We start from the raw sequence: 461,373 nt of genomic DNA on the forward strand, positions 1-461,373 counted from the left end.
TTCCAACTCCCCCTGCTTCCAACTCCCCCTGCTTCCAACTCCCCCTGCTTCCAACTCCCCCTGCTTCCAACTCCCCCTGCTTCCAACTCCCCCTGCTTCCAACTCCCCCTGCTTCCAACTCCCCCTGTTCCCGCTGATGTCTTAACCTTCCACCAGGCTGAGCCATTTTTCCATATGGTCGTTAAGCTGCCTGCGGGCTTCTTCGATCTCTTCCTGTCTCTTCCGGCAGGCCTGGTAGTCCTGATAGACTTCAGGCAGGAACAGTTCCGCCTCAAGGCGCGAAATGTTCTCTTCGAGGTCGGCGATTGCCTGCTCAAGGTCCTCAACCCGGCGGCGGCGCATGCGTTTTTGCCGCTCTTCTTCCTTCTTCTGGAGATATTGTTTTTTTTCAGCGCTTTCTTCTCTGGCCGGTTCAGCCGAGGTACACCTGTTTTCGTTTTCTAGCTGTTCCCGCTCTGATTTTTTAAAGAGATAATAATCGTAGTTCCCAAGGTAGCTGGACAGGCCGTCAGTTGTGAGTTCCAGCACCCTGGTTGCCGTTTTGTTGATAAAGTACCGGTCGTGTGACACAAACAGGATAGCGCCGGGGTAGCCGTCAAGAGCCTCCTCCAGTACTTCCTTGGCAGGCAGATCGAGGTGGTTGGTCGGCTCGTCCAGAAGCAATAAGTTGGCCTTCTGCAGCATTAAGGCTGCCAGGGTGAGCCGGGATTTTTCACCGCCGCTTAAGTCTCTCACGTACTTTTTGACCTCGTCGCCGCGGAACAGAAATCTTCCAAGCACCGTGCGGATATCCACCTCGTCCAGGCTGGGATACCGGTCCCAGAGCTCGTGGAGGACCTGCTTGTCCCCGCTCAACCCTTGCTGCTCCTGGTCGTAATAGCCGATCTGAACATGGCTGCCCAGTGTTACCTGCCCTTCCAGAGAAGGGAGCAGGCCGGCAATGGTTTTGAGCAGGGTGGATTTGCCGATCCCGTTGGGGCCGACCAGGGCTACCCGCTCGCCCCTGTTGATTTGAAAATCCAGGCCATGGGCCAGGGTGAGATCCGTATAACCGACGCCGAGGTTTTGAACCTTCAGCACCTCCATGCCGCTGGGCCGCACAACGTTAAAGGATAGGGCTACCCGGCGCTCCTGGCCCGGGCGTTCCAGACGCTCCATCTTTTCCAGCGACTTGAGGCGGCTCTGAGCCCTTTTGGTGGTATCCTTGGCGGCCATATTGCGCCGGATGAACTCCTCCTGGCGGGCAATTTCACTCTGCTGCCGGGTATAGTTTTTTAGCTGCTGCTCAAGCAAAACGGCTTTTTGTTGAATAAACGCGCTGTAGTTGCCGGTATAGCGGGTTAGCCCGGCAGGGGTTAGTTCATATATAACTTTAGCCAGGGCATCGAGGAAGTAGCGGTCGTGAGATACCACCAGCACCGCTCCCCTGTAGGACTGCAGGTACTGCTCCAACCAGGCCAGGTTGTCCATGTCCAGGTAATTAGTGGGCTCGTCCAATATTAATAAATCTGGTTCCCCCAGCAGGCAGCGGGCAAGGGCCAGCCGGGTCTTTTGCCCGCCGCTCAGCGTGTTGACCGGAGTAGCCAGGTCCATATCGGAAAATTTGAGCCCGCTTAAGACCGAGCGGATGCTGGCCTCATAGGTGAAACCTCCCCGGCTCTTATAAAGCGCCGAGAGGTTGTCGTAGTTCTCCAGTAGTTGCCGGTTGACGCTTTCATCAACCGGTGAGGCGTCCTCCATCTGTTTTTCCATATCCCTGATTTGTTTTTCCATGTCAATAAGGGGTGTGAAAACAGTCAGCATCTCGTTCCAAATGCTTTTTTCCGAATCCAGACCGCCACCTTGGGCCAGGTAGGACAACGACAAATCCCTGACTCTGGTCACTTCCCCCGTGTCCGGCGCCAGGTGGCCGGTTAATATCTTTAAAAGGGTTGATTTGCCTGCTCCGTTGACTCCGACAATACCGGCCTTCTCGCCTTCCTGTACGGTAAGGCTGAGACCGGAAAAGACCTTATGAGCGCCGAAAGATTTTGCTATTTGTACCGCCTGCAACAGGACCAATGTTGCTCTCCCCTTTCAACTATCAAGTTTACAACAGCCGGCCGGGTTGGACAAGCCCATAGGCTGCTCCGGTGGGGGAGGTGCAAGATTAAAAATCAGCGCCGGTAAACCGGCGCCTTGGGGGACTTGGTAAGGTGCTTCTAACTTGGATCCACTTCGTCATAGGACAGAGTGGTCACCCGGGTGTAATTGCCTGTTTGGATTTCTTCTTTACTGGCGCTCTTTTCAAGGGCTTCCTTGTTGCCGGGGGCAAGGGACGGTCTAATTCGTTTTCTTTTCAGCTTTTTCATGCCTAACGCCTCCAGAATAATCGCCGGGGTCAGTCCGGCTGCTTTTTTGGCTCAAAACCAGTGCGGAGAATGCCTTACAAACCGCTATGGCGAGTAACGGCGAGCTCCCCAGTATTCATCCCCATAAGGACCACTGTCCATAGCTTCTACCCGTACCGTCGAAGTGCTGTTGGGCGAGTGAATCATCATGCCGTCGCCGATGTACATACCCACGTGGTGAATTTGTCCCACGCCGCCCTTGGCAGCGAAGAAGAGCAGAGCACCCGGCAGCAGGTCCTGCCTGGCAACGGCTGTCCCTGCAAGCGCTTGCTCGTCGGCGTCCCGCGGTATGGTTATGCCCTGTGACTGGTACAGCCGCATGGTAAAGCCGGAACAATCAAACCCGTAAGAGGCGGTACCGGCCCAAAGATAGGGGAGCCCTAAGAATTTCCTGGCCTCACTGACGATACCGGAGCGGGAAAAGGTCAAAGCAGATTCCGCTTTGACGTCTTCTCCGGCCAGGTACCCGTTCCCGCCGTTGGGAAGGCGGACCTCTACGAACCCGCTATTCTCTCGCAACAGGGGCAGCCTGGTCTGGTAAGGCGCTTCACCGGCAGCCTGGGTAAGCGCCTCGTCCAGGTAAATCGGAGCTGTTTTTTTAACCACAACAATTCTGGGAAGATTCTTCAGAGCATCAAGGTAGGCAGGGCTGTTGACAATATGCGCAGCCGGCGCCCAGCCGGGGTAACCTTGTCCGTTAAGCCTGGTTTTTTGTTCAACTGCTGCAACTTTAAGCCATGCGCCATGGCGTTCCAGGATGACTACCGGCTCGCCATAAAGCGCCATTGTATCTGCCTTACCGACGAGCCAGAGGCGCAGCGCCGGGTCCATACCGGCAGACCAGCCGGCCGGGTCGTTGTTCTCCCGTAAAATCAGTTCGTCATAGTCCCGCAACTTGCCTGGTGCGGACCAGAGTACTGTGGCAGGCGCGTTAACCGCTCCCCAGTTGGTATCCGGCATGGCAGACCCTCCTTTTTCAACGGAAAGCTCCCTGTTTTCAGCGGGAGGCTGGTTGAAGTGGCCCCGAAACTGACAGCCTGATAGGAATACTATTGCCGTTAGAGCAACTACGAGAGCAAGGTTTCCGGTTGCTTTTATCATATCGGTTATAAGTTCTTTCTTAAGTAGATTATATTCGTAGGATATCCATCCATATGCGCGGCATACCTTACCTTTTTCTCAGCTTGAAAAAAAGGTAAGCCAGGAGCATGGCTGTCAGCGTACTGACCAACAGCCCCGTATTTTCATTCAGGTTGAACTTAAAAGCCCACAGCCAGTAAACTCCCACCGAGCCTAAAACAGTTAAAATCATGTACGGGAACCCTCTACTCAACTGGTACCACTACCTTTTAATTAGAGTGCTGTTAGTATTGACAATAATCTAATTGTTGTCATCATACATTTCACTGATGGTGCAGGGAACTGAACCAGATACCAGCCTGCCGTCGCCAAGTACCACGTAAATCAACCTTCCCGCGGGGTTGTCAATAACCAGCTTCGGATCAATCCACACTTGTTTGCACTTCGCCAGGTCGCAACCGGTGTAGCCGGGGCAGTGGCCGCAGCAGATATAACCACAAGTCTTGTTGTTATTAAAGTGATCCGCGCATTTGGGGATCGCCGTCCCTTCCTCCAGGTAGAGATTGAGGCAGTAGTTTGCCCTTTCCGGCAGTGTCATCCCGGTAAAATCCATAATTCAACCCTTCCTTCATTAAATATACCCAGAATAAAAGCTCCAGAAAAACCGGACAAAAACGATGCCTTTACTTCACGTATGCTGGAAATATTCTAAGTCAACCAGGTAATTTCCTTGTTTACATGATAGTTCCAAGTTTCTGGCGTGGTGCGCTTTTCCATCCCTTTTATCGTGTTATTGAGGCTTGCCATGGGCTTGAGAGTCTGGTTCATCCCTTTATCGCTGGGCGCCGCGGTTGCCGGCCAGTTGGTAGGCGGTGTCTCATACTCCAGCAGCAGGGAAGAGGGCTGAAATTTAATAAACAAAAACCCGGGCATGTCCCGGGTTTTTCAGATCGGTAAACAGGTCAAACACTGAGTATCTTTCGTACAAATGCCTTCATCTGTCCTTTGGCTGCAGCTTCCTTAAAAAGCACCGGTTTTTGATCCAGGCCCCTCAGACCGCCGGGGATAGCCACCCCGCTAGTTTCCCCGAGTGCTTGCAGCAGCTCAAATTCATCTTTCCCCTTTACAGCTTCCTCACCCAGAATTGCCCTGGCTACACTTTCATTGAACTTGAACGGGCTGGCAGTTGAAGCTACGACTGTCCTGGCAACGTCGCCGGTCGCAGCTGCGTATTTCTGGTAGACTGACAGGCCTACCGCCGTGTGAGTGTCAACGAGATAACCGTAACGCTGGTAAACCGAGCGGATGGTTTCCAGAGTCTCCTGGTCGTTCGAGTAGGCGGACCAGAACATACGGTCGATCCCGGCGCGGGTATCTTTGTCGATGTTGTAAACTCCCTTTTGGTTTAAGTCGGACATCCAGCCGCGGACCCTGGCCGGGTCACGGTTGCAAAGATGATAGAGCAGGCGTTCCAGGTTGCTGGAAATCAGTATGTCCATCGAGGGCGAAAGGGTCTTTTTGAAGTCTCTGTCCCGGTTGTAAATGCCGGTGTGAATGAAGTCGGTGAGGACATTGTTGGCATTGGAGGCGCAGACCAGTCTATTGACCGGCAAACCCATTTGACTTGCGTAATAGGCTGCCAGAATGTTGCCGAAGTTGCCGGTCGGCACCACAAAATTTATTTTCTCATCCTGTTTAATGCAGCCCCTGGCCAACAGATCCAGGTAGGCAGAAAAATAATAGACGATTTGGGGGACCAGCCGGCCCCAGTTGATGGAATTAGCCGAGGAGAGCGAGTAGTTTTGCCGGCTCAGTTCCAGGTTGAACTGTTTGTCCCCGAAGATGCTTTTAACTCCGGTCTGGGCGTCGTCGAAATTTCCCTGTACGGCGACCACGGCCACGTTGGAGCCTTCCTGGGTCACCATCTGGAGTTTTTGCATCCGGCTGACGCCCTCTTGCGGGTAGAACACAATGATTTTTGTGCCCGGCACGTCCCTGAAACCTTCCAGGGCGGCCTTCCCGGTATCGCCGGAAGTGGCGACCAGGATGACGATGGTTGACTTCTCCCCGGTTTTGGCTGCAGCCCTGGTCATCAAGTGGGGCAGGATCTGCAGGGCCATGTCTTTAAATGCGCTGGTTGGTCCGTGCCACAGTTCCAGGACATGAAGAGAACTGTCAAGTTGGCGCAGCGGGGCAATTTCCGGTACGTCGAACCTGGCATGCCCATAGCCTTTAGAAACGCACTCTCTGATCTCTTCCTCCGTGAAATCGCTCAAGTAATCTTTTAATATAATGCCAGCTTTATCTTGATAGGTTGAGCCGGTCATTTCAGCCAGCTTACTAGCGGAAATTTTTTTGATTTCACTGGGGACGAATAAGCCCCCGTCCGGAGCTATGCCGAGCTTAATCGCTTCCGCGGACGAAACCTTTCTGAACTCCCCCCTGGTACTTTCGTACAACATGGTAGTCCTCCTGTGCAAATGAAATAATACTAATATTAAACAACATAAAATCCCGTACGTAAAGTAAAACAAAAGATACATGCCTAATTAAAGGGCGGCATGAAATATTTTCCTTTATTATGGGCAAAATCAATAGTAGACAGGAGGTTTTGCATATGAATTTCAAGGTCCGTGAGTTAATCAAACTGCGTGGCGCCAAATTGTTCCTTGGGCTCAGAAAAAGGCGTGAAGGCTTGCATAAAAGCAATCCGGCAAAGTTTTACCTGAAACCAAAGGAAGATACCAGGAGCGCTTTAGGCAGAAGGTTGGATATGCTTGTGGGGTTGCTGGTCAGCGGGCTGGTCGCTTTCTTCCTGCTGGTCAACATTACCGGGCAGCCTGCCAATGCTGCCGTCTTCTCCCTGCTGCTGCTGGTTTTAGAAGCTTTGCTGCTGAAAAAGGCGCTGCATTTAAAGGAACGCAGGCGCCGGCTCCAGAAGCAGCTCTACCTGGCAGGTGAAAAATTTTCTGAAGACATTGTTAATATGGAACCGAAAAGTCAGTTTCCTTTATACGTATGTGATATCCTGACCAGACTGCCTGGATTTCAGTTAAGGGCCAAAGCGAAAAAAGAGGATCCTGCCGGGGATAACCAGGGTTTTGACCTGGAAGGAACTTATAAAGGGGTCCCGTTGGGGGTTTGGTGCCTGCACCAGGTGGGAGGAGAAGTTACCCCGGCTGATGTAAGGGCGTTTGCCGGGGCGCTGCATCTGGCCGGTTACAACAATGGTCTCCTGGTGACAACCGGTGATTTTGCCCCAGGTGTCAGGCGTGTCGTAGGTGAAGCAGCCCGCAAGGGGATTAAGATCAAAGCAGTAACAAGGTACGGTTTGGCCGAATTGGCCCGGCAAGCCGGGTGCAGCGTCTTTCAAAGTACGGAAGCTGGGCCGGAGGTTGTCCCACGCACTGTCCCAAAGAAGCCGTCAATGGTGCTGGCTGCCCTCCAGGATTCAGTCTTCAGTTCCAGGAAAAAGGCTAAGGGTTATTTCATATATGGTTTACTCCTTCTAGCCGGCTATTTCCTTTTAAAAGGTACGAGCGCTCTCAGCCTGGTCTACCTCTTTTTTGCCGTACTCAACCTCCTTCTGGGAGCAGGAAGTCTCTACTATGGCAGAAGCGTGGAGGAACTGGACCCTTTGGAAGGTTTTAACCCGGAGAAATAGTCCGGCATACCCTTCTCAGCTACTCTAACCCGCCATGTAAGGCTATGGGCGGGTTATTTGTTTTGCTTCTCAGCGGGTGTAGTTTATTGATATATCATTAAATGGAAGGCTTGCAGGTGGAAAAACAAGTACTTTAATTGCTTTTTTCTGCATAAGATAATGGGCGGGAGGGCTTGAAATGCCGCTGCATAACAAAATCAGGTACTGGAGGCTGCAAACAGGCATCTGGGACCTGAAAGAATTTGCCGAGATCATTGGTTTTTCTGCCTGGTTGGTGGAAAGGTGGGAAGAGCAGAAGATCCAGCCTACTCTGGAGGCCCTCTGCCGGGTCAGGGAGAGGCTGCTCACCTACCAACCTGGCATTACTCTTGACGACCTGATTGATTATATGGAGCCCCCTGAAAATTAATTTCCTTCATATTCCCGGTGTCTTGCCGGGAATTTTTTTTATCCCGGAACTTGTTCATGATATTATCCCAATAATGAATTTAAAATAGTTTTGCGCAGGTAAATATTTTGAATAATCTGTTAGTTATTAGAATAAACTCCGGGCTTTAAGCCTGAAAAAATGTAAATATTGCTTACCGTCCTTTGATAAAGTAAAAAGCAAGAACTATTCTTGTTTTATAGGGTAATTAAAGTTTTGATGATAAATTTAGACTCAAGTTGAGGATATTAATTAGTACAACTTATTAATATAATCGTAAACATATATTTCACTTTATTTACTTGTGAATGGTAAGATAAAATTAAAATAATGGTCTGGATTTTTAATGCATTCTATAATTTGACGAAATGGTGTTTGAAATGGTGCAAATATTATCAAATTTAGAAGTGATACTGCTCTACATAGTAAATGAAAAACCTTCCTATGCCTATGAAATTAATAAGGCAATCGACTCCCGGAATATAAGGATGTGGGTTAGGGTCGGATTAGCCTCTATCTACCAGGTATTAAGGAGGTTAGAGAAAAAAAAGCTGGTCTATTCGCAAGAAGAAAAAGAAGGTAAAATGCCGGACAGAATAAGATACTATATTACAGAATCCGGTAAGTCGGCGCTAAAAGAGGCTTCAAAAAGGCTTCTGTCTGGTATAGAGTGGTATTACCTGGATCTGAACGTTGGTTTGGAAGCGTCTGATGCTCTAACACCTAGGGAGAAAGCCGAATCTTTAATAAATAGGCTAAACAAAGTAAAATCAAACATAAAAAGAATGAAAGAAATCGTTGCATATGACAGCGACGTGCGATTTAAGAAAAAAGCCCTTATCAAAAATTTAATTTATATGCGTGAATCAGAGGAGGCTTACTTGCAAGAAGTTTTAAGAGATATGTCAATAGGTATATATGATAATGTAAGAGACTTGAAAAGTGGCTTTCTTAATGGGATGTGACCCAACTTAGTGTTTATTTAATTTTATTATAGAGGAGAATGTTATCATGACTGAAAAATTTTTTCAATTTCATGGCACAGATGACTATATAGCTTCGGAAGAATTGAAAAACAGTGTTAATATCGCTATTGCCCTGGGACGGCCACTTTTGGTCAAAGGTGAGCCCGGCACAGGCAAGACCTTGCTGGCAAAAAGTGCTGCTGAGAGCCTTGGTTTGAAGTTCATCGTTTGGAATATCAAGTCGACGACCAAGGCTCAGGAGGGGCTGTATATGTATGATACGGTGCAGCGTCTTTACGACAGCCAGTTCGGTGACCGGGACGTGTCCGATATCAAGCAATATATCAGGCTCGGCAAGCTTGGAGAGGCTTTTACCTCTGATAAGCAGGTAGTGCTATTAATTGACGAAATAGACAAGGCTGACCTTGAATTTCCCAACGACCTCCTATGGGAACTGGACATTATGAATTTCTATATCCCGGAAACCGGGGAAACCATCAATGCAAAAAACAGGCCTATTGTGATCATCACCAGCAACGCTGAAAAGGAACTGCCGGATGCTTTCCTGCGACGCTGCATCTTCCACTATATCGACTTTCCGGATAAGAACATGATGGCAAGAATTATTAGAGTGCATCATCCCGACCTGGAGGACCGTCTAATTCGGGAAGCGACGGAGGCGTTTTACAAATTACGTAACGTCAGCGGTCTTCTCAAAAAGCCAAGCACCAGTGAACTGTTAGACTGGGTACAAGCTCTGGCGTTGGGAGGGATCAAACCGGAGAGGCTAGGACTGGAGTTGCCCTTCCTCGGGGTGTTGCTTAAAAAGAACGAGGATTTCGATAAGGTAATGCGTCAACAGCACGATTGGGGCCGTAGGTAAGGGGTCTTTTTTTCTACAGTACAGTTAAAGTTTAGGAAGGTGCTGGCTTTTGTTTATCAATTTTTTCGACCAGCTAAAAAATGAAGGAGTCCCCGTTTCTTTAAATGAATGGTTGACCTTGATGGAAGCGCTGGCCAAGGGCCTTTCTTTCTCCAGTCTGACCGGTTTTTACTACCTGGCGCGGGCGGTGCTAATAAAGAACGAGGCGCATTACGATCGCTATGACCTGGCTTTTGCCAAGTATTTTCAAGGGTTAGAAACCAAAGAGGATGTTATCGAACAAGCTTTGGAATTGCTTGAATCCCTGCCAGACGAGCAACCGGCTCCCGGGAATCGCTCTCCAATAGCACGCTTGGACGTGGGAGCGCTGCGACGGGAGTTGGAGATTAGTTTAAAAAAAGAAGATAATGAACAACCGGGTCCGAAATGGGCAGCCACACTCGGCATGTCACCAGTAGGCCATGCCGGTTTTTACCCTGGAGGTACAAGAACGGAGGGCACATCATTAAACTATTCAGCCGCAAGGGTGGCTGTGAGACGTAAATACCGGGATTTCCGGGAAGATAGTATCACCGGTGTACGCAATTTTGAGGTAGCGCTGCGCAGGTTGCGGCAGTTAAGTACCAAGACTGAGGGACCAAAGGACGAACTTGACCTGAACGGCACCATAGATGCCACCTGCAGAAATGCCGGGTGGTTAAAACTGGTATGGGAACGCCCGCGTCGCAATAAGATTAAGGTAATTCTCATGATGGACTCGGGAGGCTCGATGGATAGACATATGCGGATTTGCACCCGTCTTTTTAAAGCAGCCCATAGCGCTACTCACTTCAAGGATATAAAGTTTTATTACTTTCATAACTGCGTCTATGAAAACGTATACACCGCACCTGCAATAGACGATAAGGACGCTGTACAAACGGAAAAAATATTACGTACTCTGAACTCTGATTACCGTTTGATTATTGTCGGTGACGCCTGTATGGCGCCGGTAGAGTTCACTGATCCTGGCGGCGCCACCTTTGCCTACGTTGAGGGTATTAAAAATGAACCGGGACAAACCTGGTTGAAGCGCCTGTTCAGACGCTTTCCACGCTCGGTCTGGATAAACCCATACCCAGCCTCTTCATGGGAAACAATACACGGCGCGGAGACAATTTCTCTCATCAGGAAAATCTTTCCTATGTTTGAACTTACCCCTAAAGGGCTGGAGCTGGCGATAAAAAAAATTAAAAGGTAAAAAGCGAAGGGATAACGAGTTGTCATCAACTAACCAAATTATCCTGGCCTGCGCTATTTTCCTTGCAACTTACGTGCTTTTAATCGCAGATAAAATCCACCGTACCATTGTGGGTGCGGTGGTTATACTTTTGGTCGGGATCATCACCCAGAATCGGGCGGTTGAGGCCATTGACTTCAACACTATAGGACTTTTGATTGGTATGATGGTAATCGTAGGGGTTACCCGGCAAACAGGAGTCTTTGAGTACCTTGCCATCCTGGCGGCCAAGTGGGCCAAGGGCGAACCAGTGAAGATAATGCTTTACTTGGCTACTGTCATAGCGTGGTATCAGCATTTTTGGATAACGCCACCACCGTGCTGCTGATTGTTCCGGTTACATTCGCCATCGCCAGGTAGCTGAAAATTAGCCCGATACATCCTGATTGCAGAGGTTGTCGCCTCAAATATCGGCGGTACTGCCACCTGATCGGTGACCTCCAAACATTATGATCGGCAGCGCTGCGGGCCTGGGTTTCATGGGTTTTGTCATTGCCCTGACCCCCGTGATTATCGTGGGGCACATTGCCAACATGATCTGGCTTAAAGTACTTACAGAAAGCAGTTGGTGAGTGACCCGGATTTACAGAAGAATATCATGAACATGAACGAGAAGGAAGAAATAAGGATCGGGTCAAGCTGAAAAAATGTCTTTGGATTATTGGTTTAACCGTCCTGGGCTTTATTCTTCACCAGTACCTGCACCTGGAATCGGCCACCATTGCTCTCTCAGGCGCGGCCTTCCTTTTTTTTAGAGTTTATGGGCGGCGTTGGATTTGCAACGAGTTTGAAATAAGTTTAGGTTTTGTGACGGGAAATTGAATAATTGGGATAATTTCTAGCAATTATGTGAATCAATCCATTGTAAGGTAAACTTTATAAATACTTTAAGCGCTGGAGGTAAATTAGCATTATTTAGTGTCGTTAAATAAAGATTTTGTTTGATTATTGGCGTTAGTGATATGGTTCTTATACCGCGCTCCCAATCCATGGCTGCAACATCAGATGATAGTACTGCAATTCCAAGTTCCTCACGGACAAAACCTAAGATTGTTTTTACGGAAGAGCAGGTAATTAGTATATTTGGTTCAAAGCCTGCAGACCGGCAGGCGTTACAAAAATCAATATGGTGTCCGGACGAGGGAGGAGGCAGAATAATATTTTCATATTTTAAATTTTTTAAGGCTACTGATTTACAGCCAGCAAAAGGATGGTGTTCGCTAGTTACAACAACCATTTGGTCGGTTACTATGGGATATAATTTGAGCCGGGAATCCGTCACGGCATGATGAACAAAAGCTGCATCAATTTTGGAGGAACGTAACATACCATATAGTTCGTCATCCTGATCTTCCAGAAGACTCAGTGTTACTCTGGGAAAATTTTTTTTAAAAGACGCCATCAGGTTCGGGATGCGGTAATGGCCAATTATGGGGATGATTCCAAGTAAAAGATGCCCTTTTTCAAAAGAAGCATATTCACTTATACAACGCTGGGCTTCATTTATTGTCGACATTATTTGCCTGGCGTGAGTGATAAACTCTTTTCCTGCCGGGGTAAGTTGCACAGAACGGGTTGTTCTCGCGAATAAACTAACGCCTAATTCGTTCTCTAACTTACTAATCTGCTGGGAAAGCGAGGACTGAGATGTCTTAATCTCTTCTGCAGCACGTGTAAAGCCATTGTATTTTGCTACAGCCAATACATATTCCAACTGATGTAATTCCATAATAGCCCCCCCCATAAACCTTGATTAAAAAATTGGGATATGGCAAAAATTCCATAATATGTAGGATTGGCTACTGATAATCACGTAGTTTTTCATATGGCTTTGACCTTTTATACTAGTAGCTTATTATAAATTTATAAGTGCATCATTAATTCCCCCTTATAAATAATGAAAGTGTTTCCCAATTTTATCCTGTAACATATATAGATAATAACAAATATGGCTTAATTCTTTAAAAACATTTTCTTAAGAAAAGCAGTGTAATATTTTTTGGGATTAATTTAGTGAATTTTTGAACATAACTACTTAACAATATGATACCTGGTTTTTAATTTAAGGGCAAGAAATCATTGTGCTAATACTATGATTTTTATTATTGATCAAAGACTTTAATCATATATCGCAGTTGCATAAATGCCTACTTTATTTAATAGTACTGTAAACAATACCATTTCAATTTATAATACTTCATACGATAGTACTTTCGATTCATTATATTTAACTTGATTTTACCATGTGAAAATTACCAAGTTAAATATGGGTTTGTGATTATATTTATAATTTTAACTAATTAATTTACTCCAGCTATAAGTACTTTTTTCTATAGTATGCATTAAAACTAGTAAAACTCATAATGCAAATAGGGCAGCATTATTTTAGTAGTCGTAAACTTGGAAATAATTTTAAATAATACATAAAAGAAAAAGCGTTAGAGTTATAAGTTCTAACGCTTTATGCTTTGACTGCGTGAATCTTGGAGTTAATAATTGTTTTGCCCTTGAACCTTCATGCCAAAGCCCTGCTAAAATATTCAAGTCAATTTAAAAAAATATTAACCAGTCATAGATATAAATCCTCTTCTGCATAGTCCCACTTGCGTGCTTTGAAATAACGATGTACTACTTCATTAATTATATCACGTGGCAATTGGGCTTTGGTTCCCGATTGAATAGTTAGCGATTCTTCATAAAAGCGGTCCGGGAAAGCAAAATCTTCTAATTTTTCACCAGCCAGTACATTGAATTGATGTTGCAGGTCCCAGATAATGGCGGCAATTTTCATAACATCTTGTTCTGTGTAAGGGTGACCGGTTACCGCTGTTAGCGCCCTTGCATAAAAGTCTGTTCCAAGTGCTCTGTGGACGGGCGGCCTAATACAAAGGCCCGTAGAATTAATAATAGTAATCAAGTCTTCGGAGTATCTGGCCATCTTAGGGATATCAACTTTAAAAGGCGGTTCACCAAATATTTCTTTCTTTAAAAAATTTGGCATGTCCAATTTATTAATCGTATCTTCTGAAACAGCAGTTTCTTCCTCAAAATAATTACGTTCCTTCCCATACAAATTATCAACGGGTGACCTGGTCCGCAGACTATCTCCGCCTCTTGTATTGGTAAGGTACCCCAACGTCCATACATCCCACTTTGCCCGGGGATCTCGAACAGGAATTTCCACTCCCTTGATATGCATGGCAAATTGTTTGCTGCCTGGAATATTTTCAGAAGCTCTCTTAATACCTTCAGCGAGCAAATCACCAATGCCTTTTCTTTGCCCGATATTCTCCAAAAGCTTTAAAATACCTAAAAAATCGCCCCATACACTTGGTACTTCCATGCTTAAATTACCCAGCAAGCCATTTTGGTTTGCTTCAATAGCAAAGGCTATTACTCCTGAGGCAGAAACCACGTCCATACCATATAAATTGCATACCTCTGCGCATTTTAATATTTCGGCAATTTCTTTAATCCCCAGCTTGGCGCCAAATTCTAAAACGAAGCTTACCTCCAAACCTTTATTACCATAACCTTTGTATATTCCGTTTTTTACCTTTGTCCAATGGGCGCAGGCAACCGGGCAAGAAAAGCATGCCAAATCCTTTTCTTTATACTTTCTCTCAAAAACTCCCCGGCCTCTGGTGTCTACCCAGTCTTCAAAGTACCCGCGAGTAAAATTGTATCCTGGAAGGGCGCCAATTTTATTGTAAGGGTCAGCAACCACCATGCTGCCGTAGCGATGTGTGTAACCAAAGGACTCATGGTTAATGACCTTTTTAAATGCTTCAGTCATAATTCTGGCAAAGGAGCGTCTATCCGCTACCTTGACTTTGCCATTTCCACGGACTGCAATCGCCTTTAAATTTTTACTGCCCATTACTGCGCCCATGCCGGTCCTGCCCCAAGCGCCGTGGTAATTATTTTGTACTGAGGCAAAACGGACAAGCTTTTCTCCAGCCGGGCCAATGCTGGCAACTTGATAGTCCTTCCCTCTTTCTCGTCTAATCCAGTCCATGGTTGCGCAGGTATTTAAACCCCAAAGGTGAGTCGCGTCTTCGATTTTTATTTGGTCATTATCTATGGTTATATAAACGGGAGTAGGACTCTTTCCTGTCAACACAATATGGCTGTAGCCTGCAAATTTCAATGCTGCTCCCCAAAGCCCGCCGCTATTACTGGTGCCAAAACGGTTGCTGAGAGGGGATTTGGCAGTGAGTTCAGTACGGGCGGCAGTAGGCAACAGGGTTCCTACAAAAGTACCCGCTCCAAAGATTAAGTTATTGTCCGGTCCCAATGGGTCTGCACCTGGTGGTGTAAGCTCAACAAGCAGTTTGGTGTTTACCCCAAGCCCTCCTAAGAAATCGCGCTGGAGTTCAGTCGTATCTTCAATAGATACTTTCTTGTCGGTTAAATCTATTTTTATTAACTTAATCATCCCAGCTACCTCTTTTCATTTAATAAAGCTTTGCTGGTACAGTAGCTAGCGCACAGGCCACAGTTATTACAGTTATTGTCCAATTCAATTCTAAAATGAGCGTCATTTTCATCATTTTGAACTTTTATTAGGGAATGAGATGGATAAAAACAACCATCGTTGGCCAAGGAGCATATCATCTGGCAAATAAGGCAACCTGTGCAGTGTTCCTCGTGAATATTTATTTTCCACTTCAAATTTTAAACACCTCTTCAATAATATGCTTTACTAGTAAGTATGTAAAGATTATTTCCTAAGTACTGATGTAAGTTCAAAAATTAAAGGGAAGGTTATTAACAAACTCATAAACTAACTGGTTATTGTCGACATCCTTTATTTATTATCTCCATTAGCTTTGTCAATTCAAGGTAGTGCAGGGGTGTTGACGAGAGTTTTTTGGGCTTTGTTTACTTATTTTGCTGTCAATATTCTGCCATATGCAGAGTGGTAATTCAAGTTGTATTTTAGGTAGCTATTAGGTGTATTTAATATATTGCCTCCCTCCATTAGAAAATGATTACCCTGTTTAAATAGGCCACAGGACTAGGGTTAAGCATTTTTTTAGCTATTTCAGTAAACTCATCATGATGTATCTAAGACATATTAATAAGCAGAACTAATTAATGCAATCGCAAACGCATATTTCACTTTAATCATTTATGGATGGTAAGATAAAATCAATAAGTTAGATGTATTAATATGGAAAGCATTACAATGCTATGTACTCGAATCTATCACACTAAAACAAGCTATTTAATAAATTCTTAAACCTAAAAACAGGTAATCCGTTTTTATTAGGGGCAAGTTATTAAGGTTTATTATTCAAGGTATTGAAATTACTGTTTCCGAAATAATCAAATATCGGTTTCGAGGTTCTTGCATTGTTGCAAATTGCTGTAGGCGTGGTCAGATTAGATTATTTAATCGTGTATATTACGTCTATTAAGCATGTCTATATTAGTTCAACAAGGTTCAAACTTTGATATCCATTTGCTTTTCGATAAAAGATTTTGTGTCTGTACATTTCTGGTGCTCTCTTTGTTGTGGGAAAAATTATGTGAGCAGCTGGAATCCGCAGATTATAGATGGGAGAGGCGGGCGTTCGTCTCTTTTTATAATAAGGGAGGGTGGTGATCAACCTAGTACTGGCGGGATACATCGGGTAGCTTTATTCCTATTTTCCATTACTTCCTGAAAATCAGAAACGAAAGGAGAAACCAATGCAGTCAGAAACAAAAGCAAGTACTGTAGGTATTGTTACCAGGAAAAGGGCTATTTGGTTAATTGCAATAGTAGTCATATATTTTGTTTTAATCAATTTACCTACTCCAAATGGTCTCTCCCTCGTAGGACAAAAAGCCTTGGCATTAATGCTTATTGTAGTAATTACCTGGGTAACTGGAATTATCCCGATAGGCATAGCATCATTGTTGTTTGTATTCCTCCAGTCCGTGATTGGTATTGCAGACGTGGGCACGGCAGTAGGGAACTTTGCCAATCCAACCCTGCTCTTTGTTCTTTCCTCATTTTTCCTGGCAATTGCTTTGGATGTGAGCGGTCTAAACAATCGAATCTCTTTGAAATTGACGGTCCTTTCAGGAGGTAGTCCTAAGAAAGCGTTGTTCTACTTAATGGCAGCCACCGCTGTGTTGTCAATGGTTATTTCCGACGTCCCGGCATGTGCGGCATTTTACTCCATCGGACTGGCCCTTTTGCGGAAAAACAATTGTAAAGTGGGCTCCAGTAATTTAGGCAAGGCTATGATGATTGGTATTCCCGTAGCCTCCTTAATTGGCGGGGCTGCAACACCGGCAGGATCTTCATTGAATGTATTGGCGCTGTCCCTGATGAAGTCCACAGCGAATATAGACATCACATTCCTTCAATGGGCGGCCATCGGTATTCCCATCGTTATTATAGCGCTGCCCCTCACCTGGAAGATTATGACTTTCGTATTCCCACCGGAGTTGGAGCGTCTGATTGGTATAGAAGATATCCAAAAAGATTATCAGGCTTTGGGTCACATTTCAGCAAAAGAAATCAAGTTTATAGTGATCTTTGCACTTTTGCTGATTACCTGGTTCACAGAATCGATTCATAAAATACCCCTGCCGGCTTCGGCCACGTTTGGTGCGGTACTTTTCTTCCTGCCAGGGATAGATTTACTGAGCTGGGAAAATACGAAACATAGGATAGGTTGGGATATTATCCTACTTATCGGTGCAGCCAGCTCATTAGGTACGGCCTTTTGGAAATCTGGTGCAGCCACCTGGATGGCTAATGGCGCATTGAGCTGGACACAAGGCGTCTCTCTGGTTGTGGTTGTTCTTGTTGTGGTTATCTTTACAACCCTGATCCACCTTCTGTTACCTGTCAACCCTGCCATTATCTCCATCATGGTACCGGCCCTGGTGGGTTATGCCGCCACTATAGGCATGGGTTCGCCTTTAGCACTGGTTATTCCCATGGCTCAAGCCGTGCACTCAGCTTTTCTGTTGCCACTTGATTCCGTACCTCTCATTACCTATGCATCGGGCTATTATACTATGGTGGATTTCTTTAAATCTGGATGGATCATCTCTATCCTTTGGTGCATTGTAATAACCGCTGTGATCATGGTGATCGCCCCTGCCATAGGTTTGTTTTAAGAAAATAATTTATACGTGCCTCTCTATATTGCTAACAAATCATATAGTGTAAAGAGTGTTGTGCTTTATTCCGTGTTGATGTCCAATGTTGTAAAATTTCGGAGTTTATGCCCATAGCACAATGATTTATAGACCGTTAAACCGGTATGGTTGAACTTTGCGTGCAAATAGTAGTTTTTATTGCTTTAGCTAGTTAAAATTGGGGATAATATAGGCTTTTAAGGATTAAAGTTGAAGCGAAAACTGCATTTTGTATCCGTTTATTAATAAGCAGAACTAATTAGTGCAATTACTAACAGATATTTCACTTTGTTTAATAGTGGATGGTAAGATAAAAACATAATAACTAGTTGTAATGTTTCGGTGTAGCTAAAGATTGCTTTATCTAAAAATATTACGACAAATGAATGCGTGAGAAATAATTTATTTGGATTTATTAGGTTGATGTGGAGTAAAGCTGACTTAAGTCAACCACATATAAAGTGAGGTGGTTTTTAAGATCGCTAAATTTATATAAGCTATTTTTTGATTAAATTTGGAGAGGAGAAAGATCAATGTCCAAAGTTGTTACTCCTGAGCAGGCCGCGGCGGCAATTCCAGATGGTGCATGCGTAGCATGGACTACAGCCGGGTTATGCTGCTTTGCCGAAGAAGTGGCAATTGCCATGCAGAAACGCTTCCTTGAGACCGGACATCCAAGAGATCTTTGGATTACTCACAGCTGCGGCTGCGGCGACCATAAGGAAAGAGGATTTAACCATTTTGGCTACGAGGGTATGGTCAGAAAGCACGTGGGGGGGCATATAGGCGAGTCTCCCAAGTTGGGTGCGTTGGTTCTTGACAATAAGGTTGAATGCCACCTGATTCCGCAGGGAGTCATGACCCACCTGTGGCGGCAAATAGCCGGGAAGAAACCGGGTGTGCTCACAAAAGTGGGATTGGGTACTTATGTCGATCCCCGTTTAGAGGGCGGCAAGGTTAATGAAATCACCAAGGATGATATGGTGAAACTGATTGAATTTGAAGGGGAAGAGTATTTGTACTATAAGCCCTTCAAAATTGATGTAGCCGTTATCCGGGGCACCACCTGCGACGAAAACGGCAATTTTACGATGGATAAAGAATGTTTGTTTTTGGAATCCCTGCAATTAGCCATGGCGGCAAAAGCATGCGGCGGAATCGTCATTGCCCAGGTGCAATACGTGAGCAAACCCGGCACGCTTCATCCTAAGACCGTAAAGGTGCCTGGGGTTCTTGTGGATTATATTGTTGTTTCCAAACCGGAAAATCACCTGCAAACGAAACAAACCTACCTTAATCCCGCTCTTTGTGGAGATATCAGGACACCTTTGGGCAGTGTACCCCCTCTTCCGCTTGATGAACGCAAGATTATTGGCCGCAGGGCGGCTATGGAACTGCGGCCCGGGGCTGTTGTCAACATGGGCATCGGAATGCCTGACGGAGTTGCCAGTGTGGCCGCAGAGGAAGGCGTAACTGACGTGATGACACTCACCACAGAGTTGGGTAACTTTGGCGGGATGCCAGCTAAAGGTGATGATTTCCCGTCAACCTGGAACTCGGAATGTACCATTGAGCATCCGAGTATGTTTGATTTTTATGACGGCGGAGGGCTTGATATATGCTTCCTGGGGTCTGCCCAAACAGATAAAGAGGGCAACATCAACGTCAGTAAGTTTGGGACCAGGGTAGTTGGGCCGGGCGGCTTTGTTAATATCTCGTCAACCTCCAAGAAAGTGGTTTTCGTCGGCACCATGACCGCCGGTGCGGAATATGAGGTAAAGGACGGCACGATCCATATTGTCAAAGAAGGCAATATCAAAAAATTCGTGCCGAGAGTTACCCAGGTTACCTTCAGCGGCAAGTACTCACAGCAAAACGGACAAAAAGTGTTATATGTCACTGAGCGTGCTGTCTTTGCCCTGGAAGATGGTGAGGTAACCCTGATTGAAATTGCGCCTGGTCTTGATGTGGAAAAAGACGTTATTGCCGCTATGGAATTCAGGCCTAGAATATCTCCCAACTTAAAAGAGATGCCCCAGGAGATATTTGAGCCTAAATGGGGGAAACTCAAGGAAATTATAGGAGCGTAAAATAAACTAGCTAATCTTATTATTATTAGCTTTTAATGGGTGCGGATAATGAGGTTTTTGATAGTTATCTAATCAGGAAATATGCGATGTGTATTTTAAAGGGAGGGTGATGCAGAAAAATTATAGCGGCGAAAATGATGTATAGCAAAACTTGTTACTATTAATTTAAAGAGAGGTGGAGAGATAGTGTACTTGCCAGATTTTGAATATTACTCACCGGATAGTCTAGCTGAGGTTTGCCAGCTGCTCTCGCAGTTTGGTTCTCGTGCTAAACTGATTTCCGGTGGTACCGACGTTATTGTCAAAATGAAAAATGAGTTATTAGCGCCGGAAGTTCTTGTTTCAATAAAGAACATGGATCAACTAAAGAAAATTGAATACGTACCCGGCAAAGGTGTTGTGATTGGGGCCAGAGCAACGCATAATGATTTGGTTTATTCCGAATTGCTAGCTGAAAAGTTTCCATCCATACCGGGAGCGGCCAAGCAAATGGCGCAAAACCAGGTACGCAATGCTGGTACTGTTGGCGGCAATATCTGTAACGCCGTTCCTTCCGCCGACCTGCCGCCCATTCTGATCGCCCTTGGCGCAACTGTTAATGTGATAGGTGTTAATGGAGAGCGCAGTTTAGCGCTGGAAGACGTCTTTACGGGTCCCAATACGACTTGTTTGGCTCCGGACGAAGTCATCACCGAAGTGGTTATCCCTGATCAAAAAACGACCGGCAGCACCTACATTAAGTTTGGGCTCCGCGCGGCAGGCGCTTTAGCAGTTGCCGGGGTGGCTTCTGCTGTATGCGTTGAAAATGGTGTTATCAAGGATGCTCGCGTAGTCTTAAGCGCAGTTGCTCCAACGCCTATGCGGGCTAAAAAAGCCGAAGCCTTCCTGAAAGGGAAGAAGATTACTGATGAACTGTTAGCTGAAGCCGGCAGTATAGCCGCTGAGGAGTGCAAGCCGATTTCCGACTACCGGGCATCTGCTGAGTACCGCCGCAACCTGGTAGGTGTCTTTACCAAGCGATCATTACGAAAAGCTATCAATGAGGGGCACGTATAAAGAAAGGAGGGATAAATATGTCAAATGTTGTTATAGACAAACAAGGAAGAAAGAACTATCTGATAACTATCAAGGTTAACGGTGACGAATATACAAGGTTAGTTAAAGCCAACACTCTGCTGGTTAACTTCCTGCGGGACGACCTGGACCTTACTGGTACCAAAAGAGGCTGCGAACTGGGCGACTGCGGCTCGTGCACCGTACTGAAGAATGGAAAACCGGTTAACTCCTGCCTTTTGTTGGCCGTTGAAGCAGATGGACAAGAATTTACCACTATTGAAGGGGTCGCCTCCACCAACAAGCTTGACATCGTTCAGGAGAAATTTATTGAATACGGGGCTTTCCAGTGCGGTTACTGTGCCCCCGGCATGATCCTCTCGGCCAAAGCATTGCTTACAAGAAACCCCAAGCCCACCGAACACGAAGTACGTGAGGCCATTGCCGGCAACCTGTGCCGCTGCACTGGTTACGTCAATATCGTTAAGGCCATCTTGGCCGCTTCCGGACAAGATGTACCGTTACTTGATAATAAAGGGGTGAGCATTGATGAGTAACGAAACTAATGTTAGCAAATACCAGTTCACATTAGACAACAAAAAACTACACTTTGATATGAAACCGGAGTATGCCGTTGTCGGAAAATCAAAACCCAGACTTGACGGTGTGGAAAAGGCTACCGGAGCTGCCAAATATGCCGGGGATCTCAAATTCCCCAATATGCTATACGGCAAAATTTTATATAGCCCGCACGCCCATGCCAAGATTCTGAGCATTGACACTTCCGAGGCCGAAAAAATCCCCGGTGTTAAGGCAGTAATCACTTCTAAGGATGTACCTGATTTAAAATACGGGATTAGCCCGGCCCGTTGGGATGAAAACATCTTATGCATTGACAAAGTCAGGTATGTTGGCGATAAAGTTGCCGCTGTCGCCTGTGTCGATGAAGAAACCTGTTACAAGGCAATGAAAGCGATCAAGGTTGAATACGAAGTCCTGCCTGCGGTGCTTGACTACAGGCACGCCATGGATGAGGGTATGCCTTTGGTCCATGAAAATTATCCACGTAATATAAACACTGAAATCCACCAGGAGTTCGGAGACCTTGAGAAAGCCTTTAAAGAGGCCTATCATGTACGCAAAGATGTGTTTTCTGGCGTGCGAGCTTACCAGTGTCCTATTGAACGCCATTCCGCCATGTGTATCTGGAAGGAAGACAAGATCACCATATACCCGAGCACTCAGTCAGCTCACTACTTCCAGTACTATGTAGCCCGTGAATTCGGGTTAAAAATGGGCCAGGTGCGGATAGTTATGCCTTATGTCGGCGGGGGTTTTGGCGGCAAGCTTGAACCTACCGGTTTGGAATTTTGCGGGTCGGTGCTTTCAAAAGTCACGGGCCGTCCGGTATTGATGTCCTATGACCGCCTGGAAATGTTCCAGCATAACCGCGGCCGTCACCAGGGTACCTATGAAATCACTACCGGAGTGGACAAAAACGGCAAAATCCTCGGCTGTCACACCAATTTCCTGCTGGACGGCGGGGCTTACACCAGTTTGGGGATTGCTACCGCATACTATGCCGGGGCTCTGCTCCCGCTGACCTACGAATTCGATAACTACAAATTCGATTGCTACCGGATGTATACCAACATGCCGGCCTGCGGCGCCCACCGCGGGCACGGAGCTCCCCAGCCCAAATATGCTTTTGAAAGCCATTTGGACAACATAGCCAAAGATTTGGGCATTGACCCTGTGGATATCCGCCTGATCAACGCGCGGAAGCCTAATACCACCACCGTCAATGGCTTCGGGATCCAGTCTTGTGAATTGACGGCTTGTCTGGAAAAAGCCGCCGAAATGATGAACTGGCGGGAGAAAAAGAAAAATGGCTTGCCGAAAGGCAGAGGGATTGGCATTGCCACCGGTTCCTTCGTAACCGGAGCGGGGTATCCCATCTACCGTAATGACTGGCCTTCAGCTTCCTGCATGATCAGAGTAAACGAAGACGGCACTTCAGCCACGCTTTATACGATGTCAGCCGAGATCGGCCAGGGTTCCAACACCGTCCTGTGCCAAATGGCGGCTGAAGCCATGGGCTACCGTTATGAAAACATGAAAATAGTGGCCGGTGATACCGAAACCACGCCACTCGATTTCGGGGCTTATTCCAGTCGGCAGACCCTGTTTTCAGGGTGGGCCGTCAAACGGGCGGGAGAGAAAATCAAGGCTGCAATTCTCGAGACGGCCGCCTTCATGATGAACCTGCCTAACGAAGATATGGATATCGATTGTGTTGAAGGTGTCATTTTCTCCAAGTCCCGTCCCAAAGTTCCAACGCTTACCTTTGAAGAAGTGGCCAGCCGTTACTTCAAACTGAAAGGACCACTGGTTGCGACCGGCGTTTACACAGTGCACCGTACAGGCGGCTATCACAAGGGAGCTGCTGTCGGTACATCACCGGCTTACAGTTTCAACGTCCAGGGCGCTGAAGTGGAAATCGATGAAGAAACCGGCAAGATTGATTGCAAAGAATTCTGGGATGTCCATGACTGCGGCAAGGTGATGAACCCGGTACTGATGGAAGGTCAGGTTCACGGCTCCCTGTATATGGGCGTGGGTGAAACAATTTGGGAGCAAGTCCAGTTTGACGAAAATGGCAAGATCGTTAATGGCAGCCTGGGTGGATATCTTATGCCGACGGCTCTGGATATGCCCCATGTAAACACCTTCCGGGTCCCAAGTTATGAGCCGGTCGCGCCATGGGGCGTCAAAGAAGTGGGCGAAGGCTCGACGAACCCGACCATGGGTTGTTTCAGAAACGCGATTGTTGACGCTGTTGGCGCAAGTGTTAATAAGTTACCACTAAATTATGAACATGTATGGCGAGCCATACAGGAAAAGAAGAAAAAAGAAGCAGAAGGTAAATAAATTATAAGAATCACGATATGAGAGATGTTCTTTGTCTCTCATATCGTGATTAAAATTATTATTTAAATGAGAGGGGTGAAAGTACAAGTTCAATATTTAACAAGGATTTATAAAATATATTGTTGCATTAAAAATTAGGACAAAACAGATAGGAGGAAAAACAATGGATAAAACTCAAAAGCAGGTTATTTGGGTTATAGGCTTAATTATTTTGTATTTTATCCTATCTAGCCTACCCTGCCCTGCCGGGCTAGAGCCTATAGGTCTTAAAGCGATAGCGTTAATGGTTGTTGTGGTCATTACCTGGATAACTGAAGTTGTACCGATAGCCATGTCAGCTTTGTTGTTTGTATTCCTTCAGGCCTTGATTGGTATTACAGATGTGAACACCGCTGTAGCGAACTTTGCTACACCTACCCTGCTTTTTGTCCTTTCATCGTTCTTCCTGGCATTTGCTTTGGAGTTTAGCGGACTTAGTAATAGAATATCCATGAAATTAACTGTCCTATCCGGTGGCAATCCTAAAAAGGCGCTTTTATACTTAATGGTGGCCACCGCTTTAGTATCAACAGTTATTTCCGACGTTCCGGCATGCGCGGCATTCTTCCCCATCGGGCTGGCCCTGCTGAAGAAAAACAATTGTTTAGCCGGCTCCAGTAATTTTGGTAAGAGTATGATGATTGGTATTCCATTCGCTTCCTTAATCGGCGGTGTTGCAACACCGGCAGGTTCTTCATTGAACGTGCTGGCCATAGGACTGCTTAAGTCATCAGTAAATATTGATGTAACGTTTACCCAGTGGTCTGGCTTGGGTATCCCCTTTGTTATTGTTACCCTGCCGCTTACCTGGTTAATTTTGAGCTGGGTATTCAAACCGGAAATAGAACACCTTGAAGGCATAGCGGAAATAGAACAAGATTATAAGGCACTAGGTCCCATTACAGCAAAAGAAGTTAAGTTTATTGTTATTTTCTTGATTCTTCTTGTTACGTGGTTTACTGAAGGGAAACTTCATAGCGTTCCTATTGCTGCTTCGACCACAATTGGTGCGGTACTATTTTTCCTGCCAGGGATAGATCTGCTGACCTGGGATGGTACGAAAAACAAGATTGGTTGGAATACTATTCTTCTTATCGGCGCCGCTAGCTCCCTTGGAACGGCCTTGTGGAAGTCGGGAGCAGCTGCCTGGCTGGCACAATCAGCACTGCAAGGTATAGCAGGCGCTTCCATGTTAGTAGTTGTGCTTTTTGTAGTTATCTTTACAATCTTGATCCACCTGTTGGTACCTGTCAACCCGGCCATTGTTTCAATCATGGTACCCTCACTTGCGGCTTTTGCTGCCACCTCCGGTATGAGTCCGGCATTACTGATTGTACCCATGGCTTTCACCGTTTCTTCAGCAATGCTGATACCACTTGATCCAGTCCCTCTTATCACCTATCCATCTGGTTATTACAACATGAAAGACTTCTTTAAAGGCGGATGTCCTGCCAGTATACTGTGGGCAATATTAATGACAATTGCGATTTTGGTGCTTGCAGGTCCCGTGGGCCTGATCTAATTGAGCTTCTGATCTGAACATTGGGGGTGGACCGGAATAACAAGGGCTATCCCAGTCCACCCCCACTATATTTTCCTGACAGGGGAGTATGTGTGATACCTAATGAATTTACAGCATAAAAGTTTTAATTGTTGAATACTGTTCCACCAGTGCAATGAAGATATGGTTGGAGTTGGTTAAAATGATTGAAGAAATTTATCCTGACATTTATAGAATAGAAATTCCCCTCCCCAGGAATCCCCTAAAGTATTTAAACTCTTACCTTATTAAAGGAAGGGAGCGCAACCTGCTTATAGATACCGGCTTCAATCAAGAGGAATGCAGAAAGGCAATGTATGAAGGGCTTAAAAAGCTGGAAGTTGATTTAAATAAAACGGATCTCTTTATTACCCACCTGCATGCTGATCATTCCGGTCTTGTAGCATTTTTAGCTACAGATAAATCTAAGGTCTATTGCAGCGGTATAGATGCTGAACTCATTAACTATGGTGTATCAGGTGTTTTCCTATCTGAAATGCATGAATTACTAAGCAAACAAGGATTTCCGTTAGAGGAGCTTGAGTGTGCTATCGAAGAACATCCAGCCAGAAAATATCACTTGGGCAGAAAGCAAGTTTTTAATACTGTTAAAGAAAATGACACAATACAAGTAGACGATTACATTTTTAAATGTATAGCAACTCCCGGACACAGTCCGGGACATATGTGTCTTTATGAAGCAAACAAGAAAATTCTATTTTCCGGTGATCATGTGCTGGACGAAATTACTCCTGCCATAAATATTATAAAATGGTCCTCAAATCCACTAAGAGATTATTTGAACAGCCTCGTTAGAATTGATCAATTAGAAACAAACCTAACTTTACCTGCACACAGGAAGATTATTAATAACGTCCATAAAAGAATAAATGAGATAAGGCAGCATCATGATATTAGGCTTATTGAGATATTAAATATTTTATACAAAGGTAAAATGAATGCTTATCAGGTGGCCAGTCAAATGACATGGGAAGTAACATACTCTTCCTGGGAGCAGTTCCCGGTAACCCAAAAATATTTTGCTACAACTGAAGCAATAAGCCATCTAAACTATTTGTGCAAAAAAAATATGGTAAGGCAAATTAACAACAATGAAGAAAAGTTATTTGAACTTATCAATTAAAAGCATTATGAGCTCAGGCTTAATTGCATATGCTGAAGGTACTCTCAAGGGGTGAAATAGATGAAGCTGCAGGCGATTAAGGTGGAAGAAGCTGTAGGAAAGGTGCTCAGCCATGATATCACCAAAATTGTGAAAGGGGAATCAAAGGGAGCTCTTTATAAAAAAGGGCACATCATAAAGCAAGAAGACGTACCGGAGCTGTTAAAGCTGGGTAAGGAAAACATCTATATCTTAGATCTTGAAAACAGCGATATTCATGAAGATGAAGCCGGGATCCGTCTGGGAAAAGCTGTCTCCGGTGACTGCGTAACCTGGCAGGGCCCCAAGGAAAGCCGCGTTAATATGTATGCCGCTTCCGGCGGGCTTTTAAAAATCAATATCCCCGCCCTGGAAGCGATTAACGAACTGCCCGACGTCATTTTATCAACCCTGCCTGACAATACAGTAGTCAAAGAGGGTGAAATGCTGGCAGGGACCAAGGTAATACCTCTGGTGGTACCGGAAAAAACAGTTTTAACGGCTGAGAACATCTGCCGGCAGGCCGGCTGGGTAATTAAAGTGCTGCCCTTTCGAAAATTAAAAGTAGGCGCGGTCATTACCGGGAGCGAAGTATATAAAAAGCGCATCCGGGATGGTTTCGGCCCGGTCATTACCGAGAAAGTGGAAGCATTCGGTTCAGAAATATTAGGGATAGATTTTGCTCCTGACAACGCAGAAATAATAGCCGCCAAGATCAACAAAATGGCCTCGGACGGGGCGGATATCATCTTTGTAACGGGGGGCATGTCTGTCGATCCCGACGATGTTACCCCGCATGCCATTCGGCTGGTGGGAGCCAAAGTGGAAAAATACGGCGCCGCCGCGCTGCCCGGTGCGATGTTTATGCTGGCCTACCTGGGAGATATCCCCGTCATGGGGGTACCGGCCTGCGGCATGTTTTTTAAAGTGACCATCGTAGATTTAATGCTGCCGCGCCTGTTGGCAGGCGAACGGGTAACCCGCAAGGACATCGTGGCGCTGGCCTGCGGCGGGCTCTGCCGGGCTTGTCCCGAGTGCAGGTATCCCAACTGCACCTTCGGCAAGGGATCGCACTGACCTGAAATAACTTTTTGCACGATAATTCTAAGATAAAGCCACTCTTGCTACCCCGCTAAATGCAGGTGCGAATTTATTCGCACAAATGTTACATTAAACCACACAAGTCCGGCGCTAACCGCCGGGTGCGATTAAAATCGCACTCACATCGTTTAGTTTTCATCTTCTTCTGGCGTCGTGAGAGCGGCATGCATTTCTAAAATAAAAATAAACCTGGGGAGGGGGTAATTTAATAATGGAAATAAACCTGCAGCAGGGGATAGCCGTTGTAACCGTCATAGGCAAGGAAAACCTTCCCGGCAGCCTCCTGGGGCGAAAGGGAATATTCAAATATACAGGTGAAGGAACAAAAGGAGACCTGGGGTTACCATGGCTGGAAGAACAAGTGGCGGAAATACTTCAAAATAACCAGTCCAACGGGATGTTTAAGCTGGCCACCCTGTCCAATCCGGCCAAACCGGAACAAAGCGCAACAGTTATGATCGACCCCTACCTGCCGCCGCATGAACTGATAATCTTAGGCGGCGGGCATATAGCCGTCCCTTTGGTAACTATCGGAAAAATATTGGGTTACCAGGTAACAGTAGTTGATGACCGGCATGACTTTGCTCACAAAGAGCGCTTTCCCGAAGCCGACAGAGTAATTTGCTGCGATTTTAGCGATATAGAAAAGCGCCTGGCCTTCGGACCTGGAAGCAGTGTGGTAATCATCACCAGGGGCCACCAGCACGACCAGGAGTGCCTGCGCCGGTTGATAAAATATCCTCTTGCTTACCTGGGCATGATCGGCAGCAGAAGAAAGATTAACATCGTAAGGCAGCAGTTGCTCGAAGAAGGTATAGACGCCGAAAAACTGGAGCAGGTGCACATGCCGGTAGGTTTGGACGTAGGGGCGCAGACACCCGGAGAGGTGGCCGTAAGTATTGCCGCGGAATTACTCAGGGAGTGCCGGGGAGGAAGCGCCCATTCCTTAAAAGACCACAGCCCCAAAAGGGTCGCCGTCGTGGGCGACGTGGAAATGCTCTCTGCTGTGGACAGGGAAGTATTACAAAAAACGCTTACGGGAGATGAAACACCTGCTGCGGTCGCCACAATAGTAAAAACACGGGGCTCTACCCCACGCAAGGCAGGCGCCAGAATGCTGGTATACGCTGACGGTCGGATACTGGGAACAATTGGCGGAGGTTGCGGGGAATCGGAAGTCCGGCTGGCCGCCCTGGGTGTTATTGACGAAAATTTGCCGCGAATTTATCAAGTGTCCCTGAGCGCAGACACAGCAGCGGTAGAAGGTATGGTCTGCGGCGGCGCGATGGAAGTGTATATTGAACCGGTAGAAGCATATAAAAAGGTTTTCTATGGGGGTGAAAGCAATGATTAAAAATAAACCACTGGTAGTAATAAGAGGAGCCGGCGACCTCGCCTCAGGAGTAGCTTACCGTCTATATAACAGCGGTCTGGACGTGATCATGACCGAAATAGAACGCCCGCTGGTAGTTAGAAGGACAGTGTCGTTTGCCGAGGCGGTATACGCGGGCAGGGTTACCATAGAAGGAATAGACGCCTGCCTGGCCGGTTCGGTGGAAGAAGCCCTGTCTTTGTTGGAAAAAAGGATCATCCCGGTGCTGGTAGACCCCGAAGCAGTCGTAGTAAAGCTAGCTCGTCCCGCAGTGGTAGTGGACGCGATAATGGCAAAGCGTAATCTCAATACCGCTATTGAGGATGCTCCACTGGTCATCGGCCTGGGGCCGGGCTTTACAGCCGGCGTTGATGTTCACGCGGTTATTGAAACCTGCAGGGGACACCGCCTGGGGCGGGTTATCTACAGCGGCAGCGCTATTCCAGATACAGGCTCTCCGGGCGCTGTTGACGGCTATACCCTGGAGAGGCTGTTGCGGGCGCCGGTGGACGGGGTTGTGACGCCGCGCCGGAATATTGGGGAGCAGGTGGAAAAGGGTGATGTAGTAGCTATGGTGGAGATAACTCCGGTATATGCAAAATTGACTGGATTGCTCAGGGGCATGCTCAAGGAAGGCACCCGGGTACCCAAGGGGACCAAGATCGGTGACATAGACCCTCGTAAAAACGCTGAATATGACACCATCTCCGATAAAGCGTTGGCTGTTGGCGGTGGGGTTTTGGAAGCGGTATATTATTATCTTAGCAGTAACGAGTTAACACATTGGAATTTCACAAAGGAACATGATTTGTGATGAAAGTTGCCAAAGTTGTATATGTTGAGCAATTAATGAAAACTACTTATGTGTATTGTTGGGTGCCGGTGGCAATATTTGAAAGAGTGTAATAATTTAAAAGTTTTCTGATAATAAAACGTTTTGTTGATCAGGGCATTGATAAAATAAGGAATCTGATAATTAGTTTCAGCTGTAATAGATAATTATGTTTTTTTAAATTAACTGGCACCAAGCTATGATAGCAAGAGGTAAGATGCCTCAGGTATTATATAAATCAATAGTATATTGCAGCTTACATATCATATATTCATTATTATAACTTATCGGTATAATCGTAAAGATATATTTTACTTTGTTGACTAAAAGGTGCTAAGATAAACTTACAATAACGAATTGCTTATCTACTAATAGGGGGGCAATTTATGCAGTTTAAACCTTTTGCATTAAGAAGCAGAGGAATCCGAAACATAGCCGTATAATTCTCTTATGAGGAAAGGAGAATTTGATAAATGTTAATGACAGGGGTTCGACAAACTACTGATATTAATTATAAGTATTGGTCTCCAGCGGAAGTTATGCCACATAGTGAACTAAAAAAACTTCAATTTGAGAGATTGTTAGAACAAATCAATTATCTTTGGAAGAAAAGTCCTTTTTATCGTTCGAAATGGGAAAATAGTGGTTTTTATCCTGGTAAATTAAAGACGCTTGAGGATATAAGATATATACCCTTATTAGTTAAAGAAGAAATACGAGTAAGCCAGGAAAAAAATCCTCCTTACGGAATGATGCAGGTTCCCGGCAGCGGGCCATTCATTCGTGTAGGTATGACATCAGGGACTACCGGTAAACCTGTTCTTATTCCACTTACCGAGGAAGATTATTTCGGTGTTTTTTGTGAAGGGCATGTACGAGTTGTCTGGGCGGCAGGGGTAAGGAAGGGAGATATTGTTCATGTCGCTTTCGGTTTTACTCCCTTTTTAGGACTTGCCGCAGCTTATGACTCTTGTGAGCATTTAATTGGCTCTTTGGTAGTGCCAGGTGGAGCATGGAACAGCTTGATGCGTCTTTCAATGATTGAAAAACTCGGAGTAACGGTATTAATGGGAACTCCTTCTTATATTTTACATTTGGCCAGTGTTGCCCAAGAACATGACATTGATCCCAGGTCACTGGGAATAAGAGTTATATGTACTGCTGGTGAACCCGGTGCTATGTCTGCTCCAAATACCGGTTTGCGGTTGGAAAAAGCATGGGGAAGTAAAGTTTATGATTATTGCGGAACTCAAGAAACAAATTGTATAGCGTGGACGTGCGAAGAAGGAGCAGCACATTTAAACGAAGATTTATTATATTATGAAGTATTAGATCCAGAGACTAACGAGCCTGTTAAACCAGGCCAACCCGGAAAATTAGTGGTTACCGATTTAGTACAAAAAACACATCCCTGTATCAGGTTTGAAACTGGCGATATTGTTAATGGCATAGAAACAGATACTGGATGCAGTTGTGGAAGGACACTACGCAAATTTAAAGGCTTCAAAGGACGGGTAGGAGATATTATAAAAATCAGGGGAGTATGCGTATCTGTAACGGGAATTGAGAATGTGATACGGGGAATTGAGGAATGTTCTAACAATTATGAGTATCACGCCTTAAAAGATAAAAATGGGATGGATAAAATAAAGGTGCGGATAGAACCACAAAAGAGTATAGATTCAAGTCTATGGAATGATGTCCGTCAAAAAGTGGCAGAGTCCCTGTATATTGCTTTTATGATTAACATGGATGTGGAAGTATTACCCCCGGGGACACTTCCTGTATTTAATTTGAAAGCAAAACGCTTCCGTGATCTTAGATAATAGAGAACCACGTCAAAGTTAACTAAAAATTTAACGTATTAGTTCCTATGTGCTTCAATACTCCAGCTGAGTTTAAGCAAGGTGGATTAAGGTGAAAGGCTATCGTTTTAAACATAGATTAAGAGTTCGTTATTCCGAAGTTGATACCCAACAGATTGTATTTAACTCAAACTACCTCAAGTGTATTAATATTGCTGCAAGCGAGTATTTTTGTGAAGTGCTTCAAATTGATCTATTTGAGCTTGAGCAGAGTGAAATAATTGATCGTGTGTTATCAAAAAGGCAACCCTGGAGTACAATAAACCTGCATCATTGTATGATTGGCTAAATATCTGGAGCAGAACAGTGAAAATAGGGAATACAAGCTTGGTTATGGAGCTTATTATTACTAGGGACGAAGAAGAGGGTGTATTACTCACAGCAGGAATTCTTTACGTAAGCTATAACCCAAAGATATGAGCAATAAAGCCTATTCCTGACGTCCTTCGCCAAACCATTGAAAGGTATGAACATGGAGATAGTTACTAAAAAATTTTTTAATATTGTTAGATAAAGGGAAACTCCCATTTTTAGAAGTCTGTCATTGTAGATAACTTTACCCGGAAAGTAGGAGAATTATTGGAGAAAGGAAATAACACAAAACGCTCAGCTAATTCACAAATAAGCCATGACAACATGGTTAGATATATTGCTAATGATTTAGTTTCAAGGGGATATAGCGTGCATGCTGATCATATTAATTGGCCAAAAGGGTCCTTTCTTGAACTTAACGGCTATGTACCAGATGTAACTGCTATAGATAACAATAGTTCTCTAGTATTTGAAATTGAAACATGCTTAACTTGTAATAGTGAGCATGCAAAGGAAAAACTTACGGCTTTTGATAAAAAGGCTGGAACATATATCATTGTTCCACCTGTTTGCTCTAGGGATAACAATAACTATGATCCAGTTGCAGAAGTAAAACAAGTTCTTAAAAATTGGGGATTATTTTTAGTAAGGGTAGGAACTTGTGATCCCTTCACAGGAATAATAAATTACAACCCTTAGTTAATCGAAGTAATTTAGCCGGAGTCTGTAAAATAATTTGTTTAAACTTCTTGAGTGTATATATTAAAATGCTTTTAACGAGGTCTGTTTTAAAAGAAGGAAACAAGGCGGTAACAGTGGAAGCCATCTCTTGCAAAAAATTCAGGAGATGGCTTCTTCATCATATTGCGGCATAGGAAGAAACAGGGTCTACTTTTTGATACCTGGCTTTATAATTTTAAAAGATTATCTATATCTTCTTCGGTTAATAGCTTGTAGCCTTCCATGCCGTTGGTGAATTCATATTTCATTTCTTGGCCGTCAGTAATACGGACCTCCCAGACTTGTTCATCATATACATAAATCTTTGCTTGTAAAACTTTAAGGCTTTTATCGTAATGTAAATCTTTAGGTGTTATGACCAATTCCCCAAAAATTAACTGGGCGGAAGTTTTGAAGTCACCCAAATCCGCCATTGGACAATAATATCCCGTTTTCCAAGCTTTTTTCAAGTATTCGCGAAAAGGTGTTAGAATAACTTCAAAAGGTTCACTCTCTAATCGACACAACTCTTCCATCCGTTCCAGTCTCCTCTCTACATTTATAACTAATAGTTTAGAGTATTAGCTAGCGTTGTATAAAAACTGACGGCTCATGTAAACAACGCTTGGGACACGTCTCCGGATCATTCCTTCAATAGGTCCTGCATTTGCTTTATGGCAAAAGCCTCATCTAACATTTCCTCCAATATATTACACGGGAATTCTTCACATTCAGAGCAATTGTTCAGGTTTTTTACCATATTACAGCCTCTAACTTTGCACTTTACGCAATTAAAGAAAATAACATCTGACTTGCACCCGAGACAGTTTATTTCATCAGCTTCAATACGCGTGCCATATATCTTGCTCCAGTTTTCGGCGGTTTGCTTTCTCAGCATGTTGTCACTATTTACCGTGGCCGTGTACGCGTCGCAATCATTGCACATCAATCCACAGTGTGACATCATTTTATTCATATAATTAAGCCTCCTGATATTGTTAAACTAATTATACAAATAATATAGAGATTTTACTAGGAGTTATTGATTCTAAGTATGAATAGGAGCTATTGAGTCCAATTATAAATAACAAGAAGATGCTTTCTTGTTAAAGTCGAAAAGATAACCGTAGGTTTCGTTGCCAATCCAAGATATATCGGCCGTATCTGGGCTAACAGCCGGTCGACTTCATTTAATCTCATAATTACAGACGGGTCTAATTCTTTACTCTGCGCGTCAATTTGTTTTTCCAGTGCCCTGAGCTTTCAACGGCCCCAATGACATATCATGCTGCTCTTGAAAACCGTGAATCAACGGCTCCAAAAACTGGATAGTCTGTTTTCCCTTGTAGTGATGAACTTCATAACATAGAATTATAAGAGGCGTTTCAAACACTGTTGATGGTCCTAAAGGACAGTTTTCTTAAAATCTTACAATACCTGAAATTATATTGAAGTTTATTGACAAGTTATGGCCGCTCTTCCCTCGTCTTTAAAAGGCCGGCTTCAGCAGTAGTTGTTCTGAGAAAGTTGAGTTATTAATTATCAGTCCCGGTGATTTACCGGGACTTGTTTTTGTCCGGTTAGGTGTTTATGATATTACTAAAAATAAGATTTACAACTAATTAATGGGACTAACCCCAGCACGCCAAGCAACCTGTAGCCCGAATCCTGCAGGAGGGAGCAAAGCACGTTCCCGGCATTATAGCGTTAGGGGGAAGAAAGCGAGGCAAAAAGAATGACCTACGAGGAAAAAATAAGATCCCTGGCCGAGTATCTAAAAAAGCCCGGGCATAATTTTGCCTTTACCGGAGCTGGCGTCAGCACTGAAAGCGGCATCCCCGATTTTCGCAGCCGTGGTTCCGGCCTCTGGGAAAGGGTAGACCCGATGAAAGCGGCGTCACTGTCGGCGCTCCGGCGGGAGCCGGCTCAATTTTACAAGTTTTTCATGGGGGTCCGGGAATCGTTTGCCGGCGCCGAACCAAATGCCGCCCATTATGCGCTGGCCCGCCTGGAGGAAGAAAAACTGCTGGCAGGGGTGATCACGCAGAATATCGACGGGCTGCACCGGGCGGCGGGCTCGCAAAAAGTTTGGGAGGTACACGGCCACATGCGCTCCTGCCGCTGCCTGGATTGTTCCAAACCCTACCCCTTTAACGTTTTGCTCGACCAGTATCGCTCCGGTACCAACCCTCCCCGCTGCAGCCAGTGCGGCGGTATGCTGCGGCCGGATGTGGTGCTGTTTGAAGACGCCATGGGAGAAGACTTTTATAAGGCTTACCATGCCCTCTCAGGCTGTCAGTTGCTTATAGTAGTAGGCAGCAGCCTGCAGGTGTACCCGGCTGCCTCCCTGCCGGAATTGGCAAAAAGGCTGGTTATCGTCAACCGGGAGCCGACTCCCTGGGATTCACGGGCCAGCCTTGTTATTAATGAAACAATGGCCGGCCAGGTCTTCACCGACCTGATGGCCGTATTGGGTTTGGATTAGGGGTCGGCCGTAGGCCGTAAGGCGTAAGGCGTAAAACTTGGAATTGAGACGTGAGACGTGAGACGTGGGAATGCATGATATTCTTAAGGTCTAAAAAATGACCCGATAAGAAAGCAGGATAAGTTACGCCCTACGCCTTACGCCTTACGCCCTACGACCTTTTGGACCTTTTGGTATGTGGCGTCCCTGACGGGGGAATGTTAAAAAACGTGCAACAGATTAGGGGAGTCTAAGGAAAAAGCAGAATAGTATGAAATAAGAATGGAATAAGGAGGGGTTACCATAATACCCTTAAGAGACAATATCCCTTCCAGCACTTTTCCCATCGTAAATGTCCTTCTGATTATCATAAACCTGCTTGTGTTTGGATTCGAACTATCACTTGGGCGAGACCTGGACTATTTCATCATAACCCATGCTGTAATCCCGTCTCAGCTTGTGGAAGTGGGTTTGACCTTAGAGCAGCTGGTGCGGCTGACGACCACCATGTTCCTGCACGGGGGTTGGCTTCATGTCCTTAGCAACATGCTCTACCTGTGGATTTTTGGTGATAATGTTGAGGACCGCATGGGACATTTTAATTACCTGGTGTTCTATCTTATCAGTGGTTACTTGGCTTCCCTTGTTCATATTTTCGTGGACCCGGTTTCCAATTCCCCTTTGATCGGCGCCAGCGGCGCTATTGCGGGAATATTGGGAGCTTACTTGCTCCTTTACCCGCGCGCCAGGGTGCTGACACTGGTTTTCATAGTTTTCTTTATCCAGATTATACCTATTCCGGCAGTAATTTTCCTGGGGCTCTGGTTTTTCCTGCAGCTTATGAGCGGAACAGCCGGCTTGTCTGCTCAGGCCGTCCAGGGCGTAGCTTTCTGGGCTCATATCGGTGGTTTTGTCGCCGGAGTGGCGCTGGTTAAGTTTTTTGCGGGGGGAGAGCGCGTGAGATATTAAATGCAATAGGTAAATCTATCCTTTATCAGCGCTGGCTTCCAGGAAATCCGCAAGGCCTCAGAGCAGGCTTCATTTACCTGAAGGATTGCCTCCTCTGCTGTCGAATCTTCACCATGAGGCGGAGGTGATATAATGATCAAATATCAGTGCGACTGCGGCAATGAGGACCCGGGCGGTTTTGATGTTTATGTATCACAGAGTGAACTATGTGATATCCTTACGGTTGTCTGCAAATACTGTGGTGATATCAGAGAAGAATTAGTGGCCAGCAATAAGGACTCTATTATGCTGAAAATATAAATTGTTTTATGATATTAGCTGAACCACCCAACAGATGGGTGGTTCAGCTGTTTTCTTATGATACAAGCCGGGTCATAAGGGTTGCCAGGACCTTTCTTTCTTCAGGTCCTGCCACGTCCCACAATTCTTTTATCGCTTTCTGCTCCGGGTTTGCGGGGGGTACACTTTCGGCCAACAAATCTCCCGCCTGTTGGGCCAGGGAGCTTATTTTTTGTTTGGAAATCCCGAGCCCTTCGGCAAATTCCACAGCCTGTCCCAAAGTCTTTTTCCAGGTATCCCAGTCGGTGTTCGATAAGTTTACAGGGTTCAACATAAACAACACTCCTTTACTTTCTATTTAAAAGTTATTTTTCACCGCAGGCTCCTTTTTATTCATTTTCTGGAATACAGGCGGCGCAATACTGTAATTTCCTTAAAAGATTTAGCGTCATGCCGGAGGACGGCCTGCTGTAAGACCATCCTTGTGTTATAATACAGGAAATAAAAGGCGAAAATATGAGAAGCTAAACACTTCTTGTTTGGAGCGTGTAACTTATATGAGTGTTTTTATCCTGGCTTTGGAGACATCCTGTGATGAAACATCGGCATCGGTTGTGGCAGATGGTACGGAGGTCTTGTCTAATATCATCTCCTCTCAGATAGATGTGCACCGTAAATTTGGCGGGGTTGTTCCTGAAGTGGCTTCACGCAAGCACCTGGAGCTGCTCAACCAGGTAGTGGGGGAGGCGCTTACCGCCGCCGGCCTCACGCTTGACGCTCTGGGAGCCGTGGCCGTGACATATGGACCCGGGCTGGTCGGAGCTCTTCTGGTCGGGGTTTCTGCCGCCAAGGCCATAGCCTACGGGCTGAATATACCGCTAGTGGGAGTCAATCACCTGGAAGGGCATATTTATGCCAATTTCCTGTGTGAGCCGGGGCTCGACTTCCCTCTTCTGTGCCTGATCGTTTCGGGCGGCCATACCGACCTGGTTTACATGGCCAAACACGGTGATTGCCGCGTGATCGGCAGGACCAGGGATGATGCCGCGGGTGAAGCGTTTGACAAGGTCGCCCGGGTCATCGGTCTTGGTTACCCGGGCGGTCCTTTGATCGACCGCCTGGCACGGGAAGGTAACCCTAAAGCCATAAGCTTGCCCAGAGCTTATCTGGAGGAAGGCAGCTTGGACTTCAGCTTTAGCGGTCTCAAATCAGCTGTTATTTACACTCTTCAGCGTGCAGAGCAGAGGGGGGAAGAGATTAACAAAGCTGACCTGGCGGCGTCTTTCCAGGAAGCCTTAATCGACGTGCTGGTAGACAAAACCTTTACTGCGGCGCAAGATACAGGCGTTTCTACAATTCTCCTGGCCGGAGGGGTGTCCGCCAATTCCAGATTGCGGCTCGCCATCACCGAAAGGGCCGCCGGCAGTAATTACCGCATGGTGGTACCTCCTCCTGTACTCTGTACGGACAACGCCGCCATGGTCGCCTGCGCCGGTTATTATAAATTGCTGAGAGGCGCCACAGCGCCTCTTACCCTTAACGCTGTGCCCGACTTGAAACTCGGAGAGGAAAGGTACGAGGGTAATTTTAAGGGGAAAATACTTCATGGTTAGATCGAAAAACATAGAAAATTTGGGACGTTTGTCCTAAAAACAGGGGTTCTGTGGATGACTTATTCTGTGGATAATGTGCATAAGTCTGTTAATAACTTATAATACAAGGGGTCTTCTTGTGGGTGAAATAAATTCGGCAGAAAACTCCATCAGGGACTGCGTTGTTGATGGAAATATTTTACCTCTTACCTCAACGTGCAACACGCGCTGTGTTTTTTGCTCGCACCGCTTTAATCCGCCTGAGGTCAGGGTGTACCGTATTCCGCCCAGAACCCTTGCCTCCATAAAAAATGCGCTGCCTTTTATTGACCCGGCGCGGCCGATTGTTATCGGGGAGTCGGTTACCCGGATTATTGAAGGTGAACCTTTTACACACCCGGAGATAGCCGGAATCCTTCGTTTGCTTCGCTCGGCTTTCCCCCGCACGCCCGTCCGCCTTACCACCAACGGCATTCTCCTCGATGAGGACATGGCGCATCTATTGCGGCGCCTGGGGAATATTACGCTCAACCTTTCTCTGAATTGTATGGGAGAGCGCAACAGGAATTTCTTATTAGGGGACAATCAGGCCGGAGCCGCGGTCAACAGCGTGAAATTGCTTAAGAAATACGGCATTCCATTTCACGGCAGTGTTGTTGCAATGCCTCACTTGACTGGTTGGGATGATCTGGAGAACACCATCAGATATCTCTCCTGGCATGAAGCAGAGACACTGCGGGTCTTCGAGCCCGGATTTTCCAGGTTCGCGCCGCCGGAACTGCAATTTAGCCGGACGCTCAGGGCTGAACTGGAAAGTTTTATCTCCCGCCTGCGTAGGATAATAAATATACCCATTATCTCCGAGCCGCCTTTTATTGGCAGCCTGGAGGCGGAAGTAGCGGGGGTGATCGCCGGTTCACCTGCTGCCGGGGCCGGCTTAAAGCCGGGGGATGTGATCACGGAGGTTAACGGTTCCGGTGTCAACTCCAGGGTCCAGGCCTTTGGGAGGATCCTCAAGGCTGCGAACCCTGAAGTGGCTGTAAAGAGGGGAAGTGAGCCGCCCATGGCTTTTTGCATCCGCAAAGGCCGTGGTGAAAGGTCAGGGCTGGTCATGCACTATGACCTCGACCCGGGGTTGATCGATGATATGGCCAGGGTGGCCCGGCGGCGCAGGGCCCGGACCGTTCTGCTGCTAACCTCACCACTGGCCGCTCCGGTATTGCGGCAGGGTCTGGAGCGATTCTGGGAAGAAGGGGCCGATGTCGAAACGCTCGAGGTGGAAAACCATTTCTTTGGAGGCTCGATCCGGGCGGCAGGGTTGCTTACGGTTGGCGATATGGGTGATTGTTTAGGAAAATACCTGGCCGCAAGTACCACCGGCAAGCCTGATTTAGTCCTGCTCCCCGGTTTGGCCTTCGACCGGACCGGCAGTGACCTGACCGCAACGCCTTACACCAGGCTTGAAGAGGAGTTCGGGATTCCAATGGAGGCAATATGAGGTGTTTTTTTGTGTCAGTGACACTACCCGGCAGGGAACTGAAACCCTTCTGTTGAATACTAAAATACTATTAAAAGGGGGTAGAGGGTATGAAAGTCAGGCAAATATCCATCTTTCTGGAAAATAAATTCGGTCGCCTGGCCCAAGTAACCAGGGTGTTGGGGGAAAATGGCATTAATATTAGGGCTCTGTCAATTGCTGATACTACCGATTTCGGCATCCTCAGGTTAATCGTGAACGAACCGGAAAAGGCATACGGAGTACTTAAGGACGCGGGGTTCACTGTCAGCGCCACCGATGTGATCGCCGTAGAAGTAGCTGATACGCCCGGCGGCTTGGCCGTAGCGCTTGAGGCTCTGGAGAAGACGGGAATAAATATCGAGTACCTGTATGCCTTTGTACAAAAGGCCTCCAGCGCCGCCCTGGTAGTTTTCCGGGTAGAACAGGTTGACGAGGCCATTAAAGTACTCCAGCAAAGCGGTACCCGTATCCTAAGCGAAGACGAGGTTTATCAACTGTAATGTTTCCCCAATTATCGGCGCCGGTCCAAAAGAGGTTATGTTAAATAGAATAATTAATGTCGAGGAGCAGTGCGGGTGTTAAAAAGCATAATTAGAGGAGACTTGCTGAAACGCAGGCGTGCTTTGACCCCCGGCGAGGTTGCCAAAAGAAGCAAAATGGTCATCGAGCGGCTGCTGGAGATGGAAGAGTACCGGAAAGCGTCAACTATAATGACCTATCTGCATTTTCGTAACGAGGTCGAAACTGACGGGTTGATCCGTCAGGCTATGGCGGACGGCAAGAGAGTCGTTGTCCCGGCAACTGACGCATCCCACCGGCGTATAATACCGTCACTCTTGGTGAAATATCCGGAAGACCTTGCGCCCGGGCCGTTGCAGATCATGGAACCTAAGGCGAGCTCCCTGCGGCTTTGCAACCCGGCATTAATCGATCTTGTAATAGTCCCCGGCGTGGCGTTCGACCTGGAAGGAAACCGGTTGGGTTATGGCGGCGGATTTTATGACCGTTTTTTGCTTTTGATCAAACCTGAAGCCGTATCCGTTGGCCTTTCATTTGAGCTTCAGGTGCTAACCCGGCTGGAACGCAGTCCTCATGATGTACCCGTGAACTATTTGCTGACAGAAGACCGGGTGATTGAAATCAGGCGCTCTTAAGGTTGAACTAACTAGAATAATATTGTCTTAATTAATGAATAATCTAAACCATAATGAACAAAAAACAATATTGGGGATGAAGGTTCATCGTCAATGCTGTAGAGTTGTATTGTTGACATAACACCAAGACTGTGGATTTGACATTTATACATTAATATGCTACCATAGTTTAAAATTATTTAAATATTTTAAAAAAGAAGCAGCTGAATCGAACAACGATAGGCTGGCAATTTTTTGCGTGTGCAATTAATTGCCGGCTTTTCTATTTATACCCTTTAACTTTAAATAGTTTAATATAGGTTCACCCCCTTGTTAAGGAATCGTGATGGAAGTGTTTTTGTGTTTTTCCGCTTACAATTCAAGGCATTCATGGGGTATAAATCCAACCATGGGTCTTTCAGCTAAAGGAGCTTGTTTTTAGTTGATGGCTAAGAAAGGTGGTGGTTAAGGTTTTCATATGGATTACCGGGAGGAGGTGAAGCGCGCAGGGAAAGTTTAAGGGTTTCTTTCCAGTATGTTTGAGTGTCCTTATCTCTACAAGTTTAATGTTGTTTCAAGGGGAGTTGGTAGAGTACACCGGCGCAAGTCTATGTCGATCTTGTCAATGGTGGAGAGTAGCTCGTTTTTTTAACCTAATATTATTATAAGGGGGTTCATCTATGGCTAATCCTCCAGCAGTTACAGTCTGCCTGGCGGGTAACGTCGGCAGATACAAATCATCTTTACCGGTTGGACAGCTCTTGTTGCGCGGCATCATGGCCGGCGCTTATATCGCGGTCGGGGCCGCGTTGTGTACGGTTGCCGGAACCGGAGTCGCTCCTTTACTGGGCGCAGGATTCGCAAAATTCATCGGGGGCGCAGTCTTCCCGGTAGGCCTGATTGCCATCGTGCTCACCGGTATGGAGCTCTTTACCGGCGACGCGATGTTAGGGCCTTTGTCTGTATTGCAGGGCAAGATCGGCTGGGGCAAGGTTTTAAATAACTGGCTCTGGGTTTATATCGGCAACTTAATCGGCTCACTGGCTTACGCTTATATCATGGTTTGGGGTCCCTTTACCCAGGGCGCATTGGGCGCCGCCGAGCCCAATGCTTTCGGGCTCAACGCGGTAGCAATCGCAGTGGGTAAAACTCTGGCCTACAAGTCGGTCGGCAGTATCGGCCTGTGGTCATGTTTCCTGGCGGCTATTGGTTGTAACTTCCTGGTTAACGTAGCCATCATGCTGGGTATTACCGCCAAGGAGTTCATCGGCAAATTCTTCGGCATCTGGTTCCCGATCATGGCCTTCGTTGCCACCGGCTTTGAGCACTGTGTGGCCAACATGTATTTCCTGCCCACCGGTCTCTGGATCACGCAGTTGTTCCCCAGCCTCGTTGACAAATCAACGAAAGCGGCTGACGGAACGGTTACTTACTGGAGTCCCCTCCTGCACAAATTTGGTGGGCTGACCTGGGGTGATGTGTGGCTTTGGAACATCATTCCCGCCACCCTTGGAAACATCGTGGGCGGCATGATTTTCGTCGGTTTCGTGTATTATTTCGCCTTCCGTAACGAATTCCCGGAAGATCTTATGAAATAGGTATTATGGTTGCAGGCGCTTATATCCAGCGCCTGCAACTGAAGTTAGAAGGCTTAAATGTTTGACATAAGGGCGGTTTTAAACTGCATGGCGGCAATATCCTGCATTTTGAAACAGCTTTTCCCGGTTAAACAGCTTTTATTAATTGAATAACTTTTATTTACTCGGAAAGGAGTATTCTCAATGCGGATGTCCGTACCTGCCTGGATCAGCTTGGGTTTGGCTACGGTCCTGGTTTTATTTTCGTATGCGGTTAATCCCGATCCGGCCCTCCTCCGCACAGCGCTGCCGATGCTCGTTTTGTTGGCGGCTATTCCGTTAATTCTGAATCAAATGAACATGCGCCAGGCAGACCGGGTGGATATGCGGGATTTCAAACTATACCCGATCGGGGACTTAACAAAATTAGGCGCGGGAACTCCGGTTCGCCTGCAAGGCACCGTGGAGGCGACTGCGCTAAAATGGTTAAACCGCCCAAATTTCCAGCTTAACGACAAAAGTGGTAAAATTAAGGTCTTTATGTTTGCGGCGCCGCGTGAGAATATCAAGATAGGGGACCGGGTGGAAGCGGCAGGAAACCTGCGTTCCTTTGGAAGAAAAAAGGAAAAGATCGTTTGGGGTGTCAAGATTCAGAAATTAAACCGTTAAAAGCGAACCGAAAGGGGGAACAGCTATTGTCAGCCTGCGCCTGTGGTGAAAAAGTGGTATTAAGCCACGAGGAAGCGTTTCTGAAATTGTTGGACAAGTACCGTGATTATAAAGGGGGTCTCATTCCGGTACTGCAGGGGGCCCAAGACATATATGGATATCTACCGAAAGACGTGCTGCAGACAATCGCCAAGGAACTGAATATGCCGTTCAGTAAAGTGTACGGGGTGGTTACTTTTTATGCCCAGTTCCACCTCAAGCCGCGCGGCCGCAACATAATCCGCATTTGTCTCGGCACGGCCTGTCACGTACGGGGCGGCGCTAAAATACTTCAAGCCGTAGAGGAGCACCTGGGAATTAAACACGGGGAAACAACAGAAGACCTTCGTTTTACCTTGGAGACCGTGGCCTGTATCGGCGCCTGCGGCCTGTCGCCTTGTATGATGGTTAACGACAATACGCATGGTCGTCTGGATCCCAAGGCTGTTGGGGCAATCCTGGATACTTATGAATAAGGGGGTGGAAGAGTATGAATAATTTAAACGATTTGCGTGCGAAGTTTCAAGAAGAGTACAAACAGAAGCTCACCCGTCCCCGTATTGTTGTGGGTTTGGGGACGTGCGGCATCGCCTCCGGCGGTGGTAAGGTTATGGAGGCCATTAAAGAAGAGGTCGCAGCCCGTGGCCTTGATATAGATATTGACTTCACCAGCTGCATTGGGATGTGTTACCGTGAACCGATGGTTGAAATAGCCCTGCCGGGCGCTGCCAGTGTTGTGTACGGGGATATTTTCCCTGATAAAGTTGCTCAGCTGCTTGATAGCCACGTCATAAACAAGACGCCGGTGTATGAGTGGGCGGCCATCCAGATTCCCGGCGAGGCCACCCCTTACGAAGGCATTGACATTATGGAACAATCCCCTTATTACGAGAAGCAGGTCCGTTCAGTTACCTCCCGTCTTGGCCGGACAAACCCTGAAAACATTGGTGAATACATTGCCACCGGCGGTTACGAGGGCCTCGAAAAAGCTCTCGGCATGGAACGCCAGGCGGTTATTGATGAAGTTAAGAAATCCGGTTTAAGAGGCCGTGGCGGCGGCGGGTTCTCCACCGGCATGAAGTGGCAATTTGTATATAATGCCCAGGGGGATAAGAAATATGCCGTGTGTAACGCTGACGAGGGCGACCCGGGCGCGTTCATGGACCGCAGCGTGCTCGAGGGTGATCCGCACGCGATCCTGGAAGGAATGATGATCGCCGGTTACGCGATCGGCGCCGATGAGGGGTGCATCTACTGCCGGGCTGAATATCCGCTGGCCATCCGCCGGCTCAACCTGGCCATCGCCCAGGCTGAAGAGCTCGGCATATTGGGTGAAAACATCCTGGATTCCGGCTTCAACTTCCATATTAGAATCAAGGCCGGCGCCGGCGCCTTCGTCTGCGGCGAAGAGACCGCCCTTTTGAATTCCATCGAGGGCAAGCGCGGGATGCCGCGTGTCCGCCCGCCTTTCCCCGCCAATTCGGGTTTGTGGGAGAAGCCGACCTGTCTTAACAACGTGGAAACTTACGCCAACGTACCCTTCATCCTCAGGAAAGGCGCCGACTGGTATGCGGCTATGGGTACCGAGAAGAGCAAGGGCAGTAAAGTCTTTTGCCTGACCGGTAAAATAAATAAAACTGGTTTGTGCGAAGTCCCCATGGGCATTACCTTGAGAGAAGTTATCTTCAATGTTGCCGGCGGTATCCAGGGCGGCGGGAAGTTCAAGGCCGTGCAGAGCGGCGGGCCTTCAGGCGGCTGCCTCCCCGAATCAAAACTGGACCTTAAGATTGATTATGAATCGCTGACTGAGGCAGGTTCCATGATGGGTTCCGGCGGCTTGGTGGTCATGGACCAAACCACCTGTATGGTTGACGTGGCCAAGTTCTTCTTGAACTTTACCCAGAACGAGTCCTGCGGCAAATGTACTCCCTGCCGCGAGGGGACCAAAAGGATGCTCGAGATCTTGCAAAAAATCTGCGACGGTAAAGGTGAAATGGAGGACCTCGACACCCTGGATCGGCTGTCAAGGGTGATTAAAAATTCAGCATTATGCGGTCTTGGACAAACCTGTCCGAACCCGATTATAAGTACCCTGGAATACTTCCGTGATGAATATGTAGCGCACATCGTCGATAAACGTTGCCCGGCCGGAGTCTGCGCAGCCCTTCTGGTTTATACGATCGATGCGGAGAAGTGCACAGGCTGCGGCGCATGCTTGAGAGCCTGCCCGGCCGGGGCCATAACCGGCGAGAAGAAACAGCCTCACTCAATTGATCCGGCTGTATGTATCAAGTGCGGCGCCTGCATTAGCAAGTGTAAATTTAACGCCATATACAAAGCGTAGGGGGAGGGTGAAAATTGGCTAATGTAACCCTTACCATCAACGGCAAAGAAGTGACTGTCCCGGCTGGGACCAGGGTACTGGACGCAGCCAGGGAAGCTGGTTTCTTCATCCCCACCTTCTGCCATGATCCGGAAAATCCCGGTTATGGCGGCTGCCGCATATGTGTTGTTAATATTAAAGGAGCGCGGACGTTGATGGCTTCCTGTGTTACGGAAGCTACCAACGGCATGGTGGTTGAGACGGAGTCACCCGACGTGGTGGAAGCTCGCAAGACCATTATCGAACTCTTGTTGGCCAACCATCCGGCTGATTGCCTGACCTGTGACAAGAACGGGGACTGCCGGCTGCAGGACTACGCTTACCGCTATGGGATACGGGAATCAGGCTTTAAAGGTGAAAAGCATAGCTATCCCATTGATAATTCCAACCCGTATATCACCCGTGACCTGAACAAGTGCATCCTGTGCGGCAGGTGTGTCCGTACCTGTGCTCAAGTTCAGGAACGCCAGGTCATTGACTTTGCCTACCGGGGCTTCCAGACCAGGGTGGCGCCGGCTATGGATACCAACCTGGCCGAATCTGACTGTGTATCCTGCGCCCGCTGCGTGGCTGTGTGCCCTGTTGGCGCCCTGAACTACGCCAACCTGGCCGGTAAGGGCCGGACCTATGAAATTGCGAAAAAACAGGTCACCTGCTCCTTCTGTGATGCCGGCTGCCAGTTTGACCTCAATTACAAGGGTGACAAGGTTGTCGGCGTGTCAGCAAAGGCGCCGGGCCAGGGCCGCCCGCTCTGCCTGAAAGGACGGCTCGGCATGGAGCTGCGTTACAGCGACCAGCCTCTTACCCCAATGCTCAAGAAAGACGGAGAGTTTGTTGAAGTATCCTGGCCGGAAGCGCTGGAGCTGGAAGATGTGCTGTCCAAGCTCAAAGAGCTGGAGAAATAAAACCACTTATTGTTTAACTATATAAATGAACTCCGAGCCATACTGTCTAAACCACAGGGCATGATAGCTGGCCGATAGGGTTCAGTGGGAAACTGCTGCGCCTCCCGCAATTTGGAAAGGAGTGAAGTTTTTAAGGGAGGTTTTAAATGGTGGCAACCGTTACGCTTACCATAGACGGTGTCCAGGTCACGGCGCCGAAAGGTTCCACGGTCCTGGAAGCAGCGGAGAGTGTGGGTATCTTCATCCCCACCTTCTGCCATGACCCGGAACTCAGCAAACCTGGCGCCTGCCGCATTTGTGTGGTGGAAATACCGGGCGCCCGCAACCTGCCGGCCTCCTGTGTGACCGAGGCTACCGAGGGCATGGTTGTATACACTGCCTCAGAGGCGGTATTAGAAGCGCGCAAGACCAACCTGGAACTCCTGTTGGCCAACCACCCCGAGGACTGCCTTACCTGTAACAAGAACGGCGAATGCAAACTGCAGGAATACGCCTACTATTACGGAGTCAAGGCCGGCGCTTTTCCGGGTGAAAAACACAGCTACCCGATCGAAGAAGACAACCCGTTTATCGTACGGGATATGAACAAGTGCATCCTGTGCGGCAAGTGCGTCCGGATGTGCCAGGAAATCCAGGGCAACAACGTAATCGATTTTGCTTTCCGCGGTTTTAACTCCATTGTCACCCCTGCCATGGGCTCGCCCTATAGCGACACGGATATATCCAACTGTGTCTTTTGCGGCAACTGCGTATCAGTTTGCCCGGTCGGCGCCCTGAGCGAAAAAGGGATGCTCGGCAAAGCCCGCAAGTGGGAAATAGAAAAAGTAACCACTACCTGTCCTTACTGCGGTGTAGGCTGCTCTTTCGACCTTAATGTCAAGGACGGCAAAGTCATCGGGGTCACCTCGACCGAAGGCGATGTCAATGGACGCGCCCTGTGCGTCAAAGGCCGCTTTGGCTACGGGTTTATCAACCACCCGGACCGTCTGAAGAAGCCTCTGATTAAGAAGGACGGTAAGTTTGAGGAAGCTACCTGGGATGAAGCTATCGCTTTGGTGAAGGAGAAGTTTGGCGCGGTTAAGGACAGCTACGGTCCGGAAGCCATTGCCATCCTTTCCTCCGCCCGCTGCACCAACGAAGAAAACTATTTAATGAACAAACTGGCACGCGCAGCGCTCGGTACCAACAGTATCGACCACTGCGCCCGTCTCTGACACGCTCCTACTGTCGCCGGTCTGGCGGCAGCGTTTGGAAGCGGCGCTATGACCAACAGCATCCAGGAAATTGCCGATGCTGACTTTATCCTTACCACCGGGACCAATACCACCGAAGGACACCCCGTCATCGGCATACAGGTCAAAAAAGCCTTGCGTAAAGGGGCCACCCTGGCTGTGGTTGACCCCCGTAAGACTGAAATAGCCGGCTTGGCCAATTACCACCTCCGGATTAATTCCGGATCTGATATTGCCCTGTTAAACGGCCTGGCCAACGTGATTATTGCCGAGGGTCTCTGGAACAAGGAATTTGTAACAGAGCGCACCGAGGATTTTGAAGCGTTAAGAGAAACAGTTGCCAAGTATACGCCTGATTATGTTTCGGAAATAACCGGCGTGCCGGCGGAAACCATCAAGGAAGTGGCCAGGGGCTACGCCAAGGCCAAAAACGCCACTATCCTCTACACCATGGGCCTGACCCAGCATATCTGCGGTACGCACAACGTCTTTGCCGTGGCCAACCTGACCATGCTCTGCGGCCAGATCGGCAAGGAGTCCAGCGGGGTTAACCCGCTGCGCGGCCAGAACAACGTCCAGGGCGCCTGCGACATGGGCGCGCTGCCGGCCTTCTTCCCCGCCTACCAGCCGGTGGCTCTTGAGGCGAACCGGACCAAGTTCTCGTCCGCCTGGGGTGTTGACGAGCTCCCGTCCAAGCCGGGCTTAACTGTCGGTGAAATTATCGACGAAGCAGGTAAATCTGTAAAAGCTATCTACATCATGGGCGAGAACCCGGTCCTGTCGGATCCTGACGCCAACCATGCCGCGCACAACCTGGAGTCGCTTGATTTCCTGGTAGTGCAGGACATCTTCCTGACTGAGACGGCGCAGCTGGCCGATGTGGTCCTGCCCGCGGCAAGCTTTGCCGAGAAGGACGGCACCTTCAGCAATACCGAGCGGCGTGTCCAGCGCGTACGCAAGGCAGTCGAGCCGCCGGGAGAGGCCAAGCCCGACTGGGAAATTATCTGCATGGTTTCTAATGCGCTTGGATATCCCATGAATTACGGCTCAGCCAGTGAGATTATGGAAGAGATAGCCAAAGTCACCCCGTCCTACGGCGGCATCAACTACGCCAGGCTGGAACAGGGCAGCCTGCAGTGGCCCTGCCCGACACCCGAGCACCCCGGCACCAAGTTCCTCCACGCCGGCAAATTCGGTCGCGGGCTGGGCAAGTTCCACCCGGTGGAGTATATTCCGCCCAACGAAATGCCCGATGAGGAGTACCCGCTCATCCTCAGCACCGGACGCAGGAGATACCACTACCACACCGGTACCATGACCCAGCGGACCGGCGCCCTGGAGGTATTCTACCCGACGGAATACCTTGAGATTAACTGCATTGACGCTGCCAAGCTGGGGATCGCGGAAGGCGACAAGGTCAAGGTTACCTCCCGCCGCGGTGAAGTGGAACTGGCTGCCAAAATTACTGAAATTGTAATGCCGGGTATGGTGTTTACCTCGTTCCAATACCCGGATGTGCCGATCAACAAGTTAACTAACGCGGCGCGCGACCCGATCTCCAAGATTCCCGAATACAAGGTCTGCGCGGTGAAGGTAGAGAAGGCAAGTTAAGTATTACTTGAAGAAACCGGCTCCCATATAATACGGGAGCCGGTTTCTTTTTAGATTTAGAGATCTCATAGTGTGTTTGGCGGTAAACAATGTTTGAAGTTAGCAATTGTTCTGCTAATAGTAACTGTTGAAGGAAATATTCTTTCTTTCAGAATGGTTAAATGTAATAATATGTCGATAAACAAACTTTTAACTTAGGAGGAGAAAAAATGATTAGAATTCCGGTTGAATCAAGTAATTTAGCATCAGTAGGATATGAGAGTGAAACATTAACTCTTGAAATCGAGTTTATTAAGAGTGGTATTTACCAGTATTTTGGTGTACCGGAAGAAGTTTATAATGAATTGATGAATGCAGGCTCCAAAGGTAGTTATTGTAATCAATATATTAAAAAGGCAGGTTATTCTTATATGAAAGTTAGTTGATTAAATAAGAGTTATTTTATAATATTTCCTTTTGGGTAAGATTTATCTAACATAATAATCTACTGGAATCAGTCCTAATTTTAGGAATCAGAAAGTTTCAATAAAGGGCATACAGCAACTGAAAAAACTTTTGCAGGAAAGCTGGTTTAGGTTAGCGAATAAGACAAGGACAAGTAAGGATTTCTGAGGGAAATAATGATTGAGAAAGATTTTGACATCCCATTTATTTCTGATTTAGCCCTTTATGAAAAACAAATCCAACAGAATTATCGCCCAATTATTGCAGTACATAAATGGTTTGCCAGACGCCCCGGCACCTTATTCCGGGGGCTTTTGTTGTCTGAGTTTGTTGAAGGTGCTTTAAAGGATAATTTTTATAAGGCACACACCTTAAAAGGTATTAAAATAGCTGATCCGTTTATGGGTGGGGGGACACCGCTAATTGAAGCCAATCGGCTTGGGTGCGATATTACCGGCTACGATATTAATCCAATGGCGTATTGGATCGTTCGCCAGGAGATTGAACATCTTGACCTTGAGTCATATCGTAAGGCGGCAGTTGATCTTCAACAACGACTGGAAAATGAAGTTGGCTCCTTTTATAGAACTATTTGCATGGAGTGCGGTTCTCCAAATGCTCATGTCAAGTATTTCATCTGGGTAAAAACACTAAAATGTGATGAGTGCGGGAGCATTTATGATTTGTTGCCTGGGTTTTTGCTTGCAGGGAATCAGCGCCATCCAAAAAATGTGATCATTTGTTCTGCTTGCGGGGAATTGAATGAGGTGGAGGATAGGAAACAACCTGGTTTTTGTCATGCTTGTGGTGTGGTATTAAAAATTAACGGGCCGGCCACTCGCAACCGTTGCGAGTGCCCTCATTGTGGGAAAATAAATATCTACCCTAAGCCTTTAGATGGCGCTCCTCAACATCGTATGATAGCAATAGAGTATCACTGTCCTTTATGTAAGCCCAACCATCAGGGCAGGTTCTTCAAAAAACCGGACCGGGAAGATCTAGAGAAATATGAGATAGCTTCTGAAACTTGGAGACGATTAAACCCTAGCTTTGTTCCTGACGATGAGATCCCGCCTGGTGATGAAACCGACCGCCTTCTAAGATGGGGTTACCGGAGATACCGTGAGATGTTTAATGAGCGGCAGTTGTTAGGTTTGGAATTAAGCTGCCAGGCTATTTCTGGACATTCTGAGGAAAAGATTCGAAATGCATTAGCAACAAATCTTTCTGATCTGCTTCGCTACCAGAACATGCTCTGCCGTTACGATTCTATGGCACTGAAATCACTTGATATATTTTCAATACATGGCTTTCCAGTTGGACTGATGCAGTGTGAGTCCAATCTGCTCGGTATCCCGAACGGTGAAAAAGGATCAAACATTGGAAGCGGTGGTTGGTCTAATATTATTCTTAAGTATGATCATGCTAAAGCCTACTGTGCTAATCCCTTTGAAATTCGGCATCAAGGCGGGAGAAAAGTTCAAGTAGCGATCAGAGGAGAATGGATTGGAGAACACCGTAACACTTCCATGTCACCGGAAGATAGAAATGTTGCGCTTCATTGCTGCAGTTCAACCTTCATTGATTTACCCCCCGAGTCTCTTGATGCTGTAATAACCGATCCACCTTATTTTGCCAATGTACAATATGCTGAATTGATGGACTTTTGTTATGTATGGCTGCGCCGGTTAGCTATAGATACTAGTGGAGTATTTAATAAATCTTCCACAAGGGACATAGAAGAATTAACCGGCAATATTACGATGGAACGGGGACTTTCACATTTCACCGAAGGAATGGCAGCCATTTTTGCAAAAGTGGCGTGTTCGTTAAAAGAGGGGGCACCTTTAGTCTTTACCTACCATCACAATAAAATTGAAGCATATTTACCTGTTGCAGTTGCAATCCTTGATGCTGGACTGACTTGTTCTGCCTCAATCCCCTGTCCGGCAGAGATGGGTGCTTCTATTCACATTAACGGGACAGGTTCATCAATAATTGATACGGTTTTTGTCTGCCGCTCAACTGGTACAGTCCCACGGCGTACCATAGTATCCAAGTCCCAAGAAATAGCTGAATTGGTTAGGGAAGATTTGGAGCTTATTCTAAAAGGTAACGTCAAGTTAACGCATGGTGATATACGCTGCATAGCTTACGGTCATCTTATCCGTTTAGCTGTTTGGAACTTACGCAAGAATTGGGATATAGATGTGTCAGCATCAGAGAAGATGAAGGTGGTGGCACAGGCTATAAATAAACTCGGGGGTTGGCCTTCTATTGAAAGATTTTTGTCAGATGTCTTGGCAAACGCTCCCTGTTATCAAAGTTTAATAGCTCATGAAAAACAAGAATCTTATGGAGGAGAAGAAGATGAAATATCCTTTTGAAGTGCCGTTCACCTTTATTGAAGCCAATCCAGATGTATACATTTCCGCTGTCTTCTCCTGCCTTGAATCAGAGTTCCTGGTACTGCCTAAAGGCAATGGGTTTATCGACTATACTGTATTTGAGACAGGTTATGAAGTATTAAAGCGGGTAACAAACGGGTTCCAAAATATCGAGCCGGTCCCTATAACAAGGGCTGCTTTTCAAAATCCGATGATTATTATCGTATTAAGGGCAATGCTTGGATTTACTCCCCCGGAATGGGCTTATGTAACTACACAACGTACAGGTATCGAAATAAATCAGGGTTTCGTTCGAACTTTAGACAGAAATATTCGCATGGCGCCTTTGACACCCTTAGGTAGCGGTCTCATTAAAAAAGAACGAGTGGAAGCTTTAATAGAAACTGCTTGCCAGTTACTTAACTCGCCGGTTCCGGAAGTTGAATCGGATAAAATTCATAGATTAGATAAGGCAGATACAAGCGCTGGCCCATCTGCTATAAGAACGATGTCAAGTATGGGGGTACCTTATGCCATGCTTTTATATGAACGATTCTTGGGGCGACCTTTTGCCGGACACAGGGACTCAGTTTCCGAATTGATTGGCGATAGTCTTGAATCGGCCATTGAAGAGGTATTAACCAAGGCCGGTGTTAGTTACAGGAAAACAAAGAGGGCGGAACGGATTGCAGGATTTGACCAGGCCCCGGATTTTATAATACCGAGTGAATTTAATCCTCAGGTAGTTATCGAGGCTAAGATTACTGAAGATGACGGTACGGCGCGTGATAAAGTTACTCGTGTGCAACATCTTGCCTCTATTAGTTTAGCAGGAAATCCAAGAACCCCTAAGTTTGAAGTTATTGCTTGTATCGGTGGGCGTGGGTTCGGTGTCCGTCGTGAGGATATGAAAAAGTTATTGATTGCTACAAGAGGTAAGGTTTTTACACTAAAAACACTGGACGCCCTTGTGGAATTTACAAGGTTGAGCGAATTTAAAACAAAATAACCTGACCAGTTTTATTTTTTTGTTAATGGAAGGGAATTAACAATTATTGTTGAAATTGAATATCATCCCAGCCGCCAGGCTTAAGCAAAGCCTGGTCTTCTTATGTGTATGGAGAGTGGGGATATGTTACATTGAATACATTACCTGGCAAGGATGATATTGATTTATTCCTAATAAAAGTATCAGTTGTATTACACCAGCAACAGTTTATGCTTTAGCTATATTATAAGGTGTGGGTGTGTAAAATAAATCAGCGGGGATTATGGACAGCCTTTTCACAAGCTGGTTATGGTTTGGTGTAACTTCCAGATTAAAAATGGTAAGGGAAATTTGTAAATGGGAAAAGACGAGCTTCGCCAATTGCTGGATGATGTAAAGAATAATAAGGTTGAAGTGGGAGAGGCTTTAAACATTCTTAAAGACCTACCTTATGAAGACCTGGGATTTGCCATGTTAGACCACCATCGTGCTCTGCGCAAGGGCTTTCCTGAAGTTGTTTTCTGCCAGGGCAAGACCGTGGACCAGGTCGCGCGGATTTTTGATGCCCTCTGTGGGGGGCGCCGGAGCATCCTGGGTACCCGCGCCACCAAAGAAGCTTTTGAAGCGGTGCAGGGAGTTTATCCTGACGCCGTCTATCATGAACTGTCGCGTACCATCGTCGTACACCGCGGCGAGCCCCCGGTAAAGAAAGGCAACATCCTGCTCATGAGCGCCGGAACAGCTGATATTCCAGTGGCCGAAGAGGCTGCCGTTACCGCTGAAATAATGGGCAACCACGTGGAGCGCGCTTATGATGTCGGCGTTGCCGGTATTCACAGGCTCCTCGATAAACTGGACTTGATCCGCTGGGCAGATGTAATCATAGTTGTCGCGGGTATGGAGGGCGCCCTGGCCAGCGTGGTGGGTGGGCTGGCTGACCAGCCCATTATTGCAGTGCCAACCAGTGTTGGGTATGGAGCCAGCTTTAACGGGCTTGCCGCGCTTTTATGTATGCTTAACAGTTGCGCCACTGGTGTGTCCGTGGTAAATATTGATAACGGTTTTGGCGCAGCCGCTATGGCCAATGCCATTACCCGGATGATTGAACAAAAAGTTGGCGCGGCCCTCATGGAGGTTGAGGAAAGTAATTCCCCATCCGGTACCGGGCTGCGTGACATAAAGAGGGCGAACGTATGAAGATAGCCTATTTTGACTGTTTCTCAGGGATTAGCGGGGATATGTGCCTGGGCGCCTTAATCAGCGCCGGGGTTGATTTTGATATTTTAAAAGAGGAGTTAACCAAGCTTTCTGTGCAGGGATATGTCCTGCGTTGTGAAAAGGTCAGGCGCAGTGGTATAACAGCGGCTAATATCTTTGTGGATATGCTGGATGAGCCACAGCCGGAAAGGCGTCTTGCAGACATCAAGCAGGTTATCGACAATAGCGAACTGCCTGAAAGGGTAAAGGGAAAAAGTAAAGCCGTCTTTGACCGCCTGGCTATAGCGGAGGCGACTGTGCACGATACCGCGCCGGAGCAAGTCCAATTCCATGAAGTAGGCGCCGTAGACGCTATTGTGGATGTTGTAGGTACGGTGCTTGGTCTTAGCTTGCTTGGGGTGCAGCGGGTATATGCTTCACCACTGCCCATGGGCAAAGGTTTTATCAGATGCATGCACGGGATAATCCCCTCACCAGCCCCTGCAACCCTTGAAATTTTGCATGACGTCCCTATATATGGGGCAGGTATTGAAGGCGAACTGGTCACTCCAACCGGGGCCGCCCTCATTTCCACCCTGGCGGAAGCTTTTATTGATATGCCGGCGCTTGTAGTGAAAAAGGTGGGCTATGGGTCCGGCAAAAAAGTGATGGAGCGCCCAAATATATTGAGGTTGATTGTTGGTGATAAACATGACCAGCAGCATCATCACCCTCATGAACACAAGCATGGTGAGAGCAGCCACCCGCACCAGCACGGGCATTTACACACGTAGCCCCGTGCCCAAGACAGTCAAAAAATATATGTCAAGGGACCTATTATCAGGTTATTCCGGTTTCTTGGACGCGCTGTCCATTAAAGAACAGCGCGTCCAAATTTCCTTTTTATGCATAAATATTCCCACATTGTAAATAATAGCTGCGAATAATATGGAAACAATTTATCAGGAGGGAACACCATGGAACTCAGTGCTCGTAACAATCTAAAGGGCCGCATCAAGGACATTAAAACAAATGAAATTAATGCCGAAGTGCTCCTTGATATAGGCGGACAGGAAATGTGTTCAACAATTACAGCTGGTTCAGTGAAAAGGATGAACTTAAAGGTTGGTGACGAAGTAAGCGCGCTAGTCAAAGCAAGTTCTGTAGTAATTGGTAAATAGATTCCTTCTTAAACATCCCAAAAGCCCTTCATTTGACCTATATTAAATGAAGGGCTTTTGTATACCGCGTTCATCCTGTAATAAAGGGGAATCGACTCATTCTGCAAGCGCTGATGGTATGTTTGGCGCCGCTTCAGTTTAACACTGGAATACCGGGAGGCGGCGGCGCGCACAAGGGGTTATTAAATATTGATGCTTTGGTCATAGCGGCAATTTTAGGCTTGTAGTGGACTTCATATTTAATTCCTGTGTCAAATGGTCAATTTCATGTTTCACTGAGCGAAATTTGTGTAAAAGCTCCTGTGCGAGTGGCGTTAGTCTGGTTCCTTCGCCTACCTGTGTGTGGATCAGCAGGATTCTCCAGCTGTCTTCCACCGTCTTAATTTTACCCAGGGCCGAGCGATAGGATATCCCCAATTCCCTTGCAGTCTGGACCATCGAGCCGGAGAAGTCAATGTGCGTCAATATAGTATAAAGGACTTCATCGAAAACTACCCCATTTTTTTCCAGACAAAGCTTACTGCCGGTTTTGGAACCAGAGTTTGCTTTGTTGGATAAATCCTGTAAACGGGTATACTTGTGTTCAGCTGGACGGCTTGCCGCCTTTGTGTTGTCTGGTAACGCAGTATTGGGTTTAATTGAGTCTATCAGCTTAATAGTATCTATTGGGCGGCCTATTTTTGTTTCAACTTTCTTTTTGATCAACTCAGCTTGCTTCAGTTTGCGAAGTATGGCACGGCGGGTCTTCCTGTCGCGGCCGTGCTTTTTGAGTAGTGTAGTAAAATATTCGCTGATGGAAATAATTTGCTGGTTCATCACCATTTTGTCCGCTAGAAAAATCACGTCTGATTCTGAAAGCGGTTTGCTTTTAGAAACCTCTTTGCTCAAATTGACAGCAGAAATCTCAGCGACCTGGGGATAACTCATGTCTGCAAGAAGCAGCGAATTAGCCAGGGCGCGCTCCTTATGACAGTGGACAACATCATGCAGCAAGGCTCCGGCAAGAACTGTATCAACATCCAGAAATGCGCCTGCTTTATTCAAATGATTAGTCAATGCCAGAGCAAGACCTGCTACTAGATAGCAATGTGCCTGAAAATACGGATTGACTCTAATTGTTTGTAAAATTTGACAACATGAATCAAAGGTGATAGCTGCTCGATTGTTCAGGTGGTTCAAAAGGAAACGGCGATCTTCCTGTGTGTTCATGTCCAGCCGAACGGCTACGTCCGTAACCTCCACATCTACAGCATCATGTTCCAAATTTTTTAATAGTCCCTTTAAACCATCAGGGTAAGAAGTATTCACGATCGTATTTATGTACTTAGCTGAAATAAGTTTCGGGTGTCCCCGCAGGCTATTTATAGCTGGATATATAATGCCCGGTTTACCTGCTGAGTGGTAACGGGCAAGTATTTTATTCACTGTGGAAGCACGGACGAGGGGGTTATCCGCAGGCAGGATAAAGAAAGCCCGTACCTCCGCTTCCAGAGTCTTAACTCCTTCCTGCACCGAGGAGTACATACCCTCATTGAAATGGTTATTAATAATTATCCTGACGTCGTAGTTTTTTAACGCGTCTATAACTTCAAGCGCCCGGTAGCCTACCACTACCCTTACATCGGAGATCCCGGCCTGAAAAAAACACCGTACGGCATGTTCGACAGCAGTAAAATCTCCGAGTTTTAATAAAGGTTTGAATTCCCTCATCTGAAAAGAATAACCTGCAGCGAGTATTATGGCTGCAATTCCGTCAGCATCACAAATCACGGCTATTTCGCCACCTTATATTTAAAACAATGGACAGTTCTAATGGAAAAGACACATAACATAACATAACGCTAAATGACGTGATATAAATATAATAAGATATAATTTGGTTGCTGTCAATCTACTCGGTAAGCTGTGCGATGAATATAAGTTATAGGTGATTTTTTTATGCGTGAAATAGCCAGGACATTGTGTATTTTGTCAAATCGACCAGACTTTACAGTCAATAAAAAAGACCGGTCAACCGGCCTTTAAGTAACTATTTTACTTGATTTGAATTATACTTCAGCTACAATTTTGCCTGTTTCGGTCACATCATAATCCCCCAGTCCCAGGAGTTCTTTTTTGAACTCATGGGACTGTATTATTTCAAGTACAGCTTGGAACTGGGGCTTGTCCGCATCTTCTTTCTTCATCACCAGTTCATAGCGTTCTTTTTGCAAGGGCACAAAATCGATCCCGCGAGCTTGCAGGGACACCTTTTCGATGCCCAGGCCCACATCGGCTTCCCCCCGTGCGACAGCGCTCGCCACGGTAAGGTGGGATAACTCTTCTGTTTCATAGCCGTTAATTTGGCTGCTGTCCAATCCCAGGAGCCGGAACTGCTCGTTTAATAGGACCCGGGTGCCGCTGCCCTTTTCCCGGTTTATGAAACGTATTCCTGGACGGGTTAAATCTTGCCAGCTCTTGATCCCTTTGGGATTGCCCTTGGCCACATAAAATCCCTGCATCCGGCAGGCTAAATGTACTATTAACGTTGGAATACCGGGAAGCAGGCGGCGGACGTAGGGGATATTGTACAGATCCCTTTCCCCGGCCCAAAGATGGACTGCGGTCATGTGGACCTTTCCCTGGTAAAGAGCCAAAAGGCCGTTAAAGCTTCCCACATGGTGTCTGAGAGCGCCGACTCCATTTGGATGCCGCTCCAGGTGGCGGGCCAAAATGTCAAGAAGGACGTCCTGGCCGCAGATTACGATTCTTTGCAGATTAGAGGACGGTTCCTCAATATCCGGCGCTGTTGCAGGAAGTGAACGGGCAGCGGCGGAGTATGGCGCCGCCGTTGACTCCAGCTTTTTCCCCAGGTTTTTATAGGCTTCAACATCTTTCTGATCAACCCGAATCTTACGGCCAACACGGTAAGCCGCCAATTCTCCCCGTTTTATCAATTCATATACTGTATTCTTGGCAATTTTTAGTGTGCTTGCTACTTCTTCGGGAGTTAAAGAAGAATCTTCTTTCACAGGTATTCCTCCACCAGCTATTCTGCTATTTATTATATCTTATTTTTATTAATTTGATAATTATTTTTTGTAGTGTCAAATTTGTTTTTACGGGGTGGTAAACAGTTATTTAGCAAGAAATTTCCTTAATGTTAATAAACTGAGCTTATAAACGAGATTTCCTAATACTGGCTTTAAGATAAAGAGTGTTCTTTGTAAGGGGCTGAATTATTAAAAATTAATGATACGTAATTTAGCTAGCCATATTGACAAGCACTACGGATTATTTTATTATTTGGTAGTAGCATTATGTTTAGTATTGTATGGTGTCATACGGTATTGTAATGATTACAGAGGGGAGTGTATTAACTAGCTAAAAAATGATTGATAAAAAAGTGAGCCGCATTTCATGTTGTGTCATGTTATGATGTTTTTAACATAATACATGCATCCCTGTTTGGAGTAGGTAATTATAATCTTTAGTATAACAAAATTTACATATTAGGAGAGAAGAAGCCATGAAAAAAATATTAATTTTTTTAGCGCTCATGTTATTTGTTGTAGCAGCTGTTACGGGGTGCGGCGGAGAAAAAGAACAACCGAAAACTGAATTAAACGTTTCGGCGGCTGCCAGCCTGACGGATGCTGCGGGAGAATTAAAGACAATCTATGAAAAACAACATTCAGATGTGACTATTACTTATAATCTAGCCGCCTCCGGCACCTTGCAAAAGCAGATTGAGGAGGGCGCCCCGGCAGATTTATTTATATCCGCAGGCAAGTCCCAAATGGATGCCCTGGCCCAAAAAGGCCTGATTGTGGATGCTTCCCGTAAAGACCTGCTGGGGAACGAACTGGTACTGATAGCCGGGAAAGACAGCAAGCTTACAGAGTTTAACGGAATGACCGACGCGAGCGTTGAAAAGATCAGTATCGGTACACCTGAAACGGTACCTGCCGGCAAGTATGCAAAAGATACTTTAACTGCTCTTAAGCTCTGGGAGCAGCTTGAACCCAAAATGGTTCTTGCAAAGGATGTGCGCCAGGTCCTTACCTATGTGGAAACCGGCAATGTGGATGCAGGGCTGGTTTACCGCACCGATGCAGCAACCAGCAACAACGTTAAAATTGTAGCCGCTGCTCCTGCCGGCTCCAGTGCGCCTGTAGTTTATCCCATGGCGGTAATCAAAAGCACCAAGCACCAGAAAGAGGCCGAGGCATTTGCAGCATTTCTGACGAGTGACGACGCAGTTAAGGTTTTCGAAAAATATGGATTCAAAGTCCTCAAGTAGTAATTTATGATGTTCTTGCAGCAAATCGACTGGCACCCGGTAATTCTTTCTATTCGGGTGGCAATAATCGCAACGATTGTCGTTACATGTCTTGGATTGCCTCTAACCCGGTTGCTGGCTCGCAGAGAGTTTTATGGCAAGGATGTACTAGAGGCGGCGATAACGCTGCCCCTGGTGCTGCCGCCATCAGTCGTTGGCTACGGCTTGTTGCTGCTAATCGGCAAAAACGGCCTGTTGGGCAAAGCTCTGGCTGATGTGGGCATTACTTTCGTATTTACCTGGTGGGCGGCCGTCCTTGCTTCCACCGCGGTGGCTTTCCCGCTGATGTACCAGAGCGCCAAAGCAGCTTTTATGAGCGTGGACGTTAACTTTGAGAAAGTGGCCAGGACCCTGGGTGCAAGTGAACTGAGAATATTTTTTACGATTACGCTCCCACTGGCCTGGCCGGGTATTCTTGCGGGCCTGGTGCTGACCTTTGCCCGCGCCCTGGGTGAATTCGGCGCCACTTTGATGGTTGCCGGCAACATACCGGGCCAGACCCAGACTATTCCAACAGCCATATATTTTGCAGTGGAATCGGGAAATAATGTCATGGCCAGAACTCTGGTCGGAATCATTACTATATTCAGCTTTCTTGTTATATTCTGGGTAAATCGCTGGGCTAAAAAGCAGAATTATTAAGGTATTAAAGGTGATTATATGTTAGAAGCCAGCCTGACCAAAAAATTGTGGCATTTTACCCTGGATGTGCAATTGAAAGTTGACAACCAAATTCTTATTCTTCTGGGACCTTCCGGTTCGGGAAAGACCACCATTTTACACCTGTTGGCAGGTCTTTCGAAACCAAATGAGGGGCTCATCAAAATAAATGATCGGGTCTTATATTCCTCGGAAGAAAAGCTTAATATCTCTCCGCAATCCAGGAACGTTGGCTACCTGTTCCAGGACTACGCCCTCTTCCCCCATATGACTGTCAGACACAATGTTTTTTATGGCCTGAAAAGCAAAAATTGCAAGCAGGACAGAGCAGCTATGGACCCGGTGGAACTTTTAAATTCCTTTGGCGTCGGGCATCTTATCGACCGGTATCCCAGCCAGCTTTCCGGTGGGGAGAAGCAGCGGGTTGCTCTGGCCAGGGCTCTGGTCGTCCGTCCCCAACTACTGTTGCTTGACGAGCCGTTCAGCGCCCTGGATAAGAATACCAGGATAAGTCTCAGGCATGAAGTGAAAAAACTGCACAGCCATTGGCAGATACCGTTTATTTTGGTTACGCATGACGAAGAAGACGCACAATTCTTAGGGGATATAACTGTATCCCTAGAAAAAGGGAAGTCCATGGACAGTTCGCTGAATGCGGTATCGTGTAATTAACGCGAAAGAATTATTTTTGTTACACTAAGGAGATGGATGGTTTGGTGAAAAGGTTAGTGCAGGTTCTTGCAACAATGTTTCTATCCTTGCTTATGGCTGCGCTGGTTACCGGGTGCGGCAAGCCTTCCGGCCCGTCTGCAGGAGGAGAAGGGAGTACTTCGCAGGCGCAGGGGAAAGCGTCGTTATTTGCCTATGTTGGAGCCAACCTTAAAGATCCTGTAAGTGAGCTGGCGCAAACTTATGAGCAAAAAACAGGTGTCAAGGTAGAATTAACTTTTAATAATTCAGGGGCGTTGTTGAACCAGCTGGAAACAATGAAAAAAGGTGATGTTTATATGCCCGGGGGCATGCCTTTTGTAGAAGCCGCCCAGAAAAAAGGCTACATTGAAGAGATTGCTGGGCCGATTGCCTATCACACCCCGGTAATTGTTACACCTAAAGGAAATCCGGCGAAAATCAGCAAAGTCCAGGATCTGGGCCGTTCAGGCTTAAAGCTTGTTATACCGGATAAAGAGGCTACCGCCATAGGTAAAACTGTTTTTAAGACCTTTGACAAGCTGGGAATTACTGAAAGCGTCGAGAAAAATTCACCTACCTATGTGGAGAGCCCCGCCAAGGTAGTGGCTGCGATTTTAATGGGCCAGGGGGACGCAGGTATTGTTGAATATAGCAACACGTATAAAAATCTGGAAAAGCTTGATGTGGTAGAAATCGATTCTGCCGTAAATATTGTTGATCAAATTCCTTGCGCCACGCTTAATTACAGCAATCAGAAAGATCAGGCCAGGGATTTTCTTGAGTTCATGAAAAAAGAAGGTCCCGCAGTTTTTGAAAAATATGGCTTTAAGACAAAAATTTAATACTGTTTTGAAAGTATATTCAAAAAAACCTGACTTGCATAACCACTGCCTAAAGGTTTTTGAACAATATTTTTAGCACGGGTAAATTTATATGGTAAAGCTGCGTATAGGTTTTTTTCAGGGAATTTTCTGGCTGGTTTTTATTCTGATTACAATTTTTATGGTGGTAATGGTAGGCGGCCTGTTGTTTTATGGGGAATGGGCCGCTTTTCTTTCCGTAATTCGGAATCCGGAATTTCATTTCGCAGTCGTGTTCACGCTGTGGACGTCGCTTCTCGCCACCGTGCTGGCTGCTGCTGTTGCTGTTCCCTGTGGTTTTATTCTTTCCCGCTATCATTTCCAGGGGAAAGCCTTAATCGATGCGCTGATGGATATTCCGATCGTGTTACCGCCGCTGGTCAGCGGGTTGGCGTTGCTGATCCTGTTTGGCCCCGTTTTAGGAAATACACTTGACCGCCTTGGTCTGGACGTTGTATTTTCCGCCCGTGGTGTTGTTGTTGCCCAGTGGTTTATTGCCACGCCTTTTGCCATTAAAACATTTAAGCAAGCTTTTGATGCCATTGATCCCCGGTTGGAAAATGTGGCGCGCACACTTGGCTGTTCTCCAGCGGATGTATTCTTAAGGGTGACTATGCCTCTGGCAAAAGGCGGTGTCCTGGGTGGTTTGACGATGGCATGGGCCAGGGCTCTGGGCGAGTTCGGAGCAACTGCCATGCTGGCCGGCATAACCCGGATGAAAACAGAAACTTTGTCCGTGGCCATATTCTTAAATATGACCATTGGCGACATGCAGTTTGCCATCGCAACTGCCGTCATAATGTTGCTCGTGGCGCTGATCTTGATGAGTGTATTCAAAGTCGTTACCGGAACAGGAGTGCGATTATGAGCCAGGACCTGCTTGAAGTTTATAACCTGACCGTCAATGTCGGCAAGTTCTCGCTAAAAGATATCAACTTTTCAATGGGACCAGGTGACTATGTCATTATTTTAGGGCCGACCGGATGCGGCAAGACTATTTTCCTCGAGTCCATCGCCGGACTTAGGGCGCTGAATAAGGGCGCTTTGTTTTTGAACGGCAAAGAAATCACTCATTTGCCGCCGGAGCATAGATACCTGGGGTTTGCTTATCAGGACAGCCTGCTATATCCGTTTATGTCTGTGAAGGAAAACATTTTATTCGGCGCAAAGGCCAGGAAGATGGCCGGTGGTCCTGAAATATTGCGCCGGATGGAGCAGTTGGCTGCAGCAATGAATATTACCCATCTCCTTGACCGTTATCCAAGGTTTTTAAGCGGGGGAGAAAGGCAGCGCGTTTCACTGGCCAGGGCCATTCTGACCCGGCCTCCGCTCTTGTTGCTGGATGAGCCGCTTTCCGCGCTTGACCAGCAGACTCGTCATGCCATGCAGGAACTGCTGAGAGAAATACATCACACGGAAGGCATCGGCATTATTCACGTGACGCACGACTTTTCGGAAGCTTTGCAGCTTGGCAAGCGTATGCTCGTGCTGCATGACGGGCAGGTTGAACAGGAAGGAGAGCCGCTGGAAATCTTTTATCACCCGGCGACTGAATTTGTAGCAAAGTTTTTGCACGGGGAAAATCTGATTCCCGGCAGAGTCCTCAGGCAGGGTGGTGAACAGTGGTTTGAATACGGCGACGGTGATTTTCTGCTGGGGCCATTGCCAAAAAACTGCCTGACGGAAGGCTTAAGCGAGTCCGGCAAGCTTTCAACTTTATTGATCAGGTCAGGCAGCATTCGACTTAGCCGGGCTGCTGAAGGACCTGCTGCTGCAAACTGCTGGACTGCGCGAATCAAAAGCGTTATGATTGGTTCGACCCATGTTGATGTTTACTGCAACGGGAATGGCCGCTGGCAGGCCAGCCTGTCCCTGGCCGAATGGCAGGGACTTGACTTGCGCAGGGGGGAACAGGTTAGTCTGTCGGTTAGTCCGGAACATCTTCATGTCATTGCCCAATAACAAAGTTATTAAATAATTAGGGGGTTTTGGTGATGGAAGAGGGTAGAACAGGTTCTTTTTTTAGCCGCTTACAAAGAGAGTTTGCTCGGATGGTTGATGAATCTCAGCTCAGGCAGGCGGAGGTCAAAGTCAAGGCAGCGTTGTTAAGCCCGGAAGATGCCCTCGGAGCCACCAAGCGCCAGGACTACGTGCTGCTGAAAGGAAAAGAGCGATTGCTGCAGGCTACCGTTATGGGGTCGAAGGGACAAGCTTTTACCGGCGCACAGGGTGATTTCACCGGGACCCTGGAAGATGTGCTGGCGTTGCCGTTGACCGATGATTTTCAACGGGCCGTATATATCGCCACTCTTAACGCTGTTGCCTGCCATACCGGCAAGCTGGATAATAATGTTCACTGCCGGAATGATGGGCCGGAGCTGTGCGCCCGTCAGGCGGTTGAATATTTTCAAAAAAACTACGGGTGGCCCCGGATTCTCATGATAGGCTATCAGCCGGCGCTGGCGGAAGCATTGCATAACGCCTTCTCTGCTGTAACGGTGCTTGACCTGGACCCGGCAAATATAGGCCGGATCAAAAATGGTGTGCTGATAAGGAGCGGCGCTGACGACTTGGGCGCGTCTATTGCAGCTAGTGATGTTATCTTCGCTACTGGCAGCACCATCTGCAATGCCACTATAGATACAATATATAATGCCGCCATACCGCTCGTCCTGTTCGGGACAACCGGCTCCGGGGCTGCCGCGTTGCTTGGTATCCCCCGGTTTTGTCCTGAAGCCACCTGCGGAAGACTAACTTAATGCGCTTGTAGTCTACTTAATATAAAGGCATTTTCAAGGAGTGACATAAATGAAGTTGCAGACGATAAAGGTAGAGGAAGCGGTAGGAAAGGTGCTCAGCCACGATATCACCCAAATCGTGAAGGGAGAAGCCAAGGGAGCGCTTTTTAAAAAAGGGCACATCATAAGGCCGGAAGACGTACCCGAGCTTTTGCGGTTGGGCAAGGAAAATATCTATATCCTAGACCTTGACCATGGTGACGTCCATGAGGACGAAGCCGGTGTGCGCCTGGGCGAAGCTGTCACCGGCGAGTGGGTAACCTGGTCCGGCCCCAAGGAAAGCCGGGTGAACATGCACGCCGCCTGCGACGGGCTGCTGAAAATCAATATTCCCGCCCTGGAAGCGATCAACGAGCTGCCGGACGTGATTTTATCGACCCTGCCCAACAATACGGTGGTCAAAGAAGGCGAACTGCTGGCAGGGACCAAGGTCATACCGCTGGTCGTACCCGAAACAACAGTCACAGCCGCTGAAGACATCTGCCGGCAGGCTGGCGGCTGGGTCATCAAGGTGCTTCCCTTTAAGGAATTAAAAGTGGGCGCGGTCATTACCGGCAGCGAGGTATATAAAAAGCGTATCCGGGACGGTTTCGGACCGGTCATCACCGAGAAAGTGGAAGCGTTCGGTTCAGAGATACTGGGCATAGATTTCGCGCCTGACAACGCTGAAATCATTGCCGCCAAGATCAACAAAATGGCCTCGGAGGGAGCGGATATCATCTTTGTAACAGGAGGCATGTCCGTCGACCCCGACGACGTCACCCCCAACGCCATTCGCCTGGCGGGAGCCAGGGTGGAGAAATACGGCGCCGCCGCGCTGCCCGGCGCGATGTTTATGCTGGCCTACCTGGGGGACGTCCCGATCATGGGAGTGCCGGCCTGCGGGATGTTTTTCAAAATAACCGTCGTGGACTTAATCCTGCCGCGGTTGTTGGCGGGTGAGCGGGTAACCCGCAGGGACATCGTGGCGCTGGCCTGCGGCGGGCTCTGCAGGGCTTGTCCCGAGTGCCGGTATCCCAACTGCACCTTCGGCAAAGGCTCGCACTAACCTGAAAATAACATTGCCAACGACTATTCAGCGAGGCATGTATGGCAAAATAACGCCAAAAATCCAGGGAGGAGGTTATTGGAGTATATGGAAAGCAACCTGGAGCAAGGGATAACCATAGTGACCGTCATAGGCAAGCAAAACCTTCCCGACAGCCTCTTGGGGCAAAAAGCAATATTCAAAAATAACGGTGAAGGGAAAGCAGGGAACCTGGAGCTGGCCTGGCTGGCAGAGCAGGCGGCGGAAATGGTCCAAAGTAACCGGTCCAACGGGATGTTTGAGGTAGCGACCCTGTCCAACCCGGCCAAACCGGAGCAGAGCGCCACAGTTATGATCGCCCCCTACCAGCCGCCGCATGGACTGATCATTTTAGGCGGCGGCCATATAGCCGTGCCGCTGGCAGCTATCGGGAAAATACTGGGGTACCAGGTTACGGTAGTCGACGACCGGCCTGACTTTGCTCACAAAGAGCGTTTTCCCGGGGCCGACAGAGTCATCTGCTGCGACTTCAGCGACATGGAAAGCCACCTGGAGCTGGGGCCGTCAAGCAGTGTGGTAATAATCACCAGGGGCCACCAGCACGACCAGGAATGCCTGCGCCGGTTGATCAAATACCCCCTGGCTTACCTGGGCATGATCGGCAGCAGGCGAAAGATAAAAATAGTCAGGCAGCAGTTGCTCGAAGAAGGTATAGACGCCGGAAAACTGGAGCAGGTGCACATGCCGGTAGGTTTGGACGTAGGGGCGCAGACCCCCGGAGAGGTGGCCGTAAGTATAGCCGCGGAATTGCTCAGAGAGCGCCGCGGCGGGAGCGCCCGCTCCCTAAAAGACCACAGCCCGCAGAAGTCCGCCGGCGACGTTGAACTGCCTTCCGCGGCGGACAGAGAAGTATTGCAGAAAACGCTCACAGGAGATCAAACACCTGCGGCGCTGGCCACAATAGTAAAAACACGGGGCTCCACCCCCCGCAAAGCAGGCGCGCGGATGCTGGTTTACGGAGACGGCCGGATTTTGGGGACAATAGGGGGCGGTTGCGGTGAGTCGGAGGTCCGGCTGGCCGCCCTTGGTGTGATTGACGAAAACTTGCCGCGCATGTATAAAGTGTCGCTTAGCGCGGACACGGCGGCTGCGGAAGGGATGGTCTGCGGCGGCGCGATGGAAGTATTCATAGAACCGGCAGGCGGGTATCAAGAGGTTTTTAGCGGGGGTGAAAAAAATAAGTAAAAATAAAGCAGTGGTAGTGATAAGAGGAGCCGGCGACCTCGCCTCAGGGGTCGCTTACCGTCTTTACAAGAGCGGCCTGGACGTGATCATGACCGAAATAGAACGCCCGCTGGTGGTAAGAAGGACCGTGTCGTTTGCCGAGGCGGTATATGAAGGGAACGTCACCATAGAAGGGATAGAGGCCGGCCTGGCCGGTTCGGTGGAAGGGGCCCTGTCATTGCTTGAAAAAAAGGTCATCCCGGTGCTGGTGGACCCCGCGGCGGCCGTGGTAAAAGATGCGCGTCCCGCGGTGGTGGTGGACGCGAGGATGGCCAAACGCAACCTCGATACCACCATCGGGGACGCGCCGCTGGTAATCGGCCTGGGGCCGGGCTTCACCGCCGGCGTCGACGTCCACGCGGTAATTGAGACCTGCCGGGGACACCGGCTGGGCCGGGCCATTTACAGCGGCGGCGCCATTCCGGACACCGGCGCTCCGGGAGCGGTGGACGGCTATACCCTGGAGAGGCTGTTGAGGGCCCCTGTGGACGGAGTGATGGCGCCGCGCTGTTCTATCGGGGAGCAGGTAGAAAAAGGAGATGTGGTGGCCTATGTCGAAACAACACCGGTATATGCGGAAATGACGGGAATGGTAAGAGGCATGCTCAAAGAGGGGCTGTGGGTTCCCAAAGGGACCAAGATAGGTGACATCGACCCGCGCCAGGACGCCGAATATGACACCATCTCCGATAAAGCGCTGGCTGTCGGCGGAGGGGTTTTGGAGGCGGTATGTCATTTCCTTAACAGCAACCAGTGAACACATTGAATTACGCAAAGGAACATGATTTGTAATGAAGATTATCAATCCTGAACGGGTTCCTAAGGTCAGGATTGGGTGCAGCCATTGGCTCCGTCTAGTTTAAAAAAATTAGTTGCCAGGGATTATTTCCGGCGCAACTAATTTTTTTGCTCAAGGATTAGTTATACTTCTTGAAAAATGTTGACATATGCCCAAAACCAATTTAAGATAATAATGGGCATATACCTATTTTAGTAAGGCTAGGAATAGTCTTTATGATTTCGCGTAACCGCGATTATTCTAATAAAACGGAGGTGGACAATTATGCCGGGAGGAGACAGGACTGGCCCGCTGGGATTAGGAGCTCGTACAGGTAGAGCAGGCGGGTATTGCGCAGGCTTTGGAGCGCCGGGTTATATGAATCAGGTACCTGGCTTTGAATATGGCCCTGGATGCGGACAGGGGGCAGGTTTCGGTCCGGCCGGCGGCCGGGGAGCCTTCCGGGGACGCCGTTTGGGGCGTTCTTTTAGTGGCGGTTATCAGTATAGCGCTCCAGCATACATTCCTATTCTTTCAAAATTTTTGCTTCATTTGTCAGATAAGCAACTTTCCCTGATGGAAAAAAGGCTCGCAGAACTGGAAGTATTAAAGAAAAGTAAGGATTAGTAACTATCAACACAAAAACATAAATGGCATACACAAAAGGTGGCTCTGCAGTAAGAAATCTTTAACATTAAGATGGCGGGGGCACCTCTTCTTTATGGTTGTAACTGTGGCGCCTTGCGTTTTTTTCCATAATTCCTAATAGGATGACGGCAAAATGATATTTCATTCATAAACTGCTATTGCTCATGCTTGTACCTTTGGATTGAATTAATAATTGACATATGCTCTAAATAATTTATACTTAATATATGAAGAACGCCCATTGTGTCTTAATGAGTAACATATTATGCCATAAGAGATGATATGGGTTCTATGACAGGAAGGAGCAGGTTCATGTGCAGGTAAGTATTACCCGGTTTTTGCCAATCATGGAGGAGTTGAGGATGAAAAATATAGTCCCGGTAAATAAGTGAAATATGGTAGAATAAATATAAATAAGAATATAGAAAGGGGAATGCCAAGTTGGCAAGACCGCCTAAATTGAGAAGGGTTGAATTCATTCCAAATATACAGCACTTTGTGCCTTTAAGCATACAAACAAATACTATCGGAGAAAACGTTTTACTGATTGAGGAAATTGAAGCTATACGTTTAAAGGATCTAGAAAAACTGGAGCAGGAAGAGTGTGCCGAAAAAATGGAAGTATCTAGGCAAACCTTCCAGCGGATCCTCAATAATGCAAGGGAAAAAATTGCCGACAGCATTATAAAAGGAAAAGCTATACGTATAGAAGGCGGGAATTTTACCCGCAATATTTGTCCGGTGCGGTGTCTTGATTGTGGTAAAGAGTGGAAGGAAAGCTATGAAAACTTTGAAAAAGTAATTAATGGCGAATACTCATGTGCGAATTGCCGATCAAAAAAAATAATCTGCCTGCATACCAATGGTCAAAAATTTTGCCGGCGCAATTGCTGGAGAAGGGGAAGGATTGATTAATAAACTATATTTAAAAGAGTCTTGTAAGGCTCTTTTTATTTTTATTGAGTAACAGTGGATATTTCTGGTTTTTGCTGTTTAGAAATATTATCACTGGTTACACTGCTTTGTAATTATTGACAGATTGGTGAAAGAGTGCTATTATTCTTTATAGCCAAATGGGCAAAAGCCCATAATACCCATTGGTCAGCAGCGGAGATGCAGTTGAATTCTTGGCAATTGAATTCTTATCTTAAATTCTATTAAGGACGTGACTGTATGTACGATGAGGTCTATAATGATACGGTATTTGACCATTTCATGAACCCTAGAAATGCTGGAGTGATAAACGATGCAGATGGATTTGGGGTTTGTGGTGATCCTGGTTGCGGTGATTTTTTGACCATATATATCAAAGTTGCAAACGACACCATCGCGGATATAAGCTTTCTTGTTTTCGGATGCGCTGCTGCAATAGCAACAAGCAGTATGACGACCGAACTGGCCAAAGGTAAGGCGTTAGAGGAAGCAATAAAAATAACTGAAGATGATATTATAGAGGCATTGGGCGGGCTGCCGGAGCATAAGCAGCATTGTTCAAACCTTGGGGTAAAAGCTTTAAGAAGCGCTATTGAGAATTACTATAATAAAACCATTGAGAAATACCAATAGAGTAATTAACTATTTATCATTTATTAAGTTGTGGAGGCTCCCGGCATGATTTTAGAACGTGTTTATGATTCAGCCCTGTCAAGGCTTGCGGGGAAAAAAATAAAAGAGGTCAGGATAGGCCTGGAATTGATGGCTGTTGAACTGGATGACGGGGCAATTGGCGTTACCTATGTATTAAGAAAGGAAATAGGTCATGCCTGTGCAGCGCTTCCCAAGGCCGGAAGCCTTTTGGGAATGCCTGCCTGTCCTTTCAGGAACAAGATGGCAATCGTCACATAGAGACGCTATTCACCTTGGTATAAGCCAGTGCGCCGGAATGAAGCAATTAATCAAGTACGGGCAGAAGATGTCAGTAAAAGTTAAGTAATAAAAAAAACCTGCAAGAGTTAATTTTTATACCATTAATGGTTACTATGTTGCATAATGGATGTATGGTTATTCATCAATTTAAAAAAATTGCCGAGGATTGTCCCATTTTAGTATATATGATATAATTTAATAGCTTCTGCGGAAGTTTTATTTGGCGTTCCTTGCAAGAGGAGGCTTAAACTCCATGCATTTAGAAGTAAGAGTGTTTAGTGGGTTGGAAAAACATATTCCGGGCGCCCGCTTCGGACAGCCTATAAAGGTAAATATCACGGAGCATTTTACCTGCAGGATGCTTTTGGACAAGCTCAATATTCCGGAAAAAGAGGTATTTATTGTACTTGTAAACGGTGTGAACACGGCGCTTGATGACGCGCTTGCTGATGGTGACCGCATATCTCTTTTCCCGCCGGTTGGTGGAGGTTGATATTATGCTGACCAGGATAGGAACGGGGCAACATTCGTAGACGCCCTTTTAATTTTTACCGGCATTTATTTAGACTAATTTTCTTAGTAATTGACTTGTCAAATAATTGGACAACATTTGGGAAGGTGATAAGAATGCGGGATACCTATCAGCGGGATATTAACTATCTAAGGGTTTCTGTTACTGATCGCTGCAATCTGCGCTGTGTTTACTGTATGCCGGCTGAAGGCGTTAAGGCTCTTCCCCACGACGAGATTTTACGTCTGGAGGAAATAGAAACCATCGTTAGAGCTGCCAGTCTTATAGGTGTCAAAAAGATACGCCTGACCGGTGGTGAGCCGCTGGTGCGTTTAGGGCTGGAAAGCCTGATCCAGCGTATTTCGAACATCCCGGGCATAGACGACCTTACCCTGACCACCAACGCCCTGCTTCTACCAGGCCATGCGTCTTCTTTAAAGGAAGCAGGTGTTAAAAGGGTGAACATAAGTCTGGATACCCTGCGGACGGAACGCTACCGTGAAATAACCAGAGGCGGCGATCTTGCTACAGCGTGGGAAGGCATCAATGCTGCATTGGACGCCGGAATGCACCCGGTCAAGATCAATACGGTGGTGATGCGCGGCTTCAACGACGACGAAGTGGTGGCAATGGCCCGGCTCACTTTAAACAGGCCGATCCATGTGCGTTTTATCGAGGTGATGCCGATCGGCTCTTCAAATTCCTGGACCAACGGGCGCTTTGTGCCGACTGAGGAAATTATAGCGCAGATAAGCTCCAAACTAGGCCCGCTCCTTCCGGCCAAGATGTCTTCCGGCAGCGGTCCCGCCAAGTATTATCAACTGAAAGGCGCGGAAGGCACGATTGGCTTTATTGCCTCAATGAGCGAACATTTCTGCCAGAGCTGCAACCGGCTGCGTCTTACAGCGAACGGCGCTTTGCGGCCGTGTCTTTACGACAGCCGCGAGGTAGACCTTAAGACACCCCTGCGTGCTGGAGCCGATCTCAAAGAACTCGCGGATTTATTTATGGATGCGGTAGCTCTCAAACCGGATCGCCACCATATGCTGGAGGGCTGGCGTGACAAAAGCAGGGTTATGTCCCAAATCGGCGGCTGATCACATCACAACACCGTTTACGGAAAGGGAGTACTATGAATGGGTATAATAAAAGCGGTATGCGCCAGTGCCGAAAAAGGAATGCGTAAAAAGGATGTTGGGGAAGGATTGCTGGTGCAGGAGCATGGCCTGCAGGACGATGCCCACGCCGGTCCCTGGCGCCGCCAGGTCAGCCTGTTGGCCATGGAAAGCATTGACAAAATGAAAGCGCTGGGTCTTGATGTGGGACCCGGTGATTTTGCCGAAAATTTGACCACCGAAGGAATTGACCTGGTCCACCTGCCTATCGGTACCCGGTTGAGAATCGGAGCTGAGGCAATAGGGGAGGTCACACAGATCGGTAAGGAATGCCACAACAGGTGCGCTATTTATTACCAGGCGGGTGATTGTGTGATGCCGAAAGAAGGCATTTTCATCCGGGTTCTGAACGGTGGTACAGTCAAAAACGGCGACACCATAGAAGTGATTTCTTAACTCTGTTTTACAGCAGCTTATACGTTCCGATGCGGGTGCGAATTCATTCGCACATGACCCACAAGGAATGCAGTAGAAATCCCCAAATCTGCTTCGCTGCACAAGTATGATTTCAATCGCGCTCCCATTATGAACCAGCTCAGGTATACAATGCGGGCGCATCGCAATAACACTTCGCTTTTTAAGGCCGGGAGGTCAAGATGGAAAGGACGGTACCCGTGATCGGTCTGGCCGGTTACTCCGGCTCCGGCAAAACAACATTTCTTGAGAAGCTGATAGCTGCATTGAAGGGCCGGGGCTACCGGGTGGGCGTGATCAAACATACGAGCCACCCGGTTGAATTTGACCGGCCCGGCAAGGACACCTGGCGGCACGCCCGGGCCGGCGCCGATGTGGTAGCCCTTGCTTCCCCGGACAACGTGGCTGTGGTCAGGAAGTTTCAAGCCGCTCCCGGTCCGGAAGATGTCCTTCCGTTGGTGGATGGAGTGGACCTGATCATCATCGAGGGTTTTAAAAAGGGCAGCTGGCCCAAAATAGAAATTATACGCGATGGAGTACCGGAGCGCCCGGTTATACCGGCGGAGGAACTGCTGGCTGTGGTAGGCGGGCCTGCTCCGGTAGAGGGCGTTCCTTTTTATGGGTTGGAAGACGCGGCGGCGGTGGCGGACCTGATCGAAAGGCAATATCTCAAGAAAAGCTGTCATGTATAGACCTTTAGACTTCATGATGATCAAAGGAGCGTAACAAGGTGCAAACAAGAAGTCTCACAGCGGAGCAGCATGAGCTGTACAAAAGGAATATATTACTGACCGGCGTTGGCGTGGCAGGGCAGGAAAAACTGCTGAACTCCGGCGTGCTGTTGGTAGGAGCCGGCGGTCTGGGTTCGCCGGTTGCTTTTTACCTTGCGGCCGCAGGAGTAGGACGGATGGGATTGATTGATGCGGATACCGTGGGGCTTTCCAACCTGCAGCGGCAAATTTTACATGCCGTACCAGACCTGGGCCGTCCTAAGGTTGTTTCGGCAGGTGAGAAGCTGCACGCGCTCAACCCCGATTTGATTTTGGACCTTCACCAGGAACTCTTTGACGTTAGGACCGCTGCCGATTTGGTTCCGAACTACGATATTGTCATTGACTGTACCGATAATTTCCACGCGAGGTATGTCATCAATGAAGCCTGTCTCAAGGCGAACAAGCCTTTTGTTTATGGCGGGGTGCTGGCCTGGGCCGGCCAGATGTTTACGGTTTTACCCGGCCGGGGGCCCTGCTTCAGGTGCATCTTCCGCGACGACCCGCCTGCCGACGCTCCCTCCACTTCGGAGTTGGGCATTCTCGGTGCGGTCCCAGGGGTAATCGGGGTATTGCAGGCTTCCGAAGCCATTCGCTACATCCTCGGGATTGGGGAACTGCTGGTGGGAAGGATGCTGATCTATGACGCGCTTTCAGCTTCGTTCTGTGAAGTTGCTCTGGAACGGGACAGTGAATGCCCGTCCTGCGGCAGCATGAACTGTGATTAATTTTTATTTAGAATCGAAAAAGAAAGGGTGGGCAAAATGTCAGAAATAGCGTCTGAAGTTTTGGAAGCAGTGCAAAGAGCGGCCAAGGATGGCCGGATGAGCTGTACGGAAGCCAGAAAATTGGCGGAAGAGCTTAAAGTTCCGGTGGGGTCCGTGGGTGAGGCAGCCGACGAGCTTAAAGTAAAAATAACGTCCTGTGAGCTTGGTTGTTTCTAATTACGCTGGTTTTTCATTGTAAACAAAAAAGTTAGCAAACATGCAATTGCAATTAAAAGAGTATGTTGGATGTTGGTCGTAGGGCGTAAGACGTAAAGAATATTTATTTAGAGTTTTAGGTGATTGGTATCTTAAGAGACCCAAAAGGAAGGCAGTATATACCTGCGCCCTGCGCCCTACGCCTTGCGACTTTTCACTTTTTCGAGGTGTTACATGGCCGAACTATTTAATGCTTTAACGGTGCACAAGGCACGGGCGGCCTTAGCCCTGCACCTGCCGCCGGCCAAGCCGGGTGTTAAACTGGCTCTGCTGGAAAGTCTGGATCGCCGGCTTGCTCAGGAAGTACGGGCGTCGGAAGATGTACCCGGCTTTGACCGTTCAACGGTAGACGGCTATGCCGTGCGGGCAAGGGATACTTACGGGGCCACCGAGGGTATGCCTTCATATGTCGATATCGCCGGTGAGGTGACGATGGGCCGCGAGCCGAAGGGTGGGGTCAGGACCGGTCAAGCCTGGCGGATAGCCACCGGCGGCATGCTGCCGGCGGGGGCCGATGCCGTAGTCATGGTTGAATATACTGAAGAACTTGACGCGCGCACCATCGGCGTCACCAGGCCGGTGGCCCCCGGTGAAAATGTGGTGCGGCGGGGTGAGGATATCGGCGCGGGAGAGATCGCGTTACCGGCCGGTCACCGGATCAGGCCCCAGGACCTCGGCATGCTGGCGGCAGTCGGTATCACCCAGGTTGAGGTGGTCCCGCCCCTAAAGGTCGGCATCATATCGACGGGGGATGAGCTGGTTGGTCCGGCAGACACTCCCGGACCCGGCCAGGTCAGGGATATTAATTCTTATGCCCTTTACGGCGCGGTACATAATTGCGGGGGGGAACCCCGGCTTTACGGGATGGTCAGGGACATATATGAAGAGCTAAAGATAACTCTTGAGCAGGCCTTGCAGGAAAACGACCTGGTGCTCCTGTCGGGGGGAAGTTCAGTGGGCGCCCGGGACGTGGCGGCCAGAGTAATCGACGCGATGGGAGAACCCGGGGTGCTGTTCCACGGTATTTCGGTTAAACCGGGCAAGCCTACCGTTGGGGCGGTTGTGAACGGCAAGCCGGTCTTCGGCCTGCCGGGTCACCCGGCTTCCGCCATGGTTATTTTTGAATTGATGGTGGCGCCTTTGTTGCGTACAGGAGGCTATCATTTTGATGGAGAGGACCACCCGCTGGATTTCCCCCTGCGGGCTGTTATTACCCGCAATCTTCACTCGGCTGCCGGCCGCGAGGATTACATCAGGGTCAAGTTGTCCAGCCGTGATGGACAGTTTTATGCCGACCCGATTCTGGGTAAGTCCGGCCTGATCGGGACTATGGTCAAGGCCGATGGTCTGGCCCGCATCCCGTTCGGTAAAGAAGGTGTTGAGGCCGGAGAACTGGTCGAAGTGAAATTATTTTAAAAGATAATAGGGGTTGAATCAGTATGAAGCGCAAGGTGTATCTGGACGACTTGCCCTGGGAAGAAGCCCTGGAAAACTATTTGACTTATCTTGAGAGGATCGGAGCGCTGCATCCCGGCCGGCCGGAGTCCATCGATGTGGAAGAAGCCCTTGGGCGGGTCACCGCCGCTCCTGTCTATGCCCGTATTTCTTCACCCCATTACCATGCCTCGGCCGTGGACGGCATGGCTGTTCAGTCGGCTGACACCTACGGGGCCTCCGAAACCACTCCGAAGCATTTGAAAGTCGGGGCAGAGGCCGTTCTTGTTGATACCGGAGATCCCCTCCCGGCAGGTTGCGACGCGGTAATAATGATCGAAGACGTGCATTACGTGCAGCCCGACGTGATAGAAATCATCCAGGCCGCCCATCCCTGGCAGCATGTCCGTATGGTGGGGGAGGACGTTGTGGCCACAGAAATGATCCTGCCCGCCAACCAACTGATCAGGCCTGTAGATATCGGCGCGGCCCTGGCGGGCGGCATCCTCAAGATATACGTCCACCCGAAGCCGAAAGTTGCCATATTACCTACCGGCACGGAATTGGTACAGCCCGGTACGGAGTTGAAGCCGGGAGATATCATCGAATATAATTCCCGCCTGCTGGGCGCTATGGTGAAACAGTGGGGGGCTGTCCCCATGCGCCGGGAGATTACCGTTGATAATTTTAAAAGTCTGCAGGAAGTAGTTGCCTCTGCTGTCGACGGGGCCGATATTGTTTTGATCAATGCCGGGTCATCAGCCGGAAGCGAGGATTTTACCGCCGATGTGATCAGCTCCCTGGGCAAGGTCCTGGTGCATGGGGTTGCCACCAGGCCGGGCAAGCCCGTGATCCTGGGCGAGGCGCATGGAACACCGGTAGTCGGTGTGCCGGGTTATCCGGTTTCGGCTTACCTGGGTCTCGACCTTTTCGTTAAGCCGCTAATTTGCAGGAAACTGGGCGTCGTGCCGGCCCAGCGCAGTACAATCGAAGCCATCATCTCCAAGAAAATGGTATCCCCCCTGGGGGTTGAGGAATTTGTCAGGGTCAAACTGGGTCAGGTTGGCGAGCGAGTCATCGCTACCCCCATCTCGCGTGGCGCAGGTGTGTTGATGTCCCTGGTGCGGGCCGACGGGATGATCCGGTTGCCCCGCTTGTCGGAAGGCTATAAAGCCGGTGAAAAGGTCCCCGTGGAATTATTCCGGACACCGGAGGAAATCAGGGAAACCAGCGTGATCATCGGCAGCCACGACATAGCTCTGGATGTACTGGCCAACTACCTGCGGCAAAAGTATCCTGCCGCCACCCTTTCATCCGCCCACGTGGGCAGCCTGGGCGGACTGACTGCCTTGAAGCGCGGTGAGGCGCATTGTGCAGGTACGCACCTTTTGGATGAGGAAACCGGTACGTATAACGTGCCTTATATTGAGAGGCTTCTGCCGGGGCGGGAAGTAGTCCTGGTAAACCTGGCGCACCGGGAGCAGGGTCTGATCGTGGCCGCCGGCAACCCCAAGGGTATTCAGGGACTGGCAGACCTCACCCGGCCGGATATAACCTATGTCAACCGCCAGCGTGGCGCCGGCACCAGGGTCCTGTTGGATTACCTGTTAAGGAAAGCCGGTATCGAGCCTGACCTTATCCAGGGTTACGAACTTGAGGAGTACACGCATATGAGTGTTGCCGCCGCCGTTAAGTCCGGGTCGGTAGACGCCGGGTTGGGCATCAGGGCTGCGGCCCAGGCTCTGGAATTAGATTTTATAGCTATTGAGGAAGAGCGCTATGATCTCTGCATCCCGGCGGAATTCTGGGAAACCCCCCATATCCAAAGGATGCTGGCCGTCATGGCCGAGCCCTCCTTCCAGGAAGAGGTAAGAAACCTGGGCGGCTATGACCTGCGTGACTGCGGGCGGGTAATGTGGAGGAGTAAAGCAATCCAGGGTTAAGACTGTTTGCTGCATAGAAAAATCCGCTTTCAGAGGAAAAAAATTCTGTGGCGGATTTTTTTGTTTTAATGTCAGGGATGAAGCAGGAAATTTTAGCAGGTAAAGATAATTATTAGCTCTAAAGGGTGGCAATTGTTGTTTTATGGTCTGTCCTGCAGCACGTCGGGCGCCGGTATTTATGCAGCTTTTTTCCTAAAGGGCTCTGATGGTAGAACCTTTTTCTGCTGTCAGGCGTCTATTTTGGTAAGGGGGGTATGGTATTATGCCGAAAAAAATGCATTTAATCCTTTTTATTGCAGCTTTCGCTGCAGTAATGATTTTTAGCGGCGCTTTAAGCTCGGAGGCCGGGGGTGGTCAGCTGCTGGATATAGGTGAGGCCTCATGGGCTGAGCAGGAAATTACGGAAATGAGTGCGCTGGAGATCTTGGAGGGATACCCGGACGGGAGATTTTTGCCCTACCAGAGTGTCACCAGGCTGGAGGCCGTGGCCATGCTGATCAGGACGCTTGGTTTGGACGATCAGGCCAGGGCTATGGAAGAGGCGGATGTTGCCTACCAGGTGCCATATTTACCCTGGGGAAGAGGTTACCTGATTATGGGTGTCGAGCGGGGGATGCTCGATAAGAACTACCTCAACCAGCTTGAGCCCACCGGCGCGGCAACGAGGGCGCAGGTCGCCGCCCTGGTCTGCCTGGCTTTTGACCTGAGCGCCACTGGCTCGTCCCTTGACTTTGCCGACGCCGATCAGATACCGTACGGATATCAGGAATATGTGGCCGCACTGGTGGATAATGGACTCATGCAGGGGCTGCCGGGCAACGTCTTTGAGCCTAACAGCGTGATCAACCGGGCCCAGATGGCAGTTTTATTGTCCAACTTGTTGAATAAGGAATTAGCCGATCCCTACCCGGATCGCCGCATAACCGGGACGGTCTCGAATATTGAACCGATCTCAGGACTGATCGACCTGCAGGAAGGCGCCAGTAAGTTCCTGACCGCCGAATGCCGGTACTATCTTGACGGGAAAAAGGTGGAGGCTGCCGGTATTAAGAACGGTGACGCGGTCAAGCTGACATTAGATGACGGCGGGCAGGTGGTTCTTGTACAAGCTGCAAGGTCCAGTGAAGGACCGGGGGCCAATCAGGGACAGGTATACCAGGGACTGGTAGATAACGTCTTTTTTATAGGTGGTGAATGCTGGGTGGCAATTACCTGCCTTGACGGCACTAAAATAACCCGCTCGGCTCCCAGCAGCGTCATGGTTAATGACCCCAGCGGCCAGATGTCTTTGGCCGGCTTAAGCGCTGGAAAATATATTGAAATGATGCTGGAAGATAACCAGATTACGTCAATAAATGTACTCAGTACCAGTACCGTAAAAGGTAAGGTCACAGATGTTGAGTCGTCCATTCTGACAATCACCAGCGGTGGGTCCAGGATGGAACTGGAGGTGCCGGGCGGAGTTGCCGTACTAAAAGATAACAGCGCTGTTAGCTACGACACAATTGCGGTTAACAACGAGGTCGAGGTTGCCGTATATGGCCAGAAAGCAATTAAAATTGTAATCCTTCGGGATACCTCACCCGAAGGCACGATCGAGGAGTTGGACGGCGGTGAGATAACCATCAGGGACGTGTACGGTTACATCAATACCTATACCCTTGACGAAGACGTAGAAGTGATCATCGACGGTGATAGCGAGGGTTTGGGTGATTTAAACGAAGGAGACAAGGTCCGTCTGGAACTTAACAGCCGGAATTACGTGACGGACATTGAGGTCCTTGATTCCAGCGAGAGTGACCTTGAGGGTGAAATCAGGGATTTGGATACTACAGGCGCCTACGGGATAACCATACGCAACAGCGATGGAGACAAGTTTACCTATAAGGTGGTCGAAGATGTCGATGTGTACAAGGGAAGCAGGCAGCTTGACTTTGATGAACTTGAAACAGGGGACGAGGTCAGATTGGAGTTGGATAGTGACGGCTGGGTGGATGAGATCGAGGTCCTTGATTACGGCGAGAGTGACCTTGAGGGTGAAATCAGGGATTTGGATACTACAGGCGCCTACGGGATAACCATACGCAACAGCGATGGAGACAAGTTTACCTATAAGGTGGTCGAAGATGTCGATGTGTACAAGGGAAGCAGGCAGCTTGACTTTGATGAACTTGAAATCGGGGACGAGGTCAGATTGGAGTTGGATAGTGACGACTGGGTGGATGAAATCGAGGTCTTAGACAGTGACCAGTCGACTGAGGAAGGTGTAATATCCGGACTCAGGACCGGGAGCAGCCCGCGCTTATGGCTTACAAACAGTGACGGCGACGAGGAGCGCTACGACATCTCCGATGATGTCGATTGCGACAGAGATGGCGATTCAATCGACCTGGAGGAGATTGTCATCGGCAGCGAAGCGGAGATAGAAATAGAAGATGATGAGGTCGTAACCATTGAAATCACCGATGACGAAGATATTACCATTGAGGGAGAAATCATCGACGTGCGGGTTAGCAGCGAAAGGATTCAAATTGAACAAAGCAGCGGAAATCAATTCACGTATTACCTGGAAGACGGAGCCATACTGAGAGACAGCGACGGTGACAGAATTGATCTTGAAGATGTAGAAGAAGGCTGGGATGTGGAACTGCGTCTGAGAGACGGCCAGATCTATAGGCTGACCGAACTTTGAGTTGTTACCTGCATCAATCAAAATGTTAAACCGGTTAGTCAAGCGGCAGGTCACTCCTGGGAGCGGTCTGCTGCTATTTTTTAAGATGTATTTCCGACATTTTTCGGAGGATATTTTGCTTTACGGGAGAAATACTACTGGGTGGCAAATTATACCCAAAATGGGCTGCGGGTCTGACAGTGCCGGTAAGCCTGTGGAGACGGAGGAGTAATAGTATGAGCGAATTAACGCACCTGGATGAGCAGGGTCAGGCCAGGATGGTGGAGGTGGGAGGCAAGGCTGTCACCCACAGGGAAGCCGTTGCCCGCGGCGAGGTCGCCATGCGTAAAGAGACACTCGAATTAATTGTGGAGGGGAAGGCGCCAAAGGGAGAGGTCTTTGGGGTGGCCCGAATTGCCGGGATTATGGCTGCCAAAAAGACATCTGCCCTGATCCCCCTCTGTCATCCCCTGATGATAAGCGGGGTTGACGTTTATTTTCGACCCAATTATGACCGCAACACCGTTGAAATCGAAGCCAGGGTGCGGGTAACCGGACAGACCGGGGTGGAGATGGAGGCGCTGACTGCGGTGAGCGTGGCGGCGCTGGCTATATACGACATGTGTAAGGCTGCCGACCGTGAGATGGTCATCGGGGCGGTCAGGCTGGTCCATAAAAGCGGCGGTAAAAGCGGCGCCTTTGAGCGTAAGGGTGAGGCTGCATGGAGCTAGAACATTTACTCGCGGGCGGCAGCAGGTATCATCTACCGTGCCCCGCTTTAGGGGCTGTTCCGCGGTGAGTACGGTTGAAATCGACCGCCATATTGCCAAGGCTTCTAGAAATGTTGCCCTTCGATAGCGGCATTTGCAGCTATCCTGATATGATAACGATTGGGAGGGTGAAAGATGTACAAAATTGGGATTATTACGGTTAGTGATAAAGGCTCCCGCGGCGAGCGGACGGATGAGAGCGGCCCGGCCATCCGTGAAATGGTTGGAATACTGGGCCATGTCGTCAGTTATAAAATACTGCCGGACGACATTGACGCCCTAAAAGAGGCGATGGTCAACATGTCCGACCGGGAGAAGGTAGAACTGATCCTGACTACCGGCGGCACGGGGTTAAGCCAGCGGGACAATACGCCTGAGGCCACTCTGGCCGTGATCGAGCGCGAGGTGCCGGGTTTACCCGAAGCCATGCGGGCGGAGAGCATGAAGAAGACCAACCGCGCCATGCTGACCAGGGCAGTGGCAGGGGTACGCAAAAACACCCTGATTATCAACCTGCCCGGCAGCGTCAAAGGAGTGCGCGAATGTCTGGAGGTCATCCTGCCGGCGCTGCCCCATGCCCTGGAAATCTTGACCGGCCGCGGCGGTGAGTGCGGTGTAGGTTAGTACTACTGGTAAGAAAATTTTGGGTTGCCCTGTATAGAATGGTTATTGCCGTGGAAAAATATTTCTAGACAGGTAAAAATATTAGTTAAATTGGGATAATAATGAGATAGGAGTAGGAAATGAAAGCTATTATCCGCTAAATGCCTTTTTTTGCTCTAAAAGAGGAAAATTATGCGGTGATTTTATTTGCTTTTGATTTTCTTATTCTATATTATATTTACTGTAGATATTAGCACTCGTCTAGATCGAGTGCTAACAATACAGGAAGCAACCATAAGGAGGGGTATATGTTGATCAGACCATTAGGCGAACGGGTAGTTGTAAAAGCAACGCCCACCGAGGAAAGGACCAAAAGCGGCATCGTCCTTCCGGACACCGCAAAAGAAAAGCCCCAGGAAGGTGAAGTCATAGCGGTAGGCAGCGGCAGGCTTTTAGAAACTGGCCAGAGGGTGCCCATCGACCTGAAGGTCGGGGATAAGATCCTTTTCTCCAAGTACGCCGGCAACGAAGTGAAAATCGATGACGTTGAATATCTGATCATGCGTGAAGCCGACATCCTCGGCGTAATAGAGTAAGGATTATATAAGGAGGTAAATGAATTGGCTAAAGAGATTATCTTTCGGGAAGAAGCCAGGCGCGCTCTTGAAAAAGGCGTCAACGCTCTGGCCGATGCCGTAAAAATTACCCTTGGCCCCAAAGGCCGCAACGTGGTCCTTGATAAGAAATTCGGTTCTCCGATGATCGTTAACGACGGTGTAACCATTGCGAGAGAAATTGAGCTTCCCGATCCGTTTGAAAATATGGGCGCTCAGTTGGTGAAAGAAGTTGCCACCAAGACCAACGATGTGGCCGGAGACGGCACCACTACCGCCTGTGTTCTGGCGCAGGCACTTGTGCACGAGGGTTTACGCAACGTAACAGCCGGCGCCAACCCAATGATCATCAAGCGCGGTATTGAAAAAGCGGTTGAAAAAACAGTTGCTTCTATTAAAAGCTCGGCCAAGCCTATTGAGAGCAAGTCAGCCATTGCTCAGGTAGCCACGATTTCCGCCAACGACGAAGTAATCGGGAACCTCATTGCCGACGCCATGGAAAAAGTGGGCAAAGACGGTGTCATAACTGTAGAGGAGTCCAAGGGCACCACTACCAACCTGGAGATCGTCGAGGGGATGAACTTCGACCGGGGCTACATATCCCCATATATGATTACCGATACTGATAAAATGGAAGCCATCTTAGACGATCCTTACATCCTGATCACGGATAAGAAGATCTCAGCGGTCGCCGACCTTCTGCCGGTTCTGGAAAAAATCGTCCAGTCAGGCAGGCCTTCACTGATTATTGCCGAAGACATTGAAGGTGAAGCACTGGCCACCCTGGTCCTGAACAAGCTGCGCGGCACCATCCAGTGCGTGGCAGTTAAGGCGCCTGGTTTTGGCGACAGGCGCAAGGCCATGCTGGAAGATATCGCTATCCTGACCGGTGGTACCGTTATTACCGAGGAACTGGGCCTGAAATTGGACAAGGCTACCATTGACCAACTGGGCCGGGCTGCCAAGGTCAGGATCAAGAAGGAAGAGACCATCATCGTCAACGGAGCCGGCAGCGCTGATGCAATCACCAAACGGGTAACCCAAATTAAAAGTCAAATTGAGGATACCACTTCTGAATTTGACAAGGAGAAGCTGCAGGAGCGCCTGGCCAAACTGGCCGGCGGTGTCGCGGTGGTCCAGGTCGGAGCCGCTACTGAGACCGAGATGAAAGACAAGAAGCTGCGCATCGAGGATGCCCTGAACGCCACCCGGGCTGCTGTAGAAGAGGGTATCGTACCCGGCGGCGGCGTGGCCTACATCACCGCAATGAAGGCGCTTGATGAGCTAACCACGGACAGCTTTGATGAAAAGACCGGTGTTGACATTGTCCGCCGGGCTTTGGAAGAACCCCTGCGCCAGATTGCCGGCAACGCCGGTCTGGAAGGTTCCGTTATAGTTGACAAGGTGAAGAATTCTCCCGCAGGTGTGGGTTTCAACGCCCTGCTTGGCGAATTTGTCAATATGATCGACTCAGGTATCGTGGATCCTGCCAAGGTCACCCGGTCAGCATTGCAGAACGCGGCCAGCATCGCGGCAATGATCCTGACCACGGAAACCCTGGTAGCCGACAAGCCGGAAAAAGACAAAGACCCCATGGGCGGCATGGGTGGCATGGGCGGCATGGGCGGCATGGGCGGCATGATGTAACTAAGGGCCTTAAGCCGTTATAAATAAAGGGGCCGAATGCTCGGCCCCTTGCTATGATCACGAAATGATCACGGCGTGCAAAATTGATACGCAGAGGTTTCTCATTAGCTCACTGAACTCTTGGGAAGCCTCTTTCTTTTTAGTTTTGGTCGCGTGTAGATAAACATTTTTTTTGGCGGCATCATCCGTATGCCCAAGACGTTCCATTATGTCTGGGGGCCCAACCCGGCTTCTGCAAAAAGGGGAGGGGTGTGGTTAACGAATGGAACCAGAGGCATCCCTCGGTCTTGTGAGCGGGAGTTGCTTCATAGCAGCCTTTTTCAAGGCGTTTTCAGTTTTCTTTAAGGTTTTTGGAGACGTTCAGGGTATTAAGATTTAAATACTTTGCGCCGAGTAAATAATTGATTAAACATAGCGTTAGCTAGTTCTATCTTATGGAACACAGTAAGGGGGGTGATATTTATATGATATTATCAGTTTCGTCATCATCATCAAGTAGCGATTATTCGGCTGTGGATAATACTGATCAAGTAGCAAGGCTTCAGCAACAAAAGGAAAGACTTGAGCAGCAATTGCAGGAAGTCAGCCAAAGTAAAGAGGACGAAAAAATAAAACAGCAAAAAATACAACTGCTACAAATGAGAATACAGCAGATTGAGGCACAGATTCAGCAAGTAAAAGAAGCAAAAAACAACAAATGCAATAATTCAATGTCGGTAACCGCTTCGGCAAATACAAGCTCTATTGTTGATACTCTGGTTTAACGGCCAGGCCCCGCTCTTTGGAGCGGGGCTTTTTGGTTCTTCAAAGATACATTTTAGTCCTTACGTAAACTTACATTATCGGAAAGTATTTTTTTAGAATGGGTATGCGGTATCAACTCAAGGCATGTTTATTCATTAACTAAAATTTGTTATGATAGGATCATGCAGGGATATCCACACCCCGCTGGATTTTTCGCCAGTGATAGAGGTAGAACGGGAGTGAAACCACCACCAGCGCCAGGCTGTTGATGAACCTCCTGATTCGTTGATAACGCCAGGCGGCTTCCTGGTTTTGTTTTTCCTCCTGGAGCTGCTTTTCAAATTCCTCTTGAGTTAGGTTGGGATATTTCTGCTGCATGTCACTGAGACGAATCTTGGTATCATAGTATCCCATACCTTTTGTCGGGTCGGGATAGACGAGATCTACCACCCCCATAATAAGCTGCACCGAACCCACGATCAGCATCATCAGGGTGGCGAAGCTGACCAGATAGAGATAAACCTGGCGGATGTTCCAGCGGCTTTCAGTCATTTTAAATCCCCCCTTTTGTTAATATTATACGGCTTGGGAGGAGGTGGACAAGGGGCCTTTTAAGAGTGTTTTATCATGCTCAATGGAGGTGTGAGCTTCTTGCGTATTTCACTATTTTCAACACCCCCTGGCTGGATCGCGACGGCCTGGTCCAGGATCGGGCTGCAAGCGTTGGCGCTGCCGCAGCCGGGCCCCGGGGAAGCTATGGCAGCGCTGGCCCGTGAGCTGAACAAGTGCCTGTCCAACCTGCCTGAGCCCTCTTTCCCGCAATCTCCGGCGGCAGCCCTGGAAGAGGAAGTGCTCCGGTATTTTGCGGGTGAAAAAGTCGCATTCAGCACGATCATAGACTTTTCCGGGTACACTCCTTTTCAAAAGCGAGTCCTTGAGCTGGTAAGGTCTATCCCTGCCGGTGAGGTGCGTACCTACGGGCAGGTCGCACTGCAGGCCGGTTTGCCCAAGGGCGCCAGGGCGGTCGGTGGAGTGATGCGCGCCAACCGTACTCCCCTGGTAATCCCCTGCCACCGGGTACTGGCCGCAGGAGGGAAATTGGGTGGGTTCGGCGGGGGACTCGACATGAAAAGATATCTGTTGAAACTTGAGGGATACAACCCTGAAAACACACAGAACGCTTAAAAAATGCAGGTGCGAATTCATTCGCACAAAGGCTGCCTAGTGCGGCGCTGACGCGCCGTTATGCGATAAAATAGCGCCTGCATACCCTGAAAAGGCCTGCGCTACATAGTAAGATATTTTATCATACTAATTCATTCATACCTCGCTATGTTTTCATTTTCTGCATGATGTCGCTTGCGGTACACTTGTCGAAATTTCTCTGCCTTGCTAATATATAAGCAGGGTTTGCAGTAATCCTTAATTTAGGACATATAGCCTAACCCACAAGTGAATGCTTGTGGGTTTTACGGCAAGGGGGATATATTACGGGACACAACAGTGAATCGGCAGTCCGGGCGGCCCTGATTGCCAACGGGGTTATCGCGGCGATGAAGCTGGTAGCGGCTGTTTTAAGCGGCAGCGCCTCTATGATGGCCGAGTTTAAACATTCGCTGGGAGACTGGGCCAACGGCTTTTTCTTGTTAATCGGGGTTAAACAGGCCAAGCGCCCGGGCAATGAACGGTACCAGTTCGGCCACGGCAAGAGGGTCTTCTTCTGGGGCTTTATCGCCAGCTTAGGTATGCTCTTTATCGGTGGGGCGCTCTCGATTTACGGCGGCATAGTGAAGATTATCCATCCGGAGCCCTTGGAACGTCTCAGTGTAAGCCTTGTAGTTATAGGACTGAGCATTCTCTTTGAGTGCTACTCCTGCTTCATGGCCATTAAGGCCATTCTCGCTGAGACGGGAGAACAAACGCAAGGCTTGAGGATGCTGGCCAGGGTAATCCCGTCACTTAAAAAAGCCACTCCTTCGACCCGCTTTATTTTCCTGGAGGACACAGCGGCGCTATTGGGGCTTTTCATCGCCGGGACCGCAATCCTGCTGGCCCACTATACCGGAGACATCGTTTTTGACGGGGCTGCTTCCATTTTGATCGGTATGTTATTATTCTTTATCGGTATTGGAACAGCCAGGGAGAATGCTGCCGCTATTTTAGGCGAGTCGGCAGATCCCGGTTTGATCAATGACATAGGCAACCTGGTCATGAGCATCCCGGGTGTGGTTGACGTCCACAATGTCAGGTCCATGTGTGTGGGTCCGAACAGCTACCTTCTGGAAATGGTGGTTGAGGCCTATGAACAAACCATGCTTAACGAATGTGACAGCATCGGCTCATCTGTAAATAAGGCGATCAAGGACAAGTACAGGGAGATCGCCTACACCCATATTGCAGTTATCTCCGACGATAAAAAACGGCAGTGGCGCCGGGAATAGTCCAGGCTGCGGCCGGAATCGGCCTTGAACCAGTGGGCCTGAAAAAAGATGTCGGAGCTGTGATAGTGGAGATATTGAGCACGCGCGAGCTGTCATTTACTTCCGTAATAAAGCCGAAGATATCAGAAAGAAATCTCAAACTAATGTATGCAGTGCCACGAACAATCTGGATTCCACTTGGTTCGTGAGCGATGGCTCCATTAACCAGGGCCGGGGAACCGTTTTCAGGGATTTGCACGCGTTTATCCCGCATCATGACATCCACGGTACGGGCCGGGTCGTTCCACTTGACGATGCCCCCGGCGGCAGTACAGACCGGACGTACAGGGACCAGCAGGTTCTTCCCGTCGCTCAAGGTGGGTTGGGACTCGGGCAAATGTATAGCTCTACCGTCTATAGTTACCGTCATTTGGCGCCTGGTTAGCCGGCCAGCCCAGGGGCCGGCCGGGGACTGCAGCGACAGGACGCCATTTTCAGCGTCTTGAAGAAGTTCGACTCCCAGAAAGAGCTTAAAAAAATAATCCGGGACAAAAGTTGTGTCTTCTAACAAGAAGGGCGCATCCTCTGTTGCGTACACGCTGTTGTTCACGCTAACCTGCCGGCTGCCGAGGGCGAGTGATACTTCCCGGTCAATATTTGCCAGCTCCAAGGTATTGCAGGATTCGTCCCAAAACATGCGGTAGCCAAGGGCCTGGGCAGCCGGCCGTACCGGCAGCCAGGTTTTGCTTCCGTCCCATATCGGTCCGAGGTGCGGCGCGAAATCAGGCTCCTCGCCGTTTATCAGCACCTTGCTGAATACCTTCCAACTGTTCAGGTCTTCGTTGCTATTAATTATTTCTACATCAGATCCGACGGGAACCCTATCGTACAGCCAGAGGATATCCTTGTTGTACATCCTGATACAGCCGGCAGATGCGTAGGTCCCAATGGAATAGGGATTGTTGGTGCCGTGTACCCCATAACTTGAGCCCCCGGTACCGAGCGCATTCAACCCCAGCCAGCGGGGCCCCAGCGGGTTTTCGGGAATACCGCCCGGAATAGTGGGACCTCCATCGGGGCTTCGCCAGGAAGGGTAGATTAGTTTGACAACGACCTGCCAATCCCCTTCCGGGGTATATTGGGGCAGACGACCTGTAGCCACAGGAAACACATCCACCAGGCAGCCATTTTCGTAAAGAGCCAGCTGGTTGGTTCCCTTGTTTATAACCAACCGGCAGTCCGCCTGAGCTGACTGCTGGAACAGCAGCAATATAGACAACATGAAAAATATCGACCTTGCAGCTGCCCTGAGCATGAACAACACCCCCCGACTGATCTGGCTAAAAAATACCTATGACCTAACGGGGGCTTCCAGAATAGAAATTATCATGTAACTTTTTGCCACAAAATGATTATGAGTTGATAATCCGGCTTATGTCAGGGAGGATAAGGCCCGGATTGACTTTTTAGTCCTGTTGAGGTACAATAAATTCTGCTTGTAATTGAATTGTGCCGATGTGGCTCAGGGGTAGAGCAGCTCACTCGTAATGAGCAGGTCGTCGGTTCGAATCCGACCATCGGCTCCAAGAAAATCAGTAATGGCAAGGGTTCCAGGGATGGAATCGCTTGCCATTACTCTTTACGGGGTAGTTCTGGGGATAATTTGAGGATAGTCAGTAAAACGATACCCAAAAAAGCAAAAACACAACCAACAAAAACGAAAAGACAGGTCCTAAACCTGTCCTTCTTCTATTTTATATGTGCTGGCATATGGAGGTCTGGGAAGCCGGGTGCTTTTATCGGATACTCCTCTCCTCCTGAACAGAAAGGCGACTGTCCAAACGTTTAATGTCGTCCCAAATGGCGCTAACTTCCTTCTTGATGGTGGTAACGTCCTTCTGGAGTTTCTTCTGGCCTTGTTCTAATCTTTGCTGGCCCTGCTTTAATTCTAGCTGGCCTTGCTTTAATTCTTGCTGGCTCTGCTTTAATTCTTGCTGGCTCTGCTTTAATTCTAGCTGGCCTTGCTCCAGGGTTACCAATCTTTCATTAACAGACTTTAGCTCTTCCTGAATAACAGCACGAAGTAGGTTTACCAATTCATTATTCTCCGGCATTGGTAGAGCCCTCCTCTGATCTGATATAAGGATTATTAAACACCGCGGTTGGGTTTTCCTGCAAGTAAAAATAAGTTCTCTGGACAATACCGGTGTCCGTAGTGACAATACGTTCTCGGAAGTCTATATTTTGGGCGGGAAAGGGTATTCGTCCAACGGATTAACACTTCCTTTCCCATTTAGCAGACCTGTATCAGTCCTGTTCAGTCAAAACCAGCGGACCGTTCTTGGTGATAGCAATGGTATGCTCATACTGAGCCGACAGGCTGCCGTCCGCCGTCCTGGCCGTCCATTCGTTCCGGTCAATGGTCAGGCCGTAGGAACCCATATTGATCATCGGTTCGATGGTAAAAACCATCCCTTCAAAGAGCCTAACACCCTTGTTGGGGTGCCCATAGTGGAGCACTTGCGGAGCTTCATGCATGTTATGACCTATACCATGTCCAGTAAAATCACGTACTTCGGAAAACCCATGGGATTCAGCATGAATTTGAATTGCATGTGAAATATCACCAAGTCGATTGCCGAGAACAGCTTTGTTAATACCGAAGTAAAGGCACCCTTTAGTCACTTTGAGAAGTTTTTCAGCTTTTTCAGATATTTCACCCACCGGGTAAGACCAAGCGGAATCGGCTAGCCATCCATTGAGATTGACAACCATATCAATGGTGACGATATTGCCTTCCCGGAGAGGGGTTTGAGTCGGGAATCCGTGGCAGATTTCATCATTGACTGAAGCACATGTTGCAAAAGGATAGCCCTGGTAACCCTTTTGTTCGGCTTTGGCCCCGTGGGAGCGAATGAAGTGCTCTGCGAAGTGATCGATTTGCAAAGTTGTTATACCCGGACGGATGATCTCGCGGAGTTCCCGGTGGCAGGCAGCTAATATTTTACCCGCTTCAGCCATCAGCTCAATTTGTTGCGCGGTTTTAATTGTAATCAATCTTTATTTCTCCTCGAAATTAACTTTAACGGAAACATGTTATGGCTCTGTTGGCGACTTGTTTTCTGCCATCCCCAAAGTTAAGCAGGTTGTCTATATCTTAACAGCTACATTAATAAATTATAATACGTTCTCAGAATTGTGACTACCATTCGACCTTCGGGAATATCAATCCCATATGCGCTGCCGGCTCCGGTTCAACATGGATTTGCCCTTATTGCGGGTTGGAATTAACTAAAGAGCCATTAAAAAATACGAATGGCTCACCCGTCAAATTTAATAATCCGGACAAGGAGGAGTAGAATACCTCATCGTAACGGCATTAAAACCGCTCTTATAACCGCCGCGCTCTGATATCCTGAAATATACAGACATGTTGCCTCACTCTTAGAAGTGGGGCTTTTCGTGTCTTATGGGGTCAGTATCGAAAGCCTGTCTATGTAGACACGCCCTCATATATAGCGTTGGTAACGTTCTACTTGCGACATCAAAATGAAAAATAAAATCAATATTGACATACGTGTTAATACGCGTTACATTAATACTGTCAAAAGGTGGGGGATACGGCATGAAAAGAAGTGAGTTGCTTAAACTATTCAGAGAAAATGGCATTACATTGAAACGCTCTGGTAAAAAACATGATATGTATTATAGTCCGATAACAGGCAAAACCTTTCCTGTGCCCAGACATAAGACAGAAATAGCTACCGGGACCCTTAATAGTATGCTAACCGACGCAGGGCTAAAATAAGCCGCTGCAATAACTGAGGAAAGGGGTAATAACATGGCAAAATATTTGTATCCGGCAATTTTTGAACCGGAAGAAAAAGGCGGTTATTCCGTGAACTTCCCGGATATTGAAAGCTGCTATACACAAGGGGATGACTTGCAAGACGCTTATGATATGGCAGCCGATGTATTATGCTTAATGCTGTATAATTTTGAAGAAAACAAGGCGGCTATTCCACCGGCATCCGACCCTAAAGATATAAAGGTTCAAGATGGTTGTTTTGTTTCTTTGGTAGGTGCTGACACTATGGAGTATAGACGCTTCTATGACAACAAAGCAGTCAAAAAGACGCTTACACTCCCGCAGTGGCTTAATACTATGGCAGAGCGTGAGAATATTAATTTTTCGCAGGTCTTACAGGATGCATTAAAGAAACGCTTGAAAGTGTAATCTATCTATCATTGTCACCATGCCGGCAGCCATGCCGAAAAAAGAGTTGCTTTATTTTGTTTTGAATTAATGGCAAGGGTTCCAGTAATGGAATTGCTTGCCATTAGTTTTTTGGGTCCATTAGTAAATCTGACAGGAAAAGTCTTTCCTTCTGCCGTTCTGTACACGTTAAAGAGCTTTGAAATAGTTGGGACCCGGCTGCCGCCGGGTCCCCGCTTCCGCTAGTACATCTTCTTGATACCATCCACGCCGGCTTTATTGGAACCCTTGGTTACGTAAGATTTGCAGCAGGTAGCCATACAAGAACCGGCATTGGAAGGGGTGAGCTGTGTGGCCATGGTGGCGTCGATCTGGTCTGGCTGGCTGTCGCCAAATTGATCTGTCGCTACCAGGATCTCGTTGGCTTTGCAACTATTCCCCTGGGTCCAGTAATGACAGTCGTTGACAATGCAGTGGATGTGCTGATTAATTTTTTATCACCCTTTCGTAAAATTATAATCCGACTATATTCTTTACCTTATAGGGGATTTTATGATGTCAAACTTAGGAATGCAGTCAGGTTGTCACGGCCATAATATTGTCAGGAGGGATGCGGGATGGGCATGTCGCCGCGAGAAATTGAAGAAAAAGAGATTGCCCGCAGGCGCAAAATCAGGAAAAGGTACTATTGGAGCGGCATGGAACTGCGGCCGAAGAAATTTATTGGGGCGGTGACTGCCGGCAAGATCAGGGATCTGCTTCGCAGGTTGCCGGAGACTATGAGGAGCCGGTATTAGTACGGGGTCGGAAAATTTTAATTGGGGGTTACAAAATCCCAGGCCGCTTAGTAATTAATTACAATTTATTTAAAATATTTCAATGTTTTTTCTTGGTTATGCAGGATTCTACAATGACTGTCGCGAAGTTACCAGTAATAAGTCAAAGGGGTGGGGATCATGCACTGTTCAGAATTGCTTGAGGAAATTGAAGAACTGCGATCGGAGATGTACAGCTTGTTCAGTTCCGATGCTGTCTGCGCCAGCTTGTTGGATATCAGCCAACAGCTTGATGATTTAATTGTCCGGTACTATCGCCGCGTTGCATGAACTTAGCGAGGCGTCTCCATTTATAGCTGCGTCTCTTTTTGCCGCCGCAATTTGAGCATCAATATTACAGGCTCAATCCTTTCACCTGGCTAAAATTAACAATAGACCGAGCCTTCCTTTTCCATCCCTTGCTTTTTAAGCCTCCGTTGGTATAATATAATTATCTTGCTTGGGCTTTTTAAAGTTCTGCTCTTCTTCCCGATACAGGTATGAGGGTTAGGATTTTGTAATGTTCCGACAGGCAAGAGAAACCGGGAAGGGAGTGTTTTTTTGATGTTGGAAGATAAATTGCTTACCTGTAAGGAATGTGGTAGGAATTTTATTTTTTCAGTATCCGAGCAGGAGTTTTATGCCGAGAAAGGCTTTGAACATGCCCCCTCGCGCTGCCAGGAGTGTCGCCTGGCCAGAAAAAATAAAAAAAGCGAAGCCGGTTTCAACAAGGGGGGGTACAGCCAGTTTTCAGCGAACAGGTCCATCCGCGAAACTTACGAGACCGTCTGTGCGGAATGCGGTTGCGTCACCGAGGTTCCCTTTAAACCAAAAGAAGACCGTCCCGTATACTGCCGGCAGTGCTATATTCAGAAAAAGCAGAAGTACTAATAGATCGATAAGGAATCTCCCAGCGGGGTGTTGTGCCAGTTGAAAGTATTTGTAAATATTGACGGGGGCAGCCGCGGCAATCCCGGGCCCGCTGCAGCCGGTATGGTTATCACGGATGGGGAAGGCGGGCTGATTGCCACCAAAAGCAAGTTTCTGGGCCCTAAGGTCACCAATAACTTTGCTGAATGGAGCGCCCTGGAGGGGGCGGTCACGGCCTTGATTCACCTTGCCGGGCGGCAGGATGGTTTGGAAGCGGAAATCCGGGCCGACAGCCAACTGGTAGTGCGCCAGTTTAACCGGCAGTACCGGATTAAGGAACCTGCCCTGAGGGAAATTGCCGAGAGAGTGTGGAAGAGCCTGGCGGCGGCGCCGGGGTTGAAGATAATATTAAAGCACGTGCCCAGGGAAGAAAACACCGCAGCCGATGCAGCGGTTAACAGAGAACTGGATAATTACGAGAAGTGGTTGGAAAAAAACAATAAATAGTTCGAGATTTGCTGCGTCCAAAAAGGAATTGCAAAGCCTTTATTGAATAGTTCCTGAAAAATAAAATAAAGGAGGGTGTCTTGTGGAAATTTTAAAAAAGGTCAGCGAAGGCGCCAAGTCGATCAGCGAAGGCGCGAAATCCATTGGCAAAAAGTCCAGCGATCTGGTCGAAACAGCCAGATTGAAGATGGAAATTTCAAAGCTGGAAAAAGAAATGGAAAACAACATCACCGCGCTGGGGAACCTGGTCTACCTGCAGTATAAGGGCGATGAAGGTCTTGCAGAGGAAATAGACCGTCTCCTGCTAAGCACCAGATCTTTGGAGTCTGATATCGCCGACATTACCGAACAAATCGTAAAAATAAACCCCAAGCCGCCCGTCTGTGCCAGCTGCCATGAAGAGCTGCCGCAAAATGCAAAATTCTGCTGCAACTGCGGAGCGAAGGTCCCAGAAGCTCCTGCTGAATAAAAATCCAACCCCCTTAATGGGGGTTTTTTTGGGAATGTGGTTGGAGCTGTGGGCAAATTGCTAAATTTTGTTCATGGTCAAGCAGGTGTGATGGCGGGTATAATTGAAAAAACGCCGAATCCCCGTATAGCGGGGTACGGGGGACTTATTTAAATGGGTGAATCCATAAAGGTAGTTAGCAGCCGGTAGTCAAAAAGTCAATATTTGAAGGAATTCGCTTTAGCAAATTCCACAAGCGATCCGGCTTCCGACCTCCGACTGCCGACGACCGAATTGGTAGGGTATCCTCTAAACCCGAACCCGTAAACTAACCCCGGAGGCTTAAGGAGGGACACATATGTCAAATGTTACCCGTGCGCTCATGGGCTTTTTTATTTTAATCGGAGCCCTCATTCTTCCCACCGCAGCTTTTGCCGCCAGCCATACCGTTACCAAGGGGGAAAGTCTCTACATTATCAGCCGCAACTACGGAGTCTCTGTTGATGCCCTGGCTCAAGCCAATGGAATTACGGGTACGTTAATTGAAGTAGGCCAGAAACTCGATATTCCAGAGAGCGGCCAGTCATACATAGTCCGGTCGGGTGACACTCTTTACCAGATTGGCTCAAAGTTTGGCGTGAATTACCAGGAAATCATGTCGGCCAACGGGCTGGAAAGCGACTATCTCTACCAGGGTATGGACTTGTATATACCCTCTTCCTACGGGGGAAGCAGTGAAGTCAGCAGGGGCGGTCTGACTACGAGGGCTTCGGCCTGGGAAGTTGACCTGCTGGCACGGTTGATTACCGCGGAGGCTGACGCTGAGCCTTATGTCGGTAAGCTGGCAGTTGGAGCGGTTGTCTTGAACCGTACCAGGGACGCCAATTTTCCCAAATCAATATATGATGTAATTTATCAGTACGATTCCGGTACCTACCAGTTCGAGCCGGTGATGAACGGCTGGATCGAAAGGCCGGCTACTCCCGATTCAGTTCGGGCGGCCAAAGCCGCCCTCAACGGTTGGGATCCTACCAACGGAGCAGTTTATTTCTTCGCGACCTATGTAACGAATCCGTGGCTGTGGTCCAGGCCTTTGAGCGGTATCATCGGGACCGTCGCGTTTACTTACTGATTAGCTGTCGACTATCCAGCCAATGCAGGCGCGAATTCATTCGCACAAAAGTTTAGATGCCGGAAGTTTGGCGTTGGCGCGCCGGGTGCGATTGAAATCGCACCCACATCGCTAAGCTTTGATCCTCTGCCTGTGCCCGCAATAGCGGCATGGAGAACTACTCTGTGTTTATCTGGATGCCTGTTGAACAAAGGCAGGAAATCTCAGCGGGGCAGGAGAATATACTGATGAAAGAAATTTTGTCGGCAGGTGGGGGGACCAGATGAGGGTTGGCGTTGATATAGACGGGGTCCTGGCAGACAGTCTGCCCCTATGGGTTAAAGAGCTTAACGATTATTTTAAACAGAATAAGAGCCTGCAACAAATACAATTGCAGGACGTATGCCGGACCTACGGGATTACCGGGGAAGAGCTGCTCGGCTTTCTACATGACCGGGGCAGGTTTTTAATGACTTCGCCCCCGCCGCTTCCCGGGGCGTCGTATTACCTCAACCAGATCAAGAAAAGCCACGATATTTTTATTGTTTCCGCCAGGGATGAAAAATACGGCAGGGAAACCAGAGATTGGTTGCATAAGAACAGCCTGCCCTTCGATGAGATCCTGCTCCTGGGCAGCCATGATAAAAGAGAGGCCTGCCTTACCAACGACCTGAACGTACTGATTGAGGACACGCTCAAAATCAGCGTAGAAGTAAGCGCGGCTGGAGTTCCTGTGCTGCTGATGGATGCCCCTTACAATCAGGGCGTCCTGCCGGGGCTGGTTTATCGTACCTATTCCTGGCAAGAGATCTACCGGACCATTGCTGACGAGCCACATTGGTTTGACCGGGTTTTCTCAAAAGAGGTCAGCTTCTAAAATTGCAGGTACAAATTCATTTGCAAATTTAACTTGAAAAAATTGGTTATTTTACACGTATAGGGGACAAATATGTCCCCTATACGCCATTTTTCTCCGGCTCCCTGCTTGCCTGGTTTTTTATCTCTTTGCGCATTTTAATAGTTTGTTAATCTTTTTGTAAGGGCCAATTAATTTTCTTGGTATATTTTAAACAGAAGGTTATAGACATGCATTTTTTAACCAGGAGAAATTGTTAATGTCCCAGGGAAGCCTGTGACTCAACGTTAACGGCGGGAAACATTAAGGTAGGGCAAGATACTTTACAGCAGGAGGTCATCATGAAATCGGTTGAATTAAAAAACGGAATCTACTGGGTTGGCGCGATAGACTGGGACTTGCGCTATTTTCACGGCTATATCACGCCACGGGGGTCAACCTACAACGCCTACCTCATTGAAGATGAGAAGACTGTGCTGGTCGATATGGTCAAGCATTACAAGGCTGAGGAACTGCTCGCCCGGATTAAGGATGTTGCAGACCCTTCCCGAATAGATTATCTTGTGGTGAACCACATTGAACCGGATCACTCCGGAAGTTTTCTAAAAGTGTTGGAGGCGATGCCCCGGCTTAAAATTGTGACCTCACCCAGGGCCAAAAAAGGGCTTGAGCGCTATTACAAAAAGGAGTTCGATTGTATCCTGGTCGACTCCGGCGACGAACTAACAATCGGGAAGCGCACCTTGAAGTTCGTGCATACGCCAATGGTGCACTGGCCTGACAACATGGTCACCTATATCCCTGAAGAGAAGGTTTTGTTGCCGAACGACGCCTTTGGTCAGCACATCGCCAGCGCCGCGCGTTTTGACGATGAAATCGGTTGGGACATTGCTATTGAAGAAGCCGGCAGTTATTACGCCAATATTGTCTATCCCTACGGCGACCAGGTGAACAAGGCCCTGGACATCGTGGGCCAGCTGCCGCTGGAGATGATCGCTCCCAGCCACGGGGTGATCTGGCGCAGCTACATCCCGCAGCTGCTCCCCGTTTATCGCCGGTGGGCCAACAACGAAGCGCCGCGCAGGGCCCTGATTGTGTATGACACCATGTGGGGTTCCACGCAGAAAATGGCGCTTGCGCTGCAGGACGGCCTGGAGAGCGCCGGGGTGCCTGTCTCAGTGCGCTGCCTGCAGACCAACCACATCTCCCAGATTGTCCCCGACGTGCTGCATTCCCGTGCTGTGTTCATCGGCTCACCCACGTTGAATAACGGCATGCTGCCTTCAGTCGGCGCTTTTATGACCTACCTGAAAGGCTTGAGACCCAGGAGAAAACTGGGCTTTGCCTTTGGCTCCTACGGCTGGGGCGGTCAGGGAGCCAAGGAAGTAGCGGCGGTAATCAAAGAAATGGGCTGGGAAACGCCTGAAGAGCTTATTAATATTGTGTACAACCCGGATGAAAGCGAACTCGAAGCAGTCCGGGAAGCAGGCAGAAAGCTCGGTGCAATGCTGTAATTGCTGTAATTAAAGAAAAATTTATTGCAAAGGAGTTATGTCGAATGAATGAAAAAGCTCTATTTAAATTAACCTACGGCGTGCATGTGATCACCTCGAAAAAAGGTGACCGGATCAATGGTCAGATTGCTAATACAGCCATTCAGATAGCCTATGATCCGATCACCGTTACCGTCAGTATCAACAAAAATAACCTGACCCATGCGTATATCAAGGACAGCAGGACATTTGCAGTCTCAGTCGTCGGGCAGGACGCGCCTTTGTCCCTGATCGGCCAGTTTGGCTTTAAATCCGGACGGGATGTGGACAAGTTTGAAGGGATCAATTACAAACTGACTCCAAACGGTGTCCCCTATGTGACGGATTACACCTTGTCCTACATGGAAGCGGAAGTGCTGCAGGAAGTTGACGCCGGAACCCACACCATCTTTATCGGCAAGGTGATCGGTGCGGAGGTCTTACAAGAAGGTACCCCGATGACCTATGCCTACTACCATGAAATCAAAAGAGGGAGCGTCCCCAAAACCGCCCCTACTTATAGTGCGCTAAAGGAACCAAAGCCTGTATCGGAGAAATACGTCTGTTCCGTCTGCGGCTACACCTACGACCCGGAACTTGGCGATCCGGACGGCGGCATAGCGCCGGGAACGGCCTTTGCCGACCTGCCGGAGGACTGGGTCTGTCCGGTCTGCGGAGCGGGCAAGGGGGATTTTGAGAAGGCCTAAAAGGCAAAGTCCTAATAGGGAAAGACAGAGAACCCGCTGTTTAATTGTTTAAGATAAGAAACAGTTTATGTAGAGTAATAAAGAAAAGCCTCTTGGGCTTTTCTTTATTGGTGGAGACGGTAAAGAATTCCTCCGTAGGTTTGATATTAGACCAAGTCGTCAATAGACTGAAATAAGTATTTTAAATTTATTAAACTGGTGTGAGTTTAGGTAGAAATAAGTACTCGAAAACCTGTATTTTTTAATAACAGAAATGTTAGGGGATTACTTATGCGTTAAAAGCTGTTATAATACAAAATATGAAGTCCTGACAAAATAATATATGGTAATATATGGTTTTAACAATGCTGTTGATGTCAAGAGAGCTTCCACAATGACTACATGCTTAGTATCCAGCTCTGGCAACAACTAGTCAGTTATAACCGACACCTCTCCCCATAGTGAGAATAGGGTGGCCGATGCAACTCATAATATCACCTGGACTATATGTTATTGCCAGGTTAGAACTTTATAGGGTGGGGCGTATAGCACCACCTTTTACTTTTTTCAATGTAAATTTATTAGTTAAATGGGATGGTGTTAGGGCTTTACTAACCAATTTGCGAATTTAATTAAGGGGGAGTAATAATGGGGAAAAAATATTTAAAGTTGATTGTAATGGGTGCTATTTTAGCAGTTTCTATTCCTCAAGCTGCTTATGCTTATATTGATCCCAGTACCGGCAGTTACGTTATGCAGGTTTTGTTAGCAGCAGTGCTCGGGGTTTCTTTTGTTGTAAAATCATATTGGAATAAGATTAAAACTTTTTTTCGAAAAGGCCATTAGATGTTAAAAATTTTGAATGGGGGCTATAAAGATAAAGGAAATTAACAAAATCCCATCTTCATTTAGGGATCCCAGTGGTTTTCTTTTTTTGCAAGATGGAATGATTTTTCGTCAAGTAAATAAGAATTATCAGGAACATTATGAGCTATTGATGACTTCAAATCTCTATCAAACCCTTGTAGAGGCCGAATTAATTGTTCCTCATATTGAAACAAACATTCAAGCCCCAATGCCCGATATAGCATATAAGATAATTAAGCCGGAAGCTATACCATTTATATCCTATCCTTACGAATGGTGTTTTAGCCAGCTAAAAAATGCAGCACTGGCTACTTTGCAAATTCAAAAAACAGCATTGAATTTTGGTATGTCTTTAAAAGACAGCAGTGCCTATAATATTCAATTTAAGAATGGAAAACCAGTTTTGATCGATACGCTGTCGTTTGAAAAGTATCAAGATGGAAGACCTTGGATAGCCTATAAACAATTTTGTCAACACTTTTTGGCACCACTTGCCCTGATGAGCTATTGTGACATCAGGTTAAATCAGTTGCTGCGAATTTACATGGACGGCATTCCTTTGGATTTGGCCTGTAATGTGCTTCCATTTAAATCCTGGTTTAATTTTTCCTTGTTATCCAATATATATTTACATGCTTCCACCCAAAAGAAATATGAAGACAAACCAATTAATGTTGAAAATAAAAATATAAGCCGAATAGGTTTATTAGCGATACTTGATAATTTGGAGTCGGCTGTTAAAAAGTTAAAATGGGAACCGTACGGTACGGAATGGGCTGAATACTATGATGACAATAACTACTCTTCAGCAGGCATTAATCATAAGAAGAAGCTTGTGTCTGAATTTTTGGAACTGATTAATCCAACGTCGGTTTGGGATTTTGGCGCTAATACCGGGTTATTTAGTCGCATTGCTTCAAATAAAAGAATACCGACGTTGTCATTTGACATTGATCCGGCGGCAGTTGAAAAGAATTATCTAGAATGCATAAATAAAAATGAAACTAACATTCTTCCGCTTCTGCTTGATTTAACGAATCCAACCCCCGGTATTGGATGGGAAAACACGGAAAGAGCATCATTATTACATAGAGGACCAGCACACACAATTTTTGCTCTTGCACTGGTTCACCATCTGGCAATTTCAAATAATCTGCCGCTGCCTAAAATTGCTCACTTTTTTAGCAGAATGTGCGAATACCTAATTATCGAGTTTGTTCCCAAAAGTGATTCCCAGGTGCAAAGGCTTTTAGCAACAAGGGAAGATATATTCCCGGATTATAACCAAGAAGCTTTTGAAAAAGAATTTAGTGAATTCTTTAGAATAAAACAAACTGATAAAATCATAGAATCCGAGAGAACATTATACCTAATGCGAAATATTACTAGCAATGATTAGGGTTTTGAAAAATGTACTGGAATGTATTGTTCAAACATTAATTCCTGAAAATATATAGAGGTATATATTGAAGATGGATTTCGAATTGGTTTGCGGTTTAACTAATAGAATTAAATATCACAAAGATTTTGTATCCTGAGATTGCTGTGCAAACATGGGCGTTACAGCTTGTAATAGCAGTCTTTTTTTGTCAGTCCTCTAACAGATAAAAATGGTATATATATATAAGACAAATGAGCAGGAGCCATGTGGATTTGTGTAGAATAATCAATATTAAGAATCACCTGGGAAATGTTATGTAATTACTATGACTGGCAGGTGCCATGTTGTTATATAAGGGAATTGTCTGTTTATCTCAAATAGACTGGAATTACCTTAAGCAAAGGGTTCATCATTTGATGACGGGTCTTGCAGGGAAAGGTTTGCAAGTACTGTTTATTGAAAATACAGGTGTGCGCAGCCCGAGACTCAGTGATTTGTCAAGGGTGATGCACCGTATAAAGTGTAGTACTGGTCAAATAATCCAAGATATCCCACCCGGCGTTAAAATATTCTCACCCCTTGCTGTGCCTTTACCTTACAACTCCATAGCAATTAGGTATAATCAGTCTTACATTTCCAAACACATAAAGAAGTTCTTACATGCAAATAATCTTCAACCCTCAGAGGTTATATTTTGGTCCTGTTTGTCCACCCCTGTTGCTCTGTCATTAATGAAAAGGTGCGCTTGGGGTGCGACCGTTTACGATGTAGTTAGTGATCCCAAATATATAGAACCCAGGCTTGGGCCTTCTGAACAGATAATGTTAAAACTAACAGACTACACTTTTTTTGCTTCAGCCACCTTATTGGATCAGTATCATAGTGCAACAAAAAACCCGTTATTATTTGAGGATGGGTTCAACTTAGAATTAAGAAATAGCACGGCTCTAATTACCGAAATTGAGCAACTACCTCAACCCAGGCTGCTCTATATTGGAGGCATAAATAAAAAATTACAGGTTGAGGCTATAACAAAACTTGCTCAACATTTCAAAGGTGGTTCCATTATTCTCGTGGGGCCACTTTCTGATGGTGTAGAAATACCAACGTCGAAGAATATTCATATTTACCCACCATGCAATAGTTACAATGATCTTGCAGGATTTTTACGAGCTGCCGATATTGGGCTTATACCCTACGTTCAAGACCGGTATGCCGGGGCTATGCACCCGGCGAAAATCAATGAATACTTGGTATTTGGTCTTCCGATAGTGGCTACATCAACACCTGAACTTGAAAGGCTCGCAAATTTATGGGGGGATGGTTTTTTTTATTTATATAACGACCCCCTTGAGGTTTTGAAGGCTACAGAGAAAGCACTGATTTGTGATAATGAAGCGTCTCGAATAAAAAGGAAATCCTGGGCTTTAAGTAATGACTGGGATGGGCGAATATCCAGGCTTATGGAAATACTTGAACAGAAAATATAGTTCCCGTGCATTCTTTTTATTTCCCTAGCCTCGATTTCCACGCACTGGATTTCGATGGTTGATTTGGCTGTTTCAGCTATTCAGTGTTCATGATTTTCAGCATTTTTTCACCAAAGGTGTTAGCAATATCGATTACTTAAAATGCCACAGCTATCATGCTAAAAATATTGCGCCCAAGTGTCGGTGATGTATTAAACCTTTATCTATAAGAAATTACGGAATCACCCTTTTGCTCCTTGACAATTTGGCATTTTTATAGCATATTAAAATTGCTATGATAAGTAATGGAAATTGGCTAACGCCTGAACAGCAATTTTTTCTTTCGCCGGAAAAGCCTTTGCATCGTCAATACGAGGCACTGCGCGCATATTTCGTGGAGAAATTGCCATCGGATCAGGTGGCTGAGCGCTTCGGATACTCACCTGGCGCCTTCCGCGTACTTTGCAGCGAATTCCGCCACAACCAGGAACGGCAAGACCGCTTCTTCAAAGATGTACAACGTGGCCCTCACGCAGCCCCTAAGCGAGACCCGATCAGGGAACTGGTAATCAGCCTGCGCAAGCAAAACCTCTCCATATATGACATCCAGCGGGAACTGGCTGAAAGGGGCACAGAGATAAGCGTCAATGCCTTAAGCATCCTTCTGCGTGAAGAAGGATTTGCGCGGCTCCCCCGCCGGCGGGATGATGAGCGACCGGATGCGAAAAGAACCGATGATGCACCGGTGGCTGATGTGCGAAAATTGGATCTTTCCCCCCGCAAATTCCGGACGGCTTTTGCTGGTCTGTTTCTGTTCATCCCACTGTTGTGCGAGATAGATCTCCAGGGAGTGGTAGAATCCGCTTCGCTGCCGGGAAGTGGAATGATCCCCGCCGCACACGCTGTTCGCGCACTATTGGCCTTAAAGCTTTTAGGCAAGGAACGGACCAGCCATATGATGGAAATGGTCTTCGACCCCGGAATTGCCTTGTTTGCGGGCCTCAATGTCGTGCCCAAGCGTTCCTTCCTTTCCACGTACAGCGCCAGGGTGGATCCCAGAACCAACTTCCTCTTAATGAGTAAATGGAGCGAGGCAATACAGGCAGCCGGCTTTCGGCACGGATCCTCTTTCGATTTGGATTTCCATAGCATCCCGGCCAATAGTCAGGCCGAGCCCTTGGACAAACACTATGTGTCAAGCCGTAGTCGTTCTCAGAAAGGAATTCTTACCTTCCTGGCCAGGGACGTTCAGGAGAATGTCATCTGCTATGGCAACGCTGGTGTTCCCAAGCCTGAAAGGGACGATGAAATTCTACGTTTCGCCGAGTATTGGAAAAGCAGGACTGGTCATTACCCGAGAGAACTGGTTTTTGATTCCCAACTTACTACTTACAGCAACCTGCAAAAGCTGAGTGAATGCGGCATTTCTTTTATTACCCTGCGCCGACGCACCAAGAAAATGATAGCTGACATTTATGCTGCCCCGCCCTCGCAATGGAAACAGGTTAATTTACCGGCGTTGACCCGCCAGTACCGAAACCCGCGAGTTTTGGAAAGCAGGGTGCAGCTTAAGGATTATAATGGTAGCTTGCGACAATTGGCAATCACAGATCTGGGGCACGAAGAGCCTACACTATTATTGACAAACCAACTTAACGCTTCTATCGTTCAGTTGATCACCCGTTACGCCCAAAGGATGCTGATTGAAAACGGCATCGCCGATGCAATAAACTTCTTCCATATAGATTCTCTCTCATCAATGGTTGGACTAAAAGTCGATTTCGATCTCCAACTTACGCTCATGGCCGCCTCTCTTTATCGCATTATGGCTCAAAGAATCGGGCGAGAATACAGGCGGGCCACGGCGAAAACCTTATTCAGAAAGCTGTTTGACGTATCGGGCCAAGTCATCCTTACGGACTCGGGGATTACCGTAGAACTCACAAGGCGGGCACACAACCCTTTGCTGGTTGACGCTGGCCTTACCGACAGGACTGTAATTGTTCCCTGGTTGCATGGCAGACCACTTCAAATAAGTCTGGATTAAATACGCGTAAATTAGCTGTAATTTAATGGCAATGTTAGCCCAATTAAGGTACCGTGGAAATCGAGGCTAGCCACGGAATTAAACTGGAGAATATGATGGTGAAATTACTATAGTCATTGGATGCCCTGAAAATGTAACTGGTGACTCTTTGAAGTAACGTGGATTTTTTATGCCTGATGATCAGGCGGGCTTTCAAATTCGTACATACGGAGGCGTTCGTATGAACCCCCATCAAACTCATTCCGCTACACCTGTTGCAATGTTCGTGAGCCTCTTTCGCAACCGCCGGCTTGTCTGGCAGATGACCAGGCGCGATGTTGTGGGACGTTACCGCGGCTCGGTCATGGGTTTGGCCTGGTCTTTTTTTAACCCGGTGCTGATGCTTTTCGTCTATACCTTTGTCTTCTCCGTTGTGTTCAAGGCCCGCTGGGGTTTAAGCGGGGAAGAAAGTAAGGCTGATTTTGCAATCATACTTTTTGTGGGTATGATCGTACACGGGCTACTTGCCGAATGTATCAACAGGGCGCCGGGGATAATCGTTTCTAATGTCAATTATGTTAAAAAGGTAGTTTTTCCATTAGAAATCCTGCCCTGGGTAGTCATGGGGTCGGCGCTCTTTTACGGCCTGGTGAGTACGGTTGTATTGCTGCTGGCACAGCTTATTATCAACCAGTCCTTACCCTGGACTGGTGTACTATTCCCACTAGTACTGCTACCCCTTGTCTTTGCCGGCATGGGCTTAACATGGTTTATAGCTGCGTTGGGTGTTTTTGTGCGTGATATAGGGCAAATTACCGGTATTTTTACCATGGTGCTCATGTTTATGTCGCCCGTATTCTATCCGGTATCACTGTTACCGAAGGAATATCAGGGCTGGTTGCAGCTCAACCCACTCACGCTCATCATTGAAGAAAGCCGCAAGGTGTTGATCTTCGGTAGCCTTCCCAATTGGCATTCTCTATGTATTGCATTGTTGGGGGGCCTCTTCATTGCTGCCGTCGGCTTCTGGTGGTTTCAGAAAACTCGAAAGGGGTTTGCGGATGTCCTCTGACGATATAGCAATCAGGATCAGCAATCTTTCCAAGTGTTACTTTATTTATGACCGTTCACAGGATCGACTCAAGCAGTATCTCTACCCGCGCTTGCAAAAACTTATGGGCAGGCAGCCAAAGAACTACTTTCGAGAGTTCTGGGCTTTGCGGGATATCTCATTGGAGGTAAAGAAAGGTGAAATTGTTGGTATCATTGGCCGCAATGGTTCAGGTAAATCCACACTTCTTCAGATCATTTGCGGTATCCTTACGCAGACCAGCGGCACTTTTGAGACTAAAGGACGGGTTGCGGCGCTTCTAGAACTCGGATCAGGCTTTAACCCGGAATTCACAGGACGCGAGAATGTATATATGAACGGGGCAATAATCGGTCTAAGCAAAGAAGAAATCGACGCCCGCTTTGATGACATCACCGCGTTTGCAGATATTGGTGAATTTATTGAGCAGCCTATAAAAATGTATTCAAGTGGGATGGTTGTGCGGTTGGCTTTTGCAGTTTCAGCCTGTGTGGAACCGGATATTCTTATTGTAGACGAAGCATTAGCTGTAGGAGATGCCAAATTTCAAGCGAAATGTTTCCGACGCTTCGAGGAACTTGTCTCACGGGGAGCGACTATTTTATTTGTGACACACTCTACAGAGCAGGTAGTTCGACATTGTGACTGGGCCCTTCTTCTCGATAAGGGACAGATCGTTATGCGTGGTCATTCACGAGATATCGTGAATGCCTACTTGGATATGTTGTTTGGCGTAGAACGTGTAAAACGTCCCGATTCAGACCTGAAGACGAAAAACTTACAAATAGCTGGAAATGCACAAAACATCTCCAGGTTTGAAACGGATAAATTTGAAAACAGGGCCGGATATAACACTTATGAATTCCGATGGGGTAACCATGATGCGGAAATTTTTGATTTCTGCATAAGTTCTGGTGGTAACTTAAATGTCACTCGCATTGAAACAGGTCAACCGGTGATTATGACCATTTGGGTCAAGTTCCACCGCAGGGTTGAATTACCGATTTATGGACTCACAATCAAAACCCCTGATGGTGTCACAGTCTTTGGTTCGAACTCCCGAGATTTTGATAACGGACCGCTTTTTTTAGCAGGCGAAAGAGGTATATGTAAAGTCAGTTTTACACTTCGTAATCAACATCTAGGTGCTGGCGAGTACCTGTTATCTTTTGGTGTGGCCGAAGAACAAGCTGGAGAAATTGTCCCACTGGATCGACGCTATGACGCAGTGTGTCTTCAAGTGCTAAATCATTCATCCAGGGCATTTGGTCTAGTGGATTGTTCTATGAATGTTGAGGTGACGGCGGTGTCATGAAATATATATGGGATGAAGAAAACAATCTTTTTAGACGTGCACACGTAGAAGCATTTGCTTATTCTGATGGCGCCGATGTTGAGCAGCGTCTTTTTCAAATCATCCATAACGCCAACGACCGAAGCACTTTCTCATCTGAACTAATTGAGGGGATTACGGATTGGCCTTCGGAATACCACCTTAGTCGCACGCGCCACTGTCTGATCCGGCCGCTTGGAATGAAGCCGGGCGAAAAAGTTCTAGAATTGGGTTGTGGCTGTGGAGCGATTACAAGATATCTGGGTGAAATCGGCGTAGAAGTTGTTGCAGTTGAAGGTAGTATATCACGTGCACGTATTGCAGCAGAACGATGCCGTGACCTTTCAAACGTTAGAATATTTGTGGATGATTTGCTCCGTTTTGAAACGGATGAGCGTTTTGATTGGATATTATTAGTTGGTGTTCTTGAATATGCACCTGTTTTTACGGATGAGAAAGAACCAGCGCAATATTATCTACGCACCATTACACATTTCTTGGCCACTGAAGGTAAACTTGTAATTGCGATTGAGAATAAGCTTGGTTTGAAATATTTCAATAATTGTAGTGAAGACCATCTGGGAGTCCCATTTGTAGGTGTACAGGATCTATATCGCTCTAAGACGCCGCGTACCTTCGGGCGAAAAGAGTTGATTCAACAGCTTTCAGATGCCGGTTTTCCTAACTGTTACTTTTATTACCCTTTCCCAGATTACAAATTGCCGTCTGTTATTCTGTCTGATGATGCACTAAAGGATCCGCAATTCGATGAAGTAGACTTGATTATCAGATCACATGCTCGAGATTATTCAGGATCGCAGTATCGTTTATTTGATGAAGCTCTTGTATTCTCTACACTTAGTGCTAACCAACTATTTGCCGAGTTTTCCAACTCATTTCTGGTGGTAGCGACTCTTCCGAATACGGTTCCTTATAAGTCTGATAAGTTAGCGATGACCTTTGCCGTTAATCGTATTCCGGAATTTTCAAATATAACGAACTTTTATTGGTTCGATAATATCATCCACGTAGAAAAAGAACCAGTTATTCCTGACTTGCAACGGATCCGCCAATCGCAAGACGGGTTTAATATCTCAAACATACCTAGTAAGGCTATATATTGTCATGGTCGACAACTGCTTTGGCGTTTACTGGCTGTCCGTGCAAACAAAGGTAACCTTGACCAGGTCGTAGCTGAATTGCGTCCGTGGATCATCTACTTGTTACAATTTGCAGCAACTGATTGTTCATACGAGCCATCTATGGTCGGTGCAGGTGAAAGGCAATATTTGAGAAATTGGTTTATTCCAGGAGCTTATTTAGACTGCATAACTTTTAATTTAATCGAAGCTAGTCATGGTCTTGTATTTATCGATAATGAATGGCAGGCAGATCGTAATATTCCTCTTGGATGGGTTATTACACGAGGGGTCCTGCATTCTCTAACAATTGGACTTGCACCAGGAAATACCATTAAAAGTGTCGCTGATGTAGTGCAGGGACTTTGTAAATCTGTACAAATGTTTACTACAGAAGCCGAAATTACCGGTTGGATTGATATGGAGGCAAATTTTCTATCGCTAGTACACGGTCAAGCATTATCTGATATATCAATTTCAATATACAATTCAGTTTCTGGTTTTATTTGTCTCAACCAGGCCGTTACTGAGCGCGATATACAGATTATCAGCCTAAATCAGGCCGTTGCCGGGCGTGATGCACAGATTATCAGCTTAAACAAGGATGTTGCCGAGTGTAATGCAAAGATCATCAACCTAAACCAGGCTGTTGCCGGGCGTGATACAGAGATCATCAACCTAAACCAGGCCGTTGCCGGGCGTGACACACAGATCGTAAGCTTAAACCAGGTAATAGCTGAACGCGACGCCCAGATCGTTAGCCTTAATCAGGCAATTGCCGAGTACAATTCACAGATAACGAGTCTAAACCAGGCCGTGGCTGAGCATGAAAGGCATATTGTTGCCATATATAGTACAAAATCCTGGCGCCTGACGCGACCACTTCGTGCTTTGCGGAGTGTGACGGATTGGCTGCACCGGGGGAAATTGCCGCAATGTTTTTTTCGAAACATTTTTATTGCAATAAGAGGAGAAATTAGACGCTATAGCCTAAGAGGGTTTACAGCACGGGTACCTTACTACTTACGAAACTACCGCAAATACTTTGCCTTAATCGCTAGCCAGCCACCTGTAGCCTGTGGTGATTTGTTTAGTGCGTGGCCGCAGTTACCATGCGACATTAGTTTGCCCCCGGAACTAGCTGGGGTTAGTGAACATATAAATGCTAGCGTTTCGATTATAATCCCAACACTCAATGCAGGAGCTGAATTCGGTTTATTACTTCGTAAGCTTAATATGCAGCGTGGTATCCACGAGATCGAGATCGTAATTGTCGATTCCGGTTCAAACGATGGAACTGTTGAACTCGCCCGCGCTAATGGATGTACTGTAGTTGAAATTGCACCCGAAGATTTTACGCACAGTTATGCCCGTAATATTGGTGCAGACTCAGCTCGTAGCGATTATCTTCTCTTTATGGTACAGGATGCTTATCCGATCGGAGACTACTGGGTGTATGGTATGCTGCGCTACTTGCTGGACCATGCTGAAGATAAATTAGTTGCAGTGTCATGTTCTGAGTATAGCCGCAGCGACAGTGACATGATGTATGACTCGATGATTAACACTCACTACCGCTTCCTCGGGTGTCTCGAATATGATCGCATAGGTGAATATATCAATAATGACCACATGTCTCTGCGCGCTAATGGTCAGTTAAGTGACGTATCCTGTTTAATATCAAGTAAAATCTTTTACGGCTACCGCTATCGCGGGGATTATGCCGAAGATCTTGATCTCGGTATCCGTCTGATCAAAGATGGCTATCGAGTTGCTATGTTGGCATCAGTCAAGGTTATCCACTCGCACAACCGCCCACCGTACTACTACCTAAAGCGTTCTTTCGTTGATGTAGTATTCCTCGTGGGAATGTTTGATGACTTTGTTTACCCATGCATAGAATCTACATCTGGGCTAATTGCTGGAATTGTCTCGACTGCGGCCCACCTTTCTAGTTGGTTAGTGGGCTTCGATGAGTCTGGCTCTAATCGTGTTTTGCATGAGGAGTTGGGTGAGTTGATCCGCGAGTGGCGGCACAGTTTTATTGAAATGCATCTTGATAAACGCTCACATTTGGGCGATAAACAATTGGATAATTATATTGACAGCCTGGCCGAACGTTATTTAGTACCTGATAAACTTAACAAAGAAGCGATAAATGAGTCACGGCGTTTCCTTGACAATTTTCTAGCTCGCCTTGAACATTTCAATGCTTTTGCAGAGGGTGTTTACGGTGCCCAGGATTTCATTCTGCGTCGTATGTTGCGTGAAGCGGTGGTCAAAACTTTTGCGGCTACAGCCGGTTCATTGCTAGGGTTCATGTACATGGATTTTAACCAAGTAATAGGGGTTGAGCGAGATATGGCTGAGACGATTAAAAGCGAACTCAAGAGAGGTATCTAATGCGCATCCTATTTATATTACATCAATTTTATCCCGAATTTTCAGGTGGAACCGAACATGTCGCGCTTAACTTGGCGAACTGCGCTCAACGGGCAGGTCATTACGTGCGGGTGCTAGCCAGTACAGTCGATCCCGTTGCCTGTGGCGGTCGACAAAGTGTTGGATTTGATGGGGCGTTTGAAATTGTCTATCATGGTGTGCCTGTCATGCTCCTACCACACGAAATTTTACCAAAGACAACGGATTACAGCTTTGAGCCAGATCTGGATTTGGCAGAACGTCTCGTTGCCTGGATGCGGCTTGAACGCTTTGACGTTGCACATGTGTTACACCCAATGCGTATGGGCACGGCTTTGCTAGCAGTGCAGCGTTGTGGTTTACCATACATCATAACACTGACCGATTTTTTTTCAGCCTGCTTCCGGATTAACCTTATTAACGTACTTAATGAACCTTGCCCAGGGCCAAATGGGGGTGTACGCTGTGCGAAGGATTGTCTTGTTGCACCCTGGACACCGGATAGTTTAATAGGCCGCCAGAGACAGGCATTGAGCCTGCTTACTGCTGCGGGTGCGCGTATTTGCCCATCCAATTATGTTGCTGAATGCTACCGCAGTTTTTTCCCGGAATTAGATTTTATTGTCATTCCGCATGGTATTGAACTAATGACGCATACGGTCAATACTTTACCATCTGCCAGTGCTGAGGTTGACGATATCAATTTGACGTTTGGCTTTATTGGCTCGATAATTCCGCAAAAGGGGCTAGATACACTCCTGCGTGCTTTTGCAAGTGTGCAATGTAACCGTTTGAAGCTGCGTGTGGTTGGAGGCTTTTACGGTGAGCCTTCATATCAAAGTGAAGTGTTGAAACTTGCAGAAGCTGACTCTCGCGTAGAGTTGTTGGGACATGTAACACAACAGAAGGTATTTGAGTTTATCCGGGAGATAGACGTGTTGTGCTTGCCCTCGCGTGTACCGGAAACCTTTTCTATGGTGCTGCATGAGGCTATTGCTCTTGGTGTGCCAGCTCTCGTATCCAACCTCGGTGCACCCGCCGAACACATTGCCAAACACGGTGACGGTTGTATCTTACCTGTCGATGATGTTGCTGCTTGGAGTGGAGTAATCACCGAATTAGCAGAAAATCCCGAGGTACTGTTGGCATGGCGATCTAAATTGCCAATGATACTACGTATTGAAGAGGAGGCTTTTTTTTACGAGTCCCTGTATCGTCTTCTGCTTCAGCCCAACTAAGCCGACTATGTTAATTAATGTGCTGTCACAAAAAACCTGCGCAAAGTTTTGTTAAAAACATTTTCCGATAGGGGTAGTAATTTGATGACCACAACGGTTATCATCGTTAATTGGAATAGTGGGGCACTCCTAATGGAATGCCTGAGGCACCTTGAATGTCAAACTAGGAAACCTGATCGGGTACTTTTAGTGGATAACGCAAGTTCAGACAACTCCGTCACTGGCGCTGAAGCATTTACCAATATTACCATACGTAGATTGAATGTGAATCTTGGTTTCGCTGGCGGCAATAATCAGGCTTTGGCTGAATGTGATACTGATTTTGTTGCATTACTTAACCCGGACGCTTTTCCTGATCCGGATTGGTTAGAGCATCTTCTTGCAGCCGCTGATAAGTACCCGGAGGCCGCGGCGTTTGGCTCTCGTCAGTCGTGTTTTAACAATATCGAGAATTTGGATGGTACAGGTGATATTTACCATATGAGCGGACTAGTTTGGCGTAATCGATATGGGAAGCAGCAGCAAGCGGAAGATTTAGTCCCGCGAGAGATATTTTCACCTTGTGCTGCTGCGGCCCTTTACCGGCGTCAGGCTTTGGTGGATATTGGTGGATTTGACGAGGACTTTTTTTGCTATCTAGAGGATGTTGACTTGGGCTTTCGCTTACGGTTAGCAGGACACAAAGCCATATATGTACCGGAAGCAGTGGTCCATCATGTAGGATCATCTGCCTCGGGTGAGCAGCGCAGTGTTTTTTCGGCCTATCAAGGGCACCGCAATCTGGTTTGGACCTTTGTCAAGAATATGCCCGGGATATTGTTTTGGTTACTGTTGCCCCTTCATCTGCTTTTGAACCTAGCCACGATTGGTAGCTATATAACCCATGGGAAAGCTGATATAATTCTCCGTGCTAAGAAAGATGCCGTTAAAGGCTTGCCCCGGGCGTGGTTGAAGCGTAAACAGATTCAGACTAACCGGAGAACTACAATACGGGAGATTTGGCGGATTTTAGATAAACGATTAATTCCCAGTAAATTTATTCGCTAAGCATTATGGAGATTGGCCTATACTCAATTTTTCGGATACACAGGTTAGATAAATAACATGATTCTAAGATAGTATAATATTTAAAAAAAAGAAGGTATTAAAGTTTTGTTAAAAAAAGTTTGCTTTATACACCCTTTCTTATTTTCAATATTTCCTGCGCTTTTTCTTTATTCGCATAATATTAAAGAAGCATCTATTAACCAAATTTTCTTACCAATCATATTTTCGTTTACGTTCACCTTTTTTTTGTTTATAATACTTTACTTAGGCATAAAGGATATTACGAAGGCTTCTTTAATAACTAGTGTTTTTGTGGTTATGTTTTTTACTTATGGGCATCTTTTTGATTTATTAAAGACAGGGGATATTTTTATTCAGCATAGATACCTTCTACCTAGTACTTTGTTATTATGGGGATATATAACATATTTTATTATTATCGTTAAGAAACATATTTTTTTAGAAAATCTTTCTAATATATTGGTACTGATTTCCTTATCTCTGGTTGCTGTAAATATTTTTACTATAGTACCTTATGAATTTAAGAAGTCGATGTTTGTAACATTAGATACTGATACAGGAAAAGTAGACAATTCCTCAACAACATTACCTGATGTTTATTATGTTATACTGGATGAGTATGCTAGTTTAAATACCATTAAAAATTATTATATGTATGATAATAGCCAGTTTGCCGAATATTTGGTTGATAATGGTTTCTATGTTGCTGAAGAAAGTAGATCAAAATATACGCAAACATATAAATCAATAGACAGTTCTTTGAATATGAAGTATTTGGATAATGAAGGCGATTTAATTACTTATCAGGAAATTAGCAATAATAAAGTATTTGAATATTTCAAGAAAAAAGGTTATAAAAATATATATATTGGTAATTGGTATGATCTCACCAGGTATAAAATTAATGCTGATTACCAGTATAATTATTATATAGACAGTAATTCTAATTATTTAGATGAATTTTCCGTAATACTGATTAATAGCACAATATTAAAACCATTTAATTACCTTTTTAACAATAGTTATGATAGTAGTAATATGCGCAGAAATGCAATAACATTTGCTTTCAATAAGCTTAAATATTTACCTGAAACTAACAGTCCAAAGTTTGTTTTTGCACATATCTTATGCCCACATACACCTTTTGTTTTTGATCAAAATGGTGGTGAAGTAAATGAAATTAATAGTAATAATTGGGTGGATAAGCAATATTATTTAAATCAATATATATATACAACTAAGCAAGTTGAAATATTAGTTAATGAATTGTTAACTAAATCTGTGAAGCCACCTATAATTATAATTCAGTCTGATCATGGCCCCAGACCTAATGACTCTCTACAGGAACAGGGCGTTGATATTACCAAGGGTATTCCTGAGGGCGAAATGCATAGGATTTTTAATGCATATTACTGCCCTGGTATTGATAAAAAAATATTTTATAGTACTATCTCTCCTGTAAACTCATTCCGGTTAATTCTTAAATATTATTTTGGCGAGGACATTGGGTTGTTAGAAGATTATCATAATGAGGGGATCAAATGAAGATGAGTATTAAATTAACAAAAGCTAACAAGATTCACATTGCAGTAATATTTGTTTTTATTGCATATTTATCGCTAGCCAATTTTATTTTTGACAAATTATTGTTGGTAGAAGGTGAATCAAAGCAACAAAAGGTTGAACTGAAAAAAGCAACAAATGATGATATAGTATATTGTGTAGATAATATTGTTGAATCTCAAATAAAATGGAAGGACTGCATTCAAATAGAAGGATGGGGATTCATTAGGGAAAAAGACAATGTAAATACAAAAACTTATGTCGTGCTTCGTTCAGAAGACAATGCCTATGCTTTTGATGTGGTATCAAGATATAGACCGGACGTGAGGAGGCAGTTTGCTAGTATATTGAATCAAGATGCCATCGGCTTTGGGGCGTCAATATCAAAAAATATAATTAAAGATGGGCGATACGATGTTGGTCTTTATATTGATAATGGTGATGATAAGGCACTTGCTTTTAACGATGCCGTTTACCTTACAAAGAAGGATGATAATATATTTCTAAGGTTTGTTTCTAATGTAAAAAACATTAAATTACCCGAAGAAAACAAACACATAATATATGCATTAGATAAAATACAAGATGTATCTGAGAAAGGCGAAATATTTACAGAAATAGTTGGATGGGCATTTAATGACATTCAAAGCTCGGAAGATGAAAGGGCTTATTTGGTTTTAAAATCAGATAAAAAAACTTATATCTTTGATACGATGCCGCAAAAAAGGCCAGATGTTGCAACTGCTTACGCAAATTATCTTTTCAAATTAGACAAACCTGGTTTTGCGGCGTCAATACCAAAAGAAGGTATCGAGAATGGGAAATATGAAATTGGTATTTATATAGAGAGTAATGGCTCTAGCTATCTGGAATATACCGGCCAAGAATTAGCAATATAATATATACTGTAATAGTTCTCGCTTTAGAGAAATATTGCATACTAAACGACACTGCCATACCAACGGCTGTAATATTCCTGGTATTCTCCTGATTTAACCCTAACCCACCAGGGTTTATTGCTTATATACCAGTTAACTGTTTGAGCTATAGCATCATCAAAATCAAAAGACAGCTTCCAACCAAGTTCTTCGCTTATTTTATCTGGATTAATGGCATAACGCTTGTCGTGTCCCGGGCGGTCTTTAACATAGGTTATTAGTGACTCGGGACGGCCAACCAGGTAGAGGATTTTTTTGATCAGTTCAAGGTTGGATACTTGCGTTCCACCACCGATATTATATACTTCTCCAGGTACACCTTTTTCAAGGGCTAATTTTAAACCGTAACAGTGATCGAGAACGTGGATCCAGTCCCGTACGTTCATCCCGTCACCGTACACAGGGACTTGCTTATTGTCCAATGCATTGGTTATGACTAGTGGAATCAGTTTTTCGGGGAACTGATAGGGTCCGAAATTATTAGAGCAACGGGTGACAACCACCGGAAGCTGATATGTTTTATAGTATGCGCGGCAAAGTAGATCGGCAGAGGCCTTACTAGCTGAGTAAGGACTGTTGGGAGCGAGGGGGGTATCTTCTGTGAAAAATCCGTTTACCTCGTCCAAGCTGCCGTAGACTTCGTCAGTGGATACCTGAACGTACTTTTCCACCCCGTATCGGCGTGAAGCTTCCAGCAATACTTGCGTGCCTGCGATATTGGTTGTGATGAAGGGTGAGGCGTTTTCGATACTCCTGTCAACATGGGATTCAGCAGCAAAATTAATAACAATTTCAGGCTTGTACTGTGAAAAGATATCATCAACCAGCTTATTATCAGTAATATCCCCACGGATAAATCGGTACCCTGGATGCTTTTCAATATCTGATAGGTTCTCCAGGTTTCCGGCGTAAGTAAGCTTGTCGAGATTAATTACTTCCCAGTCCCTTTGGGCTAGTATATAATGGATGAAATTGGAGCCGATAAAGCCGGCCCCGCCTGTTACCAATAGTTTCATTAAAACCGCCTCCGTCAAACCGTTCCTTGTAGGTGTCTCTCTACCGCATTATCCCAATCTGGCAGGGTGTACCCAATCACTTTCTCTATAGGAAAAGGGTTCAAAACTGAGTTGTGGGGTCTTGCGGCGGGGCGTGGAAAATCCTTTGTTGCGCAAGGATTGACTAACGTCTTAAACCCTGCCACCTTAAGAATTTTTTTGGCAAATCCGTACCAAGTTGTATAACCGGTATTAGTGATATGATATGTCCCGTATACATGGCTAGCATTGAGGTCAACTAGAGCTTTAGCCAGGTCGACAGTGTAGGTGGGTGCTCCCTGCTGGTCATTTACCACCTTTAGTTCATCCTTTTGTTGAGCCATGCTATAAATAGTATCTACAAAATTCTTTCCTTCCGGACCGAAAAGCCAGCTTGTACGAACAACAAAAAATTTACCACCTATTTCCCGGACAGCAGCCTCTCCGAACAGTTTGCTGGCGCCATAAATATTGATTGGACAGGGCGTATCATATATTTGGTATGGTTGCTTGGCTTCGCCATTAAATATATAATCTGTGCTGATGTGTATTAATGTTGACTCGCAGTGGCGGCAGGCCAGAGCTAAAAAGCGGGGACCCAGTCCATTTACAAGAAAAGCCTTTTCCTGCTCCTGTTCTGCACCGTCAACATCGGTATAAGCCGCGCAGTTAACCACGGTATCGGGCCCAATATTTTTTAATATACTTAATACCTGGTTATAGTTTGTAATATCCAGCTCTTTGTGAGAAGGCAGGTAAACATCAGCGCCCTGTTCCTTATACAAACGGGCTACCTGCTTGCCCAACATACCTGTTGCGCCGGTCACAATTACTTTCAACCGTGTTTAACCTCCCAGTCATAGGGTATAGAGGGATCGTTGTAAGGCAGGCGGTATTCGTCCGGCTCCTGGTAGTTGTAAAGTTCTGTGGGATAATTGACGATTAATGCCGGTTGTCCGGCTTCGGCTGTAAACCCGTGGTAAACCAGGGGTGGAATACGTAAAAGAGTAGGGTTCAACTGGCCTATGTGAAAAACATTCACCTTGCCTTTTGTTGGGCTGTCCGGTCTGGGGTCAAAAAGCACTACTTTGGCCATGCCCCAGGGGCAGACGAAGTTGTCAAACTGTTTTTTGTGGTAATGCCAGGCCTTGTAGACACTTGGGTAGCAGGCTGTCATGTAGGATTGGGCGAAACCCATAAACTCGGGCCAGTCCTTCCTCATCATTTCCATCAGGTAACCGCGGTCGTCGGGAATGATCTTAAGCTGCTTAATTAATACATCCTTAATTAATTCCATGGATATACACCATCCTTATAAAGTTACTTCGGCATCGTCCCCTAAAAAGAGGCGCAGCGCATGATGGTTGGAGTTGCGGCGAAGTACGGAAGCCCCCGTACCGATAAGGCTGTCCTCAATTCGTGGGATTCCGCGCAAAATGCACTTTTCCAGTATTACCGAGTGTTCTATATTTACATCTGCAAGATTTGTCTCTGAACCGACGGCGGTAAATGGGCCGATAAAGGAATTGGCAATCAGACATTGTTCACCGATGACCACCGGACCACGGATGATACTGTTTATAATTTGAGTGCCGGCCCCAATCTGTACTCTGCCTACAATCTGGCTTAGGTTATCTACTTTGCCTAACACCTGTGCAGTCGCATATTCATCAAGCACCACACGGTTTGCTTCCAGGATATCATCCTTTTTGCCGGTATCCAGCCACCATCCGTTGAGTTGCCTGGCGCTTACCATCTTATCCATATTAAGAAGCTCCTGAATAGCATCGGTTATTTCCAGCTCTCCGCGCCAAGATGGTTTGATCCTTTCTATCGCCTTGTGAATTAAGGGGCTGAACAGGTAAATTCCTACCAGCGCCAGATTGCTGGGGGGATTAGTTGGTTTTTCAATGAGCTGCCGGACATGTTGCTGACTATCTACTACCGCAACGCCAAACGCTTTTGGATTGGGTACTTCCTTTAATAAAATCAAGGCGTCGGAGGGGTCCTGGTTAAATTGGGTGACCAACTCGCTTACGCCGCCCTGGATCAGGTTGTCCCCTAAAAACATTAGAAAGGGTTCATCCTCCAAAAAACCATGGGCTGTTTTGACTGCGTGAGCCAACCCCGCTGGATAATCCTGCATTATGTAGGTTGCTGTAACCCCCCAGTTTTCACCGTTGCCGAGGGAAGCCTGAATCTTATCTCCGGTCTCAGGTGATATGATGACGCCAACTTCCTTGATCCCTGCTGCTGCTACCTGTTCCATGACAAAGTGCAGTACGGGCTTGTTTGCAACGGGGACCAGCTGCTTGGCCATGGTATGGGTTAGAGGCCTCAATCTGGTTCCTTTCCCGCCTGCCAGTATTAGTGCTTTCATAAGCAACTCTCCAAATCGTGATTATGCGTGAACAATGTAAGGTCTAATACATTGTAAGATCTAGTACATTTGTAATACATTCGTGAAGAGTCCAAAATCCCCTTTTTTTTTTGTCAGTTAGTAATGCATAGAGTCATTCCTTAAATTGTAATTAGGGCATTAGCAAATACTAGACTTTTGCTTTAACGTTGAATCAGCTATGACCCTAAAGGAAATGCAGCAATTTTGACGAAATAAAGAAATTACATAGTTCAAGAAAATACCGGGGAGATTACAATGCAAATCCTTAATCGCAAAACCTTATTATTTAAGCTGCTGTTTGTCCTAGTCGACATCTTTCTGATTCATCTCGGATACCTGCTGGCCTTTTTTATGAAGTTCGGCTGGACTATACCCGATGAAAACCTTACGCCTTACCTCAACACCTGGCCCGGGCTCACACTCTCCGCCCTATCGCTGTTTTATTTTTACAAACTGTATGGCGGTTACCGCTGGCGCTGGGGTGAAGTATTTGCTTCTTTAGTCTGTGTTATCCTCTTCCAGGCTATGGCCGCCATGGCCCTGTCCTTTTTATTCCGTGGTTTTGCTTTTCCCCGCACCGTGCTACTGACGGCTCCGCTCATTCAACTTGTTCTATTGTCTCTATGGCGCAGGGCGGCCTGGCATCTGGAAAGAAGGCTCCAAGAGGCTGTAAGAGTTATTGTTGTCGGACAACCCCACGAGGCGGCGGCGCTGGCTGAAAAGCTAGAGGCTGCTACAGACGGGGCTATTAGAGTTGCCGGCCTTGTAGTTGGCGCCGATCTCCAAACAGGTCTTTCGGAATATCATGATAAGGCTGATAATTATGATAAGCATTGTAGCACTTTGGCTGGTTGGCCGGTGCTGGGGGATGTCTCCGGATTCAACGGCTGTCTCGATACCGTTAACCCGGATAAAATTTTTGTCTGTTCATCTCTCTCCCAGGAACAAAAAGTCGAGGTGGTTTATGCCTGCGTTGACAGGGATAAAAAGGTTCTCCTGGTACCTGACCTATACGGGATTATGCTGGCCCAGGCCAGGCTTGATCAGGTTGACGATGTGCCGGTCTTTACGATTGGCCGTTTAAATATACCGGAGGAATCTCTAATTATAAAAAGGTTGATGGATATTGTACTTTCCATGATTGCCGTGATAATAACCGCGCCCTTGAATATTCTTGTTGCAGTTGCTATTAAGCTTGAAACCCCGGGGCCGGTTTTTTATCTGCAAAAACGCCTGACTTTGCAAGGTAAGCCTTTTTATCTGTATAAGTTCAGAACTATGGTGGTAAATGCCGAACAGGAAAGCGGCCCTGTACTTGCTACGGAAAAGGATCCTCGAATTACCAGGGTGGGACGCTTTTTGAGGGGAACGAGGATTGATGAAATTCCTCAGTTGTTAAACGTTTTAAAAGGTGATATGAGCATCGTCGGACCCCGCCCGGAAAGACCTTTTTTTGTTAACGAACTAATTAAGGATACACCCGAATACGCCTACCGGATGAATGTCAAGTCCGGTATAACGGGCTTGGCCCAAATTGCCGGAAGATACAGCACCAGCCCGGAGAATAAACTGAAGTACGACCTCCTCTATACCAAGTCGTACTCTCTCTCGAGAGACTTAGCTATACTGTTGCAGACTGTCAAAGTGATTTTAATGAAGGACAGAGCTTCTTAAATTCTGTAAAAACTAACCGCTCCTGGATTACTGATGTCGGTTAGTTTTTTTATGTTGCTCATGATTTTGAGCTTTGTTCTACCTATTCCAGGATCTCAAGATTTTTGAGACTTTCGTAACTATTAGCAATCTGTGGCGACAATTCCTTGGCTTGTTCCAATAAGTCTCTTGCTTCCTGGGCCTTGCCCTGCTTGTCTTTCAATAAACTGAGCCAGACTGCCGCTTCTCCCTTGTTATTCTCGTCCTGCATGGCGGTCTGCAAATAGGTTTCGGCTTCCGGCCACATCCCCAGTAAATACAGGGAGGAACCTGCGTTTAAGCTGACCGCTGGTGTTGCGGACAACATAGGGGCGTCCTTCCAGAGCCGTTTTTCCTGGTCACTTAAGCTGTTCACCCGGCTCTTAATCAACTCTGGCACCCCAATCGCCTTGACAAAGTTATCTTTGGCCAGGTCCTTCTTGCCGTCGATTAATTCCATATAGCCACCTAGAAAGTAAATTCGAGACAGAACCTCGTACCACTGAATTTGAAATGGGGCCAGGGTTAAAGAACGCTCAGCGTTTAGGACTGCTTCATCGTAATTTTTACTATTGAAATAAAGGTTGGCCAGATCAGTATAAAGGGCAGGATTGTACCGGTTCAGATTAATGGCTTGTTCTAACTGGGCGATAGCTTCATCAGTTTTTCCCTGCTGCTGGTAGATGCGGGATAGATTGCTGTAATACAAGTAGTTGACCGGGTTGTAGGCGATTGCTTCCTCCATATAGGCAACCGCCTTGTTGCCGTCTTGTTTTTGAAGGGATTTGCCCGCCTCTGCAGCTTTATAATTGCTCCAGGCCAGACAACCTGCAAAAACCATGATTACCAGGGCTGCGACTGAGGCTCCGGCTAAAACCGTGTTATTGGCAGGTACATATTTTTTACCCTTTCTTGCATCTTGCTTTTTGCCGGACAGTGCGGGGGAGACAGTCAGTCCGAACATCATCCACAGCACCAGGGTAATGGCCGAGAGAGAAAGGTCAAAGTCAATGACAGCATGGAGTCCGAGCATGACGGCGGCAGACGTGATGGTTAGGACCAGGGCCTGCCGGGGGGCATTGCTTTTGGCCCCGTGGTAAAGCCGGTGGGTCAGGTAGAGGAAACTGCCCCAAATACCGAGCACCACCAGGATGCCAAGAACCCCGGTTTCTACCATTACCTGGAAGTAATAACCGTGCACCTGGTTGGAGTTATACAGGTAGCTCTGGTAGGAGCGGTAGGCTGCCTCCCAACCACCGCCGCCCCAGCCGAGGATTGGGCGCTCTTTAAACATTTTCATAGCGTCCTGGAAAAAGTAAAAGCGTTCGGAAGCATTGCGCAACCTGAGGTCCTCAATAATATTTTTTGCAGTGTCGCTGTGGGTGTTGATATAAAATCCGCTGAAAATACAACCTGCTGTAACCACCAGAAGCAGGGCTGCCAGGAGCACTGTTTTATGGGCGGCTATCCAGGTCAGCAACCCTTTTCTTTCCGCCAGGTGGTAAAGAGCCTGGCCGGCCCACGCCAGGGCGAGTCCAACCGCTATCCACAGCCAGGCGATGCCTTGGTGTCCACCAGTGGCGGCATTTAAGAACATGATGGTGGCCAGGAGAGAGGGCGGACTAAACAGTGTAAAATGGATGATCACCGGGATTCTGCTGCCCCTGGGCAGGCCAATAATAAAAATTAACAGGACTATTCCGAAAACCAGCAGGCCACCGTTGGACCTGGTACCAAGCAGCACCGTAAACAGCAGGAAATTACCTGTCGCGTAAAGATACTGGATCCAATTTCCTTTCGACCAGGCTGCTCCCATTTTGTTCCCGGACGCGGCCGGTATTTCAAGTCCCGGTTTCCTCCAGAGGTAAAGTCCAATGAATAGCACCGCCGCCAGGTAGCTGGCTAACGCGTTGGGGTACTGCAGGGTTGAGTAGATGCGGCCATCCAGAAAGCCATCTTTTATAGATATTATCCCTGTGGCCGTGGCCAGTCCGGCCAGGGCCACCCCTATAGCGCTAAAGTATACGACATGGAGGATGGAGGTGACGTCTTTAGCGTTGTTGACCAGTCTTGAGACAAGCCAGAAGGTAATAAAATATAAGGTGGTCTTGACAATTTCGTTCACTGCGACCCCGTAAGCAACCGCCTGAAAAGCCGACACCAGGTAAACAACCGGTAGCGCCAGAGCAAAGTAGTCCAGGGGATGTGAGAGAAAGTTGTTGTCACGTTTGGACCATTTCCAGAGCCAGGCCAACCAGAAAACAACCCCGGCAAAAATTAGAGCCCGTTCCTGTTCGGGCTGAAAGAAGAGACCCCTAAAATAAGGTGGCAGGAACAGTAAGATAGCTAAGCCCCAAAAAGCTAATTGGTGGGTCCACTCCACTGGGCTTTCCTGCGTCTTTTTAGGAACAGTGGGTGTCTTTTTTGTTATATTTGACTTGGTTACAGTTTTGGCCATTGGATATCTCCTCTAATAGTAGTATATTATCTACAAGTATCTACAAGGTAAGGCTGCGAAAAATTGAAATTTATCTGGGCAATAGTTCTACGCATTATCGCAATTTACCTGCCGTTTGGGTTTAATTATACTACCCGGAAATGACTTTTTGTGGAAGATTGGTGAATAATATGAGAATTGATTTAATTCCAACAGCCGACGAGATCAAAAAAGAAACTCTGTCAGGTCAAACCGCCATCGCCCTGGATATACTAAGGGCCACCAGCACCATTGTTACAGCAATGGCCTGTGGTTGCCGGGAGATGGTGCCGGTAGAAACTGTGGTGGAGGCATTATCCACTGTACAAAAACGGCCGGATGTTATTCTGGGAGGTGAAAGGGAAAGCCTCCTGATCCCTGGATTTCATCTTGGGAACTCCCCTCTTGAATACACCCGTGAAAAAGTGGGAGGCAAGGTAGTGGTTCTTACCACCACTAACGGGACCAGGGCCATCCGCAGGGCTGCTGTGGGAAGCGGGGAAGTTTTAATCGGCAGTGTGTTGAATGCCGGAGCCGTGGCTAGAGAAGCTCTAAATACAGGACGGGACATAGTGTTTATTTGCGCGGGCACCAGAGGAGAGTTTTCACTGGAAGACACGGTGGCAGCGGGGTTGATTATGATGGAATTATACAACCTGAGCGGCGGAAACACTGTTTTACCAGGCTCCGATCTTGCTGTGGCCGCCTGGCGTCTGGGAGAATTCTATGCGCACAATCCCCTGCAAGCTTTGTACGACTCCCTACACGGCCAAAAACTGGCTGGTATGGGTTTAGCTGCCGATATGGAATGGTGTGCCCGATTGAATTGCTATGACTTAGTACCTGCCTACCAGAGAGACACTATTATCGTCAAATCATAGCCCTGGCAAGCCCTTATTTTGAGACGGCTTGGGAATGTACTCGGGTCATATCTTAATACCTTGCCATCGTCGATTCTATATGATAAAATAGTAATCACTCCAAATGAGATTAATTAAATATGGGGGTGTAGCTCAGCGGGAGAGCGCTTGACTCACATTCAAGAGGCCACTGGTTCGAAACCAGTCATCCCCACCATGAAAACAAAAGCCCCTTGTGGGCTTTTTGCTTTTATAGTTCAGGTTTAAAGTATTACACAACCATCACCTTCCCGTGTAATGTGGATATGGTATTCCCTCTTGAGGCGGAATGTGATAAAGTTGGAAAAAAACCGAGGGTGTTTATGTGAAACCGGTCAGAATTTTATATATCATAACCTTATCGGAAATTGGCGGGGCGCAAAAGGTAGTATATCATCTTGCCGCCGGGTTGGAACCCGGTCTTTTTGATATAGCTGTGGCTTGCGCGCCTGGTGGTGAATTAGTCGGCTGGTTGCGCGGCTTGCCGGAAACAATAGAGGTTTTTGAGCTTCCGGAACTAAAAAGAGACATCTCGCCTCTGGACGATTTCAAAGCCTTGTGGAAGCTCTATTCCATAATCAGAAAAGGAAATTTTGATATTGTTCACTGCCACAGCTCCAAGGCTGGTATACTGGGGAGGTTAGCCGCCAGGCTGGCTGGAGTCCCTGCTATTTACTTCACCGCCCACGGCTGGGGACTTCATGCATATCAGAACTGGGTTGCCAGGCTGTTTTTCATCTGGGCGGAAAGGTTGGCCGGGACGGTTAGCACAAAAGTGATCTGCGTTTCGGAAGCAGATTTAATAAAGGGGAAAGCATTAAAGCTTGCTCCCGCCGAAAAGTTTACCTTGATTCATAACGGTCTACCCGAGCCTGATCAAAATGATGGCTTGCTGCGAGGGGAATTTGGATTTAGCAAGGAAGACATGGTTATAGGAACGGTGGCTCGCCTGGCCCCTCAGAAAGACCCGATATTTTTGTTGCAGGTGGCAGAGAGGATATTGAGTCGGCAAAACAGCTATGCGGGCCAACGACAGCCTTTTTTTGTGATGATCGGTGACGGACCGCTCAGGTCAAGCTGCAAGGCATATCTTACGGCAAAGGGGATTGACAAGAGTGTCTTTCTGCTGGGTTCGCGTGAGGAAGCGGCATGTCTGATGCGGGACTTCGATGTCTTCGTCCTCTTTTCACGTTGGGAGGGACTGCCGCTGACCATCATTGAGGCGATGCTGGGGGGGTGCCCGGTTGCAGCCACCAAGGTCGGGGGTGTCAGTGAGCTGGTGGAGGATGGGAAGACGGGTCTTTTAATCGACGAATCCGACCTGGCTGCGGCTGAAGCTGCTCTCATGGACTTGATTGCCAATCCTCCCAGGCGCCGGGCTATGGGTAAAGCTGGTAGGGAGCGTGCTCTGCGACTGTTCAGCATAGATAAAATGATTCAAAAGTACAGGGATCTGTACCTTGAGCGTCTCCCGGGTTGCAGGCAATAGAATAGTACTGAAATGCGATGGCGAATGCATGAAAGAATGTGCGAATGATCTGTCGATAATGCGGCGCCGCCGCCCGGTGTAAGCCGGGCGGTTGATTTTTCTAGAGCGGATTAATAACCAGCCCTGTAATAAATTTCGGGTAAAAGTAGGTACTTTTCTGCGGCATCTTTTCCCCTTGGGCGGCGACCTCGGTAACTTCTTCAACCAGGGTCGGGTTCAGGAAAAAGGCCAACTGGTATTCACCCCGGTCAACCGCCGCCAGCGCTCCTTCTTCTTCCTGGGTGTAGGTAATATGTTCAGCTCTGGCCCGCAGTTTACCGCAGATGCCTAAATATTTTTCTATTATCAGCGTGTGCAGCACTGCGACGTCCAGCCTTTGCCAGACGGGGGGCTTGTCCTGCGGCATTATACCCGCCAGGTCCCTCTCATTAATCAAGGAAAGTAAATAAAGCTTGTTGTCCCCGGTATAGAGACCAAAGACGTTTTTCTTAATATCGCCTGGGTGCGGCTTCCCACGCTCGCCCATGACACCTAAAAAATCCTGGAGGTCGCTCCTGTCCGCCGCCAGGGGATACTCTTCAACCGAGAAGTTCTCTTTTAACTGTTCAATCAACTTGCTTCTGTCAAAGCCGGTAACGTTTTTGACCAGCCGGTGCGTTGGCAAAATGACCAGACCCGGGTCGTACAGGTTGACCAGGGTCATCATGACGTAATTGTAGGCCGGGTCGGCGCTGGACGAACAGTAGGAAACACCTTGCTGGGCGGTGGAGCAGGAACTGGCCGCGCTTACCAATCTGTCTGCAGGGCTTTGGCCTGAAAGCTCACGCTCCCTTTTATAATTCAAGGCAGTTTCGTAACGGTGGTGGCCGTCGGCAATAAAAATACGCCTGCCGGCCATAGCTTCCTGGACCTTGCCGATGGCGCCGGCATCCTGGACAACCCACATCCGGTGCGTCTCACCGTTGCTGCCGGTGAAATGAATATCCGGCTCGCGGTCTCCTGCGGCCTGCTTTAAGATACGGTCCACCATTTTTTCCTGGTCGGCGTACAAGCTGAAAACAGGGCTGAAATTGGCCATACAGGCCCTCATCAGCTCCAGCCGGTCGGCCTTATGTTTGGTCATGGTCTCTTCATGCGGCAGTACTATGCCTTTTTCGTACGGTTCCAGTCTCACTCCGCAGATACAGCAGCTGCGTACGACCCTTTCGCCGGCCAGACTGAACTCCTGCTCGTAATAGTAAAGGGCCGGGGCCGTTTCGGAGACCAGCACCTCCTCTTTCAGCCAGGCGCTGAGATCGGCGGAGGCCCGGGTGTAGCGGTTGTTGGTTTCGTCGTCCCCCGGCAAGATCCTGCCGTATTCCAGACGGATGATGTTATAAGGGTGGCGCTGGTAGAATCCCTCCTGGGCAGCGCCGTCGATGACATCGTAGGGCGGTGTGACCACCTCATCCAGTTTGGCCGCTTTGGCCGGATTGTAGCGTAAACCCTGAATCGGAATAATTATTGCCATTCAATAGTTCCTCCATGATTCCAGTAAATAAAACTATCGACCACTTGAGTGATAATGGTTGGTTGAGAACCGCTGCTACGGGTTTTCCTTCCTGGTATACCTGTCACTGTCACGGTAGCGGTACTTGGCCATAACCCTTTTGAAAGCGTCTTCCAGGTTTATATTGAGGGAATTGGCGTAACAAAGCAGGATGAACAAAATATCTGCAATTTCCAGCGCCAGGTCACCGATCGGCTCGTCCTGTTTTTTAGGCTTTTCCCCGTACTGGTGGTTAATCTCCCGCGCCAGTTCTCCCACTTCTTCCGTCAAGCACGCCATCATCGAGAGGGGGCTCCAGTAACCCTCTTCGAATTGGCTGATCCAATTATCTACTTCTGCCTGCATATCTTTGATTTCCAAATATATTTCCTCCATAAAGTCCACTTGGAACTGGTATGAGTAAATTTTACCCTGTTTCTCTCTCTCGCGCAAGTTTAGGATGTTTTTAACTAATTATTAGCCCGGGGCCTTCTTGAACTGTCATATTTACCTCACAATATCAGTAAAATAGGATAAGTTTTAATTTTTCTCAAGAAACGGGGGATGACCGTGCAGCGTCCGCGTTGGTTGGTTCTGAAAAGGAGAGCGGTTGTTCCTTCACTGGCGCTGGCTCTGGTATTATTTTTGGTGATTTGGGGCGTCGGGCAGCTGATTTCCCGCGGAGCCGGCAAAGTTCCACCCCGGGAAATGCTCAAGACCGGGTTGGAAAAGACGAAAGCCAGCGTGAGTTTCCGCTACCAGGCTGAAACCAGGCTGACCTCGGAAGGTAAGAGCGATATGGAGTTCTTTAGCAAGGTGGAAGGAGAAATGGTTGCCCCGGCCAATATCCACATGCAGGGTACCATGATGAATACACCCATTGAGTTTATTCAGGTGGGCGACAGCTCCTATTTTAAGGACCAGCCAAGCGGCAGGTGGGTGACTCTCACCGGCAACAGGCTGGCGGATTCCGAGCTTTTTTATGCCGAACTGAACCCCCTGGCCTATTTTAATTTCAAGGACGTCCCCGAACTAAAATATGCGGGGACAGAGAAAGTCAACGGAGAGACGCTGCTCTTGCTGGAAATGCGCCCCAACCTGATGGATCCCTTTTTAGAACTGCGGCTTACTGATTATTATTATAAGGTGTGGTTGAGCCCGGAGGACTACCGCCTGCGCCAGGCTGTGCTGCAGGCCAAAGATAAGCACAATCCCAAGGGCGGTATCGAAATCAACCTCCGTTTCTGGGACTATGATAAAGTCCCTCCCATTAACCCGCCCGTTTAAGGTATTACATTCCTGCCGCTGAGTCGCGAACCGCCCCCTGGGGCGGCTTTTTATTCGTACGGAGCAATTCCCAAAAAAAATGTGGGTACGAATTCATTCGCACACGGCCCCATGGAAATGCAGTATATTATGGTTTAGTAGAATACTTTAAACCAATCCGCAGTTTTATGCGCTTGAAATCGCGCCAGTCGCAATTGACATGAGTTCATCAAAACTGTTATATATTAATATGTTAAATGTGAAGTGTATTTCATTAACGGGGGGCTTTAGTGGATGCATCCGGACTGTGAAAGGATCCTCTTGACAGAAGAAGAAATACGTTTAAAAGTAAAGGAACTGGCCGCGCAGATATCCCGCGACTACGCAGATAAGGAACTGTTGGTGGTCGGTATCCTGAAGGGGTCGGTTATCTTCCTGGCCGACCTGGTGCGAAATATCTCCGTGCCCACCTGTTTTGACTTTATGGCTGTCTCCAGCTACGGGGCTTCCTCCAAGTCCTCCGGAGTGGTGCGGATTTTGAAGGACCTGGACCAGGGTATCGAAGGACGGCATGTCCTCATCGTGGAAGATATTGTTGATACCGGCCTGACCCTCAGCTATCTGGTGGAAAACCTCAAAACCCGCGGACCGGCCAGTCTAAAGATCTGCACCCTGCTGGACAAACCATCCAGGCGTGTTGTTGATGTAGATGTTCACTATAACGGTTTCAAAATAGAGGACCATTTTGTAGTGGGTTACGGGCTTGACTTTAACGGGCTGTACCGGAATCAACCCTGCATCATGGTTTTAAAACCGGACGTATACAAAGGGGGAAAAAAACATGACTCTGCCCGAGCAGGAATTGGTAATCGTCCTTGATTTCGGCGGCCAGTACAGCCATTTAATTGCCAGGCGCATCCGGGAGCTGAAGGTCTTCTGCGAGATGCTGCCCTTTTCCACCCCGGTGGCGGAAATCGCCGCCAAAAAGCCGAAAGGCATCGTTTTTTCCGGTGGCCCCTCCAGTGTTTACCAGGACAAGGCGCCGGCCTGCGACCCTGCCATATATGAAACAGGTATCCCTATCCTGGGTATCTGCTACGGGATGCAGTTGATGGCCCAGCAGCTTGGCGGCGGGGTATCCCGGGCCGTCCAGCGGGAATACGGCAAGACCGGGCTTAATGTCCTGGAGCGGGACAAGCTGTTGGGTTGTATGGAACCTGTGGAGCAGTGCTGGATGAGCCACGGTGACCGCGTAGAAAAAGCTCCACCCGGTTTCTCTATTACCGCGAGTACGGATCACTCCCCTGTTGCAGCCATGGTCTGCCCGGACCGCAGGCTCTATGCCGTGCAGTTTCATCCGGAAGTGGTGCATACCCCCAAAGGCCAGGATGTGTTGAAGGCCTTTCTTTACGATATCTGCGGCTGTCACGGCCTCTGGACCATGGGTTCCTTTCTGGAGCGGGCAGTGGCGGAGGTTAAGCGGCGGGTAGGCGACAAAAAGGTGCTATGCGGCTTAAGCGGCGGGGTCGACTCTTCGGTTGCCGCCGTGCTGGTGCAGCGGGCGGTGGGCGACCAGCTCACCTGCGTTTTTGTCAACCAGGGTCTCCTGCGTAAAGGGGAGGCGGAACAAGTCCAGAAGACTTTTCGGGAAAAATTTAAGATAAATCTGGTTTATGTCGACGCCAGGGAGAGGTTTTTGTCCAAGTTGGCCGGGGTTACCGATCCTGAACGGAAGAGAAAGATTATCGGTGAGGAGTTCATCCGCGTTTTTGAGGACGAGGCCGCCAGGCTCGGCGATATTGATTTCCTGGTCCAGGGCACCCTTTACCCGGACGTGGTGGAGAGCGGCACGGCCACAGCGGCGGTGATCAAAAGCCACCATAACGTGGGCTGCCTCCCGGAGGACATGAAGTTTGAACTGGTGGAACCGTTGCGCTGGCTGTTCAAGGACGAGGTCAGGGCGCTTGGCGAGGAGATGGATCTGCCGGAAGAGGTGGTCTGGCGGCAGCCTTTCCCCGGTCCCGGCATGGCTGTACGGGTATTGGGCGAGGTCACCGCTGAGAAGGTGGCGGTGGTACAGGAAGCCGACGCCATCGTGGAGGAGGAAATCCGCAAAGCCGGCCTCTACCGCCGGATCTGGCAGTCCTTTGCCATCCTGCCGGATATGAAGAGCGTCGGCGTGATGGGGGACGAGCGTACCTATTCCTATACGGTCGCCATCCGGGCCGTTATGAGCAACGACGCCATGACCGCCGACTGGGTGCGCCTGCCCTACGAGGTGCTGGAAGCGATCTCCTCACGCATTGTTAGCGAGATCAAGGAAGTCAACCGGGTGGTCTACGACATCACTTCGAAGCCCCCGGCGACAATTGAGTGGGAGTAAAGGAAAAAATCCCCGGAAGCCTGAAATCATGCGGGCTTCCGGGGTTATTTTTTTATTCGTGGTTCTACTTTGGTTCTATTTTCCCGGAGGCGTGAGTTTTTTTTGCAGCTCATCGTTTCATAACTCATTTTACCATTTGCGAACATGGGTGGCCTCGATTTTGTTGATCGGATGGTTCTTCAAATAAAGAATAATGCGCATAAAATATACGCACATTTTTATTGATATACGCATAAAATGGGCGTATAATGAATAATGTAAGGAGGGGAAGCATCCAACAAAGCCCGGCAAAGTCACTGTCCAAACCATTCAGGCGATATGCCCACCGGGACATTACGCAGCATAAAAAAGCAGGCAGGGCTAAAATAACCAAGCCCCACCTGCCGCGAGAAAGGAGTTTATGCATATGCGCAAGTTGTCATATTTGGCTGTTTTTGAGCCCAGCAAGGACGGATACGGCGTATACTTTCCGGAGCTCCCTGGCTGCGTCAGCTTTGGAGCGACCTTTGAAGAGGCGCAGCGGGAGGCGGCCGACGCGCTCGGGCTGCACATTTATGGGATGGAAAAAGACGGAGAGCCGATTCCGGAGCCTTCAAAAGTGCCGGAGATAGACCCCGATACCGCGCCCGGTTATTTGGTTTCTCCGGTTGTTATTTTCCCTGACATGGTGAAAAATGAACTGGACAATAAACGGGTAAAGACCAATATCACCCTGCCGGCATGGCTCAAGGAGGCTGCCGAGCAAAAGGGCGTAAATTATTCGAGGGTGCTCGAGACCGCGCTGCTTGATTATCTTAACATGCCGCCGAGCCCAAAACCACCGGGGCAGAGCAGATAGAGGCCGCATAATTCAGCGTTTGGATTGTGAATAGTCAGGGGCAATACCTTAATGTCTCAACGGCACCCTAATAAACCATATTCAAAATATTGGGAATGTACGGGCGGTTCTGTGTTTGCTGCGGGATCTAGATGGAAGAATGCCCGCTCGGTTGGCTATGTCATTTTAGGAAATGGAATGTGCAGCAACCGCATGATTTCCTTCTGTGTTTCGTATACCCGCTCAGCAATGAAATCCATAAATGGTCGGTCATCTTTATGGGCTCGCTCCAGCAGGCTGTTATACTCCTGACGCAAAACCGGCGGGATCACAGCCAGCATGTAGCCGTCCTGAATGAGAGCCGTGTTCATCAGCAGTCTGGAAATTCGACCATTGCCGTCGATAAAAGGATGAATAAATACAAATCGCTTGTGTAACTGAGCTGCGAACTTGACTGGGTGATATTTGTCCCGCTTCTCTGCGACCCATTGAAATAGTTTTGCCATCTCCTGCCCGATCAGCTTCACGTCGCACACTTTATACTGGGAACCGGCTATGAAGACAGGGCGGTCACGATAGCGGCCGGCTTCTTTAGCATCTATTCCTGTATAAAACATACGGTGCATTGTTAGAGCATCAGCCTCGGTGATACGGCGGCTGCCCAGCAGCGTGAACATAAAGTCATACGCCTGCGCATGCCCCAGTGCCTCAAATGTGTCTTTAAGCGGCTTACCGCCAACAGTCAGCCCATCCTCCAGCAGCACCTTTGTCTCGCTAATAGTGAGGGTATTTCCTTCCAGAGCATTGCTCGACCAGGTGAGACCAATACGGTAATAGCCCTTTATTTCATTAAGCAGGTGGCCCTCAAAAGGACGATGCTCATCAATCGACGCCTTGTAGCGGTCGATTTTATCATATAAAGTCATTGAACGATCCCCCTTTCAGTACGTGACCTTTTCGCCGGAAGGCATAATAAAGGCTCCCTCATATCGGCAACCAGCGGCCTCCGCAATTTGCTTCAATTCGTCGACCGTAAAACTCTCCCGTTTCATTTTTTGGCTGAAAGCTTGCGGGCTTTTCCCTGATATTCGTCCGAGTTCGGAAACGCTTATCCCGAGCTTGACACACAGTATTTTAAGCTGTTCGGATACTGACATATCACCACTCCTTCCAATATTTTCATTATAAACGAAATAATTTAATAAATCAACATTAGTATTTCTCTTTTATTGAAAAACGTTAAAAAAAGAATTGACTTTCCGGAGCTCCCTGGCTGCGTCAGCTTTGGAGCGACCTTTGAAGAGGCACAGCGTGAGGCGGCGGACGCGCTCGGGCTGCACATTTATGGGATGGAAAAAGACGGAGAGCCGATTCCGGAGCCTTCAAAAGTGCCGGAGATAGACCCCGATACAGCGCCCGGTTATTTGGTTTCTCCCGTTGTTATTTTCCCTGACATGGTGAAAAATGAACTGGACAATAAACGGGTAAAGACCAATATCACCCTGCCGGCATGGCTCAAGGAGGCTGCCGAGCAAAAGGGCGTAAATTATTCGAGGGTGCTCGAGACCGCGCTGCTTGATTATCTTAACATGCCGCCGAGCCCAAACCACCGGGGCAGAGCAGATAGAGGCCGCATAATTCAGCGTTTGGATTGTGAATAGTCAAGGGCAATACCTTATGTAGTGCTATACTGAACCGAGGGGGTAACCGGTACGGGGCACAAGGAAATCAGACATCCATTCACAATTATGTGAATGGATGTCTGATTTCTTTTCCTGCATTGCTATAATCTCTAATGTCCAAAACCTTCTATTTTCCATCCCGTCTGAGGAGATTCATAAACCATGCTACAATCCCAAAACTGCTCTCCGCTGCTGATGATCCTATCCTCATTGTATTGAATGTCCATCGTTACCCTGAAGATTTTAGTGCTGTTATCCGGCTCGTCAATCAGTTCGGCTTTCAATAGTTTTACGGATTTCAGATTATCAAAGTTTGATGGAGCTCCGACCCCGGAATCCGTCAAAGGCAATCCGACCCCTTCGTTAAATAATTCCTCGTTTGGCATGTTTGAGGTTAAATTTCCTAGCAGCGTTTTTTTCGAGAGACAATATCCAGCAGTCTTAGCGTCTTTTTTATCCAGCGCCACAAAATATTCTTCAATAACCTGTTCCGGCTCTAATTTGGAAAGACTTTCTTCGGTGCTATCCGCTTGAATCATTTCCGCAAGCCATTCGTTGAGCGTTCGGCCTGTCACTTTTTCAAAGCTGTTTCCTTTCAGACTACAAGCGTTAAAAGCGCTGTGCCTCCCGGCACTGATAAATGCACCGATTATTTTGTCGCTGTGTTTTACAACAATACCCCTGCAATTCTGTATCGGATAAAACTCCTGCGGCATACTCTCATGGACCTTATATATTTCAACGTCAATGGCGGCGGTATTGGAGTATCCGCTCATGTCCAAGCCGATATCCTTTGAAAGCGCATTGTTATATGCGAAATAATATGCGTTTGGATTAAAACCAGATAAGGCGTTAATGTTGTTGAGCTTGTTTTTCATTGCGCTGATCTGATAATCGAGCGTCCAACCATATTCCTTAAACAGCGCCACAGCGTCGGCGTCGTCTATGTGGGCGGTGATGTCTGTGTTCTCCAGAAATGAATCGATATATCGCGCAAAATCCGTCTCCGTTTCGAAAAGGCCGCCGTCTTTCAGGATATAGGCTTTTTTATACAGCGTATCATAGTAGAGTCCGCAGCTATATCCTCCTATCTCATTAGACAGTTTTATTGTATATTGATTTGTATGATTGTTATTCAGGTCATCCTCCTGTGCAGACGTCAGGCTGGTCCGGATCGTCGAATCGATGTATGCCACTATCCGGGAATTGGTCGTTTCAAACTCGTTTGCCGACTTGAAGCCTTTATTTTCGGAGAGAAACTCAATTTTTACTCTGTTATACTCCGTATGATATGCCGCTTCTGAAGGGCTTTCCGATATTGAGCTTAGCCCGCCGTCCTGATTTGGTAAGCCTTCAGGCGCTTCCGTTTGCCTGCTGACCAAAAGAGAAAGGCTGATGGCAGCAACAACCACAACTACTGCGGCGCTTACCCAAAACACGGGCTTTTTATAATGCAGCACATTATTCACCCTCGCCTTTACTTCCGTTTTACCAAAGGCACATGAAGCGGTATTCGGCGTCGAATATTCGCAAATTATCCATTTTAGTTCTCTGCTAAGTCGAATGCGTTAGACCTTGTTATTAGTCTAACGCATTCGACCTGCGCCTGCCAAGAGGGAAGTTTATTCGGGCAAAGTACAGATTGAAAAGAAGAACATTTAGGATCGTCCTCTTGCAGGCTTTTCCCGGATATTCGCCCGAGTTCGGACTGGTGACGTTGAAAGCTCTAATTCAGCAAGCATAATACAGCCGGAGGGCGGCGGTTTTATTCGTTGACCTCTGGTTTTTCGTCTATCACGTTGGGCAGAATAAGAGGCATATCCTCACTTTCGATGTATTCGTTTTCCCCGTCCCGCTGGGCTTTTTGTAGTTGATCGATGGCGGATTTCACTGCGTTGAAAAGCGAAAAATACATGTTCTTGTAGTCGGGTATGGTATATCTCCCCTTTGCTCCGTTATCAGAGCAATTATAACTCATTTCTTTTCTATAATCAAGAAGAAAATGCTCCGTATTTAGAACAAAGAAAAGTGGTTGATCGTAAATGGGCCAAAGCATCAAGGCCGATAAAAATATCGGCGAAAATATCCGCAAGTGGAGAAACGCCAAAGGCATGACGCAGGAACAACTTTCGGCGCAATTGCAGGTGTGCGGCTGTGACATCTCGCGCGGGACGCTGGCAAAAATCGAAGCGGGCATCCGCCATATTTCCGTAAAAGAATTAAACGCATTCAAGGCCATCTTGGATATCGCATACGACGATTTTTTCACGCAGTAAAGCGCGGCGCAGCAGCTCAAAGGGTTTGGGGATGCTTTCCCACAAGCGAAAGGGGGCTGGATTTTCCGTCAGGAAAAATCCAGCCCCCTTTCGGAAAGCATGATAAATGCGAAATATTTTATCCACGACAAATAACGACACATTCCCCGAAGGTAAAAACAGAACTTATGTACAATAGCAAAACATATAACTTATTGTCGAGAGGATGAATGTCATTTGAGTATCATAAGAGAGGCAGCTCCCGGAGTTTTAATAAAATGCAATGACATTACCAACTCGGACGGTACCGGCTTGACCAGGGAAAAGACTCCAGACATTTCAGAGCTTGAAGCAGTCAATTTACAACTTAAAGAGGAAGTTGAAAGAATAAAAAAGTCGGAAGAGATTTTAGAAATATTATTAAAACATACAATTTTCTCGGTAGCTATCCTTGACAGAAATTATACTTTTGTGCGTGTTAACGAAGCCTATGCAAAAGCAGGTGGGCGTAACGTCGATGTCTTTCCCGGTCATAATTACTTTGAATTCTACCCCTCCGATGCTAAAGAAATCTTTGATCATGTTGTGAGGACGAAAGAAACCTATAAGGTTTCTGCAAGACCTTGCATCTGCGGCGACCAACCCGAACGGGGGGTTACTTATTGGGATTGGACGCTTGCGCCTGTGCTTGATTCGTCCGGAGAGGTCGATTTGTTGATTCTCACTTTGTGTGATATTACTGAACATGTTAGATTTAAAGAAAAGCTGTCTGCAAGTGAAGAACATTACCGTTCCATTTATGATAACAGCCACGATGGTATTATCTTGAGTCATGTAGAAGGTGCAATAATATCAGCCAATCCCGCGGCTTGTCGTATGTTTGGCGGAACAGAAGAAGAGTTGTGTGCTGTTGGCAGGAATGGCATCTTTGATTTGGATGACCCAAGGATTATGATAGCTGTTAAGGAGAGAGACCAGATAGGAAGCTACAACAGCGAGATGACATTGTTGCGCAAGGATGGAACTAAATTTCCGGGTGAGGTTACTTCGAACCTGTTTAAGGATCAGAATGGCCGTATTTTAGCCAGCACGATTATTAGGGATATCACAAAGCGTAAGAAATCGGAAGAGGCCCTCCGTTTATCTGAAGAAAAATTCTCAAAAGCCTTTTATAACAGTCAAGCTATGATGTCTATTACCAGGCTTAGCGATAACGAGTTAATTAATGTGAATAAGACTTTTGCGGAAGTCTTGGGTTACGACCGGAAAGAGCTTATAGGTAAAACTATTTATGAACTGAATATCTGGGCGGACCTGAAAGAAAGACAGGATATGCTGAGAAAACTGTTTGAAAATGGTTATGTCAAAAATCTTGAAATTATGTTCAAGAAAAGGTCGGGAGAGAGCGTTTATGCAATTTCTTCTTTTAATATTTTTGACGTAGAGGGCGAGAAGTGTTTACTTTCTTCCTTTATAGATATAACAGAACGTAAGATAATTGAAGAGAATTTGCGTGTATCTGAAGAACTGTTTTTTAAAGCTTTTAATACGAACCCGCTTCCGATGATTATAGTGTCAATGAAGCATGGAGCATTTGTGGAAGTTAACGAAGCTTTCATCAGAAGAAACGGTTATGACAAAGAGGAATTAATGGGCGTCAGGATGATTGATATCCATCATTGGGTTGACATAAATCAGTATTTTGAGTTTATTGAGGATATTAAAAAAGAAGGTTCCATCAATAACTATGATGTCAGATTTCGCAAAAAATCAGGTGAGATATGGAGAGCCTTGTTGTCAGGGGTTATCATTATGTGGAATAATGAGCAATGCACCCTGGCAATCGCTAATGATATTACAGAACTAAGACGTTACCAGAGAGAAATTGAGCGTTTAGAACGTCTAAACTTAATCGGAGAAATGTCAGCCAGTATTTCTCATGAGATAAGAAATCCAATGACCACTGTCAGAGGCTTCCTGCAGTTGTTTTTGAAAAGGGAAAGGTATGCCCAGGACAAAGATTACATACTTTTGATGATAGAGGAGCTGGATCGGGCTAATTCAATTATCACAGAGTTCCTTGCCCTTGCCAAAAATAAGGCTGTTGAATTGAAGAGCCAAAGTCTAAATAAGATAATAGAGACCCTCTTCCCTCTGCTTCAGGCCGAAGCCATGAAACAAGATAAAATTATTGAACTGGAACTTGGTGATATTCCGTATGTAACCTTTGATAAAAATGAGATTCACCAGCTTATCCTTAACCTTGTTCTTAACGGTCTCGAGGCAATGCCGGCAGGAGGATGTATAACCATCAAGACGTTCCAGGAACGCGCTCAGGTAGTCCTTGCTGTGCAGGACCGTGGGACAGGGATTGCTCCGGAGGTCCTTGAAAAAATAGGCACGCCTTTCTTTACAACCAAGGAGAATGGCACCGGGCTGGGAGTGGCCATATGCTACAGCATTGCTCAGAGGCATAATGCCAGGATAGATATAGCGACTGATTCCAACGGGACAACTTTTTACGTTAGGTTTAAGGCTTAACAGCGCTTGGTTGCTTTACTTGCTTATGGGGCCGGTCCGGGCGGGCCGGCGAACTGTGCGTAAATCCGGTTGATTACACTCTCTTCGATGTTTTTATACCCGCTCTTTAAAAACTCATAACAACCGCCGTTGGTCACGAAAATAACCCCGTTGTTTTCGTCGCGGTCAAAATACATGTCGCTGACCAGGCCGCAGGCATCCCCGGCGTGCCCGGTCAGCCTCCTGCCCGCCAGGGCGTCGGTGATGTGGAACATTAGACCCATCTGCCTGAAGAACCCTGCCAACCCGAAACCGCACCAATGTATCTGGTGCATCAGATCAACAGCAGCTCTACTTAGAATACGGACACCGCCATAAACTCCCCCGTTCATATGAGCAATCGTGAACTTGGCCAGGTCAAGCACACTTGTCCTGACCGCCCCCGCCGGGCCGATATAGAAGTTCCCCAAAGGGTGTTGATATGTCCTTCTGGATGGCCTCTGGCCTTCCGGATAGTAATCGCAGGCCGGGTAAAACCTGTCGTCTCCGCTCGTTTCATAAAGAACGGCGATTTTTTGGTGATTGACGATATCGGCCGGCACATAGCTGGCATCCATCCCCAGCGGCTTAAAAATGTGGTTTATGGCATACCGGTCGAAACGTTCCCCTGAGAGCATTTCCACCAGAGCGCCGATGATGCCGGCGCCGAAATTGGAGTAGTTGAAACGGGCGCCCGGCCGGTAGTCGCCCCAGGTCAAACTGCTGTAAGCCTCACTGCCGGGGACCAGGAGTTCCCTTAAGGGAGGTGGGTTGGGTGAACTTAAAGCCGCCGCATATCCGCCGGTATCCAGGATGCTGGAGGTATGGGTTAAGAGCATGTGGAACGTAATTTTATCATCAGGATAATGCGGGTTTCTAACCGGGTAGCCCAGGCAACTGCTGATATCGCTGTCGAGGCGGAAGAGACCCGACTCCCAGAGCTGCATCAGTGCGGTAGCGGTAATTGTTTTGGAAACCGAGGCTATCCTGTAGATAGTATCGGGGCCTGCCGGGCGGCTTTTCTCTAAATCAGCCCACCCATAGCCATTGGCCCAGACCACCCCGCCGTCCTTGACAAAGGCTGCGGAAACTCCGACGATTTGACTCTTATGCATTTCCTCCAGGATCGCAGTATCCAGGATGTTTTGGGGGACATTGGGGTAAGGTTTTAGGCTGACCTCTTGTGGTGGACCGGCCTGCTCCGGCCAAAAAGGTTCGGCCGGGTTGGCCTGTTGTTGCCAGTGGTACAGTGGACGGGACATATATATCCACCTCGCAGACCTCGTTTAAATACGGAAGCAGGGGGACGGGAAGCAGGGGGACGGTTCTTTTGCTTCCCTGAAAATAGCTTTACGGCTCAGAGCGAATCCCCCAAAATGCAGGGGCGAATTCAATCGCAAAGAAGTTACATTAGCCCCCATGCCGCCTGCCTGGTGTTTTCATGGCGCGGAGCGCCGCGCTGGCGGCGGGTGGAACTACTTTGTATATCTATATAAAATATGTATGTATCATACAAAAGAGCATACCCCATTAGAACCTTCATCTTTCCGGTTTGGCTGTGGTGCTGGAAGGTATTCCCGTGGCAATTAAGGGATATGACGGCTCACCGGAAAAAATTCCTGTAGCTTTATCCCCGTTATTTGGACAACAAGCCAATAGAAATACAGTATGAAATGTACATAAACTTAAAATAAAAGGGTTTTTGATGTTGAAATTCTTCTATAAACTTGTTAATATAAGGCTGTAATAAATCCAGCCCGTTTTGCATACGGGCATATTGTTTTGTATAACTTAGAACCACAAACGGGGAGAAAGTGTGCCTAGGGTTCCATGTCTTCAGCCTTTAGGGAAGGCAGTTCGGTCCAAGCGGCACAGGCCTGATGGAAATTGGCCGGTATTCGGTTTGTGTCTGCAGCCATTTCCTTATGGTTACACCGATCAGGGAGAAAAGCCCAGGCGGGTAGGTTTCACTCGAAATCCTATTCGTCCGGGCTTATGTTTTTTGGGGATTGGGATACTACTTGATATTAATAATATGATCAGGCCAAATGATATGGTGTTTGGTATGAATGTATTACCAAAGGGAGAGAAACTAAAAATGTCAAAAATCCTGGTTGGCATAGTCATGGGCAGTGATTCCGACCTGCCGGTAATGAGAGCGGCCTCCGATGTGCTGGAGGAATTGGGAATTCCCTGTGAAGTGGTCATATCCTCCGCCCACCGGGTTCCGGACAAGACCGCCGCATACGCCAGGACAGCTGTGGAGCGGGGCCTTGCGGTAATCATCGCCGGGGCCGGCCAGGCTGCCCACCTGGCGGGCGTAATAGCGGCCCATACTCCTCTACCGGTTATCGGCGTTCCCCTGCAGTCGGGTCCTCTTAGCGGGGTTGACGCTCTCTATGCCACTGTCCAAATGCCTTCCGGTATTCCGGTAGCCACCGTGGCTATCAACGGGGCCAAGAACGCCGGTATCCTTGCCGCCCAAATCATTGGCGCGACGGACTCTGCAGTGAGAGACAGGGTAACGGCTTTTAAGGATAAGCTGGCCAGACAGGTCACTGAAAAAGACGCCCTTTTAAATGAACTGGGCATCGACGGGTATCTGGAACGGTCGAGAAAATAAGGCATAAAAGCTGTTGAGTATGGAGGATTAACAATGATCGAAAGATACACTCTGCCTGAAATGAAGGCTGTCTGGTCCGAGGAAAACAAATTCCGCAAGTGGCTGGACGTTGAAATTTATGCCTGTGAAGCTTTGGCCGAGCTGGGTCAGGTGCCGCCGGCGGCGCTGGCTGAAATCAAGGAAAAAGCGAATTTTGATGTACAGCGTATTGCCGAAATTGAAGCTGTGACCAACCATGATATCATTGCCTTTACCACCAACGTGGCTGAGTATGTGGGCGAAGCCGGCAAGTACATCCACCTCGGCCTGACTTCCTCGGACGTTTTGGACACGGCTATGGCTGTCCTGATGAAAGAGGCCGGGCGATATCTGCTGGTAAGATTGGAAAAGCTGAAGGAAGCTCTTTTGGAAAAAGCCGTGGAGCACCGCAACACCGTGATGATCGGCCGTACCCACGGCATCCACGCCGAGCCCATCACCTTTGGTTTAAAAATGTTGCTCTGGGTAGACGAGGTAGAACGCTGTATCCAGAGAATGGAGCGGGCGGTGGAGATTATCAGCGTGGGTAAAATCTCCGGAGCGGTGGGGACCTACGCCAACATTAACCCGCGTGTAGAGGCGCATGTCTGCGCCAGGCTTGGCCTGGCGCCGGCCAAAGTGAGTACCCAGGTGCTGCAGCGCGACCGGCACGCCGAGTATTTGACCACGATCGCGGTTATCGGCAGTTCCCTGGACAAGTTCGCCACCGAACTGCGCAGCCTCCAGCGTACGGACATCCTTGAGGTTGAGGAGCAGTTCAAGAAGGGTCAGAAAGGGTCCTCGGCCATGCCGCACAAGCGCAATCCCATTACCGGCGAGCGTATCTCCGGGCTGGCCCGCCTCCTGCGCGGCAACGCTTTGGCCGCCATGGAAAACGTGGCCCTGTGGAACGAACGTGATATCTCTCATTCCTCGGTAGAGCGGGTCATTGTCCCCGACTCTACGATTACTCTGGACTACATGCTGGCCAAGCTCACCGACATTATCACCAACCTGCAGGTTTACCCGGAAAACATGTTGAAGAATATTGATCGCACCCATGGCTTGATTTTTTCTCAGCGGGTGCTGTTGGCCCTGGTGGAAGAGAAAGGCCTGACCAGGGAGCGTGCTTACGAGCTGGTGCAGCGCAACGCTATGCAGTCCTGGCGCACCGGAGAGAGCTTCCGCAGCCTGCTGCTGAAGGATGGTGATGTTGCTTCGCTCCTCACTCCTCAGGAGGTTGATGAACTCTTTGACTATAACTACCACCTGAAAAATGTTGATTTAATATACAGCAGGTTCGGCCTGTAGTTCACATAACACCGTCGTGGTTCCCGCAGCAGCGGATGAAATGGGTTGCCCACGGGCCCCGTCGGCGAACGTATCATGAAAGCACCAGGCGATGCAAGGGCGATTTCAAACCGCACACGGCGCGCTGGTGCCGGACCTGCATGACATTTGTGCGAATGAATTCGCGCTGCGAGCTAAACAGATGTACGGTTATTTTCAAGGAAGCAAAAGAACCGTCCCCCTGCTTCCGTTATTTTCAAAAATTAAGATGCGGGAGGTTTGACAAGTGCCTCGTCAACTTGAACGACTTTACGAAGGAAAGGCCAAGCGGGTTTACCGCACAGATGATCCGGATTTATACCTGGTGGAGTACAAGGACGACGCCACTGCCTTTAACGGCGCCAAAAAAGGGACCATACAAAATAAAGGCGTGCTTAACAACCAGATCTCGGGAGTGTTTTTCCGCATGCTGGAAGAGCGGGGGATACCTACCCACTTTGTAGAACTGGTCAGCGACCGGGAGATGCTGGTTAAAACACTGGAAATAGTACCGGTGGAGGTTGTGGTCCGCAATATTGCCGCCGGCAGCTTGGCCAAGCGCCTGGGACTGGCGGAAGGGACCGTCCTGTCCTCACCGGTTCTTGAGTATTACTACAAGAGCGATGAACTGGGCGACCCCATGATCAACGACTACCATATCAGGGCGCTTGGCCTGGCTTCTCCTGAACAAATGGAGCGGATCCGGGATATTGCCCTGGCTGTAAACAGTATCATGCTCGAATACCTGGCAGACAAAAATATCGATCTGGTAGACTTTAAACTTGAATTTGGTATACACAAAGGTGCGGTTATCCTGGGCGACGAGATTTCTCCTGATACCTGCCGTTTCTGGGATAAACACACCCGCGAAAAGCTGGACAAGGACCGCTTCCGCCGCGACCTGGGCAATGTTGAAGGAGCTTACGAAGAGGTTTTTAAACGGCTGACCGGGAAGAGTTTTAGTTAAACTTCCCATATCGTTAACAAGGTTTTAGAGAAGAGAAAATATAGAGATGTGGGAATGGAGGAGCAAAATGGCCGGGGATTTTGGAAATGGATACGATGAGGTCTTGCCGGTGGTTGACAAGCCGCGGGAAGAATGCGGTATTTTCGGTATCTACGGGCCGGGCTTTGACGTAGCCAGGCTTACCTACTATGGTCTTTACGCCCTGCAGCACCGCGGCCAGGAGAGCGCCGGGATAGCTGTCGGCAACGGCAGCAAGATTCGACTGGCTAAGGGTATGGGGTTGGTTTCAGATGTCTTCAACGACGAGAAACTGGGCAGCTTCCAGGGGCACTTGGCGATAGGACACGTACGCTACTCCACTACCGGCTCTAATAACCCGGCCAACGCCCAGCCTCTGGTTTTCAATTATTCCCGCGGGATGATTGGCCTGTCCCATAACGGCAACATCTCCAATATTGCCGAACTGCGCCGGCAATTGTCCTCGACCGGCTCGGTCTTCCAATCTACCACCGACAGCGAAGTCATTGTCAACCTGATTGCCCGTTACAGTCAGAACAGCCTGGTTGAGGCCATCGTCAAGTCCATGATCGATCTCAAAGGAGCCTACTCACTCCTGGTCCTGACGGAAAACAAACTGATTGGCATACGCGATCCCTTCGGCTTCCGCCCGCTGTGCCTGGGACGCAAAGGCGACGCTTATATTTTGGCCTCGGAATCCTGCGCTCTGGATACCATCGGAGCTGAATTTGTACGGGACCTGGAGCCGGGCGAAATCGTCGTGATTGACGAGGACGGTCTGCAATCGCTTCAGTCACTGCAGGTTCCCCGCCGGAAAGCGCACTGTATCTTTGAATACATTTACTTTGCCCGTCCCGACAGCCGCATCGACGGGTTCAACGTTAACCGTGTCCGGTACGAGATGGGTCGCCAATTGGCCAGGGAATATCCGGTTGAAGCGGACCTGGTGATACCGGTGCCGGATTCGGGGACGATCGCCGCCAGAGGCTTTGCCTGGGAATCCGGCATACCCTTTGAGGAGGGGCTGATGAAGAACCGCTATGTCGGCCGCACCTTTATTCAGCCTACGCAGGATATCAGGGAATTGGGAGTCAGGCTTAAACTGAACCCGGTCCGGCATATACTGCAGGGTAAGCGGGTGGTACTGATTGACGACTCCATCGTACGCGGCACCACCAGCGGCAAAATCGTGAGCATGGTACGGGAGTGCGGCGCCAGGGAGGTCCATTTCTGCCTGAGTTCTCCTCCTACCAAGCTGCCTTGCTATTACGGCATAGATACCTCCCTCAGTGAACTGATTGCCGCCCACAAAACGGTTGAGGAGATCAGGGAGTATATCAGCGCCGACGGCTTGCATTACCTGAGCCAGGAGGGCCTGCTGGGAATATTCGGTGAAGCGCGGGGCAACTTCTGCACTGCCTGCTTCAGCGGGGACTACCCCACCTATGTGCCCGATCCCAACCTGCAGGGCAAGCTGGTATTCGAGGAGGAGCACGGGTGCGGCTAAGTACAGGGGCTGAACATGCCGGCAGCAGCTTGGTGCGGATGATGCCCGGCAGGTACTTGAAACTATTTCTAAAGGCTAGCTGCATGACGGGACTAAACTCAACGATATTGTGACATAAGATTCTCATATTAGGTTTGCCCTACGCCTTGCGACAATAATATACAACCTTTAACTTATTTTCAAACAAAGTATTTTTTTGCCTGCGTCCAACGTCCAACGACTCACGTCTAAATACGGAGGTATACATGACCGAAAAGAAGAAGGGCCTCACTTATGCCGATGCCGGGGTGGATATTGAAGCCGGCAACAAGGCGGTCCACCTGATGAAAGACACCGTGCGCAGCACTTTCAGACCTGAGGTCTTGGCCGATATCGGCGGCTTTGGCGGTTTTTTTGCCCTCAATAAGGACAGGTACCGGGAGCCGGTGCTGGTTTCCGGTACGGATGGCGTCGGTACCAAGCTGCGGGTGGCCATGTTGACAGGCAGGCATGATTCAGTAGGCATAGATGCGGTGGCCATGTGTGTCAACGATATCCTGGCGCAGGGGGCGGAGCCGCTCTTTTTCCTTGATTACCTGGCAGTCGGCCGGTTGTCGCCGGAACAGGTGGCCGCTATCGTGGGCGGCGTGGCTGAGGGCTGCCGCCAGGCCGGTTGCGCTTTAATCGGCGGGGAGACCGCCGAGATGCCTGGTTTTTATGGACCGGAGGAATACGATATAGCTGGTTTCGCCGTAGGAGTGGTGGAACGGAGCAGGATTATCGACGGCCGGGATATTGTGCCGGGGGATCTGGTAATCGGCCTGCCTTCAAGCGGGCTGCACAGCAACGGCTACTCTCTGGCCCGTAAAGTCCTGCTGGAGGTCGCCGGGTACGGTGTTGATACATATTTGGAACAACTGGGGCGGACCGTGGGTGAGGAAATGCTCGAGCCCACCAGGATTTATGTGAAAGCTATCCTGCCTTTACTGGATCGGTTTAAAATGAAGGGGTTGGCCCACATTACCGGAGGCGGCCTGACGGAAAACGTGCCACGCGCTCTGCCGGAAGGTACCGGGGTCGAGTTTCGTTTAGGCACCTGGCCCGTGCCCCCGGTGTTTAACCTGATTCAAGAGACGGGTAATATTGCGGCAAGCGAGATGCTGCGGACTTTTAACATGGGTGTCGGCCTGGTGGCGGTGGTTGCCCGTGCGGAGGCAGGCGCCGTAATGGCTGACCTGTCCGCCAGGGGCGAGACAAGCTACCTGATCGGCGAAGTGGTGGAAGGCAAACGGGAAGTAACTTACACCTAAACACGCCTTGATTTGCGCCCGCACAGGGAGTCGCGATCACGGCGCAGCAGAGAGTGAAAACCAGGCGATGCAGGCGCGATTTCAGCAGCGCACGGCGCTCGCGCCGGGCTTATGTGGAAAGGTAGCAATGAATTCGCAGCTATATTTGGGGGGCGCTCTATGGGCTGAACAGCTGTACAGTTATTTTTCAAGGAAGCAAAAGAACCGTCCCCTTGCTTCCTTTTGAGCGGCATTGTAGTGGTCAAGTGAAGTGTGAAAATGTGAAAATTGGGCTTGGCTAAGGAGGGGATCAAGTGAGCAAGCTACGCCTGGGCGTTCTGGCCTCCGGCCGGGGCTCAAACCTCCAGTCCATCATGGACCAGGCTGCTGCCGGGAAAATAAACGCCGCGGTAGCCGTGGTCATCAGCGACAAAAAAGATGCCTATGCGCTGGAGCGGGCGAGGATGGCGGGTATCCCGGCCGGACACATTAATTACAGTGATTTCCCATCCAAGGATGCGTATGAAAGGTCAATTGTCGAACTTTTGCAGCAGCATGGAGTGGAACTGGTCTGTCTCGCCGGTTATATGAGAATTGTAGGCAAGGTACTCCTGGCAGCTTTTCCGAACAGGGTTATGAACATCCACCCGGCGCTCCTGCCGTCCTTTCCGGGGTTGCATGGCCAGGAACAGGCCTGGGCCTACGGGGTCAAATTCAGCGGCTGTACCGTCCATTTTGTTGACGAGGGCATGGATACCGGGCCGATTATTCTCCAGGCTGTGGTTCCGGTTTACGATGAAGATACGGCCGATGACTTGTCCGCCCGTATTTTGGAGCAGGAACATAAGATTTACCCGGAAGCTATCCGGCTCTATGCGGAGGGACGGCTGAGGATTGAAGGCAGGAAAGTATACGTGAGTAAAATAAATCATAGGAGGTAAATAACTTGGCTCTTCAACGTGCTTTAATCAGCGTATCGAACAAAGCTGGTGTAATTGAGTTTTCCCGCGGGCTGGTGGAACTGGGTGTGGAGATTGTTTCCACCGGGGGCACGGCTAAAGCCCTGCGTGAGGCGGGTGTGCCTGTTACATATATCTCCGACGTCACAGGGTTCCCGGAAATATTGGACGGCCGGGTCAAGACCCTGCACCCCACCGTGCACGGCGGCATCCTGGCTTTAAGAAATCCTGATCACCTGGGCCAGTTGGCAAAGCATAACATTACCCCCATCGACCTGGTGGCGGTAAACCTTTATCCCTTCCGCGAGACCATCGCCAAGCCCGGGGTAACCCTGGCGGAAGCCATTGAGAATATTGATATCGGCGGTCCCACCATGGTCCGTTCCGCAGCCAAGAACTACGAAAATGTGCTGGTCATCGTCAACCCGGAACGCTATCATGAGGTGCTGGAAGCCCTGCGCAAGGGTGAAGCCGGGCGGGAGCTGAGGATGGCCCTGGCCCGTGAGGCTTTTGCCCATACTGCATCTTACGATGCAGCTATCACGGCTTACCTCTCCGGGATAGGTGAGGGCGCGGAGCAATTTCCGCCGACCATGGATCTCTCGCTCAAACGGGTCCAGGTCCTGCGCTACGGAGAAAATCCCCACCAGCAGGCTGCCTTCTACCGCGACCCGGCCGTGACCGGGCCCTGCGTCGGCAATGCTGTTCAGCTTGCGGGCAAGGAACTGTCGTATAACAATATCCTGGATATCAACTCGGCTTTTGAGCTGGTAAGAGAATTTATAGAGCCGGCCGCGGTTATTGTCAAGCACAACAACCCCTGCGGCTGTGCTGTTTCGGCACAACTGACAGATGCTTACCTTAAGGCTCTGGAAGGTGACCCGGTGTCGGCGTTTGGGGGCATAATAGCGCTAAACCGGGTGGTGGACGCCCCCACCGCACAGGAGATGGCCAAACTATTCGTGGAAGCGATTATTGCGCCGGGGTACGAAGATCAAGCTCTTGAGATTCTGAAGAAGAAGGCGAACTTAAGGCTGCTTTCAACCGGCGACTTAACCATCCAAACCAACGACCGCCTGGATATGAGGAAGGTAAACGGCGGTCTCCTGGTGCAGGAATTCGACCGTGAGGTACTTAAGCTGCCTGAGTTGAAAGTAGTTACCAAAAGGACCCCGACGCAGAATGAAATGGACGAGCTCATTTTTGCCATGACCCTGGTCAAGCACGTCAAGTCCAACGCCATCGTGCTGACCAAGGAACGCCAGCTCATCGGTGTGGGAGCGGGCCAGATGAACCGGGTGGGTTCGGCCAAAATAGCCATCAACCAGGCCGGGGAAAAGGCTGCGGGGGCCGTATTGGGCTCGGACGCCTTCTTCCCCTTCAACGATACCGTGCTTGAAGCAGCCCGCGCCGGCATCACCGCCATCATTCAGCCGGGCGGCTCCATCCGTGACGAGGAGTCGATCAAAGCATGTGATGAGGCCGGTATGGCCATGGTGTTCACAGGCATGAGACACTTCAAACACTAGCAGGATGAATGATGTCGCAGGCCGTAGGGCGTAAGGCGTAAAAAGAATGGGCTGCAGGGTTAGTTTGTTACGTTGGTTGTTGTGTAAGATAAAGCAGCCGAAGGAAGCAGGGGGACGGTTCTTTTGCTTCCGAATTCGGAAGCAAAAGAACCGTCCCCCTGCTTCCCGTGTCAACCCCAAAGAAATGCTTAAACCTACGCCCTGCGCCCTACGGCCTGCGACTGCTTCCTAAACGGTTTAAAATTTTAGTATCTAACCGGCCTTTCGATGTTTATGTACGAATTGGGAGGGTAGTGTATGAGGGTTTTGGTTGTGGGTGGCGGCGGACGTGAACACGCCCTGGTGTGGAAGCTGAAGCAAAGCCCCCGCGTGACTAAAGTTTACTGTGCTCCGGGCAACGCAGGCATAGCCCGGGACGCTGACTGTATTCATATAAAAGCTGAGGATGTACAGGGGCTGTTGAATTTCGCTCTTAAAAACGAAATTGGCCTTACTGTGGTAGGACCGGAAGCGCCGCTCAACGCAGGTATTGTCGACCGGTTTGAGGCGGCAGGGCTGAAAATCTTCGGGCCCTCACAGGCAGCGGCTGAGATTGAGGGCAGCAAGGTGCTGTCCAAGGAGATTATGGCCAGGTACGGTATCCCCACGGCTTCTTACGCTGTTTTTACCGACCCCGCTGAAGCCGCTTCTTACATCAAACGAACCGGCGCTCCCTGTGTGGTCAAGGCTGACGGCCTGGCCGCCGGCAAGGGAGTAATCGTGGCCCTTGATGAGGAAAGCGCGCTCGATGCGGTGCGTTCGATTATGATGGACAAAGACTTTGGGGCGGCCGGGGAGCGTCTGGTCGTGGAGGAGCGCCTGTCAGGGGAAGAGGTCAGCATCCTGGCTTTCACTGATGGGGTCAGCGTAGTGCCCATGATTGCCTCGCAGGACCACAAGCGCGCCTATGACAACGACGAGGGGCCGAACACCGGCGGTATGGGAGCCTATGCCCCGGCTCCGGTTTATACTGCCGATGTGCACAGGAAAACCATGGAGGAAATATTAATTCCCATGGTCCAGGCTATGAACAATGAGGGCCGGACCTACCGCGGTGTTATCTACGCCGGGCTGATGGTTGATGAAAACGGACCGAAAGTACTGGAATTTAACGCGCGTTTTGGCGACCCGGAAGCGCAGCCGGTCCTGATGCTGTTGGAGACTGATCTGGTTGATATTATCGAGGCCATCCTGGAAAAGCGCCTGGGCCAAATCGAAATCAAGTGGAAGGAACAGGCCGCAGTGTGCGTAGTGTTGGCCTCGGGAGGCTATCCCGGTTCTTACGAAAAGGGAAAAGTCATCAAAGGTTTGGAAAACCCAGGCGGGGAAGTGCTCGTCTTCCACGCCGGCACCGCCGCGAAGGACGGGGACATTGTTACCGCCGGGGGGCGGGTGCTGGGTGTGACGGCAGCCGGTTCGGACATCCCTTCGGCTATCGAACGGGCTTACGCGGCAGTGGAAAAAATCCATTTCGACGGCATGCACTACCGGCATGACGTGGGGCGCAAGGCGCTGGAGCGTTTAAAATAGCGAGAGAGCTCTCATAGATAGCTGATGGAACCATGGTTTGGCGCATTTGCGCAACCGTTAATCATTATATACAAATGGCACTGCGGAACCCTAACATCCTCACAGGCTGCAACGCCTGCTGTTAGTTAACCAAAAGCGCCTTTTTTTGTCTTGATTTTTCCTCTTTAACGTATTAAAATATTAAAGAAACAGATTATCAGCCCAGGGGGTTGTAGCTGTGTACGCAGGAAGACTTAGAGATGAGCTTTTGGACAGGCTTTTTGAGGCAGTGCTGCTTTTACGAAACACGGATGAATGCTACCAATTTTTTGAAGACGTCTGTACTGTTGCAGAACTCAGGTCGTTGGCCCAGCGCCTGGAAGTCGCCAAAATGCTGCAGAATAACCATACTTACGGCGATATAGCCAGTCGTACCGGCGCCAGCACGGCCACTATCAGCAGAGTAAAGAGATCTCTCAACTACGGTGCGGACGGTTATAAACTGATTCTGGAAAGACTTGCCTCAACATCCGGCAAAGCTTCCCTGGATAGTCGGTTAGAAAAAGCGACTGTTGCGGAGCCAATAATGGATGATGAAAAATAATGAATCTGATGAAGCGCCGGTAGATGATGTAACCACTTTAAACCATTCGTTTGTTTTCTGGGAGTGAAGAAAATTGGAACCGTTGATTAAAATTTTTGAAGCTGATGAACCGGTTCTCGAAAAAATACTGCGCAGAAAAGCCCTTGACCAAAGTGCAACAGCGGCTGTGGTCGCGGAAGTCCTCTCAGCTGTGCGAGGTGACGGTGACGCTGCAGTGTGCGCGTTAACCGCCCGCTTTGGCGGGCCTGAACTGCGACCGGACCAGCTAAGGGTTAATGATGAAGAAATTAAGGCTGCGTACGGCCTGGTGGAGGAAAATTTTCTGAGTTCCCTCCGCCTGGCAATCAAAAACATTACCGCCTATCATCAAAAACAGCAGGCCAATTCCTGGTTCAAAACTGATGAAAATGGGGCTATTCTGGGACAGTTGGTCAGACCGTTGCGCCGGGTCGGGATTTACGTGCCGGGCGGCAAGGCGTCCTATCCTTCCTCGGTGCTGATGAACGCAATACCGGCCAAAGTTGCCGGTGTGCGGGAAATTGCCATGGTTTCGCCCCCCGCTTCCGACGGTTCAATGAACCCCTATACTCTTGTGGCGGCTGCCGAGGTGGGTATAAGCGAAATATACAAAGCCGGTGGCGCCCAGGCAGTGGCGGCCCTGGCTTACGGCACGGCATCCATTCCAAGAGTCGACAAGATCACAGGCCCCGGAAATATTTACGTTACATTGGCCAAACAGCAGGTCTACGGCCAGGTGGATATCGATATGCTGGCCGGACCCAGCGAGGTGCTGATCATTGCCGACGAAACGGCAGATCCGGGCTATGTCGCCGCAGACCTTTTGTCCCAGGCGGAACACGATGAAAGGGCCTCCGCCATATTGCTCACCCCCAGCCGCGAACTGGCGGGCAAAGTCCAGGAGCAGGTGGCCGGGCAGGCCGGCCGGCTCGGACGCTACGAAATCATCACGCATTCCCTTGCTGACTATGGGGCGATTGTAATCACGGGTGATATTGACCAGGCTTTTGACCTGGCCAACCAGGCTGCGCCGGAACACCTGGAGTTAATGCTGGCCGAACCCTTCCGCTGGCTTTTCAAGGTGGAAAATGCCGGCGCTGTATTTATGGGACATTACTCGCCTGAGCCGGTGGGGGATTACCTGGCCGGACCCAACCATATCCTGCCGACCGGCGGTACGGCAAGGTTCTACTCGCCACTGGGTGTCGATGCCTTTTTGAAAAGGACCAGCTTGATTGCTTATAATGAGCCTGCTCTGGAACAGGTAGGGGCCGACGTAATCAATCTCGCCGGTGTGGAAGGACTCTCCGCCCATGCCAACGCGGTAAGGATCAGGATGAAAAATTGTTCGAAAGAAAGAGGAGGTTTTAAACAGCTACAGAATACCAAATTGAGGGAAGATTAACAAAAACCGTTGATACGAACACCTGTTCTATGGTGGTATAGTAACAGGAGGTGGTAACGGTGTATGAATACTGAGCCAGTATAAGTGAAAGGAAAAAGGTTTCTTAGCAGTCACTTCCGATGACGCGTCGCAAAGACACGCTGTGAAAGTCGGGCGCGGAGGTTAGAACAACCAGGCGGTGGGTAACACCCCCTTCCGGGCAGGACGGATACCAGAAAGGTGACGGCGGCATAAGCCACCCGGAATGCAAGCGAAAGCTTGCAGCTAAGCAGTTGAATCCTGTGACACTGCCTCCCGTTAGTCGGCGGGAGAGAAAGTTAATCAATCTGGATTATCTTGTATAAATCAGATTTGTTTAGCTTTCAGAAACCAGGCTGTTCATAGAATGACTACTGTATTTAACGCGGCGTCACTGGTACGGGAAGAATTAAAAGGCCTGCTTCCCTATCAAGCGCCTTACTACCCGTCTGTGCTTAAACTTGACGCCAACGAAAACCCGTATCCATTTCCGCAAGCTGTGATGAAGGAGATTTACCGGGAAACGGCGTCGGCCGGTTTCAGCCGCTACCCCGATCCAATGGCCGTGGAATTGCGGGAGAGCCTGGCTGCTTACACCGGAGTAAACCCGGAAAACATTATGGTAGGCAATGGTTCAGATGAACTTATTCTGGACTTGATGCTGACTTTCGGTACCGGGGCGAAATTTGTCGTGGCCTCGCCTTCCTTTGTGATGTACGGGATACAGGGACAAATCGCCTCCTCGACCAGGCTGGACGTTCCCCGGCGAAGCGACTTCCGCCTTGATGTGGCGGCGATGCAAAAGGCCGCGGCTGAGCCGGAGGTGAAACTGGTTGTCATCTGCACACCGAACAACCCGACCGGGACCGCCACCCCGCGGCAGGAGATTGAGGCCATCCTGGCAAGCACCGGCGCGCTAGTGGTGGTTGACGAAGCCTACGGGGAATTTGGCGGGGAGTCCTGCATACCGCTCTTAAGCCGCTATCCGAATTTAATCATACTAAAGACTTTTTCCAAGGCCTTCGGCCTGGCCGGGCTGAGGGTAGGCTACCTCCTGGCCGGCGCTTCGATTATTAATGAGTTGTTGAGGGTGAAACAACCTTTCAATTTAAACGCTTTTTCCCAGATTGCCGCGCGGGTGGTCATGAAAAACCTCGATCCTTTCCGGGAAAGGATCGGGACCATCTTAAAGGAAAGAGACCGCCTGCATGCCGAGCTCTCGGCTGTCCCAGGTGTGGAGACCTTTCCTACTGAGGCCAACTTTATTTTATTCAGGACTGCCCTGCCGGCCGCCCAGGTTTACCAGGGGCTGCTTGAACGAGGTGTGCTGGTGCGCAATGTGGACAGCCCTAGCCTTCCCCGCTGTCTCAGGGTTTCAGTGGGTAAGCCGGAGGAGAACACAACATTCCTTGCCGGTATGCGGGAAATCCTGGCTGGATAAGGGGTGTAGGTGCGATTTCAATCGTACAACGGCGCTCGCGCCGGACTTGTGTGGCTAACGGGGATTCGCTCTGTGGGCTGAACAGCTGTACAGTTATTTTCAAGGAAGCAAAAGAACCGTCCCCCTGCTTCCTCCCCCTGCTTCCTTAAAAGAGGCTGTTAATAAGATAAAGAGGTGATACAAATGTCCGAACCACGCGAGAGTTTAGTCAACCGCAAAACGCTGGAAACGGAAGTCAACATTTCTTTCAGCCTGGACGGCGAAGGGGTTTACTTCGTCAATACGGGACAGCCGTTCTTTGACCACATGCTGGAGCTATTCTGCAAGCACTCCTCGTTTAACATGGAGTTGACCGCACGTGGCGACCTGGCGGTGGATGGTCACCATACCGTTGAGGACGTGGGACTCTGCCTGGGTTTGGCCATCAAGCGGGCTCTGGGTGAAAAACACGGCATAAAACGCTACGGCTATGCCATAATTCCCATGGATGAGGCGCTGGCCATGGTTGCCGTGGACCTTTCCGGGCGGGGTTTTCTGGCCTTTGACGCGCCCATGCCGGCGGCGCGGGTAGGAGAATTTGAAACCGAGCTGGTTCAGGAATTTTTCAGGGCTCTGGCCGTCAGCGGTGAATTCACACTGCATATCCGGCTTCTGGCGGGGACCAACACCCACCACATCATTGAGGCCATTTTTAAGGGCTTGGCCCGTGTTCTTAAGGACGCCACTACCTATGTCGGCGGGGGCATTCCCTCCACCAAGGGTGAACTTTAAGACGTATTGCCCTAAAGATCAAAAAGTGGGGTTAACCAGGGTATTGTGAAGTAAATGCCTGGCCGGGAATGGCGCCGGTACGATCGCCGTTTTTGATTGGTTACGGTCTTATATTTCCGTGTCCTCTACCGGGAAGAATTGCAGGGGGAAACATGATTGCTATTATTGATTACGGGATGGGAAACTTAAGGAGCGTCCAGAAGGGCTTTGAGAAAATGGGCGTTGAAGCTGTCGTGACCGGAAAACCGCAACAGGTGGTCCAGGCCGCCGGGGTGGTTTTACCCGGGGTGGGGGCCTTTGCCGACGCTATGACCAATTTGCGTTCGTCAGGAATGGACGAGGCCGTCCACCGGGCGGTTGAGGCCGGGAAACCTTTTCTGGGTATCTGTCTGGGGCAGCAGCTGCTCTTTGACGCCAGTGAGGAATGGGGCCTGACCAGGGGGCTGGGTATTTTCCGGGGCCGGGTCCGGCGCCTGCCGGACGGGTTGAAGGTACCCCACATGGGGTGGAACCAGGCCGAAATTCAACGGGCCGACCCGCTTCTGGAGGGTATTCCCCAAGCGTCTTCTTTCTACTTCGTGCACTCCTATTATGTTGATCCGGAGGAGCAAGCGGTTGTCTTGACCAGGACCGAATACGGGGTTCGCTTTGCTTCCATCGTCGGGAGGGAAAACGTTTACGGGATCCAGTTTCACCCCGAAAAAAGCAGCGGGATAGGCTTAAGGATCCTAGAAAATTTCGGGAGGATGGTTAAAAAATGTTGCTGATCCCAGCTATTGACCTGCGGGAAGGGAAGTGCGTCCGCCTGGTGGAGGGACGACTCGATAAGGAAACCGTTTATTCAGATGACCCGTCCGCTATGGCCGCCCTCTGGCAGGACCAGGGCGCCCGTATGCTGCACGTGGTGGACCTGGACGGCGCTTTTGCCGGCGCTCCCAAAAACCTTGACGTCTTAAAGGAGATACTGTCCGCTGTTGATATTCCCGTTCAGGTGGGCGGGGGCATTCGCAGCATGGAGACCATCGAGAGCCTTTTGGGCATGGGTGTAGCCAGGGTTATTCTGGGTACGGTAGCCATTGTGGACCCTGAACTGGTGTCAGAAGCCTGCGGCAGGTACGGCGAGGCCGTCCTGGTGGGTATCGACGGGCGCAACGGGCAGGTCGCCATTGAAGGCTGGGGGCTGACGGTTGAAAAAGGAACAGTTGAACTCGCCCTGGACATGAAAAATTTGGGTGTAAAGCGTGTGGTCTTTACCGACATCAGGCGGGACGGAAAGCTGCAGGGACCCAACCTCGAGGCGACCGGACAGTTGGCGAAAGAAACCGGCTTAAAGGTAGTTGCTTCCGGCGGTGTTTCCACCCTCAATGACCTGCGGGCAATTCGAGCTATGGAGAGCCTGGGTGTTGACGCAGTGATCATGGGCAAGGCCCTTTACTCCGGAGCCATAGACCTGAGGGAAGCTCTGGCTGTGGCGGAAGGAAAGGAAGTAGGGTAGGGCTATGCTTCTCAAAAGGATCATCCCCTGCCTTGATGTCACCGGCGGCAGGGTGGTTAAAGGAACCAATTTCATAAACTTGCGGGATGCCGGGGATCCCGTCGAGCTTGCCGCTTTTTACGACCGGGAAGGCGCCGACGAGTTGATTTTCCTTGATATCACCGCTTCCTCCGATGGTCGCAAGACTACCCTGGATATGGTTTACCGCACCGCCGGAGAGGTCTTTATTCCTTTTACCGTCGGCGGCGGGATCAGCACCCTGGAGGATATCCGGGCCATGCTCAGTGCCGGGGCCGATAAGGTATCGATGAATACGGCCGCGGTTAAGAAGCCGGAATTGGTGGCCGAAGCCGCAGCACGGTTTGGCAGCCAGTGCATCGTGGTGGCTATCGACGCGCGGCAGTGCGGGCCGGAAAGCTGGGAAGTATACATACATGGCGGTCGCACGCCCACCGGTATTGACGCCGTGGCCTGGGCGCGGCGGGTGGAAAAACTGGGCGCGGGGGAAATTATGCTCACCAGCATGGACCGGGACGGGACCAAGGACGGTTATGACCTGCCCCTGACCAGGACCATTGTCAGGGCGTTGAATATCCCGGTAATTGCCTCCGGCGGAGTGGGTAATCTCGAGCATGTGGCCGCGGGGGTGACTGAAGGAGAAGCCGACGCCGCCCTGGCCGCTTCAATTTTCCACTTTGGCGAGTACTCCATCCGGGAAACCAAGCAATACCTGCACTCCCAAGGCATCCCCGTGCGTATTTAGACGTGGGACGTGGGAAATGAGAACGTGAGGAATGCAGGTGCGAATTCATTCGCACAAATGTAACATTGACCTCAACAAGTGCGGCGCAAACGCGCCGTTGTGCGATTGAAATGGCGCCTATTCTATTGCAATGGAGGAATGAAACAGCTACAGAATAACTGAATAAATTGAGATAAGAATAACAAAAACCGTTGATGCAAACACCTGTTCTGTAGTAGTATAGTAACAGGAGGTGGTAACGGTGTATGAATACTGAGTCAATATAAGTGAAAGAGAGAAGGTTTCTTAGCAGTCACTTCCGATGATGCGTCGCAAAGACACGCTGTGAAAGTCGGGCGCAGAGGTTAGAACAACTAGGCGGTGGGTAACACCCCCTTCCGGGCAGAACGGATACCAGAAAGGTGACGGCGGCATAAGCCACCCGGAATGCAAGCGAAAGCTTGCAGCTCAGCAGTTGAATCCTGTTACGCTGCCTCCCGTTAGTCGGCGGGAGAGAAATCTAAATATTTCTGGATTATCTTGCATAAATCAGATATGTTTAGCTTTCAGAAACCAGGAAGATCGATTGTCATTCGACGTAAGCAGCTTAAAATATGATCAGGCGGGACTGATTCCCGCCATAGTCCAGGACGCGGCCAGCGGCGTGGTCTTAATGATGGCCTATATGAACCGTGAAGCGGTTGCAAAGACCCTGGCCACCGGTGAGACCTGGTTCTGGAGCCGCAGCCGGCAGGAGTTCTGGCACAAGGGGGAGACCTCGGGCAACGTCCAGAAGGTGCGGGAAATTTTGTACGACTGCGATCGGGATTCTCTTGTGGTGAAAGTGGAGCAAAAGGGCGCCGCCTGCCACGAGGGCTATTTCACCTGTTTTCACTACCGGGTGGAGCAGGACGGTAATGTAACAGTAGTCGGAGAGAAAATGTTCGACCCGGACCAGGTTTACGGCAGAAAACAGCGGGGTTAGAAAAAGGAAGCAAGGGAAGAAGCAAGGGGACGGTTCTTTTGCTTCCCTTAAAATACTGTATAGCTGTTCAGCCCGCAGAGCGAATCTCAAAAAAGGTGCGAGTTCATTCGTACAAATGCAACACAGCCACACAAGTCCGGCGCCGGCGCGCCGTGTGCGATTGAAATCGCAGTCACATCACCTGGTGTTTTGATCATACGTGGCGCCGCCGGCGGCATGGGCAACTGCCCTGCGGATGCGATTTCATCCCAATCAAACCTGACTGCTTAAAATATTTCGCTGTAACTCCCCAAAAAAATAAATTTACTCAGACTGTTTTCCAGCTCACAGAGCAAATTCACTGTTTCGGTCAAGTAAATGGAAGCGTCGAAATCGAAGTAGAACATGAACTCAAAATCTTTTCCGATAACCGGACGGCTTTCAAGCTTGGTCAGATTGAGCCCGAGCGATGAAAATTTTGAAAGCAGTGTGCAAAGCGATCCCGGCTTATGGGGGAGCGATAGCAAGATGCTGATTTTGTTTGCTCCGGGATAGATTTTCATATCTTTGGAGATACAGATAAAACGGGTATAGTTGTTATCCCGGTTTTGGACGTTGTTTGTCAAAATGTCAAGGTCATAAAGCTCTGCACAGGTTTCAGATGATATCGCAGCAAGATCGGAACGGCTTGACTCAGCGACGTATTTTGCTGCGGCGGCCGTGTTGCTGAACAATGTAACCTTGATTTGCGGGTTGGCTTTCAAGAATTCGCTGCATTGGCCGATGGCCTGTTCATGCGAAACAATTTCTTTAATATCATCGAAAACTACGCTTTTTTTGGCGAGCAAGGCGTGATTAATTCTCAGCCTAATACTGCGGACAATATGAAATTTATGTTTCTCCATCAAGTCATATACGGCGATCACCGTACCTGCCAAACTATTTTCAACCGGTAATAAACCGTACTCGCACATCCCTTTTTCTACTGCCTGGAAAACAGATTCAAAATCATTAAAAAACATCAGAGTCGGTAGTGAGAAAAGTTTTTCGCAGGCTTGTTGGGAATAGGAACCTTCTGTCCCCTGGCAGGCGACATTTGCTTTTGAAGGAAATTGCCTGGCCAGTTCGCAGGTCGCTGCTTTAATGTCCTGCGCCAGCTGAGAGTTGTGCGACAAAAGCTGATTTTGGTAGCTTTTGCTCAGGTCGAACAGGGTATTAAACAGCCTCTTTGCATATGTTTCCATTTTCTCTCCGGAAATTTCTGCAACGCGGTTTAAAACCTCGCGTTCCCGCTCATTGTCTAAAACAGGAAAATTGTTTTGTATTTTATACTTTGAAATCCTGGCGATTGCATCCATCCGTTTGGTAAACAACTGAACCAACTCTAAATCAATTTGACTGAGTTCTTCTCTCAATTCTTTGATATCCATTTTTTGGCCTCCCAACACGTTTTAAATCACTATTATAGCCTCAACACAGGGAACCGCACGTGGCGCGATACAAGGGTCGTGTCGCCCCTTGATGGAAATCGTATCAAATGACATCTGCAATTCCTCCAAGCCTTTTGAAGTGATCAAAAAATTGTGGATAGGATTTATCTACCGCCTCCGCCCCCTCAATGATCAGCTCGCTTTCGCAAAGCGCTGCAGCGATCGCCATTGACATCACGATGCGATGGTCTCCAAATCCCTGCACAACTCCGCCGCGTAAAGGTTTGCCCCCGCGGATGAGCAGCGCGTCCTCCCTCTCGGTAACATCGGCGCCCACCTGTGACAGGCTTTGCGCAATTGCCGCAAGTCGATCGCTTTCTTTGATCCGCAGGCGTTTGGCGTTGTAGATGACTGTTGTTCCGGCTGCCGCTGTCGCCACCACTGCCATAACAGGGATTAAATCGGGGATTTCGGCCGCGTCAATACGCAGAGCCTTGAGTGGTTTTCCGGTTGCGTAAGCGGTATCTTTAAAAAAAGACACATTGGCGTCAAAACCGCGCAGCAGGTTGATGATCTCTTTATCCCCTTGCCATGAGTCTTGCGCAAGGCCGCCGCATAGGATCTCATTGCCTTGCAAGCAACCTGCGCAAATCCAGAATGCCGCGTTGGACCAATCCCCCTCGACACTAAGATGTTGAGGCGAGCGGTATTTTTGTCCGCCTTTGATTTGATAGCCGTGCGCATGCTCTTCGATGGCGATGCTGAATTTCTTGAGAGTCGCGATGGTCATTTGGACATACCCTTTTGATTCCAACTGCGATGCGAGAACAATGCGGCTGTCTTTTTCCAACAGCGGCAAAGCCAACAGCAGTCCGGTGATAAACTGTGAGCTTACATCGCCGGGCAGGGTATAACGCCCTCCTGTCAATCTGCCGCGAACAGTCAGCGGCAGCCCTGCCCTGTCAAAATGGCAGCCGTGGTTTTCCAGTTGCTCCACCAGCGGTTGGAGCGGGCGCTGCGGCAGTCTGCCCTGTCCCGAGAAAGTTGCCGGGACGCCCAGCGCCGCCGCGACAGGGAGCAGAAAACGCAGTGTCGCGCCGCTTTCGCCGCAATCAAGGCTGGCAAAATCACCAGTATTGCCCCAAACGGGCGAGATATTTAAAAACCCCGGCGCATCGTGATCTATCTTCGCTCCAAGCGACCTCACACATTCCATTGTGGCCTGGATATCCCGGGAGGAGGAGCCAAGCCGGACAACCGTGGGCTGATCTGCCAGAGCAGCTGCAATCAAAATGCGATGGGCGTCTGATTTTGAGGGGATTGCTTCAACCCTGCCCCGCAAAGCCGACGGCGTGATGCGAATGTTCATTTTACGGCTCCTTTCCCATACCCTGCCGGATGAAATCAGGCAGGGCAGACACCGGCATTTTATAGAGAACACATTGACCGATTTTTTGGGGAATGACAAGGGTAATGCTGTCCTGGCGACGTTTTTTATCACGCAAAGCAACCCCGGCCAGCTGCTCGGCGGTAAAAGGAGAGGAAACAGGCAGATGGTTGGCTGCCAGGCAGGCTTTAATGAGCCCGGAACAGTCTGTTTCGGAAAGCCCCAGCCGCCAGGCCGCAGCGCTGATAAGCGCCATGCCGATGGCTACGGCATAGCCGTGCGTGATTGAATAGCCGCTGCAATGCTCAACGGCGTGTCCTATGGTGTGTCCGAAATTGAGCAGTTGGCGATCCCCGTTATCGAATTCGTCCCGCATGACCAGATCACGCTTAATGCTGATACATTGTTCAATACTGTCTTCCAGGTCACAATGCGCATTTCCGCCCGCCAGTTTGTCAAACAGCTTTGGGGACGCTATCACGCCGTATTTTATGGCTTCAGCTACGCCTTCGGCGAAAACGGTCTCCGGTAATGTGGAAAAGGTTGCGGGGTCGCAGAGCACGAAGCTGGGTTGGTAAAAAGTGCCCGCGAGATTTTTGCCTGCGGCGAGATTGATTGCCGTTTTACCGCCAACCGAGGCGTCAATTGCCGCCAAAAAGGTGGTTGGAATTTGCACCAGACGAATCCCGCGCAGGTAAACGGAAGCAGCAAAACCGGCCACATCTCCGGTCACCCCGCCCCCCAAAGCCACGACAAGATCGGTCTTGGTCAGCTGCCGCTGCGCGAAAAATTCAAGAATTTGACCGAAAACAGCAAGATTTTTCGAGCTTTCTCCGTTATGTAATACAAATTTCACGACATTAAAACCTGCCTGCCGCAAAGATTCGCAGAGCGCTTCCGCGTATAGTGAATCGACAATACTGTCGGTCACAATCGCAGCCGTGCAGGCGGGGACTCTTTTTAATATTTCCTTTCCTGCCTTATGCAGGCTTTTGTTTTCGATAAGAATGTCATAACTCCTGGATGCGTTAACGGTCACTGTTTTCATGGAAGCTCCCCATCCCGTATGAATAGTCGATAGACTCTTTCATTATTCTTCCGTCCTGCAGCAGTTTTTCAACGCTACCCCGGTTGCCGGATTTTAAAGCGTCGCTATACTCGACAAGCCGTTCGATCAAACCGTCAAGCTCGCCTATAAGATTTTCTTTATTCTCAAAGAAAAGCTCGGTCCACATTTTTTCGTGCAGCTTTGCCACTCTGGTCATATCCTGGTAGCTGCCTGCCGAAAAACCTTTGTGCTTATGCGCCAGGCTGCTTTTGACATAGGCGCTGGAAACCACATGCGCCAATTGGGAGGTGTATGCGATCATCTGGTCATGCTCTGCGGGAGAGCAAAGGGTGATGTTTGAGAATCCCAGGCTCAGCCAAAATTTTTTCATGGCTTCAATGAGCCCCAGAGGCGTTGCGCTGAAGTAAGGAGTCATAATCATGGAGGCATTATGAAACAGGCGCGTGCAAGAGTGTTTAAATCCGGAAAATTCCTTGCCGGCCATTGGGTGGCAACCGATAAAGACAAAATCATTTTTAGCTGCGGGATCCTGCAGGGCGTCACAAACCATTTGCTTAACCCCGCAGCAGTCACATACGACACTTCCCTTTTTAAAGCTGCCGGCGTGCGCTTGTATGTAATTGATTGTGTCATTTGGATAAAGCGCCACAATAACCATGTCGCATTGCGGCAGGAGCTCGTCGCTCAACACCTCGTCTATTGCCTCCATTAGTTTCGCCAGGCAAATCACCGATTCCTGGATATCTGTGCCAAACACTTTGTGATCCGTGTTTTGTTTGATTGATTTGGCTATTGATCCGCCAATCAATCCAAGACCGACAATCCCGATATTCATTGTTCACTCTCCTCATCAAAAGCAGACTTTTCACTGCGCAAAAGGTAAAACATTGCGGACTTCATTGGCCAAATGAGCAAAAGCATCCGGTGTCAGCGATTGCGCTCCGTCGCAAAGGGCTTTGCTTGGGTCATTGTGGACTTCAATCATAAGTCCGTTCGCTCCCACAACGGTTGAAGCAAGCGCCAGCGGCTTTACCAGTGCGGAGATACCCGCCGCATGACTCGGATCGACAATGATGGGCAGGTGTGTTTTACTGCGCAGCACAGGTATCGCTGAAATATCAAGGGTGTTTCTTGTCGCGGTTTCAAAGGTGCGGATGCCTCTTTCACACAGAATTACATTTTCATTTCCGCCGGCCATGATATATTCCGCGCTCATCAGCAGTTCTTCCAGCGTGTTTGCCAGGCCGCGCTTTAAAAGGATTGGTTTTTTAATCATGCCGAGTTCTTTAAGCAGTTCAAAGTTTTGCATGTTTCTGGCGCCGACCTGAATCACATCTACCTTTTCAAAAAGCGGCAGGTGTGAAATATTCATGATTTCCGTCACAATGGGCAGCCCGGTCATCTCTTTTGCTTCGAGCAGCAGTTCAATTCCCTCGGCGTGCATACCTTGGAAAGAGTAAGGTGAGGTGCGAGGCTTAAAAGCGCCGCCGCGCAGCATAGATGCTCCGGATGCTTTAACGCTTTGCGCAACAGAACAAATTTGTTCACGCGACTCTACTGAGCACGGGCCTGCAATGATTTGAAAATTATCTCCGCCGATTTTGACACCGTTGACATCAACCACAGTATCATCGGTGTGAAACTTGCGGTTTGCTTTTTTATACGGCTCCAGAATCCTTTTAACATCCTCAACGATTTCCAGCGATTTGATCAGACCAATATCAACGACACTGGTATCACCAATCAAGCCGATGATCGTCTGGTGTTTTCCAACTGAACAATGCGTGCTGATGCCCAGGCTTTTTAGCCAGGCAACAAGAGGTTCCAGCTGCTTTTGGACCGGTTTGTTGTTCTTCAGTATGACAATCATGTTTTTTCTCTCCTTAATTTCTTAATAAAAAAGGGTCCAGCGTGAATTTGCATTTCACTGCTGAACCCTTTGGTATCAATTTAGACACTGTGCTTCGTTCTAAATCAAATATCGATACCTGCTTGCAGTGAAACTCAAATTAACCTTACCCCAAAAAGAAGTAAAGTAAAAATAAAAGTATTCCGCTGCAAACAATAGCTTTGTCATTTTCAGCACTCCTCGAATATTGTGTTTGATAGTAGCATAATGAAGCGCGTTTGTCAACAGAAAAGTATTTGGAAAAAAATGTTTTTCAGCTTTCTCTCCGAAGATCCCACCCGGTAAAACCATCTGACAGGGGAGGCTTTCGACGCGGCTGTTGAGGTGGTTATACGGGCGGTTTCTGCTTGGGACTTTTTCCTGGCGTTGCCGGACATGAAGGATTTGCACATCTTTATTAGAATCTTTATTATTATATAGAGATTACATTAAAAGATTAAGCGGAGGAATGAATGGATTTATTATCCCAGCTGAACCCTGACCAGAGAGAGGCCGTGGTTTACGGCGACGGCCCGCTTTTGGTGCTGGCCGGGGCAGGCAGCGGCAAGACCAAAGTATTGACCAGCCGGGTAGCCTACCTTCTACAGGAGATGAGGGTATCTCCCCGCCAGATTTTAGCTATCACCTTTACCAACAAGGCAGCCCAGGAGATGAAGGGCCGCGTTGCGGAACTCGCGCCGGAGGCGGCCCGCGACCTCTGGATTTGCACCTTTCATGCCGCCTGCCTGCGCATCTTAAGGCGGCAGGTCGAATTTTACGGGCGTGACCGCAATTTTGTGATCTACGACACCGATGACCAGCTGACCCTGGTAAAGGAATGCATGAAAGATCTGGCCCTGGATGATAAAAAGTTCCCGCCCAGAGCGGTAGCCGCAGTGATATCCCAGGCCAAGAACCAGCTATACAGCCCGGTCGACTTCGAGCAGCGCGCCTATGATATCTTAAGCCGTAACGCTGCGAGTGTTTATCATCGCTACCAGGAAAAAATACGCCAGAACAACGCTGTTGATTTCGACGACCTGATATTTCTGACCGTACGGCTTTTTAGAGACTATCCGCAAGTCCTTTCCTACTATCAGGAACGGTTCCGCCACATCCTGGTGGATGAATACCAGGATACCAACCATGCCCAATATGTCCTGGTCAACTTACTGGCTAAAACCAGCCGTAATTTGTTCGTGGTGGGCGACCCCGACCAGGGGATTTACAGCTGGCGGGGAGCTGATATTAAAAACATCATGAGTTTTGAGCGTGACTACCCCGAGGCAAAGGTAATCAAGCTGGAGCAAAATTACCGTTCTACCTCCGCCATCCTGGATGCGGCCAACCACCTGATCCGGAACAACTCCAACCGCAAGGAAAAACGGCTCTGGACTGCAGCCGGGCCGGGGGCCCCCCTGGTAAACTATTTTGGGGAACACGAACATGCCGAGGCTGATTTTGTGGTCAGCCGCATCATACGTTTAAAGGAACTTGAAAACCGTAAATACGGGGACTTTGCCGTCTTCTACCGTACCCATGCCCAGTCGCGTGTATTTGAAGATATCCTCGTCAGGGCGGGTATACCATATATCATCATCGGCGGTCAGAAATTCTACGAGCGCAAGGAAATTAAGGACATCCTGGCCTACCTGAGGCTAATCCTCAATCAGTTCGACGCGATAAGCCTGGCTAGAGTTGTCAATGTGCCCAGGCGCGGCATCGGGCAGGCTTCCTTAAGCAAAATAATAGCATTTGCCGGGGAAAAGGGTATCAGTCCGGTTGAGGCTATGGCCGGCGCGGCAGGAGTAGCCGGCCTGACAGTCAAAGCCCGGGCTGCCGGCGCCGCCTTGGGAGAGTTCATCCAGCGGCTGGCGGAGGAATCGATAAACTTAACGGTTACCGAACTGGCCCGGACCGTCATGGAAGAGACCGGTTACCGCCAGGAGCTCGTGGCCGAAGACACGGTGGAGTCCCGCACCAGGTTGGAATACCTGGATGAATTCCTCTCCGCCACCGGAGAGTTTGACCGGCTGGCTGAGGAAAAGGATTTGAGAAGTTTCCTGGAAAACATAGCCCTGGTCACGGACATGGATAATTTGGACGAGGAAATAGACCGCGTTTCTTTGATGACGCTGCACAGCGCCAAAGGCCTGGAGTTCCCTGTGGTATTCGTGACCGGTCTGGAGGAAGGAGTGTTTCCCCACAGCCGTTCGCTCCTGGATCCCGGTGAAATGGAGGAAGAGCGCAGGCTTTGCTATGTGGGTCTAACCAGAGCCAGGGAAAGGCTTTATCTTACCCACTGCTGGAAGCGGACTTTGTACGGGGCGGAGCGGTATAACAAGCCTTCCCGCTTTCTGGAAGAGATCCCTCCTCACCTTATGGAGGGTGACGATGCTCTGTCCGGACCCGGGAAAAGTAAATCCTCCAGGCCGGCGCCAGTAAGGGATTTCCGCGAAAGAAGTCCCCAGGCGCTGGAAGCGTTCGTGCTGGGGGACAAAGTGAAGCACAGCAAGTGGGGCGTCGGTGTTATTGTCGGGATCCAGGGGGAGGGCGTGAATGCCGAGTTTAAAGTAGCCTTCCCGGACCAGGGTATCAAGCTGTTGCTGGCCAAGTACGCCCCGCTTGAGCGGGCCAACTAGGGCAACAGTAAAAGAACGGGGCTGCCAGGTGAACGCAGCCTGGCACAAAACCTGCCGGATGCGTACGAACAACACATTCGGAGTTACGGTAACCTTGGGGGGGAGGTATCTGTAGCAGAGTGGGAAAAATACCAGGTGTTATTTTTGGCATACTAACAATTTGCGGCGTGATCTTTGTCCTTGCTGCAGACGGACGGGCGAATGCGGGGTATGCAGTAATTCCCATGATTTTTTACCTGGCGTTTGTTACCTTGGCCCGAAACAAGCGAAAAGACAATTAAGCCTTATGGCTCAGCGTATTAAAAAGATCCTTGGCTGATAACTACGAACAGCTTATTGCGTTTCTGGTAATACTTATATATATTACCTAAAGTTAAGCAACCTTTGGAGGCAGTATGGAGCGACTCCTGGCTGTCGCTGTGTTGACGGCGATTATTCACCTGATAAATACACTGATTTATGCGGTTCGCATCTCGGGAGTACGTACCCAGCGGTTGGCCACCGCTTTTTCCCTTTTCAACGTAATCTTTCTGCTGGCCAGCACCGCCAACAGCATTCAGGGCTTTTTATTGGCGTCCATAGTGGAAAAAGCAATCAAGACCGCCCAAACACAAGCAGGTATCTCTGTCCTTGAACAGCTGGTACATCACCCTGCCTATCAGGTCCAACTATCCGTTATTGATCACAATATCCGCCTGGTCATCGCGGCCGCGACTCTGGGTACATTAATCGGAGCGGCCTTGATTCCGGCATTCGTGAATATTTTTACCAGGGCTATCTATCTTTTTGAGGAAACAGGTTCGGTGCCGAGGATGCTGGGGATGGTCATCTTTTCTCCCCGCCGGGTCTTTGGACTGGCCGGGGAGATGCGCCTGCCCGGGAAAAAAACTTTTAAGCTGGCGGCCGTCAGGCGCCTGGCCATTCCCAAAATGTTTCTGATCCTTAATTTCTTTGTAACCGGTATATACACTACCGGGGTCCTCTCCGCGCTCTTTGCCGGAGCGCTTTTCCCTGATTTCCGGGCAGCAGCCGCAACGCTTTCGGCAGTCGTGAACGGTCTTGCCACTATCCTGTCGGCAACGGTGGTGGACCCCACCGCGGCGGCTATCACCGACCAGGCCTTACGTGGGGAGCGCAGCGAGGACGACGTCAAGCAAATGGCTCTCTACCTGTCCATCACCAGGCTTTTGGGCACCGGTTTCGCCCAGCTGATCTTTGTCCCGTCCGCCTACTTCATCAAATATATGGCGTCATTGCTGGCGTAAACAGGACAATGCGCCCGGAAATAAGGGCGCACTCCATAATGAAGTTACCAAATCCCTGATAAGGGGCGCTATTATATTGCCTTGTAATCTTTTTCGATTTCAATAACTTGATTGTTCTATGCAGGTAAGAGTATAAACTGTTTAATATTTATTCATATCTGCATTTCTCACGTCCCACGTCCCAAACAACAGGAGGTGTCAGGCAGATGACGCAGTCTCTCGAGCAGGCCCGGGAGAGGGCGGAGGCTCTGCGCAGCGAACTTGAAGCGCATAACTACCGTTATTATGTATTGGACGAGCCCACCATTACCGACTTCGAATACGATCAGATGATACGGGAACTTGAGGAACTGGAAAAACAGTATCCGTCTCTGGCTACACCCTATTCGCCCACGCAGCGTGTCGGGGGGCGCCCGAAGGAAGGATTTTCAACTGTCCGCCACTTGACCCAGATGCTCAGCCTGGCCAATGCCTTCAACGGAGGCGAGTTGCAGGATTTCGACCGCCGGGTCAGGCAGACCTTACCTGGCGAAACAGTGGAATATGTGGTGGAGCAAAAAATTGACGGGCTGGCCGTCTCTCTCTATTACGAAAACGGGGTTTTTGTGCGGGGAGCCACGCGCGGAGATGGAGAAACCGGTGAGGATATCACGGAGAACTTGAAGACCATCCGCAGCGTGCCCCTGCGCCTGCGCCGGCCGCTCCCGGCCCTGGAGGTCAGGGGCGAAGCTTATATGCCCAAAGAAGCTTTTGCCCGGCTCAACGAAGCCAGGGACGAAACCGGTGAGCCTCTTTTCGCCAACCCCCGTAACGCTGCGGCGGGCACGCTGCGGCAGCTTGACCCGAAAATAACCGCTTCACGCCATCTGGCCCTGTTTGCCTATGAGATTGGCTACAACAGCGATCTTGACCTGCAAGAGCATGTCAAGACGCTTGAATTGCTGCAGGAGCTGGGTTTTAAGGTTGCCCAGGGGTATCAAGTCTTCAGCGCCATTGATGAAGTTGTGGAGTACTGCCAGACGTGGCATAACAAACGCTTTAACCTCACTTACGCAGTGGACGGGATGGTGCTCAAGGTCAACTCCCTGTCCCAACGGCAAATGCTTGGGGCAACAATGAAAAGCCCGCGCTGGGCTATTGCCTATAAGTTTCCTCCGGAACAGGCCGTCAGTGTCGTTAAGAATATTTTTGTACGGGTCGGGCGCACAGGAGTGCTCACCCCCGGCGCTGAACTCGAACCTGTAAAGCTTGCCGGCACTACCGTGACCAGAGCTACCCTGCATAACGAGGATATTATCAAAGAAAAGGATATCCGGGTCGGCGATCACGTGTTGGTGCAAAAAGCGGGGGACATTATCCCTGAAGTGCTTGCCGTGCTAACGCAGGAAAGGACGGGGCAGGAAACGCCCTGGAGCATGCCCGCCCAGTGCCCTTCCTGCGGCTCCCAGGTAGAACGGGCGCAAGGGGAGTCGGCTGTCCGTTGCCCCAACATGGCCTGTCCGGCCAAGCTATGGGAGGAACTGATCCACTTTGTCTCCCGCAACGCCATGGATATTGCCGGGTTGGGACCCGCGGTTACCGGCCAACTGCTGGCTGCCGGACTGGTGCATGACCCGGCCGACCTGTATGCCCTCCGCTATGATGATCTGGTGAAAATTGAACGTATGGGATCTAAATCCGCCCAAAACCTCCTGGAGGCTATCGACGCCAGCAGGGCCAATCCTCTGTCCAGGCTTATTTTTGCCCTGGGCATCCGCCATGTGGGCGAACGAGCCGCTAAAATCCTGGCCGAACGTTATGAGTCGCTGCAGGCGCTGATGGAAGCGCGGCAGGAGGAACTTACGGAGATTCCTGAAATCGGGCCGAAAATCGCCGCCAGCATCGTCTCTTTCTTTGAGAGCGTTCAGAACCGTCAGGTGGTTGACAAGCTGATCCAGGCCGGGGTTAACACAGCTTCCGAGAAAGATGACCAGGCCGGAGAAAAACCGCTGGCCGGAAAGGTCTTTGTAATCACGGGGACCCTGGAGGATTTCACCCGGCAGGCAGCCGGGGAACTGATCGAAAAGCTGGGAGGAAAAGTTACCTCCAGCGTCAGCCGCAGCACCGACTACGTGGTGGTAGGAGAAAAACCGGGTTCAAAATATGACAAGGCGGTTGCGCTGGGCGTGACCATACTGAGTGAAGAGGAATTCAAAGAGCTAACTGCCGGAGATTGACCAATACTGCCGGGGCGGGCAATATCCCGCCCATTATTAATATTTTTTTAATCAGATAGTCCTTGATGCTTTTATTGATGAATAAAATTCTATAGTTTGTGTACTGGTTATGAAAATTTGGAAATTTGATTGCGCTAATTCCGGAGCCTTTTATTTGAAATCTGATTAAGGATATGAAAATATGAAGCAATTCTTGTTTTCAAAATTAAAAAAAATTATCTTTCGAGATTCAAAGGCTAGCGGTTACTTGGATAAGATTCAAGAATTAGAAAATCAAATTGAACAAATTAAATTACAAATAAATGATAGAAAGATTGTAAAAATAAATAAAGTTGTTGTTGAAAAAATTGTTTGTGAAAAGATTGAAACTAATTACAAAATTGATTCTGTCGCAGTGGAAAATCTTACGGGAACAATGAATATTGGAACCATATATCCTAGCTCGAAGCTGAAATGGAGTCTTGATAAGAAGGAAAATTCCTTGGGACATACAGAACCTGAAAAACCACCAAGGATTAATATGGTTTATGAATAAAGGTATTGTTATCACCTTTTGACTTTTTAACAATATAATATAATATGAAATTTGCTGATAGTATTAAGGTGATATGAGGTGCAATTCAATGATTAAAGGGTTGGTTCGATGGCACAAATAGTAATAGGTAGTTTAAAAATAAATTGCATTAATTCAGGTGCGGTATTAAATATTGGAGACATTATTTTTAGTTTGCCTTCCAACAAAATTAGGTTGTCGGCAAGCGGCAATTCTTTTTGCTCTGGAGACGGTGTAACTGCAATAGTCCAAAAAGAGCAGCAAAGTCTTGATAGAGTTAAAAAAACTTTATTATCAAAAAAATAATATATACTACCATTATATCACAGATAACATTACTTTGTATCAAGACGTATTTTAAAGAGCAGCTTAATTGCTTTTGAGGCCTAATCCACTAGATCGTCATCGAATAAATTACTAGCCGGACTAGCTAGCGAAATAGTTGGTTCATTATTGCCGATATTTATCATAAGACAAGCATCACCGGTATTAAAAGCATTATCGTCAGCATTTTGGTTTATGGGAACTTTGTCGCGCGTTATGATAAGAGTTCCTAAATTAATTTTGCCTCCATATTGAATTACCAATTTAAAAGGACTTATTAAGAGGGGCATTGTTAACCTCCAGGTGATTTCCTGCCTCTGCAAAAGCAATCTGGTTCACTATGGGATTATCGGTGGCAGTCCTTTATTGCAAAATAAATATATATTGCATTTTATGTGTAAGAAGGAGATTTTGTTACGTAAAGTATCCGCAAGACCTGATGCGGGAGTTGAGAGCCTGGAAAACCGGTATCCGTCTCTGGTTACGCCCTTATTCGCCCACCCGGCGCGTCGGGGTCGCCCCAGGGAGGGCTTTTCCACTGTCCGCCACTTGGCCCGGACGTAAGAAGAACGCCGGGGTTTGTATAAATTATTAATACACGGCGGTGATGCAGTTGGGATAATTTATTATTTTTGGTCTTTTATTAAGCCTGTCATTAAAAGAGCTAACGGTAATATATCGCTCTTGATCAGAGGCATAGGGTTTGAAGGCAGAAGTGAAAAAGATTTACTTAGCCAGGTTGAGAGTTATTGTAATTATTTAAGAGAAAAATTGCGTAATGATGTTCAAAATGCGGCCATTATGCAAAACGCAGGGAATATTCATGGCAAATGGAATTTAGGAATATCAAATATGAATACCACTAGAAAAAACCTGGAAGCCCTTGAGACGTTTTATGATAAAGGTAGCTTTGATTAGCCTTGGGGAAGAGGTTGAGCCGGGTAATTTTGCTTTATTAAAAATCTGGCGGGAATGTCAAAGAGAGTCGCTGGCAGCAGCCCGGTTATATTTAAAATTATTCAGCATTGCCAGGACTTTGAAATATATGTTGGGTAATGGTATAATATTGTAGGTTTTTGTGTGATTATCTTGATAACAGCGGGATCCTGTCCGTATCCCGACAAATAGAGAGTAGGTGATATTTTGATCACGAAAGAGGACGTCGACCATGTTGCTCTCCTGGGCCGTCTGGAATTGACCGAGGAAGAAAGGGAGATGTACACCAGGCAGCTTAACGATATCCTGGGACATTTCCAGGCACTGGAACGCCTTAACACCGAAGATGTCCAGCCCACTGCCCACGTTTTACCGCTTAAAAATGTTTACCGTGAGGACTGGGTGGGGCAGCACCTTTCCCGTGAAGAGGTCCTGGCCAACGGCCCCGACGTAGAGGAAAACTGCTTCAAGGTTCCTAAAATTGTATAGACGATTGGTTTATTGATAACCCATCATCAGGGAGGCGATTTGCGTTGCAGCTTTTCCGGCTGACGGCCCATGAACTGCACGATCTTCTAGTAAAAAAGGAAATATCGGCGGAGGAATTAAACCTTGCCGTTTTTACCCGGGTTGAAGCGGTGGATGACAGGGTTAAGGCCTACGTTACCATGACCAAAGAGAGGGCCCTTGAGCAGGCCCGCTCGGTGGACAGGCAGATTAAAAACGGAGATAAAATCTCACCGCTGGCCGGGATCCCGGTAGCGATTAAGGACAACATGTGCATAGACGGGGTCCGGACCACGGCCTGCTCAAAAATACTGGCTAATTTCGTCCCTCCTTACAGCGCCACAGTGGTCAAAAGGCTGGATGGGGCCGGAGCGACCATGCTGGGCAAAACCAACTGTGATGAATTTGCCATGGGATCTTCCACAGAAAACTCGGCCTTCTTTGTAACCCGCAATCCCTGGGATACTGAACGGGTGCCCGGCGGCTCCAGCGGGGGGTCCGCCGCGGTCATTGCAGCCGGTGAGGCTATCTGTTCCCTGGGTTCCGACACGGGCGGCTCCATCCGCCTGCCGGCTTCCTTCTGCGGAGTGGTTGGGCTAAAGCCGACTTACGGAGCTGTTTCCCGTTATGGATTAATTGCCTTTGCCTCTTCACTTGACCAGATTGGTCCTTTCACCAGGGATGTGACCGACTGCGCAGCGATGCTGAATGTCATTTGTGGACATGATCCTCTTGATTCAACCTCGGCCAGTTATAATATGCCGGATTACACCGGCTTTCTGAAAAATGACGTGCGTGGCCTAAAGGTTGGAGTTCCCCGGGAATACATGGCCGAAGGCATTAACCCAGGGGTACGGGAAGTAATCGAAGAGGCGCTGGCCCGTCTGGAAACACTCGGCGCGCATGTTGAATACACCACCCTGCCGCATACCGAATACGCCCTTTCTACTTACTACCTGATTGCGCCGGCTGAGGCCAGCTCGAACCTGGCCCGTTATGACGGAGTACGTTACGGTTACCGGGCGGAAAACGCCGACGATGTCATCGACATGTTCATGAAAACACGCAGCGAAGGCTTTGGCTCCGAGGTCAAAAGGCGGATTATGCTGGGGACTTACGCCCTTTCCGCCGGTTATTACGATGCTTACTACCTGAAGGCTCTGCGGGTACGCACCCTGATTAAGCAGGATTTTGACCGGGCCTTTGAAAAATACGACCTGCTGGTTTCGCCGGTTTGTCCTACAACAGCTTTCCGGATTGGGGAAAAAACGGACGACCCGCTTGAGATGTACCTGTCCGATGTCTGCACTATTTCGATTAACCTGGCCGGGATCCCGGGCATGTCCATCCCTTGCGGGTTTGCGCAGGGGATGCCGGTCGGGCTCCAGCTTATGGGCCGGCACTTTGACGAGGGAACGCTGCTGCGGGCAGCCTACACCTTCGAGCAAAATACCGACTACCATAAAGCGTTTCCCGAACTTTAGGCAGTTATTTTAATCCCCTTTTTTGCTAGAGATGTCCAAAGATATAGTACACGCCGCAGCCGTGGTATCAGTAGAGAATTAAAACTTAGCAATGTGGATGCGATTTCAATTGCACAAGGCAATGGGGAGTGTCAATGGAGAGACATATGTCTTGTCATTTGCCTCACCTGTCTCAAAAATTTTGCTCGAAAAGGCTTGACTTGCGGGTTTGGGGTTATCCGGAGCGAGCGGAGGATAACCCCAAACCCACTACGCATGAGGCTTTTCGAGAACCCAGTTAACAATGACCTTTACTCCTTTACTATGTTTTCAGGTGCGGGAATGAATGCGAATTTAAGGACCGACCTAGGAGGGTTTCAAATGGCCCAGTACGAAAGTGTTATCGGCCTGGAAGTTCATATAGAGCTCAAGACCAGGTCAAAAGTATTCTGTGACTCAACCACCGAATTCGGCGGCGACCCCAATACCCACGTATGTCCGGTCTGCCTTGGCCTGCCCGGGACACTGCCGGTCATCAACAAGACCGTGGTGGAGTACGCCATCCGTGCCGGCCTTGCCATTAACTGCAGCATAGCCGAATTTTCCAAGTTCGACCGCAAAAACTACTACTACCCCGACATGCCGAAAAACTATCAGATTTCCCAGTACGACCTGCCGATCGCCCTGAATGGTTACCTGGATATCGAGGTGGACGGCGAGACCAGAAGGATCGGGATCACCCGGCTGCACATGGAAGAAGACACAGGCAAACTGGTGCACCAGGGAACGATTACGACCACCCCTTATTCACTGGTGGACTACAACCGGGCGGGGGTCCCCCTGATAGAAATTGTCTCCGAGCCTGACCTGCGTTCGCCTGAGGAAGCCCGCCGCTATATGGAAAAGTTAAAGGCCATCATTCAATATACCGGTGTTTCGGACTGCAAGATGGAAGAGGGCAGCCTGCGCTGTGACGCCAATATTTCTCTCCGGCCGGCCGGCAGCGCCGAATTCGGCACCAAGACCGAGATTAAAAACCTGAACTCTTTCAGGGCCCTCCAGCGGGCGCTGGCTTACGAAATCGAGCGCCAGACCGAAGTGCTGGAGGAAGGCGGCCGGATTGTCCAGGAGACCCGCACCTGGGACGAGGGCAAGGGCATAACGCTCCCCCTGCGCAGCAAGGAGTTCGCCCATGACTACCGTTATTTGCCCGACCCGGACCTGGTGCCCATGATCATTGACCGGGAGTGGGTTGAGGATATCCGCAGCTCCCTGCCGGAACTGCCCGATGACCGCCGGCAGAGATATATAGGAGAGTACGGTCTGCCGGCATATGACGCCACGATCCTGACCGATACCAAGGAATTGGCCGATTACTTCGAGGACTGTGTCAAAGCCTACCCCAACCCCAAGGTGGTCAGTAACTGGGTCATGGGTGACCTGACCAGGCTCTTGAATTCAGGCGCCGTGGATATTACCGGCTGCAGGATCAGGCCGGAACAGCTCGCCTCTCTGCTGCAGCTTATGGATAAAGGCACCATCAGCGGTAAGATAGCCAAGACAGTTTTTGAGGAGATGTTTGCCACCGGCAAGGAGCCCGGGGTGATCGTTAAGGAAAAAGGGCTGGTCCAGATCAGCGACGAGGGGGCTATTGTTGCTGTCGTGGACAAAATCCTGGCAGACAACCCCAAATCAGTGGAGGACTTCCGGTCCGGCAAGGAACGGGCGCTGGGCTTCCTGGTGGGCCAGGTCATGAAGGCCACCAAAGGTAAGGCCAATCCCGACCTTGTCAACAGGCTGCTTAAGGAAAAGCTTCAATAAATGTATGTGATTTGAGGAGAATATGTTAAAATAAATAAGGTGAACATGAGCCCCGTAGTTATGGCGGCCGTACCAAATGAATAAAATATCTGTAGACAATGGCGTCTTTAAACCCGGTTAACATAGGGTTTCAGGGCGCCTTGTCTTATATTAATGGATCATGCGGAAAAATTGTTGATAATACGATGGGGAGAAAAATTTGGCTGCAGGTCCCATTTTGGATTTCTTTATTGATAAATTGGCGCCTGAATTTTACAATCAAGGTGTTTGTTTATGATTCATACAAATATATGAGTGACAGAATAGAGGACTTATTAGGCATTCAAAAATATTAGATACAAAGTTTTTCAGTTAATTTATGGACACAAATTCACAGCAAGACGCCTAAATGTATACAATATTTTCAAACTATGATACTTCTATGTTGCGTGGATTTATGATACTATACGTATTACAAATTTCCCTCCGGATGTCTGAGGTAACAATCAAATATTTATTCAGTTGAAAAGGTGGTTTGGTTTAATGAGCGAAAAAGGAATTGTCATAGTGGATACCACCTTGCGTGACGGGGAGCAGACGGCGGGGGTTGTTTTTGCCAATAGAGAAAAAGTCCGGATCGCAAAACTATTGGATGAGATCGGAGTTCCCCAGATTGAGGCCGGTGTTCCGGTTATGGGTGGTGATGAAAAAGAAGCGATCCGGGCCATTTGCAAAGCCGGGCTGAAAGCGAGCATTATGGGCTGGAACAGGCCGGTGCTTAAAGACATCGAAGCTTCCCTCGAGTGCGGGGTTGATGCGGTGGCCATCTCCATTTCAACCTCGGACATCCACATTAAGCATAAGTTAAAGTCATCCAGGGAATGGGTCCTGGAGCAGATGGTGAACGCCACCCGCTTTGCCAAAAGAGAAGGCATGTATGTCTCGGTCAACGCAGAGGACGCTTCCCGCAGCGAACTGGATTTTCTCCTGGAGTTTGCCGGGGCCGCCAAGGAGGCTGGGGCGGATCGTCTTCGTTACTGCGACACCGTAGGCATTATGGAGCCTTTTACCATCTATGAGCAGATTAAGCGCATCAAGGACAAGGTGGACATTGAAATTGAAATGCACACCCACAATGATTTCGGCATGGCCACCGCCAACGCCCTGGCAGGGGTCAAGGCAGGCGCCAACTACGTCGGGGTGACCGTGCTGGGCCTGGGCGAGAGGGCGGGTAACGCCGCCCTGGAAGAAGTGGTCATGGCCCTCAAGCACCTGTATGATATTGATCTCAACTTTAAAACTGAAATGTTTGTGGAGGTGGCGGAATACATTTCCCGCGCCTCTGGCCGGGAGCTTCCCGCTTGGAAGGCCATTGTGGGTTCCAACATGTTTGCCCACGAGTCCGGCATCCACGCCGACGGAGTACAGAAGAACCCCAAAACCTACGAAGCTTTCCAGCCGGAGGAAGTCGGCCTGTTGCGCCAGATCGTTATTGGCAAACACTCGGGTACGGCAGCCCTGAAAGCCAAATTCGCTGAGTTCGGGATTGTCCTGACGGACCACCAGGCTCAGGAACTGCTCCCAAAAATCCGTTCTGTTACCATTTCACTGAAGCGGAACCTGTTTGACAAGGAATTAATGTATGTTTACGAAGATTATTTTGGAAAGAGGGATTAGCCTTGCTGCCCGGGGTGATGATGCTCAAGCACCTGGGTGAAATGGAAGCCGCCGGCAGAATTATGGCCGCGGTAATCAAAGTACTGGAAGAGAAAAAAGCGCTGACCTATGACCTCGGCGGCAGCGCCGGCACCAGCGGCATGGCTGACGCCATCATCGAGGCGATGGAGTAAAAAAAGAAGCAGGGGGACGGTTCTCCTGCTTCCATGCTTCAAATATTGATTATTAACTTAAATAAACTTAAAGTATGCTTCTTTCTGGGTAATTCGATAATAATACCACAGAATAGCATGCTTTTTTTATTCCTCACGCATCTTCCTTTGAAAAAAAGGAAGCAAAAGAACCGTCCCCCTGCTTTTTTTACATAATTTAGTCAAACAGCCGGCCTGGCTGCATAATATATCCACCTGTCAACCATACTATTATGGATACAATTTTCAAAAGGAGGTGGCTGTATTGGCGAACCGGAGCAGGTTCGGCGACAACGAGGCCAGGCTCAAAGCTATGCATGAAGTCGACTACCCCGGTGGAGTGGTAGTTGACCCCGTGCCGATAACCGCCGGGGAAGAAGTGACCGTTTTTTACAACGGACTGCTCGGCAAAGAAGGACAGGGACAGGTTTATCTGCACTACGGTTTCGGTAAGCACGACAGCTGGCGCAACGTGAGTGATATGAAAATGGAGAAAACCGGCTGGGGCTGGGTTACCAGCGTGGTGATGCCGGAGCATGAGGGGCGCTTTAACCTGTGTTTTAAGGATGGCGCGGACCACTGGGACAATAACAGCAGTGTCGACTGGAGCTTCCAGATTCATAACGGGAGCAACCGCTACTAAACGGAACAATCCCCACTGCAGTCCGGTGGGGATTTTTTAAAAATAAAATTAACCGCCGGACCTCCCAAGCACAACCAGGAGGTAGTGAGCGGTTTTAAGGGAGAGAATATACGTGAGGGTTTTAATGTTGTCCTGGGAATACCCGCCTAAAAGCGTCGGTGGTTTGGCCCAGCACGTTTATGACTTGACCGGCGCTCTGGCCTCAAACGGGGTGGAGGTGAGCCTGATTACTTCGGGAGGCCAGGGCGCCCCCTTTTTTGAAGATGTTAACGGGGTCAAGGTTTACCGGGTGGAACCTTACCAGGTGTCTTCGCCGGACTTTGTAACCTGGGTGGCCCAGTTCAACGTTGCCCTGCTGGAGCGGGCCATGCCTCTCCTGGCCAACACCGAATTCCATATCGTGCATGCCCACGACTGGCTGGTGGCTTACGCTGCCAGGGCGATCAAGTACGCCTCCCGGGTGCCGCTGGTGGTTACCATTCACGCCACTGAATACGGCCGCAATAACGGGCTGCACAACGATACGCAAAGACACATCAGTGACATCGAGTGGTGGATTACATATGAGGCCTGGAAGGTCATCTGCTGCAGCAACTTTATGCAAGATGAGGTGCGCCGGGTTTTCCAGGTACCCAATGACAAAGTGGCTATAATTCCCAATGGTGTCGACGTCAATAGCTTCAAGGGCCTCAGCAGGACTGCCCGGCGAAGTGAGTATGCCGCGCCCGATGAAAAAATTGTCTTTTACGTGGGGAGGCTGGTCATGGAAAAAGGGGTCCAGGTCCTCCTGGATGCCGCACCGGAAATTTTGTCCCATCACCCCAAGACCAAGTTTGTGATTGCCGGCAAAGGCCCTTTCATGGATGCTTTAAAGCGCCAGGCGGCCTTCCTGGGTATAGCCAACAGGGTCTATTTCACAGGGTATATCAACGACGAGGTCAGGAACAGTCTGTACAGTTGGGCCGATGCGGCCGTCTTCCCAAGCCTTTATGAACCGTTCGGCATTGTGGCGCTGGAGGCCATGGCCGCCCGCACCCCGGTGGTCGTTTCAGATTGCGGCGGTATCAGTGAGATCGTCAGACACGGTGAGGACGGGCTGAAGGCCAACACCGGCAGCAGTCATTCCCTGGCCCGCAATATACTGGCCCTGCTGCAGCAGCCGCAGCTTGGCGCTATGTTGAGAGAAAGGGCTTACAACAGGGCTATAAATGAATTCAACTGGAAAACTATCGCCCGGCAGACGGCCTCGGTTTACCATGAGGTATGGGAAGCGCACTGCGGAACTCCGTGGTTTGACCAGCGGCAGGGCAATTTTTTCAGCCGCTTCAACCGTCTCCGCGCCAGATAATCCAAGTGCAACAAAATGGAGGTTTTAAAGCCATGAAAGCCATTATCATGGCCGGTGGTGAGGGTTCCCGCCTGAGGCCCCTGACCTGCGGCAGGCCTAAACCAATGGTACCGGTATTAAACAGGCCGATTATGAGCCATATTGTAGCGCTTCTCAATGAGCACGGTTTTACAAATATAGGGGTCACCCTGCAGTACCAGCCGGAGGTGATCAAAGACTACTTCGGCAACGGGGCGGAATATGGGGTCAATTTGCGTTATTTTGTTGAGGAGTCGCCTTTGGGTACGGCCGGCAGCGTTAAAAATGCCGGCGGCTTCCTGGACCAGACTTTTTTGGTCATCAGCGGTGACGCCCTGACTGACCTGGAGCTTTCCAAAGCCCTGGAATTTCACAGGAAACAGGGGGCCATGGCCACCCTGGTGCTGACCCGGGTGGAGTGCCCGCTGGAATACGGCGTGGTTATCACCAGTGATAACGGCAGGATCACCCAGTTTCTTGAGAAGCCGGGCTGGGGCGAGGTCTTCAGCGATACTGTCAACACCGGCATTTACGTCCTGGAACCCGAGGCGCTGGACTATTTTGCGCCGGGAGAAAAGTTTGACTTCAGCAAGGACCTGTTTCCCCTGTTGCTGCGGGAAAAGAAGCCTCTCTTCGGCCTGGTGCTGCCCGGTTACTGGTGCGACGTGGGAACTTTAAAAACAAAGGTAACTATAGAAAGGACGGTCTTTTTAAGATATAAGGGTTGAGTTGACCCCATGTCACAACCCTATAGAAAAAGCTGGGAATACCAAGGCTTCGAAGCTCTTTTAAAGGCTTTGAGTTCAACAACTCAGGAGCCTTTTTTTAATGATAAGCACCTTGATCCGGGCGTTTTGGGCTTGATATATGAGAATACTGGAATACTATTTTATCGCGTCGGTTAGTGAACATTTTGGTAAGAATGCAAAGCAAGGGAGGTTCCGTGATGGAAAAATCAACAGGTTATGAAAAGTTAAAAATGGCAGTTAAAAAAGACTGCAATGATGGTAGAGGATGTTTCAATCCTAATGGTTGCAATAACGCTGAAAATAAACCTGGCGTCAAAGGTTGTTTCCACCGCTATTGCGACAAATTCAAGTGGGTTGTTGAAAGGGCAAAACATTACGGAGAAAAACTTGGGTTAAATTGGGAAGATGTTCTTAATCAGTGGGAAGCAGATAGGGGTTACTGGTACATGAATTATTACCAGGAAAGTAACCAGCCGGAAATAGGGAGCACCCATGTGCGGGTGTTTGAAACGGTCAGCGAAATGCTCCAAAGTATTGGAGACAAAGGTTTCCGTTGTCCTGTATGTGGCGGTGTTTCAACGAGCCCTTACGCCTGTAATAGCGGTATGAAGTTGAATAACGAAAAGATCTGCGATTGGAAAGTATATGGGTTGTTGAGGGATCTGGGTAAAGGTGTGTTCGTGTACTGCAAAGACAAGCTGAGAGGGGAAACAATCTTTACACCTATAGCTTGGGAAAAGACTGTTGTAGTTGAAAAAGAAACAAATGTATAAGAGGTATAGACTATGCAAATAAATCTTAGCACTTTAAACGAGGTACGGGGGCAGCTGGAAAAAGCATACATAATACCAGGGGATACCCCCGTAAAAGTCTATACCGAGAGACTAGACCGGGAGGCAAGCAATATTTACCGTACCCTGAAAACCTATGAAAAACATTACAAATACCCTCTTGAAATCATTGTACTTGGCAATAGACCGACCGGCTGGCGTTGCGTTTATTCTGCTATCGACGGAGAAATACTTGACGTCTATGGTACCGGCATAGAAAAGCAATACGTTTATATTTGCCCATATAACCTTATATGTCCGTTTTCTGGTGGCCGGGTGACAGATGCCAGAGTAGCTGAAGACATACACAGCTGCTATAAATCAAAATCCTGCAGAGATAAAAAAGGGGATATAAGACAAATATAAAAATCAACTTGAAACTAAAAACATACTTTTCCCGGTAAAAACCAACTTAAGAAAGTGAAGAATAATGTTGTGCAATAGTGGAGGTATTTCTTATGCACTATTACCTTGCTATTAATCCCCAAACTGGAAATTGGTGCATTAGTAAAACAAAAGATATTGCATGGAGCACTGGAGAAAACGTAGTGCTTGATACAGGCACTATTCTTGCCGACAAGGCAATTGAGATAGCCAAAAAATATTCAAATGAAAATAATGTTATGGTGCTTTGGGCGTGAACCGGACAAAAATTAAGTGGTGCGATTACACCTGGAATCCGTTGACCGTGCTTGCACGGATGTTCATTCATATTTGTTATGCTAGAAAAGGTTTGATAAGTATAAGTCAAAGAGCCTGTGCGACTGCGTGAAACACCTGCTGGCATACGGCAACTTTTCGACAAATGCAACATAAGCCTTAAAATCGCCGTCTACGGAGAAGTATTTCCGCCGGTTTTATCCCTACGTTTTGTCCTGATAAATTAGGTAAACCTAAAAAGCTAAAAAAGCCTACAAAGATATTTGCGGTCAGCATGGGTGAGCTCTTCGGGGATTGGATACCACAGGAATGGATTGACACGAACTTTTTTTCATATTTCTCTCCAAAAAATTTGCTAAAGATGGTGGAAAAAATATTTAAACACATGGGAAAGGCATTTTAACGTGAAGCAAAGGAGGTAATCGGATATGAAGAAACGAATCTGTCCGAATTGTGGTGAGGAATGTTTAAGTACAAATCAGACAAGTATCCTGGCGTGTCGATTTTGCGGTACTGAGATACTTCCCCCAGGCCCAGGTGTATGCCGCGTTTGCGGATGTACTGATCAATACGGCTGTCCAGAAGGATGTTGGTGGGTTGAACCTGACCTTTGTAGTAGTTGCGTCGAGGCGGCTACAGATCTGTAAAAAACGTAGCAGAGAGGATGGTAATATGCCTGAATATAGAGAGTTTAGGTGCTGTATGTGTCCGAATATAAATAGACCTCAAAAGACCCAATGCCCGACTGGACCGATGAAGTCAGAAGTAACCCCGTGTCGATTTATAAAGATATATATGGATCAACGTGGCTGGCTTTACCGGGTTATGCGTGGCTTTGGAGAAAATAATTATAAGGCTAGATATCAAAAACCAGGTAAATCCGGATGGAAATGTATTACCAAATTGGAATGGAGAAAGAGCTTTGATGACGCCCAGAGTGACCTAAATACCATGGCCAAGAAGAAAGGGTGGGAGGAGTATAACAATGGGAAAATCAAAAATTACACATCAGTGGGATAAGGATACAAGAGACCGCCTTTCTTAGTGCTTGATTACTCTTCTTGATGAGTCTACTCTACAACTCAGGGCAAACATGGGCACGTTAAAAACAAAGGTAACTATAAAAAGGACGGTCTTTTTAGGATATAAGGGCTGAGTTGACCTCATGTCACTACCTATAGAAAAAGCTGGGATACCAAGGCTTCAATCCTGAAGCAATATTAACGGCTCTGAGTTCAACAACTCAAGAGCCTTTTTTAGAATCACTTCGATCCTGGCTTTTTAGGAGGAGGTATTGAAATTGAGTATTCATACAGAATTCCTTGCCAGTACTCCCAGGTGTGTCCATGGTGATGCCCTAGCCGGTGGGGTGCAGTTCATAGCTAAAGAGATAATAAAAGGTATGCGGGAGCCTAAACAGGCGGCAAAAGATATTCTGAAAATAGTTGGCGAGTATTTTGAGGGGCGAACTGATGTAGATCCACAAGTGATGAATATGTGTAGGGCGGCAGCCAGACAGATTTTATCGTGAGTTGTTATTAAATACACCGCACAGCGAGGGGTGAATAAATGCAGCTACCTTTATTACAGGAAATTGTTATTGATCAGTTTGCTGGCGGTGGTGGTGTTAGCGAGGGGCTTGAAAACGCATTCGGTCGTCCGGTTGATATCGCTGTCAATCACGACGCCGCAGCCATCGCTATGCATCGAATAAATCACCCGGGGACCAAGCATTATCAGGAAGATGTGTGGATCGTTGATCCGTATGAAGTTTGTGCAGGGCACCCTGTCGCCCTAATGTGGCTGAGCCCGTCGTGCACGCATCACAGTATTGCGGCAGCAGGAAAACCAAAAAACGAACAACTGCGCGGGCAAGCATGGTTGTCGGTGAAATGGGCAAAAGCTGTTCGACCGAGGGTACAAATCCTTGAAAATGTTCGTGAATTTCAATCGTGGGGGCCTTTGATGGAAAACGGGCAGCCGGACCCAAAACTTAAAGGTCTGACATATCGCACCTTTGTAAGTGCAATGCAACAGCAAGGGTACACCATAGAAACAAAAATTCTCCGTGCCTGTGATTTTGGAGCTCCTACAAGTCGGGAGCGTTTTTTTATGGTCATGCGTTGTGACGGAAGGCCTATTGTGTGGCCGAAGCCTACCCATGGAGATCCAAAAAGCAAAGCGGTGAAGTCCGGCAGATTGATGCCCTGGAAGACGGCGGCTGATTGCATAGACTGGTCTTTACCATGTCCCTCCATCTTTGAACGCCGAAAACCTTTGGTAGAAAAAACGCTCAAGCGGATAGCCAAAGGAATACGACGCTTCGTGATCGAATGCGATGATCCTTTTATCGTTCCCGACGATGCTGCCGCCGGTAATTTGACAGATAAATCGGATATGGTTGTAGCTTTCTTGTCAAAGTATTACGGCGAAGTTTCGCCAACTGAGGCCCGCGGTCAACGTCTGGATGAGCCCCTGCACACTGTTAGCACGGCAAATAGGTTTGCACTGGTGACAAGTCATCTGATCAAGTTCCGGGGAGACAACTACGGTACGGCTACCAGTGAGCCACTTCCAACGATTTCAGCCGGCGGAACGCACATTGGAGAAGTGCGGGCTTTGTTAATTAAGTATTATGGCACTAATGTTGGCCAGAATTTGAATGAGCCACTACATACTATTCCGACTAAACACCGTTTTGGACTGGTGCTGGTTAAAGGAACGCCTTATCAGATTGTTGACATTGGATTCCGCATGTTAGAACCGCATGAATTGTACTTGGGGCAAGGGTTTCCTTCCACATACATCTTTAGTGGTTTTGAAGTGAGCGGGAAACCGATCACCAAGGCTGAGCAGGTGGCCAAGTGCGGAAATGCGGTGCCGCCTCAGTTTGCCGAGGCGTTAGGTCGGGCTAATTTGCCGGAGCTTTGCACTGGCTCTGACAGGTGGGCTATGTAGAGTGATTTTGATATGAAAGCGAAGCAAGAGAGGTTCCATGATGGAGAAGTTAACAGGTTATGAAAAATTAAAAGCTGCAGTCGAAAAAGACTGCAATGAGGGAAGCGGTTGCTTCAATCCTAACGGATGCGATAACAAAAATTATAAGCCGGGCGGCAAAGATTGTTTCCACAAATATTGCGATACATTCAAATGGGTTATAGAACGGGCGAAGCACTACGCTGAAAAACTTGGGCTTAACTGGGAGGATGTGCTTAATCAGTGGGAAGCCGATAGACGTTACTGGTATATGAATTATTACCACGAACTTAACCAGCCGGAAATAGGAAGCAACTATGTACGGGCGTTTGAAACGGTCAGAGAAATGCTCCAAAGTGTTGGAGACAAAGGTTTCCGCTGTCCTGTTTGTGGAGGCGTTTCAACGGACCCTTACACTTGTAATAGTGGGATGAAGTTGAATAACGGAATGATCTGCGATTGGAAAGTATATGGGTTGCTTGGGGACCTGGGTAAGGGTGTGTTCGTGTACTGCAAAGACAAGCTGAGAGGAGAAACAATCTTTACACCTATAGCTTGGGAAAAGATTGGTGTAGTTGACAGGAAAAAAATGTATAAGGTTATCTGTTTGGGTGACTATGGCTATTGCCCTTGCTCATTAGTGAACATTGAATGATTTTATAAATCCGTTAATTCTATATATGCTAATATTGCACGTTTTGTTAATTATGTGCATTAAGGCAAGGTGAAGCCGTTGGAAAATAAAATATCAAAACGAATGGTAGCTGCACTGGAAAATATGCGTCAATATGGAGATTATGAGCTATGGGAGTTGCTGTACTGGAATTCATGGCACGCAATCATAGGTGTTGGCCCTCCCAGTATTCGTACCGATACTAAAATAGTTACGCATAATAAAGGTAGCAATAACCAACCGGCATTTCCCGTAATTGCTTCTTTTCAATACTATTTAGCAATGCTGTTTCATTGCATATTCTGTCTATTAATGTATTTTCAATCACCGAATACCTTTCGTCGATGGCTTGTTTATTTTCGATATCCTTTAATATTTCCTCGGCTTTTTTATCGCTATATGACTCTTTAAGTATTGTTAGTTTTTGAATTAAATCAAATAAAACTACTGAATATAAAACTACTATACAAGAACGATAATTGCCATTATAGTAAGTCGACAGCACCTCTTCTAAATAGACTTTGGTTTTTTTGCTAGTAACATTTTTTATTTCTTCGTCGAGAATGAAATCCTTCATAAATATAACTCCTCTTAAATTTAGCATTATAGACAAAACATTACGGTACGAAAAAATTTAAGTAGTATGTATAGTTGATCTAGCTCCATGAGTTTCTGCTTATTGAGATGCATTGTAGAATAGGCCAATAGTTATTAAATGGAAAATTCAATATGAATAGTAAATCTCCTCCCGTTCAAGAAAAATATTCGGTAAATATGTCTTTCCCGAACAAAATCAACCCGGTAAGCCGGGTTTCTTGTATTTTAGGGGGTGATTAATGCATGGAAAATACTTCGGGAAATATTCTAAATGAATTTTTTGAGGAGATTTACTCTGAGGGTGCGGCCCGAAGCACGGTAGAAGCGTACCGAAAAGACTTGACATATTTTTTTAAATGGTACGAAGAAGTAAACGATCAGTTACAAGATCCGGAACAGATAACCAGCATCGACCTCCGGGAGTATCAAAATTTCCTACAAAATGAAAAAGAATTAAAACCGGCAACGATAAATCGAAGAATGGCAGCGCTGGAAAAGTATCTTAAGTGGGTGAAACAGGCCGGATATATTTCCCGCCTTCCAAATTTCCCAAAAACGATCAGGGAGCAGAAGGTTCCGCCGAAGTCCCTGGGTCGCACGGAACAGAACCGGTTGTTAAGAGAGGCGGAGAAGCGTTGCAATACCAGGGATTTTGCTCTATTGCGATTATTGATGAGCTGTGGCCTGCGGGTGAGTGAGGCCGTGGCCATTCGACTTATGGATCTGGATATAGGAGAGAGGCACGGTCAGGTAATCGTGAGAGGTAAAGGAAACAAGTGGAGAGAGGTGCCTATACCGCCAGATGCTCGTAAAGCACTGCGTGAGTGGTTGGCATACAGGGAGTTATTACCGGCTTATACTAACTCTCCATGGCTTTTCCCGAGCCGGAATGGTGAATATATATCAGCGCGGTACGCAGAGCAGGTAGTTAAGAACCTGGGGCAATTCGCCGGTCTAAATATTCACCCTCACATCCTTCGTCATACTGCTGCCACAAATATGATTAGAAGCGGTGCAGATTTGGTGACAGTGGCCCAGGTATTGGGACATTCTAACCTCAATACTACAGCCATATATACAAAACCAGGTAACTATTCAGTAAACCACGTAGCAGTAGCAGGAGCTATAAACTTGTGATAACCCCGACAGTATTTTTCAGTTCCCGATACTCTTCGTTAAATCTTTTTCGTATGCCGCTGCCATAAGTAATATTATAGGTAGTTATCAAACTGTCATAAATGATTTTACCTTCAAAGGGAAGAAGGACCGCCTTCGAATAAAGAGGCAGGGCATAAGAAGGAAACAGTTCCTCAATGTGACTGGCTATGCCGACTACACCATAGAGCTTGCCGTTACCCATGAAAACAGAGTAGTTCTTCAGGTGTTTGTAGATTAGAAAATCACCAATGACCCTCTTTCTCCAGCTCACCACCAGTGATAGTTCCCGCTCAGAGAAGCAAAGAGGGTTATCGGTGACTATACGGTTGATAATATCATCGCTTTCCCAAAGCTTGTCGCGGACCGGCATAATCGCGGTGGGGTCGACGTCATCAGCACCGGACGTATTTTTAAGCCCGGGTACCACCTGGTAGCAGCCATTGGTGTAATCGATCAGTTTAAAGAATACTTCATAGAACCAGACCGTATCTTCCCTGGTCAGCTTCATCGGCCAACCTCTCCAATCTGCGTAAATTGCGGGTGACTTGCTAAAATCATTCGTAAATATAATTAACACCAGCCGGCCATCTTCGTTAATCACTATAACAAAAAAAAGCGTCCCTTGGAAGGATACGCCGATAATAAAAGCAAGGTTAAACCAGAAACATGCGAAAGTTTTTATCAAGAGGGTAGAGATAGATATCCTTTACCGGTACCTTGTGTTTATGAAACCTGTCCAGTTTACCCCGGCCCTGGGTGGCGCCGACATAAATCCAGTTGGCCGCCTTGTAACAGGTACCGGCAAAACGATCTTTCTCAACAAAAGTCTCCATGAGCACCGGCCTGTAGCCATAGACCTCCTGCCAGTCCAGAGGCAACCTTTTAGCACAGAGAGACAGGATCTTTGAGGCAAGGTGTTGGCATCGCACCCAGGGCAGGATCAGAAAGCGGGAGTTACCGACCAAAAGATGCAGATTTTGCACCCGGCGCTCTGCGCTCCAGCCGATCCAGGCGTCCCTGGGCCCCACCTTCCAGGCTGCGGCAGAAAACCCGATGGCGCATAGATAGCCGGCCGGCGAGTTGATCAGATACCGGAGCTGGGCGCCCGGCAAGGGAGTGTAGCCAAGGTAGTGATATCGGTCGATAAGCTCGTTCCAGAGGGAGGAGTCCTTTTTAGAAGCAACCCGCTTTAGTTCCAGGGGTAGCAGGGACTGCAGCTGTCCGGCGATGTTTTCTTTAACCTCGCCCTGCTTCGTCCGGCGGGAGAATTTCTGCCCGTTGCCATTGGTTGTCCTGGGCTCCGGCAGGGTGATCAGACCGCAGCGGTGCAGCCTTAAGAGCAACACCCGGCAGCTCATGTCTTTGAGACCTCCGTCCGGCTTGCGCCATGACCAGGCCAGACAGACATCCCGTGAGATCTGCGCACGGGTGGCGGATGGATTAGCATCAATAATCCGGCGGATTATTTCCAGGTCAGCAAGGCTAAGGAGCTTGCCGCAGATAGTCCGGGGGAAGTCAGCCAGTTGCAGCATGATGCTTCCCCCCGGTGCGCATGCCATATTTCCGGATGATCTCCTCCGGAATGTTCCAGGGAAGATAGCGTTCCAAATGAGGCGGCGCTCCATTGCACCCGGCGCAGGCGTCCAGGTAATACCTGAGATAAGCCTCGACATCGAGGTCATGTTTTGCTGCCGTCTGCAAGACGGACATGGAGTAGGCCAGCAGGTTGCCGCTCCATACGGAGTGCGTTCCATAATAGTTTTTACGCCCCAGTGCGGCAGGCCTTAACATACGCTCGGCCAAATTGTTGTCCATGGGCACATAGGGGTTATCGACAAAGACCGTCAGCCCATCCCAGTGTTTCAGAGCGCTATGCAAAATCTTTCGCTGCTGCCAGTGGAGGCTGGGATCTGCCAGTTCGGCACTAATCGAATTCAGCATTGATTCCAGGGCGCTTTCCAGTTGCTCATTCGCGGCAGCAAAGAGTTCCGGTTTATCCAATACGGCCAGCCGCTCATCATTCAGGCGGTAGATGGCGGAAATCCTTGATACCCAAAGCTCCGCCCATGCTTTGAGGGCATTAAGAGATTTACCGGCATCAACGAAATCCCGACGGAAGTGAGACCAGCAGAGCGCCCTGACCAATCCCTCAATGAGAGCTGCCAGCTTGCCGTAGGCGGAAAACCGGTCGCAGCTGACAATGCCCCTGGCATCCTCGCCGAAATGTTTCCGGGGGACATCACTGGAGCGGGACTGATCAAGGACAAACACCACCGTCATGGGCGAGACAAAGACCCACAGCCACCAGTGCCAGCCCTGTTTGCCGCTCGCCTGGACAAAGTTCATCCAGCCGGTCTCGTCAACATGCCATTGGCTTTCGCTGCGATTGATTTCCGCCAGCAAGAGATAGAGGGGATAAAGGAGCGGTTCCAGCTTTTGGAGCATGCCGGTCAAGGCGCCCTCACTGATTGCCAATCCCTGCATCCGCATAATCGTGACCATCCGGTGCAGGGGAATCTGGAAAAAGAATTTCATGATCAGGATATGGGCCAGAAAAGCGTTGGAGAATTTCCCCTTGGGTATGACCTGAGGCGGTTTACCGGCAGTCACAGCTCTGGGGCCGGGGCAGTTGCAAGTGCTGAAGGCCTTCTTGCGTACATGCTTCTTGCATACGAACCTTGTTTCATAGTCAATCTCGTAAGAGACTTCATCAAGGGTTGTGATCCTCCGGGGTTTTCCACAAATAGGACAATACATCTGATCATCCGGGATCTCGTGAATTACTTCTACCTCGGGAAGGTCGGGAATCTTGCGTCCGTGTCCCTTGTGGCCAAATCTGGCGCCTCGCTTCTTGTCCGGAGCTGGCACAGAATTATTGACGCTATCATGATCATTCGTTTTCTGATCATTTGTAGGCTCCGGCGATTTTTCCGATGAACGGCCAAAAAGAGAGCTATTACGCTTATTGAGCAAGGCTTTTAGACGATCATAATCCTCCGCCAGTTGGACCTTTTCTCTCTGGAGTTGCTCTATTTCAGTGTTCAGACGCTCTATGACGCTATCCCGTTGCCTGACAATGGGGCAATTAGGAAAGGAACAATTAGTGGCGGTGTAAGGCTGATTAAGCTTTTGTTGAAGGCAGGTTGAAGTGTTCATGTCCTGATTATGCACTAAAAAAAGAGCTGTGTCCAGCCCTTCAGTAAAACTTTTTAATCTTGTGTTAGATTATCAACAAAAAAAAAGGGTGGGCTGGTTCACTGAATACTTACAAAACCAGACAACAGAACGATGCAAGAAGCGCTTGAAAGAGGTGAAATATGAAAATTTTGGGTAATCGGATTAGTGGGTTGAAGTAAATTTCTAGATAACCATAAAAGTAAAAATAATTAATGTAAATTTTGGTAATAAAGCGAAGGAGAGTTGTAAGTAATGGATATTACGAAAATATTCGCTTTAAGCAATAAAGAGCTGAATATCTTAATAGCTTTAAAGGTTTATAAGTGGATACCAGTTCAAGGTAATTGGTGGATGAATCCATCGGAGCAATTCAATTGTTCACCAGAAAAGGCGGATGCCTGGATGCACGAAACTACAGGTATAGGCGTGTCATATAACGGCAAAAAATACACTGGTTATACCACCATACACTTTAATCCCAGTACCAATATCGATGATGCTTATGAACTGGAAGAGCATATTAAAAATTTAGGATTACAAAACAGTTATATTAAAGCACTGTGTAATATTGTTATTGATGAAACCTGGGGTTTAATTCATGCTACAGCAAAACAAAGGTGTCAAGCTGCATTATTTGCGGCAATGAGTTAGTGCACATTTTTTACGACAGTCGGGTTGCCCAACTGGAAATTGCTATCCCAGTTTCAACCTGAAAATCCGAATACCCAAAATTTTCAAGTGTGCCTAAATTTTAAGATGAAGCAGGAAACCCACAAATTTGCCTGGTCTAGGAAGCCCCTTCCTGAGCTGTGCGAAGGGAGGGGTAGTTCACGGGACAAATGGTTCTTACCATTTGTCCCCATCCATGCCCTGGAGCAGTCCGCCAGGGCTTTTTTGGGGGAGGGGGTATTACCATGAAAAGTTGCTTAATTGTTGGTAGCGATAGAATTGGTGCTGCCGGTAGAGTGTTGCAAAACATCTATGGGGTCACGGAAATAGTCCATTGGAATGGCCGACGGGCAAGGCCTCCAACGTGTTTGCCGAAAGGAGTCTGTCTAGTCATAGTTGTAGTCGGATATGTCAACCACAATTACGCTCGCCGCATAAAAAAACTTACGAATAAAGCTGACATACCGATTACATACGTTTCACGCGGGCTGTCAGGATTAAAAATGTCTGTCTAAAGGAGGGGGTAACCTGCTTTTCCCTACTCATTTTGTAGGCGGCGCCCTTACCGCCTTAATTTTTTCTACCAACGGCGATGCTAAAACGACCGTGATAGCCGCAGTAACCGGAGGTATTGCGGCACTTCTGCCGGATATTGATTCGCCAAAGTCGTTCCTGGGTTCAAGAGTGCCATTAGCACCTTCTGCAATAAGGATGACACTTGGCCATAGGGGGCCACTGCATTCTCTGGCTGCAGCCGGCGCAGTTTATGTGTTATTTCAATGGTATCTACCACAGGTTCTTACCGGTCTGAGCTTGGGACTTAATTACTGGATATTCTGGGGCTATGCCTCACACCTACTTCTGGACATGTTGACCCCGGAGGGAGTGCCGTTGCTCTGGCCCGTACAGGGACGCCTAGCAGTACCCATCGCGTCAACCGGCAGCATCCTGGAGAGGTTTATGGTCTTCCCTGCTGTATCATCGTTGTTCCTGTTTATACTATACAAAAAAATTGGGGGTGTGTTTTTTTGATGGGCTGGGTGAGTAGCGGTGTTTGCTGACAAACGGGCCATAGCCGGGGTTTTCCTGACCACACTTATTATCATTTCCGGCTGTTCAGGGCAAACGGGCAATACACTTCCACCCGGAGGGGGGCAGCCTTTAACAGAACCGGCGGCGGTGGCTCCGCATGGTATTGACACAGACAGCCCCACTTCGGCGGATAGGGTGACTCTCAACTGTTTTGTAGACGCCGATCGGGGAAATGATTTCATAGTGCACGGCACGTTTCATTTACCGGGTACCGCCCCCGAGGGACAGAACGTCAATCCGGAAAGGTTTCAGGTCGTTATCCCAGCGACGGAAACAGTGAGGGAAGCAATACGCGCCTCCGTCGGTCAAACGGTCTCCTTGTTCGGCAAATTTGACTCCATCTACGGAACCGGGCAGGGACTCTTTTCACCGGTGAGCCTGGAAGCGTCCGCACAGGCGGTACCACAGGCGCCTTCCTGGATAGGTTGGGGGTTGATAGACAACACCCAAGCCGGTCACTTTTTCGAATGTAGAGAAGGCGCTGCCTTGACGGACTGGGTGACCAATCTCTCAGACTTAGCTAACGCGCTTGATTTGCCAACTGATGAAAATATATCAGACTTCCTGTCCCGGGCAGAAAAAAACGGAGGATTGGCAGCGCTGAAGTACAAAACAAACCAGGTCTTACTTGCCCGCCCGCTTGTCTACGACGGTGATAAGGCGCTGGCCGATATCCGAGCCGGATCGGGGCAGTTCGGGTTCGTGACATCGGCGAAAAATTTACAGAACATGCTTGTGCATCATGCCGATGTTCGGGAGAGCGACGTCAAACGGTTTATGTCCGAAGCAAAGGGTATTTGGGGGGAAGGCGACGGCCCCCATAAACAGGCGCCGGCTACGATATTCGGTATCGCTGAGAAGAATAATACGGGAATTTATGTAAAAGGTGTCCAAGGGGACTCCTTTTCAGAGTGGATGGATATATTCCGGGGGAAATCTCTCGGGTACCCCGTGAAATGGGAAGCTTTAGAGTTGCCGGAGCAATGCTTGAACAGCGGAAACCCAGTATACTGCTGGTTTTCCGGTACGCGGGTTCAGGACCCGACAACAAAGCAATGGTATTTTAGTGTTGGCACGGTCTTGACTGAAGAACGCTACGACGCGACAATGACCACGCTTAGTGCTCTTCTGGAAAAGTAGAAGAAAGGGGGAGATACAAAATAAGACTCAACCATAACCATTCCCGGTATGGTCTCGCGGGTTTCGTCTGGCTGGTCATCATACTTTTGGTCGCCACGGCGGTACATGCAAACAAATCGGCCACCTACCTTTATGAGAAGGCAAGCAGCGGCGCCACAATAAGCGACGTCCTGGACTATCAGCAAGCCGGAGAACTCGCCAAAAATTTTGTCACCCAGTGGGCCACGTTTACCGGTGACGCCAGTGACTACGCCCGCAGGCTGAAGGTATTTAACCCGTCTTTATTTATTCCGGCGCCGGCAGGGGGCGTCAGCCGCGTCCTGTCAGCTTCTGTGGTCTCAGTAGAGCGTAATAAGGCGGGGAGGTACCTGATCACGGTTTTCCTGCAGACTCAGCGCTTCGGTGACTTGAACAATCCCGACGCCGTTCCGGAAGCGTACAAAAATCCTGCGCCCCAGAGCCAGACCGGATATATGGGCGTGCAGCCCAAACAAAAAGGCTGGGAGGGTAGCCAGATGACCGTCCAGGTAGCCGAGGCACAAAAGGACGGTAAACTATACGTTCTAAACGCCCCGGTACTGGTGGCTGCGGCAGCAGCTCCTGCTGTTGAAATCGAACGCGACTACTCGTCGCAGCCCTCCGCACCCGTAGTTTCCGCTCTGACAGGGTTCTTAAAAGTTTATTTTTCCAGCGCCAACCCTGCGGACCTGGTTAATTTCGTTACGCCGGAAAGCGGAATAACCCCGGTAGGAGGGTGGGAGCTAAAGAGCTTGGATAGCGCCTTCGTGGACGTGGCCGCCTCGCCTACCAGGGCCATGGTCAACGTGACGGTGGCCAGGGGTGATTCTACGATTCAGCAGCAACTATACCTGTCTTTAAAGCCGCAAAACGGGCAGGTGTTTGTCTCAAAATTGAGCCCGGAACCAAATTAAACGAAATTAAACGAAAGGGTGGGTGAAGAATGTTCGGTACAAACAAACATGCCCGCACGTTATTGCTGTTATGTTTCTTAGTCCTCAGCTTGCTTGCGATTCCGCAAATTGCTTTTGCGGATACTGGAATTGCGCCAATAGACAGCCTGTGGAAGTTGCTGGCAAACGGGGGCGTATTTCTTCTTTTCGTGATCCTGTTAATCACCAGCATAAAGAAAATGTGGGAGCACCAGATGATGGGTCTTGTGATTATCATTCTTTTTGGTGTAATCATCCTGCTGGTTGTAAACTCTGACTTTGTGATCCAGGTCGCAAAAGGCATCGCAACCAAACTTGGATTGACCTGGACTGGCGCACAGTGATAAAGCAACATTGGACCTCATACAGGAGCTTGTTTCGCTTCGCCGGGACAATTCACAGGATTGACTCGCGGACCAGGCTGCCCGGACCGGTAAAGGTGGACACCATAATTATTTTTCTTTTTATGTACGCCCTGCTTTATTTTCCGAGTTGGCTGTTGGGACCTGTCTTAAGAGCCGGGTTCCACGTAGATGTATGGTTCGCGGATTTTGCGTTTTCTGTCGGAGCTACGTACTTTTTCACCAACTTTGACCCGGCCGGTAAGTTCCTTCCCTTTTACATCCTGGATATTATTCAGTTTTATATCCTGCCGAAAAAGCACAGGGTGGGCAGCCCGTTCAGGCCGGACAGGAGAAAAAGAGAAAACGGGGAGTATTTCCTGCTGGATTAGGAGAGCCTTGGTTGCTCTCCTATATCTATCTATGGGGGGTGCAAATAATCGATTTCCCGGCCAAAGGAGTCAAGGACAATTTAATTTTTACGAAAAACTCCGTTTTTGCTTTGTATCGTTTCGGCAGTGTTTCTTATTGGCACCTGGCCGACGAGGCGAAAAAGCAATATGTCTATGCTTTTCACAACGTATTAAGGAACTTTTCCGGACGGGGACAAATCATATACCTCTCGGAGGAACTGAACGTTTCCGCCAACGAGTACGTGGACGGCGTCCCGTTGAGCCCTGCCCCCGAGCTGCGGGAAGAAGCGCGCCGGCATGTTGATTCCGCCGTTAATTTTCTGGCGTACGCCCGGGCTCAGCGGCGCCGGTCCTACCTTTGCCTTCAACTACCGGTGGCTCAGGCGGAATTTTATACACTTCACGACGTGCGGGATCAGTTCCTGGAATGGTTTACCGCCCTGCGCAAGTCGGCCCTGGTAACACAAAAGAGCGTGCAGTCAGCCAAGGTGGCTGAATCGGAAATGTACAACGCCATCAGTAATGAAATGGAACTGACCAGGGCGGAACTTGAGGATTTTGAGTTTATTGTCAGGCGAGTTGTTGAGCGTTACGGCCCACTGCCGCGCAATGTGCCGGACAGGAGCGAGGTTTCCCTTTCACCGGGTGTGCTGACGGCTCTTACAGCTGGGGCGTTTTTAGACGCAAAACTGCGATATCTCATTTCTGACGTCAATGACAAAAAAATCTACCAGACATTCATAACCTTTGCCGACGTGCCGAGGTACCTGCCGGTCGTGGGGAGGGAATGGCTAGCTACAATAGATCGGACTTGTGAATTCCCCGTGGACGCCGTGGTTCACTTCGAGGTCATCCGCCCGGAAGCAGCAAAGAAAAAAGTATCCGCGAAAAAAGGCATGCTCAAAGAGCAGCTTGAAGAACACCTCGCCGGCCAGGGTGAGGCCCCCCGGGCGCAGGAGTGGGCGGCCACGGTAGCCGGCGACCTGGAGGCGAAAATTGATGACGGCATGCCCCTGATTCGATTCGGCGTTGTTCTCGCTGTTGCCGGGCGCGACATTAGAGAGATGCGTTCGTATACCGACGTTATATTTCAAAAATTCGGCCATGGCATCAAAGTGTGCACGCCCCCCGGAGACATGCTGAAGTGCTTATACATGTTTTTCCCCGGGGCGGAGTTTCACAAGTCTCTGCCGGGAATACACGCCGATCCGGGGTACGTTGCCTCTTCCGTACCCATGGCGGGGACGGAGGTGGGAGATGAAAAAGGACTTTTGCTTGGTTTTTCCAACAACTCTCCCGTACTATTCATGCCCGGGCTTGCGATGCAGAAAGGCTCCGGCGCGGTGGCCATAACAGGCACCCAGGGTGGCGGGAAGTCGATGCTCGGCAAGACCATCCTTCACTACTGCATGCTTTGCGGCGCCATAGGCTTCGGAGTTGACCCGAAAGACGAATTGAAGGCGTTTAAGGATCTACCTTTCTCCATGAAAAAGGTAGATTTTTCGCCCGGCGGCTCATTTCGCTTAAACCCCTTTACTTTCAGCCCCGACCCGCGGCGGGCCGAGACCATTGCGAAAGATTTTCTGGGCATCCTCCTGGAAGCGCACAAGGATGACATGGCGGCTCGCCGCCTGATCATCAGCCATGCCGTACAAAAAGTGATGAGTGGGGACAGGCGAGACATGTATGTGTTTTTGGAGTGCCTGGACGAGATGGCTGGAAAAATTCCCGGCGGCTCCATGGAAGAGGAGGAAATCAAAGAAGCGCGCGTGTGTTCACGCCTCGCCCGGCTTATTGAGTCAAGCGCGCTGGGCCAAATGATCTTTGGCCGGGACGTAAGCGGCTCGCGTTTGGAAACCAGGGAGCAGTTGACCATTTTCAACCTCAAAGAACTGCCCCTGCCGAAAGTAAACGATACTCCGACAATATACGATCATGTAACGGATTCGGAGAAAATCGCGGTCGCCCTTCTTTTTCTGGTGGCCTCCGCTGCCAGGGAGGCGATGTTTCGAGTTAGTATAGAGGCTCTTAAAGTACTGTACCTGGACGAGGTGTACCATTTGCTTCGCGTACCGGCCGGCTACAGGCTGGTAATGGATATACTCAGGATGTGCAGGTCGTTAAACATAATACCCATCCTCATGACCCAGAACCCGTCCGATCTTGACGAAAGCATACGGAACAACCTCGGTTACGCTTTTGCCTTTCGTATGAAGGCCCGCGATGAAGCAGCAAACGCGAGAAAACTGCTGGGGCTTCCCGCCCTGGAGAACGAGGCCCTGGAGAACGAGAAAGAGATGGATGCCTTTTTTGAGGAAATGAATTCTCTCCCGGAGGGCCATTGCTTTATGCGGGACATGAAAAACAGGGTGGCTGAAGTGGAGATCACTCCCCAGCCCGGTTATTTGCTGGATATATTCGACACCAGGCCAGGCAAAGGGGTGTTTGCCGAATGCGTTTGACAGGGAGAAAAGAATTGCAAACCCTTATTTCCTTACTATTGGTTCTGGTCGCTTTACTTACGGCTCCGGAACCGGCCTTTTGCGAGTCAGTGGGCCCGCCAACCCAGGACGATTTATCAACCCCCGTGGGGGTTGTTTTTTTTGACTTAAATGGAAGCGCCGCAGCCGAACGAAATGAACAGATTCAAAACCAGGAGATGCCCCTCGAAAATGCCCCATACATAAGTAAGGATGATCTCCTTGCAAATGTAACCGAACCTTCCTGGCTGAACGTTCCGATGTCAAGGCTTCGTTTCGATACGGCTGAGGATCACGGGGTAGGGGTGTTTGCCAGGGTGACCGGCAAAAATGTCGGCGGCGTGCTCGCCTCGTTTGCCGACGGCCTCTTCCAGTTATCCAGTATGTCCGTCAACTGGGGTATCGAGATTATTTACCTGGCTTTTAGAACGAACTGGATTGCAGCCTTTGCATCCCAGGTGACTGCCCCAACGCTTGCCTTATGGCAAAGCCTTTTCGGCTTGGGAATGGGCAATAGCTCTCTCTTCGGACTGTGCATGATGGTGCTGTTCGGTTACCTCCTGTATTACCTTGCCCGCATGCAGCTCATGCAGATTGTGAAGACAACCGGCGTAACCATCCTGATCCTGGTGCTTGCGTTCGTGTATTTTGCAAACGCCGGTAGAGTCCTTCTGTCCGTATCGAACACGGCCGATGCCCTGAGCGGTTTCGTCCTGTCGGCTGTCGGCGGCGCCTTTTCCAGCCAACCGGACCAGACGGGCCAGAGCGGTTTTGACTCCATGCTCCAGAGTTTCGGCAATTCAATGTGGTGCGGGCTGGTGGCCAATACCTGGGCTGCTCTGGAATTCGGGACGACCAAACCGCAAGACCTCATACTGACTGACGCGGAATACCAGCGGATGCAATCCAACAGTACAATATCCGAAAACAGTTTCGACCCGAACAGCAGCCCTCCTAAGCAGATAAACCCTTTTACCGCCGGCTGGATCAAGCCGGGGTCCAGGATTGATCAGATTGTGCTTTCGTATTCTGTTAACAACGTGGCCAGGGGTGAGATCGTTAATGTCCTGGCGGATCAGAGTGTTGACCACGGCAGGCACGCTATCGCCAGGGAAAATTTACTTCCTTACAACAAAATTAAATGTATCGTTTTCTCCTTTCTGTTTTGGTTGCCCGCCACAGCGTTTTTAATTTTCAGCGTGGTCATCGGGGGCTCGATGATCTTGGCGCAATTTACTTTACTGGGCTTGGCGCTCTTATTGCCGATAATCTTTTTGGTTGCTCTGGTTCCCGAGGTTGGATGGAATTTCGGCTACAAGGCAGTGAGGATGGCAGTCGCGGCACTCAGTACGAAAATTGTGTACGGTATTTTTCTTTCGGTGATTGTGCTGATAATAAACTTTGTTTTCTGGTTAACCAGCTAAAGCGGGGAGATGCGGCATGCTTATTTTCACATATTTCATTCTAATAGGCGTATTTGTAGGGGCTCTAATACTACGAAAAAAACTAATGGATGCAACCGTTGGTGCCATACACAAGGGAGCGTTGACGTTAAACAACCGGGTGGAGGAGTGGGGCAACAAGCAGATTGCGGAGAATCCCTCCAGTCCAATGGCGCAGTGGCGTTATGGAAAACTGTGGAAAAGAGCGGAGGCACGTAGGGAGATATACCAGAAACTGCGTGAAGAGAAATACGGACAGAAAAAGGACGGCAGTAGGCAAGAAAAAGGCGCCTTTGGGGACGCCGGCGCCCCACTTCCGGATAACGGGAAGCCGGATAACGGGAAGAATGTTGGTACGACCGGGAATCCTCTGGAAGATTCCACTAGTCAGACAAAACACACCGGAGGCCGAGAACCCAAAGCTCCCACAAAAGACCCGGAAGAGAAGAAATCACCGGGAGAGGAGCCCACTACTGAAACTGAAACTGAAACTATTCAAACTCCCGTTGAGGGCTTGGAGCAAATGCCGGAAAAGGCCAGGGAGTCTTTTGGCTGGCGGTCTGCTCCGGATGGGCAAAGAGGCGGCCAGGACGAAGATGTTTTGGAGGTATTCGGGCCCTGGGACAAGATCCCGCAGGATGCCAGAAAGCCGGTCAATTACAGCGTGGTAACGGAAGAAGGCAGAAAACAGAAAGTGTACGGGTCGTGGGAAGAAACTCCTCATGGGCCTGTTTTAAGGGAGAACTACTGGTCTTTAGAAAGGACCCCACGCGCATACCAGATAATGAGGGATAACGCAGGCAATGTGTTTGCACGCAAGGTTGGTGTTGACAACGCAGCGCAAAAACAGCAGCAGGCGGGGCAACAAACTGCACCGCAAGCTTCGCAGAATATTCGCCCGGAGGGTTACTCAGCGCCGGAATCACCGCCAGTTCCGCAGCCGAGTGCAAACCAGGCGGCCACGGCAACCCGCCGGAGGATTCCGTTAAGAATGGCTCAGGCACCGGGTAGGCCTGCCAGCGGCGACTTTCGGAATAGTCCTGCTGATACAGCTCGGGGTACGAGGGCAAAATCGCATCCAACCCAGAGGAGGGAACGTGGGCCGGTGGACTTTGGCGCCAGGTACTCTCCCGGCACCCATCCGCCAGAAGATACCGATGAAAAGACTATACGTCAACCCGAGTTCGCGAAGGAAGAAAAAACGGACGTCCGAACAGCAGACCCATATATTCGCGCGAGAGAAGAAACAGCCGACCCGGATAGGCACAATAGTGATGAAAGAAAACGACACTAACCCGGGGGTGACGGACGTGGAAGTTGAAAAAGCGGCCCGGGTTGCCTTCAGGGGCGCCGACGCGGTAGCGGCTACTACCGGCATGGCCTCCGGAAGGGTTGGCGCCGCCAAAAAAATTATTGGCGATAAACTGCTTGAGAAAGCTACGGAAACAGCCTTTAAATACAAGGACTACTGGTGGGGAGTTTTTATCCCGCCCCTGGTTGGTATGGGGGCATTCTTTTTTTTACTGGTATCTTTGATTCTTTTATTCATGCCTATACAGGAACAGGGATTTAACGGCGGGAGTCCATCTGTTTACGCTTTAGCCAAAATTCCACCGGAGTACCTACAGATATTCATGGCGGCTCAGAAGAAATATGATGTAGCTTGGAACGTCCTGGCCGCAATCGCCAGCGTGGAATCCAACTTTCGTCCCGACCCGGGGTTGTCCGTAGTTGGCGCCGTGGGGTTTATGCAGTTTATGCCGACAACGTGGTCCGGGAATAGAGACCCTCTGGCCAGGGATGATCCGTCGGCGCCGTCATATGATACCGATCCCAAGCGTATTGCAAGTTACGGGGGCTATGGGGAAGACGCCGATGGGGACGGCGTGGCCGACCCTTACAACCCCTGGGACGCTGTTTTTGCGGCGGCTCACCTTTTGAAGGCCAACGGATTTCACGAGGATCCAAGAAAAGCGATCTACGCATATAACCACGCCGAATGGTACGTGGACAAAATATTAGATGTGGCATCCACCTTTACCTCGGAAATGCTTCCGGATGCTACAGCAAAGGGATTGCCGGTGCCGAAGGACGTATATCTTATCACTTCTCCTTTCGGAAACCGCCCCAATCCGTACGATAACACGAGAACGGAGTTTCACCAGGGAATAGACATTGGCGCGCCTCTGGGCACGCAGGTCCTTGCGGTGAATGACGGTACGGTGCTCTCATCAGGGTGGAACGACGGTTTTGGACTGGAAATTGTGATTGATCACGGCAGCTATAAGACGCAGTACGCTCATTTGGAATTCAGCTGCGTACAGCCGGGGGACAAGGTGGTGGCCGGTGACGTTATAGGAGCTGTAGGAAGCTCCGGCCGCAGCACCGGACCCCATTTGCATTTCGGTGTCAATGTAAACGGAACCTGGAGCGATCCGGAAGTGTTCCTGGGAGCAAGGGAGGAGGCAGGTAAATAATTGTTGTTCTTCAGCAATAACGCCCAAAAGCTTCATACACTTGGTTTTAGAACAACGGAAAACTCGGGGGAGGCAGATGCTGCCGCCTTTTTCGGTAAAGATTCTTATGAAGAGGCAGTAGCCATAGCGTCAGAAAAAAAAATATGCTTTATCATGGACGCCGAAAGTGAGTTGGGCTTTTTCAATGTTGCCCGCCTTGCTTTTTTAGGCATTATCGTTTTGAGAGATATAGCAGCGTTAAAGGCGGTGGTGGAATTCATCGGTGAGAAACAAGCCGTTGATGCTCCCGGGAACGAAAAAAATGGTCATGAAGAACAGTCAGATATTGTGGCCGCACTTTTTAAAACTACTGGGAATGGGGAAGAGCCTTGCCCATCCGCCCATACTCAGCCCGGCGAGCTGGGACAGGTACCTGGTGAGTTGGCCAAAGAAATAGATGAGCTTCCCGAAGTCGAAACGTTGGAGAAACCGCCGGAGTTGCCGAAACCCGGCATGACAGACGTGGTGGAATGCCCGCAAGGTAAAACTGACGAAAAAAAGGTTCTTAACTCCCCACCACATCCAGTTGCAGGACCTAAACGTTTGGATGTAACCGCTAGTCCCAATGTTGTTTTCAACAACATCCTTGCGTCTTATTCTCCCAGCACCAGCGTTGGTAAAACTTTTCTTGCGGTTAATGCGGCTGCGTGGTTGGCGGGGCGAGGAGTAAAAGTTGCTCTGATTGACCTGGACCCCGATAAGGCCGATCTATGGCATACCTCATACATGGATACATATGGCCCGCCCAGGGTGACGGTTTCAAATTGGGCGGATGTTGTGGGTGACCCGGTTCAGCATGTTTCTCAGCACCCCAATTTACCCAACCTTTTTGTCCTGCCGGGAACGACGTTGGTTGGAGGCCCGTTGCCGGATGCCGCGGTTGTGGAGAAAATATTGCGCGTTTTGGCCAGTCGTTTCGACGTGGTAGTCGCCGATTTAAACGCGTTGCTCCGGCTTACCCATATTGTCGCGGCGCTGCGGATGGCCGGAAAGATCTTTCTGCTTTCGGATTTGAGTGAAAAAAGCGTGTCGCAGACCAGCATGATATTTTCGCAGGCTTCCGAATTAGCCGGGCGTGACAGGATGTCCATGGTCGTCAACATGGTTAAACGGGGACAGTTGTATAGGCCTCGGGATATTGCCAAGATATTCGGGTTTGCGGAATTCTCTGAAATTCCGGATGACCCGAAAACGGTCATGTCCTGTTTAAAATCCCGGCGCTTCCCGGTAAACACAGTTTCACCCGTCGGGAACGCCTTGACAAAGTGTTTCGAAAAAGAGTTGTCCGGGTTCGCGGAGACGCCTGGTGAATTGAAGCCTTCCAGGTGGAAGGGCTTGGCCGGGTTAAGACGCAGGTGAATAAAGTATAAAAAGGAGCGTTAAGAGTTGTTTATTCTTCCACCTGTCATCATCATTCGAGTATGTGGTTTTGTTGCGGGGATAGTGATGTTTAAAGAGTTGCTTGTGATCTGCAACAAGCCTGATAACAAGACATTTGAGTATTTATATAAAGCCGGAAAGTGGGTGTTTTACCTCATGGTCTTTTACATGTCTGCAACTGGGTATTATCTTCTGGTTCCGGAACTGCAGGACAGCCCCATACCAGTCTCAGCGGTGGCTGTCTTAATGCCAGGTTTATTCTTGGGAATATCCTCGCTCGTTTTGCACTATGTATTGCAGTTTTCAAGAAGAATGATAGTAATTACCTCAATATTAACTACCTCATTAGCGCCTGGGATGTTAATTCTTGGGGCTTATTATTATTCACTTCAGTAACGTGACTTTAAGGTCGGAAAGGAGCGATTTTCTGCAAGTGGGAATTATAGAAATTCTTAATAAAGCAGGACGTGCTTGCTTATTTTTCGGCATTAAAGGAGGAGTGGGAACGTCCGCGGTTATTGCGACCGTTACAGGGATTTTGGTGGAGCATGGTGCGGTGCATTTTGAATTGTCCCTTGAGCCTGACGCCTGGTGTTATTACGGTAAATCAACCGGGGAGGCTGAAGGTTCAGGTAAATATTATTCACTGAAAAGTAGAGTTCCTGGTGAGGTGCCTGTTCTTCTGATCGATGTTGGTACCGATGCTCCTTTAGAAGAGGTTTCGCTTGCGTTTTCGTTTTCGGATTGCGTTGTGATGGTTATCGACCGTTCGGAAATATCTTTTAACCTGGCCAGAAAATATTTGGAGGCGGGAGTCGTCCCGGACGTCCTGGTGGTATGCCGGACTTTTCCTGGGTTGGGAAACGGCGCGGAGGTATGTCAGGGTGAATTCGGGAGGTATGGAATCGGCACTATCATTGGAGTTCCCGGCTCGGTGGACGAAGAGCGCGCCGTTATTTCTGCCCAGCGTCGGGGTGTTTCGCCCTGCGGCCAGAGCGTGGAATTGGATGCTGCGGCCGGAGAAATCGCGGCGGCGATATTGCAAAAAATGGAGGTGCGGTCATGCTGAGTGAAGCTCTTTTAAACCAGATCCGCACGGAAATTTTTATCCGGCTTTCCCACCAGAACCCCCTTGCCCTCCAGGATCTTTCGATTTCGAATAACTGGGAGGCTTTCCGCCGGACGGCTGAGACGGTCTTGACCGACCGTCTTTTTTCTGAGGAGAAAAACCTGATTAATAAAGCGCTTGATGAGATTATGCTGGACCCTTATGGCTGGGGGCCGGTACGCGAGCTATTGAATAACAAATCCGTAAATAATATCTGGATCAAGCACAATGAGATAATGTATGAAAGTGAACAAGGGCGCCAGCGGTGGGAAAATGTTTTTCAGTCGGAAGAGCATTTGCGCAAGACTGCGGAACGGATTGCATTGGCATCCGGACGAAGACTCGACGAAGCTAATCCAGCGGAAGACTGCCGGCTGTATGATGGTTCAAGGGTTTCTATAGTGGTTCCTCAACCATCTACTAGGGGTACAGCTGTAATAGTGCGGAAATTTCCGAGGTTATTTACCCTGGAGGAATTGGCTGAAAAAAGTCTGTTTCCAGCTCGGTTGCTGCCCATGCTTAAACTGATGGTGAAGTCCAGGCTTAATATTTTTGCGGCGGGCGCCATGGGTTCTGGTAAAAATACATTCTTAAACGCCCTGCTGCTCTGTGTAGGGAAGGATGAAATCTTGATTTTCATAGAAAACCCGGCTGAGTCCAGGGTTGGTCTGCCAGATCCGGAAAGGCCGGACCTGCCGGCGCCTTTCGTTTACGTCTATGAGCCACGACCGGCTAACCCCGAGGGCAAGGGGGAAGTATCAGAGGAAAAGCTGTTTGAAAAAGCGCTGCGCCAACAGCCTGACAGGCTCATGGTTTCGGAGTGCCGAAACAAAACGACTGCCAAATACACGCTCATGGCAATGAATCTGGGACACTCCTCCATGTCAAGCACACATGCCGACGGACCCAAGGAAGTGCCGACACGCCTTGCCGAGCTTCTTGGTGGCGATTCACGGGATAGCTTGGCCAAAACAACAGCGGTGGAGGTGGTGTTTTTCCTCGCGCCGTTGAAGGAAGATGAAGGGTTGCCAATTCACCGCCGGCTGATGGATATATGTGAGATCAGGAAAAGAGACGACGGATTGCCGGAAGTGGTGTCCCTCTTTTCTTACCACATGCAGGGTTGGGAAAAAGGAATGCCTGTAGGTGAATTGTTGCCGACAGGGATAAAGCCATCTTTTTTACAAAAAAGGAAATTATCTATTTATTTGAGCAAGGAAGAAAGGGAACTGCTTGAGTCATTTTTCGGGGAGAGTTGATTGTATGTTTACCATAATAGCAGGCGGAAGCCTTGATTTTATTAAGGAGTGCCGTGAGGCGGCGAAAAATGTAAGCGTTAAGATCCTCGCAGAGGTATCTTCTATTGAGGATACCACTCCCCTAATTGATAAATTCGCCCCTCACGCAGTAATAATCACAAGCGAATGGGCACCAAAAGCGGCTTCTTGGGCGAGGGAGCACAGAAATACGAAAATATTTGTTTCCGGTGGAATCGAAAAAAGCTGGAGAGATGAATGGGATGAAAAAGGACTGCCCATATTTGTGGTATCCGGCAAAATATATAAGGCGCTTTTGGAATTGGAGGCTCATTTAAAGTTTACCTCTCCGACTAACTTTCATCCTGAAAAGCAGGGGAAAGCTGCCGAATTGCCAAAGGGGTTTTTCTTTTATGAAGGTTTCACACCTATCCATGAGCTGGTGGGTAAGAGCCCCGTTGCCGTGCTTGTTGAGGCGGGCGAAGGGGTAATAGAGACAATAAAGGCATTGCGGAGGGAGTATAGGCTATCATCGGTGCCTGTCGTTGTTGTAGGAAAGTGCGAATCAACCGGCTGCTACAGAGCCGGCGCAGATGAGTGCGTGGAAGATCTCAACAGTGAAACGGTGGAGCGCATTCGTGTCAGGGCTAACAAGATGCGTGAGATGTGGAAAATGGCCACTAGAGATGACCTGACCGGACTATACAAGCGTGTTTTTTTAAATGATTACCTTAAGGAACAGGAACGACGATACCAGGAAACCGGAGTCCCGTTTAGCGTCATGATGGCTGACCTTGATTACTTTAAGGAGGTTAACGATACCCACGGCCACCAGGCGGGTGATACGGTACTGAAAGAGTTTGCTTCCTTTCTGAGCTCCGGGACGAGGAAAGCCGACATAGTAGCCCGCTATGGTGGAGAGGAATTTGTGGTCGTCTTTCCCAACCTGGAGAATGTCAGGACAATAGCTGAAAAGCTATGTCGGGGGTGGGCGGCGAAGGAGATAAGGTTACAAGAGGGGATACGGATAAAAAGTACATTTTCAGCAGGTCTGGCTACCATGGGCCGGGATGCCGGGGACGGGGAGGGACTGTTAGCTGCCGCGGACAGAGCTCTATACCTGGCAAAGGAATACGGAAGAAACATGGTGAAGGACATTTCATCTGAGCATGGTGAAGTCGAAGTCTTCAAAGAAAATCTGCCGTTTAAAGCGTTTAAAAAGAAAGGTATCGGTTTTGAGAAAAAAATCCGTGCCCCGGCAGACATTGAGTACGCCATTGATGAAATCAAAAGACATAAAGTGATAGTTGTTTGGAACCTCGATGGCTGGGGGAAAGCCGAATCGGCGATAGAGATAACCGTTAAGTTGCAGAAACATAAACGGAGAATCTTGTTGGTGGAGATGGACTTCCTCAACCCGGCAATAGACCGCATTGCCGGGATTCCTATTGTAAAAAAGAAAGATATACCCGGCAAAAGCGTAACCGAGATCGGAGCTGGATTGTTAACGCTCGGTTCTCAGCTACAGCCGGATCATACTGTCGGCCTGATTAGACCAAAATTGAAAGTAGACTACCTTGCTGCCGGGAATGACTTAGGTGTAACCGGTGAATATGCCGGCGAACAGGTGTATCATGACATGGTTGCTCTACTGGCGAAACAGTATGATCATGTCGTGATAGACCTTGGGGTTAACACGGACAATCAAGTTTTTCGCGGGGTAGTAAAGCGGGCTGATATCCTGGTTATACCGGCTTCTAATAATAGTGTTACGTATACCAGGTACGAAAAAATTGTTTCTGTTAAAGAGGCGGTTTTTGTGAAGAGGAGTTGATTAAATGAGTGTCTGGGCGGAAAAAATTCAACGCGATAAAGAAAATATTATTGAGGATTTAAGCAAAAATATCCGTAAAGAACATTCGTGGTTGGTCACAAAAAAACTGGTGGGCGATGACTATGACAGAGCCCGTGAAATAGTGAAAACAGCGGTGTTTAATAACAGGGAACTGTTACACGAAGAAAGATTAGAGACAATTCAACATGTCATGGGAAGGTTGACAGGTTACGGCCCACTGCAGGAGTTGTTTGTCGGGAGAGTGCATGTTCCAGGCATCGGTACGAAGGATGGTATGGTAAATGCGAATGAGATAACAGAAATTATGATTGTGCCTGCGCCGGACAATAAACCGCCGATTGTGTTTTTCGGCTGCCGCGGCCGGCGTTTTTACGCAGGGAACCATTATTTCCACGATAATCAGCATTTACTACAGTATTGCCAAAAGATCTGCGATGACTCTGAACGCTCCCTGATAACGGACTCGCCAATACAGGACGCATGGCTGAAGGACGGCACGCGGGTGAATGTGATCGCCTTCGGAGCTTCGCCGCTGGGTCCGACTGTTACCATGCGCAAATCGCCGCTCTTGAGGCCGCCCTTGCCGATGGAAGAGTTGGTAAAATCGAATATGCTGCCGGAGTTCGCCGCCAGACTGTGCCGGGACGTATTGAATAAAGGGTACGCCAAGGTAGGCATATTTGGTCGCACCGATAGCGGGAAAACGACTTTTATGAAGGCGTTCGCCCTGTTTTATCCGCCCACAAAGCGGATAATTATCGCCGAGACATCATACGAATTTTTTCTACCGGGTTTTGACAATTGCTTGAACTTGGTGGAGGTGATAAGCGGAGGCAAAGTAATTGTAGACATGACAATGCTGTGCAACGCCATAAACCGTAGTAACCCGGACATATCGGTTGTTGGCGAGCTGCGGTCAAAAGAAATTGTTGCAGCGCTGCAAATCGCCGCGTCAACGAACTGCTTTTTAACAACTGGACATGCCGGCTCCATAAGCGACCTGCGCATCCGTATCGCCGGTATGCACAGAGACGCGGGCATCGAATTACCGCGTGATTCCCTGGACGAGACTATTTCAACACTTTCCGATTTTATCATCTTCTTTGGCAAAGAGACCAAGACGCAAGAAGAAAAGCGCACGATGATGTCCATGGAGGAAGTAATTCCGGGGGGTTACCGCACCATCATCCGGTTCGATTTTGACGAATTTGCGGCCAGCGGTAAAAGACAGTGGATTTATGAAAATACTATCAGTAAGGAAATGTTGTCACACCTGGCGTTCCAGGGGGCGGAGTTACTGCCTGAATACAAGGAAATCAAGCAGAAATACTTGTATTAAACAAGGGGGTTGTGGAATTGAGCGCCAGTTTGATACTTTTTTTATGTCTGTTTACTACAGTATTTCTCCTGGTATGCCGGGACTTTGAAATTGAGAAAAGCTGGCAGGCTTTACTGCCCGCACTTAGTGCGGCGGTTTTTTTCTTCATGGGTTCATGGATATACCTATCGCCGATGGCCGGGATAATCACTGGTATATTCGGCTATAAGCTGTGCAAGAGTGTCATGCGCTGGCATAGAGAGCGCCGGACGGACTTAATCAGAAAGCAGGCACGGGATTTTGTGACGGCGGCGGCCGGGATGTACGCCAGCGGTAAAAACGACCGGAGCGTTATCGAGGACGCGTCCAAAAGCCTGTCTGAACCTCTGGGCAGTATGCTGGACAATGTTTTGAGTAATTACGATTTCAACGGCGTCGCATTTTTGGATTCATTCAGGAGAATGTCTGAGGAGACGGGTGTTGATGAGTTTAGCGCTGTGGCGGGTATTCTGGAATTCGGCAAACAGGGTGGACCAAGAGCGACGGGGCGCGGTCTGTTGCGGCTCAGTAATGCGCTCCGGCGCCGTGATAAGCTACTAACCGAACGGGCTAAGGCCGTTGCCGAATCGTCGGCGGTCGCATGGGCGGCAATCGGCATACTGGCCGTAGCCTCCTTAATTGACGCCATCAAGTTTCGTGATTATTTTGCCGCTTCGTTTATCGGCAGGCTTGACTTGGCTGTGGGTGTTGCGTTCATTGTCGGGTTGTTTTTCCTGACTCAAAAACTGTCGCAGGATAGAGATTTGATGAAAATTGGAGGGAGTTAAAATTGGTATTTCTTGAAGCAGTCCTATTTTTGTCAATCTTAGTTGCCGTGTACTCATTGCTGGTCTCCGGCGAGCGCCTCAGTGTTGCAGAGGCCACGGTGGACGCCGTGCGATCGAAGATACTGGAGTTTATACAAAGCAGCCGTGACAATGAAAGGATTATCGACATCCTTAAATTGGACATAGAGCAATTAGTAAAAAAAGGCTTTCTGGCCGGCTTAATGTTTGGGCTTACATTGCTTGCAGTCACGGCAAAATTTTTAGGACCTTTTTCGGCCCTCATGGTGCCGCTAGGTATCGCTGTCGGGTTATTGGTAGTAAGCAACACCATTTCGCGCTCATACAAGGAATGGCAGGAAAGGATATTAAGCGACGCGCCGGTGTTGGCAGATTTCTTGCCAGCGTTCCTGGAGCTCAGGGGCGTAAGCACACGGAAAGCTTTGGAAAATACGGTACCGTTCTTGTCGGGGCCGCTGAGAGAGGAAATGGCGGACGCAGTGTTAAAAATCAAGGACACTGGCGCGGCAAAGAACGTTTTTCGAGAATTGGGAGAGCGGGTTGGTAACGCCACCGTTAGCGCAGTGTGCACCAGGCTGTCAATGGCGTGGGATACCACGGTAACGCCGGATTTGTTCATGGATCTATCCGAAGAAATAGGCTACGCGCGGGAACTTTCGGCGGCCAGAGCCACGACCATGAAGATACTGTATTTTACGCTGATAGCCTTGGCCGGACTGCTTGGACTCTTATTTCTGGCCGGGTACCCGGGGTTTATGTCGTTCAAGGGTATGATGTCGCATATGTTTGGGGGATAGCGGACCATCGCGCCCGGCTTTTGTGATATCACTGTGATTGGAGGTGGAGAAGAAACGGCTAAAAGGCTAATGGTTACCTTGTCGCTTGTGTCGGTGGCCACAACGATCTACTTTATCATTTCCGGTACAGATTACTGTGCATTATCATCTTGCATATATAGTAAACCAGTACTGTTTATAGGCTCCCTTTTTTATCTCGCAGTTGGCCTTACTTATCTCCTTTCATATTTGGGCAGGTTCAGAACCCCTTTATTGCTGACCGGTATGGGGACGCACATAGCCCTGCTATGCTATGGCTATTTTGCTTCCGGAGGGCTGTGCCCGGTATGTTTAGTTTTTGCATCTGTAACAGCCCTACTTACTGCGGGCAATTTCCTTACAAAAAAAAGTGTGCGATTTTGTTTTGTATTTGCTGCACTGACTTTATTGACGATGGCGGGGCTTACTTGGACAAGTAGCGCCAGTGAGAACCAGTCCATCCCCGTCTCTGACACGATTATGGCCACACAGGCCAGCCAGGAGCCGGAAAAACAAGGGGGAGCCACCACCGCAAATGAAGACAAATGTGAAACCGAAGAAGCAAAGAACAACGAACCGGTATATGAAGAGAGCGAAGCCTCCACAGAAGATAGAGAAGATAGGGTACCCGAACAGGCAGAACAGCGTATTCCGGTTCAGCCTGAAAAGACAGTAACTATAACCGTCCAGCGAATAGATGGTGGCAAGATAAATTTGGATATTTCTAAGAAACCCGCCCTGCTGTTTGCCCCCGAATGTTCCGCTTGCCATAAGGTACTCTCTTACGTTTCCAGTTTAACAGACAAGCCGTACCTGGTTAGTGTGTTTTATCGTGGAGAAGCAGAGAAGGTTAAGGAAGAGATGGCTCAGGAAGGCATGACCGGTGAGGAGTTTTATATCCTTCTAAAGCCACCGGTGAAAGGAGTGCCGGCGTTGTTGTATTGCAAGGATGGTGAAATGGAGGTGGAGATCGGCGATACCGCAGTGGAAAAATTTTTAAAAATGCATCGCGGAGCGTAAGAAGCCGTTAGGCAATCGACTGCCCCTTAGTTATTGCAATGACCGTCTCGGGAGGCGGAAAAAATGTTGCAATTATTGTATAGCAACGAACCCTTTTACGGATGGCCATGGTTTTCCATTATATGTTATGATTGCATCAAATAAATACATTAAGGGGTAATTGCCATGCGCATGGTTAATGTAACAGATGTGAGAACAGGTATCCGCGCGATTCTTTCTGAGGTGGTCAAGACTAAAAAGCCTATCGTAATTCTTCAGCGCTCCAAGCCTGTTGCATACCTGGTTGATGCAGAGTCGTTTGAAAATATGCAAAAAACCGAAGAGACAGAATCCGATGCTTTGACCAAAAGCAGGAAGGAAAGCATGCACAGGATAATGCAATTAAGGGCTAAGATAGCTAAAAAGAGGGGTGTGCAAAGCGATTCCACTAAGTTAATCCGCGAGTTGCGTCAACCACCCACGCCTAAAGGCGAGGGCTTACAGTGAGCAAGCCCGGTTTACCAGCCTGAGCCTCTAAAAAGAAAGGAGGGCTGACGCCCGCGCTGTCTTTCCTCCCATGGCTGAAGCCAGGAGCTTCCACTCGGCGGAAAGGAAGTTAAGTTAGTGGGAAACGGTAACCCCGTCTAACAGATAGGAGATTTCTTGCATGAAAAAATTCGTAACGTCTGTTGTCTTTTTTGCCCTTGCAGTAATCTTTGTCCCCTGGCTGCGTGTGGTATAAATCATGATGCAGGAAAAACGAGGCTACCGTGGAAATATTAATTAGAACGATTGCTGGGAGTTGATCGATATGGATGATGAACAATTCCAAAGACTTGTGCTTGAACAACTGAAAGTGCTTACGGATGGCCAGAAAGCGCTGGAACAGGGGCAAAAAGGGCTTGAGCAAAGCGTAAAGGGACTTGAACAAGGCCAGAGGGGACTTGAACAAGGCCAGAGGGGACTTGAACAAGGCCAGAGGGGACTTGAGCAAACTGTAAAAGGACTTGAACAAGGCCAGAAGGGGCTCGATCGAAGCGTAAAAGGACTTGAGCAAAGCGTAAAGTCGCTTAAACAAGGCCAGGAAGAAATAAAAAATGAGCTCAAGTATATTTGGGCTGACATTAAGAAGATCGACAGCCGGCTTTCCACCCAGGAAGAAGAAGTTGTCATACTAAAACGTCTAAAGGAAGGGGCGTACTCAAGTTAATATCAGGAGAGTGATTCTAGTGTTCAAGAGATTGACCGCGATTGCGGCAGTCTTTATTTTTTTGCTGCTGTGTTGCCCGTCTTTACCGGGCAATTAAAGGAACAAAAACATATGTTTGTGTATGGAGCCTAAGAAGTCATCAGCCATCGACTGTTTCTTTCTTCGTCCAAGGTAATTATTGACAGCGTAAGACTTATATGATAAAATAAATCAAATAAGATTTACAAGAAGGTGTAAGAAATGTACACTGTCAAAATTTCTTCCAGGGGTCAAATAGTGATACCGGCAGAGGCGAGAAACAACCTCAATCTTAAAGAAGGTGATATACTCTCCTGTTATGTAGAAGAAGGAAAGATCATTATAAAAACCAAATCAGCTAAAATTAAAAAAGGGATCGTTGATGAGACATTTGGCCTATTATCAGATTTGGATTACGACATGAAAGACTATGTTGAACAACTTCGTAAAGATAGCGGAAGAAGGCTGGATGTCTAATGAAAGTAGTCTTCGATACTAATATAATCATTGATCATTTAAAGGGCTTACCTGAAGCAAGGGAACAATTACGGAATGTCGAAAACGGTGTGTTCGAAGGTTATGTTTCTGCAATTACGGTAATGGAATTATTATCTGCTCCCAGAATATCTGAACAACGTTATGAAGCAATTAGAAATTTGCTCGAAGCCTTCGAACATATACCTGTAGATAAGAAAGTTGCAACTATCGCAGGTAAGTTGTTATCAACGTACCGTGCCTCACATGGCATGGACCCCTTGGATGCCCTTATTGCTGCAACAGCTCTGGCTAACGAGGCAGTTTTATTTACTCTAAATAAAAAACATTTCAAGTTTATTGCGGGTTTAGTCAGTATGAATCCGTATTTAACTGAAACCTAAAAACGGAATTGCGGAGTGCAAACTTGTAAAATCCATAGGAGGTCTTCCGATGAAAAAAATTTTTGCGATAGTCGTATTTCTGGCTCTTGCCGTTATCTTTACTCCTTGGTTGCATCCGGCTACAGCCGAGCAGGTGGATGTGTACGAGGACAACCATTTGGTTAAATCGGTGGTATTCAAGATCGGGGTGCCGGTGTATGTGGTGAACGGCCAGACCCCCGGCGTGAAGATGGATGTGTCTCCATTCATCCAGGATGACCGGACGTTTGTGCCGGTAAGATTCCTGGGCAACGCCCTGGGTGTGAGCGACGAAAATATTAATTGGAACGGTGAAGTGCGGCGCGTATTTGTTGCGGGGCCGAATAATACCAGCCTGGTAATGACGTTAGGTGTTAAGGAGATTGTGGTCGACGGCCAGGCCCGGGCCATCGACGTGGCGCCGGTACTGACCAGCGACAGGACGTTCCTGCCGGCTAGGTATGTGGCCGAGGGCCTGGGTTATGAAGTAGCCTGGGACGAAACGACGCAGACGGTGGTGTGCTGGCCGGCCGGGCAGCCGAAGCCGGACGTGAGCGCCGCGGTAGAATACCTGAGCCAAGTGCAAGAGCAGCCGCAGGCCAACCAATACATTCCTGCGGGCTGGGAACAGGTCAGTTACAGCGGCGTTAGCGCCTACATCCCGCCGGGTGCGGAGAACAGGTATAAAGGCGTGTACTTTATGGAAAAAGGCATCATGGTCCAGTTCGACGATGCGGATGCTTTGACTATCAGCTACCCCTGCAAGCAGTATTCAGACGAAAAAACTGATCAGGTTGCCAAAGACCTTCTGCTGGCCAACATCGGCGGTCCCGATTTAGTGCAGCAAATCTGGGAGTACGGCGCACAAAAGACTACTCGGGGGTACTTGCTACCTTTTAAACTTTTCCCTGGCACGGAGAAGTTCAAGGAAATTCAGGTGGGAAATGATGATGGTTGTATTGCTGTGACGGGCATTTATTAAATCCGATTTGGAAAGGAGAAAACCTAAATAATGAACACAAAGAAGATACTCGTGGGGGCGCTGGCTGGCGCTCTCCTGTTTTTTTTCGTGCATTTCGCGTTCGCCGCGGGCCTGGCCGACGTGCAGACGCCGCCGGCGGATGTCTTGAAAAAAGCCAACGATTTCGCTGCCCGCGTCAGCGGCTTACCATATGATTTCTTTATCGATACCAATGATAAAGGCGATTCCTTGCGCTACGGCGACCTGCTCCTGCCCCACGAGGGCACAGTCAATTACCTGGCCTGGGGGCCGTGGCACAGCGACCCGAACTGGGACGGCGAGGGCGCGACGAAGAAAGACCGGAACAATATCGAACGCGCGCGTTACATCGGGTATGGCTATTACGGGGAGCAAGTTTCCAACGTCTTTTTCCCGCCGGACCGTTTCGGCGACTGGAAGCCCTTTAATAGCAACGGCATCGTAGAAAAGCCGTGGGACGATTCAGCAGTAAGGCAGGCCTTCCCGCAATTCTTCGGGCCAAGTCACCGTTTCGACGGCAAGACCGACCCCGACCTGATCAAGGCTATGCAGATCGGCCTGGATTATTGCGCCTGGGGCAACGAATTCACGCCTCCGGACCCGAGCTCCGACCTGTACCAGAACCCGCAGAAGTTCGTCCACATTTTTTTACCCCCTTCGGAGCAAACTTTCGGCATGGGCGTGATGTTTCACCGCGACACGGACGGCTCCTTGTGGTACCGCTCGGTGCCTTTGACCGATCTTAACAGGACTAAGTTCAACCCGGACGACGCCATCTCTCTTGATCCGCCGGAATGCACCGGCAACCCCGGCGACTCGGCGGCCTTCAGCTTGAAAGTGAACTGGCAGGAAATAAAATCTCTCCAGGAGATAGCGGCTGATTACGGTTTTGACTTCGGCTTTTTGATCCAGGTATCCCACCAGGTGAACGGCAGCCCTAACGCAGCCGCCTTTACTATGGACGGCATGCAATCGCAGGACGCCGGGAACGGCTGGGCGCAGATAGACTACACCGACCTCAGCGACGCTTCCAAAACGAGCAGTGTCTCGGTGCACGTCCAGGACGTTCCCAGCGAAGTAGTGGCTCAGATAGTGCCATACGTGAAAGACAAGGAATCCGGCTACGTCCTTTTATGGACTGACTACTACCTGTACAAACAAGCCAAGGCGAAGGTGGCGCCGAACAACATACCCAAGCCGCCCGAGCAGCAGATAACCACCGGCAGCGGCCTGCACTTCCAGGCTATCAGCCAGCGGAACGCCGTGACCGGCCAAGAAATCGACCCGCCCAGAGAGCCTGACACAGCAAAGTGGACGGACACCGTAACAGCCACATTAACGCCGCTAAGAGTGCAGAGCGTTGTGAATGTGGATGAAAGCGTCGATTACGGGACAACTGTAGCGCCACCACTCCCGCCGGGAGGAGGCTGCGAACCGGCCTATACCACCTAGTTGGAGACTGAACAGCGCAACGTTAACCTATCCGAAACAGAATCCGCATTATACTTTCGGAGATCCGCGCCCGCCGATCGGAGTTGAACCTAATGACTCCGGCCAGCCGATCCCGCTCTCGTCGTCGCAGGAAGGGTTCGAGACAACAAGCATGGCACCTGTATCCGACGGGCATGCGTTAACTTGCCAATTCAAAGAGATGTGGGCTCAAAACGGTACGTACCTGCATGATATTTTGAACCCGTCGCTTGATTCGTGGATACAGACGCCGCAAACTTATAAGTTGACTGCTTCAAATATTCAGGTGAAGGTGAATTACACTGTGCATACGTTCCATATGGTTTGTGATCCGGATGGTGGTTGCGAATGTGTGGAGAATACCACTCCCGGTTCATATGCCTATACGTTGGACCCGATTTCCGGGAACTTGCTGGTCAACGGTACTGGCGTGGCTTCGATAGGCATGTAACGAAAAATGAAGGCCCTGGCGAAATCAGCCGGGGCCTTTTCGAAAGGGGGAAAAGAAAAATTCGCCGATATAATGGCGAATTAGTGGATTTTTTATGTGGCAAGAATATTTCACAAGGGGGGTATTTTATTTTAAAGCATTTATCCAACGAAAAAGGGTTCATTTCGATTTTTGCGCTGGGATTATTTTTAACCGGCGTAATGGTGATGCTGTTCATCGTATCCATCGTAAGCGCGGGGGTTATGAAAAACGCCTATAAATATCATCATGACATACGTGCAGCGATGGACTTCGCAGTGTTTGCTGATAATATGAACGGCGCAACGACCGGCACTGTTCAGTTAGACCCGCAGAACGCCGGGCAATATTTTATCTCCGCTTATTCTTTAATAACGGGGACAACTTACGGCAGCGGCCAGTTCATAGGCGGTAGTTTTTCAGCCCCGGTTGTGCTGGAAGGGCTTACTCCCATTAACCCGGGCGATCCATTACCGAATAAATTTGGGGGCCTGAACGGCATTGCTGTTCAACCGGGCTATTTTGTAACCATGAATGTGCCGGTTTTCAGAGGTAGCGTTATGGGGATAGAGATACCACCGTTTTATGTTAAGATGCAGCATTTTGCCAATGTTGGTTCTATGTCAATAAAACCTTAACAAAAGCCCGAACTCCGGGCTTTTTCTGTGGGCGCGCAACAAAATAAAATTTGACTAATAGGGGGGAAACCTGATGTGGAGAATCTGAAAAACCAAGATGGCAATATCCGAAAATTAGCGTGGGATTTGGGTATGGTTTTTGTAATAATTATCCTGTTTATATTTTTGGGTATCGTGCTGGCGCCTTATACCTTGCCCTTTATTGGCAGGGTACTTAATTTCATTTTAGGTTCATTCAATATGTAGGAAGGGAGGTAACAATGTGCTGGGAAATATCAAGGTTAAGTTAGCCAGTCAAGTTGACCGCTTAGTGGACAGAATTCACAACGAAGAAGGAAATCTGCAAACATTTGCAACGATTGTCGGGTTAACATTTGTGTCTGTCATGTTGATATGGGGCGCATATCAAATACTGGAGTCATTCTTCCCGGATTTCCTAAATTCCATGCTTAACCAGATTAAAAGTAAGTTCACGATTTCGTAGCAGTAGCCGTATTTATCTTGGGGCATGGTCTTTCCGTGCCCCATTAAGGGGGAATAGTGTGCTTGACAAATTGGTCTCTTTTGTCGGCATATTGATACTTTTCTTATTTTGTTTTTTTAGCTGCCTGGTCTTGTATGTAGGTATGGTCAAGTGGTTCCAGTTGCAGTCCGAAGCCAACCTTATAGCTGACGGCATGGCCCAGTACGGTGGTTACACCAATATATTGAACGAACAATTGCGCGACTTTTGCACTCAGAGCAATTTCAAACCGGGCGAATTAACCGTTACGGTCAACCCTTCCGGCGGGCCGGTTCCCTACGGCCAGCCTGTGTCCGTCAGAATTAGCTATCCTTTTAACCAAGCGGTTGATATCGGTCTTTTTTCGGGCGCGATAAACCTCCCTATGCAGGTGAAGGCTGGCGGTGTAAGCCATTACTTGGAGAACGTGATTACAGGGACGTCACCGGTGCAGGTTTATTACTGCGCTCCATCGCCGTAAGGGGGGTGCGCATTTGGGCGCCAAAGGCAGGGATGCCGTGATGTGGCTGTTTATGGCAAACGCGGCGATTGCTTCGATAACTGGCAGTTGGATACTGTCGTGCGCCGAGCTTTTTCTGGGCGCGCTCTTTTTTTATTCCTTTCGGGAAGCCCGGCGGGCCATAAAGTATGAATATGTATGCCTGGTAACGGTAAACAGGGTCTGGGCAAAGCTGCTGGTCCGTAATAAAATTACCGGGCGCTGGGGCAGGACATACGAAGTCCATATCAAATACCGCCCCGGCGAGGATGTGAGTAAACAGCGAACCGGCGTGGAAAGAGATTTGCTGTTGATCAGCGAGACCCGGCCCGGGCTATACCTTTGGGAAACCGCCACGTCCGTGCCGGGAGCGGTCAAAAAACTGATTAGGGAAAAGGCGGTCGAGGGAAAGGCGTTCTGGGAAAAAGGATGTTTTTTTCCGAGACCTCCTTTCGTCTATGATGTAAAGTTCAGGAAACCATTGCGGCACGGGGCATTTATTGTCGAAGGAGTTGAAAGGGATTGGAAAGAAAAAAGTTGTTCGCCATATTGATTTCTCTCGTTATAGCATTAATAGTTACCCTGGTCATCGTCCGCGCAAGTAACGCCAAATACGTCCAGGCGTCGAAAACCGTTACCGCTTATAGGGCGGTCGGGTTGATTCCAGCCCGGACGCCGGTGCAGCAAAACCAGGTGGAAGAAGTTCAGGTACACCCTACTTCTCTGGACGGTTTGGCTAAGGATGTGGTGGGTAAATCGCTGCTGACCAAAGTCATGCCGGGTAATTTAATCTACCAGAACGAGATTTCTCAAACGCCGGAAAGCCTCAAACCGGGATGGGTTAGCGTGACCGTTCCGGTGACGCTGGCCTCTTCCGGTGATGCTACCGCCGGGGACATGGTGGACGTTTATACAGCCGGCGGGAACAATAACCAACCGGCAAATAGGTTGGTGGGCGATGTGGAAGTCCTGGGCGTACTTGATTCCGGTGGAAATTACGTTACAGTGGGCAGCGACAGTGGGGTCGCGGACGTGATCAAGAACGGCGCGAATAAGGTGCCTGCGGCGGCGACACTGATGGTGCCGGCAGAAAAGGCGCAGGAAATTGTCACGAACGCAAAGCAGCCAGGGGTGCACCTGGTGAGGGTTAAGTAGGCCGGGTTTTGACGCCCGGCTTTTCTCATTTTTGTGAGGTGGTTTTTCTGGTCATTATCTTCATACTACTGGGCTTGGTTATTGGCAGTTTTTTAAATGTGGCCATCTACCGAATACCGCGCAAAGAATCGATTGTTTTTCCCGGTTCACACTGTCCGGCATGCGGGCACCGGCTTGCTCCGGAAGAACTTGTACCGGTGCTTAGCTATATATGGCTGAGGGGCCGGTGCCGGCAATGCGGGACGAAAATAAGCCCGCGGTACCCGCTGGTGGAGCTATTGACAGGAGCGATTTTTGCCGGGCTGTTCTTTCGCTTCGGGCTGAGCTTTGATTTGCTGAAATACCTGCTCCTGGCATGTGTGTTGGTTATAGTCACTTTTACCGATTTGGAGCACATGGTCATCCCGGACAGAGTGATAGTTTTTACGGTTATATCGGGCATTGTCCTGGATATAGCAACAAATGCCGGTTTTCTGCCTGTAGTCTTAGGCGCGTTTATCCCGGCGGCGCTCATATACTTGCTGGCCGTAATTACGAAGGGGGGCGTGGGTGGCGGGGATATTAAGCTGACCTTCGCTGCCGGACTGTACCTGGGTTGGCCGGGGAATGCCCTGGCCGTTGCAGCAGCGTTTTTGCTCGGCGGCATAGCCGGAACCGCGCTGCTTGTAGCCCGAAGAAAAAGCAGGAAAGACGCCATGGTTTTCGGGCCGTATTTGGCCACGGGGATGATGGCGGCGGCGATTTGGGGGCAGCAGGCAATTGACTGGTATTTAAGATTTTTCATTTAGGGGTGTGATGCCGACTTGAAGAAAGTCCTCTTGGCCGTGGAACAAAACCTTGCGGAAGAAATCCTGGCAAACATCTTAACAATCGAACCCTATAACGACAGCAGGGAATGGAAATTTGACACCTGTCCGGACGCAGGGCAACTAATCAAAGAATCTGTGCCGGATGTGCTCGTTCTCTCCAGAAACCTGCCTGGCATGGACTCGTTCAAACTCCTGGAAAAAGTAAAAAAGAGGTTCGACAAAGCACATATCGTCCTGCTTGTTTGGAGCATTAACGAACGCTCCCGGGCGTACATGAAAAAAGCTGAGGGACTGGGCTTAAGAAACTTTGTGAAAGGCGGATTGCCCGGGGAACGCCCGTACATGTTTACGGTGGCACTGCAGAAGAATTGCGATGAAGTGACCGGGATGGGACCGGTGCAACTGGAAGAAAGGCAGGAAATGGACCAGCCGGAAGAAGCCAGGACTCCCATCCCAACTGGTGGGCGAAAGAAAACAGTAGCCGCGCTTGCCTACGGCGGAACGTGGCAATCGGAAAAAATCAGCATGTCCAATTGTAAGGGTATAGCTGAAATGAGAAAACGGGCTAAAACAGTGGATATGATTCTCATATCCTCCCGGGTGAAGGACGCGGAGCGGTGCGTAAAATCCCTGCGTACAGCGGGAGTAATTGTCCCCGTTGTGGGAGTTGGGCCCTATAGGCTTGAATTAATCAACGCCGGCGCTACGGGGTGCGTGGAGGAAGTGGACGACGCGCTTAAATTCTTAGTGTAGGGAGAACGCTCCCATAAATAGGCCTTTTTGTGAAATAAAACGAAAGGAGATCCGCTTTGAAAATCTATACCGACAAACCGTATATACTGCCTCCGGGCCATATACCGGTAGATGATCCGGTAGAAGCCGACGCAGTGGTGGCCTTTACGCCGGAACTATTGCGAAACGGCATGATAATTCGCGATAAGCCGGTATTGCTGGTAGCCAAGAGAACACCGTTATCAGTGGCAGCAATGGGTTTGGAGATCAATCTCGTAAATATATCAGATCTGCCAACCGTTTTGTCCGATGATTTACCGCAAAAACTAGCCAAGGACAAACAGGATACTCCCGTTATCAGAGAATCCCTCCGGGCGATGGAAAAAACCGCCGTCCCTGAGCAAGACTGGACGACCGAAAGCGTTTCCAGGCAGATCTACGATGAACCAGTTATTCCGGAGCGTATTAAAAAGCATGAAACCGCCGGACCACTCCCGTCCAGGGAGATGAAGTTCCACATGCCGACGGGAATAATTGAAAAACTGTACATCTCATACTCCCCCGGCACCAACGTGGGCAAAACGTTCACGGCGTCAAATATGGCTGCCTGGTTGGCCGACCAGGGACTGCCGACCGTCCTGGTTGATATGGATTCGGTGAATTCCGGCACCTGGGAAATGTTGCGTATGCGGGAAATGTTCGGTCCGCCCAGGCGAACCTTGGCCCATTGGGACGGCACGGAAGAAGATATACTGGCTATGGCGGAAGAACACGAGCACCCGGAAGTGAAAAACCTGCACGTCCTGCTTCGCGGCGATACCCGTGACCCGGAAAAGATAACGGCGGCGCTGTACGCCCTTGCCAAAAGATTCAACGTAGTGGTGGACACATCTAACGATATTGAGCTGCCGCACATCGCGTCCGCCCTGTCCCATGCCGATAAAATATTTTTCATCGGCACATTAACATTAAAAGTACAATCCCGGTTTTCGCAGATGTACAGCAACGCCCGGCAGCTGGCGGCGGGCAGCCAGATGATCCTGGCGGTCAACCGGGTGGGACTGGACGATAACGATAAGAGCCTGAAACCAGTGGACCTGGCACGTCAATTCGGATTCCGGAATTACCACGTCGTACATGAAGACAGGAAGGCGCGTCTCATGGCTGAAAAGAAAAAAACTCTGCCTTTGTTCGTCAACTCGAAAGTATCTGCTGAACTGAAAGCGATGTTTGCCAAAGAATTCGGCTTTACCGATTTACAAGAAAAAAAATCCGGGCTGTTTAACGGCTTGTTTAAAAGGAGAGATGCTTAATGCTAGTATTCAGCACTTTAGGCAATAAGGAAATTGAAGACCGCATTTTATCCATGCTGCCAAATGGAGTGAAATTTTCCGGCGAAATGACAGATGATTGCGAAGCGGCGTTTTTGGTCGCCCGCTCACTCTCAGCCGGTGTAGGCGTTAAGAACGTGCGGGAATGGCTGAATAAAATTACTGAGAAGGAGATCCCTTGTTTAGTTATGGCCAGGGACACAGCTTTGATTGACTATGCGAAAGAAAAAGGGTTCGCAAATGAAAACATAATCAGCGGGGTTAGAATCAGCATCAAAGAAATCGTACAAAAATTCCGGGACGTGCTTTGCGCGGATGACTACGAAATTGTTTTGGACAACGATAACAATTATTTGATTGACCTTGATGAAACATGTGAAGAGAACTTCACTGCATATAAAGAGCCGGCTTTTCGCGAAACCCCTTCACCGGAACATGTTTTTAACTCCAACATTCAGATACCAGATACGACCGGGCTCATTTCAGCGGCTGTCTTTGTCGGTGTTAAAGGCGGAGTGGGGACATCCACCGTGGCGGCGATGGCTTGCGATACCATGGACGAATCCCTGCACCTGGAGATTGCGGGGGAAAATAGGCTTCCTTCGGCCTATTGCTACTACGGGCGCGATCCGGAATCCATGCGGGAAAGCTACGTATTCTGGGAACTGGCTAAAGAACGCCCGCCGCTTAACGACCACCGGGTGGCCCTATTAGACATATCGTCTTCCGTCCCTGTAGGAGCTGCCGACACACTGATTGAAGCCGCAGGATGCCTGGTGATGGTCACCGACCGTTCGGAAATAGCCTTTGAACTAACCGGAAAAATGCTCCGGGCCGGATTTAAACCGGACATCTTGGTGGTCAGCGCGGCCATGTCCGGCATAGGCAACGGAATGGAAGTGTACCTCGGGGAATATGAAGACCTGTTACAGGGAGTACAGGTTTTGGAGCTTCCCGGCAGTCTGGACGAAGAAAAAGCTATTGCCCGTGCGCAAAGGAACGGCGAAGCGCCTTGCGGTGGCGGCAGAAGTGTATCGCTGGATACCTTCGCCGGGGAATTGACCAGCGCCATCAGAAATGTGCTGGGGATTTAAGGGGATGATCGCATGATAATTCTTTGCGGAGATAAGGAATTTACTGCCGCGGCCCGTGCAGCCTTCAAGGGCTCTAAAGTGCCCGTGTCAGGCATAGCCGCGACGGTGAACGACCTGATTGCTTTACTGGAAAGCACCGGGGCGGCCGGCGTATTAATGCCGGCCGTCGCCGAATGGACGGAAAACCTAGTGCGCTTGGCGGCAGCCAGGAAAAACGCCCATTTCTTCGTTGCCGGGCGGGTAAGAAAAAGCGTGTGGGACGACCTTACGGAAGCCGGAGTGGTAATTTTATCACCGGATCTTCAAAAAGCGGTCCGAGATATGGAAATGGCATTGGAACGAATCTCTCCCACCGGATTCCGGTATGTGGAGGGCGGCGAGAAGGTAACCATTGTGCAAAAACGGGTGGACATACTCACCAGGACGATACCCTTAGTCTTCAGCTACAAAGGTGGCGTCGGCAAAACCACAACTGTGGCGAACCTTGCCGCCGCTACAGGAATCTGGGCACGGGAAACAGAAGAAGAAACCGGCAAGGAATTGCGTGTTGCCGTGATTGACAACAATTCCGTCGGCAACCTCAAATACAAATTCGGCTTTGACTCAAAAGATTCGGACAAGGTCCCGCGCAGCCTGGCCGGTTTTGCCCACCTGCATCCAAACTCCTCCCTGGGCGCAGTGTTGGAGGCTATGAACTATCATGAACCGACCAACGTATACTTCGTGGTGTCCCCTGAAACGGGGTACGAAAAAGTCCGCTATAATGAGGGCATTTTTAAATTATGTTTAGACCTTTTACAGAGGCATTTCCATTTTGTGTTTATCGACATGGGCATAGACCTGGATAGTGAAATGTCCATATTGGCCGCGAACGCAGCCACAGACATTATAGTGGTTACCGATCGCAACCAAGACACCGTTAATCTAATAAGAGACCGGCGCGGCGAGATGGGCCAGGTGTTTGGCGGTTTCGACCGGGTACAGTTGGTAATCAACAACCATAAAAAAGAAAACGCCGACATCGGTACAAGCGCAATCCTGCGCGAACTTAATTTGCCGCTGGCGGCAGAGTTGCCATATTGTACTTTTACACAAAAAGCGGTCAGGAAAGGCGTACCGGCGGTGGCGCTCGATTCACAAGACAAATATTCTATCTCCGTCTCAAATCTGGCCCAAACGCTCATCAACGTAACCGGCGTCGGGGGCCACTCAATAACCCGCTCCGGCAGGTTTATCGAATACCTGAAAAAGCTGTTCAAAAAGGGTTAATGCTTAGCAAAGGGCGTTCTTCTCACAAGAGCGTCTTTTTTTGATAGAGCAAAATCGCCTGCAGAATTATGGTCGAAAAGGAGGCCTATAGAAATGACCAGTGCAGGCGATTTGGCTTTGTTGAAACGAAATCAGGAGGAGTGTTGCCGATAATGTTCTGGAGACTGGCAAACCTTTTTAGGAGAACATACAAGAATCAGCTCGGCTTTACCCTGGTTGAGCTGATTGTAGTGGTGGTTATTCTGGCTATCCTGGCGGCAGTCATGATACCAAAGCTCCTGCCATATACTCAGCAGGCCAGAGTGAGTCGGGCGGAAGGGGACATGGCAACGATGAAAACAATCATCGAGTCATATGCCGCCGAATACGGACAGGGGTATTATCCGAAGACAGGAACGCCCGGTACGTATTCGTCAAGCACGGTAATGGGACCGGGTATGGACATTTCGGTTGTGCTTCAATCTGGTGGTGTTCAGTGGACAGGTGCTTCTGGTGGCATAACCGACCCGTGGAATGATCCGTATGAGTACATTCCTTACACGGATGGTAACGGCAATGTTATTGGTTGGAGCATACAGTCAGCGGGACAAACAAAGAAGAGTGGTTCGAATACTGCCTTGTATGAATCTGATATTTATTCGCCGACGTTAGGGACCGTGCCCACTACACTGACCGGCTCCGGGGGGACGGCGGGAGCCGGCGAAACATCAAACGGCGCGACCATGCCATAATGATCAAATATCTTGGAGTGATTTGTTTACATGATCAAACAATTAAAAAAACTTTTGCAAAATCAAAAAGGCTTCACCCTGGTTGAGCTGATTGTAGTGGTGGTTATTCTGGCCATCTTGGCTGCAGTCATGATACCAAAGCTCCTGCCATATACGCAGCAGGCCAGGGTGAGTCGGGCGGAAGGGGACATGGGTACAATGCGCTCCGTCATCGAAGCATATTGCGTGTCGAACGGCCAGGGACACTACCCGACCACGGGCAGCCCAACCGATGGCGGCACCGGCGCACCGACGAACCCCACATCCGTAACCCAGCTCGGTCCCGGCGCGGACATTGCGATGGTGATGCAGACCGGCGGCGTGCAGTGGACAAACGATTCCGGCGGCATAACCGACCCGTGGGGCGATGCCTACGTCTACACACCCTTTACGGATGCTGCCGGCAACGTTATCGGCTACAGCATGGTTTCGGCCGGCCCGGACAAAACAGCTGGTGGTACGGATGATATTTTCGTATCCAGCAACTATTCCCCACAGCAGGGTAGTACTCCGGCAAATATTGCCGACGGCACGGCCGGCACAACGGAAAAGTCCAACCAGTAAACACAAGGCTCTCCATTAAAGGAGGGCCTTTTTTTTGAAACCCAAAAGGAAGGTGTTGCTATTGCTTTATACCGTAACCGGATACATCGACTCTGAGACGAGGGATATCACCGTACAGGCGTACAACGAAACTGAAGCCGTCAACCAGGTTAAACGGAAATTTGGTGAAGACCGGATCATGATCCTGCGGGTTAATCCTGCGTCCAGTCCCGCATTAACGTTTTTACAGTTTAAGCAGAAAGTCAACAGCCGGGAACTGGAATTTTTCTGCCGTCAAATGCATGCGCTCATAGCGGCCGGGGTAACCATGCTGGAATCGCTAAACGCCATAGCTGACCAAACGGACAAGAAGTTTTTCAAAAGCGCTCTTCTCGATATAGCTGACAATATTCGTGACGGCCTATCGCTGTCCGGCGCGTTTCAAAAGCATTCCAACATCTTCCCGCCGGTTTTCTGCAGTATGGTGGCGGCTGCCGAAGAGACGGGCGCTTTGGATGATGCGATGAACGACTTGGCCGAACACTTTGCCGGGGAAGCACGGTTCTGGGGGCGCATGCGCCAGGCGACGGCGTACCCGGCGATTGTCACCGGGCTGTCAATGCTGGAAGTGCTGGTGCTGTTCACCTTCGTTGTACCCAAATTCGCCGACTTCTTAACCAGTGAAAACGTTCCCCTTCCCGCCAGCACTCGGTTGCTGCTTTTTCTGTCGGCGAGGTTCAACCTCATCCTGCCGGCGGCGATCGCTTGTTTCTTTATTTTCGCATTAATCTTTAAAAAAATGTGGCAGGACGAAAAGTTCAGGTACTATATGGAACAGGTTTTCGTGCGTATACCGGTAATTGGCCGTCTAATGACCAGGGCGGCGGCGGCTCGCGTTTGCCGTACTCTGAGTCTGATGATCCGCGTTGGCGTCCCGGTAACAAGTGCGCTTGCCGTCACCGCCAGAGTATCGGGTTTCACATCTTTCAAAAGAGAAATCCAGATGGCCCAGGAGGGTGTCAGAGAAGGCCAGCGTCTCTGTGACGCGTTGAAAAAGTCCAGGTGGCTTCCATCGATAAGCCTGAAGATGATTGCGGTGGGTGAGAACTCCGGCCGGCTGGACAAAATGCTCAACCACGCCGCCGCTCTGTTTGAGGTGGAAATGGAAATGATGATGCAGAAGATACCAACCATTGCCGAAGCCTCCTTGATCATTGTCGTCGGGGGGATAGTTCTGTTCATTCTGATCGCCGTGTACACTCCGATATTTTCTATTTACCAGGCTATTCACTGAAAGGGGCATATTTTGAAATGGCCGTATACAAACAGATGGCCCTGCTGGGCGAACTATTGATTAAAAAGGGACTGGCTAAAAAAGAAGACGTCGTAAAAGCTTTGGAAGAGCAGAAGAAATCCGGAGAAAAACTGGGAGCTATTCTGGTAAAAAACGGGATCATCTCAACCGAGGACCTAGCGGCGGCACTTGCTATACAATTCAATATCAACAGGTGCCGCCCGGGTTTTTGGAACGACCCGCCGGCTGTAGATATACCGGTGGAAATAATCAAAAAGCACCGGGTTTTCCCCGTCCGGGTGGAAAGAAATAAAATATACCTGGCCATGTCCGACCCTTTTAATATCACCGTGACTGACGAAATTTGTTTTGCTTTGAAAAACGTGGAAGTCATACCTGAAATAGCTCCGGCGGAAGATATAGAGCGGGCGATACACAAGTGGTACGGCGGTTTTGGTGACACTGGAAATGAAACAGTTGAAGAAAACGACGATGATGATGCCGACGGGCCTGCGGCCCGGGCGGTGCAGGAACTGATCGAACGTGCTCTTTTGGATGACGCCACCGACATACACATCGAGCCACGTAAGAACAATTGCACCGTTCGGTACCGGATTGACGGCATACTGCACGACGTGACCGTGATTCCAAAGAGCATGCACCAGCAGGTGGTGACCAGGATAAAAGTGATGGCCGGGCTGGCCATAGAAGAAAGAAGGCTCCCGCAGGATGGCCAGATCAGGCATAAGACGCCGCGTGAAATTGAATTGCGGGTGGCTACTCTGGCAACCATTTATGGAGAAAAAATCACCATGCGCATACTTGACAAAACCAAGGTCGCGCCCAGGCTGGAAAGCCTGGGTTACACCGGGCGAAACCTGACTTTGTTCAAGAAAATGCTGCACGCACCCGGTAAGGGCGGGATGATCATTGTGACCGGTCCTACCGGCAGCGGCAAGACTACAACTCTTTACGCCGCCATTATGGAAATTTTTAGCCGTGACATAAACATCGTTACGGTGGAAGATCCGCCGGAATACGAAATCGACGGCATATCCCAGACGGCAATCAACCGCAAGGCGGGACTGGACTTCGCGCCGGTCCTGCGGTCTATTTTGCGGCATGACCCGGATATCATCATGGTTGGGGAAATCCGGGATGAGGAAACGGCGCATTTGTCGATCAGGGCGGCGATGACCGGACACCTGGTGCTTAGTACGCTACACACCAACGATGCGGCTTCTGCCCCGTCGCGGTTAATCGAGATGGGAGTTGAGCCTTACCTGCTGGTTTCAACCCTGCGCTGCGTAATCGCACAGCGATTGATCAGGATAAATTGCCTGAAATGCTCGACTTCATATGTTTTGCCTCCGGATCATCCGGCACAGGAAATTTTGGCTGCTGTAAAAACAGTTGTGCGTGGCAAAGGCTGCACGCGGTGCAACAAGGGATACAAAGGCCAGACGGCGGTGATGGAACTGATGCCGATAACGCGGCAGCTCAGGAAGCTTATCTATGAAAACACCCCTGCAGACGTAATTCGCCAGACGGCGGTAAAGGAAGGCATGGTTCCACTGATAGAAGACGCGAAAGCGAAAGTAGCCGCCGGAGTGACCACGCCGGAGGAGATGATGCGCGTTGTGGCGCTTGAGGAAGACTAATGAACACGGATACACGCTGATCACTGTTATCGCCGCCATGTTTATTTTCGGCACGGCCTCTTTTCTATTGAGCGCGGTGATGGCACGTTCCGTTCAGGCTGCCCGCGTCGCCAACGCCGGAGCTATTGCCGGCTACCTGGCGTTCCAGGAAGAGCAATTGATCATGGGGCAACCGTTTGATAACGTAGTCTCCCGAGCGCCCGCGCCGGTGGATGAGGTCAAGTACCCCGGTTTTATCTGTACCGTGAACGTATCCACCCAATCCGGCGGTTACGTCAAGAAAGTCACCGTTACCTTGACTTATCCGGTTCCCGGCTCTAAAAGCCGGCAAAAGCAATTGATTTTTTACCGGTCTATTGATCAGCAAGTTAACCAATGACTGGCAGGTGCATACAGTGATTCAAAAAGGTAGTCGCAATGCTCATCTCAGTGGCTTAATGACTGAGACAAAAGGCATGACTCTGGTCGAAGTAATAGTCGCAATGTTTATCGGTACGATTATCATAATCAGCGGGTTTGAAATATTCCAATACGCCGGAACATCATATAAAGAAAGTTTTACCAGCTATCAAAACTATAGCGCGCTGCAGAATGCCGCGTCCTGGATTATCCGGGACGCGCGGTCGCAGAACGCGCAAAGCATTGCTATAAATAACGGCGGACAATCCGTAACCGTTGGCAATAACGTGTTTTCCTTTACCGGAAGTCAGCTGGTCAAAACCACCAACGGAACATCAACTGTGGTGGCGCAGAACGTAACGGGTAGCTTTAGTGTGCAAGCAGGCGCCAATAACTCTATTATCCTGACCATAAATATAGGCGCGACCGACGGGCGAAAAAACATACAGGCAAACGCAACAGTATATTCGTTGGTGACAGGGCCTTGAGAGAGGGGATGGTTTGGATTGAGGAACGAAAAGGGCCAGGCTTTGCTTATAGTAACCGTTATATTGATGTGTGTCACTACGATAAGCATGGCGGCGGCGAGCCTCGCCGCTCAGTCGGCCAGAAACGAGCTTCGTAACTGGCAGTTTATCCAGGCCCGATGCGCCGCGGACAGCGGCATGGAACTGGCGAAGGAAAAGCTGTCCACGTATCCCATGTGGACAAGCGGTGCCGATATAGAAGGTCCGCTGGATGCGAGTGTGCCGGGGGTAATCATTAAATCCGTTACGGTTGCGCAGCTCAGTTCCGTTCCCAATCCCGACGGTTCGGCCACGGAGACGGTGAAAGTAGATGTTGTAGGGGCGTGCGGAAATGTGACCAGAGAAGAAGAGGCCACATTCAGCATCGTGTATTACCCGCAGTACTGGCAATGAAGAAAGGGGGGGTACCGGTTGAAAGCTTGTGTCGGGATAGATTATGAGTTGAACGATTTTGTAGTCATGGAACTGCGTGGGGGCAAGCCGGAAATCGTTTTTCAGGAAAGAATGGCTTTCATGGATACGGTTAAACGGGTGGCTGACCGGTTCAAAATGCCGAGGAATCTTCTTCCCGTAACCGCCTTGCCGGGCCGGGAAACGATGCTCAAAGCGCTGCGGTTGCCGGAAAAACTCCGGGAAAAAGATATTCCGGGAACCGTTCAGTGGCAATTCAAAGACATTGAAGAAGACATATATTTAAAACATTGTGTGACCGGAAAAACCGTTTTCGGAGGCTGGCTGGTGATTGCGGCGGCGGTTTCGCAAAAACAGATCAGCGCATTAGCAAACAAAGTATACCGGTTCGGGTTGAACGAGAAGCCGGTTATAGATATGCGGGTGCTGGCACTGTGGCGGGGAGCGAGATATTTTCACCCGGGGAATACAGACACGGCGATGGTCGTGCTGGAGGAAATCCCTAATCTTGGGGCGAGAATAGTTGCAGGTAAGGAATGCCTTGAATTCGCCAGGGAGATAACCGGAGACAATATTGAATTCGAGATTCGGCGCACCATTACCCATTACAAACAGGAGTTTACTGACAAGGCAGATGTGCTGGTTGTTGGAGAAGATATTCCTGGAAATACGGCAGCCGTTGGTATGTCCCTGTACCCATTTGCAAAGCCGGGTGTTGATTTTTCGCCCGGAAGCAAGAGGAAGGTTATCTTAAGCAAGACACCTGTTCTGCCGTCAAGGAAAAGTTTGCTGACAGTTGCCGGCGCAGCGTTGATTTGGCTCGGTCTAGTTACCAGTCCTTGGGCGGCGGGCAATTGGTGGTCTGCTCGGACGACGGCCATAGAAAGTGAGATGATCGGTTTACGACCGGCGCTGGCGCAAGCGGACACCATCATGAAACAAACGCAAACTGTCCAGCAGTGGAACGCCGTGCTGGAATCATTCTCGCCGCTTCCCACAGTGTTTGAGCTCGACGATTTGCGTTACGCCATACCCTCTGACTGCTGGCTCACCGCGCTGGAAACGGTGGGACAACAAACACAGTCTGTCCAGAATCAACAAGGGCAGAATCAAAACGAGCAGGGAGTGCCGAATCAACAAGGACAACCCACGCTGGATCTGCAAAGCCAAAGCGCGCAACCCCGGCCAACCGGGCAAAGTAACGAGCAACACAACGCTGTTGCATTGCCGCCCGCTCCGGCCGGTTTCAAAATTGAGGGATACTCCAATGAGGTGAACACAATCGCAGCCTTTCGGGACAACTTGAGCAAGTTGCCTTGGACGGCGAATCCGAAAATAGTGTCCGTGACAACTGACAACACTCTGGGCGCGTATAAGTTTGCTTTAAGTGTAGGCGTGAAAGGGGGACCTGTTCTAAGTGCAGATACAGTTAGGTCAAATACGGATAAACCAGATAACTGACATTTTAAGAAACCTCCTGGAAGACCGGGCCAAACTGTATAAAGCGGGTGGGACAGCAGCTCTACTTGTTTTGACGGTTTATCTCGCGGTTCCCGGCATTCGCGCGGCGGGGATCGCTTATCAAAAATACCTCACTACAAAAACGAGTTACGTTGCTCAGGAAAATCAAGCGAATGACATCCCGGTGCAGGAAACGGCGCTGAAAGAAGCGCAGGATAAGTTTAAAGTCTTATCCAACAGATTTGCCTTCAGCGTGGACACCGGCCAGACGTTAAAAAGAATAGCGGATTGCTGCAAGAGGGACAATGTAGCGCTAAATTCCATACAACCAGGTGACCCGGTGGAAAAGGTATATCAAGGACATCTAATGGCCGTGCCGATCAAAGTTGAAGTCACGGGGGCCTTCCCGGATATCATCAAGGCGATGAACGATATCGAGCATGACGGTAATCCGGCTGAATTTCGAGAGGTCAAGATATCAACGGCACAAAAAGGTGCTCCCGGTGACGTAACTGCCCACCTGACTATCGTATTTTACTCATTGTACAAGCCGGAGATGACCCAGTATGTTACTGCGACGATATCGGGCAATTACAACCCGTTTTTTGCCTTAAAGCAGCCATCGCAAGCTCCATTCCAGCAAAGTCAGCCGGGTTTGGAAAAACAGTTACCGCTGGTGAATCAGGTATTGCCGGGTGACAATACATCGCCCGTCTCAGGGCAGCCGTCAGTGCAACCCGGTTCAGAGCAACAACCAGTTTCGGAACAGCAGCAAACAGTGAAATGACCCGCTTTGGAGACGAGGTTTTTAAGAAGTTTTTACAGGGGGGGGATGGTTTTGATAGTGTACACCGACAGTCCGAATATGCTGCCCACCGGCCACTATCTAGCCAGCGATGTGTCCGACGCGGACGTGGTAGTGGCCTTTACGCCGGAATTTTTAAAGGGTGCGGTCATTCGCGACAAGCTGGTGCTTTTGGCAGGCAGAAGGGCGCCACTGTCGCTTGCAGGAAGGGGATTGGAAATCAAGCTTGTAGACCCGGCCAATTTATCTGATGTATTGACTTGTTTAGCTATCAGGAGATCGGTGATAAAAGAAAAGACAAAACAAACCAAGAAAACCGGCTTGCGGTCGATTATACCTCGAAAAAAACAGGCATGCGCTTTGCTTGTCGCATCTCTAGCGGTAATTTTGGCGCCCGGATTATCAATTGCCGCCAATGAACCGGTATCGCTACTTACTAAAGCTCAAGAAACCGGCGATGGTCAAAAACTGCAATACGCGCGTTTCTCTGTCCCGGATAAAAACGGAAAACCGGTTTGGCCTACCTCTCAAGAAAAGGTAATTGTTCAGTACGGTTTTGACGGCGAGTGCAATTATCACGCCGCCGCAACGCTGGCGGCGAATACAGGCGAGCCGATCAGAGCGGCTCTCGGCGGGGTAATTAAAGCGATCTACGGCGATTCCGTCACTGTGGACGGTTACGGTATGGAATTGACCTATGGCAATTTAATGCCGGCTGTCGCTTTGAATGATGAAGTCTGCGGCGATGCTACCCTGGGCACAGCGAAAGGTAATATTACGCTCGTAGCTAAAAGGGGCGGTATGCTCTTTGACCCGGTGGCTTCTTTCTGGCCAGAGCTCTCGCGTTTTGCCGCACAAAAAAAAGAGCAGGAACAAATGGCGGTACAGATAAAGGCTGTCGAAGAAAAGGCGGGCCGCATGGAACATATACCTATACGTCCACCGGAAAACATGGAGCAAACCTTTGAAAACGCCGCCAAGGTGTACGGCGTGGATGTTGACCTGTTGAAAGCCGTCGCTTCCGAGGAATCGGGTTTTGATTCCATGGCCACGTCGTCAAAGGGAGCGATGGGTGTGATGCAGTTAATGCCCGGCACGGCAGCTGAACAAGGCGTTACCTCTCCTTATGATGTTGCGCAAAACATATACGGCGGGGCGCGGTATTTGAAGGAACAATTGCTGAGGTTCAACGGAGACGTGGCATGTGCTCTCGCGGCTTATAACGCTGGACCGAAAGCCGTACTAAACTGCAAGGGCGTACCGCCGTATGTGGAAAATTACGTCAGGGCAGTCATTGCTGAATACAACGGTTTGAATGAGGGAGTCAAATTATGAGGAATTACGATTTGACAGACATTAACGACGTTAAGCCTGACCCGGGGGACGCGCCTAAAAGGCGTGTTACCGTGGCGCGACACGATTATCGGGGAAAAAGCGAACTGGACATGCTTCTTACTTTCGCTGTCAACATTGACGCTTCAGATATTCACCTCACTGCTGGTATTCCGCCGGCAGTAAGGCTACACGGCAGATTGTGGAAATTAACCATGCTGGCGCAAAGCGGCCCTCCAGGCGTTCGATTCGAGGTAGACCGGCTGTTTCAAATTAACCCGGCGTTCAAAGAACCGCTAAAGCCTGAAAGAATAGCTGGTTTATGCCAGCCTTTACTGAAAAAAGAACCGCATGGAGTTAGGAAAAGCATTGACATGGCTTACGCTATACCGGACGTATCACGTTTTCGCGTCAACTTATTCCAACAGCGCGGCACGTGGGCGGCGGCGTGGCGAGTGCTGTCGAGCACCGTCAAGGATATACGTGATCTTTTTCCATATTCCCGGAAGGTTATAGACCGGTTGGCCGCTTTTGCGACTATGCCCAGAGGGCTCGTACTGGTTACAGGCCCGACCGGTTCTGGGAAGACAACTACCCTGGCCGCGATGATCAGCTATGTAAATCGTACATTTGAAAACAACATTATTACTTTAGAGGACCCGATTGAATATGTGCACCAGCATGGAAGGTCTATTGTCAATCAGCGTGAACTTCATAGTGACGTAGACAGTTTTGCCGAGGGTTTGAGGGCCGCCCTCCGTGAAGATCCGGACATCATCATGGTTGGCGAGATGCGCGACCGGGAGACTATATCTACGGCGATCACGGCGGCGGAAACCGGGCACCTGGTGCTTTCTACCCTGCACACAAACACGGCGGCCGAAACCGTAGCACGGATTATCGACGTGTTCCCGCCGCACCAGCAGCAGCAAAGCCGGGTGCAGTTAGCTTCTGTACTGCAAGGCGTGATTTCGCAGCAACTACTGCCTCGCGCCGATGGCAAGGGTCGGGTGTGCGCAGTGGAGATAATGGCTGTAAACAATGCCATACGCTCATTGATTCAGGAAAACAAGATTGTCCAGATACCGGCTAAAATACAGACCGGCGCCGCTGATGGCATGGTCCTTATGGACCAATCACTGGGCAATCTTGTTTCTTTAGAATTGATAACCGAAAAGGAGGCGATGGCGAAAGCGGTTGACGTTAACCTCTTGCGGCAATACCTTGGTTAGCCGGCATAAAACAGGTGCAATGAGCTATTAAATCAGTACGAGAGCAGGAAAGTCAATTCAGAAAGTGCACACCCTGACATTATGGAGAAAATGAACCCTTTTAAAAGACAAATATATGTAATTTTGAGGTGCTATAGATGATTGTTAGCTTATACGATGATTTGTAAAAGGATTGTTAGCAGTTTTAACTAAAATAATTTTTGTTGGGGGCGAGTATGATGAAAAAGTTTTTATTATTAGCAATATTTTTGATGTTTGTTTTATTTATACCATTGTCAAGTGCAAGTGCACTAACATTTAATGCCACTGCAGATTCTTGGGTTGAGGGAGATTATGATTCTGGTAAAAATAATAATTATGGTAAAAGCGGTGAGCTTGAAATGAGCGGGGCTGCTAATGATGCATTCATAAGATGGGATGACGCCAAAATTTTCTCAGAGGGAAATGGTTGGGCAAGGATAGATGATTTAAAATTTGAGTTTTATCTCTACCGTTCAAGTGATACTTCTTTTAGAAAAAGTATTCACGCTATAACAGCACCTTGGGATGAAATGACGATCACTTACAATAATAAACCTTCTTACTCTAATGTTAATTTAGATTCTGCACCCTGGCCCTCAACTAATGGATATATTAGGTCATGGTATATTTGGGATATTAATGCTGTGTCAACTAGTCAGCAAAATTTATTAAATATATGTAAAAATGGGTTGGTAATGGATTTATATATTGGTACAGATGGCAGGTTGGAAGATGCCCTTATTTATGGTAAAGATACTAATGGTTCTTATTACCCTTCTAAATTACATGTAACTTTTTCAATAGCGAAATCTCCAACCCTGAGTTCAACATCATCTACTCAGAATTCGATAACTTTAAATATCAATAGAGGCGATTTTCCAGCAGGGGTAAACATAAAAGCATATAGAAATGGCAGTTATTTAAAAACAATAACTTCTGGTGGAAGTACATTCACTGATAGCGGATTGACTCCAGGTGTTTCCTATAACTATCAATTTTCTGCTGAGTATTCTGGGGTTGAAGGACCATTATCTTCAACATATTCGGTCCGAACCATTCCTCCCACACCAAATACACCAACGGGCACTTTATCACGAATTTCGTGGTCTCAGACTGCAGGGAGGAGCAACGTAATTCTTTCTTGGCCTGCCTGTGCTGGTGCTACAGGGTATAAGGTAGGGGTATTTGACGGCAATGCTTATCGGGCAATTGATGTAAGGAACGTTACTTCATGGAATTTGGCCAATGCTAAGATTTATCCAGATGAGAGCTGGTTAAACGGCCAGGCTAATAACAGCATATCGAACGATCCCTTTAACCATTCTACAGGTGGTTTTGCATTAAGGGATGATCCCAATAATTTGTATTTAAAAACTGTTGGAACTACTTACGATAGTGCTCATAATTACTGGTTTAGGGTAAGTGCTTATAATGAAGCTGGCGAATCTCCTTATTCTACAAATACCTATACACCAACATTGCCCGATGCGACAGATACGGGGGCTCCGTCAGGTATGAACAATACAGTTTCCTCAGAGGGTCTAGAAAAAACTTATAATACTAATGTAAAGGTAACTGTAACGGCATCAGACAGCGAATCCGGCATCTACCAGATAGCACTTTCAAATGATAATGTTTCCTTTACGGTCAAGCATACCGCAGCTAAAGGTGCTGACGGTGGAACTGGAGTTACTAGTTATAATGATACATTTGATTGGACGGTTACACCAGGAGCTGGAACGAAAACAGTTTATGTGAAAATTATCGATGCCGTTGGTAATTCAGTTGTCGTAACTGATTCTATAGCTTTGGCTGAAGATATGCTTCCACCGTCAATTACTCTGCTGATTAATGGAGGTGCAACGTCTACTACCTCAAAAAATGTAACCTTAACAATTGTTGCAACTGACAACACCAGTGTTTCATCTCAGATGCAAATGAGCTTTAGTAACGACGGCAACCTTTGGTCCCCTTGGGAGACATTCACTCAGACAAAAGCCTGGGACTTAACAAATACAAGTTACGGGGGGGTAGCAGGGGCTGCAGTAAAGAAAGTCTATGCTCGTTTAGCCGATTTAGCACAAAATTCTAGCATTGCCAGTGCGAGTATAGGGTATAACCCTACTCCACCAACCGGAACTGTAACAGTAACTGGGGGAACATCAGGAACCTTCAACGGTAATTCGGTTATTTTCGTTAGCGGAGACACTCCGACTCTTACTATTAACGCTGCAGGAGCCTCTATGATGCGATACGACACCGGGTTAGGTGCATGGTCAGATTGGGAAACCTATGCAAGTAGTAAGCAAATTGTTCTGGCTAAATCCAATGGCGTTTGTAAAGTAAGGATTCAGGTACAGGACGCCTATGGTGTAACATCAAATCCGACAGAAATTTTGGTGGTGGTGGATGGACTGCCGCCGACAATAAACAGTGTAAAAACTTTGTCCGGTGCCAGTGCAACCTCTGGTAACTCAATAATCCTAGTGGTGAGCGCCACCGATAACATTAGTAAAAACTTTCAATATGACATAAATGGTGGAACTAAGCAGGCCTTACCAGCTAACGGAATAATCACGGCGCCGGTAAGTGGTAGCGGCCCTGTACCTATTACTGTAAACGTTTATGACGATGCAGGGAACAAGGGGTCAGGCACGATATCAATATGGAAGCTTAATTAAAGATTAAAGTTCCGGTGCCGTATTAATTTTCGCCCTGGTAGGAAAACCTACCAGGGCTTTTTAGTTTGCCCGGCATGTCTGCCGCACCGATGGGTTGAAAGAAACCCTGTCACCTAACCAGCGGGAAGACAACCCGTAGGCAAGGGCGTCACTGGTAACGGTGGGGTCTGGAGGAAGCCGAAGGGGGAGCTTGGAACATAACGAAAGTGAACCGAGGTTGGCCTTACAGGTGGGTAACCCTGCTAAATAGGGGAAAGCCCGAAAGCTGGATAACCTGAAAGGTTAGGACGGATGCGTTCAAGCTCAGGCAAGCAGACTTAACCGGGGAAGCCCGGCATCATCCTACAAGACACAGTAGGTAAGCCCAAACAAGCGGAAACGCAAGGGAGGGAATACGTGGAGCAGGGTGGCAGATGAGTCCGTAGTAGTGATTAACCCTCAGCCAGTGAAGGCTGGTAACAGACCGGAGGGCAAAACTGAGGGGACATTGCACCTGGTTGCAATAGGGCATAAGGAGCCAAAAGCCTTTATGCTTGCGAAGGGACGAAGATAAACCAAAGTATGCAAATAAAGAACCAAGCGGTGGGACGAGAAGATAACCGAGGCTGAAACGCTGAAGGGAACGTTAAGGCAGGCGGCGACGAACTTGCTCGCCATAACGTCCGCTCAGGCGGAGTATTGCGGTACTTAACGGTAAGATTGCCACAGAGCTAGAGACGCCGGGAAGCCGCAGGAAGAAACCGCCGCAAAACCGTAAGGAACTAAGGGAGCATAGCGAAATCAGGTGAAATGATGAAGAAATGGTACAGCCTAATAGATAAAGTATATCGGCTTGACAATTTGGAAAGAGCCTGCCGTGCCATTAGAGCCAACAAAGGAGCTCCCGGAGTAGACGGTGAGACCGTGGAAGCCTTAGGCCAGAACCTGGAAGAAAGGCTGCACCAACTTCATCATGAGCTGAAAACCGGCACATACAAGCCACAGCCGGTCTTAAGGGTAGAAATTCCCAAAGCGGATGGCAGCAAACGCCCGCTGGGAATACCCACCGTAAAAGACCGTGTAGTCCAACAGGCACTTCTCAATATCTTGCAACCCATCTTTGAACCCGACTTTCATCCCTCAAGCTACGGCTACCGACCGGGACGCTCCTGTCACCAAGCAGTGGCCAAGGCCGAGAGATTTATGAATAAATACGGATTGAAATACGTAGTGGACATGGATCTCTCAAAATGTTTTGATCGGCTGGATCATGAATTGATCTTGGAAGGAGTAAACCGGAAAGTGAGCGACGGCAGCGTGCTGAAGCTCATTAAGAAGTTTCTCACCGCTGGAGTCATGAAAGACGGAGCCTGGGAAGAAACAGATATTGGAAGTCCGCAAGGGGGCGTCATCAGTCCATTACTTACGAACATATATTTGGATCAATTCGACCAGGAAATGAAAAGAAGGGGTATTCGCATCGTCCGCTACGCGGACGATATTCTGATATTCGCCCGAACTCACAGAGAGGCCTGGAAATATCAGAAACTCGCCACCGAAATCCTTGAAAATGAACTCAAGCTAGTGGTCAACAAAGAAAAGACGCACCTCACGAGCGTGAATGAGGGAGTAGCATATCTTGGATTTATCATATGGCCCAGGTATGTCTCTATCCATTCCAAGAAAATAAAGAGCTTTAAGGACAGAATAAGGCAACTAACTCCCAGGAACCACGGAATAAACGTTGAGGAAATGGTGAAGCGTCTTAACCCGGTCTTGAGAGGGTGGGCCAACTATTTCAGGGTCGCCAACTGCAAGAATCTATTTTCACAGTTAATGGAGTGGATTCGGCGGCGGTTGCGAATGAAGCAAATGAAAGAGTGGAAGAGCTGGAAACCATTGCACAAGGCGCTGCGTAGGCGGGGGTATAAAGGGGAGTTTCGGAAAATTTCTGTTACGAAATGGCGCAACTCTGCCAGCCCGCTGGTCAACATGGCACTGCCAAACAGCTGGTTTAACGAGATTGGACTAATTAATTTGGCTTCGTATAATGCCGGCATTTTGCATCACTTTTGGGAGAAGTGACTGAGGTTTATCAGGAGCCGGATACGAGGCCCGTAAGTCCGGTTCTGTGAGAGGGATAACGCCGCAGAAAATTACTGCGGCGCTACCCTACTCGATTAGGGGGGTGTTGTGAATGCCAAAATTTTTTATTTCACTGTTTATTGTAGTTCTTTTGGCGGTTGCTGTCTTTGGGGTGTATAGATTACAGGCCTCGGTAGATGAAATTAAAGAGAACGAATATCCCCAACATCACAAAACTATGAGCTAAAGGAGCCAAAAAAGCAGTTGACAACTATACTAGCAACAGTTCGGAAGGTTCCTGGGATCTAGCGTTGCAATACCTCACCGGCGAGGCCCTGGACAGGGCAAAGGACAGGTTCGGTGTTGCTGAAAAGGCAGAACTTATTGCATCTAGATGGTTACGCTGAAGTAGCAGCACGATATGGAAACTACATTGATTATCTGCCCCGGGAACGCCGGGGGGGGGTTTTTAGGAGGGGGCTGTTAACATGGCTAAAAAACCAATTAAAATCTTTTGCCTGGTTTGCATTGCAGGGACTTTATTGTTGCTTTTTTTCGGCTATAGAAGTAAAGCACCATCGAACAAAGCAGAAGAAATCGTAAGGAACTACTTGTCAGCTTCCGCATCTTTAAACTTGCAGGAAGTAAAAGAGTACCTCACTGGACAGGCCTTAAGTTCTGCTGAACAGAACATAAAGAACGGTCCTAATAAGGTAACGATTGTTAACGAGAAAACGAAGGTTATATCTCAGTCTAATAACTTTGCTATTGTCAGCGCGGAAACTGTTGAAATGCCCGGACACAACCGCTGGAACTATCTTTTTCACCTTCAACAAACATCAGGAAAATTGCTCATTTATAAAGTGGAGTTTGTAAGTCCGGATCTACCGGGCCATCTTAATGAAAGTAGTATACCGGGTACGCTGTCCGATACGATTAAGTCTTATGTCAGTGCAAAGGCTGAGGGTGAACAAGTCAAGGCCCTGCAGTATCTGACTGGTGTGGAGCTTGTAAAAGCCCAAAGGGAGGAAATGTTTCAAAACAGGGTTCAAGCTCAGCAAAAGACCGCTAAACCCCATGGAAGTGTAACTGATTTTCAGTTAACTTCGTCGGGGGCAGGTGACGGGTACCACTTAGTTCATGCCACCTATACCGTTTCCTTTCCCGGCCTGCAACCCATCCATAAGGACGTTCTATTTACTGCCGCAGACGCGTCCGGTGCTTGGAAAATAGTATCGGTGGATCAGGTTTCCGGGGAATAGGGGGAGGCAGAAGTGATAAAGAGAATCTTCTTTCTTTTCCTCCTGGCTTTCGTAATGGCGGCAGCATATCTCCCGTTGCCGGCCTTCGCAGGGCAGGTAATCCTGGATGATAAGTATCAGAATACCAGCAATGTTGACATGAATAAAACCACCGCATATGTGGACACGAGCGGCGGGTATGTTTGTCTACCTCAACAGCCTATACCCAACGCCATAGCCATACAACAGTTTGGCTATGAGTATGCGGTGGCCACTACATCCGGAATCAATGTATACGACTACGATGACGCTACCGGCAAAATGTCATTGAACGCGGCCCTGTCCATTCCATCCGTGACCAACGCAACGGGAATAGCTGTGCGTCAGGATGCTCCGGAAATATGGTCATTAACCAATAATGCTCTGACGCTTTACTCTTTTAACGGTTCTTCAATGTCGGCTAGCGCGACCGTTACAGGCTTAAATAACATCGTCTCCGTCAGTGCATGGTCCAACGCCGATAAAGCAGCACTCCTTTCTAACACTGGCGTTGTGACAATTTACAACGCATCCGGAGGGAGTTTAACTCCTACCTTAACGGTTAATACCGAACTGAGTAGCCCTGTGGCCGTTTCGGTTGTGCCTGGTACGCCAAATTTTGTTGTGTCAACTGGCAAAGCTTTTTACTTTTACGTTTACGATGATGCTACCGGGAATTATGCCCAGGATACAACGAAAACGGTAACAGGCCTTAGTAATGTGTTGTCAGTGAGTAGCCAGCAGGGTGGGGTTGGAGTTTTAAACAGCTCCGGAGTATCGTACTATTCCCAGGACGATGCCGGTGGGTTTAAAAATACAAGCGTTTTTTCAGTGTCCCCCATAAGCAGCCCGGTTGCCTTTTCAATAAAGCCGGGGAGTTACGATTACGCCGTGCTTACCCAATCCGGAGACGTAAAGTATTATACTTACGATGATAGCTCGGGCACGGAAATAGAGAACACGTCTCTGGAAGTTTCAGGACTGAATCTGGTTTTCATGGGCTACTTGCACCCCAAAGATTATTATTCAGTAGTTCTTCATAGCGGCAATATTTGTAATACTGTAAGGTTGACACTAAACCAGACCCTGCCGATCGGCACTTCCGTAACTTGGTATGTCAGTTCCGATGGTGGAGCAACCTGGGTTACTGTTACTCCAAGCAATTGGACTACAATTGCACCTGGAAACCAATTTGTAATACATGCAGTTTTAGATACCAGCGATTCCAGTATTACGCCGAAAATTTTTGAAGTTACGTTAGAGGTAAAGGCGCTTACAGGTATAACCTTATCACCGACGTCTATGAGCGTGACCGGCGCGAATAAGTTTATAGGTTCTTTAACGGTAACGGCCAATTATTCCGATAACAGCGCCCAGGATATAACCAATTCAGTGTCTTGGAATGCTGTACAAAACCCCACCCTTGTTCAAAATGGAGCTGTGGTGGCTTATGTGAGCGGGCCGGGGCAGGTTTTCAGCGGACCATATGTCGGTACAGCCATAATCACGGCGATTTACTCTTTACCAAACGGGCAGAATTTCACTTCAAATGACTGTACCGTTACGGTGAATCCGGATATACCTCCTTCCGGCATATCGAATTTTATTCAACACTATCGAAGGGAAGTTGGGTGATCAGGAATAACAATATGATTAAATCATCGCGGATTTTCTTGTTGCCCCGTTTCGGCGGGGTTTCCTTTTGCATTTAATAACAATGGCCAGTCCACTCTTTTTGTTTAAATAGTTTAAAATTTAGGAAAGGATAGGGGGGTAACTTGAACTTGAAAAAAACCCTGGAAAATGTATTGGCTAACAGGCTGATCACAACGGTATTTCAGCCTGTAATTCACATTGAAACTGGAAGAATAATCGGATATGAGGCTTTATCAAGGGGACCGGAAGGACCGTTGCAAGAACCATTAGTCCTTTTTTCACTTGCCACGGAGTTTGGTTATGCCATGAAGCTGGAACAGTTATGCTTGGCAAGCGCCATGGAAAATTCAATATCAATGCCGACCAATTTGAGACTTTTCATTAATCTTAGCCCTTTCGCAGTCGAGAATGGAATTTTGGACGTGTTTGACCATGAACTTACTGAACTTACTGTTATAGAAATTACCGAGGCTGGAGTAATCAATGACTATAGCAAAGTCAAGAAAGTTATTGATTTTTACAGGAGAAGAGGCATAAAGATAGCTGTTGACGATGTGGGTAATGGTTATGATCGTTTGCGCAGTATAGCTGAACTGGAACCGGATTGGATAAAAATTGATCGTGGGTTAATACAGGGATGCTATGAAAACAAGGGTAGGCGTAGGGTTTTAAAACACCTTGTGGCGTTGGCTGCTGAATTAAAAGCAAAAGTTGTAGCGGAAGGAATTGAGAAGGTAGATGAATTAAATATTGCTGGTGTAATTGGTATACATTATGCCCAGGGATTTTATCTTGGAAAGCCGCAATCAAAACCCTGGGAGAATTTAATGTGTGCAGGTGATAATTCACACTTGTCACCCTATTTAGTTAGCAAGTGTTTTTAAGCAGGTTACTAGTGAAAGGAGTCATTTATTGTGGATTTTACTGAAGAGATAAACAGAATTATTGAAAAAAAAGAGATATTAACTTTTTTTCAACCTATAATTCATCTGAGAACCGGAAACGTAGCTGGCTTTGAGGCATTGTCCAGAGGGCCTGTCGGTAGCCTGCATTCCCCCAACAACCTTTTTACAACCGCTTACAGGTGCCACAGACAGCAAGAAGTTGAACTGGTCTGTCTGGAATTGGCGGTAAAACACTCAAAACGCCTTCCTCCCGGGCAGGTGTTTTTCAACCTAAGTCCCAGTACAATTCTATCTTCCAGCAACACCGTCTTGAATATTATCGACCCATTAAATGACAGGGCAGTTATCGAACTTACCGAGATAAAGGTCAAAAACAGAGATGTAGGGACTTTGGTGGCCATCCTAAGCAGTTTCCGCGCTTGCGGGATTAAAATCGCACTTGACGACGTTGGGAAAGGGGAACGTGACTTCTGGAGTATAAGCGAGTTCCCGTCGGATTTTCTGAAAATAAATCAGAACTCGATTCACAGGCTGGCACGGTATAAAAATGGTACTGCCCACCGATACCGGTTGATGATTGAAAAGTTACTGGAGTTGGGTAAATTACTCGGCGCCCAGGTGATAGCCGAAGGCGTGGAGACGAATGGACACTGTCAGATCGTTAAAGACCTTGGAATTGAACTTGCCCAGGGCTTTTTCTTTTCAAAGGCAATGCCGGTAGAGCATTGGATAGAAGAGGAGGGGCAGAAATAATGGTTGTTGGAGCCGATCTTTGCAACACGATTGCCAACGTTAATTTAGAGCTACTCAAATATTTTAGTATTAATTATTTGACGTACCCTTTTTCCGAGGTACCGCAAGGCTTTTTTGAAACAAGTAGAGGCCTGGAGATTTTATTAAAAGCAGAGCCACTTCCAAACGCGCACGCCGTGTTGCGAAACCTTAACGGCCAGGGCCACCGGATTGAATACATCACTAACCGCCCTAAATCAGCCTACTTCGTAACAAGGCGGTGGCTTGAGCTAAACGGTTTTCCCGCAGGCCGTATTGTCTTCACGGAAAACCCGGAGGAAAAGGCCAATTATGTAATATCGCGGGGCATTCAGTTATTTTTTGAGGACGACCCCCGGGTTATATCGAATTTGAATAAAACCGGGGCTTTGGAAATATTCGTGAAGGATTGGCAATACAACCGTTCGTTAGTACGCCAACAAGGCCTCAAAAGCTTTAAGAGGTGGAGTGAGTTCCTTGTCTCTTAAGCTTGTAAAAACCTTCTACTTAAAGTAACCGGGAGTCATAATTCCCGGTTTTTTTGTTTGTTTTGAAAAACATTTTTGGAGGTGCAGAAATGCGAACAAAGTACCAATCACTAACAAACGACGTGGGCTACGGAGGCATTAAAGCCGTCTCTAGCGACGGAAAACGGGCTAGTTATCCGTCGGTCCTGGCCCTAGTAAGGGAGGATGATTTAGGCGGCATTTTTGACGGGGAAGGACACACCCGGCGCGCAACTATCTATCGAACTGGTCCGGAAAGGTGATGAGGGACTAACCCGCCGCCCATGTGGTTCTCTATAGACAGGCTGGAGATTATTACACTTACCGAATTATTACTTAATTGTTACCTAATTATTCGGTAGTAATTACGTAATTATTACTTACTTGAAGGGTGGTTAAAAGTTTTGCGTACCATAGCTGTTGTCAATAGTAAAGGTGGAGTTGGCAAATCAACCGTTAGTGTCCACCTCGGCCACGCCCTGGCCCTAGCCGGTAAAAAGACCCTCATCGTGGACATGGACATGCAAGACAATATACGCATTTGGTTTAATGCTGAAGAGAAAAGAACTACATTGTTCGAGATGATGGTGGAAGGAAAGAAGGCAATTGATGCCACAGTAAATGTCCGGGAAAGGTTAGACATAATTGCATCCGGAGGTGACAACCTCGGCGCTGTTCCGTTCCTTTTGAACCTTGGGAACCTGGTTAATGATTTATCAAGACCTGATGCAGCAGATTTCAAGAGAATTCTTAGCAGGCTGTCGCTGCAATGGCTTTTTGACTTAAAGGCGCCAGCTCCGGAAATTCTAAAGAAATCACTACGTCCTCTAACAGGTATCTACGACTACATTTTAATTGACTGCTCCCCATCGAGAACGCTGTTGCACACAATGGCGGTAGTCGCTTCCGATCACGTCATGGTCCCTGTCTCAATGGAATGGCTAAGCATTGTGGGGAGCGCTCAGGTCGGCAACGCCATATCCGATGTAAGGGAAAAATACAATCTCTCAACAGACATCGCGTTTGTGGTACCCACCTTTTTCGATAAAAGAAGAAGCCGTGTATGCCAAGAAGTCATGGAAGACCTGACGAAAATGTATGGCAAGAAGGTTACAAATCCGATCCGGATAAACGGACGACTGTCTGAAGCTCCAAGTTGGGGAAAAACGGTCTTCGATCTTGCCGATCGCCGCGGGATGGAAGATTTCGAGGAACTTGCGCGTAGGGTGATAGGGAATGAATAAAGGGGTGCAAAAAAGGGCGGCTATAGAAGCGCTTATGCCCGGAAAACGCTCCGCTTCACAAGATTCGGTAAATAGTAATGAATTATTACCGAATCATTCTGTAATTAATACAGATTCAGTCCATTCCTTAAACAGAAAAAATAAGCCAATAAGCGAAAAAGCAGTCAAAAAGACCTACAGTTTTCACCCTAGGACCTTAAAGGGCTTAGAGAGTTATGCGCATGAAAATGGGATGACTTACAGTCAGGTCATCAACCTTGCGTTAAGGCAATTAATCCCCAGGTCATATTTTGAAGCCGATTAATTATAAGAGAAAACCAATGAGCCCTTTACAGAGAAACACCCCATACGTAATAATTCGGTAATTCCTACTGAATTATTACCGAATTTTTCAGTATTTATTAAGCCATTTTGAAGCTTCCATAAAGCAGCAACAAGCATAGGTTAATCATATAACACAACTTACCATATATGGAAACCTAATAAGTGCTAGACGGAACGGCAGTACGGCGCATGAGTGTTCCCTGTAGCCATCATTATTGGTCTATCTTTCAAACCAGGCTCCCCCGGCCTTGCGGCCTTTTTTGCTCCCCGCAAATGCTCACTATATATAATACACGCTTACCGTGCCCTGGAGGCCTACAGCCCCAAGGCCTGGGGTGTCGGACAATTTTCACCCTGTCCGACACCAAACCCTGGAGGCCTTGCGCCCCAAGGCCGGGCGCGTCGGACGTGCGTCCGACAGTAAACCCGCAAACCCTTGCGCCCCAAAGCCGGGGGCGTCCCACACCTATAATCTTCCAGGAACCCCGGGCGGGCGCCCAAACCTGGTCCCGGCCAAACCATCTTGGATTCCAGGAACAGGGAAACCCGGTTACCAGGGACCAGGTCAGCATGGTCTTTTTCCTGGAAATAAATCCTGGGTCCCAGGCCCGGACCAGGTTACCTGGGAACCCGGTCCAGGAACCAGGACCCAGGACCAGGCCGCCGGCAGGCGCCGGGCGCCAGGGCCTGGTATGCGGCGGCCAGGCCAAGGCCCAGGTTCCAGGTCCAGGACCCCGGTCCCCAGGAACCAGGACAAGGCTGCACGGCTGCGGTGACAATCGGTGTACGGACCAAAGGGGAAGGCGCTAACTGAAGAGGGATTGAAACGGAGGTGGAGATGTCATGCAGGCCAATGTTTGCGCACCGGAAGAAGGTTTCAGTGCCAACAAGAAAAAGGGTGAAGCCTGGTGCCCATACTGTGCCGGGAAGTTACCCTTCGGTTGGGATTCTGTGTTAAAAACTGCCAGATGCACAGGGTGTAAATGTTCTGTGAAAGACTTTTATTTTCGCAAGTATAACGATTTATGGGGTGAGTCGAGTATTAACGCCTTTATATGCGCAGTAAAAAAATCAGGATTGAAGGTGAACTCATAATGGCCACGGAAAAAAGATCGATACGATTTCCGTTACCTGTGGCTAAGGATATCAACCGGAAGGCGGCTGACGAACATTTAGATTTCTCGAACGTAGTAATAGACCTTTGCCGAAGGCAACTAGGAGAAGACAACAGTTGGGAAAACACCAGGACGGCGGCTCTTTACAGCAGAGCTGCTTTTTTAGCGGTCTCGGAGCTACTGGCCATGGCTAAAAAGGAGGATGTTGAGACGGTACGACGGGCGCTCCTGGCCAGGGCCGGGCGCAGGGAAAACTGGGGCGCACCGGGGCCGGGCCCAGGGACTAGGGCGGAGCCGGGAGCTGGCCAGGGCCAAAGGGATTAGTGAAAAATGTTCGGGTTTGGGCAACACAAATAGCCCCAGGAAAGCGTCCTTTTTCTGGGGCTGACCTATTCAGTACCCAGGTATTTTTGCTATGCAAACCAATAGATCTTCAGGCGCCTGAAATTTGTGTGCGGATATGTATGAAATTAGGCCTAATTCCAAATCCGTTAAATTATTAATATCCAACAAATCCCATGTTTATACAGGCGGTGGTAAACTTTTGAATGTCAAAGTGTGGCTTATTAGAAAACCATCTCATGTGGTTGGACTGGTAAAGAGAATGGGTGTTCTCTTTGACGCTGCCCGGACGGACTTACCCCCCGGTCGGTTCTGGCAGCCGGGCACCTACTTCACTCACTCGGCCAGGATCAAGGCGGTGGTGATGGTTCTACTACCGGCGCCCGGCCGGGACATGGTAGCCCTGGGCCGCAGGGTGGCAGGGCTCCTGGAGGCGCGCAAGGGCCTGGTCCTGGACTGGGCCGGGGCGACCAGGCGAAGCGGAATCTGGCTGATTGTAAAGACGCTGGCAACGGACGCTAAGACGGGGAAAAACCGGGAGGTTCGCCTGGATAGGTCTGACCTGGCGGTGATACGGGCACTGGCGCCGGGCAGAAAAAGGGCCAAGAGGTGGCGGGGTAGATGAGTAAGCCCTGCCCGTGTAAGGAGTTGGACGCATGCTTAACGCGGCTGAAGAGTTATTTTTACTTCTGATTCAAGCGCGCTGGCTAATTTAGAAAGTGTCCGAATACTTACGTTTTGGCCTCCGTTTTCAATCCTGGCAATTGTGGATTGTGTTGTTCCTACAAGCTTTGCTAGTTCTTTTTGTGTAAGCCCTTTGTTAAGGCGCGTTGCAATAAGTTGACGTACCACCTGGTATTCCGGCTCAGTTTCAGCCCAAACCTTCCGAAAGGCAGGGTCATTGAGGCTTTCTTGAAGATGTCTTTTTAAATCGTCCATTATTATTGCTCCTTAATACGTTTTTGGTAATGGGTGAACCTGCTAACAGCTAGGTTTAATTCTTTTTCGGGTAATTTTTTTGTCTTTTTTTGAAAACCATGCAACAATAGAATTATTTTGCCCTCTGTTACTGCAAATAGTATTCGATACTGATTTCCCTGGTGTACCGTTCTTAATTCCCAAATGTTTCGGGAGATGTTACTCACAAAAGGCCAGCCAAGGTCAGGTCCGAATTCTGACAGCAGTAAAAGGTTCCTTAGAATTTTGGCTTTTGTCTTTGGATATAGGCTGTCGATATATTCCCGCACGGGTTGACTGTTGCCTTCTTGATAGTAAAGTATCTGCCATATCATAAATTAAATATAGCATATATGATATATCATTTCAACAAAAGTTTTTGAACTTCTAGAGAGAGGAGTGTACTGGTCATAGAAGACGTAAAAAAGTGGGCGTATGAAAAGAGGTATATGATTGCCGAAGTTTTTGTGACAGGAGTGGCTGTTCTGGTGCTTTGGTTTAAGTTCCCTATGGCTTTACCGGTTCTGGCCCTGGCCGCCCTGGCCGGTTGGCGGGGATATAGGGCCGGGCACGTCAGGCAGGGGGTGGCTGCATCTCTTTCGGTAATGCTTATGGCCGTCCTGCTTGCGTATGGTTCCTGGAAGATGGTTGATTTGTGGGACCGTGGTGGAGCGAGTAGCGCTAGACCGGCCTTCATGACCTGGCTAAAGACCGGGCAAGCGGATCGCGCTGATCAGGCGGCACGATATGGGCTTTTAATCGGGGCCGCAGCCGGCATGTTTACTTTTTTTGCCGGGAACAGAGACTTTCTATCGTCGCTGAAGGGGCACGGGCCGGGTTTGGTGCGGGGGAGGGACGTGGTAGAAGGGGGTTGGGCAACGGAACGTGACGTTAGGTCAATTGCAGAATTTGGGCCGCCCAGGGAGAAGCCTTTTGGCGGCGGTATTGTATTGGGCCGGCTCAACGGCAGGATATTGCGCGTGTTACCTGAAAAAGGCAAAATCAAGATTGCGGGGCATGTATTTATTCTTGGTGCCACGGGTAGCGCTAAGTCTTACACCCTCATTCGTGACAATATTATTGCGGCGGTATGTGAGGGTAAATCACTTGTCGTCACAGATCCGAAAGGGGAACTCCTAGAGGATCTTGCGAGTTGGATAAAGTTCAAAGGTTATAAAGTAAATATTTTCAATGTTCTTAGTCCGGAACATTCGCACTGGTGGAATATGCTTATGGAGTGCCGTGACGATGATGAAATGGCCGAACTGGCCGACGCTATGATCTCCTGTGCCGGTGATGATCACGCCTTCTTCAGCGGTGGTGAGAAAAACGTCCTCACAGCGGTTATCGGCTATGCCCGGTGGGTGCTTCCGAAGGGACAAAAGCACCTTCGGGCGGCGCTCTCACTTCTTGCCTGGCCGGAAGATGAGCTTGAAAAAGCTTTTCAAGATGCCTACAGGAGAGGATTGATTAAACAGGGGCTTTATGAAACATACGTGACCGCGCGTGGGCACTGGAGTAACTATGTGGAGGGTGTGCGGAACAAGCTTAGGACAATAACAACCGGAGGATTGGCAGCGCTCACTTCCGAGAGCGATTTTACCCTCAGCGATATAGGCCGGGAAAAAACTGCGTTGTTCTGTGTTCTACCGACTGATGGGGACTACCGCATGTTGTTAACACCTTTCTATGCTTTTTTGTTTAAGCGTTTAAAAGAACTTGCCGCGGCGAGTCCAAAGCAGCGATTGCCGGTACCAACGAGGGTTGTAGTGGAAGAGGCTGCAAATGTGGGCAGAGTTCCATGGTTAGGAAAAACATTGGCTGTTGCGAGGAGTATGGCCATTGACATTCAATTGGCATTTCAAAATATAGGTCAAGTGCAGGGATTATACTCCAAGGAGAAAGAGTGGCAAGCCATCGTGGGCAACTGCCCTGTAAAAGTGTGCCTCGGTTGCGACGATATGGACACTGCCACATGGTTTGTAAGGCCTTTCGGAGATGTGCGGGTTTTAACAGAGTCATATAGCCGGGATGTGACGCTACCGTACCAGCATTACACAGAAATGCCCCGGCGCAGGGAAAGTGTCCGGAAAGAGCGGTTGATGGAACCATGGGAACTGACGCAACTGCCGGAGGACGACATGGTTGCCACGGTCCGGGGGAAGAGGCCTCTGTATCTACAGAAGATTCCATGGACCGATCTTCCCCAATACAAGGAAGTGCTGGCGGCCGGCCAGCTACCGGTTCAGGAACTCATACCGGCTCGCTCCTTGAAAATTTCCATGCCGGTGGTACCGGGAGGTCCTGGTGAACAAGGAGCTTTCGGTACCAATATGGGCCGTGGAGACAGAGAAAATACCGATGGAAGGGGACAGGTAGATGTAATGGGTCTCTTTAATCAGCCGTGAGCACGTGGGATGTTAAAAGGCAGCCCTTGGTCTGTTGACCATGTGGCTGTCTTTTTTGTGAGGAGGTGAGAAATATTCAAGGTGAAACACATTTAAGCGCAGGACTTTTTCTAGGGGCAATGACCGGCATTTCGTTTGAAGGAGGTATGGGGGATATTCTAATCAGTACGTTGCTGGGAGGGGTGATGGCGGTTCTTCCGGATGTTGATCATCCGGGCAGTATGACCGGGCGACTCATCAGGCCCCTATCGCTGTATCTGGAGGAGCGCTGGGGACACAGGGATAGTCCCGCTCACACGGCCGTATTCGTCTTTATATCTTCGTTAACAGTCGCAGCGCTCTGGCTTTTACCAGGGCACCTGGCGGGGCTTTCAACGATGGCCCCCGGGATCGCAGCACTGCTTGGAGGCACATCACATTTGGTGATGGACTCTGTAACCAGATCCGGGATAAAGCCCTGGCGCTACCTGCCGATACCGGAAAAATGGCGCCAAAAGATTTACAGGGGAACACTGGAGTCCGGAAAATCAGCGCTGGAACGGGTGCTTGCCTGTGCCGGTTTACTTGGCGCCTTTTTTATCTCTATATTCAAACTCACATAAGTAATCCAAAGGGGTGGAAGTGAATTGTTGCTTAGACCGGAAGGATATGAGTACCGCGGTGGGGCAATGGATAAACTCTACGATGCGATGCAGCGGGAATATCCCATTGAAGCGATGATTGTGCGGGTAACATGGGAAAACAACTTGCCAGTGTGGGAATTGGACCTTGGTGTTGTTCGGGGGCTGGTGCCTTCATCCGAGACGGGCCTGGGGAATGACGCCCCTGCCCTGATGCAAAAATTCACCGGCCAGAAGGTATCTGTGAAGATTAAAGGGATTGATAAAAACGCTGGTATAGCCGCTTGCAGCAGGCGCGAGGCTATAGCTGACGCCAGGGAGAAGATGTTCGATGTCCTGCGTGAAGGACAGAGAATCGAGGCGGTCGTGAAAATCATCAACCCTAAACAACTTCTTGTGGATATTGGCGGCGGTGTGTTGGTTCACGTGCCGCGGGTAGCGGCGACGAAAAGCAGGGCGCTCAGGCTGGTTGATATTTTCAGCCCGGGGCAACCGGTAAGTGTGATAGTAAAAGCACTGAACAAGCAAACCGATACCATCTCGGTAACCATGGTATCCGGGAGCGACCCATGGGAAGAAATTCCCGAACTGAGGCGCGGGGATAGTGTGGCCGGTATAGTAGTTGGATTAAATCCAGAATATGTCATGGTGGAAACGTTTGCGACCCCTGGCGTGGTTGGTCTGGCGCCGCCGCCACAACGGGGAAATTTGCGGCGTGGCAGTAAGGTCCGGTGTGTAGTACAAAACTTCAGCCGAAAGAATAAAAAGTTGAGTTTAAGACTGCGCGATACCCTGGCTTGAGGGGGTTGCCGCTTATGCGTATCATAGTCGATCAAACCCGAGCCGCACCGGGTCTAGTAACATCCAGCAGGGCCATGGCCATGCTGCGGTTTGTCGAGTCCTGCGGCGGCGCGCCGGAAGAGGCACTGGGTCTTGTCTTCCGTAAGAGCCGTTTGTTGCTTTCTAAGCTGCGTGGCGCCGGGGTAATATACCGCGTGACGGCGGAAGGAAAAGTGTTGTGGTTGCCCGCGGGAGTCCCGCCGCCCGGTGACCGCAATGATTTCGAGCGTAGGTTTGCCGTGGGTTGGTTGGCCGCGAGATTATTTGAATCTGGTGGATGTTACGAGGAAGACACTGCCGTCTTTCCGAACGGAGCTGTGTTTCGCGTCGCGGTGGCTCCACCAGCGCCTGCCGACACTTGTCTGGTTGTATTTCTCGCAGGAGCAACTCGTCTCGTTCAAGGTTCCGTTTGGGTGCTGTTGAATGAGATCCAGCGAAAGAGTCTTAAAGAGTGTTTAAAGTCGTGAATCCTGACAGTCAAAGCGGGGGGAGTATCCCCCGCTTTACTGCTTGGCTGAAGAGATATTCAATATTATTTCATCAAATGTGAGCACTTAACTTCATTTTTTATCACTTAAGCAATTATATGCACCTAATTAATCAAAGTACCTCTATGGAGGCAAAAAATATGATGAATAGACTTAAGCGTGTCATAATTAAAGAAGAGTTTGTGGCATTGACCGGCGACATGTGCAAAGCGATCATCCTGAACCAGTTTATATACTGGTCGGAACGTGTTAACGATTTTGACAAATTCATTGCCGAAGAAAAAATAAGGTCTGAGCAAAGCAGCATGGATATGATTATTGAGCCGACAAACGGGTGGATTTATAAAACGGCGGAAGAATTGTCGGAAGAAACGATGCTTGGCATGGCCCCGAACACTATCTTGAGGCACGTAAAAGCTCTACTTGAAAAAGGTTGGCTTGATGAACGGTATAATCCTAACCATAAGTGGGACCGCACCAAGCAGTACCGCGTCAACCTTTTGAAGATAAATCAAGATCTGGTAAAAATAGGCTATGTTCTTCAGGATTATAAGGTGGAGCTTCCATTTTCCAAAACGGAAAATGCATTTTCCAAAATGGAAAATGCAAAATCCATTTTGGAAAATGGATCTTCCAAAATGGAAAATCGAATCGTACAAAACGGAAAAGCAATACCAGAGATTACTACAAAAGGATCATTCAATCATTCATCCATCCATCATAAAAAAGAGGATGATCGCGCGCGCGTGAAGACGGCAGAAGGTAATACTGAAAATGTTTCTGGCGGTGTGGATAGTTGCGTGGATAATAAATCGTCAACAGAATCCGTCAAATCAATTTTGAAGAATGCCGGCTTTGAAGGTTTGCCGGTGGAGGTTGAGTATATTTCCAAGTGGTTTGATGTGCTTTCTCCGGAGATGTTCAAATATGCAGTAAATAAGGCCGTTTTAAACGGCATAAGAAGCCTGCCTTATATTGCAGGGATTTTCGAGGATTGGGTGAAAAAAGGGATCAGGACTGTAGAGCAGGCCGAGAGGGAAACCAGGTATGATTCTATACTCTCAAAGAAAAAAAACCAGGGACAGGGGAGGAGGTTCACAAAACTCCCTGATTCACAAGTTTTCAAAGACCATCCAAGCAGACAGGGCGGGTGAAAACAACAAAAATAAAAAAAGTGTTGACAAGCTGCTTTTTGTTTGATTATTATTTTCTTAGGTTTTTCGCTCCCTCTCATCCGAGAGGCACATGCTGCTCCATCATAGGAGCAGGGACTGCGGTGCTTGTTTCAAGTGCGCGGCGTCCAAAGCTCCCGTCCAATCCGGTCGGCACATCCTGCTCGTAGTTTACGGGCAGTGGTCGCAGCCAAAATGGCTTGGCGCCAACTCCCTCTCATCCGAGAGGCACATCTGCCTTTCTTTTGGCAGGGCCAGCGGTTCAGGCACATGTCTGCACGCGGCGGCACAAAACAAATGAGCAGGGGTAACCCTGTCTTCAAATCAACGATGAAATTTAAGCGGCTATTTTCCTGGTTACAGGGGCCGCTTTTGTGTTTTTAAAAACGCGGCATCTAAAGGGTGTCGATGAAATAAACAAGGCTGCCGGCAGGCCCGCAAAATTCTAATCGGAGGTGATTAGAGCGCGGGACCTGCCGGGGGCCCACGCTGAATTATGATACGGCTGTTTGTGAAAATGTCTTTCAGGGATTCGGATTTCCGGAAGAGTGCGGCTTACTTCATGGTCGCCGCAATATTAAAAACTATTGGCCATATTTTTGCCGCGGTCAGGGAAACGGGCGTCAAGCTATTTGACCCGGTCCTAAACCAAGCAAGACGTTGGAGATGGAAAAATCCCTGGCTAAACTTCCTGTCGGCGCTTGTGGAGTTCCTGATTGCAACTCTGATGTTACCCCTGGAAAGCATTTATCTTCTCGGTTTTCTCCTGGAGAAGGCTGACGAAAAACTCAGGGCTGCAGGTAATGTTTACATCGACCGTTGGGTTGCTCGGTACAAGGTTAGGAAGAATGGTACAGTAACCAGTTGTTAGAACCAAGTTGGCAGACTGTTTAAAATCTGTCCCTTCCGCCGGGGACAAAAAAACGTGCGGCATCTGCGTAAGCGGGGCCGTCATGGCCCCGGCAGGTGTGGAAAGGAGATAAACATGTTGACAGTTCTGGCTCAGAAGTTGAGTGGAGAGCAGATTGAAAACCTGGTTGTCGGACTGCACGATGCACGGCAGATGCTGCACGACATCCTCGATGCGGTTAAGAGACGTGAGGTCCTCGTGGCTGGCCAAGTGGCCTCTGAGAAAAAAGGCGCGAATGAAGATTTAAGGAAAGCTGAAACCTTAAAACGTCTTGAGCATGACGGAGAATATCAATCACTTAAAGAGAAACTCCAGGATGCCCGCGTAAACCTAGCGTTTGCCGAGGCGGAACTGGAGGGAGAAAAAGCCGGTCATGCAGGCCTGGTGGCAATGACGGGATTGGTGACAGCGATGGTAAATGCTGGGCAAATCAGTGACCTTGAAAATGTTGAAGCCGTTATGTCGGGGATGCTCGGGTACGTAGGCCAGGGGAACAAAACAGGCCAAAAAGTTGCCGGTGGTATTGCCACTTCAGGTAATCACCAGGGACAGACTCTTAATGCAGCGGCAAAATCCCCTGTCCAAGGGTTCTCACAGCCTACCGCGCAAGAAGAGAATGACGTCGAGTCGGGAGCATTCATGGTACTGGAGGCACGTGAATCAAAACCAGGCACCATAAGGGGATATTGTCAGTCATCGGATGGCACTAAGGTGGCCATTTACGCGAAGAATGGTATTGGTCAAACATTAGCCCGGGCTGTCGGAGGATTTGTGCAGGTTGCCTTCCGGCGTGGAGACAAAGGGCTAATTGCATCCAGCGTCAAACTTGTCAGCTAACCTCCTACATGGTATTCTGGAGGTGAAGGCAGGTGTTGGATGCAATGAACAAGGTTGACAGGGTTCTGCAGGAAATTGAGAACTTTACGGCCGCGGAAATTAGAGAGCTATTGAAAAAGATGGCTGAAAGAATTGAGCTGCTGGGATGGTTGAAAGTGGCGGACACTGCTTTCTCCGAATGGGATAACGAGGAGGATGCAGTTTATGACCAGCTTTAATCCCGGGGACGTGGTATTGGTACCATTTCCTTTCAGCGACCTCAGCGGGGTTAAGAAAAGACCGGCATTGCTTCTCGCAGTTGCAAATAAGCTACAGGAAATGGTATGCCTGATGCTTACTTCCCTGCCCGGGAAAGGAGTTTTATGTCATTCTGTTGCAAGCTGGAAGGCGGCGGGACTGCTGAAACACACCACTGCAAGGCTTCACAGAATATTCACCATCGACCGGGCGCTTGCACTGGGCAAGTTGGGTAAGATTGACGATGAGGAGTACATGGAAATCCTGGCTAAAGTAGTAACGCTACTGGAGCGAGGTAGATTCTAACCAAAGAGATTTTTTAAGACGGTTCCCTGATCACAGGGGCCGTCTTTGCTTTTTAAAAATACGGGATAATTTTGGGCTATCTTACCCCTCTATGAAAGGGGGTGATGCCGGTGGACACGATTAAGGTCGTCCTGGAGGTGCTGTTATTGGCTGTAAAGCTGTTAGCGCTTTTGCTGCAGATCTTTAGGCCAAACAAAACCAAAAGGACTACTCACCGTGGTTCCCGCCGCGCCGTGAGGTAGTCCCGAGGGCAAGGGAAAAATCCCTTGCCCTTATTATAAAACCTTGAAAGGGGGCGCGTCAATGGCAGGTCAAGTTATTGATTATGTCAGAGTGGCGTCAAAATTTGTGGGATTGTTCTTTTTTGTCCTGTATCTGCTGGCAAAAGAACGTGAACGGAAAATGGAATTGCTGCTCCTGGCTACATTCTGTATCGCGGCGTAATGAACCAGGCGGACCGAACCACCCAACTACCTTAAGGGGGTGATGATGGGCGGTGCGGTAGCCGCCCAAGTTTAATTCAAAGGCCCACACAGGCCCAAACCATTTCAACTCGAAGGAGGGAGAATGGGGCGGGCCGCTGGGTCCGCCCCGGATCATGACGGTTTACGCGAGATTTGCCCTTTTAGGACAAGTAAATCAAATCCAAGAACCAATTGAAATTGAGGTATGGGAACCCAACCCTGAGAAGCTAGGGTATCTGAGGTTTAATCGAATGAAAACGGTTCAGGAAGTATTCGAAGAACTCAAGGCGAGGCTGGAAGCGGAAGACCTTGTGCCGGATGAGTATTTTGATACTTGCGTGGAATATCGTTATTCCGATAAAAAGCCCAAAGAAATATCTATTCCATCTGATTATTGGCGAGTAATATCTTTTGCAGTCAAGGACGTCAGAAGGACACTACATCCATGTAGGGTTGATCCTTGTCGGTGGTAAATATCAGGATCTGTTTCTTGGGAAAACCCTCCGGCAAGGACCCGACGGTTTGAATTACGCCTTGCAGATAGCCAATGCCTGTACAAAGGCGTTCCAAAGTTAACAAGATCGTAGGCGGCCAACCGGTCCCAATCATTCCGATATTGAAGGGAGGAATGGGGTCGGTCAAGGCCGGCCCCGCATTAAAATGACAACATATGAAGTATATAAAAAAGATAGCAATGTCCTGAGAATTTATTACGACGAAAGCGCAAGCAATCCTCGGCAAGATTACGATAACTTTGGTACAATGATCTGCTGGCATAGCCGCTATGTTTTAGGTGATAAGCATAATTTTGAAGATAAGGATAATTTTTTATTATCCTTGCTTGAGGAAATGCTTGGGAACACATACAAAGCCGAAGAAAAGTACGAAAAACTTAAAAACCAAGTTGATAGGGAGATATTTAGAAGTTACAGTGCCTACAGTAAAGAAGTAGATGATAAGATTCTTGATTTCTTAGAGAATGATTGCATCATCTTACCTCTTTACCTGTATGACCACTCCGGGATCACAATGAACACGACCGGCTTTTACTGTCCCTGGGATTCCGGTCAGGTTGGCTGGATTTATGTAACGAAGGAGATGGTCCGGAGGGAATACGGTATCAAGCGGATAACTAAGAAAATCCGCGAAAAAGTTATCCAGGCATTGAAATCTGAGGTCAATGTTTACTCCGAGTACCTGGAAGGTAATGTCTACGGTTATGTTCTGGAGGATGCAGAAGGCAACGAGTTAGATAGCTGTTGGGGATTCTACGGAGATAACTTTAGAGAAAACGGAATGGCTGATTACGTCGGCCAGGAATGGTTTAACTAATCGGCTTTTAAAAAAGGAGGAATGTAACGTGTCTCATTGGACGCAAGTAAAAACAAATATTAGGGATTTTGATGTTCTTGAAGAAGCAGCCAAGTCGCTTGGCTGTGAAGTCTCGCGTAACGCCACTGCGCGGGGATATTACGAAAACAGGATTCAGGCTATGATGGTCATCATCCCTCCGGAGTCGCCCTATGACGTGGCGGCTAATAAAGAAGAGGATGGCAATATAAGCCTCACAACCGACTGGTACATGGGGCACGTGGAGAAGGTCCTGGGAGCCGATTTTGGACTGCTCAAACAGAGATATTCGGTCTCCATGGCCAAACGCCAGGCTTCAGCGCTATTAGCCAACGTCACGGAAGAGACCCTTCAGGACGGCTCCATCAGGCTCAAGATAAGGGGGGCGGCGTAATAATGAAAGAAATCATTATCACAGTAAAACCGGACGGGTCCACCGAGATCGAGGCGGCGGGGTATACCGGCAGGGATTGTCTGAAGGCAACCAAGCCGTTCGAGGACGCCCTCGGGTTCATTACCCAACGCGAGCCAAAGCCGATCATGCTCCAGGAAACCGAAGAGAATGAGGTGGGAGGCAGTGGTGTCTTTAAAAAACTCAGTGCCTTTTAATCAGGGACTGGAGAGAATTAGACATGCCAGGCAGGCATCAGAGGTATTACCGATGCCTGCCCATAAGGAACTGGAGATCACCATCCACGCGGACGGCACCGTTGAGTCCGCGTGGTGGACTCCGGAGATAGGGCTGTTGCTGTGCGGGATCTGTGGAATGCAGGGGTCAACAAATTGTATCGCCTGCATGAACTCAAACCCGTATTGCGGTTAAAAATAGACGATTTCCCGGGAGGGATAGCAATTGAAATGGATACAAGAAATTTATAAGAAATGGCATGCTTCTATAGCTCATGTCTTTTTACTGCACTTCAATGTCTCTGATACGGTAGACAGCATTGATTCCACGGTGGAATTTTTAAGGAAATCACCGCTGGTCGCCGATAGGGAGATCATTATCTGCTACAATCGATCCGCCGGGATTAGTTTCCCAATTCCGGAACACCGCAAGGTGCTACTGGATGAACTGGGGTTAAAGGGTTCCGACATCAATCCCCTGGGGATAGACGAGGCTCTGCCCAGAGATCCAGTTGCAGCCCTTATTCTAATTGAGGCTGCCCTGCGCCTTTTCTTCGTGGACAGTGACGGTGAGAGCAAGCCAAAGACCGCTGTGATTATTGACTATGCGGAAACCCTAGCGCCCGCGGCCGAATTAGCCCAAATGTCGCCCGGTGACAGGACCGTTCTCACAACACTTTTGCGCTGGGCACGGGACAGTCAGATCGCCGAGCTGGGTTCACCCGTTTTTCTGGTGACGGAAAACCTTTCCGATATTCACCCGGCCCTGCGTTCTGCCAGCAGCCGGATTGAGGCAGTGCAGGTACCCCTGCCTGCTCAAGAAGATCGTCAGCGATTTATCGAAGCCTTAGCCGCTAAATATGCCCTTGAAGACGGCTCGGCCAACCTGAAGGATATCACCGTTACACAAATGGCCAGATTAACCGCCGGCTTGAAGAAGCTGCACTTGGAAGACATCTTCCTGCGCGCCGACACTGACGAAGTGCCGGTGACCCCTGAGTTGGTGAAAGAGCGCAAGAAGGACATCATCTCATCGGAATACGGTGACGTGCTGCAGATCATTGACCCTGAAGTTGACTTTAGTGACATCGGGGGAATGAGGCACATAAAGGAATTCTTCCTGAAGAACGTCATTCGACCCCTGCGTGAGGGGAACCTGAAGCGCTGCCCCATGGGCATACTCCTGCCCGGCCCTGCCGGCACCGGCAAGACTGTTCTTGGCGAGGCGGTGGCCAAAGAGAGCGGGATCAACTGCTGTTCTCTTAACCTGGCCAAAATTATGGACAAGTGGGTGGGATCGTCCGAGGCGAACCTAGAGAAAGCCCTTAAGTGTGTTGAGGCCCTTTCGCCAGCTATCGTCCTTGTTGATGAGATAGACCAGGCCGGACTTTCCAGGGACAACAGCGGCGACTCGGGAGTCTCCAACAGGCTCTTTAAACGCCTCTTGGAATTTATGTCGGACACAAGGCACCGGGGCAGGGTCGTGTTTATCGGCCTGACCAACCGGCCGGACAAGATGGACGCTGCCTTGAAGCGTCCCGGTCGGTTTGATAAGAAACTGCCTGTGCTTCCTCCTGACGCGGAGGAAAGGGCAGACATCTACCGGGTCATATGCAAGAAATACAGTATTGCCTGTTCGCTCTCTGAAGAGGAGCTGCAAGAGGCGGCCGAAGCCACAGAAGAAGGGTATACCGGCGCCGAAATCGAGGCCCTGGTCCTGAAGGCTGCAGAGGTAGCCGAGGATGCCGGCTCAGAGGCAATCCAGGCAGAGCACATTCGTTACGCCCTGGATGTTTACAGGCCAACCACACAAAGCATTGAGGAGATGACCAGTCTGGCGCTGGAGGAATGTAACGATCTGGAGTTGTTACCCCCGGCTTACCGGCAGAGACTTGCTGAAAAGCGCGTTCGAAAACTGCAGGTTGTCGGCGAAAGTGGTCAATCCAGGCGGAAACGTAATTTATAAAATAGCCAGATAGCTAAAAAAAACGAGGCTGGGAAGGACTTCAGTCCTTCCCGGTTACGGAGGTGTGATAGATGGACATTCGGAATATCATGGACGATCTGCTTAAGAATATTGCCCAGGAAGAGGGCGATAAGAGCATCGTTGATCAGAAAAACGAAATTGCTGATAGACTGGGATGCGATCCAGACGACATCCGCGTTCGGATGGACGCCACTGCGACTAAACTGGCCAGAAAAGGTATTCTGGTTGATCTGAAGATCACCCGGGAACGGTTTGAGCTGCTGCTCGACGCAGTAGACCTGGGGATTGAAGCAAAGGACGATTACGGCGAGTTTCTGGACGAATACATTAAACTTGGACGGCGCAGGCTCATTCCATTAAGCTATCTCAAGAACCTTGATGCCGTTGAGACGAGGGCCAGGAGGTTGCTCAAAGAGTCCAGCTTTAACACCGCGTGGGGGCATTTTGTACCCTACCAGGTGTATGATGAGCTGCGCCGAAGGCTGGAAGAGTTTAAGGTCGATTATAAGAGATATCACGACAGCATTATAGCCGACTATGACAGCATTCGGGCGAGCACCTACATGAAATACCGCGAGGCGGCTCAGGAGGTATACCGGACGCTTCAAAAAGATCCCTATGCCAGTGTACCTGAATACTTTGTGGAGAACTTTGTGTTCCGTGTCATGAACGCCTTTCCAAGTGTGGAAGAGATCGAGGGATCTTATAAGTTTGAGATCAACCTCAGTTTCGTGCCCGTAACGACAACGATGGCCGAGATGGAAACACGCATGGCCAATGCGGTGATGGCCAGGGCGGAAAATGCTGTGGCTGAAGAAATCAGGCAATCATACACCCGACACGTGGAAGGGTTTATTTCCGACCTGGCCGCCCAGTTGCGGTCGATGATTTTTGAGGCTGTATCGGCTGCCCAAGAGAGTGTTAAAAGACATGGGCACCTGCCGGGGCCAAGTGTCAACTCACTGCGTCAACTGGTGGGTAAAGTGCAGGCGCTAAACTTCATGGAGGACCGGGTTGTCATCCAGCAGCTCGGCGAACTTTCCGGGATGCTTGAAAAAGAATCCAAAGACCGGGATGCCGGGGAAACCTTGGATTTATTGAAAAAGATAGCGGAAGAAAACCGCCAGGTTCTCTTGTCTCTGGGGCACAAACCGAGGGCTACGCGCGGCCGTGTTACACTGGAAACCGAACAGCAAGTAGTGACTGGCGGGCGCAAACGGCGCGGTGTGGTAATAAGTGGAAGTGACGAAAACAGGGACATGCCTGTCGAAGGTGGCCGCCGCCGGCGTGGTGGGGTACCGATGCAAACCATGGCGGTGTAATTTTCAGAGCTTGATTTGACATAATCGGACGGACCGGCCCGTTCTGGATCATCTCGAAGGAGGTGAAAAAGGGCGGCGCCGGTGGCCGCCCTATAGAATGACAGAAATGATTGATTCGCAGCCGAATACTACGCCAAACAATGATGCTATTTTGCTTGCTATATTGAACTTCTATGAAGCAGAGGATGGCCAGGATTTAACGAAAGGCATCGGGCAAATGCATGCTCTGGGAGTTATCGATGTCGATTCGCTGGAGACTTACCTTGAGTCGGAATTTGACTTCGGCGGCTTGTATAATGAGGATACTCTCAAGTATTTATTTGGATGCCTGCTGCTTGAGTACCCTGTAGATAATGTTTTGCCGGCGCCTGTGGATGCAGAGATTAGTTACGACGGCGACAACACCATGTCTATCGGATTGAGTGTCTATGTGAACGTTTTTGGCTTTAAGCAGGCCAACCTGACTTTCAAATATTTTTTTGCCAAACTTTCTGAGATCAATACCTTGGGCAGGGTCGTTGATATTCTGCAAAATGTGTCGAGTGAAGCATTTAGAATCATGGAATATTTGACTGCCGGCTGCAGATTCCAGGTGATTCTTTGGCAGGAAGAAGGACAAGAAGCCCCGAGCATTTGTAAACAGTGAGGATGGACGTGTTTTTGATGAAAAACGGAAGATGCTCAGCTAATCTTTAAGCAATATCTGATGATTTAATAAATATGGCGGCGTGAACCGCACCCAAAACCTGAAAGGAGGGAAAGGGGGCGGTTCTGATAGCCGCACCTATACGAATGCCCAGAAAAACCAAAAAAGAGATGATAGGCTATATTACCGGCTACAATACTTACTGGACAATGAATAGCTGGAACGGTTTGATTGGTTATAGCCGTTGTATTAAACTTTATAAGCTACCTTTGACCAAGGAAGAAACGGACAGAGCGTACGAAATTATTTGTGACAAAGACCTTAGTACAGTCCTTTGGGAGGAAATGCGCTGGTTGATTGAAGTTTTTAGAGAAGAAACAGGTATACATGTTTTTACCAACGGTCGAAGTGGAGGTTATTTGGTGATGGAAAGCCACTTTCGCGACGGGTTCCCGGTAAAAGATAAACAAGAACTGAAAGAAATGCGTTATGACGAGGTCAGGGAAATATATAATATCCTTAAGCGATTTGATCGTCTTTACGAGGACATGGTTGCCACTCTGAAGTATTATTGCTCTTTACCGATAACGGAAGAGACATATACGGTTGTTAAGACCCGGAAAGTATTTAACGAGGTTGCTTAGGAGGGGGCAATAGGGATGAGTAATTTTGATAACGCTGATTTGCCCTCCCTTAATAGTCTTCGGTTATCTTTAAATATCTCCGCTTTTCTTAGATTTTCACTTTTTATTCGGATAGCCTATCTCTTGTTATTTACATCAATGTGTAATTATGGATGATGATGTTTAACTTTCACCAAGGCCGCATGTTTTTTTGTATCAAGGCCAGTGGGATTCCACATCGTCTCCTGGCAGCAAACCTCCCACATCTTCCTGGGTCTTCGCCCTAAATACCTTCGTCCTGCCTATCCAAGAGGTGGAACGTCAGTCATGCTCCTAGACCGGGTCTATGCCCTAATGGAATAATTCAACCTGACTGTCCCGGGCTCTCCGTTTTCAAAGTGCGATAAAAACCTGTAGATAACTATTGGGGGCAGTCACATCTTCGTCTGAATGGCCGCGGCTAATTCCACTACGATGATGTGCTTTCGTTAATCTGTATCGTTTATCAGGATGTTCTCAGCGTTTTCATGCGGCTATTTTAACCGGCTGTTGAATATCGCCCATCATCTTCTCAGGATTGTAGTCAACACCCTTGCTCAGAATGGTGTAGAATACCCGGATGAGTTTGCCGCAGAGGGCGATAATGGATTGCATCTTGTTTAGCGGGTTTTTTTCCCTTGTTAGATTGCGTTGGTGTAGTTCCTGGAACTCCGGGTTTTTACCCAGGATGGCAATCATGGCCATGAACAGCCCATGCCTTAATCGCTTCCGCCCCCGGTGACTGATAGTGGTCTTTCCTTTGTGTTTGCCGGAGCTGTTCTCAACCAGGTTACAACCAGCCAGTTTTTGTATCTGGCGAGGGTGTTCGAACCTGTGGATATCACCGGTTTCGCCGACAAAGGTTGTGGCTGTAACCAAGCCCACTCCCTTGATTTTCAGAAGTTTGGCTGCATTCGGCACCTGAAGCAGTAGTTCCAACATTAGTTGTTCTAAGCGTTCATGTTGTGCATGGTACAATTCATATTCTGCAAGCAGGTTCTGCAGGCTGGCATCCGAAGCTACATGGCCGGTGGTTCTGCCAATGCTGTTGGACGCTGCTTTTACCAGCGCTTGCGCTCTTTTTATGCCTACGGAACGTTTCACAACTGTCCTCCATGTGGCCAGTATTTTGTCTGCGCCCGCTTCCAAAACCTTTGCTGGTGTCGGGAATATTTTAAGTGTCAGCAGTGCTGTTTTTCCTGTCCATTTCTTAAAAACCCCTGCAAACTCTGGAAACCGGATATCCAGCCAGCGAACAACCCTGTTGTGAGTAGCATTTAACCGCTCTTGAAGCCGTTCCCGTTCAGCCACCGCTTCCCGCAGTTCCTGATAGATGTCGTCGGGTATGTACACATCCCGGTAACGCCCGTCTTTTACTAACATGGCGATGGTTTTCGGATCCTTTCGGTCATTCTTGGTAGGGCTGTTGTCATCCAGTTCCTTGGTTCGTTTGACATGGAAAGGGTTGACTATTGCAAGTTTATGACCCTTGCGCTTTAGGTGGTCCCCCAATGAGAACCAGTAATGTCCAGTGGGCTCAAAACCGGCGATGACTTCGGTCTTTTCTTGCTGCTTGCAGATGTCCCGCATCCATCGGTCAAGGTGTTGAAATCCTTCCGCCGTGTTGCTAAATATCAGCAGCTTGGCCAGTTCAATCCCTCTGTAATCAAAGGCTCTTGCATAATGGGTTTCTTTTCCAATATCGATTCCGACCACCAAGGTTTCAATTTTTATTTGCGAAATTTTCTCGTTTTGTGTACGCTTCATATAGAGGCGCCTCCTCAATTTGGTTTTGTGCCTTTCTTGGCTGGATCAGCACAATACCATTTTATTGGTGAGCGTCTCTTTTTTCAAAGACCGTTTCTAATGATTACAGGTATGCTCCTATAAAGAGTTAACTGATTTTCTTGAAGAAAATGGTTGGGATGAAAGTAGTCTAACGGAATTTATTGGGGATGACAATTACCTCATGGTGCCATACACCAGCGGCCATTACGCTGAATTCTTAGGGTGCTTTATAATAAAAGTCAAAGAGGGTTACGCTGTCTTGCCGTACACAGAAGTGGTACTGGGTAACGGATGGGAGCAGATTGACAGAGAGCAATGCCATATAGCTAATGAGCACGACCTTTCCTATGTCCTGCGTGCCATAGAGTATCATGCTCAAGCAATTATCGGTATGAAAGAATTTATCTGTGAAATTGGAGTTAGAAGGGAGCAGGCGTTGCCTAACATTTAAGTTATTAATAACATGGCAGAAATGATATTGGGCCAGCCGGCCTCGATTTCCTGATAACAAGGAGGTGTAAGGGAATCGGGCCGGGGCGCCCGATTCCGAAATATATGATGAATAATATTGATAGAGGAAAAGAAATTTTCCTGGGGCAGTTAAAGGAGATGGCTGAAGGTTATAAGACGATGGAGGAATGTGTACTTGACAACGGTATCCCATTCGCCCAGGCGGAGGTTTTTGAGGTACCCGTGGAGTTGCGGGAAGCATTCTATGCCTACCATGCTGAGTTTTTGACTGACCATGGAACGTGCACAAACACTTCGGGGCCTTTCTTCGACGACGAGGATGTCAATGATGGTATACGTAAAAAGTACTGGTATTTCTATTGGCCAATAGTGAAACTACTAAATAACAAATATCCCGATCTGCAGTTTAGGGTAATCATAGAACCACATTATGAGGGTTCTTCTACAATACTGGTTGTTGTTGACAGGTATGGAAAAAACAAATTTACTTTTCCAGTGGTCGTTTTATTGGAATATGTTAAGGCTTGGTGTTTGCCGTTCGATAGACCGGAGGAACCAAACCACGTATTTTTTTACCTTTGTAACCTGTATAACAGTATGGAACAAGTTTGCTCCATTGCCCTTAGCATTTTTGATTTTACAAACAGCGCTAAAGAAGAAAATCTTCAATCCGTAAGATGCTAACATATTTAGCGGAGACGGCCGTCGATAATATGGGTTGATGTCTTTTACGATCCGGATGAGTTCACCGACTACCGATTTTGTAGAATGTAACCGGGTGTGTTTACAAGTTTTAATAAAGGCCTATGGATTAGGACGTAGGGCCACCGACCCCATTGAGGAACACGCTACCCCCTAAACAAATAAAGGAGATACTGAAAAGGCGCTCTTAGAGAGCGCCTTCATTAATGGACATTGGAGGGGGCAGAGGTGTTGGAGTTAACATCTTTGTACCTTTATTACTCACGTTAACATATGTTATTTTGTTAACAATCTATTTTAAAGAAATAATAGTAAAAATAGGTATTGTATTTGTTTACATGTTGTTAGCAAAATGTTATATTGTTAACATAGGGTAACATCAATAAAAATAAGAGGTGATTGTTAACATGGCAGGCGACCAAAAAACTATAGGGATACGTGGAACCTTGGAAACAGAAGCAAAATACGAAGAATTAAGACAACTGTCTGGCTTGAATAAAAAAGAGTTCCTTGAAATGCTTTTAAGTAATTACGAGTCCAACAAGGCACGGGAAAGTATGGGGCAAGTAAAGGAATTAGAGAACCTTAGCCACCACCTGGCCAGAATAGAGGAAACATATGTCTCCCTTGTGAAGGCGGGACAGGATCGGGACGAAGCTTATGCAGATAAAATAGCCAGCCTTGAACAAGAAACTCTCCAGTCCAAAGCAGCCGCATTGGAAGCAAAAGAAGAGTTACAAAAGGTAGCCAAGGATGCTCAGGTCCAAGTTGATGCAGCAAAAGCGGAGGCGGCGTTGGCCAGGGAGACGGCGGCCAAGGAGGTTCAGGAAGCGAAAGAGGCACTTTCTAGGTCGCTTGATGCCCAGGAGAAATTAGCCAAACTTGCGAACCTGGCAGAAGAGGCAGCCGCGACAGCAAAAGCTAAGGTGTCTGAACTTGAAGAAAAAGCAGGGTTGGTTGGGCAACTGGAAGTAACAGTCGAGCAACTTAAGGCAGAACGTGATGATTTGACCGGGCGCCTGGAAAAAACAAAGGAAGATTATGAACGTCAATTAGAAAGAGCAAAAGCAGAGAAGGAAAATTCTTTGCTTAAGCTTGAAAATGAGCTCCGGAATGATTATGAAGAACGTAATAGGCAGGCTGTTGCTGCTGTTGAAACAAAAGCTGAAGAAAGGGTCCGGAGAATAGAGGCCGAAGTATCTACGGTGCAGAAGAAGGCTGAAGAAAAGCTCCAAAAAGCGGAGGATGAGATTGCTGCAATTAGGGAAAAGGCTGAAAAACAGCTTTCTGAAATTAGGGAAGCTTTGGATCGTGAACGTCAGGCCCGCTTATTAGCCGAAAGAAATTCAGAGAAAGCAAGTGAAGCGGCCGCAGAAGCTAATTCCGTGGCTGAGGCCTTACAGGAAAAAGCAAACCTTGCAGATCGTTATCTGAAGGATCGTAACGATTTAGAAGCCCGTTTGCAGCAGGCATTGGTTGATAAGGATAAATCTCTTCTCGCCCAGGAACGAGAGTCTATGAATGAAATCAGTCGGTTGCGAGAGGAGTTGGCCCAGGTGAGAGAAGATAAAGCGGCGCTTGAGGTGCTAATGGCCAGAGCGGGTGGCAAGCAGCCAGTTCCGGAAACAGTTGGTAGATAAGAAGGGTGGTTCTGGAGTTGGTGTAACTTTGCACATTAATGTTCCACTATTTTTACAAGGTTGGCTGTCCTTAGAAAAATCGTTTGTTTTATTGGGGAGAAGAGTTTTAATGAAGGAAGATCATAGATGCTATTAATAATTCTTCTTTTCTTGAATATAAGGGTTGGTGCTGTTGAAAGCATTGATTATAGCCTCTCCTGAGAGCCAGTCAAATTTGTTGGCTCTTCTTTATTTTACTTCCATAATTGTCCTGTTGATCGAAAGGATGTTCGCGTATATAATTAACTACAAACACTTGTTCGAGGTTGATTATGAAGCGAGTTAATACTGCTGGCTGCTTCTTACTTAATTATAGAGAAAAATTATAGAGAAAAAAACGAACTTTAGGCCATATTCCTACAATGAACGAGAAAAAACGTTATTCTGAAGGGTGGTTCGATAGCTTAATGGGCAGAGTTATTGCTTTAGTAGATATGAATTCCTTTTTCGCAAGCTGCCACCAGGCTGAAAACCGCGATTTAGAGGGAAAGGAGGTTGTGGTTGCCGGTGACCCCGAGCGCCGTACAGGTATTGTTTTAGCCTGTTCTTATCCATGCAAGGCAAAGGGAGTAAAGTCTGGAATGGCGCTGTGGGAGGCAAAAAAACTATGCCCTGACGCCACATATTTTAAGCCACATTATTCCCTGTATGTCGACTACTCGACCCGGATTTTGAAAATTATGCGAGATTTTACGGACCTAGTTGAGCCTTTTTCCATTGATGAGGCGTTTATGGATCTGACTGGTGTCATTCATCTATTTGGCACGCCTTTAGAAATCGCTATGAAGATTAAAAAGAAAATCAGATCGGAAGTAGGTGTAAGCTGTAGTGCCGGCATCGGTCCAAACAAATTAATCGCCAAGATGGCCGCTGGTCTCCAGAAGCCTGACGGTCTAACCATAGTGGACACGGTGGAGGATTACAGAAAAGCTTTTTATGACAAGCCCGTTAGGGAACTGTTTGGAATAGGTCCCAGATATGAACGCCATTTGCGATATTTTAACATACATACTATTGGAGACCTGGCAAATTTTCCGGTAGAGATACTAAAAAAGCGGTGGGGTAAAAATGGTGAGATGCTCTGGTACTGTGCAATGGGCATCGATTATTCTCCGGTAAGTCCCACTTCCTTGAACACATCCAAAAGCATCGGTCAACAGAGAACCCTTCCACGTGACCTTCGGGGCTTTGAGAAGATAAAAGTAGTCATCCTAGAACTAAGTGAGATGGTATCAAGACGGGTCCGCCAGGGCGGTTATGTAGGACGAACGGTTTTTTTGACCCTTCGGGATACGCAGCTCAACTTTTTGTCTAAGGCAATGAGTATGAGGGATTATACTGATCTTCCCGACGATATCTACCAAACGGCCTGCAGACTTCTGTCGAAACACTGGGATGAATCCTGGTCGACAAGGCTTGTTGGCGTGACGTTCAGCAATCTCGTCAAGAAGGAACACCAGCAGTTTGACCTTTTCGGTTGGGAAGAGCGCCAGGAAAAAATGGTCAAAGCTTGTGACGCTATACGGGATCGATTTGGCGAAAGCGCAATTTTCAGGGGAATTTCCCTCACGGAGGAAAGTTTGAAGTATGGCAGATAAAAGTAATGTTTTGTGGGAGAAGCACCGGATGTATCTTCCCGGTATGCGACAGAAGGCAGTTCACCGTTGCAGACATTGTAAGTTCTTTGTGGCTATAAAAGGTAAATTAGAAACTAAATATGGCTGTGTAGTTAGTATCAAGGCATATGGAAATTTAGAAAAACGAATTCCTCCTGTTATTCCCGTAATAGAAATAATTAAGCAAGTTGGCCTTGAAGGCTTAGACAAATGCTTAAAATGTAGCGACCCTGAAGCTCAAAGCTGTGGCAAATTCTCAACGAAATAGCAGTATAATTGACTTCCTCCACTTACCAGTTGAACCCAAAAGTCCTTAGTCTATTGGTTGAAAGAAATGTACTATATTACTATCATATGTTCCCCGGAGCTTCTTTATGGGTTTCTCATGATCAAAAAAAGCTACAACGAGGCTTTTAATTTCATCTTGTGTTATTATACCACCAATCTTTGACACAGATAGGTGCCACATAGATCCTTCAACTGAATCTCTCAAGGTAAAACAAATTTTAAGTCCAGATGGGAAGGTTGCCCAATGACGACTATGAGGCATATCTTCATTATCTTCAGCGATAGGATTCTCTTTTGCGACAAGTCTCATTTTTCTTGCTAATTTGATAAAAGAATTGAACTGGCTCCCACGTTCTTTAAGCCACTTATCAGATTCTGACTTAATGCTGTCTGGAATATTATCGTTAGCAACGATCATCTGATGCATTATCAATTCAACAAATTCTTTGGGTTCTTTTTCAAGTTTGTGTAATTTTTTTGACTGGATTTTAAACGCCCATTTATTTACAAATTTGACCAACATATCTGGGTCTCGTGTTATTAATACATTTGTTAATTCTTGGTAATATTCTTTAAAGTTATTCAAGTATTTTCCCGTTCCTTTCTTCATAGAAAGATATTCCCACTCCGAAATTCCTGCATCATCGACCCGTGACTAAATGGTTTCCCATCCCCGACAGAGGGATCTCTACAGGCGTTAATTCCCGGAGAACTTCCGGTACTGAAATTTTAAGCAACGATTCTTGCATATTTCTTCAGGTTGACAGCTGCATTAATGTCACGGTCATGATGAACTCCGCAGCAAGGACAGTCCCATTCACGAATAGATAGGGGCATGCTATCCATTACATAACCGCAAGATGAGCATGTCTTGCTGCTGGGATAAAATCGGGGAGCGAGTATCAGTGTTGACCCGTACCACACAGTCTTATATGCTAATTGCCGCCGGAATTCTCCCCAGCCCACGTCTGCGATATGCCTGGACAACCGGTCATTTTGCAACATCCCGCGGACATTCAAATCTTCGATCACGATCTCTGACTTGGTTTTTGCCAGCTCTGTCGTGAGCTTGTGAATGAAGTCCCGCCGGCTGTTGCGGATGCGCCGGTGCAGCCGGGCTAATCCAAGAGCGCTTTTCTTCCGGTTGTTGGAGCCTTTTTGCATTCTGCTGTGTTTCTTGGATAATCTCTTGAGTCTTTTCAGATACTTGCCCAGAGGTTTAGAAGCTTCGATCTTCGTCCCGTCAGACATGGCGGCAAAATGGTGCAACCCCACGTCAATGCCAACAGCATCACCGAAGACAGGTTCAGGATCTGGAATCGCTACCTCACAGGAAAAGCTGACAAACCAGCGATCCGCTTCTCTGCTGACGGTGGCCGAAAGAATCCGGCCACCTATCGCTGATTCTTCTTTGAGACGGATTATACCCAGGCGGGGAAGCTGAACGGCTTTCTCTTCAACCTTGATTGCTCCCGTCAATCGGAAAGAGTCATGGACACCTTTCTTCTTGAACTTGGGAGATCCGATCTTCTCTCCTGCTTTCAGACCAGTGAAAAAGTTTTTGAATGCCCGGTCGAGATCCCGCAGGGCTTCCTGGGGAGCACACTTGGAAACCTCATACATCCAGGGGAAATCTGTCTGTTTAAGCTTATTCAACGCCCGGTGTTGGGCCATAGCATTAGTTGACTTCTTTTCCGCTTGATACAGCTCGATCCGGCGGGCTAGCCCCCAGTTGTAAGCGAAGCGAGCGCATCCGGCATGCTTGGCAAGGAGGATTCTCTGAGATATGTTTGGTTTTAACTCATACCGATAGGCACGGTTAATTATCATTCTCTAAGGCCTCCATTGCTTTTTTTACCTTGTTCTTTGCCGACCTGCGGCCATATAGCCGGGCACAGAAGGATGTGAGAACTTCAATCATATCTTGAACCAGATCATCTTTCATTTCAGACTGGTCCATCACGATCACCCGTCTACCCTGGGCAGAAAGACAGCTTTCCACCTATTCAAACACAAACCGCATGAGACGATCACGGTGTTCAACCACAATCACTCGTATCTTAGGATCTGCAAGTAATTTCATCAGTTTTGGGCGGTGTCCGTTCAGACCGGATCCGATGGGGGTTTGTTCGGCAGCAACAGGTAATTTCCCTGCCTTGAACCACTTCCAGGCAGTCCTGTATGTAATTCCATTCTTCTATGCCCATTCACTTAGTTTCGTGGAATATTATACTATAAAAGGTAATATATTTCTATATATTAATTAACAGTTTAAAACCCCTTTTCTTCATATGTAAGCGGTAGAAACCGGGGTATGATTCGCAGACGAAAAGAGAAATTCGAAGCAGACCTTCAGATCTTGAATGAACGTGCCGAAAAAAAATAAGAAAGGTGTTAAGCAAAAAGACTCATACGGGTCTGCACCATATCCCCATCCCTTCCAAGTGTCCCCCAGCTGGCCAAGTCCCCCCCACCCAATCAGTTGTTTAATTGATGTTATTGTTAATAACTGTAAATCTAACTGACCTGCGACTCGCCAGAATCTTTTTGTTTTTTTTGAAGCTCTTCAATTACGTTGTGGGGAATAGCCAGGTCAAATTGTACTTCCGCCCAGTTTCTAATTTTATCGTCGCCGGCGGCCCATAGATCACAAAGGGTTCCCACCATGCGATTTAGCGCTGGATCACCGGTAGCAGCGTGGCGGCTGCCTAGCCCGCCGTTAGGCATAATTAAGTTATGTTCTTTCAGTAAACCAGCAAATGCAGCAATTATGGTCTGCTCGCCAAAGCGGGCCATTAAGTTTTTTAAGGCTTCTTCAGGGGAGGTGAGCATCTCTCCTTCTCCTGTTTTTAACCATGCTATTGAAATACCATGTTCGATAGAGATAAGTTTTAGAAGTGTATCAGAGGGTTCTTGTAAATCGTTTTCCATACTAGCAATGTAACCCCTTGTAATAGCCAGTGGTTGGGCAAATTTTTCTTGGGTTAATTTTAAATAGGTTCTTGCCTCTTTTAAACGCTTACCAATACTCATAAATAACACCGCATTTCAGTAGTATATGCTTCTTGACATAGCATCTCAATAGCATTATTATTATAGCCAAGAACAATTAATTTATTTAAAGCATCATGTCTAACGCCCTGACAGGAAGGAGGGATCGTTATGGCCGGGCTAAAAGAAGTCATGACTGGGCTTGAGGTCAAGATAGAACTTATGAAAAAGGGTCTTAAGCTTGCCGATATTGCTGACATGGCGGATGTAACGCGCCCCACAGTAACCAAGACTTTGAGCTATAATGACGGATACGAGTGTACACTGGTTACGAAACAAATTGCCCGGGTGCTCGGATTGCAGAAACTCCAGATAATTAAGAAACCGAAAAAAGCAAAGGGCAGGATGCACAGCCAGTTAGCAATCAAAGAGTAAATTTGTTTACTTGATCATATCAAACATATAAAGACGAAGCAAACGGTCTTTTGGAAGATAGTAAAACTGATTGACGCGGGTAGATGTAGTTGGAAGGCAAATTAAATATGTGCAAGTAAGGAGGGGGTGGCTGCTCTGCAAGAAGGAGCGCAGTCCCTATGGTATCCGTATGTGCAAAAATAAATTGCTCATGAACACGAAGATGGGGAAGCAAATCTGGAATAAAATGTAATGTTGCGCTCTTGAAAAACGGTGAACTGTTACTGGCAGTGGACAGGAACATAATTGGTAGCCTTAAAGCATTATTTAAAAAATTACTTTGCCTTGCGCTTATTAGCTTTTGTCTTATCCAGCACAGAAATCTGGATGTTATGGCTTTCGATTTTTCCCTCAATGCGTTCAAGTTGCTCAAGTATGGCGGTAAAGGATTTGAGCATTTTGCTTGTAGCCATCTATGAGGGCCCCAAGTATTTCACCATGATTGTGCTCAATGCTGGTGACAGTGGACTTTACTTTCTGTACGTCGGCTTTGACTTCTTGTACATCAGCTTTGACGGCCATTAGTTCAGATGCCAGTATGTCTTGAGATTTTTCCAGACCGTCCATACAGGAATTTATATTTTGTAGTTGTTGCAGTACAAGTTCCTGAAATTTCTCGTTTTCCATAATCATTCTCCTTTGGTTTCAGGATTAAGTCCTCCCTCATCACTCTTCACCACCGAAGTAACAAACGGTGTTTTTTGTTTTTTGGCTTCCTCTACGATGTGTTTAGGAAAGGCTATATCAAACTGCATGGAAGCCCAAGCCTTGAGGCGTTCATCGCCGACGGCCCAGAGGTCATAAAGTGTGTTGATCATGCGATTTAGTTCAGGATCGTCGGTGTCCACGGTCAAGTCGTGTTTTTTTATAACGAAGTTAAAAGCATTCAGAATGGTCTGCTCGCCAAACCGGGCTATTTGATCTATTATCACTTCTTCAGGAGGGACGAGCATCTGTCCTTCCCCTGTTTTCAACCATGTAACTGAGATACCATGCTCATGTTCTATAAGTTTCAACAGTGTTTCGGAAGGTGCACGCGAGTCATGTTCAAGCGTAGAAATATAACCCCTATCTATGCCCAGGGGTTTAGCAAAATCAGCCTGAGTAAGATTTAGTGTTTTTCTTGCCTTTAGTAAGCGATCTGAAATACTCATTTTTGTGCACCATTGTAGAGTTTATTTGTTGACAATGAAACATAGTTACATTATTATTATAGCCAAGGGCAATTAATTTATTAAAGCATCATATCTAACGCCCTGGCAGAGAAAGGAGGGATCGTTATGGCTGACCCCGTGCTAAAAGAAGTCATGACTGGTCTTGATGTCAAGATAGAACTTATGAAAAAAGGAATCAAGCTTGCCGATATCGCCGACATGGCGGATGTAACACGTCCCGCGGTGACTAGAACTTTGAGCTACAATGATGGATACGAATGTACACTGGTTACGAAACAAATTGCCCGGGTGCTCGGCTTGCAGAAACTCCAGATAGTAAAGAAACCGAAAAAAGCCAGGGGCAAAATACGCAGCCAGTTAGCTTTCAAAGAGTAAAATTGTTTATTGATCATATCAAACTTGTGAAGGCTTGGCAAACAATATAAATTGCAGTTAAACGTGCCGAGAAATTTATTTGGTCACCTACATCAAGAACAATAAGGCTACCTCGATGACAATTTCTTTTGAGTCATCAATTTGACTTCATGCTGGGTTATTTTTAGTAGTGCAAAATCAAGCTTGTCGTCCATTTCGGACAATTTTTCAATTATCTGGTCGTTCTTATCGTTTTGCATGCTCCTGGCATCAAACAGAGCGCCGATCTTGTTAAATACTTCGTTTTCCATACGTGTTTCAAGTTTGGTTAAGTCTTTGCGAATTTCCTTCTGGCCCTCGGTTAACCTGGCCTGGCCTTCGGCTAACTTAACCTGTTCCTCAGTTAACTTGACCTGGCCTTCGGATAATCTGACCTGTTCCTCGGTTAACTTAGCCTGACCTTCGGTTAACTTGACCTGGCCCTCGTTAAGTGATTGCAGTTGTCGGAGCACAAGGGCTTGGAATTCTTCGTTAGTCATGATTAGTCTCCTTCCGGTTGATTATCTTTGACCATCTCTTTCATGACAGAGATCAACAGTTCACGTTGCAGGGGGGTAAGTTTTTGAGCAACATCAACCATCTGACGAAGATCAGGTTGAAGTTCAGCAGGAGGGTCAGCGAAAAACTCGGAAAGGGTAAGTCCCAGTCCAAAGACTATTTTTTCAAGAACTTCAAAAGTTGGCTGACGTTTCCCAGATTCTATTTCGCTAATTGCGGATTGGGCCGCGCCAGATTTTTTTGATAATGCATTCATGCTGATACCTTGGTGCTCTCTGGTTGTCTTAATTCTTTGACCTATATCCAATTTAGTACTCCATAAAACTATCTTTATTCAGATTGTAACATAAAATTTTTTCAAGCGTATTATACGAATTCGTATTGACTTTATATACGTATTCAGATAGTATATTATCTAGAAACATATAGGCGGTGAATAAAAATGAAGTGTCTTGCTCAACGCTTAACAGCACTTCGTGGGAATAGATCCCAAACAGAATTAGCAAGGAAAGCAGGTATTCCACAGTCCGCAATAAGTGAAATTGAAGCCGGAAAGAGAATACCAAGAACAGATACCTTACAAAAACTTGCTACTGCCCTGGGTGTTTCCGTAGCTGAACTGCTGGATGATGAGCCGCTGCCTAAAGCAGTAAGCGAATAAGCCAACAATGACCCACAAAAAAATAATGCGCCTCAACAGTATATATTTCTGCTAATCACAGGAAATTCCTTCATTTGGAAATAGTCGTCATTAATAACATAACGAACAAAGGAGGGGGGTGGCTGCCCTGCAAGAAGGAGCGCAGTCCCTATGGTATCCGTATGTGCAAAAAAAAATCGTTCGTGAAAATGACGATGGGGGAAGCAAATCTGGAATAAATTGTAATACTGTGCGCCTGAAAAACGGTGAACTGTTACTGGCAGTGGCCAAGTGTGTTATGGTAGATGGCAGTGTCACATTAGAGGATATGTCCTCTGAGCTTGGTATTACAAAAAGATCTGTAAAAAGCGCTCTGAAGAAAATCAGAGACAAGCTGTCATTAGGCTTGGCCATACCAGGTCTAAACGACATGGAGACAGAGAACCTGGCACTGGCGCTTAGCAAAAGAGACAGTCTTAGAAATAAGCGCAAGCGCGTTTCAGGGCATATTGATGAAGAAGCGAAGGCCAGGAAAGAAAGAATAATCTCAATTGCCCGGGAGTTCGCAATCGAGAAGATGATCCGGGCTGGTAACAGCGTAGCGGAGACAGCAAGTGTGGTCGGGCTCTCGGGAAAGAGAATCCGCGAGATTCTGGCGGAAATGTATTTTACCACAGGCGTACTTGCAAAGGAAATTATTCAATCCGGAGGCAGTGTATCAGAAGCATCTGAGCGTCTTGGAGTAACACGTAAGGAAGTAAAACAAGCTCTTTTGGAAGTGGGTTATCATATTATCACTGACGATGCTGCAGTAACAAATAATGAATGCAGCAAGGTCAGCATGATGAAACCAGGCAAACCCAGAAAAAGGGAGTACAAAAAGCCGGCGACGATCAGCAAGGCCGGCCTGGCTGAGTGGAACATGATGCACTACGATCAGGAAGGCATCCTTCGGTTGCCGGCGGGTTGCAGGGCGCCGGCGGATTTACCCCGGAAATACCCATCACCAAAAGCAAACTTGCTTCCAGCTGCTGAAACGAAACCGACATGGATTCCAGCCCCGCCTCTTTCCAAGTCGGAATGTACGGCACGAGGCAGGAAACGGATAGGATATTTGAGACTATATTAGCCGGGCCTCGGGAGGGGCGGCGTCAACAATGATGAAGCTAAAAAGGCCACTACACCTGATTGAGGGTTTTGTGGCTTTTAATATGCAGTATACCTGAAAGGTGGTCAGCGAATGACACCAGCGTTACAGAATTTGGTGCAAAAAAACCCACCTATTGAAGAGCAGTTAATTAAAATAGAAAACCTTCGTTATAAGCTAAACTCCACCAGCATAGAGGATAGACAAAGGCTGCTGTTATTAAGCCAAAAGCTTGATAAGCTTATATTAACTTATCAGCGGCAAATGGTATAATACTAGCAAGGGGGTGTCAAATGGGTGGTACAAAGCATCAATCGCATCAATGATTATGCTTTTAAACGGATCATGGGTTCAGAAGAAGGCAAAGACGCACTGCTAAGCTTCCTGAATGCTGTACTGAAACCGGCGCCCGGCAAAGAGCTGGCTTCCGTTGAGTTGCTGGACCGGGAACTTGACCCCAGGTACCTGTTGGACAGAGCGGCCCGGTTGGATATACTGGCTAGAACGGCGACGGGCGCCCTGGTCAATATAGAGGTCCAGATCGCTAACCAGTATAACATCGACAAGCGGACGCTGTTTTACTGGGCCGGACTTTACCACGGGCAGCTTTCCCGTGGAGAAGATTTCAGGAGTCTCAAGAAAACTATTACGATTAACATACTGGGATTTAGTTGGTTCACGGATAAGGAGCGGTATCACCATATATTTCAGTTGAGAGAAAAGGATACCGGAGAGTTGCTTAACGAGGATATGGAAATACATTTTTTGGAGTTGCCGAAGATAGTGAAACTTGATCGCAGGCCCAGTGATGCTCTGGAAGAATGGATGTTGTACCTGAACAACCTGGAAGGGAAAGAAATGGAGGCGATCGCCATGGAGAACCCGGGTATCAAAAAAGCGCTGACCATTGAGCAAATTTTCCTAAAAGATAAGAAAGAACGCAGGCTGTATGAGTTGCGGGAAAAAGCGTACCGGGACGAGCTTTCCGCATTGGCAGGCGCTAGGGCGGAGGGTGAAGCCAGAGGAGAAGCCAGAGGAGAAGCTAGAGGAGAAGCCAGAGGAGAAGCTAGAGGCAGACAGGAGGCTATTTGCAAGTACCTGGAGGCCAGGTTTGGGGATGCTTCGCTAGGCTTGCAGGAAAAAGTCAGGCAGTATAATGAGTTGGAGAAACTGGACATGCTCATCAACAAAATATACACTGCTGCTTCGCTTGAAGAGGCCGGCGCTATCATTAACGGCATATAGTTAAGACGATAGGTTTTCCTAATATGTTGTTGCATAAAAAGGAAGACGTTAAGGGCCGCCACCCCGTCTTCCTTTTCCTATCCGGCTTACGCCTATGGAAATGGTAATGGAAAAGAAGCAGAATTTAAAGCCCATTTTTAGTTAGTATGAATCCGTATTTAACTGATAACTTAAAAAGGAGGTAAATTGCATGAAAAAATTCATAGCGCTTGGTATCTTTTTTGGACTTGCGGTAATCTTTATTCCCTGGCTGCATTCGGCTAAAGCCGAGCAGGTGGACGTGTACGAGGACAACCAGTTGGTCAAATCGGTGGTATTCAAGATCGGGGTGCCAGAGTATGTGGTGAACGGCCAGACCCCCGGCGTTAAAATGGACGTGGCTCCGTTCATCCAGGATGACCGGACGTTTGTGCCGGTAAGATTCCTGGGCAACGCCCTGGGTGTGAGCGACGAAAATATTAATTGGAACGGTGAAGTGCGGCGCGTATTTGTTGCGGGGCCGAATAATACCAGCCTGGTAATGACGATAGATGTTAAGGAGATTATGGTCGACGGCCAGGCCCGGGCCATCGACGTGGCGCCGGTACTGACCAGCGACCGGACCTTCCTGCCGGCCCGGTACGTAGCCGAGGGACTGGGCTATGAAGTAGCCTGGGACGAAGCCACTCAGACGGTGGTATGCTGGCCAGCGGGTGAGACGAAGCCGGACGTAAGCGCGGCGGTGGATTACCTGAACCAAGTGCAAGAGCAGCCGCAGGATCAGGCGCAGGCCACCCCTTACGTTCCTGCGGGCTGGAAACAGGTCAGCTATAACGGTGGACAGGCTTACATCCCGCCTGACGCAGAGAACAGGTACCCTAACGTGTATTTCATGGAAAAAGGCAACATGGTCCAATTCGACACAAAAGGCTTGACTATTAGCTACCCCTGCAAACAGTTTTCCAACGAAAAAGCCGACCAGACCGCTAAGGACCTTTTGCTGTCCAACATCGGCGATTCCAGCCTGGTGCAGCAGATCTGGGACTACGGCGCCCAGAAGACCACCCGGGGATATTGGCTGCCGCTGAAAATTTTCCCCGGCACGGAGAAGTTTAAGGAAATCCAGGTGGAAAACGCCGATGGCTGCATCGCTGTGCTGTGCATGTATTAAAATGATTCGGAAAGGAGAAAACCTAAATAATGAAGACAAAGAAGATACTCGTGGGGGCGCTGGCTGGCGCTCTCCTGTTTTTTGTCGCGCATTTCGCGTTCGCCGCGGGCCTGGCCGACGTGCAGACGCCGCCGGCGGATGTCTTGAAAAAAGCCAACGATTTCGCTGCCCGCGTCAGCGGCTTACCATATGATTTCTTTATCGATACCAATGATAAAGGCGATTCCCTGCGCTACGGCGACCTGATCCTGCCCCACGAGGGCACGGTCAATTACCTGGCCTGGGGGCCGTGGCACAGCGACCCGAACTGGGACGGCGAGGGCGCGACGAAGAAAGACCGGAACAATATCGAACGCGCGCGCTACGTCGGCTACGGTTACTACGGAGAGCAGATCTCCAACGTCTTTTTCCCGCCGGATCGTTCCGGTGGCTGGAAGTCTCTGAGCGACGCAGATTTCGTAGAGGAGCCGTGGTGGGATTCTTCTGTCAAGCAGGCTTTCCCGCAATTTTTCGGGCCAAGTGACCGTTTCGACGGCAAGACCGACCCCGACCTGATCAAGGCCATGCAGATTGGCCTGGACTATTGCGCCTGGGGCAACGAATTAGCGCCTCCGGACCCGGGCTCCGACCTGTACCAGAACCCGCAGAATTACATCCATGTCTTTCTGCCTTGTTCGGAGCAAACTTTCGGCATGGGCGTGATGTTCCACCGCGACACGGACGGCTCCTTGTGGTACCGCTCGGTGCCTTTGACCGATCTTAACAGGACTAAGTTCACCCCGGACGACGCCATCTCTCTCGATCCGCCGGAACGCACCGGCAACCCCGGCGACTCGGCGGCCTTCAGCTTGAAAGTGAACTGGCAGGAAATAAAATCTCTCCAGGAGATAGCGGCTGATTACGGTTTTGACTTCGGCTTTTTGATCCAGGTATCCCACCAGGTGAACGGCAGCCCTAACGCAGCCGCCTTTACTATGGACGGCATGCAATCGCAGGACGCCGGGAACGGCTGGGCGCAGATAGACTACACCGACCTCAGCGACGCTTCCAAAACGAGCAGTGTCTCGGTGCACGTCCAGGACGTTCCCAGCGAAGTGGTGGCTCAGATAGTGCCATACGTGAAAGACAAGGAATCCGGCTACGTCTTTTTGTGGAGTGACTACTACCTGTACAAACAAGCCAAGGCGAAGGTGGCGCCGAACAACATATCCAAGCCGCCCGAGCAGCAGATAACCACCGGCAGCGGCCTGCACTTCCAGGCTATCAGCCAGAGGAACGCCGTTACGGGACAGGAAATCGACCCGCCCAGAGAGCCTGACACAGCAAAGTGGACGGACACCGTAACAGCCACATTAACGCCGCTAAGAGTGCAGAGCGTTGTGAATGTGGACGAAAGCGTCGACTACGGGACAACCGTAGCGCCGCCGCCCCCGCCGGGAGGAGGCTGCGCACCGGCCTATACCACCCTGGATAGTTGGAGACTGAACAGCGCAACGTTAACCTATCCGAAACAGAATCCGCATTATACTTTCGGAGATCCGCGCCCGCCGATCGGAGTTGAACCTAATGACTCCGGCCAGCCGATCCCGCTCTCGTCGTCGCCTGAAGGGTTCGAGACAACAAGCATGGCACCTGCATCCGACGGGCATGCGTTAGCTTGTCAATTCAAAGAGATGTGGGCTCAAAACGGTACGTACCTGCATGATATTTTGAACCCGTCGCTTGATTCGTGGATACAGACGCCGCAAACTTATAAGTTGACTGCCTCAAATATTCAGGTGACGGTGGATTACACTGTGCATACGTTCCATATGGTTTGTGATCCGGATGGTGGTTGCAGTTGCGAGGAGAATACCACTCCCGGTTCATATACCTATACGCTCAATCCGATTTCAGGCAACCTGCTGGTCAACGGCACTGGCGTGGCTTCGATAGGCATGTAATTCTTCTGCTAACCCTCGTCAACCCCTGAAGCTGTTCGAGCAGCTTCAGGGGCCTAGAGAAACCCCGGCAGGCGAGGCGAACCACTGTATTTTCAGCATTCCCACTTTTAATGAACTGCACGAGGCAGGAAACGAATAGGACATTTGAGACTATATTAGCCGGGCCCCGGGAGGGGCGGCATCAACAATGATGATTCTGGTTTATTAAAGGATGCCCGACAAAGCGGGTCTCCATTTCTTCTTTCCAAAGGTTGGATGTCCTCATGAAAAAGTGGGCTCTCCCGGGCGGAGGATCGTAATAATTTTTCTTGACAACGATTTTATAGAACTGCATAATATTATTAGAAAAAGATAATATACGTTTGTGGTAGCGATGAAGAACTTACCGCTCACCGATATGCGGACATAAGTGGTCGGGATTGATCGAATTTACCGCTCACCGATATGCGGACATAAGTGGTCGGGATTGAAGAAGTAAACTCTCTGCGAAATGTAGAGAGTTTTTCTTCAGGCTGAAAGAGAAATATGATTGAAAATGGTTTATATATTGTAAGCGAAAGTTATTTTGATAAATTTAAAAAGTTAGGGTGTAGTTTTAAAGACAGCAAAGGAGAAAACAGACCTGTATTTTGTTGTCTAAAGGATTTAAAATTCGATGGTTTATACTGGGCGATTCCTCTAAGTGAAATAACCGAAGAAAAAATTGAGAATGGTACAATTGATAGAGTCAAAAAATATATGAATTACAAAGAAAATAGCCTTGGATGGGCATATTATCATATTGCAAAAACAAATAAACCAGCAATTTACAATATAAGCTCTGTGCTTCCAATTACTGACCATTACATTGAACGTAAATGGATATTAAATCAGAAACATTTTGTCATTCCATATACTTCTGCTATAAAAATAATAAGAAGAAAATTTAAAAGAATTTTAAGTGAAGAAAATCGTTTTCCGAATAAGTTTGAGCAACATATAACACTCATTAAAAATATTTTGATTAATGAATTAAGAGAAATTAATATTACCCAAAAAGATATAGCAACTACTAAAGAAGTTCTATGAATTCACAACTAGAACGCTGAAGCCGGGCATAAGCCCGGTTTTACTCTCAAGGGGGAGGTTCATAGCCTTCAGCATATTTGATTGACGTGGAATCGCTAAAAAAATGCAAATTTCCAAGGAATCTGCAGCCGAATTGTTAACGAATAGTAGAATGGAAAGCCTGGGGAGAATATCTCAGAACAAGGGCCAAAAAATGCTTAAAGAGAGGTTCGGGTTGCCTACTCAATGTGAAACTTGATCGCAGGCCCAGTGATGCTCTGGAGGAATGGATGTTGTACCTGAACAACCTGGAAGGGAAAGAAATGGAGGCGATCGCCATGGAGAACCCGGGTATCAAAAAGGCGCTGACCATTGAGCAAATTTTTCTAAAAGATAAGAAGGAACGCAGGCTGTATGAGCTGCGGGAAAAAGCGTACCGGGACGAGCTTTCCGCATTGGCCGGTGCCAGGGCGGAGGGGGAAGCCAGAGGAGAAGCTAGAGGCAGACAGGAGGCTATTTGCAAGTACCTGGAGGCCAGGTTTGGCGATGCTTCGCTAGGCTTGCAGGAAAAAGTCAGGCAGTATAATGAGTTGGAGAAACTGGACATGCTCATCAACAAAATATACACTGCTGCTTCGCTTGAAGAGGCCGGCGCTATCATTAACGGCATATAGTTAAGACGATAGGTTTTCCCATTATGTGCAAGTTCAAACCAGGCATTTCGCCTGGTTTAATCTTTACCCTCTGTCACTAAAAGGGGGAGACTTTATGAGATTACAGGGTCCGGTTCGTCCGGTGGTGGCAAGTCATAATGAGCAGTTAACGCTATTTAGAGGGGGTGGATAAAAAATATCGCATAAAGGAGATTTGATGCTTGTTGATGGGAATTCCTTGTTGCACAGGTGTTTCCATGCTTTTCCCCCGATGAGTGCGCCTGACGGTAGGCCAACAAATGCTGTCTTTGGAATGCTCCGGTTACTTGTAAATATTATAGATGCACGTAAGCCAACCCATCTAGCTGTTGCTTTCGATTTATCCCGTAATTCTTTTCGCAAAGAAGCATACCCGGAATACAAGGCAAATCGTAAGGAAACCGATCCGGATCTAGTACCGCAGTTTTCTATAATAAGAGAAGTATTAAAAGCCTTGAACATTCCATACTTTGAAAAAGAGCTCTATGAGGCCGACGATATTATCGGTACCCTGGCTTGCCAGACTCAGGCTGACTACAAAGTAAAGATACTTACCGGAGATAGGGACTGTTTACAGTTAATCAACGAGAAAGTTTCCGTTCTTCTAACGATAACGGGAGTTTCCAAATTAGTAGAGTGTACCCCCGAAAGCACTGAGAAGAAACTCGGATTTAGGCACGATCAAGTCCTTAGCATGAAAGCTCTGGCCGGCGATCACTCCGATAACATTCCCGGTGTTAGGGGGGTAGGTGAAAAAACAGCCCTTTCCCTGCTAGATAAATACGGTACGATAGAAGGCGTTATAGCGTCGGCCTCAGAAATACCAGGTAAGCTGGGTGAAAAGGTTCGGACGAGCGTCGAAATGATTCGTTTGAGTCAACAGCTGGCAACAATTGTTTGTAATGTCTCCCTTGATGTGGAACCGGAATCTCTAAGACTGAGGATTAACCGGAAAGCCGGTACCGAAATATTAGCTCGGCTTGGAATAAAATCAATTAACCTGGACGGATTAGTCTCACAGTCACCACAGGTATCAAAGCCAGCCAGGCCTACCATCCAACACAATGCGGGTCGTATAGTTATTCCGAGCACAGGAAGCCAACAGCGCTGCGGTATATGTGCAAGGCCGATACCATGCAGGCGTTTTGTTGAGCTTGGCGAACATGGGAAACTCGCATTTGGTGCAAAAATATTTTGGGCATGCCGTATTTGCTCGGCAGCTCTGAAACCGGACTGTTACAAAGAAATACCATAGGAAATTAGGAATAGGAATGGTGAACTACCCCTTCCTTCGCTCCGATCAGGAAGGGGTTTCCTGATCAGGCGAATTTGTGGGTTTCCTGCTTCATCGTGAGCCTACCGGCACAGCTATACAGGCGTAAACTCATGATCCATAAAAAGGTTGGGTCTGAGAAGTGTAGCTTTCATAAAGGGGCTTAAAAATTTTTCCTTGGCGAGATGCCAAGGTTTTTCCTTTGTATGACAAGTAGGATAAACCATAGAACGTGTAGAATTTTATGAAAGGAGACAACCACCATGGAAAGGTTAAAACAATCCCGGAAAGGTTATACTTCAAACCGGGAGGGGAAGGAGTTGAAACCTGAAGTGAGAGTTGTTTTTGGAGATAATTCTACACGTTTACAAGATGCATTTCGTCTACTGGCCGAGTTCTTTGAACAGGAAAAAGCTGAACAGGATTCAAAGGCTGGGGGTGGTAACCGTTGAATATTGCGGCTATCTACCTTCGTGTATCTACTGAAGACCAAGCACGACATGGCTATTCACTCGCTGACCAATTATCGGTTTGTCGGGAGAAAGCGTTTGCGATGGGGGCCGATGAGATTTTGGAGTTCGCCGATGAGGGTGTTTCCGGGGAACTCTTAGATAGGCCGGGTTTATCGGACTTGCGTGAGTCTATAAGAAACGGGCAGGTCAATATTATGATCTGCTATGACCCTGACCGCCTATCTCGTAACCTGGCGCATCAGCTACTTTTAACAGATGAAATTGAAAGAGCTGGCGTCCGGCTGGATTTTGTTAATTTTGAATGGCAGAACACGCCAGACGGTAGACTTTTTTATGCTTTAAGAGGTGCAATCGCTGAATACGAAAAAGAAAAGATCCGGGAAAGAACTGTTAGGGGAAAAATGCAGAAAGCCCGTCAAGGTGGTCTGCCTGTCCGTGCTGATTCCTATGGTTATAAATTCGAAAAAGGAACATTACTGCTTAACCAGGAAGAGGCTGAAGTAGTCAAATTAATTTACAAGTGGTTTATATCAGAAGATATGGGGGTTAATGGTGTTGCAACCAGGCTTACCGAGCAATGTATCCCTACCAGAAAAGGCAATTCGATATGGCAACGGTGTGTAGTAAAAACCATACTTACCAATCCTATGTATGCCGGTACATTCTATTATAACCGGAGGGATTGTAAGGGGGTTGCTTATAACAAACATCTACCTCTGGAGAAAAGGGTTAAGGCCAAAAGCAAACCAAAGGATGAATGGATATCCATACCAGTTCCTGCCATCGTTGATCTGGCAACTTGGGAGAAAGCACAAGAAAAAATTAAATCAGCACGTAGGTTATGGTCGGGGTGGTCGCGAGAAGAATATCTTTTATCAGGGATAATCTCATGTACTGACTGTGGCAATACGATGCACGGGGCCGTTAAAGTAAAATATAACGGAAATAAGGAACGTGGCTATACGTGCGTAAAGACAACAGCAGGTACTTCCAATAACGGATGTAAGCCAATTAAGCGAGTACCTGCTGAAATAATAGAAGTGATTGTTTGGGAACAAGTATGTACCTGGCTCAACGACCCTGATGCTCTTACCAGCGAGATTAGGGAGCGTACAACGGAGAAAGATTTACGAGCCGACTTGGAAAGGATAGAAAAACTCATCGCCGATGTTGAGAAGGGGAGAGACAATGTTAGGAATGCTTTAGCAGCCGGGTTATTTGATCTTGATCCCAAAACTACGAAACTATTGCAAGGCCTTAAAGGACGTGAAAAGCAATTACTGACGCGTAAAAAAGAATTGGAGATAGCTTTACATCGGAGCACGGCAGCAGAGATCAGGGTTAAGGAAATACGTAAACAAGCAGCTTCATTCCTGTCGAAATTGGATGCGCTCTCTTTTGATCAGAAAAAAGCTCTTTTGCGTACGCTTGTACAGCAGGTAACGATTTCAGGCCGGGGAGATAACTTACGGGTTACGGTACACGCAGCTTTTTTGCCAGAGGTAGAAGCGAAAACAAAAAAATTGTAAAATTATTGTAGTTACTTCTGTATGTAATGTGGGCAACCTGCAGCAGTACCAGGAGGCGCAGTACGATGCGCTGGCAGGAAAAGCCAGGATCAAAATACCGGGAACGGAAATTATGCCGCAGGTATGGGTGGAGGAGGGCGCCTCGATTGACCCCTCCGCGAAAATCAGAGGCCCGGCCCTGATCGGGGCTGATTGTCAGCTGGGGGCTGCAACCCGCATAGAACCTTTTTCGATCCTGGGGCAGGGCTGTCTGGTGCGGGAAAGGGCTTCGATCAAGAGAAGCGTCCTCTGGAACAATGTCTATGTAGGTCCCGGGGCTGCTTTACGCGGGGCTGTCCTAGGCAGCCGGGTCCAGGTGCTGGCCAAGGCAGGCATATACGAGGGGGCGGTTGTTGGTGACAATTCGATTATCCGTGAAAACGGCCTGCTCAAGCCTGACGTCAAGCTGTGGCCGCATAAGCTGGTTGAAACAGGGGCGACCGTTCACCGCAGCTTGATCTGGGGTTCCTGTTCTCCCAAGAAAATCTTTGGTTTTGAGGGGATCTCCGGCCTGATCAATGTGGAGATTACGCCTGAGTTCGCTGCCAGGATCGGCGCTGCCTTTGGCTCCGTAGCCGGAGCCGGGGCGCGTCTAGCCGTCAGCAGCGACAGTTACGCTGCTTCTGTAATGCTTAAGGAAGCCGCAAAAAGCGGGATGCAGTCGGTAGGGGCGCAAGTTTTGGACTTCGGTCCCGGCATTACGCCGGTGAGCCGCTTTGGTGTCAGGGAGACGGGTTGCCGGGGGGGAATTCACGTCAGGATATCACCGCAGGCGCCCGACAAGGTGACCATGGTATTTACCAACCCCCACGGTGGGAATATTTCCAGGGACCAGGAGCGCAAGATCGAAAACGCCATGGCCAGAGAGGACTTTTTGCGGGCGGAAACAGGCAGGATCAAGCCGCCGGAGGTCCTGACGCAAGTTGCGGACAGCTATCTTTCAGCCATATGTGCGGGTTTAAGCGCACTCAGGCTGCGGGAAGCCAATTTTAAACTGCTGCTCTGCTATGACCAGGTCAATCTGGAAAATATCGTTGGGAACCTTTGCGCCAGGCTGGGGTTAGGCTTGGAAAGCATCGGCCTGGAAAGCGACGCAAAGGCATACCGTGGCTGGCGTTCTCACCAGGAGCTGCTGCCCGCCCTGTCCCGGGCGGTCGTTGACGGCGGCGCCGACGCCGGAGCCGTCCTGGACTCCAACGCCGACCGCCTGATCCTGATCGACAACAAGGGGCAGGTAATTCAGGATGAACTTCTGACAGCCCTGCTCTCTTTGATTATCCTGAAGGGGGAGGAAGGCCCGGTGGTGGTGCCGGTTACGGCCCCGCGCGCCATAGAAGCGCTGGCCGAGCGCTACCGGAGCAGGGTGGTGCGCACCAAAACCGCCATGCAGGATTTCCTGGATAAAGTACTGGCTCCGGAGAACGGGATAGAAGGGATATCCCAGTTTTTCCTCCACTTTGACGGGTTGGCAGCCCTGGCCAGGGTGCTCGACCACGCAGCCCGTTTCAATACCTCGATATCCGATCTGGTGGCCGAAATACCTGAATTTTTCATGGACCGGCGGGAGGCCCCCGTCCCCTGGGAGGCCAAGGGCAGGGTCATCAGGCAGCTGATTCAGGATCCCCCGGCCAGCCGGCTGGAACTGCTGGACGGGGTCAAGGTCTACCACGAGGACGGCTGGGCGCTGGTGCTGCCGGACCCGGACGAGCCCTTCTGCCGGGTCTTCAGCGAAGGCAGCACCATGGAAATCGCCGAGTCGCTAACCGATATGTACATCAAAAAAATTAACGATATCGCGGGTATTGTGAGTTAGTGTAATCATTGGGGTCAGGCTTGAATTATTCACTTATTTTTTTCCGAATCACATCTTCTACATAAGATGTGTCCTTATACCTACCGGACTTTATTTTTGATAACAAGGATACACGGTTTTTGGCCATATCAATTACCTGGATGATTATGGCATTTAATAAGTAAATATTTCAAGTCTGACCCCGCTCACCTCTCAGTATGGTTTCTCCGGCACATCAATATACTTAACCTGGTATCCTTTTTGGGAGGCCAATTTTTCAGCATCGGAATGATAGTGAAGGTCAACCAGCCAGACATTTGATTCATTTATAAGGTCCTCTAACAAATCAAGTGGGGCAGAGACGAGTAAGGCGTATATTTTGAAATTACCTTCCCGAACAGCCTTGTAGTGGGATTTGGTAATAGCGTTGTCCTTATCTTCTGCGATCTTCTGTTCGGAGTAATCGAGAAACTCGTTTATCCACGTAGAGTAGGCTGCACTCAGATCATTATTGTTAACCGTTGCAATGCCTCCGCCCTGAACTCCGGGTTCGGCAATCCACATATTCTTTACACTAATGTCATTTTTATCGGCAAAGGCAGAGGCCTCTTGCAGGGTGATATACTTGTCATAGACGACAAGGGCTTCCATGATTTTACTTCCTTCGGCCGAGGATTGATTCTTCAAAACATCAACCCTTCTGTTTTTATACAGATCCATGCTCTCTTTTCCGCCAGGCTGTCCTATAAAGACTTTTACTTCACCTTCGCCATTATCAATTTTCAATGATTGATCTTTAGATTCCAATGCCATGGCTCCTGTAACATAAGCGATAACAGTAAATAACGCAACCAGAAGAATAGCGATCTTAATTTTCACGCTAAACAACCTCCTCATTGGGGTTAGGCTTGAATTATTCACTTATTTCTTTCCGAGGAACATCTTCTATATAAGCTGTGCCCTTATACCTATCTGACTTTATTTTTGATTGTATGGATACACGGTGTTTGGTCATATCAAATACCTGGATAATTATAGCATTTAATAAGTAAATATTTCAAGTCTGACACCCAATGACGACGATAACCTAATTCTGAGCCAACGTTATATCAAATAAAACAATTCTAATCTCATAACTGTGAAGTTATTTCATGTGCTTTCGTCCTTAGTTCTTCATATACTTGTTTTGGATTATTTACGCTTTCCACTTCGATTTTCTTACACTCTTCTAATAAATTTTCTTTTTCTTTAATTACTTTCCGCCACTTTTCTGCCGTTTCGAGATCAAAAGGTGAGTCCTTACTTTCAAGTGCTATTTTTTCATCCTCAATTGTTCCCTCAAGTGCATAAGTGAATGATTCTATCTTGCTTCTATAATATGCTTCTTCATCGACTTCTTTTGCAAGCGCATTAACCTCCATGGCTTTTCCCCTTATCTCTTTAAGCATTTCACTGATTTTTTCTTTGGCTTCCGGGTTGTTCCGACTTTCTTTTGATAGTTGCTCTAAATCTTCTTTCTGCTGAACAAACTCATTTCGCAATTGGTTGTAATGTTCTTTCTTTTTTTCTTTATTATATTCAGCCGCATTTGAGGCAGCGTATCCTATTAACAGGCAAATAAGTAAAGTGCCTACTAATATGGTTATTTTTAATTTCATATTAATACCTCCTTGTATGATATGACCAACGGTACAATTTCCAGGCGTCTTTCTACCGTCTCGCGATCAACCACTGAACCGGCCCTCCTTTATCCGCTTAGCCAATCCTTCGTGTACAACTCTCTCAACTGGCTTAAAATCAAAATAACGGTCAAAGGTTCGTACCTGAAAATCTACTCGCTGACCTTTTTTATCGCCTCTTTCAAAAAGCAGACGGCCTTTGCTTAAAATCTGGTAAGCAAATGCGGGTGGAGCCTGGTTTAAAATTATAAAATCTACTTCATCAGTTTTAAGCGCTGCAGTTGCCAAAGAAAGAAGTTTCAACTTCTTATCAAAGTAGCTATCCATAGGGAATTCCCGGTCCAGCAAAACCGCCAGATCAATATCGCTTGCCGGGTTTTGTCTATCTTCCGCGTAAGACCCGAACAGGTAGAACGCTGCAATATCATTATCCATGCTAATTTTTTCGGTCAGTGCCGGAATATATTGCATTATATCGACTGCTGTTTTTTTAAGATGGTACAAGTTGGTCACCACTGGCTTATCAAATTAACTATATTTTACTATAATATTCCTTTTAAAGCCACGTACGCTTACTCGGAAAGGCCAGAAATAATTTTTCGTTAGTCCTATCATTGGCAGATGCCCTTCGGATGAGAACCTTGGATAAATTTCCATCCGGAATGAAGCGCTATAATTTATTTTCTTTATGACTTTATCAATAGTCCCAAAAAGGATACTATATAACAACAAACAGGAGGGCATCTGCCCTCCTGTTTTCACACTGCCACAGACCTGGCCGGCTCGTTCCGGTACCAGCTGTAGTCCACATCGGGGAAAATATTGTCGCGGTATTCCAGGTCTCTGAGCCAGCCCTCATCAATACGGTTGCCTGTGATTTCGTCCCGGAGGCGGAGAAAGTTGCTGAGATGGATCTTGGTCCTTTTTATTGCGTATTCAACCATGGTGCCGGTGCTCATAATGAAGGCCCAGTCGCTGCTCTGCGCCAGCATCAACTCGCGCGCCGCCTGGTTTAAGGCCCGCCTGAGCAGCCCTCCGGCAGCGGGGTAGCGGGTGGTCATATCTACCATCATATTGGCAGCCATGTGCAGGTGCCTGTAAATCCATGCATTGGCGCCGGAAAGCCAGACCTCGTGGTAGCCTTTGTTGCCCCAGCTGGACGAGCAGGGCACGGCCACCTGGTTGCAAGGGAAGCGTTCCAGGTACTGGCTTGGCGTTAGCAGCTCGATTTCATCCTGGTCAAAAGCAATTTTACGGATCAGGTATTCCAGCCAGGCCGGCCCTTCAAACCACCAGTGGCCAAAGAGTTCGGCGTCATAGGGCGCGACGATCATCGGCGGCCGGTCCATCATGCCGGCCAGGTGGCGAATTTGGTGCTGGCGGTTGAACATAAAATTGCCGGCGTGCTCGGCGGCTTTTTCATCCGCCGCTCTTGGATTGTAGGGCTCTTTTTGGCTTAAGTCCACTTTCCCGGTGATTTTAAAATATTTGAAGCCCGTATGGATGCGGATCCCGTCCGGATGGATGTAGGGCTTGATATAGTCATAGTCCAGGTCGTAGCCTATATCCCGGTAAAATTCACGGTAATTATAATCGCCGGGATAACCCTCCTGCGTACTCCAGACCTGCTTGGACGATTCAATATCCCGGCCGAAGGCGGCTACCCCTGACGGGCAGTAAATTGGAGCAAATATCCCAAAGCGGGGCCTGTGCGAGGCATAAAGCACACCATGCGAGTCGGTAAAGAAAAATTGAATTCCGTTCTCCTTTAAAATCTCATCGACTCCAGGGGCATAGCCGCATTCCGGCAGCCATATGCCGCGCGGCGGCCGGCCCAAGTGCCGGGTGTGAAGATCCACGGCCGTCCTGATTTGCGCCCGCACTGCTTCAGGCTGAAGCTGCATCAAGGGCAGGTAGGCGTGCGTAGCGGCGCAGGTAATAATTTCGAGACGGCCCTGGTCCTGGAACTTCTTAAAAGCTGAGACAATATTGCGGTGATAAAGGTCATGAAATATATACATGGCTTCCCGCAGCCTTCTCTTGTACATTAACGCGGCTTCATGAAAAGGACTGCCGTAGGTCCGTCCTTCCTCTTTGTCCGCCAGCTCAATCAAGCCGGCAAGATGGCGGGTATAGCGCTCCTGCAGCAGCGGGTCGGTAAGCATGGAAATCAAGGGAGGAGACAGGGTCATGGTCAACCTGAAACTGATACCGTCGCCAATCAGACGGTCAAAAGCCTGGATGAGCGGTATATATGTTTCGGTGATAGCCTCGTAGAGCCATCTTTCCTCCAAAAAGTTCTCATGCTCCGGGTGTCTTACATAAGGCAGATGCGCATGGAGTACAAGACATAGATAACCTGTTGCCATAAGCAACCCCTTTCATATGTTGTATAATAAAAATAATCGCCGGCAAATGAATTCGCACCTGCATTTTCAGTTTAGGCTCTGCTTATCACTTCCGGGATGCCAGTTCCCGGGCGAACTAATCCCCACCGGCAGTTTGCGGGCTTCCAGGGCCAGTTCCTCAATGAGCATCGGTGAACTGACACCATACTGAAATTTACCAAGCGTGCGATATAAGCTTTCGATCCACATCCACTCCTCGTCCAGCCGGTCGGATAGCGAGGCCCTGGGAGTGGTCGCTATATTGGACCTGAGCAGGGTAATAAAACGGCCGTCCTGGAACATGCGTCCCAGGTCGATACAGAAGGAACGGTCCGGCTCCTTTACTTCAATATGCCAGTTATCGATTTCATCACCAAGGTGAATATCCATGAATCCTTTAGCGTTATTCCCGTTAAAGTCAACACCGGTTACATCGTAAACCCTTAAAACAGGATGAGTGGAGGACCAGGCTTCGGGTCCGTAGGTTCTGGTGAATTCATCCTGCTTGGTGGCGGTGATTTCCCAGTAGGCATAAAGCCAGTGGGGGTCCCGGGCCATCAAGACCAGGCGGTCAACCCCGTAACTGTGCGGCAGTTGGGGTTCCGGCAAATGCTGTGCCCGATGTTCAGGAGCGGCCGGCACGGGCAGGCTGAACTCTTCAGCTATCTCTTCCACGAATTGAGGGGGGGGGAGGGTTTCAGCTCCAATTTTTTTGGCCGTCCGCCTGCGCAGTGACGGCCATAAAAAAACGCCTACCGCAAAAACCATAATGAATGCTAAAATCAACCAGAGAAAAATATTCACGGTGATCAGATCCTCCCTTCGAAGGTAAAATATTAACACATATTAAACCGGTGAAATTTATCTATCACAAATACTTTTTTTATTATTGCCCAGACTAAAAATGTTTATTTACTTAAAAAATCAAGCGCTCAGAAAAAATGAAGTAATTCACTAAACATAAAACCTCAGAAGGGATAGGGCCGGGTTGCAGCGAAAATCAACTTGATTAAGATGAATTTTATTGAAATAATAAACCTGCGGTGTCAAAAGGTGGCTTATAAAAAACATGGTAATCAAGAATACATTTGCTGGTGCGGAAAAAGCTGCTAAAATATTATCCATATTAGAAATGGCGTATCCCGGAGCCGGTACGGCCCTAAAATTCAGCACGCCTTTTGAACTGCTGGTAGCGGTAATGTTGTCTGCTCAGAGCACAGATCAGCAGGTTAACCGGATTACCGGATCTCTTTTTTCGAAGTATCACACGCCTGGTGATTTTGCCGCCCTGGCGCCGGAGGAACTGGCTGAAGAGATTAAAGGCTGTGGGTTGTATCACAATAAAAGCAGGTACATCATTGACGCTTCGCGGCAGATTCTTGCCCGGCACGGCGGCAAGGTACCGGAAACCAGGACAGAGCTGGAAGCGTTGCCGGGAGTGGGCAGGAAAACGGCCGGAGTGGTGCTGGGGCTGGCCTTTGGCGGCGACTCCCTGCCGGTCGACACCCATGTTTTCCGTGTGGCCAGGCGTTTGGGACTCTCCGAAGCAAAGGAACCTGGCCGGGTGGAAGACGACCTGTCCAAATTGATCCCGCCCAGGCAGCGGATGGCGGCCCATCACCTGTTTCTTGCCCACGGCCGGACAACCTGCCGGGCCAGAAAGCCGGCCTGCGGCGATTGCGGCCTGAGAGAACTTTGCCGCTACTATTCTACGGGAGGACTTAAAACTTGAATATCGTCCTGGTTGAACCTGAGATACCGGCTAACACGGGAAATATTGCGCGGACCTGCGCCGTCACCGGTTCCTCGCTGCACCTGGTACGCCCCCTGGGCTTCTCAACTGCTGATAAATATTTAAAAAGGGCTGGCCTGGACTACTGGCATTTGGTCGAAGTCCTTTATTATGACAGTTTTCAGGAAGTGGTGGAAAATCATCAGGGTAGTTGTTTTTATCTGGTAACTACCAAAGCGCCAAGAAGTTACTGCGAAGTTAGGTACCAGCCGGATTCCTTCCTGGTATTTGGCAAAGAGACCCGCGGGCTGTCCCCTGAGATTTTAAATTCTGCTCCAGAAAATCAAATTCGCATACCCATGGTCGAGGAGGCCCGGTCTCTGAATTTGGCCAACTCAGTGGCTGTTGTTCTCTATGAGGCGCTGCGCCAGCAGGGTTTCCGCGGGATGATCTAACGGAGTCGAAGAAGAGGTGTTATTAATGAATGTCATCGAGAAGGTGCAGTCCTATCTGGACCAGTATAACCTGGGCTTGAAAATTATTGAACTCAAGGAAGATACCAGTACTTGTGAACTGGCCGCCGCGGCTCTTGGAGTTGAAGTCGGGCAGATCGCCAAGACACTGGTGTTTTTAGCCGACGACCAACCCGTGCTTGTTGTGGCCAGCGGGGACCGGAAAATAAATAGCGGTAAGTTAAAAAGGCTCCTTGCAGCGGCAAAGGTCCGCATGGCTGACCCGGATACGGTCCTGGAGGTTACCGGTTATCCAGTTGGCGGGGTCTGCCCTCTGGCTTTACCTGAAAGCCTCCCAATATTTTTGGAAAGTACCATGCAGCGTTTTGGAATGGTTTACGCAGCGGCGGGAACGCCAAATTCAGCCCTCCCGGTCACCATGCGGCAGTTGGAGATAATCACCGGGGGGAAATGGGCCGATTTGATTTAGATAGGAGCGTTATAACTTGTTTGTCCATTTGCATTTGCATTCAGAATACAGCCTTTTAGACGGAGCGGCCCGCATCAAAAAAGCGGTCTCCAGCGCCAAAGAGATGGGGATGCCCGCCCTGGCCATCACCGATCACGGGGCCATGTACGGCGTTGTGGAATTTTACAAGGCCTGCAAGAACGCCGGGATTAAGCCGGTCCTGGGCTGTGAGGTCTATGTGGCGCCCCGTACCATGGACGACCGTACGCCAAGGGTCGACGACCACCCGTACCACCTGGTCCTGTTGGCGGAGAATGAGGAGGGTTACCGGAATTTATTGGAGCTTGTATCCCTGGGCTTTACCAGAGGTTTTTACTACAAACCCAGGGTCGATAAAGAAGCGCTGGCAAGGTACAGCAAAGGCTTGATAGCCTTAAGCGGCTGCATCGGGGGAGAAGTCGCCTCCCGGGTCTTAGCTGGAGAGCTGGAAAAAGCCAGGCAGGCAGCCGTTGCATACAGGGATATTTTCGGGCCGGATAATTTTTTCCTGGAACTGCAGGACCATGGTTTTCCGGAACAGCGCACGGCCAACCGGGAACTTGTAAAAATTCACGAAGAAACTGGCATACCGCTGGTGGCTACCAACGATGTCCATTATGTCCGGCGGGAGGATGCGGCCAGCCAGGATGTGCTTTTAGCGATTCAAACCGGAAAAAGCGTGGACGACCCCAGCCGGATGAAATTTCAGTCTTCAGAGCTCTATCTAAAGAGCGAAGATGAGATGAGCCTCTTATTTGGAGAACAGCGGCAGGCTCTGCATAACACGCTGCAAATTGCCGAACGCTGCCAGGTGGAGATGGATTTCAGCCAGTACTATCTGCCGTATTTTGCGGTGCCCGAGGGCTATACGGCCGATACCTACCTGGAAGAACTCTGCTACCAGGGCGCCCACCGGAGATACGGTGATGAACTAAGTGAGGAAGTAAAAAACAGGCTGTCCTACGAACTGGGCGTCATCAAGAAGATGGGTTATTCAGCCTATTTCCTTATTGTGTGGGACTTTATCAATTTTGCGCGGCAACAGGGCATTCCTGTGGGTCCCGGCCGCGGTTCCGCAGCCGGCAGCCTGGTGGCGTACAGCTTGACCATTACCAACCTCGACCCGTTAAAATACGATTTGCTCTTTGAGCGTTTTTTAAACCCCGAGCGGGTTTCCATGCCTGATATTGACACTGACATCTGTTATGAGCGCAGAGGCGAGGTAATTGACTACCTGGTCCAAAAATACGGGACTGACCATGTGGCCCAGATTGCAACTTTTGGTACCATGGCGGCACGGGCGGCTATTAAGGACGTCGGCAGAGCCATGGACATGCCTTACGGTGAAGTGGACCGGGTAGCCAAGCTGGTCCCCATGGAACTTCACATTACTATTGAAAAAGCATTAAGTACTACTCCTGAATTAAAAGAACTTTACGACCAGAAGGCGGATATCAAAAGACTGATCGACACTGCGATAGCCCTGGAGGGAATGCCCCGGCACGCTTCCATTCATGCCGCCGGCGTAGTGATTACGAAAGACCCGCTGACCCACTACCTGCCCCTTTATAAAGCCAGCGACGGTCCGGTGACGACCCAGTTTCCCATGGGCACGGTGGAAGAACTGGGCCTTTTAAAGATGGACCTTTTGGGCTTGCGCACGTTGACGGTAATCAGTGACGCAGTCCGCATGATCGCTGAAAACACCGGGACAGATCTGGATATTGGGGAAATCCCCATCGACGACCGGGCCGCCTATGATTTGCTGTGCAGGAGCGAGACCACAGGGGTATTTCAGGTGGAAAGCAGCGGTATGAAAGCCATCCTGCGGGAATTGAAGCCTAGTGTGTTTGCGGATATTGTACCCCTGATGGCGCTGTACCGGCCCGGCCCTCTGCAAAGCGGGATGGCTAAGGATTTTATCAAAAACAAGCAAGGCATTACTAAGACCAAATACCTGCATCCCAAGCTGGAGCCCATCTTAAAGGACACCTACGGGGTCATTCTCTACCAGGAGCAGGTTATGCGCATATCCAGCGACCTGGCCGGGTTCAGCCTGGCTGAAGCCGACATGCTGCGGCGTGCTATGGGTAAGAAAAAACCTGAAATTATCGCGGGCCTGCGTTCACAATTCGTCGAAGGCGCCGGTAAAAACGGTGTAAACGAGAGTATTGCCGGTGAAATCTTTGACCTGATGGAGAAGTTCGCGGGTTATGGTTTTAACAAATCCCACTCGGCAGCTTATGGCCTGGTTACATATCAGACTGCCTATCTCAAAGCAAATTACCCGGTAGAGTTTATGGCTGCGCTGTTAACTTCGGTTAAAGATAATGCCGACAAGATGGCTTTCTATATTGAAGAATGCCGGCGTATGGGCATAGAGGTCCTGCCGCCGGATGTAAACGAGAGCGGGGAGAGCTTTACGGTAGCCGGGCCGAAAATTCGCTTTGGCCTGGCAGCCGTGAAAAATGTTGGTATGGGAGCAGTTGAAGCGATTATCCAGGCCAGGCGCGAGGGAGGGCAGTTCCCTAGCTTCGCTGATTTTTGCCGGCGGATGGACACCAGAGTAGTCAACAGGCGGGTATTGGAAAGCCTCATTAAATGCGGCTCTTTTGACTCGTTGGGCGACCGGCGGGCCCAACTGATGGGTGCTGTTGACTCAGGCTTGAGTCTGGCACAGCAGTCACAGCGGGATCGGGCTAACGGGCAGATGTCCCTCCTGGATCTTATGGACGAAAGCGAGACCGTATCCCTGACCCTGCCGGAAGTGGCGGAATTCCCCACGGAAGAAATACTGGCCATGGAAAAAGAAACCCTGGGCTTTTATGTCAGCGGGCATCCACTTGCGGCATACCGGGGGGTCTTAAACAAGTTGGCCACAGTTACCACTACGGAATTAGCCGAACTGCCTGATGACAGTGATGTAGTGCTGGGAGGGTTGATTTCCGGAGTCAAAAAAGTCAGTACCCGTAAAGGGGACGCTATGGCTATTTTAACTGTGGAAGACCTTACTGGTTCGGTTGAGGTTGTAGTTTATCCTCGTCCCTACCAGAAGAACATCCTGGCCATCAGGGTTGATGAAGTGGTTCTGATCAAAGGCAGGGCTAAAGAAAATAGTGAGGAAAAAAAGATTATAGCAGATGAGATTTCAACTCTTGATTCCCATCTGGGTGGGGAGCTGCACTTAAAAATCGACAGCCTGCAGTCCCAGCTGCTGGATCACGTTAAAATGGTGCTTTCCAGTTTTCAGGGGGATGCGCCGGTATTCCTTCATTTTGTACAGGAAAAGAAAGTGATTAAGGCCGGCGAAGAGTTCCATGTTGATCTATCGGGTCCGGTGGTGGCCAGGTTGGAAGAAATGATGGGCCACGCCAGGGTTAAAGTAAAGAGAATTGTTGATGAAGAAGGTTCATCTTCAGAAAAAATAAAAGAAAGGCCTGTAGAAACAACCCCAACTGGTACAACTCTTGGTGAACCGGCCGTTCCTCAGGCCGGACTGGAGCAGGCGCATACTCCACGCAAGAAGCCCGGAACATCCACCGCAGAATTCTTTAGTATTCTAGAGCTTTAACCAGGGTTGACCTCTAAAATAAGTCCAGCCTACAGGGCGTTTTAAAAATGTAGGTGCGAATTCATTCGCACAAAAGTTAAATTAGCCACACAAGTTCGGCGCTGGCGCGCCGTGTGCGATTGTTTCATGACGCGTGGCGCCGCGATAGCGGCTTGTGGAACTACTCACGCAAGCTGTAACTTATTGATTCAATTGGCCTATGAGAATGCTGGATATACTACGCCCTACGTCTTACGGCTAAAAATCGTGGGAGCGACTATTCGCACATTGCCATTAGAAGGGAGTATATATAAGCGGTTTGTAGTATACTACTGCCCTCCAGCATAGTAATGAATAAAGTATATAAAGGGAGGTCTATCAATGAGCAAGGAATTGGCGGCCCTGTTGATGGAGAGAGGGGTCTACCTGCATGAGATCGCCCAAATTGTTTACGAATTGCAGATAGGGTTTGTACCCGGTCTTACTCTGGAATACTGTGTTGAGGTCTTAACCGGGGTTTTGGAGAAAAGAGAAGTCCAGTTTGCCGTGCTTACCGGTGTGGCCCTGGATAACCTGGCGGAAGCCAACCTGCTGCCCTCTCCCCTCCAGGAAATTATTCAAAATGACCACCCGCTGTACGGTATTGATGAGGTATTGGGGTTGGGCATAGCGAATATCTACGGCACCATCGGGACCACCAGTTTTGGCTACCTGGATAAAGAGAAGGTGGGAGTGATCGGCAGGCTTAATTTAAACAAAATTAATAAGGTCAACACGTTTATGGACGATCTGATAGCAGGCATTGCCGCTGCGGCAGCTGCCAAAATCGCCCATGCCAGTATCAGCCATATCAGCAATCTGAACAGCAGGACTGGACCAAAGAGCTGACCACTTGCTTGTAAAAGGTGTTGCCCTGTGTTAATATGGATTTGTCATAAGATGGGTTTGTTAAATGAAGGCAATCACAAGGGGTGATCGATGTTGCAGGAAATGTGGGAAATTACCGGCGAGTATGTGGTGATTAAGGCGCTGGAAAATGGGGTCACCATCATAGGTTTGACCCGGGGCAGGGACACCAAGTTTCACCATTCCGAAAAGCTGGATAAAGGGGAAATCATGATCGCCCAGTTTACCGAACATACCTCAGCAATCAAAATAAGGGGAAGGGTGGAACTGCTGACCAAACACGGCAGTCTCAAAACAGACGATTAAACTGCCGGTATAGAGTATTATTATCCAACTGGACGTTTCTGATTGGGGATATTTTCCTGAGACGAGGTGTGTCCTATTTTTTTAATGAAAAATGGCACTGGTATCCAGGGCAAAAGCTCTGGATATACTTATTTTAGTGAAAAAGAGGATTACCGTCCAAACGGGTAGAAAGATTATTTGCGAGACGGCAAAACTGGAAGAGGAGGCATTCTTGTGTGGACGGTGGTATATATTGCGCCTAGTCTGAAAGAAGCCGAAAAGATGAGAAATCTTTTATCGACTGAGGGCTTTTTAGTGAAACTAAGGACAATCGGCCTGCCGCAAGCCAACGATGCATGTTCCGTGGAAATATTAGTTCCGGAGTCGGAAGTGGATGAGGCGCTGGAAACTATCAATACTATTTAATTTGTTTTAAAGTTGTGATAAGGAGTGTTTTTATGGTTCTAGAGTTTTTTCGCAAGCAGAAATACATAGCGGTGCAGCCCGAACCCGTCAGCCGTGATATCCCTGAAGGTATATGGGTCAAATGCAGCCGCTGCAATGAAATTATCTTCAGCAAGGAACTGGACAAAAATTGCAAGGTCTGCCAGAAATGCGGGTTTCATTTCAGGGCGTCGGCTTACGAGCGGATAGCGATGACGCTGGATGAAGGGACCTTTAAAGAAATGGATACCGATATGCTGCCGGTTAACCCGTTTAAGTCTGCTGAATACGAAGAGAAGTTGCAGGCGGCGCGCAAAAAGAGCGGGCTGAATGAGGCGGTGGTAACGGGGGAAGGCGCCCTGCAGGGCTTTCAGGTCGTGATTGTCGTCATGGACTCCAATTACATGATGGCCAGTATGGGCACCGTGGCAGGAGAGAAAATAGCCAGGGCTATAGAGGCGGCAGCCGAAGGGCAGAAGCCGTTGATCATTTTTTCAGCTTCCGGGGGCGCCCGCATGCAGGAAGGTATACTATCCCTGATGCAGATGGCCAAGACGGTAGCCGCTCTGGATAAATTGGAAAAAGCCGGTCAACTCTATATTTCAGTATTAACCGATCCCACTACCGGCGGGGTCAGCGCCAGCTTTGCCGCCCTGGGCGACATTATCATCGCCGAACCGGGAGCTCTGATCGGCTTTGCCGGCCAGCGTGTCATCGAACAGACTATACGGCAGAAACTGCCGGAAGGATTTCAGCGGGCGGAATTTCTAAAAAGCCATGGCTTTGTTGATATGATAGTGGCCAGGACGGAGCTGAAATCGACATTGGCCAAAATATTGGAATTACACCTGCGGGGGGAGAAGTAAGTTAATGTCGGCTACTCTTGAATTTGAAAGACCCATCCAGGAATTGGAAGAAAAAATTGATGAGCTTAGAAAGTTCTCCAGGGAAAAAGGTATCGATCTTACTAACGAGATAACAATCCTTGAAAACCGGGCCAGGGAGGTCAGGGGGTCTATATACGGAAACCTCAACTCCTGGCAAAAAGTCCTCATTGCCAGGCATCCCGAACGGCCCAACGCGTATTATTACATTAACAATTTGTTTACTGACTTTATGGAACTGCACGGCGACCGCTGCTTCAGGGATGATCCCTCGGTGGCAGGGGGTATCGGCCGGTTTAACGGATATTCGGTCACCGTAATCAGCCATCTCAAGGGAAAGGACACCAAAGAAAATCTGGCCAGGAACTTCGGTATGGCTCATCCCGAGGGGTATCGCAAGGCCATACGCCTGATGAAGCAGGCTGAAAAGTTCAAGCGCCCTGTGATAACATTTATTGACACCCCCGGCGCTTACCCCGGCATGGGCGCGGAGGAGCGGGGGCAGTCCGAGGCTATCGCTAAAAGCATTCTCACCATGGCAGCTCTCAGGGTCCCCATTATCTCGGTGGTGATTGGCGAAGGAGGCAGCGGGGGTGCCCTCGCTTTTGGTGTTGGCGACCGTATCTTGATGCAGGAGCACGCCGTCTATTCGGTTATAACACCAGAGGGTTACGCCAGCATTCTGTGGAAGGATTCCAGCCGCAACCGCGAAGCTGCCGAGACGATGAAAGTTACTGCCCAGGACCTCCTTGCTCTTGGTGTGGCCGACCAAATTGTACCCGAGCCGCTGGGAGGCGCCCACAGAGAACCTGAAGCCTCGGCTGAGCTCTTAGGCAAAGCGCTGGCCGCAAATCTGAATGAATTGCTTGGTATAGACCCGGACATACTTGTAGCAGCCAGATATAAAAAGTTTCGGGCGATAGGAAACCTTGGAGGGACTTTTTAATCAAAAACCAGTGTTGAGCCCGCAGGATAACGGTATATATTCAGTAAACCATGCTTCCACCGCCGGGTTCACTGAAAAGTTACGGATAACGATAACATCTCAGGAGGCTAAAACAGTTGCAGCGGATTGCCTTATTAACCAGCGGCGGGGATTCGCCGGGTATGAATGCCTGTATCAGGGCTGTTGCACGCAAGGCAATATATCACGGTATGGAAGTTATCGGTATCAATCGCGGTTTTAACGGTTTTATAGAAGGGGACATGGGTCCTATGAACCTCAGTTCGGTGGCTGATATTATCCACCGGGGAGGGACGATCCTGCACACCGCCCGTTCGGAACAGTTTCTTACCCCTGAAGGGCGCGCCAGGGCTTATGAAAATGTCAAAAGGTTCGGGGTCCAGGGCCTGGTGGTAATCGGCGGCGACGGGTCTTTTCGCGGCGCCAGTGTTTTTAGCCGGGAATTCGGCCTTCCGGTCATCGGAGTGCCCGGCACCATTGACAACGACATTCCCGGTACGGAGCAGACCATCGGTTTTGATACGGCAATCAATACGGTATTGGAAGCTATTGATAAAATCAGGGATACGGCTACTTCACACGAGCGCACCTTTATTATCGAAGTCATGGGCAGACGGAACGGTTCTATTGCTCTCGCCTCCGGCCTGGCCGGAGGCGCCGAGTCCATCCTGATCCCGGAGCAGCCCTTTGACTATGAGGACATCTGCCAGCGTCTCCTGCGCGGCTTTCGCCGCGGCAAAGCACACAGCATTATTGTGGTTGCGGAGGGGGCGTCAGGCGGCATGGAGGTCGGGCAGCGCATCAAGGAACGTACTGGTTTTGACACCAAAGTAACAATCCTGGGACACCTCCAGCGGGGAGGGTCGCCGTCCGCGGCCGACCGGCTCCTGGCCAGCCGTCTGGGCGCCAAGTCGGTGGAGCTCTTGATGGCCGGGGAGACAAGAAAGATGGCCGGCGTCAAAGCCGGTCAAGTCGTTGGAGTGGATATTGACGAGGCGCTAAACGAGTCCAGGCCTGTAGACCTGTCGCTGTATGATTTAGCCGGTGTCCTTTCGATTTAAGGAGGAGATAGTTTGCGGCGGTCAAAAATAGTTTGCACCATTGGTCCTGCCACCGATGATGTGGCCATGCTCAAGAAACTTCTCCTGGCCGGGATGAATGTGGCCCGCTTGAATTTCTCCCACGGTACCCATGAGGAGCACGGCAGGCGCGCTGCAGCGGTGCGCCGGGCAGCCGCCGAGGCCGGCGTAAATGTGGCGATTATGCTCGATACCAAGGGGCCGGAAATCCGCCTGGGCTATTTTAAGGAAGAACCGGTTATCCTCGAAGAGAATGCCACCGTGACTCTGACCACCGAGCAGATCAAAGGGGACCGGGAGCGCATACCCGTGACCTACCCCGGGTTGCCCGGTGACGTTAAAGAGGGCGACGCTATCCTGATCGCGGACGGTTTGATCGAGCTCAAAGTTTTGTCCACCACACCCACAGAAATATTATGCAGGGTTATCAACGGAGGGAAATTGGCCAGCCAGAAGGGCATTAACCTGCCCGGCGTGGAGGTGAATCTTCCTGCTGTCACCGAAAAAGATGTTCAGGACATCACCTTCGGTGTTGAGCAGGGTTTTGACTTTATCGCCGCCTCTTTTATCAGGAAAGCTTCTGATGTCCTGGCCATCCGCCAGGTACTGGAAGAGGCCGGCGCCAACCTGGACATCATTTCCAAAATAGAAAGCAGGCAGGCGGTTAACAACCTGGATGAAATTATCAGAGTTTCAAACGGGATCATGGTAGCCAGGGGAGACCTGGGTGTGGAGATTCCGGCGGAAGAAGTACCCCTGGTGCAAAAAGATATTATCGAGAGATGCAACCTGCTTGGTAAACCGGTGGTTACGGCAACCCAGATGCTCGACTCGATGATCAACAACCCCCGTCCCACCCGGGCGGAGGCCAGCGATGTGGCCAACGCTATTTTTGACGGGACGGACGCGGTGATGCTTTCAGGAGAAACCGCTGCCGGCAAATACCCGCTGGAGGCGGTAGAAACTATGGCCCGTATCGCTGAACGGGCTGAAGCGGCATTGCATTATGAAGGTATGCTGGCAAAGAAAAGGGGCGCCATACCTCACCGCACCGTAACAGACGCCATCAGTTACGCTACTTGCGCCAGCGCCCAGGATCTCGGCGCCGCCGCCATTATCACCGCCACCGAGTCGGGGCACACTGCCAAAATGGTTGCCAAATACCGGCCTAAGGCCCCTGTTATTGCGGTAACGCCGCATGCCGCGGTGATGAGAAAACTTGCTCTGACCTGGGGGATCAAGCCTCTTTTAGCGGCTCCCAAGGAAAGCACGGATGAAATGATGGCGGAAGCCGTTGAGGCTTCCCTGCAGGCCGGGTTGATTAAGGGGGGAGATTTGATTATTTTTACTGCAGGTGTTCCCGCAAGAGTACAGGGCACCACCAATTTGCTGCGCGTTCATACCGTGGCGGATATTCTGGCAAGGGGTGTGGGCATCGGCCGTGATGCGGTAACCGGCGTAGTGAGGGTTGCGGGTGATTCTAGAGAGGCTGTCGATAAGGTTAAACAGGGCGATGTCCTGGTGGCCAAAGCAACAGACACCGAATACATACCGGCCATGAAAAAGGCCGCCGCGGTGGTTACTGAAGCGGGAGGCCTGACTTCCCACGCTGCCATTGTCTGCCTCGAGTTCGGCATACCGGTGGTGGTAAATGTTGAACAAGCTACCTCGGTACTGCCTGACGGTGAACTGGTAACCATAGACGGGCACAGGGGCCTGATTTACAAGGGCGCCGCCAAAGTACTGTGATGAGACGTGAGAAGTGGGACGTGAGACGTGAGTATATTCTGCATTTCTTATCAGTTTTGTGTAGGGTGTAAGGGGTTAAGTCATTGATGGAAACATGTATTGGTGTTAGAAATTGGCTCGTTTACTGAAACTGCAGACAAAACACCTAAATACAGGCGTTTTTTGTTTAAAAGATTACTTCCCACGTCCCACGTCTCACGTCTCACGACTCATATTGTTCCTTCCTACGGGTATTCTAATAATACCGAAGGGGGGATTTTTTTGTCGGATTTTATTCTTAATTACCTCTCTACCCTGGGTTTGGTCGGGTTGCTGATGGGGGTGTTTATTGAGTCGATGGGTGTGCCTTTTCCAGGAGGGATCATGGTAATCCTGACCGGTCTTTTGGTTAACCAGGGCCGGTTGGAGTTTTCCAGCGCCATGTTGGCCACCCTCTCCGGGTATACGGGAGGCTCTTTAACCGCTTATCTTATCGGTAGAAACCTTGGCCAGCCTTTTTTTGTCCGGATCGGCGCCTTTTTACGCATATCTCCCGAGCGATTTGAACAGGCGCAGTCCTTGCTGGACCGTTCGGCTCCGGCTTTTATTATTTTTGGGCGTTTTCTGCCGGGCCTGAGCAACCTGACCCCCTATATGGCCGGCGTCACCCGCATCAGCCTGCCTTATTTTCTTTTATACAACTCCATTTTCACAGTGGGATGGGGATTTCTTTACCTCCTGTTGGGGATGTTTTTCGGCCATAATTACCAGCTGATTGCGCCTTACATAAACACCAGGCTGCCGCTGGTGGGGCTGGCCCTGCTGGGAAGTTGCCTGGCCTATCTCTTAATTAGAAATTCTCTTCGCAACAGGATAAAAAACGAATGAAAACAAAAATTATTTTAAGAGGATAAATAATCCTCCTGTGAGAAGTATTAATTGCCGGTTGACATAACAAGCAAGGCAGGGGTGTAAAATGATAACAGTGATCAAAGGAGATATTACCGGAGTGGCTGTTGATGCCATTGTCAATATAAGCCCTGTTCCGGTAGAGGATGCGTTAGTTGCCGGCGACTCGTTCAAGGGAGGCAGTTGCATTTATACAACCGGCACGGGAGAGGCCCTTGCCGCTGACGAGGCCGGGGTAAGGCTTGTCACCCGCAAGGCCTTGCTGCGGGCAGAGGAGTGCGGCTTGCATAACATCGCTGTTCCTGTTCCGGTTACAGGGTTAGGAGAGCTTGACCCGGAGGCTGCGGCTAAAGTGATGGTCAGTGAGGCAAGGCGTCTCTTGGCTCACAGCAACAGCATCGAAAACGTGATTTTTTCAGTTTTTGCTGATACGGCATTTGAGACCTTTTTAAAAGTAGCCAGGCGGGACCAGGTCGTTTGCCTGGGGGACAGCATTACTTATGGTTACCCAGGCGGGCCGGAGACCTCCTGGGTAGCTCTTTCGTCTAAGATGGTTGGCCTCACTCTGGTTAACGAAGGAATTAACGGGGATTCCACCTGCGGGATGCTGGACCGCTTGAAATATGATGTTCGACCAATGGCGCCGGCTTATGTGATCATCCTGGGTGGCGCCAACGATATCTTGCTTGGGGGCAGCGTGGAGAAGATCCAGGATAACATCAAAACCATGGCAGCGGTAGCTCTTGAGGCGGGGATATGTCCTGTCCTGGTTGTGCCGCCCCCGGCTTTGCCGGGCGGGGGCTTTGTGCCTCCCGGCTTGGCCGGTAGTCTGGCAGAAGCAATGGCAACCATCGGCTGTTGGGTCAGGTCATTTGCAGAGCAGGAGCGACTCCCGGCGCTGGATTTTTACACTCCCATGCTGGATCCCCAAACCGGGAAGGGTAACCCGCATTACTTTACGGACGGAGCTCATCCCAACCAAAAGGGTTACCGTGAGCTGGCCAGGGCGGCCGGACAGACGCTGCTCCGGTTAAAAAAAGGATTTTATTACAAAGGTTAATCACCCTTACTCTTTGTAGACCCCGCGTTCTATAAACAACTCACCAAACAGCCTCTTTTGAGCCTCTCCTCTACATTTAAGCTCGCGACGCTTTGCTTGATTTTCACCTGCCCGTTAATGTTATAATTACCCGGTAAAGGGATAAAAAGGCGTTGTTGCCGCGAGGTGCAAACATTTTTAATTTTAGACAGGAATTGTATTTCAAGTCGAGAACTTATATGTGACCGCATTTATTGCATGGGGGTAGGGGTATGTATAAAGAAATAGCCATTCCCGAATTTATTGGGGAGACAGAGCAGGCTGTGATTCTGGTGGTACCGGCCCTGGAGCGGGATTTATCGGTATTGTTTAAGCGCTTCCATGAAGGCGAGGAAATAAATTACTGGTTTAGCTGGGAATTAACACTGCTCAATGATGATCAATATATGGTTACCCTGGAGATTGGTTGGGACGGAGAAGACGTGGTTTCCATCGGCTTTACACTGGACATGTGGGAGTACCTGCCGGTTATAACCAGGCGCAGCCATGTTGTCTTGATGACGGACTGGCGTCTCATCGAGGAGGGCATTGCAGCCGGGATGGACAAGATGGGGAGATTCCGGCCCAGGGCCTTGCTGGTACGCAACGCGGGCCGGGGCATGGGAGAGCTGTCCAGTAAAGTGGCCGATCAGGCCATGTATAGCAAAAGCAATATCAAGCTGGCGCAGTTGCTTGAAATTTTGCGGGACAGCTTCATTTCAAAGGCGAACTTGCACTAGCGGCGGACGGATAGGAAAGGAAATAGTGGAAATGAATATATCATATTAAAACTCGGGAGGTATCCAGGTGGGGCCGTCCAAAATCAGCGAAATCGCCAGGGGCGCCATGCGTATAGAGGAAAAGGGCTTCAGGTTTTACAGCGCCATGGCCCGCATGACGGAAGATGAACGGGCCAGGCAGATATTTATAAAACTTGCTGATGAAGAAAAGGAACACTTAAAGGTTTTTGAAAAGCTCCTGGTGTGTTATGATCACGATGAATTTCTTGAACCGGAGGTTTCGGAGTATCTTAACGCCGTTATGCAGGAAAATCTCTTTCCCGTGGATGTGGAACCGGGGCAGGCTGGCTGGAAAGCTGAAACCATGAAGGATGCCCTGGCCATCGGGGTCCAGGCTGAAAAGGACGCCATTTTAGTCTATCATGAACTACTGTCGCGCACCCGTTCGGATAATGGACGCAAGTTGCTGTACAGTTTAATTGAGGAAGAAAAAATGCATTTGGTAGAGTTGAGAAGTTACTATGAGGAAATCTGAAGATATTTAAAATATTGCTGTATAATGGTAAATTATATATTAGGTATCTTGAGGGGGCGTTTTATATGCTGGACCTGTTTGGCAAGCTTAAGGTTAAAAAAAATCAAGAACAGGGGCATGAGGCCAGGTGCGTGTGCGGTGAGTTGGCCATCCGGATCCCCGAAGAAAAGAAAGAGATCTACTTGTGCCAGAAGTGCAATAAACTCCTCTATTACGTGGATCCCGCCCCAAGCTTGACCAACGTTATCCCGCTCAGTCTGGGTTTCTTCAAGAGACGCAAGTAACGGCTGCAGGATAGTTGTTAAGTAAACAAAATTCATATAATTAAAAGCGGTGGGAATAATACGTTTTAACAATCCTTTAGTTGGGAAGGTAAAATGATCTTAACGATTATTCGCACCCTTATTTTATTTGCCGTGGTAGTAGTGGCCTTGAGGCTCATGGGCAAGAGGCAAATCGGGCAGCTGCAGCCTTACGAACTCGTAATTATAATCATGCTATCCGAGCTGGCTGCCATCCCCATGGAGAATATCGGCATTCCACTTTTTAGCGGGCTCTTGCCAATCCTGACCCTATTAGTGGCTGGAGTTACATTGTCCTATATTTCCTTGAAAAACGTGAAGGCCAGGGGGTTTATCTGCGGTACGCCGGTTGTCTTAATCGAAGGCGGCAGAATAATAGAAAAAGAACTGCAGAGAACGCGCTTTAACATAAACGATCTGCTGGAAGAGTTGAGGTCCAAAAACTTTCCCAATATTTCTGATGTTGAATTTGCCATCCTGGAAACCTCGGGGCATTTGAGCGTTATTCCAAAATCACAAAAAAGGCCGTTGGTTCCCCAGGATTTGAATTTGTCTACACAGTATGAGGGGTTGCCCCTAACTTTGGTAATTGACGGTCAGATAATGGATAAGAATTTGCAGAAGGCCCGGCTTGACCCCGGCTGGCTCAAGTCGGAGTTGGATAAATTCGGTATCAAAAGTTTTAAGGATGTCCTGTTTGCCAGCCTGGACACGGAAGGCAAACTTTTCTATCAGGCTAAAGCAAAAACTTAAAACCAATACAACAGGTCCGGGGGCTAAGATGAGGCTGCTAACCACACTGCTAATAATATTCGTCGCTGTTGTTGCGTTGGGCTTTTGGACCAACCACCAACTTACGGTCTCAGCCAATGAACTTTTACTTGATGTGGACAAAATCCGCGGGGAAATCAACGCGGAGAATTGGGACAGCGCCTCAGAGCATACCGAGGCGCTGGAACGGAACTGGGATCGGAGAGGAAAATGGTGGCCCGCGCTACTGGACCACGAGGAAATTGATAATATTGATTTCGCCATAGCCAAAAACAAGGAATATATTGCTGAAAGAAACACCCCACTGGCATTGGGACAGCTTTCTGAAATAAGGCAGATGATTAAACACATACCTGAAAAAGGGACCATAAATCTCACTAATATTTTTTAGCAGTATTTTCTTTTTTAATCATGAGCGCATACCTGCAGGCACAATTACCGCATTTTTGAAAAAATAAAGGTACATATATGATATTGGTATCATATATTATGATTGACGATAACTAAGATATAATATAAAATAAAATAATATAGATAACTTTATGGGCTTTTATATAATTAACTATTTTGCCACGGCTTTCATTCATCCTAACGTGTGAGCCGGGGCATTTGTCTTTTTACCCCAAATGAGAATGGTTACTGATAACAATAAGAATAGTTATCATTGTAGTTAAAGAGAGGACTGGTCCAATGGATGAAAAAGCTAAGGTGGCTTTGCTCTCTATAGGTTCAAATACTTTCCTGGCCCTGGGCAAGCTGGCCGCCGGACTTTATATGGGGTCCGTCAGCGTAATTTCAGAAGCCGTACACTCGAGCCTGGATTTAGTGGCTGCGGTAATTGCCTTTTTCGCCGTAAAAACCGCAGCCAAGCCGGCGGATGACAGGCATAATTACGGACACGGCAAATTTGAGAACCTTTCGAGCATTATTGAAGCCATCCTCATTCTGGTCGCGGGCGCTATGATTATCAATAGCGCTATCCCCAAATTACAAGGGGGCGGGCAAATCGAAAGCCTTGGCCTGGGCGCCGGGGTGATGGGCGTCTCAGTGTTGGTAAACCTGTTAGTATCGCGTAAGCTATTAAAAACTGCCAGGAAAATGGAATCCCCCGCGCTGGCAGCCGATGGCTGGCACCTAATGACAGATGTTTATACATCTCTGGGGGTTTTTGCCGGGCTGGGAGCTATTTATCTGACCGGTCTGACAATACTGGATCCGATCATCGCTATTGCGGTAGCCCTTATGATCTTTAAAGCAGCTTTCAACTTGATCAGAGAATCAGTACGCAGTATCCTGGATGTTAACCTGCCCAAAACGGAGGAAAATCTAATTAAGGGAATCCTTCAAAGCTATGCGGAAGAATACGTTGAGTTCCACGACCTGCGCACGAGGAAGGCAGGTAGTGACCGATATGTTGATCTGCACCTGGTTGTACCCAAATATCAGGACATCAATGCCGTGCATAATCTCTGCGACCGCATTGAAGATGATCTTCGCGCGCAATTGCCGGGAGCGCAAATTCTTATTCACACCGAGCCCTGTGGCGGTCACTGTGAAGAGATAGGTTCTATTAAATAAATATTTGCCTGATTTTCCATAACCCTTTCAACTCCTCCTGCATAAGATTAGATCAGGTATGAATCGAAAAAAGAGGAGAGGTGTAACAAGGTGAAGCGTTTTCTTTACCCGATTTTATTTTTGATGTCCTGCATACCGGACTCGAATAAGCACCTGGAGTCATTCAACGCCGTAGCCCAAGCCGCTCAATACACGGTTAAAAATATCAAAGAAGGGTTGGATAATTTCCAGAGTACCATTATTCAGTTCAACCAGGGGCTCAACCAGCCGGTGGTGAAAATGGATGATGCGGGCAGTCAGCCGGAATCTGGCCCGAGCAACGATAGCGAAGCCGAAAAATAACCAATGATAGAAGGGGCAATTCATTCGCACCTTCAGCGAAACCATGTTTATTCAGTTGCATTAGAGCAATTCATGGCCCTTACCGGTAACGGGAAGGGCCTCGTCATTTCTAAAGCAAATAGAAGTACTATTGCCACTCTTTCACCGGCCGCAGCGACCTGTGCCGGGCTGGCAGGTTAACGAAGGAATTACCGTCATGGTAGAACAGACCGTTACTCAAACTTCACCGGAATGCGCTTTGGTGGGTCCGGTTTCTTTTTGGGGACGCTGAGGGATAAGAGACCCTTGCGGTAGGTCGCCGTGGCCCCCGAAGGTTCGACCGTGGCGGGGAGCCGGATAATTTTATGAAAGTTATCAACAGGGTTGCTGCCTCCAGGGGGGACTTTGGCCCCAAAAAGCTCGATACCCTCCTGGGAAATCAGCAGGTGCAAATCTTCATGAGAAACGATGCCGGGCAGAATGGCCTGGACGTTGACGTCCATGGCAGTTTCGTAAATCGAGACAGGTGAGACATTTCCCGCCTGACCCGGTTCAGTGAAGGCGTTCTGAGGAGGGTTGGTCTCCTGCTTCCAGAAAAGATGGTTCTCATCCTCCTGTGGGTCCTTCTGCAAATTCTCCTGCTGGTTTTTTTTATCTCTACCGGTGTGTGAAAAAGGTGACAGCTCGCCGGGGTCTATTTTTTTAATTGCCTCCAGCACTGTCTCCAGCCTATCTTTGTTCCAATAACTGCTCAAGCCCGTTTCCTTTGTCTTTTCATACAGGTCCAGGGCAAACTTCAGTAGGTCTTTTTGATCATAGCTCACAGTTGAACCTCCAAAATCAGAAGTATAGCAGGGGCGGTCCGGAGGGCATAAGGTCCTCCCAATTGCAGCGGTATTACTAAAGGATATGTCCCTATTGACCAATACGTGCTTCCACCCGCAAGAGTAAAAATATCCTGCAGCTTAAAGTGAATAGAAAAAGGCCATGGGCCTTAGCAAAGCATTATAATCATACCTGAGCCTGCGTGATCAGTCCTTGATACGTAATCTCAGGTCTTTAGATAGCCTCATGTCTATGGCGTAGATATGAAAAAACCACTCTCCAACCACAATTACCAGGGTCAGGATTGCCAGAGTCGATATAGGCAGCAAAAGCCCCGTAATGAGTCTGGTTAAACCCCAAATCAAGGGAATTGCCAGGGCTACGTCGACCAGCACGGTGATGTTGCGGCCCAACAACAGTAGAAAGGGACGGTCCGCGGCCAGGGATGTCACCAGGGTCAGAGTCAGGGCAATCACTGTTCCCCAGATTACAGTAATACCGGTTACATAAGTCAGAATAGCGGTTACCGTTAAGGCAATGATTAGCTTTGCCAGAAAGGCCCGGGCATACAAGCTCAGATGCGTCACCTCCAGCTTCAAAAATAGTATTTGGAGCAAGTAAAATTTTATCCACATCAACAAAATATTCATCGACTCTGAGGAAACCCTTGACATTTTCTTTCTTATGGTATATCTATCGATTAGACGCGAAGGCGGCATATGTGAAAGATATTGATAGTGGAAGATAAAACTGCTGTTGCTCTTGTGTTGCAGGCAGACACGGAGTATGCTGGTTACCGCCGGTTAAAAGCCATATTTCGCCTGTGTCCGACACGTGTTGTATGATGAAAACCAGGGAGGAAAGCCAGAGTGGAAAATATGCTCAATACCGAAGAAGGTAAATTAAGTCTTTTAAAAAAATTTTGTATGCCTCCGGCATTCTTTAAAAGAAAAAAACTGCTATATGGGACCTCAATAATTGTGGCGGTTGCATTGGCGGGATATTTTTTCCTGGGCAACTCAAAAAAAGCGTCGGGAGGCTATCTTACTGAAAATGTCAAAAAAGGCTCAATAACCAACACCATCTCGGCAAGTGGTACGGTCGAACCGGTAAGCACGGTTTCTCTGGCCTTTAAAAATGCCGAAATCATAAAAAATATCTACGTCCAAGTGGGAGATCATGTAACACCCGGTCAGGTTTTGGCCGAACAGGACAGCCAAAACCTGGAGTTGCAGTTAAAACAGGCGGAAGCCAACTTGGATCAAGCCATCGCCAGTATGGAACTGCTGCAAAATGGCTCCACCCAGGAGGAATTGCGGCAGTCCGAGGCAAGCGTAAAGATGGCCCAGGCGGCATATGACCAGGCCAAGTCCGACCTGGAGCGTTACCAGCAGCTGGCTGAGGCGGGAGCGGTTGCCCAAACCGACCTTGAAACCGCCAAAATAAGCTATGCCAATGCCGAGGGTAATTTAATCAAAGCACAGGAATCTTACAAGGCCCTGCAATCAGGCGCCCGGGCAGAAGATATCAAATCGGCTGCAGCTAAACTGGCAAGTAGCCAGGCGTCGCTGCAAATTGCCAGTATCGATCTGGCAGGAGCCCGGATGGTAAGTCCCATTAATGGTATCGTTAGTGAGATCAACGGCGCCGTGGGGCAGCGGGCTACGGCCAACAACAACAGCACCAGCGGGTCCAGCGGGTTTATGGTTGTGATCTCGGAAGCTTTGCAGATCAAGGCGCAGGTTAACGAAGCCGACATCGGCAAGACGGAAGTAGGCCAAAAGGTGGAATTTACCGTTAACTCTTTTCCGGAGCAAAACTTTACAGGCCGGGTCAGCAGTATATCTCCCCAGGCATACACCCTGTCCAACGTCCAAATTTACGATGTAATCATCGAAATTGACGCTAACCAGCAGGGGTTAAAAGCAGGTATGCCTGCCAATGTAAACATTATCGTCGACAGGAGCGAAGACACGCTCACCGTTTCTAAGGGAGCCGTAACCTATGCCTTAAGTTACCTTAACAAACTGGGCCAGAGCGGGACGGCAAGCCCTGCGGCTACTGAAAGCGGGGCCGACAGCCAGGGCCGGAATAGCGAAAGAGCGAGCGGGAACGGTACAGGCGGCAACAGCAATAATAACCCAGGTGACACTGCAAGCCGGCTGGAAAGCAGCCAGACCCGGCAAGCCACGGTCCTGGTGATGGGCAAGTCGGGAACACCGGAGCCACGCAAGGTAACTCTGGGACTGTCGGACTTGAGAAATTATGAAGTTATAAATGGCCTGAACGAAGGGGAAACAGTTGTGATTGGCTCTCTCAGCCAGACTGCCGCTGCGCCTGCCCAGGGCGGCCAGGGCGGCGGCCCGACGCCGATGGGGGGCGGAGTAAGGGTACGAACTAATTAGCGAACGGGGGCGCAGCATGCCTGACACAACAACGATAGAACTTAAAGACATCAGAAAAACATACACCATGGGAGAAGCGCGCATTTACGCCTTAAGGGGTATAAACTTAACCATAAAGCAGGGAGAAATGGTTGCGGTCATGGGAGCCTCCGGTTCAGGCAAAAGTACATTTTTAAATATTGTCGGCTGTTTGGACAAACCCACCAAAGGTACCTATTACCTCGACGGAGAGAATGTGTCCGAATTGGACAAGGACCAGCTGGCCACGATCCGCAACAAAAGGCTTGGCTTTGTCTTTCAGGGTTTTAACCTTTTGGGCAGGGCGACAGTAGAAGCCAATGTAGAGTTGCCGATGATCTATGCCGGGGTGGAAAAGAAAGAGATGGCCGTCAGGGCTAAAGACGCCCTGCAATGGGTCGGGCTCTCAAAATATCTGCATCATTACCCCAACCAGATGTCAGGCGGCCAGCAGCAAAGAGTCGCCATCGCCCGCGCTCTGGTCAACAACCCTTCCCTGATCCTGGCCGATGAACCAACCGGCGCGCTGGATTCAAGGACCAGCATCGAGATCGTGGCGGTGATTCAAAGGCTTAACCAGGAAAAAGGGATAACGGTGGTGATGGTTACCCATGAAAAAGATATTGCGCAATATTGCAAACGGTTAGTGACTATCAAGGACGGCCACGTTATTGAGGATACTCCGGTATTAAACCAAAGGAACGCCGACGAAGACCTGGCGGCCCTGCCGGTAGAAGCGGAGGCCGGGCTATGAATATCACCAACAACTTCGAGGTGGCCTTTAACGGGATCAGGGCCAATAAACTGAGGTCCTCCTTGACCATGCTCGGCATCATTATCGGTGTGGCGGCAGTAATAATCATGATTTCCATGGGGCAGGGCGTAACCAAAAGAGTACAGGACCAGATTTCTTCCATGGGCTCCAACCTGCTGATGGTATATCCCGGGGCCGGACAGGGAGCGGTCAGGGGCGCCGGGGGCAACGTCAATACCCTGACCCTGGAAGACGCCCAAGCTATAGCCGAACTGAACATGGTGGCCTATGTGGCGCCCGAGCTTAGTTCAAGCGCCACCCTCTCTTACTCCAACCAGACCTGGACCGCCGCCTTCAACGGGACCACCCCCGAGTTTCAGTTAATCAAAGACTGGTCCACCAGCGCGGGGTCGTTTTTTACCGAAGACGACGTAACAGGCGCCACCCCGGTGGCAGTCCTGGGCCAAACGGTGGTAGACAACCTTTACCCCGACGGCACGGATCCGGTAGGCACCACCATCAGGCTCAACAAACTGACCTTTACCGTGGTAGGCGTCCTGGCCGCCAAAGGCTCCTCCATGGGCGGGCAGGACCAGGACAATAACGTCTACATACCCATAACCACGGCACAAAGGAGATTATTGGGCGTAAATAACGTCCGTCTTATCGATGTGCAGGTTGAAAATGCAGAAAGTATGAGTTTTGTCCAGAGCAGCATCGAAAGCCTTTTAAGAGAAAGGCACCGCCTGAGCGGGACCAGCTCAGATGATTTCAACGTGCGCAACCTGGCCTCAGTGCTGGAAACAGTTGAAAGCACCACCGCCATCTTGACCCTCTTTCTGGCCGGCGTGGCCTCCATATCGCTGTTGGTGGGCGGTATCGGGATTATGAATATTATGCTGGTTTCGGTAACAGAAAGGACCAGGGAGATCGGTTTGCGCATGGCGGTGGGGGCAAAGGAAAGCGATATTCGCAACCAGTTTCTGGTGGAGGCAATGGTGCTCTGCCTGTCCGGGGGAGTGGTGGGGATTCTCCTGGGCATAGGCGTTTCTAAACTCATTGGCATGGCAGCCGGCATGACGATGTCGATCAAGCTGTACTCCGTATTAATCTCCGCAGGGTTTGCCGCAGCCATCGGCATATTTTTCGGCTATTATCCGGCCAAAAAAGCTGCGGGGTTGGACCCCATTGAAGCGCTCCGGTACGAGAGATAAACTGAATAATGATACATTTTGCGAAGCTCGCCGGCTCCAATACCTGGCGGGCTTTCCTGGTATAGTCAGCTAGTTTTTATTTCTTTTTCAAAGCAGTATTTTCCCTTTATTTTCCTTGGAGCGGCTGACCCTTTTGGGGCAAAATACAAGATTAAAGGAGCATACCTGTAATCATTAGAAACGGTCTTTGAAAAAAGAGACGCTCACCAATAAAATGGTATTGTGCTGATCCAGCCAAGAAAGGCACAAAACCAAATTGAGGAGGCGCCTCTATATGAAGCGTACACAAAACGAGAAAATTTCGCAAATAAAAATTGAAACCTTGGTGGTCGGAATCGATATTGGAAAAGAAACCCATTATGCAAGAGCCTTTGATTACAGAGGGATTGAACTGGCCAAGCTGCTGATATTTAGCAACACGGCGGAAGGATTTCAACACCTTGACCGATGGATGCGGGACATCTGCAAGCAGCAAGAAAAGACCGAAGTCATCGCCGGTTTTGAGCCCACTGGACATTACTGGTTCTCATTGGGGGACCACCTAAAGCGCAAGGGTCATAAACTTGCAATAGTCAACCCTTTCCATGTCAAACGAACCAAGGAACTGGATGACAACAGCCCTACCAAGAATGACCGAAAGGATCCGAAAACCATCGCCATGTTAGTAAAAGACGGGCGTTACCGGGATGTGTACATACCCGACGACATCTATCAGGAACTGCGGGAAGCGGTGGCTGAACGGGAACGGCTTCAAGAGCGGTTAAATGCTACTCACAACAGGGTTGTTCGCTGGCTGGATATCCGGTTTCCAGAGTTTGCAGGGGTTTTTAAGAAATGGACAGGAAAAACAGCACTGCTGACACTTAAAATATTCCCGACACCAGCAAAGGTTTTGGAAGCGGGCGCAGACAAAATACTGGCCACATGGAGGACAGTTGTGAAACGTTCCGTAGGCATAAAAAGAGCGCAAGCGCTGGTAAAAGCAGCGTCCAACAGCATTGGCAGAACCACCGGCCATGTAGCTTCGGATGCCAGCCTGCAGAACCTGCTTGCAGAATATGAATTGTACCATGCACAACATGAACGCTTAGAACAACTAATGTTGGAACTACTGCTTCAGGTGCCGAATGCAGCCAAACTTCTGAAAATCAAGGGAGTGGGCTTGGTTACAGCCACAACCTTTGTCGGCGAAACCGGTGATATCCACAGGTTCGAACACCCTCGCCAGATACAAAAACTGGCTGGTTGTAACCTGGTTGAGAACAGCTCCGGCAAACACAAAGGAAAGACCACTATCAGTCACCGGGGGCGGAAGCGATTAAGGCATGGGCTGTTCATGGCCATGATTGCCATCCTGGGTAAAAACCCGGAGTTCCAGGAACTACACCAACGCAATCTAACAAGGGAAAAAAACCCGCTAAACAAGATGCAATCCATTATCGCCCTCTGCGGCAAACTCATCCGGGTATTCTACACCATTCTGAGCAAGGGTGTTGACTACAATCCTGAGAAGATGATGGGCGATATTCAACAGCCGGTTAAAATAGCCGCATGAAAACGCTGAGAACATCCTGATAAACGATACAGATTAACGAAAGCACATCATCGTAGTGGAATTAGCCGCGGCCATTCAGACGAAGATGTGACTGCCCCCAATAGTTATCTACAGGTTTTTATCGCACTTTGAAAACGGAGAGCCCGGGACAGTCAGGTTGAATTATTCCATTAGGGCATAGACCCGGTCTAGGAGCATGACTGACGTTCCACCTCTTGGATAGGCAGGACGAAGGTATTTAGGGCGAAGACCCAGGAAGATGTGGGAGGTTTGCTGCCAGGAGACGATGTGGAATCCCACTGGCCTTGATACAAAAAAACATGCGGCCTTGGTGAAAGTTAAACATCATCATCCATAATTACACATTGATGTAAATAACAAGAGATAGGCTATCCGAATAAAAAGTGAAAATCTAAGAAAAGCGGAGATATTTAAAGATAACCGAAGACTATTAAGGGAGGATTGAACATGTCTGAAAAAAATTATTTTCACCGGCCGGCAGGGTCGCCCCAACCCCGTGAACGTGAATCCCAAAAGGCACAGCTGGAAAGCCTATCGCATGGCGAAAGCAAAGATGTTAAGCGCAAAATAGCTTATCAAACAGGCGAGGAAGACTGGGAAGAAAAAGCCCGGTCAGCTCACGGAAAAGAAGGGCATGGAGAACTCCAGAGCCGTTTCCAGGATGTTTTGGATAGCGACAAAGACCTCAAGGGCTATGGTTTAAACGTCAGGGGCGGTGGTGGAGAGGTTGAAATAAGCGGGATAGTCGATACTTTAAGCGAAAGTAAAAGGGCGGAAGAACTTGCCGCCAGTTTCCCCGGCGTGCAAAAGGTTGTGAACGACCTTACCATCAGCACCGATGGGAATATTACTGATGCCGACGTTACCAAGGAAGTCCGGGAAGAGCTTAATGCCGATCCGCGAGTAGATTTATCTCATATCGGCGCGGAAGCCCACGGAGGCGCCGTAATATTAATGGGCAGCACGGAAAACCCGGATGAAATCGAGGCTGCCAAACAAACAGCCGCCAAGGCGCGGGGTGTGCGCAAAGTTGTCAGCCAGGTCAAGCTAAAAGACGACTTTGACATGAGTCTGGAGGGAATTTTCCACAGCCAGGTTCGAAATGACGAAGAAGATTAGATAATAGAAGGCTTTTCAATCTGCCAGGAAACGGTTGGGAATACTATGTAATCTCCAAACATGGGTGTGAAAAAACCTATCGTGAAAGCCGGCTGACTTTAGCCGGCTTTTGTAATCATTGCAGGAAATAGAGGTCATTTGGCAGGATAAGTTTCTAATGTGCAGAATATCTTATTACCATTTATTGCATTTGGGGGAGTTGTTTATGAATTGCAACAAAGAAAAAAATATTAAAAAATGCACCTGCACTTATGAACCTTGCTCAAGGAAGGGCATTTGTTGCGAATGCATCCTTTATCACCGAAAGTATAATGAAGCTCCGGCTTGTCTGTTTCCATCCGAGGTGGAAAGTACATATGACCGCTCATTGGAAAGACTGGCACGTTGCTATAACAAATAGAGAAAACCATCTTCCCGAAAATGATGAATCCTTGTAAAGTCGTCACTTACTTGATTGGGGATGACGGAAGCACAACACTTTTTACATGCCCGGTTGTTCATATACCAGCCCTGTTACATACAGTCTTCTAAACACCATCCGATCAACTGCCAGTGATATTTTAATACCATCCGGTTTGCTTACAGCGCCTTTAAACATATAGACCTTAATCCCGTTCGCATCCACTAAATCGTAACTTTCAGGTAAAGGCGGTTTGCCTGCTGACACGGCAGGTTCCTTGAATTGGCCTCCACACCCGCCATACAACATCATATCCACGGTAATGGAGTCGCCTTTTTGGAGGATATAATCCCTGGCGTCATCGGTAAATTCTACCTTTAGCATTTTGTCATCCTTCCTTCCTCCATACATTTTTTCCATTTTACCATGTTTACAATTATTAAAACAACACCTTGCCATTATTGGTAGGGTGTTTTTCATTAAGGTAAAAGGAACCCCTTTGTTACTACCAGAGTGAAGGACCTGGAACCTCCCAGGCTTCATGGCTATTTTTTCAAGTAAGAAACTTGGTTTATTGCATACTATCAAACTGTTAAAATAAATTTTATGGAATATTTGAACAGTTGTATCAGCTGCGGAACGTACAATTCACCCTGGACTTTCTGTCTAAGGTTGCCCGCTCTCTTGGGAAAGGGGTACAGGTTACATTATTCTATGTCTGGACAAAGAAAAAATAGAAAGACGATTCCGAATCTTAGCCACTTTGGCCGGATAGAATCGGGGCATGTCGGTCATGCGCGAAGCGCTCAGCACCAACTTGGTGTTCATTTCAATGGGCTTGCCATCTAATATCGACATAAACTCTTCCTGTATAATTTAAAAAATCAGGTTGCTTTATGAGATTAAATTGTACCATATTATATTGTGTATTTAAAAGAAGAGGCTTATCATAAACTACGAAATAGAACTGGAGATTAAACTGGAAGAGAAATTGAATATCAGAGTATTAAATACTCTTTCATGATTTAATTTTTACATTTCGATATGCTTTTGGTATTATATTATTTTTATGTAATTAAAAGGTTTTAGTTAAATATTAATCGAAATAACCAAGAATTGCATTTTAGTGCGACCGCCCCAATCAGGGTGGTCGTTGTGGTTTTAGCGGATTCCAACAAGAAATGACAAGATTCGCATATCGGCGACCGGGGTAACATTGAAATTGCCGGCGGCCCAACCGTAAAACGTAGTTATAACGGATAGTGGGTTGATCTTAAATAGTGGCTAATCAATTTTAGGTTAAAAAGGAGAAGGATAAAATGTTTCAGTGTCTGAAGAGGGTGGTTTACCAGGTTTCAGATCTTGAAAAAGCCAATGCAGCCCGTCCTGACAGGTCCAATTTCCAGGCGCTTTCTCTCTTGATGAAAAGAGTTGCAAAAGGTTGTCTGACTGAGTTGGTAGCTGAGATATATGCGACCGAAGGTGAATTGCTAACGGCCGGATCCAAAAAACTAGAGCCCATAATCAACGGCTATAAAGAGCTTTTGCATAAAGCGGGCCGGGAAAGAGAGTTGATTTTTACACTCGTTGCATTCGTTATATACTGGAGGAGGATTCTTATATGGATAAGAAGAGAGCCAGCTTCACTGCAATGTTAATGGCTTACTATCGCGCGTACCATGCCATGCATGAAACCCCAAAGATATTTGATGATTTTCTGGCCTGTCATTTGTTTACGGAGGATGAACACTCGTTTTTCGAAAACGCCTGTTCGCAGGCTCCCAGGCTGGATGATCCCGAACGCGCAGCATCGCTTCCTGACCGGGCGGCTGCGATAGCGTGGGCGTTGCAAACCATAACACCGGGCCCATCCATGACTCTCAGCCGTTCACGGTACACGGAAGAAATTCTCGACAAGGCTGTTGGGCAGGGAGTGCGGCAGTACGTGATCCTTGGGGCGGGTTTTGATACCTTTGCGTTTCGCCGACCGGAGATGTTGGAGAAGCTTCAGGTGTTCGAGGTCGACCATCCCGTCACGCAGGCCTTTAAACGCCAACGCCTCGCTGAGGCGGGCTGGAAACTGCCGGCACAGCTTCACTTTGTTCCGGTGGATTTTGAGCAGGAGAGCCTGGCAGAGGTACTAACACGCTCATCGTATAACCCGCAGGCACTTAGCTTCTTTAGCTGGCTGGGTGTCACCTATTACCTAACCCGCGATGCTATATTTACCACACTGCATGATATCGCCAATATTGTCCCCGCGGGCAGCGCAATCATTTTCGATTACCTTGATACAGACGCGTTTGTTCCCGAAAAAGCGGCTAAACGCGTGAAAAATACGATAAGGGACGCGCAGCAGAACGCGGGTGAGCCGATGATAACGGGGTTTGACCCGTCTTCGCTCGCCGCCGACCTTGCAAGTCTGGGCTTTTATCTCCAAGAGAATTTAAGCCCAACCGACATCGAAGAACGCTATTTCAAGGGACGCACGGACGACTACCACGCGTGCGAGCATTTACACTTTGCCAAGGTAGTAGTCGAATAGCATATACTAGTTAATCAAACAAACAAATAAAAGGAAAGAAGAGATACTATATGGAAGAGAAAGAGCCAGCTTTACCGCAACGTTAATGGCTTACTATCGTGCGTACCATGTTATGCATGAAACCCCAAAGATATTTGATGACTTTTTGGCCCATCGTTTGGTTATGGAAGAGGAGTGGGCAAGTATCGAATATCAGATAGCGGAAAGCCTCAAGTTATTCGACTCTGCACGCGCCGCTTCATGTCCTGACCGGGCGACGGCCCTGAGGTGGATGATGCGGGAGGCATTGGCGGCTCCCTCCCTCATTCTCGCCCGCTCACGGTATGCCGAAGACAGCCTTGAGTACCACAAGAACCAGCCCTTTAACGACAACCATTTGCGTCCCTGCCCTCTTCTAGACAATCCGGGCAGGCTAACGGCGATGGTGGAGGCATCCGGTGCAACCTCGACGGAGTTCGTCAAACAGGAGGACGTACACAGCTTGAGCGGTAAGTGTGTGGTACGGCTGAAAAATGGGCTGTGACTGCGGAAAGGCTGTGGGGTGAATCACACAACTGCGCCGGTTGCGCACAATGCGATGATGATGCTCAAAAGGATGCTGGTTGAAATAAACCGGCGCTTTCCTCCAACCTCGGACACTCATTCTGGCTTGTGCTTGCCGCAAAAGCGGCTGCCGTGGTGCAGGAGCTTACCTAGTTTATGCCTTAGGGATTATATTTTCTATCTCGCCAAAAGGTTTGAAGTCAAGCATTTTTTCCTGACCCGGACGGTATACGTTGACTACATCATGGATTGCAGGCAGGATTATGGTTGGCTGGTACGGTAGACTTAAAGGTGATTTCCCATTTTCTCCATAAAAACCTATTGACTATCACCTTGGGTGTTAGCTTATGATTGGTTCGAGGTGATAAGATGTTAATTAACGAGGTAAGCAAAGCAACCAATTTAACCAAAAAAGCGATTGAATACTATACAAATCAAGGATTGGTTTTCCCTGAAATTTTGGAAAACGGATACAAATATTTCAGTGAAAAGGATGTGGAGCTTTTAAAGAAAATTTCTGTCTTTCGTAAAATCGGAATTGGTATAGATGATATTAAAGCTATACTTGCGGATGAAAAAGGAAATGTTTTACAAAAAATATCTGTACAAAAAGAATTGAGAGTGCAAAGGGAAAAAGCCAAACAAGCAATCCTTGACCAACTTAGTATCGGTAAGAGTTTTGCAGAAATAGAAACAGCTTTGAATGCCATTGAACAGAACGAAACGGTTACGGATAAGCTGTTAGAGGCGTTTCCCGGATATTACGGTCGCTTTATTTGTTTGCACTTTGCGCAATTTTTGAATGGGCCGATTTCGACACCCCAACAACAAGCTGCTTATAAAGAAATCACAGAGTTTCTGGATGAGGCCCCTGCACTGACCTTTCCAAAAGAGTTGCAGGATTTTCTGGTTGAAAGCACTCAGCACATCAGCGCAGAGAATATTCGGGAGATGAATGAACAAACAAAGAGGTCTATTGAAAATCTTGAACAGTTTTTATCGGAAAACAAGGAAATGCTGACATGGTATCTTGAATATAAAAAGTCTGATGAGTATAAAAATTCTCCTGCTTTCAAAATTCAAGAGATGCTTAAAGAGTTTAATAATACAAGTGGATACTATGATGTTTTTATCCCTGCAATGAAGAAGTTAAGTGATTCTTATGGAAAGTATTGTCAACAACTTGAAATTGCTAATGAAAAATTATTATCAGAGTATCCTGAGATTACAAAATTGAATAACTAAGGCTAATCTGATTATCCGGAAGCTGAAGAACCCTTTATAAACTGAAAGGCAGGGTGATTTTGAGATTCGCCCTGCCTTCCATACTACCCGTACAGTTACTTTTTGATGGGAAAATAAATTTCGGTTACATATTCACCGGACGAAATGTTGTCATTATAGCCTTTGATGTACAACTCAAAGGGTGGCCCGGAAACGGTATATCCCTCCTTTTCAATCCATTCTATCAGGGCCGTATAGCACGAAGTAAAATCATCATACGGCCCGATATGGGTTGCAAAGCAGCAAAGCCCCGGAGCAAGTGTCCGCACATGCTCACCGCTGCCGCCCGATAGCTCCACTCCGACTTCAATATCTGTGCAGTCGCGATTGAATTCCTCATCATGGTAGATGGACAGGAACGGCCCGGCAGGTTTTAGCCGGCTCTTTTCCAACCCGGCGCATAAGGTGCCGAAGGCTTCAGCAAGATCTCGAATACTCATTTTCCGTCTGAGGGAATAGATGGTTTTGGGTTGCATCTCTACGGTTTTAACCAAATAATTCGCTTGCATAATATTCTCACGCCTTTCTATTTTCTCAATGTCCTGCTCTATTTGCAGCAGGATGTGCTGCTGGTCGTTAATCTGTCGCAAGAACTCCTCTTTTTTAGCTTGCAGGAGTTTAGCCAAATGGCCGTTATCCCTTCTGGCAAGAACAGCGGAAATCTCAGGCAAAGAAAACCGATATCGCTTCAGCCTCGAAATCAGCAGCATGTCCCGAAGCTGAGAAACCTCGTAATAGCGGTAGCCGGAGTCCTTGCTGACAAATCCGGGCTTGAGCAGCCCAATCTGATCGTAATAGCGGAGCGTCTTGGCAGATACTCTGCTGATTCTGGAGAATTGTCCGATTGTGAGCATATAAATCACCACCCGATGGCATTTGAACATGTTCTGATTGGAGTATACGGCTTCCAGTTAGGGCAAAGTCAAGCGGTCTTTCTTTTTTTATAAAATTATTTATAAAATTATATAGATGCAACGAAAAGGATCGAAACAGGAATACCGTGAATGATCTTTTTTTGCCTCCTATGAAACCAGAAGCGGCTGATATAAGCGTGACAGAAGGAATAGCTCGTATTATAATGGCTACATATAGTTATACTGCAAATGGTTGAAACCGGAGACATGGGGCATGCAGATAAAAATAAGCCAAAAGCATAATTGGATATGCCTGTTCTTATGCGGCCTGTTGTTAATAGGCTATATCAGCATGGCAAGCCCCCACAATATTTTCTCTGTAGATGCGTATGCACTCGACCGTTCTTCCATCAGTGGCGGACCACCACACTCGTCCATGGACGGCGGTATAAATCTCTGGTATATCGATTATTCAGCCATTACCAACACCCGGGCCGGCTTTTTCTTATCCTCCGTTAAACCGTTTCTATGGCTGCATACTAAAAACATTTTTTATCTATTAACCTCACTCATCACCGCTCAAATCATCTCTTTCCTCTATTCTTCCCGGCTGGCGGGCAGACTCGGTGCACAGTTCCGTTCTATCGGAATAACCATCTTCCTCCATAAAAAAGACGGAATGAAATGACCGGAAGCTTTGTGGCGGGACCATGAAACGTCCCGTAAGGGCGAAGTGCGCTTAAAATGCGCCTATTCGTGACATTTCATCCGTCCAGGCCGCGTCATGGTCAGAGGACCGGTGCGTGCATGACGGGCATAATTGGAGGAAAAATTATGAATTCTAAACGCGTGTTTTTTATCACCGTTTTATTAACGGCTGCTTTGTTCTGCCTTTCTATATTTGGCCTCAAGATCGGAAATTTTTGGATTAAAGGCGCAGACCAGATGCGCTACGGCATAGATATCCGCGGCGGCGTGGAGGCCACCTATGAGCCCAAGGACCTGGGGCGGGCGCCAACGGAAAACGAGCTGGAAGCGATACGGACGATCATCGAAACGCGTATGGACGCCAAAAATATTACGGACCGGGATGTTACTGTAGACAAGGGCAATGGTAAAGTGATCGTCCGCTTTCCCTGGAAATCCGATGAAACCAATTTCGACCCCCAGAAGGCCGTATCCGAGCTGGGGGAGACCGCCAAATTAACCTTCAGGGATCCGGACGGCAATGTTATCATGGAAGGTACCGACGTGACCAAAAGCTCGGCCCAATTAAGCCAGTCTGATTCCCAACCCGCTGTCGCACTTACTTTGTCCGCCCGGGGTGCGGACAAGTTTGCCCAGGCTACCGGCCGGCTGATCGGGCAAAATATCGATATTTATATGGATGAAGCCTTAATTTCTACGGCCATTGTGCAAACCCAGATTACGGGCGGCAACGCGGAAATCACTCACCTGGAAAGCCTGCAAGCGGCGACATTACTTGCCAATCGCATCAATTCTGGATCTTTGCCCTATTCCCTGATAGTGAAAAACTGCAACATTATCAGTCCAACCCTGGGCAGCAACGCTCTGGCGGTCATGGTTATGGCGGGCAAGGTTGCCTTTGCGCTGGTTTGCCTGTTTATGCTTATTTATTATCGTCTGCCCGGCCTGGTGGCCTGCATCGCTTTGACCTTACAGGTTACCGGTCAGCTGCTGGCACTGTCCGTTCCCCAGTTTACCCTGACTCTGCCCGGTATTGCCGGTTTGATCTTATCCATTGGTATGGGCGTAGATGCCAATATCATAATATCCGAGCGAATCAAAGAAGAACTGAATGGGGGCAAAACTGTGCTGAGAGCCATTGAAACCGGCTTTAAACGAGCTTTTTCAGCAGTTTTTGACGGCAATGTTACCGTGGTCATCGTAGCCATCATCTTGATCATTTTCGGCTCCGGTTCCATGCTCTCATTCGGGTATACGCTTTTGTGCGGAGTTATTATGAATTTTGTGGCCGGTGTCACGGCGTCGCGCCTCATGATACGCTCGCTCAGCAATTTTAAGGCCTTACGCCAACCGCAATACTTTGGAGCTAAGGGGGTGGTGCAATGATTCGGTTCTATAAACACAGATATATCTATTTTGCCATTTCGCTTTGCCTTATTTTGTTGGGCGTTGGGGCCGCCTTCATAAACGGCATTCAGCTTGATATTCAGTTTAAGGGCGGCACCATACTCAAATACACCTATTCCTCCGACATCAACGCCGAGCAGGCCGAAAAAATCGTTGAACAGGCGGTGGGAAGGACGGTCAACTGTCAACTGCAGTCTAACATGGCCCAGGATCATAAAATACTTATGGTCAGTCTGGCCAGTAACGAAGCGCTTTCCTCCCGGGAACAGGAAGCAGTCACTTCCGCCCTCACCCGGGCCTATCCCGATGCAAGTCTCGCCTTATCCGAGTCGCTAACGGTGGAGCCCTTCATCGGCAAGCATTTTTTTACCAATGGCATGATTGCCATTGCGCTATCCTTTCTGCTGATTCTCGTGTATGTGGGATGGCGGTTTAAAAACATCGGCGGGCTTTCTGCCGGTTCCATGGCCATTATCGCCTTGTTCCACGATGTGTTTATCGTCACCGCGGTCTTTATCATCTTCAAAATCCCCTTAAACGACTCGTTTATTGCCGCCATCCTGACCATCATTGGTTTTTCCATCAATGATACCATTGTTATCTATGACCGCATCCGGGAAAATGAGCGTCTTTTGGGAAGAAAGACCCCGGCAGAGGAGCTGGTTGACATCAGTATCAATCAATCCATGAGCCGCTCCATCAATACCAATATTGCCGTTTTTATGAGCATTGCCGTTATCTATGTCTTCGCGCAGGTTTATGATATCGGATCGATCAGAGCATTTGCGCTGCCCATGATGTTTGGCACGATTTCCGGCTGTTACTCCACTATCTGTATTGCCGGGCCGCTATGGACCATGTGGCAGCATCATAAAAAAACAAAAATAAGGGTGAAATCTGCTGAAGCATAAATATAGCCTCCCAAGGTCTAAAAAAGAATGATATGCTCCCCCTAAAGCAGATGGATAAACAAGCACCGACCGGGGCAAGGGACACAGGGAGGTCCCTTGTCCTCTTATTTATAGGCCTCCTGAAGTGCCCGCTATACGATACCGGCAGTTTAGGCTGGGCAACCGGGGCTTGTTAGGACTGCTCCCTGCAAGCCCTCGCCTTTAGGCGTGGGTGGTTGACAAAATAGAATAAGAGGATTTAAACAAAAAAACATGGTAAAATATAATAAAAGTGTTATCGGGTGTTAAGTACGGGTTCACCTGAGGAATCCCAAAGGAGTGGGACAGATGAGAGTATTACTGGTGTATCCAAAGTATCCGGACAGCTTCTGGAGCTTCAAATCTTTGTCGGCATCGAGACCCCCAGCGAGGAGAGCCTCAAGGAGTGCAACAAGTTCAACAATATCAACCGCAACCTGATTGCTTCAGTGAAGACTATCCAGAACAACGGGATGGAGGTCAGCGCTGGCTTCATCGTCGGATTTGACAGCGACACCCCATCCATTTTTGAGCGACAAATCAACTTCATCAAACAGAGCGGCATCATCAACGCCATGGTGGGGTTACTGAGCGCTCCCAGTGGGACGCGGCTATTTGAGCGCCTGAAACAGGAGAATCGGCTGCTGTCCGGTTTTACAGGTAACAACACCGACTTTTCTTCTTTGAACTTCATCCCAAAAATGAACCCCCAGAAGCTGCTGGAGGGCTACAAGAGTATCATCACCTCTATCTACGATCCGGCTGCCTTCTACGAGCGGATATACAAATTTTTCAGGGAATTCAAGCCGATTAAGCGGAAACGTGCCGAACGCTTCCAACTGATTTACATCAAGGCCCTGCTGCAGGCGATGTTCTACCTGGGCATACTGGAGAAGGGCCGGCGTCACTACTGGAAGCTCCTGATCAAAACCACCTTCCGTTACCCGCGCTTCCTACCGGAAGCGGTGAGCTTTTCCATCAAAGGCTTCCACTACCGCAAGATGTTCAGGCAGATGGCGCGTCTGGAGGGAGAGGTCTAAGATGGACCCTGCGGTAGGATCTGCCCCTCCAGTTATGAATTCGCCTGTCCGTTTGCGAAGGGCATCCTGGGTGGCAGCCGGTTTATGGGGGACGTAAGCGGCAGCGACAAGCACTTCTCCTTCTCCATTCCGGCAAGGGAAAAGTCCGCAAAGATGCACTTGTTTGAAAGCGTTATCACTATAAGTACTTGTCAATATATTCCTTCATCTCCAGTACAGTATTGAATTTTAAGGAAGTAGCTATTATTTTAGCGGTACCTGTGGCTACAGGATCTTTGTCTTTGTGGTAGTCAAACTTACAAGTACGCCAAATACCGTCTCTACCTATTCCCCAATATATAGTTGAGCTCCTTTCCGGTTTCATATTGAAATGCGAAAGAAGTTTACGTATATCTCCCTGACAGAATCGTATAGGCATTTTTATAAACCCAACACTTTCTTAATTGAATCCCTATCTCCATGGTATCTTAGAAGTTTAAGCAAAAACAATTGTTTTTGCTCTGACTCAACTTTTGAAAACATATCTATTTTATCAACATAAATAGTAAGAAATTCTAGAACGCTATCAAGTAGATTATTAATAGCAGCTTCTAATGTAGGACCTTCACCATAAAGGTCAATTTCCGGAAGAGAAACAGTATGAATTTCAATTTCTTCATCAAATTCTATTTCTGGTTTAAAAATTAAATTAGACATAAGTTTGTCGAGGTAGGAAGTTTTAATGTGTGATACCATTTCGTTCTCATTATTTGCATTGAATGTTATTACTTCAATTCCTTTTAGAGCGATATTGTTAAGTTCGGAATAGCGCTTCTTTGTATCTCGAATATTGAACTTGGGTATTGCTAATGACATTTTATTTACACCCTCTCTAGACTCCATCATAATATCCTCACTTTCAAGTTTATAACATGTAGCCATCGTGGTCAAGGGGGCTACCGTGGTCATGGTGACCTGTTATAGTATACGTTGAGAAGTAAAGGATAATTCAAGAAAGTTTTAAAAGTTGGGGAACATCCCTAACCAAGCATACTGCTACGGGTACGAGTAGATCTTCAACCACTGAAAAAGAAAATGGCGTCTTACAGTATTAAATGTCAGGAAGGAGCGATAGGTTATGAACATAAAAAAAGAACTGGAAAGCCTGCCATTTGAAAAGAGCAACATGCAATTTTGCAATGTGGATGTTGACCTGGAAAAGGTTCGGGCAATTATGGTTAACGAGGTGGTTCCCGCAGATCCAAAGCAGGATTTTTACGGTGATGACAATGCGGCATATTTAGAAACCACCATCCCCCTGTTTCAGAAAGCGGGTATCCATGTAAATTCCATATCTGATATTCTGAATTTAGGAGTCTATATCACCAATGCCGTCAAGGTTCCCAAAACGGAATATACAATCAGCAAAGCGCTGATTGAAGAAAGTTTGCCGTTTCTCGAAAAAGAGCTGTCGCTGTTTCCTGATGTTAAAGTGATCATGCTCATGGGAGATGTGGCAAAAAAGGCATTTAACATGATTAGTAAAAAGGTAACAAGAAAGAATGCCGTTCCCGGGGTGTCCACATACAAACTGCGGAACAGTGAAATCTACCATGAAGGTATCCGTATCATGCCGTCCTACATTATGACGGGACAAAACATTTTGATTGAGAAGTCAAAATTTGAAATGGTCGCCGAAGATATTTTTGTTATGGTAAAAATGATTCAGCAATAGTGAAGCAAACTCCCTGGAAAGCTTGACATATGTTGTCAGGCTTTCTATTGTATAGTGGGTATATACGGGGATCTGCTGGCGCTTCATTAAAGAAGCGCTATTTTTTGTGGAGTGATTGAATTTTGGAAGTGGCCGTCGGCATCTACTTCGGCCGTCGGAGCAGTTTCGCTGGATGTATATCAAGTCGGAATTTCTTCTGCCCCAAGCGCCTGACCTTTCACCCTGCCAACATCTGTTACAAAACCCTAAAACCCGCCCTGGCGCTGGACAAAAGCCTCGATCGACTATTCTTTTTTGGGTCATATGACAATATTGTCATATGACACCCTTGTCACATGAGAGATCTTATGCTATTTTAGTGTCAATGGGGGATGATAGCATGCCAAAGGATACTTTTAATAATTTAAACGAAGACAAGAAACAAAAAATCTTTGATGCAGCCGTGAAAGAGTTTTCCACCAAGCGTTTCAGTGAGGCGTCGATTAACCAGATTGTCAAGACGGCGGGAATACCGCGGGGAAGTTATTATCAATATTTTGAAAACAAAGAGGATATTTATCTCTATATGTTTGAGCGGATTAGTAAGGAAAAAAGAGAGATTACCCTGCATTCGGAAAACATCGATACGGATGCGGACTTTTTTGAAATTTGCCTTGAGTCAACAAAAGCCACATTGGAATGGGCTCAGCATCACCCTGAGTACCTGAGGATAAGCATATATATGGAAATTGATGACAGTGAATTCGTTACCAAACTGCGGGCGTCTTTCATTGAAAAAATTGTGGAATTTATCGAACGGGATAAGGAACGAGGCCTGATAAAGCAGGAAACAGATTCCTATCTGGCTGCGGAAATGGTTTACGCACTTATTTGGAAACAGAGCTGCATGTTCATATCAAATAAAGAGAAATTTATAAAAAGGCTGAGCGATGGGATTAAGATAATCAGGGAAGGTATCGGGAAATGACGAGGAGGAAAAACAGATGAATGCTTACGTACTTGATTTTAAGGATATAGATAAAACAAAGCTGATTGCGGTCGGGGGTAAAGGCGCTAATTTGGGTGAATTGTCAAGAATAAGCGGGATACAGGTGCCGGAAGGATTCTGTGTTACCACTGAAGCCTATAAACAAATCATCGTGCCTAACCGGGAGTTTAACGCATGGCTTGATCAATTAGCCGGTCTAAAAGTGGATGATCAGAAAAGAATCAGCGAAATTAGCGCAAAGATCCGCAAAGTTATTGAAGAAACAACCATCCCTGGTGATATAGAGGAAGAAATAACCCGTCGCCTCACAAAGCTGGGCGAAAAAAATGCCTATGCCGTGCGTTCCAGCGCCACAGCCGAGGATTTGCCCACCGCTTCCTTCGCAGGTCAGCAGGATACTTATTTGAATATCATTGGGGAAGCGGCCATACTGGAGCATATCCGCAAGTGCTGGGCTTCTTTATTTACAGACCGGGCAGTCGTCTACCGCATGCAAAACGCGTACGGCCACAGCAAGGTTTACTTGTCTGTCGTCATCCAGAGAATGGTCTTTCCGGAGGCGGCGGGCATTATGTTTACCGCCGATCCGGTTACCGCCAACAGGAAAGTGTTGTCTATAGATGCCAGCTTTGGGCTTGGCGAAGCGCTGGTCTCCGGTTTGGTCAATGCAGATATCTATAAGGTGCGGGAAGGAAAGATCATCGATAAAAAAATTTCTACCAAGAAACTGGCCATCTATGCCTTGAAAGAAGGGGGGACGGAGGAAAAGAAGATAGAAACCGAACGTCAGAACAAGCAGACGTTGACAGACGACCGGATTTTGCAGCTGGAAAAAATGGGCAGGACAATTGAAGCCTATTTTGGCCGCCCGCAGGACATAGAATGGTGCCTCTCTGAAGATAAAATCTATATTGTTCAAAGCCGCCCCATTACCACCCTGTATCCTGCGCCGGAAAATAAAGATGGGAAAAATCATGTTTATTTTTCCTTCGCTCACCGGCAGATGATGACTGAGGCGATGCGGCCGTTGGGTTACAGTTTCTTTCAGGATTTTTTCAAATTGATTTCCGGATCGGCGATGATTGAGATTGGGGGAAGATTGTATATCGATATATCCCGCGAGCTTAGATCGCCCCTGGTAAGCAAGTCTTTTGTCAAAGGTTTGGCAGCCGTCGATGTGCTGATGCAGAAGGCCTTTATTAATTTAATGAAACGCCGGGATTATGTCAAAACACTATACCGGGGAAAATCAGCGATGATAGGGGCTTCGGTATGGTTGAGATGGGGTATTGAAACCATCAAAGCCTACCGCAAAAACGATCATGCCATCGTCAAAGATTTGATGGCCCGACATGAGGCGCTAATGCGTCAGAGAGAACAAAAAATTGCAGGTTTATCCGGAGAGGAGCTTTTTACTTTTATACGCAAAGACTACGGGAACTTAAAGGATGCCGTCTTTGCAGGTTACGGCGTAGTTTTTGCAGGCGCCTACGCCTCTTCCTGGCTCAATAAAAACATCAAAAAATGGCTGGGCGAAAAAAATGCGGCCGATACGCTTGCCCAATCGGTCCCCGATAATGTCACTTCCGAAATGGGACTTGCGCTTTTGGACGTAGCGGACGTCGTCAGAAAGTATCCAGCCGTGACGGCGTATTTTGAACAGGCCGGTGATGAAACCTTTTTTGAAGATCTGGCCAAACTGGAAGGCGGTCAAGCGGTAAGTGACGCGATACGGGCCTATCTGAAAAAGTACGGCATGCGTTGTTCCGCCGAAATCGATATAACCAGCCCCCGCTGGAACGAGAAGCCAACCATACTCATCCCAATGATCCTATCGAACATCAAAGCTTTTGAGCCGGGCGCCCATACCAGGAAATTCGAACAGGGACTGCAGGAAGCCAGGAAGAAGGAACAGGACATTTTGCGGCGCCTGGAGCAGCTGCCCGGCGGAAAGCGCAAAGCGAAAAAGACCAGGAAAGTTATCAGCGTTTTGCGCAATTACGCGGGGTTCAGAGAATACAACAAGTATATCATGGTCTGGTATCTTTGGACGATTAAAGAAGCCCTGCTGAAGGAAGCCGACAGGCTGGCGCAAAAGGGAGTAATAAAAGACCGGGAGGATATCTATTATCTGACTTTTGACGAACTCAGGGAAGCCGTTAAATCCAATAAGGTGGATTACCAAATCATCATAAAGAGAAAAGAAGAATATGCGATTTTTGCCAAGCTGACGCCGCCGCGGGTGATAACCTCGGACGGTGAGGTGATATCCGGCGAATATGACACAGGAAGCATCCCCCGGGGGGCTTTGGCCGGAGTGGCTGTTTCTTCCGGCGTCGTAGAGGGCAGGGCCCGGGTTATATTGAAAATGGAGGATGCCAATGTAGAAGAGGGAGATATTTTGGTTACATCATTCACCGACCCAAGCTGGACTCCGGTGTTTGTATCCATTAAGGGGCTGGTTACGGAGGTTGGCGGGATGATGACCCATGGCGCCGTTGTGGCAAGGGAATACGGTTTACCCGCGGTAGTCAGCGTGGAAAATGCCACCAAGCTGATCAAGGATGGACAGAGAATAAGGATCAACGGAACAGAAGGCTATGTGGAAATTCTGTAGGTGCGATGATGAAAAAAGACCGGAAAAGGATCAATACAAATCTTCTGCTGTTGCTCTTCGGCAGAATGGTTTCCGATACAGGGACAGGTATCCAAATGGTGATCATGCCGCTGTATATTATCGACGCAGGCGGCTCCGCGGCAACCGTGGGGCTGTTTTCCTTCCTGTCTTTAATGCCGACCCTTCTGGCATATCCGTTTGCCGGAGTATGGGGAGACAGGCTGAATCGTAAAATGATCATGGCGGCAACAGACATTGCCAGCGCAATTGTCATACTGGGGTTGGCCTTTGCTTCCTATGGTGGCAGGATGAATTTGATTCTGCTGCTCGCTGTTCAGGTCATTGTAGCCCTCTTGTACGGTTTTTTTGATCCGGCGACGAAAGGGATGCTGCCGCGGCTGGTATCCGAGGAAGAGCTGACCCGGGCCAACGCCATCTTAGCTTCGCTGCGGACCTTGTCCGGCGTGCTGAGCCCTGTAATCGGCGCCGCGCTGTACACGGGCCTGGGGGTTGCTGCAGTGTTCCTGATCAACGGTATTTCATTCCTGATCTCGGGAAGCTGCTCTGTGCTGATTCGGTATCAGCATACCCGGCGGGAGTTCAAGCTGCAGGAAAAGGGGTTTTGGACCGATTTGGCGGAGGGCGCCAGGTTTATTCTTGGCAACCGGGCGATCCGCAGGTTTTGTACCTTTTTCCTGGTCATCTATGCGTTGATCCAGCCTGTGTTTACCGTTGTACTGCCCTTGTTTTTCCGAAGCCGCCTGCATTACACCGACACCTGGTATGGTTATCTGCAAATGGCAATTTTATTGGGGGCGCTGCTTGGAAGTGTTTTGGTCGGCGTGGTGTTTGGTAAAGAGAAGAAGGCAACAACCTCTCTTTTTATCGGCTGCTTCCTGCAGATAGTCACGACGACAGCATTTGCAATTTTACTGTTTCCCCGTAGCCTGTCGCTGCTTGGAAACGATACGGTTTTATACTTTGTCCTGCTGGCGGCGGTGCTCAGTTTTTTAGGCGCCGCGCTCATGTTTGTCAATGTACCGGTACAGACTTTCGTCCAAAAAGCAACGCCCAACGAATACATGTCCAGGGTTTTTTCCATTGTCGGGATGATTTCCAAAGGCGGTATGCCCTTCGGCGCCTTAATTTATGGGTTTGCTCTTAATAAAATTGAAGTGCATTGGACAGTATTGGCAGCAGATTTACTGATGGTGTTCATTTCAGTTATATTTCTGGCCCCGCTTCTGAAAGCGCGAGACAATACGGCACGACAATGATTTGCAATATCCTGGATGAAAGTCTGCCGATGCCATGAATCCCGCTCCGCTTGAATTAATATCACCGTGGATAGTATCCACTGGGATTTTTTTGTATAACGAAAACCACCTGCTATGCAGGTGGTTCCAAAAAGCTTTAGCTATGAGTAGAAAAATCTACCTCTCTTTGGTAAAATAGTGCAGGTTTAGCCAGCCGCACTAACAAAGGAGGTAGATATCCAAATGGATACAGAAAGTTTAGCACACACGCAATGGAATTGTAAATACCACATAGTGTTTGCACCAAAATATAGGAGGCAGGTGATATATCACAAAATCAAAAGTGATATAGGGAAAATATTAAGTCTAAGAATACATAGATATGTGTCTCCTTTACAATACAATTTTCGGTTTATTATAGCATCTTAATGTCAGGATTTCAAATTGTAAACATAAAGTGTCCCTTGACTTAATATCATAATTATGATAAAGTTTTGATAATGAAGGGAGGTATTACCATGCCTCAGATCAGGCCAATCTCCGATCTTCGGAATAACTTTACCGAAATTTCCCGCATCGTCCATGAAGGCAAGGAGCCGGTTTTCCTGACGAAGAACGGCTACGGCGACATGGTGGTTATGAGCATTGAGCAGTACGAAGCCCTCCAGACGGCAAAGCGCATTGATTCCGCGTTATTGGAGGCGCAGCAGCAGGCCGAGTCCGACCCTACCCGCCTGGAATTTGACGAGGTTTCCGCCTCGCTGCGCAACAGGCTTGCGGAAAAGGTGGGCCAAACCAATACGTAAGGTGGTCATGCTGCCCGTCGCAGCACAAGACCTTGCGGACTTTGTGGAATATCTTGCGCAGTTTTACGAAAGCACCGCGCTGCGTCAATATGACCGTATTGTTGAAAAGATCAAGGAGTTGCCCCGTTTTCCCGAAAAGTACGAGGCTTATAGTGCGGGGCAATACCGGCTGGCATACCGCAGAATGCCGGTGGCCAGCTATCTTGTCTTCTATGTCGTGCTGGAGGATACGATTGAAATCCACCGTGTTCTGCACGGCAGCCGGGACATCAAGCGGCACCTGGATACCGGCATATAGGCGATCTTATCTGATTGATGACCACCAAGACGGGGCGAGGTGGCGAGTGTGTAAAAAAGAGCGGCTGTTCAACTTTGGACAGCCGCTATCTATATTAAGCTAATTATTTACATCTGATTAAAACTTGAAAAATGTAAAGGAACCTTGACAAATCTATTTCTATGCGCTACAATAAAAATGTAAAGGAACCTTGTCATAATGTTGGGGGGGGGTGCTTTCTTGGAAAACAAGGTCGAACAGTTGAGAAAGGAGCGAGGGCTGAATCAAGAAGATTTTGCAAAAGCAATTCGCGTTTCAAGGCAAACTGTCAGTTCTATTGAGAATGGAAAATATAATCCGTCTTTGCAACTGGCGTTCATCATATCGGATTTTTTTGAAAAGCCCATAGAAGAGATTTTTATATATGAAAGGAGTAAAACGAATGAAGAAAAATAACCTTTTAGTAGGCATACTGTATATATTATGTGGTGCCATTTTCCTCATTATAGCGTTGCTGTTTGATATAAGATTGAATAGCTTATTATTTGGATTTTCAGGTGCCTTTATTGGGCCTGGGATTATAATGATAAGCAAATATTTTTATTGGACTGCACCCAAAAACAGAAACAGATATGCTGAGCGATTAGAAAATGAAAACATAGAGTTACATGACGAACGAAAAGAAAAATTAAGGGATAAATCGGGAAGATATGCTTATGTACTAGGCTTAGCGATTACTGGTTTTTCTATAGTGCTTTTTTCAATATTAGGAAAGTTGGAAGTAATTACAAACTCTAAACTAATGATTTTGTATTTAGGAGGGTATTTTGTTTTTCAGTATATTGTGAATATGCCGGGTCAAACTGAACAGTTTGACCGCTGAGATTGAACAGTGTCTCCGTTTGAAACTGGACACCCTTTCCGGCAAAGTTGAACACCGGATATGACCTTTCTGCTAAATTGAATTTATGCATCTGAAAGGTGCAAATAAATTCAAGGAGGGTCATAGAGATGACCAGTTACAAAGAGATTCTGCGGCTACATAGCCTCGGAATCAACAACAGCCGCATTGCGTCTGGATGCGGATGCTCTCGAACCACGGTTATTAACGTGCTTCAAAGAGCAAAGGATCAAGGGCTAAGTTGGCAGACAGTGGCCGAAATGTCCGACAAGGAGTTGTCACAGCGCCTTTTTTCTTCGGAGAGCGCTAAGCCCGCGTACAAAATGCCGAATTACGACTACATCCATCGTGAGATGGCGAAAAGCGGTGTGACCTTAACTCTGTTATGGCTTGAATACTGCGACCAGTGTCGCGAATCCGGGCAAGTACCGTACAAGTCGACCCAGTTCAACAAATATTACGCTGACTATGTGAAAAGCACCAAGGCAACCATGCACATTCACCGTAAGCCTGGGGAAATCATGGAGGTAGACTGGGCGGGACAAACCGCCAGGATCATCGACACAGACACGGGAGAGATTATCCAAGCCTATGTGTTTGTGGCTGCCCTGCCATACAGCGGCTATGCCTATGTGGAAGCCTTCCTTTCACAAAATCAGGAGAGCTGGATTACCGCCCATATCAACGCCTATCGCTTCTTCGGTGGAATCACTCGCATTATGGTACCGGACAACTTAAAAACCGGCGTGGAGAAGGTGACGAAAGGCGAAGCAGTTATTAACAAGACCTATCAGGAGATGGCTGAACATTATGGTACAGCGGTTATTCCATGCAGAGTTAGGGCTCCCAAAGATAAACCCACGGTAGAAGGATCGGTCGGCATCATCTCAACATGGATACTCGCTGCTCTGCGTAATCAGCAGTTTTTATCGTTACGAGAGCTGAATGCTGCCATTCGGGAAAAGCTAATGGTTTTTCTAGAGAAACCTTTTCAGAAGAAGAACGGGAGCAGAGCCACCTTGTTCGATGAGGAAAAACCCTTCTTGCTGCCGTTGCCCTTAAAGCCATTTGAATTGGCGACCTGGAAGATTGCCACTGTTCAATACAATTACCATATCAGTGTGGAGACCCAGAAGTATTCGGTGCCGTTTGAATACATCAAGCAGAAAGTTGATGTCAGGATTACCCGCAATGTGATTGAGGTCTTCTTCCAAGGCAATCGCATTTGTTCTCATCCCCGGCTCTATGGTAGGAGCAATCAATACAGCACCCTGGAAGCCCATATGCCACCAGATCATCAAAAATATGTGTCTTGGAACGGCGACCGCTTTAAATCCTGGGCAGCCAAAATCGGTGAGAATACAAGCGCTGTCATTAACCTGTTTTTAGGAAGTCACAAAGTCGAGCAGCAGGGCTACAAGGCTTGTATGGCTCTTTTGAAACTGGCCGACAAATATTCGGTGGAGCGCCTTGAATCGGCCTGCACCAAAGCATTGTCCTACACTGTACAGCCTAGCTTGAAGAGCGTTCAGGCCATCTTAAAATCCGGTCAGGACAAGCTGCCGAAAGAAACCCCGGGCCATTCCTCCCTTAATAGTCTTCGGTTATCTTTAAATATCTCCGCTTTTCTTAGATTTTCACTTTTTATTCGGATAGCCTATCTCTTGTTATTTACATCAATGTGTAATTATGGATGATGATGTTTAACTTTCACCAAGGCCGCATGTTTTTTTGTATCAAGGCCAGTGGGATTCCACATCGTCTCCTGGCAGCAAACCTCCCACATCTTCCTGGGTCTTCGCCCTAAATACCTTCGTCCTGCCTATCCAAGAGGTGGAACGTCAGTCATGCTCCTAGACCGGGTCTATGCCCTAATGGAATAATTCAACCTGACTGTCCCGGGCTCTCCGTTTTCAAAGTGCGATAAAAACCTGTAGATAACTATTGGGGGCAGTCACATCTTCGTCTGAATGGCCGCGGCTAATTCCACTACGATGATGTGCTTTCGTTAATCTGTATCGTTTATCAGGATGTTCTCAGCGTTTTCATGCGGCTATTTTAACCGGCTGTTGAATATCGCCCATCATCTTCTCAGGATTGTAGTCAACACCCTTGCTCAGAATGGTGTAGAATACCCGGATGAGTTTGCCGCAGAGGGCGATAATGGATTGCATCTTGTTTAGCGGGTTTTTTTCCCTTGTTAGATTGCGTTGGTGTAGTTCCTGGAACTCCGGGTTTTTACCCAGGATGGCAATCATGGCCATGAACAGCCCATGCCTTAATCGCTTCCGCCCCCGGTGACTGATAGTGGTCTTTCCTTTGTGTTTGCCGGAGCTGTTCTCAACCAGGTTACAACCAGCCAGTTTTTGTATCTGGCGAGGGTGTTCGAACCTGTGGATATCACCGGTTTCGCCGACAAAGGTTGTGGCTGTAACCAAGCCCACTCCCTTGATTTTCAGAAGTTTGGCTGCATTCGGCACCTGAAGCAGTAGTTCCAACATTAGTTGTTCTAAGCGTTCATGTTGTGCATGGTACAATTCATATTCTGCAAGCAGGTTCTGCAGGCTGGCATCCGAAGCTACATGGCCGGTGGTTCTGCCAATGCTGTTGGACGCTGCTTTTACCAGCGCTTGCGCTCTTTTTATGCCTACGGAACGTTTCACAACTGTCCTCCATGTGGCCAGTATTTTGTCTGCGCCCGCTTCCAAAACCTTTGCTGGTGTCGGGAATATTTTAAGTGTCAGCAGTGCTGTTTTTCCTGTCCATTTCTTAAAAACCCCTGCAAACTCTGGAAACCGGATATCCAGCCAGCGAACAACCCTGTTGTGAGTAGCATTTAACCGCTCTTGAAGCCGTTCCCGTTCAGCCACCGCTTCCCGCAGTTCCTGATAGATGTCGTCGGGTATGTACACATCCCGGTAACGCCCGTCTTTTACTAACATGGCGATGGTTTTCGGATCCTTTCGGTCATTCTTGGTAGGGCTGTTGTCATCCAGTTCCTTGGTTCGTTTGACATGGAAAGGGTTGACTATTGCAAGTTTATGACCCTTGCGCTTTAGGTGGTCCCCCAATGAGAACCAGTAATGTCCAGTGGGCTCAAAACCGGCGATGACTTCGGTCTTTTCTTGCTGCTTGCAGATGTCCCGCATCCATCGGTCAAGGTGTTGAAATCCTTCCGCCGTGTTGCTAAATATCAGCAGCTTGGCCAGTTCAATCCCTCTGTAATCAAAGGCTCTTGCATAATGGGTTTCTTTTCCAATATCGATTCCGACCACCAAGGTTTCAATTTTTATTTGCGAAATTTTCTCGTTTTGTGTACGCTTCATATAGAGGCGCCTCCTCAATTTGGTTTTGTGCCTTTCTTGGCTGGATCAGCACAATACCATTTTATTGGTGAGCGTCTCTTTTTTCAAAGACCGTTTCTAATGATTACAGGTATGCTCCTCTGAGTTTGGACTCACACGAGGAGCCGATTACTACAGCAGGAGGGATGGAAAATGCTAAACGATTCAACCGTAGCCAAGCTTCACGAAATGAAGCTTAGTGTCATGGCTGCAGCATTCCGGGAACAGCTCAAAAACGCAAACTTGTCTGACATGGCTTTTGAAGAACGCTTCGGTCTGCTGATCGATGCCGAATGGGCAGCCCGTAAAAACAATCGGCTGTCGCGCTTGATCAAAAACGCGGGTTTTGCCTTCAATGACGCTTGTATTGAGAACATTGAGTATCATGACGATCGCAAACTCGACAAAGCTCAAATCATCCGCTTGGCTAGCTGTAACTACATCCAAGAAGCCCATAACATCATAATCCTTGGAGCCACGGGTAGCGGAAAAACCTACCTCTCAAATGCTTTTGGCATGGCTGCCAGCCGAAACTTTTACACGGTTAAATATGTACGGCTTCCCGATCTGCTGGGTGAATTGGCCATTGCACGCGGTGAGGGGACATACCGCAAGGTCATCAAAGCTTACAAACAGGTAAAGCTGCTCATTTTGGATGAATGGCTTCTGTTTCCGCTCAAGGAAAGCGAAGCCCGCGATCTGCTTGAGATCGTAGAATCTCGTTACAAAAAAGCTTCTACCATATTCTGTTCCCAGTTTGAGATCGGCGGTTGGTATCATAAAATTGGCGAACCGACACTGGCCGATGCCATTTCAGATCGCATTGTGCATGATTCCTACACCATTTTTATCGACGGTAAAAACTCTATGCGGGAGCGCAAGGGTATTGCCAACAGATAATTCAAAACAGCCTTACGGCTATTGAGGGCTCTGCCCTCAAACTCCCGAGGTTTATCGCTTAGTTTTCCAAAGAGAGTGATGTTATGTTGCTTTTAACAAAAAAAGAGCGACGCTCACCGGCATCACTCTCCCCGCAAAACTCTTAAGCCGCTCGGGTCACTCCTCAGTGTTGCCCTATCCTGCTTAAAAGTAAAAGCAGTTTGAGTATACCATGTGATCCTTTAGTTATCAATGTACAGCCACTACGGAATGATTGTTCAATTTAAACGGTCTTAGTGTTCAACTTCGGCGGTCTAGGTGTTTTTTCTTAGCGGAATATACATATTGCTGGCGTCATTATATTTAGGCATCTTAACAATAAGTATTGAAACTATATTAAATGGATTTCTATGCACGAAAAAGGTGGCGTGATGGAGAAAATTATTTGGGTATTATGTACTGTTTGCAATAATAAAATAAGATTAAAAATCAGAAAAGACACTATACTTGAGAATTTTCCTCTATTTTATCCAAAGTGCAAGCAGGAAACTTTAATCACTGTAAGACAATTAAATATATGATACCTATGGGCAATTTATAAGTATAACCATGTTGGAATTTATGCTCAGACGGTTACATTATGGATGCTTCATCCTCAAAAAAATATTTTCAAATACTACCGCGATAGTCTTGACATGTGCAGACTATCGCGGTAGTATTTAATTATGGGGAAACTATTGCAATAGTCCACAAAGGAGATGTGCGCATGGGAATAAAACTTTTCGATTCCGAACTAAAGGTGATGGATGTCTTATGGAAGGGAGGACCTTTAACCGCCAAGCGGCTTACCGAAATCCTCAAAGAACAGGTGGGATGGAACAAGAACACCACCTACACTGTGATTAAAAAATGTATCGCCAAGGGGGCCATAGAACGGCTGGAACCCAATTTCTTGTGCCGGGCTGTCATCTCAAAAGAACAGGTGCAGGAACAGGAAACCACGGAACTGATCAACAAGGTATTTGACGGCTCTGCCGATTTACTTTTCGCTTCTCTTCTGAACACTAAAACCCTGTCTGTGGAAGAGATCGAAAGGCTGAAGCAGCTTGTCAATAATTTGAAATGAGGCGGCGAATATGGATATTTGGCAAATGAGCCTTTCTGGGGCTGTCCTCATTAGCGCCGTTGTTATCGTCCGTGCGCTTACCCTGCACAAACTGCCGAAAAAGACGTTTCTTGTTCTGTGGGGCGTAGTGATTTGCCGCTTGCTCATTCCCTTTTCCATTCCGTCGCGTTTCAGCTTTTACACGAGTATCGACATGCTGAAACGGGCAGTTACGGAAACGACGGCTTTCACTGCTCCTGTAAAAACGACGGGCATCCCCAATATGGGCGTTGCTCCCGATCTGGAGCATACCATTGGGATTGGCGCGCCAGTCGTATCCGTTTTGCCCGTTACGGTCATTTGGCTGGCTGGCATGTGCGCCTGTGCCTTGTTTCTCATCGTGGCCTATATCAAATGCCGCCGGGAATTTCAAACCGCCCTGCCAGTCACGAATAACTTTGCAGCCCATTGGCTGCGGGAACATCTGATGCGGCGGACTGTCCAGATAAAGCAATCCGATAAAATCAAAGCGCCGCTGACCTATGGGATCTTCCGACCCGTGGTGTTATTGCCCAAAACAACAGACTGGACGGACGAAACAAGGCTGCGGCATATCCTTACCCATGAATTTGTGCATATCAAGCGGTTTGACGCGCTGACCAAGCTATTGCTGGCATCCGCTTTATGCATCCACTGGTTCAACCCTCTGGTGTGGCTAATGTATGTGCTGGCAAACCGTGACCTTGAGCTGTCCTGCGATGAAACCGTGGTGCAGACGTTCGGGGAAACCATGAAATCAGCTTACGCTATGACGCTCATCGGCCTGGAGGAAAGGAAGAACAGGCTACCCCCCTTGTGCAACAATTTCAGCCAAAACGTTATGGAAGAAAGGATTGTGTCGATTATGAAAATGAAGAAAACTTCCCTGATCGGAATGATACTGACCCTTGCTTTGATTATTGGCGTGCCCGCTGTATTTGCTACCTCTGCCAATACGGCAGGACAAACGGATGACCAGGACCCTTCCGTTCGTCGGCTTGTGCTCCTTAGAGCTGCTAATATAGATGACCAAACTGCCAGGGCCATGTCTGGTCAAGCCACAATGTCAATATTTGATCAAGCAACTGGGAAAGACAGGATCAGCTGGGACGAAGGGAAAACTTGGATGACCGTGGAGTGGTATAGCTATGACGAATACAAAACATGGCTGGAACAGGAAAAGGAAAACCTGCAAGCGGTTGTAGATTACGAACAGTCTTTGACTGGCGAAAAGGGCCGGCCGGTCTCTGGCGACCGGTTTGTGTGGAACCAGGGATTAATGGATGAGGTCGTCCGTGAATACGAACGGGTTTTGCGGGATATTAAAAACGGGGCGCTGGTCACAAAGTCAATTGATGGGCGCGATGTTGATGCGAGCATGCTGGACGATGACGATGATGTTATGATGACATTTGCAATCGAAAACAGCGGTTTCAAACGCACCTGGTGAGTCATAGCTGATATAGGCTATCTGTTTGTGTGGATGGTTTATTTCCTGAACTATTTGAAAATAGCATTAGGGATAAGATGGCCGCAGGAAATTGAAAGGTTCTAACCAAAGCAGTTGATTCCATAGCATGAGAGAACTATAATATGGTTAGAATTTTACTACAAGGAGTTGATACCATGCAGATTAAACCGTCCGCAAGCATCCGGCAGAACTACAATGAGATAGCGGATTTGTGCAGGTCTACAGGTGAGCCGGTGTATCTTACCAAAAACGGCGAGGGTGATCTCGTGGTGATGGATATAGAAGCGTTTACCCGCCGTGAAAAAATGTTAAAGCTGCGGGAAGAACTGCTGGCCGTCGAGGAAGACCGTCTGGCTGGACGCGCCGGAACAACGCCGGATGAACTGGACAGCTATCTGGACAGCATTATTGATGAGGTGGAACATGGAAAAGAAGCCCCAGTATAAGGTGATTGTTTCCGATCGCGCCCGCCAAATGCTGGCGGGTCATGTCCGTTTTCTGGCGCAGAAAAGTCCCACCGCCGCCCGCAAAATCAAAAACGACCTGATGGACGCCATCCGTTCCCTGCACCAAATGCCGGAGCGTTTTCCGTTTCTGGAGGCCGAGTTTATTCCGCCAAACAAATACCACAAGATGTTCGTTGAGAAATGGTATCTCATTTTATACCAAGTTAAGGATCAGACGGTATACGTTGACTACATCATGGATTGCAGGCAGGATTATGGCTGGCTGGTACGGTAGGCTTTGCTATGTAACATAAATGCAATTAATAGCCGGTAAACTTATTTCACTTAATCTCATGTCCTAAGGAATTGGGCGAAAATTATTTGAAGCGGTTTTAAGAAACAGCACCTCAGAAATGATCACTGTCCATTCCTCTCCTTATGCAAGAGAGATTTATCATAAATTAGGATTTACAGATACCGATGTGGAACAAACAAAGGATGGTATACGATACATACCAATGAAGCACCAAAAATGAGCATGATGAGAAGCGTACAAATTGCAGTTTGACAGCGGGATTATGAAACCAACACAAAGGAGTAAAGAATGGATTTTAATATAAACACTTGGATGAAAGGATACTTGGACGAGTTGAAAGCTCTGTTCGGTTCTCGTCTGCTGTTTGTCGGGCTTCAGGGAAGTTATGGTCGGGGTGAAGCAACAGACAGCAGCGACATTGATGCGGTTGTCATACTGGATCAGGCGACTCCGGGAGATCTGAAAGCATATGGCGCTATGCTGGACACGCTTCCGAACCGGGAGAAAGTTTGTGGATTTATCTCCGGCCGGCAGGAGCTACTAAATTGGGAACGCTCTGATCTGTTCCAGTTCTATCATGATACCACCCCGGTTTTCGGTAGTATTGATTTTCTGCTGCCACTGATCGGTAAGGAGGATATTCACCGTGCAATCCGGACCGGGGCCTGCAACATCTACCATATGTGTGGCCACAACATGGTGCATAAGAAAGATGCGGAGATATTGAAGACCCTTTATAAATCAGCCGCCTTTACCGTGCAGGCAGTCTATTACGACCAAACGAGAACCTACATAAAGCAAAAGGCCGAGCTTATCCCCGTGCTGCAACCACAGGAACGGGAGATTTTGCAGACCGGCATTACGCTCAAGAAGCAACCGAATTTGGTGCAGGCTGAGTTTGAACGGCTTTCTGAACTGCTTTTCAATTGGGCAGCAGGGTTGATTATTAAGTACAAGACTGAGTTAAATTGAGCAAAGGAGAAAGTTATGTTTGGAGCTGGTTGGCTGAATTTAGGAAGTCTTTTTATTATATTTAAACACCCCAATCATCGATTAACCAGTCTGATCCCTCTTTTTCTTTTATAACAAAATAATACCATGAGTAATCTCCATTGCTAAACCCAGAACCATAACCACCTTTATAGTTTACTTCAAAATTAACTTTAAAAACCTTAACTTGAAATGGTTTAATCACACTACCTCTACCGTTAGACATGTATGCATCTTTCATTTTTTCAGATTTATCTTCTTCAATACTAATCAATTTAAAATACTCTAGTTTTTCAAATTCCCATGTTACCCCTTTTTTTGCATGTGTTACGGTTTTCTCTAGTTTTTCAGTATCTTTTTCATTGATATATTTAAAATGATTTTTTATAACGTCTTCAGCAGTTAAACTACTTACTGCTTGTTCATTTACCCTGGCACAGCCTACCAAAGTTAGTATTATTACGATAAATACAACAATTTTGCTTTTCATGATTTCTCCTTTCTGTATATCAATAGTACTCGCTAAACTGTTCAATGTATGTGAGTTACATGTTAATAATTTCTATGTGAGCTAAAGTATTCCTCTTTTATTTATATTCCGGCAGTAAAAACTGCCCAAATTGTTGCACATCACAAAGATCTAATACACAAACCAACTGGAAATTAAATCAGTCGGAGCAACACGATAATCCGAATACCCGAAAAGTAGACCGGGCTTTTTCGGTCGGTAAAGCATTGCAGCTTTGACGCAAAGGAGGTGTTTTTGACTGATCTGAAAACGATTTTGGCCATCGCGCTTTGCCTTGTGATTATCAGCGGAGCGGCATATCTGCACAGGAGAAGCATGGACCGGAATTAAGGGAACCTTACGTTAAGCCGATAAAAGGCAAAGGCCTTTTTGAACTGAGAATCAAATTCGCGTCGGATATCAGCAGGATATTTTATTTCACATATTGCCAGAAGACTTTTGTACTGCTTCATGGTTTCACCAAAAAAACCGAAAAGACGCCGCAAAGAGAAATTGAACGGGCACTGCGTTATAAAGAAGATTATGAAAGAAGGTGTAATAATGAGTAAAGCAGGAGCAAAGTTTTCCGAAGTGAAAGAGCTTTTAATGAAGGACGAAGAATTCAAGGCGGAATACGAAAAGCTGAAACCGCGCTATGATGTGATTTCGCAAATCATTGAAGCGCGAACCAGCCAAAATATTACCCAGGAAGAACTGGCTCTTCGGGTTGGGACCCAGAAATCCAATATCAGCCGCCTGGAAAGCGGAACCTACAATCCATCCCTGGACTTTCTGTCGAAAGTTGCCCGCTCCCTTGGCAAAGAGGTGCAGGTTATATTGAAATAAATATTATGAAAGTCACAAAGAACCGCGTGATGGCACAGATGGCAGTAAAAAAGGCACTGAGAGATCAGCGCCTTTTTCTATGATGATAAAAGGGAAATGTTAGTAATAAGTACTGTAATTCGTTGATTCAGAGAAAGAAGTATAATATGATTAGATTGTCATTATAAGGAAATCTTTGAGTTATCAATATAAAGTAAAAGTAAAGGAAAATGCTAGAATAGACTCAGATTTTGTCTTTTCAATTTTATATTTGGAGGGAAAAACATGTTAAATAGAGTTTTAATCATAGACGATGATAAAGAGCTGTGTGCTTTGATAAAGCAAAGCGTAGCGGCTGAAAATATAGATTCGGATCACTGCTATTCTGGCGCGGACGGGCTGTCCATGCTTGAAAAAAATGATTATCAACTCGTCCTTTTAGATGTGATGATGCCGGGGATGGACGGCTTTGAGACCATGGAGAAAATACGGAAGAAAAGCAGCGTTCCCATCCTGATGCTGACCTCCAAAAATGACAGCACATCAAAGGTTCACGGGCTACGCTCCGGCGCGGACGACTATCTGACAAAACCCTTTAATACGGAGGAACTGATCGCCCGCGTACTTTCTCTGATCCGCCGGTATACCCGTTTCAACCTGGCTGGAGATCATTCGCAGCCGCTGACTTATCAGGGGCTGACCATAGACATGGACAGCCGGAGCGTCACCACGCAAAACGGGATATTTGAACTGCCGCCGAAGGAATTCGATCTGCTGCTGTTCTGCGCGAAAAATCAGGGGAAGATTTTGACGAAGCAGCAGATTTACGAGGAAGTTTGGGGCGAGCCTTACGTTTACGATGACAGCAACATCATGGCGATCATCAGCCGGCTCCGCAAAAAGATCGAACCCGATTCCGGCGCACCCTATTATATCCAGACGGTAAAGGGAATCGGCTACCGCTTCAACAAGGAGGTATAGGCCGTGATTCTCGACGTGACATTAGGCGTATTGCTTTGCCTTGCCCTTCTGTTCGGTGCGATCTGCATGGGAAAGCTTCTCGGCGTCAAGCGGCAGCTCAAAGACATGACGGATGCTCTCAACGACATTGAAGCTGGAAACGGAAACCGGAGAATCCTTGCCACAGGCAATGAGCTGACCGCCGACCTATCCTATAAAATGAATGAAATTGTTTACCGTTACGAGGAACAGCTTTCAGGGCTCAGGGCGGCGGATGAAACCAACCGCCAACTCATGACCAGCCTCTCCCATGATGTGCGGACGCCGCTCACTACCCTGATCGGATATCTGGAAGCGGCGCACAGAGGCGTTGTCACAGGGAAAGAGCGCGAGGACTATCTGGAAATCGCCAGACGCAAGGCCCATGACCTGAAGGACTATATCGACGTCCTGTTTGACTGGTTCAAGCTCAATTCCAGTGAATTCACCTTGTCCATCGAGCGGGTGGAGCTTGCGGAGCTGACGCGGAATATCCTGAAAGACTGGATACCCATCTTTGAAGAAAATCATCTGGACTACGAAATCGAAATTCCGGAAAAACCGCTGTATGCGAAAGTGGACCTGGACGGATATGCCCGCATCGTCAACAATCTGGTCCAGAACGTCATCGCTCACAGCAAAGCCACGCAGATCAGAATTGAAGTAACGCAAAATGAAAAGGAAATTGAAATCCGTATCGCGGACAACGGGATCGGAATCGAGAAAGCGGATTTGCCGCACATCTTTGAGCGGCTGTATAAATGCGATAAAGGGCGCTCCGATAAGGGAAGCGGATTGGGGCTGTCAATTGTCCGGCAAATGGTTGAAAAAATGGACGGCAGGATCACCGTCCAAAGCGAACCAAATCAATATACGGTTTTTACCGTCTGTTTCCCATCAAGGAATTGAGAAAATCCCTGTCCGCGGGCAGGGATTTCTTTTTGCCAAAATTGCAAGGTTAATGCAAGGTTAATGCAAGGTTAATGCAAGGTTCCGGCAAGGTTAATGCAAGCTTGGCATGTTACACTGGTTTCAGCAAGAAAAGGAGGTTCTAAGTTTGAGTGATTTCATGATTGAAACCAAAAATCTTACCAAACAATTCGGTGAGCAAAAAAGTGTCGCGGGCCTCAATATCCATGTGAAAAGAGGCCGTATCTACGGCCTGCTTGGGCGGAATGGAGCCGGAAAAACCACGACGATGAAAATGCTGCTGAACCTGACGCGGCCCACTTCCGGAGAGGTTTATATTTTCGGTAAGAACATTCAGGGAAACGAAAAGAAAATCCTGCCCCGCATCGGCAGTTTAATTGAAGCGCCGGGATTTTACCCGAATCTGACAGGCACGGAAAACCTAAAAATCTTTGCCCAGCTCAGAGGCGTTTCCCGGCGTGACGCCGTTCAAAGCGCGTTGGATGTTGTCGGACTGCCATACGGCGATAAGAAACTGTTTTCTCAATACTCGCTTGGCATGAAGCAACGCTTGGCTATCGCCCTTGCTATCATGCACGACCCGGAACTGCTGATTTTGGACGAACCGATCAATGGGCTTGACCCGATTGGCATAGCCGAAGTCCGTTCTTTTATCCGGGAATTGTGCGACGCAAGAGGGAAAACCATTCTGATTTCAAGCCATATCCTTTCGGAAATTTCGCTCTTGGCCGACGACATCGGCATCATCGACCACGGCGTACTGCTGGAGGAAGAAAGCCTTGCCGAGTTGGAAGAAAAAAACGGAAAATATATTCATTTCGTCGTTTCTGACACAGCGCAGGCAGCCAGAATCTTGGAGAGGAACTTTGGAGCGAAAAACTTTACGGTGGAGAACGACCACAGTTTGCGCCTGTACGATGGCAATCTGTCGGTGGCCGCGCTGAACCGCGCTTTTATTGAAAACGGATTGGAGGTAGCCGAGGCTTATACCTCTGAGGATACCCTGGAGGATTATTTCAAGCGCATAACCGGGGGTGAGGGCATTGCGTAATCTGCTTCTCTGCGAATTTAAGAAATTTAAGCGAAAGAAAAATTTTTTTCTTGCGCTGCTGGCCGCTTTTGTTTTCCCTGTCTTGGGTTCGGCTTTGGTTGCGGGGCGTCCGAGCGCGGATTTCGCCGGCATGATCAGCTTCGCTCGTGAGGAGAGCAACTTTCTACTCCTGATGCCGCTGCTGATTATCCTGGCGGCCAACCTGTTTTTTTCTGAGCATTATAATGATACGCTCAAAAACCTGCTTTGCATCCCCGTATCGAAAAATCGGCTGGTTTTTGTGAAGCTGCTGGTACTGCTGATCTTTTCCGTCGTATTCCAGATTGTTGGATTTGCGATCAGCACGGGAATGACTGTTTTGTATCATATTCCGCTGACAGATTTCTCTCTGCAATTTGTCTTAACGGCGGCGACGGGGATATTGATATGGGCGGCTGCGCTTCCCTGCATTGTGCTGGTCATCTGGTTCAATAAAAGCTACATTCTTTCCGTAATCATTGTGTTCTTTTATACGCTCCTGAATTATGCCATGCATTTCAGCGACGCGATTCTGATGCAGCCTTTGGGGTTCAATGCCGGGACGCTCATGCCGATCCCCATGATTTTCCGCTGGCTGTACCAGTTCAATATTCCGGTTGGTGAAATTCAGACGGCGTTCTACAATCGTTTTAGCCCATATTTTGCGTCTACCTCGGCATGCTTTGTCGTACTGCTGATCGAAGCGGCGGTTTGCGCTCTTTTGATGATTTGCATCTACCGGCGCAGAGAAATATGAAGGAGAGGGGGTCCTATGATGCTGCGCATTATAAAGACCGAATTTGAGAAATTAAAGCGGTTCCATATCCTGCTGGTCGGCCTGATCGGGATGGCTTTTCCCGCAATCCTGTCCGTATTTACGCAGGCGGTTGTCATGGAGGAAGCCAAAGTACAGAATTTTGATTTTGCGGCCCTGTTCAACAGTTCCATCTGGAACAGCGTTACGATTTTCATGCCCGTGATTTTTACGCTGATCGGCGGCTATCTGATCAACAGAGAATATACGGATAATACCTTGAAAAGCATCTTGCCGGTCCCGGTGACATTTCGGCGTCTTTTGTTCGGAAAGCTGATTGCAATGGGGCTTTTAAGTGTATTGTTCGGGTTTTACAGCTTTGCGGTCACACTGATTGTCGGGCTTCTGTCGGGCGTACCGGGCTTGAGCGTTGCCGTTCTCATCAAAAGCCTTTTGCAAATGGTAGGGATTGCAGCCTGCACATATATTGCGATTCTGCCTATTATTGCATTTACAAGCAAGATGCCGGGGGCCTTTATGGGCGGAGTAATTGTATCCTTTATCCTTGGATATTGCGCCATGTTTATCAAGAACGCCCTTGGGTGCAGCCTGTACCCGATCCTGGCGGGATTTACCGTTATCAGGTTCGATACAGGTACATTCATGAACACTTCCGAACCGGCAAATTTGATGCTGTCCTTCCTGTCATTGGCGGTGATGCTTTTGCTCGCGGTGACGATCGTGATGCTGACAAATCCGCCGCAAGCGGCTTCAGAGAATCAAAAGCATAAAAAGCATAAAAAGTCGAATCTTTTCCTCCGGCCGGGGCAAAGGAGCCGATGATTTTTATACAAGGAAAGGTTGGTGATTTCAGTGAAAAGGCTACTCTTTATGGCCGCAGCGGTTGTCCTCTTGGCTATGGGGATTCTTACGGGCTGTTCAAAAGATGAAATTCTCGGCGCATACAATCACGCCGTCCAAGCGGCCGGTGACGCGCAATTGACCGGCAACTGGTCTTTGGAGGGAAAAAGAAAATATGGCGTGGATCACTATACAGGCACCTATACTGCCGATTATGAGAATTTTTCAGGAACAGAGTATATGGGACTATTGCGGTCATGAAGTTACCTACACACATCACACGTTAAGATATATAAGCTCCTGCGCCCGATTGGTTTTTATCCAGTCGGGCTTTTTTGCGTTTTCTGGAAAATTATTTTTCACTTTTTGCAGTTCACTTTGCCAAAATCGCTTTTTAGACCTGAGTAGAGAGGGGATATAAACCCCAGACATCAACTAGTTCATTTTGCAGTTGGATATTTTCCTTTCTTTGAATATCTACGATGCCACAAGAAACAGTATCCCGGTTTTCCGATGTTAATACCTGATAAAAAACTTGATGAGGACCTATAAATTACTGGTATAAAAAACTGCTGAACGATAACCATAATCATTATTATAAAGAGGCACTTCAAGTAATTTATATTTATTATTAGGGGTATTTAATGAAATACTAGTTAGTACAATTTTAGTTTCATTAGAATCTATGTATGAAAGGAGAGCAAGGTTATTTTTGATATCATGTATGGAGACAACATGAAGGCTCTCGAAAAATGTTTCCCCCCAATAATTGGCTGTAAGATTATAAGAAATATACTTATTATTCCGGGGAGAGCTTTTTGATTCAATACGTACACGTACAAGGAGTTGATTTTCCGTAATCCACCCTTCTGAGAATTGATCTTTACCAGATTCTGCCTTAACTTCAGTCTTCTCTTTAGTTTTTAAATCGTATACTTCAACTCTGGCTCCCTCTGGGGTTGAAATAGTATATGAAATTTTGCTACTATCTTCATTCCAGTACGGTTTTCCAATAAGGTTTTCGGAGATTATAACTTTTTGATTCGAGGATAAATCCATATAAATTAGCTTATCATTACCAACTTTTGATTTGTAGTTAATTATTGTTAAAGCCATTTTATTCTTGTCCGGAGATAATGGGCATATCTAACATTTTGTGAGAGACAAATTGAAGAATTCCTTTCTAATATTATTTGGTAAAGGTTTGAACTGGAGGAAGAATCTTTTTCTTTAGCTAGAACAAATACACTATCAGGCTCTATCATACCAACGATAGATTCAACTAGGATATCACTATAAAGAGGAGAAAAATCATCCTTTGAAATTGCAATAATACCAAGATTATTGTTTTTTACGGCAAGGTATTGAGAATTAACCCAACTTTGTTTAGCCGAGCTCCCTAAATTAAATTGACAACCTGAACACAAAAAAAGGATAATGCTTAAAAATATAAAAATAGCTTTTTTCATGATTGATATATCCCCCTCTTATATAAATATGCCCCTCTGTTACTGGCTTAGTCTTTAGCTCAGTAACAGAGGGATAATGTGAGATTAATCTCCATAGCTTTTAATCTGGCTTTCCAGCTTTGCTACCATTTCCTCCCGGGCTTTTTCGTCGTACTCAGCCTGAATAGGGTTGTAGCAGATAATGTAGCGGTTGGCATCGCACCAGACTTCTTTTACTCTCAGTTTATCCCGTACCACTTTGTATTTGCCGCCGGTTTTCAGTACCTCGCCGACTTCTTTGGCTTTGCGCATGCGCATACCGACGATATATTCAATGTGGTTGCGGTCCAGTTCATCCAAGAGCTCTTTGCTCACCATACCGAGGTCTCCGACAAAGACCACCCGGCCCAAGTTGAACCGTTTGCGAAGGTCAGCAATGATACCGAAGCCAATATCAAGTTATTTCGTTGTCTTATATATTTCATTACTATCACTCCTATATCATTCCATCATATATTTTACTGCTTTATTTACTGTCACTCCAAAACGCTTTTTTGCTAAAAATACTGGCAAGCAAATTGCTTTTGCAATTTGTTGAATAGAAAAATTTTGCCAGTAAAAAAGCAGTAAAATATATCTTTCATCAAAATTTAGACTGCCAAGCATTTGAATAAGTTCCTTTTTCTTAACATCTACCTGCTCTCCTATGTCTTCTGATGTTTTAACAAGTATCGTATAGCCATTCCACTCAGACTTTTTTTGTATCGTTCTGCCATACTTATATAATAATTTGATACTTTGCTCTTTAAATAAATTGGCATCCGTTTTGTCTGAAATATTATTGAAAGCTGCGCAAAACGCATTAATTGAGATTTGTTCGGCTGCCTTCTTATTGCCCAAAGTATAAAGTGCTAAATTATACAGTTGCTTTGCGGTGGCATTATATAGGAATTCAACCTGATTCTGTATTTCCTGATTGCTTTCCAAAACGCTGACCTCCACCGAAACATTTATACTTATACAAATAAAGACAACAAAAAAAATAAATTGCAACAAGAAATCTAAAAATATTTTAGAAAAATTGCATTTCTTACTTAATTATAGATTTCATCAAGGCAATGAGCTGATTGTCGGTCTACAATGGATGTGGTTGATAAATGGACGATGCGAATACCGAACTGGGGCCTTATCCTGGCTCAATTAACAGTCATATTCGGAGAGAGGGTGGAAAAACAGCTATAGGTAATTTATGGGTTTATACAGAATTGTTGACAGCTCCTGTTAAAATGTTGCACCCATCGAAAATGCTAGAATAGCTACAAATAAAAACACCCCGCTCCACTTGCATGGTAGAACGAAGGTATTCTTTTACTCACTTTAATCAACTTTAATGGTGACTGGCAAAAGGATCGCTTAAGTTTTTAGTAGATTGATTTATCTTTAAACTTTTCCAAAACATCTTTCTTTAATTTTTGATATTGCTTGTCTGTGTCTGCGATTTCTTTTTCTTTAGTGTCAGAATTATCAATGTTGAATTTACCCTGATTTACGGAAACTATTGAATAGTTTCCGTCATCTGTTTTCTTTAAAAATAGTATATACTCATTGCAGATACATCAGTATTGAGACCGACTGCAACGTTTGAGGAAAGCCCATTCCATGCGTTAGCTCCGGCTACCATGATATTTTGTTGATAACTGGAATCTCCTCCGGAAAGAACATATCCAAGGTCAGTTACAGCACGATAACCCCCTGTAAATAAGTGTTGCGCATCTGCAAATGCAATGCTAAAAGTTAACAACAAGCATGACAATGTACAAATCAGTATCAGTATTTTTTTGCCTTTTTTACTCATTATAACACTCCTCGCATTATACTATTTTACAACTTAAACTTGCATGAAATATTTAATTGTATAGCAAATCATTTACTCTGATTTGCCGTTATCTTCATTTTCCCACCCCCTTTGGCCAAAGCAAGACCATTTTTACCATTAATGTCGATCTCCAAAAAACTACCCTAATGACATTAAAGTATATTGGCTTTTGATAAAACCAGCTAATTTCTATTTCTCCCACAATTTTAGCCAGCATCCTGTTTGAATGGGCTGGCAGTATGTCTCGTCCAACCAGGTGATAGTGTGATAATTATTGTCTGATATGCAATATTCTCCTTTAAAGGTTTTATAATGCCCCCCGTGTCAAGAACACAGATATAAAAAATTAAGTTTTCTCCTTCCCATGTTGATATGTATCAAGCAGCTTCATTGAGCTTGCTTTTGAGGTAATAGGATACTGGGCTGGCGCCACCCAGCGAAGAATGAGGCCGGCGGGTGTTGTAAGTCTTCATGTAGTCATTCAGCATAATTCTCAACTCTCGAGGTGTTTCGTACTCACTTATGTAGATTCGTTCATATTTCAAGGTGCGGAAGAATCGTTCCGTTCTGGCATTATCCAGACATTGGCCCTTGCCATCCATAGAGATCTTTACTCCATTATCTTCCAACAACTTGATGTAGTCTGGATTAGTAAAATGGCTGCCCTGGTCAGAATTGATAATTTCTGGCTTCTGGCAACTTAGAGCACGCTTTAGACATCTCAGGACAAAGGATTTATCCAATGTACTTGACAGCTCGTAATCTACAATATAGCGGCTATACCAGTCGATGATGACAAACAGATACATGAACCCTTTCTTCATGCGCAAATACGTTATATCCACACCCCAGACCTGGTTTGGCCTGATGATTTTAAGGTTGCGCAGCAGATAGGGGCGGATATATTGAGCATGGTAGCGTTTGCTCAGATTGGGCTTGGGATACAACGTATAAATACCCATATCACGCATAATTCGGCGAACTCGTTTTTTGTTAATCACAAGTTTATGTTCTCTTCTGAGAATGGCCGTGATGGTACGGTAGCCCCAGGTCGGTTCATCTGTATGAATTTTATCAATCAACCGCATGATTAATAACTCCTCATCACTAATTGTCCTGACGGGAGGTTTCCTATATGCGCTACTCCGATTGAGCCCCAGCAACTCAGCCTGACGCTTTACCGTGATATTTTTATGGCTAAGCTCAACAAAGGCCTTACGGTCGTTTACGGTTGAGGATTTCGTCAGATTTTTTTTTAAGCCAGTCAACTTCATATGTTAACTGACCAACTTTACGCTCCAGTTCTGCCACATGTTGTTGCTCTTTTTCAAGAGCCTTTTCGGCTTCTGAGGGGCCTTTCTTGAACACCTCCGAAGCTCGGTCTACAAATTCCTGCTTCCAGCGATTGACCATCACAGGATGAATGCCATATTTAGACGCTATCTCATTGACAGTGGCTTCTTCCCGGAGAACTTCCAGGACTACCTTGGCTTTAAACTCGGCTGAATACTGATTACGCTTTTTCATGCTCCCATTGTAACTTATTTTTATTATCCTGTGTCTCACCTCTTGGGAGCATTATATTTTCTTATCTATAAAGACAATCTAAAAAAACTTATGCAACATTTTATCGCTAAAAAATTCTTAAAAATTATGGAGATTTATTCATTTTTTGTCGCCAATTCTCATTTGGATGCTTGTATAATCATAACAAAGGGGTGATTTGAGTGATCATGACGATAATCGCCGCACTGGAAGGCGATGACGATAAGGCCTTCATGATGAATTTATATAACGATTATTATGGTCTGGTGCGGAAGACGGTTTACAATATTACCCATGATGCGGACTATGCGGAAGACCTGACCAACGATACTTTTAGCAAACTAATTGAAAAAATATCTTTAATTCGAACTCTGGATAGTTGCAAATTGGCCGCTTATGTTGTCTATACTTCCAAGAGCGTGGCCATCAACTTCATAAAACACCGAGATGTGCAGAAAAAACATGTGTATTTTGGAGAAGATCTTGATCTGGCGAAAAAGGTTCCCAGCCTTGAAGACAATTTAGAGGACAGGATTGTTCATCAGGAAGAAATAGAAGAGCTGGGGAATGCCATATTGAGGCTTCCGGAGATGCACAAAGATCTGTTGTATTTTAAGTACATATTGGGAATGGCTGATGCGGAAATAGCGGGTATTTTAAAAATAGCTCCCGACAGTGTTCGGCAGTATTTGACCAGAGCCCGCAGAAAAGCCAAGGAACTCTTGGATAAAGAGTTCATGGGTAAGGGAGGTGAATAAGCATGCCGAAGAACAGCTCGGAACAAATTCGCAAAAAACTTTATGAGGAATATGAAGACAGTCTGTTCAAATTGGTCATGCACGATGCCGCGGAAAAAGAAGGCCAGCTTTTCCTGGAAGAAAAAGAAAAGCTGAAAAACGATCCGGAATTTCTGCCTTCCAAGGAGGCAGCCCAAAGATTCAGTCAACAACTGGATGCGCAGCTAAAAAAATCGAAGGCTTATGCCAGACGGCGGCGCATTTGGCAGGCTTTGAACAGAGCTGCAGTCGCCATGCTGCTCATGCTGGTGATACTGGGCACTACCGTGGCGACCGTTGAGGCAGTGCGAGTCAGGGTATTGAATTTTTTAATGGATATTCAGAAGGAATATACGTCTTTTCAACTGAAGGACAGCAGCAGCGGTTCGGAAGGGGGCAGTGCAACCATAGACTGGCGCCAAGCTTATGTCCCGACCTATATACCGGACGGATATGAAGTCAGTGCTACGTCCCAAAACGAGAATTATAAAAAAATTGAATTTACAAATCCGCGGGGCTCGTTGATCACTTATATGGAATTAAGCGCAGCTCACAAGCTCGCAGTGGATACGGAAAACGCTTCTGTCTTTGAAGCAGTCATTATCAACGGACATGAAGGAACGCTGGTAGTGAAAAACTCTCTGGTTACCATCATTTGGGCAATGCATGACCACATGTTCATAATTCGGGGACAGATAGAGAGAGACATGGCGGTAAAGATAGCCGGGGGAGTAAAATATGTAGATTAAGATAAGAGAAATTCTTGGAAAAATGTTGTTGCAATAGCCTCCTTTGATTGTCTTTCCTATTGAAAGATATTTTAAGGGAGGTTTTTATTTATGGAAAAATTCGTTTGCATGGGTATTCTTGTCCTGATGACCGATGTAAGTGAGGATTATTATGTTGTCCACGGTACTTATCGGGTATGTGCTACCGCTAAAGTTTATAACGCTTCCGGTACTCTGTTGGAAAATAAATCGTTGTATTCTGACACGGTGATATATTGAATTGGGTTGCTCTAACACCAAACGTATTGGGAAAAAAACTGTGCTCAGAAGACAGCGTTGGAAATACAGTGGGAATTATTGAACGAAGAACTCAATTTTACAATTGTTAGGAGCGGGGTTTCCTCTTGCGGCACTACACTGTTTCACTTTTTGAAAGCTACAAAAAACCGTTGTTTCGGTGTTATATATAAACCACAGTAACCGCTTGCTTTATTCCTTAAAGCAAGTGGCTTTTTTGCGTGAAAGGAGGAATTTCAAAGTGTCAAAAGTAATCGCCTTGGCAAACCAAAAGGGTGGCACCGGCAAAACAACAACGGCGGTTAATCTGGGCATCGGCCTTGCAGCACAAGGAAAAAAGGTGTTACTGGTGGACGCGGATGCTCAGGGAAACCTGACAGACTCATTGGGTTATCGGGAGCCGGACAATTTACCCGTTTCGCTGGCTACTGTTCTTACTAAGACAATGATGGAGGAAGCGTATGAACTTGATGAGGGTATCCTCCACCATTCGGAAGGCGTTGACCTCATGCCGGGAAATATCGAGTTGTCCGCGATAGAGGTGTCACTCGTCAACACCATAGTACGGCGTTTTAGTCCCCGGCCTTGTGCGGCCCAAAGCGGACGGCGGCTATGAAATGGTGGCCGGACACCGGCGCAAAAAGGCAAGCGAGCTTGCGGGCAAGGAAACCATGCCCTGCATTGTCCGTGAAATGGATGACGATGCCGCGATAATTATCATGGTTGACAGCAATCTGCAAAGGGAAAGCATCCTGCCGAGTGAAAAAGCTTTTGCATATAAGATGAAGCTGGAAGCCATGAAGCGCCAGGGTCAAAGGACGGATTTAACTTCCCGACCAGTGGTCGGGAAGTTGGAAAGCGCAGACGCATTAGGTGAAAACACTGGCGAAAGCGGCAGACAAATACAAAGATATATCCGACTTACAGAGCTTAATCCTTCCATACTGCAAATGGTTGACGATAATCAAATTGCTTTTCGCCCCGCCGTGGAAATCTCCTACCTGGCCGAAAACGAACAGCAAGACCTGTACAACACCATGCAGTCAGAGGATTGCACCCCTTCCTTGGCGCAGGCGCAGCGGATGAAAAAGCTCAGTCAGGACGGCAGGCTGAATATGGATGTCAATGTTCAATTTATTACTCGGTGTGGATTTATTAACAATAATACCCAAGCCCAATTGCTCATCGATAAAATCAATTCTGGCAAGATCTCCAGGCAGGGTAACAGGAAAACCTTTCGGCCTGATTCATTCATTATTTTTGACCATGTTTTACCTTGATCGTTTGTTTTCAGTACAGTAACTGGGGTATCGCCAACATTTCCGAATATACGCTAAGACAAATAATACCAGCTAAATCGCTGGTTTATTTACCCTAAGACATTTATTACCATATGGGGCAGTGTCAGCAAATCCTTGTTAAAATACGCTAAGGTTTTTGAATTCCGGAAAACAGTTATTTTCCGCATACGCTAATGCTAATAAACCATTCCTAGCGAATTACTCTCGCTCATATTTTAAAGTAGAGTATTAAACCAAAATTGGGTTTAGCGTAATGTGCCCAGCGAAAGAGTGAGAAATTCAAAGTAACATGCAGTTTTGTGTGTCTATTTTATCGGGTACAGCCCAGTAAGGATTGGCTGATTAAAAAGAAAGGATAACGTGAGCAGATAATTGCCATTTCAGTTCATGCGCAACGGACCATCCCGCACTTGGCGAACCGCTTCAATACACTCTTTCATTCGGCGGTTTTGAAGCATGAACCGCCGTTTTCCTTAACTTGTTGGATATCGAATTGGGAGGCGAAGCCGTTTATATGCTGATTTAAGTCATGTGGGCATTGCTATGGGCAGAGAAAACGGAAATTTGCTGATTGTCAACTAACCTCAACTCGGAACAACGGGAAGTCTTGCAGTCCTTGCGAGCTGAGCTTCTAAGCGAGAAAAAAACCTTGAAGAAAACAGTTGCGAAAGGTAAACCGATTTATTATACAAGAAGCCTTAACATTTACCCTCCTATGGTAGCCTAGTACGCTGTTAACTCTTAAACTGTGGATAAAGCCGCTTTAATTTGGTTCTTGCATCATCGGTCGTGAATTGCCAGTCAACACCTTTTTGTTTTTTGTTTCTTGCAGTTTCCCATTCCAACAGTTCAAGGCGGAGGAAATTGATTGACGAAATTCGGCGTTCCAGACACTGTTTGGACATTACGCTCAGTTCGATTTCGGCTATGTTAAGCCAGCTTCCATGCTTTGGCGTGTAATGGATCTCAAGGCGTTTAGCAAGGCTTCTGGAAACATCTGGCGGGAATGCTTCATAAAGTGATGCCATGGTATGAGTGTTCAGGTTATCCATCACCAGGCGGATCTTTTGTGCTTTTGGATAATGAACCTCAAGCAGTTCCCGGACCTGGTGTGCCCAGTCAACCCGAGTTCTTCTTTCACAGACCGTTACATGTCTCCAACCTGCCAATGGTTCTGTGAAGACAAAGATGCTGCAGGTTCCGTTGCGGACATACTCACCGTCTTGACACTCAGGCCTTCCGGCCTTCATCGGGATCGGGGTTCTGTTCTCACCAAGGAGCTGGTACGGCTTTTCGTCCATGCAGACGACCGGATATAGTCTGCAATATTGCTGCTGGTACAGCTCCAAAACATCTTCCATACAGGCGACGAAGGCGGCGTTCTGTTCAGGCGGAATACACCAACATTTACGGAGATGTGGGTTTAGTTCGTTTTTTTAAAAGCCGTCCAACGGCCACATAAGAGATGCTGTCAATGTACTGTAATTCAACCGCTTTATCCGCCAGCAGCCTTAGAGTCCATCTGGATCGTCCCGACGGGGGTGAACTGCAGCTCAATGCGATGATCTTTGCTTCCACTTCACCGGTAATCTTCGGTTCAACGGGCGGCGTTTCGCGTTTCTTTCTGCCGAGCGCAGCCTGCAGCCCATGTTCCGAGTACCGACTTCGAATGGTATGAACGGTTTGCGGGTGAACATGAAACAACGCTGCTATTTCAACTTCGCTCTTTCGCCCGCCCGTGCCGTTCTCATCAGCTGCCAACAGAATATTGGCATGCATGATGGTTTTTGCCGGGGCGGAACCCCTGGAAACGATCTTGAGCAGGGTCTTCCGCTCCTCATCAGAAAGACGGACATGGTATCTTATTTTTGGCAAGGCATACCCCTCCCTCCTGAGAAGAGTATACCACGAAAATGAGTTTCATTATGGTTTAAGATTTAACAAACTACTAGCTAGGCTTTACCGGTTAGTTTCCTGCTGTGATTCATAAGCGTATAAATGGGCGGTTACCAGAGTTACTTGGTCACCACTCCCAGGATAGCGCCTCGTCAAGTGTTTTCGGGACCTCTTGCATGACGATATCTTCCACCGCATTTTGAGCAACATTGTAGACTAAGTAAGCAACAATATGGTTGCCATTAATCGCAGGATAACAGGAAAGAAGCAGTTTTTTACCGTCCGGCGACCATTGGATGCGAGGACGAAGGTAGATTCCGCTGACTTCTTGATCAAATATACCGCGTTCGTTGAACGCCGCCAGAACTGTCTTCGGGTTTACCAGCCTATAAAACTGATGGTTTTGGGAATCGTACAGATAAGCACAATAGTCCCTTCCCGACTTTCCATCCAAAGTCTTCATATTGATAAACGCCCCGTAAACGCTGTCGGGTGACCAGCAGACCCGTCCGAATAAACCGCTTTCATCCAGAGTATAGATCCGGCCCTCATCGAAAACCCTTAAGCTTGCCGCCGCTTGTTTTGCCTCATCATACTCTATCTCGGCAACCTTTTTAGCATCAAAACTCGCATAGGCTTTTAAAGAATATTGGTCCCCTTGAGCGCAGGCCATCAGAAATCGTTCCAGTGATTCCGCCCGACAGGGAAAAAATATGTAATTTGATCCACTGTGGCTGAGCGAGGCGGTATATCGATCAGGCAAGTTTTTTTCCTGGATATAGTGCAAATCAAAGCGCAAACCGTTATCCAGGGTGTAACGCCATGCCGTATAGTGATAGGTCTCATCTTTTACCACTTCATCGGCCTTATAGCCGTTGATTATATCGCTAAAAGTTAATTCTCCATTTGCCAGCAGGCGCAGTGACTCTATATCCAAGGTGCGTTGGCTACCGGCTTCGTTTAACATAGGGGAAGCACCTGCCTTATCGGACAAGGTTAGCCCCCCGTCACCCACCACTTGTATGGTTGCTCCCTGGTTTTGCTGATCATCAGCCTTGGCGCTCGTTAAAGTCATCACGCCCAGTAAAATAACCAGCCCTGCGGCCAGAACCGAAATAGTCTTTAATGTCTTGGGGCGATTGATAATCATGCTAATTCTTGTCTTAATTCTGCTTTTCCCGTTTGCCATTGCTGTAGCCGTATTAAGAATGGCAACTTTCTTGTGACAGGCGTTAAACAAGATAAGGAGTGTATGACCATATTCAAGGCTTTCCTTTTCATCCAGGTAACGCAACACCCGGTCATCGCAGCTTAATTCGGAATCATCGCGGGAAGCCAGAGCCGCCATCCATACCAGGGGATTAAACCAGTAAATAATACAACAAATATTCCGAAGCAGAGAGAAAAGATTGTCTTTCTGTTTGAAGTGGCAAAGCTCATGCAGCAATACATGTCTTAGTATTGTCCTGTCTGTTTTGGCCTCCGGCGTGATGGCAATGTAAGAGCGAAACAGGCCGACCAGGCAAGGGGAAGTCAAGTGATGGGAAATAACAACCGGCAATGGAGTTTTTATCCCGACCTGCCGGCATAGGTCACGGTAGAAGGGGATCTGGTCAAATGATAGCTCTATAGCCGACTGGCGCAACCTGCGTAGGAATACCCTGTTCAGGATTAGCATGTATACAAACACAGCCAAAGCACCGATTACCCATAAGATAAACAGCATTTGGAACAAGTCGATTTTTTCTATATAACTAGTATTTTTTTCAGTTCTAACCTGTACCGCTGTGTTGCTTTGCGGCTCGGAATATGTCAGTGGCTCAATAAAAGGAGAAGAAAATGTTTGCAGATCCGATCCATGGGTTTCAACCGTTGTAATAGGCGGAGGTTGGATAATGTTCATAACACTGAATGGGCTGGAGATATTCAACGGGATCAGAAGCCGTATGAGTACCAAAATCCAAACCGCATATTGCCAGGTGGGTCGTAGTTTTCCCCTAAACACCATGCGCAATACCAGCAGTACGGCAATCAACAGGGATGAGGTCAAAGTAATTTGCAGTAAAAGGCGTAAAATATTCTCTATCATACTTGGCCGCCTTCCTTTGATTGTTTTGCTTCTTGAAGTGCTTTCATCAGTTCATCGATTTCTTCCTCGTCCAACTGCTCATTTTTTATCATGGTGGATACCATCAGGCCCAAGTTTCCGTTCCACAGTTTTCCTACAAAAGAACGGGTTTCCCCGGTCACGGCTTCATTGTAGTCCAGCAAAGGATAATAAAGCTGCGGATTGGCATCCTCCCTTCGCAATGCGTCCTTGGCTTCCATGCGCTTGAGAAAGGAAAAGATGTCATGTCTGGTCCAGCCGGTTTCCTCCTTAAGCGCATCTTCAATTTGGCGGCAGGAAAGGGGTGAGCTTTCCCAAAGGAGCCTCATAATCTTCCATTCCGCGTCTGAAAGGGTAACCTTCTTGCTTATCATGACCTCAGTCCTCCATTCTTATAATCTTTATATCTTCCTTGGTAATGGCACGGATATAGGGATTAATTGTCCGGTTTACCAAGCTGATTACCTCTTTTGCCGACAGATATACATAATTATGTCCTTGGTAGTCCCCAAAACTGCTGTAAGGCAGGGTTTGCACCGTAAAATCTTTTTCCGGGTCAAGCTGCATAACCTGGCGGGCGAACCATTGCATATCTCGCAGCGACAAATCGGTTTCCACATGCTGTTGAAAGATATCGGCAAATTCAGGAATTTTAGAAATGTTGGAACCGGTTAACAATTCATCAACCAAGGCCATAAGAAAATGCTGTTGTATTTCTATACGGCCTATGTCGGCGTTTATGTAATTCCTGTATCTCACCAACTGCAAAGCCTTGTTCCCATCCAAAATTTGCAAGCCCTTTTTAAGATGAATGTGCAAGTCCTGGGCCGGGTCATCCCAATTCATGTCTTGGGGAACAGAGAATTTCACTCCCCCTATGGCATCGACCAACTCTTTAAAAGCTTCAAGGTCTACCACAATATAGTAATGGGGTGAAAAACCCAATATGGATTTAATTTCTTCTTTTAATTGCTCCACGCCACCAACAGCATAGGCATCATTGATCTTTTTGGGATTTCGCGGCACATCCACCTGCGTGTCTCTTGGCACTGAGACAATATTGATCTTATGGCCGACAGTATCCAAGGAAACAACCATAATGGTGTCAGTGTGATAGCCGTCTTTGTCAGTTCCTATCACCAGAAATGTATAAAAGCCATCCTTGTAACCTTTGTCTGGCATAACCGGCCCGTCTCCGTTCTCCAAACTGGTCATACCATAGCCTTGGTTAAGTCCCGGTGGACGGTTGAAGTACGTCCCTATAACAAAACCAAGTGTAAAAAAAATTGCCAGTACAGATAAACCTATTATTAACAACAAGCGCAACTTCTTCCTGAATGAGCGATCTGGGAGATGGGGTGCGTTATGATTTTCCGAAGCTAAAACTGTTTTATTGCTAGAATGACCGAATCGACTCATGATAATAATCCTTTCAAATCAAATAAATGCAGATAATCAGCGTTTTTTGATTCTTTGTTATAAAAAATACACGCTCCATGGAGTAAAATAGCAGTAGGCAGATGCCTACTGCTATTTTACTCCTCTGTTTCCGTTTCTGTCAATGAATTTTGTAAGATGCAATAATAGTTTGTCGATGACAGGTACTGCCTATAGATAAAAGAAAAATCAACGCCGCCGTTTTCCTTTTCAAAAAATAGGATAGTGGAGGGTGTATTAAGTTTTAGAATGCGGCGGTATCAGGAGGTTGCCGCCGTGTTAAATCTGCATCGACATTATTCACCATTATGTGACCAATTAAAAAAAGCCTAAAGTGTATATGGAATAATTACAGCCTGCTGTGTGCTCACACACATTACACAATAGGAAATATATTCCTTTATGCTCGATTGGTTTTTATCCAGCCGGGCTTTTTTGCGTTTTATGGCAAATTATTTTTCGCATTTTGCCGTCTGCTTTGCCAAAATTTGGTTACCTGCCGTAGTAGTGGCGAAAGGGGAAGCAATCACCCGCCTTTGCGGACGCGAAGGGAGGTGAGAACATGAAGCCTCATTCCCACGAAGAACACAAGCGGCACACCTTTGACAGCTTTTGCAAAAAGATACTCAAGCATGAAGCCCGCGACTATTACGACGAGTTGAAAAGACGCAGAAAACATGAAATATCTTTGGACGAGCTGTCCGAAAAGGATTGGGAGCAGTTGGCCGTCATGGACGAGTATTTCAAGGATACATACAGCTTTCGCGTGTTGGGCCACGACATCACCGTGTCAGATGAACGCATAGGCGAAGCTCTGAAAGTCTTGCCAACGAACAAGCGCGACATTATCCTGCTGTCTTATTTCCTTGACATGACGGACAGGGAAATCGGGGAACTCTTGAACCTTGTCCGGCGTACCGTTGCCTATCGTCGGACAAGCACTTTGCGGGAATTAAAAAAATTCATGGAGGGAAAAGCGGATGAATAGCACACGAAACGCTAAAACCGGTAATACCGGCTTGCTTCCCTTTCCCCGTCATTGCGGCTGCGGCTGGCGGCGACATCAACGCAATCAACACCGTTCTAAAACACTACGAGGGGTATATTGCTGCATTGTCCACAAGGCAGCTTTACGACGAAAACGGCAATCCCCATCTGTGCGTAGACCCTGAAATGCGACGCAGACTGGGAACCAAACTCATAACCAAAATCCTGACGTTCAGGGTAGCTTAACCAAAGCCTGCTATGGGAGCGCGTTCCCCTTTCCACGCTCCCTGTGGCAGGCTTTTCATGCTTGCCATTCTACAAAAGTACATTCAACCTAATATGCTTTTGCAGGCTGACAAACGCCTTGCGTTCTTTGACAAAGAAAGCGCGGCAAAACATCGCGCAGCATAGGGCAAATCGGATACTTTCGGTCCATGCCGAGCCGGACGGCGGGTACGCCACGACTTCCCCAAGGGAACGAGCGATCACCACCCAGGCCGCAAAATGAGCGTGGCAGCTTGTGGGGCGACGACGCATGGGCCGGTACAATGATACTTCCGTCCAGCCACAGTCCGAGCGTTAAAAGCGTCGCAGGCAATGGGGATGGCCCGTCAGTATGGGGGGAGGTGAAATTCCTATGAGGGCGGTCAGCCGCCGTCCATCCGATAAGCCGTATAACGATGGAACCGTAAACAAAAACGCAGGTCAGGGGTGCGCTCGTTTGTGTGAGCACACGTCTCCAATCATGGTGCGCCCCTGTTGCCTGCATTGTAATTTTTGAGTAGAAGGAGCTGATGCGTTGCTGAAAAGCAATGAAGCATATAAGCTGATTTTTCAGGAATACCCGGATGTGGTCAATGTGGAGCAAATGTGTGAAATGCTTGGCGGTATCAGCACAAAAACCGCATACCGCCTTTTGCGGCAAAATCAGATTAAGCATTTCAAAATAGGGAGAACGTATAAAATCCCCAAGCTCCATATTTTTGAATACCTGGCGGTCGTGCAGGAATCCGATGCGTAAAACATCGCTCGCACCTTTGCAAGATATTTTGGAGCCTGCTACACTAAACCCGTCAATGGTAGGTGAATATGGACTGTTACTGATTTAAGGAGGCAAGAATTCATGGTAACAGGACACCTGCGAGAAAAAAATGGCTATTTCCAGATGATCCTCACCTATAAGGATATGAACGGAAAGCGCCAAACCAAGTCTGTCAGCACGGGACTTCCCGTCAAGGGGAATAAAAAGCGCGCCGAAGCGCTGCTTTGGAAAACCAGGCAAGAGTTTAATCCCGACACGGGAATGAGTGACAAAAACGCTTTGTTTGCCGACTTCCTAAAAAAATGGCTGCAGGAGGTTATCAACAGAGTGGACGCCGACACCTACGCCCTCTATGCGTACGATGCCAAAACCTTCATCATCCCTTACTTTAAGGATACCGCCGTTACGGTGGTGAAAATAAAGCCGGGGGACATCGAAGGCTACTATCAGTACGAGAGAACAGAAAAAAACGCTTTAAACACCGCCCTGCTCCAATATCACGAGGTCATCAAGGAAGCCTTGGCCTATGCCGTGGAGCTTGAATTAATTAGGGATAATCCGGCCGACAAGGTAAACCCGATTTCCGGCGAGGTGCGGATGCTGTTTACCGACTTCCTGCTGGAATGGCTGGAGATGATCAAGCACAATGTGGAAATGACCACCTACGCCTCTTACGCTGTTTGCATCAAGAGCTGTATTATTCCTTACTTTGAGGGCTTCAAGCTTACGTTGAAAGATGTAACGCCGAAGCACATCCAGGACTATTATCAGTACGAGCTGAACGAGAAAGGCTTAAGCGCCTGCACGGTGATCCACCGCCATGCCAACATTCGCAAGGCATTGCAGTACGCTTTCAAGGTGGGCCTGATCGCCTTTAACCCCGCCGACCGGATTGAGCGGCCCAAACCCGGGAAATTCGTAGCCAGTATTTATGATTCCAACGAATTGGAAGCCTTGTTCGCCGTCGTGAAAAACAAGCCGATAGAGCTGGCCGTTATCTTGGGCGCGTTTTACGGACTGCGCCGCAGTGAAATCGTCGGGCTGAAATGGGACGCGATTGACTTTGGAAAAAAGACGCTGACCATCAAGCACACCGTAACCGAGGTAAGGGTGGACGGAAAAGCCATCATCGTGGAAAAGGACCGGACCAAAACCAAGTCCAGCCACCGTACCCTGCCGCTGGTAGAGCCCTTTGAAAAGCTTCTCCGGCGGCTGAAGGAAGAGCAGGAGCGCAATCAAAAAGTATGTGGAAAAACCTATTGCCGTGAGTATATCGGCTACATCTACGTGAACGAGTTGGGAGAACGGATCAAGCCGGGCTATATCACCCAGAATTTCGCGCTCACGCTGAAAAACCACGGCCTCAAAAAAATCCGCTTTCACGACCTGCGCCATAGCTGCGCCAGTTTGTTGTACGCCAACGGAGTCAGTCTGAAAGAGATCCAGGAGTGGCTGGGGCACAGTGATATTTCCACCACCTCGAACATCTACACCCACCTGGATTTCAGTTCCAAGGTCGCTTCGGCCAACGCCATCATCGGCATATATCCCTCCTGACATCCCTCCAAAGCGGGCGGAATGCCAGGTAAAAAGGGAGATGAGAGCACTGCGAATATGCTCTAAAATGTATTATGTAACGGTATGCGGGACGGCAAACAGAAGGTATCGCCAGAAAAGAAAAAAGCCCTCAAATCCGCTTGTGTCGCGGCTTTAAGAGCGATTGTTTCTGGTGCCGATGGCCGGAGTCGAACCGGCATGGAGGTTATCCAACGGTTTTTGAGACCGCCGCGTCTGCCAATTCCGCCACATCGGCATATATAAGCAATGACTATTTTAGCAGAAATCAGTTCCCCAGTCAATGGGCCTGGTGAGGTGGATGCTGTCAAGTTAAAGTGGGTCGTATCCGATAATTTCCAATGCAACTCAACCAGGTTATAAATTTGACACGATATAGATTGCAAAAAATTTAAAACACGGTGGCGGCGGCCTTGACTGCCACCCCCACGCATGGTCTGATAAAACATGCCGACGGGGTGGCTCCGGGAACATGTCTACAAAGATAGCGAACCCGTCGTTTCTCCCATTATACCATGCGTGTGGCCCCCGGCAGTCAAGGCTACCCTGACGGCGCCGCCCAAAAAAAGCCTCAGGGATTCACCAAAAACATGTCTAAAAAATCCAATCTAAAGTGAGACGGCTAATTAGTAATGCCAGTTCCCGGCTTTTCTGATTGGGTCCATAAGCTGCCGGCAAGGATGCCCGTACCCAATCCCCAGGATCTTTTGCAGCCAGGCCATCTGTTTGTCTTCTGGCCCAATAGCCGTCCTGAACTCGTACCGGCTCACTCTCTGGAGTAGGCGGCCCTGGCAGGCGAAGAATATCTATAAGATTACCGTTTCTTTTTGCACAACGAACATGGGCGAGATTGTCAGATCCGTTTACCGACCAGGAAGCCCCCTGATGTTTAAACCGACGGGCAATGGTATGCCCCACATTGGGTTCGATAACTCCCAATCCCCGGGCCGGGGAAGGGCAGGGACGGTTTCTTTCCCGCCAGTCGGTAATCCCTTCCCAAACGCTATTGATTAGGCTTTGGAAAGCTCTTAGTTTTTCTTTTCTGGTTTCGTTTGGTTCTTCAATGATCAACGTCCTTAAAAACATATTGAAAGCGGCCCGGCTGTTCGTGTCGTTCGTATAGAGGATTTTCTCGAGTTTTTTTCTGTGCTGGGGGTTAAACAGGCTAATAAGATCCCTTTTTAAGTGGAACCGGCAGTATTGATATTCGGCCCCTAAAAGATCGGCTCCTTCCCGGATCCAGTCGGCTCCGTCCCCGGCAATAATTTTTCTTGGGCAGCCGTCAAGATCGTAGAGCCGGCTTAAACGCCGTTCTAAGGCGCCCCAAAATTCTTCTCCTTTTCCGTGGTAAATGAAGTAAGTGGGGTTGATCAGTTTTGCTCTGCCATTCGGACCTTCTTCCCACCCTTCATAAACTACCGCTGTTTTTAACTCAAAGCGTCTCTGCTCACTTCTTTTGTGCCGGCGCTGTTGTTTGATCATCGCTCCGTCTACTTCGACAACCAATAAAGGGACAACACGGATACCGGTACCGTCTAAGCCAGTTTCCCCATCCCATTTCTTGAGGTGTTCACCGGCTACTTGGACATCCCGATGGATGGTCTCGTGGCTGATGCTCACCCCCAAAGTGGTCTTTAAGGTTTCTTTTGCCTTCCTGTAGGTTTGTTCGGCGGCAAGCATTACGGCTATTTCGCTCAACCGGGCAGAGACATGCGCTCTTGCTGGTATACCCAGCAGTTCGTCCAGCAAAAAGGTGTAAGCGTAAGCTCCGCTTAAAGTGCGCTTTTTGTAGTAGCGTCTTGGGTAGCTGAGCACCCCCAGGGTGGTTTCGAGGCTTCGCTCCCTTATTTCAACTACTTCCCAACCCTCCCGTTCGGCCGAGTAAAGTATGAGCCGATCAAGGTGTTCTAAAAATGCAGTCAGCATCTGAATCAAGTAGTCTCTGGCAATGGTAAATAGTTCTTTTTCTAAAGTATTGAAATTTGTCTTTCCGGCAAGTACACTGTTAAGTAAAGTACTCACTCTTTTCTCTTGCAGCCAGGAACTTTCTTTCAGATAGTCTTGGGCTGCTTGGATTTGGGGTGATGTATTCACTAGAAGAAACCTCCTTTGTCGGTTTGGCTTACTTGCATTGGAGGTTTTCTTCTTTTCTCCGTGGAAAAACTCCTTGTCTTTTCGCCTGGAGATTACTGGTGATCACCCACAGTTATTTTACAGCTACGGTGAGGTGGTGTGTTTGTTCTGTGATAATGTCACCCTGAAATATTTCTGAGAAAATGTCACCCCCCTGTCTATTCGTGAATGGGACTGTCCTTGCTGTGGAGCGCATCATGACCGTGACGTTAATGCTGCTGTCAACCTGAAGAAGTATGCAAGAAGTGTTGCTTGAAAATTGAGTACCGGAATTTCTCCGGGAATTTACGCCTGTAGAGATCCCTCTGGCAGGGATGGAAAACCATCAGTCACGGGTCGATGATGCAGGAATTTCGTAGTAGAAATATTTTTCTATGAAGAAAGGAACGGCGAAGCAAAAAGGAAGCAAAAGAACCGTCCCCCTGCTTCCCTTGCTGCCTTATTAAATTATCTTATAGTTGTCCGCAGTAGTGACTATATTTATTTTCTTGTCATAGACTGTGGTAGCCTGTAAAATGAGGTTTGGACAAAAGTCACAGGGCCGGCTGGTTCAATTACCGGCTTGTAAGGTAGACCAAAAGGGGGTGCGGGAATATGAAAGAAAAAGTACAGGAGGCTCTAAATAAGGTGCGTCCTTATTTGCAAAGAGACGGCGGAGACGTTGAACTTATTGATGTCACGGAGGACGGGGAAGTCAAGGTGCGCTTGAAAGGCGCCTGTGGCGGCTGTCCTGGCGCGCAGATTACCCTCAAGCAGGGCATTGAGCGGGTGCTTAAGCAGGAAATTCCTGAAGTAAAACGAGTAACTCCCGTTTGAGTTTAACAAGGAAGAAAAACCCTTGCTCTACCAGTGCAGGGGTTTTATTTTTTTCGACAGCTTATAATTAAAAATACTTATGCTTAATGTTGAGAATATAAGGTTTTCTTCTTGTCTTAAATCATTTCAGCAGGTAAAATAGGGTTATTGGCAGACAGGCTACATAAAAAGAGGTTTAGACAATAATAATATCTCTATGTGGAAAGGAGGTTTAACCATGAAGGAGAAGGTTGAAGCAGTCTTAAACAAAGTTCGCCCTTACCTGCAAAGGGATGGCGGTGATGTCGAACTTGTTGATGTAGATGCAAATGGCCTGGTCAAGGTACGCCTGAAAGGAGCCTGCGGTGGCTGACCGGGCGCGACAATCACCCTCAAGCAGGGGATTGAGCGGGTGCTCAAGCAGGAGATTCCCGAGGTTAAAAGCGTGATTGGGGTTTAAATAGTTACAGCCCCCTGTTGGACAAGCAGGGGGCTTCTCATATCTTCAAGAGCTATTTTATCTGGTACAGGTCCGGTCTCCGGTGTTTTAATAAAGGCAGCTCTCGCCTTATTTTGGCCACCAGGTCAAAATCAATATCTGCATAGATAATGGTTTCCTCACCGCCGGCACGCGCGGTTATGCGCCCCCAGGGGTCGACTACCGCTGAATGGCCATAGCAGATGTAGCAAGCTTGTTCATTTGGGGCCTGCCCAGCGCCTACAACGTAAGCCTGGTTGTCAACCGCCCGTGCCTTGAGCAAAAGCTCCCAGTGGGCCGGGCCGGTGGTCATATTGAAGGCGGCCGGGATAATGATCAACTCGGCTCCCCTTAAAACCATCGAGCGGCTGAGTTCCGGAAAGCGGATGTCGTAGCAGACGCATACGCCGATCGTACCCAGCGGGGTTTCGACAACAGTGGCTTTGCTGCCGGCGCCGAGTGCTTTTGATTCCTGGAAACATGGGCCGTCTTCAATGTCCGCATCGAAAAGATGGATCTTTTGGTGCTTGCCCAGCAGTTCGCCGCCGGGGCCAAAAATAAAGCTGGTATTGTAAATGACGCCGTCTTCCAACTCGGGAATTGAGCCACCGACCAGGTAAATTTGTTCTTGCCGCGCAACCTCCGATAGCATGGCTATGGTTTTACCGCCCGGGTACTGCTCGGCGAACTTTTGGAAAACAGAAGTTTTGTAAGGGCAGTTAAACATTTCCGGCAGGATTACGAGTTGGCTTCCCTGTTCAGCCGCCTCCCTGAGCATGGAGCGCGCTTTGGCATTATTGATATCCTTATCCTCTGTCACCGGCATCTGGCAGATGCCGATTTTTAAAGGAGCCCTCAATTCATCACCCACTTTGTATTTAAAACATCTTATAAAAAATATCCTCAATAATTCAAAAAGTCAATCCCATTCCCCTGTTAATTATTGCAGACTATTTCCTTATGTTTGCATCTTATCAACATTAATATTACGGGCATACTCTATTTCAGGGTAGTCACACATACCGCCAGCGGCACCACAAATCATGAAAATATATTTACCAATGTAGATGCGATTACAATCGCACACGGTGCATTCGCGCCGAACTTGTTGGAGTAACGCTCTAATTTGTACGAAGCCGTGTAAGCGACTTTACCGACACTGTTCTGCATTTCTATGGGGTCAATGTGCGAATAGCTCGTACCTGCATTTTTTGGGGAAGTGATATGTGATTTTCATGGTGGTTCCACATGTCGCTGTCGGCGCCAGCAGAGAATGAATTGACTCCCACGTTTTATTGGTCAGCCCAATGTACACATAAATAACCCGGAGGTCGGCTCTTTTGAGCAGTTTTCTATTGCCCTATGGAAGTACCTTTGAGAAGATCAGCCTGCCGCCCGGCTGTAAAGCCCGCTTGTTTACCCCCAACCTGGTTGAGCCGGTGGAAAATCCAGCCAGCGAAATCAAACGGGTTCTCGACGAACCCATTGGCAGTGTGCGCCTGTCTGAACTTGCCGGCGCCAAAAAAAATGCTGTTATTATTGTCAGTGATCACACCCGCCTGGCCCCAACCCAAATTTTTTTGCCTTACCTGGTTGAGGAAATAGTCAGGGGCGGTATCAGCACAGATGACATAGCCGTGGTGGTTGCCACCGGCGCCCACCGGCCTGCTGCCGGCGCTGAGGTGAGGGAGATAGTGGGGGCGGAAATCTATAACACTCTGGAGTGTTTGAACAGTTCGCAAGAGCCGCAGGATTGTGTGGAAGTGGGAAGGACCTCGCGGGGGACTCCTGTGCAGGTATTTCACCGGGTGGCAAAGGCTGATATGAAGGTTGCCACCGGAAACATAGAACCCCACTGGATGGCTTCTTTCTCTGGAGGAGCGAAGGCGCTCGTGCCCGGAACTGCCTCCCGGGTTACTATTGAAAAAAACCATGCTCTCAGCGTAGTAGGGCATATTTCACGGGACCCCGGCCAAAACACGGTCAGGGCCGACCTTGAAGAGGCCGCGGCTTTAGCCGGGCTGGAATTTGTCTTCAATGTTGTGGTCGACCACCATGGCCGTCTGCTCAAGGCTTTTGCCGGTCACCCGGTGCAGGCGCACCGGGCCGGCTGCCGGCTTGCGGGCCGGGTTTATTATGCCGATCCGGGCCCGCCTGCCGATATAGTAGTCGCCTCAGCGGGAGGCGTGCCCAAGGACCAGAACCTTTACCAGGCTATCAAGGCTCTGCAAAATGCCGCCGCAGTGGTTAAGCCAGGCGGCACGGTGGCTCTGGCTGCCCGTTGCCGGGAAGGCTACGGCAACCATGTCTTCCGTGGCTGGGTGGAGGCGGGGCGGAGCGAGGCTGAGACCCTGGAGCGTTTTTCCCGCGGCTTTGTCCTGGGCGGGCATAAGGCGGCAGCGGCTGCCAGAGTAACTCAGAAGTGCCGCGTTCACCTGGTGTCCGGTCTGCCGGGCCAGGTGGCGGAGATGCTGCATTGCCGGCCTTACAGGTCCTTGCAGCAGGCCGTGGAGGGGGCCTTGGGGCGGGTGAAAACAGATAACCCGGACGTGGTGATAATGCCCTACGCCGGGTTGACTTTTTGTTGGTAGATTTTCAGGTTGGCAACTCACGCACGATGCGCTATTTAAGTGGTCAGGGCGCTTGTGTGTATTTTCATGTTATTAACAGGCTCGCCTGATTCACGATCAGTTTACCGTATTCAAAAGGTCATTGATTACGGCGCGATCTGCCAGGGTAGTGGTGTCACCAAGTTGGTCAATGTCGCCGGAGGCGATTTTCCTCAGAATTCTCCTTAAGATCTTGCCGCTCCTGGTCTTGGGCATGGCGCTGGTAAAATGAATTACGTCAGGTGACGCGATGGGACCGATTTCTTGACGAACATGCATGGTAAGTTCGTACCTGAGCTCTTCTGTTAGTTCTACAGAGTCTTTAAGAGTTATATAGGCGTAGATGCCCTCACCCTTGATGTCATGAGGATAACCTACTACCGCCGCTTCCGCTACCTTGGGGTGCGCTGCCAGTGCGCTTTCTACCTCAGCGGTACTCAACCGGTGCCCTGAAACGTTGATTACGTCGTCCACACGGCCCATCAGCCAGATGTAGCCGTCCTCGTCCCGCCGGGCCCCGTCGCCTGTGAAATAAACGCCGGGATACTGGACAAAGTAAGTATTTTTAAACCTCTCCGGATCGCCGTAGACCCCGCGCATAATTCCCGGCCAGGGCTTGGTGATGACCAGGTAGCCGCCCTCGTTTACCCCAGCCTCGCTGCCGTCCTGGCGGATAACTTTCGGGTTGACTCCAAAAAACGGCAGGGTTGCGGAACCTGGTTTGGTGGAGATGCATCCGGGCAGGGGTGTGATTAATATTCCTCCGGTTTCAGTCTGCCACCAGGTGTCGACAATAGGCGCTTTTTCACGGCCTATGACATAATGGTACCACATCCAGGCCTCGGGATTTATGGGCTCACCCACTGAGCCTAGAAGGCGCAGGCTGCTCAGGTCACGTCCCAGCGGCCAGTGGTCTCCGGATTTAATCATGGAGCGCAGAGCGGTGGGAGCTGTATATAATATACTGACCCGGTATTTCTCTACGACTTCCCAGTACCTGTCCGGTTCAGGATAGTGCGGCACCCCTTCAAACATCAGGGAAGTTGCTCCTGCCGCCAGCGGGCCGTAGACTATGTAGCTGTGCCCGGTAACCCACCCGATATCGGCCGTGCACCAGTAAACGTCCTCATCACGGTAGTCAAAGACGTATTTGAACGTTGTTGCGGCATAGACCATATAACCACCTGTAGTGTGCAGCACCCCTTTGGGTTTTCCCGTGCTGCCGCTGGTATAAAGGATAAAGAGGGGATCTTCGGCATCCATAACCTCTGCTTCACAGAAAGGGGAAGCCGAGCTCATCAAATCATCCCAGTATTGGTCCCGCCCTTCGACCATGTTGCAATCTTTTTCAACTCTTTTTACCACGATACAGTTCTTTACGTCAGGACAGCCTGCAAGGGCCAGGTCCACGTTAGTTTTACTGGGGATCAACTTACCGGCGCGCATACCGTAGTTGGCGGTAACCAGTACATTGGCCTTGGAATCAAGGAGCCGGTCCCGCAGCGCTTCGGCGCTGAATCCTCCGAATACCACGCTGTGGATGGCCCCGATCCTGGCACAGGAAAGTATTGCGATGGCCAGTTCAGGGATCATCGGCATATAGACAGACACGCGGTCGCCTTTTTTTACGCCAAGACCTTTTAGCACGTTGGCAAATTTGCAGACCTCACGGTAGAGCTGCAGGTAAGTAAAAGTCCTGCTCTCCTCCAGTGGCTCGCCCTGCCAGATCAGGGCCGCCTTGTTTCTCCGCCATGACCTCAGGTGGCGGTCCAGGCAATTATAAGAGGCATTCAGTTTGGCCCCACGATAGTAGCGTACAAATACGTCATCCTGGAAGCTGTACTCTTCAACAGCCTCCCACTTTTTGAACCAATCAATATGCTCCTCAGCCATTTCGCCCCAAAATTCATCCGGGTTTTCTATAGACTTTCGCCACATTTCTTCATACTGCTTGCGGCTGTTAATGCGGGCATTCTCTCTAAAGCTCTGTGGCGGGGAGATAATCCTTTTTTCAATGAGCAGGGTATCCACACTTCCGCTTTTCTTTCCGACCACGCTTTTTTCACTCCTCTTCATGGCTGGCCATGCAAGCCGCTGCTCCATTGTTTTTCTAAGGTTGGTTGTAAGCCTGTAAGGAAAATGGCTTACAGGTTCTCTTTATAGTACACGATTATGATTCTGTATGTAATAATTTTGCTTTCAGTAATCATAATAGGAAGTTCAAATGCATTATCGGCAGTTAAATGGTTGAACTATTTGGAAAAAGAAAGGTAACCCCCTGTGAAAAGGGGGCGGAGAAAATGGCGCTTTAGTGAGCGATGGTATATTGCGTTTGGGAATATCAAGCAAAAAAAGACAGCTGTCATCAGGTTAGCGGACCCTGGGGAGGACGGTAAAAGACCTGCTGTTGGGATGTTCCAGCCGTCTGCGGCAGCCCCAATCCGGTTTGGTACGTATAAAGCGGGATATTTGACTGGGTATGCTGCTGTATGCCAGCCGGCTTTGCGCCGGTTCGCTGTATCTTCCGGAGTTCCTGGTTCCAGCTGTTCATATGCTGGCTGACCTGGTTTATACCGGCCTGGGCAGGCTGGTACCAGCCCCTGTTTTTCATTTCATTGAATATTTCAAAGTGGATTTGGTGCTCATCTTTGAGTATGCCCATAAAGTTTTCTCTAAGCCGGTTATCGGCTGATTCCATTATGGCCAGGTTATAGCCTCCGGTGATGTATTTCTGGGTTATCAGGGCATCTGAAAGACGTTCTTTCTCGTCCAATATCGACACTTCCTCCTTTATAATTGGGACTGAGCAATCAGATTTTGTACGCTTTGAAGTATCTTCTCGTAGTGAGTACGGTGCCTGTTGGCGATATCTTTATATAATTGCCGCAGCCCCGGGTCGCCGGACTGCTGTGCCCAGGCGTCGCTTTTGGCGATAGCAACGGCCTCAGCCCTCAGCTGTTCACCAATGTGGAGGAGTTCGCCTTCTGTCAACTGCATCGATAATTAACCCCCTTTGTTGTCAGGGCTAGTTTGGCTAAAATTGGGGGAATTAATTCAAATAGTTAAAATTTCAAAAAAATTTAATAAAAATTAATTCAATAGGAGGATTTTTTGTAAATATTCAGAATATAATGGATAAAAGGGCTGACTTCTTAGGAGGGATAGCATGAATGAGAATGACTGCGCTTGTGGGGTTAACTATACTTACCGTGAACTGGAGGATTTTTTGCTCAACAGCCCTGAAGTGCTGGAGGTCGCGGTGGTCCCTGGACCTGACGTGTGTGGTGAGGTGTACGCCTTCATAGTACCCCGGTCGGGTGTTTTCAATCCGGTAAGGCTGGAACTCGCTTTCCAGTGCAAGCTGAAGAATTACGGTCTTAAAGGCTTCATCGAGTACCGGGAAAGCCTGCCGAAGAGCGGCACAGGCAAGCTTTACAGAAGGGAATTAATGAATAAAGCCGCCTGCTGGCAGCGCTGAGCAAGGGTTCTCTTGGAGCTGCAAAATTAATTTGCATGAAAAGCAGAATTGCAGGCAATTGATAATTTAACCTGCAATTCTTTGCGTTTTGTTGTTTAACCTTCAAAGGTTACCTTATAGCCTTTTTCCTGCAGTGCGGCCACCAGCGGCCCCGGGTCAATTGTCCCCAGGCGCAGCATTATTTCAACGTTCTCGTTGTCTTTATATACGACGATTGACGCCTTTATAAGCAATCCAAAATCCTTAACCACCTGGGTAATATCGGCCAGCAAGCCAACCCGGTCCTGCGCTTCCAGCAACAGGCGGGTGCCAGCCTTGCCGTAACCGAAAAATCTGATCAGAGCGTCAAAGATATCGGTTACGGTAATAATCCCCACCAGTTTGTCTTTTTCCAAGACGGGAACGCTGCCGATCTTGTGCTCCCGCATCAAGAGCGCGGCCTCTTCAAGGGTAGTGTTTGGTTGAACGGTGATAGGAGACTTCACCATAATCTCGGCCACGGTCATTTTAGCCAGGAGTTCGTTCAGCTCAAAGATACTAAGGGAGGTGGCGGGTGACGGGGACACTGTCAGAAGGTCTTTTTCGGTAACCAGACCTTCCAGTTTTTCTCCTGAGACTACCGGCAGTTGTCTGATTTTATGCTTCTTCATAATAGCCAGAGCGTCAAAGACAGTCATTTTCTTGCTGATTGTGACAGGCATCCTGGTCATGTAATTTTTAACAAACAACGTGCATACCCCCTTTATATCTCTTTATACCATTGTAATGCATATTTGGTCTATGGGGCAATATGGAAAATGGTTTGGCGCTGCCTCCCGGCATGGTTGTGCAAAAAACCCGGCCTTGATTAGAGCATTAGCGCCTTCTCCTGGCAGGTTTCAGAGAAAAATAGGCGGTGGCAAGCAGTACAAAACCAATTGCCAGGCCGGCGTAACTTGCCAGTACGCTGACCACGCCCCCGCCGATTAACGAGCCAACGGCCTGTCCGGCCGATTGGGCCCCCTGCTTTGCGGTTTGAACCGCCTGGGGACCGTAAAAAACCGGCAGGATCCAGGATGCCGCGGGTATGGCCAGACATTCCACAGCCAATAACAGGCAGGCTCTGGACCAGATTTTTTGCACCGACGCAGCATTGTTGTAAAAGAGAAAAGCGCATATCGCCCAGCCGGCCAGGAATACCGGCCAAGTGGCCTTGATAGCTGCCAGGGAGACCAACAGGTAAAGAAGAAGACCGGCTATTAACCCCGCAACGATAGCATTAAAGATTTTCATAACTTTCCCTCCTTTCCTTTTTGCTGTAAGTCTATGCTTGTCTCAACACGAATATTTCCATTTTTATGGTGGCCCGGGGTATAAAAAAAGACCTCGTTTAAGGTCCCAAGGGCAAATATACACCGGCCTGATAGAGGCCGGTATTATAGTTTATGGTTTTCTGCGACGGGGAGGCCTGTTCTGGAAATAAAGGACAGTGACCACGCCGATAAAAAAACCCAGCAGAAGGATCGATCCTATAATTACAGGCAACTTCCGATCACGCCTTCCTTTTTTGCTTGCATTATACCACACCTTTTTCCGATTCGGTAGTGCAGGCAAACCGGGCGGGAGTAAGGCAACTGCATATATTTTTTTTTATCCGGGTAAATTTTCATAAGATTACCCAATGCAAATATTGACACCGGAAATAACGTGACTTATAATAAGGTCAAAGAAAGTCAAAATCAACTTTTCGGGATAATCCCCCGGAGGATTATCGGACACATTTAAATATACTGCCGGGAGCCTATTGAGTGTGTCCGGTAAGGTTTGACTTGCGGGATCGCAAACCCCGCCAGAATATCACAGGAGGTGCTCTTTATGGCTATTGTAAGATGGGATCCTTTCCGTGAACTGAACACTCTGCAGCATTCCATTAACAGGCTTTTTGACGATAACTTACGCTTCCTGAGGGCGCCTGAGACGGCTTTGGCCCAGGGAGGAGGGGCCTTCCCCGTTGATATCAAGGATACCCCTGAGGCTCTATTGGTTACCGCGGAGCTGCCCGGCTTCAACAGAGAAGATATTAAAGTAAACTTCACCGACAACATGCTCTCCATTAAAGGAGAGCGTAGCAGGGAAGAAAAAGAAGAGGGCGAAAACTATCTCAGGGTTGAACGCAGCTATGGTTCTTTCAGCCGCTCCTTCTCTGTGGATGTACCGGTAAAACAAGGTGAGATTAAAGCTCGCTACCAGGATGGTGTGCTGGAAATTACCCTGCCCAAGCAGGATGAGGCCGCCAAGAAAGAAATTAACGTGGAAATTGAAGGTTAACTATACAGGCTCCCGGCAGGTTGATATTTTACGGCTGAAACGAGGGAAAACCCTCGCTTTTTTATAAATCAAAAGTTTTTACAACAGGGGGGAAACAGTCATGAGAACGGATAAATTTACCCTAAAGACCCAGGAGGCCTTTGAAGCTGCTCAGGGCATTATGTCTCAGCACGGCCACCAGCAGATGGAGGGTGTCCACCTCCTCCTGGGCTTATTGCAGCAGGAAGAGGGGATCGTTAAACAGATCCTGCAAAAGCTTGAGATTGATTTGAACAAGTTAAAGGTCGAAGCGCAGGCTGCCGCCGGCCGGTTGCCCAGAGTACAGGGCGCCGGAGGTATATACCTTTCTAAAGAGCTATCCGAAATTATCGATTTGGCCTGGAAAGAAGCCGAAAGGCTCAAGGATGAATACCTGAGCACCGAGCACCTTTTGCTGGGGATGGTTGCCCGGCGGGAAGGGGAAGCCGGAAGAATCTTACGCTTACATGGAGTTTCACAGGACCGGGTTTACAAGATCCTGGTGGAAATTCGCGGTACCCAGCGGGTTACCGACCAGAACCCTGAGGATAAGTACCAGTCCCTGGCTCGTTTCACCAGGGACCTTACCGACCTGGCCCGCAAAGGCAAGATGGACCCGGTGATCGGGCGCGACGAAGAAATCCGCCGGGTGGTGCAGGTGCTATCCAGGCGCACCAAGAACAACCCTGTTTTAATCGGCGAGCCCGGCGTTGGTAAAACCGCTATTGTGGAGGGTCTGGCCCAGCGTATTTTAGGCGGGGATGTGCCGGAGGGACTAAAGAACAAGCGTCTCTTAAGCCTGGATATGGGAGCGCTCATTGCGGGCGCGAAGTACCGGGGTGAATTTGAAGACCGGCTGAAGGCGGTATTAAAGGAAATAGCCGAGGCGCAGGGTGAAATCATCCTCTTTATCGATGAATTGCACACCCTGGTGGGCGCCGGAGCGGCGGAAGGCGCGGTTGACGCGGCCAACATGTTGAAACCTGCCCTGGCCCGGGGGGAACTGCACTGCGTGGGCGCCACTACCCTGGACGAGTACCGCAAATATATCGAAAAAGACGCGGCCCTGGAGCGCAGGTTCCAGCAGGTCTACGTGGGTGAGCCCTCTGTCGAGGACAGCATTGCTATTCTACGGGGGCTGAAAGAAAAATACGAGGTGCACCACGGGGTGCGTATCAAAGACGCCGCCCTGGTGGCCGCAGCGACGCTATCTCACCGCTATATTACGGAGCGGTTCCTGCCCGATAAGGCCATCGACTTAATGGACGAGGCGGCTTCCCGCTTGCGCATCGAAATCGACAGCATGCCTACGGAAATAGACGAAATCGACCGGCGGGTAAGGCAGTTGGAAATAGAGAAGCAGGCGCTCTCCAAAGAACAGGATCGGGCCAGCGCGGAGAGGCTGCAGAAAATGGAAGATGAACTCAAAGAACTTAAGGCCAGGATGGAGGACATGAAGGAGCACTGGCGCAAAGAGAAGGAGCACATCCAGGGCATCCGTGAAATCAAGGAAAAGATTGAGGAGACCAGGTTGGCGGAACAGGCAGCCGAACGGGAAGCGGATCTCGGCAAGGTAGCCGAACTGCGCTACGGGGTCATACCTGAACTGAACAAGCGCCTGCAGCAGTATAACGAGAAGTTGGAAGGGCTGCAGAAGTCCCACAAGATGCTGAAAGAAGAAGTGGATGAAGAAGATATCGCCGAGGTCGTGTCCAAGTGGACGGGAATTCCGGTGTCACGCATGCTTGAGGGGGAAATTCAAAAACTTTTGCAAATGGAAGGGCTGCTTAAAGAGCGGGTGGTCGGGCAGGACCGCGCGGTGGAGGCTGTTTCAAACGCTATTCGTCGGGCTCGCGCGGGAGTGTCAGACCCGAACCGGCCTATGGGTTCCTTCATCTTTCTCGGCCCCACCGGAGTTGGTAAAACCGAGCTGGCCAGGGCGCTGGCCCATTTTCTGTTCAATGACGAGCGGGCCATGCTGCGCTATGACATGAGTGAATATATGGAGAAGCACACCGTTTCCCGCCTTGTAGGCGCTCCTCCAGGCTACGTCGGCTATGATGAGGGAGGCCAGCTCACTGAGGCTGTGCGGCGACGTCCTTATGCGGTAATACTATTTGACGAGATTGAAAAGGCCCACCCTGATGTGTTCAACATCCTGCTGCAGCTATTGGACGACGGCCGGTTGACCGACGGCCACGGGCGCACCGTGGACTTCCGTAATACCGTGGTGATTATGACCTCCAACCTCGGCAGCCACTGGTTCCGCGAAATTAACCCTGATAGACGCTCGGAGCTGGAAAACCGTGTGATGGGTGAGCTGAAGGATAATTTCCGGCCGGAATTTTTGAACCGTATCGACGAGGTGGTCATTTTCAACAACCTCGGCAAGCAAGAAATCATCAGGATTGTAGATATCCAGCTGGCCTTGCTGCAGGAACGGCTGAACAAGCTGGGATTTGATCTGGAGGTTACTCCGGAGGCTAGAGCCCTCCTGGCCGAGGAAGGTTATGACCCTGTATTCGGGGCGAGGCCGCTCAAGCGGGCCATCCAGAAACGGCTGGAAAACCCGCTTTCGGTGCACATTCTGGAAGGCGGAAATGACCAGCGGGCCGGCATTCTGGTTAAAACCGGTACCACCGGCGACAGCCTGATTTTCGAAGACCGCTAAAGGAAGCAGGGGGACGGTTCTTTTGCTTCCAAAATTGACGGCGCAAGAAACTTATCCTTCAGAATGCTCTAGACTGAGCGAAGCGCTGCCGGCAGCACAGGAAAATACTGCAAAAGTCACATTAATGTACTCCTGCCGTTAAACAGCGTGACATAAACCGAAATTAGTGAAAAGGGGCGGGCTTATTTTGGAAAATACACCTGGCGCGATGATGGAAAAAGCCATCCTGGTGGGGGTCGAGTCACCTGGCGATGATCCTGAACATGCCGCCTATTCTCTGGAAGAACTGGCCAGGCTGGTTGACACTGCCGGAGCGGAGGTTTTAAGTCAATTAACTCAAAAAAGGTCCAGGCCGGATGCCGCTACTTTTTTGGGAAGCGGGAAAACTGAGGAAGTTGCGGAGCTCTGCCGTTCCTTGAACGCCGACCTTGTTGTTTTTGACCGCGAATTGTCGCCGAGGCAGGCTCGCAACCTGGAGGCAATTACGGGAGTCAGGGTAATTGACCGGACCCAGGTGATCCTTGATATTTTTGCCCGCCGGGCCAGGACCAGTGAAGGGAAGCTTCAGGTTGAACTGGCTCAACTCAACTATCTTTTGCCCCGTTTAACCGGCAAGGGTGTTGCGCTTTCCCGCCTGGGTGGCGGTATTGGGACCAGAGGACCTGGTGAAACCAAGCTGGAGGTTGACCGCCGGCGTATCAGGCAGCGCATAAATGATTTAAAAGCAGAGCTTGAAAATGTTCATAAACACCGTGACCTGCTGCGCCGGAGCCGCAAGGAGGCGCCTATACCGCTGGTGTCCCTGGTAGGTTACACCAACGCCGGAAAATCAACTATACTAAGGATGCTGACCGGGGCTGACGTGCTGGTGGAGGACAAGCTTTTCGCCACCCTCGACCCAACTACCCGCAGGGTGGTTTTACCCAATAACGAAGCCGTCCTGTTAACGGACACCGTGGGGTTTATTCAGCGCCTCCCCCACCACCTGGTGGCAGCTTTCCGGGCCACTCTGGAAGAGGTGGTGGAAGCAGATCTCCTGTTGCATGTTGTAGATGCCTCCCATCCTGATATTAAAGGCCAAATCGAGGCAGTCGACCAGGTCCTGGAATCCCTTGGGGCGGCTGCTAAACCAACGCTTATGGTTTATAATAAAATTGATCTGGTGGAACGAGCGGCACTGCCGCGTACGGGCAACGGACCGCCGGCAGTGCTTATTTCCGCTATAAGCGGCCAGGACGCTGCTGATTTGTTGGCGGCTGTGGACAGGCTCCTTGCAGCCAGGCGGGTGAGGACAACCTTTTCCATTCCATACAAAAAGAGCGGTTTGCTGGTCATATTGCACGAAAAGGGCAGGGTTTTACATCAGGAACACGGTCAGGAAGGTATAACCGTAGAGGCGGAGATTGAGGTGGTCTGGGCCAAAAGGGTAGAGTCGAAGTTGTGTGAATAAAAAGGACTTATGAATGCAGGCCAATCAGCCTGCATTTTTATTGTTTATCGAATATCACCTGCATAGCAGGTGGTTTTCGCTATACAAAGAAAAAAGGCGCTGATTTCTCAACGCCTTAGCCAAGTTCCCATTATGCTCATTTGTTTACAGCCAATGTGCAGCAAACTAAGGAATATCTCTTCCGGGCTTGGCTCCTCGATCCATAGATTATGCAGATGTAATACGGATAATGGCCTTTTACTTACCAGTACCAATATCCGCCTCCCTATATTGCACTTTTCTATGCTCGGCTCCGGCCGGCTGATGGTTGCCGGACTTTACTTCCACTCCGACTACGAGATCCTCAACGACGTGAGCGAAACCGCCTTCACTTTAAGGCTCATCGACTGGCTGGCCCGTAAAATGAATATAAAGGTCATTAAGCTTGGTTGTAGGTTGGTCTTATAGTTTGTCCGTCTGATGCGGCTTCGCCGTCTCCCGTCCGGTAAGTGAAAATTTCAATAGAAGCAGTGTCGCTTTCCTTACATCCGCTCATTAACACCTTGAAAGTATGGTTTGCGTAAGCTTCTCGCGGCGTATAGATAAACCTGTAACCGCCTATCGCGCCGGGTATCCAATCCATCAGCTCGCCTGTCGTCACATTGATGATGGCCAAGTTGACCTGGGGCATTTTGTCGGTGGTCTCCTTGATGTCTATAGCCAGGCTTTCGCCGCTCCCAATCAAAAAGCTGTTTCCAAGCTGTGCGCCTTGATTGCCGTCGATGTTTTTCGGTATGACCGTTTTTTGATTGAAGACATCAGTAATTTTATCCTTTTTATCAAATTTGGTCAGTATTTTCATGCCTAAAAAATCTCCGTTTTGTCCGCTAAAATCAACGGGCTTGAAATTTTCCAGCGTGACGACCTCATCTATGACATACGCGCCACGGCTGATTAGCTCGTTGATAAATGCTTGATGGTCGTAATGATCGTCATGATAGCTCAGTTCAAAAGTAATCTGGTTTCTGATCATTTTTTCGATCACTTTATCGTCCTGGTAGGCAGCTGCCTTGTCGGAAAATGCCACGGTAACATCTTTTCCTTCTATGGACAGGGTTTTGGTGGTCATGGTTTCAATAGCGAATTTTTTCTCTTTCCACTCTTTTTCCACACCGTAATAGGGCTCGGTCCGGTTATAAGTATCTATTTTACGTCCGTTGACGTCAATATAGGTTGTACCAGGTATAGAAGATACCTTCCATCTAATACCACCTTTTATATCGGAAAGCATATCCAGTGTACTAAGCACATTGTCCTCAAGAGTCCTAGACCAATTATAATGGGTTGTAAATGCGCCGCCGAATTCGGACAGCGGTTTTAACTCCTCCGCGAACACCAATGACGTCGCCGTTACGGAACCGGCTATCATCACCGCGGCCAGCAGAGTGCCCAAAAGTTTTCTGCTTTTTGTACTGGTTTTCATAATAAGTTCAAACCTCCTGAACAGTTGTTTTTTATTCCTGGCCAAGCTGCTGCTTAAAGCGGGGGAGGCCTGTGCGGCGAAATTCAAAATCATATCGCTGTAACGTTTCTTTTCCTCCCATTCCATGCCTTGCGTCACTTTTTCGTCACATGCGTATTCACAGGCCTCGCTTATATTTCGCACCACGAGATATGTAAGCGGATTAAACCAGTGCAGGGAGTTTACCAACACGGCCAAAAGCTTGAACCAGGCGTCTTTTTGGGTGTGATGAGTCAGTTCGTGCCTCAATGCCAACTGATAATCATAGACGCTGATTTCCGCCTTCGGGATCACGATTTTAGGCTTGAAAAAACCTATCAGCATGGGAGAGTGGACATAATCGCTTGCCACAACAGCCAAATTTTCCACCTTGTCGACGGGACTGTTCTGGGTTACCTGCTTTTTAAATCTGGAATAGCCGAATAGGTATCTGCAGACCATAAAGACAACACCCGCCGCCCAAATTCCCAATATCCATTGTTCGGCGTCCGGAACTGTCAACGGCAAATGATGATTGACAGCTGTTTGCGCCGCGGCTGCCGGGACAGTTTCCGCTACAGATGAAGCGGTTTCGCCGGTCAGGACGGCTTGCTGCACGGGCGCTCTTTCCTCGATGACTACCTGCTGGGGCATAAGTCCCGATACATTGACTTGTACCGGCACAACAAACAGCGCCAAAGAAAGCAGACATATATAATAATACCAAGTGCCGCCGAATTTTTTCACCAGCCTTGCTTTAAGCAGTATAAGCAAAAGGCTGATGACGCTGCCGGTGAGAGAAGTCATGAGCAGCATTTTAATCATCGCGCTTCACCTGCTTTTCGATAAAAGCTCTAAGCTCTTCAATGTTCTCTTGCGTTAAGTTTTCATCCTGAAACAGAGCGCTGATCAGATTTTTGGCCGAACCGTTGTAAATCGACCGGATAAAACTCCGGGTCTGCATTTTCTGATATTCCTCTTCGCTGATTCCCGCCCAATACTCATGGGCATGAGAGCGGCCGGTTTTAACCGCATTCAATGCGCCTTTATGAATCAGCCGGCCGGCAAGGGTCAGGATGGTTGTTACTTTTTTGCCGGGCAGCTTTTCCATGATGTCCTTAGTGGTCACTCTTTCGCCACTGTCCCATACGATGCGCATAATCTCCATTTCTGCATCTGTAATATTCACCAGCGTAACATCTCCCTCCGCTTCTACAACTTGTTTTTATTTTACATCTTGTAGAAACGAATGGCAATAGGGAAATAATGAATATCAAATCGCCAGCATCGGCACGGGTGGAGGCGGCCAGGGATTGATACCGGTTAATCCGGCTGACCAAAAAACATTAATGTTATTTGGACAATCGGCAACTCACAAAGGTACCCACCCTGTCCAACCTCCGGTTCGGGTGCTTGTCTTTGGGCAAAAGAAAAAGGCGCTGATTTCTCAACGCCTTAACCAAGTTCTCCCATTATACTTAATAATCCGAAGTCTAAGCTGTATCACAAATTGGGATTTAGAAATCAGTCAATTCCACTCCACTCATTTCCTCATCTAATGGCTGTCGAATGTATTTCAGCATTTCCCGTTCGCACGCTCCAAATGCTCGAAAATTAGCACGTGCTTCCTTTAACGTCATACCATGATTTTCATCGCTCGGTTCATCAGTGCCACTAATGAACACATCGTTTTCCCAATAGCAAACAGGACATCCATATGCAACCGCATCTTTTGCCGACACTGGAAAAGTATAATATCCGCAACATGGGCATTTATAGTTCATGAGTATACCTCCGACAAATTAGAATTTATCAGTCTTTTAACTTTTTCCCATAATATACGACCAATGTAATTGCATTAAGTATAATGGTAACTACAAGAAGTAATGTGGCGACCAATGCCACCGCATGGGAAGTATCCATAAGTGCTGACCAATCCTCTATCTTTACCAAATGATCCGTATAGAAAATTTGCATACACAGTGAGATGGCACAGGCACTGACGCTTGCTACGGAAAAGACAATCCAGTTCCTGCGGTCAGCCTTATTGTGCTGCACGAGATTAACAATAGGAAGTATCCATGCAATCAGCCCAAGTACAAGACTTCCTAAATTCAGCCAACCAGCTCCAAACATAACTTTCTCCTTATAAATATATCTTTGCTCTGGCGTTATTCCGTTAAGCTCCGGACGCTCCTTATAGATTTCTTCTAACGTTTTATCCGAGCTTCCGATAATACTAAAGGGTTCTCCAGCTTCAATCGGATAATCAGATTAACCTAGTTATTCAGTTTTGTAATCGCAGGATACTCTGATAATAATTTTTCATTAGCAATTTCAAGTTGTTGACAATAGTTGGCATAAGAATCACTTAACTTTTTCATTTCAGGGATAAAAACATCATAGTATCCACTTGTATTATTAAACTCTTTAAGTATCTCTTGAATTTTGAAAGCAGGAGAATTTTTATATTCATCAGACTTTTTATATTCAAGATACCATGTCAGCATTTCCTTGTTTTCTGATAAAAACTGTTCAGGATCTTCAATAGACCTCTTTGTTTGTTCATTCATCTCCCGAATATTCTCTGTACTGATGTGCCGAGTGCTTTCAACCAGAAAATCCTGCAACTCTTTGGGAAAGGTCAGGGCAGGGGCCTCATCCAGAAACTCTGTGATTTCTTTATAAGCAGCCTGTTGTTGGGGTGTTGAAATCGGCTCATTCAAAAATCGTGCAAAATGCAAACAAATAAAGCGACCGTAATATCCGGGAAACGTCTCTAACAGCTTATCCGTAACCGTTTGATTCTGTTCAATGGCGTTCAACACTGCTTCTATTTCTGCAAAACTCTTACCGATACTAAGTTGGTCAAGTATTGCTTGTTTTGTTTTTTCCCTTTGCACACGCAATTCTTTTTGTACTGATATTTTTTGTAAAACATTTCCTTTTTCATCTGCAAGTATCGCTTTAATATCGTCTGTACCAAGTCCGATTTTACGAAAGACAGAAATTTTCTTTAAAAGCTCCACATCATTGTCACCGAAATATTTGTATCCGTTTTCCAAAATTTCAGGGAAAACCAATCCTTGATTTGTATAGTATTCAATTGCTTTTTTGGTTAAATTGGTTGCTTTGCTTACTTCGTTAATTAACATTTTATCACCTCGAACCAATCGTAAGCTAACACCCAAGGTGATAGTCAATAGGTTTTCATCGTAAAATGTACAATTCTAACCATATTATATTTTCCCCAGGTTATGGAATCAATCGGCAATTCCGTTAGAACCTTTCAATTTCCTGCGGCCGCCCTATCCCTAACGTTATTTTCAAATAGTCGTTATAATCCTTTAGGGGTGGTTTGTGATAATTATGCGGTTGGCGAAGCTTTCAATGAGTCTTAAGACTCGGCCAGCAACGGCCCTTCCATATCAGGGCTAGAGCAAACCACCCGCTGAGCGGGTGGTTATGATTTTTCTGAGATAATTTCATAACGGGTATCAATAAACAATCAAAAAAGCCGAATAACATACTGGGTGTAGTTTTCTGATTGTACCAGGGCGCTTAGCGGGCAGCCTTTTTTATTAAAAGTTCTTGCCCAGTATTTTGTTTAGTCAAGCCAAGGGAAGGGGTTTGTTGCGTGGGCGTAACCACTATTGTCGGCTTTATAATTGCCGCCGGTTGTCTGGTATTAGCTTATATCCTGGATGGTGGGAACATCTCAACTCTGTTCAGAGGCACCGCGGCGTTGATTGTTTTTGGAGGCACCATCGGGGCAACCACAATGTGTTTTTCTTTCCAGGAGCTAAAGACTGTTCCCAAGCTCATCAAAATCATTTTATTTCATAAGCACCCGGACGAGGTCGCGTTAATTGAACAGATCGTGGATTTGTCGGATAAGGTTCGCCGGGAGGGCGTCTTGTATCTGGAAAAACAGCTTCCTCAAATTGATGACGATTTCATGCGCAAAGGGATTCAGCTTGTAGTGGACGGCACCGACCCGGAGCTGGTTCGCATGATCATGGAAACGGAGTTGTATGCCATGCAGGAGCGCCACAGCGCCGGGGCCGGTGTCTTTGAGGCAGCCGGCGGATTCGCCCCCACCATGGGGATTATTGGAACGGTGCTGGGTCTGGTGCATGTGCTTGGGAACCTTGACAGTCCGGAAACTCTGGGCCCGGCGATTGCACTGGCTTTTATCGCCACCTTGTATGGAATTGGCTCAGCCAATATTTTGTGGCTTCCCATCGCTGAAAAGTTGAAAAATATCGGCAAAAAAGAGGACATATTGCGAGAATTGATGCTGGAGGGGATTCTATCCATCCAGTCCGGTTACAACCCCTTGCTGGTGCGCGAGAGACTGACAGCCTTTTTGAGGCCCAGGACACAATTCGCAGAGGAAGAGTAGGCACGGAAGGAAGGTAGGTTTGGATGGAGCGGCGCGGGCTCACAAAAAGAAAGGACAACAAAGAAAGGTGGCTGCTGACCTATTCCGACTTGATTACCCTGCTCATGGCCTTTTTTGTGATGCTTTACGCGCTCAGCAGCATCAACGCGCGAAAATTTCAGGCAGTAGCCCTTTCTTTAGCAATGGCGATGGGGGGCGGCGGGCAGTCGGTGCTTAGTGAACCAGGAGCAGCCCTGGCGCCGGGTATCTCCAGCAGTACTTTTGAGATAGACAAAGAGATCCAAGAGCTCAGTGAAATGGAGCGGATTAAAAATGAGCTGCAGGCCTATATAGATCAAAACGGTTTGAATGGAAAAGTAACTGTTACTTTGGAAGAGAGAGGGGTTGTTGTAAGTTTTCAGGATGTAGCCCTATTTCCCTTGGGCTCGGCTGGGCTTTTGCCGGATGCCAAAGAGAAGATAAACAAAATTGGGCTGATTCTAATGAAGACTACTCATTACATAAGAGTTGAGGGACATACGGACAACCTTCCTATTAACACCAGATTATTCCCTTCCAACTGGGAACTTTCCGTAGCGAGGGCAACCAGTGTGGTCCAGGAATTAATTTATTCATTGAATTTCGCGCCTTACCGTCTGTCTGCCACCGGTTACGGCGAGTTTCGCCCGCGGGAGCCCAACGACTCGGAAGCCCAACGCCAACGAAACCGCCGGGTGGATATCGTGATTTTAAAGAGTAAGTATGAGACGGCTGAACCGGGGTCGCAAATACTATCTTCTGATAACATAAATATATTACCCTAAAAATACATTTTCATCATACGTGGCGCCGCGATAGCGGCGTGTGGAACTACCATGAAAATAAGAATCCGGCATACGAAGCGATATCCCAAAAATGCAGGCGCCAATTCATTCGCATATGTTACATTAGATCCAACAAGTTTGGCGCTAAAGCGCGGGCGCGTTGAAATCGCACCCGGATTGCTGATTTCGTCTTGTAATGAGCCGCCAAATTTATTCTGGGCTTCAGATCATGCTAAAGTTTTTTTGAATTCTGACGAGATTTATTACAGAAACCGAAAAAGAGGTGAGCCCGGTGAAAATCAACGGAACGGGCGGAATTGACCATATCAAAGCCTATACAAAACAGCAACAAAAGGAAACCGATGAGGTGAAGAATAAACCAGGTGGTCAAATCCGTGGTGATACCTTGGAAATCTCAACAGAGGCCAGAAGAATGCAAAAATATAAGGGGATGCTTGCTGAAATCCCCGCAGTGCGGGAAGAGCTTGTGGACTCGCTGAAGCAAAGGATCAAGGACGGCTCCTACCGTCCCGACAGCGAAAAAATCGCCGCCGGGCTGATTGAAGAAAATCTTTCAGATAAGATTAAATAAATGTCATGAAGGTTATATAGGAAGGTGCCGCATGCAGTCTTTAGTTTTTGATTTATTCCAGGTGCTGGAGCGACAAAGGGAAATCCTGAAAGAAATGCTGACCGCAGCCCGTAACCATAACCATGCTCTGCGGCAAAACGACATAGTTGTCTTGAAAGAAATCATCATCCGGGAGGAAGAAATTTCAACCCGGTTGAAGGCTGAGGAGCGGCAGCGGGATCGCCTGCAAAAAGCCCTGGGAAAAAGGCTGGGTTTGCCGGGAGACGCTTCCTTGAGCAAGATGTTGCCGGACTTGCCTCAAAAACAAAGCGCCAGGCTGGCCGAGCTCACTGCAGAGATGAGAAATATTGCCGGGCAAATTGCCCGGCTGGTGGAGTTAAACCGTGTCCTTACCAGCGAGGCCATGCATTTTAATGAACGATTGCTGAGATTGCTCAAACCTATACATAACAATACCTATCAGCCCGACGGGAAGTCGACTTCTCCAGTGGGTTGCTCTTCGTCATTAATCAATAAAATCGTCTAAAGGGGTTGTAGCGATGCCCGGAACTTTTTTCGGCGTGGAAATCGCCCGCAGGGGTATCAACGTACACCGCGTGGCTATGGACGTCACCGGCCATAATATGGCCAATGCCAATACACCTGGTTATTCACGCCAGGCGGCCGTCATTCAGGCTTCGGATCCATGGACCATACCCAACCTGGCGACAAGTTTGCAGCCGGGGCAATTGGGTACCGGCGCTCAGGTTGAGCAAGTCAGACGCATCAGAGACTACTATCTTGATGTGCAATATCGCCAGGCCGGCAGCTACGAAGGTTACTGGGAACAAAAACTGGATTTCGCCCAGCGGATAGAAACTGTTTTCCCTGAACCGGATGGCCAGGGCATTCAGGCCGGGTTACTCGATTTTTTTAATGACTGGCAGGATTTAAACAATGACCCGCAAAACTCCGGTGTCAAAGCGGCCGTAAAGGAGTCGGGCGATGAACTGGCGGCTACTATTCGACAAACATACAGTCAGCTTGTTGGTATCGGCGAAAGTATTACGGGTGCAATAAGCGATCAGGTCGATCATGCAAACAAGCTGCTGACCGAAATAGCCGATGTTTCCAATGCGATTATTTTCACCATCAAAAATGGCGCGCAGCCCAACGACCTGCTGGACCAGCGCGATCAATTGCTGGATCAGCTGGCCGCGCTCGGCCCTATTAACGTAGATGTGCAGGACAGCGGCATGATTACTGTGAATTTCATCAATAGTACCACTACAGTTTTACAAGACGACGGCGCCGGTAAAGTGACTGCTTCTCAACTGGCCCTGATCACGGGTGCAGGCGCCGGAGGCGATGAGAACCATTTATCTGTTGACGGTGTGGACGTGATCAATCTGACCGGCCTGGCGGATTACTACACCGGCGCCCCGGAAGGAGCAGGTATGGGCGCTATCCTGGGCAATGAGTCGGCGCGACTGGAGAATAAAGACTTGCTGGAGCAGTTGGATAACCTCGCAGTGGCTGTCATTGATAACATCAACGATAAGTCGGGCTTGACTTTCTTCACCGGCACGGGAGCTGCCGATATTGCCCTGGACGGCGGCGTGGAAAACAATTGCGACATTATCATCGGTGAAAACGCGCTGGAGGTAGCGCGACTGCAGAGCACCCCTGTAACGATTGGCGACTCGACGGCGACGCTGGAAGAGTACTACCAGGGCATGGTGGCCCAGGTGGGGGCGAGCGTGGATAAAGCCGACAGAATGCTCGATAACCAGCAGGCCATTTCCCAGCAAATCGACTCACTTAGACAATCGGTTTCAGGTGTGTCCCTGGACGAGGAATTAACCATGGTGATCCAGATCAATTACGGCTATCAGGCCAGCGCCCGCATGCTCAGCATGCAGGACGAGATGCTGGATTATCTTATCAACAGGATAATATAGGGGGATTTTCAATGCGACGCGTGTCTAATATGATGATAACCAATAACTCGATTCGATATATTCAAAATAACCTCCAGCGGTCGGCCCGGCTGCAGGAGCAGATCGCGGCCGAAAAAACCATCCTTCGCCCCAGCGACAATCCCGGGCAAGTCAGCCACGTGATGGCCGTAAATTCCACCATTTCAAGAAATGAGCAGTATTCCCGCAATATCGACGACGGGCTGGCCTACCTGAACCAGGCCGACGCGGCGCTCGGCACCATCGGAGAGACCCTGAGCGACGCCAAAACGCTGGCGTCGCAGGGCGCCAACAGTCACCTGGGCAACGACGACAGGAAGGCGATAGCCGAGCAAATCGACAAGCAGATCGACGCCCTGGTGGACCTCGGCAACAGTTCCCTGGGGGGAAAATATCTGTTTGCCGGGAAAAAGAACAGCCAGCCCCCGTTTTACCGGGATCCCGCTACCGGCGAGGTGTACTACCGGGGGGACACCCAGCGGGTGAAAAGAGAGATCGTTTCCGGCTCCAACTATGAGGTGGACGCCGCCGGGGTTACGGATTTTGGTTCAGCCAATGCCGGCGTGTTCGGCACCCTGGCCGACCCGACCGATCCGGCCAACCAAATCGACGATCCCCTGAATCCGGGCCAGAAGATGACCAAAGTGACCGGCGGCCCGCTGGAGGTTTTGAAAAACCTCAGAGAAAGGCTGCAAAACGACGATATGACCGGTATCAACGAGTCTCTGGGGGAACTGGACGAGGCCATTGACGTCGAACTGGTGCAGCGGGTCGCCGTGGGCGCAAGGACCAAACACCTGCAAGCAGTGCAGAGTCAGTTAGACGATCAGAATGCAAAGCTGCAAGAGGTACTCTCGAATATACAGGATGCGGATTTTACCAAATTAACCGTCGAAGCGGCCCAGAATGACCTGGTGTACCAGGCATCGCTGCTGGTATCTACGAAGCTCTTGCAGACCAGCCTTTTGAATTATTTAGATTAAATAAAAAAGAGTGATCCAGTATGAAAATAGGGGCCGGGGGATTGCAGGCAATGGCTGCCCAGGAGGTGTCCCGGGCGTTGAACGCCGGCGGCCCAAAACCAACTGTTGAAGAAGCCTTGCTGCAGGGTGAGGACCTGGCCATGCGCCGCATGCGGTATGAATTAAACCAGGCGGTGGAGCGGATGCGCCGGGCGGCGGAATTCTATAACCAGCCCCTGGACTTTAAGGTGCAAAAGGATAAACCGAAGATCAAAGCGCGCGACCGGCGCAGCGGGGCCGGCAGGGAATTTACCCTGGAAGAGGCCGAAGCCTGGCTGGCGGAGTTATATGAAAACAAAGGCAGAAATTTAAACGGATATGCATAAATAAGTGACCGCAGGGTCACTTTTTGCTCAAGGAGGGTGGAGCGTGGCAGACGCTGATCGGGTTAATAACCGGCAATATGAAAATTTACTATTTCCCTGGGGATTACCAGGGCTGGAGGATTATCACGAATTTACCTTGAACTCGTTGGGCCAGGATTCTCCCTTTGGTTTCTTGCAAGCTGCCGGACAGCAGGAGATTGGATTATTGCTGGTCAATCCTTATGTTTTTTTTGAGCATTATGAGTTTGAGCTTAGCGAAGAAATAGCCGGCCAACTTAAGATAGATGACGAGAACCAGGTAGCGGTTTTATGTACCGTAAACACCAGCCAGGGTTATGGTGCGGCTACGGTAAATCTGCTGGCGCCGATAATCATAAACAGAGAAAAATTGCTGGCCAAACAGGTGGTCTTAAATGATCAGAAGTATTCCCTCCGCACCCCTTTAAACTGCGGGGCTAAAAAGGAGGAGCGCAAAGATGCTGGTGCTGGCGCGTAAAAAAGGGCAGTCAATCATGATTGGCCGGGATATTAAAATGGTTGTGGTGGAAGTTACCGGGGAAACAGTACGGCTGGGCATTGAAGCCCCCCCGGATATGGAGATTTTTCGTGAAGAATTATATAGGGATTTGCAAATAGAAAATAAAAAGGCCATTACCAGTACTGAAGAAGTAATACGTTTTCTGAAGAATAACAGTAAAGAATAAAAGAAATCCACCTAGATTACTAAACCTCCGGCGTTTACCGCCGATATATATACTAGAACAAAACCGGGGCGGCCGACCCGGTTTGCTCAAACCGCATGGATGCGGTGTAAAAAGAAAAATTCATGGAGGAATGAAAATGATTATCAATCACAACATTGCGGCGCTGAATACCTATCGTCAGTTGAATGCCGGTAATGCTGCAGCTTCAAAATCAATGGAAAAACTATCATCAGGTATGCGTATCAACCGCGCCGGTGATGATGCGGCAGGTCTGGCCATCTCAGAAAAAATGCGCGCCCAGGTGCGTGGTTTAGACCAAGCTACCCGCAACGCCCAAGATGGTATTTCCTTAATCCAGACTGCAGAAGGCGCGTTGAACGAAACCCACTCCATTCTGCAACGTATGCGTGAACTGGCTGACCAAAGTGCTAACGACACTCTGACCGCTACTGACCGTGCCGAAATCCAAAAAGAAGTTAACCAGTTAACTGAAGAACTTGGTCGTATCGGTAATACTACCGAATTTAACACCAAAAGCCTGTTAGATGGTAGCTTTAGTGGTAAATTCCACATTGGAGCTAATGAAGGCCAGTCAATTTCTTTCGCAATTGGTGATATGAGAGGATTTAGTTTGGGAGTTGCTGGTGATGTGGAATTTACTGAAACAGTTACACCGTCAGGTACTACTGATTTTGTAGACGGGGTATACACCATTGTTGGAACTGATTTAATGGATGCTGATGGAAATGTGGTTGCTACGACTGCTGATGGCTTAACTTACACTTCTTCGGCTAACAGCGAAACAATCGTGTTTACACAAGAGGTAGATTCAGGAAAAATCGTAATTAAAGATGGGGAAGCTACTGGTACGTCTAAATTCGTTAATGGTGGATTAGAAGCAGGTTCTTATACCATTAAATTTTCTGCTTTAGCATCTACTCTTGTAGACTCCAACGGCAAAACTGTTGCCACTTCCACTGATGACACAACATTCACAAATGTAGATGGAGATACTGTATTAACATTAGATGCAGCCGCCACTGGTGACATGAATATCACCGTCGGCGGTATCAACGTATCCGACCAGGCATCGGCCGACGCAGCTATCACCACTATCCAAAGTGCTATCGAAAGCGTATCTGCCGAACGTTCTAAACTCGGTGCTTACCAAAACCGTTTAGAACACACCATTAACAACCTGGGTACTGCTTCCGAAAACTTAACTGCTTCTGAATCACGTATCCGTGATGTAGACATGGCCAAAGAAATGATGGAGTTCACCAAGAACAACATCCTCTCCCAGGCTGCTCAGGCAATGTTAGCTCAGGCCAACCAGCAACCCGAGGGTGTACTCCAGCTCCTGCGGTAATTGCTATCAAACAACCAAAAAGGGGTCTCAGGCTCGTCCTGGGGCCTTTTTTACACTGTTAACCATGCGTCCAACCAGGGGGATGGTTCTCGTAGTTTGGTGAAAAGGAATTAACAGGCCAACCATCTTTACATGATGAGGAAAATTAAAAGACGCACTTGAAAGAGCACGCTCCGTCATGCGGGGCGCTTAGGCCGGGGGCTGCTCTCTAAGCAAAGTTTAGGAGGATTTTCCCGTTGGAGATCAGCACGCTCATCAGGGCTTTCCTGCTGGAATACCTGGCCGCGGCGCAGGGTAAAACGGCCCGGGTCCATAAAACAGAAGGCGAAAATCAGTTCGTTTCGCTTCTCAGTCTCGCTCTCGCCGGGATCGGCCTGCGGACGCCGCCGCAATCCGGCGGCGCGACGGGTCTTCAGCACGGGGCCTCCGGGTTCCCGTCCGGCGGACAGGCCGCCGCGGCGCCGCTAACCGGCCGCGCAGGCGGCGGGGCGCGTGGCGGCGCCGGACTGGAAGCTTTGATTGAGGAAGCGGCCGGAAGGTACGGCGTCGACCCGGCCCTGGTTAAATCGGTTGTCCAGGCAGAATCCAATTTCAACCCAAATGCCAAGTCACCAGCAGGAGCAATGGGTTTAATGCAACTCATGCCCGAAACGGCATATTCTTTGGGAGTCAGGAACCCCTATGACCCAGCCCAGAACATAGACGGCGGCGTGCGGTACCTAAGACAGATGCTGGACCGCTACGGCGGCAACGCCGCCCTGGCCCTGGCCGCGTACAACGCCGGTCCCGGCGCCGTTGATCAGGCGGGCGGCATACCGGGCTACCGGGAAACCAGAGATTACGTCCAAAAGGTATTGGGCAACAGATTAAACTATACTGTTTAACGGCAGGGGTGACAGGAGCACGGCAGGCTGTGTGATAAAACACTTTGGTATAGAGAGAAAGGGAAACACTGGTAAATTGTTTCGATAGGATTATTGAAGGCTAGTTCGGTTTAGGCCGGGGCTAACCTTCTTACTATTTCTTCAACTCCCAGGATGCTGATTACCCCAACCGGCATGCGTACAACATAAGCCATAGGGGCCGGAGCGGCCCCAAACAGGTATTGAAGTTACGGATGTTAGTATAACGCTCACTACCACCGGTGGGAAAAAGATTTTGTTGGAACAGTGGAGATAAGCAGCCTAAAAGAATACACATTATTTTGACATGATTATTAAAGAATAGATAAATTTAACCGATAAATAAAATAGGAATATTACAATAGGGACCCATGCCGCTAATGCGATTCCGTATTAAAACTAAGTGATGCGGCTTTGGGTTGGCCTGGAAAGGCGGGAAAGTCGATGAGTTCGATTAATAGAATTTTTGGCTTGTCCGGGTCCGGCCTGGACGTCGACCAGATTGTTGCGGATTTGATGAAAGTCCAGCGTATGAAGCAGGACAAAATCAAGCAAAACAAACAAATTGCAGAGTGGCAGAAAAGCGATTACCGCGATCTGAATAATTCCCTGCGCACCCTGCGGGACAGCGTTTTTCAGATGAAGCTGCAGGGTACTTACCTGGCCAAGAAAGCGACCTCTTCAAACGAAGGGATTGTCAAGGTCACGGTAGCCAACTCTGCCGTGGCCGGGTCGAATACCATAAGAGTGACCCAGCTGGCTTCCAACGCCAGGTTGGACAGCGCTTCCACTGTGGCTTTTGATTCTAGCAAGACGACATTGGCGGATCAGTTGGGCCTGGCTGCCGGCACGGTTACTTTTACAGTAAACGGCAGCGAAAGTATTACCATCGACACCAGTCAAGACAATATCGATACGCTGGTCAGCAAAATAAACGGGGCCAAAACCGCCGACGGGAGCAGCGCCGGAGTCGGCGCCGTTTTTGACAAGACCCTGCAGCGCATGTTTATTTCTTCCACGGCCACCGGCTCGGCTGCGCAGGTGAAGTTCGAAAATATTACGGATCCTTGCGGATTGTTTGCCTCATTGAACCTTGGAACCCCCACCGGAACTCCGCCAACACTGGAATCAAACGGCGCCAACGCCATAATTGTTTATAACGGCATGACCCTGGAAGAAGCCAGCAATCGGTTTACCATTGCCGGGGTGACATATACCCTTACCGGCACGTCGGACACTGAAACGGTAAACATCACCCTCTCCAATGACACCGATGGGATCTATGAAAACATTAAGTCATTTGTAGACCTTTATAATACCACCATCGATAAACTGAACACCAAACTATTCGAAGAAAGAGACACCGATTACCTGCCCTTAACCGATGACGAGCGGGAAGAACTCAGTGAGAAGCAGCAGGAAAAATGGGAAGAGATAGCCAAAACCGGTCTGCTGCGTAACGATAGCATTTTAAGCGGAGTTGTCCGTAGCATGCGGTATAGCTTATCTTCCGTTGTTAGCGGAGTGAATGTGGATTATAACTGCCTGGCGGATATAGGGATCACCACGGAACTTTACTATGAAAAAGGCAAGTTGAAAATAAACGATGAGGAACTCAAAAAAGCCATAGATACCAATCCCCAGGCAGTCATGGATCTGTTTACCAGGACTTCCGACGTCATCGGCGAGAAAGGCCTGGCGGTAAGGCTATATGATAATCTGACGGGCGGAATCGAACAGATTATCGATAAGGCAGGCGCCGAGGACTCTTACAGCCTGGTGGACAATAGTGTTTTGGGAAAGAAAATTACCAGTTACAGCAAGCTGATTGCAGAGTGGGACGACAGGCTGGAGAATATAGAGGCCCGCTATTATAAGCAGTACGCCGCCCTGGAGACTGCTTTGAGCCAGTTGAGCCAGCAGAGCGCCTCGTTGTCGTCGCTGCTTGGCGCCGACTAATATTGCTTGGGAGGTAGGGCGCAATGGCCGATAGTGCGAATCCATGTCAGCAGTACCAGCAAAATGCAGTGAAGAGCGCGGGCAGGGGAGAGTTGACCCTGATGCTGTATAATGGCGCTATAAAATTTATCAAGCTGGGAATGAAACTGGCCGGGGAAGAAAACATCCAGGGGGCGCATAACGCAATTGTCCGGGCGCAGGAAATCATTACCCATCTCAATGACACGTTGAATATGGATTATGAATTATCGGCGGGCCTGGCCTCGCTGTATGATTACATAAACAGGCGCTTAGTGGAAGGCAATATGAAAAAAGATCAGGATATTTTAGGCGAGGCGCTGGGCCTGGTGGAAGATTTGCGGAATACGTGGGCAGGGGCGCTGAAACTGTCTAAGCCCAATATGGCCAGCGGGCAATGAGCGATGGAACAAGGTGTGCGTGACTGGCTGAGGGAGACCGTTGAGCTTACGGCCAGGAAAAAAGACCTGTTAAAAGAAATTTTGCAATTGACCGCCGCGCAAGCGGGGTTATTGGAGCCAGGTCAAGTTCAGGAGCTTTTGACGCTTGTCAAGCAGAGGCAAAAGTACGTCGACGATATTACTGTAATTGAAGCTGAGTTATTGCAGACGGAAGCAAAAATCCTGGATGCATGCGGCATAACGTTCTGGCCGGCAGGAAAAACCGTTTACAACTCGGATTGGCAGAAAATCGACGCCCTGCGGCGGGACATCCAGGCGCTGTTACGGGAAACGCAAATCTTGGATAAAAGCAATAGACAAGCTATTTCCACAAAGTGTGAGGAATTAAAAATAAGTATAAAATCCTTACGCGACAGGAAAGTATCCTTAAAAGCTTATCACGTGACGGCCTTACAGCCTGACGGATATTTTATAGATCAAAAAAAATAGTTCCGGGGTGAATTACAATGAAAGTTCAGAGTATTGACTCCACTTCCCTTCCCCTGCAGCCGGATCTGAAAACAAAAACTTTTCCGGAAAGGCAGGAAACAAATCCGACGAATGTTAAGTCGCAGTTTCAAAGCCAGGACGAGTCTGAAAAAACTTCTTCCCCTGAGGTATTGGAAGAAGCAGTTGATAAAGCAAACCGGACTCTGGAAACATACGGTACCGAACTGCGTTTCAGTATCCATGAAGCCAGTGGGGAAATAATGGTAAGAGTCATCAATACCAAGGATGATTCGATTATCAGGGAAATTCCGCCCGAGCGGGTCCTCGATTTTGTGGCGAACGTGAAGAAGATGCTGGGGATTATTATCGATAAATTGATTTAACGCTGTGCCTGGTGAACTTCACTGGCACCGCAGCGCTCATATAAAGCAAGTTTCCTTTGGTCTCCGGAAGTGGTCGTTTATTGACGCTTGCTTGGTACGGCGGGAAATCTCCGGACATGTTGGTTTCCTTGAGCTTTTCAAGGAAACTTTGTCTTTAGTGGGATATAAGAATGTGATTGGCAAATGCGGAGGGAAAGGCCGGCAGGCGGTCCATTGATCTTAGGGTAATCCATCGCTGCTGAAGAGGTGCCATAAATATGTTTGACGACGATCTGAACGAAAAGTTAGAAATGGTAAATTGTTTTGTAACTGAAAGCCGGGAGCTTTTGGATGACGTTGAACCACAAATCATAGCTTTGGAGAGGGACGCGGTCTCTTTCGGAAAAATTGACGAGGAAATACTCAACGCGATATTTCGTCTGTTCCATTCATTAAAAGGATCGGCTTCTTTTTTAGATCTTCAAACAGTGATCAGGGTAACACATGAAGCAGAAACTTTACTGGATATTTTTCGCAATGGACAAGCTGTTTTGGAGCCCGGGCATATTGACCTGCTCATCCGTACCAGTGACTTTATCAGAAATATTTTGGATATAGTAGAGCGGCAGCGAAGCGATGAAGGCTTCGAGGCCGACGCGGAAGTGATTATAGATGATTTTAAAAAAGCGATTCAAGCTATTGACGGAGGACAGCCGACTTTAAACGTCGCCATAGATGCAGATACATCTCCTGACCCCGCAGAAGGCGCCGGAGAAGCCGGTGAAAACATCCCCCATGATAGTTTGGAAGGAATGGACCTGTCTATTGTCCCGGAAATGACCGGGCGTTTTGTTGAAGAAAGTATAGAACTTTTGGATGACGCAGAGAGAGCTTTACTGGTACTTGAGAAGACACCGGATAATTTGGAAAGCGCCGGTCAAGCTTTCCGCGATCTGCATAGTTTTAAAGGCAATGCAGGCTTTTTGGCGTACGCGGAACTGGAGGAGGTAAGCCATCATGCTGAGACGCTCCTTGACAGGATCAGAGAAGGCGCCATAGTTTGTGACGCGGTGGCGGTATCTTTCCTGCTGATTGCCATAGATGTTCTGCGGGACGGAGTCCGCCAGATCGAAAACAATATTACCCCTGAATTATCTGGAAAACAAGAGATATGCATGTATTTAAAAAATATGGCCGGGGACGCCGGCGAAGATGCAAGTGAAGATGGGCAGGAATCCGAACCGGTCTGTCTCGAAAAACCGGGGGACTTTGAAAACTGGCAAATAGAAGAAAATATAAAGGAGCATTCAGTAGAGGAAAAGCAGCAGCAGGATACTCCTGCACATGGAGAAGCTGCGAAAGCTGGAGAGAGACAAGAGCCGGGCGTTGCAAAAGAAAAAAGGCTCGCTCAGCAGCAGGTAATCCGTGTAGATCTTGAAAAACTTGATAAACTTCTGGACCTTGTTGGCGAACTGGTTATTTCTGAAGCAATGGTGGCCAATAACCAGGACTTGAAAGGGCTTCAACTGGATCGATTTGAAAAGGCCGTATTACATCTTGATAAAATAACCAGGGATATCCAGGAAGTAGCGATGTCCATGCGGATGATTCCCCTTAGTGGAACCTTCAGCAAGATGGTGCGTCTGGTACGCGACCTGTCCCAAAAAGTAAACAAGAAAGTCAGTTTGGAAATCATCGGAGAAGAGACCGAGGTAGACAAGACTATTATTGAACAGATCTCCGATCCCCTGGTGCATCTTATCCGAAATGCGGTGGACCATGGTATCGAAGAGCCGGAAGAACGAATCGCAGCGGGAAAACCGGAGTCGGGCCAATTGACCATTGAAGCGAAGCACTCAGCCGGAGAGGTGTGGATCACCATAGAAGACGACGGCAGAGGGCTGGACCGGGAAAGAATATTGCAAAAGGCTATAGAACGAGGTCTGGTCATTGACGAAGATCGTGATATGAAAGACGAGGACGTGTGGCGGCTGATATTTGAACCCGGGTTTTCCACAGCTGATAAAGTCTCGAGCATATCCGGCAGGGGTGTCGGTATGGATGTTGTAAAACGCAATATCGAAAAACTGCGAGGCAGGGTGGATATCCGCAGTATGAAAGGCGCCGGAACCGTATTTGCCGTCCGCATTCCCCTGACCCTGGCCATAATTGAGGGAATGGTGGTAAAAGTTGGCCACAACCGGTACACCATCCCGATCAATTCGATTAAGGAATCACTGCAGCCTACCGGCGACCAGATTACCTGTATGCCGGACAATCAGGAAGTGGTAAGTATTCGCGGAGAACTTTTGCCTGTAATCCGCCTGCATGAACTATATGGTGTAGCGTCGGACTGCCGGAGCCTTGACAGTGGAATTTTGGTCGTTGTGGAAAATAGTGAAAAAAAATGCTGCCTGTTCGTGGACGAAGTGCTGGGTCAGCAGCAAATAGTGATTAAGGGGCTGTCCAGTTACCTGGGGCACGTCAAAAGCGTGTCGGGGTGCGCCATCCTTGGTGATGGCGATATAAGTATGATCCTTGACGTAGACGATTTGATTAACTCTGCAGAAGGCGCCAATAACTAAAATGTTATTTTGTGGAGGTGAAATCTGAGTTTATAAGAAAGATGGGACGATGAGCCCCAAGTGACATCCGACGCGCAATTGTTGCGGAAAGTCGAGGTCCTTAACTCAGTGGCCCTCAGGTGCGCGTAAAAAGTAAAGCCAATTTGCTTTTTCAGCAAGAAAGAACGGGGGATCGCTTAATGAAACTGGGAATTAAGGTAATGTTGACATTCTGTGCAATTACTGTTCTAAACGTGGTAATCAGCCTGGCAGGTTATTGGTGGCTATCCGGGATAAATTTAGCGATGGCGCTTATCGCTGGTAGCGCATTAGTACTTGCAATGGGGTATTTCTTACATTGCAGCATTTCCGTCAGCATAAGTGATCTGGCGGCAGAGTGCAGCCGGGTGACGAAAGCGGCGCAGGAAGGAAAGCTGGATATCAGGGGGGATGCAAAAAAAGTCAAATCAGATTTTCAGGAAGTTATCCATGGATTTAATAAAACCCTGGACGCAGTGAGCGGCCCGCTGAATTTGGCAACTGATTATTTGGAGCATATCGCCAAGGGTGAAACAGCGCTGCCGAAGATTACCGAAAGCTATAACGGTGACTACAATAGGATTAAAGACAGCTTGAACGCCTGCATCCAGGAGATAGCTACCCTTGTGGGTGAAGTCGGCGTGGGTATTAACGCCGCCCGCGAAGGCAAACTGGGTATAAGGGCAAATCCCGACAAGACAACCGGTGTTTATCGCAAGATCCTCCGGGGTATAAACGATACCCTGGATGCGGTAATCGGCCCGCTGAATGTGGCAGCCGAGTATATAGACCGGATCAGCAAGGGCGACATCCCCCCGAAGATCACCGACATTTACAACGGTGACTTCAACGAGATTAAGGACAACCTGAATGCGTGTATTGACGCCGTAAACGGCCTGCTTCATGAGGCAGACAGCCTGATCAATGCCGTCGGAGACGGCAGGCTGGACGCCCGTGGCAACGCGGCAGCCTATACCGGCGACTGGGGGAAACTGTTGGGTGGTATGAACGGCCTGATTGAAGCGGTAGCCAATCCTGTTAATGAAATGCTGACAGTTTTCGGCAAAATGGCAGTAAATGATTTCAGCCAGAAAATGGTCAAGGATTATACCGGCGCATGGAACAACCTCAAGGAAGCCGCAAACCTGGTCCATGCACTGTTAGCTCGCATTCAGGAAATTTTAGATAATATCAGCAAGGGCGATCTTAGTGACTTGCACGAATTGAAGAAAGTTGGAAAGAGAAGCGCCAACGACGAATTGATTCCTGCCATTGTCGGGATGATGGAGGCAATCCAAAATCTGGTGGATGACGCCAATATGCTGGCAGTGGCGGCAGTGGAAGGCAGGCTCGACACCAGGGCCGATGTGACGAAGCACAATGGCGATTTCCGCAAGGTTGTTGAGGGGGTTAACAAGACCCTGGACGCGGTAATCGGGCCTTTAAACGTGGCGGCTGAATATGTGGATCTGATCAGCAAAGGCAACATTCCGCCGAAGATAACGGATACCTACCAGGGTGACTTCAACGAGGTCAAGAACAACCTGAATGGCTGCATAGATGTCGTGAACGGCCTGCTTAAAGAGGTGGAACACCTTATCCAGGCCGTCCAAGACGGCAAACTGGATACCCGCGGCCAGGCAGCGGCTTTTGCCGGCGATTGGGGTGAACTGGTGGGAGGCATGAACGGCATGATGGAGGCCGTATGCAACCCGGTGAATGAACTTATTGCTGTTCTGAAACGGATGGCGGTTAACGATTTAACCAAAAGGATGGATCAAGAATATTCCGGCGCCTGGGACGACCTTAAGAAAGCCACCAATGATGTTAATGCGCGGATGACAAGAATTCGTGAAACTGTAATTAATATCAGCAACGGTAGCCTTATTGACCTGGAAGTTTATAAGAAAATCGGGCGCAGAAGCGAAAACGACGGATTAGTTCCCGGTTTTATCAAGATGATAGAAGCCATCCAAAAGCTGGCCGGTGACGCCAACATGCTGGCCGGGGCGGCAGTGGAAGGCAAGCTGGACACCCGGGCCGACGCGGTCAGGCACGACGGCGAGTACCGCAAGATCATCGACGGAGTCAACAGGATGATGGACGCCGTAATCAACCCGATTCATGAAGCAGCCGGTTGCCTGAAGGAGATGGCCGACGGCAACCTGGACGTGCGAGTCGCCGGTAATTATAAGGGTGACCATGCCATCATTAAAAATGCTCTCAATACTACACTTGAAGCGCTTAATAAAATCATCAAAGAAGAGGCGGTCAGATGCTTGCAGGAAATAGCTGAAGGCAATCTGGACGTTGCTATCACCGGTGACTATAAGGGTGACTACGCTTGTATTAAAGATGCTCTTAACAAAACTGTTAACGACCTTAATGAGAGTTTGGGACAGATTTCCATAGCTATCGAACAGGTAAACACTGGCGCCTGGCAGGTGTCTGAATCCAGCCAAGCCCTGTCGCAGGGAGCGGCAGAGTCGGCCGGCGCCCTGGAAGAGCTCACTTCCTCCATGCAGGAAATGAACTCCCAGACCAAACAAAATGCTGAAAACGCCATGCAGGCCAACCAGCTTGCCACCCAGGCCAGAGGCACCGCGGAGAAAGGCAATGAGCAGATGGCGCAGATGGTCAAGGCCATGAGCGACATTAATGAATCCGCCGCTAATATATCTAAAATAATCAAGGCAATCGACGAGATCGCTTTTCAAACCAACATACTGGCCTTAAATGCTGCGGTTGAGGCAGCCCGTGCCGGCAAGCACGGTAAGGGCTTTACCGTCGTAGCGGAGGAAGTGAGAAATCTTGCCCAGCGTAGCGCCAAGGCGGCCAAGGAAACTGCCGAGATGATCGAGGGCTCGATCAAGAAGACCGAAGTAGGCGCCAGGATCGCCGAGGAGACCTCCAGGGCACTGGAGGAAATCGTACTGGGCACCACCAAGGTAACTGACCTGATCAGCGAAATAGCCTCTGCCTCGAAAGAGCAGGCTTTGGGTATCGGGCAAATAAACGAGGGTTTAAATCAGGTTGACCAGGTCACGCAGCAGAACTCGGCCGGCTCGGAAGAACTGGCCGCCGCTAGCGAAGAGATGTCCAGCCAGGCCGCGATAGTAAAACAAATGCTGGATAAGTTTAAGCTTAAAAAACAAGCTTCTCCGGGTGTGCCGGCAGGTAGGGCCCCTCAAATGCCGTACGCGGCACACTCGCGTCCTTCTCAGAAACAAACCTGGAGCAGCAAGAATAAACCGGTTAGGACAGGCGCCCTGGAGGTTGCCGCCACAAAAGATGACGGGGTAAAGCCGCAACACATTATTCCTTTGGACGATGCGGAATTCGGCAATTTTTAGACAACCATTTAAACGTTGCCATACCGGTTGGGGCAAGCTGGCCGTGCGCCATCTTGCCCCAACCAATGATAGGAATCACTAAAAAATATTTCTATCGAGTTTATTAAGGAGGTGAAATCTGTGAGTTTAAATGAAAGATGGGACGATGATCCCCTGGAAGAAGATGATGAGGACACTCAGGAGGACAAGTTTCTGACTTTTTTTCTAAACAGGGAAGAATTCGGCATCGAAATCCGCTACGTAATGGAAATAATCGGAATACAGAATATTACTGAAGTTCCGGATGTGCCCCGCTATATCAAGGGAGTAATCAACTTGCGCGGCAAGGTCATCCCGGTCATGGACGTACGGTTGCGTTTCGAGATGGAGGAACGCGCCTATGACGATCGTACCTGTATTGTGGTCATCTGTATCGACGAGCAATCGGTGGGGCTGATTGTCGACCGTGTGTCCGAAGTCCTGGATATCCCCAAGGGTGATATTGAGCCTCCGCCAAAGGGGAAAAGAGGCGAAAACAGCCGTTTTATCCAGGGGATGGGCAAAGCCGGCGAACATGTAATAATTTTATTAAACGCCAACCAATTGCTTTTTGATTTTACTCAGGGAGATGATCACTAGTGTCACTTGCTTTGAAGAAAAATTGAGGTCAGGTGACACAGAAAAATGGCTTTTACGTATTTTTTTCGGGATATGCACACGCTTGAACTGATTATTAAGCATGTGGTCCCATATATTGCCGGACGCAGCAAGGTCCGCGTGTGGGACGCCGGCTGCGCCATGGGTCCCGAACCCTATTCCCTGGCGATGATGTTTGCCGAAAATTTAGGACACTTTGCCTTCCGCAATTTTCATATTGACGCCACAGATTTGGATGCCAGCAACCAGTTTGGCAAGAGCATATTCGAAGGAGTATATAAGGAAGACGCTCTCAGGCGGATCCCGCGGGATTATTTTAAAAAGTATTTCCAGCCGGACGGGATGAGCGGCTGTTTCAAGATCAACGAGCTGATTAGAAGCAAGGTTTTTTACCAAAGGCACGATTTGCTCTCCTTGCAGCCGGTTGGGTACGGTTTCAGTCTGGTTTTGTGCAAGAATGTACTGTTGCATTTCCAGTCCTCCGAGCGGATTGAAGTGATCAAGATGTTCCATGGCGCCCTGGCGCCGGGCGGCTACTTTGCCATGGAGCAGACGCAGAAAATGCCGCAGGAAATTGAACACTTGTTTGAGCAGGTGGCGCCCGACGCGCAGTTGTTCCGGAAAGTTGAGACCGTTTAATGAGGTAGGCTCTTGATGGGGCATTAATAGTGAGGCAATTAGTTTAATCAAGAAAGAAAAGGGGGTCTGCTTTATGAAAATGGAAAACAAAGTAATGTTGACGTTCTTTACAACTGCTGTTTTAGCAGTCTTAATCAGCCTGGCAGGTTACTTCGGCCTATCCGGTATACATTTAGCGGCGGCGCTAATCCTTGGCAGTGTGTTGGTGCTTGCAATGGGGTTTTTCTTGCACCGCAATATTTCTGCCAACGTAAGTGGCCTGGTGGCAGAGCACAGCCTTTTGACGCAAGCAGTGCAGGAAGGAAGACTTAGTGTGCGGGGGGATGCAAGTAAAGTCAATCCGGAGTTTCAGGAAATAATCCAGGGATTTAATAAATCCCTGGACGCGATGAACGGGCCGCTAAATGTGGCAGCCGAGTATATGGATAAGATTGGTAAGGGTGAAACAAGGCTGCCGATAATCACTGAAACCTTCAATGGTGACTTCAATAAGATTAAGGACAGCCTGAATGCCTGCATCCATGAGATAGGCATCCTGGTCGATGAAGTAGGCGTGGCTATAAACGCCGCCCGTGAGGGGAAATTAGACCAGAGATCAAATGCTGAAAGGACCGTAGGCGTCTATCGCAAGATCTTACGCGGTGTTAATGATACCGTGGACGCTTTGGTCGGGCCCTTGAACATGGCGGCTGAGTATGTGGACCGGATCAGCAAGGGCGACATGCCGCCGGTAATTACCGATGACTACAAGGGCGACTATAATGAGATTAAAAACAATTTGAATGGCTGCATTGGTTCCGTTAACGGCCTGCTCGAAGAAGTAAACAGTCTAATCCGGGCTGTCCGGGACGGCGAGCTGGATACCCGCGGCAACGCGGCAGTCTTTGCCGGGGCCTGGGGTGAGCTGGTGGTCGGGATGAACGGTTTACTGGAAGCCGTGGCTGAACCGGTTGATGAACTCAAGTCGGTTCTCGGCCGGGTGGCGGTAAATGACCTGACTCAAAAGATGGACAAAGAATACAACGGGGTTTGGTATGACCTCAAGAACGCCACCAACGAGGTTATTAAATGCATAGAGCACATCCAGGCTACGTTGCTTAATGTCAGCGTCGGTGACTTAAGTGAGCTGGAAGAAGCAAAGAAGGCCGGGAGAAGAAGCGAAAACGACCGTTTGGTGCCGTCCATTATTAAGATGATGGATGCGATAAAAAATCTGGCGGATGACGCCGCAATGCTGACCGGGGCGGCAATGGCAGGCAAGCTGGATATCCGGGCTGATGCTGCCAGGCATGACGGCGAGTACCGCAAAATCATTGAAGAATTCAATAATACCCTGGACGCGGTGATCGGGCCTCTGAACGTGGCGGCAGAGTATGTGGACCGGATCAGCAAGGGCGACATGCCGCCGAAGATCACTGACAGCTACAATGGTGACTTTAATGAGATCAAGAATAACCTGAACACCTGTATAGATAGTATCAACAGTATTATTGAAGAAATGGGCAATTTATACACGGCTCATAATGCAGGCAATATTGACTTTTATATTCCGGAAGAGAGCTTTGCAGGCGCCTACCGTGAAATGGCTGCAGGTGTTAACAAGACAGTTAAAATACATGTGAGAAATATTCTTCATATTATCAAAATCATCAAGGCTTATGCCGAAGGGGATTTCTCCCCGGTCCTGCAAAAATTAGCGGGCAAGATGGCGGGAACCAACGAAATAGTGGACCTCGTGAAGAACAACCTGCAAAGCCTGATTACAGAAGTCAAAAACCTGGTCCAGGCCGTTAGAGACGGCAGACTGGAGACCCGCAGCAACGCGGCCGCCTTTGCCGGTGATTGGGGCCAGCTGGTGGGCGATATGAACAGCTTGATGGAAGCTGTTGCTGAACCGGTTGACGAACTGATGGCGGTGCTTGGTCGGATGGCGGTAAATGATTTCACCCTGAACATGGAAAAAGAGTACAGCGGGGTTTGGAATGAACTGAAAGCTTATGCCAACAGAGTTACCGTAGCGATTAGGGATCTCCAGAATACAACGAAAAAAATCAGCAACGGTGACTTAAGCGACCTGGATATGCTTAAAGGAATTGGGCAAAGAAGTGACAATGATGAGTTGGTGCCCGCCTATATTCAGATGATAGAAGCCATCAAAGAACTGGTGGTTGACGCTAACATGGTGGCTGAGGCGGTGGCGGCCGGCAATTTGGCCGTACGCGCCGATGATGCCAAGCATGGCGGTGACTTCCGCATGGTTGTCGAGGGCCTCAATCGTACCATGGATGCGGTCTCCGAACCGGTAAATGAGATGTTGGCGGTGGTTGACCGGGTAGCCTTGAATGACGTGACCCTTAAGATGGAAAAAGAGTATCGCGGCGCCTGGAACGACCTGAAGAACGGTGTTAACAGCTTCATAAGAATTATAACACACATCCAAAATACGGTGATTAAAATCAGCCGCGGTGACTTAAGCGAGCTGGAAAACGATAAAAAGGTTGGGCGGAGATGCGAAAATGACGAGCTGATGCCGGCCATGATTAAAATGATGGAGTCTATCCGGGGGCTGGCCGACGATGCTGTGATGCTGACCGGGGCGGCAATGGCCGGCAAGTTGGATGTCCGGGCCGACGTTACCAAACACAACGGTGAGTACCGCAGGATCATTGAAGAGTTCAACGGCACTCTCGACGCGTTGATCGGGCCGTTGAACGTGGCAGCCGAGTATATAGACCGGATCAGCAAGGGTGAGATGCCGCCGCAGATCACCGACAATTACAGCGGTGACTTTAATGAGATCAAGAACAACCTGAACACCTGTATCGACAGCATCAGCAGTGTTGTGACCGAGATGAACAACTTATACGAGGCGCAGAGCGCAGGCGACGCCGACTATTATATCCAGGAGGAGCACTTTAGCGGCTTTTACCAGCAAATGGTCACCGGCGTCAACCAGTCGGTTAAAATTCACGTCAGGAATACCCTTAAAATCCTTAAAGTAGTTTCAGCTTATGCTGAGGGCGACTTTTCAAAAATACTGGAAAAGCTGCCGGGCAAGCAAGTGATTGCCAACGAAAAGATGGATCTGATCAGGAACAACCTCCTGAGCCTGATCAATGAGATCAACACCCTGGTCCACGACGCCAGGCTGGGTAAGCTTGACACCCGCGGCAACGAGGCGGCCTTTGCCGGCCACTGGGGCAAGCTGGTCGCTGAGATGAACGGCCTGATGGAGGCTGTCGCCGGACCGGTCGGCGAATTGCAGGCGGTGTTGGACCGGCTGGCGGTTAACGACCTGACCCGGAAGATGGTGAACGAGTACAGCGGCGTATGGGATGAACTGAAAGGCGATATCAACAGCGCGATTGACCAGGTAGCGAATATAGAGCGTGTATTGGTAAATATCGGAAATGGAAATCTGGATGACCTGGATGGGCTCAAGAAAATCGGGCAAAGAAGCGACAATGATAAATTAGTGCCCGCCGGTATTCATATGATCGAGGCCATCCGGCACTTGCTCAACGATGCGGAGGAACTGGCCCAGGCGGCCATAGACGGCAAGCTTGACACCAGGGCAGACGCCTCCAGGCACGAAGGTGAGTACCGCAAGATCATCGACGGTTTCAACAAGACCCTTGACGCTGTGCTCAACCCGATTAACGAAGCGGTGGAATGCTTGAAAGAAATGGCCGGGGGCAATCTGGACGTCGCAGTCACCGGTAATTATAAAGGTGATCATGCTATCATTAAAGACGCTCTAAACAAGACCCTTGAAGCTATAAACGAAACCATGGGGCAGGTTACCATCGCGATGGAACAGGTAAATACCGGCGCCTGGCAGGTTTCCGACTCCAGTCAGTCCCTGTCGCAGGGCGCGGCAGAGTCGGCCAGCACCATGGAACAGCTCACTTCCTCCATGAATGAAATGAACTCCCAGACCAAACAAAACGCCGATAACGCCATGCAGGCCAACCAGCTTGCCACCCAGGCCAGAAGTATCGCAGAGAAAGGCAATAATCAGATGATTCAGATGGTCAGGGCCATGAGCGATATTAATGAATCCGCCGCTAATATATCTAAAATAATCAAGGCAATTGATGAGATTGCCTTCCAGACCAATATCCTGGCCTTAAACGCGGCGGTAGAGGCGGCCCGCGCCGGTAAGCACGGCAAAGGCTTTACCGTTGTGGCCGAGGAAGTGAGGAACCTGGCCCAGCGTAGCGCCAAGGCGGCCAAGGAGACCGCGGAGATGATCGAAGGCTCGATCCAAAAGACCGAAATAGGCGCCAAAATTGCCGAGGAAACCTCCAAGGCACTGGAAGAGATCGTGCTGGGCACGGCCAAGGTAACCGACCTGATCGGTGAAATAGCCTCAGCCTCCAAAGAACAGGCTGTAGGTATCGGGCAAATCAACGAGGGCTTGAACCAGGTAGATCAGGTTACGCAGCAAAACTCGGCTGGCTCGGAAGAACTGGCTGCCGCTAGCGAAGAGATGTCCAGTCAGGCTGCGATGGTTAAGCAGATGCTCGATAAGTTTACACTTAGAAAGCAAGGTTTTACGGTCGCTCCGGCAGTTGCAGCCACCACCAAATCGCTTGTTGCGCATCAGCCTCCTGTTCAGGAGCGAAATTGGGGCATTAAGAATAAACCCGTTAAAAAGGGTGTCCTGGAAGTAGCCGCGGCGAAGGATGCCGGGGTAAAGCCGCAAGACATTATTTCTCTGAATGATGCGGAATTTGGCAATTTCTGATAAGAAAAGGGGCCAATAAGATGATACCTGTCTTCGGAGGAGTATCCCAATTAATATAACTTATTTAATTGATTAAACAGTATAATACCGGCGGGAGATTTAGGTGGCTGTTTCAAACTAATTCTCCCGTCGGTGGTATTGGTGGTGAACTCATGCAGCTTACCGACCGGGAGTTTCAACTGATTAGCAGTCTGGTCAATAAAATTTGCGGGATTACGCTTGGAGAAAAAAAACGCAGCCTGGTTGCCGCGCGCCTGCAAAAAGTGTTGCTTTCAGGCGGGTTCGGCAGCTTCCAGGAGTATTATGAATATATTATCCAGGATACCAGCGGAGAGGCGCTGCTCAATCTGGTGGATCAGATTTCTACTAATCATACCTATTTTTTTCGCGAAAAAGAGCATTTTGATTTTTTAATAAATGTTGCGCTGCCTGGAATTAGTGAAGAGCAGCGGAATACTGGCAGGCGGAAGGTTAGAATCTGGTCTGCCGGGTGCTCTTCAGGGGAGGAACCTTACACCCTGGCGATGATTCTTAAGGAATATCTAGGCGGTAATTCATTACATATGGACGCAGGTATTCTGGCAACTGATATTTCGTTCAGTGTCTTAGAAACAGCTATGGCAGGTATATACCCGGCGGATAAGATGTTACAGGTGCCCATATCATACCGGCAGCGTTATTTTAGCCCTTTAAAAGACGGTAACTGGGCGGTTAAGCAATGTTTGAAGGATATGGTTCTTTTCCGCCGTTTAAACCTGATGAGCCGCGAATTCCGGTTCAAAGGACTTTTTCAGGTGATTTTTTGCCGTAATGTAATGATCTACTTTGACAAAGCCACCCGTCGGGAACTCATCGAAAAGTTACACCGGTATACCGAACCGGGCGGGTATTTGTTAATCGGCCATTCCGAGACGCTAGACCGGGAGGCCGGCTTATATAAATATATCAAGCCTTCGGTATATAAAAAAATATAACTTTTCCTTCAAACAAAATTTTAAACAGGTCGATCTTTTTAAAGGTGAACATAATGAAAAAGATTAAAGTGCTTGTTGTCGATGATTCTGCCCTGGTAAGGGAAATTCTGGCCCGGGGATTGGCCATGGACCGGGACATCGAGGTGGTCGGGGTGGCCTCCGACCCATTTATAGCCCGCGATAAGATAGTCCGGTTGAAACCGGATGTGCTTACACTTGACGTAGAAATGCCCAGGATGGACGGAGTGGAATTTTTGCGCCATTTGATGCCCCAGTACCCGTTGCCGGTAATTGTGGTTAGCGCCCTCACCAGAAAAGGCGCCGCCATCACTCTTGCCGCCCTTGAGGCCGGAGCTGTTGATGTGGTTGTCAAGCCGAGCACTGACATAGCCCGCGGTTTAGATGTTATGTTGGGGGAATTGCGTAACAAGGTGAAAATTGCGGCCTTAGCGAATGTAAGCGCCTGGAAGGGCAGCCGTGAATCTATCAAAACAATTAGGGCGGACAGCCGGGCTTTAGCCGAATCTACAGATAAGGTGATAGCCATCGGGGCTTCTACCGGAGGGACGGAAGCAATCCGCAAAATATTGCAAAGTTTTACCGCCGCAATACCCGGCGTGGTGGTGGTACAGCACATGCCTGTTGGATTTACCAAACATTTTGCTGACAGCTTAAATGATCTATGCGCTATGGAAGTGAAAGAAGCTAAAACAGGGGACAGAGTATTGCCCGGGCGGGTACTGATTGCGCCGGGTGACCGTCACATGACCGTGCGCCGTTCCGGCGGTTCCTATCTGGTTGACTGCCGGTCAGGTGATAAGGTTTGCGGGCATTGCCCTTCAGTTGAGGTGCTGTTCCAGTCGGTTGCAGAATTTGTCGGGGCTAACGCCATCGGGATCATGCTTACCGGAATGGGCAGTGACGGCGCCAACGGTATGGTGGCTATGCGCCGGGCCGGGGCCAGGACAATAGCGCAGGATGAAACTACATCTGTGGTATTCGGCATGCCGAAGGTCGCTTATGAACTTGGCGGGGCGGAATGCCTGGCTCCGCTGGATGTAATCCCATTTACGGTCATGAATTTACTGGCGCAATATAAAACGGTTTAATGCGCCTTGGGAGTGACAGGGGGACGGTAGTTGTACAGTTTTTCAAGGAAAGGAAGCAAAAGAACCGTCCCTCTGCTTCCTAAAATATTAGCATGAATCACCTTTTTTTTTGGATAATAATTTTGCCCTTGCAGGGAAAAGTGCTTTGCTGTAGAATATTGTTAAAGTTAGTCAAAATATAATATTTTCCATGATAAAGGCAAACCTCCTGAAAGGGAGGGACGCAAAGCTACGGGCCTAAAACTAAGAATTCACGGGCTACAACGGGCTACAAGCGCAGGATTTTTTGGCAGTTCGTATGCTGCCATACCTGCGAGCTCCGAATGATTGGTCACGGCGGCTGGGTTGCCAGGGTAAGATTGATCCAAGCTCTTTACTTTGGCTTGGTTTTTTTTGTTCAGAATGATCTAGTTATTCAACATTTTACCAGAAAGGGTGACGCCGTTGGAGTTGTTTTCAAATCCTATACTCCTATCACTTCAAAAAGGTCTGGATGCGGGCGCCTTGAGACAGCGGGTAATTGCCAATAATATTGCCAACGTGAATACGCCCAACTACAAAAAATCTACCGTCGCCTTTGAGAGCTTGCTTAAGAAAGCATTGGGACACGGGTCCATTGCCTTGAACAAAACCGATCCCAGGCACTTCGGCGTAACTGCGCTGTTGGATGAACTGCAGCCCGAAGTGAACCTGAATGAAACAACTTCCATGCGAACCGATGGCAACAATGTCGATATCGATGAGGAGATGACCAACCTTGCGGCCAACGGGATTCAATACCAGGCGATAGGTAGAGAATTAAGTGAGCATTTTTCTATTTTAAGTTACGTCATAACCGGCGGGAAGGGGTAGACAAGTGGGTATTTTCAACTCTCTGGCCGTCAGCGCATCAGGGCTTACGGCGGAAAGACTGCGGTTGGACCTGATTGCCAATAATATCGCCAATATGAACACCAAGGGCCGGCCCGACGACCCGGCCAATCCTCCCTACCGCCGTAGAATTCCTGTCTTTGCGCAAATACTGGAGCAGGTTTCTGCCAGCGGTTCATCGCTGTCAAGTGTTAGAGGCACGGGGGTACGGGTAGTCCAGGTTCTGGAAGACGCCCGGCCGCCCAGGCTGGTGTATGAACCGGCCGACCCCATGGCCGATGCGCTTGGTTATGTAGCCTACCCGAATATTAATATCGTCAACGAAATGGTTAATATGATTTCCGCTACCAGGTCTTATGAAGCAAACGTGACAGCTTTAAATGCCGCCAAGGATATAGCCTTGAAAGCCCTGGAGATAGGGCGCGGTTAAAGGGGGGCCATGAGAATGCAGGTATTGCCTGTCGGACAACCATTCTTACCGCCGCAACCGGCGGGAACCGGGGCTAAACAGGAGGCCGGGGGCGCTTCTTTCGCCGGTGTTTTGGACAACGCCCTGAAAAAACTGAATGATACCCAGGTCAAAGCTGATCAGCTGACGAGTGAGTTGCTTACCGGCGAAATTCAAGACATTCACCAGGTAACAATAGCTATGACAGAAGCCAAGTTGGCCATGCAGCTTGCAGTCGAAGTGAGGAATAAGATTATTGAGGCTTATCAGGAAGTGTCCCGCATGCAGGTTTAATATGTCCTTTCACAGTTGAGGTGGTTTAGTTGAGTCCGGGTGACCTCATCGTCAGGTTAAGGGAGAAATGGCAGGCTTTTAACCAAACCCAAAAAGTTATCTCAGTTTTAATTGTCGCAGGAGTTGTAGGATGTCTGTTCTATTTCGGACGGGTAATGATGCAGCCTGCTTTTGCCCCGTTGTTTACCGGGCTTGAACCCAAGGAAGCGGGACTTATCGTGGAAGAGCTCAAAACCATGAAGATTCCCTACCAGATTGCGGATCAGGGTAAAACCATCAATGTCCCGGAGCGTCAGGTATACGAGACGAGGAATCAGTTGGCCAGCAGCGGGGCTTTAAGCGACAGCGGTTTAGGCTTTGAACTTTTTGACCAGAGTAAGTTCGGTCAAACCGACTTTGAACAGCAGGTGGGGTACCAGCGAGCCTTACAGGAAGAGTTGAGGCGAACGGTGGTCCAGCTTGACGGAGTGGAGCAGGCCAGGGTTCACCTGGTGCTTCCTCCAAAAAGCGTTTTTATCAGCGACCAGGGCACACCTTCCGCTTCTGTTGCTTTAAAGCTCAAACCCGGGGCGAGTCTTAGCCCGGAGCAGATCCAGGGTGTTTGTGACCTTTTCGTGGGCAGCGTGGAAGGCCTTAAGCCGGAGAATGTCCATGTCATAGATACCGAGGGAAATGTGTTAAGCGATAATTTTAAATCAAGCGACTCCAAGGCTGTCGCTGCCAGGACTACCCTTGATCAGAAGACGGCTCAACGGGAATATGAAAAAGAGCTCGAAAAAAGGGTTCAGCAGATGCTGTCGCAGATTATTGGCCAGAGTAACGCTGTTGTCATGGTTACAGCCGATCTTGACTTCAGCCAGAGACAGACCACCAGCACCATCGCTTCCAATCCGGATAACGTAAAAATTAGCGAGCAGAACATTAATGAAAGCGGAACAGGCGGCGGAGGCGGGGGCGCTGTGGGAACCGATTCGAATATAACTACAACTCCTTTTGCCCAGGGTACCGGCTCTTCGAGTTATACCAAGGAAGAGAATACGATCAACTACCAGGTAAGCACCTTACAGGAGACTGTGGAAAATGCCCCCGGCAGCGTCCGCCGTTTATCTGCTTCGGTGGTGGTAAATGAAGCCGACGACCCGGTGGATGTTCAAAAGATCAGGGATGTTGTTGGGTCGGCTATCGGTTACGACCAAAACCGTGGGGATCAGATCAATGTTACAAGTATGGCCTTTGACGATTCGTATCAGAAAAAAATTGAGGCTGAAATGGCTCAGTATGATGCCGCAGCGCAAGCAAAGGAAAAAGAACGCCTTTACATATACGGTCTGTCCGGCCTGGCCGTATTGGTCGTGTTAGCCGCAATAATACTGTGGCGGCGCCGCAGCGCTCAGCGGGATCAAGATGAAGAACTTGTGGAAGAGCTTATCCCGGTGAAAGCAATTGAGCTTGATCAGGAAGAAAAGGCCAAAGACGATAAAAAAGAACAGATTAGAGCCTTATCAAAGGAAAAGCCTGATGAAATAGCCGAGATTTTAAAAGTCTGGATCAGGCATTAGGGGGGTAGCTGTGCAGCCTGCAAAACTTAACGGTATGGAGAAAGCGGCCATTCTATTAATAGCGCTAGGTTCCGACCTGTCGTCCCGGGTGCTGAAGAAAGAATTTCTTGAGACTGAAATCGAACAGCTTACCAAAGAGATATCCAATATGACGCATGTTCCGGCAGAAACAACGAGCGCAGTGCTGGATGAATTCATGAAACTGCAACAGGCACGGGAATACCTTTTGCACGGCGGTTTGAACTACGCTAGAGAAATGCTTGAAAAAGCCCTGGGGAACCAGAAGGCTTCGGATATTTTGAATAAGCTGACAAGTAATATGAAGGCCATTCCCTTCAGTTCGCTTCGTAAAACCGATCCCAAACAGCTCTTAAACTTTATTAGGGATGAACATCCCCAGACTATCGCGTTGATTCTGGTCCATCTCACCCCGGAGCAAGCGGCCGTTATTCTGGCATCCTTGCCCCCCGAGTTGCAGAGCGAAATATCCAAGCGGATTGCCAGCATCGATCGCTTAACACCCGACGTTGTCAAGAGCGTAGAGGCGGTGTTGGAAAACAAACTGTCATCCGTGCTCCAGCAGGATCACACGGCGGTGGGCGGCGTGCAGTCTCTGGTGAATATTTTGAACAGGGTGGGAAGGAGCGCGGAAAAAGTGATTCTGGAGGGGTTGGAAAGGGAAGATCCTGATCTGGCGGATGAAGTCAAGATGCATATGTTTGTCTTCGAAGACATTAAAATTCTTTCGGATCAATTTATTCAGCGGGTGCTGAAAGAGGTCGATTTCAAAGACCTGGCGCTGGCCATGCGGGGCGCCAATGAAGAGGTGCATGCCAGGATTTATAAAAACATGTCCAAACGTGCCGCCGATATGCTCAGGGAAGAAATCGAATTTATGGGACCGGTACGTCTGAAAGAAGTGGAACAAGCACAGCAAAAAATTGTTACTACTATCCGCAAACTGGACGAAAGTGGAGAAATAATTATTTCCTGGGGTGGTGACGATGTCATTCTATAAGATCATCAAGGCTGCCGAAGTGCCGGAAAACCTTCTGCACGTCTTACCGCTAAGAAGTTATACGACTCTGGTAGAACGGGAGAGCATACAATACGGGGATAATAATGCTGACGTTGCGGCAAGCATTATGAACCAGGCTACGTCGCAGGCTGAGGAAATTGTTAGCCAGGCCCGCGTTAGCGCAGACGAAATAATCAACCAGGCTAAGTCGGCAGCCGGGCAAATCGAGCAGGAAGCCTACCGGAGCGCCTGTGAAAAGGGACGCCAGGCAGGCTATGAGGCCGGTTACCGGGATGGAATGGCCCAAGCAGATCAAGAGGCGGCGACCATTCGGGCGCAGGCTGCGGAGGTATTGGCGCAAGCTGAAACAATTCGACGCCAAACCCTGGCGGCAATGGATCAGGAGATCGTGGACCTGGCCAGGGAAATAGCGGAGAAGCTGTTGTCGGCCCAGTTGACGCTGGAGCCCGAGATGGTGCTGCAGGTGTCCATGGAAACATTACGCCTGGTTGCAGATCGGCTCAATGTGGTTTTATACATTAACCCGGTAGAATTGGAACTGGTGGAAAGAAGGAAGGATGAACTGCTGGGTGTTCTTCCGGTGAGAGCACAGCTTCAGGTGGTTGCGGATCCTTCGGTACAGGCAGGGGGATGCAGGGTTGAAACCGAACAGGGGCAAGTGGATGCAACCATGGAAACACGACGGGAAGAGTTAATGAAAGCCCTTTACAGTGAGTGAGCGATAGTTGCTTTTCACGATTACTCCAAGATGATTGCAGTACTGACAACCCCTTATATGTATGCGGCAGATAAGCCGGCTTCATTCAGAAGCCCTGTGGTAATTTACAATAAGAAGACTGACCCGTACCGAAGCGGCAAAGCTGATTAAGGAAAAGAAAAAGCTTTAGCTTTCTTACAAAAGAAGGATGATTACTTTGCAGTGTGCTCCCATCGACCTTGCCCCATGGCGCTCCCGCTTAAGAGAAGCAAAGTTAATTAAGCTAAATGGCCGGGTGACCCAGGTGATTGGGCTTACCGTTGCAGTACAGGGCATCAACGCGCCCATTGGTGAGGTCTGCGAGATCTCGATCCCTGGTGGTCCGGAGCCGGTCCTGGCCGAAGTGGTGGGCTTTCGTGACGGCAGCGCGGTCCTGATGCCTCTGGGCGAACTCCGCGGGGTTTACCAGGGGTGTAGCGTTACGCCCAGCGGTAAATCGTTTAATGTCAAAGTTGGGGAGCAGCTTCTCGGCAGGGTCCTGGATGGTCTGGGGGAACCTATTGACGGGCTTGGTCCGATAGGCGGGCGCCTCAAGGACTACCCGGTGGACAACCGTCCCCCCAATCCCATGAAGAGAAGACGGATCACAGAGGCGCTCTCAACCGGAGTGAGAGTTGTGGACGCGCTGCTTACCTGCGGCCGGGGCCAGCGTATGGGTATTTTTGCGGGCAGCGGAGTTGGTAAAAGCACCTTGCTTGGCATGATTTCCAGGTACAGCAATGCTGATGTCAATGTTATCGCCCTGGTTGGGGAGCGGGGCCGTGAGGTGCTGGATTTTATTGAGACCGACCTGGGGCCCGGGGGGCTGGCCCGCTCGGTGGTTGTGGTGGCTACGTCCGAACAACCTGCGCTGGTGCGCTTGAAAGGAGCCTTTGTCGCCTGTGCGATCGCGGAGTATTTTCGTGATCAGGGCCGGGATGTGATGTTGATGATGGATTCCGTGACCCGTTTTGCTATGGCCCAGCGGGAGGTCGGATTGGCTACCGGTGAACCGCCGGCAACCAAGGGCTATACCCCCTCAGTGTTTGCCCTGCTGCCCCGGCTGCTTGAACGGCCGGGAATGTCTGCCGCCGGTTCGATTACCGCTTTCTTTACGGTGCTGGTGGACGGGGATGATTTAAACGAACCGGTTTCCGATGCGGTGCGGGGCATCCTGGACGGGCACATTGTCCTGTCCCGTTCTCTGGCGGCGACCAACCTTTTCCCGGCGATTGATGTTTTAAACAGCGTCAGCCGCCTGATGCCTGACATAACTTCCGAGGAGCACCGGGCCTATGCCGGTAAGCTGCGAGACCTGCTGGCAACTTACCGGCAGGCGGAGGACTTGATCAATATCGGGGCCTACGTAGCTGGTTCAAACCCACATGTTGATGAAGCCATCGCTGCTTACCAAAGCATCATTAATTTTCTTAAACAGGATTTGTATGAGCATGCCCAGTACGATCATTCACTGGAAATGTTGAAGACAATTGTACATAAAGGGGCGGGAGAACATGGCTAAGTTTCAATTTCACCTTGAACCTGTACTCAAGCAGCGTGCCGCCAAGGAGGTCTCTGCCGAACAGGCGCTGGCTTTGGCTCGTAAAGAATACAACCGGCGTTTAACCTTGCTGGAAAATACCAGGCAGAGCCTGCAAGCATTGGAGGAAACCGGAAGGGACGGGCTGGATTATTTTGAAATCAGGCAGCATTTCTTTTACCGGGCATCCATAAATGAGAAAATCAAAGTCCAGGAAAAAGGTGTCAGCGCGGCTGACCGCGTTGTTGCGCATAAGCGGGATGAGGCTGTTCAGGCCAGGCGGGAGCGGCAGGTTTTAGATAAGCTTAAAGAACAATGCCTGCAAAACTACAGGCGTGAGATGGCTGACAGGGAGCAAAAGGAAGTTGATGAACTGTCCCTCAGCATCTACCACCGCCGGGTCAATTAATGCGACGTCATAGAAAGGAGGTGATAACAGTGCTGACAGCAGCGATTAACGATACCGTTTTGTCTCAGAGCAACGGTGGGAAGTTTGTTAATACAAAATTGAATACCGGGGAATTCGATCTGGTCATGGCACTTATGCAATTGTTGCTCATGCCGGGACCTTCTGTAAGGCTGCAAACCCAGAACGAATCCGGGGAGAGGAGAGTTTCTGCAACCGGGCCGGCAGGTCTGGATCTTGTTGCCCCCCTTGTGCCTGAGGAGCCCCAAAAAGATGGGGCTGAGCTGACGCAGGTGGTTTGCCTGCCAGGGTGGCATCCGCCGGCCGGCGCAACAGTGGATAATGCCGGAGTAGCTGTCCAACAGCTGCCGCAAGGGGCAGCGCTTTCGTACGGTATGCAAGCAACTCCAACGGCGATGACCGGCCAAAACCAGGAAACAGTTCCCAACGAGGCTGTCGCTATAACCGGGAAGCCACTGCAGCAGCTGTCCATAACGGTACCGGAGCAAGGGCCAATTATTTTGCAAAAGACCGGATTGCCCCAGGCTGTTGAAAATGGTGTCAAGCAGGGGAGTAACCCTGCCTGCGAGCAAAACGAAACAGCGGTTAAACCGGCCGGCGGAGAGATAAAGGAGGCTGTTTTGGACCCGCAGGCCGTATCAAGAGTAAGCTTGGTGGGCAATATGTTTCAAGCGAAACAAACTGAAAATAATCACGCTTCCGAAAACAGAGTTCAGAAAGCTCTTGTGGTGGATGAAACGGTCCAGCTTGTGGGAAAGGAGTCCGGGGCAAATCAAAAAAATGCCGCATTATTAAAAACATACGGTTCCGAGCAAATTGAACCGTTTAAATCCGGTTCGGGACCGGAATTTGTCGGTGCTATTGAAAATTCCCTACAACCCAATACAGCTCCGGCCGGCACTATTTTATCCACAGCCAATTTGGCAGAAAGCACCGAGAGAATACCATTGCCCGATCTGCAGGAGCGGTTGGCGCAAGAAATTAAAAATGCCCTGTCCACCGCCAAGGGCGAGGTGCAAAGGCAGGTTCAGCTTAAATTGGAGCCGGAACACCTTGGCCAGCTAACCATTAAATTGTTTTTCAACAAAGACGCATTGAGCGCTCATTTCTACACGGAGAATAACTATGTGAGAGAGATTTTGGAAGGTTCCCTGCATCATTTGAGGGACTCCCTCAGCCAGCATGACCTGAGATTGAATGAAGCCATTGTTTTTGCAGGTGATGACGGCCGGGGCGGCGGTATGGGCCGTTCTTTCGAAGGACGCAACGGACCGGCCTGGTCTTACCGTGGCTCTAATGACCGCACGTATGCAGACACGCAGGTGGAACCGGCAAATACCCTGACAGCAACAACAGGTTCATTACTGGTTAATTATTTAATTTAGAAAGAGGTGGCTTTTTTGCAGGTAGGTTCTGCCAGTGACATTTACGGTTATGCATCGAGTACAACGAATCAGCAATCTACTTCACTTGATAAGGACGCCTTTTTGCTGTTGTTTGTTGAGCAGCTTAAAAACCAGGATCCCACCAGCCCTCAGGATGCAAACACCATGATCAATCAGATGACACAATTCGGCATCCTGGAGCAGCTTTACAATATCTGTGCGGATATTGCGCAAATCGGTCTTTCCCTGCAAGTGGGGGAGGCATCGGCGCTTGTGGGCAAGCAAGTGACAGTCCAGACGAGTGAGGGTGAGATCTCGGGGCAAGTAGAAAAGGTATCTCTCTATAATGAAGAGGCGCGGATTTTTATTGACGGAATTGGTTATGAAATGGCTCAAGTTACTGAAATCAAGTAGGAGTGAGGAATGAACCGGGATATAAATTCAATAATGCCGGTGAGGCCGCTGCCTGCAGCTTCCATTGAAAGCAGAATGCCGGCCGCCAGGGAAAGCAAGCGCGACTTTCAAAACGTGCTGCACCATGAGCTTGCCAGTTGCCAGGAATTGAAGTTCTCTGCCCATGCTGAAAAGAGATTAAAAGAACGCAAGATTACTTTGGACCGGGAGGATCTGTCCAGGATTGATCAGGCCGTTAAGCAGGCAGAGGCCAAGGGGGCGCGGGAATCCTTAATTATTTACAATGACCTGGCGTTCATCACCAGCGTAAAAAACAAAACGGTTGTTACCGCCCTGGACGGAAGTTCTTTAACCAACAACGTCTTTACCAATATCGACAGCGCGGTTATAGTCAGGTAGCGGTGACATGAAGACGTGAAAATATCAACTTTACAAACGAATCTAACGCAACCGGTCTGCAAGGAGGTTGTACGGCCGCCGAACGACTGAGGCGGCCTGCCAAAAAAGGAGGATTATCATGATCAGATCGCTGTATTCCGGTTCTTCAGGGATGAAAAATCACCAGGTCCGGATGGACGTTATCGGCAATAACATTGCCAATGTCAATACCACCGGCTTCAAAAGCAGCAGAGCCAATTTCCAGGACGCCGTATACCAGTTATTGCGTTCCCCCAGCGCTCCCAGCGATGATACCTCGGGCGCCGGCTCCATAAACCCGTCCCAGGTCGGGACCGGTATGTCTATAGCGAGCATCGGGATCAATATGGGCCAGGGCCCTATTCAGAATACCGGCCGGCCCCTGGACCTGGCGATCCAGGGCAACGGCTTCTTCTGCGTTACTGATGGGACCAACTGTTATTACACCAGGAACGGAGTTTTCTATATTGATAAAAACGGTTTTCTGGTTGACTCCAACGGGAACCAGCTCGTGGACGGCAGCGGCGGTTCCGGAACCCCTGGCGCTCCCATACAGCTTGGCAGTGGAACGGACGTCGTCAGTACTATCAGTATTGGTAAGGACGGCGCGATTACCGCAACGAATACAGCGGGGGATGATATATCACCTTCTATAAACATAGGTCTTTATTCCTTTGCCAACCAGGAAGGCCTAAAACAAATCGGCCAGAGCTATTACCAGGAAGTAACCGGGACCAGCGGAGAAGCAACGCCCATTGACCCAGACGACGTGGGAGTTTACAGCGAAATAGCATCCTGTTATTTGGAGATGTCCAACGTTAACTTATCCGATGAATTTGTAGATATGATTACCACCCAGCGTGGCTATCAGGCCAACGGCCGGGTCATTACCATTTCCGACCAGATGCTGCAGGAATTATTGGATTTAAAGCGGTAATTTAAAAAATTTTAGCCCTGAAAAGTGGGTGCACCTATGCCAATAAGTAATACGTCTGAAAATCAGGTAAGAGCGGGCAAGAAAGCCAAACCAAAAAAGAAAAAAATAATACTCATACTGTTAATAGGCTTGATGTTTCTGGCCGGCTCATCTGCAGGCGCATACTTCTATTTTAACAAACCTGCCGGGGCTGCCTCCGAAGTACAAAAAGCTGCCGTACCCAAAACAACGGAAACCGAAAGCCTGGATATGGGCGAGATGGTGGTAAACCTGGCCGGTGACGGAGGAGGACATTATCTCAGGGTTAAGATTACGCTGGAGTACCCCAAGGAAAAGAAGTTGAGGGAGGAGCTGAAGAAGAAGAAGGTCCAGGTGTTGGATGCGATGATTATGGCTTTGCGCAGCAAAACCCTGGAGGAGGTCGCTCCTGTCGGCGCCAGTGACGCTCTTAAAAAAAGCCTGCTCAATGTCGTAAACAACAATTTGGATTGTGGCGAGGTTGTCGGTATCTATTTTACAGACTATCTGGTCCAGTAAGGGGAGGTCGCTTTTTTGACGGAAGAAGAAATCAAATCTTTTCTGGCTGACGGCAACAACGGCGAGGCCGATATTAAAAAAGTGCAGTTTCCCTCCCTTCAGCCGGTTAAAGGAATGGACAATGTCAAAACCGGCATGTCTCACCTGGCGGACGTCTATGTTGAGATCAGTGTCGAACTTGGCCAGGCGGAGCAAAAAGTCAGAGAAGTGCTCGCCCTGAGCGAGGGTTCTGTGATTAAGCTGGACAAGCCTGTAGGAGCCGCCGTTGAGGTAATCATGAACCAGCAGCGCTTTGCCAAGGGAGAGGTGGTTATCGTCAACGATAACTTTGGCGTGCGTATCAGCGCCATCAACCGGACGCATAATTTAAAGCTGACAGAGGGTCTGTTATGAACGGCGACTTGATCGGGGCGGTTGTGCGCTTGCTGGTGGCCTTACCCCTTATCCTCGGCATAGCCTATCTGGTTTTGAAATACGGCCTTGCCCGGCGTTATGTAGTGACAACAGGAAACCGGCGGATGAAACTGGTAGAACAGCTTCCGCTGGGGCCAAAGACATCCTTGAGCCTGGTTTCGCTGGGAGGTAAATATTACCTCCTGGCGCACCAGGACAATTCTGTCAGCCTGGTTAAAGAACTGGATGAACTCAAGGAGCCGGAAGAAACAATAGTTGGTGATATTGTGGAGTTGACCCCACGGACCATTGAAGAGTTTGACCGGCTTCAGAAGCCCGTAGGCGCAGGTGTAACAGGAGATCTTTTTGACGTCTTCAAAGAGAAGTGCCGGCCCCGGTTAAATAAGTTTAAAAATTTTTTATTGGCAAAACTGGCTGCCAGGAAAAGCTCAGGGGAATAGGGAGAAGAATGTTGAAAGTTAAATTCCCGGTGATTTTGTTATCATTAAGTCTAATATTTATATGTAGCCGGGAAGCTGCGGCGGCGCCCCTGCCTGCTGTCGATCTGAATATTTACCCTTCCGACAGTCCCGAGCAGGTGGTTGACGGCGTTAAACTCCTGGTATTGTTGACCCTGTTGTCCCTTGCCCCTGCTATTTTGGTCATGATGACTTCTTTTACCAGGATTATCATTGTGTTGTCACTGCTGCGCAGCGCCCTGGGGGTACAAATGGCTCCAGCCAACCAGATTATTGTGGGGCTGGCCCTCTTCCTTACCGTTTTTTGTATGGCGCCTACATTTAAGCAGATCAACGAGCAGGCTATTGAGCCCTATTTACATAACCAGATCAGCCAGCAGGAAGCTGAGGAACTGGGAGCAGGGCCGTTGCGTGACTTCATGCTGCGGCAAACCAGGGAAAAAGACCTGGGGCTGTTTATCAATCTGTCCGGGATGGAAAAGCCCGAGAGACCTGAAGATGTTCCTCTGCATGTGGTAATACCTTCGTTTGTTATTAGTGAACTCAAGACTGCTTTTGAAATAGGGTTCTTGATTTTTATACCCTTTCTGGTTATTGACATGGTAGTAGCCAGTATCTTGATGTCCATGGGTATGTTTATGCTCCCGCCGGTGATGATCGCCCTGCCCTTTAAACTGCTGCTCTTTGTGATGGTGGATGGCTGGTATCTGGTGGTTAAATCCCTGATGGAAAGCTTTAGATAACAGCCGGCCGACGCCGGCCGGCATCGGTCGGCACTCAAAAAAGGAAGCAGGGGGACGGAAGCAGGGGGACGGTTCTTTTGCTTCCTGCTCTGGAAACAGCTGTACGGCTGTTCCACGGAGCGAATCCAAAAAATGATATTTTCATGATACGCTGCGCCGCCGGCGGCGTGGGCAACTACTACGGAGCGAAAAGCTTAATGCAGGCTATAGGCTGCTGAATGGGGGGTAGATGGTTGACCCAGACTTTCGTGATCCACCTGGCCCGTGAAGCCCTTTTGCTGACTTTGAGCCTGGCCGGCCCGGTGATGGCTACGGCGCTGTTAATCGGCCTGGTGATTAGCGTCCTGCAGGCAACTACTCAGATCCAGGACCAGATGTTGAACATGGCGCCGAAAATCGTAGGTGTATTTATTGTTCTGCTGGTGCTGGGAGCCTGGATGCTTAACATTGCGATAAACTTTACGAACAACATCTTCGCCCAAATCCCGAATATTGTTCGTTAACGGGGGATTTAAACGGTGCCCGATTTAGGCCAGTTTACCGCTTTCTTATTAGTTTTTTTAAGAGCGGCCGCCTTCATGATGTCCGGCCCGCTGTACGCGATTAAAGGTATACCGCCGCTTGCAAAAGTGGGATTTTCTCTGGCCCTGGCTACAGTGGTTTTCCCAATGGTGGAATTAAACACACCCCTGCCCGAAGACAGTTGGGGTTTTGGGTTAGCGGTAATCAGTGAAACCGGAGTCGGTCTGCTTCTTGGTACGGCCGTTACCATGGTTCTAAACAGCATCAGGATGGCCGGGCAGTTCATAGATTTGCAGATTGGCTATGCCATGGCAACTTTAGTTGACCCTACGAACGGAGCGACAAGTACGCTGCTCGCCCAATATCTCCACCTGCTGTCGCTGGTATTTTTTCTAATGCTGGACGGGCATTATACCCTGATTATAGCCCTGGTCAAAAGCTACGAACTGGTACCCTTAAGCGCCGCGGGATTTAGCGGTGGCGCAGCCTACATCCTCCTGCAAATATTTTCCGGGGCTTTTACCACCGCCTTGCAGGTCAGCGCGCCGGTTTTGGCCGTATTGCTGATTGCCGATCTGGGCCTGGGCTTTTTGACCCGTACTACTCCGCAGATAAATGTCTTTTTAACCGGATTCCCCATCAAAATAGCCGTTGGCCTGTTAACTTTGAGTTTTTTAATTCCGCTATTGGGGACCGTGATCCATGCCATATTGAACGCCATTGAAAGAGATCTGTATTTGCTGATGAGAGAGCTGGTATAAGTGGCCGATAGCGCACAGGAAAGAACGGAACAGGCAACACCGCGGCGTATCAAAGAAGCGCGCCAAAAAGGGCAGGTATCGAGGAGCCCCGACTTGACCGGCGCCTTGTGCCTGATGGCTATGGTGGCGCTGGTGTACGCGATTAAGGGTCAGTTTATTTTAGACCTGCAGCGCTACCTGGCCGGGTATTTCAGCGATGTGGCACATATTCATTTTTATGAAAAAAGCCCGGTATCGCTTCTAAATGACGCGGCAACGTTTTCCTTGAAGCTTCTGGCGCCTTTTTTCGGGGTGTCCTTACTGGCGGTTATTGCCTCCAGCCTGGTCCAGGTGGGATTCTTATTTTCTCCCGAGGTGCTCAAGCCGAAGGCGGCGCACTTAAACCCCATGCCAGGCCTGCAGCGTATGTTTTCCACCCGGAGTTTGGTGGAGCTGGTCAAGTCTGTTCTAAAGTTCGGGATTATCGGCTGCATCACTTACTCCCTGATCAAGGCCAACCTGGGGGAGCTTTTGCTGGTGCTGAACCGCCCTCCCGGAGGGATTTATCAGACCATCATCGGTTTTATTCTGACGGTGGCCTGGTGGGGGGCGCTGGCCTATCTGGCCCTGTCTTTGTTTGATTATATGTACCAGCGTTACGATTATAGGAAGAGTTTGAAGATGAGCAAACAAGAGGTAAAGGAAGAATTCAGGCAAACCGAAGGCGACCAGCAGATCAAGTTCAGACAGCGTGAGATGCGCCGCAGCATGTCCTTGAACAGGATTATCAGTGAAGTGCCCCAGTCAACCGTGGTGGTAACCAATCCGACTCACCTGGCCGTTGCCCTGCTCTACCGGCAGGGTGAGATGTCCGCGCCCAGGGTGGTGGCCAAAGGCGCCGGCCGGTTGGCCGAGCAGATCAGGAAAATCGCCCGGGAAAATAAGGTTCCGGTGATGGAAAACAAAGAGCTGGCGCGTTTTCTATACAAAAACGTTGATGTCGACCAGGAAATTCCCCTGGAGATTTACCAGGCGGTGGCGCAAATCCTGGCGATGGTCTACCGGCTGAAGGCAAAAGAACACTACCGTGCAATTTAGTGGTTGGTGGTTGGTAGTTAGTGGTTGGTGGTTGGAAAAGGGAAGAGTTTGGGATTGAAAAACTCTAAAGAAATGCCCGGATACCTACGGCCAACGACTAACGACTTACGACCAATATCGGAGGTTTTGTTATGGCTCCTTCCGCTTCCCTGTCCGAAACGGCCAGGATCTATTTAAAAAAAAGCAGCGACCTGATTGTTGTAGGTCTGATCATCGGTATCGTCCTTTTGATCATCATCCCGCTTTCGCCCGGATTTCTGGACTTGCTGCTTGTTTCCAGCATGACCCTTGGGTTGATGATCCTTTTGATCACCATGTTCACCGTTGAGCCCCTGCAATTTTCGGCGTTCCCGACGCTTTTACTGATAACCACCCTGTTCCGCCTGGCGCTGAACATCTCCTCCACCCGGCTGATCCTGGGCAACGCAGCAGCCGGCAAGGTGATCGAGGCTTTCGGCCAGTTCGTAGTCGGCGGCAGCTATGTGGTCGGTATGGTGGTATTCGTCATTATCACCATCATCCAGTTCGTGGTTATCACCAACGGCGCCGGGAGAGTGGCGGAGGTGGCCGCCAGGTTTACCCTGGACGCTATGCCCGGCAAACAGATGAGCATTGACGCGGAGTTTAACGCCGGTTTGATTAATGAGTCCCAGGCCCGCGACCGGCGGAAACAGATACAGCGGGAAGCTGATTTTTACGGGGCCATGGACGGCGCCAGTAAGTTTGTCCGGGGCGACGCCATAGCCGGGATCGTTATTATCATGATCAATATTCTCGGGGGATTTGTCATCGGTGTAGCCCAGCATAACATGTCGATGCTGCAGGCCGTGCAGACCTATACGCTGCTGACCATCGGAGACGGCCTGGTTACCCAGATCCCGGCGCTTCTGATTTCAACCGCGACAGGCATTTTGGTTACCAGGTCCACTTCCGATTACAGTTTTGGCAAGGAGCTCTCCGGCCAGTTGTTCAGGTTTCCCAATGTGTTTATACTGGCCGCGGCCATCCTTTTTATCCTCGGGCTGATCCCGGCCATGCCGAATTTACTGTTTCTTTCCCTGTCCGGGATCATCGGATATACCGCTTACAGCATGATTCAGGAGGAGAAGAAAAAGACAGCCAGAGAGCAGGAACGAATCGCCGCCCGGCAGGTCCAGGCGCAGAACAAGGAACCGGAAAATGTCTTCACCTATTTTCAGGTGGATACCCTTGAAATCGAGATTGGCTATAACTTGATTCCCCTAACCGATGAGGGCCGGGGCGGCGACCTGCTGCAGCGCCTGGCCGCCGTCAGGCGGCAGTGTGCCGGGGAAATGGGTATTTACGTCCGGCCGATCCACATCCGGGATAACCTCCAACTAAACCCCGGCACTTATTCGATTAAGCTTCGTGGAATTGAGATAGCTTCCGGTGAATTGCTGCCGGGCCATTTCCTGGCCATGGATCCGTTGGGCCAGGAAATGGATATCAATGGTATGCCGACCACCGAACCGACATTTGGCCTTCCCGCCTGGTGGGTGAGCGCAGGTGAGCGGGATCGAGCAGAGTCGGCAGGGTGTACCGTGGTGGATTGTTCCACAGTGTTGGTAACTCATTTGACTGAAATCATAAAAACAAACGCTCATGAACTGTTGGGCAGGCAGGAAGTTAAAGAGCTGCTGGATATGGTTAAAGAAAATAACCCGGTGGTGGTGGAAGAGCTGGTTCCGGACCTGCTAAGCATGGGTGAAGTGCAAAGGGTCCTACAGAACCTGCTCAGGGAAAGAGTCTCCATCAGGGATCTTGCCGGTATCCTGGAAGCCCTGGCTGACGGGGCAAGGACAAGTAAAGATACCGATTACCTTACGGAATGTGCGCGGCAGGCTCTGGGCAGGACCATTTGCCGTCAATACGCCGGAGTTGATGCAAAAATCTCGGTGATCACCCTGCACCCAAAACTGGAGCAGACCCTGGCTGATTCCATTGAGCAGACCCAGCTTGGTTCCTATCCTGTCCTGGAACCACAGGTAGCCAGGCAGGTTTTAAATAAGTTGAAGGAATCATTAGAAAGCCTCACTCTGCGGAGTCTCCCCCCGTTGGTCCTTTGTTCATCGAGGGTGAGACTGCCTTTCAGAAGGTTTACGGAAAAATATTTACCAAACCTGGCGGTGCTCTCTCTAAATGAGATTACTCCAAATATTGAAGTTGAGGTTGTTGGGACGGTGATAATCAATTGAAAATTAAACGTTATGTAGTCAGGGAAATGCAGGAGGCCATCAAGTTGATTAAGGAGGATCTGGGTCCCGATGCCTTAATTGTGAGTAGTTATAAGGTTTTGGCTAAAGGGTTTCTGGGATTTTTTTCACCACGGCTGTTGGAAGTGACTGCGGCGCTGGACGAAAAACCAGAAATTAAATTAAACATGGATGTCCCCCCAGTTCCACAAGACGGTGAGACCAGGAATATCGTTCATGAACAAATCGGTCCGTCAAAAGCTCAGGCCGGGACACTCCTTGCCGGTGAACCTGCGAATAACTCCTCCCGGGTCAGGACTTTGTACCTGGCCACTAGTGAACAAAGAGCAGGTTTAGCGGGTAAAGGTCTTTTGCATGCACAACAAGGAGGAGTAACCACCGGCCCGTCAGCTGAAAGCTTATTCATTGAAGAGGCCGGTAACCGGCGGGAAAGAGAAACAGGGGGTCTTTTTGACACGATGGTCAGCAATCATTTAGGAGCAGATTTTTTTGTCGATTCTGTCCACAGGTGGCGTAAAACGCTTCTGGACATGGATGTGCAGGAAAACATTGTTGAGCGCCTTTTAGAGAATGAGCGTCATTTACCAGATACTGATTACCATGATTTGCACATGAATCTATATAAACAAATTGCCAATCTTCTTGCGCCTGCCTATCGTACCAGGGAATCTGCCAGGGTGATGACTTTCATAGGTCCAGCCGGGGTGGGGAAGACGACAACCCTGGCCAAACTGGCAACCAGGTTCAGCTTAAATGACCATAAAAAAATTGCCCTGGTGACGGTCAACGCGTACCGGATTGGCGCTGTGGAGCAGCTCAATGCTTATGGGGATTTCCTGGGCATTCCGGTGGACGTGGTAATGACCCCGGCCGAATTGGCCAAAGTTTTGGCAAGCCATAGCGACAAAGATTACATATTCATTGATACTGTCGGGCGTTCAGCCCGCAATGCAGGGAAGTTACTGGAACTAAAAGCTTATCTGGACGCTGTTGAAGAGAACCAGGATATTTTCCTGGTGTTGAGTTCAGCTACTAAAAACAGGGATCTTAATAAAATAGCCTGTGAATTTCAGGTAACCGGTTACTCCAAGTTGATTTTTACAAAAATCGATGAAACTGAAACGTACGGGGCGATTATTAATCTTATTTGCGATTTGGGATTGCCTGTAGCCTACCTGGCCAACGGGCAGGTCGTACCTGATGATATCATTGAAGCCGGACCGAAAAAAATAGCCAAATTATTGTTGAGGGGAGTCGACCCCGATGAGATTATGGACGTCTAGAACAGAGCGAAAGGTTTACCCGGAGACGTTTAAAATAAAGGAACAGTTCTCAGCGGCGCCCAGGGCTATTGCTGTGTCAAGCGGTAAAGGCGGGGTGGGCAAAACCAGCCTCTCGGTTAATTTAGCCCTTTGCCTGGCTAAAATGGGCTGCAGTGTAACCCTTTTTGACGCGGATCTTGGTATGGCCAATGTTGAAGTCATGCTGGGGTTGGCGCCCCCCTACAGCCTTTATGACGTGCTTTACGGTGATAAGACCCTTGAAGAAATAATTATGCAGGGTCCCTGGGGCCTTAACATTATATCCGGCGGGTCCGGTTTTTTGGAATTGGCCAACCTGGACCAGAACCGCCGCCAGCGGCTGATAAGAATGTTGAATCAGTTCAGCAGCCGGGATGATTTCGTCCTTATTGATACCGGCGCCGGTATCAATAAAAATGTCCTTGGTTTCGTAGCAGCGGCCGGGGAAGTAATCATCGTGGTTACCCCCGAGCCCACATCGTTAACTGACGCTTATGCCCTGATTAAAGTACTGGCCAATTTTAAGGTGCATTCAAAAGTCCACATGGTGGTAAATCGTTCGTCCGACAGGCGGGAGGCCGAGCGTACCATGGACAGGCTTCTTATTACCGCCGAACGGTTTCTGAATATAAGGATAAACAGTCTGGGTTGGATCCCGGAAGACAAACTGGTTTGCCGGGCGATCAAAAACCAGCAGCCCTTTTTCTTAACCGATCCCAACTCACTGGCTTCCCGGAGTGTGACTGGAATTGCGGAACTTCTTACTAATACGGCCCGGCCATCGCAAATGGAAGGGTTCTGGGGCAAATTAATGGCTTTATTTGGCTAGGAGGGTGACATTGGCAGTAGAGTTTGAGATTCAGGTAAACCAGGTCATCTGGGTTACCCGAGCAGAAAGTGGGACGAGGAACCTGTCCCTCTGTCCCGGTGGTCAAGATAATTGGTATGTTTCCAGTGTGCAAGATCGGGATAACAAGAATTTCTGTATCTCGATCCCTACCCAGGGACCAAACCCTCTGATTTTGCATGAAGGAGACGCGGCCAAAGTATTATTGATTTCAGAAGCGTCAAGATTCGAGTTTAAGACATTGGTGATGGGGCGGCGCTACGACAACATCCCACTGTATGTGCTGGCTTTGCCAACAGAGTATAAAAGAATTCAATTAAGGGATTTTGTCCGGATACCAATTGTTCTGGAAATGTATTATGCCGAGCTCCCGGAGGACGGGCAGGCGCCGGTTTTTATACCATGCAGCTGTCTTGATTTAAGTGGCGGCGGGGTCAGGTTGTTGTTTAAAAAGGGGTATAAGACCGGTACCGGGTTGCTCTTAAAATTTACCCTTCCGTTTGGTAATCATGTAGAGGAGGTGGAAGCTATGGGCAAGGTAGTGCGGTCGTCGCTAATTAAAAGCGTTAACTTATATCACGTTGGTGTCGAGTTTGTGAAAATTAGCCGCAGGCAGCAGGATTTGGTTGTACGCTTCATACTAACGAAATTGTATGGACAAAATCGTCTCAGATAGTGTTAATACATATAACCTCCTTAGGGGGAAGAGGGGCTCCAATATGATTGCAGCGGAAAGTCTTTGGCGGGAATACCGCCGCTCCAGGGATGAGAAGCTCAAGCATGAGCTGGTCCTGGCCCATCTCTCTCTGGTCAAATATCTTGCCGGCCGGCTGGCCATAAAACTACCTCCTTACATCAGCCAGGAGGATTTGGAGAGTTACGGCGTCTTCGGCCTTTTGGAAGCGGTGGAAAAGTACAATCCTGATTTGGGCGCCAGCTTTAAGGCTTACGCGTACAGCAGAGTCCGCGGCGCCATGATCGATGAAATAAGAAGGTTAAACTGGATTCCCCGCACAATGTGGCAGAAGATACAGCAGTTAAACATCACCAGGGAGAAGCTGCAAAAGGAACTTGGCGATCAGGTCACCGACGATACTCTGGCTGCGGCAATGGGGATCAAGGTATCCGAATTGCATAAACTGGCAGGACAGGCAAACCTGCTTGCCGTTTCCTCCCTTGATGAAACTGTGCCGGTTGCCTGCGGAGAAAAGGTGCACCTGGGGGACATCATCGCTGATCCGTTGAGTCCCGATCCCCTTGATATTATTGAGGGGGACGAGGGTAGGCGAATGCTGGCGCAAGCTATCGAAGAACTTCCGCAAAAAGATCTTACGGTGCTGTCACTTTATTATCAGGAAGGATTAACCTTAAAGGAAATCGGCAAAGTACTGGAGGTATCGGAGTCACGGGTTTGCCAGATCCATACCAGGGCTTTGAAGAGGCTCAGAGATAAGTTGGAGCAGGTTGAAACAACTGTTAAATGTAAACCGGTAAAACAAAGAAATTAAGGACGTTTGCAGTATAACAGCTCTTAATGATGTTGAAAGGGGATTGTAAAGTGATCAGAGGTTTGTATTGCGCCGCGTCCGGGATGGATGTACAGCAGGCGAAAGCTGAAAGTATCTCCAATAATCTGGCCAATAGCGCCACACCGGGTTTTAAAGCGGAAAATATACAGGTGCAGAGCTTCCCGGAGGTCCTTCTGGTACAACAGGGCGGACCAAAACGTCAGGTTGGGGCAATGGCGCTCGATGCGCCTCAAGAAATTGGCTCCGCTGGAATGGGCGCCCTGGTGACCGGGGTCCCCATCGACCATGCGCCGGGGGTGGTTCAAGAAACCGGCAAGGCAACCGACATGGTACTCAAGGGGCCTGGGTTTTTTGCGGTTAACGCGCCTGCCGCAGGAGATCCCGGGAGGGTTTGTTATACCCGCAACGGGGCATTCAAGGTAGACCAGGAGGGCTATCTGGCCGTTGGAAGCGGATACCGCGTGCTGGGCCAGGGTGGCGCCATAAGGGTGGAAGACACCGGGTTTAACGTCGCCCCCGACGGAACAATTGAGGCCGGCGGCGCGGCAGTGGACAAGTTAAGGCTGGTTGAATTTGACGATGTGAACGTACTGCGTAAAGAAGCCGGCGGTATATTTGTTGACGTCGAGGGAACGGGCGGCAGACAGGCTTCCTTGACTACGGTTGGCCAGGGTTTCCTGGAGAGGTCTAATGTTAACGTTGTTGACGAGATGGTGGGCCTGGTTTCGGTAATGCGTTCCTACGAGGCTAACCAACGGTTAATTCAGGCCTATGACGAACAGCTGGCCAAGACGGTAAACCAGGTGGGAAGTCTCAGGTAACAGTAATTTCATCTTTCCCAAATGCATCTGTGGGCTAAGCTGGTACAAACGGAATGCCCTCGTTTATGATGAAAAATTTGCAAACCAACAGAGGTGATGAATGTGTTAAGAGCCCTCGGAAGCGGCGCTTCCGGACTTAACGCCCAGCAAATAAAGGTTGATATTTCGGCCAATAATCTTGCTAACATCAATACCCCGGGCTTTAAAAAAAGCAGCCCCGATTTTTTCGAACTGGTCAGTCAGGATTTATTGAACTCCGGCATCCCGGCAGCTGCCGGCGATAACCGGCTTGCGCTGGGAAGCGGTGTACACGTAGCGGAGGTGACGAGGGTTTATGAACAGGGAAATATGATTGAAACCGGAGCTCCAGCAGATTTGGCAATTCAGGGTGAAGGGTTTTTTAAAGTGCTTCTGCCTGACGGGGAAGAGCGATATACCCGGGGTGGTAGTTTTACCCTTGACCCGGCAGGGAATATCGTTACATCCGCCGGTTATATCCTGGAGGGAATTCAGTTGACGCCAGGTTCAAGTAAAATAAATGTGGCTCGAGATGGAACGGTGAGTGTTGTCAACCACGATGAGACCATCACTGTGGAGGGGCAAATCCAGTTGTACCAGTTTACCAACGCGGCGGGACTTCAGGCGGCGGGTGAGGACCTTTATTCCTTCAACGGGCCTGCAGCGGAAGTTGTTGCGGGAGATCCCGGCACGGGGGGATTCGGTATAGTCAGGCAAGGTTGCCTGGAAAAGGCCAATGTCGACCTGGTTGAGGAAATGACTAACCTGATTGAAGCCCAGCGCGCCTATGGGTTCAATACCCGTATTGTGCGCACGGCTGATGAGATGTGGAGTATGGCCAATAGTTTACGGAAGTAAGGTGATTTGCATGCAGTTGTCGCCGGCACGGGAAAACCAGGTAAGCCAGGCTGTGCTTGTTACCGAAATTCAGGTTGGTATCGCTGAACTGAAAGTGGCCGGGCACCCTGACCGTTTGATTACCTTTAGCCTTGGTTCCTGTGTCGGGGTCAGCCTTTATGACCCTTTTACCAGGGTGGGAGGGCTAATACATATTATGCTTCCTGACAGTACCCAGTTCAACACTGTTACCAAACCGGCCAAGTTTGCCGATCTGGGCATCCCCCTGCTTTTAAGTGAGATCAGGCGTTATGGGGCAAGGAGCGCCAACCTGCAGGCTAAGCTGGCCGGCGGGGCCCAGATGTTTTCCGGTTCAAATGAAAAGTTTGAGCTCAATATAGGCATGCGAAATGCTACTATGGCCAGGCAAACATTAAAAAAGCTTGGAATTAAAATATTGGCCGCGGAATTGGGCGGCAACAGGGGCAGGACCATGATCCTGGATACGGTCAGCGGACAGGTTTTTATTCGGACGGCGGGTAGCCAATTAAAGGTGATTTAAAGAGCATCAAGATCCGAAGAAGGGAAGAAAAATGAGTGAACGCATAGAAATGTCATACTCCCATTTGGATGTTCTGCAGGAAATCAGTAACATCGGTTTGGGTAACGCTGCCACAGCCCTGGCCGAATTACTGAAAAAAAAGGTTAATATAGCTGTGCCTCATGCCACTTTTTTGGAGATGGAACAGGTATTTCCTCTGGTAGGCGGGCTGGAGGAAGTCGTTGCCTGTGTCAACCTCAGTTTTGACGGTGATGTTGCTGGAACAGTTATGTATATTTTTGCAGAAAAAAGCGTCTATAAGCTGGTGGATATGTTGCTCGGGCAGGAGATAGGCGCTACCGGGGAACTGAACGCTTTGGGTGAGTCGGTTATAATGGAAATCGGCAACATTTTGACCGGCTCATTTATGAACGCCCTCGGTAGTATGACCGGCTTGACCATGCAAACTTCCGTGCCGTTGTTTGCTTTTGATATGATGGGGGCGATCTTAAGCGCTTCTCTTGTAGCCAGCGGTCACTGGGATGAGCAAGTGCTTTTAATCGAAACAATTTTTTTGCAGAACAATGACCAAATTAAAGGGCACTTTTTCCTGCTGCCGGAAACCGGCGCTCTAAACAGGCTTTTCGAAGCGTTGGGTATACCTGCATAATGCTGATAGAAACGGAGGTAGCATAACTTTGGGTAAGAGAATCCTGATTGTAGATGATGCTGCATTTATGAGAATGATGATTAAAAATATCGTCACGAAAAATGGCTATGAAGTGGTAGGTGAGGCTGAGAACGGGCAGGCTGCTTTGGAATTATATAAGGAGCACAAACCCGACCTGGTGACTATGGATATCACCATGCCTGAGATGAGCGGCATTGAGGGTGTGAAGGCCATCCGCCAGTTTGACCCTGCCGCCAACATAATCATGTGCAGCGCTATGGGCCAACAGGCCATGGTAATGGATGCTATTCAGGCGGGGGCAAAAGATTTTATCGTTAAGCCCTTCCAGCAGGACCGCATCCTTCAGGCTATCGAGAGAGTCCTGGCCAGAGCAGGCCAATAAAAAAATAATTGTATAACTAGGCTGGGATGATTAAATCATGGATGTCCTGTCTCAAAACGAAATAGACGCTTTGCTGGATGCGTTGTCCACGGGCGAAGTTAAGATTGAAGAACTTAAAGGAACCGCACAACAGGTTAATTATAAAAACTATGATTTCCGGCGCCCGAATAAATTTTCCAAGGAACAGCTGCGTACCCTCCAGGCGTTGCATGGTGTCTTCGCACGTATCCTGTCGAACTTTTTAACCGGATATCTGAGGAACAACATTCAGGTTGAGGTCGCTTCTGTGGATCAAATGACTTATGAGGATTTTATTGGTTCAATACCAAGTCCGGCGGTCCTTACTGTTTTTTCCTTGGAGCCTTTAAAGGGTACGGCCATGGTGCAGTTTGATCCTATGTTTCTTTTCCCCATGATCGACCTGTTCTTCGGGGGGAAAGGGGAAGCCCCGGGCTCAGTCCGGGAGTTTACCGACATCGAACTTGCTGTGGCGCGCAATCTGGCCGAAAAGGTCTTGGAAAACCTGGCCCTGGCCTGGAAGGACATTATTCAGGTCAAGCCGGTTATTACTTCTGTGGAGACCAACCCTCACCTGCACCAGATATTATCTTTTAATGAAATTGTGGCCCTGATCACCCTGACTACCCAGGTAGGCGACGCAACCAAAGGATTTATTAACCTTTGTCTGCCCTTTCCTTTATTGGTTCCTGTAGTCTCCCAACTGGCTTATCACAAAAGCTTTAAACCCGACACTACTGATATTAGTATTCAGGAAACAAAAAGACTACAATACTGGCTCGGCTTTCCAATGATAGAACTGACGGTTTTGACCGGCCAAACCCAGATAACCGTTCATGATTTTTTACAGTTGCAGGAAGGTGACGTGTTGCTTCTGAACAGTAAGGTAGATCAGGATATGGACCTGTATGTAGGAGAATCTTTGAAATTTAAAGCTCAGCCAGGTACGCTGGGGAACCAGCTCGCCGTACAAATTACCGCGTTGACGTCGGGAGGTGAGCAAGATGACTAACAAGCTTCTGAAACAGGAAGAAATAGACGCGCTCCTGAACGGTCAGGAGCCGGAATCTGACCATCCGGAAAAATATGTGGAACAAGAAAAACATGGACCACTGGAGTCTGCCGGGGTGGATTCTACCGGAGAGCAAAATGCTGCTCAAGCAAACGGGGCGGTATTGGTAACGGAACAGCCGGCTATGGGGCTGTCGTTATTAACAGACGAAGAAAAAGACGCCCTGGGGGAGGTCGGCAACATATGTATGGGTTCTTCGGCAACCACCCTGTCCATGCTGCTCAACCAGCCGGTACACATAACCAGCCCAAGGGTGACGATCACCACCATGGAAGAGCTTTTCAACAGTTTCGTTACTCCTCATATGTCCATACGCGTGCGTTTTATAGAAGGACTTTCCGGTTATAATCTTTTGATCATGAGAGTACAAGACGCCGCTGTCCTGGCCGACTTGATGATGGGCGGCGACGGTATAAGCGCATCTGATGAGCTTGCTGAAATTGGCATCAGCGCAGCTTCCGAAGCCATGAACCAGATGATCGGGGCCGCATCTACGGCTATGGCTACGATGTTTAGCCGTACTGTAAATATATCTCCCCCCGTAACAAAAATTTATCATAGCCCTGAAGAATTAACCTCTCTGGAGCAAAGCCAGGTGGTGGTCGTTTGGTTTAAAATGACCATCGGCAGCGTCCTCGATACCCAGATCATGCAGGTAATGGATATGGATACAGCCAGGGAAGAAGCCGGTTTAATTCTGGGCCAGTTGTTAAAAGCGGAAGGGGAAGAATGTTTACCTATTCAAGAAGAGCCGCATGCGCAGGCTGCAAACCATTCATCTCTGCCGGAACAGCAGGCCCGTATTGAAACCTCCCGCGCCAGGCCGCCTGCGGCAAGAAGGCCTGCGGCGACTCAATCCGGTCTTGATCAGCAGCGTTTGGAGCTGATACTGGATATCCCTTTGAAAGTTACGGTCCTCCTGGGCCGGACCAGGTGGCCGATTAAAGATATACTGGAGCTGACGCCCGGATCTGTGGTTGAACTGCAAAGCCTTGTGGACGAGCCGGTGGAAGTGCTGATAAACGGTACCCTGGTGGCGATGGGGGAAGTGGTGGTTGTAAATGAAAACTTTGGAGTACGGCTCACCAACATCATTAAACCGGAGGAAAGGCTGCAAAAACTCAGGAAATAAGGATGCCCTGAAATAAATCTTTAGCCTGACAACAGGACATATTTTTTTTATTTCCCCTACTATATTAATTCCAGGTTTTTGGTTATATTTAATGGTAATATAGGGAGGGAGAATTTGAAAATTTACGCCATAGGTGATATGCACTTTTCTTTCAGCCGTCCGGTTGACCCGTTACGCTGGGATGATGTCGAAACCTACAAGCCGATGGATATATTCGGGGCGGAATGGCGCGGACACTACCGAAAAATATATGACAACTGGGTTAAGATAATAAATAATGAAGATATTGTTCTAATACCCGGTGATTTTTCATGGGCCATGAAACTGAGCGAGGCGCGCTACGACCTGGATTTCCTGGGCTTACTGCCGGGGACCATTGTGGGTATACCAGGAAACCATGATCTCTGGTGGCAAAGTCTTTCACGTGTGCGCGAAGCGCTGCCTCCAAACATGAGATTGCTCCAGAATGATCATACTGAGGTCGGCAATGTTTCGCTTTGTGGTTCAAGGGGCTGGCTTTGCCCGGGAGCAGAATATTTCAGTGACCATGACCTTAAAATATACCGCAGGGAGTTAATAAGGATGGAGAATTCCTTAAAGAGCGCTGGTCCTGCCGGTAAGGAAATTATTGTAATGATGCATTTTATGCCTGTTAATGATCGCCACGAGAAGAATGAATTTATTGAAATGTTTCAATATTACCGGGTAAACACCGTGGTTTACGGCCATTTACACGGAGCGGCAACCAGGCTTCGGCTTCCAGGCCGCGCCTGGGGGATAAAGTTCCAATTGGCCAGTGCGGACTTTCTGCATTTCGCGCCTGTATTAATAAAGGACGAGGGCTTAATATGAATACTGAAGCAGTTTTATTCGACCTGGACGGTACTCTGGTGGATTCACTTCCTTTAATAGTACGTACCTACCGCCATGTATTCAAGGAAATGGACATACCATGGGGAAATGATGATGTCGTGAAAATGATCGGCCTCCCCTTGAAAGATATCGGACGCCGCTTTGTGGGTGAAGCGGCCCCTGCTTTTGAAGAGCGGTACCAGTACTATTACCACCGGGACCATGACCTCTATACCCGCCTTTTCCCAGGCACACTGGAGATGCTGGAAAGTCTTAAAAGCCAGGGGATTCGATTGGGCATCGTTACTTCAAAGGGAAAGCCCGGCACAACCAGGACAGCTGCCTTTACCAGGCTTGACGCTTACATGGATGTGATGATTACCGCCCACGACGTGGCGAGACATAAGCCTGACCCGGAACCCATCTTAACAGCTCTGGCAACCTTGCATGCGCAGGCTGAAAGGACTATTTTTATTGGGGACAGCAGTTATGATATCCTCACCGGGAAAAACGCAGGATGCCTTACTTTGGGAGTCGCCTGGGGACTCGACAGCCGTACGGAACTGGAGAAACTCAGCCCTGACGGCATACTTGCAAGCTGGGAGGAACTTCAGGAGTATCTATAACTTGGAGGGACCTTTGGTATATAAAACGCGCCCGGTAGATAGTTATGGATCAAGGCGGGAACTGGAGGATAACAGATTGATCGTGGGATTATTGACGGTTGAGCTCTTTCTTGGTGAAGCAAATTCCCTAAAGGAGAAACGAAGATTGCTAAAAGGCCTTATCGACCGGATCAAAGCCCGCTTTAACGTATCAGTTGCCGAAGTAGGCGAACAGGACACCTGGCAGCGCTCCGTGGTGGGTGTTTCTTTCGTCAGCTGTGAGCAGGCTCATGTCCACCAGGTTTTAGCGGCGGTGGTAAGATTCATAGAGCGCCAGGGTACGGTCCTGATCACCGACTATCAAACCGAGTTGCTTTAACTGTCGATTTGAGGCAGGAGGATATGCTGCTGTCTTCGTAGAAGACTCTGTAAAATATTTCTTTACGGGGGGGCATATTATGAGTCAGGAGCTGATTTCAGCTGCCAGAAACAAAGCCGGGGATTATTTTCGCCAGGGGTATAATTGCTCGGAATCCATTTTCCTCGCCTTCCGGGATCTCGTGGCCCCGGAGCTGGATGCGGGGCTGGTTAAAATGTTTACCGGTTTTGGCGGTGGCCTCGGTCACGCCGGCTGCATGTGCGGGGCTTTAAGCTCAGCGGAAATGATCATCAGCCTTTTTACTGGACGGACCAGTAACCAGGAGGACCGCGAGGTAAGCTATCAAGCCGCCCGGGAGTACCACGATCTGTTTAACGAGCGTTTTGGCGGGACCTGCTGCCGCGCTCTGAACCCCCATTCTTTTGACACACCCGAACATCTCAAAAACTGTCTTAAAATTACCGGCAACACCGGGAAGCTATTAATGGAATATCTAATTCAAAAAGGTCTGGTGGCCTAAAGGATGCAGAAAAAAGGCGGCGCCTGAAAAACGCCGTCTTTTTTCTATAATGTTAACGGAAGCAAAAGAACCGTCCCCCTGCTTGCCGGCTTTGCATTTAAACGGGGAGCAGCCCCCGGCTTTTGCCATCCATGAATACCTGTCCCGCCGGCGGTCCCTCACCGTTGAAGGCCAAGGCAGGTGGTCAGACGCAGACGCTGTTTACCGGACACCTTCCCCGCGCTTCTATTATGGCCGGAGGTAGTGCTTCTTATGCGAAAAATTCATCAATCAATCACCGCGCAGGGGCCGCAGGCGGCGCACTTGCCGCAGGCGTCACACACGCCGAGGTCACTGTAAAAGGAGTCAACCTCGAGGAGGTAGTTATAGCATTTCTGCTTGTCCAGTCCCTTTGTGGTCAGTGCCCCGGAGGGGCATTTTTTAACGCAAGCCAGGCATTTCCCCCGAAGGTAAAAAAGACATCGCTGCACCGCCGGACGGGGTGATGGGGAGAGAGGCAGGTCGATGACCAGGCTGCCGAAACGGCCGGCACAGCCGTAAGCGGTAATCAGCATTTGGTGCAGGCCGAATTCCCCCAGGCCACAGATGTAAGCCACGTGTTTATGGGACCAGCGGGAGCAAAGCTGTACCGGGTCAAAGTTGTGGGTGGGCTGCTGCCATGCTGCTTTCACTCCATTACTGGCGAGGGTAGCTGCAATTTCCTTACAACACAAGCTGATCAAAGCGTTGGTTTCGATGTAGGCTATAGCCCAGGATCTGGCCACATAAGGATGCTCCCGGTTGTTTTCAACCAGCTGCTTGGTGAACGGCAAGAAAAAGGCCAGCACAGTCGCCGCTTCCGGCAGCAGGTCATCTGGCAGCAAATGGCCGGGACCCACGGCAGTTTTCAGCTGTTGAAAAAGGGGGTCGGCCGCTTGCGCATAACCCAATAGCGGCGCGCGGTAGGCAGTCTGACCACCCAATTGGTTTTCTGTAATGACTCTGTTAATCGTGTTTTCAATGAGGTCTTTCATACAGTCTGTAATCACCTACTTAATAAGGAGTTTTGCCTTGGTGCCTTAAAGGAGAGGCCGTTTCTCAATATTATAACAAAATAAAAGGAGACTGCTTGCGGCCGGAGAATATTATTTTCATTCAAATGATATATCGGAGGTGCAAGTACTGAAACTGGAAACTCCCGCTGTTAACCCCTATCTGGCTGTAATACTGGCGGTGGTTGCCACCGCTTTTTCGTCAATATTTACAAAACTAGCCTTTGCTCCGCCGAATGTGATAGCTTTTTACCGGCTGGCCTTTACCGTGTTATTGCTAACCCCGCTGGCGCTGAACTCCTCCGGGCGCCGGGAGCTCAGGCAGATACCCGGGCGGGATCTGGCGATGGCGACACTGGCCGGGGCCTTTCTGGCTTTGCATTTCGCTGTGTGGATTGCCTCCCTTCAGTACACCTCCGTGGCCAGTTCCACTGTGTTGGTTACCATGCAGCCGCTATTTGTAGTAACCGGCGGATTCTTTTTCTTCAAGGAGAAGATTCCCCTGCGTGGCCTGGCCGGGGGCGCCGCAGCGCTGTCCGGCAGCGTTATCATTGGTTTAGGAGACTTTCAGGCTGGCGGACAAGCTTTGTGGGGAGATATACTGGCCTTTAGCGGCGCCTTTATGGTAGCCCTCTACATCCTGATCGGGCGCAGCCTGCGGAGCAGGCTTTCCCTTTTTCCCTATGTTTTTCTCGTTTATGGTACTTCGGCATTCTTTTTACTCCTGATTAATCTGGCTAGCCGTACGCCGCTGTTCCCATATCCGGTTATGGACTGGGTTTGGTTTCTGGCCCTGGCCGTGGTGCCCACCATATTTGGGCATACCGTTTTCAACTGGGCGTTGCGCTATGTGAAGGCAGCGGTGGTTTCTGTCAGTATCCTGGGTGAACCGGTCGGAGCCACACTGATGGCCTATTTTATTTTTAAAGAGGTCCCGGGACCGCTGCAAATAACAGGAGGGCTTGCCATTATAGCGGGGCTCTATATCTTTATTACTGCTTCACGTGGCAAGTGACTACTGTATTTATTTATTATCAACGACATCATGGTTTTACCGGGAAAGAAGGATAAAAACCGGTTAATGTTGAAATTAAGTTACTCAATGAATCAACGAGGCACGGGAGTGTTCGCCCGGCAGATTGATTTAATCTTAAAAAAAGGGGGAAAAGGGTTTTGAAAAAAAACAGGTATCTATTGGTCCTGGTGGCTTTGCTGGCCTTAGCCTTGATGGCTGCCGGCTGCGGCGGCGCCAAGGAGACACCCAAGGCGGCTGGTGGAGACACCATTAAGATTGGGTTCCTGGGGGGGTTGACCGGTGGACACGCTCACTATGGAATTGAAACTCTGAAAGGGATGCAGATGGCCGTCGACGACATCAACAGCGCCGGCGGGGTTAACGGCAAAAAACTGGAGATCGTCCAGGGAGACCACGGCAGCAACAGCAGTGAGGCCGCTAACGTTACGCAAAAGCTGATCACCCAGAAGGTGTCTGCCATTGTCGGCGACCCGACCACTGGTATTACCAAATCGGCCGCCCAGATTTGCCAACCGGCCAAGGTTGTCCTGCTCTCGGCAGGGGCTGTCGGCCCGGGAGTTGTTGAAATTGGTGACTACATATACCGCGATACCTTGCTTGACGCGGTTGCGGCGCCGGCGGTGACCAGATATTTAGCCGAAGATCTCAAGTGGAAAAAAGTAGCCCTGGTTACAACTACCGGCCTTTCCTACAGCGAAGGGCTGACCAGTATCTTTAAACCGGCGCTGGCCAAGTATGGTATGGAAATTGTGGCCGAACAGAGCATCATGGAAAAGGACACCAACTTCAGCGCCCAGGTCACGGCCCTCAGCCAGAAACAATTTGACGGGGTGGTTTTCACCGGCTATTATACCGAGGGCGCTCTGTTCATGAAAGAAATGCGCAAGCAGGGGCTCAACCAGGTGATGGCCGGAGGTGACGGCCTCTTGGGTAAAGAACTTTACGAACTGGGCGAAAATGCCGTTCAGGGGAGTATGGTTTACGCCGGTTTTGCGGTGGACACCCAGAACGCCACCGGCAAGACCAAAGAATTCATTGAGAAATACAAAGCCAAGAACAACAATGCCCTGCCCGACATGTTCCCCGCTCAGGGCTATGACGCGGTAATGCTCCTGGCAGACGCCATGAAGGCGGCCAATAGCAGCGATCCCACCGTTTTCAAGGATAAGCTCGCTCAGACCAAGGACTGGCAAGGCGTTACCGGTACGATTACTTTCGACGAAAAGCGCGAACCGATCAAGAGCCCGGTCTACCTGCAAGAGGTGAAGGGACAGGCTTTTGCGGTCAAAGCGGTTATCCCCATCACACAATAATGCCGCCGACGGCGCTATAACTATAAAGCGAACAGTCCTTTAGATAGAGATCGTTTGCCATATGGGTCGCGGGCCTGCCAAAGTACAACTGTTACCGGAGGACGTTCCTTATTTGAATAAGGCTCGAAATCCTGACGCTGGCCCTTGGCAGGCCGCGGCTGATTTTAATTTTTACACGGGTATTCGTGCAGCAAAGGTCCTTTCGACAGTTGCCGTCCCGGATGGGCTCTTGAAGCAATAGGAGGTAGTAGAATGTTCTGGCAGCAGTTCTGGCAGCAGCTGGTTAACGGGGTGACCCTGGGCTCCACTTACGCCTTAATAGCCCTGGGTTATACCATGGTTTACGGTATCATTCAACTTATTAATTTTGCGCATGGCGAGGTCTACATGATCGGGGCTTTTACCGGCCTGATTATGGTAACTGTGTACAAAGTCAATTTTATGGTTGCAATCCTCGCTGCCATGCTGGTTTGCATTCCGCTGGCAATTCTTATTGAGAGAGTCGCCTACCGTCCTTTGCGCAGATCTACCAGGCTGGCCCCCCTGATTTCCGCCCTGGGGGTCTCCATTTTTCTGCAGACACTGATTACGCTGATTAAAGGCGGCCCGAACCCGCTGGCTTTTCCCCAGGTAATTCAGGATACTGTTTACGTACTGGGGCCGGTCAGGTTTTCCACAGTCCAGGTCCTCATATTAGTCATGGCCAGCCTTTTGATGGTGTTCCTGCAATTTACCGTGAAATACACCAGGATCGGCAAGGCCATGCGGGCCACCTCGGAAGATTATGAAACCGCCAGCTTAATGGGCATCAACGTCAATCGTGTTGTTTCATTTACCTTCGCGGTGGGCGCGGCTCTGGCCGGAGCAGGCGGTGTACTGGTGGGCATGTATTTTAATTCAATCCATCCCTTTATGGGTGTGAGTGTCGGTCTCAAATCCTTCTGCGCGGCGGTGGTCGGGGGAATCGGCAGTATTCCGGGAGCCATGCTGGGTGGAATATTCCTCGGGATTGCCGAGGTAATGGGTGTTGCCGCGGGATTTGACACCTATAAAGAGGCGATAGCCTTTGGATTCCTGATCTTGGTTTTACTTTTTAAACCGACAGGCCTGTTGGGCCTTCCGATACAAAGGAAGGTGTAGGGTTTATGGAAGCCTTTGTTAATGTGTTGACCAACCCTTATTACGTCCAAGTTGCAACCATGATGGGCATATTTCTGATTGCAGCCCTGGGGCTGCACCTGATTACAGGTGTTACCGGACAGTTTTCCTTCGGGCACGCTGCCTTTTTGAGCATAGGCGCCTATAGTTCAGCTTTGATGACCATCCACCTGCACACCCCCTTTATCCTGAACATGCTTGCCGGCGGGCTGATGGCAGCCCTGTGGGGTGTCCTTCTGGGGTTTCCCAGCCTCCGGTTGACCGGAGATTACCTGGGAATCACCACCCTGGGCTTCGGTGAAATTGTACGGGTGGTATTTATTAACATGAAAATCACGGGAGGAGCCGGCGGGCTGGGCGGTATACCCAGAGAAACAAATATTTTAATTGTTTATATTGTTGTGGCGCTGACCATCTGGGGTCTCTACCGCATCCAGAATTCCCGCTTCGGACGGGCTCTGGCCGCTATCCGTGAGGATGAAATTGCCGCCGAGTCCATGGGTATCAACCCACTTCTCTATAAAATACAAGGCTTTGCTCTCGGGACCTTCTTTGCCGGGATCAGCGGCTCCCTTTTTGCACACATGATGCAGTATCTCAATCCAGCGGACTTTGGTTTTGCAAGGTCATTTGAGATTTTGAACTACGTGGTTTTGGGCGGACTCGGCAGTATTCCGGGGGCTATTCTTGGTACGGCTGTCCTGTCTCTGGCGCCTGAATTTTTGCGGTTCGTTCAAGAGTACAGGATGCTAATTTACGGCGCCCTGATGGTTTTGATGATGATTTTCCGCCCCCATGGCCTGCTGGGCGGGGTGGATTTTGCCCGGCTGTACAAAAAAATCAAGAATAAGCGCAAGTCTGTAGAGAGTAATAATGCTGAAGGCATATAAACATTGCATTTTCTATAGGCATGTTGGACCAGGTCGTAGGCCGTAGGGCGTAAGGCGTAAAATACTAGCGCAGGATGTTAGTGCTTAAGATATATGACGGCCTTCAAGAAGACCTAAAAGAAATGCAGTATATACTACGCCCTACGCCTTACGACCTAAACGATGTCGGTTGGATTAAATTAGATGTTTTTAAATAAACCCTGTATAAAAGGAATTATTTACTGAGGTGCATTTATGTCTTTATTACTGGAGCTGGAAGACGTAACCATCCGTTTCGGTGGTTTGATCGCTGTTGACCACGTCAGCCTTCAGTTGGAGGAAGGTCAGGTGGTGGCTTTAATCGGACCCAACGGGGCCGGTAAGAGCACTGTTTTCAACGTGATTACCGGTATTTATCCCCCTACCGGCGGCAAGGTGCTATTTAAGGGCGCTGATATCACAACCATGAAACCATACGCCATCACAGCCCGCGGCATTGCGCGGACCTTCCAAAATATTCGTCTTTTTAAAAACCTCTCTGTTATTGATAACATTAGAATAGGTTGTCACTGCCGCAGCAAGGCGGGAATAATCGGGGCGCTAACCAGGCTGTCCGGTTTCAAGGAAGAGGAAAGAATTATTATCGAAAAATCCCTGGCCGTTATGGATGTGGTCGACCTGACCCCCAAAAGGGAAGAGCTGGCCAAGAACCTTTCCTACGGTGAGCAGAGGCGGCTCGAAATAGCCAGGGCTTTGGCGGCTGAACCATTGCTTTTGCTGCTGGACGAACCGGCTGCCGGGATGAACCCGCTGGAGAAGCAGACTTTAATGCAGATGCTGCAGCGTATCAGGACGATGGGCGTTACTATCCTGCTGGTAGAGCACGATATGAAATTCGTCATGAGTATTTCCGACCGTGTGGACGTATTGGATTACGGGCAGAAAATTGCTTCGGGCACGCCGGCGGAAATTCAGAACGACCCTGCGGTAATTGCCGCCTACCTTGGGAAGGAAGTGGTTTAGAGGATGCTCCTGGCTGTTGAAAACCTTACCGTTTCTTATGGGGGTATCCAGGCCTTAAGAGGTATTTCCTTTACCGTGGAGGAGGGTGAAGTGGTGACCCTGATCGGCGCCAACGGGGCCGGAAAAAGCACTACTTTAAAAACCATCTGCGGCTTGGTCCGGCCCCAGTCAGGTAATGTCTCTTACCAGGATGAGTCACTGCATAAAGCGTCACCCCACCAAATCGTTTCCATGGGAATATCTCAGGTGCCGGAGGGGCGGCGTGTTTTTACCAGGCTGACCGTGCTGGAAAACCTTGAGATGGGCGCCTATACACGGAACAAACAGGAAACCAGGCAATCGCTGGAAAGTGTTTTTGAGAGGTTCCCGCGCCTTAAGGAGAGGAAAAATCAGCTTGCTGGAACCTTGAGCGGGGGAGAACAGCAGATGTTGGCTATGGGTCGGGCCTTGATGTCCAGGCCCCGCTTGCTCCTTCTTGATGAACCTTCCATGGGGCTGGCGCCGATGCTGGTGAGAGAGATATTTTCGATTATTACTGAAATCAACCGGTCGGGCATGACCATACTGTTGGTGGAACAGAATGCCAACATGGCGCTATCTATTGCCAAGCGGGCTTATGTACTGGAAACAGGTCAAATTGTACTTTCAGGCTTGGCCGCCGAGATGGCCCGTAATCCGGAAGTGCGCAAAGCTTATCTCGGTGAGTAACGAAAGTGCAGGAGGGTAGAAAAGTGAAAAGGCCCGATTTTGATTCTTTCAGGACTATTTTTCTGGAATGCCTGGGGCAGTCCACCAACCTGGAGCCTTTAAACAGCGCTGCGGCCAGGTGGGATGGACTTGGCGACCTGGAGATGCGAGGTCAAATTCTGGAGTCGGTTAATGCCAAACTGCAGGATAGCTGCGGTTTGAGCTTTGAGGTCAACCACCGGCTGCTTAAGGTAGAAGGTCCGGTGGAAAGCGTGATCATCCAGGCTTATCACGAGTTGAACACTATTTATCTGGTTGAAAAAATCAACAACAAGATTAGGGGGCGGCTCAATTAATCGGACGAAATGTAAATTAACTAAAAGTAAATAATTTTTTGAATTTTTAGTTTTACATAGAAGGAATTTTTAAAAGGCGGTTGAATATAATAAATTGAGGTTGGTAGGACGGTCACTTTGCCAGGCCGCTTGTCAAAAATACCATCCTCTTATAATGGTTAATGGGGGTATAGAACCGGCTCCGGCCTGCCACATGGGGTTTTTACGATCATGTGGCAATGACGGAACGTAGTGTCGGTTTGTAATTTGCGCCCATTCAACCATTATTTTTATTTTTAGGCGAGAGGGGGGTGGTAAAAAAGGAAAGTAATCAACAAGCGCTTGCCATGAGAAAAATATGGAATTATCTCACATCTTGTTTATTGTTGGGTAACAGGGTCCATACTGACTTGGCGAAAAATTGAGAGGGAGTGAGATTATGTCAGTTGAAAAGGCAACGCTGCCAAGGTGGATTCCTCTACTGGGTGGATTGCTGGGCAGTACAACCTGTGGTTTGCTGCTGTATGCCTTTAGTGTTTTTATCAAGCCCCTGAGGGCGCAGTTTGGTTGGACAGCTGCTGAAGTATCACTGGCTTACGCCATTGCCGTGCTTATATTCGGTCTCATGACATTCCCTGCGGGAAAATTAAGCGATAAATTCGGCCCCAGGCCGGTAGTTGTTATCGGGGGAGCTATCGTTGGTATCGGCTTCTTCCTGACTTCAACTATCGAGACCAAATTTCAACTATACCTCTACTACGGCCTTATCGCCGGTTTTGGCGGCGGCCTGGTCTACCTTCCGCCAATTTCCACCGCGCCCAAATGGTGGCCCGACCGGAGGGCGCTGGCTACCGGTATCGCAGTGGTCGGCCTCGGTTTGGGCTCGTTCATCATGGGTCCGCTGGCTACCGGCATGATCAACTCTTTTGGTGGGGCGCTGCCCGTATTTAAGTATGTCGGTATTGCAATGTTCTTTATGGCTATTATTGCCGGGCTGTGCCTGCAGAACCCTCCGCCCGGCTACAAGCCGGCCGGCTGGAACCCGCCGGCGCCTAAGGCGGGGGCGCCGAAGGTGGGCAGGGACTATACCTTCGGCGAGACGATCCGGACAGTCCAGTTCTGGATGCTTTATCTGGCTTACTTCTGCGGCTCATTTGCCGGGCTGATGGTCATCGGGGTTATGGCGGCCCACGGGATTAATGAAATGAATAAAGAGGCGGCTGTCCTCGCGGGTGTTGCAGTAAGCGCCCTTCCCAAGGAATTGACGGCTAAAATCGCCATGCAGGCTGCTCTTGCCACCAGCAGCTTGAATGCCGCCAACGCCCTGGTGCGGATATTGATCGGCGCCATCGCCGACAAGACCGGAACGAGGATTTGTTTCCTGGTAACCTTTGTCCTCCAGGTAGCCGCCATGCTGCTCCTGTTCCCGGTTGGGAAAACCCTTTTCCTCCTCTGTGTTGTTGCCATTATCATTGGCTGGAACTATGGAGCCATGTTTACCCTGTTCCCTGCCACTTGTTTGCAGTACTTCGGCCCGACGGCTCAGGGGTCAAACTACGGCCTGCTGTTTACCTCCTGGGGCATTGCCGGCTTCGTAGCGAACTTACTGGCCGGTAGAATGTTTGATATCTTTGGAACCTACATGATGTCGTTTACGGTAGGCGCTGTTTTGGTTGCGGTTGGTGTTATAGTTCTAGCCATAACCAAACAGCCGCAGAGGCTATCGGCAGATGCAAAAGCCGGGTCCGCCCACCTGTCAAGCTAATAACAATTAAGGTGTTTATAGACCATGTAGAGCGTCCTGTATTGCACGGGGCGTTCTGCTATTTGTCGCTTAAAAATCCGCCAGGAAGCGGCAGCGTAAGACCACAGGCCGACGGGCCGGCAAATTTGTTTTGACATAAAAATAAAATGGCGCCTTCTCTCAAGACGCCTTAAAGTAGGGGGCTATTTATAAATATACAGGTATAAGTATATTATTCTTTGATTTTCTTTCTAACGAAATAACCCTGCGGGTCAATAACTTCCCGGATTAAACGGACTTCCTCTACCGTCGGAGGCTCAAATTCGTAAACATCATCGGGAATAATCAGTTTAAAACCGGTGGCTTCCTGTACGCTATTAACCGTTTCGCCGGGCATGGTGGCGATTAGTTTCATCCGTTTGGTTTCATCGTCAAAACCCATAAGGGCTTTGGTGGTGATCACCCTGTAGGGGCCCTGTCCGACCAGGCCGGCGCGCCAACGGGCGTTGGGAGAACCGTCCAGGTAGCCGGGGCTGGTGATGTAATTTATCTTCTCTGCGAAACGTCTCGGCTCGTGTACCATGATAATGATGGTGCGCTCGCAGGAGCAGGCCATATCGCTGGCGCCGCCGCTGCCGGGCAGACGGGTTTTGGGCTTCTGGTAGTTTTCCGGAAACTTGCCCATCATGGTGGAGTTCAGGTTGCCATACGGGTCGATCTCAGCGCCGCCGATAAAGCCGAAGTCGCAAAAGCCGCGTTGGGTCAGCTCAAAGGCTGAGTTGAGGCCGAGCAGGTAGTTGGCCTTGTATGTGGTCCTGGATCCACCCACAGAAAGGGGCAGGCCGCGGGAAAGCTCGGGACCGACGGCGCCTGCCTCAAATACCGGGACGATGCCGGGGCCGTGCGTCAACTGGGCCAGGGTAATGGCCACCATAGGCAGGCCGGTGCCGGCGAACACTACTTTATTATCAATCAGGGTTCGCGACCCAGCGACTACGATCATCTCTTGAGGAGTAAAGTCTTCAGAATAATTTGCCATTTATTGCCACCCCCTAACCTAATACCGTGTAGCCTGCATCAAGGCGAATGCCGGGCTCGATTTTTTGAATATACTGAATCTGGCTGAGCGGAAGCTTGTTGATAAATTCGGTTGTGTTCTCTACTCCAAATATATAGGTGTCGTAGTAGTCCTGGAGCGGAGCAGGATCCCCTTTACGTAACTTCTCGCAGGCTCCCCTGAATTCGGCGGTGTGTTTTTCGTCGAAGTAATAGAGTCCGTTGGAGTTGCCCGGGTAAGCTCCGTACGGCACTTCAATGACGGCGTCGACACTGAAGAACGGTATGCTGACCCGGTTCGGGTACCGTGTCATGTCGTCGTGCTCGATCAGGCGGTCACAGGTAACAATGGTGTGCGCGGAAGCCATGGCAATTTCCGGACAGGTAAATAACGGACCCTGGATCCGGCAATTGCCGTAGATGTCAGCCTCCTGAACGTGCACCAGGGCAACGTTCGGGTGTGAGGCAGGCAGGAGCATAATCGGCCGCCCGGTGAAGGGGCATTCAATGACCTTGGCCCTGTTGGTTTGGAGCATATCGCTGCCAAGGGGACTGCGGCAAGGAATAAACGGCAAGCCAATGGAGGCTGCTTTAAAGCGGGCGGACATGTTGTAGTTGCTCCAGTCTTCGAGCTCCACCTTATTGTTTTCAGCCAGGTAGCGTAAAAGCGGGGAAATACCGAAAGCTTCGTGTGCGAAGTAGGCAAATTCCATTCTTTTGATACTGTTTTTGCTTTCGTCCAAAGCCATAGCTCCGGCCAAATATTCAGGCGCAAGTCCGGCGGATTGGAAAGAAAGGGTTAAATCTTTTCTTCCCTGCCTGATAATCTCATGTACGATTGCAACTGGTTGCCGGGCGTTAACAAAACCAGCAATGCCGACATTGTCTCCATCCTTGACAAATTTTTGCACGGCCTCTTTGAGGCTCATTCTTTTGTCTCTTTTGGATTTATCTTTGTTTGCCAGGAACTGTCTGGCCTCATCCGGTGATAGGCCTGTCCATTCAATCATTGGCTCTCTCCCCCTGGTTTCTGTAATCCGGGCATCCAAAATTTGCACAGATTTACTCCCGCCGACGAACCGGGACGCTGTTTACATGAATTCTTGGGAGCTGTGGCACGGCAGTCTGGTACTTAACAACAGGTTATAATACAACAGATACTTTACGTTCCTTTCTTCATAGAAAAATATTTCTATTCCGAAATTCCTGCATCATCGACCCGTGACTAGATGGTTTCCCATCCCCGTCGAAAGGGAGCTTTACAGGCTTAAATTCCCGAAGAACTTCCGGCGCTCAAATTTCGGGCAACGCTTCTTGCATATCCTTCAGGTTGACAGCAGCATGAACGTCACGGTCATGGACTTTGTGCCATGAAAGAAATATATTTCTATATTTTAATTAACAATTTGGAACCCCCCACTAAATACTATATGTTGTTTATGGTTACCTGCCGCCAGCACCTTTTTAACCTGGTGTGCCAATTTATGCCAGATGTAAACAGCCAGAAACCTTTCCTTTCTACAAAAGTTTTTTAGATTTAAACCTTCTCCACCTTCCTTACAAGCAAATTCTATCGTTCTTATAAACAATAGACCATTGTCTGAAGGAACAGTATGGATCTATCTTTGGGACTAGTACTTTAGATACAATCCATGGGTGAGAAGTTAATAAATGGCTATGAATAACCGGCTTCTTGTTTTGCAGTAAAGGTTATCACCCCAGATCAAGGAATATCTTGTGTACCCTGCAAGTATAAATAGATTGTCTTATAGAACGAGAGGAACTAACCGGTTGACCATGAGGACTAGGACGCCGGATACATTGTCAGAATATTAAAACATTGATAAGATCGTTTTGCAGCAAGTATTATCTTTGGCTCAGGATTATTTATAGCCCGAAAAACCTGAGCATGAGCATGCTTTTGAGGAACAGGAGCGCATATAGAGATTAACCGATATGATTATCCGTAATTTCCTTCATTATTAGATGGGCAGATACCGTAAGGCGGCTAATAGCTGAGAGGGGGTGGCCTGGTAAGTCTGCTGGAATGGGGAAGTGGGCTGGATATTAGAAAAGTTTTTTAAAGGGAGGCAAAAAAATGACAAACAATGTAAGCTCTAAAATTAAAAATATTTCCACTCTGGAGTACAAGGAAAAAGAGTTTGAATACTGGGGTCCGACCCCCGACGAAGCCAGAAAAATAATGGTCAATAAGTCGCACGGTCTGCGCGATAAAAGACACACTTTAAAGGATGCGGTAGCCAAGTTTATCAAGGACGGGATTAACATCGGAATTGGCGGTTTTGTTAACACCAGGGTTCCCGTAGCTATCATACATGAAATCATCAGACACGGGGCAAAAGATTTGACCCTTTCCTTCCAGTCCAACTCAATTTGTCCCGAGCTTCTGGCAGGAGCGATGATCCTCGATCCTGACCGGGTTTCGATCAAGCGGGTGGAGCTGGCCTGGTGGGGGTATGAAATTATCGGCATTGCCCCCATGGTGCGCTATCTGACCACCAATGGAATGATCGAGATGGACGATTACACCAACTACGGTATGTCCGCCAGGTTTAAAGCCGCGGCCATGGGGATACCTTTTATCCCGGTCAGGGACCACGGCGGTTCAGATATGGAGTTGATTAACAGGGGCAAGATGATCGAATGTCCCTTTAGCGGCAAGAACGTTTACCTGCTGCCGGCCTGCCATCCCGATGTCGGCATCGTCCATACCACGGCAGCTGATATGTACGGCAATGCCAGGATTTTTGGGGCGCATTGCACCTGCCCCGAGATCGCGATGGCGGCTACCTACACGATCATGACGACGGAAAAGGTGATCCCGACTGAAAACATCAGGTCCTATCCCAACCTGACCGAAATTCCATATCCCGCTGTAGACACAGTGACCGAAGTGCCTTTTGGAGCTACACCTGGAGCGAGTTACGGCAACTACTGGTTTGACATGGATCACCTGAAAATGTTCCGCAGCCTCTGCGAGGACTTCCGCAAGACCGGCAACAAGGAAGGGCTCCAGAAGTACTACGATGAGTATATCTTCAGCTGCCAGACCTTTGACGAGACCCTTGAGAAAATCGGGTACAAAGCTCTTAAGGATTTAAAAGACTTGGACGGCGGCCAGCCCATCATCCTGACCTAATCTTGGCTAACCGGCAAATTAGATAATAGGAGGTAAAAAAATGTCCGAATACACTCCATTTGAGATGATAGCTTATACCGGCTCCAGGGTTCTTGAAGACGAAAAAATCGTCTTTGTGGGTACCGGCCTGCCGATCATTGCAGCCATGCACGCTCAGCTTACCCATGCGCCCAACCTTTATATGATTTACGAAGCGGGATCGATGGCGCCTATTCTTGAAATGGGCATGCCGCTTTCAGTCGGAGACACCAGAGCGGCTCGCAAGGCCTGCTACCTCAAGGGGCTGTGCGCGGTATTTGAAATCACGCAACGGGGCTACGCCGACTACGCCTTTATCGGAGGAGCGCAGGTCGATATGTATGGCAACATCTGCTCTACCATTGAAGGGCACAACTATGACCAACCGAACATCCGCTTTCCGGGCAGCGGCGGCGCCGGCGCCATGGCGGCCAACTGCGAGAAAACCATTGCTATTATGGCGCTGGAAAAAAGGAGGTTCGTGAAGAAGCTGGACTTTGTCACCAGCATCGGCTTTGGCGACGGCGCCGGCGATTACCGGGAGAAAGCCGGTGTGATGGGCTCCGGTCCCTACCGGGTCATTACCAACCAGGCCCTTTTTGGTTTTGACCAGGAAACAAAACGTATGAAACTGCTTGAAGTAAAACCGGGGAGGACACCTCAGGATATCCAGGACCTGGTGGACTTTGAGTTAATTATTCCGCCGGATGTCAAGGAGATGGCTGAACCCACGGATGAGGACTTAAGACTGCTCCGGGATGTGATCGACGCCGAGGGTTATTTCCTTAAACGAGTTATAAAAAAATAGTTGCGGCGACGTAAATATTGGAGGAGGTGATGTTTCTAACGAAATAAACCTGCAGTACCGCGGAATAACAATATAGAATTATTCCGTTAGCTGTTTTAAAAAGGTAATCTACCCCCTACTCACCCGCGCCTTGGGCAAAAGGCGCGATTTTTTTGGCTGAATACAACGAGCATGACTGACTACAGGCCGCCGTAGTAGGATTCGTTCCGGCAAGATGGCCTTTTTGGCCCGGTCAATTGTTAGTATCTAAAAACTTTTCCTGGATGGCCAGGACCGCCGCCTGGGTGCGGTCGTTCACGTTTAACTTCGTTAAAATACTGCTGACATGAGCCTTGACGGTGCGTAAAGTGATCTTTAAGCTGGAGGCGATTTCCTTATTGCTCAAGCCGTTGACAATCAGCTGCAGGACCTCTTTTTCCCGGCAGGTCAAGAGGGAAGGTTCCTTCTGAGCCTGCTGAGGCGGGGTCCCCTGCACCAGGTTAACCAGCAGTTCGTTGGCGATAGTGGTATCAACAAAATATCGTCCTTCAGCAACGCTTTCGACAATTTCGATCAGCTGCTCGGGAGAACTGTCTTTTAAAACGTAGGCGGAGCTCCCTTCACGTATGGCCTGGACCACCTTGTCGTGCTGGTTGTGCACCGTTAGTATAACTACCTGGACGGATGGGTGTTTGGCCTTAATTATTTTGGCCGCCTGGATGCCGTCCATTTTCGGCATATTCACATCCATAAGCACCATGGTGGGCTTTAGCCTGGCCACAGCTTCAACCGCTTCTTCCCCGTTGGCCGCTTCTCCTGCGATGGTCACATCATGCAGTTCGAAGAGCATACGCAGGCTGCGGCGCACCAGGGGGTCGTCATCGACCAGCAGCAGCCTGATCTCGTTGACCAGGAACTCATTCATTAGACCACTCCGTTCCGTCCGGGATGTTGAACAAACAGGGTTATATTGAATTTAGTGCCCCAACCCGGTTCACTCTCAACTTCAATGACGCCCCTGTGAGCTTCTATGTTTTTTTTGGCAATGGCCAGCCCGAGGCCGGTACCGCTCTGCTTGGTGGTAAAAAAAGGGTCGAAAATCTTTTGTTGGATTTCGGGTGAAATCCCGTCACCCCAGTCCTCAATGGTGACCACGACCCGGTCAAAAGAGGGGTCGGTTGATACACGTACGGTACCCCCGCTTTCAGTGGCGGCAATGGCGTTGGACAAAAGGTTGCTGAAGGCTTCTTTTAATTTTTCATGGTCGGCCAGGACCAGGGGTGTGGGTTTGTGCAGCGAGGTTTCAATAATCATTTGGCTGCTCAAGTGTTTCTTATGCTCGGTTACAAGGTCTCTTAAGAGCTCGTTTATGTCAATTTCTTTTATTAACAGGGTGGTATTACCGGAAAAATGCAGCAGGTCCTCCGTGGTGCGGCTGACACGCTCCACAGCTTCTTTGACAATGTTCAGATCTTCGTTGAAATCCATCCGCCAGGCCGCTTTTTTTTCAACTGAATAGAGAGAAAGGCGGATGGAGGTAAGAGGATTTTTGATCTCATGGGCGATAATCGCGGCTGCCCTGCCGAGGGCGGCCAGCCTTTCCGCTTGTTTAACTTTTTGTTCGAGGACGGTGATCAGGTGCTCCTTTTCCTTTAGGCCTTTTTCGTAGGTTAGGGCGTTTTTCACGGCTATTCCGACTTGGTGAGCAACCAGTTCCAGCATACGCTGGTCCTTGAGACTGAAATCCCGCCTGCTTTCAGGACGTGTGAGCTGGATGGTCCCGATAAAGTTACCGTCTAAAATAATAGGCGCGCCAATGCCATAGAGTACTCCAATCCCTTCCCGGCGAAGAGCGGACTGGAAGTAAAGGGTCTTTTTTATTTCCTCGACCGTGAGGATATCGGTGGCCCGGCAGCTTTTTTTGGTTTCAAACAGTTTTTTAAAGAGGAAGTTCTGCTCGGTGTTTTCAGTAAAAAGTTTTGCCAGTCGCTCACTTAAGCCTATGTTTGATTGCAGCGTGATTCTTCCGGTCTTTTCCTGGTAGAAAAAAATACCGCTTTTGGTGTGTGGGATCAGCTTGGGCAGGTAAGCGTGTACACAGTGGAGGATTTCATCAAGGTCTAAATTTGAGGTTACAGTTTCACTTATGTTAAGTAATATATCGAGCTCGTCTACACCAAGTTCGCTCTTAAAACCCTCCCTGCCGCTAACCCGGGCGGTTTCATGAGATGTTTTGATTTTCCGGTTGTCGCTTTTCATCTCAAATCCTTCCCCTCAGATCATAAAAAAGCTGTTCAGTCAATAATATAATTTATATATTCCTTTTATTATAGCAGTTTTCAAAAGATTTCGCACTTTTGAAAGAGGAGCAATAACTTGCTCAGCCCGGAGTTTAAGGGGATAATAGTAAAAAGACTAATAGTATTGCCGGGAGGTTTTTATATGCCTTATGAATATGACGGGATTAAGCCCAAGATTGATGAGACAGTGTTTATAGCTCCGGGGGCGATTGTGGTTGGAAAGGTTGAAATTGGGCCGAACTCCAGCATTTGGTACAACTCTGTGGTCAGGGCGGACGTCGATACCATAACAATCGGCTCCCGCACGAATATCCAGGACGGTTCCATACTGCACGAGCATACCGGTTTTCCGCTGGTCATAGGAGACCGGGTAACAGTAGGGCACCGGGCTCTTCTACATGGCTGTACAATTGAAGACGACGCCTACATTGGTATGGGTGTGATCGTGCTGAATGGCGCTCACGTGGGGGCAGGGGCCGTAGTAGGAGCCGGGTCCCTGGTGCTGCAGGGCCAGCGCATACCTGCCGGCATGCTTGCGATGGGACTTCCGGCAAAAGTGGTGAGGGAGTTGAAGGAAGGGGAGTATGAACGGTTTCGGGGCGCCGTCGGCAGGTATCAAAATCTGGCTGAAATACACAACAGACTGCTGGAATAAACACTGTTTTACAAAAAGACGACTGCCACCGCCCGGTATGCTAAGCCGGCCAGCAGGGCCGTGACCGGCAAGGTGATCACCCAGGTGATCACCATTCTTTCCGCTGTATCCCAACGGACCGAATTAAAGTGTTTGGCCGAACCTACTCCCATAATTGAAGAAGAAATAACATGGGTGGTGCTGACAGGCATTTTGATCAGGGTGGCCAGGATGATAATCATGGCCGAGCTTAAATCTGCCGCAAACCCGTTGGCTGGTTCCAGCTTGATAATCCTGGAGCCTACGGTCTTGATTATTTTCCAGCCGCCTACGGAAGTACCAAGGGCCATGGCCACGGCGCACACCAATTTAACCCAGAAGGGGACGTCAAGGGTGGTTTGGAAGCCACCCGCCACCAGTGCAAAAGTGATGATACCCATCGTTTTTTGGGCGTCATTGGTGCCGTGGCTGAATGATTGAAAGGCGGCCGTTAACACTTGCAGGAGGCGAAAGCGCCGGTTTAATTTGGCATGGTGCCCGTTTTTAAAAATGAATCTGATCAGGCTCATAATGATGTAGCCAACGGTGAAAGCAATCAGCGGGGAGAAAAGCAGCGCGCTCAAAACAGTAATAAAGCCGCCGAAATTCACCGCGTTATGCCCGGCTGAGGCAATTACGGCGCCGGTTAAAGAACCGATCAGGGCATGGGAGGAGCTGCTGGGAATGCCGTAATACCAGGTGATGAGGTTCCAGGCAATGGCGGCAACCAGGGCGGCGACGACGATGTATATACCATGTTCGAGTTGTAGCGGGTCGGCAATCTGGCCTCCGATGGTTTTGGCGACCCCGGTGAAGGAAAGGGCGCCTAAAAGGTTCATGCATGCGGCCAGGACGATGGCAGCCCTCGGAGTGAGCGCTTTGGTCGATACAGAAGTGGCGATGGAATTGGCCGTATCGTGAAAACCGTTGATAAAGTCGAAAGATAAAGCCAGCGCTACGACTATAACCAGGATCAGGTTTATTTCAGACATTTAAGACTCCTTAGTTCCGCATCATGATTCTTTCTAAAATATCAGCGACGTCCTCGCATTCATCCGTGATCTCTTCCATCATATTATAAATTTCTTTTTTCTTGATAATATCGATGGGGTCGGTGCAAGTAGAGAACAGTGTTTTTAACCCATCTCGCAACAGGTCGTCGGCGACCTTTTCCAGGTCGTTAATTTTATGGGTATGCTTGCTCATATCCTGTAATTTTTTCTCACCCAGATGCCTGATCGCCTCGACAATTTCTTCAATGCACATCTCAATATTTTTGGAGAAAAGCTTCATGTACTCGTCGGTTTCAACGATGTTGAAAAGCTCAAACCTCCAGGTGCAAGCTTCAATAAGGTCGAGCACGTCATCCAGCTTGATGGTTAGTCCAAGTATATCCTCTCTCTCAAGGGGCGTTATAAAGCTTTTGTTCAAGGCAAACATGATTTCATGGGTGTACTGGTCGCCGATATTCTCAAGGTTTTTGACCTGGACGGCAAATTTTTCAGTGTCGCCCAGGTTGGAAATCTCCTCCCGGAATATTTTGGAAGCCATTTGCAGGTTTTTAGCTATCAGTATAAAATATTCATAAAAAGTATCCTTTTTCCTGGTTTGAAACATCTACAGCACCTCTTTTGGGGATGTTTGTCTCATACTGGTATCTTATCATAAGCGCCGGGAACGTAATGTTAAATCTGTGTTAATATTTTACCGCCAGGTAATAAATAAAATTTTTTAATAAAACAATAATTTTGTCAAAAACTGATAATGATATTTGCATGGCAAGAAAAATTAAAAGGAGCTGTCTTATTTGAAACAGGATATTTGTATTGCCGGGCTTTTAATAAACGAAAAATCTCAGCAGGCGCCGCAAGTCCAACAGGTTTTATCCAAGTATGGCAAACTGATTTTACACCGGAGCGGTATACCTTATTCCGACTGTGACCGCGGGCTTATTAATGTGACCATGAAAGCCTCCGAAGAAGAACTGCAAAATTTTAAGGCCGAGCTAA

Annotated in this window: 479 protein-coding genes, 3 tRNA genes, 8 pseudogenes and 3 riboswitches (1 of these 493 only partly in view); of the genes and pseudogenes, 394 read left to right on the forward strand and 96 right to left on the reverse strand. The window is 48.5% G+C overall.

Annotated features, from left to right (window positions below):
- Positions 1-141: 141 nt before the first annotated feature.
- From Psch_RS16080 to thrC, 7 genes are all read right to left on the reverse strand, one after another.
- Complete coding sequence (locus Psch_RS16080) at positions 142-2,061, reverse strand: ABC-F family ATP-binding cassette domain-containing protein (protein ID WP_190258887.1); 1,920 nt, start codon at positions 2,059-2,061, stop codon at positions 142-144.
- Between the two features lie 140 nt (positions 2,062-2,201).
- Positions 2,202-2,351, reverse strand: coding sequence for a hypothetical protein (locus Psch_RS16085; RefSeq protein WP_190258888.1), 150 nt, complete (start codon positions 2,349-2,351; stop codon positions 2,202-2,204).
- A gap of 84 nt (positions 2,352-2,435) precedes the next feature.
- Positions 2,436-3,350, reverse strand: a complete 915-nt coding sequence (locus Psch_RS16090; RefSeq protein WP_190258889.1) for a C40 family peptidase — start codon at positions 3,348-3,350, stop codon at positions 2,436-2,438.
- Between the two features lie 208 nt (positions 3,351-3,558).
- The gene (locus Psch_RS16095) at positions 3,559-3,702 is read right to left on the reverse strand and encodes a hypothetical protein (RefSeq protein ID WP_190258890.1); all 144 of its coding nucleotides are present in this window, start codon (positions 3,700-3,702) and stop codon (positions 3,559-3,561) included.
- Positions 3,703-3,771: 69 nt separating this feature from the next.
- Positions 3,772-4,083 carry a hypothetical protein gene (locus Psch_RS16100; protein WP_190258891.1) on the reverse strand — a complete coding sequence of 104 codons (312 nt, stop codon included), beginning with the start codon at positions 4,081-4,083 and terminating at the stop codon, positions 3,772-3,774.
- Between the two features lie 95 nt (positions 4,084-4,178).
- Entirely contained in the window at positions 4,179-4,391 is a 213-nt protein-coding gene (locus Psch_RS16105) for a hypothetical protein (RefSeq protein ID WP_190258892.1), read from the reverse strand.
- Positions 4,392-4,432: 41 nt separating this feature from the next.
- On the reverse strand, positions 4,433-5,932 hold the full coding sequence (gene thrC / locus Psch_RS16110; RefSeq protein ID WP_190258893.1) for a threonine synthase: 1,500 nt from the start codon (positions 5,930-5,932) through the stop codon (positions 4,433-4,435).
- Between the two features lie 155 nt (positions 5,933-6,087).
- On the opposite strand from thrC, the gene Psch_RS16115 reads away from it, so the two are divergent.
- The 6 genes and pseudogenes from Psch_RS16115 to Psch_RS16140 form a co-directional block, all read left to right on the forward strand.
- A complete protein-coding gene (locus Psch_RS16115) occupies positions 6,088-7,134 on the forward strand; it encodes a restriction endonuclease (protein ID WP_190258894.1) in 1,047 nt (348 codons plus the stop codon).
- A gap of 178 nt (positions 7,135-7,312) precedes the next feature.
- Entirely contained in the window at positions 7,313-7,543 is a 231-nt protein-coding gene (locus Psch_RS16120) for a helix-turn-helix domain-containing protein (protein WP_134219954.1), read from the forward strand.
- Between the two features lie 398 nt (positions 7,544-7,941).
- On the forward strand, positions 7,942-8,526 hold the full coding sequence (locus Psch_RS16125; protein WP_190258895.1) for a PadR family transcriptional regulator: 585 nt from the start codon (positions 7,942-7,944) through the stop codon (positions 8,524-8,526).
- Positions 8,527-8,572: 46 nt separating this feature from the next.
- Positions 8,573-9,409, forward strand: coding sequence for an AAA family ATPase (locus Psch_RS16130; RefSeq protein WP_190258896.1), 837 nt, complete (start codon positions 8,573-8,575; stop codon positions 9,407-9,409).
- A 49-nt stretch (positions 9,410-9,458) separates the two neighbouring features.
- Complete coding sequence (locus Psch_RS16135; RefSeq protein WP_190258897.1) at positions 9,459-10,649, forward strand: vWA domain-containing protein; 1,191 nt, start codon at positions 9,459-9,461, stop codon at positions 10,647-10,649.
- 19 nt (positions 10,650-10,668) lie between these two features.
- A pseudogene (locus Psch_RS16140) lies at positions 10,669-11,435 on the forward strand (ArsB/NhaD family transporter); the annotation flags it as partial.
- A 91-nt stretch (positions 11,436-11,526) separates the two neighbouring features.
- Here Psch_RS16140 and Psch_RS16145 read toward each other — a convergent pair.
- Both Psch_RS16145 and Psch_RS16150 read right to left on the reverse strand, forming a co-directional pair.
- Positions 11,527-12,417 carry a LysR family transcriptional regulator gene (locus tag Psch_RS16145; RefSeq protein ID WP_190258898.1) on the reverse strand — a complete coding sequence of 297 codons (891 nt, stop codon included), beginning with the start codon at positions 12,415-12,417 and terminating at the stop codon, positions 11,527-11,529.
- Between the two features lie 840 nt (positions 12,418-13,257).
- A complete protein-coding gene (locus Psch_RS16150) occupies positions 13,258-15,126 on the reverse strand; it encodes an aldehyde ferredoxin oxidoreductase family protein (RefSeq protein WP_190258899.1) in 1,869 nt (622 codons plus the stop codon).
- Positions 15,127-16,385: 1,259 nt separating this feature from the next.
- On the opposite strand from Psch_RS16150, the gene Psch_RS16155 reads away from it, so the two are divergent.
- From Psch_RS16155 to Psch_RS16220, 14 genes are all read left to right on the forward strand, one after another.
- Complete coding sequence (locus Psch_RS16155; protein ID WP_190258900.1) at positions 16,386-17,813, forward strand: SLC13 family permease; 1,428 nt, start codon at positions 16,386-16,388, stop codon at positions 17,811-17,813.
- 554 nt (positions 17,814-18,367) lie between these two features.
- The gene (locus Psch_RS16160; protein ID WP_190258901.1) at positions 18,368-19,924 is read left to right on the forward strand and encodes an acyl CoA:acetate/3-ketoacid CoA transferase; all 1,557 of its coding nucleotides are present in this window, start codon (positions 18,368-18,370) and stop codon (positions 19,922-19,924) included.
- 186 nt (positions 19,925-20,110) lie between these two features.
- Positions 20,111-20,980, forward strand: coding sequence for an FAD binding domain-containing protein (locus Psch_RS16165; RefSeq protein WP_190258902.1), 870 nt, complete (start codon positions 20,111-20,113; stop codon positions 20,978-20,980).
- A gap of 17 nt (positions 20,981-20,997) precedes the next feature.
- Positions 20,998-21,534 (forward strand): (2Fe-2S)-binding protein, encoded by a 537-nt coding sequence (locus Psch_RS16170; protein ID WP_190258903.1) that lies wholly within the window; start codon positions 20,998-21,000, stop codon positions 21,532-21,534.
- The gene (gene hcrA / locus Psch_RS16175; protein WP_243124183.1) at positions 21,527-23,908 is read left to right on the forward strand and encodes a 4-hydroxybenzoyl-CoA reductase subunit alpha; all 2,382 of its coding nucleotides are present in this window, start codon (positions 21,527-21,529) and stop codon (positions 23,906-23,908) included. The genes Psch_RS16170 and hcrA overlap by 8 nt, the downstream gene beginning before the upstream one ends.
- 163 nt (positions 23,909-24,071) lie before the next feature.
- Complete coding sequence (locus Psch_RS16180) at positions 24,072-25,469, forward strand: SLC13 family permease (protein WP_190258904.1); 1,398 nt, start codon at positions 24,072-24,074, stop codon at positions 25,467-25,469.
- Between the two features lie 181 nt (positions 25,470-25,650).
- Positions 25,651-26,631 (forward strand): MBL fold metallo-hydrolase, encoded by a 981-nt coding sequence (locus tag Psch_RS16185; protein ID WP_190258905.1) that lies wholly within the window; start codon positions 25,651-25,653, stop codon positions 26,629-26,631.
- A gap of 60 nt (positions 26,632-26,691) precedes the next feature.
- Positions 26,692-27,726, forward strand: a complete 1,035-nt coding sequence (locus Psch_RS16190) for a molybdopterin-binding protein (RefSeq protein WP_190258906.1) — start codon at positions 26,692-26,694, stop codon at positions 27,724-27,726.
- 235 nt (positions 27,727-27,961) lie between these two features.
- Positions 27,962-29,104 carry an XdhC family protein gene (locus Psch_RS16195; protein WP_190258907.1) on the forward strand — a complete coding sequence of 381 codons (1,143 nt, stop codon included), beginning with the start codon at positions 27,962-27,964 and terminating at the stop codon, positions 29,102-29,104.
- A complete protein-coding gene (gene yqeB, locus Psch_RS16200) occupies positions 29,097-29,936 on the forward strand; it encodes a selenium-dependent molybdenum cofactor biosynthesis protein YqeB (protein ID WP_190258908.1) in 840 nt (279 codons plus the stop codon). The genes Psch_RS16195 and yqeB (Psch_RS16200) overlap by 8 nt, the downstream gene beginning before the upstream one ends.
- Positions 29,937-30,427: 491 nt before the next feature.
- Positions 30,428-31,780: a phenylacetate--CoA ligase family protein gene (locus tag Psch_RS16205; RefSeq protein WP_190258909.1), complete on the forward strand. Its 1,353-nt coding sequence runs from the start codon at positions 30,428-30,430 to the stop codon at positions 31,778-31,780.
- A gap of 91 nt (positions 31,781-31,871) precedes the next feature.
- The gene (locus tag Psch_RS16210) at positions 31,872-32,108 is read left to right on the forward strand and encodes an acyl-CoA thioesterase (RefSeq protein ID WP_190258910.1); all 237 of its coding nucleotides are present in this window, start codon (positions 31,872-31,874) and stop codon (positions 32,106-32,108) included.
- Positions 32,093-32,239, forward strand: coding sequence for a hypothetical protein (locus tag Psch_RS21740; RefSeq protein ID WP_427910115.1), 147 nt, complete (start codon positions 32,093-32,095; stop codon positions 32,237-32,239). Before Psch_RS16210 ends, Psch_RS21740 begins: the two co-directional genes overlap by 16 nt.
- Before the next feature lie 159 nt (positions 32,240-32,398).
- Positions 32,399-32,830, forward strand: coding sequence for a hypothetical protein (locus tag Psch_RS16220; protein WP_190258911.1), 432 nt, complete (start codon positions 32,399-32,401; stop codon positions 32,828-32,830).
- A 209-nt stretch (positions 32,831-33,039) separates the two neighbouring features.
- Here the strand turns inward: Psch_RS16220 and Psch_RS16225 are convergent, their stop codons facing one another.
- Both Psch_RS16225 and Psch_RS16230 read right to left on the reverse strand, forming a co-directional pair.
- Positions 33,040-33,387: a hypothetical protein gene (locus Psch_RS16225; RefSeq protein WP_190258912.1), complete on the reverse strand. Its 348-nt coding sequence runs from the start codon at positions 33,385-33,387 to the stop codon at positions 33,040-33,042.
- Positions 33,388-33,494: 107 nt separating this feature from the next.
- Positions 33,495-33,827 carry a DUF3795 domain-containing protein gene (locus Psch_RS16230; RefSeq protein WP_190258913.1) on the reverse strand — a complete coding sequence of 111 codons (333 nt, stop codon included), beginning with the start codon at positions 33,825-33,827 and terminating at the stop codon, positions 33,495-33,497.
- Positions 33,828-34,586: 759 nt separating this feature from the next.
- Here Psch_RS16230 and Psch_RS16235 point away from each other — a divergent pair.
- The 3 genes from Psch_RS16235 (at position 34,587) to Psch_RS16245 (ending at position 36,584) form a co-directional block, all read left to right on the forward strand.
- Complete coding sequence (locus Psch_RS16235) at positions 34,587-35,336, forward strand: SIR2 family NAD-dependent protein deacylase (protein WP_190258914.1); 750 nt, start codon at positions 34,587-34,589, stop codon at positions 35,334-35,336.
- A gap of 450 nt (positions 35,337-35,786) precedes the next feature.
- Positions 35,787-36,284, forward strand: a complete 498-nt coding sequence (locus Psch_RS16240) for a rhomboid family intramembrane serine protease (RefSeq protein WP_427910116.1) — start codon at positions 35,787-35,789, stop codon at positions 36,282-36,284.
- A gap of 132 nt (positions 36,285-36,416) precedes the next feature.
- Positions 36,417-36,584 (forward strand): hypothetical protein, encoded by a 168-nt coding sequence (locus Psch_RS16245; RefSeq protein WP_190258915.1) that lies wholly within the window; start codon positions 36,417-36,419, stop codon positions 36,582-36,584.
- A gap of 55 nt (positions 36,585-36,639) precedes the next feature.
- Here Psch_RS16245 and Psch_RS16250 read toward each other — a convergent pair whose 3' ends face one another.
- Positions 36,640-36,897, reverse strand: a complete 258-nt coding sequence (locus Psch_RS16250; protein WP_134218803.1) for a DUF3243 domain-containing protein — start codon at positions 36,895-36,897, stop codon at positions 36,640-36,642.
- A gap of 223 nt (positions 36,898-37,120) precedes the next feature.
- Between Psch_RS16250 and tsaD the strand changes: the two genes are divergently transcribed.
- The 16 genes from tsaD (at position 37,121) to Psch_RS16330 (ending at position 55,420) form a co-directional block, all read left to right on the forward strand.
- Complete coding sequence (gene tsaD, locus Psch_RS16255) at positions 37,121-38,176, forward strand: tRNA (adenosine(37)-N6)-threonylcarbamoyltransferase complex transferase subunit TsaD (protein ID WP_190258916.1); 1,056 nt, start codon at positions 37,121-37,123, stop codon at positions 38,174-38,176.
- Between the two features lie 118 nt (positions 38,177-38,294).
- Positions 38,295-39,653, forward strand: coding sequence for a DUF512 domain-containing protein (locus tag Psch_RS16260; RefSeq protein ID WP_190258917.1), 1,359 nt, complete (start codon positions 38,295-38,297; stop codon positions 39,651-39,653).
- A gap of 89 nt (positions 39,654-39,742) precedes the next feature.
- Entirely contained in the window at positions 39,743-40,174 is a 432-nt protein-coding gene (locus Psch_RS16265) for an ACT domain-containing protein (protein ID WP_134218806.1), read from the forward strand.
- A 75-nt stretch (positions 40,175-40,249) separates the two neighbouring features.
- On the forward strand, positions 40,250-40,828 hold the full coding sequence (locus Psch_RS16270) for a 5-formyltetrahydrofolate cyclo-ligase (protein ID WP_190258918.1): 579 nt from the start codon (positions 40,250-40,252) through the stop codon (positions 40,826-40,828).
- A gap of 659 nt (positions 40,829-41,487) precedes the next feature.
- Complete coding sequence (locus tag Psch_RS16275) at positions 41,488-42,405, forward strand: formate/nitrite transporter family protein (RefSeq protein WP_190258919.1); 918 nt, start codon at positions 41,488-41,490, stop codon at positions 42,403-42,405.
- 183 nt (positions 42,406-42,588) lie between these two features.
- Positions 42,589-43,053, forward strand: a complete 465-nt coding sequence (locus Psch_RS16280) for a hypothetical protein (RefSeq protein ID WP_190258920.1) — start codon at positions 42,589-42,591, stop codon at positions 43,051-43,053.
- Positions 43,054-43,079: 26 nt separating this feature from the next.
- Entirely contained in the window at positions 43,080-43,568 is a 489-nt protein-coding gene (gene nuoE / locus Psch_RS16285; RefSeq protein ID WP_190258921.1) for an NADH-quinone oxidoreductase subunit NuoE, read from the forward strand.
- A 14-nt stretch (positions 43,569-43,582) separates the two neighbouring features.
- A complete protein-coding gene (gene nuoF / locus Psch_RS16290; RefSeq protein WP_190258922.1) occupies positions 43,583-45,436 on the forward strand; it encodes an NADH-quinone oxidoreductase subunit NuoF in 1,854 nt (617 codons plus the stop codon).
- A gap of 14 nt (positions 45,437-45,450) precedes the next feature.
- Complete coding sequence (locus tag Psch_RS16295; protein ID WP_190258923.1) at positions 45,451-46,380, forward strand: NADH-quinone oxidoreductase subunit G; 930 nt, start codon at positions 45,451-45,453, stop codon at positions 46,378-46,380.
- An 18-nt stretch (positions 46,381-46,398) separates the two neighbouring features.
- A riboswitch (molybdenum cofactor riboswitch) is annotated at positions 46,399-46,518 on the forward strand.
- An 11-nt stretch (positions 46,519-46,529) separates the two neighbouring features.
- Positions 46,530-49,223, forward strand: coding sequence for a formate dehydrogenase subunit alpha (gene fdhF / locus Psch_RS16300; protein ID WP_190259332.1), 2,694 nt, complete (start codon positions 46,530-46,532; stop codon positions 49,221-49,223).
- Between the two features lie 209 nt (positions 49,224-49,432).
- Positions 49,433-49,648 carry a KTSC domain-containing protein gene (locus Psch_RS16305; protein WP_134218813.1) on the forward strand — a complete coding sequence of 72 codons (216 nt, stop codon included), beginning with the start codon at positions 49,433-49,435 and terminating at the stop codon, positions 49,646-49,648.
- Positions 49,649-49,843: 195 nt separating this feature from the next.
- Positions 49,844-52,054, forward strand: a complete 2,211-nt coding sequence (locus Psch_RS16310; protein ID WP_134218814.1) for a DUF1156 domain-containing protein — start codon at positions 49,844-49,846, stop codon at positions 52,052-52,054.
- On the forward strand, positions 52,038-53,063 hold the full coding sequence (locus Psch_RS16315; protein WP_190258924.1) for a hypothetical protein: 1,026 nt from the start codon (positions 52,038-52,040) through the stop codon (positions 53,061-53,063). The genes Psch_RS16310 and Psch_RS16315 overlap by 17 nt, the downstream gene beginning before the upstream one ends.
- 336 nt (positions 53,064-53,399) lie before the next feature.
- The gene (larB, locus tag Psch_RS16320; RefSeq protein ID WP_190258925.1) at positions 53,400-54,239 is read left to right on the forward strand and encodes a nickel pincer cofactor biosynthesis protein LarB; all 840 of its coding nucleotides are present in this window, start codon (positions 53,400-53,402) and stop codon (positions 54,237-54,239) included.
- Positions 54,236-55,033, forward strand: coding sequence for a nickel pincer cofactor biosynthesis protein LarC (gene larC / locus Psch_RS16325; RefSeq protein WP_134218817.1), 798 nt, complete (start codon positions 54,236-54,238; stop codon positions 55,031-55,033). Before larB ends, larC begins: the two co-directional genes overlap by 4 nt.
- A 183-nt stretch (positions 55,034-55,216) precedes the next feature.
- Positions 55,217-55,420, forward strand: a complete 204-nt coding sequence (locus tag Psch_RS16330; RefSeq protein ID WP_134218818.1) for a TOBE domain-containing protein — start codon at positions 55,217-55,219, stop codon at positions 55,418-55,420.
- Positions 55,421-55,621: 201 nt separating this feature from the next.
- Here Psch_RS16330 and Psch_RS16335 read toward each other — a convergent pair whose 3' ends face one another.
- Positions 55,622-57,190, reverse strand: a complete 1,569-nt coding sequence (locus tag Psch_RS16335; protein WP_190258926.1) for a DVU_1551 family NTP transferase — start codon at positions 57,188-57,190, stop codon at positions 55,622-55,624.
- 278 nt (positions 57,191-57,468) lie between these two features.
- A complete protein-coding gene (locus tag Psch_RS16340; protein WP_134218820.1) occupies positions 57,469-58,431 on the reverse strand; it encodes a helix-turn-helix transcriptional regulator in 963 nt (320 codons plus the stop codon).
- A 497-nt stretch (positions 58,432-58,928) separates the two neighbouring features.
- Between Psch_RS16340 and modA (Psch_RS16345) the strand changes: the two genes are divergently transcribed.
- From modA (Psch_RS16345) to Psch_RS16480, 28 genes are all read left to right on the forward strand, one after another.
- Positions 58,929-59,702 carry a molybdate ABC transporter substrate-binding protein gene (gene modA / locus Psch_RS16345; RefSeq protein ID WP_134218821.1) on the forward strand — a complete coding sequence of 258 codons (774 nt, stop codon included), beginning with the start codon at positions 58,929-58,931 and terminating at the stop codon, positions 59,700-59,702.
- Positions 59,703-59,711: 9 nt separating this feature from the next.
- A complete protein-coding gene (modB, locus tag Psch_RS16350) occupies positions 59,712-60,383 on the forward strand; it encodes a molybdate ABC transporter permease subunit (protein WP_134218828.1) in 672 nt (223 codons plus the stop codon).
- A gap of 18 nt (positions 60,384-60,401) precedes the next feature.
- Positions 60,402-61,073, forward strand: coding sequence for an ATP-binding cassette domain-containing protein (locus Psch_RS16355; protein WP_134218822.1), 672 nt, complete (start codon positions 60,402-60,404; stop codon positions 61,071-61,073).
- Between the two features lie 44 nt (positions 61,074-61,117).
- Positions 61,118-61,933, forward strand: a complete 816-nt coding sequence (gene modA, locus Psch_RS16360; protein WP_243124222.1) for a molybdate ABC transporter substrate-binding protein — start codon at positions 61,118-61,120, stop codon at positions 61,931-61,933.
- Between the two features lie 91 nt (positions 61,934-62,024).
- Complete coding sequence (locus tag Psch_RS16365; RefSeq protein ID WP_190258927.1) at positions 62,025-62,819, forward strand: ABC transporter permease; 795 nt, start codon at positions 62,025-62,027, stop codon at positions 62,817-62,819.
- Positions 62,816-63,913, forward strand: coding sequence for an ABC transporter ATP-binding protein (locus tag Psch_RS16370; RefSeq protein ID WP_190258928.1), 1,098 nt, complete (start codon positions 62,816-62,818; stop codon positions 63,911-63,913). Before Psch_RS16365 ends, Psch_RS16370 begins: the two co-directional genes overlap by 4 nt.
- 32 nt (positions 63,914-63,945) lie before the next feature.
- The gene (locus tag Psch_RS16375) at positions 63,946-64,710 is read left to right on the forward strand and encodes a Rossmann-like domain-containing protein (protein WP_190258929.1); all 765 of its coding nucleotides are present in this window, start codon (positions 63,946-63,948) and stop codon (positions 64,708-64,710) included.
- 49 nt (positions 64,711-64,759) lie between these two features.
- Positions 64,760-65,797, forward strand: a complete 1,038-nt coding sequence (locus tag Psch_RS16380; RefSeq protein ID WP_190258930.1) for a molybdopterin-binding protein — start codon at positions 64,760-64,762, stop codon at positions 65,795-65,797.
- Between the two features lie 87 nt (positions 65,798-65,884).
- Positions 65,885-67,021: an XdhC/CoxI family protein gene (locus Psch_RS16385; RefSeq protein ID WP_190258931.1), complete on the forward strand. Its 1,137-nt coding sequence runs from the start codon at positions 65,885-65,887 to the stop codon at positions 67,019-67,021.
- Entirely contained in the window at positions 67,005-67,817 is an 813-nt protein-coding gene (yqeB, locus tag Psch_RS16390) for a selenium-dependent molybdenum cofactor biosynthesis protein YqeB (RefSeq protein WP_345789099.1), read from the forward strand. The genes Psch_RS16385 and yqeB (Psch_RS16390) overlap by 17 nt, the downstream gene beginning before the upstream one ends.
- A gap of 306 nt (positions 67,818-68,123) precedes the next feature.
- Positions 68,124-68,465 carry a DUF5320 domain-containing protein gene (locus tag Psch_RS16395; RefSeq protein ID WP_190258932.1) on the forward strand — a complete coding sequence of 114 codons (342 nt, stop codon included), beginning with the start codon at positions 68,124-68,126 and terminating at the stop codon, positions 68,463-68,465.
- Between the two features lie 462 nt (positions 68,466-68,927).
- Positions 68,928-69,401: a DUF134 domain-containing protein gene (locus Psch_RS16400; protein WP_190258933.1), complete on the forward strand. Its 474-nt coding sequence runs from the start codon at positions 68,928-68,930 to the stop codon at positions 69,399-69,401.
- 258 nt (positions 69,402-69,659) lie between these two features.
- On the forward strand, positions 69,660-70,052 hold the full coding sequence (locus Psch_RS16405) for an iron-sulfur cluster assembly scaffold protein (RefSeq protein WP_190258934.1): 393 nt from the start codon (positions 69,660-69,662) through the stop codon (positions 70,050-70,052).
- 45 nt (positions 70,053-70,097) lie between these two features.
- Positions 70,098-70,331, forward strand: a complete 234-nt coding sequence (locus Psch_RS16410; RefSeq protein ID WP_190258935.1) for a DUF4213 domain-containing protein — start codon at positions 70,098-70,100, stop codon at positions 70,329-70,331.
- A 274-nt stretch (positions 70,332-70,605) separates the two neighbouring features.
- Positions 70,606-70,845, forward strand: coding sequence for a MoaD/ThiS family protein (locus Psch_RS16415; protein WP_190258936.1), 240 nt, complete (start codon positions 70,606-70,608; stop codon positions 70,843-70,845).
- Between the two features lie 134 nt (positions 70,846-70,979).
- The gene (gene moaA / locus Psch_RS16420) at positions 70,980-71,960 is read left to right on the forward strand and encodes a GTP 3',8-cyclase MoaA (protein WP_190258937.1); all 981 of its coding nucleotides are present in this window, start codon (positions 70,980-70,982) and stop codon (positions 71,958-71,960) included.
- A 39-nt stretch (positions 71,961-71,999) separates the two neighbouring features.
- Entirely contained in the window at positions 72,000-72,434 is a 435-nt protein-coding gene (locus Psch_RS16425; RefSeq protein WP_190258938.1) for an MOSC domain-containing protein, read from the forward strand.
- A gap of 200 nt (positions 72,435-72,634) precedes the next feature.
- Positions 72,635-73,144 carry a molybdopterin-guanine dinucleotide biosynthesis protein B gene (gene mobB / locus Psch_RS16430; RefSeq protein ID WP_190258939.1) on the forward strand — a complete coding sequence of 170 codons (510 nt, stop codon included), beginning with the start codon at positions 72,635-72,637 and terminating at the stop codon, positions 73,142-73,144.
- Between the two features lie 38 nt (positions 73,145-73,182).
- Positions 73,183-73,950, forward strand: a complete 768-nt coding sequence (locus Psch_RS16435) for a HesA/MoeB/ThiF family protein (RefSeq protein ID WP_190258940.1) — start codon at positions 73,183-73,185, stop codon at positions 73,948-73,950.
- A gap of 36 nt (positions 73,951-73,986) precedes the next feature.
- Positions 73,987-74,166 carry a hypothetical protein gene (locus tag Psch_RS16440; RefSeq protein WP_190258941.1) on the forward strand — a complete coding sequence of 60 codons (180 nt, stop codon included), beginning with the start codon at positions 73,987-73,989 and terminating at the stop codon, positions 74,164-74,166.
- Positions 74,167-74,379: 213 nt separating this feature from the next.
- Positions 74,380-75,621 carry a molybdopterin molybdotransferase MoeA gene (locus tag Psch_RS16445; RefSeq protein WP_190258942.1) on the forward strand — a complete coding sequence of 414 codons (1,242 nt, stop codon included), beginning with the start codon at positions 74,380-74,382 and terminating at the stop codon, positions 75,619-75,621.
- Between the two features lie 23 nt (positions 75,622-75,644).
- Positions 75,645-77,582, forward strand: a complete 1,938-nt coding sequence (locus Psch_RS16450; RefSeq protein ID WP_190258943.1) for a molybdopterin biosynthesis protein — start codon at positions 75,645-75,647, stop codon at positions 77,580-77,582.
- Positions 77,583-77,844: 262 nt separating this feature from the next.
- Entirely contained in the window at positions 77,845-80,274 is a 2,430-nt protein-coding gene (locus Psch_RS16455) for an S-layer homology domain-containing protein (RefSeq protein ID WP_190258944.1), read from the forward strand.
- A gap of 215 nt (positions 80,275-80,489) precedes the next feature.
- Positions 80,490-80,984 carry a cyclic pyranopterin monophosphate synthase MoaC gene (gene moaC, locus Psch_RS16460; RefSeq protein WP_190258945.1) on the forward strand — a complete coding sequence of 165 codons (495 nt, stop codon included), beginning with the start codon at positions 80,490-80,492 and terminating at the stop codon, positions 80,982-80,984.
- A 174-nt stretch (positions 80,985-81,158) separates the two neighbouring features.
- Entirely contained in the window at positions 81,159-81,647 is a 489-nt protein-coding gene (locus tag Psch_RS16465; protein WP_190258946.1) for a MogA/MoaB family molybdenum cofactor biosynthesis protein, read from the forward strand.
- A gap of 287 nt (positions 81,648-81,934) precedes the next feature.
- Positions 81,935-82,222, forward strand: a complete 288-nt coding sequence (groES, locus tag Psch_RS16470) for a co-chaperone GroES (RefSeq protein WP_427910117.1) — start codon at positions 81,935-81,937, stop codon at positions 82,220-82,222.
- Between the two features lie 24 nt (positions 82,223-82,246).
- Positions 82,247-83,887, forward strand: coding sequence for a chaperonin GroEL (groL, locus tag Psch_RS16475; RefSeq protein ID WP_190258947.1), 1,641 nt, complete (start codon positions 82,247-82,249; stop codon positions 83,885-83,887).
- A 464-nt stretch (positions 83,888-84,351) separates the two neighbouring features.
- Entirely contained in the window at positions 84,352-84,651 is a 300-nt protein-coding gene (locus tag Psch_RS16480) for a FlxA-like family protein (protein ID WP_190258948.1), read from the forward strand.
- Between the two features lie 160 nt (positions 84,652-84,811).
- Here the strand turns inward: Psch_RS16480 and Psch_RS16485 are convergent, their stop codons facing one another.
- Positions 84,812-85,183, reverse strand: coding sequence for a hypothetical protein (locus tag Psch_RS16485; protein WP_190258949.1), 372 nt, complete (start codon positions 85,181-85,183; stop codon positions 84,812-84,814).
- Between the two features lie 99 nt (positions 85,184-85,282).
- Here Psch_RS16485 and Psch_RS16490 point away from each other — a divergent pair, with 99 nt between their 5' ends.
- Positions 85,283-85,816: a methylated-DNA--[protein]-cysteine S-methyltransferase gene (locus Psch_RS16490; protein WP_190258950.1), complete on the forward strand. Its 534-nt coding sequence runs from the start codon at positions 85,283-85,285 to the stop codon at positions 85,814-85,816.
- Between the two features lie 275 nt (positions 85,817-86,091).
- The gene (locus tag Psch_RS16495) at positions 86,092-87,072 is read left to right on the forward strand and encodes a cation diffusion facilitator family transporter (protein ID WP_243124185.1); all 981 of its coding nucleotides are present in this window, start codon (positions 86,092-86,094) and stop codon (positions 87,070-87,072) included.
- Here Psch_RS16495 and Psch_RS16500 read toward each other — a convergent pair.
- Positions 87,032-88,366: a L,D-transpeptidase family protein gene (locus Psch_RS16500; RefSeq protein WP_190258951.1), complete on the reverse strand. Its 1,335-nt coding sequence runs from the start codon at positions 88,364-88,366 to the stop codon at positions 87,032-87,034. The genes Psch_RS16495 and Psch_RS16500 overlap by 41 nt on opposite strands.
- A gap of 196 nt (positions 88,367-88,562) precedes the next feature.
- Here Psch_RS16500 and Psch_RS16505 point away from each other — a divergent pair.
- Positions 88,563-88,637, forward strand: a tRNA-Thr gene (locus Psch_RS16505).
- Between the two features lie 210 nt (positions 88,638-88,847).
- Here the strand turns inward: Psch_RS16505 and Psch_RS16510 are convergent.
- Positions 88,848-89,165, reverse strand: a complete 318-nt coding sequence (locus Psch_RS16510; RefSeq protein WP_190258952.1) for a hypothetical protein — start codon at positions 89,163-89,165, stop codon at positions 88,848-88,850.
- Between the two features lie 193 nt (positions 89,166-89,358).
- On the reverse strand, positions 89,359-90,108 hold the full coding sequence (gene map / locus Psch_RS16515) for a type I methionyl aminopeptidase (protein WP_190258953.1): 750 nt from the start codon (positions 90,106-90,108) through the stop codon (positions 89,359-89,361).
- A 568-nt stretch (positions 90,109-90,676) separates the two neighbouring features.
- Between map and Psch_RS16520 the strand changes: the two genes are divergently transcribed.
- Together Psch_RS16520 and Psch_RS16525 are read left to right on the forward strand one after the other, a co-directional pair.
- Positions 90,677-90,859 (forward strand): type II toxin-antitoxin system HicA family toxin, encoded by a 183-nt coding sequence (locus tag Psch_RS16520; RefSeq protein ID WP_190258954.1) that lies wholly within the window; start codon positions 90,677-90,679, stop codon positions 90,857-90,859.
- A 33-nt stretch (positions 90,860-90,892) separates the two neighbouring features.
- Complete coding sequence (locus Psch_RS16525; RefSeq protein ID WP_190258955.1) at positions 90,893-91,288, forward strand: type II toxin-antitoxin system HicB family antitoxin; 396 nt, start codon at positions 90,893-90,895, stop codon at positions 91,286-91,288.
- Positions 91,289-91,509: 221 nt separating this feature from the next.
- On the opposite strand, the gene Psch_RS16530 is transcribed toward Psch_RS16525, so the two are convergent.
- Complete coding sequence (locus Psch_RS16530) at positions 91,510-91,758, reverse strand: DUF1540 domain-containing protein (protein WP_190259337.1); 249 nt, start codon at positions 91,756-91,758, stop codon at positions 91,510-91,512.
- Positions 91,759-91,884: 126 nt separating this feature from the next.
- Between Psch_RS16530 and Psch_RS16535 the strand changes: the two genes are divergently transcribed.
- From Psch_RS16535 to Psch_RS16630, 20 genes are all read left to right on the forward strand, one after another.
- Positions 91,885-92,064 carry a hypothetical protein gene (locus Psch_RS16535; protein WP_190258956.1) on the forward strand — a complete coding sequence of 60 codons (180 nt, stop codon included), beginning with the start codon at positions 91,885-91,887 and terminating at the stop codon, positions 92,062-92,064.
- 159 nt (positions 92,065-92,223) lie between these two features.
- Positions 92,224-92,373 (forward strand): aspartyl-phosphate phosphatase Spo0E family protein, encoded by a 150-nt coding sequence (locus Psch_RS16540; RefSeq protein WP_134220234.1) that lies wholly within the window; start codon positions 92,224-92,226, stop codon positions 92,371-92,373.
- Positions 92,374-92,646: 273 nt separating this feature from the next.
- Positions 92,647-92,973 (forward strand): zinc-ribbon domain containing protein, encoded by a 327-nt coding sequence (locus Psch_RS16545; RefSeq protein ID WP_190258957.1) that lies wholly within the window; start codon positions 92,647-92,649, stop codon positions 92,971-92,973.
- A gap of 39 nt (positions 92,974-93,012) precedes the next feature.
- Entirely contained in the window at positions 93,013-93,459 is a 447-nt protein-coding gene (locus tag Psch_RS16550; protein WP_190258958.1) for a ribonuclease HI family protein, read from the forward strand.
- Between the two features lie 82 nt (positions 93,460-93,541).
- Complete coding sequence (locus Psch_RS16555) at positions 93,542-93,928, forward strand: zinc ribbon domain-containing protein (RefSeq protein ID WP_134220231.1); 387 nt, start codon at positions 93,542-93,544, stop codon at positions 93,926-93,928.
- A 102-nt stretch (positions 93,929-94,030) separates the two neighbouring features.
- Positions 94,031-94,264: riboswitch (cyclic di-AMP (ydaO/yuaA leader) on the forward strand.
- A gap of 1 nt (position 94,265) precedes the next feature.
- Positions 94,266-95,039, forward strand: a complete 774-nt coding sequence (locus Psch_RS16560) for a LysM peptidoglycan-binding domain-containing protein (RefSeq protein ID WP_190258959.1) — start codon at positions 94,266-94,268, stop codon at positions 95,037-95,039.
- A 262-nt stretch (positions 95,040-95,301) separates the two neighbouring features.
- A complete protein-coding gene (locus tag Psch_RS16565) occupies positions 95,302-95,895 on the forward strand; it encodes a 5' nucleotidase, NT5C type (RefSeq protein ID WP_190258960.1) in 594 nt (197 codons plus the stop codon).
- A gap of 320 nt (positions 95,896-96,215) precedes the next feature.
- A complete protein-coding gene (locus Psch_RS16570) occupies positions 96,216-97,388 on the forward strand; it encodes an FprA family A-type flavoprotein (protein ID WP_190258961.1) in 1,173 nt (390 codons plus the stop codon).
- A gap of 44 nt (positions 97,389-97,432) precedes the next feature.
- A complete protein-coding gene (gene rd, locus Psch_RS16575) occupies positions 97,433-98,113 on the forward strand; it encodes a rubredoxin (RefSeq protein ID WP_190258962.1) in 681 nt (226 codons plus the stop codon).
- Between the two features lie 627 nt (positions 98,114-98,740).
- Positions 98,741-98,938 (forward strand): hypothetical protein, encoded by a 198-nt coding sequence (locus Psch_RS16580; RefSeq protein WP_190259372.1) that lies wholly within the window; start codon positions 98,741-98,743, stop codon positions 98,936-98,938.
- 16 nt (positions 98,939-98,954) lie between these two features.
- On the forward strand, positions 98,955-100,358 hold the full coding sequence (locus Psch_RS16585; RefSeq protein WP_190258963.1) for a class I SAM-dependent methyltransferase: 1,404 nt from the start codon (positions 98,955-98,957) through the stop codon (positions 100,356-100,358).
- A gap of 395 nt (positions 100,359-100,753) precedes the next feature.
- Positions 100,754-101,830: a glycosyltransferase family protein gene (locus tag Psch_RS16590; RefSeq protein WP_190258964.1), complete on the forward strand. Its 1,077-nt coding sequence runs from the start codon at positions 100,754-100,756 to the stop codon at positions 101,828-101,830.
- Positions 101,831-102,212: 382 nt separating this feature from the next.
- The gene (locus Psch_RS16595; RefSeq protein WP_190258965.1) at positions 102,213-103,856 is read left to right on the forward strand and encodes a hypothetical protein; all 1,644 of its coding nucleotides are present in this window, start codon (positions 102,213-102,215) and stop codon (positions 103,854-103,856) included.
- A gap of 220 nt (positions 103,857-104,076) precedes the next feature.
- Positions 104,077-104,907, forward strand: a complete 831-nt coding sequence (locus Psch_RS16600) for an ABC transporter permease (RefSeq protein ID WP_190258966.1) — start codon at positions 104,077-104,079, stop codon at positions 104,905-104,907.
- On the forward strand, positions 104,897-106,240 hold the full coding sequence (locus Psch_RS16605) for an ABC transporter ATP-binding protein (RefSeq protein WP_190258967.1): 1,344 nt from the start codon (positions 104,897-104,899) through the stop codon (positions 106,238-106,240). The genes Psch_RS16600 and Psch_RS16605 overlap by 11 nt, the downstream gene beginning before the upstream one ends.
- Positions 106,237-109,800: a glycosyltransferase gene (locus Psch_RS16610; RefSeq protein ID WP_190258968.1), complete on the forward strand. Its 3,564-nt coding sequence runs from the start codon at positions 106,237-106,239 to the stop codon at positions 109,798-109,800. Before Psch_RS16605 ends, Psch_RS16610 begins: the two co-directional genes overlap by 4 nt.
- Positions 109,800-111,056: a glycosyltransferase gene (locus Psch_RS16615; protein WP_190258969.1), complete on the forward strand. Its 1,257-nt coding sequence runs from the start codon at positions 109,800-109,802 to the stop codon at positions 111,054-111,056. The genes Psch_RS16610 and Psch_RS16615 overlap by 1 nt, the downstream gene beginning before the upstream one ends.
- A gap of 84 nt (positions 111,057-111,140) precedes the next feature.
- Complete coding sequence (locus Psch_RS16620) at positions 111,141-112,103, forward strand: glycosyltransferase family 2 protein (RefSeq protein WP_190258970.1); 963 nt, start codon at positions 111,141-111,143, stop codon at positions 112,101-112,103.
- A gap of 105 nt (positions 112,104-112,208) precedes the next feature.
- Complete coding sequence (locus tag Psch_RS16625) at positions 112,209-113,669, forward strand: alkaline phosphatase family protein (protein ID WP_190258971.1); 1,461 nt, start codon at positions 112,209-112,211, stop codon at positions 113,667-113,669.
- A complete protein-coding gene (locus Psch_RS16630) occupies positions 113,666-114,586 on the forward strand; it encodes a hypothetical protein (RefSeq protein ID WP_190258972.1) in 921 nt (306 codons plus the stop codon). Before Psch_RS16625 ends, Psch_RS16630 begins: the two co-directional genes overlap by 4 nt.
- A gap of 41 nt (positions 114,587-114,627) precedes the next feature.
- Here the strand turns inward: Psch_RS16630 and rfbB are convergent, their stop codons facing one another.
- Genes rfbB through Psch_RS16650 form a run of 4 tightly spaced genes read right to left on the reverse strand, consistent with a single transcriptional unit; the run spans position 114,628 to position 118,039 of the window.
- Complete coding sequence (gene rfbB / locus Psch_RS16635) at positions 114,628-115,641, reverse strand: dTDP-glucose 4,6-dehydratase (protein WP_190258973.1); 1,014 nt, start codon at positions 115,639-115,641, stop codon at positions 114,628-114,630.
- A gap of 14 nt (positions 115,642-115,655) precedes the next feature.
- Positions 115,656-116,498, reverse strand: a complete 843-nt coding sequence (rfbD, locus tag Psch_RS16640) for a dTDP-4-dehydrorhamnose reductase (RefSeq protein ID WP_190258974.1) — start codon at positions 116,496-116,498, stop codon at positions 115,656-115,658.
- Complete coding sequence (locus Psch_RS16645; protein ID WP_190258975.1) at positions 116,495-116,956, reverse strand: dTDP-4-dehydrorhamnose 3,5-epimerase family protein; 462 nt, start codon at positions 116,954-116,956, stop codon at positions 116,495-116,497. The genes rfbD and Psch_RS16645 overlap by 4 nt, the downstream gene beginning before the upstream one ends.
- A gap of 15 nt (positions 116,957-116,971) precedes the next feature.
- A complete protein-coding gene (locus tag Psch_RS16650) occupies positions 116,972-118,039 on the reverse strand; it encodes a glucose-1-phosphate thymidylyltransferase (RefSeq protein ID WP_190258976.1) in 1,068 nt (355 codons plus the stop codon).
- Between the two features lie 276 nt (positions 118,040-118,315).
- Here Psch_RS16650 and Psch_RS16655 point away from each other — a divergent pair, with 276 nt between their 5' ends.
- Positions 118,316-119,734, forward strand: a complete 1,419-nt coding sequence (locus Psch_RS16655) for a sugar transferase (protein ID WP_190258977.1) — start codon at positions 118,316-118,318, stop codon at positions 119,732-119,734.
- Positions 119,735-119,816: 82 nt separating this feature from the next.
- On the opposite strand, the gene Psch_RS16660 is transcribed toward Psch_RS16655, so the two are convergent.
- Entirely contained in the window at positions 119,817-122,210 is a 2,394-nt protein-coding gene (locus tag Psch_RS16660; RefSeq protein WP_190258978.1) for a tetratricopeptide repeat protein, read from the reverse strand.
- A 170-nt stretch (positions 122,211-122,380) separates the two neighbouring features.
- On the opposite strand from Psch_RS16660, the gene Psch_RS16665 reads away from it, so the two are divergent.
- The 3 genes from Psch_RS16665 to Psch_RS16675 all read left to right on the forward strand — a co-directional run bounded on the left by Psch_RS16665 (position 122,381) and on the right by Psch_RS16675 (position 124,616).
- Complete coding sequence (locus tag Psch_RS16665) at positions 122,381-123,109, forward strand: 2-phosphosulfolactate phosphatase (RefSeq protein WP_134217996.1); 729 nt, start codon at positions 122,381-122,383, stop codon at positions 123,107-123,109.
- A 121-nt stretch (positions 123,110-123,230) separates the two neighbouring features.
- A tRNA-Val gene (locus Psch_RS16670) sits at positions 123,231-123,305 on the forward strand.
- A gap of 147 nt (positions 123,306-123,452) precedes the next feature.
- Complete coding sequence (locus Psch_RS16675; RefSeq protein ID WP_190258979.1) at positions 123,453-124,616, forward strand: glycosyltransferase family 4 protein; 1,164 nt, start codon at positions 123,453-123,455, stop codon at positions 124,614-124,616.
- Positions 124,617-124,716: 100 nt separating this feature from the next.
- Here Psch_RS16675 and Psch_RS16680 read toward each other — a convergent pair whose 3' ends face one another.
- Complete coding sequence (locus Psch_RS16680; protein ID WP_190258980.1) at positions 124,717-126,126, reverse strand: DUF1015 domain-containing protein; 1,410 nt, start codon at positions 126,124-126,126, stop codon at positions 124,717-124,719.
- Between the two features lie 75 nt (positions 126,127-126,201).
- Entirely contained in the window at positions 126,202-126,525 is a 324-nt protein-coding gene (locus Psch_RS16685) for a nucleotide pyrophosphohydrolase (RefSeq protein WP_134217993.1), read from the reverse strand.
- 189 nt (positions 126,526-126,714) lie between these two features.
- On the opposite strand from Psch_RS16685, the gene Psch_RS16690 reads away from it, so the two are divergent.
- The 5 genes from Psch_RS16690 to Psch_RS16705 all read left to right on the forward strand — a co-directional run bounded on the left by Psch_RS16690 (position 126,715) and on the right by Psch_RS16705 (position 130,631).
- A complete protein-coding gene (locus Psch_RS16690; RefSeq protein WP_190258981.1) occupies positions 126,715-127,431 on the forward strand; it encodes a hypothetical protein in 717 nt (238 codons plus the stop codon).
- A 273-nt stretch (positions 127,432-127,704) separates the two neighbouring features.
- The gene (gene hpt, locus Psch_RS16695) at positions 127,705-128,289 is read left to right on the forward strand and encodes a hypoxanthine phosphoribosyltransferase (protein ID WP_190258982.1); all 585 of its coding nucleotides are present in this window, start codon (positions 127,705-127,707) and stop codon (positions 128,287-128,289) included.
- Positions 128,252-129,793 (forward strand): glutamine-hydrolyzing GMP synthase, encoded by a 1,542-nt coding sequence (guaA, locus tag Psch_RS16700; RefSeq protein ID WP_190258983.1) that lies wholly within the window; start codon positions 128,252-128,254, stop codon positions 129,791-129,793. Before hpt ends, guaA begins: the two co-directional genes overlap by 38 nt.
- 318 nt (positions 129,794-130,111) lie before the next feature.
- Positions 130,112-130,162, forward strand: a complete 51-nt coding sequence (locus Psch_RS21545; protein ID WP_345789104.1) for a type II toxin-antitoxin system HicA family toxin — start codon at positions 130,112-130,114, stop codon at positions 130,160-130,162.
- A gap of 37 nt (positions 130,163-130,199) precedes the next feature.
- Entirely contained in the window at positions 130,200-130,631 is a 432-nt protein-coding gene (locus Psch_RS16705) for a type II toxin-antitoxin system HicB family antitoxin (protein WP_190258984.1), read from the forward strand.
- 155 nt (positions 130,632-130,786) lie between these two features.
- Here Psch_RS16705 and Psch_RS16710 read toward each other — a convergent pair whose 3' ends face one another.
- Both Psch_RS16710 and Psch_RS16715 read right to left on the reverse strand, forming a co-directional pair.
- Positions 130,787-131,536: a Fic family protein gene (locus tag Psch_RS16710; RefSeq protein ID WP_190258985.1), complete on the reverse strand. Its 750-nt coding sequence runs from the start codon at positions 131,534-131,536 to the stop codon at positions 130,787-130,789.
- A gap of 15 nt (positions 131,537-131,551) precedes the next feature.
- Entirely contained in the window at positions 131,552-131,767 is a 216-nt protein-coding gene (locus Psch_RS16715) for a helix-turn-helix domain-containing protein (RefSeq protein ID WP_190258986.1), read from the reverse strand.
- 72 nt (positions 131,768-131,839) lie between these two features.
- On the opposite strand from Psch_RS16715, the gene Psch_RS16720 reads away from it, so the two are divergent.
- Positions 131,840-132,271 carry a type II toxin-antitoxin system HicB family antitoxin gene (locus Psch_RS16720; protein WP_243124186.1) on the forward strand — a complete coding sequence of 144 codons (432 nt, stop codon included), beginning with the start codon at positions 131,840-131,842 and terminating at the stop codon, positions 132,269-132,271.
- Positions 132,272-132,402: 131 nt separating this feature from the next.
- Here Psch_RS16720 and Psch_RS16725 read toward each other — a convergent pair whose 3' ends face one another.
- Positions 132,403-133,752: a DUF4830 domain-containing protein gene (locus tag Psch_RS16725; RefSeq protein WP_243124187.1), complete on the reverse strand. Its 1,350-nt coding sequence runs from the start codon at positions 133,750-133,752 to the stop codon at positions 132,403-132,405.
- A gap of 305 nt (positions 133,753-134,057) precedes the next feature.
- Positions 134,058-134,270 carry a hypothetical protein gene (locus Psch_RS16730; protein WP_190259373.1) on the reverse strand — a complete coding sequence of 71 codons (213 nt, stop codon included), beginning with the start codon at positions 134,268-134,270 and terminating at the stop codon, positions 134,058-134,060.
- A 64-nt stretch (positions 134,271-134,334) separates the two neighbouring features.
- On the opposite strand from Psch_RS16730, the gene Psch_RS16735 reads away from it, so the two are divergent.
- A complete protein-coding gene (locus Psch_RS16735) occupies positions 134,335-134,568 on the forward strand; it encodes a helix-turn-helix domain-containing protein (RefSeq protein WP_190258987.1) in 234 nt (77 codons plus the stop codon).
- 291 nt (positions 134,569-134,859) lie between these two features.
- Complete coding sequence (locus Psch_RS16740) at positions 134,860-137,088, forward strand: PAS domain-containing protein (RefSeq protein ID WP_190258988.1); 2,229 nt, start codon at positions 134,860-134,862, stop codon at positions 137,086-137,088.
- Between the two features lie 23 nt (positions 137,089-137,111).
- Here Psch_RS16740 and Psch_RS16745 read toward each other — a convergent pair whose 3' ends face one another.
- Complete coding sequence (locus Psch_RS16745) at positions 137,112-138,368, reverse strand: serine hydrolase domain-containing protein (protein WP_190258989.1); 1,257 nt, start codon at positions 138,366-138,368, stop codon at positions 137,112-137,114.
- An 836-nt stretch (positions 138,369-139,204) separates the two neighbouring features.
- On the opposite strand from Psch_RS16745, the gene purE reads away from it, so the two are divergent.
- From purE to hisI, 17 genes are all read left to right on the forward strand, one after another.
- Positions 139,205-139,729 carry a 5-(carboxyamino)imidazole ribonucleotide mutase gene (purE, locus tag Psch_RS16750; protein WP_134217982.1) on the forward strand — a complete coding sequence of 175 codons (525 nt, stop codon included), beginning with the start codon at positions 139,205-139,207 and terminating at the stop codon, positions 139,727-139,729.
- A gap of 33 nt (positions 139,730-139,762) precedes the next feature.
- A complete protein-coding gene (gene purB / locus Psch_RS16755) occupies positions 139,763-141,058 on the forward strand; it encodes an adenylosuccinate lyase (protein ID WP_134217981.1) in 1,296 nt (431 codons plus the stop codon).
- Positions 141,059-141,323: 265 nt separating this feature from the next.
- Positions 141,324-142,043: a phosphoribosylaminoimidazolesuccinocarboxamide synthase gene (gene purC, locus Psch_RS16760; RefSeq protein WP_134217980.1), complete on the forward strand. Its 720-nt coding sequence runs from the start codon at positions 141,324-141,326 to the stop codon at positions 142,041-142,043.
- Positions 142,044-142,110: 67 nt separating this feature from the next.
- The gene (gene purF / locus Psch_RS16765; RefSeq protein ID WP_134217979.1) at positions 142,111-143,568 is read left to right on the forward strand and encodes an amidophosphoribosyltransferase; all 1,458 of its coding nucleotides are present in this window, start codon (positions 142,111-142,113) and stop codon (positions 143,566-143,568) included.
- Positions 143,559-143,681 carry a hypothetical protein gene (locus Psch_RS21475; RefSeq protein WP_282432478.1) on the forward strand — a complete coding sequence of 41 codons (123 nt, stop codon included), beginning with the start codon at positions 143,559-143,561 and terminating at the stop codon, positions 143,679-143,681. Before purF ends, Psch_RS21475 begins: the two co-directional genes overlap by 10 nt.
- Before the next feature lie 132 nt (positions 143,682-143,813).
- A complete protein-coding gene (gene purM, locus Psch_RS16770) occupies positions 143,814-144,857 on the forward strand; it encodes a phosphoribosylformylglycinamidine cyclo-ligase (protein ID WP_134217978.1) in 1,044 nt (347 codons plus the stop codon).
- A 293-nt stretch (positions 144,858-145,150) separates the two neighbouring features.
- Entirely contained in the window at positions 145,151-145,777 is a 627-nt protein-coding gene (purN, locus tag Psch_RS16775) for a phosphoribosylglycinamide formyltransferase (protein ID WP_190258990.1), read from the forward strand.
- Positions 145,778-145,782: 5 nt separating this feature from the next.
- A complete protein-coding gene (gene purH / locus Psch_RS16780; RefSeq protein ID WP_190258991.1) occupies positions 145,783-147,324 on the forward strand; it encodes a bifunctional phosphoribosylaminoimidazolecarboxamide formyltransferase/IMP cyclohydrolase in 1,542 nt (513 codons plus the stop codon).
- A gap of 297 nt (positions 147,325-147,621) precedes the next feature.
- Positions 147,622-148,893: a phosphoribosylamine--glycine ligase gene (purD, locus tag Psch_RS16785; RefSeq protein WP_190258992.1), complete on the forward strand. Its 1,272-nt coding sequence runs from the start codon at positions 147,622-147,624 to the stop codon at positions 148,891-148,893.
- Positions 148,894-149,110: 217 nt separating this feature from the next.
- Positions 149,111-149,476 carry a YerC/YecD family TrpR-related protein gene (locus Psch_RS16790; RefSeq protein ID WP_134217974.1) on the forward strand — a complete coding sequence of 122 codons (366 nt, stop codon included), beginning with the start codon at positions 149,111-149,113 and terminating at the stop codon, positions 149,474-149,476.
- A gap of 82 nt (positions 149,477-149,558) precedes the next feature.
- Positions 149,559-150,899 carry a histidinol dehydrogenase gene (hisD, locus tag Psch_RS16795; RefSeq protein ID WP_134218019.1) on the forward strand — a complete coding sequence of 447 codons (1,341 nt, stop codon included), beginning with the start codon at positions 149,559-149,561 and terminating at the stop codon, positions 150,897-150,899.
- Between the two features lie 385 nt (positions 150,900-151,284).
- The gene (hisC, locus tag Psch_RS16800; protein WP_134217973.1) at positions 151,285-152,358 is read left to right on the forward strand and encodes a histidinol-phosphate transaminase; all 1,074 of its coding nucleotides are present in this window, start codon (positions 151,285-151,287) and stop codon (positions 152,356-152,358) included.
- Between the two features lie 183 nt (positions 152,359-152,541).
- Positions 152,542-153,129 carry an imidazoleglycerol-phosphate dehydratase HisB gene (gene hisB, locus Psch_RS16805; protein ID WP_190258993.1) on the forward strand — a complete coding sequence of 196 codons (588 nt, stop codon included), beginning with the start codon at positions 152,542-152,544 and terminating at the stop codon, positions 153,127-153,129.
- Between the two features lie 152 nt (positions 153,130-153,281).
- A complete protein-coding gene (hisH, locus tag Psch_RS16810; protein WP_134217971.1) occupies positions 153,282-153,896 on the forward strand; it encodes an imidazole glycerol phosphate synthase subunit HisH in 615 nt (204 codons plus the stop codon).
- On the forward strand, positions 153,887-154,624 hold the full coding sequence (gene hisA, locus Psch_RS16815) for a 1-(5-phosphoribosyl)-5-[(5-phosphoribosylamino)methylideneamino]imidazole-4-carboxamide isomerase (protein ID WP_134217970.1): 738 nt from the start codon (positions 153,887-153,889) through the stop codon (positions 154,622-154,624). The genes hisH and hisA overlap by 10 nt, the downstream gene beginning before the upstream one ends.
- A gap of 4 nt (positions 154,625-154,628) precedes the next feature.
- Positions 154,629-155,387: an imidazole glycerol phosphate synthase subunit HisF gene (gene hisF, locus Psch_RS16820; protein ID WP_190258994.1), complete on the forward strand. Its 759-nt coding sequence runs from the start codon at positions 154,629-154,631 to the stop codon at positions 155,385-155,387.
- A gap of 565 nt (positions 155,388-155,952) precedes the next feature.
- Entirely contained in the window at positions 155,953-156,351 is a 399-nt protein-coding gene (gene hisI, locus Psch_RS16825; protein WP_134217968.1) for a phosphoribosyl-AMP cyclohydrolase, read from the forward strand.
- 266 nt (positions 156,352-156,617) lie between these two features.
- On the opposite strand, the gene Psch_RS16830 is transcribed toward hisI, so the two are convergent.
- The 6 genes from Psch_RS16830 to aroF are packed head-to-tail and all read right to left on the reverse strand — an operon-like array spanning position 156,618 to position 162,086.
- Complete coding sequence (locus tag Psch_RS16830) at positions 156,618-157,760, reverse strand: bifunctional chorismate mutase/prephenate dehydratase (protein ID WP_134217967.1); 1,143 nt, start codon at positions 157,758-157,760, stop codon at positions 156,618-156,620.
- 21 nt (positions 157,761-157,781) lie between these two features.
- The gene (locus Psch_RS21745) at positions 157,782-157,874 is read right to left on the reverse strand and encodes a chorismate synthase (protein WP_134217966.1); all 93 of its coding nucleotides are present in this window, start codon (positions 157,872-157,874) and stop codon (positions 157,782-157,784) included.
- Complete coding sequence (gene aroA / locus Psch_RS16840; RefSeq protein WP_134217965.1) at positions 157,864-159,129, reverse strand: 3-phosphoshikimate 1-carboxyvinyltransferase; 1,266 nt, start codon at positions 159,127-159,129, stop codon at positions 157,864-157,866. Before aroA ends, Psch_RS21745 begins: the two co-directional genes overlap by 11 nt.
- Position 159,130: 1 nt before the next feature.
- Positions 159,131-160,195, reverse strand: coding sequence for a 3-dehydroquinate synthase (gene aroB, locus Psch_RS16845; protein WP_190258995.1), 1,065 nt, complete (start codon positions 160,193-160,195; stop codon positions 159,131-159,133).
- On the reverse strand, positions 160,176-161,051 hold the full coding sequence (locus tag Psch_RS16850) for a prephenate dehydrogenase (RefSeq protein WP_134217963.1): 876 nt from the start codon (positions 161,049-161,051) through the stop codon (positions 160,176-160,178). Before Psch_RS16850 ends, aroB begins: the two co-directional genes overlap by 20 nt.
- 30 nt (positions 161,052-161,081) lie before the next feature.
- A complete protein-coding gene (gene aroF, locus Psch_RS16855) occupies positions 161,082-162,086 on the reverse strand; it encodes a 3-deoxy-7-phosphoheptulonate synthase (protein ID WP_134217962.1) in 1,005 nt (334 codons plus the stop codon).
- A 491-nt stretch (positions 162,087-162,577) separates the two neighbouring features.
- Here aroF and pcrA point away from each other — a divergent pair, with 491 nt between their 5' ends.
- The 6 genes from pcrA (at position 162,578) to Psch_RS16885 (ending at position 169,086) form a co-directional block, all read left to right on the forward strand.
- Complete coding sequence (gene pcrA / locus Psch_RS16860) at positions 162,578-164,746, forward strand: DNA helicase PcrA (RefSeq protein ID WP_134217961.1); 2,169 nt, start codon at positions 162,578-162,580, stop codon at positions 164,744-164,746.
- Positions 164,747-164,865: 119 nt separating this feature from the next.
- Complete coding sequence (locus tag Psch_RS16865) at positions 164,866-165,027, forward strand: hypothetical protein (RefSeq protein ID WP_190258996.1); 162 nt, start codon at positions 164,866-164,868, stop codon at positions 165,025-165,027.
- A 114-nt stretch (positions 165,028-165,141) separates the two neighbouring features.
- Positions 165,142-166,011, forward strand: a complete 870-nt coding sequence (locus Psch_RS16870; RefSeq protein WP_134217960.1) for a lipid II flippase Amj family protein — start codon at positions 165,142-165,144, stop codon at positions 166,009-166,011.
- Positions 166,012-166,217: 206 nt separating this feature from the next.
- Positions 166,218-168,227, forward strand: a complete 2,010-nt coding sequence (gene ligA, locus Psch_RS16875) for an NAD-dependent DNA ligase LigA (protein ID WP_190258997.1) — start codon at positions 166,218-166,220, stop codon at positions 168,225-168,227.
- 181 nt (positions 168,228-168,408) lie between these two features.
- Entirely contained in the window at positions 168,409-168,762 is a 354-nt protein-coding gene (gerPC, locus tag Psch_RS16880; RefSeq protein ID WP_190258998.1) for a spore germination protein GerPC, read from the forward strand.
- A 108-nt stretch (positions 168,763-168,870) separates the two neighbouring features.
- A complete protein-coding gene (locus tag Psch_RS16885) occupies positions 168,871-169,086 on the forward strand; it encodes a hypothetical protein (RefSeq protein WP_190258999.1) in 216 nt (71 codons plus the stop codon).
- Between the two features lie 80 nt (positions 169,087-169,166).
- On the opposite strand, the gene Psch_RS16890 is transcribed toward Psch_RS16885, so the two are convergent.
- A complete protein-coding gene (locus tag Psch_RS16890) occupies positions 169,167-169,394 on the reverse strand; it encodes a hypothetical protein (RefSeq protein WP_190259000.1) in 228 nt (75 codons plus the stop codon).
- 289 nt (positions 169,395-169,683) lie between these two features.
- Here Psch_RS16890 and Psch_RS16895 point away from each other — a divergent pair, with 289 nt between their 5' ends.
- From Psch_RS16895 to Psch_RS16975, 17 genes and pseudogenes are all read left to right on the forward strand, one after another.
- A complete protein-coding gene (locus Psch_RS16895; protein WP_190259001.1) occupies positions 169,684-170,022 on the forward strand; it encodes a hypothetical protein in 339 nt (112 codons plus the stop codon).
- A 225-nt stretch (positions 170,023-170,247) separates the two neighbouring features.
- Positions 170,248-170,529 (forward strand): Asp-tRNA(Asn)/Glu-tRNA(Gln) amidotransferase subunit GatC, encoded by a 282-nt coding sequence (gene gatC / locus Psch_RS16900; RefSeq protein WP_190259002.1) that lies wholly within the window; start codon positions 170,248-170,250, stop codon positions 170,527-170,529.
- Positions 170,530-170,573: 44 nt separating this feature from the next.
- Entirely contained in the window at positions 170,574-172,031 is a 1,458-nt protein-coding gene (gene gatA / locus Psch_RS16905; protein ID WP_190259003.1) for an Asp-tRNA(Asn)/Glu-tRNA(Gln) amidotransferase subunit GatA, read from the forward strand.
- 360 nt (positions 172,032-172,391) lie between these two features.
- The gene (gene gatB, locus Psch_RS16910) at positions 172,392-173,831 is read left to right on the forward strand and encodes an Asp-tRNA(Asn)/Glu-tRNA(Gln) amidotransferase subunit GatB (RefSeq protein WP_190259004.1); all 1,440 of its coding nucleotides are present in this window, start codon (positions 172,392-172,394) and stop codon (positions 173,829-173,831) included.
- 196 nt (positions 173,832-174,027) lie between these two features.
- Positions 174,028-174,166 (forward strand): annotated as a pseudogene (locus Psch_RS16915) (DUF2164 family protein); the annotation flags it as partial.
- Positions 174,167-174,353: 187 nt separating this feature from the next.
- A complete protein-coding gene (gene nifV, locus Psch_RS16920) occupies positions 174,354-175,487 on the forward strand; it encodes a homocitrate synthase (protein WP_134217951.1) in 1,134 nt (377 codons plus the stop codon).
- A 2-nt stretch (positions 175,488-175,489) separates the two neighbouring features.
- Positions 175,490-175,660: an isocitrate/isopropylmalate family dehydrogenase gene (locus Psch_RS16925; RefSeq protein ID WP_345789100.1), complete on the forward strand. Its 171-nt coding sequence runs from the start codon at positions 175,490-175,492 to the stop codon at positions 175,658-175,660.
- A 283-nt stretch (positions 175,661-175,943) separates the two neighbouring features.
- Positions 175,944-176,321: a carbohydrate-binding protein gene (locus tag Psch_RS16930; RefSeq protein WP_190259005.1), complete on the forward strand. Its 378-nt coding sequence runs from the start codon at positions 175,944-175,946 to the stop codon at positions 176,319-176,321.
- 112 nt (positions 176,322-176,433) lie between these two features.
- On the forward strand, positions 176,434-177,669 hold the full coding sequence (locus Psch_RS16935) for a glycosyltransferase family 4 protein (protein WP_190259006.1): 1,236 nt from the start codon (positions 176,434-176,436) through the stop codon (positions 177,667-177,669).
- Between the two features lie 32 nt (positions 177,670-177,701).
- A pseudogene (locus Psch_RS16940) lies at positions 177,702-178,376 on the forward strand (nucleotidyltransferase family protein); the annotation flags it as partial.
- Between the two features lie 257 nt (positions 178,377-178,633).
- Positions 178,634-179,209, forward strand: a complete 576-nt coding sequence (locus tag Psch_RS16945; RefSeq protein ID WP_190259008.1) for a hypothetical protein — start codon at positions 178,634-178,636, stop codon at positions 179,207-179,209.
- Between the two features lie 12 nt (positions 179,210-179,221).
- Entirely contained in the window at positions 179,222-179,632 is a 411-nt protein-coding gene (locus tag Psch_RS16950; protein WP_190259009.1) for a hypothetical protein, read from the forward strand.
- Positions 179,633-179,724: 92 nt separating this feature from the next.
- Positions 179,725-179,907, forward strand: a complete 183-nt coding sequence (locus Psch_RS16955) for a hypothetical protein (RefSeq protein ID WP_190259010.1) — start codon at positions 179,725-179,727, stop codon at positions 179,905-179,907.
- A 691-nt stretch (positions 179,908-180,598) separates the two neighbouring features.
- Positions 180,599-180,946, forward strand: coding sequence for a hypothetical protein (locus tag Psch_RS16960; RefSeq protein ID WP_190259011.1), 348 nt, complete (start codon positions 180,599-180,601; stop codon positions 180,944-180,946).
- A 280-nt stretch (positions 180,947-181,226) separates the two neighbouring features.
- Positions 181,227-181,457 carry a hypothetical protein gene (locus Psch_RS16965; RefSeq protein ID WP_190259012.1) on the forward strand — a complete coding sequence of 77 codons (231 nt, stop codon included), beginning with the start codon at positions 181,227-181,229 and terminating at the stop codon, positions 181,455-181,457.
- A 38-nt stretch (positions 181,458-181,495) separates the two neighbouring features.
- Positions 181,496-182,884 (forward strand): DNA cytosine methyltransferase, encoded by a 1,389-nt coding sequence (locus Psch_RS16970; RefSeq protein ID WP_190259013.1) that lies wholly within the window; start codon positions 181,496-181,498, stop codon positions 182,882-182,884.
- Between the two features lie 37 nt (positions 182,885-182,921).
- Positions 182,922-183,557 (forward strand): hypothetical protein, encoded by a 636-nt coding sequence (locus Psch_RS16975; RefSeq protein ID WP_190259014.1) that lies wholly within the window; start codon positions 182,922-182,924, stop codon positions 183,555-183,557.
- A 229-nt stretch (positions 183,558-183,786) separates the two neighbouring features.
- Here the strand turns inward: Psch_RS16975 and Psch_RS16980 are convergent, their stop codons facing one another.
- Positions 183,787-184,152: a hypothetical protein gene (locus tag Psch_RS16980; RefSeq protein ID WP_190259015.1), complete on the reverse strand. Its 366-nt coding sequence runs from the start codon at positions 184,150-184,152 to the stop codon at positions 183,787-183,789.
- A gap of 263 nt (positions 184,153-184,415) precedes the next feature.
- Here Psch_RS16980 and Psch_RS16985 point away from each other — a divergent pair, with 263 nt between their 5' ends.
- The gene (locus Psch_RS16985) at positions 184,416-185,309 is read left to right on the forward strand and encodes a tyrosine-type recombinase/integrase (protein ID WP_190259016.1); all 894 of its coding nucleotides are present in this window, start codon (positions 184,416-184,418) and stop codon (positions 185,307-185,309) included.
- Here the strand turns inward: Psch_RS16985 and Psch_RS16990 are convergent.
- The 3 genes from Psch_RS16990 to tnpC all read right to left on the reverse strand — a co-directional run bounded on the left by Psch_RS16990 (position 185,296) and on the right by tnpC (position 188,486).
- Positions 185,296-185,838 carry a hypothetical protein gene (locus tag Psch_RS16990; RefSeq protein ID WP_190259017.1) on the reverse strand — a complete coding sequence of 181 codons (543 nt, stop codon included), beginning with the start codon at positions 185,836-185,838 and terminating at the stop codon, positions 185,296-185,298. The two genes, Psch_RS16985 and Psch_RS16990, sit on opposite strands and share 14 nt — an antisense overlap.
- Before the next feature lie 145 nt (positions 185,839-185,983).
- Entirely contained in the window at positions 185,984-186,862 is an 879-nt protein-coding gene (locus Psch_RS16995; protein ID WP_243124188.1) for a DUF4338 domain-containing protein, read from the reverse strand.
- A complete protein-coding gene (gene tnpC, locus Psch_RS17000; RefSeq protein WP_190259019.1) occupies positions 186,846-188,486 on the reverse strand; it encodes an IS66 family transposase in 1,641 nt (546 codons plus the stop codon). The genes Psch_RS16995 and tnpC overlap by 17 nt, the downstream gene beginning before the upstream one ends.
- A gap of 273 nt (positions 188,487-188,759) precedes the next feature.
- Here tnpC and Psch_RS17005 point away from each other — a divergent pair, with 273 nt between their 5' ends.
- The 64 genes from Psch_RS17005 (at position 188,760) to Psch_RS17315 (ending at position 246,187) form a co-directional block, all read left to right on the forward strand.
- Positions 188,760-189,158, forward strand: a complete 399-nt coding sequence (locus tag Psch_RS17005) for a hypothetical protein (RefSeq protein WP_190259020.1) — start codon at positions 188,760-188,762, stop codon at positions 189,156-189,158.
- A 263-nt stretch (positions 189,159-189,421) separates the two neighbouring features.
- Positions 189,422-189,691 carry a DUF2325 domain-containing protein gene (locus Psch_RS21800; protein ID WP_190259021.1) on the forward strand — a complete coding sequence of 90 codons (270 nt, stop codon included), beginning with the start codon at positions 189,422-189,424 and terminating at the stop codon, positions 189,689-189,691.
- Positions 189,692-189,704: 13 nt separating this feature from the next.
- Complete coding sequence (locus tag Psch_RS21750) at positions 189,705-190,208, forward strand: metal-dependent hydrolase (RefSeq protein ID WP_427910126.1); 504 nt, start codon at positions 189,705-189,707, stop codon at positions 190,206-190,208.
- 18 nt (positions 190,209-190,226) lie between these two features.
- Positions 190,227-191,408: a hypothetical protein gene (locus tag Psch_RS17020; protein ID WP_190259022.1), complete on the forward strand. Its 1,182-nt coding sequence runs from the start codon at positions 190,227-190,229 to the stop codon at positions 191,406-191,408.
- 86 nt (positions 191,409-191,494) lie between these two features.
- The gene (locus Psch_RS17025) at positions 191,495-192,340 is read left to right on the forward strand and encodes a conjugal transfer protein (RefSeq protein WP_190259023.1); all 846 of its coding nucleotides are present in this window, start codon (positions 191,495-191,497) and stop codon (positions 192,338-192,340) included.
- Between the two features lie 29 nt (positions 192,341-192,369).
- Complete coding sequence (locus Psch_RS17030) at positions 192,370-192,702, forward strand: hypothetical protein (protein ID WP_190259024.1); 333 nt, start codon at positions 192,370-192,372, stop codon at positions 192,700-192,702.
- Positions 192,703-192,731: 29 nt separating this feature from the next.
- Positions 192,732-193,091 carry a hypothetical protein gene (locus Psch_RS17035; RefSeq protein ID WP_190259025.1) on the forward strand — a complete coding sequence of 120 codons (360 nt, stop codon included), beginning with the start codon at positions 192,732-192,734 and terminating at the stop codon, positions 193,089-193,091.
- 38 nt (positions 193,092-193,129) lie between these two features.
- Entirely contained in the window at positions 193,130-195,574 is a 2,445-nt protein-coding gene (locus Psch_RS17040) for an ATP-binding protein (RefSeq protein ID WP_190259026.1), read from the forward strand.
- The gene (locus Psch_RS17045; RefSeq protein WP_190259027.1) at positions 195,565-197,016 is read left to right on the forward strand and encodes a hypothetical protein; all 1,452 of its coding nucleotides are present in this window, start codon (positions 195,565-195,567) and stop codon (positions 197,014-197,016) included. Before Psch_RS17040 ends, Psch_RS17045 begins: the two co-directional genes overlap by 10 nt.
- Before the next feature lie 16 nt (positions 197,017-197,032).
- Positions 197,033-198,328, forward strand: coding sequence for a hypothetical protein (locus Psch_RS17050; RefSeq protein ID WP_190259028.1), 1,296 nt, complete (start codon positions 197,033-197,035; stop codon positions 198,326-198,328).
- Positions 198,329-198,344: 16 nt separating this feature from the next.
- Complete coding sequence (locus Psch_RS17055; protein ID WP_190259029.1) at positions 198,345-199,511, forward strand: peptidoglycan DD-metalloendopeptidase family protein; 1,167 nt, start codon at positions 198,345-198,347, stop codon at positions 199,509-199,511.
- Positions 199,512-200,909: a CpaE/TadZ family protein gene (locus tag Psch_RS17060; RefSeq protein ID WP_190259030.1), complete on the forward strand. Its 1,398-nt coding sequence runs from the start codon at positions 199,512-199,514 to the stop codon at positions 200,907-200,909. It begins immediately after the preceding gene.
- 27 nt (positions 200,910-200,936) lie between these two features.
- Positions 200,937-201,326, forward strand: coding sequence for a hypothetical protein (locus Psch_RS17065; protein WP_190259031.1), 390 nt, complete (start codon positions 200,937-200,939; stop codon positions 201,324-201,326).
- 37 nt (positions 201,327-201,363) lie between these two features.
- Positions 201,364-201,999 (forward strand): hypothetical protein, encoded by a 636-nt coding sequence (locus Psch_RS17070; protein ID WP_190259032.1) that lies wholly within the window; start codon positions 201,364-201,366, stop codon positions 201,997-201,999.
- Positions 201,993-203,297 carry a TadA family conjugal transfer-associated ATPase gene (locus Psch_RS17075; RefSeq protein ID WP_190259033.1) on the forward strand — a complete coding sequence of 435 codons (1,305 nt, stop codon included), beginning with the start codon at positions 201,993-201,995 and terminating at the stop codon, positions 203,295-203,297. The genes Psch_RS17070 and Psch_RS17075 overlap by 7 nt, the downstream gene beginning before the upstream one ends.
- A gap of 4 nt (positions 203,298-203,301) precedes the next feature.
- Positions 203,302-205,128: a diguanylate cyclase gene (locus tag Psch_RS17080; RefSeq protein WP_190259034.1), complete on the forward strand. Its 1,827-nt coding sequence runs from the start codon at positions 203,302-203,304 to the stop codon at positions 205,126-205,128.
- 4 nt (positions 205,129-205,132) lie between these two features.
- Positions 205,133-206,488, forward strand: coding sequence for an ATPase, T2SS/T4P/T4SS family (locus tag Psch_RS17085; protein WP_190259035.1), 1,356 nt, complete (start codon positions 205,133-205,135; stop codon positions 206,486-206,488).
- A 17-nt stretch (positions 206,489-206,505) separates the two neighbouring features.
- Positions 206,506-207,294, forward strand: coding sequence for a type II secretion system F family protein (locus tag Psch_RS17090; RefSeq protein WP_190259036.1), 789 nt, complete (start codon positions 206,506-206,508; stop codon positions 207,292-207,294).
- A gap of 29 nt (positions 207,295-207,323) precedes the next feature.
- Positions 207,324-208,109: a hypothetical protein gene (locus tag Psch_RS17095; protein WP_190259037.1), complete on the forward strand. Its 786-nt coding sequence runs from the start codon at positions 207,324-207,326 to the stop codon at positions 208,107-208,109.
- 252 nt (positions 208,110-208,361) lie between these two features.
- Positions 208,362-209,147 carry a hypothetical protein gene (locus tag Psch_RS17100; protein WP_190259038.1) on the forward strand — a complete coding sequence of 262 codons (786 nt, stop codon included), beginning with the start codon at positions 208,362-208,364 and terminating at the stop codon, positions 209,145-209,147.
- A 165-nt stretch (positions 209,148-209,312) separates the two neighbouring features.
- Positions 209,313-209,633: a type II toxin-antitoxin system Phd/YefM family antitoxin gene (locus tag Psch_RS17105; protein ID WP_190259039.1), complete on the forward strand. Its 321-nt coding sequence runs from the start codon at positions 209,313-209,315 to the stop codon at positions 209,631-209,633.
- Positions 209,634-209,937: 304 nt separating this feature from the next.
- On the forward strand, positions 209,938-210,336 hold the full coding sequence (locus Psch_RS17110; protein WP_190259040.1) for a hydrolase: 399 nt from the start codon (positions 209,938-209,940) through the stop codon (positions 210,334-210,336).
- 240 nt (positions 210,337-210,576) lie between these two features.
- Positions 210,577-210,831, forward strand: a complete 255-nt coding sequence (locus Psch_RS17115; RefSeq protein WP_190259041.1) for an AbrB/MazE/SpoVT family DNA-binding domain-containing protein — start codon at positions 210,577-210,579, stop codon at positions 210,829-210,831.
- Positions 210,831-211,232 (forward strand): type II toxin-antitoxin system VapC family toxin, encoded by a 402-nt coding sequence (locus tag Psch_RS17120; protein ID WP_190259042.1) that lies wholly within the window; start codon positions 210,831-210,833, stop codon positions 211,230-211,232. Before Psch_RS17115 ends, Psch_RS17120 begins: the two co-directional genes overlap by 1 nt.
- Before the next feature lie 49 nt (positions 211,233-211,281).
- A complete protein-coding gene (locus Psch_RS17125; RefSeq protein ID WP_190259043.1) occupies positions 211,282-212,232 on the forward strand; it encodes a copper amine oxidase N-terminal domain-containing protein in 951 nt (316 codons plus the stop codon).
- Between the two features lie 144 nt (positions 212,233-212,376).
- Positions 212,377-213,702, forward strand: coding sequence for an Athe_2463 domain-containing protein (locus Psch_RS17130; protein ID WP_190259044.1), 1,326 nt, complete (start codon positions 212,377-212,379; stop codon positions 213,700-213,702).
- A gap of 322 nt (positions 213,703-214,024) precedes the next feature.
- The gene (locus tag Psch_RS17135; protein ID WP_190259045.1) at positions 214,025-214,171 is read left to right on the forward strand and encodes a hypothetical protein; all 147 of its coding nucleotides are present in this window, start codon (positions 214,025-214,027) and stop codon (positions 214,169-214,171) included.
- Between the two features lie 83 nt (positions 214,172-214,254).
- Complete coding sequence (locus Psch_RS17140; RefSeq protein ID WP_190259046.1) at positions 214,255-214,827, forward strand: hypothetical protein; 573 nt, start codon at positions 214,255-214,257, stop codon at positions 214,825-214,827.
- Positions 214,828-214,902: 75 nt separating this feature from the next.
- Entirely contained in the window at positions 214,903-215,073 is a 171-nt protein-coding gene (locus tag Psch_RS17145; RefSeq protein WP_190259047.1) for a hypothetical protein, read from the forward strand.
- A gap of 16 nt (positions 215,074-215,089) precedes the next feature.
- Complete coding sequence (locus Psch_RS17150; protein ID WP_190259048.1) at positions 215,090-215,311, forward strand: hypothetical protein; 222 nt, start codon at positions 215,090-215,092, stop codon at positions 215,309-215,311.
- Between the two features lie 58 nt (positions 215,312-215,369).
- Positions 215,370-215,810 (forward strand): hypothetical protein, encoded by a 441-nt coding sequence (locus Psch_RS17155; RefSeq protein ID WP_190259049.1) that lies wholly within the window; start codon positions 215,370-215,372, stop codon positions 215,808-215,810.
- A 13-nt stretch (positions 215,811-215,823) separates the two neighbouring features.
- Positions 215,824-216,381, forward strand: a complete 558-nt coding sequence (locus Psch_RS17160) for a hypothetical protein (RefSeq protein WP_190259050.1) — start codon at positions 215,824-215,826, stop codon at positions 216,379-216,381.
- A complete protein-coding gene (locus Psch_RS17165) occupies positions 216,351-216,983 on the forward strand; it encodes a CpaB family protein (protein ID WP_190259051.1) in 633 nt (210 codons plus the stop codon). Before Psch_RS17160 ends, Psch_RS17165 begins: the two co-directional genes overlap by 31 nt.
- Positions 216,984-217,021: 38 nt before the next feature.
- Positions 217,022-217,771, forward strand: coding sequence for a prepilin peptidase (locus Psch_RS17170; RefSeq protein WP_190259341.1), 750 nt, complete (start codon positions 217,022-217,024; stop codon positions 217,769-217,771).
- A 15-nt stretch (positions 217,772-217,786) separates the two neighbouring features.
- Positions 217,787-218,545, forward strand: coding sequence for a response regulator transcription factor (locus Psch_RS17175; protein WP_190259052.1), 759 nt, complete (start codon positions 217,787-217,789; stop codon positions 218,543-218,545).
- 56 nt (positions 218,546-218,601) lie between these two features.
- Entirely contained in the window at positions 218,602-219,837 is a 1,236-nt protein-coding gene (locus Psch_RS17180) for a nucleotide-binding protein (RefSeq protein WP_190259053.1), read from the forward strand.
- Positions 219,837-220,949, forward strand: coding sequence for a hypothetical protein (locus tag Psch_RS17185; RefSeq protein ID WP_190259054.1), 1,113 nt, complete (start codon positions 219,837-219,839; stop codon positions 220,947-220,949). The genes Psch_RS17180 and Psch_RS17185 overlap by 1 nt, the downstream gene beginning before the upstream one ends.
- Before the next feature lie 12 nt (positions 220,950-220,961).
- Positions 220,962-222,218, forward strand: a complete 1,257-nt coding sequence (locus Psch_RS17190; RefSeq protein ID WP_190259055.1) for a CpaE/TadZ family protein — start codon at positions 220,962-220,964, stop codon at positions 222,216-222,218.
- A gap of 152 nt (positions 222,219-222,370) precedes the next feature.
- A complete protein-coding gene (locus Psch_RS17195) occupies positions 222,371-222,949 on the forward strand; it encodes a prepilin-type N-terminal cleavage/methylation domain-containing protein (protein ID WP_190259056.1) in 579 nt (192 codons plus the stop codon).
- A gap of 30 nt (positions 222,950-222,979) precedes the next feature.
- Positions 222,980-223,552, forward strand: coding sequence for a prepilin-type N-terminal cleavage/methylation domain-containing protein (locus Psch_RS17200; protein ID WP_190259057.1), 573 nt, complete (start codon positions 222,980-222,982; stop codon positions 223,550-223,552).
- A gap of 34 nt (positions 223,553-223,586) precedes the next feature.
- Complete coding sequence (locus Psch_RS17205; RefSeq protein WP_190259058.1) at positions 223,587-224,825, forward strand: type II secretion system F family protein; 1,239 nt, start codon at positions 223,587-223,589, stop codon at positions 224,823-224,825.
- Positions 224,826-224,842: 17 nt separating this feature from the next.
- Complete coding sequence (locus Psch_RS17210) at positions 224,843-226,486, forward strand: GspE/PulE family protein (protein WP_190259059.1); 1,644 nt, start codon at positions 224,843-224,845, stop codon at positions 226,484-226,486.
- On the forward strand, positions 226,464-226,865 hold the full coding sequence (locus Psch_RS17215; RefSeq protein ID WP_190259060.1) for a type IV pilus modification PilV family protein: 402 nt from the start codon (positions 226,464-226,466) through the stop codon (positions 226,863-226,865). Before Psch_RS17210 ends, Psch_RS17215 begins: the two co-directional genes overlap by 23 nt.
- Before the next feature lie 16 nt (positions 226,866-226,881).
- The gene (locus Psch_RS17220) at positions 226,882-227,373 is read left to right on the forward strand and encodes a prepilin-type N-terminal cleavage/methylation domain-containing protein (RefSeq protein ID WP_190259061.1); all 492 of its coding nucleotides are present in this window, start codon (positions 226,882-226,884) and stop codon (positions 227,371-227,373) included.
- An 18-nt stretch (positions 227,374-227,391) separates the two neighbouring features.
- Positions 227,392-227,805 carry a hypothetical protein gene (locus Psch_RS17225; RefSeq protein WP_190259062.1) on the forward strand — a complete coding sequence of 138 codons (414 nt, stop codon included), beginning with the start codon at positions 227,392-227,394 and terminating at the stop codon, positions 227,803-227,805.
- A gap of 18 nt (positions 227,806-227,823) precedes the next feature.
- Positions 227,824-229,284, forward strand: a complete 1,461-nt coding sequence (locus Psch_RS17230; RefSeq protein ID WP_190259063.1) for a PilN domain-containing protein — start codon at positions 227,824-227,826, stop codon at positions 229,282-229,284.
- The gene (pilO, locus tag Psch_RS17235) at positions 229,241-230,071 is read left to right on the forward strand and encodes a type 4a pilus biogenesis protein PilO (RefSeq protein ID WP_190259064.1); all 831 of its coding nucleotides are present in this window, start codon (positions 229,241-229,243) and stop codon (positions 230,069-230,071) included. The genes Psch_RS17230 and pilO overlap by 44 nt, the downstream gene beginning before the upstream one ends.
- Before the next feature lie 57 nt (positions 230,072-230,128).
- Positions 230,129-231,424, forward strand: a complete 1,296-nt coding sequence (locus tag Psch_RS21265) for a transglycosylase SLT domain-containing protein (protein WP_243124225.1) — start codon at positions 230,129-230,131, stop codon at positions 231,422-231,424.
- Positions 231,421-232,653, forward strand: coding sequence for a type IV pilus twitching motility protein PilT (locus tag Psch_RS17245; protein ID WP_243124190.1), 1,233 nt, complete (start codon positions 231,421-231,423; stop codon positions 232,651-232,653). The genes Psch_RS21265 and Psch_RS17245 overlap by 4 nt, the downstream gene beginning before the upstream one ends.
- 215 nt (positions 232,654-232,868) lie before the next feature.
- The gene (locus tag Psch_RS17250; protein ID WP_190259065.1) at positions 232,869-235,355 is read left to right on the forward strand and encodes a CBM96 family carbohydrate-binding protein; all 2,487 of its coding nucleotides are present in this window, start codon (positions 232,869-232,871) and stop codon (positions 235,353-235,355) included.
- A 789-nt stretch (positions 235,356-236,144) separates the two neighbouring features.
- Positions 236,145-237,419 (forward strand): group II intron reverse transcriptase/maturase, encoded by a 1,275-nt coding sequence (ltrA, locus tag Psch_RS17255; RefSeq protein WP_243120840.1) that lies wholly within the window; start codon positions 236,145-236,147, stop codon positions 237,417-237,419.
- A 112-nt stretch (positions 237,420-237,531) separates the two neighbouring features.
- Complete coding sequence (locus tag Psch_RS21480; RefSeq protein ID WP_282432479.1) at positions 237,532-237,666, forward strand: hypothetical protein; 135 nt, start codon at positions 237,532-237,534, stop codon at positions 237,664-237,666.
- A 241-nt stretch (positions 237,667-237,907) separates the two neighbouring features.
- Positions 237,908-238,681 carry a hypothetical protein gene (locus Psch_RS17260; RefSeq protein WP_190259066.1) on the forward strand — a complete coding sequence of 258 codons (774 nt, stop codon included), beginning with the start codon at positions 237,908-237,910 and terminating at the stop codon, positions 238,679-238,681.
- Between the two features lie 12 nt (positions 238,682-238,693).
- A complete protein-coding gene (locus Psch_RS17265; protein WP_190259067.1) occupies positions 238,694-240,334 on the forward strand; it encodes a hypothetical protein in 1,641 nt (546 codons plus the stop codon).
- 149 nt (positions 240,335-240,483) lie between these two features.
- Positions 240,484-241,239 (forward strand): EAL domain-containing protein, encoded by a 756-nt coding sequence (locus tag Psch_RS17270; protein WP_190259068.1) that lies wholly within the window; start codon positions 240,484-240,486, stop codon positions 241,237-241,239.
- Positions 241,240-241,269: 30 nt separating this feature from the next.
- On the forward strand, positions 241,270-242,013 hold the full coding sequence (locus tag Psch_RS17275; protein ID WP_190259069.1) for an EAL domain-containing protein: 744 nt from the start codon (positions 241,270-241,272) through the stop codon (positions 242,011-242,013).
- The gene (locus tag Psch_RS17280) at positions 242,013-242,519 is read left to right on the forward strand and encodes a hypothetical protein (protein ID WP_190259070.1); all 507 of its coding nucleotides are present in this window, start codon (positions 242,013-242,015) and stop codon (positions 242,517-242,519) included. Before Psch_RS17275 ends, Psch_RS17280 begins: the two co-directional genes overlap by 1 nt.
- 89 nt (positions 242,520-242,608) lie before the next feature.
- Positions 242,609-242,800 (forward strand): hypothetical protein, encoded by a 192-nt coding sequence (locus Psch_RS17285; protein ID WP_190259071.1) that lies wholly within the window; start codon positions 242,609-242,611, stop codon positions 242,798-242,800.
- Positions 242,801-242,941: 141 nt separating this feature from the next.
- A complete protein-coding gene (locus Psch_RS17290) occupies positions 242,942-243,781 on the forward strand; it encodes a ParA family protein (protein WP_190259072.1) in 840 nt (279 codons plus the stop codon).
- Positions 243,774-244,085 carry a hypothetical protein gene (locus tag Psch_RS17295; RefSeq protein WP_190259073.1) on the forward strand — a complete coding sequence of 104 codons (312 nt, stop codon included), beginning with the start codon at positions 243,774-243,776 and terminating at the stop codon, positions 244,083-244,085. Before Psch_RS17290 ends, Psch_RS17295 begins: the two co-directional genes overlap by 8 nt.
- 428 nt (positions 244,086-244,513) lie before the next feature.
- Positions 244,514-244,915, forward strand: coding sequence for a hypothetical protein (locus Psch_RS17300; protein ID WP_190259074.1), 402 nt, complete (start codon positions 244,514-244,516; stop codon positions 244,913-244,915).
- Between the two features lie 33 nt (positions 244,916-244,948).
- Positions 244,949-245,200 (forward strand): hypothetical protein, encoded by a 252-nt coding sequence (locus Psch_RS17305; protein ID WP_190259075.1) that lies wholly within the window; start codon positions 244,949-244,951, stop codon positions 245,198-245,200.
- The gene (locus tag Psch_RS17310; protein WP_190259076.1) at positions 245,200-245,544 is read left to right on the forward strand and encodes a hypothetical protein; all 345 of its coding nucleotides are present in this window, start codon (positions 245,200-245,202) and stop codon (positions 245,542-245,544) included. Before Psch_RS17305 ends, Psch_RS17310 begins: the two co-directional genes overlap by 1 nt.
- Positions 245,545-245,764: 220 nt before the next feature.
- Complete coding sequence (locus Psch_RS17315) at positions 245,765-246,187, forward strand: hypothetical protein (RefSeq protein ID WP_243124191.1); 423 nt, start codon at positions 245,765-245,767, stop codon at positions 246,185-246,187.
- 35 nt (positions 246,188-246,222) lie between these two features.
- Here the strand turns inward: Psch_RS17315 and Psch_RS17320 are convergent, their stop codons facing one another.
- Complete coding sequence (locus Psch_RS17320) at positions 246,223-246,501, reverse strand: helix-turn-helix domain-containing protein (protein ID WP_190259077.1); 279 nt, start codon at positions 246,499-246,501, stop codon at positions 246,223-246,225.
- A gap of 2 nt (positions 246,502-246,503) precedes the next feature.
- Positions 246,504-246,854: a type II toxin-antitoxin system RelE/ParE family toxin gene (locus Psch_RS21755; RefSeq protein ID WP_427910118.1), complete on the reverse strand. Its 351-nt coding sequence runs from the start codon at positions 246,852-246,854 to the stop codon at positions 246,504-246,506.
- A gap of 114 nt (positions 246,855-246,968) precedes the next feature.
- On the opposite strand from Psch_RS21755, the gene Psch_RS17330 reads away from it, so the two are divergent.
- The 11 genes from Psch_RS17330 (at position 246,969) to Psch_RS17375 (ending at position 254,781) form a co-directional block, all read left to right on the forward strand.
- Complete coding sequence (locus Psch_RS17330) at positions 246,969-248,927, forward strand: VirD4-like conjugal transfer protein, CD1115 family (protein WP_190259079.1); 1,959 nt, start codon at positions 246,969-246,971, stop codon at positions 248,925-248,927.
- 65 nt (positions 248,928-248,992) lie between these two features.
- The gene (locus Psch_RS17335; protein WP_282432480.1) at positions 248,993-249,529 is read left to right on the forward strand and encodes a metal-dependent hydrolase; all 537 of its coding nucleotides are present in this window, start codon (positions 248,993-248,995) and stop codon (positions 249,527-249,529) included.
- A gap of 24 nt (positions 249,530-249,553) precedes the next feature.
- Complete coding sequence (locus Psch_RS17340) at positions 249,554-250,348, forward strand: 30S ribosomal protein S1 (protein WP_243124192.1); 795 nt, start codon at positions 249,554-249,556, stop codon at positions 250,346-250,348.
- Between the two features lie 14 nt (positions 250,349-250,362).
- Entirely contained in the window at positions 250,363-250,854 is a 492-nt protein-coding gene (locus Psch_RS17345; protein ID WP_190259081.1) for a hypothetical protein, read from the forward strand.
- 146 nt (positions 250,855-251,000) lie between these two features.
- Complete coding sequence (locus Psch_RS17350; RefSeq protein ID WP_190259082.1) at positions 251,001-252,029, forward strand: DnaD domain protein; 1,029 nt, start codon at positions 251,001-251,003, stop codon at positions 252,027-252,029.
- Between the two features lie 514 nt (positions 252,030-252,543).
- Positions 252,544-252,918, forward strand: coding sequence for a hypothetical protein (locus Psch_RS17355; protein WP_190259083.1), 375 nt, complete (start codon positions 252,544-252,546; stop codon positions 252,916-252,918).
- Between the two features lie 114 nt (positions 252,919-253,032).
- A complete protein-coding gene (locus Psch_RS17360) occupies positions 253,033-253,794 on the forward strand; it encodes a hypothetical protein (RefSeq protein WP_190259084.1) in 762 nt (253 codons plus the stop codon).
- A 32-nt stretch (positions 253,795-253,826) separates the two neighbouring features.
- Entirely contained in the window at positions 253,827-254,012 is a 186-nt protein-coding gene (locus tag Psch_RS17365) for a hypothetical protein (RefSeq protein ID WP_190259085.1), read from the forward strand.
- Positions 253,999-254,337 carry a type II toxin-antitoxin system PemK/MazF family toxin gene (locus Psch_RS17370; protein ID WP_190259086.1) on the forward strand — a complete coding sequence of 113 codons (339 nt, stop codon included), beginning with the start codon at positions 253,999-254,001 and terminating at the stop codon, positions 254,335-254,337. The genes Psch_RS17365 and Psch_RS17370 overlap by 14 nt, the downstream gene beginning before the upstream one ends.
- A 110-nt stretch (positions 254,338-254,447) precedes the next feature.
- Positions 254,448-254,579: a hypothetical protein gene (locus Psch_RS21485; RefSeq protein WP_282432481.1), complete on the forward strand. Its 132-nt coding sequence runs from the start codon at positions 254,448-254,450 to the stop codon at positions 254,577-254,579.
- A gap of 61 nt (positions 254,580-254,640) precedes the next feature.
- Positions 254,641-254,781, forward strand: a complete 141-nt coding sequence (locus Psch_RS17375) for a hypothetical protein (RefSeq protein WP_190259087.1) — start codon at positions 254,641-254,643, stop codon at positions 254,779-254,781.
- 446 nt (positions 254,782-255,227) lie between these two features.
- On the opposite strand, the gene Psch_RS17380 is transcribed toward Psch_RS17375, so the two are convergent.
- A complete protein-coding gene (locus tag Psch_RS17380; RefSeq protein WP_190259088.1) occupies positions 255,228-255,443 on the reverse strand; it encodes a hypothetical protein in 216 nt (71 codons plus the stop codon).
- 18 nt (positions 255,444-255,461) lie between these two features.
- Here Psch_RS17380 and Psch_RS17385 point away from each other — a divergent pair, with 18 nt between their 5' ends.
- The 8 genes from Psch_RS17385 (at position 255,462) to Psch_RS17420 (ending at position 261,377) form a co-directional block, all read left to right on the forward strand.
- The gene (locus tag Psch_RS17385) at positions 255,462-256,133 is read left to right on the forward strand and encodes a hypothetical protein (RefSeq protein ID WP_190259089.1); all 672 of its coding nucleotides are present in this window, start codon (positions 255,462-255,464) and stop codon (positions 256,131-256,133) included.
- A gap of 28 nt (positions 256,134-256,161) precedes the next feature.
- On the forward strand, positions 256,162-256,545 hold the full coding sequence (locus Psch_RS17390; RefSeq protein WP_190259090.1) for a DUF1257 domain-containing protein: 384 nt from the start codon (positions 256,162-256,164) through the stop codon (positions 256,543-256,545).
- Positions 256,546-256,547: 2 nt separating this feature from the next.
- Entirely contained in the window at positions 256,548-256,760 is a 213-nt protein-coding gene (locus Psch_RS17395) for a DUF2997 domain-containing protein (RefSeq protein WP_190259091.1), read from the forward strand.
- Positions 256,732-256,974 (forward strand): hypothetical protein, encoded by a 243-nt coding sequence (locus tag Psch_RS17400; RefSeq protein ID WP_190259092.1) that lies wholly within the window; start codon positions 256,732-256,734, stop codon positions 256,972-256,974. Before Psch_RS17395 ends, Psch_RS17400 begins: the two co-directional genes overlap by 29 nt.
- Positions 256,975-257,004: 30 nt before the next feature.
- Positions 257,005-258,744 (forward strand): ATP-binding protein, encoded by a 1,740-nt coding sequence (locus Psch_RS17405; RefSeq protein ID WP_190259093.1) that lies wholly within the window; start codon positions 257,005-257,007, stop codon positions 258,742-258,744.
- 71 nt (positions 258,745-258,815) lie between these two features.
- Positions 258,816-260,087, forward strand: a complete 1,272-nt coding sequence (locus Psch_RS17410; RefSeq protein WP_190259094.1) for a DUF3150 domain-containing protein — start codon at positions 258,816-258,818, stop codon at positions 260,085-260,087.
- Between the two features lie 97 nt (positions 260,088-260,184).
- Positions 260,185-260,733 (forward strand): hypothetical protein, encoded by a 549-nt coding sequence (locus Psch_RS17415; protein WP_190259095.1) that lies wholly within the window; start codon positions 260,185-260,187, stop codon positions 260,731-260,733.
- A 146-nt stretch (positions 260,734-260,879) separates the two neighbouring features.
- Positions 260,880-261,377, forward strand: coding sequence for a hypothetical protein (locus Psch_RS17420; RefSeq protein WP_190259096.1), 498 nt, complete (start codon positions 260,880-260,882; stop codon positions 261,375-261,377).
- Between the two features lie 504 nt (positions 261,378-261,881).
- Here Psch_RS17420 and Psch_RS17425 read toward each other — a convergent pair.
- Positions 261,882-263,162, reverse strand: coding sequence for an IS110 family RNA-guided transposase (locus Psch_RS17425; RefSeq protein WP_190259097.1), 1,281 nt, complete (start codon positions 263,160-263,162; stop codon positions 261,882-261,884).
- Between the two features lie 280 nt (positions 263,163-263,442).
- Between Psch_RS17425 and Psch_RS17430 the strand changes: the two genes are divergently transcribed.
- From Psch_RS17430 to Psch_RS17450, 5 genes are all read left to right on the forward strand, one after another.
- On the forward strand, positions 263,443-263,634 hold the full coding sequence (locus tag Psch_RS17430) for a hypothetical protein (RefSeq protein ID WP_190259098.1): 192 nt from the start codon (positions 263,443-263,445) through the stop codon (positions 263,632-263,634).
- 104 nt (positions 263,635-263,738) lie between these two features.
- Positions 263,739-264,338 carry a hypothetical protein gene (locus Psch_RS17435; RefSeq protein WP_190259099.1) on the forward strand — a complete coding sequence of 200 codons (600 nt, stop codon included), beginning with the start codon at positions 263,739-263,741 and terminating at the stop codon, positions 264,336-264,338.
- Between the two features lie 425 nt (positions 264,339-264,763).
- On the forward strand, positions 264,764-265,996 hold the full coding sequence (locus tag Psch_RS17440; RefSeq protein WP_190259100.1) for a coiled-coil domain-containing protein: 1,233 nt from the start codon (positions 264,764-264,766) through the stop codon (positions 265,994-265,996).
- A gap of 446 nt (positions 265,997-266,442) precedes the next feature.
- Positions 266,443-267,633 carry a DNA polymerase IV gene (gene dinB, locus Psch_RS17445; RefSeq protein ID WP_190259101.1) on the forward strand — a complete coding sequence of 397 codons (1,191 nt, stop codon included), beginning with the start codon at positions 266,443-266,445 and terminating at the stop codon, positions 267,631-267,633.
- A complete protein-coding gene (locus Psch_RS17450) occupies positions 267,623-267,919 on the forward strand; it encodes a hypothetical protein (protein WP_190259102.1) in 297 nt (98 codons plus the stop codon). The genes dinB and Psch_RS17450 overlap by 11 nt, the downstream gene beginning before the upstream one ends.
- A 45-nt stretch (positions 267,920-267,964) precedes the next feature.
- Here Psch_RS17450 and Psch_RS17455 read toward each other — a convergent pair whose 3' ends face one another.
- The 4 genes and pseudogenes from Psch_RS17455 to Psch_RS17470 all read right to left on the reverse strand — a co-directional run bounded on the left by Psch_RS17455 (position 267,965) and on the right by Psch_RS17470 (position 270,972).
- A complete protein-coding gene (locus tag Psch_RS17455; RefSeq protein ID WP_190259103.1) occupies positions 267,965-268,549 on the reverse strand; it encodes a hypothetical protein in 585 nt (194 codons plus the stop codon).
- 119 nt (positions 268,550-268,668) lie between these two features.
- Entirely contained in the window at positions 268,669-269,769 is a 1,101-nt protein-coding gene (locus Psch_RS17460) for an RNA-guided endonuclease InsQ/TnpB family protein (RefSeq protein WP_206663792.1), read from the reverse strand.
- Positions 269,759-270,127 (reverse strand): annotated as a pseudogene (locus Psch_RS17465) (IS607 family transposase). The gene Psch_RS17460 and the pseudogene Psch_RS17465 overlap by 11 nt, the downstream one beginning before the upstream one ends.
- Before the next feature lie 329 nt (positions 270,128-270,456).
- Complete coding sequence (locus Psch_RS17470) at positions 270,457-270,972, reverse strand: helix-turn-helix domain-containing protein (protein WP_190259104.1); 516 nt, start codon at positions 270,970-270,972, stop codon at positions 270,457-270,459.
- 129 nt (positions 270,973-271,101) lie between these two features.
- Here Psch_RS17470 and Psch_RS17475 point away from each other — a divergent pair, with 129 nt between their 5' ends.
- Positions 271,102-271,365, forward strand: a complete 264-nt coding sequence (locus tag Psch_RS17475; protein ID WP_190259105.1) for a hypothetical protein — start codon at positions 271,102-271,104, stop codon at positions 271,363-271,365.
- A 408-nt stretch (positions 271,366-271,773) separates the two neighbouring features.
- On the opposite strand, the gene Psch_RS17480 is transcribed toward Psch_RS17475, so the two are convergent.
- Entirely contained in the window at positions 271,774-272,031 is a 258-nt protein-coding gene (locus Psch_RS17480; protein WP_190259106.1) for a hypothetical protein, read from the reverse strand.
- A gap of 2 nt (positions 272,032-272,033) precedes the next feature.
- The gene (locus Psch_RS17485) at positions 272,034-272,558 is read right to left on the reverse strand and encodes a helix-turn-helix domain-containing protein (RefSeq protein ID WP_190259107.1); all 525 of its coding nucleotides are present in this window, start codon (positions 272,556-272,558) and stop codon (positions 272,034-272,036) included.
- Between the two features lie 126 nt (positions 272,559-272,684).
- Here Psch_RS17485 and Psch_RS17490 point away from each other — a divergent pair, with 126 nt between their 5' ends.
- Positions 272,685-272,954, forward strand: coding sequence for a hypothetical protein (locus tag Psch_RS17490; RefSeq protein WP_190259108.1), 270 nt, complete (start codon positions 272,685-272,687; stop codon positions 272,952-272,954).
- A gap of 107 nt (positions 272,955-273,061) precedes the next feature.
- Here the strand turns inward: Psch_RS17490 and Psch_RS17495 are convergent, their stop codons facing one another.
- On the reverse strand, positions 273,062-273,472 hold the full coding sequence (locus Psch_RS17495; protein WP_190259109.1) for a hypothetical protein: 411 nt from the start codon (positions 273,470-273,472) through the stop codon (positions 273,062-273,064).
- A gap of 2 nt (positions 273,473-273,474) precedes the next feature.
- Complete coding sequence (locus Psch_RS17500) at positions 273,475-273,798, reverse strand: helix-turn-helix domain-containing protein (protein WP_190259110.1); 324 nt, start codon at positions 273,796-273,798, stop codon at positions 273,475-273,477.
- Positions 273,799-273,933: 135 nt separating this feature from the next.
- Between Psch_RS17500 and Psch_RS17505 the strand changes: the two genes are divergently transcribed.
- The 12 genes from Psch_RS17505 to Psch_RS17560 all read left to right on the forward strand — a co-directional run bounded on the left by Psch_RS17505 (position 273,934) and on the right by Psch_RS17560 (position 286,482).
- A complete protein-coding gene (locus tag Psch_RS17505) occupies positions 273,934-274,152 on the forward strand; it encodes a helix-turn-helix domain-containing protein (protein ID WP_190259111.1) in 219 nt (72 codons plus the stop codon).
- A 118-nt stretch (positions 274,153-274,270) separates the two neighbouring features.
- Complete coding sequence (locus Psch_RS17510) at positions 274,271-275,260, forward strand: hypothetical protein (RefSeq protein WP_190259112.1); 990 nt, start codon at positions 274,271-274,273, stop codon at positions 275,258-275,260.
- A gap of 111 nt (positions 275,261-275,371) precedes the next feature.
- Positions 275,372-275,551, forward strand: a complete 180-nt coding sequence (locus Psch_RS17515; protein ID WP_190259113.1) for a Spo0E family sporulation regulatory protein-aspartic acid phosphatase — start codon at positions 275,372-275,374, stop codon at positions 275,549-275,551.
- A gap of 24 nt (positions 275,552-275,575) precedes the next feature.
- Positions 275,576-276,523 carry an Rpn family recombination-promoting nuclease/putative transposase gene (locus Psch_RS17520; RefSeq protein ID WP_282432482.1) on the forward strand — a complete coding sequence of 316 codons (948 nt, stop codon included), beginning with the start codon at positions 275,576-275,578 and terminating at the stop codon, positions 276,521-276,523.
- 190 nt (positions 276,524-276,713) lie between these two features.
- Positions 276,714-277,673: a copper amine oxidase N-terminal domain-containing protein gene (locus tag Psch_RS17525; protein WP_190259114.1), complete on the forward strand. Its 960-nt coding sequence runs from the start codon at positions 276,714-276,716 to the stop codon at positions 277,671-277,673.
- A gap of 29 nt (positions 277,674-277,702) precedes the next feature.
- A complete protein-coding gene (locus tag Psch_RS17530; RefSeq protein WP_190259115.1) occupies positions 277,703-279,616 on the forward strand; it encodes an Athe_2463 domain-containing protein in 1,914 nt (637 codons plus the stop codon).
- A gap of 525 nt (positions 279,617-280,141) precedes the next feature.
- A complete protein-coding gene (locus tag Psch_RS17535) occupies positions 280,142-280,684 on the forward strand; it encodes a hypothetical protein (RefSeq protein WP_190259116.1) in 543 nt (180 codons plus the stop codon).
- A gap of 227 nt (positions 280,685-280,911) precedes the next feature.
- Positions 280,912-281,337 carry an Rpn family recombination-promoting nuclease/putative transposase gene (locus tag Psch_RS17540; protein ID WP_243124193.1) on the forward strand — a complete coding sequence of 142 codons (426 nt, stop codon included), beginning with the start codon at positions 280,912-280,914 and terminating at the stop codon, positions 281,335-281,337.
- 196 nt (positions 281,338-281,533) lie between these two features.
- Positions 281,534-282,610, forward strand: coding sequence for a 5'-3' exonuclease (locus Psch_RS17545; protein ID WP_190259117.1), 1,077 nt, complete (start codon positions 281,534-281,536; stop codon positions 282,608-282,610).
- 281 nt (positions 282,611-282,891) lie between these two features.
- Positions 282,892-283,080 carry a hypothetical protein gene (locus Psch_RS17550; RefSeq protein WP_190259118.1) on the forward strand — a complete coding sequence of 63 codons (189 nt, stop codon included), beginning with the start codon at positions 282,892-282,894 and terminating at the stop codon, positions 283,078-283,080.
- Positions 283,077-284,630: a recombinase family protein gene (locus Psch_RS17555; protein WP_243124195.1), complete on the forward strand. Its 1,554-nt coding sequence runs from the start codon at positions 283,077-283,079 to the stop codon at positions 284,628-284,630. Before Psch_RS17550 ends, Psch_RS17555 begins: the two co-directional genes overlap by 4 nt.
- Before the next feature lie 28 nt (positions 284,631-284,658).
- On the forward strand, positions 284,659-286,482 hold the full coding sequence (locus Psch_RS17560) for a mannose-1-phosphate guanyltransferase (protein WP_243124197.1): 1,824 nt from the start codon (positions 284,659-284,661) through the stop codon (positions 286,480-286,482).
- Between the two features lie 192 nt (positions 286,483-286,674).
- Here Psch_RS17560 and Psch_RS17565 read toward each other — a convergent pair whose 3' ends face one another.
- From Psch_RS17565 to Psch_RS17585, 5 genes are all read right to left on the reverse strand, one after another.
- Positions 286,675-287,340: a hypothetical protein gene (locus Psch_RS17565; RefSeq protein ID WP_190259119.1), complete on the reverse strand. Its 666-nt coding sequence runs from the start codon at positions 287,338-287,340 to the stop codon at positions 286,675-286,677.
- 251 nt (positions 287,341-287,591) lie between these two features.
- Entirely contained in the window at positions 287,592-288,119 is a 528-nt protein-coding gene (locus Psch_RS17570) for a Rossmann-fold NAD(P)-binding domain-containing protein (protein WP_190259120.1), read from the reverse strand.
- 66 nt (positions 288,120-288,185) lie between these two features.
- Complete coding sequence (mntA, locus tag Psch_RS17575) at positions 288,186-288,644, reverse strand: type VII toxin-antitoxin system MntA family adenylyltransferase antitoxin (protein WP_190259121.1); 459 nt, start codon at positions 288,642-288,644, stop codon at positions 288,186-288,188.
- Between the two features lie 254 nt (positions 288,645-288,898).
- On the reverse strand, positions 288,899-290,509 hold the full coding sequence (locus Psch_RS17580) for a glycoside hydrolase family 57 protein (RefSeq protein WP_190259122.1): 1,611 nt from the start codon (positions 290,507-290,509) through the stop codon (positions 288,899-288,901).
- Between the two features lie 66 nt (positions 290,510-290,575).
- Entirely contained in the window at positions 290,576-291,331 is a 756-nt protein-coding gene (locus tag Psch_RS17585; protein WP_243124198.1) for a DUF4912 domain-containing protein, read from the reverse strand.
- A gap of 265 nt (positions 291,332-291,596) precedes the next feature.
- Here Psch_RS17585 and nth point away from each other — a divergent pair, with 265 nt between their 5' ends.
- From nth to Psch_RS17685, 20 genes are all read left to right on the forward strand, one after another.
- Positions 291,597-292,259, forward strand: a complete 663-nt coding sequence (gene nth, locus Psch_RS17590; protein ID WP_190259123.1) for an endonuclease III — start codon at positions 291,597-291,599, stop codon at positions 292,257-292,259.
- Positions 292,256-292,714, forward strand: a complete 459-nt coding sequence (trmL, locus tag Psch_RS17595; RefSeq protein WP_190259124.1) for a tRNA (uridine(34)/cytosine(34)/5-carboxymethylaminomethyluridine(34)-2'-O)-methyltransferase TrmL — start codon at positions 292,256-292,258, stop codon at positions 292,712-292,714. Before nth ends, trmL begins: the two co-directional genes overlap by 4 nt.
- A 25-nt stretch (positions 292,715-292,739) precedes the next feature.
- The gene (locus Psch_RS17600; RefSeq protein ID WP_190259125.1) at positions 292,740-293,201 is read left to right on the forward strand and encodes a YbaK/EbsC family protein; all 462 of its coding nucleotides are present in this window, start codon (positions 292,740-292,742) and stop codon (positions 293,199-293,201) included.
- A gap of 16 nt (positions 293,202-293,217) precedes the next feature.
- Positions 293,218-296,790 (forward strand): DNA polymerase III subunit alpha, encoded by a 3,573-nt coding sequence (locus tag Psch_RS17605; RefSeq protein WP_190259126.1) that lies wholly within the window; start codon positions 293,218-293,220, stop codon positions 296,788-296,790.
- Between the two features lie 360 nt (positions 296,791-297,150).
- Positions 297,151-297,657 carry a phosphatidylglycerophosphatase A family protein gene (locus Psch_RS17610; protein WP_190259127.1) on the forward strand — a complete coding sequence of 169 codons (507 nt, stop codon included), beginning with the start codon at positions 297,151-297,153 and terminating at the stop codon, positions 297,655-297,657.
- Between the two features lie 90 nt (positions 297,658-297,747).
- Entirely contained in the window at positions 297,748-297,981 is a 234-nt protein-coding gene (gene mtrB / locus Psch_RS17615; protein WP_427910119.1) for a trp RNA-binding attenuation protein MtrB, read from the forward strand.
- A gap of 213 nt (positions 297,982-298,194) precedes the next feature.
- On the forward strand, positions 298,195-298,386 hold the full coding sequence (locus Psch_RS17620; protein ID WP_134220182.1) for a glutamate decarboxylase: 192 nt from the start codon (positions 298,195-298,197) through the stop codon (positions 298,384-298,386).
- Positions 298,387-298,418: 32 nt separating this feature from the next.
- Positions 298,419-299,270, forward strand: coding sequence for an acetyl-CoA carboxylase, carboxyltransferase subunit beta (gene accD, locus Psch_RS17625; protein WP_190259128.1), 852 nt, complete (start codon positions 298,419-298,421; stop codon positions 299,268-299,270).
- Between the two features lie 4 nt (positions 299,271-299,274).
- The gene (locus tag Psch_RS17630) at positions 299,275-300,234 is read left to right on the forward strand and encodes an acetyl-CoA carboxylase carboxyltransferase subunit alpha (protein WP_190259129.1); all 960 of its coding nucleotides are present in this window, start codon (positions 299,275-299,277) and stop codon (positions 300,232-300,234) included.
- A 116-nt stretch (positions 300,235-300,350) separates the two neighbouring features.
- On the forward strand, positions 300,351-301,313 hold the full coding sequence (pfkA, locus tag Psch_RS17635) for a 6-phosphofructokinase (protein WP_190259130.1): 963 nt from the start codon (positions 300,351-300,353) through the stop codon (positions 301,311-301,313).
- 12 nt (positions 301,314-301,325) lie between these two features.
- Positions 301,326-303,080, forward strand: a complete 1,755-nt coding sequence (gene pyk, locus Psch_RS17640; RefSeq protein ID WP_190259131.1) for a pyruvate kinase — start codon at positions 301,326-301,328, stop codon at positions 303,078-303,080.
- 261 nt (positions 303,081-303,341) lie between these two features.
- Positions 303,342-303,947, forward strand: coding sequence for a DedA family protein (locus Psch_RS17645; RefSeq protein ID WP_190259132.1), 606 nt, complete (start codon positions 303,342-303,344; stop codon positions 303,945-303,947).
- A gap of 88 nt (positions 303,948-304,035) precedes the next feature.
- Positions 304,036-305,028, forward strand: a complete 993-nt coding sequence (locus Psch_RS17650) for a GDSL-type esterase/lipase family protein (RefSeq protein WP_190259133.1) — start codon at positions 304,036-304,038, stop codon at positions 305,026-305,028.
- Between the two features lie 251 nt (positions 305,029-305,279).
- The gene (locus Psch_RS17655; RefSeq protein WP_134219562.1) at positions 305,280-305,786 is read left to right on the forward strand and encodes a hypothetical protein; all 507 of its coding nucleotides are present in this window, start codon (positions 305,280-305,282) and stop codon (positions 305,784-305,786) included.
- Between the two features lie 67 nt (positions 305,787-305,853).
- Entirely contained in the window at positions 305,854-306,321 is a 468-nt protein-coding gene (locus Psch_RS17660; protein ID WP_190259134.1) for a ferritin family protein, read from the forward strand.
- A 65-nt stretch (positions 306,322-306,386) separates the two neighbouring features.
- Positions 306,387-306,605: a hypothetical protein gene (locus Psch_RS17665; RefSeq protein ID WP_134219560.1), complete on the forward strand. Its 219-nt coding sequence runs from the start codon at positions 306,387-306,389 to the stop codon at positions 306,603-306,605.
- A gap of 93 nt (positions 306,606-306,698) precedes the next feature.
- Positions 306,699-307,376 carry a YetF domain-containing protein gene (locus Psch_RS17670; RefSeq protein ID WP_190259135.1) on the forward strand — a complete coding sequence of 226 codons (678 nt, stop codon included), beginning with the start codon at positions 306,699-306,701 and terminating at the stop codon, positions 307,374-307,376.
- A gap of 28 nt (positions 307,377-307,404) precedes the next feature.
- On the forward strand, positions 307,405-307,785 hold the full coding sequence (locus Psch_RS17675; RefSeq protein ID WP_134219558.1) for a DUF4363 family protein: 381 nt from the start codon (positions 307,405-307,407) through the stop codon (positions 307,783-307,785).
- 299 nt (positions 307,786-308,084) lie between these two features.
- Positions 308,085-308,972, forward strand: a complete 888-nt coding sequence (locus Psch_RS17680) for a cation diffusion facilitator family transporter (RefSeq protein ID WP_190259136.1) — start codon at positions 308,085-308,087, stop codon at positions 308,970-308,972.
- A 90-nt stretch (positions 308,973-309,062) separates the two neighbouring features.
- Positions 309,063-309,314 (forward strand): hypothetical protein, encoded by a 252-nt coding sequence (locus Psch_RS17685; protein WP_134219556.1) that lies wholly within the window; start codon positions 309,063-309,065, stop codon positions 309,312-309,314.
- A gap of 212 nt (positions 309,315-309,526) precedes the next feature.
- On the opposite strand, the gene Psch_RS17690 is transcribed toward Psch_RS17685, so the two are convergent.
- Together Psch_RS17690 and Psch_RS17695 are read right to left on the reverse strand one after the other, a co-directional pair.
- Positions 309,527-310,117: an Hsp20 family protein gene (locus Psch_RS17690; protein ID WP_190259137.1), complete on the reverse strand. Its 591-nt coding sequence runs from the start codon at positions 310,115-310,117 to the stop codon at positions 309,527-309,529.
- 207 nt (positions 310,118-310,324) lie between these two features.
- Positions 310,325-310,768: a DUF2512 family protein gene (locus tag Psch_RS17695; RefSeq protein ID WP_190259138.1), complete on the reverse strand. Its 444-nt coding sequence runs from the start codon at positions 310,766-310,768 to the stop codon at positions 310,325-310,327.
- A 228-nt stretch (positions 310,769-310,996) separates the two neighbouring features.
- On the opposite strand from Psch_RS17695, the gene Psch_RS17700 reads away from it, so the two are divergent.
- From Psch_RS17700 to Psch_RS21270, 6 genes are all read left to right on the forward strand, one after another.
- A complete protein-coding gene (locus tag Psch_RS17700) occupies positions 310,997-312,523 on the forward strand; it encodes an HlyD family secretion protein (protein ID WP_243124226.1) in 1,527 nt (508 codons plus the stop codon).
- A gap of 16 nt (positions 312,524-312,539) precedes the next feature.
- On the forward strand, positions 312,540-313,295 hold the full coding sequence (locus Psch_RS17705) for an ABC transporter ATP-binding protein (RefSeq protein WP_190259139.1): 756 nt from the start codon (positions 312,540-312,542) through the stop codon (positions 313,293-313,295).
- Positions 313,292-314,509, forward strand: coding sequence for an ABC transporter permease (locus Psch_RS17710; RefSeq protein ID WP_190259140.1), 1,218 nt, complete (start codon positions 313,292-313,294; stop codon positions 314,507-314,509). Before Psch_RS17705 ends, Psch_RS17710 begins: the two co-directional genes overlap by 4 nt.
- 274 nt (positions 314,510-314,783) lie before the next feature.
- Positions 314,784-316,064, forward strand: a complete 1,281-nt coding sequence (locus Psch_RS17715; RefSeq protein ID WP_190259097.1) for an IS110 family RNA-guided transposase — start codon at positions 314,784-314,786, stop codon at positions 316,062-316,064.
- A 468-nt stretch (positions 316,065-316,532) separates the two neighbouring features.
- Positions 316,533-317,204, forward strand: coding sequence for a BON domain-containing protein (locus Psch_RS17720; protein ID WP_243124203.1), 672 nt, complete (start codon positions 316,533-316,535; stop codon positions 317,202-317,204).
- 205 nt (positions 317,205-317,409) lie between these two features.
- On the forward strand, positions 317,410-317,604 hold the full coding sequence (locus tag Psch_RS21270; RefSeq protein ID WP_243124204.1) for a DUF6485 family protein: 195 nt from the start codon (positions 317,410-317,412) through the stop codon (positions 317,602-317,604).
- An 81-nt stretch (positions 317,605-317,685) separates the two neighbouring features.
- Here Psch_RS21270 and Psch_RS17725 read toward each other — a convergent pair whose 3' ends face one another.
- Entirely contained in the window at positions 317,686-317,988 is a 303-nt protein-coding gene (locus Psch_RS17725) for a CC/Se motif family (seleno)protein (RefSeq protein ID WP_190259141.1), read from the reverse strand.
- Between the two features lie 935 nt (positions 317,989-318,923).
- On the opposite strand from Psch_RS17725, the gene Psch_RS17730 reads away from it, so the two are divergent.
- The 4 genes from Psch_RS17730 (at position 318,924) to Psch_RS17745 (ending at position 321,937) form a co-directional block, all read left to right on the forward strand.
- Complete coding sequence (locus tag Psch_RS17730; RefSeq protein WP_134219543.1) at positions 318,924-319,262, forward strand: hypothetical protein; 339 nt, start codon at positions 318,924-318,926, stop codon at positions 319,260-319,262.
- Positions 319,226-320,149 (forward strand): class I SAM-dependent methyltransferase, encoded by a 924-nt coding sequence (locus Psch_RS17735; RefSeq protein ID WP_190259142.1) that lies wholly within the window; start codon positions 319,226-319,228, stop codon positions 320,147-320,149. Before Psch_RS17730 ends, Psch_RS17735 begins: the two co-directional genes overlap by 37 nt.
- 112 nt (positions 320,150-320,261) lie before the next feature.
- The gene (locus Psch_RS17740) at positions 320,262-320,672 is read left to right on the forward strand and encodes a hypothetical protein (RefSeq protein WP_190259143.1); all 411 of its coding nucleotides are present in this window, start codon (positions 320,262-320,264) and stop codon (positions 320,670-320,672) included.
- Positions 320,673-321,061: 389 nt separating this feature from the next.
- Positions 321,062-321,937, forward strand: a complete 876-nt coding sequence (locus Psch_RS17745; protein ID WP_190259144.1) for a MerR family transcriptional regulator — start codon at positions 321,062-321,064, stop codon at positions 321,935-321,937.
- A gap of 95 nt (positions 321,938-322,032) precedes the next feature.
- Here Psch_RS17745 and Psch_RS17750 read toward each other — a convergent pair whose 3' ends face one another.
- On the reverse strand, positions 322,033-322,830 hold the full coding sequence (locus Psch_RS17750; protein WP_190259145.1) for a MerR family transcriptional regulator: 798 nt from the start codon (positions 322,828-322,830) through the stop codon (positions 322,033-322,035).
- 274 nt (positions 322,831-323,104) lie between these two features.
- On the opposite strand from Psch_RS17750, the gene Psch_RS17755 reads away from it, so the two are divergent.
- The 4 genes from Psch_RS17755 to Psch_RS17770 all read left to right on the forward strand — a co-directional run bounded on the left by Psch_RS17755 (position 323,105) and on the right by Psch_RS17770 (position 326,914).
- Positions 323,105-323,518, forward strand: coding sequence for a hypothetical protein (locus Psch_RS17755; RefSeq protein ID WP_134219539.1), 414 nt, complete (start codon positions 323,105-323,107; stop codon positions 323,516-323,518).
- 146 nt (positions 323,519-323,664) lie between these two features.
- The gene (gene secD / locus Psch_RS17760) at positions 323,665-324,924 is read left to right on the forward strand and encodes a protein translocase subunit SecD (protein WP_190259146.1); all 1,260 of its coding nucleotides are present in this window, start codon (positions 323,665-323,667) and stop codon (positions 324,922-324,924) included.
- Positions 324,921-325,856, forward strand: coding sequence for a protein translocase subunit SecF (gene secF / locus Psch_RS17765; protein ID WP_134219537.1), 936 nt, complete (start codon positions 324,921-324,923; stop codon positions 325,854-325,856). The genes secD and secF overlap by 4 nt, the downstream gene beginning before the upstream one ends.
- A 281-nt stretch (positions 325,857-326,137) precedes the next feature.
- Positions 326,138-326,914 carry a DUF4070 domain-containing protein gene (locus tag Psch_RS17770; protein ID WP_190259147.1) on the forward strand — a complete coding sequence of 259 codons (777 nt, stop codon included), beginning with the start codon at positions 326,138-326,140 and terminating at the stop codon, positions 326,912-326,914.
- Between the two features lie 420 nt (positions 326,915-327,334).
- Here the strand turns inward: Psch_RS17770 and Psch_RS17775 are convergent, their stop codons facing one another.
- Positions 327,335-327,799, reverse strand: coding sequence for a hypothetical protein (locus tag Psch_RS17775; RefSeq protein WP_190259148.1), 465 nt, complete (start codon positions 327,797-327,799; stop codon positions 327,335-327,337).
- Positions 327,800-328,031: 232 nt separating this feature from the next.
- Between Psch_RS17775 and Psch_RS17780 the strand changes: the two genes are divergently transcribed.
- The 10 genes and pseudogenes from Psch_RS17780 to istA all read left to right on the forward strand — a co-directional run bounded on the left by Psch_RS17780 (position 328,032) and on the right by istA (position 337,170).
- On the forward strand, positions 328,032-328,628 hold the full coding sequence (locus Psch_RS17780; RefSeq protein WP_190259149.1) for a uracil-DNA glycosylase family protein: 597 nt from the start codon (positions 328,032-328,034) through the stop codon (positions 328,626-328,628).
- Positions 328,629-329,007: 379 nt separating this feature from the next.
- Positions 329,008-329,595, forward strand: a complete 588-nt coding sequence (locus tag Psch_RS17785; RefSeq protein ID WP_190259150.1) for a TetR/AcrR family transcriptional regulator — start codon at positions 329,008-329,010, stop codon at positions 329,593-329,595.
- Positions 329,596-329,611: 16 nt separating this feature from the next.
- Positions 329,612-332,233, forward strand: coding sequence for a phosphoenolpyruvate synthase (gene ppsA / locus Psch_RS17790; protein WP_190259151.1), 2,622 nt, complete (start codon positions 329,612-329,614; stop codon positions 332,231-332,233).
- A 5-nt stretch (positions 332,234-332,238) separates the two neighbouring features.
- The gene (locus Psch_RS17795) at positions 332,239-333,510 is read left to right on the forward strand and encodes an MFS transporter (RefSeq protein WP_190259152.1); all 1,272 of its coding nucleotides are present in this window, start codon (positions 332,239-332,241) and stop codon (positions 333,508-333,510) included.
- A gap of 222 nt (positions 333,511-333,732) precedes the next feature.
- Positions 333,733-333,852 (forward strand): annotated as a pseudogene (locus Psch_RS17800) (transposase); the annotation flags it as partial.
- A 155-nt stretch (positions 333,853-334,007) separates the two neighbouring features.
- Complete coding sequence (locus Psch_RS17805; protein ID WP_190259153.1) at positions 334,008-334,295, forward strand: type II toxin-antitoxin system Phd/YefM family antitoxin; 288 nt, start codon at positions 334,008-334,010, stop codon at positions 334,293-334,295.
- A 7-nt stretch (positions 334,296-334,302) separates the two neighbouring features.
- Positions 334,303-334,593, forward strand: coding sequence for a type II toxin-antitoxin system RelE/ParE family toxin (locus Psch_RS17810; RefSeq protein WP_206663793.1), 291 nt, complete (start codon positions 334,303-334,305; stop codon positions 334,591-334,593).
- A 219-nt stretch (positions 334,594-334,812) separates the two neighbouring features.
- Complete coding sequence (locus Psch_RS17815) at positions 334,813-335,028, forward strand: helix-turn-helix transcriptional regulator (RefSeq protein WP_134217931.1); 216 nt, start codon at positions 334,813-334,815, stop codon at positions 335,026-335,028.
- Positions 335,015-335,455 (forward strand): hypothetical protein, encoded by a 441-nt coding sequence (locus tag Psch_RS17820; protein ID WP_190259154.1) that lies wholly within the window; start codon positions 335,015-335,017, stop codon positions 335,453-335,455. The genes Psch_RS17815 and Psch_RS17820 overlap by 14 nt, the downstream gene beginning before the upstream one ends.
- Positions 335,456-335,583: 128 nt before the next feature.
- Complete coding sequence (gene istA, locus Psch_RS17825; RefSeq protein ID WP_190259155.1) at positions 335,584-337,170, forward strand: IS21 family transposase; 1,587 nt, start codon at positions 335,584-335,586, stop codon at positions 337,168-337,170.
- Between the two features lie 348 nt (positions 337,171-337,518).
- On the opposite strand, the gene Psch_RS17830 is transcribed toward istA, so the two are convergent.
- Positions 337,519-338,799, reverse strand: a complete 1,281-nt coding sequence (locus tag Psch_RS17830) for an IS110 family RNA-guided transposase (protein ID WP_190259097.1) — start codon at positions 338,797-338,799, stop codon at positions 337,519-337,521.
- A 171-nt stretch (positions 338,800-338,970) separates the two neighbouring features.
- Here Psch_RS17830 and istB point away from each other — a divergent pair, with 171 nt between their 5' ends.
- The 8 genes from istB (at position 338,971) to Psch_RS17870 (ending at position 344,045) form a co-directional block, all read left to right on the forward strand.
- Positions 338,971-339,717, forward strand: coding sequence for an IS21-like element helper ATPase IstB (istB, locus tag Psch_RS17835; protein ID WP_134220419.1), 747 nt, complete (start codon positions 338,971-338,973; stop codon positions 339,715-339,717).
- Positions 339,718-340,127: 410 nt separating this feature from the next.
- A complete protein-coding gene (locus tag Psch_RS17840) occupies positions 340,128-340,277 on the forward strand; it encodes a cysteine-rich KTR domain-containing protein (protein WP_190259156.1) in 150 nt (49 codons plus the stop codon).
- 185 nt (positions 340,278-340,462) lie between these two features.
- Positions 340,463-340,822, forward strand: a complete 360-nt coding sequence (locus tag Psch_RS17845) for a BlaI/MecI/CopY family transcriptional regulator (protein WP_190259157.1) — start codon at positions 340,463-340,465, stop codon at positions 340,820-340,822.
- A 10-nt stretch (positions 340,823-340,832) separates the two neighbouring features.
- Complete coding sequence (locus Psch_RS17850; RefSeq protein ID WP_190259158.1) at positions 340,833-342,290, forward strand: M56 family metallopeptidase; 1,458 nt, start codon at positions 340,833-340,835, stop codon at positions 342,288-342,290.
- A gap of 176 nt (positions 342,291-342,466) precedes the next feature.
- On the forward strand, positions 342,467-342,757 hold the full coding sequence (locus Psch_RS17855) for a type II toxin-antitoxin system Phd/YefM family antitoxin (RefSeq protein WP_190259159.1): 291 nt from the start codon (positions 342,467-342,469) through the stop codon (positions 342,755-342,757).
- Positions 342,735-343,052: a type II toxin-antitoxin system RelE/ParE family toxin gene (locus tag Psch_RS17860; protein WP_190259160.1), complete on the forward strand. Its 318-nt coding sequence runs from the start codon at positions 342,735-342,737 to the stop codon at positions 343,050-343,052. Before Psch_RS17855 ends, Psch_RS17860 begins: the two co-directional genes overlap by 23 nt.
- A 70-nt stretch (positions 343,053-343,122) precedes the next feature.
- Positions 343,123-343,293, forward strand: coding sequence for a GNAT family N-acetyltransferase (locus Psch_RS17865; protein WP_190259354.1), 171 nt, complete (start codon positions 343,123-343,125; stop codon positions 343,291-343,293).
- Between the two features lie 68 nt (positions 343,294-343,361).
- Positions 343,362-344,045 (forward strand): nucleotidyltransferase domain-containing protein, encoded by a 684-nt coding sequence (locus Psch_RS17870; protein ID WP_190259161.1) that lies wholly within the window; start codon positions 343,362-343,364, stop codon positions 344,043-344,045.
- Positions 344,046-344,106: 61 nt separating this feature from the next.
- Here the strand turns inward: Psch_RS17870 and Psch_RS17875 are convergent, their stop codons facing one another.
- Entirely contained in the window at positions 344,107-344,553 is a 447-nt protein-coding gene (locus tag Psch_RS17875; RefSeq protein ID WP_190259162.1) for a DUF4829 domain-containing protein, read from the reverse strand.
- Between the two features lie 389 nt (positions 344,554-344,942).
- Here Psch_RS17875 and Psch_RS17880 point away from each other — a divergent pair, with 389 nt between their 5' ends.
- The 8 genes from Psch_RS17880 to Psch_RS17915 all read left to right on the forward strand — a co-directional run bounded on the left by Psch_RS17880 (position 344,943) and on the right by Psch_RS17915 (position 350,270).
- Positions 344,943-345,140, forward strand: coding sequence for a type II toxin-antitoxin system RelE/ParE family toxin (locus Psch_RS17880; protein ID WP_243124228.1), 198 nt, complete (start codon positions 344,943-344,945; stop codon positions 345,138-345,140).
- Positions 345,133-345,417, forward strand: coding sequence for a helix-turn-helix transcriptional regulator (locus Psch_RS17885; RefSeq protein ID WP_190259164.1), 285 nt, complete (start codon positions 345,133-345,135; stop codon positions 345,415-345,417). Before Psch_RS17880 ends, Psch_RS17885 begins: the two co-directional genes overlap by 8 nt.
- A gap of 264 nt (positions 345,418-345,681) precedes the next feature.
- Positions 345,682-346,377 carry a response regulator transcription factor gene (locus Psch_RS17890; protein ID WP_190259165.1) on the forward strand — a complete coding sequence of 232 codons (696 nt, stop codon included), beginning with the start codon at positions 345,682-345,684 and terminating at the stop codon, positions 346,375-346,377.
- A 3-nt stretch (positions 346,378-346,380) separates the two neighbouring features.
- Positions 346,381-347,304, forward strand: coding sequence for a sensor histidine kinase (locus Psch_RS17895; RefSeq protein ID WP_427910120.1), 924 nt, complete (start codon positions 346,381-346,383; stop codon positions 347,302-347,304).
- Between the two features lie 148 nt (positions 347,305-347,452).
- Positions 347,453-348,376: an ABC transporter ATP-binding protein gene (locus tag Psch_RS17900; protein ID WP_282432483.1), complete on the forward strand. Its 924-nt coding sequence runs from the start codon at positions 347,453-347,455 to the stop codon at positions 348,374-348,376.
- Positions 348,360-349,151, forward strand: coding sequence for an ABC transporter permease (locus Psch_RS17905; protein ID WP_243124206.1), 792 nt, complete (start codon positions 348,360-348,362; stop codon positions 349,149-349,151). The genes Psch_RS17900 and Psch_RS17905 overlap by 17 nt, the downstream gene beginning before the upstream one ends.
- Before the next feature lie 15 nt (positions 349,152-349,166).
- Positions 349,167-349,991 carry an ABC transporter permease gene (locus tag Psch_RS17910; RefSeq protein ID WP_243124208.1) on the forward strand — a complete coding sequence of 275 codons (825 nt, stop codon included), beginning with the start codon at positions 349,167-349,169 and terminating at the stop codon, positions 349,989-349,991.
- Between the two features lie 30 nt (positions 349,992-350,021).
- Positions 350,022-350,270 (forward strand): hypothetical protein, encoded by a 249-nt coding sequence (locus Psch_RS17915; protein WP_190259168.1) that lies wholly within the window; start codon positions 350,022-350,024, stop codon positions 350,268-350,270.
- 285 nt (positions 350,271-350,555) lie between these two features.
- On the opposite strand, the gene Psch_RS17920 is transcribed toward Psch_RS17915, so the two are convergent.
- From Psch_RS17920 to Psch_RS17945, 6 genes and pseudogenes are all read right to left on the reverse strand, one after another.
- Positions 350,556-351,125, reverse strand: a complete 570-nt coding sequence (locus tag Psch_RS17920) for a hypothetical protein (protein WP_190259169.1) — start codon at positions 351,123-351,125, stop codon at positions 350,556-350,558.
- A complete protein-coding gene (locus Psch_RS17925) occupies positions 351,116-351,478 on the reverse strand; it encodes a hypothetical protein (RefSeq protein ID WP_190259170.1) in 363 nt (120 codons plus the stop codon). Before Psch_RS17925 ends, Psch_RS17920 begins: the two co-directional genes overlap by 10 nt.
- 90 nt (positions 351,479-351,568) lie before the next feature.
- A pseudogene (locus Psch_RS17930) lies at positions 351,569-351,898 on the reverse strand (IS1634 family transposase); the annotation flags it as partial.
- A gap of 60 nt (positions 351,899-351,958) precedes the next feature.
- Positions 351,959-352,444, reverse strand: a complete 486-nt coding sequence (locus tag Psch_RS17935) for an RNA polymerase sigma factor (RefSeq protein WP_190259172.1) — start codon at positions 352,442-352,444, stop codon at positions 351,959-351,961.
- A gap of 598 nt (positions 352,445-353,042) precedes the next feature.
- On the reverse strand, positions 353,043-353,312 hold the full coding sequence (locus Psch_RS17940) for a hypothetical protein (RefSeq protein WP_190259173.1): 270 nt from the start codon (positions 353,310-353,312) through the stop codon (positions 353,043-353,045).
- A gap of 398 nt (positions 353,313-353,710) precedes the next feature.
- Positions 353,711-354,860 (reverse strand): IS3 family transposase gene (locus tag Psch_RS17945; protein ID WP_190239463.1). Its coding sequence is split into 2 segments (ribosomal slippage): positions 353,711-354,590 and positions 354,589-354,860, totalling 1,152 coding nucleotides; the frame shifts between segments, so codons are not numbered across the junction.
- Between the two features lie 206 nt (positions 354,861-355,066).
- On the opposite strand from Psch_RS17945, the gene Psch_RS17950 reads away from it, so the two are divergent.
- The 5 genes and pseudogenes from Psch_RS17950 to Psch_RS17970 form a co-directional block, all read left to right on the forward strand.
- The gene (locus tag Psch_RS17950) at positions 355,067-355,636 is read left to right on the forward strand and encodes an RNA polymerase sigma factor (RefSeq protein WP_190259357.1); all 570 of its coding nucleotides are present in this window, start codon (positions 355,067-355,069) and stop codon (positions 355,634-355,636) included.
- Positions 355,637-355,638: 2 nt separating this feature from the next.
- Entirely contained in the window at positions 355,639-356,403 is a 765-nt protein-coding gene (locus tag Psch_RS17955; RefSeq protein ID WP_190259174.1) for a DUF4367 domain-containing protein, read from the forward strand.
- Between the two features lie 90 nt (positions 356,404-356,493).
- Entirely contained in the window at positions 356,494-356,661 is a 168-nt protein-coding gene (locus Psch_RS17960) for a hypothetical protein (RefSeq protein WP_190259374.1), read from the forward strand.
- A 259-nt stretch (positions 356,662-356,920) separates the two neighbouring features.
- Positions 356,921-357,247 (forward strand): annotated as a pseudogene (locus Psch_RS17965) (ParA family protein); the annotation flags it as partial.
- Positions 357,243-357,803, forward strand: a pseudogene (locus Psch_RS17970) (ParB/RepB/Spo0J family partition protein); the annotation flags it as partial. The pseudogenes Psch_RS17965 and Psch_RS17970, both read left to right, overlap by 5 nt.
- Before the next feature lie 911 nt (positions 357,804-358,714).
- Here the strand turns inward: Psch_RS17970 and Psch_RS17975 are convergent.
- The 4 genes from Psch_RS17975 to Psch_RS17990 form a co-directional block, all read right to left on the reverse strand.
- Positions 358,715-359,846 (reverse strand): IS630 family transposase gene (locus Psch_RS17975; RefSeq protein ID WP_190259358.1). Its coding sequence is split into 2 segments (ribosomal slippage): positions 358,715-359,417 and positions 359,416-359,846, totalling 1,134 coding nucleotides; the frame shifts between segments, so codons are not numbered across the junction.
- Positions 359,847-360,003: 157 nt separating this feature from the next.
- Complete coding sequence (locus Psch_RS17980) at positions 360,004-361,965, reverse strand: M56 family metallopeptidase (RefSeq protein ID WP_190259176.1); 1,962 nt, start codon at positions 361,963-361,965, stop codon at positions 360,004-360,006.
- The gene (locus Psch_RS17985) at positions 361,962-362,357 is read right to left on the reverse strand and encodes a BlaI/MecI/CopY family transcriptional regulator (RefSeq protein ID WP_006524257.1); all 396 of its coding nucleotides are present in this window, start codon (positions 362,355-362,357) and stop codon (positions 361,962-361,964) included. Before Psch_RS17985 ends, Psch_RS17980 begins: the two co-directional genes overlap by 4 nt.
- Before the next feature lie 4 nt (positions 362,358-362,361).
- Positions 362,362-363,303: an LCP family protein gene (locus Psch_RS17990; RefSeq protein WP_190259177.1), complete on the reverse strand. Its 942-nt coding sequence runs from the start codon at positions 363,301-363,303 to the stop codon at positions 362,362-362,364.
- A 679-nt stretch (positions 363,304-363,982) separates the two neighbouring features.
- Between Psch_RS17990 and Psch_RS17995 the strand changes: the two genes are divergently transcribed.
- The 4 genes from Psch_RS17995 to Psch_RS18010 all read left to right on the forward strand — a co-directional run bounded on the left by Psch_RS17995 (position 363,983) and on the right by Psch_RS18010 (position 367,006).
- Positions 363,983-364,408, forward strand: coding sequence for an RNA polymerase sigma factor (locus Psch_RS17995; RefSeq protein ID WP_190259178.1), 426 nt, complete (start codon positions 363,983-363,985; stop codon positions 364,406-364,408).
- Between the two features lie 50 nt (positions 364,409-364,458).
- Positions 364,459-364,653 (forward strand): helix-turn-helix domain-containing protein, encoded by a 195-nt coding sequence (locus Psch_RS18000; RefSeq protein ID WP_427910127.1) that lies wholly within the window; start codon positions 364,459-364,461, stop codon positions 364,651-364,653.
- A gap of 553 nt (positions 364,654-365,206) precedes the next feature.
- Positions 365,207-365,428, forward strand: a complete 222-nt coding sequence (locus Psch_RS18005) for a helix-turn-helix domain-containing protein (protein ID WP_427910121.1) — start codon at positions 365,207-365,209, stop codon at positions 365,426-365,428.
- Between the two features lie 102 nt (positions 365,429-365,530).
- The gene (locus Psch_RS18010; RefSeq protein WP_190259179.1) at positions 365,531-367,006 is read left to right on the forward strand and encodes a tyrosine-type recombinase/integrase; all 1,476 of its coding nucleotides are present in this window, start codon (positions 365,531-365,533) and stop codon (positions 367,004-367,006) included.
- 170 nt (positions 367,007-367,176) lie between these two features.
- On the opposite strand, the gene Psch_RS18015 is transcribed toward Psch_RS18010, so the two are convergent.
- Both Psch_RS18015 and Psch_RS18020 read right to left on the reverse strand, forming a co-directional pair.
- Positions 367,177-367,262: transfer RNA gene (locus Psch_RS18015), tRNA-Leu, on the reverse strand.
- A gap of 356 nt (positions 367,263-367,618) precedes the next feature.
- Positions 367,619-369,118 (reverse strand): ISLre2 family transposase, encoded by a 1,500-nt coding sequence (locus Psch_RS18020; protein WP_190238768.1) that lies wholly within the window; start codon positions 369,116-369,118, stop codon positions 367,619-367,621.
- Between the two features lie 199 nt (positions 369,119-369,317).
- Between Psch_RS18020 and Psch_RS18025 the strand changes: the two genes are divergently transcribed.
- From Psch_RS18025 to Psch_RS18035, 3 genes are all read left to right on the forward strand, one after another.
- On the forward strand, positions 369,318-369,413 hold the full coding sequence (locus tag Psch_RS18025) for a zinc ribbon domain-containing protein (protein WP_243124230.1): 96 nt from the start codon (positions 369,318-369,320) through the stop codon (positions 369,411-369,413).
- Between the two features lie 338 nt (positions 369,414-369,751).
- Positions 369,752-369,973 carry a NifU family protein gene (locus Psch_RS18030; protein WP_190259180.1) on the forward strand — a complete coding sequence of 74 codons (222 nt, stop codon included), beginning with the start codon at positions 369,752-369,754 and terminating at the stop codon, positions 369,971-369,973.
- A 217-nt stretch (positions 369,974-370,190) separates the two neighbouring features.
- Positions 370,191-370,412: a NifU family protein gene (locus tag Psch_RS18035; protein ID WP_153189516.1), complete on the forward strand. Its 222-nt coding sequence runs from the start codon at positions 370,191-370,193 to the stop codon at positions 370,410-370,412.
- Positions 370,413-370,464: 52 nt separating this feature from the next.
- On the opposite strand, the gene Psch_RS18040 is transcribed toward Psch_RS18035, so the two are convergent.
- Positions 370,465-371,289, reverse strand: coding sequence for a carbon-nitrogen hydrolase family protein (locus Psch_RS18040; RefSeq protein WP_190259181.1), 825 nt, complete (start codon positions 371,287-371,289; stop codon positions 370,465-370,467).
- Positions 371,290-371,770: 481 nt separating this feature from the next.
- Here Psch_RS18040 and Psch_RS18045 point away from each other — a divergent pair, with 481 nt between their 5' ends.
- Positions 371,771-373,021 (forward strand): nickel-dependent lactate racemase family protein, encoded by a 1,251-nt coding sequence (locus Psch_RS18045; protein ID WP_190259182.1) that lies wholly within the window; start codon positions 371,771-371,773, stop codon positions 373,019-373,021.
- A 96-nt stretch (positions 373,022-373,117) separates the two neighbouring features.
- Here the strand turns inward: Psch_RS18045 and acs are convergent, their stop codons facing one another.
- The 3 genes from acs to Psch_RS18060 all read right to left on the reverse strand — a co-directional run bounded on the left by acs (position 373,118) and on the right by Psch_RS18060 (position 376,036).
- Positions 373,118-375,094: an acetate--CoA ligase gene (gene acs / locus Psch_RS18050; protein ID WP_243124210.1), complete on the reverse strand. Its 1,977-nt coding sequence runs from the start codon at positions 375,092-375,094 to the stop codon at positions 373,118-373,120.
- 310 nt (positions 375,095-375,404) lie between these two features.
- Positions 375,405-375,812, reverse strand: a complete 408-nt coding sequence (locus Psch_RS18055; RefSeq protein WP_190259184.1) for a spore coat protein — start codon at positions 375,810-375,812, stop codon at positions 375,405-375,407.
- A 17-nt stretch (positions 375,813-375,829) separates the two neighbouring features.
- Positions 375,830-376,036: a spore coat protein gene (locus tag Psch_RS18060; protein ID WP_190259185.1), complete on the reverse strand. Its 207-nt coding sequence runs from the start codon at positions 376,034-376,036 to the stop codon at positions 375,830-375,832.
- Between the two features lie 169 nt (positions 376,037-376,205).
- Here Psch_RS18060 and Psch_RS18065 point away from each other — a divergent pair, with 169 nt between their 5' ends.
- Positions 376,206-376,517, forward strand: coding sequence for an AMP-binding enzyme (locus tag Psch_RS18065; RefSeq protein WP_190259186.1), 312 nt, complete (start codon positions 376,206-376,208; stop codon positions 376,515-376,517).
- A 95-nt stretch (positions 376,518-376,612) separates the two neighbouring features.
- Here the strand turns inward: Psch_RS18065 and Psch_RS18070 are convergent, their stop codons facing one another.
- Positions 376,613-377,245: a CBS and ACT domain-containing protein gene (locus tag Psch_RS18070; protein ID WP_190259187.1), complete on the reverse strand. Its 633-nt coding sequence runs from the start codon at positions 377,243-377,245 to the stop codon at positions 376,613-376,615.
- A 127-nt stretch (positions 377,246-377,372) separates the two neighbouring features.
- Positions 377,373-377,789, reverse strand: coding sequence for a hypothetical protein (locus Psch_RS18075; protein WP_134218411.1), 417 nt, complete (start codon positions 377,787-377,789; stop codon positions 377,373-377,375).
- Between the two features lie 582 nt (positions 377,790-378,371).
- Between Psch_RS18075 and Psch_RS18080 the strand changes: the two genes are divergently transcribed.
- From Psch_RS18080 to hflX, 3 genes are all read left to right on the forward strand, one after another.
- Positions 378,372-378,824 carry an Hsp20/alpha crystallin family protein gene (locus Psch_RS18080; protein ID WP_190259188.1) on the forward strand — a complete coding sequence of 151 codons (453 nt, stop codon included), beginning with the start codon at positions 378,372-378,374 and terminating at the stop codon, positions 378,822-378,824.
- Between the two features lie 100 nt (positions 378,825-378,924).
- Positions 378,925-381,513, forward strand: a complete 2,589-nt coding sequence (clpB, locus tag Psch_RS18085; protein WP_190259189.1) for an ATP-dependent chaperone ClpB — start codon at positions 378,925-378,927, stop codon at positions 381,511-381,513.
- A gap of 187 nt (positions 381,514-381,700) precedes the next feature.
- The gene (gene hflX / locus Psch_RS18090) at positions 381,701-382,963 is read left to right on the forward strand and encodes a GTPase HflX (protein ID WP_345789102.1); all 1,263 of its coding nucleotides are present in this window, start codon (positions 381,701-381,703) and stop codon (positions 382,961-382,963) included.
- A gap of 418 nt (positions 382,964-383,381) precedes the next feature.
- On the opposite strand, the gene Psch_RS18095 is transcribed toward hflX, so the two are convergent.
- From Psch_RS18095 to Psch_RS18115, 5 genes are all read right to left on the reverse strand, one after another.
- Positions 383,382-385,268 (reverse strand): M56 family metallopeptidase, encoded by a 1,887-nt coding sequence (locus Psch_RS18095; protein WP_190259190.1) that lies wholly within the window; start codon positions 385,266-385,268, stop codon positions 383,382-383,384.
- Positions 385,261-385,632, reverse strand: coding sequence for a BlaI/MecI/CopY family transcriptional regulator (locus tag Psch_RS18100; protein ID WP_190259191.1), 372 nt, complete (start codon positions 385,630-385,632; stop codon positions 385,261-385,263). Before Psch_RS18100 ends, Psch_RS18095 begins: the two co-directional genes overlap by 8 nt.
- Before the next feature lie 328 nt (positions 385,633-385,960).
- Positions 385,961-386,227, reverse strand: coding sequence for a CPCC family cysteine-rich protein (locus tag Psch_RS18105; protein ID WP_190259192.1), 267 nt, complete (start codon positions 386,225-386,227; stop codon positions 385,961-385,963).
- 28 nt (positions 386,228-386,255) lie between these two features.
- Complete coding sequence (locus tag Psch_RS18110; protein WP_190259193.1) at positions 386,256-386,579, reverse strand: hypothetical protein; 324 nt, start codon at positions 386,577-386,579, stop codon at positions 386,256-386,258.
- 143 nt (positions 386,580-386,722) lie between these two features.
- Positions 386,723-387,598: a MerR family transcriptional regulator gene (locus Psch_RS18115; RefSeq protein ID WP_190259194.1), complete on the reverse strand. Its 876-nt coding sequence runs from the start codon at positions 387,596-387,598 to the stop codon at positions 386,723-386,725.
- Positions 387,599-388,080: 482 nt separating this feature from the next.
- On the opposite strand from Psch_RS18115, the gene Psch_RS18120 reads away from it, so the two are divergent.
- The 58 genes from Psch_RS18120 to Psch_RS18405 all read left to right on the forward strand — a co-directional run bounded on the left by Psch_RS18120 (position 388,081) and on the right by Psch_RS18405 (position 442,174).
- Complete coding sequence (locus Psch_RS18120; protein ID WP_190259195.1) at positions 388,081-388,848, forward strand: flagellar motor protein; 768 nt, start codon at positions 388,081-388,083, stop codon at positions 388,846-388,848.
- Between the two features lie 23 nt (positions 388,849-388,871).
- Entirely contained in the window at positions 388,872-389,651 is a 780-nt protein-coding gene (locus Psch_RS18125) for a flagellar motor protein MotB (protein WP_190259196.1), read from the forward strand.
- 292 nt (positions 389,652-389,943) lie between these two features.
- On the forward strand, positions 389,944-390,243 hold the full coding sequence (gene flgM / locus Psch_RS18130; RefSeq protein WP_190259197.1) for a flagellar biosynthesis anti-sigma factor FlgM: 300 nt from the start codon (positions 389,944-389,946) through the stop codon (positions 390,241-390,243).
- Positions 390,244-390,274: 31 nt separating this feature from the next.
- Complete coding sequence (locus tag Psch_RS18135; protein ID WP_190259198.1) at positions 390,275-390,769, forward strand: flagellar protein FlgN; 495 nt, start codon at positions 390,275-390,277, stop codon at positions 390,767-390,769.
- A gap of 13 nt (positions 390,770-390,782) precedes the next feature.
- Positions 390,783-392,183 (forward strand): flagellar hook-associated protein FlgK, encoded by a 1,401-nt coding sequence (gene flgK, locus Psch_RS18140; RefSeq protein ID WP_190259199.1) that lies wholly within the window; start codon positions 390,783-390,785, stop codon positions 392,181-392,183.
- Positions 392,184-392,194: 11 nt separating this feature from the next.
- Complete coding sequence (gene flgL, locus Psch_RS18145; RefSeq protein ID WP_190259200.1) at positions 392,195-393,184, forward strand: flagellar hook-associated protein FlgL; 990 nt, start codon at positions 392,195-392,197, stop codon at positions 393,182-393,184.
- A 20-nt stretch (positions 393,185-393,204) separates the two neighbouring features.
- On the forward strand, positions 393,205-393,549 hold the full coding sequence (locus tag Psch_RS18150; protein WP_190259201.1) for a hypothetical protein: 345 nt from the start codon (positions 393,205-393,207) through the stop codon (positions 393,547-393,549).
- A gap of 43 nt (positions 393,550-393,592) precedes the next feature.
- Positions 393,593-394,045: a flagellar assembly protein FliW gene (locus tag Psch_RS18155; protein ID WP_190259202.1), complete on the forward strand. Its 453-nt coding sequence runs from the start codon at positions 393,593-393,595 to the stop codon at positions 394,043-394,045.
- Entirely contained in the window at positions 394,026-394,253 is a 228-nt protein-coding gene (gene csrA / locus Psch_RS18160) for a carbon storage regulator CsrA (protein ID WP_134218401.1), read from the forward strand. The genes Psch_RS18155 and csrA overlap by 20 nt, the downstream gene beginning before the upstream one ends.
- Before the next feature lie 136 nt (positions 394,254-394,389).
- Entirely contained in the window at positions 394,390-395,622 is a 1,233-nt protein-coding gene (locus Psch_RS18165; RefSeq protein WP_190259203.1) for a flagellin N-terminal helical domain-containing protein, read from the forward strand.
- A gap of 236 nt (positions 395,623-395,858) precedes the next feature.
- Positions 395,859-396,506 (forward strand): lytic transglycosylase domain-containing protein, encoded by a 648-nt coding sequence (locus Psch_RS18170; protein WP_190259204.1) that lies wholly within the window; start codon positions 395,859-395,861, stop codon positions 396,504-396,506.
- A gap of 462 nt (positions 396,507-396,968) precedes the next feature.
- The gene (gene fliD / locus Psch_RS18175; RefSeq protein WP_190259205.1) at positions 396,969-398,483 is read left to right on the forward strand and encodes a flagellar filament capping protein FliD; all 1,515 of its coding nucleotides are present in this window, start codon (positions 396,969-396,971) and stop codon (positions 398,481-398,483) included.
- A 23-nt stretch (positions 398,484-398,506) separates the two neighbouring features.
- Positions 398,507-398,902, forward strand: coding sequence for a flagellar export chaperone FliS (fliS, locus tag Psch_RS18180; RefSeq protein ID WP_190259206.1), 396 nt, complete (start codon positions 398,507-398,509; stop codon positions 398,900-398,902).
- Positions 398,903-398,905: 3 nt separating this feature from the next.
- Positions 398,906-399,391 (forward strand): flagellar export chaperone FlgN, encoded by a 486-nt coding sequence (flgN, locus tag Psch_RS18185; RefSeq protein WP_190259207.1) that lies wholly within the window; start codon positions 398,906-398,908, stop codon positions 399,389-399,391.
- Positions 399,392-399,408: 17 nt separating this feature from the next.
- Positions 399,409-399,774 (forward strand): flagellar protein FlaG, encoded by a 366-nt coding sequence (locus tag Psch_RS18190; RefSeq protein ID WP_190259208.1) that lies wholly within the window; start codon positions 399,409-399,411, stop codon positions 399,772-399,774.
- A gap of 257 nt (positions 399,775-400,031) precedes the next feature.
- On the forward strand, positions 400,032-402,338 hold the full coding sequence (locus tag Psch_RS18195; protein WP_190259209.1) for a chemotaxis protein CheA: 2,307 nt from the start codon (positions 400,032-400,034) through the stop codon (positions 402,336-402,338).
- 179 nt (positions 402,339-402,517) lie between these two features.
- Entirely contained in the window at positions 402,518-405,709 is a 3,192-nt protein-coding gene (locus Psch_RS18200; protein WP_190259210.1) for a methyl-accepting chemotaxis protein, read from the forward strand.
- Between the two features lie 120 nt (positions 405,710-405,829).
- Entirely contained in the window at positions 405,830-406,327 is a 498-nt protein-coding gene (locus Psch_RS18205; RefSeq protein ID WP_190259211.1) for a chemotaxis protein CheW, read from the forward strand.
- Between the two features lie 45 nt (positions 406,328-406,372).
- A complete protein-coding gene (locus Psch_RS18210; RefSeq protein WP_190259212.1) occupies positions 406,373-406,984 on the forward strand; it encodes a CheR family methyltransferase in 612 nt (203 codons plus the stop codon).
- A gap of 73 nt (positions 406,985-407,057) precedes the next feature.
- Complete coding sequence (locus Psch_RS18215) at positions 407,058-411,734, forward strand: methyl-accepting chemotaxis protein (protein WP_190259213.1); 4,677 nt, start codon at positions 407,058-407,060, stop codon at positions 411,732-411,734.
- Between the two features lie 152 nt (positions 411,735-411,886).
- Positions 411,887-412,708, forward strand: coding sequence for a CheR family methyltransferase (locus tag Psch_RS18220; RefSeq protein ID WP_190259214.1), 822 nt, complete (start codon positions 411,887-411,889; stop codon positions 412,706-412,708).
- A 53-nt stretch (positions 412,709-412,761) separates the two neighbouring features.
- Positions 412,762-413,817, forward strand: a complete 1,056-nt coding sequence (locus Psch_RS18225; protein WP_190259215.1) for a protein-glutamate methylesterase/protein-glutamine glutaminase — start codon at positions 412,762-412,764, stop codon at positions 413,815-413,817.
- 188 nt (positions 413,818-414,005) lie between these two features.
- Positions 414,006-414,170: riboswitch (cyclic di-GMP riboswitch) on the forward strand.
- Positions 414,171-414,261: 91 nt separating this feature from the next.
- The gene (gene flgB, locus Psch_RS18230) at positions 414,262-414,669 is read left to right on the forward strand and encodes a flagellar basal body rod protein FlgB (protein ID WP_190259216.1); all 408 of its coding nucleotides are present in this window, start codon (positions 414,262-414,264) and stop codon (positions 414,667-414,669) included.
- Positions 414,670-414,673: 4 nt separating this feature from the next.
- Positions 414,674-415,117 carry a flagellar basal body rod protein FlgC gene (flgC, locus tag Psch_RS18235; RefSeq protein ID WP_190259217.1) on the forward strand — a complete coding sequence of 148 codons (444 nt, stop codon included), beginning with the start codon at positions 414,674-414,676 and terminating at the stop codon, positions 415,115-415,117.
- A gap of 15 nt (positions 415,118-415,132) precedes the next feature.
- Positions 415,133-415,429 carry a flagellar hook-basal body complex protein FliE gene (gene fliE / locus Psch_RS18240; protein WP_190259218.1) on the forward strand — a complete coding sequence of 99 codons (297 nt, stop codon included), beginning with the start codon at positions 415,133-415,135 and terminating at the stop codon, positions 415,427-415,429.
- Positions 415,430-415,458: 29 nt separating this feature from the next.
- Complete coding sequence (gene fliF / locus Psch_RS18245) at positions 415,459-416,988, forward strand: flagellar basal-body MS-ring/collar protein FliF (RefSeq protein WP_190259219.1); 1,530 nt, start codon at positions 415,459-415,461, stop codon at positions 416,986-416,988.
- A gap of 10 nt (positions 416,989-416,998) precedes the next feature.
- Positions 416,999-418,006, forward strand: a complete 1,008-nt coding sequence (gene fliG / locus Psch_RS18250) for a flagellar motor switch protein FliG (protein ID WP_190259220.1) — start codon at positions 416,999-417,001, stop codon at positions 418,004-418,006.
- A complete protein-coding gene (locus Psch_RS18255) occupies positions 417,993-418,745 on the forward strand; it encodes a FliH/SctL family protein (protein WP_190259221.1) in 753 nt (250 codons plus the stop codon). Before fliG ends, Psch_RS18255 begins: the two co-directional genes overlap by 14 nt.
- Before the next feature lie 196 nt (positions 418,746-418,941).
- Entirely contained in the window at positions 418,942-420,285 is a 1,344-nt protein-coding gene (gene fliI / locus Psch_RS18260) for a flagellar protein export ATPase FliI (protein WP_243124212.1), read from the forward strand.
- The gene (fliJ, locus tag Psch_RS18265; protein ID WP_190259223.1) at positions 420,278-420,712 is read left to right on the forward strand and encodes a flagellar export protein FliJ; all 435 of its coding nucleotides are present in this window, start codon (positions 420,278-420,280) and stop codon (positions 420,710-420,712) included. Before fliI ends, fliJ begins: the two co-directional genes overlap by 8 nt.
- Positions 420,713-420,741: 29 nt before the next feature.
- Positions 420,742-422,115 (forward strand): flagellar hook-length control protein FliK, encoded by a 1,374-nt coding sequence (locus tag Psch_RS18270; RefSeq protein ID WP_190259224.1) that lies wholly within the window; start codon positions 420,742-420,744, stop codon positions 422,113-422,115.
- 15 nt (positions 422,116-422,130) lie between these two features.
- Positions 422,131-422,529, forward strand: a complete 399-nt coding sequence (locus Psch_RS18275; protein ID WP_190259225.1) for a flagellar hook assembly protein FlgD — start codon at positions 422,131-422,133, stop codon at positions 422,527-422,529.
- Between the two features lie 9 nt (positions 422,530-422,538).
- Complete coding sequence (locus Psch_RS18280) at positions 422,539-422,928, forward strand: TIGR02530 family flagellar biosynthesis protein (protein WP_243124213.1); 390 nt, start codon at positions 422,539-422,541, stop codon at positions 422,926-422,928.
- 118 nt (positions 422,929-423,046) lie between these two features.
- Positions 423,047-423,883: a flagellar hook-basal body protein gene (locus Psch_RS18285; protein WP_190259226.1), complete on the forward strand. Its 837-nt coding sequence runs from the start codon at positions 423,047-423,049 to the stop codon at positions 423,881-423,883.
- Positions 423,884-423,919: 36 nt separating this feature from the next.
- Positions 423,920-424,420 (forward strand): flagellar basal body-associated FliL family protein, encoded by a 501-nt coding sequence (locus Psch_RS18290; protein ID WP_190259227.1) that lies wholly within the window; start codon positions 423,920-423,922, stop codon positions 424,418-424,420.
- 15 nt (positions 424,421-424,435) lie between these two features.
- On the forward strand, positions 424,436-424,813 hold the full coding sequence (gene fliN, locus Psch_RS18295; protein WP_190259228.1) for a flagellar motor switch protein FliN: 378 nt from the start codon (positions 424,436-424,438) through the stop codon (positions 424,811-424,813).
- On the forward strand, positions 424,810-425,274 hold the full coding sequence (fliO, locus tag Psch_RS18300; RefSeq protein WP_190259229.1) for a flagellar biosynthetic protein FliO: 465 nt from the start codon (positions 424,810-424,812) through the stop codon (positions 425,272-425,274). The genes fliN and fliO overlap by 4 nt, the downstream gene beginning before the upstream one ends.
- A gap of 8 nt (positions 425,275-425,282) precedes the next feature.
- The gene (gene fliP / locus Psch_RS18305) at positions 425,283-426,035 is read left to right on the forward strand and encodes a flagellar type III secretion system pore protein FliP (protein WP_190259230.1); all 753 of its coding nucleotides are present in this window, start codon (positions 425,283-425,285) and stop codon (positions 426,033-426,035) included.
- A gap of 77 nt (positions 426,036-426,112) precedes the next feature.
- Positions 426,113-426,253, forward strand: coding sequence for a hypothetical protein (locus Psch_RS18310; RefSeq protein ID WP_190259231.1), 141 nt, complete (start codon positions 426,113-426,115; stop codon positions 426,251-426,253).
- A 15-nt stretch (positions 426,254-426,268) separates the two neighbouring features.
- Entirely contained in the window at positions 426,269-426,538 is a 270-nt protein-coding gene (gene fliQ, locus Psch_RS18315; protein WP_134218105.1) for a flagellar biosynthesis protein FliQ, read from the forward strand.
- Positions 426,539-426,553: 15 nt separating this feature from the next.
- A complete protein-coding gene (gene fliR / locus Psch_RS18320) occupies positions 426,554-427,318 on the forward strand; it encodes a flagellar biosynthetic protein FliR (protein ID WP_190259232.1) in 765 nt (254 codons plus the stop codon).
- Positions 427,319-428,395, forward strand: coding sequence for a flagellar biosynthesis protein FlhB (gene flhB, locus Psch_RS18325; RefSeq protein ID WP_190259233.1), 1,077 nt, complete (start codon positions 427,319-427,321; stop codon positions 428,393-428,395). It abuts the gene before it with no gap.
- A gap of 131 nt (positions 428,396-428,526) precedes the next feature.
- Positions 428,527-430,611, forward strand: a complete 2,085-nt coding sequence (flhA, locus tag Psch_RS18330; RefSeq protein WP_190259234.1) for a flagellar biosynthesis protein FlhA — start codon at positions 428,527-428,529, stop codon at positions 430,609-430,611.
- The gene (gene flhF, locus Psch_RS18335) at positions 430,608-431,912 is read left to right on the forward strand and encodes a flagellar biosynthesis GTPase FlhF (RefSeq protein WP_190259235.1); all 1,305 of its coding nucleotides are present in this window, start codon (positions 430,608-430,610) and stop codon (positions 431,910-431,912) included. Before flhA ends, flhF begins: the two co-directional genes overlap by 4 nt.
- Complete coding sequence (locus tag Psch_RS18340) at positions 431,893-432,759, forward strand: MinD/ParA family protein (protein WP_190259236.1); 867 nt, start codon at positions 431,893-431,895, stop codon at positions 432,757-432,759. Before flhF ends, Psch_RS18340 begins: the two co-directional genes overlap by 20 nt.
- 10 nt (positions 432,760-432,769) lie before the next feature.
- Positions 432,770-433,453 (forward strand): flagellar brake protein, encoded by a 684-nt coding sequence (locus tag Psch_RS18345; protein ID WP_190259237.1) that lies wholly within the window; start codon positions 432,770-432,772, stop codon positions 433,451-433,453.
- Between the two features lie 43 nt (positions 433,454-433,496).
- Entirely contained in the window at positions 433,497-434,285 is a 789-nt protein-coding gene (locus Psch_RS18350) for a FliA/WhiG family RNA polymerase sigma factor (protein WP_190259238.1), read from the forward strand.
- A gap of 50 nt (positions 434,286-434,335) precedes the next feature.
- Positions 434,336-435,127: a flagellar hook-basal body protein gene (locus Psch_RS18355; RefSeq protein ID WP_190259239.1), complete on the forward strand. Its 792-nt coding sequence runs from the start codon at positions 434,336-434,338 to the stop codon at positions 435,125-435,127.
- 96 nt (positions 435,128-435,223) lie between these two features.
- Entirely contained in the window at positions 435,224-436,003 is a 780-nt protein-coding gene (locus tag Psch_RS18360; RefSeq protein WP_190259240.1) for a flagellar hook-basal body protein, read from the forward strand.
- Between the two features lie 10 nt (positions 436,004-436,013).
- The gene (locus Psch_RS18365) at positions 436,014-436,544 is read left to right on the forward strand and encodes a chemotaxis protein CheD (protein ID WP_190259241.1); all 531 of its coding nucleotides are present in this window, start codon (positions 436,014-436,016) and stop codon (positions 436,542-436,544) included.
- A 31-nt stretch (positions 436,545-436,575) separates the two neighbouring features.
- Positions 436,576-437,193 carry a chemotaxis protein CheC gene (locus Psch_RS18370; protein ID WP_190259242.1) on the forward strand — a complete coding sequence of 206 codons (618 nt, stop codon included), beginning with the start codon at positions 436,576-436,578 and terminating at the stop codon, positions 437,191-437,193.
- A gap of 28 nt (positions 437,194-437,221) precedes the next feature.
- Positions 437,222-437,596 (forward strand): response regulator, encoded by a 375-nt coding sequence (locus Psch_RS18375; protein ID WP_190259243.1) that lies wholly within the window; start codon positions 437,222-437,224, stop codon positions 437,594-437,596.
- A 37-nt stretch (positions 437,597-437,633) separates the two neighbouring features.
- Positions 437,634-438,626, forward strand: a complete 993-nt coding sequence (gene fliM, locus Psch_RS18380) for a flagellar motor switch protein FliM (protein ID WP_190259244.1) — start codon at positions 437,634-437,636, stop codon at positions 438,624-438,626.
- Positions 438,619-439,818 (forward strand): flagellar motor switch phosphatase FliY, encoded by a 1,200-nt coding sequence (gene fliY / locus Psch_RS18385; protein WP_190259245.1) that lies wholly within the window; start codon positions 438,619-438,621, stop codon positions 439,816-439,818. The genes fliM and fliY overlap by 8 nt, the downstream gene beginning before the upstream one ends.
- Positions 439,819-439,932: 114 nt before the next feature.
- Positions 439,933-440,670: a metallophosphoesterase gene (locus Psch_RS18390; RefSeq protein ID WP_190259246.1), complete on the forward strand. Its 738-nt coding sequence runs from the start codon at positions 439,933-439,935 to the stop codon at positions 440,668-440,670.
- Positions 440,667-441,296, forward strand: a complete 630-nt coding sequence (locus Psch_RS18395; protein WP_190259247.1) for an HAD family hydrolase — start codon at positions 440,667-440,669, stop codon at positions 441,294-441,296. Before Psch_RS18390 ends, Psch_RS18395 begins: the two co-directional genes overlap by 4 nt.
- A 13-nt stretch (positions 441,297-441,309) precedes the next feature.
- Entirely contained in the window at positions 441,310-441,654 is a 345-nt protein-coding gene (locus Psch_RS18400; protein WP_427910123.1) for a DUF503 domain-containing protein, read from the forward strand.
- A 79-nt stretch (positions 441,655-441,733) separates the two neighbouring features.
- Positions 441,734-442,174, forward strand: a complete 441-nt coding sequence (locus Psch_RS18405) for a C-GCAxxG-C-C family protein (protein WP_190259248.1) — start codon at positions 441,734-441,736, stop codon at positions 442,172-442,174.
- Positions 442,175-442,440: 266 nt separating this feature from the next.
- Here Psch_RS18405 and Psch_RS18410 read toward each other — a convergent pair whose 3' ends face one another.
- The gene (locus tag Psch_RS18410) at positions 442,441-443,187 is read right to left on the reverse strand and encodes an epoxyqueuosine reductase (RefSeq protein ID WP_190259249.1); all 747 of its coding nucleotides are present in this window, start codon (positions 443,185-443,187) and stop codon (positions 442,441-442,443) included.
- A 139-nt stretch (positions 443,188-443,326) separates the two neighbouring features.
- Here Psch_RS18410 and Psch_RS18415 point away from each other — a divergent pair, with 139 nt between their 5' ends.
- The 8 genes from Psch_RS18415 (at position 443,327) to Psch_RS18450 (ending at position 451,391) form a co-directional block, all read left to right on the forward strand.
- On the forward strand, positions 443,327-444,220 hold the full coding sequence (locus Psch_RS18415) for a DMT family transporter (protein ID WP_427910124.1): 894 nt from the start codon (positions 443,327-443,329) through the stop codon (positions 444,218-444,220).
- A gap of 158 nt (positions 444,221-444,378) precedes the next feature.
- Positions 444,379-445,554 (forward strand): ABC transporter substrate-binding protein, encoded by a 1,176-nt coding sequence (locus tag Psch_RS18420; RefSeq protein ID WP_190259250.1) that lies wholly within the window; start codon positions 444,379-444,381, stop codon positions 445,552-445,554.
- A gap of 252 nt (positions 445,555-445,806) precedes the next feature.
- A complete protein-coding gene (locus tag Psch_RS18425) occupies positions 445,807-446,694 on the forward strand; it encodes a branched-chain amino acid ABC transporter permease (RefSeq protein ID WP_190259251.1) in 888 nt (295 codons plus the stop codon).
- A gap of 5 nt (positions 446,695-446,699) precedes the next feature.
- Complete coding sequence (locus Psch_RS18430; protein ID WP_190259252.1) at positions 446,700-447,602, forward strand: branched-chain amino acid ABC transporter permease; 903 nt, start codon at positions 446,700-446,702, stop codon at positions 447,600-447,602.
- 234 nt (positions 447,603-447,836) lie between these two features.
- Positions 447,837-448,604, forward strand: coding sequence for an ABC transporter ATP-binding protein (locus tag Psch_RS18435; RefSeq protein ID WP_190259253.1), 768 nt, complete (start codon positions 447,837-447,839; stop codon positions 448,602-448,604).
- 3 nt (positions 448,605-448,607) lie between these two features.
- A complete protein-coding gene (locus tag Psch_RS18440) occupies positions 448,608-449,312 on the forward strand; it encodes an ABC transporter ATP-binding protein (protein ID WP_134218128.1) in 705 nt (234 codons plus the stop codon).
- A 23-nt stretch (positions 449,313-449,335) separates the two neighbouring features.
- Complete coding sequence (locus Psch_RS18445; RefSeq protein WP_190259254.1) at positions 449,336-449,647, forward strand: hypothetical protein; 312 nt, start codon at positions 449,336-449,338, stop codon at positions 449,645-449,647.
- A gap of 418 nt (positions 449,648-450,065) precedes the next feature.
- Entirely contained in the window at positions 450,066-451,391 is a 1,326-nt protein-coding gene (locus tag Psch_RS18450; RefSeq protein WP_190259255.1) for an L-lactate MFS transporter, read from the forward strand.
- 211 nt (positions 451,392-451,602) lie between these two features.
- Here Psch_RS18450 and Psch_RS18455 read toward each other — a convergent pair whose 3' ends face one another.
- Both Psch_RS18455 and Psch_RS18460 read right to left on the reverse strand, forming a co-directional pair.
- Positions 451,603-452,409, reverse strand: coding sequence for a CoA-transferase subunit beta (locus Psch_RS18455; RefSeq protein WP_134218131.1), 807 nt, complete (start codon positions 452,407-452,409; stop codon positions 451,603-451,605).
- A 13-nt stretch (positions 452,410-452,422) separates the two neighbouring features.
- On the reverse strand, positions 452,423-453,436 hold the full coding sequence (locus Psch_RS18460) for a CoA transferase subunit A (protein ID WP_243124214.1): 1,014 nt from the start codon (positions 453,434-453,436) through the stop codon (positions 452,423-452,425).
- A 1,088-nt stretch (positions 453,437-454,524) separates the two neighbouring features.
- Here Psch_RS18460 and Psch_RS18465 point away from each other — a divergent pair.
- Positions 454,525-455,586 carry a CoA transferase subunit A gene (locus Psch_RS18465; RefSeq protein ID WP_190259256.1) on the forward strand — a complete coding sequence of 354 codons (1,062 nt, stop codon included), beginning with the start codon at positions 454,525-454,527 and terminating at the stop codon, positions 455,584-455,586.
- Positions 455,587-455,626: 40 nt separating this feature from the next.
- A complete protein-coding gene (locus Psch_RS18470) occupies positions 455,627-456,412 on the forward strand; it encodes a CoA-transferase subunit beta (RefSeq protein ID WP_190259257.1) in 786 nt (261 codons plus the stop codon).
- A 232-nt stretch (positions 456,413-456,644) separates the two neighbouring features.
- Here Psch_RS18470 and Psch_RS18475 read toward each other — a convergent pair whose 3' ends face one another.
- Positions 456,645-457,316 carry a response regulator gene (locus Psch_RS18475; RefSeq protein ID WP_190259258.1) on the reverse strand — a complete coding sequence of 224 codons (672 nt, stop codon included), beginning with the start codon at positions 457,314-457,316 and terminating at the stop codon, positions 456,645-456,647.
- A complete protein-coding gene (locus tag Psch_RS18480; RefSeq protein WP_190259259.1) occupies positions 457,316-458,650 on the reverse strand; it encodes a GAF domain-containing sensor histidine kinase in 1,335 nt (444 codons plus the stop codon). The genes Psch_RS18475 and Psch_RS18480 overlap by 1 nt, the downstream gene beginning before the upstream one ends.
- Before the next feature lie 183 nt (positions 458,651-458,833).
- On the opposite strand from Psch_RS18480, the gene Psch_RS18485 reads away from it, so the two are divergent.
- Complete coding sequence (locus Psch_RS18485; RefSeq protein ID WP_190259260.1) at positions 458,834-459,346, forward strand: gamma carbonic anhydrase family protein; 513 nt, start codon at positions 458,834-458,836, stop codon at positions 459,344-459,346.
- Positions 459,347-459,354: 8 nt separating this feature from the next.
- On the opposite strand, the gene Psch_RS18490 is transcribed toward Psch_RS18485, so the two are convergent.
- On the reverse strand, positions 459,355-460,356 hold the full coding sequence (locus Psch_RS18490; RefSeq protein WP_190259261.1) for an inorganic phosphate transporter: 1,002 nt from the start codon (positions 460,354-460,356) through the stop codon (positions 459,355-459,357).
- A gap of 10 nt (positions 460,357-460,366) precedes the next feature.
- Positions 460,367-460,981, reverse strand: a complete 615-nt coding sequence (locus tag Psch_RS18495) for a DUF47 domain-containing protein (protein ID WP_190259262.1) — start codon at positions 460,979-460,981, stop codon at positions 460,367-460,369.
- 190 nt (positions 460,982-461,171) lie between these two features.
- Between Psch_RS18495 and Psch_RS18500 the strand changes: the two genes are divergently transcribed.
- On the forward strand, positions 461,172-461,373 hold the 5' portion of the coding sequence (locus Psch_RS18500) for a hypothetical protein (RefSeq protein ID WP_190259263.1). Its footprint extends 80 nt past the window's final position; the window shows 202 of its 282 coding nt (coding positions 1-202); its start codon is at positions 461,172-461,174; the stop codon falls past the right edge of the window.

This window comes from Pelotomaculum schinkii (assembly GCF_004369205.1).
Classification (GTDB): domain Bacteria; phylum Bacillota; class Desulfotomaculia; order Desulfotomaculales; family Pelotomaculaceae; genus Pelotomaculum_C; species Pelotomaculum_C schinkii.

What these genes read in the sequence shown, in the direction of transcription:
- Psch_RS16085 (WP_190258888.1), bottom strand. Translation starts at nt 2,351, where the DNA reads ATGAAAAAGCTGAAAAGAAAACGAATTAGACCGTCCCTTGCCCCCGGC.
- Psch_RS16090 (WP_190258889.1), bottom strand. Translation starts at nt 3,350, where the DNA reads ATGCCGGATACCAACTGGGGAGCGGTTAACGCGCCTGCCACAGTACTC.
- Psch_RS16095 (WP_190258890.1), bottom strand. Translation starts at nt 3,702, where the DNA reads ATGATTTTAACTGTTTTAGGCTCGGTGGGAGTTTACTGGCTGTGGGCT.
- Psch_RS16100 (WP_190258891.1), bottom strand. Translation starts at nt 4,083, where the DNA reads ATGGATTTTACCGGGATGACACTGCCGGAAAGGGCAAACTACTGCCTC.
- thrC (WP_190258893.1), bottom strand. Translation starts at nt 5,932, where the DNA reads ATGTTGTACGAAAGTACCAGGGGGGAGTTCAGAAAGGTTTCGTCCGCG.
- Psch_RS16115 (WP_190258894.1), top strand. Translation starts at nt 6,088, where the DNA reads ATGAATTTCAAGGTCCGTGAGTTAATCAAACTGCGTGGCGCCAAATTG.
- Psch_RS16120 (WP_134219954.1), top strand. Translation starts at nt 7,313, where the DNA reads ATGCCGCTGCATAACAAAATCAGGTACTGGAGGCTGCAAACAGGCATC.
- Psch_RS16125 (WP_190258895.1), top strand. Translation starts at nt 7,942, where the DNA reads ATGGTGCAAATATTATCAAATTTAGAAGTGATACTGCTCTACATAGTA.
- Psch_RS16130 (WP_190258896.1), top strand. Translation starts at nt 8,573, where the DNA reads ATGACTGAAAAATTTTTTCAATTTCATGGCACAGATGACTATATAGCT.
- Psch_RS16145 (WP_190258898.1), bottom strand. Translation starts at nt 12,417, where the DNA reads ATGGAATTACATCAGTTGGAATATGTATTGGCTGTAGCAAAATACAAT.
- Psch_RS16150 (WP_190258899.1), bottom strand. Translation starts at nt 15,126, where the DNA reads ATGATTAAGTTAATAAAAATAGATTTAACCGACAAGAAAGTATCTATT.
- Psch_RS16155 (WP_190258900.1), top strand. Translation starts at nt 16,386, where the DNA reads ATGCAGTCAGAAACAAAAGCAAGTACTGTAGGTATTGTTACCAGGAAA.
- Psch_RS16160 (WP_190258901.1), top strand. Translation starts at nt 18,368, where the DNA reads ATGTCCAAAGTTGTTACTCCTGAGCAGGCCGCGGCGGCAATTCCAGAT.
- Psch_RS16170 (WP_190258903.1), top strand. Translation starts at nt 20,998, where the DNA reads ATGTCAAATGTTGTTATAGACAAACAAGGAAGAAAGAACTATCTGATA.
- hcrA (WP_243124183.1), top strand. Translation starts at nt 21,527, where the DNA reads ATGAGTAACGAAACTAATGTTAGCAAATACCAGTTCACATTAGACAAC.
- Psch_RS16180 (WP_190258904.1), top strand. Translation starts at nt 24,072, where the DNA reads ATGGATAAAACTCAAAAGCAGGTTATTTGGGTTATAGGCTTAATTATT.
- Psch_RS16185 (WP_190258905.1), top strand. Translation starts at nt 25,651, where the DNA reads ATGATTGAAGAAATTTATCCTGACATTTATAGAATAGAAATTCCCCTC.
- Psch_RS16190 (WP_190258906.1), top strand. Translation starts at nt 26,692, where the DNA reads ATGAAGCTGCAGGCGATTAAGGTGGAAGAAGCTGTAGGAAAGGTGCTC.
- Psch_RS16195 (WP_190258907.1), top strand. Translation starts at nt 27,962, where the DNA reads ATGGAAATAAACCTGCAGCAGGGGATAGCCGTTGTAACCGTCATAGGC.
- yqeB (WP_190258908.1), top strand. Translation starts at nt 29,097, where the DNA reads ATGATTAAAAATAAACCACTGGTAGTAATAAGAGGAGCCGGCGACCTC.
- Psch_RS16205 (WP_190258909.1), top strand. Translation starts at nt 30,428, where the DNA reads ATGTTAATGACAGGGGTTCGACAAACTACTGATATTAATTATAAGTAT.
- Psch_RS16225 (WP_190258912.1), bottom strand. Translation starts at nt 33,387, where the DNA reads ATGGAAGAGTTGTGTCGATTAGAGAGTGAACCTTTTGAAGTTATTCTA.
- Psch_RS16230 (WP_190258913.1), bottom strand. Translation starts at nt 33,827, where the DNA reads ATGAATAAAATGATGTCACACTGTGGATTGATGTGCAATGATTGCGAC.
- Psch_RS16235 (WP_190258914.1), top strand. Translation starts at nt 34,587, where the DNA reads ATGACCTACGAGGAAAAAATAAGATCCCTGGCCGAGTATCTAAAAAAG.
- Psch_RS16245 (WP_190258915.1), top strand. Translation starts at nt 36,417, where the DNA reads ATGATCAAATATCAGTGCGACTGCGGCAATGAGGACCCGGGCGGTTTT.
- Psch_RS16250 (WP_134218803.1), bottom strand. Translation starts at nt 36,897, where the DNA reads ATGTTGAACCCTGTAAACTTATCGAACACCGACTGGGATACCTGGAAA.
- tsaD (WP_190258916.1), top strand. Translation starts at nt 37,121, where the DNA reads ATGAGTGTTTTTATCCTGGCTTTGGAGACATCCTGTGATGAAACATCG.
- Psch_RS16265 (WP_134218806.1), top strand. Translation starts at nt 39,743, where the DNA reads ATGAAAGTCAGGCAAATATCCATCTTTCTGGAAAATAAATTCGGTCGC.
- Psch_RS16275 (WP_190258919.1), top strand. Translation starts at nt 41,488, where the DNA reads ATGGCTAATCCTCCAGCAGTTACAGTCTGCCTGGCGGGTAACGTCGGC.
- Psch_RS16280 (WP_190258920.1), top strand. Translation starts at nt 42,589, where the DNA reads ATGCGGATGTCCGTACCTGCCTGGATCAGCTTGGGTTTGGCTACGGTC.
- nuoF (WP_190258922.1), top strand. Translation starts at nt 43,583, where the DNA reads ATGAATAATTTAAACGATTTGCGTGCGAAGTTTCAAGAAGAGTACAAA.
- Psch_RS16305 (WP_134218813.1), top strand. Translation starts at nt 49,433, where the DNA reads ATGATTAGAATTCCGGTTGAATCAAGTAATTTAGCATCAGTAGGATAT.
- Psch_RS16310 (WP_134218814.1), top strand. Translation starts at nt 49,844, where the DNA reads ATGATTGAGAAAGATTTTGACATCCCATTTATTTCTGATTTAGCCCTT.
- Psch_RS16315 (WP_190258924.1), top strand. Translation starts at nt 52,038, where the DNA reads ATGAAATATCCTTTTGAAGTGCCGTTCACCTTTATTGAAGCCAATCCA.
- larB (WP_190258925.1), top strand. Translation starts at nt 53,400, where the DNA reads ATGGGAAAAGACGAGCTTCGCCAATTGCTGGATGATGTAAAGAATAAT.
- larC (WP_134218817.1), top strand. Translation starts at nt 54,236, where the DNA reads ATGAAGATAGCCTATTTTGACTGTTTCTCAGGGATTAGCGGGGATATG.
- Psch_RS16330 (WP_134218818.1), top strand. Translation starts at nt 55,217, where the DNA reads ATGGAACTCAGTGCTCGTAACAATCTAAAGGGCCGCATCAAGGACATT.
- modA (WP_134218821.1), top strand. Translation starts at nt 58,929, where the DNA reads ATGAAAAAAATATTAATTTTTTTAGCGCTCATGTTATTTGTTGTAGCA.
- modB (WP_134218828.1), top strand. Translation starts at nt 59,712, where the DNA reads ATGTTCTTGCAGCAAATCGACTGGCACCCGGTAATTCTTTCTATTCGG.
- Psch_RS16355 (WP_134218822.1), top strand. Translation starts at nt 60,402, where the DNA reads ATGTTAGAAGCCAGCCTGACCAAAAAATTGTGGCATTTTACCCTGGAT.
- Psch_RS16365 (WP_190258927.1), top strand. Translation starts at nt 62,025, where the DNA reads ATGGTAAAGCTGCGTATAGGTTTTTTTCAGGGAATTTTCTGGCTGGTT.
- Psch_RS16370 (WP_190258928.1), top strand. Translation starts at nt 62,816, where the DNA reads ATGAGCCAGGACCTGCTTGAAGTTTATAACCTGACCGTCAATGTCGGC.
- Psch_RS16375 (WP_190258929.1), top strand. Translation starts at nt 63,946, where the DNA reads ATGGAAGAGGGTAGAACAGGTTCTTTTTTTAGCCGCTTACAAAGAGAG.
- Psch_RS16380 (WP_190258930.1), top strand. Translation starts at nt 64,760, where the DNA reads ATGAAGTTGCAGACGATAAAGGTAGAGGAAGCGGTAGGAAAGGTGCTC.
- Psch_RS16385 (WP_190258931.1), top strand. Translation starts at nt 65,885, where the DNA reads ATGGAAAGCAACCTGGAGCAAGGGATAACCATAGTGACCGTCATAGGC.
- Psch_RS16395 (WP_190258932.1), top strand. Translation starts at nt 68,124, where the DNA reads ATGCCGGGAGGAGACAGGACTGGCCCGCTGGGATTAGGAGCTCGTACA.
- Psch_RS16405 (WP_190258934.1), top strand. Translation starts at nt 69,660, where the DNA reads ATGTACGATGAGGTCTATAATGATACGGTATTTGACCATTTCATGAAC.
- Psch_RS16410 (WP_190258935.1), top strand. Translation starts at nt 70,098, where the DNA reads ATGATTTTAGAACGTGTTTATGATTCAGCCCTGTCAAGGCTTGCGGGG.
- Psch_RS16415 (WP_190258936.1), top strand. Translation starts at nt 70,606, where the DNA reads ATGCATTTAGAAGTAAGAGTGTTTAGTGGGTTGGAAAAACATATTCCG.
- moaA (WP_190258937.1), top strand. Translation starts at nt 70,980, where the DNA reads ATGCGGGATACCTATCAGCGGGATATTAACTATCTAAGGGTTTCTGTT.
- Psch_RS16425 (WP_190258938.1), top strand. Translation starts at nt 72,000, where the DNA reads ATGGGTATAATAAAAGCGGTATGCGCCAGTGCCGAAAAAGGAATGCGT.
- mobB (WP_190258939.1), top strand. Translation starts at nt 72,635, where the DNA reads ATGGAAAGGACGGTACCCGTGATCGGTCTGGCCGGTTACTCCGGCTCC.
- Psch_RS16440 (WP_190258941.1), top strand. Translation starts at nt 73,987, where the DNA reads ATGTCAGAAATAGCGTCTGAAGTTTTGGAAGCAGTGCAAAGAGCGGCC.
- Psch_RS16445 (WP_190258942.1), top strand. Translation starts at nt 74,380, where the DNA reads ATGGCCGAACTATTTAATGCTTTAACGGTGCACAAGGCACGGGCGGCC.
- Psch_RS16450 (WP_190258943.1), top strand. Translation starts at nt 75,645, where the DNA reads ATGAAGCGCAAGGTGTATCTGGACGACTTGCCCTGGGAAGAAGCCCTG.
- Psch_RS16455 (WP_190258944.1), top strand. Translation starts at nt 77,845, where the DNA reads ATGCCGAAAAAAATGCATTTAATCCTTTTTATTGCAGCTTTCGCTGCA.
- moaC (WP_190258945.1), top strand. Translation starts at nt 80,490, where the DNA reads ATGAGCGAATTAACGCACCTGGATGAGCAGGGTCAGGCCAGGATGGTG.
- Psch_RS16465 (WP_190258946.1), top strand. Translation starts at nt 81,159, where the DNA reads ATGTACAAAATTGGGATTATTACGGTTAGTGATAAAGGCTCCCGCGGC.
- groES (WP_427910117.1), top strand. Translation starts at nt 81,935, where the DNA reads ATGTTGATCAGACCATTAGGCGAACGGGTAGTTGTAAAAGCAACGCCC.
- Psch_RS16480 (WP_190258948.1), top strand. Translation starts at nt 84,352, where the DNA reads ATGATATTATCAGTTTCGTCATCATCATCAAGTAGCGATTATTCGGCT.
- Psch_RS16485 (WP_190258949.1), bottom strand. Translation starts at nt 85,183, where the DNA reads ATGACTGAAAGCCGCTGGAACATCCGCCAGGTTTATCTCTATCTGGTC.
- Psch_RS16500 (WP_190258951.1), bottom strand. Translation starts at nt 88,366, where the DNA reads ATGCTCAGGGCAGCTGCAAGGTCGATATTTTTCATGTTGTCTATATTG.
- Psch_RS16510 (WP_190258952.1), bottom strand. Translation starts at nt 89,165, where the DNA reads ATGCCGGAGAATAATGAATTGGTAAACCTACTTCGTGCTGTTATTCAG.
- Psch_RS16520 (WP_190258954.1), top strand. Translation starts at nt 90,677, where the DNA reads ATGAAAAGAAGTGAGTTGCTTAAACTATTCAGAGAAAATGGCATTACA.
- Psch_RS16525 (WP_190258955.1), top strand. Translation starts at nt 90,893, where the DNA reads ATGGCAAAATATTTGTATCCGGCAATTTTTGAACCGGAAGAAAAAGGC.
- Psch_RS16535 (WP_190258956.1), top strand. Translation starts at nt 91,885, where the DNA reads ATGGGCATGTCGCCGCGAGAAATTGAAGAAAAAGAGATTGCCCGCAGG.
- Psch_RS16540 (WP_134220234.1), top strand. Translation starts at nt 92,224, where the DNA reads ATGCACTGTTCAGAATTGCTTGAGGAAATTGAAGAACTGCGATCGGAG.
- Psch_RS16545 (WP_190258957.1), top strand. Translation starts at nt 92,647, where the DNA reads ATGTTGGAAGATAAATTGCTTACCTGTAAGGAATGTGGTAGGAATTTT.
- Psch_RS16560 (WP_190258959.1), top strand. Translation starts at nt 94,266, where the DNA reads ATGTCAAATGTTACCCGTGCGCTCATGGGCTTTTTTATTTTAATCGGA.
- Psch_RS16565 (WP_190258960.1), top strand. Translation starts at nt 95,302, where the DNA reads ATGAGGGTTGGCGTTGATATAGACGGGGTCCTGGCAGACAGTCTGCCC.
- Psch_RS16570 (WP_190258961.1), top strand. Translation starts at nt 96,216, where the DNA reads ATGAAATCGGTTGAATTAAAAAACGGAATCTACTGGGTTGGCGCGATA.
- rd (WP_190258962.1), top strand. Translation starts at nt 97,433, where the DNA reads ATGAATGAAAAAGCTCTATTTAAATTAACCTACGGCGTGCATGTGATC.
- Psch_RS16580 (WP_190259372.1), top strand. Translation starts at nt 98,741, where the DNA reads ATGGGGAAAAAATATTTAAAGTTGATTGTAATGGGTGCTATTTTAGCA.
- Psch_RS16585 (WP_190258963.1), top strand. Translation starts at nt 98,955, where the DNA reads ATGGGGGCTATAAAGATAAAGGAAATTAACAAAATCCCATCTTCATTT.
- Psch_RS16600 (WP_190258966.1), top strand. Translation starts at nt 104,077, where the DNA reads ATGAACCCCCATCAAACTCATTCCGCTACACCTGTTGCAATGTTCGTG.
- Psch_RS16605 (WP_190258967.1), top strand. Translation starts at nt 104,897, where the DNA reads ATGTCCTCTGACGATATAGCAATCAGGATCAGCAATCTTTCCAAGTGT.
- Psch_RS16610 (WP_190258968.1), top strand. Translation starts at nt 106,237, where the DNA reads ATGAAATATATATGGGATGAAGAAAACAATCTTTTTAGACGTGCACAC.
- Psch_RS16615 (WP_190258969.1), top strand. Translation starts at nt 109,800, where the DNA reads ATGCGCATCCTATTTATATTACATCAATTTTATCCCGAATTTTCAGGT.
- Psch_RS16620 (WP_190258970.1), top strand. Translation starts at nt 111,141, where the DNA reads ATGACCACAACGGTTATCATCGTTAATTGGAATAGTGGGGCACTCCTA.
- Psch_RS16630 (WP_190258972.1), top strand. Translation starts at nt 113,666, where the DNA reads ATGAAGATGAGTATTAAATTAACAAAAGCTAACAAGATTCACATTGCA.
- rfbB (WP_190258973.1), bottom strand. Translation starts at nt 115,641, where the DNA reads ATGAAACTATTGGTAACAGGCGGGGCCGGCTTTATCGGCTCCAATTTC.
- Psch_RS16645 (WP_190258975.1), bottom strand. Translation starts at nt 116,956, where the DNA reads ATGGAATTAATTAAGGATGTATTAATTAAGCAGCTTAAGATCATTCCC.
- Psch_RS16650 (WP_190258976.1), bottom strand. Translation starts at nt 118,039, where the DNA reads ATGAAAGCACTAATACTGGCAGGCGGGAAAGGAACCAGATTGAGGCCT.
- Psch_RS16655 (WP_190258977.1), top strand. Translation starts at nt 118,316, where the DNA reads ATGCAAATCCTTAATCGCAAAACCTTATTATTTAAGCTGCTGTTTGTC.
- Psch_RS16660 (WP_190258978.1), bottom strand. Translation starts at nt 122,210, where the DNA reads ATGGCCAAAACTGTAACCAAGTCAAATATAACAAAAAAGACACCCACT.
- Psch_RS16665 (WP_134217996.1), top strand. Translation starts at nt 122,381, where the DNA reads ATGAGAATTGATTTAATTCCAACAGCCGACGAGATCAAAAAAGAAACT.
- Psch_RS16680 (WP_190258980.1), bottom strand. Translation starts at nt 126,126, where the DNA reads ATGGCAATAATTATTCCGATTCAGGGTTTACGCTACAATCCGGCCAAA.
- hpt (WP_190258982.1), top strand. Translation starts at nt 127,705, where the DNA reads ATGCATCCGGACTGTGAAAGGATCCTCTTGACAGAAGAAGAAATACGT.
- guaA (WP_190258983.1), top strand. Translation starts at nt 128,252, where the DNA reads ATGACTCTGCCCGAGCAGGAATTGGTAATCGTCCTTGATTTCGGCGGC.
- Psch_RS16705 (WP_190258984.1), top strand. Translation starts at nt 130,200, where the DNA reads ATGCGCAAGTTGTCATATTTGGCTGTTTTTGAGCCCAGCAAGGACGGA.
- Psch_RS16710 (WP_190258985.1), bottom strand. Translation starts at nt 131,536, where the DNA reads ATGACTTTATATGATAAAATCGACCGCTACAAGGCGTCGATTGATGAG.
- Psch_RS16715 (WP_190258986.1), bottom strand. Translation starts at nt 131,767, where the DNA reads ATGTCAGTATCCGAACAGCTTAAAATACTGTGTGTCAAGCTCGGGATA.
- Psch_RS16730 (WP_190259373.1), bottom strand. Translation starts at nt 134,270, where the DNA reads ATGAGTTATAATTGCTCTGATAACGGAGCAAAGGGGAGATATACCATA.
- Psch_RS16735 (WP_190258987.1), top strand. Translation starts at nt 134,335, where the DNA reads ATGGGCCAAAGCATCAAGGCCGATAAAAATATCGGCGAAAATATCCGC.
- Psch_RS16745 (WP_190258989.1), bottom strand. Translation starts at nt 138,368, where the DNA reads ATGTCCCGTCCACTGTACCACTGGCAACAACAGGCCAACCCGGCCGAA.
- purE (WP_134217982.1), top strand. Translation starts at nt 139,205, where the DNA reads ATGTCAAAAATCCTGGTTGGCATAGTCATGGGCAGTGATTCCGACCTG.
- purB (WP_134217981.1), top strand. Translation starts at nt 139,763, where the DNA reads ATGATCGAAAGATACACTCTGCCTGAAATGAAGGCTGTCTGGTCCGAG.
- purF (WP_134217979.1), top strand. Translation starts at nt 142,111, where the DNA reads ATGGCCGGGGATTTTGGAAATGGATACGATGAGGTCTTGCCGGTGGTT.
- purM (WP_134217978.1), top strand. Translation starts at nt 143,814, where the DNA reads ATGACCGAAAAGAAGAAGGGCCTCACTTATGCCGATGCCGGGGTGGAT.
- purD (WP_190258992.1), top strand. Translation starts at nt 147,622, where the DNA reads ATGAGGGTTTTGGTTGTGGGTGGCGGCGGACGTGAACACGCCCTGGTG.
- hisC (WP_134217973.1), top strand. Translation starts at nt 151,285, where the DNA reads ATGACTACTGTATTTAACGCGGCGTCACTGGTACGGGAAGAATTAAAA.
- hisB (WP_190258993.1), top strand. Translation starts at nt 152,542, where the DNA reads ATGTCCGAACCACGCGAGAGTTTAGTCAACCGCAAAACGCTGGAAACG.
- hisH (WP_134217971.1), top strand. Translation starts at nt 153,282, where the DNA reads ATGATTGCTATTATTGATTACGGGATGGGAAACTTAAGGAGCGTCCAG.
- hisA (WP_134217970.1), top strand. Translation starts at nt 153,887, where the DNA reads ATGTTGCTGATCCCAGCTATTGACCTGCGGGAAGGGAAGTGCGTCCGC.
- hisF (WP_190258994.1), top strand. Translation starts at nt 154,629, where the DNA reads ATGCTTCTCAAAAGGATCATCCCCTGCCTTGATGTCACCGGCGGCAGG.
- Psch_RS16830 (WP_134217967.1), bottom strand. Translation starts at nt 157,760, where the DNA reads ATGGATATCAAAGAATTGAGAGAAGAACTCAGTCAAATTGATTTAGAG.
- Psch_RS21745 (WP_134217966.1), bottom strand. Translation starts at nt 157,874, where the DNA reads ATGTCATTTGATACGATTTCCATCAAGGGGCGACACGACCCTTGTATC.
- aroA (WP_134217965.1), bottom strand. Translation starts at nt 159,129, where the DNA reads ATGAACATTCGCATCACGCCGTCGGCTTTGCGGGGCAGGGTTGAAGCA.
- aroB (WP_190258995.1), bottom strand. Translation starts at nt 160,195, where the DNA reads ATGAAAACAGTGACCGTTAACGCATCCAGGAGTTATGACATTCTTATC.
- Psch_RS16850 (WP_134217963.1), bottom strand. Translation starts at nt 161,051, where the DNA reads ATGAATATCGGGATTGTCGGTCTTGGATTGATTGGCGGATCAATAGCC.
- aroF (WP_134217962.1), bottom strand. Translation starts at nt 162,086, where the DNA reads ATGATTGTCATACTGAAGAACAACAAACCGGTCCAAAAGCAGCTGGAA.
- pcrA (WP_134217961.1), top strand. Translation starts at nt 162,578, where the DNA reads ATGGATTTATTATCCCAGCTGAACCCTGACCAGAGAGAGGCCGTGGTT.
- Psch_RS16870 (WP_134217960.1), top strand. Translation starts at nt 165,142, where the DNA reads ATGGAGCGACTCCTGGCTGTCGCTGTGTTGACGGCGATTATTCACCTG.
- ligA (WP_190258997.1), top strand. Translation starts at nt 166,218, where the DNA reads ATGACGCAGTCTCTCGAGCAGGCCCGGGAGAGGGCGGAGGCTCTGCGC.
- gerPC (WP_190258998.1), top strand. Translation starts at nt 168,409, where the DNA reads ATGAAGCAATTCTTGTTTTCAAAATTAAAAAAAATTATCTTTCGAGAT.
- Psch_RS16885 (WP_190258999.1), top strand. Translation starts at nt 168,871, where the DNA reads ATGGCACAAATAGTAATAGGTAGTTTAAAAATAAATTGCATTAATTCA.
- Psch_RS16890 (WP_190259000.1), bottom strand. Translation starts at nt 169,394, where the DNA reads ATGCCCCTCTTAATAAGTCCTTTTAAATTGGTAATTCAATATGGAGGC.
- gatB (WP_190259004.1), top strand. Translation starts at nt 172,392, where the DNA reads ATGGCCCAGTACGAAAGTGTTATCGGCCTGGAAGTTCATATAGAGCTC.
- nifV (WP_134217951.1), top strand. Translation starts at nt 174,354, where the DNA reads ATGAGCGAAAAAGGAATTGTCATAGTGGATACCACCTTGCGTGACGGG.
- Psch_RS16945 (WP_190259008.1), top strand. Translation starts at nt 178,634, where the DNA reads ATGGAAAAATCAACAGGTTATGAAAAGTTAAAAATGGCAGTTAAAAAA.
- Psch_RS16950 (WP_190259009.1), top strand. Translation starts at nt 179,222, where the DNA reads ATGCAAATAAATCTTAGCACTTTAAACGAGGTACGGGGGCAGCTGGAA.
- Psch_RS16955 (WP_190259010.1), top strand. Translation starts at nt 179,725, where the DNA reads ATGCACTATTACCTTGCTATTAATCCCCAAACTGGAAATTGGTGCATT.
- Psch_RS16960 (WP_190259011.1), top strand. Translation starts at nt 180,599, where the DNA reads ATGCCTGAATATAGAGAGTTTAGGTGCTGTATGTGTCCGAATATAAAT.
- Psch_RS16970 (WP_190259013.1), top strand. Translation starts at nt 181,496, where the DNA reads ATGCAGCTACCTTTATTACAGGAAATTGTTATTGATCAGTTTGCTGGC.
- Psch_RS16975 (WP_190259014.1), top strand. Translation starts at nt 182,922, where the DNA reads ATGATGGAGAAGTTAACAGGTTATGAAAAATTAAAAGCTGCAGTCGAA.
- Psch_RS16980 (WP_190259015.1), bottom strand. Translation starts at nt 184,152, where the DNA reads ATGAAGGATTTCATTCTCGACGAAGAAATAAAAAATGTTACTAGCAAA.
- Psch_RS16985 (WP_190259016.1), top strand. Translation starts at nt 184,416, where the DNA reads ATGGAAAATACTTCGGGAAATATTCTAAATGAATTTTTTGAGGAGATT.
- Psch_RS16990 (WP_190259017.1), bottom strand. Translation starts at nt 185,838, where the DNA reads ATGAAGCTGACCAGGGAAGATACGGTCTGGTTCTATGAAGTATTCTTT.
- Psch_RS16995 (WP_243124188.1), bottom strand. Translation starts at nt 186,862, where the DNA reads ATGCTGCAACTGGCTGACTTCCCCCGGACTATCTGCGGCAAGCTCCTT.
- tnpC (WP_190259019.1), bottom strand. Translation starts at nt 188,486, where the DNA reads ATGAACACTTCAACCTGCCTTCAACAAAAGCTTAATCAGCCTTACACC.
- Psch_RS17005 (WP_190259020.1), top strand. Translation starts at nt 188,760, where the DNA reads ATGGATATTACGAAAATATTCGCTTTAAGCAATAAAGAGCTGAATATC.
- Psch_RS21800 (WP_190259021.1), top strand. Translation starts at nt 189,422, where the DNA reads ATGAAAAGTTGCTTAATTGTTGGTAGCGATAGAATTGGTGCTGCCGGT.
- Psch_RS17030 (WP_190259024.1), top strand. Translation starts at nt 192,370, where the DNA reads ATGTTCGGTACAAACAAACATGCCCGCACGTTATTGCTGTTATGTTTC.
- Psch_RS17045 (WP_190259027.1), top strand. Translation starts at nt 195,565, where the DNA reads ATGCGTTTGACAGGGAGAAAAGAATTGCAAACCCTTATTTCCTTACTA.
- Psch_RS17050 (WP_190259028.1), top strand. Translation starts at nt 197,033, where the DNA reads ATGCTTATTTTCACATATTTCATTCTAATAGGCGTATTTGTAGGGGCT.
- Psch_RS17075 (WP_190259033.1), top strand. Translation starts at nt 201,993, where the DNA reads ATGCTGAGTGAAGCTCTTTTAAACCAGATCCGCACGGAAATTTTTATC.
- Psch_RS17080 (WP_190259034.1), top strand. Translation starts at nt 203,302, where the DNA reads ATGTTTACCATAATAGCAGGCGGAAGCCTTGATTTTATTAAGGAGTGC.
- Psch_RS17085 (WP_190259035.1), top strand. Translation starts at nt 205,133, where the DNA reads ATGAGTGTCTGGGCGGAAAAAATTCAACGCGATAAAGAAAATATTATT.
- Psch_RS17105 (WP_190259039.1), top strand. Translation starts at nt 209,313, where the DNA reads ATGCGCATGGTTAATGTAACAGATGTGAGAACAGGTATCCGCGCGATT.
- Psch_RS17110 (WP_190259040.1), top strand. Translation starts at nt 209,938, where the DNA reads ATGGATGATGAACAATTCCAAAGACTTGTGCTTGAACAACTGAAAGTG.
- Psch_RS17115 (WP_190259041.1), top strand. Translation starts at nt 210,577, where the DNA reads ATGTACACTGTCAAAATTTCTTCCAGGGGTCAAATAGTGATACCGGCA.
- Psch_RS17120 (WP_190259042.1), top strand. Translation starts at nt 210,831, where the DNA reads ATGAAAGTAGTCTTCGATACTAATATAATCATTGATCATTTAAAGGGC.
- Psch_RS17125 (WP_190259043.1), top strand. Translation starts at nt 211,282, where the DNA reads ATGAAAAAAATTTTTGCGATAGTCGTATTTCTGGCTCTTGCCGTTATC.
- Psch_RS17185 (WP_190259054.1), top strand. Translation starts at nt 219,837, where the DNA reads ATGCTAGTATTCAGCACTTTAGGCAATAAGGAAATTGAAGACCGCATT.
- Psch_RS17190 (WP_190259055.1), top strand. Translation starts at nt 220,962, where the DNA reads ATGATAATTCTTTGCGGAGATAAGGAATTTACTGCCGCGGCCCGTGCA.
- Psch_RS17195 (WP_190259056.1), top strand. Translation starts at nt 222,371, where the DNA reads ATGTTCTGGAGACTGGCAAACCTTTTTAGGAGAACATACAAGAATCAG.
- Psch_RS17200 (WP_190259057.1), top strand. Translation starts at nt 222,980, where the DNA reads ATGATCAAACAATTAAAAAAACTTTTGCAAAATCAAAAAGGCTTCACC.
- Psch_RS17210 (WP_190259059.1), top strand. Translation starts at nt 224,843, where the DNA reads ATGGCCGTATACAAACAGATGGCCCTGCTGGGCGAACTATTGATTAAA.
- Psch_RS17245 (WP_243124190.1), top strand. Translation starts at nt 231,421, where the DNA reads ATGAGGAATTACGATTTGACAGACATTAACGACGTTAAGCCTGACCCG.
- Psch_RS17250 (WP_190259065.1), top strand. Translation starts at nt 232,869, where the DNA reads ATGATGAAAAAGTTTTTATTATTAGCAATATTTTTGATGTTTGTTTTA.
- ltrA (WP_243120840.1), top strand. Translation starts at nt 236,145, where the DNA reads ATGATGAAGAAATGGTACAGCCTAATAGATAAAGTATATCGGCTTGAC.
- Psch_RS21480 (WP_282432479.1), top strand. Translation starts at nt 237,532, where the DNA reads ATGCCAAAATTTTTTATTTCACTGTTTATTGTAGTTCTTTTGGCGGTT.
- Psch_RS17260 (WP_190259066.1), top strand. Translation starts at nt 237,908, where the DNA reads ATGGCTAAAAAACCAATTAAAATCTTTTGCCTGGTTTGCATTGCAGGG.
- Psch_RS17280 (WP_190259070.1), top strand. Translation starts at nt 242,013, where the DNA reads ATGGTTGTTGGAGCCGATCTTTGCAACACGATTGCCAACGTTAATTTA.
- Psch_RS17285 (WP_190259071.1), top strand. Translation starts at nt 242,609, where the DNA reads ATGCGAACAAAGTACCAATCACTAACAAACGACGTGGGCTACGGAGGC.
- Psch_RS17295 (WP_190259073.1), top strand. Translation starts at nt 243,774, where the DNA reads ATGAATAAAGGGGTGCAAAAAAGGGCGGCTATAGAAGCGCTTATGCCC.
- Psch_RS17305 (WP_190259075.1), top strand. Translation starts at nt 244,949, where the DNA reads ATGCAGGCCAATGTTTGCGCACCGGAAGAAGGTTTCAGTGCCAACAAG.
- Psch_RS17310 (WP_190259076.1), top strand. Translation starts at nt 245,200, where the DNA reads ATGGCCACGGAAAAAAGATCGATACGATTTCCGTTACCTGTGGCTAAG.
- Psch_RS17320 (WP_190259077.1), bottom strand. Translation starts at nt 246,501, where the DNA reads ATGGACGATTTAAAAAGACATCTTCAAGAAAGCCTCAATGACCCTGCC.
- Psch_RS21755 (WP_427910118.1), bottom strand. Translation starts at nt 246,854, where the DNA reads ATGATATGGCAGATACTTTACTATCAAGAAGGCAACAGTCAACCCGTG.
- Psch_RS17330 (WP_190259079.1), top strand. Translation starts at nt 246,969, where the DNA reads ATGATTGCCGAAGTTTTTGTGACAGGAGTGGCTGTTCTGGTGCTTTGG.
- Psch_RS17345 (WP_190259081.1), top strand. Translation starts at nt 250,363, where the DNA reads ATGCGTATCATAGTCGATCAAACCCGAGCCGCACCGGGTCTAGTAACA.
- Psch_RS17350 (WP_190259082.1), top strand. Translation starts at nt 251,001, where the DNA reads ATGGAGGCAAAAAATATGATGAATAGACTTAAGCGTGTCATAATTAAA.
- Psch_RS17355 (WP_190259083.1), top strand. Translation starts at nt 252,544, where the DNA reads ATGATACGGCTGTTTGTGAAAATGTCTTTCAGGGATTCGGATTTCCGG.
- Psch_RS17360 (WP_190259084.1), top strand. Translation starts at nt 253,033, where the DNA reads ATGTTGACAGTTCTGGCTCAGAAGTTGAGTGGAGAGCAGATTGAAAAC.
- Psch_RS17370 (WP_190259086.1), top strand. Translation starts at nt 253,999, where the DNA reads ATGACCAGCTTTAATCCCGGGGACGTGGTATTGGTACCATTTCCTTTC.
- Psch_RS17375 (WP_190259087.1), top strand. Translation starts at nt 254,641, where the DNA reads ATGGCAGGTCAAGTTATTGATTATGTCAGAGTGGCGTCAAAATTTGTG.
- Psch_RS17385 (WP_190259089.1), top strand. Translation starts at nt 255,462, where the DNA reads ATGACAACATATGAAGTATATAAAAAAGATAGCAATGTCCTGAGAATT.
- Psch_RS17395 (WP_190259091.1), top strand. Translation starts at nt 256,548, where the DNA reads ATGAAAGAAATCATTATCACAGTAAAACCGGACGGGTCCACCGAGATC.
- Psch_RS17410 (WP_190259094.1), top strand. Translation starts at nt 258,816, where the DNA reads ATGGACATTCGGAATATCATGGACGATCTGCTTAAGAATATTGCCCAG.
- Psch_RS17415 (WP_190259095.1), top strand. Translation starts at nt 260,185, where the DNA reads ATGACAGAAATGATTGATTCGCAGCCGAATACTACGCCAAACAATGAT.
- Psch_RS17420 (WP_190259096.1), top strand. Translation starts at nt 260,880, where the DNA reads ATGCCCAGAAAAACCAAAAAAGAGATGATAGGCTATATTACCGGCTAC.
- Psch_RS17425 (WP_190259097.1), bottom strand. Translation starts at nt 263,162, where the DNA reads ATGAAGCGTACACAAAACGAGAAAATTTCGCAAATAAAAATTGAAACC.
- Psch_RS17435 (WP_190259099.1), top strand. Translation starts at nt 263,739, where the DNA reads ATGATGAATAATATTGATAGAGGAAAAGAAATTTTCCTGGGGCAGTTA.
- Psch_RS17440 (WP_190259100.1), top strand. Translation starts at nt 264,764, where the DNA reads ATGGCAGGCGACCAAAAAACTATAGGGATACGTGGAACCTTGGAAACA.
- dinB (WP_190259101.1), top strand. Translation starts at nt 266,443, where the DNA reads ATGGGCAGAGTTATTGCTTTAGTAGATATGAATTCCTTTTTCGCAAGC.
- Psch_RS17450 (WP_190259102.1), top strand. Translation starts at nt 267,623, where the DNA reads ATGGCAGATAAAAGTAATGTTTTGTGGGAGAAGCACCGGATGTATCTT.
- Psch_RS17455 (WP_190259103.1), bottom strand. Translation starts at nt 268,549, where the DNA reads ATGAAGAAAGGAACGGGAAAATACTTGAATAACTTTAAAGAATATTAC.
- Psch_RS17460 (WP_206663792.1), bottom strand. Translation starts at nt 269,769, where the DNA reads ATGATAATTAACCGTGCCTATCGGTATGAGTTAAAACCAAACATATCT.
- Psch_RS17470 (WP_190259104.1), bottom strand. Translation starts at nt 270,972, where the DNA reads ATGAGTATTGGTAAGCGTTTAAAAGAGGCAAGAACCTATTTAAAATTA.
- Psch_RS17475 (WP_190259105.1), top strand. Translation starts at nt 271,102, where the DNA reads ATGGCCGGGCTAAAAGAAGTCATGACTGGGCTTGAGGTCAAGATAGAA.
- Psch_RS17480 (WP_190259106.1), bottom strand. Translation starts at nt 272,031, where the DNA reads ATGGAAAACGAGAAATTTCAGGAACTTGTACTGCAACAACTACAAAAT.
- Psch_RS17485 (WP_190259107.1), bottom strand. Translation starts at nt 272,558, where the DNA reads ATGAGTATTTCAGATCGCTTACTAAAGGCAAGAAAAACACTAAATCTT.
- Psch_RS17490 (WP_190259108.1), top strand. Translation starts at nt 272,685, where the DNA reads ATGGCTGACCCCGTGCTAAAAGAAGTCATGACTGGTCTTGATGTCAAG.
- Psch_RS17495 (WP_190259109.1), bottom strand. Translation starts at nt 273,472, where the DNA reads ATGACTAACGAAGAATTCCAAGCCCTTGTGCTCCGACAACTGCAATCA.
- Psch_RS17505 (WP_190259111.1), top strand. Translation starts at nt 273,934, where the DNA reads ATGAAGTGTCTTGCTCAACGCTTAACAGCACTTCGTGGGAATAGATCC.
- Psch_RS17515 (WP_190259113.1), top strand. Translation starts at nt 275,372, where the DNA reads ATGACACCAGCGTTACAGAATTTGGTGCAAAAAAACCCACCTATTGAA.
- Psch_RS17525 (WP_190259114.1), top strand. Translation starts at nt 276,714, where the DNA reads ATGAAAAAATTCATAGCGCTTGGTATCTTTTTTGGACTTGCGGTAATC.
- Psch_RS17530 (WP_190259115.1), top strand. Translation starts at nt 277,703, where the DNA reads ATGAAGACAAAGAAGATACTCGTGGGGGCGCTGGCTGGCGCTCTCCTG.
- Psch_RS17535 (WP_190259116.1), top strand. Translation starts at nt 280,142, where the DNA reads ATGATTGAAAATGGTTTATATATTGTAAGCGAAAGTTATTTTGATAAA.
- Psch_RS17545 (WP_190259117.1), top strand. Translation starts at nt 281,534, where the DNA reads ATGCTTGTTGATGGGAATTCCTTGTTGCACAGGTGTTTCCATGCTTTT.
- Psch_RS17550 (WP_190259118.1), top strand. Translation starts at nt 282,892, where the DNA reads ATGGAAAGGTTAAAACAATCCCGGAAAGGTTATACTTCAAACCGGGAG.
- Psch_RS17570 (WP_190259120.1), bottom strand. Translation starts at nt 288,119, where the DNA reads ATGAAATTAAAAATAACCATATTAGTAGGCACTTTACTTATTTGCCTG.
- Psch_RS17580 (WP_190259122.1), bottom strand. Translation starts at nt 290,509, where the DNA reads ATGGCAACAGGTTATCTATGTCTTGTACTCCATGCGCATCTGCCTTAT.
- nth (WP_190259123.1), top strand. Translation starts at nt 291,597, where the DNA reads ATGGTAATCAAGAATACATTTGCTGGTGCGGAAAAAGCTGCTAAAATA.
- Psch_RS17600 (WP_190259125.1), top strand. Translation starts at nt 292,740, where the DNA reads ATGAATGTCATCGAGAAGGTGCAGTCCTATCTGGACCAGTATAACCTG.
- Psch_RS17610 (WP_190259127.1), top strand. Translation starts at nt 297,151, where the DNA reads ATGAGCAAGGAATTGGCGGCCCTGTTGATGGAGAGAGGGGTCTACCTG.
- mtrB (WP_427910119.1), top strand. Translation starts at nt 297,748, where the DNA reads ATGTTGCAGGAAATGTGGGAAATTACCGGCGAGTATGTGGTGATTAAG.
- accD (WP_190259128.1), top strand. Translation starts at nt 298,419, where the DNA reads ATGGTTCTAGAGTTTTTTCGCAAGCAGAAATACATAGCGGTGCAGCCC.
- Psch_RS17630 (WP_190259129.1), top strand. Translation starts at nt 299,275, where the DNA reads ATGTCGGCTACTCTTGAATTTGAAAGACCCATCCAGGAATTGGAAGAA.
- Psch_RS17650 (WP_190259133.1), top strand. Translation starts at nt 304,036, where the DNA reads ATGATAACAGTGATCAAAGGAGATATTACCGGAGTGGCTGTTGATGCC.
- Psch_RS17655 (WP_134219562.1), top strand. Translation starts at nt 305,280, where the DNA reads ATGTATAAAGAAATAGCCATTCCCGAATTTATTGGGGAGACAGAGCAG.
- Psch_RS17665 (WP_134219560.1), top strand. Translation starts at nt 306,387, where the DNA reads ATGCTGGACCTGTTTGGCAAGCTTAAGGTTAAAAAAAATCAAGAACAG.
- Psch_RS17670 (WP_190259135.1), top strand. Translation starts at nt 306,699, where the DNA reads ATGATCTTAACGATTATTCGCACCCTTATTTTATTTGCCGTGGTAGTA.
- Psch_RS17675 (WP_134219558.1), top strand. Translation starts at nt 307,405, where the DNA reads ATGAGGCTGCTAACCACACTGCTAATAATATTCGTCGCTGTTGTTGCG.
- Psch_RS17680 (WP_190259136.1), top strand. Translation starts at nt 308,085, where the DNA reads ATGGATGAAAAAGCTAAGGTGGCTTTGCTCTCTATAGGTTCAAATACT.
- Psch_RS17695 (WP_190259138.1), bottom strand. Translation starts at nt 310,768, where the DNA reads ATGAATATTTTGTTGATGTGGATAAAATTTTACTTGCTCCAAATACTA.
- Psch_RS17700 (WP_243124226.1), top strand. Translation starts at nt 310,997, where the DNA reads ATGCTCAATACCGAAGAAGGTAAATTAAGTCTTTTAAAAAAATTTTGT.
- Psch_RS17705 (WP_190259139.1), top strand. Translation starts at nt 312,540, where the DNA reads ATGCCTGACACAACAACGATAGAACTTAAAGACATCAGAAAAACATAC.
- Psch_RS17710 (WP_190259140.1), top strand. Translation starts at nt 313,292, where the DNA reads ATGAATATCACCAACAACTTCGAGGTGGCCTTTAACGGGATCAGGGCC.
- Psch_RS17715 (WP_190259097.1), top strand. Translation starts at nt 314,784, where the DNA reads ATGAAGCGTACACAAAACGAGAAAATTTCGCAAATAAAAATTGAAACC.
- Psch_RS17720 (WP_243124203.1), top strand. Translation starts at nt 316,533, where the DNA reads ATGTCTGAAAAAAATTATTTTCACCGGCCGGCAGGGTCGCCCCAACCC.
- Psch_RS21270 (WP_243124204.1), top strand. Translation starts at nt 317,410, where the DNA reads ATGAATTGCAACAAAGAAAAAAATATTAAAAAATGCACCTGCACTTAT.
- Psch_RS17725 (WP_190259141.1), bottom strand. Translation starts at nt 317,988, where the DNA reads ATGCTAAAGGTAGAATTTACCGATGACGCCAGGGATTATATCCTCCAA.
- Psch_RS17730 (WP_134219543.1), top strand. Translation starts at nt 318,924, where the DNA reads ATGTTTCAGTGTCTGAAGAGGGTGGTTTACCAGGTTTCAGATCTTGAA.
- Psch_RS17735 (WP_190259142.1), top strand. Translation starts at nt 319,226, where the DNA reads ATGGATAAGAAGAGAGCCAGCTTCACTGCAATGTTAATGGCTTACTAT.
- Psch_RS17740 (WP_190259143.1), top strand. Translation starts at nt 320,262, where the DNA reads ATGCATGAAACCCCAAAGATATTTGATGACTTTTTGGCCCATCGTTTG.
- Psch_RS17745 (WP_190259144.1), top strand. Translation starts at nt 321,062, where the DNA reads ATGTTAATTAACGAGGTAAGCAAAGCAACCAATTTAACCAAAAAAGCG.
- Psch_RS17750 (WP_190259145.1), bottom strand. Translation starts at nt 322,830, where the DNA reads ATGCTCACAATCGGACAATTCTCCAGAATCAGCAGAGTATCTGCCAAG.
- Psch_RS17755 (WP_134219539.1), top strand. Translation starts at nt 323,105, where the DNA reads ATGCAGATAAAAATAAGCCAAAAGCATAATTGGATATGCCTGTTCTTA.
- secD (WP_190259146.1), top strand. Translation starts at nt 323,665, where the DNA reads ATGAATTCTAAACGCGTGTTTTTTATCACCGTTTTATTAACGGCTGCT.
- secF (WP_134219537.1), top strand. Translation starts at nt 324,921, where the DNA reads ATGATTCGGTTCTATAAACACAGATATATCTATTTTGCCATTTCGCTT.
- Psch_RS17775 (WP_190259148.1), bottom strand. Translation starts at nt 327,799, where the DNA reads ATGATGGAGTCTAGAGAGGGTGTAAATAAAATGTCATTAGCAATACCC.
- Psch_RS17780 (WP_190259149.1), top strand. Translation starts at nt 328,032, where the DNA reads ATGAACATAAAAAAAGAACTGGAAAGCCTGCCATTTGAAAAGAGCAAC.
- Psch_RS17785 (WP_190259150.1), top strand. Translation starts at nt 329,008, where the DNA reads ATGCCAAAGGATACTTTTAATAATTTAAACGAAGACAAGAAACAAAAA.
- ppsA (WP_190259151.1), top strand. Translation starts at nt 329,612, where the DNA reads ATGAATGCTTACGTACTTGATTTTAAGGATATAGATAAAACAAAGCTG.
- Psch_RS17795 (WP_190259152.1), top strand. Translation starts at nt 332,239, where the DNA reads ATGATGAAAAAAGACCGGAAAAGGATCAATACAAATCTTCTGCTGTTG.
- Psch_RS17805 (WP_190259153.1), top strand. Translation starts at nt 334,008, where the DNA reads ATGCCTCAGATCAGGCCAATCTCCGATCTTCGGAATAACTTTACCGAA.
- Psch_RS17810 (WP_206663793.1), top strand. Translation starts at nt 334,303, where the DNA reads ATGCTGCCCGTCGCAGCACAAGACCTTGCGGACTTTGTGGAATATCTT.
- Psch_RS17820 (WP_190259154.1), top strand. Translation starts at nt 335,015, where the DNA reads ATGAAGAAAAATAACCTTTTAGTAGGCATACTGTATATATTATGTGGT.
- istA (WP_190259155.1), top strand. Translation starts at nt 335,584, where the DNA reads ATGACCAGTTACAAAGAGATTCTGCGGCTACATAGCCTCGGAATCAAC.
- Psch_RS17830 (WP_190259097.1), bottom strand. Translation starts at nt 338,799, where the DNA reads ATGAAGCGTACACAAAACGAGAAAATTTCGCAAATAAAAATTGAAACC.
- istB (WP_134220419.1), top strand. Translation starts at nt 338,971, where the DNA reads ATGCTAAACGATTCAACCGTAGCCAAGCTTCACGAAATGAAGCTTAGT.
- Psch_RS17840 (WP_190259156.1), top strand. Translation starts at nt 340,128, where the DNA reads ATGGAGAAAATTATTTGGGTATTATGTACTGTTTGCAATAATAAAATA.
- Psch_RS17845 (WP_190259157.1), top strand. Translation starts at nt 340,463, where the DNA reads ATGGGAATAAAACTTTTCGATTCCGAACTAAAGGTGATGGATGTCTTA.
- Psch_RS17850 (WP_190259158.1), top strand. Translation starts at nt 340,833, where the DNA reads ATGGATATTTGGCAAATGAGCCTTTCTGGGGCTGTCCTCATTAGCGCC.
- Psch_RS17855 (WP_190259159.1), top strand. Translation starts at nt 342,467, where the DNA reads ATGCAGATTAAACCGTCCGCAAGCATCCGGCAGAACTACAATGAGATA.
- Psch_RS17860 (WP_190259160.1), top strand. Translation starts at nt 342,735, where the DNA reads ATGGAAAAGAAGCCCCAGTATAAGGTGATTGTTTCCGATCGCGCCCGC.
- Psch_RS17870 (WP_190259161.1), top strand. Translation starts at nt 343,362, where the DNA reads ATGGATTTTAATATAAACACTTGGATGAAAGGATACTTGGACGAGTTG.
- Psch_RS17875 (WP_190259162.1), bottom strand. Translation starts at nt 344,553, where the DNA reads ATGAAAAGCAAAATTGTTGTATTTATCGTAATAATACTAACTTTGGTA.
- Psch_RS17885 (WP_190259164.1), top strand. Translation starts at nt 345,133, where the DNA reads ATGAGTAAAGCAGGAGCAAAGTTTTCCGAAGTGAAAGAGCTTTTAATG.
- Psch_RS17890 (WP_190259165.1), top strand. Translation starts at nt 345,682, where the DNA reads ATGTTAAATAGAGTTTTAATCATAGACGATGATAAAGAGCTGTGTGCT.
- Psch_RS17910 (WP_243124208.1), top strand. Translation starts at nt 349,167, where the DNA reads ATGATGCTGCGCATTATAAAGACCGAATTTGAGAAATTAAAGCGGTTC.
- Psch_RS17920 (WP_190259169.1), bottom strand. Translation starts at nt 351,125, where the DNA reads ATGGCTTTAACAATAATTAACTACAAATCAAAAGTTGGTAATGATAAG.
- Psch_RS17925 (WP_190259170.1), bottom strand. Translation starts at nt 351,478, where the DNA reads ATGAAAAAAGCTATTTTTATATTTTTAAGCATTATCCTTTTTTTGTGT.
- Psch_RS17940 (WP_190259173.1), bottom strand. Translation starts at nt 353,312, where the DNA reads ATGAGTAAAAAAGGCAAAAAAATACTGATACTGATTTGTACATTGTCA.
- Psch_RS17950 (WP_190259357.1), top strand. Translation starts at nt 355,067, where the DNA reads ATGACGATAATCGCCGCACTGGAAGGCGATGACGATAAGGCCTTCATG.
- Psch_RS17955 (WP_190259174.1), top strand. Translation starts at nt 355,639, where the DNA reads ATGCCGAAGAACAGCTCGGAACAAATTCGCAAAAAACTTTATGAGGAA.
- Psch_RS17960 (WP_190259374.1), top strand. Translation starts at nt 356,494, where the DNA reads ATGGAAAAATTCGTTTGCATGGGTATTCTTGTCCTGATGACCGATGTA.
- Psch_RS17980 (WP_190259176.1), bottom strand. Translation starts at nt 361,965, where the DNA reads ATGATAGAGAATATTTTACGCCTTTTACTGCAAATTACTTTGACCTCA.
- Psch_RS17985 (WP_006524257.1), bottom strand. Translation starts at nt 362,357, where the DNA reads ATGATAAGCAAGAAGGTTACCCTTTCAGACGCGGAATGGAAGATTATG.
- Psch_RS17995 (WP_190259178.1), top strand. Translation starts at nt 363,983, where the DNA reads ATGAAGCCTCATTCCCACGAAGAACACAAGCGGCACACCTTTGACAGC.
- Psch_RS18010 (WP_190259179.1), top strand. Translation starts at nt 365,531, where the DNA reads ATGGTAACAGGACACCTGCGAGAAAAAAATGGCTATTTCCAGATGATC.
- Psch_RS18030 (WP_190259180.1), top strand. Translation starts at nt 369,752, where the DNA reads ATGAAAGAAAAAGTACAGGAGGCTCTAAATAAGGTGCGTCCTTATTTG.
- Psch_RS18060 (WP_190259185.1), bottom strand. Translation starts at nt 376,036, where the DNA reads ATGCAGTTGACAGAAGGCGAACTCCTCCACATTGGTGAACAGCTGAGG.
- Psch_RS18065 (WP_190259186.1), top strand. Translation starts at nt 376,206, where the DNA reads ATGAATGAGAATGACTGCGCTTGTGGGGTTAACTATACTTACCGTGAA.
- Psch_RS18075 (WP_134218411.1), bottom strand. Translation starts at nt 377,789, where the DNA reads ATGAAAATCTTTAATGCTATCGTTGCGGGGTTAATAGCCGGTCTTCTT.
- Psch_RS18080 (WP_190259188.1), top strand. Translation starts at nt 378,372, where the DNA reads ATGGCTATTGTAAGATGGGATCCTTTCCGTGAACTGAACACTCTGCAG.
- clpB (WP_190259189.1), top strand. Translation starts at nt 378,925, where the DNA reads ATGAGAACGGATAAATTTACCCTAAAGACCCAGGAGGCCTTTGAAGCT.
- Psch_RS18095 (WP_190259190.1), bottom strand. Translation starts at nt 385,268, where the DNA reads ATGATTAAAATGCTGCTCATGACTTCTCTCACCGGCAGCGTCATCAGC.
- Psch_RS18105 (WP_190259192.1), bottom strand. Translation starts at nt 386,227, where the DNA reads ATGAACTATAAATGCCCATGTTGCGGATATTATACTTTTCCAGTGTCG.
- Psch_RS18110 (WP_190259193.1), bottom strand. Translation starts at nt 386,579, where the DNA reads ATGTTTGGAGCTGGTTGGCTGAATTTAGGAAGTCTTGTACTTGGGCTG.
- Psch_RS18115 (WP_190259194.1), bottom strand. Translation starts at nt 387,598, where the DNA reads ATGTTAATTAACGAAGTAAGCAAAGCAACCAATTTAACCAAAAAAGCA.
- Psch_RS18125 (WP_190259196.1), top strand. Translation starts at nt 388,872, where the DNA reads ATGGAGCGGCGCGGGCTCACAAAAAGAAAGGACAACAAAGAAAGGTGG.
- Psch_RS18135 (WP_190259198.1), top strand. Translation starts at nt 390,275, where the DNA reads ATGCAGTCTTTAGTTTTTGATTTATTCCAGGTGCTGGAGCGACAAAGG.
- flgK (WP_190259199.1), top strand. Translation starts at nt 390,783, where the DNA reads ATGCCCGGAACTTTTTTCGGCGTGGAAATCGCCCGCAGGGGTATCAAC.
- flgL (WP_190259200.1), top strand. Translation starts at nt 392,195, where the DNA reads ATGCGACGCGTGTCTAATATGATGATAACCAATAACTCGATTCGATAT.
- Psch_RS18150 (WP_190259201.1), top strand. Translation starts at nt 393,205, where the DNA reads ATGAAAATAGGGGCCGGGGGATTGCAGGCAATGGCTGCCCAGGAGGTG.
- csrA (WP_134218401.1), top strand. Translation starts at nt 394,026, where the DNA reads ATGCTGGTGCTGGCGCGTAAAAAAGGGCAGTCAATCATGATTGGCCGG.
- Psch_RS18165 (WP_190259203.1), top strand. Translation starts at nt 394,390, where the DNA reads ATGATTATCAATCACAACATTGCGGCGCTGAATACCTATCGTCAGTTG.
- fliD (WP_190259205.1), top strand. Translation starts at nt 396,969, where the DNA reads ATGAGTTCGATTAATAGAATTTTTGGCTTGTCCGGGTCCGGCCTGGAC.
- fliS (WP_190259206.1), top strand. Translation starts at nt 398,507, where the DNA reads ATGGCCGATAGTGCGAATCCATGTCAGCAGTACCAGCAAAATGCAGTG.
- flgN (WP_190259207.1), top strand. Translation starts at nt 398,906, where the DNA reads ATGGAACAAGGTGTGCGTGACTGGCTGAGGGAGACCGTTGAGCTTACG.
- Psch_RS18190 (WP_190259208.1), top strand. Translation starts at nt 399,409, where the DNA reads ATGAAAGTTCAGAGTATTGACTCCACTTCCCTTCCCCTGCAGCCGGAT.
- Psch_RS18195 (WP_190259209.1), top strand. Translation starts at nt 400,032, where the DNA reads ATGTTTGACGACGATCTGAACGAAAAGTTAGAAATGGTAAATTGTTTT.
- Psch_RS18200 (WP_190259210.1), top strand. Translation starts at nt 402,518, where the DNA reads ATGAAACTGGGAATTAAGGTAATGTTGACATTCTGTGCAATTACTGTT.
- Psch_RS18210 (WP_190259212.1), top strand. Translation starts at nt 406,373, where the DNA reads ATGGCTTTTACGTATTTTTTTCGGGATATGCACACGCTTGAACTGATT.
- Psch_RS18215 (WP_190259213.1), top strand. Translation starts at nt 407,058, where the DNA reads ATGAAAATGGAAAACAAAGTAATGTTGACGTTCTTTACAACTGCTGTT.
- Psch_RS18220 (WP_190259214.1), top strand. Translation starts at nt 411,887, where the DNA reads ATGCAGCTTACCGACCGGGAGTTTCAACTGATTAGCAGTCTGGTCAAT.
- Psch_RS18225 (WP_190259215.1), top strand. Translation starts at nt 412,762, where the DNA reads ATGAAAAAGATTAAAGTGCTTGTTGTCGATGATTCTGCCCTGGTAAGG.
- fliE (WP_190259218.1), top strand. Translation starts at nt 415,133, where the DNA reads ATGCAGGTATTGCCTGTCGGACAACCATTCTTACCGCCGCAACCGGCG.
- Psch_RS18255 (WP_190259221.1), top strand. Translation starts at nt 417,993, where the DNA reads ATGTCATTCTATAAGATCATCAAGGCTGCCGAAGTGCCGGAAAACCTT.
- fliJ (WP_190259223.1), top strand. Translation starts at nt 420,278, where the DNA reads ATGGCTAAGTTTCAATTTCACCTTGAACCTGTACTCAAGCAGCGTGCC.
- Psch_RS18280 (WP_243124213.1), top strand. Translation starts at nt 422,539, where the DNA reads ATGAACCGGGATATAAATTCAATAATGCCGGTGAGGCCGCTGCCTGCA.
- Psch_RS18285 (WP_190259226.1), top strand. Translation starts at nt 423,047, where the DNA reads ATGATCAGATCGCTGTATTCCGGTTCTTCAGGGATGAAAAATCACCAG.
- Psch_RS18290 (WP_190259227.1), top strand. Translation starts at nt 423,920, where the DNA reads ATGCCAATAAGTAATACGTCTGAAAATCAGGTAAGAGCGGGCAAGAAA.
- fliO (WP_190259229.1), top strand. Translation starts at nt 424,810, where the DNA reads ATGAACGGCGACTTGATCGGGGCGGTTGTGCGCTTGCTGGTGGCCTTA.
- fliP (WP_190259230.1), top strand. Translation starts at nt 425,283, where the DNA reads ATGTTGAAAGTTAAATTCCCGGTGATTTTGTTATCATTAAGTCTAATA.
- flhA (WP_190259234.1), top strand. Translation starts at nt 428,527, where the DNA reads ATGGCTCCTTCCGCTTCCCTGTCCGAAACGGCCAGGATCTATTTAAAA.
- Psch_RS18340 (WP_190259236.1), top strand. Translation starts at nt 431,893, where the DNA reads ATGAGATTATGGACGTCTAGAACAGAGCGAAAGGTTTACCCGGAGACG.
- Psch_RS18350 (WP_190259238.1), top strand. Translation starts at nt 433,497, where the DNA reads ATGATTGCAGCGGAAAGTCTTTGGCGGGAATACCGCCGCTCCAGGGAT.
- Psch_RS18360 (WP_190259240.1), top strand. Translation starts at nt 435,224, where the DNA reads ATGAATGTGTTAAGAGCCCTCGGAAGCGGCGCTTCCGGACTTAACGCC.
- Psch_RS18365 (WP_190259241.1), top strand. Translation starts at nt 436,014, where the DNA reads ATGCAGTTGTCGCCGGCACGGGAAAACCAGGTAAGCCAGGCTGTGCTT.
- Psch_RS18370 (WP_190259242.1), top strand. Translation starts at nt 436,576, where the DNA reads ATGAGTGAACGCATAGAAATGTCATACTCCCATTTGGATGTTCTGCAG.
- fliM (WP_190259244.1), top strand. Translation starts at nt 437,634, where the DNA reads ATGGATGTCCTGTCTCAAAACGAAATAGACGCTTTGCTGGATGCGTTG.
- fliY (WP_190259245.1), top strand. Translation starts at nt 438,619, where the DNA reads ATGACTAACAAGCTTCTGAAACAGGAAGAAATAGACGCGCTCCTGAAC.
- Psch_RS18395 (WP_190259247.1), top strand. Translation starts at nt 440,667, where the DNA reads ATGAATACTGAAGCAGTTTTATTCGACCTGGACGGTACTCTGGTGGAT.
- Psch_RS18405 (WP_190259248.1), top strand. Translation starts at nt 441,734, where the DNA reads ATGAGTCAGGAGCTGATTTCAGCTGCCAGAAACAAAGCCGGGGATTAT.
- Psch_RS18410 (WP_190259249.1), bottom strand. Translation starts at nt 443,187, where the DNA reads ATGAAAGACCTCATTGAAAACACGATTAACAGAGTCATTACAGAAAAC.
- Psch_RS18425 (WP_190259251.1), top strand. Translation starts at nt 445,807, where the DNA reads ATGTTCTGGCAGCAGTTCTGGCAGCAGCTGGTTAACGGGGTGACCCTG.
- Psch_RS18430 (WP_190259252.1), top strand. Translation starts at nt 446,700, where the DNA reads ATGGAAGCCTTTGTTAATGTGTTGACCAACCCTTATTACGTCCAAGTT.
- Psch_RS18435 (WP_190259253.1), top strand. Translation starts at nt 447,837, where the DNA reads ATGTCTTTATTACTGGAGCTGGAAGACGTAACCATCCGTTTCGGTGGT.
- Psch_RS18440 (WP_134218128.1), top strand. Translation starts at nt 448,608, where the DNA reads ATGCTCCTGGCTGTTGAAAACCTTACCGTTTCTTATGGGGGTATCCAG.
- Psch_RS18450 (WP_190259255.1), top strand. Translation starts at nt 450,066, where the DNA reads ATGTCAGTTGAAAAGGCAACGCTGCCAAGGTGGATTCCTCTACTGGGT.
- Psch_RS18455 (WP_134218131.1), bottom strand. Translation starts at nt 452,409, where the DNA reads ATGGCAAATTATTCTGAAGACTTTACTCCTCAAGAGATGATCGTAGTC.
- Psch_RS18460 (WP_243124214.1), bottom strand. Translation starts at nt 453,436, where the DNA reads ATGATTGAATGGACAGGCCTATCACCGGATGAGGCCAGACAGTTCCTG.
- Psch_RS18465 (WP_190259256.1), top strand. Translation starts at nt 454,525, where the DNA reads ATGACAAACAATGTAAGCTCTAAAATTAAAAATATTTCCACTCTGGAG.
- Psch_RS18470 (WP_190259257.1), top strand. Translation starts at nt 455,627, where the DNA reads ATGTCCGAATACACTCCATTTGAGATGATAGCTTATACCGGCTCCAGG.
- Psch_RS18475 (WP_190259258.1), bottom strand. Translation starts at nt 457,316, where the DNA reads ATGAATGAGTTCCTGGTCAACGAGATCAGGCTGCTGCTGGTCGATGAC.
- Psch_RS18480 (WP_190259259.1), bottom strand. Translation starts at nt 458,650, where the DNA reads ATGAAAAGCGACAACCGGAAAATCAAAACATCTCATGAAACCGCCCGG.
- Psch_RS18485 (WP_190259260.1), top strand. Translation starts at nt 458,834, where the DNA reads ATGCCTTATGAATATGACGGGATTAAGCCCAAGATTGATGAGACAGTG.
- Psch_RS18490 (WP_190259261.1), bottom strand. Translation starts at nt 460,356, where the DNA reads ATGTCTGAAATAAACCTGATCCTGGTTATAGTCGTAGCGCTGGCTTTA.
- Psch_RS18495 (WP_190259262.1), bottom strand. Translation starts at nt 460,981, where the DNA reads ATGTTTCAAACCAGGAAAAAGGATACTTTTTATGAATATTTTATACTG.